Source organism: Spirosoma liriopis (assembly GCF_023196085.1).
In the GTDB taxonomy this organism is placed as follows: domain Bacteria; phylum Bacteroidota; class Bacteroidia; order Cytophagales; family Spirosomataceae; genus Spirosoma; species Spirosoma oryzicola.
On record NZ_JALPRF010000001.1, the window covers coordinates 1499049 to 1960421 of the forward strand.

At 48.6% G+C, this 461373-nt stretch carries 397 protein-coding genes, 6 tRNA genes and 1 pseudogene (2 of these 404 running past the window's edge); 193 read left to right on the plus strand and 211 right to left on the minus strand.

Features of this window, described 5'->3' with window-relative positions; genetic code table 11:
* On the plus strand, window positions 1-546 hold the 3' portion of the coding sequence (locus M0L20_RS06190) for a polyprenol monophosphomannose synthase (RefSeq protein WP_232559985.1). 255 nt of this gene lie to the left of the window's left edge; the window shows 546 of its 801 coding nt (coding positions 256-801); its start codon lies off the left edge, out of view; its stop codon occupies window positions 544-546.
* 67 nt (window positions 547-613) lie between these two features.
* Here M0L20_RS06190 and M0L20_RS06195 read toward each other — a convergent pair whose 3' ends face one another.
* The 4 genes from M0L20_RS06195 to M0L20_RS06210 are packed head-to-tail and all read right to left on the minus strand — an operon-like array spanning window position 614 to window position 3194.
* Window positions 614-880 carry a DUF167 domain-containing protein gene (locus M0L20_RS06195; RefSeq protein WP_435531816.1) on the minus strand — a complete coding sequence of 89 codons (267 nt, stop codon included), beginning with the start codon at window positions 878-880 and terminating at the stop codon, window positions 614-616.
* Window positions 877-1788, minus strand: coding sequence for an SDR family oxidoreductase (locus M0L20_RS06200; protein WP_232559987.1), 912 nt, complete (start codon window positions 1786-1788; stop codon window positions 877-879). The genes M0L20_RS06195 and M0L20_RS06200 overlap by 4 nt, the downstream gene beginning before the upstream one ends.
* 34 nt (window positions 1789-1822) lie before the next feature.
* Complete coding sequence (locus M0L20_RS06205) at window positions 1823-2527, minus strand: peptidylprolyl isomerase (protein ID WP_248476164.1); 705 nt, start codon at window positions 2525-2527, stop codon at window positions 1823-1825.
* A gap of 40 nt (window positions 2528-2567) precedes the next feature.
* Window positions 2568-3194 carry an ATP-binding cassette domain-containing protein gene (locus M0L20_RS06210; RefSeq protein WP_248476617.1) on the minus strand — a complete coding sequence of 209 codons (627 nt, stop codon included), beginning with the start codon at window positions 3192-3194 and terminating at the stop codon, window positions 2568-2570.
* Window positions 3195-3335: 141 nt separating this feature from the next.
* On the opposite strand from M0L20_RS06210, the gene purN reads away from it, so the two are divergent.
* Window positions 3336-3911, plus strand: coding sequence for a phosphoribosylglycinamide formyltransferase (gene purN / locus M0L20_RS06215; protein WP_248476165.1), 576 nt, complete (start codon window positions 3336-3338; stop codon window positions 3909-3911).
* A 6-nt stretch (window positions 3912-3917) separates the two neighbouring features.
* Window positions 3918-4298, plus strand: coding sequence for a YbjQ family protein (locus M0L20_RS06220; protein WP_248476166.1), 381 nt, complete (start codon window positions 3918-3920; stop codon window positions 4296-4298).
* Here M0L20_RS06220 and M0L20_RS06225 read toward each other — a convergent pair whose 3' ends face one another.
* Together M0L20_RS06225 and M0L20_RS06230 are read right to left on the minus strand one after the other, a co-directional pair.
* A complete protein-coding gene (locus M0L20_RS06225) occupies window positions 4299-4532 on the minus strand; it encodes a DUF4834 family protein (protein WP_232559991.1) in 234 nt (77 codons plus the stop codon).
* A 129-nt stretch (window positions 4533-4661) separates the two neighbouring features.
* Window positions 4662-6206, minus strand: coding sequence for a M28 family peptidase (locus M0L20_RS06230; protein WP_232559992.1), 1545 nt, complete (start codon window positions 6204-6206; stop codon window positions 4662-4664).
* 138 nt (window positions 6207-6344) lie between these two features.
* Here M0L20_RS06230 and M0L20_RS06235 point away from each other — a divergent pair, with 138 nt between their 5' ends.
* A complete protein-coding gene (locus M0L20_RS06235) occupies window positions 6345-8090 on the plus strand; it encodes a DUF6044 family protein (RefSeq protein ID WP_248476167.1) in 1746 nt (581 codons plus the stop codon).
* Window positions 8091-8134: 44 nt separating this feature from the next.
* Here M0L20_RS06235 and M0L20_RS06240 read toward each other — a convergent pair whose 3' ends face one another.
* The 3 genes from M0L20_RS06240 to M0L20_RS06250 all read right to left on the minus strand — a co-directional run bounded on the left by M0L20_RS06240 (window position 8135) and on the right by M0L20_RS06250 (window position 10917).
* On the minus strand, window positions 8135-9031 hold the full coding sequence (locus M0L20_RS06240; protein WP_248476168.1) for a LysR family transcriptional regulator: 897 nt from the start codon (window positions 9029-9031) through the stop codon (window positions 8135-8137).
* 57 nt (window positions 9032-9088) lie between these two features.
* Complete coding sequence (locus M0L20_RS06245; RefSeq protein WP_248476169.1) at window positions 9089-10222, minus strand: UDP-N-acetylglucosamine 4,6-dehydratase family protein; 1134 nt, start codon at window positions 10220-10222, stop codon at window positions 9089-9091.
* Window positions 10223-10404: 182 nt separating this feature from the next.
* The gene (locus tag M0L20_RS06250; RefSeq protein WP_232559996.1) at window positions 10405-10917 is read right to left on the minus strand and encodes a DUF2480 family protein; all 513 of its coding nucleotides are present in this window, start codon (window positions 10915-10917) and stop codon (window positions 10405-10407) included.
* 233 nt (window positions 10918-11150) lie between these two features.
* Between M0L20_RS06250 and dnaN the strand changes: the two genes are divergently transcribed.
* The 3 genes from dnaN (at window position 11151) to M0L20_RS06265 (ending at window position 14883) form a co-directional block, all read left to right on the plus strand.
* Window positions 11151-12287, plus strand: coding sequence for a DNA polymerase III subunit beta (dnaN, locus tag M0L20_RS06255; protein WP_232559997.1), 1137 nt, complete (start codon window positions 11151-11153; stop codon window positions 12285-12287).
* 82 nt (window positions 12288-12369) lie between these two features.
* Complete coding sequence (locus tag M0L20_RS06260; protein ID WP_248476170.1) at window positions 12370-13593, plus strand: TCR/Tet family MFS transporter; 1224 nt, start codon at window positions 12370-12372, stop codon at window positions 13591-13593.
* Window positions 13594-14031: 438 nt separating this feature from the next.
* Entirely contained in the window at window positions 14032-14883 is an 852-nt protein-coding gene (locus M0L20_RS06265; RefSeq protein ID WP_248476171.1) for an oxidoreductase, read from the plus strand.
* Between the two features lie 45 nt (window positions 14884-14928).
* Here M0L20_RS06265 and map (M0L20_RS06270) read toward each other — a convergent pair whose 3' ends face one another.
* The 7 genes from map (M0L20_RS06270) to M0L20_RS06300 form a co-directional block, all read right to left on the minus strand.
* Window positions 14929-15687: a type I methionyl aminopeptidase gene (gene map / locus M0L20_RS06270; protein WP_248476172.1), complete on the minus strand. Its 759-nt coding sequence runs from the start codon at window positions 15685-15687 to the stop codon at window positions 14929-14931.
* Window positions 15688-15796: 109 nt separating this feature from the next.
* Window positions 15797-16354, minus strand: coding sequence for a YceI family protein (locus M0L20_RS06275; RefSeq protein ID WP_248476173.1), 558 nt, complete (start codon window positions 16352-16354; stop codon window positions 15797-15799).
* A 35-nt stretch (window positions 16355-16389) separates the two neighbouring features.
* On the minus strand, window positions 16390-17076 hold the full coding sequence (locus M0L20_RS06280) for a hypothetical protein (RefSeq protein WP_232560002.1): 687 nt from the start codon (window positions 17074-17076) through the stop codon (window positions 16390-16392).
* Window positions 17077-17096: 20 nt separating this feature from the next.
* A complete protein-coding gene (locus tag M0L20_RS06285) occupies window positions 17097-17615 on the minus strand; it encodes a QcrA and Rieske domain-containing protein (protein WP_248476174.1) in 519 nt (172 codons plus the stop codon).
* A 78-nt stretch (window positions 17616-17693) separates the two neighbouring features.
* Window positions 17694-19241 carry a hypothetical protein gene (locus M0L20_RS06290; protein WP_248476175.1) on the minus strand — a complete coding sequence of 516 codons (1548 nt, stop codon included), beginning with the start codon at window positions 19239-19241 and terminating at the stop codon, window positions 17694-17696.
* Window positions 19222-19800 carry an RNA polymerase sigma factor gene (locus tag M0L20_RS06295; RefSeq protein WP_232560005.1) on the minus strand — a complete coding sequence of 193 codons (579 nt, stop codon included), beginning with the start codon at window positions 19798-19800 and terminating at the stop codon, window positions 19222-19224. Before M0L20_RS06295 ends, M0L20_RS06290 begins: the two co-directional genes overlap by 20 nt.
* Before the next feature lie 47 nt (window positions 19801-19847).
* The gene (locus M0L20_RS06300) at window positions 19848-20690 is read right to left on the minus strand and encodes a hypothetical protein (protein ID WP_248476176.1); all 843 of its coding nucleotides are present in this window, start codon (window positions 20688-20690) and stop codon (window positions 19848-19850) included.
* A gap of 164 nt (window positions 20691-20854) precedes the next feature.
* On the opposite strand from M0L20_RS06300, the gene M0L20_RS06305 reads away from it, so the two are divergent.
* Entirely contained in the window at window positions 20855-21094 is a 240-nt protein-coding gene (locus M0L20_RS06305; RefSeq protein ID WP_248476177.1) for a hypothetical protein, read from the plus strand.
* 66 nt (window positions 21095-21160) lie between these two features.
* The gene (gldG, locus tag M0L20_RS06310; RefSeq protein ID WP_248476178.1) at window positions 21161-22843 is read left to right on the plus strand and encodes a gliding motility-associated ABC transporter substrate-binding protein GldG; all 1683 of its coding nucleotides are present in this window, start codon (window positions 21161-21163) and stop codon (window positions 22841-22843) included.
* Between the two features lie 2 nt (window positions 22844-22845).
* On the opposite strand, the gene M0L20_RS06315 is transcribed toward gldG, so the two are convergent.
* Window positions 22846-24525, minus strand: a complete 1680-nt coding sequence (locus tag M0L20_RS06315) for a complex I subunit 4 family protein (protein ID WP_248476179.1) — start codon at window positions 24523-24525, stop codon at window positions 22846-22848.
* A 70-nt stretch (window positions 24526-24595) separates the two neighbouring features.
* On the minus strand, window positions 24596-26503 hold the full coding sequence (locus M0L20_RS06320; protein ID WP_248476180.1) for an NADH-quinone oxidoreductase subunit 5 family protein: 1908 nt from the start codon (window positions 26501-26503) through the stop codon (window positions 24596-24598).
* Between the two features lie 180 nt (window positions 26504-26683).
* Here M0L20_RS06320 and M0L20_RS06325 point away from each other — a divergent pair, with 180 nt between their 5' ends.
* Window positions 26684-27547, plus strand: a complete 864-nt coding sequence (locus M0L20_RS06325; protein WP_248476181.1) for a class I SAM-dependent methyltransferase — start codon at window positions 26684-26686, stop codon at window positions 27545-27547.
* A gap of 6 nt (window positions 27548-27553) precedes the next feature.
* Here M0L20_RS06325 and M0L20_RS06330 read toward each other — a convergent pair whose 3' ends face one another.
* The 8 genes from M0L20_RS06330 to M0L20_RS06365 form a co-directional block, all read right to left on the minus strand.
* The gene (locus tag M0L20_RS06330; RefSeq protein WP_248476182.1) at window positions 27554-28165 is read right to left on the minus strand and encodes a 2OG-Fe(II) oxygenase; all 612 of its coding nucleotides are present in this window, start codon (window positions 28163-28165) and stop codon (window positions 27554-27556) included.
* Complete coding sequence (gene nuoK, locus M0L20_RS06335; protein ID WP_232560013.1) at window positions 28162-28473, minus strand: NADH-quinone oxidoreductase subunit NuoK; 312 nt, start codon at window positions 28471-28473, stop codon at window positions 28162-28164. The genes M0L20_RS06330 and nuoK overlap by 4 nt, the downstream gene beginning before the upstream one ends.
* A gap of 117 nt (window positions 28474-28590) precedes the next feature.
* Complete coding sequence (locus M0L20_RS06340) at window positions 28591-29463, minus strand: hydroxypyruvate isomerase family protein (protein ID WP_248476183.1); 873 nt, start codon at window positions 29461-29463, stop codon at window positions 28591-28593.
* A gap of 56 nt (window positions 29464-29519) precedes the next feature.
* Entirely contained in the window at window positions 29520-30221 is a 702-nt protein-coding gene (locus tag M0L20_RS06345; protein ID WP_232560015.1) for a 3-keto-disaccharide hydrolase, read from the minus strand.
* Window positions 30222-30329: 108 nt separating this feature from the next.
* Window positions 30330-31196: a UTP--glucose-1-phosphate uridylyltransferase GalU gene (gene galU, locus M0L20_RS06350; RefSeq protein WP_232560016.1), complete on the minus strand. Its 867-nt coding sequence runs from the start codon at window positions 31194-31196 to the stop codon at window positions 30330-30332.
* 81 nt (window positions 31197-31277) lie between these two features.
* Window positions 31278-32273 (minus strand): mevalonate kinase family protein, encoded by a 996-nt coding sequence (locus M0L20_RS06355; protein ID WP_248476619.1) that lies wholly within the window; start codon window positions 32271-32273, stop codon window positions 31278-31280.
* A 161-nt stretch (window positions 32274-32434) separates the two neighbouring features.
* Complete coding sequence (locus M0L20_RS06360) at window positions 32435-32911, minus strand: hypothetical protein (protein ID WP_232560017.1); 477 nt, start codon at window positions 32909-32911, stop codon at window positions 32435-32437.
* Window positions 32912-32966: 55 nt separating this feature from the next.
* Entirely contained in the window at window positions 32967-33329 is a 363-nt protein-coding gene (locus M0L20_RS06365; protein ID WP_232560018.1) for an XRE family transcriptional regulator, read from the minus strand.
* Window positions 33330-33573: 244 nt separating this feature from the next.
* On the opposite strand from M0L20_RS06365, the gene M0L20_RS06370 reads away from it, so the two are divergent.
* The 5 genes from M0L20_RS06370 to M0L20_RS06390 all read left to right on the plus strand — a co-directional run bounded on the left by M0L20_RS06370 (window position 33574) and on the right by M0L20_RS06390 (window position 37829).
* The gene (locus M0L20_RS06370) at window positions 33574-34221 is read left to right on the plus strand and encodes a hypothetical protein (RefSeq protein ID WP_232560019.1); all 648 of its coding nucleotides are present in this window, start codon (window positions 33574-33576) and stop codon (window positions 34219-34221) included.
* A 73-nt stretch (window positions 34222-34294) separates the two neighbouring features.
* On the plus strand, window positions 34295-35092 hold the full coding sequence (locus tag M0L20_RS06375) for a PD-(D/E)XK nuclease-like domain-containing protein (protein ID WP_248476184.1): 798 nt from the start codon (window positions 34295-34297) through the stop codon (window positions 35090-35092).
* 56 nt (window positions 35093-35148) lie between these two features.
* Window positions 35149-35496, plus strand: a complete 348-nt coding sequence (locus M0L20_RS06380; protein WP_248476185.1) for a hypothetical protein — start codon at window positions 35149-35151, stop codon at window positions 35494-35496.
* A gap of 174 nt (window positions 35497-35670) precedes the next feature.
* Window positions 35671-36450, plus strand: coding sequence for a pentapeptide repeat-containing protein (locus tag M0L20_RS06385; protein ID WP_248476186.1), 780 nt, complete (start codon window positions 35671-35673; stop codon window positions 36448-36450).
* A 161-nt stretch (window positions 36451-36611) separates the two neighbouring features.
* Window positions 36612-37829, plus strand: a complete 1218-nt coding sequence (locus tag M0L20_RS06390) for a DUF748 domain-containing protein (RefSeq protein WP_232560023.1) — start codon at window positions 36612-36614, stop codon at window positions 37827-37829.
* 80 nt (window positions 37830-37909) lie between these two features.
* Here M0L20_RS06390 and M0L20_RS06395 read toward each other — a convergent pair whose 3' ends face one another.
* Window positions 37910-38314 (minus strand): hypothetical protein, encoded by a 405-nt coding sequence (locus tag M0L20_RS06395; protein WP_248476187.1) that lies wholly within the window; start codon window positions 38312-38314, stop codon window positions 37910-37912.
* A gap of 157 nt (window positions 38315-38471) precedes the next feature.
* On the opposite strand from M0L20_RS06395, the gene M0L20_RS06400 reads away from it, so the two are divergent.
* A complete protein-coding gene (locus M0L20_RS06400) occupies window positions 38472-40064 on the plus strand; it encodes an MFS transporter (RefSeq protein ID WP_248476188.1) in 1593 nt (530 codons plus the stop codon).
* Between the two features lie 10 nt (window positions 40065-40074).
* Here M0L20_RS06400 and M0L20_RS06405 read toward each other — a convergent pair whose 3' ends face one another.
* Complete coding sequence (locus tag M0L20_RS06405) at window positions 40075-40371, minus strand: hypothetical protein (RefSeq protein WP_248476189.1); 297 nt, start codon at window positions 40369-40371, stop codon at window positions 40075-40077.
* A gap of 225 nt (window positions 40372-40596) precedes the next feature.
* Between M0L20_RS06405 and M0L20_RS06410 the strand changes: the two genes are divergently transcribed.
* The 4 genes from M0L20_RS06410 to M0L20_RS06425 all read left to right on the plus strand — a co-directional run bounded on the left by M0L20_RS06410 (window position 40597) and on the right by M0L20_RS06425 (window position 44308).
* A complete protein-coding gene (locus M0L20_RS06410; protein ID WP_232560027.1) occupies window positions 40597-41193 on the plus strand; it encodes an RNA polymerase sigma factor in 597 nt (198 codons plus the stop codon).
* A 27-nt stretch (window positions 41194-41220) separates the two neighbouring features.
* A complete protein-coding gene (locus M0L20_RS06415) occupies window positions 41221-41652 on the plus strand; it encodes a hypothetical protein (RefSeq protein ID WP_248476190.1) in 432 nt (143 codons plus the stop codon).
* Window positions 41653-41815: 163 nt separating this feature from the next.
* Window positions 41816-42514, plus strand: coding sequence for a porin family protein (locus M0L20_RS06420; RefSeq protein WP_232560029.1), 699 nt, complete (start codon window positions 41816-41818; stop codon window positions 42512-42514).
* 210 nt (window positions 42515-42724) lie between these two features.
* Complete coding sequence (locus tag M0L20_RS06425) at window positions 42725-44308, plus strand: DUF4394 domain-containing protein (protein ID WP_232560030.1); 1584 nt, start codon at window positions 42725-42727, stop codon at window positions 44306-44308.
* 91 nt (window positions 44309-44399) lie between these two features.
* On the opposite strand, the gene carB is transcribed toward M0L20_RS06425, so the two are convergent.
* A complete protein-coding gene (gene carB / locus M0L20_RS06430; RefSeq protein ID WP_248476191.1) occupies window positions 44400-47276 on the minus strand; it encodes a carbamoyl-phosphate synthase large subunit in 2877 nt (958 codons plus the stop codon).
* A 281-nt stretch (window positions 47277-47557) separates the two neighbouring features.
* On the opposite strand from carB, the gene M0L20_RS06435 reads away from it, so the two are divergent.
* Window positions 47558-48985 carry a hypothetical protein gene (locus M0L20_RS06435; RefSeq protein WP_248476192.1) on the plus strand — a complete coding sequence of 476 codons (1428 nt, stop codon included), beginning with the start codon at window positions 47558-47560 and terminating at the stop codon, window positions 48983-48985.
* Between the two features lie 63 nt (window positions 48986-49048).
* Here the strand turns inward: M0L20_RS06435 and M0L20_RS06440 are convergent, their stop codons facing one another.
* The 4 genes from M0L20_RS06440 to M0L20_RS06455 all read right to left on the minus strand — a co-directional run bounded on the left by M0L20_RS06440 (window position 49049) and on the right by M0L20_RS06455 (window position 53852).
* Complete coding sequence (locus M0L20_RS06440) at window positions 49049-49819, minus strand: ferritin-like domain-containing protein (protein WP_232560033.1); 771 nt, start codon at window positions 49817-49819, stop codon at window positions 49049-49051.
* Window positions 49820-49831: 12 nt separating this feature from the next.
* Window positions 49832-50581, minus strand: a complete 750-nt coding sequence (locus M0L20_RS06445) for a ferritin-like domain-containing protein (RefSeq protein ID WP_248476193.1) — start codon at window positions 50579-50581, stop codon at window positions 49832-49834.
* 239 nt (window positions 50582-50820) lie between these two features.
* Complete coding sequence (locus tag M0L20_RS06450; protein WP_248476194.1) at window positions 50821-52653, minus strand: ABC transporter ATP-binding protein; 1833 nt, start codon at window positions 52651-52653, stop codon at window positions 50821-50823.
* A gap of 104 nt (window positions 52654-52757) precedes the next feature.
* Window positions 52758-53852, minus strand: a complete 1095-nt coding sequence (locus tag M0L20_RS06455; RefSeq protein WP_248476195.1) for a glycosyltransferase family 4 protein — start codon at window positions 53850-53852, stop codon at window positions 52758-52760.
* 103 nt (window positions 53853-53955) lie between these two features.
* On the opposite strand from M0L20_RS06455, the gene hemE reads away from it, so the two are divergent.
* Window positions 53956-54975, plus strand: a complete 1020-nt coding sequence (hemE, locus tag M0L20_RS06460; protein ID WP_232560037.1) for a uroporphyrinogen decarboxylase — start codon at window positions 53956-53958, stop codon at window positions 54973-54975.
* Between the two features lie 80 nt (window positions 54976-55055).
* Here the strand turns inward: hemE and M0L20_RS06465 are convergent, their stop codons facing one another.
* Window positions 55056-56051, minus strand: coding sequence for a bifunctional heptose 7-phosphate kinase/heptose 1-phosphate adenyltransferase (locus tag M0L20_RS06465; RefSeq protein WP_248476196.1), 996 nt, complete (start codon window positions 56049-56051; stop codon window positions 55056-55058).
* Between the two features lie 209 nt (window positions 56052-56260).
* On the opposite strand from M0L20_RS06465, the gene M0L20_RS06470 reads away from it, so the two are divergent.
* From M0L20_RS06470 to M0L20_RS06485, 4 genes are all read left to right on the plus strand, one after another.
* Entirely contained in the window at window positions 56261-57742 is a 1482-nt protein-coding gene (locus M0L20_RS06470) for a xylulokinase (RefSeq protein ID WP_232560039.1), read from the plus strand.
* A 112-nt stretch (window positions 57743-57854) separates the two neighbouring features.
* Window positions 57855-58607: a hypothetical protein gene (locus tag M0L20_RS06475; protein ID WP_248476197.1), complete on the plus strand. Its 753-nt coding sequence runs from the start codon at window positions 57855-57857 to the stop codon at window positions 58605-58607.
* An 88-nt stretch (window positions 58608-58695) separates the two neighbouring features.
* A complete protein-coding gene (gene xylA, locus M0L20_RS06480; RefSeq protein ID WP_232560041.1) occupies window positions 58696-60036 on the plus strand; it encodes a xylose isomerase in 1341 nt (446 codons plus the stop codon).
* A gap of 62 nt (window positions 60037-60098) precedes the next feature.
* Complete coding sequence (locus M0L20_RS06485) at window positions 60099-60551, plus strand: nuclear transport factor 2 family protein (protein ID WP_248476198.1); 453 nt, start codon at window positions 60099-60101, stop codon at window positions 60549-60551.
* Between the two features lie 14 nt (window positions 60552-60565).
* Here M0L20_RS06485 and M0L20_RS06490 read toward each other — a convergent pair whose 3' ends face one another.
* Window positions 60566-61381 carry an enoyl-CoA hydratase-related protein gene (locus M0L20_RS06490; protein WP_248476199.1) on the minus strand — a complete coding sequence of 272 codons (816 nt, stop codon included), beginning with the start codon at window positions 61379-61381 and terminating at the stop codon, window positions 60566-60568.
* A 105-nt stretch (window positions 61382-61486) separates the two neighbouring features.
* Between M0L20_RS06490 and M0L20_RS06495 the strand changes: the two genes are divergently transcribed.
* Entirely contained in the window at window positions 61487-62605 is a 1119-nt protein-coding gene (locus tag M0L20_RS06495) for a T9SS type A sorting domain-containing protein (RefSeq protein ID WP_248476200.1), read from the plus strand.
* Between the two features lies 1 nt (window position 62606).
* On the opposite strand, the gene M0L20_RS06500 is transcribed toward M0L20_RS06495, so the two are convergent.
* The 25 genes from M0L20_RS06500 to M0L20_RS06620 form a co-directional block, all read right to left on the minus strand.
* A complete protein-coding gene (locus M0L20_RS06500) occupies window positions 62607-63581 on the minus strand; it encodes a radical SAM protein (RefSeq protein WP_248476201.1) in 975 nt (324 codons plus the stop codon).
* 47 nt (window positions 63582-63628) lie between these two features.
* Window positions 63629-64471, minus strand: coding sequence for an acetyl-CoA carboxylase, carboxyltransferase subunit beta (gene accD, locus M0L20_RS06505; RefSeq protein WP_248476202.1), 843 nt, complete (start codon window positions 64469-64471; stop codon window positions 63629-63631).
* A gap of 106 nt (window positions 64472-64577) precedes the next feature.
* Window positions 64578-65276, minus strand: a complete 699-nt coding sequence (locus M0L20_RS06510) for a DNA alkylation repair protein (RefSeq protein ID WP_248476203.1) — start codon at window positions 65274-65276, stop codon at window positions 64578-64580.
* A 113-nt stretch (window positions 65277-65389) separates the two neighbouring features.
* Entirely contained in the window at window positions 65390-66844 is a 1455-nt protein-coding gene (ftsZ, locus tag M0L20_RS06515) for a cell division protein FtsZ (protein ID WP_232560048.1), read from the minus strand.
* 90 nt (window positions 66845-66934) lie between these two features.
* Window positions 66935-68332, minus strand: a complete 1398-nt coding sequence (gene ftsA / locus M0L20_RS06520; RefSeq protein ID WP_232560049.1) for a cell division protein FtsA — start codon at window positions 68330-68332, stop codon at window positions 66935-66937.
* Window positions 68329-69102: a cell division protein FtsQ/DivIB gene (locus tag M0L20_RS06525; RefSeq protein WP_248476204.1), complete on the minus strand. Its 774-nt coding sequence runs from the start codon at window positions 69100-69102 to the stop codon at window positions 68329-68331. The genes ftsA and M0L20_RS06525 overlap by 4 nt, the downstream gene beginning before the upstream one ends.
* Window positions 69103-69139: 37 nt before the next feature.
* The gene (gene murC / locus M0L20_RS06530; RefSeq protein WP_248476205.1) at window positions 69140-70525 is read right to left on the minus strand and encodes a UDP-N-acetylmuramate--L-alanine ligase; all 1386 of its coding nucleotides are present in this window, start codon (window positions 70523-70525) and stop codon (window positions 69140-69142) included.
* 43 nt (window positions 70526-70568) lie between these two features.
* A complete protein-coding gene (gene murG / locus M0L20_RS06535) occupies window positions 70569-71681 on the minus strand; it encodes an undecaprenyldiphospho-muramoylpentapeptide beta-N-acetylglucosaminyltransferase (RefSeq protein WP_248476206.1) in 1113 nt (370 codons plus the stop codon).
* Window positions 71682-71755: 74 nt separating this feature from the next.
* Window positions 71756-72877 carry an FtsW/RodA/SpoVE family cell cycle protein gene (locus tag M0L20_RS06540; protein ID WP_232560053.1) on the minus strand — a complete coding sequence of 374 codons (1122 nt, stop codon included), beginning with the start codon at window positions 72875-72877 and terminating at the stop codon, window positions 71756-71758.
* A 57-nt stretch (window positions 72878-72934) separates the two neighbouring features.
* A complete protein-coding gene (gene murD / locus M0L20_RS06545; protein ID WP_248476207.1) occupies window positions 72935-74287 on the minus strand; it encodes a UDP-N-acetylmuramoyl-L-alanine--D-glutamate ligase in 1353 nt (450 codons plus the stop codon).
* 86 nt (window positions 74288-74373) lie between these two features.
* Window positions 74374-74706, minus strand: a complete 333-nt coding sequence (mscL, locus tag M0L20_RS06550; protein WP_232560055.1) for a large conductance mechanosensitive channel protein MscL — start codon at window positions 74704-74706, stop codon at window positions 74374-74376.
* Window positions 74707-74771: 65 nt separating this feature from the next.
* Window positions 74772-75767 (minus strand): DUF3078 domain-containing protein, encoded by a 996-nt coding sequence (locus M0L20_RS06555; protein ID WP_248476208.1) that lies wholly within the window; start codon window positions 75765-75767, stop codon window positions 74772-74774.
* 49 nt (window positions 75768-75816) lie between these two features.
* On the minus strand, window positions 75817-76644 hold the full coding sequence (locus tag M0L20_RS06560; RefSeq protein WP_248476209.1) for a mechanosensitive ion channel family protein: 828 nt from the start codon (window positions 76642-76644) through the stop codon (window positions 75817-75819).
* Window positions 76645-76677: 33 nt separating this feature from the next.
* Complete coding sequence (locus M0L20_RS06565; RefSeq protein ID WP_232560058.1) at window positions 76678-76851, minus strand: hypothetical protein; 174 nt, start codon at window positions 76849-76851, stop codon at window positions 76678-76680.
* A 15-nt stretch (window positions 76852-76866) separates the two neighbouring features.
* A complete protein-coding gene (locus tag M0L20_RS06570) occupies window positions 76867-77475 on the minus strand; it encodes an RNA polymerase sigma factor (protein WP_232560059.1) in 609 nt (202 codons plus the stop codon).
* Between the two features lie 246 nt (window positions 77476-77721).
* The gene (gene tsf, locus M0L20_RS06575) at window positions 77722-78555 is read right to left on the minus strand and encodes a translation elongation factor Ts (protein WP_232560060.1); all 834 of its coding nucleotides are present in this window, start codon (window positions 78553-78555) and stop codon (window positions 77722-77724) included.
* 168 nt (window positions 78556-78723) lie between these two features.
* Window positions 78724-79557 (minus strand): 30S ribosomal protein S2, encoded by an 834-nt coding sequence (gene rpsB / locus M0L20_RS06580; RefSeq protein ID WP_232560061.1) that lies wholly within the window; start codon window positions 79555-79557, stop codon window positions 78724-78726.
* A gap of 156 nt (window positions 79558-79713) precedes the next feature.
* Window positions 79714-80100, minus strand: coding sequence for a 30S ribosomal protein S9 (gene rpsI, locus M0L20_RS06585; RefSeq protein WP_232560062.1), 387 nt, complete (start codon window positions 80098-80100; stop codon window positions 79714-79716).
* Window positions 80101-80106: 6 nt separating this feature from the next.
* Window positions 80107-80550 (minus strand): 50S ribosomal protein L13, encoded by a 444-nt coding sequence (rplM, locus tag M0L20_RS06590; RefSeq protein WP_232560063.1) that lies wholly within the window; start codon window positions 80548-80550, stop codon window positions 80107-80109.
* A gap of 126 nt (window positions 80551-80676) precedes the next feature.
* A complete protein-coding gene (gene mraY, locus M0L20_RS06595) occupies window positions 80677-81885 on the minus strand; it encodes a phospho-N-acetylmuramoyl-pentapeptide-transferase (RefSeq protein ID WP_232560064.1) in 1209 nt (402 codons plus the stop codon).
* A 125-nt stretch (window positions 81886-82010) separates the two neighbouring features.
* On the minus strand, window positions 82011-83489 hold the full coding sequence (locus tag M0L20_RS06600; protein WP_248476621.1) for a UDP-N-acetylmuramoyl-L-alanyl-D-glutamate--2,6-diaminopimelate ligase: 1479 nt from the start codon (window positions 83487-83489) through the stop codon (window positions 82011-82013).
* 96 nt (window positions 83490-83585) lie between these two features.
* Entirely contained in the window at window positions 83586-85697 is a 2112-nt protein-coding gene (locus M0L20_RS06605) for a penicillin-binding protein (RefSeq protein ID WP_248476210.1), read from the minus strand.
* Complete coding sequence (locus M0L20_RS06610) at window positions 85687-86085, minus strand: FtsL-like putative cell division protein (protein ID WP_232560067.1); 399 nt, start codon at window positions 86083-86085, stop codon at window positions 85687-85689. Before M0L20_RS06610 ends, M0L20_RS06605 begins: the two co-directional genes overlap by 11 nt.
* A 125-nt stretch (window positions 86086-86210) precedes the next feature.
* A complete protein-coding gene (locus M0L20_RS06615) occupies window positions 86211-87704 on the minus strand; it encodes a M20/M25/M40 family metallo-hydrolase (RefSeq protein WP_248476211.1) in 1494 nt (497 codons plus the stop codon).
* Between the two features lie 135 nt (window positions 87705-87839).
* Window positions 87840-88532, minus strand: coding sequence for a DUF3431 domain-containing protein (locus M0L20_RS06620; RefSeq protein WP_248476212.1), 693 nt, complete (start codon window positions 88530-88532; stop codon window positions 87840-87842).
* Between the two features lie 121 nt (window positions 88533-88653).
* On the opposite strand from M0L20_RS06620, the gene M0L20_RS06625 reads away from it, so the two are divergent.
* Together M0L20_RS06625 and M0L20_RS06630 are read left to right on the plus strand one after the other, a co-directional pair.
* Window positions 88654-90771 carry a S9 family peptidase gene (locus tag M0L20_RS06625; protein ID WP_248476213.1) on the plus strand — a complete coding sequence of 706 codons (2118 nt, stop codon included), beginning with the start codon at window positions 88654-88656 and terminating at the stop codon, window positions 90769-90771.
* Window positions 90772-90837: 66 nt separating this feature from the next.
* A complete protein-coding gene (locus M0L20_RS06630) occupies window positions 90838-91947 on the plus strand; it encodes a hypothetical protein (RefSeq protein ID WP_248476214.1) in 1110 nt (369 codons plus the stop codon).
* Between the two features lie 7 nt (window positions 91948-91954).
* Here M0L20_RS06630 and M0L20_RS06635 read toward each other — a convergent pair whose 3' ends face one another.
* On the minus strand, window positions 91955-92854 hold the full coding sequence (locus tag M0L20_RS06635) for an SAM hydrolase/SAM-dependent halogenase family protein (RefSeq protein ID WP_248476215.1): 900 nt from the start codon (window positions 92852-92854) through the stop codon (window positions 91955-91957).
* Between the two features lie 183 nt (window positions 92855-93037).
* Window positions 93038-94552, minus strand: a complete 1515-nt coding sequence (locus M0L20_RS06640) for a cellulose synthase family protein (RefSeq protein WP_248476216.1) — start codon at window positions 94550-94552, stop codon at window positions 93038-93040.
* 383 nt (window positions 94553-94935) lie between these two features.
* On the opposite strand from M0L20_RS06640, the gene M0L20_RS06645 reads away from it, so the two are divergent.
* The 5 genes from M0L20_RS06645 (at window position 94936) to M0L20_RS06665 (ending at window position 99363) form a co-directional block, all read left to right on the plus strand.
* Complete coding sequence (locus M0L20_RS06645; RefSeq protein ID WP_248476217.1) at window positions 94936-95733, plus strand: Rossmann-like and DUF2520 domain-containing protein; 798 nt, start codon at window positions 94936-94938, stop codon at window positions 95731-95733.
* A 254-nt stretch (window positions 95734-95987) separates the two neighbouring features.
* Window positions 95988-96425 carry a hypothetical protein gene (locus M0L20_RS06650; protein WP_248476218.1) on the plus strand — a complete coding sequence of 146 codons (438 nt, stop codon included), beginning with the start codon at window positions 95988-95990 and terminating at the stop codon, window positions 96423-96425.
* Window positions 96426-96436: 11 nt separating this feature from the next.
* Complete coding sequence (locus M0L20_RS06655) at window positions 96437-96946, plus strand: hypothetical protein (protein WP_232560076.1); 510 nt, start codon at window positions 96437-96439, stop codon at window positions 96944-96946.
* Window positions 96947-97024: 78 nt separating this feature from the next.
* Complete coding sequence (locus M0L20_RS06660; protein WP_248476219.1) at window positions 97025-98050, plus strand: WD40/YVTN/BNR-like repeat-containing protein; 1026 nt, start codon at window positions 97025-97027, stop codon at window positions 98048-98050.
* Window positions 98051-98286: 236 nt separating this feature from the next.
* Window positions 98287-99363: a hypothetical protein gene (locus M0L20_RS06665; RefSeq protein WP_248476220.1), complete on the plus strand. Its 1077-nt coding sequence runs from the start codon at window positions 98287-98289 to the stop codon at window positions 99361-99363.
* A gap of 61 nt (window positions 99364-99424) precedes the next feature.
* Here the strand turns inward: M0L20_RS06665 and rocD are convergent, their stop codons facing one another.
* Window positions 99425-100672, minus strand: coding sequence for an ornithine--oxo-acid transaminase (rocD, locus tag M0L20_RS06670; protein WP_248476221.1), 1248 nt, complete (start codon window positions 100670-100672; stop codon window positions 99425-99427).
* Between the two features lie 177 nt (window positions 100673-100849).
* Here rocD and M0L20_RS06675 point away from each other — a divergent pair, with 177 nt between their 5' ends.
* The 4 genes from M0L20_RS06675 to M0L20_RS06690 all read left to right on the plus strand — a co-directional run bounded on the left by M0L20_RS06675 (window position 100850) and on the right by M0L20_RS06690 (window position 102553).
* On the plus strand, window positions 100850-101020 hold the full coding sequence (locus tag M0L20_RS06675; RefSeq protein ID WP_248476222.1) for a C1orf53 family protein: 171 nt from the start codon (window positions 100850-100852) through the stop codon (window positions 101018-101020).
* Between the two features lie 60 nt (window positions 101021-101080).
* Window positions 101081-101320: a 50S ribosomal protein L28 gene (gene rpmB / locus M0L20_RS06680; protein WP_232560081.1), complete on the plus strand. Its 240-nt coding sequence runs from the start codon at window positions 101081-101083 to the stop codon at window positions 101318-101320.
* Between the two features lie 120 nt (window positions 101321-101440).
* Window positions 101441-102163, plus strand: coding sequence for an RluA family pseudouridine synthase (locus M0L20_RS06685; protein ID WP_232560082.1), 723 nt, complete (start codon window positions 101441-101443; stop codon window positions 102161-102163).
* 90 nt (window positions 102164-102253) lie between these two features.
* A complete protein-coding gene (locus M0L20_RS06690) occupies window positions 102254-102553 on the plus strand; it encodes a Dabb family protein (protein WP_248476223.1) in 300 nt (99 codons plus the stop codon).
* Between the two features lie 68 nt (window positions 102554-102621).
* On the opposite strand, the gene M0L20_RS06695 is transcribed toward M0L20_RS06690, so the two are convergent.
* Window positions 102622-103035 carry an Ohr family peroxiredoxin gene (locus M0L20_RS06695; protein WP_248476224.1) on the minus strand — a complete coding sequence of 138 codons (414 nt, stop codon included), beginning with the start codon at window positions 103033-103035 and terminating at the stop codon, window positions 102622-102624.
* Between the two features lie 384 nt (window positions 103036-103419).
* On the opposite strand from M0L20_RS06695, the gene M0L20_RS06700 reads away from it, so the two are divergent.
* The 5 genes from M0L20_RS06700 (at window position 103420) to M0L20_RS06720 (ending at window position 109287) form a co-directional block, all read left to right on the plus strand.
* Complete coding sequence (locus M0L20_RS06700; RefSeq protein WP_248476225.1) at window positions 103420-105201, plus strand: tetratricopeptide repeat protein; 1782 nt, start codon at window positions 103420-103422, stop codon at window positions 105199-105201.
* 49 nt (window positions 105202-105250) lie between these two features.
* Window positions 105251-106135, plus strand: a complete 885-nt coding sequence (gene lolB1 / locus M0L20_RS06705; protein WP_248476226.1) for a lipoprotein insertase outer membrane protein LolB1 — start codon at window positions 105251-105253, stop codon at window positions 106133-106135.
* 109 nt (window positions 106136-106244) lie between these two features.
* Window positions 106245-107573 (plus strand): murein hydrolase activator EnvC family protein, encoded by a 1329-nt coding sequence (locus M0L20_RS06710; RefSeq protein WP_232562893.1) that lies wholly within the window; start codon window positions 106245-106247, stop codon window positions 107571-107573.
* Window positions 107574-107664: 91 nt separating this feature from the next.
* The gene (gene panB, locus M0L20_RS06715) at window positions 107665-108483 is read left to right on the plus strand and encodes a 3-methyl-2-oxobutanoate hydroxymethyltransferase (RefSeq protein WP_248476227.1); all 819 of its coding nucleotides are present in this window, start codon (window positions 107665-107667) and stop codon (window positions 108481-108483) included.
* Window positions 108484-108540: 57 nt separating this feature from the next.
* Complete coding sequence (locus M0L20_RS06720) at window positions 108541-109287, plus strand: RluA family pseudouridine synthase (RefSeq protein ID WP_248476228.1); 747 nt, start codon at window positions 108541-108543, stop codon at window positions 109285-109287.
* A gap of 150 nt (window positions 109288-109437) precedes the next feature.
* On the opposite strand, the gene M0L20_RS06725 is transcribed toward M0L20_RS06720, so the two are convergent.
* Window positions 109438-110136: a porin family protein gene (locus M0L20_RS06725; RefSeq protein ID WP_232560089.1), complete on the minus strand. Its 699-nt coding sequence runs from the start codon at window positions 110134-110136 to the stop codon at window positions 109438-109440.
* A 145-nt stretch (window positions 110137-110281) separates the two neighbouring features.
* Between M0L20_RS06725 and M0L20_RS06730 the strand changes: the two genes are divergently transcribed.
* Together M0L20_RS06730 and M0L20_RS06735 are read left to right on the plus strand one after the other, a co-directional pair.
* Window positions 110282-111064 carry a DUF3050 domain-containing protein gene (locus M0L20_RS06730; protein WP_248476229.1) on the plus strand — a complete coding sequence of 261 codons (783 nt, stop codon included), beginning with the start codon at window positions 110282-110284 and terminating at the stop codon, window positions 111062-111064.
* A gap of 184 nt (window positions 111065-111248) precedes the next feature.
* Window positions 111249-112052: a lysophospholipid acyltransferase family protein gene (locus M0L20_RS06735; protein ID WP_248476230.1), complete on the plus strand. Its 804-nt coding sequence runs from the start codon at window positions 111249-111251 to the stop codon at window positions 112050-112052.
* A gap of 3 nt (window positions 112053-112055) precedes the next feature.
* Here M0L20_RS06735 and M0L20_RS06740 read toward each other — a convergent pair whose 3' ends face one another.
* The 4 genes from M0L20_RS06740 to M0L20_RS06755 form a co-directional block, all read right to left on the minus strand.
* Window positions 112056-113477, minus strand: coding sequence for an inorganic phosphate transporter (locus tag M0L20_RS06740; RefSeq protein ID WP_232560092.1), 1422 nt, complete (start codon window positions 113475-113477; stop codon window positions 112056-112058).
* Window positions 113478-113624: 147 nt separating this feature from the next.
* On the minus strand, window positions 113625-114680 hold the full coding sequence (gene rlmN / locus M0L20_RS06745; protein ID WP_232560093.1) for a dual-specificity RNA methyltransferase RlmN: 1056 nt from the start codon (window positions 114678-114680) through the stop codon (window positions 113625-113627).
* A gap of 84 nt (window positions 114681-114764) precedes the next feature.
* Window positions 114765-115271: a CvpA family protein gene (locus M0L20_RS06750; protein WP_248476231.1), complete on the minus strand. Its 507-nt coding sequence runs from the start codon at window positions 115269-115271 to the stop codon at window positions 114765-114767.
* A gap of 100 nt (window positions 115272-115371) precedes the next feature.
* A complete protein-coding gene (locus tag M0L20_RS06755) occupies window positions 115372-115821 on the minus strand; it encodes a GatB/YqeY domain-containing protein (RefSeq protein WP_232560095.1) in 450 nt (149 codons plus the stop codon).
* A 147-nt stretch (window positions 115822-115968) separates the two neighbouring features.
* Between M0L20_RS06755 and M0L20_RS06760 the strand changes: the two genes are divergently transcribed.
* On the plus strand, window positions 115969-116691 hold the full coding sequence (locus tag M0L20_RS06760) for a pyridoxine 5'-phosphate synthase (protein ID WP_248476623.1): 723 nt from the start codon (window positions 115969-115971) through the stop codon (window positions 116689-116691).
* Window positions 116692-116763: 72 nt separating this feature from the next.
* Window positions 116764-117792, plus strand: a complete 1029-nt coding sequence (mnmH, locus tag M0L20_RS06765) for a tRNA 2-selenouridine(34) synthase MnmH (RefSeq protein WP_248476232.1) — start codon at window positions 116764-116766, stop codon at window positions 117790-117792.
* 4 nt (window positions 117793-117796) lie between these two features.
* Here mnmH and M0L20_RS06770 read toward each other — a convergent pair whose 3' ends face one another.
* Entirely contained in the window at window positions 117797-118375 is a 579-nt protein-coding gene (locus M0L20_RS06770) for a hypothetical protein (RefSeq protein ID WP_232560097.1), read from the minus strand.
* 219 nt (window positions 118376-118594) lie between these two features.
* Between M0L20_RS06770 and prfA the strand changes: the two genes are divergently transcribed.
* Window positions 118595-119668 carry a peptide chain release factor 1 gene (gene prfA, locus M0L20_RS06775; RefSeq protein WP_232560098.1) on the plus strand — a complete coding sequence of 358 codons (1074 nt, stop codon included), beginning with the start codon at window positions 118595-118597 and terminating at the stop codon, window positions 119666-119668.
* Window positions 119669-119740: 72 nt separating this feature from the next.
* On the opposite strand, the gene M0L20_RS06780 is transcribed toward prfA, so the two are convergent.
* From M0L20_RS06780 to M0L20_RS06790, 3 genes are all read right to left on the minus strand, one after another.
* Window positions 119741-120493: a succinate dehydrogenase/fumarate reductase iron-sulfur subunit gene (locus M0L20_RS06780; protein ID WP_248476233.1), complete on the minus strand. Its 753-nt coding sequence runs from the start codon at window positions 120491-120493 to the stop codon at window positions 119741-119743.
* Window positions 120494-120546: 53 nt separating this feature from the next.
* Window positions 120547-122484, minus strand: coding sequence for a fumarate reductase/succinate dehydrogenase flavoprotein subunit (locus tag M0L20_RS06785; RefSeq protein WP_232560100.1), 1938 nt, complete (start codon window positions 122482-122484; stop codon window positions 120547-120549).
* 84 nt (window positions 122485-122568) lie between these two features.
* Complete coding sequence (locus M0L20_RS06790) at window positions 122569-123264, minus strand: succinate dehydrogenase cytochrome b subunit (protein WP_232560101.1); 696 nt, start codon at window positions 123262-123264, stop codon at window positions 122569-122571.
* Window positions 123265-123676: 412 nt separating this feature from the next.
* Between M0L20_RS06790 and fabD the strand changes: the two genes are divergently transcribed.
* From fabD to M0L20_RS06805, 3 genes are all read left to right on the plus strand, one after another.
* Window positions 123677-124552 (plus strand): ACP S-malonyltransferase, encoded by an 876-nt coding sequence (gene fabD / locus M0L20_RS06795; RefSeq protein WP_232560102.1) that lies wholly within the window; start codon window positions 123677-123679, stop codon window positions 124550-124552.
* A gap of 117 nt (window positions 124553-124669) precedes the next feature.
* Window positions 124670-124740 (plus strand) — tRNA-Gln (locus M0L20_RS06800).
* Between the two features lie 379 nt (window positions 124741-125119).
* Window positions 125120-125797 carry a TetR/AcrR family transcriptional regulator gene (locus tag M0L20_RS06805; protein WP_232560103.1) on the plus strand — a complete coding sequence of 226 codons (678 nt, stop codon included), beginning with the start codon at window positions 125120-125122 and terminating at the stop codon, window positions 125795-125797.
* Window positions 125798-126058: 261 nt separating this feature from the next.
* Here M0L20_RS06805 and M0L20_RS06810 read toward each other — a convergent pair whose 3' ends face one another.
* The 6 genes from M0L20_RS06810 to M0L20_RS06835 all read right to left on the minus strand — a co-directional run bounded on the left by M0L20_RS06810 (window position 126059) and on the right by M0L20_RS06835 (window position 140157).
* A complete protein-coding gene (locus M0L20_RS06810; protein ID WP_248476234.1) occupies window positions 126059-126724 on the minus strand; it encodes a hypothetical protein in 666 nt (221 codons plus the stop codon).
* Window positions 126725-126811: 87 nt separating this feature from the next.
* A complete protein-coding gene (locus M0L20_RS06815; protein WP_232560105.1) occupies window positions 126812-128167 on the minus strand; it encodes a vanadium-dependent haloperoxidase in 1356 nt (451 codons plus the stop codon).
* Window positions 128168-128268: 101 nt separating this feature from the next.
* Entirely contained in the window at window positions 128269-131628 is a 3360-nt protein-coding gene (locus M0L20_RS06820) for a VCBS repeat-containing protein (RefSeq protein WP_248476235.1), read from the minus strand.
* 51 nt (window positions 131629-131679) lie between these two features.
* Entirely contained in the window at window positions 131680-135144 is a 3465-nt protein-coding gene (locus M0L20_RS06825; protein WP_248476236.1) for a VCBS repeat-containing protein, read from the minus strand.
* Between the two features lie 206 nt (window positions 135145-135350).
* On the minus strand, window positions 135351-136838 hold the full coding sequence (locus M0L20_RS06830; RefSeq protein WP_232560108.1) for a RagB/SusD family nutrient uptake outer membrane protein: 1488 nt from the start codon (window positions 136836-136838) through the stop codon (window positions 135351-135353).
* A 103-nt stretch (window positions 136839-136941) separates the two neighbouring features.
* The gene (locus tag M0L20_RS06835; RefSeq protein ID WP_232560109.1) at window positions 136942-140157 is read right to left on the minus strand and encodes a SusC/RagA family TonB-linked outer membrane protein; all 3216 of its coding nucleotides are present in this window, start codon (window positions 140155-140157) and stop codon (window positions 136942-136944) included.
* A 489-nt stretch (window positions 140158-140646) separates the two neighbouring features.
* On the opposite strand from M0L20_RS06835, the gene M0L20_RS06840 reads away from it, so the two are divergent.
* Entirely contained in the window at window positions 140647-143616 is a 2970-nt protein-coding gene (locus M0L20_RS06840) for an FAD-binding and (Fe-S)-binding domain-containing protein (RefSeq protein WP_248476237.1), read from the plus strand.
* Between the two features lie 309 nt (window positions 143617-143925).
* Window positions 143926-146397 carry a GEVED domain-containing protein gene (locus M0L20_RS06845; RefSeq protein ID WP_248476238.1) on the plus strand — a complete coding sequence of 824 codons (2472 nt, stop codon included), beginning with the start codon at window positions 143926-143928 and terminating at the stop codon, window positions 146395-146397.
* Between the two features lie 4 nt (window positions 146398-146401).
* Here M0L20_RS06845 and M0L20_RS06850 read toward each other — a convergent pair whose 3' ends face one another.
* Both M0L20_RS06850 and M0L20_RS06855 read right to left on the minus strand, forming a co-directional pair.
* Entirely contained in the window at window positions 146402-147682 is a 1281-nt protein-coding gene (locus tag M0L20_RS06850) for an APC family permease (protein WP_435531824.1), read from the minus strand.
* 312 nt (window positions 147683-147994) lie between these two features.
* A complete protein-coding gene (locus M0L20_RS06855; protein ID WP_248476240.1) occupies window positions 147995-151012 on the minus strand; it encodes a TonB-dependent receptor in 3018 nt (1005 codons plus the stop codon).
* 273 nt (window positions 151013-151285) lie between these two features.
* Here M0L20_RS06855 and M0L20_RS06860 point away from each other — a divergent pair, with 273 nt between their 5' ends.
* The 3 genes from M0L20_RS06860 to M0L20_RS06870 all read left to right on the plus strand — a co-directional run bounded on the left by M0L20_RS06860 (window position 151286) and on the right by M0L20_RS06870 (window position 153629).
* Window positions 151286-152638 (plus strand): Gfo/Idh/MocA family oxidoreductase, encoded by a 1353-nt coding sequence (locus tag M0L20_RS06860; RefSeq protein ID WP_248476241.1) that lies wholly within the window; start codon window positions 151286-151288, stop codon window positions 152636-152638.
* Window positions 152639-152767: 129 nt separating this feature from the next.
* Window positions 152768-152971 (plus strand): hypothetical protein, encoded by a 204-nt coding sequence (locus M0L20_RS06865; RefSeq protein WP_248476242.1) that lies wholly within the window; start codon window positions 152768-152770, stop codon window positions 152969-152971.
* Window positions 152972-153164: 193 nt separating this feature from the next.
* Window positions 153165-153629 carry a PPC domain-containing DNA-binding protein gene (locus tag M0L20_RS06870; protein ID WP_248476243.1) on the plus strand — a complete coding sequence of 155 codons (465 nt, stop codon included), beginning with the start codon at window positions 153165-153167 and terminating at the stop codon, window positions 153627-153629.
* A 22-nt stretch (window positions 153630-153651) separates the two neighbouring features.
* Here M0L20_RS06870 and M0L20_RS06875 read toward each other — a convergent pair whose 3' ends face one another.
* On the minus strand, window positions 153652-154563 hold the full coding sequence (locus M0L20_RS06875; RefSeq protein ID WP_248476244.1) for an FAD:protein FMN transferase: 912 nt from the start codon (window positions 154561-154563) through the stop codon (window positions 153652-153654).
* A 202-nt stretch (window positions 154564-154765) separates the two neighbouring features.
* Between M0L20_RS06875 and M0L20_RS06880 the strand changes: the two genes are divergently transcribed.
* The gene (locus M0L20_RS06880; protein ID WP_232560117.1) at window positions 154766-154975 is read left to right on the plus strand and encodes a hypothetical protein; all 210 of its coding nucleotides are present in this window, start codon (window positions 154766-154768) and stop codon (window positions 154973-154975) included.
* A gap of 5 nt (window positions 154976-154980) precedes the next feature.
* Here M0L20_RS06880 and aroC read toward each other — a convergent pair whose 3' ends face one another.
* Complete coding sequence (gene aroC, locus M0L20_RS06885) at window positions 154981-156060, minus strand: chorismate synthase (RefSeq protein WP_248476245.1); 1080 nt, start codon at window positions 156058-156060, stop codon at window positions 154981-154983.
* 68 nt (window positions 156061-156128) lie between these two features.
* A complete protein-coding gene (locus M0L20_RS06890; RefSeq protein ID WP_248476246.1) occupies window positions 156129-157580 on the minus strand; it encodes a BatD family protein in 1452 nt (483 codons plus the stop codon).
* Between the two features lie 119 nt (window positions 157581-157699).
* On the opposite strand from M0L20_RS06890, the gene M0L20_RS06895 reads away from it, so the two are divergent.
* Window positions 157700-157912 (plus strand): hypothetical protein, encoded by a 213-nt coding sequence (locus tag M0L20_RS06895; RefSeq protein ID WP_232560120.1) that lies wholly within the window; start codon window positions 157700-157702, stop codon window positions 157910-157912.
* 102 nt (window positions 157913-158014) lie between these two features.
* Here M0L20_RS06895 and M0L20_RS06900 read toward each other — a convergent pair whose 3' ends face one another.
* Window positions 158015-159409: an MBL fold metallo-hydrolase RNA specificity domain-containing protein gene (locus M0L20_RS06900; RefSeq protein ID WP_248476247.1), complete on the minus strand. Its 1395-nt coding sequence runs from the start codon at window positions 159407-159409 to the stop codon at window positions 158015-158017.
* Between the two features lie 97 nt (window positions 159410-159506).
* Between M0L20_RS06900 and pbpC the strand changes: the two genes are divergently transcribed.
* The 8 genes from pbpC to M0L20_RS06940 all read left to right on the plus strand — a co-directional run bounded on the left by pbpC (window position 159507) and on the right by M0L20_RS06940 (window position 175231).
* Window positions 159507-161861, plus strand: a complete 2355-nt coding sequence (gene pbpC / locus M0L20_RS06905; protein ID WP_248476248.1) for a penicillin-binding protein 1C — start codon at window positions 159507-159509, stop codon at window positions 161859-161861.
* A 146-nt stretch (window positions 161862-162007) separates the two neighbouring features.
* A complete protein-coding gene (locus M0L20_RS06910; RefSeq protein WP_248476249.1) occupies window positions 162008-167473 on the plus strand; it encodes an alpha-2-macroglobulin family protein in 5466 nt (1821 codons plus the stop codon).
* 181 nt (window positions 167474-167654) lie between these two features.
* Window positions 167655-168920 carry a BAR domain-containing protein gene (locus M0L20_RS06915; protein WP_248476250.1) on the plus strand — a complete coding sequence of 422 codons (1266 nt, stop codon included), beginning with the start codon at window positions 167655-167657 and terminating at the stop codon, window positions 168918-168920.
* Between the two features lie 99 nt (window positions 168921-169019).
* Complete coding sequence (locus tag M0L20_RS06920) at window positions 169020-169532, plus strand: gamma carbonic anhydrase family protein (RefSeq protein ID WP_248476251.1); 513 nt, start codon at window positions 169020-169022, stop codon at window positions 169530-169532.
* A 3-nt stretch (window positions 169533-169535) separates the two neighbouring features.
* Window positions 169536-170153, plus strand: coding sequence for a HupE/UreJ family protein (locus tag M0L20_RS06925; RefSeq protein ID WP_248476252.1), 618 nt, complete (start codon window positions 169536-169538; stop codon window positions 170151-170153).
* Between the two features lie 105 nt (window positions 170154-170258).
* Window positions 170259-172637 carry a M1 family metallopeptidase gene (locus M0L20_RS06930; protein ID WP_248476253.1) on the plus strand — a complete coding sequence of 793 codons (2379 nt, stop codon included), beginning with the start codon at window positions 170259-170261 and terminating at the stop codon, window positions 172635-172637.
* A gap of 26 nt (window positions 172638-172663) precedes the next feature.
* Window positions 172664-175066: a M1 family metallopeptidase gene (locus M0L20_RS06935; RefSeq protein WP_248476254.1), complete on the plus strand. Its 2403-nt coding sequence runs from the start codon at window positions 172664-172666 to the stop codon at window positions 175064-175066.
* A gap of 91 nt (window positions 175067-175157) precedes the next feature.
* Window positions 175158-175231 (plus strand) — tRNA-Pro (locus M0L20_RS06940).
* Window positions 175232-175766: 535 nt separating this feature from the next.
* On the opposite strand, the gene M0L20_RS06945 is transcribed toward M0L20_RS06940, so the two are convergent.
* Window positions 175767-179303 carry an NHL domain-containing protein gene (locus M0L20_RS06945; protein ID WP_248476255.1) on the minus strand — a complete coding sequence of 1179 codons (3537 nt, stop codon included), beginning with the start codon at window positions 179301-179303 and terminating at the stop codon, window positions 175767-175769.
* A 938-nt stretch (window positions 179304-180241) separates the two neighbouring features.
* Between M0L20_RS06945 and M0L20_RS06950 the strand changes: the two genes are divergently transcribed.
* Entirely contained in the window at window positions 180242-181159 is a 918-nt protein-coding gene (locus M0L20_RS06950) for a hypothetical protein (RefSeq protein ID WP_248476256.1), read from the plus strand.
* 40 nt (window positions 181160-181199) lie between these two features.
* Here the strand turns inward: M0L20_RS06950 and M0L20_RS06955 are convergent, their stop codons facing one another.
* On the minus strand, window positions 181200-181655 hold the full coding sequence (locus M0L20_RS06955; protein ID WP_248476257.1) for a GNAT family N-acetyltransferase: 456 nt from the start codon (window positions 181653-181655) through the stop codon (window positions 181200-181202).
* A 616-nt stretch (window positions 181656-182271) separates the two neighbouring features.
* Here M0L20_RS06955 and M0L20_RS06960 point away from each other — a divergent pair.
* Together M0L20_RS06960 and M0L20_RS30100 are read left to right on the plus strand one after the other, a co-directional pair.
* Window positions 182272-184998: an ATP-binding protein gene (locus M0L20_RS06960; RefSeq protein WP_248476258.1), complete on the plus strand. Its 2727-nt coding sequence runs from the start codon at window positions 182272-182274 to the stop codon at window positions 184996-184998.
* 422 nt (window positions 184999-185420) lie between these two features.
* Window positions 185421-185543 (plus strand): hypothetical protein, encoded by a 123-nt coding sequence (locus M0L20_RS30100; RefSeq protein WP_262923857.1) that lies wholly within the window; start codon window positions 185421-185423, stop codon window positions 185541-185543.
* A gap of 418 nt (window positions 185544-185961) precedes the next feature.
* Here the strand turns inward: M0L20_RS30100 and M0L20_RS06965 are convergent, their stop codons facing one another.
* Window positions 185962-186174 (minus strand): hypothetical protein, encoded by a 213-nt coding sequence (locus tag M0L20_RS06965; RefSeq protein ID WP_248476259.1) that lies wholly within the window; start codon window positions 186172-186174, stop codon window positions 185962-185964.
* Between the two features lie 645 nt (window positions 186175-186819).
* Here M0L20_RS06965 and M0L20_RS06970 point away from each other — a divergent pair.
* From M0L20_RS06970 to M0L20_RS07075, 22 genes are all read left to right on the plus strand, one after another.
* Window positions 186820-187653, plus strand: coding sequence for a MotA/TolQ/ExbB proton channel family protein (locus M0L20_RS06970; protein ID WP_232560133.1), 834 nt, complete (start codon window positions 186820-186822; stop codon window positions 187651-187653).
* 62 nt (window positions 187654-187715) lie between these two features.
* Window positions 187716-188342, plus strand: a complete 627-nt coding sequence (locus M0L20_RS06975; protein WP_232560134.1) for an ExbD/TolR family protein — start codon at window positions 187716-187718, stop codon at window positions 188340-188342.
* Between the two features lie 72 nt (window positions 188343-188414).
* Window positions 188415-188951, plus strand: a complete 537-nt coding sequence (locus M0L20_RS06980) for an ExbD/TolR family protein (protein ID WP_232560135.1) — start codon at window positions 188415-188417, stop codon at window positions 188949-188951.
* A gap of 4 nt (window positions 188952-188955) precedes the next feature.
* Window positions 188956-189780, plus strand: coding sequence for an energy transducer TonB (locus tag M0L20_RS06985; protein WP_232560136.1), 825 nt, complete (start codon window positions 188956-188958; stop codon window positions 189778-189780).
* Between the two features lie 176 nt (window positions 189781-189956).
* On the plus strand, window positions 189957-190934 hold the full coding sequence (locus M0L20_RS06990) for a PstS family phosphate ABC transporter substrate-binding protein (protein WP_435531817.1): 978 nt from the start codon (window positions 189957-189959) through the stop codon (window positions 190932-190934).
* Window positions 190935-191022: 88 nt separating this feature from the next.
* Window positions 191023-192783, plus strand: a complete 1761-nt coding sequence (locus M0L20_RS06995; protein ID WP_248476260.1) for a tetratricopeptide repeat protein — start codon at window positions 191023-191025, stop codon at window positions 192781-192783.
* A 174-nt stretch (window positions 192784-192957) separates the two neighbouring features.
* Window positions 192958-193536: an adenylate kinase gene (locus M0L20_RS07000; RefSeq protein ID WP_232560138.1), complete on the plus strand. Its 579-nt coding sequence runs from the start codon at window positions 192958-192960 to the stop codon at window positions 193534-193536.
* A 48-nt stretch (window positions 193537-193584) separates the two neighbouring features.
* Entirely contained in the window at window positions 193585-194595 is a 1011-nt protein-coding gene (gene obgE / locus M0L20_RS07005) for a GTPase ObgE (protein WP_248476261.1), read from the plus strand.
* 61 nt (window positions 194596-194656) lie between these two features.
* Window positions 194657-197626, plus strand: a complete 2970-nt coding sequence (locus M0L20_RS07010; RefSeq protein ID WP_248476262.1) for a sialate O-acetylesterase — start codon at window positions 194657-194659, stop codon at window positions 197624-197626.
* Between the two features lie 165 nt (window positions 197627-197791).
* Complete coding sequence (locus tag M0L20_RS07015; RefSeq protein WP_248476263.1) at window positions 197792-199939, plus strand: T9SS type A sorting domain-containing protein; 2148 nt, start codon at window positions 197792-197794, stop codon at window positions 199937-199939.
* Window positions 199940-200157: 218 nt separating this feature from the next.
* On the plus strand, window positions 200158-200529 hold the full coding sequence (locus M0L20_RS07020; RefSeq protein ID WP_232560142.1) for an NADH-quinone oxidoreductase subunit A: 372 nt from the start codon (window positions 200158-200160) through the stop codon (window positions 200527-200529).
* Between the two features lie 62 nt (window positions 200530-200591).
* The gene (locus tag M0L20_RS07025) at window positions 200592-201137 is read left to right on the plus strand and encodes an NADH-quinone oxidoreductase subunit B (protein ID WP_232560143.1); all 546 of its coding nucleotides are present in this window, start codon (window positions 200592-200594) and stop codon (window positions 201135-201137) included.
* A 70-nt stretch (window positions 201138-201207) separates the two neighbouring features.
* Entirely contained in the window at window positions 201208-201708 is a 501-nt protein-coding gene (locus M0L20_RS07030) for an NADH-quinone oxidoreductase subunit C (protein ID WP_232560144.1), read from the plus strand.
* Between the two features lie 71 nt (window positions 201709-201779).
* Window positions 201780-203012, plus strand: coding sequence for an NADH dehydrogenase (quinone) subunit D (gene nuoD / locus M0L20_RS07035; protein ID WP_232560145.1), 1233 nt, complete (start codon window positions 201780-201782; stop codon window positions 203010-203012).
* 54 nt (window positions 203013-203066) lie between these two features.
* On the plus strand, window positions 203067-203570 hold the full coding sequence (locus tag M0L20_RS07040; RefSeq protein WP_232560146.1) for an NADH-quinone oxidoreductase subunit NuoE family protein: 504 nt from the start codon (window positions 203067-203069) through the stop codon (window positions 203568-203570).
* Window positions 203571-203573: 3 nt separating this feature from the next.
* Window positions 203574-204914, plus strand: coding sequence for an NADH-quinone oxidoreductase subunit NuoF (gene nuoF / locus M0L20_RS07045; protein WP_232560147.1), 1341 nt, complete (start codon window positions 203574-203576; stop codon window positions 204912-204914).
* A 64-nt stretch (window positions 204915-204978) separates the two neighbouring features.
* The gene (locus M0L20_RS07050; protein ID WP_232560148.1) at window positions 204979-206061 is read left to right on the plus strand and encodes an NADH-quinone oxidoreductase subunit G; all 1083 of its coding nucleotides are present in this window, start codon (window positions 204979-204981) and stop codon (window positions 206059-206061) included.
* Window positions 206062-206151: 90 nt separating this feature from the next.
* Window positions 206152-207318 (plus strand): NADH-quinone oxidoreductase subunit NuoH, encoded by a 1167-nt coding sequence (gene nuoH / locus M0L20_RS07055; protein ID WP_248476264.1) that lies wholly within the window; start codon window positions 206152-206154, stop codon window positions 207316-207318.
* A 72-nt stretch (window positions 207319-207390) separates the two neighbouring features.
* A complete protein-coding gene (locus tag M0L20_RS07060) occupies window positions 207391-207957 on the plus strand; it encodes a NuoI/complex I 23 kDa subunit family protein (protein WP_248476265.1) in 567 nt (188 codons plus the stop codon).
* Window positions 207958-207996: 39 nt separating this feature from the next.
* The gene (locus M0L20_RS07065; protein WP_232560151.1) at window positions 207997-208551 is read left to right on the plus strand and encodes an NADH-quinone oxidoreductase subunit J family protein; all 555 of its coding nucleotides are present in this window, start codon (window positions 207997-207999) and stop codon (window positions 208549-208551) included.
* Between the two features lie 71 nt (window positions 208552-208622).
* Entirely contained in the window at window positions 208623-209492 is an 870-nt protein-coding gene (locus M0L20_RS07070) for a CE1 family esterase (protein WP_248476266.1), read from the plus strand.
* A 127-nt stretch (window positions 209493-209619) separates the two neighbouring features.
* Entirely contained in the window at window positions 209620-210798 is a 1179-nt protein-coding gene (locus tag M0L20_RS07075) for an acetyl-CoA C-acyltransferase (RefSeq protein ID WP_232560153.1), read from the plus strand.
* A gap of 53 nt (window positions 210799-210851) precedes the next feature.
* Here the strand turns inward: M0L20_RS07075 and M0L20_RS07080 are convergent, their stop codons facing one another.
* Window positions 210852-212834, minus strand: a complete 1983-nt coding sequence (locus M0L20_RS07080; RefSeq protein ID WP_248476267.1) for a LysM peptidoglycan-binding domain-containing protein — start codon at window positions 212832-212834, stop codon at window positions 210852-210854.
* A gap of 230 nt (window positions 212835-213064) precedes the next feature.
* On the opposite strand from M0L20_RS07080, the gene M0L20_RS07085 reads away from it, so the two are divergent.
* The 8 genes from M0L20_RS07085 to M0L20_RS07120 all read left to right on the plus strand — a co-directional run bounded on the left by M0L20_RS07085 (window position 213065) and on the right by M0L20_RS07120 (window position 224246).
* On the plus strand, window positions 213065-214879 hold the full coding sequence (locus M0L20_RS07085) for an acyl-CoA dehydrogenase FadE (RefSeq protein WP_248476268.1): 1815 nt from the start codon (window positions 213065-213067) through the stop codon (window positions 214877-214879).
* 140 nt (window positions 214880-215019) lie between these two features.
* Window positions 215020-216144, plus strand: a complete 1125-nt coding sequence (locus M0L20_RS07090; RefSeq protein ID WP_232560156.1) for a Gfo/Idh/MocA family protein — start codon at window positions 215020-215022, stop codon at window positions 216142-216144.
* 340 nt (window positions 216145-216484) lie between these two features.
* Complete coding sequence (locus M0L20_RS07095) at window positions 216485-218785, plus strand: TonB-dependent receptor (RefSeq protein ID WP_248476269.1); 2301 nt, start codon at window positions 216485-216487, stop codon at window positions 218783-218785.
* A 123-nt stretch (window positions 218786-218908) separates the two neighbouring features.
* A complete protein-coding gene (locus M0L20_RS07100; protein ID WP_248476270.1) occupies window positions 218909-220288 on the plus strand; it encodes an HmuY family protein in 1380 nt (459 codons plus the stop codon).
* 121 nt (window positions 220289-220409) lie between these two features.
* Window positions 220410-221285 (plus strand): heme/hemin ABC transporter substrate-binding protein, encoded by an 876-nt coding sequence (locus tag M0L20_RS07105; RefSeq protein ID WP_232560159.1) that lies wholly within the window; start codon window positions 220410-220412, stop codon window positions 221283-221285.
* 4 nt (window positions 221286-221289) lie between these two features.
* Window positions 221290-222390, plus strand: coding sequence for a FecCD family ABC transporter permease (locus tag M0L20_RS07110; protein WP_248476271.1), 1101 nt, complete (start codon window positions 221290-221292; stop codon window positions 222388-222390).
* Window positions 222391-222402: 12 nt separating this feature from the next.
* Window positions 222403-223224, plus strand: coding sequence for a heme ABC transporter ATP-binding protein (locus M0L20_RS07115; RefSeq protein WP_248476272.1), 822 nt, complete (start codon window positions 222403-222405; stop codon window positions 223222-223224).
* Window positions 223221-224246 (plus strand): hemin-degrading factor, encoded by a 1026-nt coding sequence (locus M0L20_RS07120; RefSeq protein ID WP_248476273.1) that lies wholly within the window; start codon window positions 223221-223223, stop codon window positions 224244-224246. Before M0L20_RS07115 ends, M0L20_RS07120 begins: the two co-directional genes overlap by 4 nt.
* A gap of 74 nt (window positions 224247-224320) precedes the next feature.
* Here the strand turns inward: M0L20_RS07120 and M0L20_RS07125 are convergent, their stop codons facing one another.
* Entirely contained in the window at window positions 224321-225043 is a 723-nt protein-coding gene (locus tag M0L20_RS07125; RefSeq protein ID WP_232560163.1) for an ABC transporter ATP-binding protein, read from the minus strand.
* 39 nt (window positions 225044-225082) lie between these two features.
* Window positions 225083-228118, minus strand: coding sequence for a tetratricopeptide repeat protein (locus M0L20_RS07130; RefSeq protein WP_248476274.1), 3036 nt, complete (start codon window positions 228116-228118; stop codon window positions 225083-225085).
* A gap of 175 nt (window positions 228119-228293) precedes the next feature.
* On the opposite strand from M0L20_RS07130, the gene M0L20_RS07135 reads away from it, so the two are divergent.
* A complete protein-coding gene (locus tag M0L20_RS07135) occupies window positions 228294-229286 on the plus strand; it encodes an aldo/keto reductase (protein ID WP_248476275.1) in 993 nt (330 codons plus the stop codon).
* A gap of 99 nt (window positions 229287-229385) precedes the next feature.
* Here M0L20_RS07135 and malQ read toward each other — a convergent pair whose 3' ends face one another.
* A complete protein-coding gene (gene malQ, locus M0L20_RS07140) occupies window positions 229386-230984 on the minus strand; it encodes a 4-alpha-glucanotransferase (RefSeq protein ID WP_248476276.1) in 1599 nt (532 codons plus the stop codon).
* A 287-nt stretch (window positions 230985-231271) separates the two neighbouring features.
* Between malQ and atpD the strand changes: the two genes are divergently transcribed.
* The 8 genes from atpD to M0L20_RS07180 all read left to right on the plus strand — a co-directional run bounded on the left by atpD (window position 231272) and on the right by M0L20_RS07180 (window position 238144).
* The gene (gene atpD, locus M0L20_RS07145; RefSeq protein WP_232560167.1) at window positions 231272-232798 is read left to right on the plus strand and encodes a F0F1 ATP synthase subunit beta; all 1527 of its coding nucleotides are present in this window, start codon (window positions 231272-231274) and stop codon (window positions 232796-232798) included.
* A gap of 103 nt (window positions 232799-232901) precedes the next feature.
* Window positions 232902-233570, plus strand: a complete 669-nt coding sequence (locus M0L20_RS07150) for a hypothetical protein (protein WP_232560168.1) — start codon at window positions 232902-232904, stop codon at window positions 233568-233570.
* Window positions 233571-233654: 84 nt separating this feature from the next.
* A complete protein-coding gene (atpC, locus tag M0L20_RS07155; protein WP_232560169.1) occupies window positions 233655-233900 on the plus strand; it encodes an ATP synthase F1 subunit epsilon in 246 nt (81 codons plus the stop codon).
* A gap of 166 nt (window positions 233901-234066) precedes the next feature.
* Window positions 234067-235173 carry a sensor histidine kinase gene (locus tag M0L20_RS07160; protein ID WP_248476277.1) on the plus strand — a complete coding sequence of 369 codons (1107 nt, stop codon included), beginning with the start codon at window positions 234067-234069 and terminating at the stop codon, window positions 235171-235173.
* Complete coding sequence (locus M0L20_RS07165; protein ID WP_248476278.1) at window positions 235170-235877, plus strand: LytR/AlgR family response regulator transcription factor; 708 nt, start codon at window positions 235170-235172, stop codon at window positions 235875-235877. The genes M0L20_RS07160 and M0L20_RS07165 overlap by 4 nt, the downstream gene beginning before the upstream one ends.
* 195 nt (window positions 235878-236072) lie before the next feature.
* The gene (locus M0L20_RS07170) at window positions 236073-236831 is read left to right on the plus strand and encodes a dioxygenase family protein (protein WP_248476279.1); all 759 of its coding nucleotides are present in this window, start codon (window positions 236073-236075) and stop codon (window positions 236829-236831) included.
* A gap of 60 nt (window positions 236832-236891) precedes the next feature.
* A complete protein-coding gene (locus M0L20_RS07175; RefSeq protein WP_248476280.1) occupies window positions 236892-237416 on the plus strand; it encodes a hypothetical protein in 525 nt (174 codons plus the stop codon).
* Window positions 237417-237421: 5 nt separating this feature from the next.
* Window positions 237422-238144 (plus strand): pirin family protein, encoded by a 723-nt coding sequence (locus M0L20_RS07180; protein ID WP_248476281.1) that lies wholly within the window; start codon window positions 237422-237424, stop codon window positions 238142-238144.
* Between the two features lie 82 nt (window positions 238145-238226).
* On the opposite strand, the gene gcvP is transcribed toward M0L20_RS07180, so the two are convergent.
* Window positions 238227-241145, minus strand: coding sequence for an aminomethyl-transferring glycine dehydrogenase (gcvP, locus tag M0L20_RS07185; protein ID WP_248476282.1), 2919 nt, complete (start codon window positions 241143-241145; stop codon window positions 238227-238229).
* A 397-nt stretch (window positions 241146-241542) separates the two neighbouring features.
* On the opposite strand from gcvP, the gene M0L20_RS07190 reads away from it, so the two are divergent.
* The 9 genes from M0L20_RS07190 (at window position 241543) to M0L20_RS07230 (ending at window position 250975) form a co-directional block, all read left to right on the plus strand.
* On the plus strand, window positions 241543-243360 hold the full coding sequence (locus tag M0L20_RS07190) for a hypothetical protein (protein ID WP_248476283.1): 1818 nt from the start codon (window positions 241543-241545) through the stop codon (window positions 243358-243360).
* A 120-nt stretch (window positions 243361-243480) separates the two neighbouring features.
* Window positions 243481-244251: a glucose-1-phosphate cytidylyltransferase gene (rfbF, locus tag M0L20_RS07195; protein WP_248476284.1), complete on the plus strand. Its 771-nt coding sequence runs from the start codon at window positions 243481-243483 to the stop codon at window positions 244249-244251.
* Between the two features lie 10 nt (window positions 244252-244261).
* Entirely contained in the window at window positions 244262-245359 is a 1098-nt protein-coding gene (gene rfbG / locus M0L20_RS07200) for a CDP-glucose 4,6-dehydratase (RefSeq protein ID WP_248476285.1), read from the plus strand.
* On the plus strand, window positions 245356-245907 hold the full coding sequence (rfbC, locus tag M0L20_RS07205; protein ID WP_248476286.1) for a dTDP-4-dehydrorhamnose 3,5-epimerase: 552 nt from the start codon (window positions 245356-245358) through the stop codon (window positions 245905-245907). The genes rfbG and rfbC overlap by 4 nt, the downstream gene beginning before the upstream one ends.
* 4 nt (window positions 245908-245911) lie before the next feature.
* Window positions 245912-247138, plus strand: coding sequence for a class I SAM-dependent methyltransferase (locus tag M0L20_RS07210; protein WP_248476287.1), 1227 nt, complete (start codon window positions 245912-245914; stop codon window positions 247136-247138).
* Window positions 247132-247995: an NAD-dependent epimerase/dehydratase family protein gene (locus tag M0L20_RS07215; protein WP_232560181.1), complete on the plus strand. Its 864-nt coding sequence runs from the start codon at window positions 247132-247134 to the stop codon at window positions 247993-247995. The genes M0L20_RS07210 and M0L20_RS07215 overlap by 7 nt, the downstream gene beginning before the upstream one ends.
* The gene (locus M0L20_RS07220; protein ID WP_232560182.1) at window positions 247992-248729 is read left to right on the plus strand and encodes a cephalosporin hydroxylase family protein; all 738 of its coding nucleotides are present in this window, start codon (window positions 247992-247994) and stop codon (window positions 248727-248729) included. Before M0L20_RS07215 ends, M0L20_RS07220 begins: the two co-directional genes overlap by 4 nt.
* Window positions 248730-248733: 4 nt before the next feature.
* The gene (locus M0L20_RS07225; protein ID WP_248476288.1) at window positions 248734-249771 is read left to right on the plus strand and encodes a glycosyltransferase family 2 protein; all 1038 of its coding nucleotides are present in this window, start codon (window positions 248734-248736) and stop codon (window positions 249769-249771) included.
* Between the two features lie 7 nt (window positions 249772-249778).
* Entirely contained in the window at window positions 249779-250975 is a 1197-nt protein-coding gene (locus tag M0L20_RS07230; protein ID WP_248476289.1) for a glycosyltransferase family 4 protein, read from the plus strand.
* Here M0L20_RS07230 and M0L20_RS07235 read toward each other — a convergent pair.
* The 4 genes from M0L20_RS07235 to M0L20_RS07250 are packed head-to-tail and all read right to left on the minus strand — an operon-like array spanning window position 250968 to window position 254973.
* Window positions 250968-251732 (minus strand): glycosyltransferase family 2 protein, encoded by a 765-nt coding sequence (locus M0L20_RS07235; protein WP_248476290.1) that lies wholly within the window; start codon window positions 251730-251732, stop codon window positions 250968-250970. The two genes, M0L20_RS07230 and M0L20_RS07235, sit on opposite strands and share 8 nt — an antisense overlap.
* Before the next feature lies 1 nt (window position 251733).
* The gene (locus tag M0L20_RS07240; protein ID WP_248476291.1) at window positions 251734-252141 is read right to left on the minus strand and encodes a DUF2304 domain-containing protein; all 408 of its coding nucleotides are present in this window, start codon (window positions 252139-252141) and stop codon (window positions 251734-251736) included.
* Window positions 252141-252875 carry a glycosyltransferase family 2 protein gene (locus tag M0L20_RS07245; protein ID WP_248476292.1) on the minus strand — a complete coding sequence of 245 codons (735 nt, stop codon included), beginning with the start codon at window positions 252873-252875 and terminating at the stop codon, window positions 252141-252143. Before M0L20_RS07245 ends, M0L20_RS07240 begins: the two co-directional genes overlap by 1 nt.
* A gap of 10 nt (window positions 252876-252885) precedes the next feature.
* Window positions 252886-254973 (minus strand): DUF7657 domain-containing protein, encoded by a 2088-nt coding sequence (locus M0L20_RS07250; protein ID WP_248476293.1) that lies wholly within the window; start codon window positions 254971-254973, stop codon window positions 252886-252888.
* Between the two features lie 125 nt (window positions 254974-255098).
* Between M0L20_RS07250 and M0L20_RS07255 the strand changes: the two genes are divergently transcribed.
* A complete protein-coding gene (locus tag M0L20_RS07255; protein ID WP_248476294.1) occupies window positions 255099-256109 on the plus strand; it encodes a lysylphosphatidylglycerol synthase transmembrane domain-containing protein in 1011 nt (336 codons plus the stop codon).
* On the opposite strand, the gene rhaM is transcribed toward M0L20_RS07255, so the two are convergent.
* Together rhaM and M0L20_RS07265 are read right to left on the minus strand one after the other, a co-directional pair.
* The gene (gene rhaM / locus M0L20_RS07260) at window positions 256097-256411 is read right to left on the minus strand and encodes an L-rhamnose mutarotase (protein ID WP_248476295.1); all 315 of its coding nucleotides are present in this window, start codon (window positions 256409-256411) and stop codon (window positions 256097-256099) included. The genes M0L20_RS07255 and rhaM overlap by 13 nt on opposite strands.
* Window positions 256412-256548: 137 nt before the next feature.
* Window positions 256549-258177, minus strand: a complete 1629-nt coding sequence (locus M0L20_RS07265; protein ID WP_248476296.1) for an amidohydrolase family protein — start codon at window positions 258175-258177, stop codon at window positions 256549-256551.
* A 144-nt stretch (window positions 258178-258321) separates the two neighbouring features.
* On the opposite strand from M0L20_RS07265, the gene M0L20_RS07270 reads away from it, so the two are divergent.
* Together M0L20_RS07270 and M0L20_RS07275 are read left to right on the plus strand one after the other, a co-directional pair.
* Window positions 258322-259209: a hypothetical protein gene (locus M0L20_RS07270; RefSeq protein WP_354004163.1), complete on the plus strand. Its 888-nt coding sequence runs from the start codon at window positions 258322-258324 to the stop codon at window positions 259207-259209.
* A 19-nt stretch (window positions 259210-259228) separates the two neighbouring features.
* Window positions 259229-260011, plus strand: coding sequence for a hypothetical protein (locus M0L20_RS07275; RefSeq protein ID WP_248476298.1), 783 nt, complete (start codon window positions 259229-259231; stop codon window positions 260009-260011).
* A 2-nt stretch (window positions 260012-260013) separates the two neighbouring features.
* Here M0L20_RS07275 and M0L20_RS07280 read toward each other — a convergent pair whose 3' ends face one another.
* From M0L20_RS07280 to M0L20_RS07310, 7 genes are all read right to left on the minus strand, one after another.
* Complete coding sequence (locus M0L20_RS07280) at window positions 260014-260889, minus strand: metallophosphoesterase family protein (protein ID WP_248476299.1); 876 nt, start codon at window positions 260887-260889, stop codon at window positions 260014-260016.
* A 57-nt stretch (window positions 260890-260946) separates the two neighbouring features.
* Window positions 260947-261669, minus strand: a complete 723-nt coding sequence (locus M0L20_RS07285) for a hypothetical protein (protein WP_232560195.1) — start codon at window positions 261667-261669, stop codon at window positions 260947-260949.
* Between the two features lie 4 nt (window positions 261670-261673).
* The gene (locus M0L20_RS07290) at window positions 261674-262939 is read right to left on the minus strand and encodes a glycerophosphodiester phosphodiesterase (protein ID WP_232560196.1); all 1266 of its coding nucleotides are present in this window, start codon (window positions 262937-262939) and stop codon (window positions 261674-261676) included.
* Window positions 262936-263637, minus strand: a complete 702-nt coding sequence (locus M0L20_RS07295; protein WP_232560197.1) for a hypothetical protein — start codon at window positions 263635-263637, stop codon at window positions 262936-262938. Before M0L20_RS07295 ends, M0L20_RS07290 begins: the two co-directional genes overlap by 4 nt.
* A 226-nt stretch (window positions 263638-263863) precedes the next feature.
* Window positions 263864-267283: a VCBS repeat-containing protein gene (locus tag M0L20_RS07300; RefSeq protein WP_248476300.1), complete on the minus strand. Its 3420-nt coding sequence runs from the start codon at window positions 267281-267283 to the stop codon at window positions 263864-263866.
* Window positions 267284-267350: 67 nt separating this feature from the next.
* Window positions 267351-269204: a RagB/SusD family nutrient uptake outer membrane protein gene (locus tag M0L20_RS07305; RefSeq protein WP_248476301.1), complete on the minus strand. Its 1854-nt coding sequence runs from the start codon at window positions 269202-269204 to the stop codon at window positions 267351-267353.
* Window positions 269205-269294: 90 nt separating this feature from the next.
* Window positions 269295-272597 carry a SusC/RagA family TonB-linked outer membrane protein gene (locus M0L20_RS07310; RefSeq protein WP_232560200.1) on the minus strand — a complete coding sequence of 1101 codons (3303 nt, stop codon included), beginning with the start codon at window positions 272595-272597 and terminating at the stop codon, window positions 269295-269297.
* A gap of 403 nt (window positions 272598-273000) precedes the next feature.
* Here M0L20_RS07310 and M0L20_RS07315 point away from each other — a divergent pair, with 403 nt between their 5' ends.
* Window positions 273001-273588 carry a DUF308 domain-containing protein gene (locus M0L20_RS07315; RefSeq protein ID WP_232560201.1) on the plus strand — a complete coding sequence of 196 codons (588 nt, stop codon included), beginning with the start codon at window positions 273001-273003 and terminating at the stop codon, window positions 273586-273588.
* A gap of 54 nt (window positions 273589-273642) precedes the next feature.
* On the opposite strand, the gene M0L20_RS07320 is transcribed toward M0L20_RS07315, so the two are convergent.
* The 3 genes from M0L20_RS07320 to M0L20_RS07330 all read right to left on the minus strand — a co-directional run bounded on the left by M0L20_RS07320 (window position 273643) and on the right by M0L20_RS07330 (window position 277277).
* Window positions 273643-275115 (minus strand): TonB-dependent receptor, encoded by a 1473-nt coding sequence (locus tag M0L20_RS07320; protein ID WP_232560202.1) that lies wholly within the window; start codon window positions 275113-275115, stop codon window positions 273643-273645.
* 194 nt (window positions 275116-275309) lie between these two features.
* Entirely contained in the window at window positions 275310-276782 is a 1473-nt protein-coding gene (locus tag M0L20_RS07325; RefSeq protein WP_248476302.1) for a S41 family peptidase, read from the minus strand.
* Window positions 276783-276923: 141 nt separating this feature from the next.
* Entirely contained in the window at window positions 276924-277277 is a 354-nt protein-coding gene (locus tag M0L20_RS07330; protein WP_232560204.1) for a YraN family protein, read from the minus strand.
* 90 nt (window positions 277278-277367) lie between these two features.
* Between M0L20_RS07330 and lipB the strand changes: the two genes are divergently transcribed.
* The 4 genes from lipB to rnr all read left to right on the plus strand — a co-directional run bounded on the left by lipB (window position 277368) and on the right by rnr (window position 281923).
* Window positions 277368-278126 carry a lipoyl(octanoyl) transferase LipB gene (gene lipB, locus M0L20_RS07335; protein ID WP_248476303.1) on the plus strand — a complete coding sequence of 253 codons (759 nt, stop codon included), beginning with the start codon at window positions 277368-277370 and terminating at the stop codon, window positions 278124-278126.
* A 45-nt stretch (window positions 278127-278171) separates the two neighbouring features.
* The gene (locus tag M0L20_RS07340; protein ID WP_232560206.1) at window positions 278172-278576 is read left to right on the plus strand and encodes a hypothetical protein; all 405 of its coding nucleotides are present in this window, start codon (window positions 278172-278174) and stop codon (window positions 278574-278576) included.
* Between the two features lie 104 nt (window positions 278577-278680).
* The gene (locus M0L20_RS07345; RefSeq protein ID WP_248476304.1) at window positions 278681-279418 is read left to right on the plus strand and encodes a ribonuclease H-like domain-containing protein; all 738 of its coding nucleotides are present in this window, start codon (window positions 278681-278683) and stop codon (window positions 279416-279418) included.
* 72 nt (window positions 279419-279490) lie between these two features.
* Entirely contained in the window at window positions 279491-281923 is a 2433-nt protein-coding gene (gene rnr / locus M0L20_RS07350) for a ribonuclease R (RefSeq protein ID WP_248476305.1), read from the plus strand.
* A gap of 102 nt (window positions 281924-282025) precedes the next feature.
* Here rnr and M0L20_RS07355 read toward each other — a convergent pair whose 3' ends face one another.
* Window positions 282026-284215: a tetratricopeptide repeat-containing sensor histidine kinase gene (locus tag M0L20_RS07355; RefSeq protein WP_248476306.1), complete on the minus strand. Its 2190-nt coding sequence runs from the start codon at window positions 284213-284215 to the stop codon at window positions 282026-282028.
* 478 nt (window positions 284216-284693) lie between these two features.
* On the opposite strand from M0L20_RS07355, the gene M0L20_RS07360 reads away from it, so the two are divergent.
* From M0L20_RS07360 to nth, 3 genes are all read left to right on the plus strand, one after another.
* Complete coding sequence (locus M0L20_RS07360) at window positions 284694-285293, plus strand: RNA polymerase sigma factor (protein ID WP_093826131.1); 600 nt, start codon at window positions 284694-284696, stop codon at window positions 285291-285293.
* Window positions 285268-285519 carry a hypothetical protein gene (locus tag M0L20_RS07365; RefSeq protein WP_232560211.1) on the plus strand — a complete coding sequence of 84 codons (252 nt, stop codon included), beginning with the start codon at window positions 285268-285270 and terminating at the stop codon, window positions 285517-285519. Before M0L20_RS07360 ends, M0L20_RS07365 begins: the two co-directional genes overlap by 26 nt.
* 96 nt (window positions 285520-285615) lie before the next feature.
* Complete coding sequence (nth, locus tag M0L20_RS07370; protein WP_248476307.1) at window positions 285616-286281, plus strand: endonuclease III; 666 nt, start codon at window positions 285616-285618, stop codon at window positions 286279-286281.
* A gap of 84 nt (window positions 286282-286365) precedes the next feature.
* Here the strand turns inward: nth and M0L20_RS07375 are convergent, their stop codons facing one another.
* Entirely contained in the window at window positions 286366-286785 is a 420-nt protein-coding gene (locus tag M0L20_RS07375; RefSeq protein ID WP_232560213.1) for a nucleoside-diphosphate kinase, read from the minus strand.
* A 133-nt stretch (window positions 286786-286918) separates the two neighbouring features.
* Here M0L20_RS07375 and M0L20_RS07380 point away from each other — a divergent pair, with 133 nt between their 5' ends.
* The 3 genes from M0L20_RS07380 (at window position 286919) to rdgB (ending at window position 289589) form a co-directional block, all read left to right on the plus strand.
* On the plus strand, window positions 286919-287935 hold the full coding sequence (locus M0L20_RS07380) for a DHH family phosphoesterase (protein WP_232560214.1): 1017 nt from the start codon (window positions 286919-286921) through the stop codon (window positions 287933-287935).
* Between the two features lie 79 nt (window positions 287936-288014).
* A complete protein-coding gene (gene bamJ, locus M0L20_RS07385) occupies window positions 288015-288938 on the plus strand; it encodes a BamJ family beta-barrel-assembly machinery protein (protein WP_248476308.1) in 924 nt (307 codons plus the stop codon).
* A gap of 69 nt (window positions 288939-289007) precedes the next feature.
* On the plus strand, window positions 289008-289589 hold the full coding sequence (gene rdgB, locus M0L20_RS07390) for an RdgB/HAM1 family non-canonical purine NTP pyrophosphatase (protein ID WP_248476309.1): 582 nt from the start codon (window positions 289008-289010) through the stop codon (window positions 289587-289589).
* A 78-nt stretch (window positions 289590-289667) separates the two neighbouring features.
* Here the strand turns inward: rdgB and M0L20_RS07395 are convergent, their stop codons facing one another.
* The 7 genes from M0L20_RS07395 to M0L20_RS07425 form a co-directional block, all read right to left on the minus strand.
* Window positions 289668-291782: a peptidylprolyl isomerase gene (locus tag M0L20_RS07395; RefSeq protein WP_232560217.1), complete on the minus strand. Its 2115-nt coding sequence runs from the start codon at window positions 291780-291782 to the stop codon at window positions 289668-289670.
* A gap of 70 nt (window positions 291783-291852) precedes the next feature.
* The gene (locus tag M0L20_RS07400; RefSeq protein WP_248476310.1) at window positions 291853-292578 is read right to left on the minus strand and encodes a DUF3291 domain-containing protein; all 726 of its coding nucleotides are present in this window, start codon (window positions 292576-292578) and stop codon (window positions 291853-291855) included.
* Between the two features lie 169 nt (window positions 292579-292747).
* A complete protein-coding gene (locus M0L20_RS07405; protein ID WP_232562897.1) occupies window positions 292748-293296 on the minus strand; it encodes a sll1863 family stress response protein in 549 nt (182 codons plus the stop codon).
* Window positions 293297-293377: 81 nt separating this feature from the next.
* Window positions 293378-293998 carry a thioredoxin family protein gene (locus M0L20_RS07410; protein WP_248476311.1) on the minus strand — a complete coding sequence of 207 codons (621 nt, stop codon included), beginning with the start codon at window positions 293996-293998 and terminating at the stop codon, window positions 293378-293380.
* Between the two features lie 324 nt (window positions 293999-294322).
* Window positions 294323-295327, minus strand: coding sequence for a hypothetical protein (locus M0L20_RS07415; RefSeq protein WP_248476312.1), 1005 nt, complete (start codon window positions 295325-295327; stop codon window positions 294323-294325).
* 173 nt (window positions 295328-295500) lie between these two features.
* Complete coding sequence (locus M0L20_RS07420; RefSeq protein ID WP_248476313.1) at window positions 295501-296673, minus strand: AIR synthase related protein; 1173 nt, start codon at window positions 296671-296673, stop codon at window positions 295501-295503.
* Between the two features lie 47 nt (window positions 296674-296720).
* Window positions 296721-297689: a Gfo/Idh/MocA family protein gene (locus M0L20_RS07425; RefSeq protein ID WP_248476314.1), complete on the minus strand. Its 969-nt coding sequence runs from the start codon at window positions 297687-297689 to the stop codon at window positions 296721-296723.
* Between the two features lie 107 nt (window positions 297690-297796).
* Here M0L20_RS07425 and M0L20_RS07430 point away from each other — a divergent pair, with 107 nt between their 5' ends.
* Entirely contained in the window at window positions 297797-298639 is an 843-nt protein-coding gene (locus tag M0L20_RS07430; RefSeq protein ID WP_354004164.1) for a DUF481 domain-containing protein, read from the plus strand.
* Window positions 298640-298688: 49 nt separating this feature from the next.
* Here the strand turns inward: M0L20_RS07430 and M0L20_RS07435 are convergent, their stop codons facing one another.
* The 4 genes from M0L20_RS07435 to M0L20_RS30105 all read right to left on the minus strand — a co-directional run bounded on the left by M0L20_RS07435 (window position 298689) and on the right by M0L20_RS30105 (window position 300985).
* Window positions 298689-299519: a LysM peptidoglycan-binding domain-containing protein gene (locus M0L20_RS07435; protein ID WP_232560223.1), complete on the minus strand. Its 831-nt coding sequence runs from the start codon at window positions 299517-299519 to the stop codon at window positions 298689-298691.
* Between the two features lie 12 nt (window positions 299520-299531).
* Window positions 299532-300014 carry a 5-(carboxyamino)imidazole ribonucleotide mutase gene (gene purE, locus M0L20_RS07440; protein ID WP_232560224.1) on the minus strand — a complete coding sequence of 161 codons (483 nt, stop codon included), beginning with the start codon at window positions 300012-300014 and terminating at the stop codon, window positions 299532-299534.
* A 218-nt stretch (window positions 300015-300232) separates the two neighbouring features.
* Window positions 300233-300730 (minus strand): hypothetical protein, encoded by a 498-nt coding sequence (locus M0L20_RS07445; RefSeq protein WP_248476315.1) that lies wholly within the window; start codon window positions 300728-300730, stop codon window positions 300233-300235.
* Between the two features lie 123 nt (window positions 300731-300853).
* Window positions 300854-300985, minus strand: coding sequence for a hypothetical protein (locus M0L20_RS30105; RefSeq protein ID WP_262923858.1), 132 nt, complete (start codon window positions 300983-300985; stop codon window positions 300854-300856).
* 236 nt (window positions 300986-301221) lie between these two features.
* Here M0L20_RS30105 and M0L20_RS07450 point away from each other — a divergent pair, with 236 nt between their 5' ends.
* On the plus strand, window positions 301222-305253 hold the full coding sequence (locus M0L20_RS07450) for a S8 family serine peptidase (protein ID WP_248476316.1): 4032 nt from the start codon (window positions 301222-301224) through the stop codon (window positions 305251-305253).
* Between the two features lie 79 nt (window positions 305254-305332).
* A complete protein-coding gene (locus M0L20_RS07455; RefSeq protein ID WP_248476317.1) occupies window positions 305333-308098 on the plus strand; it encodes a S8 family peptidase in 2766 nt (921 codons plus the stop codon).
* 31 nt (window positions 308099-308129) lie between these two features.
* Here M0L20_RS07455 and M0L20_RS07460 read toward each other — a convergent pair whose 3' ends face one another.
* The 3 genes from M0L20_RS07460 to M0L20_RS07470 all read right to left on the minus strand — a co-directional run bounded on the left by M0L20_RS07460 (window position 308130) and on the right by M0L20_RS07470 (window position 310552).
* Window positions 308130-309146, minus strand: a complete 1017-nt coding sequence (locus M0L20_RS07460; protein WP_232560229.1) for a zinc-binding alcohol dehydrogenase family protein — start codon at window positions 309144-309146, stop codon at window positions 308130-308132.
* Window positions 309147-309207: 61 nt separating this feature from the next.
* Complete coding sequence (locus M0L20_RS07465) at window positions 309208-309864, minus strand: GDSL-type esterase/lipase family protein (RefSeq protein WP_248476318.1); 657 nt, start codon at window positions 309862-309864, stop codon at window positions 309208-309210.
* Window positions 309865-310000: 136 nt separating this feature from the next.
* A complete protein-coding gene (locus M0L20_RS07470) occupies window positions 310001-310552 on the minus strand; it encodes a hypothetical protein (protein ID WP_248476319.1) in 552 nt (183 codons plus the stop codon).
* 358 nt (window positions 310553-310910) lie between these two features.
* Here M0L20_RS07470 and M0L20_RS07475 point away from each other — a divergent pair, with 358 nt between their 5' ends.
* The 9 genes and pseudogenes from M0L20_RS07475 to M0L20_RS30310 all read left to right on the plus strand — a co-directional run bounded on the left by M0L20_RS07475 (window position 310911) and on the right by M0L20_RS30310 (window position 319784).
* Entirely contained in the window at window positions 310911-311690 is a 780-nt protein-coding gene (locus tag M0L20_RS07475) for an FHA domain-containing protein (RefSeq protein WP_248476320.1), read from the plus strand.
* Between the two features lie 70 nt (window positions 311691-311760).
* Complete coding sequence (locus M0L20_RS07480) at window positions 311761-312696, plus strand: hypothetical protein (protein ID WP_248476321.1); 936 nt, start codon at window positions 311761-311763, stop codon at window positions 312694-312696.
* Between the two features lie 5 nt (window positions 312697-312701).
* Entirely contained in the window at window positions 312702-313304 is a 603-nt protein-coding gene (locus M0L20_RS07485; protein WP_248476322.1) for an FHA domain-containing protein, read from the plus strand.
* Window positions 313305-313307: 3 nt separating this feature from the next.
* Entirely contained in the window at window positions 313308-314105 is a 798-nt protein-coding gene (locus M0L20_RS07490; RefSeq protein WP_248476323.1) for a PP2C family protein-serine/threonine phosphatase, read from the plus strand.
* A gap of 3 nt (window positions 314106-314108) precedes the next feature.
* A complete protein-coding gene (locus M0L20_RS07495; RefSeq protein ID WP_248476324.1) occupies window positions 314109-314894 on the plus strand; it encodes a caspase family protein in 786 nt (261 codons plus the stop codon).
* A 30-nt stretch (window positions 314895-314924) separates the two neighbouring features.
* Window positions 314925-317138, plus strand: coding sequence for a serine/threonine-protein kinase (locus M0L20_RS07500; protein ID WP_248476325.1), 2214 nt, complete (start codon window positions 314925-314927; stop codon window positions 317136-317138).
* A gap of 9 nt (window positions 317139-317147) precedes the next feature.
* Entirely contained in the window at window positions 317148-318059 is a 912-nt protein-coding gene (locus M0L20_RS07505; protein WP_248476326.1) for a tetratricopeptide repeat protein, read from the plus strand.
* A 51-nt stretch (window positions 318060-318110) separates the two neighbouring features.
* A pseudogene (locus tag M0L20_RS30305) lies at window positions 318111-318767 on the plus strand (PKD domain-containing protein); the annotation flags it as partial.
* A gap of 78 nt (window positions 318768-318845) precedes the next feature.
* The gene (locus M0L20_RS30310) at window positions 318846-319784 is read left to right on the plus strand and encodes a LamG-like jellyroll fold domain-containing protein (RefSeq protein ID WP_248476626.1); all 939 of its coding nucleotides are present in this window, start codon (window positions 318846-318848) and stop codon (window positions 319782-319784) included.
* A gap of 198 nt (window positions 319785-319982) precedes the next feature.
* On the opposite strand, the gene M0L20_RS07520 is transcribed toward M0L20_RS30310, so the two are convergent.
* A tRNA-Met gene (locus M0L20_RS07520) sits at window positions 319983-320055 on the minus strand.
* Window positions 320056-320200: 145 nt separating this feature from the next.
* Here M0L20_RS07520 and era point away from each other — a divergent pair.
* The 4 genes from era (at window position 320201) to M0L20_RS07540 (ending at window position 324069) form a co-directional block, all read left to right on the plus strand.
* Entirely contained in the window at window positions 320201-321121 is a 921-nt protein-coding gene (gene era, locus M0L20_RS07525; RefSeq protein ID WP_248476327.1) for a GTPase Era, read from the plus strand.
* Between the two features lie 86 nt (window positions 321122-321207).
* Window positions 321208-322515 (plus strand): ribosome biogenesis GTPase Der, encoded by a 1308-nt coding sequence (gene der / locus M0L20_RS07530; RefSeq protein ID WP_232560240.1) that lies wholly within the window; start codon window positions 321208-321210, stop codon window positions 322513-322515.
* Between the two features lie 101 nt (window positions 322516-322616).
* The gene (locus M0L20_RS07535) at window positions 322617-323552 is read left to right on the plus strand and encodes a DMT family transporter (RefSeq protein ID WP_248476328.1); all 936 of its coding nucleotides are present in this window, start codon (window positions 322617-322619) and stop codon (window positions 323550-323552) included.
* A 208-nt stretch (window positions 323553-323760) separates the two neighbouring features.
* Window positions 323761-324069 (plus strand): ArsR/SmtB family transcription factor, encoded by a 309-nt coding sequence (locus M0L20_RS07540; protein WP_232560242.1) that lies wholly within the window; start codon window positions 323761-323763, stop codon window positions 324067-324069.
* Window positions 324070-324151: 82 nt separating this feature from the next.
* Here M0L20_RS07540 and ruvB read toward each other — a convergent pair whose 3' ends face one another.
* Both ruvB and M0L20_RS07550 read right to left on the minus strand, forming a co-directional pair.
* Window positions 324152-325180, minus strand: coding sequence for a Holliday junction branch migration DNA helicase RuvB (ruvB, locus tag M0L20_RS07545; protein ID WP_232560243.1), 1029 nt, complete (start codon window positions 325178-325180; stop codon window positions 324152-324154).
* A gap of 99 nt (window positions 325181-325279) precedes the next feature.
* Window positions 325280-328951 carry a PKD domain-containing protein gene (locus M0L20_RS07550; RefSeq protein ID WP_248476329.1) on the minus strand — a complete coding sequence of 1224 codons (3672 nt, stop codon included), beginning with the start codon at window positions 328949-328951 and terminating at the stop codon, window positions 325280-325282.
* Window positions 328952-329186: 235 nt separating this feature from the next.
* On the opposite strand from M0L20_RS07550, the gene M0L20_RS07555 reads away from it, so the two are divergent.
* Window positions 329187-330218 (plus strand): PorP/SprF family type IX secretion system membrane protein, encoded by a 1032-nt coding sequence (locus tag M0L20_RS07555; RefSeq protein ID WP_248476330.1) that lies wholly within the window; start codon window positions 329187-329189, stop codon window positions 330216-330218.
* A gap of 75 nt (window positions 330219-330293) precedes the next feature.
* Here M0L20_RS07555 and M0L20_RS07560 read toward each other — a convergent pair whose 3' ends face one another.
* From M0L20_RS07560 to lpdA, 6 genes are all read right to left on the minus strand, one after another.
* Window positions 330294-331535, minus strand: coding sequence for an aspartate kinase (locus tag M0L20_RS07560; RefSeq protein WP_248476331.1), 1242 nt, complete (start codon window positions 331533-331535; stop codon window positions 330294-330296).
* Between the two features lie 80 nt (window positions 331536-331615).
* Window positions 331616-333550, minus strand: a complete 1935-nt coding sequence (dxs, locus tag M0L20_RS07565; protein WP_248476332.1) for a 1-deoxy-D-xylulose-5-phosphate synthase — start codon at window positions 333548-333550, stop codon at window positions 331616-331618.
* 210 nt (window positions 333551-333760) lie between these two features.
* Window positions 333761-334687: a rhomboid family intramembrane serine protease gene (locus M0L20_RS07570; protein ID WP_248476333.1), complete on the minus strand. Its 927-nt coding sequence runs from the start codon at window positions 334685-334687 to the stop codon at window positions 333761-333763.
* Window positions 334688-334689: 2 nt separating this feature from the next.
* Window positions 334690-335469: a rhomboid family intramembrane serine protease gene (locus M0L20_RS07575; protein WP_232560249.1), complete on the minus strand. Its 780-nt coding sequence runs from the start codon at window positions 335467-335469 to the stop codon at window positions 334690-334692.
* 38 nt (window positions 335470-335507) lie between these two features.
* Window positions 335508-337490: a DNA mismatch repair endonuclease MutL gene (gene mutL, locus M0L20_RS07580; protein WP_248476334.1), complete on the minus strand. Its 1983-nt coding sequence runs from the start codon at window positions 337488-337490 to the stop codon at window positions 335508-335510.
* A 193-nt stretch (window positions 337491-337683) separates the two neighbouring features.
* Window positions 337684-339084, minus strand: coding sequence for a dihydrolipoyl dehydrogenase (lpdA, locus tag M0L20_RS07585; protein WP_232560251.1), 1401 nt, complete (start codon window positions 339082-339084; stop codon window positions 337684-337686).
* Between the two features lie 291 nt (window positions 339085-339375).
* Here lpdA and prfB point away from each other — a divergent pair.
* Both prfB and M0L20_RS07595 read left to right on the plus strand, forming a co-directional pair.
* Window positions 339376-340453, plus strand: a protein-coding gene (gene prfB, locus M0L20_RS07590; protein WP_232560252.1) for a peptide chain release factor 2 whose coding sequence is annotated in 2 segments (ribosomal slippage) — window positions 339376-339435 and window positions 339437-340453 — 1077 coding nt in all. Because the reading frame shifts where the segments join, the coding sequence is not laid out codon by codon here.
* A gap of 123 nt (window positions 340454-340576) precedes the next feature.
* Window positions 340577-341287, plus strand: coding sequence for an SGNH/GDSL hydrolase family protein (locus tag M0L20_RS07595; protein WP_248476335.1), 711 nt, complete (start codon window positions 340577-340579; stop codon window positions 341285-341287).
* Between the two features lie 2 nt (window positions 341288-341289).
* Here M0L20_RS07595 and M0L20_RS07600 read toward each other — a convergent pair whose 3' ends face one another.
* The 6 genes from M0L20_RS07600 to M0L20_RS07625 form a co-directional block, all read right to left on the minus strand.
* Window positions 341290-341988, minus strand: coding sequence for a DUF2306 domain-containing protein (locus M0L20_RS07600; RefSeq protein ID WP_232560254.1), 699 nt, complete (start codon window positions 341986-341988; stop codon window positions 341290-341292).
* Window positions 341989-342122: 134 nt separating this feature from the next.
* Window positions 342123-343040, minus strand: coding sequence for a LytR/AlgR family response regulator transcription factor (locus M0L20_RS07605; RefSeq protein WP_248476336.1), 918 nt, complete (start codon window positions 343038-343040; stop codon window positions 342123-342125).
* A 19-nt stretch (window positions 343041-343059) separates the two neighbouring features.
* Window positions 343060-343683 carry a rhomboid family intramembrane serine protease gene (locus M0L20_RS07610; protein ID WP_232560256.1) on the minus strand — a complete coding sequence of 208 codons (624 nt, stop codon included), beginning with the start codon at window positions 343681-343683 and terminating at the stop codon, window positions 343060-343062.
* Between the two features lie 68 nt (window positions 343684-343751).
* Window positions 343752-344723, minus strand: coding sequence for a polyprenyl synthetase family protein (locus M0L20_RS07615; RefSeq protein WP_232560257.1), 972 nt, complete (start codon window positions 344721-344723; stop codon window positions 343752-343754).
* A gap of 61 nt (window positions 344724-344784) precedes the next feature.
* Window positions 344785-345612 (minus strand): hypothetical protein, encoded by an 828-nt coding sequence (locus M0L20_RS07620; protein WP_248476337.1) that lies wholly within the window; start codon window positions 345610-345612, stop codon window positions 344785-344787.
* Between the two features lie 136 nt (window positions 345613-345748).
* Window positions 345749-346183: a nucleoside deaminase gene (locus tag M0L20_RS07625; protein ID WP_232560259.1), complete on the minus strand. Its 435-nt coding sequence runs from the start codon at window positions 346181-346183 to the stop codon at window positions 345749-345751.
* 243 nt (window positions 346184-346426) lie between these two features.
* Here M0L20_RS07625 and M0L20_RS07630 point away from each other — a divergent pair, with 243 nt between their 5' ends.
* From M0L20_RS07630 to M0L20_RS07675, 10 genes are all read left to right on the plus strand, one after another.
* Window positions 346427-346984: an RNA polymerase sigma factor gene (locus M0L20_RS07630; protein WP_232560260.1), complete on the plus strand. Its 558-nt coding sequence runs from the start codon at window positions 346427-346429 to the stop codon at window positions 346982-346984.
* A 97-nt stretch (window positions 346985-347081) separates the two neighbouring features.
* Complete coding sequence (locus M0L20_RS07635; RefSeq protein WP_248476338.1) at window positions 347082-348179, plus strand: FecR family protein; 1098 nt, start codon at window positions 347082-347084, stop codon at window positions 348177-348179.
* Window positions 348180-348369: 190 nt separating this feature from the next.
* A complete protein-coding gene (locus M0L20_RS07640) occupies window positions 348370-352005 on the plus strand; it encodes a TonB-dependent receptor (RefSeq protein WP_248476339.1) in 3636 nt (1211 codons plus the stop codon).
* Window positions 352006-352025: 20 nt separating this feature from the next.
* Window positions 352026-353831 (plus strand): RagB/SusD family nutrient uptake outer membrane protein, encoded by a 1806-nt coding sequence (locus M0L20_RS07645; RefSeq protein WP_232560263.1) that lies wholly within the window; start codon window positions 352026-352028, stop codon window positions 353829-353831.
* Window positions 353832-354020: 189 nt separating this feature from the next.
* Entirely contained in the window at window positions 354021-355472 is a 1452-nt protein-coding gene (locus M0L20_RS07650) for an FG-GAP-like repeat-containing protein (RefSeq protein ID WP_248476340.1), read from the plus strand.
* Window positions 355473-355583: 111 nt separating this feature from the next.
* Complete coding sequence (locus tag M0L20_RS07655; RefSeq protein WP_248476341.1) at window positions 355584-356510, plus strand: DnaJ C-terminal domain-containing protein; 927 nt, start codon at window positions 355584-355586, stop codon at window positions 356508-356510.
* A gap of 14 nt (window positions 356511-356524) precedes the next feature.
* The gene (locus M0L20_RS07660; protein WP_232560266.1) at window positions 356525-356827 is read left to right on the plus strand and encodes a chaperone modulator CbpM; all 303 of its coding nucleotides are present in this window, start codon (window positions 356525-356527) and stop codon (window positions 356825-356827) included.
* Between the two features lie 295 nt (window positions 356828-357122).
* Entirely contained in the window at window positions 357123-357440 is a 318-nt protein-coding gene (locus tag M0L20_RS07665) for a GNAT family N-acetyltransferase (RefSeq protein ID WP_248476627.1), read from the plus strand.
* Between the two features lie 113 nt (window positions 357441-357553).
* Window positions 357554-358708, plus strand: coding sequence for an alpha/beta hydrolase (locus tag M0L20_RS07670; protein WP_248476342.1), 1155 nt, complete (start codon window positions 357554-357556; stop codon window positions 358706-358708).
* 188 nt (window positions 358709-358896) lie between these two features.
* Complete coding sequence (locus M0L20_RS07675) at window positions 358897-359961, plus strand: DmpA family aminopeptidase (RefSeq protein WP_248476628.1); 1065 nt, start codon at window positions 358897-358899, stop codon at window positions 359959-359961.
* A gap of 6 nt (window positions 359962-359967) precedes the next feature.
* Here M0L20_RS07675 and M0L20_RS07680 read toward each other — a convergent pair whose 3' ends face one another.
* Window positions 359968-362031 (minus strand): OPT family oligopeptide transporter, encoded by a 2064-nt coding sequence (locus M0L20_RS07680; protein WP_248476343.1) that lies wholly within the window; start codon window positions 362029-362031, stop codon window positions 359968-359970.
* Between the two features lie 95 nt (window positions 362032-362126).
* Here M0L20_RS07680 and M0L20_RS07685 point away from each other — a divergent pair.
* Window positions 362127-362202: transfer RNA gene (locus M0L20_RS07685), tRNA-Gly, on the plus strand.
* 371 nt (window positions 362203-362573) lie between these two features.
* Here M0L20_RS07685 and M0L20_RS07690 read toward each other — a convergent pair.
* The 5 genes from M0L20_RS07690 to M0L20_RS07710 form a co-directional block, all read right to left on the minus strand.
* Entirely contained in the window at window positions 362574-363179 is a 606-nt protein-coding gene (locus M0L20_RS07690; protein ID WP_232560269.1) for an exonuclease SbcCD subunit D C-terminal domain-containing protein, read from the minus strand.
* Between the two features lie 233 nt (window positions 363180-363412).
* The gene (locus M0L20_RS07695; protein ID WP_248476344.1) at window positions 363413-364996 is read right to left on the minus strand and encodes a hypothetical protein; all 1584 of its coding nucleotides are present in this window, start codon (window positions 364994-364996) and stop codon (window positions 363413-363415) included.
* A gap of 327 nt (window positions 364997-365323) precedes the next feature.
* Window positions 365324-366868 carry a choice-of-anchor Q domain-containing protein gene (locus M0L20_RS30315; RefSeq protein ID WP_248476345.1) on the minus strand — a complete coding sequence of 515 codons (1545 nt, stop codon included), beginning with the start codon at window positions 366866-366868 and terminating at the stop codon, window positions 365324-365326.
* A 287-nt stretch (window positions 366869-367155) separates the two neighbouring features.
* Window positions 367156-367539, minus strand: coding sequence for a hypothetical protein (locus tag M0L20_RS07705; protein ID WP_248476346.1), 384 nt, complete (start codon window positions 367537-367539; stop codon window positions 367156-367158).
* A 234-nt stretch (window positions 367540-367773) separates the two neighbouring features.
* On the minus strand, window positions 367774-368346 hold the full coding sequence (locus M0L20_RS07710) for an SHOCT domain-containing protein (protein ID WP_248476347.1): 573 nt from the start codon (window positions 368344-368346) through the stop codon (window positions 367774-367776).
* Between the two features lie 348 nt (window positions 368347-368694).
* Between M0L20_RS07710 and M0L20_RS07715 the strand changes: the two genes are divergently transcribed.
* Both M0L20_RS07715 and M0L20_RS07720 read left to right on the plus strand, forming a co-directional pair.
* Window positions 368695-370272 carry a DHA2 family efflux MFS transporter permease subunit gene (locus M0L20_RS07715; RefSeq protein WP_248476348.1) on the plus strand — a complete coding sequence of 526 codons (1578 nt, stop codon included), beginning with the start codon at window positions 368695-368697 and terminating at the stop codon, window positions 370270-370272.
* A gap of 354 nt (window positions 370273-370626) precedes the next feature.
* Window positions 370627-370974 carry a hypothetical protein gene (locus M0L20_RS07720; protein WP_248476349.1) on the plus strand — a complete coding sequence of 116 codons (348 nt, stop codon included), beginning with the start codon at window positions 370627-370629 and terminating at the stop codon, window positions 370972-370974.
* A 343-nt stretch (window positions 370975-371317) separates the two neighbouring features.
* Here the strand turns inward: M0L20_RS07720 and M0L20_RS07725 are convergent, their stop codons facing one another.
* Both M0L20_RS07725 and M0L20_RS07730 read right to left on the minus strand, forming a co-directional pair.
* A complete protein-coding gene (locus tag M0L20_RS07725) occupies window positions 371318-371668 on the minus strand; it encodes a hypothetical protein (protein ID WP_248476350.1) in 351 nt (116 codons plus the stop codon).
* Between the two features lie 530 nt (window positions 371669-372198).
* Window positions 372199-372714 (minus strand): hypothetical protein, encoded by a 516-nt coding sequence (locus tag M0L20_RS07730; RefSeq protein ID WP_248476351.1) that lies wholly within the window; start codon window positions 372712-372714, stop codon window positions 372199-372201.
* A gap of 337 nt (window positions 372715-373051) precedes the next feature.
* Here M0L20_RS07730 and M0L20_RS07735 point away from each other — a divergent pair, with 337 nt between their 5' ends.
* The 5 genes from M0L20_RS07735 to M0L20_RS07755 all read left to right on the plus strand — a co-directional run bounded on the left by M0L20_RS07735 (window position 373052) and on the right by M0L20_RS07755 (window position 377685).
* On the plus strand, window positions 373052-373330 hold the full coding sequence (locus M0L20_RS07735; RefSeq protein WP_248476352.1) for a hypothetical protein: 279 nt from the start codon (window positions 373052-373054) through the stop codon (window positions 373328-373330).
* Between the two features lie 349 nt (window positions 373331-373679).
* Complete coding sequence (locus M0L20_RS07740) at window positions 373680-374918, plus strand: serine hydrolase domain-containing protein (RefSeq protein ID WP_248476353.1); 1239 nt, start codon at window positions 373680-373682, stop codon at window positions 374916-374918.
* 287 nt (window positions 374919-375205) lie between these two features.
* Window positions 375206-375436, plus strand: coding sequence for a hypothetical protein (locus tag M0L20_RS07745; RefSeq protein ID WP_248476354.1), 231 nt, complete (start codon window positions 375206-375208; stop codon window positions 375434-375436).
* A gap of 547 nt (window positions 375437-375983) precedes the next feature.
* Window positions 375984-376424 carry a response regulator gene (locus tag M0L20_RS07750; RefSeq protein ID WP_232560280.1) on the plus strand — a complete coding sequence of 147 codons (441 nt, stop codon included), beginning with the start codon at window positions 375984-375986 and terminating at the stop codon, window positions 376422-376424.
* A 931-nt stretch (window positions 376425-377355) separates the two neighbouring features.
* Entirely contained in the window at window positions 377356-377685 is a 330-nt protein-coding gene (locus M0L20_RS07755; protein ID WP_248476355.1) for a hypothetical protein, read from the plus strand.
* Window positions 377686-379269: 1584 nt separating this feature from the next.
* Here M0L20_RS07755 and M0L20_RS07760 read toward each other — a convergent pair.
* On the minus strand, window positions 379270-379938 hold the full coding sequence (locus tag M0L20_RS07760; RefSeq protein ID WP_248476356.1) for a TetR/AcrR family transcriptional regulator: 669 nt from the start codon (window positions 379936-379938) through the stop codon (window positions 379270-379272).
* A gap of 1217 nt (window positions 379939-381155) precedes the next feature.
* On the opposite strand from M0L20_RS07760, the gene M0L20_RS07765 reads away from it, so the two are divergent.
* A complete protein-coding gene (locus M0L20_RS07765) occupies window positions 381156-382088 on the plus strand; it encodes a S1/P1 nuclease (RefSeq protein ID WP_248476357.1) in 933 nt (310 codons plus the stop codon).
* Between the two features lie 790 nt (window positions 382089-382878).
* Window positions 382879-383433, plus strand: coding sequence for an RNA polymerase sigma factor (locus tag M0L20_RS07770; protein ID WP_232560284.1), 555 nt, complete (start codon window positions 382879-382881; stop codon window positions 383431-383433).
* Between the two features lie 8 nt (window positions 383434-383441).
* Here M0L20_RS07770 and M0L20_RS07775 read toward each other — a convergent pair whose 3' ends face one another.
* Window positions 383442-383831 carry a hypothetical protein gene (locus tag M0L20_RS07775; protein ID WP_248476358.1) on the minus strand — a complete coding sequence of 130 codons (390 nt, stop codon included), beginning with the start codon at window positions 383829-383831 and terminating at the stop codon, window positions 383442-383444.
* A gap of 299 nt (window positions 383832-384130) precedes the next feature.
* Window positions 384131-384910, minus strand: coding sequence for a DUF2490 domain-containing protein (locus tag M0L20_RS07780; protein WP_248476359.1), 780 nt, complete (start codon window positions 384908-384910; stop codon window positions 384131-384133).
* 280 nt (window positions 384911-385190) lie between these two features.
* Between M0L20_RS07780 and M0L20_RS07785 the strand changes: the two genes are divergently transcribed.
* Window positions 385191-386816 carry a Na+/H+ antiporter gene (locus M0L20_RS07785; protein ID WP_248476360.1) on the plus strand — a complete coding sequence of 542 codons (1626 nt, stop codon included), beginning with the start codon at window positions 385191-385193 and terminating at the stop codon, window positions 386814-386816.
* Window positions 386817-386882: 66 nt separating this feature from the next.
* On the opposite strand, the gene M0L20_RS07790 is transcribed toward M0L20_RS07785, so the two are convergent.
* The 3 genes from M0L20_RS07790 to M0L20_RS07800 all read right to left on the minus strand — a co-directional run bounded on the left by M0L20_RS07790 (window position 386883) and on the right by M0L20_RS07800 (window position 389118).
* Window positions 386883-387092, minus strand: a complete 210-nt coding sequence (locus tag M0L20_RS07790) for a hypothetical protein (RefSeq protein WP_248476361.1) — start codon at window positions 387090-387092, stop codon at window positions 386883-386885.
* Between the two features lie 479 nt (window positions 387093-387571).
* The gene (locus M0L20_RS07795) at window positions 387572-388303 is read right to left on the minus strand and encodes a DUF72 domain-containing protein (RefSeq protein ID WP_248476362.1); all 732 of its coding nucleotides are present in this window, start codon (window positions 388301-388303) and stop codon (window positions 387572-387574) included.
* A gap of 473 nt (window positions 388304-388776) precedes the next feature.
* Window positions 388777-389118 carry a LytR/AlgR family response regulator transcription factor gene (locus tag M0L20_RS07800; protein ID WP_232560290.1) on the minus strand — a complete coding sequence of 114 codons (342 nt, stop codon included), beginning with the start codon at window positions 389116-389118 and terminating at the stop codon, window positions 388777-388779.
* A 474-nt stretch (window positions 389119-389592) separates the two neighbouring features.
* Between M0L20_RS07800 and M0L20_RS07805 the strand changes: the two genes are divergently transcribed.
* On the plus strand, window positions 389593-390792 hold the full coding sequence (locus M0L20_RS07805; protein ID WP_248476364.1) for a site-specific integrase: 1200 nt from the start codon (window positions 389593-389595) through the stop codon (window positions 390790-390792).
* A gap of 13 nt (window positions 390793-390805) precedes the next feature.
* On the opposite strand, the gene M0L20_RS07810 is transcribed toward M0L20_RS07805, so the two are convergent.
* Window positions 390806-391615, minus strand: coding sequence for a hypothetical protein (locus M0L20_RS07810; protein WP_248476366.1), 810 nt, complete (start codon window positions 391613-391615; stop codon window positions 390806-390808).
* Window positions 391616-393997: 2382 nt separating this feature from the next.
* On the opposite strand from M0L20_RS07810, the gene M0L20_RS07815 reads away from it, so the two are divergent.
* The 4 genes from M0L20_RS07815 (at window position 393998) to M0L20_RS07830 (ending at window position 399658) form a co-directional block, all read left to right on the plus strand.
* Window positions 393998-395536: a type IV secretory system conjugative DNA transfer family protein gene (locus tag M0L20_RS07815; protein WP_248476376.1), complete on the plus strand. Its 1539-nt coding sequence runs from the start codon at window positions 393998-394000 to the stop codon at window positions 395534-395536.
* Window positions 395537-395571: 35 nt separating this feature from the next.
* Window positions 395572-396378 carry a hypothetical protein gene (locus M0L20_RS07820; protein WP_248476377.1) on the plus strand — a complete coding sequence of 269 codons (807 nt, stop codon included), beginning with the start codon at window positions 395572-395574 and terminating at the stop codon, window positions 396376-396378.
* Window positions 396379-396552: 174 nt separating this feature from the next.
* The gene (gene mobF, locus M0L20_RS07825) at window positions 396553-399294 is read left to right on the plus strand and encodes a MobF family relaxase (protein ID WP_248476379.1); all 2742 of its coding nucleotides are present in this window, start codon (window positions 396553-396555) and stop codon (window positions 399292-399294) included.
* The gene (locus M0L20_RS07830; protein WP_248476381.1) at window positions 399278-399658 is read left to right on the plus strand and encodes a hypothetical protein; all 381 of its coding nucleotides are present in this window, start codon (window positions 399278-399280) and stop codon (window positions 399656-399658) included. The genes mobF and M0L20_RS07830 overlap by 17 nt, the downstream gene beginning before the upstream one ends.
* Window positions 399659-399723: 65 nt before the next feature.
* On the opposite strand, the gene M0L20_RS07835 is transcribed toward M0L20_RS07830, so the two are convergent.
* Both M0L20_RS07835 and M0L20_RS07840 read right to left on the minus strand, forming a co-directional pair.
* On the minus strand, window positions 399724-400788 hold the full coding sequence (locus tag M0L20_RS07835; protein ID WP_248476382.1) for a ligand-binding sensor domain-containing protein: 1065 nt from the start codon (window positions 400786-400788) through the stop codon (window positions 399724-399726).
* 57 nt (window positions 400789-400845) lie between these two features.
* On the minus strand, window positions 400846-401484 hold the full coding sequence (locus M0L20_RS07840; protein ID WP_248476384.1) for a hypothetical protein: 639 nt from the start codon (window positions 401482-401484) through the stop codon (window positions 400846-400848).
* A gap of 131 nt (window positions 401485-401615) precedes the next feature.
* Here M0L20_RS07840 and M0L20_RS07845 point away from each other — a divergent pair, with 131 nt between their 5' ends.
* Window positions 401616-402815 carry a hypothetical protein gene (locus M0L20_RS07845; RefSeq protein WP_248476386.1) on the plus strand — a complete coding sequence of 400 codons (1200 nt, stop codon included), beginning with the start codon at window positions 401616-401618 and terminating at the stop codon, window positions 402813-402815.
* A gap of 209 nt (window positions 402816-403024) precedes the next feature.
* Here the strand turns inward: M0L20_RS07845 and M0L20_RS07850 are convergent, their stop codons facing one another.
* On the minus strand, window positions 403025-403981 hold the full coding sequence (locus M0L20_RS07850) for an ArdC family protein (RefSeq protein ID WP_248476388.1): 957 nt from the start codon (window positions 403979-403981) through the stop codon (window positions 403025-403027).
* 57 nt (window positions 403982-404038) lie between these two features.
* On the opposite strand from M0L20_RS07850, the gene M0L20_RS07855 reads away from it, so the two are divergent.
* Window positions 404039-404245, plus strand: a complete 207-nt coding sequence (locus M0L20_RS07855; RefSeq protein WP_248476390.1) for a hypothetical protein — start codon at window positions 404039-404041, stop codon at window positions 404243-404245.
* Here M0L20_RS07855 and M0L20_RS07860 read toward each other — a convergent pair.
* Both M0L20_RS07860 and M0L20_RS07865 read right to left on the minus strand, forming a co-directional pair.
* Window positions 404228-405100 carry a DUF8464 domain-containing protein gene (locus M0L20_RS07860; RefSeq protein WP_248476393.1) on the minus strand — a complete coding sequence of 291 codons (873 nt, stop codon included), beginning with the start codon at window positions 405098-405100 and terminating at the stop codon, window positions 404228-404230. The genes M0L20_RS07855 and M0L20_RS07860 overlap by 18 nt on opposite strands.
* Window positions 405101-405209: 109 nt before the next feature.
* Window positions 405210-405374 carry a helix-turn-helix domain-containing protein gene (locus M0L20_RS07865; protein WP_248476394.1) on the minus strand — a complete coding sequence of 55 codons (165 nt, stop codon included), beginning with the start codon at window positions 405372-405374 and terminating at the stop codon, window positions 405210-405212.
* 370 nt (window positions 405375-405744) lie between these two features.
* On the opposite strand from M0L20_RS07865, the gene M0L20_RS07870 reads away from it, so the two are divergent.
* Window positions 405745-405957, plus strand: a complete 213-nt coding sequence (locus M0L20_RS07870) for a helix-turn-helix transcriptional regulator (RefSeq protein ID WP_248476395.1) — start codon at window positions 405745-405747, stop codon at window positions 405955-405957.
* A gap of 24 nt (window positions 405958-405981) precedes the next feature.
* Window positions 405982-407019, plus strand: coding sequence for a GIY-YIG nuclease family protein (locus M0L20_RS07875; protein WP_248476398.1), 1038 nt, complete (start codon window positions 405982-405984; stop codon window positions 407017-407019).
* 21 nt (window positions 407020-407040) lie between these two features.
* Here the strand turns inward: M0L20_RS07875 and M0L20_RS07880 are convergent, their stop codons facing one another.
* Complete coding sequence (locus tag M0L20_RS07880; protein WP_248476399.1) at window positions 407041-408231, minus strand: tyrosine-type recombinase/integrase; 1191 nt, start codon at window positions 408229-408231, stop codon at window positions 407041-407043.
* 652 nt (window positions 408232-408883) lie between these two features.
* On the opposite strand from M0L20_RS07880, the gene M0L20_RS07885 reads away from it, so the two are divergent.
* Both M0L20_RS07885 and M0L20_RS07890 read left to right on the plus strand, forming a co-directional pair.
* Window positions 408884-409936, plus strand: coding sequence for a DUF262 domain-containing protein (locus M0L20_RS07885; RefSeq protein ID WP_248476403.1), 1053 nt, complete (start codon window positions 408884-408886; stop codon window positions 409934-409936).
* The gene (locus M0L20_RS07890) at window positions 409933-410904 is read left to right on the plus strand and encodes a RelA/SpoT-related domain-containing protein (RefSeq protein WP_248476404.1); all 972 of its coding nucleotides are present in this window, start codon (window positions 409933-409935) and stop codon (window positions 410902-410904) included. The genes M0L20_RS07885 and M0L20_RS07890 overlap by 4 nt, the downstream gene beginning before the upstream one ends.
* A 9-nt stretch (window positions 410905-410913) precedes the next feature.
* Here the strand turns inward: M0L20_RS07890 and M0L20_RS07895 are convergent, their stop codons facing one another.
* From M0L20_RS07895 to M0L20_RS07915, 5 genes are all read right to left on the minus strand, one after another.
* Entirely contained in the window at window positions 410914-412515 is a 1602-nt protein-coding gene (locus tag M0L20_RS07895) for an Eco57I restriction-modification methylase domain-containing protein (RefSeq protein WP_248476405.1), read from the minus strand.
* Window positions 412512-412808 (minus strand): helix-turn-helix domain-containing protein, encoded by a 297-nt coding sequence (locus M0L20_RS07900; RefSeq protein WP_248476406.1) that lies wholly within the window; start codon window positions 412806-412808, stop codon window positions 412512-412514. The genes M0L20_RS07895 and M0L20_RS07900 overlap by 4 nt, the downstream gene beginning before the upstream one ends.
* 59 nt (window positions 412809-412867) lie before the next feature.
* Window positions 412868-414094, minus strand: a complete 1227-nt coding sequence (locus M0L20_RS07905) for a phospholipase D-like domain-containing protein (protein WP_248476408.1) — start codon at window positions 414092-414094, stop codon at window positions 412868-412870.
* A gap of 436 nt (window positions 414095-414530) precedes the next feature.
* On the minus strand, window positions 414531-417410 hold the full coding sequence (locus tag M0L20_RS07910) for a TrlF family AAA-like ATPase (protein WP_248476410.1): 2880 nt from the start codon (window positions 417408-417410) through the stop codon (window positions 414531-414533).
* Between the two features lie 302 nt (window positions 417411-417712).
* The gene (locus tag M0L20_RS07915) at window positions 417713-418387 is read right to left on the minus strand and encodes a hypothetical protein (RefSeq protein WP_248476411.1); all 675 of its coding nucleotides are present in this window, start codon (window positions 418385-418387) and stop codon (window positions 417713-417715) included.
* Between the two features lie 83 nt (window positions 418388-418470).
* On the opposite strand from M0L20_RS07915, the gene M0L20_RS07920 reads away from it, so the two are divergent.
* Entirely contained in the window at window positions 418471-419067 is a 597-nt protein-coding gene (locus M0L20_RS07920) for a hypothetical protein (RefSeq protein WP_248476412.1), read from the plus strand.
* Here M0L20_RS07920 and M0L20_RS07925 read toward each other — a convergent pair.
* Window positions 419064-419576 carry a helix-turn-helix domain-containing protein gene (locus M0L20_RS07925; protein ID WP_354004166.1) on the minus strand — a complete coding sequence of 171 codons (513 nt, stop codon included), beginning with the start codon at window positions 419574-419576 and terminating at the stop codon, window positions 419064-419066. The genes M0L20_RS07920 and M0L20_RS07925 overlap by 4 nt on opposite strands.
* 188 nt (window positions 419577-419764) lie before the next feature.
* Here M0L20_RS07925 and M0L20_RS07930 point away from each other — a divergent pair, with 188 nt between their 5' ends.
* Window positions 419765-421099, plus strand: a complete 1335-nt coding sequence (locus tag M0L20_RS07930) for a radical SAM/SPASM domain-containing protein (RefSeq protein ID WP_248476413.1) — start codon at window positions 419765-419767, stop codon at window positions 421097-421099.
* A 51-nt stretch (window positions 421100-421150) separates the two neighbouring features.
* Window positions 421151-421636, plus strand: coding sequence for a hypothetical protein (locus M0L20_RS07935; protein ID WP_248476414.1), 486 nt, complete (start codon window positions 421151-421153; stop codon window positions 421634-421636).
* A 119-nt stretch (window positions 421637-421755) separates the two neighbouring features.
* Here the strand turns inward: M0L20_RS07935 and M0L20_RS07940 are convergent, their stop codons facing one another.
* A complete protein-coding gene (locus tag M0L20_RS07940; RefSeq protein WP_248476415.1) occupies window positions 421756-422364 on the minus strand; it encodes a recombinase family protein in 609 nt (202 codons plus the stop codon).
* Window positions 422365-422592: 228 nt separating this feature from the next.
* Here M0L20_RS07940 and M0L20_RS07945 point away from each other — a divergent pair, with 228 nt between their 5' ends.
* The gene (locus M0L20_RS07945; RefSeq protein WP_248476416.1) at window positions 422593-422985 is read left to right on the plus strand and encodes a hypothetical protein; all 393 of its coding nucleotides are present in this window, start codon (window positions 422593-422595) and stop codon (window positions 422983-422985) included.
* A 205-nt stretch (window positions 422986-423190) separates the two neighbouring features.
* Here M0L20_RS07945 and M0L20_RS07950 read toward each other — a convergent pair whose 3' ends face one another.
* Both M0L20_RS07950 and M0L20_RS07955 read right to left on the minus strand, forming a co-directional pair.
* The gene (locus tag M0L20_RS07950; protein WP_248476417.1) at window positions 423191-423484 is read right to left on the minus strand and encodes a hypothetical protein; all 294 of its coding nucleotides are present in this window, start codon (window positions 423482-423484) and stop codon (window positions 423191-423193) included.
* Window positions 423485-423754 carry a helix-turn-helix domain-containing protein gene (locus M0L20_RS07955; RefSeq protein WP_248476419.1) on the minus strand — a complete coding sequence of 90 codons (270 nt, stop codon included), beginning with the start codon at window positions 423752-423754 and terminating at the stop codon, window positions 423485-423487. It abuts the gene before it with no gap.
* 184 nt (window positions 423755-423938) lie between these two features.
* On the opposite strand from M0L20_RS07955, the gene M0L20_RS07960 reads away from it, so the two are divergent.
* Complete coding sequence (locus tag M0L20_RS07960) at window positions 423939-424886, plus strand: toll/interleukin-1 receptor domain-containing protein (protein ID WP_248476420.1); 948 nt, start codon at window positions 423939-423941, stop codon at window positions 424884-424886.
* Between the two features lie 130 nt (window positions 424887-425016).
* Here M0L20_RS07960 and M0L20_RS07965 read toward each other — a convergent pair.
* The 3 genes from M0L20_RS07965 to M0L20_RS07975 all read right to left on the minus strand — a co-directional run bounded on the left by M0L20_RS07965 (window position 425017) and on the right by M0L20_RS07975 (window position 426162).
* Window positions 425017-425102 (minus strand) — tRNA-Leu (locus tag M0L20_RS07965).
* A gap of 59 nt (window positions 425103-425161) precedes the next feature.
* Window positions 425162-425237 (minus strand) — tRNA-Gly (locus tag M0L20_RS07970).
* Window positions 425238-425361: 124 nt separating this feature from the next.
* Window positions 425362-426162, minus strand: a complete 801-nt coding sequence (locus M0L20_RS07975; RefSeq protein WP_248476422.1) for a UbiA family prenyltransferase — start codon at window positions 426160-426162, stop codon at window positions 425362-425364.
* A gap of 166 nt (window positions 426163-426328) precedes the next feature.
* Here M0L20_RS07975 and M0L20_RS07980 point away from each other — a divergent pair, with 166 nt between their 5' ends.
* Window positions 426329-427528, plus strand: coding sequence for a type III polyketide synthase (locus M0L20_RS07980; protein WP_248476423.1), 1200 nt, complete (start codon window positions 426329-426331; stop codon window positions 427526-427528).
* Here M0L20_RS07980 and M0L20_RS07985 read toward each other — a convergent pair.
* Window positions 427488-428228, minus strand: coding sequence for a glycosyltransferase family 2 protein (locus M0L20_RS07985; RefSeq protein ID WP_232560293.1), 741 nt, complete (start codon window positions 428226-428228; stop codon window positions 427488-427490). The two genes, M0L20_RS07980 and M0L20_RS07985, sit on opposite strands and share 41 nt — an antisense overlap.
* Window positions 428229-428371: 143 nt before the next feature.
* Here M0L20_RS07985 and M0L20_RS07990 point away from each other — a divergent pair, with 143 nt between their 5' ends.
* Window positions 428372-429448: a TerC/Alx family metal homeostasis membrane protein gene (locus M0L20_RS07990; RefSeq protein ID WP_248476424.1), complete on the plus strand. Its 1077-nt coding sequence runs from the start codon at window positions 428372-428374 to the stop codon at window positions 429446-429448.
* Between the two features lie 78 nt (window positions 429449-429526).
* The gene (locus tag M0L20_RS07995) at window positions 429527-433489 is read left to right on the plus strand and encodes an AAA domain-containing protein (protein WP_248476425.1); all 3963 of its coding nucleotides are present in this window, start codon (window positions 429527-429529) and stop codon (window positions 433487-433489) included.
* Window positions 433490-433520: 31 nt separating this feature from the next.
* Here the strand turns inward: M0L20_RS07995 and carA are convergent, their stop codons facing one another.
* The 32 genes from carA to fusA form a co-directional block, all read right to left on the minus strand.
* A complete protein-coding gene (gene carA / locus M0L20_RS08000) occupies window positions 433521-434624 on the minus strand; it encodes a glutamine-hydrolyzing carbamoyl-phosphate synthase small subunit (RefSeq protein ID WP_248476426.1) in 1104 nt (367 codons plus the stop codon).
* Between the two features lie 84 nt (window positions 434625-434708).
* Entirely contained in the window at window positions 434709-435317 is a 609-nt protein-coding gene (gene rplQ, locus M0L20_RS08005; protein ID WP_248476427.1) for a 50S ribosomal protein L17, read from the minus strand.
* 93 nt (window positions 435318-435410) lie between these two features.
* Entirely contained in the window at window positions 435411-436400 is a 990-nt protein-coding gene (locus M0L20_RS08010) for a DNA-directed RNA polymerase subunit alpha (RefSeq protein ID WP_248476428.1), read from the minus strand.
* Between the two features lie 163 nt (window positions 436401-436563).
* Window positions 436564-437169 (minus strand): 30S ribosomal protein S4, encoded by a 606-nt coding sequence (gene rpsD / locus M0L20_RS08015; RefSeq protein WP_232560299.1) that lies wholly within the window; start codon window positions 437167-437169, stop codon window positions 436564-436566.
* A 78-nt stretch (window positions 437170-437247) separates the two neighbouring features.
* On the minus strand, window positions 437248-437643 hold the full coding sequence (rpsK, locus tag M0L20_RS08020) for a 30S ribosomal protein S11 (RefSeq protein WP_093827728.1): 396 nt from the start codon (window positions 437641-437643) through the stop codon (window positions 437248-437250).
* Between the two features lie 99 nt (window positions 437644-437742).
* Window positions 437743-438120 (minus strand): 30S ribosomal protein S13, encoded by a 378-nt coding sequence (rpsM, locus tag M0L20_RS08025; protein ID WP_232560300.1) that lies wholly within the window; start codon window positions 438118-438120, stop codon window positions 437743-437745.
* Window positions 438121-438122: 2 nt separating this feature from the next.
* The gene (gene ykgO / locus M0L20_RS08030) at window positions 438123-438239 is read right to left on the minus strand and encodes a type B 50S ribosomal protein L36 (protein WP_009284800.1); all 117 of its coding nucleotides are present in this window, start codon (window positions 438237-438239) and stop codon (window positions 438123-438125) included.
* 79 nt (window positions 438240-438318) lie between these two features.
* The gene (gene infA, locus M0L20_RS08035) at window positions 438319-438537 is read right to left on the minus strand and encodes a translation initiation factor IF-1 (RefSeq protein ID WP_009284801.1); all 219 of its coding nucleotides are present in this window, start codon (window positions 438535-438537) and stop codon (window positions 438319-438321) included.
* A gap of 7 nt (window positions 438538-438544) precedes the next feature.
* The gene (map, locus tag M0L20_RS08040) at window positions 438545-439384 is read right to left on the minus strand and encodes a type I methionyl aminopeptidase (protein WP_425276915.1); all 840 of its coding nucleotides are present in this window, start codon (window positions 439382-439384) and stop codon (window positions 438545-438547) included.
* Between the two features lie 5 nt (window positions 439385-439389).
* Window positions 439390-440706, minus strand: a complete 1317-nt coding sequence (secY, locus tag M0L20_RS08045; protein WP_232560301.1) for a preprotein translocase subunit SecY — start codon at window positions 440704-440706, stop codon at window positions 439390-439392.
* 31 nt (window positions 440707-440737) lie between these two features.
* Window positions 440738-441214: a 50S ribosomal protein L15 gene (gene rplO, locus M0L20_RS08050; RefSeq protein ID WP_232560302.1), complete on the minus strand. Its 477-nt coding sequence runs from the start codon at window positions 441212-441214 to the stop codon at window positions 440738-440740.
* Between the two features lie 97 nt (window positions 441215-441311).
* Entirely contained in the window at window positions 441312-441491 is a 180-nt protein-coding gene (gene rpmD, locus M0L20_RS08055) for a 50S ribosomal protein L30 (protein WP_164034783.1), read from the minus strand.
* Between the two features lie 19 nt (window positions 441492-441510).
* The gene (gene rpsE / locus M0L20_RS08060; RefSeq protein ID WP_163941476.1) at window positions 441511-442029 is read right to left on the minus strand and encodes a 30S ribosomal protein S5; all 519 of its coding nucleotides are present in this window, start codon (window positions 442027-442029) and stop codon (window positions 441511-441513) included.
* Window positions 442030-442032: 3 nt separating this feature from the next.
* Window positions 442033-442386, minus strand: a complete 354-nt coding sequence (rplR, locus tag M0L20_RS08065) for a 50S ribosomal protein L18 (protein ID WP_262923861.1) — start codon at window positions 442384-442386, stop codon at window positions 442033-442035.
* 125 nt (window positions 442387-442511) lie between these two features.
* On the minus strand, window positions 442512-443069 hold the full coding sequence (gene rplF / locus M0L20_RS08070) for a 50S ribosomal protein L6 (protein ID WP_232560303.1): 558 nt from the start codon (window positions 443067-443069) through the stop codon (window positions 442512-442514).
* 13 nt (window positions 443070-443082) lie between these two features.
* Entirely contained in the window at window positions 443083-443481 is a 399-nt protein-coding gene (rpsH, locus tag M0L20_RS08075) for a 30S ribosomal protein S8 (RefSeq protein WP_232560304.1), read from the minus strand.
* Window positions 443482-443571: 90 nt separating this feature from the next.
* On the minus strand, window positions 443572-443841 hold the full coding sequence (rpsN, locus tag M0L20_RS08080; RefSeq protein WP_077919287.1) for a 30S ribosomal protein S14: 270 nt from the start codon (window positions 443839-443841) through the stop codon (window positions 443572-443574).
* A gap of 9 nt (window positions 443842-443850) precedes the next feature.
* A complete protein-coding gene (gene rplE, locus M0L20_RS08085) occupies window positions 443851-444408 on the minus strand; it encodes a 50S ribosomal protein L5 (RefSeq protein WP_232560305.1) in 558 nt (185 codons plus the stop codon).
* A gap of 20 nt (window positions 444409-444428) precedes the next feature.
* Complete coding sequence (gene rplX, locus M0L20_RS08090) at window positions 444429-444800, minus strand: 50S ribosomal protein L24 (protein WP_232560306.1); 372 nt, start codon at window positions 444798-444800, stop codon at window positions 444429-444431.
* Window positions 444801-444803: 3 nt separating this feature from the next.
* The gene (gene rplN / locus M0L20_RS08095; protein ID WP_018618706.1) at window positions 444804-445172 is read right to left on the minus strand and encodes a 50S ribosomal protein L14; all 369 of its coding nucleotides are present in this window, start codon (window positions 445170-445172) and stop codon (window positions 444804-444806) included.
* A 3-nt stretch (window positions 445173-445175) separates the two neighbouring features.
* Window positions 445176-445529 (minus strand): 30S ribosomal protein S17, encoded by a 354-nt coding sequence (gene rpsQ, locus M0L20_RS30115; protein WP_262923862.1) that lies wholly within the window; start codon window positions 445527-445529, stop codon window positions 445176-445178.
* Window positions 445530-445541: 12 nt separating this feature from the next.
* Window positions 445542-445736 (minus strand): 50S ribosomal protein L29, encoded by a 195-nt coding sequence (gene rpmC, locus M0L20_RS08105; protein WP_248476430.1) that lies wholly within the window; start codon window positions 445734-445736, stop codon window positions 445542-445544.
* A 19-nt stretch (window positions 445737-445755) separates the two neighbouring features.
* Window positions 445756-446184, minus strand: a complete 429-nt coding sequence (gene rplP, locus M0L20_RS08110) for a 50S ribosomal protein L16 (RefSeq protein WP_232560308.1) — start codon at window positions 446182-446184, stop codon at window positions 445756-445758.
* Window positions 446185-446290: 106 nt separating this feature from the next.
* Window positions 446291-447187: a 30S ribosomal protein S3 gene (gene rpsC, locus M0L20_RS08115; protein WP_232560309.1), complete on the minus strand. Its 897-nt coding sequence runs from the start codon at window positions 447185-447187 to the stop codon at window positions 446291-446293.
* A 3-nt stretch (window positions 447188-447190) separates the two neighbouring features.
* Window positions 447191-447583 carry a 50S ribosomal protein L22 gene (gene rplV, locus M0L20_RS08120; RefSeq protein ID WP_232560310.1) on the minus strand — a complete coding sequence of 131 codons (393 nt, stop codon included), beginning with the start codon at window positions 447581-447583 and terminating at the stop codon, window positions 447191-447193.
* A 58-nt stretch (window positions 447584-447641) separates the two neighbouring features.
* On the minus strand, window positions 447642-447920 hold the full coding sequence (gene rpsS / locus M0L20_RS08125; protein ID WP_176568964.1) for a 30S ribosomal protein S19: 279 nt from the start codon (window positions 447918-447920) through the stop codon (window positions 447642-447644).
* Window positions 447921-447929: 9 nt separating this feature from the next.
* Window positions 447930-448754, minus strand: coding sequence for a 50S ribosomal protein L2 (gene rplB, locus M0L20_RS08130; RefSeq protein ID WP_232560311.1), 825 nt, complete (start codon window positions 448752-448754; stop codon window positions 447930-447932).
* Window positions 448755-448784: 30 nt separating this feature from the next.
* The gene (rplW, locus tag M0L20_RS08135; RefSeq protein ID WP_164034770.1) at window positions 448785-449072 is read right to left on the minus strand and encodes a 50S ribosomal protein L23; all 288 of its coding nucleotides are present in this window, start codon (window positions 449070-449072) and stop codon (window positions 448785-448787) included.
* 2 nt (window positions 449073-449074) lie between these two features.
* Window positions 449075-449704: a 50S ribosomal protein L4 gene (gene rplD, locus M0L20_RS08140; RefSeq protein WP_232560312.1), complete on the minus strand. Its 630-nt coding sequence runs from the start codon at window positions 449702-449704 to the stop codon at window positions 449075-449077.
* Window positions 449705-449707: 3 nt separating this feature from the next.
* The gene (gene rplC / locus M0L20_RS08145) at window positions 449708-450328 is read right to left on the minus strand and encodes a 50S ribosomal protein L3 (RefSeq protein ID WP_232560313.1); all 621 of its coding nucleotides are present in this window, start codon (window positions 450326-450328) and stop codon (window positions 449708-449710) included.
* 421 nt (window positions 450329-450749) lie between these two features.
* On the minus strand, window positions 450750-451055 hold the full coding sequence (rpsJ, locus tag M0L20_RS08150) for a 30S ribosomal protein S10 (protein WP_077134125.1): 306 nt from the start codon (window positions 451053-451055) through the stop codon (window positions 450750-450752).
* 113 nt (window positions 451056-451168) lie between these two features.
* Window positions 451169-453286, minus strand: coding sequence for an elongation factor G (gene fusA, locus M0L20_RS08155; RefSeq protein ID WP_232560314.1), 2118 nt, complete (start codon window positions 453284-453286; stop codon window positions 451169-451171).
* Window positions 453287-453646: 360 nt separating this feature from the next.
* Between fusA and M0L20_RS08160 the strand changes: the two genes are divergently transcribed.
* Window positions 453647-455440, plus strand: a complete 1794-nt coding sequence (locus tag M0L20_RS08160; RefSeq protein ID WP_248476432.1) for an ABC transporter ATP-binding protein — start codon at window positions 453647-453649, stop codon at window positions 455438-455440.
* 62 nt (window positions 455441-455502) lie between these two features.
* Here M0L20_RS08160 and M0L20_RS08165 read toward each other — a convergent pair whose 3' ends face one another.
* Window positions 455503-456216 (minus strand): LexA family transcriptional regulator, encoded by a 714-nt coding sequence (locus M0L20_RS08165; protein WP_232560316.1) that lies wholly within the window; start codon window positions 456214-456216, stop codon window positions 455503-455505.
* A gap of 173 nt (window positions 456217-456389) precedes the next feature.
* On the opposite strand from M0L20_RS08165, the gene M0L20_RS08170 reads away from it, so the two are divergent.
* A complete protein-coding gene (locus M0L20_RS08170) occupies window positions 456390-457601 on the plus strand; it encodes a DNA polymerase Y family protein (RefSeq protein WP_248476433.1) in 1212 nt (403 codons plus the stop codon).
* On the opposite strand, the gene M0L20_RS08175 is transcribed toward M0L20_RS08170, so the two are convergent.
* Window positions 457602-458426 carry an Fpg/Nei family DNA glycosylase gene (locus M0L20_RS08175; RefSeq protein ID WP_248476434.1) on the minus strand — a complete coding sequence of 275 codons (825 nt, stop codon included), beginning with the start codon at window positions 458424-458426 and terminating at the stop codon, window positions 457602-457604.
* A gap of 375 nt (window positions 458427-458801) precedes the next feature.
* On the opposite strand from M0L20_RS08175, the gene M0L20_RS08180 reads away from it, so the two are divergent.
* Window positions 458802-459737, plus strand: a complete 936-nt coding sequence (locus M0L20_RS08180; RefSeq protein ID WP_232560319.1) for a DUF8428 domain-containing protein — start codon at window positions 458802-458804, stop codon at window positions 459735-459737.
* Window positions 459738-459791: 54 nt separating this feature from the next.
* Here the strand turns inward: M0L20_RS08180 and M0L20_RS08185 are convergent, their stop codons facing one another.
* The 3 genes from M0L20_RS08185 to rpoC all read right to left on the minus strand — a co-directional run.
* Window positions 459792-460238, minus strand: a complete 447-nt coding sequence (locus M0L20_RS08185) for a hypothetical protein (RefSeq protein WP_248476435.1) — start codon at window positions 460236-460238, stop codon at window positions 459792-459794.
* Window positions 460235-461101, minus strand: coding sequence for a transglutaminase domain-containing protein (locus M0L20_RS08190; protein ID WP_248476436.1), 867 nt, complete (start codon window positions 461099-461101; stop codon window positions 460235-460237). Before M0L20_RS08190 ends, M0L20_RS08185 begins: the two co-directional genes overlap by 4 nt.
* Window positions 461102-461228: 127 nt before the next feature.
* Window positions 461229-461373, minus strand: partial view of a DNA-directed RNA polymerase subunit beta' gene (rpoC, locus tag M0L20_RS08195; protein WP_232560322.1) — the 3' portion only. 4205 nt of this gene lie beyond the right edge of the window; the window shows 145 of its 4350 coding nt (coding positions 4206-4350); its start codon lies off the right edge, out of view; it ends in the stop codon at window positions 461229-461231.

The window sequence follows — 461373 nt, forward strand, 5'->3', positions numbered from 1 at the left end:
GCGCTATCACGAGGATACCAGTATTTGTTCGAGATGGACGCCGACTTCTCGCACAACCCCGACGATCTGATCAAACTTTACCACGCCTGCGCCGATGAAGGGCCGAACCGGGCCGATGTTGCCGTTGGCTCCCGCTATATCCGGGGGGTAAATGTTGTAAACTGGCCAATCGGTCGGGTGCTGATGTCGTATTTTGCCGGGGTTTACGTTCGGTTTATCACCGGTATGTCGATCATGGACCCTACGGCTGGCTTTGTCTGTTATCGGCATAACGTACTGGAAGTGATTCTGCATAATCCGATTAAGTTCGTGGGTTACGCCTTCCAGATCGAAATGAAGTTTACCTGCTGGAAGTACGGTTTCCGAATTGCCGAAGTACCGATTATCTTCACCGACCGCACGAAAGGGGTTTCCAAGATGTCTACCAAGATCTTTAAAGAAGCCGTTTTTGGGGTCCTGCAAATGAAAATTAGTAGCTTCTTCCGGCACTATATACCGCGCAAACAACCGGCATCCACGATGGCCGAGCCAGTCGATGCCGTTTAATGTCATTTGATAGAAACAAAGAAGCCCAACGAATTGACGATCGTTGGGCTTCTTTGTTTTACTGGTCTTACTCGTTGAGAATTTGCGCGCGGAATTGCACAAACTCCTCTTCCGTTACGTCGATCTCAAGTCGTTTGCGCGGGTTTGTAAATCCGGAGACAATAGCCACTTTGGATTTAGAAATACCTAACTGCTTGGCTAGAAACTCGATTAAGTATGCATTCGCTTTACCATCCTGAGCCGGCGCTTTGATTTTGACATTCAGCGTCCCAGCCGCATCGTAGAACAGCTGATCTACTTTACTGCCGGGTTTTGCTTTCACGTGCAGCGTCACGCGGGCTGGTTTAGTTGAGCCGCCAGAACCGCTATGCCTTCTTCGAACGAATGTGGATCGTAGCCAAGCACGGTGTGCGATTTATCGAGAATAAATCCTGTGCGTGGTGGACGACGAGCAACCTGCGTAAACGTCGATGCGTCGGCCTGCGCGATCAGTGATTTGTCCAGGCCAAAATAATCGGCGGTTTTGATTGCCATGTCATACGGCGTCAGTACCTCTTTACCCGAAATGTTGAAGATACCTTCTGCTTCCTTGTCGGCTATCAGATAACAGCCCATCGCCAGGTCTTCGGCCAACGTTGGGCTACGCCACTGGTCGGTAACGACTTTGATATTTTTACCGTCTTCGAGCGATTTCTTCACCCATAAGATGATGTTGCTCCGGCTCATGTCATGCGCTATGCCGTAGACAAGAACCGTCCGGGCAATGGCCCAGTGCAAGCCGGAATGAATCACCACTTTTTCGGCAGCATATTTACTCCATCCGTAAAAACTGATTGGATTTCCTTCGGCGGTTTCGTCATAAGGACCATCAGCGCCGTCGAAAATAAAGTCGGTGGATACATGAAGCAGGAAAGCGTCCGCAGCCTTACACGCGTCAACGATGTATTCGGTAGCATGAACATTCTGCGCCCAGCAGTCATCCTTCTGAACCTCACACTTATCCACATCGGTCATGGCGGCTCCGTGGATAACTGCGTCCGGCTGCACATCACCGATCACATCAAGCACTTGCTGACGATCCGTAATGTCCATCGAACGGTAGGTATAGCCGTCGGAAAAGGGCAGTCGATTGGCACCCCGTGCCGTTGCGATTAATTCAACATCCGGTTGCTTAACCAGCAATCCAACCAGCTTTTGCCCCAGCAGACCATTGGCACCGGTGAGGAGAATCCGTTTTTTCATAGGCATTCACGCAGAAATAAGCGATCTGACGTTTCTATTGATATTGATAGTTGTACTGCTTCTTGATCTTTTTCTTTTTGACCCACGTTCCGGTCATGCTCATGCGCACGTCTGCATCCGGACGATCCATTTCGTTGCGAGGCTGCTTGGCGATGCTATCGACGATGGCCAATCCATCAACGACTTCCCCAAACACCGTGTAGTTGCCATCGAGGTGTGGAGAGCCCCCCAAGGTTTTGTATACTTGCTTCTGTTCATCGGTGGGAACGTGCCCCTTCATGGTCTGAATCCGCGCAACCTGTTTCTGCAACTCGTCTTCGCTCCACACGCGCCCCTGCACGATGTAGAACTGACAACCGCTCGACGCTTTTTCGGGATTATTGTCACGGGCCGCAGCTAAGGCACCTTTCTTGTGAAACAGGGCGGGTACAAATTCAGCCGGAACTTTATAACCAACATCACCACTTCCCAAAGGGTCGCCAGGCTTGGCTTTGCGGGAGTTCGGGTCGCCCCCCTGAATCATGAACATCGGAATGATGCGGTGAAACAACAGGCTGTCGTAAAATTTCTGATTGACGAGCTTGATGAAATTTTCTTTGTGCTTGGGCGTCTGGTCGTACAGCACCAATCGCATGGTACCAAACCGGGTATTGAGCGACACAAGGTAATCTTTTTTCTTGCGGTTCTGCCCGACTACCAGCAACGGCATCAGCAGGAAAACAAAGAGAAGTTTACGCATTACGGTGAATGGATGGGATGAAATACTACGGATAAATTCGTCAGAGCGCTACCCGATTCTGGAATACATCTTTCAAGCGTTGATCGTGGGTAACAACAATCAGGCTAGCCCCAATCTGCTCCGACTGTTCGCGCAAAAGCTTGACCACGCGAGCGGTGTTTTCATCGTCAAGACTGGACGTTGGTTCGTCGGCCAGAATAATGTCAGGTTGGTTCATCACGGCCCGCGCAATGCTCACGCGCTGCTGCTCGCCCTGGCTCATCTGGTGCGTTTTTTTGTTTAGATGATCCGCAAAACCGAGCTGACCAGCCAATTCGCGGGCGCGGCTTCTGTTCTGCGGTTTATCCGCCAGATAATTCGCTAAAACCAGGTTATCCAGCACCGATAAAGAGCTGACGAAGTGCGGTTTCTGATAAATAATACCGACGTGTTTGGCCCGAAAGGCCGCGGTTTCAGCGGCACCGAGTTTGGTCAGGTCCGTCTGATCGATAACAACCGAGCCGCTTTTGGGACGAAGCAGCAGTGCCAGCAGGTGCAGGAAGGTTGTTTTTCCCGTTCCGGACTGTCCTAAAATCAGCAGGGCTTCGCGGTTAGCGCAGTGAACATCGGGAAATGCGAACTGTTTCGCAGGGCTATATTCAAACGTAAGTTGATTCGTTGCCAGCATCGGATTCGGGCGAGTACTCACAAAAATAGGTAAAAGTTGTAATTTTGACCATTTCAGCCACGGGTCAATCGTCATTCGTCGTTACTAATTTGTCTATAAGGCGACAACCGACTAAAGACCGACGCCTAATCACTACTGACTTTGAAACGTATTGCCCTCTTTGCTTCCGGCTCCGGCTCCAACGCGGAACAGATTGCTACCTACTTTGCCGATAATGCCGACGTAACCATTTCGCTTATCGTCTCCAACAACCACAAAGCAGGGGTTATCGACCGGGCGCGACGACTCCACATTCCGGTGTTGCTATTCGACCGCAAGACATTCTACGAAACGGATCAGATCACGGAGATTCTGCTTAACCAGCCAATCGATCTGATTGTATTGGCGGGTTTTATGTGGCTGATGCCGAGTAAACTGGTCCAGGCTTTTCCCGACAAGATCATCAACATTCACCCGGCTTTACTGCCTAAATTTGGGGGGAAAGGTATGTACGGCCACTTTGTACACGAAGCGGTGGTGGCGGCTAACGAAACCGAATCAGGGATTACTATCCACTACGTAAACGAACGCTACGACGAAGGACAAATCATTTTTCAGGCAAGCTGCCCAGTATTACCGACCGATACGCCGGAGGACGTTGCCAAAAAAGTACAGGCTCTTGAACATGTTCATTACCCTCGCGTTGTAGCTGAGGTGCTGGCAAAACTTGATTCGTAAAGACGTATGAAAAAACTTCTCCTATTGGCGCTCTTGCTAACCACAGCGGGCTGCTTCAAACCGATGGTTTATCTGCAACACAAAAATCACTACCCCGTTGATGTGTTTTACGAAAACCAGCGCCCTGAACGACCGTTCGATCCGATTCAGGATTTGGAAATGAAAGGAGAGGTACCGGTGACGCAGCGGCAGCTGGTCAACCGACGAATGCTTAGCCGGGGTAACGACGCACAGCAGAAAGAACTATTGCTGTCACGGCTGACCATACAGGCTAAAAAACTAGGCGCAGACGCGTTGGTGGCTGTCCGATATACCTACTACACATCGACAACCGATAACGGCTACGTCATGAGTGGACTGGCCGTGAAATACAAGAAAGAATATTAATTACTTGACCTCTTCAAAGTCAACGTACTCACCGCTGTTATAGCGCGAATCGGACTCTTTCTTCGGACGACTATCGACGCGAATTTCACCTTCACGGCGACCACCCCGAACGTCATTCTGACGCTTCTGCTCTTTTACTAATTGCCGACCAACGAGCAGATAAAAAACGAATCGGCGCACGGGTGGCACAAACAGAATAACAAGGGTGATGATGAAAAGATATTTAAACAGCATGTCGGAGTGTTGTTATTAATTAAATAACGTAGGGTTGAGTCGTTTAGTTTTCCGGTGGGTCGAACGGTATTTATGCGGGCTGATCGGCCAAAAAAGATCAGCCCGCATAAAAGCAGTCAGCCAGCCATACTATTGCCCATACAAGGCTTTTCCAGCCGCTTCATACTTATCGCCCGCCGACCATTGGGGCCGCGTTGGCCGATCGGCGACCAGACGAGCCGCGTACGCAAAGGCCTGACAGAACTTGTGAACGTAGCCGTAATCGAGCGATTCGGGGTTGTCGATAGCCTGATGGTAGTACTTGCCAATGGCCTCGTCGAAGGCTTTGAAACCGGGCGAGAAGGTTGGTGACGGAATCCCTTTGGCGGCAAAACTAACGTTGTCAGACCGGTCGAAAAGGCCCTGTTCGGGAGCGGGTTCGGCAAAGACGCCTAGTCCAAACGTTTTAGCCGCCGTTTCAATTTCGGCTCTTGCGCCCGTGCGTTCCAGACCAATTACCGAAACAATCGTCGTATCGTTATAGCCAGCACCGTCGGTATTCAGGTCAAAAACGGTTTGTTTGAGCGGGACGAGTGGATGTTCGGCGTAGTAGCGGCTACCCAGCAAACCTACTTCCTCACCCGTCAACGCCAGCACCAGGATGGAGCGCTTAGGCCGCTGCTGCGAGAGTGCCTTGGCTGCTTCCAGAACAGAAACCGTTCCGAAGGCATTGTCCCGTGTTCCGTTGAAGATACTATCGCTGGGTTGATACGCACTGCCCCCCTGCTTACCCACACCGACATGATCGAAATGGGCCGACAGAATGACATATTCATTCTTTAGCTTTGGATCGGTTCCTTCGATAATACCGGCTACGTTAGCTGATGGCGCAGCCGACCGTGGGCGACCCGAGGTACGTAGCGTAACGGTTTGCCCGGCTTCTTTTAGTTGCTTGTACTGATTGTTGGCGTTGTTTACCCAGACATGGGCCATTGCTGCGCCGTTGCTCCCCTCGATGGGTACTGAAATCTGCTCCCGGCTGAAATACTGGTTCACAAATCCCCACGGAATTGACTCGCTGTACAGTTCGATCAAGGCAGCGGCTCCTTTTTGGGAAGCCAGTTTCCGCTTTTCTGCCGACGCCCGGAAGATTTCGCCCGGTCCCTTCGCTTCCGGCGAACCGCCTTGTACAACCACAATACGTCCTTTCACGTCACGTCCTTTGTAGCCGTCTTCACCATCGGTCAGGCCGTACCCTACGTAGATAACCTCACCCGATACATTGGTTGGACCACCCGACATAACGGCCAATTCTTTGCCTAACCGAAGCGAATCGTTACCTAACGTCAGCGTACCACTCGTAGCCGCCTTTACTTTTTCGAAGCTAATTGGCTGAAGGTAATCCGTCTGGCCGGGAGGGGTTTTCAAACCAAGCTTTCTAAATTGTTCAGCGATGTACCGAGCCGCCACCTGATTGCCCGGTTCGCCCGTACGACGGCCCATCAGTTCGTCGGAAGCCAAAAATCGCGTATGAGCCTCGATTTCCGCCCGTGACATTGAAAATTCGGGAAGGTTTGTGGTTGATGATGTCTTAGTACGCGCAGTTGCTGGTTTAGCGGGTCGGGTCTGTGCCTGTACGGATGCAGACGTTAGCAGAACCCCTGCCACTAAAGTTGCCAAAGAATATGTTTGCATGATGATTGGGTTTACCGGTAAAATTACGAAAAGCCGACGGCTTGACGCATTCCGGCCCTCTCATCTATTTTCAGTAATTTTGTTTTTCCAAACTGCTCCTGTTAACGATCAAGCAGATTTGGCCCTGTGAAACGCCCTATGTTTTCCCGTTCACCTTCGTCTGTTCGTTTATCTACCGAAAAAAATTACCTGCTTGGCGCGGCTGGCTTGTTTCTGTTTTATATACTTCCGTATGTCTGGCTCGGCGAAGGTGCTTACATAACGATCCACGACAATCTGGACAGCGATTTTCTGTACCTGTACCTGCTCAAGATCACCCGTACTGCTTTCGATTTCAACCTGGACACGCTTATTCCCAACGCGATGAGTGGCGGCCCATTCACCGGCATTCCTCGTTCGGCCTTCCGTACGGGTCTGAATCTGGAAGTGCTGTCGTTCTGGCTTCTGCCACCGTATGTCGCGCAGGTTGTCAACTTTGTAGCGGTGCACGTCATTGGCTTCGTGGGTATGTACCTGTTGCTCAGAAAACATAGTTTACCAGAGCCGCACTGGGCGTTTACGCGGGTAGCCATCGCTTTTCTGTTCGCGCTGGTGCCGTGCTACACCGTACATGGCGCATCCGTCAGTGGACAACCGCTGCTTCTGTTCGCCTTCCTGAACTTACTGACCCGCACCAGCCGCTGGACCGACTGGCTTATTATTCTCCTGTTTCCTTTTTATTCGTTCTTTGTCTGGGCGGGGCTGTTCATCTGCGTAGTCCTGGGCGGCATCGGTCTGGCAGGGATGGCCATCCAGCGGACGATCAACTGGCCGTATATCTTTGGTTTAGCGTTGCTTTCTGTAACGTATCTGGCCAGCGAATGGGAGTTGATCTACGCGTTTATCCATCAAACCTACGTCTCCGAACGCGTTGCGTTTGATTATTCGCAACTGCGTTCCATGCGTGTTCTGGATAGTCTGCGCCGAAGTGCCGATCTGTTCGTCTGGCCGATGTTTAATACGGGTGCTTTCCTGACAGTGGGTATTCTGGCGGTAGCAGGCGTCGGTGTCTGGCGTGCCTACGGGCGAAGGAATTACCGGACGGTCTGGTGGCTGGTAAGCTTACCGATTGTTGCGGGCATTTTCTGCCTGATCCACGGCTTTTATCATTACCTCGTCGTCTGGCTGGGCGACAGCCCGCTCGGTATGAAGTTCCGCGTGTTTCAGTTCGACCGTTTTTATTTTCTACTGCCGACGCTTTGGTTTTGCCTTTTCGCGCTGGCTCTCCGACAATTCGGGGCCAACGGACGCTGGAATCGTTTTGTTCTGGTTGGTCAGCTTTTATTAATGATCGTTGCTAACAAAGAGTGGTGTATCAATGTCGGTAAACTGACGGGCTCTGTCACCGAAGCGCAGTATCCATCCTTCCGGGCGTTTTTCGCCGAAAAGCAATTTGCGCAGATCCGCCAGTACATCAACCGGCCGCAAGCGGACTACCGGGTCATTTGTTTGGGGATGCACCCTTCTGTGGCCCAGTTCAACGGTTTTTACACCCTGGACAGCTATCAGAATAACTACCCATTGCCTTACAAGTACGCGTTTCGCAAAATTATCGCGACCGAGTTGGCCAAAGGAACCCGCCAGATGCGCGTGTACTACGACGCTTACGCTTGTCGCGTTTACCTTTATACCGCCGAATTGGGCATGAACTACCTGTTCGGAAAAACGCAGAACCAATCCGTTCGGAACCTTCAAATCAATACGAATGCGCTCAAGGCACTGGATGGAGCCTATGTTGTGTCCGCTGTGCCTATCCGAAATTCAGCCGCGAACCATTTACGGCTGGCTAGGGTATTTGATGAGCCGGAAAGCTACTGGCGGATTTGGTTGTACCAGGTTTTGTAGTCAATCGACCAGACCATGTCCTGCGCCTTACTACCGCCAATAAATTAGTTTCGCTTGTAGTGCTGCCGGGCGAAGCGCATGAAGGTATCGGCCAGCCCTTCCGTAACGCCTTGCAGCTGAATTGAATAAAACTCTCGCTGGATGGAAAGCCCTTGTACATCGAGCACCTTCAGGATGCCGGTTCGTACTTTGTCCTGTACGGCGAAGATCGATACAAAAGCCATGCACCGCGAACTGCCCAGGTAAGACTTAATGCTTTCGGTACTACCTAACTGCATTTCCACGGTCAGATCGGTCAGGCGAAGGCCAACCCCCCGGAGCGCGTGTTCGATAACTTCCAGCGAGCCAGAACCGCGTTCGCGCAGCAGTATAGGCACCGTCTTTAACTCATCCAGCGTAATCTCGTCTCGGTCGGCCAGGGGGTGATCGGCCCGGCAAACCAGCACCAGTTCGTCTTTCACAAAGGGTGTGTAGCGAATATCGCTGTGGTGGGTTCGTCCTTCAACCAGCCCCAAATCAATATCACTCTTGAGCAACTGCTGTTCAACCTGCTCGGTATTACCGCTCAATAGCGATATTGAAATATCAGCTGAATATTCGTGGAAACGGGCGAGTACGGGCGGAATAACGTATTGAGCAACGGTTGTACTAGCTCCCAACCGAAGCGTACCACCGGGCTGTCCTTTCAGCGCGTTCATATCGAACTCCAGCTGGCGATACGTAGCGACGATGGTTTCGGCGTGCCGAAGCAGCAAACTACCAGCCGCCGTTAGACTGATCTGATTGCCCCGGCGGTCGAAAAGAGCGGTACCAAACTGGTTTTCGAGTTCCTGAATGTGCTTCGTTACGGCGGGCTGCGTCACATACAGTTCGGCAGCCGCTTTTGTAAAACTGAGCCGCTTGGCAACGGTGTGAAAAACGTTTAATCGAAAATCAAGCATGAACAAAGTTACGGACGAATGACTGCCCAACCCTACCACTTATTCAATACTGGAAAATCAGGCCGCGCTGACCTTGTTCAGCGATTCATTCAGATGGGCGTAGGGTGAATTTTTACTTACATAATCGGGTATGTACTCCTTCAAAATGCGCACCAGCGCCGTGTCGTCGGCGTCCGAAAGGGCTAGTTTGAGCTGGACAACGGCCTCTTGCAGAACCGAAGTATCCGGCGGCAACAAACGAACCTTTTTGATTTTGGGATGATCCGTCGGTAAACAACACGCATCGGCACTCAGCAAGTCCTCATGCAGTTTCTCACCGGGTCTTAAGCCTGTAAACCGCAGCTTAATCTCTTTATTAACCTCGTAACCGGACAACTGAACCAGCCGACAGACCAGATCGACAATGCGTACGGGCTGGCCCATGTCAAAGACAAACACCTCTCCGCCGTAGCCTAAGGCAACCGCTTCGAGCACTAGCTGGCAGGCTTCGGGTATAGTCATGAAGTACCGGCTTATGTCGGGATGCGTAACCGTTACCGGCCCACCTGCTTCAATCTGACGCTTGAACAGCGGAACGACCGACCCGGCAGAATCAAGTACATTGCCGAAGCGGGTAATGATGAAGTGGGTCGATGAGGTAGCATTCAGGCTCTGTACGTACATCTCCGCGAGCCGCTTCGTTGCGCCCATTACACTGGTTGGATTGACCGCCTTGTCAGTTGAGATCAGCACAAACTTTTGCACCGAAAAGTGTACAGCCAGATCCGCAACGACTTTGGTACCCAATACGTTTGTCTTGACAGCTTCGTAAGGGTGCTCTTCCATCAAGGGCACGTGTTTGTAAGCCGCCGTATGAAAGACAATATCGGGCTGGTATCTGGCGAACACGTGCCGCATCCGCACCGCGTCGGTTATATCGGCAATATGACCCGTTAGTAGGCCATCGCTCTCTGGTTCGCTACTGAGCCTGATCAATAAGTCGTACAAAGCCGATTCAGCCTGATCGAGCAGCACAATTTGCCGGGGCTTATGACACAGGAGTTGCCGTACTAGTTCGCTGCCAATTGACCCTGCTGCGCCGGTTATCAGTACGACTTGCCCAAGAACTTGTTTATTGACAATGGTATCGTCGAACTGAATAACCGGTCGGCCTAGTAAGTATTCAGCCTGGGCAGGCAGAAACTGCTTCATGGTAGGTATCTTATCGTTACAAAGTCGGTGGGCAAACAAGCCTGATAACCGCCAAAAAACCGTTGGCTATCAAAGACAAATGTAAAGAAATAACTTCCCTAAACAAGCAGACAAGTAACTTTTTACAACAACAAAATATACTTAAGCGATAAGATTACTTTTCACGATAACGCTACGTACTGCTAGGCTTTCGGGCGTTTGTACAGGGGAACCGTGCTACAAGGCTCACCAAAAAGCAGGCTCTGAGCCACAGGTCGTAACACACGCGTTATCTCTACGTAAGCCGCCGTCGGCACCGGAACTTTCGAGCATCCTTTCACGACAACACGCACTCCTTCGTAATCAGCCGGGTTGATGCGGGCGATAGCATCGAAGTAAAGCTTGTCCTCCAAGTCAGTCAGCGAGCCAAAGACGATCATATTCGCATAAGGCTGAAGCTGAATTGTCAGCAGCATATACGCCCAGGTCGGCACAATAGCGTCTTCTGTGCAGGTGACGGCCACGTTCTTTCCAGCGTACTGGGTCCAGTCGTGTTCTTTGAGGAACGCACGAAAGTCTTTTTCCTTTAAAATCAGTCCCATATACAGGTTATCTTTCAAGTCATAGACAACCCGTTCGCCGGGATGATAATAGTCTTCCAGATCGAGCGTGACAAGACCGCTGTTGGCAACGCGATTGATGATTTCAGTCTCCATTTTGGTTTATTTATAGTCCTGTTTGCCAAGGATAAACGAGTCCTTGCAGTCGTTCTGTATAAGCCAGAAACACCGACAACAGTATATTTCAGACCTTGTTTCTTTTTCTCTGCAACAACCCTTCTGCGTGGAAAGGTTCTTTACTTACCGTTGACAAAAACCCGCCCCAGAGTCTATATTTTTTGTACTTTTGTTCTTATATCTAATTACAAACAGTCTTAAACGATTGGCCAATGAAATTTATCGTTTCTTCGTCCGTACTGCTAAAAAACCTTCAGAATATTAACGGCGTCGTGGCGACCAACCCGATTGTGCCGATCCTCGAAAATTTCCTGTTCCGTATTGAAGACGGCACGCTGACCATAACGGCATCGGACCTGCAAACAACCATGACAACGCAGATTCCGGTTGAGTCATCGGAGAACGGAGCCATTGCGATTCCAGCTAAGTTGCTGCTCGATACGCTCCGTAGCCTTCCGGAACAGCCCGTAACGGTTAATATCGATACCGAGACGTTTGGTACCGAAATCCTGACGGACAATGGACGCTATAAGCTTTCGGGCGAAAACCCGATTGACTTCCCGAAACTACCAACGGTCAGCAAAAACATGTCGGTCGAAATTCCGTCCGATGTACTGCTGGGTGCGATCAACAACACAGTCTTCGCGACCAGCACCGACGATCTTCGCCCGGCAATGACGGGGGTTTATCTGCAACTCAGTCCTGACAACGCAACGTTCGTGGCTACGGATGGACACCGGCTTATCCGCTACCGTCGGACTGATCTGGGCGCGTCGGCCAGCACCTCGACCATTGTTCCCCGCAAAGCACTGCAACTGCTGAAAGCATCGTTGCCCGACAACGTTCCTGTTACGGCAGAATTCAGCCAGGCGAATGCATCGTTTACGTTTGGTGGCAATGGCCATCCGACTACGCAACTGATCTGCCGGTTGATCGACGAGCGATTCCCGGATTACGAAAACGCGATCCCGACGAATAATCCGAACGTGATGACCATCGGTCGGACCGATCTGTTGAATTCGTTGAAGCGAATCATGATCTACGCGAACCGGACAACGCACCAGATTCGGCTGTCGCTCAAGGCCAACTCGCTGACGATCTCTGCCGAAGATCTGGATTACTCGAACGAAGCGAACGAAAAGCTTCTGTGCGAATACGACGGCGATTCGATGGAAATTGGCTTCAACGCCAAACTGATGGCCGAAGTATTGAGCAACCTCAGCGCTAAAATGATTTCGCTGGAGCTGTCAGCACCAAACCGGGCTGGATTGCTTATTCCGGCTGATCGGGAAGAAAACGAGGACATCCTGATGCTGGTAATGCCAGTTATGTTGAATACATACGCTTAGTTTTCAAAATTGAGGAGTTCGTTCAGCCAGCATCCGATTTAACCCGGACAACGGCTAACGAACTCCTCAATTTTTTTTGCTCATGAGAAACCGCACAGCGCCAGCCCTCGTCTTTATCTTCATCACGCTTCTCATCGACGTAACGGGACTGGGTATTATCATCCCTGTTTTTCCAAAACTGATTGAGCAACTTATTCACGGCAACATCAGTCAGGCAGCCCATTGGGGTGGATTACTTACATCCTCTTACGCCCTGGTGCAGTTTCTTTTCTCTCCGGTTCTCGGCGGACTGAGCGACCGTTTTGGCCGTCGGCCTGTGCTGCTGTTCTCGCTCTTTGGCTTCGGTCTTGATTATATTCTGCAAGGCTTTGCCCCAACTATTGGCTGGTTGTTTTTGGGGCGAATCGTCGCGGGTATTACCGGAGCCAGTTTTACCACGGCCACGGCTTACATTGCCGATATTAGTCCACCCGAAAAACGAGCGCAGAATTTTGGATTAGTTGGCGCAGCTTTTGGCGTCGGTTTCATCCTGGGTCCGGCACTCGGTGGTTTCCTGGGGCAGTTTGGTCCACGCGTACCTTTTTTTGTGTCAGCCGGGTTAACCCTGCTTAATTTCTTGTACGGCTTTTTCATCCTTCCCGAATCGCTGGCTCCCGAAAAGCGCCGACCGTTCGAATGGCGACGCGCTAATCCCATAAGCTCGCTGATGCGGTTGGGAAAGTATCCCGTTATTCTGGGTTTGGTTGCATCGCTGGTGTTGATTTACATCGCCGGATTTGCCGTACAAGGTACTTGGACATTCTACACGATGGAAAAATTCAAGTGGGATGAAAAAACGGTCGGCTTATCCCTGGCCGCGATTGGCGTATCGTTCGCGATCGTACAGGGTGGGCTAAGTCGAATTATCATTCCTAAGCTAGGCCAGCAGCGCTCTGTGTACGTGGGGATGCTGTTCAGCGCTATTGGGTTTGCCTTGTTTGCCCTTGCCAACCAAAGCTGGATGATGTTTGCTTTCATGGCGGTGTATGCCATGGGCGGTATTGCCGGGCCATCTGTTCAAGGCATCATTTCTAATCAGGTTCCTGATAATGAACAGGGCGAGCTTCAGGGGGCTTTAACGAGCCTAACCAGCACAACGTCGATTTTCGGCCCGTTTATTATGACGAACCTGTTTTCGTACTTCACGTCGGCCAATGCTCCTGTTTACCTTCCGGGAGCCCCATTCCTGCTAGGCTCCGTGTTGATTCTTATCAGTGCTATTCTGGCCCGCCGTGGTCTGAATCGGTCACGGGTTGCGGTTAGTTAACTTGCGTTTTCTATAGCAATCCTTATTACGCTAAGCAAAAGTCTGTTTGAAGTCGTGCGGTCCGGTTTGAGAACCGGACCGCGTTGGTTTTAAGAAACCGACACTACCGCAAAACCGATCTATCGTAATTTTCACCGGTTAATCATTTACTTCCAACGCTTGAATCATGCAATCGGGCTACATGGCCGAAACAAACCGATTTACCTCTACAAAACCATCTTCATATTTGCACGTTGGCAACCGCAGACAGGACAGTAGCGCTTGTCAACATGCAATTGTTTGATTTTTGCAATCATCCGTTTGTTTTGGGCAAGCATCAAGCTGTCGCGCTGATCTACTTTTGTACTGTACAAACGCAGGACAATATACCTAACTAGTTACCATTGATTAACAGCTAGTTGCCTAAGTGTTGTCCCGTATTATAAACGAATTTATTCGATGGATACAGCAACAAAAAAAGTATGGTTTGTGACAGGCGCGTCAAAAGGTCTCGGCCTGGTGTTGGTGAAACAACTGTTGGAACAGGGTCATGCCGTAGCCGCCACATCTCGTAACCAGCAGGAACTTCTGGATGCGGTCGGTACGACAACGTCTTCCTTTCTGCCCTTACAGGTCAATCTCACCGACGAGAGCAGTGTACAGCGGGCGATTGAGGCAACGATTCAAACGCTGAGTGGCCTGGATGTCGTCGTTAACAACGCGGGTTATGGCCTGTCAGGTAGTCTGGAAGAATTGACCGACGAGGAATCGCGCAATAATTTCGATATTAATGTTTTTGGCTCACTCAACGTCATCCGGCAGGCAATGCCTCAGCTGAGAAAACAAGGAGCCGGTCATATTCTGAATATCTCGTCGGTTGGTGGTTTTTTTGGCAGCTTTCCTGGCTGGGGAATTTACTGCGCAACCAAATTCGCGGTGGAAGGCTTCTCGGAATCGCTGGCCGCCGAAGTCAAAGCGTTTGGCGTTCATGTCACGATTGTCGAGCCGGGTTATTTCAGAACGAACTTCCTAACGTCAGATTCAATGGGTCTACCCAAAAATCAGATCGATGCGTACAAAGAGGTTCGGGAATCGCAGCAATTTCACCAGCAGGAGATGAACGGAAATCAGCCGGGTGACCCGGAAAAGGCCGCAGCGGCCATGATTCGCATAACAACCGAGCCTAATCCCCCCTTGCATTTGTTCCTGGGTCAGGACGCGTACGATTTAGCGCGTACGAAACTAAATGCCGTCCAGCAGGAACTGGAACAATGGAAGGAGCTTACGGTCTCAACCGGATTTACGGCTTAAACAGCAAACGAGCTGACAGATACGTCTGTCAGCTCGTTGCTTATATCAGAGTAGATTCGCTTCCGTAAGAATGATTGGCTTGCCATCCGTCACGACAATGGTATGTTCGTGTTGTGCCACAAAACCACCACCTTTACCAACCAGCGTCCACCCGTCGCCTTTATCCTGGGCGTACGTCGCTTTGGTGGATATAAACGTTTCAATGGCGACAACCGAATTCTTTTTGAAGCGCCCCGTAACCGAGCGGTCGTAGCAGCACAAGATTTCCTTTGGCTCCTCGTGCAAACTCCGGCCAACACCGTGACCAGCCAGGTTCCGAATTACCCGGTAGCCGGATTTTCTGGCTTCGGTTTCGATAAGACGACCGATCTCGGCAATCTTCACCCCGCCTTTTATGTTGTCCAACGCTTTAGTCAGAATACGTTTTGACGCATCGATCAGCGGTTTGTGATTGTGAACGTCGGCTCCCAGCACAAACGACCCACCGTTGTCGGCCCAGAATCCGTCAAGCTCCGCCGACACGTCTATATTAACCAGATCGCCTTCTTTGAGAATGGTTGAAGCCGATGGAATCCCGTGGCAGATTTCATGATTGACGCTGATGCAGGTCCAACCCGGAAAATTGTACGTCAGCTTAGGAGCTGATCTGGCACCCCACTCTTCGAGGACAGACCGACCGTATTCATCAAGTTCTTTGGTAGACATACCCGGCTGGGCATATTCCCGCATCTTCCGCAGCGTTGTTCCGACAGCGTCGCTTATTTTTTTTATCCCAATAAATTCAGCGTAAGAGGTTATGGACATTATTCCTGATTATTTATGCGACCAATCTTTTGCATAAATATACAAGCTTCCAGCTAACCTACCAGAATGTTCGTTACGCTACGAATTACGGCAAACAACCGCACGACGCCTATAGGTTGAACACGACGTTGAACCGAAGTGCCATATCATCGTCGGTTTTCATGCCCATCAGGGATGGCCGCTCGATGTTGTAGTCGCTCATGTTTACCGGAAATTCGCCCGTAAGCGTCATTTTACCGTTCGCATCCCGTCGGATCGTTCGTAACGTAACCGGCTTCGTAACTCCGTGGAAGGTCAGCTTTCCATTCGCCGTCAGTGCTCCGCTTTCGCCCACCGAAATATCAGAACTCGTAAACGTAACATTTGGGTATTTCAGTCCATCGAGTACTTCCATCGCGTGCGAATCGCGGTTGTTGTTGTTACTATCAAACGAGGACACCTTCATCGAAACGGCCACACTTTCGGGCTGCTTTGTTTCGTCATTGTAGATTACCGCACAGTTGACATCGTGGCTAACCCCTTCCCACTTGTGCAGGGGATGCTTGGCCGCGTACGTAACTGTCGACAGTGCTTTATCAGCGATCAGTTTACGCTTCGCCATTGGGTTCACAAAGGCACAAAGCAGCAGGGTAGCTAGCACGTAGCCACGTGTAATAAGGTAGTTCATACGCGTAAAAGAATTAAATAAGTACCTGGATCACGTTAGAAAGTAAGTGATATAACCGAAGCCGCGTAAGCGCCGAAGGTACCATAGGCTACCGCCCGGTGAACTGGTTTCAGATCGGGGTGCTGGTCGATCATGTGCGCCAGTACGTTGGTAGCAATCATACCCGTCAGGTGAACAATAGCCAGGTATTTGTGCAGCTTGATCGACGTAAAGCCGGGCTTAGCGCCAACTACCGGCGGTGGAGACGTTAGCGATAGGGCCAGTGTCGTGCCGTACGCAATGTTGATAAACGTAGCCGAGCGCTGGTGCCAGATCTTTGTATCGACGTACTCCTGCCCCCTCGCGTTGTACAGCTTAGCACCCAGTAAGCCTTGCGCAATAAATCCGGCCAGTGTCACAAATCCGCCTATCTGGTGGGTAACCAGCATCGTCCGACGAATTTTCAACTCACGGGCGCGTCCTTCAGCCGTTAGCGGAGCCACATTCATAACCCGCAACAGCCCTTTGGGTCCCCAGAATGCGCGCTGCGTAAAAATCATCTTTCGGGGCAGCAAGGGTTGTGACTCCGTCGAATCCGTCAGACCCGCCAGCAAGGCATCAGCCTCATTGTTTTTTGCCGGTACGGTATCGGTCGCTGCACTTGTCTTGACCGCCGTTGAATCCTGCGCCCGTACGGAACCGATTCCAGCCCACAGAAGTGTTAGTAACAGAATGTATTTCATCGGAAGAAAAGAAAAAGTAGTTAGGCCGTCACGGTTAGGGTGTTCCCATCCGTGCTCAGCGCCGTTTTATACTGAGTTAGTGGACTAGTCGCCGGTCCTACTTCTACGGCACCGGTTGTACTAAATTCCGAGCCGTGATTAGGGCAGTACATGTCGTCCTGGCCGGAGCGGTATTGTACGTCGGTTCCCTGGTGGGTGCAGGCTTTCGAAAGCGCAACCACGGAGCCATTTTTTATTTTAGCCACGATAACACTTCCTACAATGACGTATTGACCGGCTGTTTTGAGCTTACTAAAATTCGAGTCGGTCAGGTCGAGTTTGAAATTGATGGCACCGGAACCTGTGTTTGCATTGCCCGTTATTCCCGAGCTAGGCGTGGTTCCCGTACCACCAGTGGATGGCGACGGATCATCGCTTTTACTCGAACAGGCCGTCAGGGTGCCCATGCAGTAAAAAGCCATCAGAGCCGCGCTGCTCATGCCGAGATCACGCAAAAATTCACCACGATTCATTTGCTTGTCTACTGAATTCATTTTCATCTGATTATAACTTGTTTAATGTAGCTACACTGATTCGATCAAGCGACGCACGCTGCCCCTTTTGGTTACTCGGAAAAACTAAAGCTTGTACCGCAACGACAGGAAAGCCCCGGTACTCAACAGATTGATCTTATACGCTCCGACCCCTTTTACGGGCGCTTTTATAAACGGTTCTACCTGCCACGATAACCGACGACTCAAAGCCCGTTCGTAGCCTACCGACAGGTTTAGCTGACTGAACCCGTACCCGCCAGTACGTGTACTTATTTGGGTTGGCTGGTTGTACGTATGCGGAGGGTATTTGTAAGTGTAATCCTCCTGCAACATGACGTAGGACGTTACCCCACCACTCACAAACCAACGGCTTGGCGGCAGCCGGTTATCCTGACGCGGGCGTAAGGCGATGTCAAAACGAACATTAACAGGGATATCAAGTAGCGTACACACCCCATCGACACCTACTGGCTGGACGTTCCATTTCGGCCAAACCATCTCCGTGTTGTACTGGTCAGGCGTAGCGCCATACACCTTCGTACTCCGAATGACCCCCGCCTGAACGCTCCACCGCGACGCAATCCGGTATTCCAGCAGCATCCCAACATTCGTACCCGGCCGCGAAAAGTTGTGTAGCCCTATCGCACTCAAATCAGGCGCTACAGCCAGCCGAACGCTTAGCCCACGCACTGGTGCACTATTCGGCACTGACACAGCCTTGTAAGGTTGATTGTAAGCTACTTCCCGATCCATACTTTCGGGCAACTTAGACCATTTACCCGGACGAATCGCTAACTCCGCGATTGTTGGCAAAGTCGCTGGTGTTGGCGCATTACCCTCACTCATTGATGGACTACCGGTTGCATTCGAATTCGTTAACGAGGCTTCTTCGATCGATTTCTTTGCCCTTCGCTCACCCAATGAGACCGCAGCTTTCGCTGGATAGTCCGGTGTTGCAGTTGTTGCTGCAACACCACGACCATACCGATCAACAAACGTACTACCTGGTGTGAAATTCGTTTTTCTTCTTGTCTTACGAAGTCGTCGTCCGAAAGCATCCGCCGTCGTAGTCGAAGGTTCTGACCGCATAGTCGTACCCGCTATCAGTTTTTTACCACCTAAAGCCGGTTTTTCCCTATACGCCGTTACCGTACGCTCCGTTGCAACTCTCTCCGTATTTTTACTTACTTTCTTTACCGGCTTATCAGCTATAACCCGTCCGGTGGTCGCGCTGGTTATGGCTACCGGCGCGGGTTCCGTAGCGGTAGCAGGCACGGCAGCTTGTGTCCGCTTCGTTCCTATCGACTCTGTTTTCGTGGATCGAGTCGCAACAGCGTCCGGCTGCTTTGCCTTCGTAATCGACGATGCGCTCTCCCGACCAGCAGACGGCACGACCGACTGAGAAACCGCAGGACGCTCAACGTTTTTGTACGTATACCAGCCTCCACCCGTCAGCAATAGCAGCAACAGCGGTATCCCCCAGGGCAGCCATTTTTTCCAGAAGGCCGTCCGGTCACGCTCATCCAGCTGGTCTTTCAGGCCCTCCCAGGCTGCCGGGTCAAACGGTGCATCAAACTCTTCAGCCGACTTTCTGAAGAGTCCGTCCAATTGGTCATCGGTTAGCTCTTGCATACTCATCGTTATTTAACTGCTTCAATAATTGGCGCAGATTTTCCCGCGCACGAGCCAGATTCGACTTCGATGCTCCGGCGGATATCCCTAACTGAGCCGCAATCTCCTCGTGCGTAAATCCGTCGATCACGTACAGGTTAAAAACCAATCGGTAGGCTGGCGACAGCCGCTGAATCAGGTTCATTAGTTCTTCCTGAGCCAGTTGACTGTATGCATCGGGCGCTTCTGTAGGCACGACCTGCTCCGCCTGTTCAACGGCTTCGTGGTAAAAATGCCGTACTTCCTGCCGATAGTGATCGACTGCTGTATTGATCATAATTCGCCGGAGCCAGCCCTTAAACGGCTGCGTCGGCTCGTACTGTTCCAGGCGGGTAAACACCTTCAAAAATCCATCGTTCAGCACCTCCAGTGCACCCTCACGGGTTGGTGAATACCGTAGACAAACGCTCATAGCATAGCCATAAAACTGCCGGTAAAGCAGCTCCTGGCTGCGTCGATGGTTGCGAAGGCAACCCGCCAGCAGATCAGGTAAAGCGGATATGTTTGACGCGTTGGACAACGTTTACACGCTAGTTAATAGGTTATTATCTACCATTCAATATCGAATCAGTTCGGTGCCACCGCCGTTGTTGTGTTAACCACCGGCCAAACACCCGGTCTCGGTACACTGACGCCTTTGGTGCTACCCCGCTGTCCCTGATCGGCCCCAAAATAATAAAGCGGCCAGCCTTTGTACGTCAGCTGTGTTTTCCCAACCGCCGTAATCGTCGTAAAATCAGATCGGTTGAGAGCGGACGGAATATCGCCAATTGTCGCTGATGTTTCAAAAATCGGCCAGGTGGCATTGTTACTCAGATCCGTTCTGGTATAATTGTTTTTATTGTTCTTATCACTGGCGAAGGCGTAGAGTGTACGACCCAGACTATCCGTTAAAAACAGCGAATTTCCGGTTCCTTCTTTGGTGTCGAATGTGTAGTTTTTGCCATCATTGCCCACCAACTGCCGTGACGCAATCATTACTTTGTAATTGGGTTTGGCGACCATCCACACATTACCAACATTTTCCCCCGCTACGTCGCCCGCTTTTGCGTCTTTCTGATAATAGTAAAGCGGCCAGCCTTTGTAGGTCGTTTGCTTTTCGCCGTCGGCGCGGGTGACGGTAGCAAAATCGCTTGTGCGCAGCCCGTTGGCAACGGTTGGCGTTTCTTTATAGAACACGGGCCAAACCTCTTTGCAGCCTCCCGAACAGGTAGCGTCACCGGCTACGTCAGGCGCAAAAAAATAAAGTGTTTTACCCCCCTCACCGGTCAGCACATTTCCCAGCGATGTTGTCGCCAGCGCAACGTCGGTCGCGGTAGTCGGGTTTTCATCGCTTTTACAACGAACAAGTGCTACCATCATGAATGCCGCTATGGCCAACAGGCGACTGTTATAGACGAATGATTTCATTGTGTCAACTGCATTAGAAAGTAAAAAAAATAAGACAGTTGAACCGGTTCATTCGCCAATACGGAGCGATTGAAAAAAGGGTTGCGTCGAGGCAGAAAAATAAATGTCGTTACTTCATTTTTTACCTATTTTGATGTAAAATTGACCGTAAATCATCTCTCATTATGACTGACCACGAGCGAATTGATGAACTAGAACGGCAGGTCGCTTTTCTCCAGGCCCAGCAGGAAACGCATGTTACCCGACTGAATCAGGTGCTTTCACGGTTGACGTTTCTGGAAGCAAGACAATACCGGCTAATGAGAGAGTTGGGGATTACGCCTACGATGCTCGACAACACGTCTACGGCTCAGATGGACGCCCAGGAAATCTTACGCACGCTCCCGACCAATCGACTGAATTAACGTTTACCTTCTATCGGCACGCCCAGCTAAAGAATTTATAGGGCCCGTTGCTCGTTATAGCACCGTATGAAATCCGCTTCTTTGCGCACGCTTCTTATTATTGCGGCCCTCGTCGCTGTTAATATCTTATCGGCATTCGTTTTTTTTCGGCTCGATCTAACTCAGGAAAAACGGTATACCCTATCCGAGGCCACCCAGAATCTGCTGGCTGACCTGCCCGATGATGTACATGTCGATGTGTACCTGACGGGCGATTTACCACCAGCGTTCAAACGACTCGAAAATGCAATTCGCGAAACGCTGGACGAATTTCAGGCGCAGCGCGGATTGGCTGACAACGGTAGCAAAATCACGTATCGCCTGATCGACCCGGATCAACTTACCAACGTTGATGCGAAAAATAAACTTATTGACAAGCTTCAACAACGGGGTTTGTTGCCGACCAATTTGGTAGCCAACGAAGGCGGAAAGCGGACCGAAAAACTTATTTTTCCGGGTGTTATCATCTCGTACAAAGGCAAGGAAACCGGTGTGTTGTTGCTGAAAGGAAACAAAGCCGCGTCGAAAGAAGAACAGCTGAATCAGTCGTACGAAGGCGTTGAATTTCAACTGGCGTCGGCTATTCGGAAGCTGACTCAGACCAAAGAAAATCGTCGGCGCGTGGGTTTACTGTACGGGCATACGCAGGTCCCTCCTTCCCGCTTTGCTGACCTGCTGGCATCGGTCCAGGAGAATTACGACCTCTTTTTTATCGACATGACCAAACCGGGCCCAATCGAGGGTCTGGATGCGGTACTGGTGCCAAAACCGGACCGTCCTTTTTCGGAAGACGAAATCTTCAAGCTCGACCAGTATGTCGTCAAAGGAGGACGCGCTTTGTTTTTCGTGGACGGTCAGCGGGTAGACAGTGTAAGCAACGAAGGCACCTACGCCCAGCCAATAAACCTCGGCCTCGACGACCTGTTTTTTCGGTGGGGCGTTCGCCTTAATCGGGATGTGGTCAAAGATTTTTATTGCGCCCCGATTCCGCTTAACGTGGGCAACATGGGCGATAAGCCAAACATCCAACTGGTTCCCTGGCGGTTCTACCCGTTGCTCAATAACTTCGGAACGAGCGGTAATCCCATCGTACGGAACCTCGACGCAGTATTGGGCCGGTTTGTGAGCACGCTAGACACCGTACGGGCAGCTGGTATTCAGAAAACCCCGCTCCTGCTGACTTCACAATACACCAAAGTCTTAAAAACGCCGACGCTGATCTCGTACACCGAAGCACGGCAGCAACCCGACCCCAAAACCTACAACGATGGCGTACGCATTGTCGGCTGTCTGCTCGAAGGCAAGTTTCAGTCGCTGTTCACCAATCGCATTTTGCCGGGCGATCCGCGCGCGAATGGTTTTCAGGCTTCGGGTCAGGCTTCGCGGGTGCTGGTCTGCTCGGACGGTGATTTGATTGTCAACGATGTTGATTTTAAACGAAACGTACCTTACCCGTTAGGTTTCGACCGCTACACGCGCAACACGTTCGCCAATAAAGATTTTGCCTTGAATGCGATTGATTACTTGGTCGATCCAAACGGCGTTATTGCGGCCCGCGCCCGCACCGTAACGCTTCGCCCCCTGGACAAAATTCGCGTCGATGAAAACCGTACGGGCTGGCAGGCGCTAAACCTGTTGGGACCGCTGGCGTTGGTTGGACTGGTAGGCGTTGTTTGGCAGGTGGTACGGAAGCGCAGATACGGAAAGTAAGGCTACTCAACGGCAAATTTCACCAGCCACTGCGCTACCGTAGCGCCACTGAGATCGAAAACCAGATTAGGAAATAACCCCAAGATCAGCGCCATTACCCCCAGCGGAACCAGCATTAGTTTTTCGCGGGCCGTCAGATCAGCAAGTACAGCGGTGCCATCGTGGTGATTGTCAAAAGGGCGTACCCAGGTCGGGCCGAAAAACATGCGTTGCAGCGTCCAGAGAAAATAAGCAGCCGCCAACAGGATACCCGTAGCCGCAACGGCGGTCAACCAACCGGGTAGCCACTCGGACTGAAAGCTTCCCATCAGCGTAAACAACTCACCCACAAAGCCCGAGAAGCCTGGCAAACCCAACGAACCGAAAAAGGCCACTGCGGTCAAAACGGTGTACTGCGGCATCGGCTGAATCAGGCCCCGGTAGGAGTCGATGCGCCGGTCGTGCGTGCGGTCGTACAGCACTCCCACAATCAGGAAAAGCATAGCCGACAAAACACCGTGACTAACCATCTGGTAAATCGCCCCATTGATCCCTTCGGCGGTCAGGGAAGCCACACCCAGCAGCACAAAACCCATGTGCGATACGGACGAGTAGGCAATTAATTTCTTTACATCCGACTGAGCCAGGGCATTTAATCCACCGTAGACGATAGAAAGCGTTCCTAAACCAGCCAGCGTTTGGGCGTATTCGGCGGCTCCATCCGGAAAAAAGCTCCAGGCGATCCGCAGAAACCCGTAGCCTCCAATTTTGAGTAACACGCCCGCCAGTACCACCGATACGGGTGTAGGTGCTTCTACGTGCGCATCGGGCAACCACGTGTGAACGGGTACAATGGGTAGCTTGATAGCAAAGCCAATAAATATCGCCCAGAATGCCAGCATCCGAGCTGGCAAACCCAGGACGATTGGCTCGGCGGCCGGATTTAGAAAGGCATCCGGTAGGTAATTGCCTCCATCGGCCAGAAAACGCATGTCGAACGTGTGTACGATCTGCGCCGGATTAATCTGTCCATTTTGCAGGTACGTCTGCATAGCCCGGATGACTTCGTCCGTTGCAGCAGAAGCGTCAGGGACCAGACCGGCAGCAACCGCCGTACTAACCGGGTCCATGACCGAGAGGTACAACCCGATCATCACCAGCAAGATCAGCAGTGAGCCGAGCAGCGTGTAGAGAAAAAATTTGATCGACGCGTACTCCCGACGCGGCCCACCCCACAGGCCAATAAGGAAATACATGGGCAGGAGCATGAATTCGAAGAACAGGAAAAAAAGAAAGAAATCGAGCGCCAGAAAGCACCCCATGATCGTACCCGTCAGCAGCAGATAAAGCGCATAGTACGCTTTCAACCGATGCGTTATGTTCCAGGAAGCAACAACACCGATAACCATGACCACCGCCGATAAGACAACCAGGGGCAGACTAAATCCATCAACGCCTACCAGATAATCGATGGACGCAATACCCAGATTGCCAAGCGATAGCGTAATCCAATCCACTTTTTCCAACAGCTGATAACCGGCACTGGCACGATCGAAAGCCGTATAGGCGAAACCTGCCAGCACCAGATCAGCGAGGGTAACCACCAAAGCAATCCATCGAAAATACGCTTTTTGACTTTCGGGTAGCGTCGCTACCAGCAAGGACCCAGCTAACGGAAGAAAAATAAGTAACGAAAGAACCATACTGAACACGGATCGAACCGTGATTTATATCATCAATTGCGGCTTGTAACCGCCAAGCGGAATTTCCGCCTTATAAAAGCCACCAAAGCAATGCCAATAAGCCAACGACTGCCGCCGTGATGTACGACTGCACCCGCCCATTCTGGATGGAACGCGTTAACCGACCGAATTGACCCGCTACCCAGGCCGCACCGTTGACGATTCCATCGACGCCGAAGCGATCAACGACATGCGTAAGCTGCGCCAGTACGACCGTTGTTACACCCGCGCCGTTGACAACCCCATCGATCACTCGCTGATCAGCTCGGTTCAACAGCAATGCCAGTCTATGGAACGGATTGATAATGACGTACTGATAAATCGTATCCAGAAAACCGTATTCCAGCGAAAGGCGAACGTAACTCCGCAACCGATTCGGCTCACGCATTCGGAAGCCAATCCAGCCACCAGCCAGTACCAGGGCTATGGATAGCGTAGCCAGCCACCAGATACCCGCTTCCTCGGCTACGGGTATAAGCTTGAAAAACCAGCCTGAATGACCCGAAAACGGATTAAGCGAAAACCAGAACCACAGCGATAAACCCGTCAGCAGTACGATTGGACCACGCATCAGCCAGTCAGGTTCGTGGACATGGGCCAGCGGTCCCGAGTCGCTGCGATAATCACCGAAAAAGATCATCCGCCACTGCCGCACCATGTACAAAGCCGTTAAGCCCGACGAGCCGATTAACAGCACAGGCACCAGATAAGCCAGACCACTCGTCTGTTCGTGTGCCCAATGAACAGCCCCGCCTAGAATGGCTTCTTTGGACAAGAATCCGGAGAAGAACGGTAATCCCGCCAGCGCAGCAACACAGATACTGTACGCGATGAAGGTGACGGGTATCATTTTTCGCAGACCACCCATCTGCCGCATGTCCTGTGTATCAACGGCGTGGATTACCGCGCCCGCACTCAGAAATAACCCGGCTTTGAAAAACGCGTGCGTCAGCAGGTGAAACATAGCGCCACCAACGTTGCCCGTGCCCATACCAGCCACCATCAAACCCAGCTGTGAGACCGTCGAGAAAGCCAGTACTTTTTTAATATCGGTCTGAAAAACGGCTGAATATCCGCCCCAGATGGTCGTCATTGTTCCAACTAACGCGATGACAACCAACGCGTCGGGTGACAGCAGTGGGTGAATACGGGCGAGCAGGAAAATCCCGGCGGCAACCATTGTCGCGGCATGGAGCAAAGCCGATACCGGTGTTGGGCCTTCCATCGCGTCCGGCAACCAGGTCAGCAGCGGAAACTGGGCCGATTTACCAACGCAGCCCATAAACAGGCACAGACCTATAGCGGTTGGTAGCGTGGCCGGTAGGTTATCCGTCGTCAGGGCGCTGAATTCAAGGGTATCGAAGTAGTAATAGGTCAGAAAAATACCGAGTAGAAAACCGATGTCGCCCACCCGATTCATCAGGAACGCTTTTTTTGCTGCTTGTGATGCAGCAGGCCGTTCCGTGTAAAAACCGATCAGCAGGTACGAAGCCAGACCCACCAGTTCCCAGAACGCGTACATAACCAGCAGATTACCCGCCAGAACAATCCCTAGCATGGCTCCCACAAACAATTGCAGATACGCAAAATAGCGGGCTAGCTTGGGTTCGTCGTGGAGATACGAAAGCGAATAAATCTGTACGAGTAAGGCCACAAAATGAACCAGTACGAGCATCAGCCCGCTCAGCGCATCCAGGCGAAAACTCAGACCGAATGATACGCCCGATATAGTTGCCCAATCGGACCGGAGCGTCAAGGGTTGTTCGGGCATGCCTGCCGCTAACAATACCGACCCCATTAACCCCAGGCCAGTCAACAGAATAGCCAGTTTTCCTGCTGTAGACCGGTTAGCGTTCATCAACGCTACGAACCCCGCGAAGGGCAATCCCAGCAAAGCAATCATCAACGGGGAAACGAATAGGGAAACGTCGTCAGGCATTTAGAATCAATCTGAATTGGCCGCAAATATCCCCATTCTACCGTAGGGAAACAAACGCTTCTAAATTCAAATGCGGAAGCTTTTTGATAGCTTTGGCAGAAACTTGTCAACCCGCCGTCGCCTTATCGTTCCGATTCGCTGCTTTCTGGCAAAGAATTAGCTGTCAGGAATAATTTATCCATGAGTATTCAGGCCGTTGTTTACCGCATTATTCCGCCATTTTTTCGCAAGCGCATCAAGCAAACCTACTACGCTGGCCGACGCTTTTTTACCGAGCGTATTATCGAGCCGACCGAAGTAATCGTTGGCTTACGGGATAAATTAACGCCACCACGGTCAAAGATCTTTGTGGGCGACGGTGATTTTAAAGCAATCGGTGAAACCTTCCGGCAGTATTTTATCGATTTCTGCCAGCTACAGCCCGATCATGCCGTTCTCGACGTGGGTTGCGGCATCGGTCGAATGGCGGTTCCGCTCACCAGCTATTTATCAGCAGACGGTTCGTACGAAGGCTTCGATCCTGTAGCCGATGGGATACATTGGTGTCAACAGCACATTACGCCCCGCTTTCCCAATTTTCAGTTTCGTCAGGTTAATCTGTTCAATGGCTTTTACAACCCTGCGGGACAGGATCAGGCCATAACGTATCGATTTCCGTACAATGACGACCAGTTTGACACGGTAGTTGTGGTTGGCGTTTTTACCCACATGACGATTAACGAAATTTCTACCTATCTGGGCGAAATAAAGCGGGTTCTCAAGCCGGGTGGCCGCTGTCTTACGTCGTTTTTTCTGCTCGACAACGAATCGCGTCGGCTCATGGTTGAACCGGGCAGCGCCTTCAACTTTCAGTATCCGTTCGAAGGGCGCTGGGCGTTCGATCCGCACAACCCAAACACCGGCTCGGCGCACGACGAAACAGAACTGCTCCGCGTCATGGCTACGCACGGGTTGCCGGTTCAACGTCCGATTCGTTACGGCTCGTGGAGTGGTCGTCAGCCAGCCACGTCTTTCCTCGACATCATTATTCTCGAAAAGCCGTAAAAGCAACTAGGCTGTTTTTAACCAGCCCGTCACGCTGAGTCGTTCGCGGGTAGCGGGCCGCACTTCGTGTTCAAGCCGACCGCTTTCGAAACAAACCAGCCGACCGCCGAGGGGTTGAACAGTTATTTCACGTTCGGCATTCGGGGCGCTTTCGTCGGGCAGGAACAGCGCCAGTTGCCCACCGTCGGTTTCCTGCCAGTCTTCGTTCAGGTAACAGATCACCGACAGTTTCCGACGCGAATCACTGCGAAACTGGTCGAGGTGGCGTTTGTAGAAGGTTCCCGGGGGATATAGCGCGTAGTGAAATTCGTAATCGCGAAGCCCCAGATAACAGGTTTGGTTTACGTAATCGACAAAATCACCGATTCGTTGCAGAAAAGCCGCTTCTTCGGGGGTTGCCGAAGTGTCGTCAATCCACAAAATCTCATCGCCCCGAATGGTATTTTCGATGGTTACCTGCTGATTGCCGATGCCAGCCGCTTTAAACTGGCCCGCTGCCCGACGTTCGCGGAGTCGCTTTGCCAGAGCGGTTACTTCATCAGCAGTCAAAAAATGGTCAACGGTGCCGTAGCCTTCGTTGAGAATACCGTCGATAATCGGTTCGAATAAAGGATTCATTGCTTCAGTTCATTCAGCTCGTCGAGTTGAGCCGTACGGAAATGGCGATAGACTTGCAGGACGATTGCCAGCGCCACCGCCGATTCAGCTGCCGCTACCACCATCACAAACAGGCTTAACATCTGCCCCTGCAAGCGGTCGGGATCGTACTGGCTAAACGCGACCAGGTTAATATTAACGGCATTGAGCATCAGTTCGATACCCATCAGCACAACAATGGCGTGCCGTTTCAGCAATACCACGGCCAGACCGATGGCAAACAACGCAGCGCCAACAAGCAGAAATAAATGACTATTAACCGGTTCCACGGGCAGACAAACGTAACGAGTGACTAGATAAAACAGTAATTGAGGTGAGCGGGCATTTGGTTCCTGACTTGGCCAACCAAATGCACCACTCACCTCAATTCGCTTCTTTTTCGATCATTAAACGTCACACAACACCACGGCTTCCCGCAGGCTCGTCAGCGGATCACGCTTCGGAATAAACTCCTGCGCTACGTAGCCTTTGAAACCTGTATCGACAATGGCCTTCATAACGGCAGGGTAGTAAATTTCCTGCGTTTCGTCGAGCTCATTGCGACCGGGATTACCGCCCGTGTGGTAGTGACCAATGTACTTGCTGCTCTCCCGGATTGTGCGGATGATATCGCCTTCCATGATCTGCATGTGGTAGATATCGTACAGCAGTTTGAAGTTTTCCGAGCCTACCCGCTTGCACAGCTCGACGCCCCAGGCCGTATGATCCGCCATGTAATCTTTATGATCAACTTTGCTGTTCAGCAGCTCCATGATCATCGTGATACCATACTTCTCCGCGCTAGGCATCAGGCGCTTCAGTCCGACTGCGCAATTTTCGAGCCCTTCTTCGTTGCTCATTCCACGGCGGTTACCCGAGAAACAGATGACGGTGTTTAGTCCGGCTTCTTTTAGCTTCGGAAAGATCGCTTCGTAGCTGGCGACCAGCTCGTCGTGGAACTTGGGGTTGTTGAACCCATCCGCAATTCCTTTACCTGCGCCCTGCGGCAAAGCCGATGTCAAGCCGTGCTTTTTCAGCACAGGCCATTCTTCGGGACCCGTCAGGTCGATGGATTTGATACCCATCTCTTTAGCGGCTTTGCACAGATCGTCCAGCGGAATTTTGCTATAACACCACCGGCACACCGAATGGTTGATCCGGCCTTTCAATTTAAGCGCTGTTACTTCGGGTTGGGTCGCGGAAGTAGCGAACGAATCGGTTAGAGACAGCGAAACTGCACTGCCAGTTAAGGTTTTTAGGGCCGCTCGGCGGGAGGTCATACAAGTAGTAAGTTTGTAGTTTCCGCCTGTGGCTGGGACAGGCGGAAACCGTTTTTTTAAAGTTCGCGAATTCGGATGTTGCGGAACCACACCTTGTTGCCGTGATCCTGCAAGGCGATGTGACCGGTTGAATATTTACCAAAGCCTTCCCACCCCTTGAATTTACTTTCCGATACCATTTTATCCCACTCGGGGCCGCTGGTCGGATACTCCGCCGTTTTCTTTCCGTTCAAATACTGTTCGGCTTTACCATTGTGCACGATCAGCCGAGCTTTGTTCCACTCACCAGCGGGTTTAGCGGTATTCATGGTAATGGGCTTTTGCAGATCGTAAAGCGCACCGGCGGTCCGGTTTCCATCCCGACCTTGCTTGGCATCGGGGTGACGTTCGTTGTCAAGCACCTGCATTTCGGGACCGGTACGGTAGGTAGCCTTGAATTGGGGATCTTCGTGAACGTGGTAGATAACGCCACTGTTACCGCCTTCTTCGATTTTCCATTCCAGTTCCAGTTCGAAGTCACCATACTCTTTGTCGGTAACGAGATCACCGGCTCTACCTTCTTTGAGGTGGATTGCGCCATCGTCAACCACCCATTTGTCCGAAGCCGGTTCGCCAGCTTTCAGGTACGTATGCCACCCTTTGAGGTCTTTGCCGTCAAAAAGGCTTTCCCATTTTCCTTTTTTTGGAAGATTGTCCGCCTGCACGTTGACAGTTAGCGCGAGGGCCAGCAGCCCAACAGATAAACGCAGAAACTTCATAATCGATGAATTATTAAGATTTTACTCAAACACACTAGGAACGAACGGAATGGTACCGTTTGGTATGACACTGCTGCTTATAAAAGCGGCACCCCGGTAAAAAATACCTCATTCTTTCCGAACAATCTCTTCCAGAAACGCCCGGAACTTATCGGCAAATTCGGGCCGCTTCAGGGCAAACTCAACGGTCGTTTTCAGAAAATCGAGCTTATTGCCAATGTCGTGACGCTTTCCTTCGATGCGGTGCGCGTATAGGTTTTCCCGTTTGAGCAGCAGCAGCAGGGCATCGGTGAGCTGGATTTCGTTGTTTTTACCAACCTGGGTGTGTTCCAGCATGGTAAAAATTTCCGGTGTCAGCACGTACCGACCCGCAATGGCCAGATTCGACGGGGCCTCGCTCAGGGACGGTTTTTCGACCAGCGTTTCCAGCTCCAGAATTCGATCGCTCAGCGATTTACCGCCAACGATGCCATAGCGGTTTACTTTATCATGGGGGACTTCCTCCACGGCAATGACTGAGCCACCGTATTGGGCGTACGTGTCGATCAGCTGCTGCGTAACCGGAATGACTGAGTCCATGATCGTGTCGCCGAGCAACACGGCAAATGGCTCATTACCAACGTGGTGCTTGGCATAACAGATCGCATCGCCCAAGCCATTGAGCTCCCGCTGACGAACGTAGTGCAGATTAGCCATGTCCGACAATCGGCGCATCTCGTCCAGCAACAACTGATCTTCTTTTTCTTCGAGCCGGGCTTCGAGTTCGAAATTGCGGTCGAAGTGATCTTCAATCGCCCGTTTGCCTTTGCCGGTGATGATCAGAATATCTTCGATACCCGAATCGACCGCTTCCTGCACGACGTACTGAATCGTGGGCCGGTCAATAATCGGCAACATTTCTTTAGGCTGGGCTTTGGTAGCCGGTAGAAACCGGGTTCCGAGTCCGGCGGCAGGAATAACAGCTTTTTTAATCATGGGCTTTATTGAGAGCAGGAGTTGACAGGATGCAGGGATAGCCGGGAACAGCTTTTATCAGTGCTATCCCTGCTATCCCCGTTAGACAACGTAAGGCTTTATAACGCGGGCATTTATTTTTTTGAGTTCGACAAAAAGTCGGTTAAGCATCGCATCGTCGCGGTAGAGACCAATGATAGAACCACCCGACCCTGTGAAGGAAGCCGACGCTCCGCAAGCGCGGGCGGCTTCGATCAGGCTTCGGTTCCGCTCGCTGATGGTATAAATCTGGGCGCGCAGATCGAAATTGCGGTTGACCAGTTCGTTCAGTAGTTTGATATCCTGCCGGACCAACGCTTCACGCCCTTCACGGGCAACATCGGCAATGGCGTTCATCGTCTCGACGACAAGCGGTTCCCCTTTGAGCCAGCGCGACCGCACATCGTTGTGCACCCGTCCCGACTGCTTACCCAAATCCGTATTGTAGGCAATGTACAGTTTGGGCAGGAGTTGCGGCTCAATGGACTCGTATTGCCCGTGTCCCTGACGCTCCATGATTTCCTGGTTAAAATCCATGTACACGCACCCTTCGTAGCACTGGATCACCCGGTCCTGCAAACCCGCTGTAATGCCCAGTTCCTCGGATTCGGTAGCTAACACCAGGTTAGGCAGAACGGCCAACGGAATCTCGACATCGTAGAACTGCATCAGCGCCCGGAACGTAGCGACAATGATGGCGCTTGAACCAGACAGGCCAACCTGACGTGGAATGGAGGTGCTGTACCGAATCGAAAAGTTCTGGTTGGGCAGCCGGATGTGCTGGGTTTCGCAGTACTCCCCAAATTTTTTGATAGCCGCTTTCAGCAACGGAACACCGCCGTGATAGCCCAGCATACTGACAGCATCGCGCAGGTGATGCAAACTCCGAAAAACGTTCGTATCCTGCGGCTGGGCCTCTATGATGAGTTCCGGCGATTCGTAAAGCGTTACGGATGCCCCAAAATTTCGGACACTAATAGCGATGGTTTTACCAAAGAAGCCATCAGACGGGTTACCAAGCAGACCCGCCCGGGCGTAGGCACGGGTTTCGATAAGCAAGACTATGGAGCGGACAGGCAGTCCGGCGACTGAGTGATTAACGGGCAAGTTTACGAAAGAATCCTGTTCCGACCGGTGCCCGTTGCCGCAGATCGTCAATAAAAAGAGCGACCGGGTTTTGCCCAGCCGCTCCATAAACTCATTACTGAGCAGGGTATGTTCTATTGTGAATTCGATTTGTCCTTACCGTCGTACCCAACATTGTGCGGATCGTACCCTTCGTTCGGATTGTCTCCTTCTTCAAGGTAAGTCGCATCAGACCGATGGAACAAGGCGTCGTCAGATGGGTTTTCGGCAACTTCACTTAGTTTTGCCGCAGCCTCATCGCTCATCATGCGACCTTTGGGCTGGCCTGAATCGTTTACCGAACCGGGTTCTACGTCCCATTCCTGGTGGGTACCGTATTCTTCGCCTTTCGGTTCGCCTACGCGACCCACGCCCGTGTTGCTTTCACGAGAGTCACGGGTCATCTCCATGTTGCCCGTTTCCATATCGGCTCCGGACGTTGCATTGCTATACTGATTGGTACCAACGCCTTCCGATTCACGACCGAAATCGGAATCGCCATGTTGGTTTGGATCTTGCGAATAAAATTCAGGGTCAACTTTATCGGGATCGAATGGTGATGTCGTAGCCATAACGTTAGGTGTTTTCAACCTATAACCCTAAACAGGGGCGGGTTGTTTGGCAAGGTTACTTCTTCAATGCCATTAATTCGGCCATCAGCTGATCGTTGGTCTGCTGCAACAAAGCCATCCGTTCATTCAGTTGAAAAAGCAGAAACTCAACATTCCGTAACCGTTCCTCCGTGGTAACAGCCGCCGAGGGCGAGTTAAGGGTTTTAAACATGATGCCTTCACCCCGCAGCAGCCAGTCGCCGTTGACCTGTGGATAGGCAATCAGTATTTTTTCGAGCGTATCGTAGCGCGGTTTCAGGCGACCGTGCAAAATGTGGTATACTTTTTCGCCACGATGCTCACCCAGTTGCCGGGCAAATTCGAGAACGCTGATGTCCAGCGCGTCGATTAGCTGCTGTAAACGAAGATGAATGGTCATAGAAAAAGCCAGACTTTACATAAAGGTATGTAAAAAACCCGCTCAACAACCAAGTCGAAGCAAGCGCTAAAAACAAGGCTTAAAAAGGCTAAAATACGCGTTTTTAACCCTTACAAAATACTTACAAAATGGGTTTGGTTTTTACGCAAAACTGTGTAACTTTAAGTCAGTAAACACGACCCTTAAAAAGGCAAAAGGGACCGCAACATGGGCCCCCTGCTTGAACAGTAAACAACAAATACTAATGAACACACAAAACAAAAGCCAAATCGAGACAATTCAAAGCGGTAATGCTTCCATTATTCAGGAAATCACAAATGAAGTCGTGAATAATGGGCCTGTCCGCCGGTACAAATATCTGGAAGGACACCCGCGCCAGTACCGCTTCGATGCGAAAGAAGGTGTGTTCAACATCAACGGAAGCGAGAAATTGGGGCGTACCTTAACGTTTCAACCCATCGCCTGGCGCATCTTCACGGATAATATCCTCAACATGGGTACCAAGAACTGGGCGGAGCTTTTTTTTATCGACGATAAAAACTGTGTATCAGCCATTCTTTTCCATGGCTACTCAGTCGATAACATTTTCCGGCTTATCGAACCACTCTATTACGACGATCTGACCTTGGCCGATGTCGTAATTACAGCTGTGGCCGAAAAGAAAGAGAATAATAAGATTCAGCCAAAAGGCGTCTACTACATTTCGACTTTCTCCTATAAGATGGGTGACGTTGAGAAAACGACGCAATTGAAACAGTTTGCGCAGGAGGTAAAAATCTTCCGTCAGGAAACGCTGACCGACATTGCCAACATCAAAACGGCGATGAATTATTACAACCCGTTTGCAAACCTTACTGAAGAGCCAGAGCTGTTGTCAGCCGGACAATTGTAAGATTGGTAGCCTAAAGTGACCCTCGATGAAATGTTTATCGGGGGTCTTACTCAACAAACCACTCCATTTCCGCATGACTTCTCAACAATTGATACATAGTCACCAGCGACTGCTCAGTCCTGGTGATGATTATCGGGCGCTGACGCGTGTATCGAATTCAGACCTGACGCGGCTCAAAGAAGAGCATTTGGGTTACTGGTCGGTTCCGTCGGCGCGATTTATTCCCGAAAAAACAAAAGCGTTCGGGCGAGCCTTTCACCAACACCTACTGGAACCCGAAACGGTCGGTACGGTTATCGGGCAACTGCTCCCGGACATGGCGGATTCATTGACCGCAACTCAGGACGCCTTGGCTCCGGCTCAAACCGAGCAGCTCCACACGCTGATGCGGACCATCAGGCAGGATGCTTTTTGTCGGCGCTACCTGCGCCAGTCCGAGCGCGAACGAGTCGTGCTTTTTACCGAGCCGACTACCGGGGTTGCTTGCAAGGCGCGGCTGGATATGGTGTATACAAGTCCCAAACGCCGGAACGCGCTGATCGTTGACATAAAAACGACCTCGGCTCGTACGCAGGCTCAATTTCTGGAATCGTGCTATACCTACGATTACGACCGGCAGGCCGCCTTTTACGTGGATAGCCTGCGGCACGCCGACGGTGCCGAGTGGGCTTCTACCCGGCAGTTCAAGTTCGTGTTTATCGGCGTGATGAAACAACGGCCTCATCGGCTGTTTGCCATCGATGCCACGTCTATTCCCGGATTTATGGATTATGGCCGTAAAAAGTATCGCTTCTGGCTCCGCAAGTGGCGCGAAGAGCGCGAAACCAGCCAGTCGTTAGCCCCGTCCCCATCCTGGAGTATAAGTGCATAGCAGGTTCGTAGTTTCTGTATCTATTGGATTCTATGAACCCAAACTAATCAACTGTTATGAACGCTTCTATTATCACCCTGACGCCCAGTCCGCTCAATTTTGATTGGGGAACCGACGGATTAGTGCTGTGGATCGAGGAACTGGATAGTATAGACACCCTGGCCAGCCAGATGAGCGAGGTTATGGATCGAATTGCGTTTGCGATTGAACTCCAAACCGGCTGGGATCACCGCACGGATAGCAACACGCTTCATCCGCTTTACGGCTACCGACTTTTGTTGCGCGACGCGTCGGGCCGCTGGAATGCCATCCGGACGGACGAAACCGGTCATTTTGCCGGGTTGACTCCGCTCGAAGAAATGGATTACGAAATTGCTTACGAAAAAGTCATGTGGCTCGAGTAAGTCCAACCCTACTATTGTCTACATCAGCCGCCGGGATTCGTTCCGGCGGTTTTATTTTGCCAGGTTTCCGAAGTTGTCGAGCGTAGCGAAAGATAATCGCCTGATTTTTGACAAGCCACGCAACCTTCCGGTCATGGTCTGCATCTTTATCCAAACAACACGAGCAGAAGCACCATGAAAAAACTAGTCACATCAACCTTTCTTTTCCTTATCGCATTAGCACCCACGCTGGCCCAGACGACGGTTGATGCCCGTGATATCATCGCCAAAATCAATCGAAAAGAAGCCGTTTCGTACCAGAACGCAACGATCACCGGCGACCTCGACCTCACGAATTTGGCCAACCGGAAAGAAGTGCGGGAAGGTAGCTGGAAAGGCGAATCACGCGAGTATCTGAGCGTAGTCGAAGCTCCCATCTCTTTCAAAAACTGCGTTTTTAAAGGTAAATTTCTCGCTTACCGCACTGACGCATCCGAAGAACGACGGGTGATCAGCATAAGCAACACGGTCTACAACGCCGATTTTACGGAAGCCGTGACCGTTCAAAATTGCACGTTTGAGGACGACGCTACGTTCAAATACTCAAATTTCGGGCAGCGGGCGCTCTTTACCGACAACACCTTTCGCGAAATCGCTTTGTTCAAATACGCTAAATTCCACAATGATGCTGATTTTAGTGGCTCTAGCTTCCGTGGATACGCCGATTTTAAATACGCTAACTTCAACGAATCGTCTGCTTTCCAGAAGGTAGCGTTCGACAATTACGCTGACTTTAAATACACGAAGTTTGACGAAAGAGTCAACTTCCAACAAGCTCGGTTCAGCCGCATGGCTGATTTCAAATACACCCACTTACCACGCGGCACCAACTTCGACGATGCTCGTTTCGAAGGAGGGACTGATTTCAAATACACTACACTAGACGGACGGAAATTCTCACCAAGCCGACGCTAAAACACCATCACCGAGCGGCCAAACCCGGCAATTGACCAGCGGATTTACGTTCGCATTGGGTCAACTGCCGGGTTTACCTTTTACTTAATTAACCCGTCATTCCGCTAACCAATTAGTGAGGTTACTCGTTTATCAAGACGTTACACCAATCACGCAATGTTTTGAAACGAACAACAAAATTTCTGATTGCGCTTGTTGTCCTCCTCATAATCGCCCGCATCCTACTGCCTTATTTTGTGCTGCGGTATGTCAACAAAACGCTGGCCGACATGGGCGACTATACCGGTCATGTTGACGATATCGATATTCAACTGATCCGGGGCGCTTACCAAATCGACGATTTACGCGTCCGTAAGATTAACGGAAAAATTAAAGAACCCTTTCTGTACATTCCCAAAACGGACCTTTCCGTTGAATGGAAATCTTTGTTTAAGGGGCGGTTGGTGAGTGAGGTCGAATGTTACCAGCCAGAACTCAATTTTGCCTTTAGCGAAAGCGAATCCAGCAGTCAGACCGGTGCCGAAGTGGACTGGACGGCTTATCTGAAAAAGCTGTTACCGATCAACATCAACCGCTTTGCCGTTATCGATGGGACAATCAATCTGACCAGCCTGATTACCCAGCCCCGCGCCGACCTTTCCCTCAAACAATTTCAGGGCGAGATCCGCAACATCCGTAACGTCGAAGATAAAGACAAAAAGCTTCCCTCGCCGGTGGTGGCTACGGGTAACGTGCCGGGCTACGGTGGAACAATGGCGTTCAACGCCGACATGAACCTGTTGAAAGTTACGCCGGATTTTGATTACCATCTCAAGTTCAACGAGTTGCAGTTGGTAAAACTGAATCCACTCGCCCGTGAGTACGCCAACATCGATTTTGAGCGTGGAACGCTGAGTGTATACAGTGAGATGGCGATGTACAACAGCAAGCTCAATGGCTACCTCAAGCCGCTTACCAAAAACATGAAAATCTTCAAGCTCAATGAGCATGAAGGGCGGTCGGTCGGCAAGTTTTTTACGGAGCTTATTGCGCAGGCTGGTACGGCTATTCTAAAAAATCAGAAGCACGATCAGGTAGCGACCCGTATTCCACTGACCGGTACAATCGAAAACGTTGAAACGCCCATCTGGCCCACCGTCTTCGGCGTATTACGAAACGCATATATTCAAGCTTTCCGGGGCGAGTTCGACAACAATGTCACCCTACAGGACGCGCTGAAAACGTTTAAAGACGATTACAAAGCCAAGCGGGAGGCCCGGAAGGCTGAACGAAAAAAAGTGCGGGCCGAGCGAAAGGAAGAGCGCAAGGAAAAACGGGAAGAACGCAAACAAGCACGTCAGAAAAAGCGCGAAGAACGAAAGCGCGAGAAAGATAAGTAGTCTTCTATGAACTACTGGTCAAGCCAAAAAAGTAGCGCATTTGTCGGACAAATGCGCTACTTTTTTCTTTTTGTGGCTTCTTATGGCTTCCGCTTGTTCATGGTATCGGGCCGGGCACCGGATGCCGTCCGACGTGGCGTGTACTTAGGCTGTGTTCGTTCTTTTCCAGCCCCCGTTTTCGCTTGCTTGTAGCTGGGAAGCGCGTTGTCTTTGCTCTCCAGGTTGTCCTTCATTGACGGCGCTGGTATTTTTTTGTTCGGTGAGCGCCGGGCGGCATCAGCCGCTGTGGCGGTCGCTGATGCGCTTTTCGTTGTTGTTGATTTGGAGGACGTTCCAGCCGATGCCGCCGTTTGCTTGTTCGATTTGTTACCCGACGCTGCCGAGGTTGATACCAGCTTGGGCGAGCTTGTTTGTCCGGTTTGTGGTGGTGTCTGGGCCAGAGCTGTGGCCGTTATCAGTAAGGCACCTATCATTAACTTAATCATAACGTTTTTCTGGTTTGTCACAAAAGGACTCGATAACGAGGAATTTTGTTTGAACCCATCGTCTATTTGCCTCTTTCGACACACTTTGTTGAGGATAGCAGCCAAGGATTAACAAAACAGCGAATTTTCGGTAATTGATTTATACCGTTTTGCAATTATGACTGCCTCAGCCCCCGTTCAGACCCGTTCGCCTTTACAAAACCCGCTTTTTCGAACGCTATGGATTGCTTCTATGGTATCGAATATCGGTACGTGGGTTCAGAATACGGGCGGTTCGTGGCTGATGACTAACCTGACGACGTCATCGACACTGGTTGCCCTGATGCAGACCGCCACTACCCTGCCGGTGCTTTTTGCCGCGCTACCTGCGGGAACACTAGCCGATTTTTTCAACAAACGCAGTCTGCTCATCGGATCGGTTATCTTTCAGATTATTGTCGGCATCGCGTTGACGGTGCTTACGTATTACAACCTCGTCGGACCAAGCTTTTTGTTGTTTTTCACGTTTCTGCTCGGGCTTGGCAACGCCAGTTTTAATCCCGTCTGGCAGTCCTTAACCCCCGAAATCGTTGGTCGTGATGCCTTACCGTCGGCGGTTGCGCTGAACGGGGCGCTTACGAACGTGTCCCGATCCGTTGGTCCAGCTATCGGCGGACTCCTGGTTGCGCAGACAGGGTACTACGCAGTGTTTGCCACCAACGCGCTGTCATCGGTATACATGTTGATTGTGCTGATCCGATGGCGTACCGACGCAACTATCGAGAACAAACAGGTTGGCGGAAACGTCTGGTCAGCACTCGGGGCCGGAATCCGATACGCCCGGTATTCAGAACCATTGCGCGGTGTACTGGCCCACGCGTTGCTTTTTGTCAGTTTTGCTAGTTGCATCTGGGCGTTGCTTCCCCTGATCGCCCGGCAGCAGCTTCACTTTCAGGCCAGTGGCTACGGTTCCTTGCTCGGCATGATGGGTGCGGGTTCGATCACAGGCGTTTTTCTCTTATCGCGGCTTCGGCAGCGGTTCAACCTCGATACGTTATTATTGGCCGGGGGCTTGGGTTTCGCCTGCATATTGGCCGTAATTGGTTTCTTACCGCAGGCTTATCTGGTGATGCCGTTGCTGTATGTCGCGGGCTTTTGCTGGCTTATTGTCCTTACGTCGCTTAACATCAGTGCGCAGTATTCAGCGCCGACTTGGGTAAAAGCACGCGTGCTGGCTATCTACCTGCTGGTATTTCAGGGTGGAATGGCCATCTTCAGCTTTCTCTGGGGGGCTCTCAATCACCTGTTGCCGTTATCCTACACGCTGGCAACGGCGGGTGTTGGACTCGTGGGTGGCTCGCTGCTGGCTTATCGTTACAAACTCCATCCCATCAGTGAGATCAACCATCAGCCTGCTCTGGCCTGGCCCGACCCGGAAGTTATTGTCGATCTGCAACCCTCCGACGGTCCCGTACTTGTCACGATTGATTACACGGTGGAGACAAGAAATCACCACGATTTTTTGACGGCTATGCAGCAGATAGGCCGGACCCGTCTACGGGATGGAGCCTTGGAATGGGACGTTTATCAGGATTTAAGCAACCCTAGCCACTTTATTGAAACGTTTCAGGTAGGATCGTGGGCGGAGCACTTGCAACAGCATCAGCACCTTTCGCAGCACGATTACCACATTCTACAAAGCATAAAGCCACTGATCAACGGTCAGCCCGTTGTTCATCACCTGCTTCACCAGAGAGCGCCAGTCCGGTAGTTGGTTGCGCCTATCGAAGTGTATCAACCCGGGTAGCTCCTCCCCGCCGAAGTGAATCGGGCCGTAAGCGACGTTGCTCGCGATCAGGACGTGTCCGGTTTTTGGGTAACGCAGTATCCATTGCTTTATCCAGCGCTTTCCGCTCCTGAGCGCCGTTGGTTTTCATCATCGGCTTTGGCGGATTAGCGCGTCGGCTGTCTTCCGTTGAGGTTGTTTGCTGCATGGTTGGGGCCTGATTGCTTTGGGCGTAGCCGTTGACCGTTAGTCCAATGCAAAACAGGCTGGCAATACATACGATCCGTTTCATGGCGTTGAGTATTTGTGTATACACTCAACGAATGCGACGTACAGAAGGTTATTTCTTACAATCAATTCGAAACCGTTCCGCTGCGTCACTTTATTAAGACGGCTTCGATCGAGTCGCTGTTTTGACGTTAGCGTAAAAAATTACTGGTTACTACGTTGTCTATTCACCGGTTTCTTATGGAATTTGATGCGTTACTTCATCTAGAAAGTAAGTAAGCAGGAACGTATGTTTTTAAAACGGTTTCGGAAACCCAAACTCACCACCGACGCGGAATACATTTCCGCTTACCGTGCTACGGGCAATTTGGCCGTTCTGGGCGAACTCTATGAGCGACACATGGAGTTGGTATACGCAGTTTGCTACAACTACCTGCGCGACGAAGAGGAAGCGAAAGACGCCGTGATGCAGCTTTTTGAACAACTAGTCTCGGATCTACGAAAACACGATGTGCAACAGTTTCAGTCCTGGCTGCACAGCGTTGCCCGAAACTACTGCCTGATGCAGTTACGCAAAAAGCAAGCATCTCCCAAAGCGGTACAACTGACAGGACTGGCATCCGACGCCGAAACCGACGACTACGTCAATACGGCCCTGATTGCGGACGAGTTGGATAACCGGACGCTTGATCTCGAAGAAGATCTGACCCGCATGGAGGCTTGTCTGCAAACGCTACCGACCGAACAGCGTTCGTGTCTAACCTTATTTTATTTAAACCAAAAAAGTTATGCCGAAGTCGCTGACATAACAGGCTTTGACTTAAAGCAAGTGAAAAGTTATTTGCAAAACGGCCGTCGAATGCTGAAACTTTGTATGAGCAAATGACTCGGACGGCATGTCTGCATTATGATTATGAATGACCAATTGAGTTTTGACGATTTGCGCGCTTATCAGGCCGGTCGGCTGAGTGGTCCGGCACAGCACCGGGTTGAGCGGATACTCCTGGAAGATCCTTTCTACGCCGATGCGCTGGCGGGACTGGAAGCGATGCAGCAAACAGCAACGCCTACAGCCGAACAACTGGCCAGTTTGCGGGATGCGCTTCAGGATCGTATCCATGAGTCGGCGACCAAAAAGCGGCTCTGGCCCCTGTGGATTGCCACGACAACAGCTGCTATCCTGTTCATGCTGGCGATGGCCATCTATTTCATCTTTTTTGTTGCGAAGCACCCCGCCAGATCAAAATCCGTAACCAAACCCAGAACTACTTTACGCATCGAGACAACCCGCTCGATGAATCAACCCATAGAAGTTGTTGGCCGTCAAAATGAATTAAACGGATAGTCAACGAGCCTTCAATCGCCATTGTCAATAGTGGAGGTGTACTGAAAAAAAGGTAGCTGTTCGAGCGATACAGTTAAACCGCAACATAAGAAGTAGGGTAGTAGAGTAAAACATTTCGGAAACGCCGAGCGTTAACCCCGCGTAACCACATATTTTACAGTCTATGTTTCGCTCAATTACGCTACGTTCTCTAGCCATTCCATGCGTAGCCCTTTTAACTTGCTTATCAACTACTTACGCACAGCAACGTTTTAGTGCAGGACCACGTGTTGGCTTGAATTTGTCCACATTACGGGGCGACGTACAAAATTTCAAGTTAACGCCGGGTCTAACGGCGGGCGCTTTCCTAATGTATAGCTCCCTGAACCATTTCGGTGTCTCTGCTGATGTGTTGTACTCCCAGCGTGGGGGCAAATTTGAAGGAAACACCAATGGTGTACCCGAAGAATTTAAGCACCGAATCAATTACTTAGAAATTCCGGTGGCGCTGCGGTACTTCTTGACGCTGGATGGCAATTTTAGACCAAACCTATTTTTTGGTCCCTCGTTAGCGATACCACTGAGCGCGCAAACCGTCAAGCAAAAGACCAACGGTGCTGCTCAGCCTGATGTAGACAATTCCGCTGCGTTCAAAAACCTTGATCTTGGCCTTCTCGCTGGCTTTCAGCTGAATTTTCCGGGATGGGGTGAACGGCAACGGTTCCTGATTGACGCTCGTTACACATTTGGTCTTGCCGACATAACGAGACAGCCTATCCGGGGTGGAACTGGCCAGCAGAACGTTTACAACTCAACCATCACCTTGACGCTGGGCTACGGTTTTGGCGTAGGACCTGAATACCGGAGCCGCTACCGTCGGTAGTCGCCCGCACAAAATCTTTTGAAAATCCTCATCAGTCGATGAGGATTTTTTTATGCCCTTTTCAGCATAAAGCGGGTGGGGTTAGTACGGGTTGCCACCATCCGCTTAATATAATTTTAATCTTTTTTTAATCTAAACCAATCCAGCTGAGGTTCTTCACCGTATAACTCGTGCTGTTATAAGCGATTATGAAAACTTTTCCTTACTACTATGTTCAATAGCAAACCTTTCCGCATTCTGTTTGGAACGCTGGCGATTGGCTCCCTTGTAACACTCAACGCCTGCCGGGACACGCAAACCCAACTCGAACCAGCGAGTGCTTCTACGGCTAACGCCCGTCTGGCCGCTGATTACATGTTCTACGTGTTGACCGACAACAATCAGCTGCTAAAGCTAAACACGCAGAACCCTGGCGTAAACATGGGAACAATCAGCATCACGGGAATTTTAAACAATGAACGACTAGTATCTATTGATTTTCGGCCCGCCACCGGTCAGCTCTATGCGGTAAGTAATGGAAGCCGGATTTACGCGATCAACCTGACAAACGGCGCAGCAACAGCCCTCGGTTCAGGACCGTTTTCGCCCGGTATCAACGGGGATGTGGTAGGCTTCGATTTTAATCCAACTGTTGACCGTATCCGGTTAGTTACCAACCGAGGACAGAATTTACGCTTGAACCCAGAAACGGGTGCCGTGATGATTGTCGATGGCCCTATCAATGGTGTACCCAACGTAGCGGTTTCAGGAGTGGCTTATACAAACAATCGCTCGGGTGTTACGACAACGACGTTATATGATATTGACCCCGTTACCGACAAATTATACCGGCAGGACCCGCCAAACAACGGCACCCTGGTTGAAGTCGGCTCGCTGGGCGTTGATATTGCCGGTACGGGCAGCTTCGACATTGCTCCCGACGGCAGTGCTATCGCTACGCTGATCAGCGGTACGACTCAGGGGCTTTATCAGGTCAACCTGACGAGTGGTCGCATCGAACGTTTGGGCGATCTGCCCGGCTCAACGAGTATTGTTGGTCTGGCCATTCCAACGGAACCCGTCGCTTATGCCATTGATCGGTTCAACAACCTGATTACTTTCAACCCGACATCTCCAGGCAGCTACGTATCAAAAACCCTGACGGGTCTGGCACCGAACGACATGATTTACGGAATCGATTTCCGGCCAGCCAATGGGCAGCTTTACGCCGTCAGTAACACGAGCCGCCTGTACACGATCAATACATCAAGTGGAGCAGCAACAATGGTAGGTTCGGGACCTTTCTCACCAGCAATAACCGGTACCGACGTTGGTTTCGATTTCAACCCAACCGTTGACCGCATTCGACTGGTCACTTCGTCTGGTCAGAATCTCCGGCTTAACCCCAATGACGGAACAGTAGCCGCTATCGATGGAACTTTAGCCTATACCTCCGGCTCCGGTAATGGTGCGATTACGGCAGCCGCCTATACTAACAACTTTGCGGGTGCAACCTCAACTGTACTGTACGATTTGGATTCTCAGCTTGACCGTCTCGTTCGGCAAGATCCGCCAAACAATGGTGGGCTGGTGACGGTAGGACAACTGGGCGTAAACATTGAAGGCGCTACGGGCTTCGATATTGGCGGCAGTAGCAATATGGCTTACGCACTGTTACGAACGGAGGTGCAGACGGGTTCTTCGGCGCAGCAGGTCACTAAAGTATATCAGATAAACCTGGGAACAGGACAGGCCACTGCGGTTGCTGATTTTCCTCTTCTGGCGCGGGCAATGGCCGTTGGCTTAGGCTTCTAAACGAACAGGCATTCGTCAACTAATCTGTAAACAAGAAGTGGTGTCGGTTTCTCAAAACCGACACCACTTCTTGTTTACAGATTAGCCTGCACTACCGGCTTAGATACAGATTCCGTTCAGCGTAGATCTTCTGGAAGAAATCGTCCGTCAGGTCATCGATGAAGTAGATTCCTTCGCCGGTCGACTTCATTTCGGGGCCGAGTTCCTTGTTTACGTTCGGGAACTTGCTGAACGAGAATACCGGAATCTTGATGGCGTAGCCTTTCTTGACCGGTTTAAAGTCGAAGTCTTTTACCTTCTTGTCGCCCAGCATCACCTTCGTTGCGTAGTTTACGTACGGCTCCTGGTACGCCTTGCAGATAAACGGTACCGTCCGGCTAGCCCGTGGGTTCGCTTCGATAATGTAAACCACCTCGTCCTTGATGGCGAACTGAATGTTGATCAGACCAACCGTCTTGAGCGCCACCGCAATCTTCTTGGTGTGCTCTTCAATTTGCCGGATCACATTATCGCTTAGATCGAACGTCGGCAGCACCGCGTACGAGTCGCCCGAGTGAATGCCCGCTGGTTCGATATGCTCCATGATACCGATGATGTACACATCTTCACCGTCGCAGATTGCGTCGGCTTCGGCTTCAATGGCATTCTCGAGGAAGTGGTCGAGCAGAATGTTGTTGTCTGGAATATCGCTTAAAATCTTCATCACGTGCTGTTCAAGCTCGTTTTCGTTGATGACGATTTTCATATTTTGTCCACCCAACACGTAGCTTGGACGAACCAGCAGCGGAAAGCCTAACTCTCGCGACAACTCAATAGCGGCTTCCGACTCCCGTACCGTTCCGAATTTCGGATACGGAATGTCGAGCTTACGCAGCATGTCCGAGAAATGCCCCCGATCTTCGGCCAGATCAAGCGCTTCCCAGCTTGTACCGATAATTTTGATTCCGTAGCGGGTCAGTTTCTCGGCCATCTTGAGTGCCGTTTGTCCACCCAGCTGCACGATCACGCCTTCTGGCTGTTCGTGCATGATGATCGCGTGAACGTGCTCCCAGAAGACTGGCTCGAAGTACAGTTTGTCGGCAATATCGGGATCAGTTGACACCGTTTCAGGGTTACAGTTGATCATGATCGTTTCGTAACCCGCTTCTTTGGCCGCCAGGACGCCGTGAACACACGAGTAATCGAACTCAATTCCTTGACCGATACGGTTTGGCCCCGAACCTAACACGACGATTTTTTTCCGATTCGACCGAATCGACTCGTTACCGGGCAGATCCGAAACGGGTTCTGGACGGTCGGTCGTGATCGGCAACTGGTTGTTAAACGTCGAGTAGTAGTACGGCGTACGGGCTTCGAACTCAGCTGCGCAGGTATCCACGCATTTGAACACGCGACGGATATTGTGCTTCTGACGGTAGTCATAAATCTTGCTTTCTCTAACCTGCAACAGGTGAGCCAGCTGACGGTCGGCATACCCTTTTTGCTTGGCAATGCGCAGCAATTCAGGCGGCAGATCGTCCAGATCGTATTGTTCCATCTCGCGTTCCAGCTCGATCAGCTCCTCGATCTGGTGTAGGAACCAGGGATCGATTTTAGTCAGCTGCTGAATCGTGCGGAACGACATTCCGGCTTTAAATGCATCGTAAATATGGAACAGACGGTTCCAGCTCGGATGCGCCAGACTTTGGCGAAGCGCTTCCCGGTCGGCTAGTTCGCGACCGTCGGCACCGAGGCCATTCCGGCGAATCTCCAGCGACTGACAGGCTTTTTGCAAAGCCTCTTGGAAGTTGCGACCAATACCCATAGCCTCACCGACCGACTTCATCTGTAAGCCCAGCGAACGATCGGCACCCGGAAACTTGTCGAAGTTCCAGCGCGGCACTTTCACGATCACATAGTCGATTGCTGGCTCGAAGAAGGCCGAGGTCGTACCCGTAATGGGGTTGATCAGTTCGTCGAGGTTATAACCGACGGCCATCTTGGCGGAAATCTTGGCGATAGGATAACCCGTCGCTTTCGAAGCCAGAGCCGACGAACGGCTTACCCGTGGGTTTACTTCGATGACGATGATTTCGTCAGTCTGCGGATTTACAGAGAACTGAATGTTACAGCCGCCCGCAAATTGTCCGATACCGCCCATAACCCGGATAGCCAGATCCCGCATTTGCTGATAAAGCGTGTCGGGCAGCGTCATCGCGGGCGCTACCGTGATCGAGTCGCCGGTGTGAATACCCATCGGATCGAAGTTTTCGATCGAACAGATAATCACGAAGTTGCCGTTGTGGTCACGCAGCAACTCCAGCTCATACTCTTTCCAGCCCATCACACTTTGCTCGACCAGTACTTCATGTACCGGCGACGCATGGAGACCGTTGGTCAGTGCTTTATCAAACTCTTCGGGGGTATTGACGAAGCCGCCACCCGTACCGCCAAGTGTAAACGACGGACGGATAACCAGCGGGAAGCCGATTTCCTGCGCAATTTCTTTTCCTTCGAGGAACGAGCGAGCCGTGCGGCCTTTGCACACACCCGCGCCCAGCTGAAGCATGAGCAACCGAAATTTCTCCCGGTCTTCCGTTGTCTCGATGGCGCGGATATCGACACCGATAATCTTCACACTGTATTTTTCCCAAATACCTGCCTTATCGCAGTCGATAGCCAGATTCAATGCTGTTTGGCCACCCATTGTCGGCAGGACAGCGTCGATGGGCCGACCCATTTCCTGATGTTTCTTCAGGATTTCGACGATAGATTTTTTCTCCAGCGGCATCAGATAGACGTGATCGGCGTTGATCGGATCAGTCATAATTGTGGCCGGATTGGAGTTAATCAAGGCAACTTCAATACCTTCTTCCCGAATGGAACGGGCCGCTTGTGAACCGGCATAATCAAATTCACAGGCCTGTCCGATAACGATAGGGCCAGAACCGATAATAAGAACCGAGCGGATTTGAGCGTTTTTAGGCATTTTTCAGCAGGCAATGAACCGCACCGACGAATTTACCACAAGAGCAAATCGGGCGGTCCCGAATGGATGATGAACGGTTAACTAGTGACGAACGCAGGCTTATTGACAACCAAAGCAATGCAGGGTGGTCAAAAATCCTGCAAAATTAGGGGTTTACGAGCGAAAGGAAAAGGAGAATTTTAGAAACTGGCTAAACCACAGCGTATAAATCGGTCAGTAACTAAGAATAATTGAAAAATGGGGGCTCCGGACCTACCTTTGGATTAATCTGTTTTTAATGTATGCGCTCAACTTACTTTACCTTACAGGCTCTCTGTCTGTTCATTGGTGCGCTGTCGTTCAGCTGCGTACGCGACTTTCCCGCAACGGCACCTTATACGCCACCCACCGCACCAACCGACCCTCAGCCTCCGCAGACACAACCCGTCAATCCCAATCGCCTGTTTATCAACAACGACAAAGTCAAGCTTGCCATTGACCTGAACATGGGCGGTGCTATTGGTTACCTGTCTGAAGCAGGGAGTTCAGAGAACATGGTTAACAACTATGACCTGGGACGACAACTGCAAACATCCCTCTACGCGGGTCCTTACCCCTACTCAGTGAACGGAAAAGATCCGGTTTATTTCTGGCGTAACCTAGGCTGGAATCCGGTTCAAACGGGCGATTATTACAATCACCCGGCGCGGGTCGTCAGCTATCAGCAGGGACAAAATACGCTGTACGTTAAGACCATTCCGTTAATCTGGCCCCTTTTCGATGAACCAGCGGACTGTGTTATGGAGCATTGGATTGAGTTGCGCGACAACACGGTACACGTACGCAGCCGTACAACCGTCAACCGGGCAGACACCAATCAGTATGACGCCCGTACGCAGGAAATGCCCTGTGTTTACCTTAATGCACCGTGGTATCGCATGGTCACTTACAAGGGCAATCAACCTTTTACAAACGGTGCCGTTACCGAGCTGTCGGAGCGCGACATGATCAGTCATTATACTACCGAAAACTGGACGGCGCTGCTCAATGCCGACGGGCGGGGTGTTGGTTTATACCAACCCAATCAATTTCGGTTTAAAACGAACGGGTTTGGTTCAGGACGTGTCGGGAAGGAGTTCGATGTTGCTAGTTTCTACATGAACGCTGATGGGTTCATGCAAATCGATTACAACGGCGTTTATAAGTTTGAGTACACGTTGATACTTGGGTCACTGACCGACATTCGACAGTATGTCTACAGCAAGCCCCGTCCCGAAACGGTTCCTAACTTCAAATTTGCCAATGACCGTCAGGGCTGGTATTACTACAATGTTCATGACAAAGGCTGGCCCATTCAGAATGAATTGACCGTTCGTTGGCAGCGCGCAGATACGACTAAGGCTAACTTCCGGGTATGTAGCCCATTTGTTTACTGGAAGCCCACCGACGTGCCAAAAATCTACGTACAGGCCGCTTTTACCACAAAGGCAACTACGGCTCGGCTGGTTTGGCGCAAACCCGAAGATTACGATTTCCTGGACGGCCCGGATCGGCAGATCGACTTTCCGATTATCGGGGATGGCCAATTTCGAACGTATGAAATTACGCTGAACGGGCATGCCGGATGGAGCGGTATTATCAATCAGATTTGTTTGCTCAATCCACAAAACAACCTCGAAAAAGGGTCGGCTATGCGCCTGCGTAGCGTAACGGCTACACCAGTTCAATAAAAAAGTTGGGGAGTTAACCGAAATTGACCGGTAACTCCCCAACTTACTACTAACTCCACTAATTTACGCTAAGAACGGGGTAGCAATCGCCAACACCTGTGCTTTCGTGAGCGGCTCGTCAAATGCTTCCGTGACGCGGTTTACGTTTTGTTTGGTCAGTTCCACCAGATCTACACCACCCTGCATGCGAACGTCTTCACCCGCATAGACAGCAGCTGGTACTCCTTCAGCACCTACGATCCATCCACGACCACCGTTCAGGTAGCGAACTTTGGCTGCGTGCATCGCTTCTACCGAGTGAATCTGTAGCGCGATTGTCAGCACGTCTGGTGCGCTGATCAGGTTACCAGCCTGGCCTTTGTAAGCACGAACACCCGTATCTTCAAAAGCCTGAGCCAGCGTCAGGAACGTCCGGTAGTTCGAGAACGTATCTGGGAAAGCACCTTTGGCTGTGAAGTCGAAGTTAGGCTTCATAATAGCAGCACTACCAAGAGCCGATTTCAGCAACGCTACGTGTGCGTTTTCGTGCTTGGCAATCTGCTGGAACGTGTTCCATCCTTCCATACCCGTAATCAGACCACCGGTGGCCAGACCACGATTGTAGAATTCGGCTTCCAAATATTCGAGCGTCAGCGCGAAGTTAAGTACGTCAGCGACAGAGCTGTTCTGGGCGTATGCGTTGTTCAAGACCGCACCCAACGCTACGGGTGCTGCGGCTTTGATTGATTTTTTGAGTAGGTTTTGGAAAACGTGACGACGAGATACATGCGCTACCCGTTCGAATACGTCAGCATCAACCTTCTCAATTTCATTAAGTATGTTTTGTAGATTCATGGCTATTGGTGGTTATGCACGACGTCCGTTTTTACCATTAAGAATTTCTTGAACATAAGGCCGAACGAGTGTCAACACTTCTTCCGGCGTCCGAGCTTCACCGAGTCCAGAAGCAGCCGCAACGATATCGTCACCGGCAAAAGACATGGTCTGTGGTTTGATCAGTTCACTGATGATGGCGGTATGACGCGCTTCTACTGAAACGATTTTACCAGCAAGTATCAGATAGTCAGGCGTTGTAATGTATTTACCAGCACCATTGTAAGCAGAAACACCAATTGCTTCGAAAACGCGCGCTGTACCTAGAACCGACTCACGGCTGTTAAAGTTGATGCTGCTAAAGTTCGGCGTCAAACCAGGGATGGCTGCGCTGCCCAGAGCCGCTTTAAACAAATCGCGGTGGATGATCTCATGATCGCGGATCTCCATCAGAATGGCTCTTTCATACCCGTTCATACCCATGTAAGGCATTTTGATCACCTCTGAGTAGAAAGCGGCTTCCAGTTGTTCCAGAGCGTACGCATAGTTCAGCACGTTTACGTCTTTGGAACCGATATCACCCAAGTCGATGGCTTCTCCGGCGCGAGCTGAACCTCTAGCCGCAGTTGGATCAACAACTTGATCGTGACAAGCACTTAGTACAACACCTGCTGCTGCAGTAGCGCCGAGGTAGCGCATAAACACACGGCGTCCGAGAGCGGCCGAGGCTTTACCGGTCAGGCCCTGCGGGGTTACCGTTGGGTCGTTTGGTAGTTTTTCCATTGAGTGTATTAACTGTTTAGTGGAGTTATTTCCCGGTCATCGAGAAACTGACACTAACTACGCGGAAATGCACCCTACGGTTTTCGGCTTCTGAAATATTTTCGGGCTAATTTGAAGTTATTTGATCAAGTGGCACCAAAACAACCGCTTAATAACAATTTTCAACAGTAATTTAATGCAAAAAAATATCGGTAAATTACATACCTCGCTGTAAGCAACACCATTCCATAGCGACACTTTTATACATTTTGCATGGTGCTCAGCTTGCGGTAAAAGCCTTCATCTACCGTCAGTAGCTCATCATGCCGCCCCCGTTCAACAATACGTCCCTGATTCACCACCAAAATTTCGTCGGCATGTTGAATCGTGCTGAGTCGGTGGGCAATAACAAGCGTTGTCCGGTTAGCCATCAAACGCGTTAACGCTTCCTGAACCAGCTTTTCGGATTCGGTATCAAGCGCCGAAGTGGCCTCATCGAGAATAAGAATCGGTGGATTTTTTAGAATAGCGCGGGCGATGCTGATGCGTTGCCGCTGCCCTCCCGACAGTTTTCCGCCCCGGTCACCGATAACCGTCTGGTAACCGTCCGGCTGGGCCATGATAAACTCATGGGCATTGGCAATCCGGGCGGCTTCCATCACGTCGGCTTCTGTAGTCACACTACCGAATGCGATGTTGTTGAAAATCGTGTCGTTGAACAAAATGCTTTCCTGAGTCACGATACCCATCTGCGCCCGCAGGGATTCCATCGTACAATCGCGTAGATCGACGCCATCAATTAAAATTTGTCCGCCGGTTGGATCGTAAAAGCGGGGAACCAAGTCGGCGATGGTCGATTTTCCGCCACCCGACGCCCCGACCAGCGCAATCGTTTTGCCTTTGGGCAGGTCAAAGGTAACATCACGCAAAACCGGCGTATCGGCGTTATAAGCAAACGATACGTTCCTGACCGAAATACTTTGCTGGAAATCACCCAATTTTACCGCACCCGGTTTATCCTGAACGACAGGAATTGTATCGATTAGCTCAAGCACCCGCTCGCCCGAAGCCAGGCCCCGCTGCGATCCACTAAACGCATTCGAAATATCTTTGGCAGGGCGTGTTACCTGCGAAAAAATAGCGATGTAGGTAATAAATTCAGACGCCATCAGATCCGACTGCCCGCTCAATACCAGCGTGCCACCGTACAACAGAATACCAGCAACGACAGCTACGCCCATAACTTCCGAGAAAGGCGAAGCCAGTTCACGCCGGTTTGCCAGCGACCGCACCGCATGCCGGTATCCTTCGTTTTCGCGCTGGAATTTATCCATGATGAATCCTTCGGCCACAAAGCCTTTCACCACGCGCATTCCCCCGAAGGTTTCGTCCAGCAAACTCACCAGACCGCTCAGCCGTTGTTGACCTTCCTGCGCATCACGCTTCATTTTACGAACCAACGTGGCAATAAAACCGCCCGAAATGGGGATGACAATGATGGCAAATAAGGTCAGCTTCACCGAAATGCTCAACAACGCAATGATGTAGCCGATCAGCAGAAATACTTCTTTCGAGGCTGCCGAAAGCGAGTTGGCAATCGAATTTTCGACTTCCTGTACGTCGGTGGTGATGCGGGAAATAAGGTTTCCTTTTCGCTCATTGGAAAAAAATCCCAGGTGCAATTGAAGCGTCTGACCGAATACAGTCTCCCGCAGCTTGGCTACCATGCGCGCCTTGAACGACTCCAGTTGCCTGACCGACAAATATTTGAACACATTGCTGAGCAGTACCGACAGGACAATGACACCGCAGACGAATTGAAGCGTACCAATCTTCCCGTATTGCTCATAAACCTGGGCGAAATAGTAGTTGAATGCTGCCGTAGGCGATGTTGTCAACGTTGGCGCTGGCTGACTCAAAAATTTTTGCATCTGCGCTGGATTCACCTGGTTGAACAGAATGCTCAGCAACGGAATCAGCAGCGTAAAATTCAATACGCCGAACACGCTGGCGAACAGGGACGTTAGCACAAACGGCGCAAGAAAGCGGCCTAGCGGCTTGGCAAAAGAAAGTAATCGAAGGTATGTTTTCATGGCTTACACAAACTAGTATGAACCGGGATTTACAGGATTAGCGTGACCGGCTGTGCATTGATGTCCTTTCGGGACGCCCCGCTTTCGCATCAATGGCTTACCGCTTATACGAACTGTTCTCCGGCCACGATGCCTTTGTACAGGTTCCAGTACTCACTGGCTACGTTCGGCCAACTAAAACTGGCGGCCCGCCGGCGCAATCGCTCCTGCCGTAACGGGTTCTGACCGAAATCGTGAAGTCCGTCGTGGATCAGTTTCGCCATACTTTCTGGTTCAAAATTTTCAAAGTAGTACGCTTCTTTACCGCCTACTTCGGGCAAACTGGTTAGATCAGAAATAAACACAGGCTTGCCAAAGGTCATGGCTTCGGCTACCGGCAAACCGAATCCTTCGGACAGCGACGGAAACAGAAACGCGTCGCAATGCGCGTAGAGCCACAGTTTGGTAGCTTCATCGACTGGGCCGGGCATGACGAGTCGATCAGCAACGCCGAGCTTCTGCGCCTGTTCGCGAATATGCTGCGCATACGGATGCCGATCCGGTCCGGCTAATACCAGTCGGTAATCCGGGAACGCTTCGAGAAGCGGCAGCAGCGTATGAACGTTTTTCTTCGGATGGATAACGCCCACAAACAGAAAAAACGGTTTGTCATCGCCGGTCAGAAAAGCCGGTTGTGGCGCATCGGGTTGTACATCCTGCTCGCTAACAGCAACACCGGTATACACGACTTTGAACGGTAACGTTTCGGGAATGCGCAAATGCTCCCGCACCACCGAAGCCGTATAGGCCGACCCAGCCGTCAGCAGTGTAGCCCGGTCAATTTTACGCTGAAGCCGCGCCAGTTTACGCGCTTTTTTTTCAACCGAATAGTCGGCTCGTTCCAAAAAATTTAAATCATAAATCGTCAGCATCAGTTTTGACCGTATGGGCAGGTATACCGAATCCTGGTGCAGACAGTGCCAAACATCATACCGGCCCACTTTAGGGTGAGGAGGAATCCAGAGTTTACGCTGCCACGATGCTTCAATGTAATCGACGGAATCGCCAAAAACTCCGGCCTGCCCTTTGGGCACCAGAAAGGTTATATTCCATGAGTCAGGACGCTGGCGAACTAACTCATGCCCTAAGTGCAGACAGACCTGACCAAGACCGCTATTTAAATCACGTAACCGTTCGGCGTCAATAAAAAGTGAAGGCATCCGATGTTTCCCTCTAACAAAATTTGATAACTAAGAAAGCACAAAATTAGTCAGACTAATTAGGATAATCAGACGAATCGCTGTTCAAGCCTATCTTTGTACCATGACTTTACAAAATGACTTATTTCTCCGCACGGCGCGGGGCGAATTAACCGAGCGCGTGCCGGTTTGGATGATGCGGCAGGCAGGTCGTGTGCTAGCCGAATACCGAGCTGTCCGGGAGCGGGCAGGCAGTTTTATTACGCTGGCCAAAACGCCCGAGCTGGCGGCTGAAGTAACGATCCAACCGGTCGATGCGTTCGGCGTTGATGCGGCTATCATTTTCTCCGATATCTTGGTCATACCCGAAGCCATGGGCCTTCCGTATGAGATGATCGAAAGTCGGGGACCCGTTTTTCCGGAAACGGTTCGCACGATGAGCGACTTAAGCCGGTTGCGCGTCGCCGATGCAGAAAGTGACCTGGGCTACGTACTGGATGCGATCAAGCTGACCAAAAAAGAGCTGAATGGCCGGGTACCGCTGATCGGTTTTGCCGGAGCACCGTTCACTATTTTTTGCTATATGACCGAAGGTAAGGGTTCCAAGACGTTTTCGGTAGCGAAGAAGCTGCTGTATACCGACCCTGATTTTGCCCACGCCTTGCTTCAGCAGATTACCGACAGTACGATTGCTTATTTGCAGGCCCAGATACGGGCAGGTGCCGATTTGGTGCAGCTTTTTGATTCGTGGGCGGGTATTCTTTCGCCTGAACAGTACCGGACGTTCTCGTTGCCTTACCTCAAACAAATCTGTGATCTGATTACCGATGTGCCCATAACGGTCTTTGCAAAAGGCGCTTTTTTTGCCCGGCAGGAAATCGGTCAGTTGAGTTGCGATGTGGTTGGTTTGGACTGGAACATGGACCCGCACGAATCCCGCCAATTGATTCCAGACCGCGTGCTGCAAGGCAACTTAGATCCGTGTGTTCTTTACGCCGATTTTGCGCAGATACGCGCCGAAGTCAAGCGTATGTTTGACGGATTCGGGCACCAGCATTACATTGCCAACCTGGGCCACGGCATTTATCCGGATACAGATCCCGACAAGGCGCGTTGCTTCGTGGATGCCGTAAAAGAAATGTAACGTGGACATCCTGTCCGCAGGTGAATAGATTTTGGGCTTCATTCTAACCCGTTCTCTTCTCTGCGGACAGGATCTCCACGTTACAGGCATTCTTTGGCTTCTTCTTTTAATTGCGTTTTGTCAATCGGTACTACGCCGACGGATTCACAAACTAGCCCTCCGCCTAAATTGGATAATCCGGCGATGATAGCAGGTGATTGTTTCAGGGCTACGCAACAGGCGGCAATGCTGATGACGGTGTCGCCCGCCCCCGACACGTCGGCAATCTTCCGGATATGAGCAGGCAGTTTGTGCTTTTCACCGTTGAAGTCAATAAATACGCCCCGTTCCGAAAGCGTGATCAACGCTCCTTTTACGTTCAGTCTCGTTTTCAACTCGTCGACAGCCGACCCGAACTCATTGGCGTTATCTACGTCAAATTCGAGCTTTAATCCTTCGCGTAATTCTTTCAGATTTGGCTTAAATAATGTCGTATTTCGGTACGACAGAAAATTTCGTTTCTTTGGGTCAACGACCGTCGGAACCCCCTGCGCATTCGCAAAATCGGTAACTTCGGTAATCAATTCTTCGCTCAGAACGCCTTTATCGTAATCCTCGAAAATAACGACGTGACAGGTCGGAATCAGTTCTTTTATCTTGTTGATTAGCTGGCTGCGCTCGTTGGTAGTGATGTATTTGTCAGTTTCGGTATCGACCCGTACGATTTGTTGCGAACTCGCAATGATCCGTTCCTTGATGGTCGTGATTCGCTCGGCGCTGCGAATAAGTCCGTCGCAGTTCAACCCCCGGTCGCACAGTTCACCAACAAGCCGGTCGCCGGGTTCGTCGGTTCCAATGACCGAACAGATAATTGCTTCGGCTCCCAAAGCCTGTACATTCAGCAATACGTTGCCCGCTCCGCCAAGCCGCAATTCACGCCGGTCAACCGTAACGACGGGTACGGGTGCTTCGGGAGAGATACGCTCAACGCGCCCCCACACGTAAGAATCGAGCATGACATCGCCTATAATCAGGACGCGGAGTTTATCGAATTGGTCGAACAGTTCGTCGATGGTCATATCCAGGACCGGACTCATAGGCGCAATGGGCTTGTTTCAGGGTACAAAGAAACAAAAATCGCACCTGCTTTTCGAAATGAGTTGCTTAGTTTGAGGTAGTGGCACTGTGTTAATGTCTGTACGGATTGCGTATTTTGCATCGAAAAATGTTTTCGTTGATTTATCCATAGCTACACATAGCAGCTTAGGCTGATTTTTCGAAAACGATAAACCTCAACCCTGATTTCATGTATTTTATTGGCTTCGACTTAGGTAGTTCGTCCGTTAAAGCGTCTCTCGTTAACGCCGAAAGTGGTACAGCGGTGGCTTCCGCTTTTTTCCCCCAAACCGAAATGGCGATTGAAGCGCCCCAGCCGGGCTTTGCCGAGCAGCAGCCCGAAAACTGGTGGATCAACGCTTGTCTGGCCAGTAAATCCGTTTTACAGAAAGCCAATGTCCGGCCTGAAGACGTGAAAGCCATCGGCATTTCGTACCAGATGCACGGGCTGGTCGTTGTTGACAAAGCATTTAACGTACTGCGTCCGTCCATTATCTGGTGCGACAGCCGGGCGGTTCCCTTCGGCAATCGGGCGTTCGATGATCTCGGCCATGACCGCACGCTTCAACACCTGCTGAACTCACCGGGCAATTTCACAGCGGCCAAACTTGCCTGGGTGAAAGCGAACGAACCTGACGTGTACGCCGAAGTCCATAAATTTATGCTTCCCGGCGATTATCTGGCGGCTCGGATGACCGGCGAGATCGTAACGACAGCCTCAGGTTTGTCGGAAGGTGTACTCTGGGATTTTCAGGCAGATCAACCAGCACAGTTTCTACTCGATTATTACGGGTTCGATTCGTCACTAATGGCAACCCTTAAACCAACGTTTGCGCCACAGGGTGAGCTTACGGCATCGGCAGCCAGCGAACTCGGTCTTGCGGCTGGTACACCCGTTACCTACCGCGCTGGTGACCAACCCAACAATGCGTTCTCCCTGAACGTACTGGAACCAGGCCAGATTGCGGCCACTGCCGGAACGTCGGGTGTTGTGTATGGTGTTAGTGATCAGCTCAGCTACGATCCAAAATCTCGGGTTAATACGTTTCTTCACGTCAGCCACACCAGCGCAGCTCCCCGATACGGCGTCCTGATGTGTGTCAATGGTACGGGCATTCTGAACAGTTGGTTACGCAACCAGGTCCTGCGCCGGTCGATCGGGTACGACGAGATGAACGTGCTGGCGCACGAAGCGCCCGTTGGAGCCGATGGTCTCATCTGTTTGCCGTTTGGAAATGGTGCCGAACGTATTCTCGAAAATGCGGATTTAGGAGCTTCGTTTCACGGGCTGCAACTAACGCGACATGGTTTACCCCATTTCATCCGGGCGGCTCAGGAAGGAATCGTATTCGCGTTCTATTACGGTATTCAGGTTATGGAAAGCGTAGGGGTTGGCCTACAAACTATCCGGGCGGGCGAAGCAAATATGTTCCTGAGTCCCCTTTTCCGCGATACCCTCGCCAATCTGACTGGAGCGGCTATCGAGCTATACAATACGGATGGTGCTCAGGGAGCCGCTCGGGGTGCAGGGTTAGGACTCGGCTATTACAAAAACGCGCAGGAAGCATTCGCGGGCTTGCATGTGGTCAAAACTATTGAGCCCGATATGCGCGCTCAGGAAGGTTATCGGGACGCCTATGGTCGCTGGTTAGAGACGTTGGCCCGTAGCTAATCCAAACAGAGCGAATTTTGACGATAGCTAGCCGAAACAGAGTAGAATCGTTCTCTGACGTTATTTACTTAAGCCTACGCTTCGTAAACATAGCCGATACTATCCTACTACCATGAAATCTTTACCCGCTTTACTTTTAGGCATGGCCCTATTGACAGGCTGTACGCGCAACGTTCAGGTCGTTACGCTACGGGGTAACAACGTTATGCCAACCACCAAAGGACTGGTTCTGGATAACGATACGTTGACGTTACAGTACGACTTTTCCAGTGAGCGTGGTCGGATGCATGTATCCGTGACCAATAAACTGAATCAACCGCTCTACATCGACTGGAAGCGGTCATCTCTGATCATTGGTCAGGAAAAAATTGATTACTGGCGCGACGTAGCCAATGTTCAGTTAACGTCCAGCGGTAATCCGTACAGCCGCTATTCGGTCCGATCAACCAGTGGTATCATCTCCAGGGAAGACCCGGTAAGTTTTATTCCGCCTAAAACCCGGATTGAAAAAAACCGGTTTGTCGTTGTTCCCAACGGTGCGCTGCGTTTATCGGGTACACCAGCCGTTGTGCAGGAAAAACCGAAATGGAACCCCGACCGCAAAAAGCCCGTCAATATCAATACGTTTACGTACGGTGATGACCAATCGCCTTTGACGTTCCGCAACTACCTTACCTTGTCAACCGATAAGGATTTTAAAACGGAATTTCATATTGACACCCAGTTCTGGGCATCCGATGTAAAAGTGATGCCGTATAATCAACTTGTTTCCGGACCAGTACGGCAGTCTGACGGGAGTTATTCCCAAACCCTTATTTTTAACAAGCCGGATGGTTTTTACGTACCCATCCCGCTACAGCAGTAAGAAACCCTATTCTTCTTTTTATTAGAGTTGCTATAATCCCAAGCGCTACTGACCTTTGGGAGTAATTTTTCTTAAAACCCAATAAAGCATGTCTGGTACGAACTTAACCCTCGGCGAAAAAATTTATTTCCCGTTTATTGAAAAACCGATTCAATTTGAAGGTCGCGAATCGGACAATCCGCTGGCTTTTAAATTTTACGATGCAAACCGGCCTATCCTGGGTACGCCCATGAAAGATCTGTTCCGGTTCGCTACCGCTTATTGGCATACCTTCTGTGGTACCGGTGGCGATCCTTTCGGCCCTGGCGTTAAACACTTTCCCTGGGACGAAAACTCGGATCGGCTGGCGGCTGCCCATGATAAGATGGATGCTGCCTTCGAGTTTATCACCAAAATCGGCATGGAGTACTACTGCTTCCACGATGTCGATGTCGCTCCCGAAGGCAATTCAAACGCCGAATTCGAAAAAAACTTCCGCGCCATTGTCGACTACGCCAAGCAAAAGCAGGCTGCCAGTGGTGTTAAGCTGTTGTGGGGTACGGCTAATTTGTTCTCGCACGAGCGCTACATGAACGGGGCGTCAACCAATCCGGACTTCCACGTGCTGGCTCACGGTGGCTGGCAGGTTAAGAACGCCATTGACGCAACCATCGAACTAGGCGGACGCGGTTACACATTCTGGGGTGGTCGCGAAGGCTACATGTCGCTACTGAACACCAACATGAAACGCGAGCAGGAACATTTGGGTAAGTTTCTGCAAATCAGCCGGGACTACGCCCGGAAGCAAGGCTTCACCGGTTCGTTCTACATCGAACCCAAGCCGATGGAGCCGACCAAGCACCAGTACGATTTCGACGCAGCTACGGTTGTCGGCTTCCTGAACCGTTTTGGCTTGCAGGACGATTTCGAGCTGAACCTGGAAACTAACCACGCTACACTGGCAAACCATACCTTCGCGCACGAATTGCAGGTAGCTGCCGACAACAACATGCTGGGTTCGATTGATGCGAACCGGGGCGACTACCAGAACGGTTGGGATACCGACCAGTTCCCGGTAGATGTGTACGAGTTAACCGAAGCGATGCTGGTCATTCTGGAAGCGGGTGGTCTGAAGTCGGGCGGTGTCAACTTCGACGCTAAAACCCGTCGGAATTCTACCGATCTGGAAGATCTCTTTATCGCTCACATCGGCGGTATGGACACCTTCGCGCGGGCCGCGATTGCCGCTGAAGCCATTCTGGATAAATCGAAATACAAACAAATGCGCGCCGACCGCTACGCAAGCTACGACAGCGCTGAAGGTGCCCGTTTCGAGAAAGGTGAGCTGACGCTGGAAGATTTGCGCGAATATGCCTTGAACAACGGCGAACCGAAGCAGGTCAGCGGCAAGCAGGAGCTTTACGAGATGATTGTTAATCAGTACATTTAGCCAATAGCCTGCTGGGCGTGCAACGCGTTGTACGCCCAGCATTTTACTTACCCGTACGCTTTATGAAGATCGTACCGCTTCTTCTAATAACCTTTATTTGTGGTTCGGCTATTGCACAGACTAACCCCGACGAATCAGCCGTTCGGGTGTCGGTCAATCAGTTGTTCGAAGGCATGAAAAAAGCTGACTCGACAATGCTTAAAACTGTTTTTGCGCCGGGTGCCCGATTACAAACCGTCGTTAATAAGCAGGGAAACGTATCCGTGCAGGATGAAGCGATCGCTCAATTTATATCGTCTGTTGGCAAAGCGAAAGCCGGTGCGCTGGACGAACGCTTATCGGGCATGGAAATTAAAATTGACGGCGAACTGGCTACTGCCTGGACGCCCTACTCGTTTTATTACAACGGCCAGCAAAGTCACTGTGGTGTGAATGCCTTTACGCTGGTCAAGCTGGCGGGTACCTGGAAGATTCAAACGATCATCGACACCCGCCGAAAACAGAATTGTCCTTAACCAATTGACAGTACCTACGGCTTCCAGTTCGGTTTTCGTTTTTCCAGAAAAGCAGCCATCCCCTCTTTAGCATCCGGTGTCTGCTGAAGCTGTCCAAACTGTTCGTATAAGTAAGCTTGCTGTTCACTAGACGGCAGGCTTTTTAGTTGTTGGTAGGCTCGTAAACCATACTGCATCGCCGTTGGCGACAATTGCTTTAACTCATCCAAAAGACCGGTGACAGTAGCGTCAAGCTCGGCAGCCGTTGCAAGGGTTGTTACCAGTCCGAACGCCAGTGCTTCAGTAGAAGAAAGTGTTCGAGCGCGCAGGCACAGATCGAGCGCCGTTCGGGCGGGCATTATATCGAGCAAAACAGCCATCACCTGAAACGGGAATAAACCTCGTTTTACCTCTGGCAAACTAAACGTAGCCAACTCCGCAGCAACAACGTACGTACTTGCTCCTACCAACAGAAAACCGCCTGCGTATACCGGACCCTGTACCCGCGCAATGCATGGTTTACACAACTGAGCCATCAACTCGCCTAGGCGAACCGGGCCGGACGGCGCGGGCACAGTAGCTTGTTCCGTATCGCCCACCGATAATGCTTTCAAATCCATTCCGGCGCAGAACGTGTCGCCGGATGCGGCTAATACAACGATCCAGACCTCGGGTGTATGATGGGCGTAAGCCAACGCAAATGCCAACTCATGGAGCATGGGCGGATGCAATGCATTTTTCTTTTCAGGCCGGTTGAGCGTGATGGTCATCACATGATCCTCAAACGAGGTGATCAGGTATCGAAAGCCGTTGACGGGCAACTGAGTGACTTGACAGGCCGTATATATCATGATGAAAGAATTGAAATATACCGTTTAAAAACATTCACTTTTCAACTATACAAGAATGTAAGCCTTACGAGTTATTCGAATAACAACGCCAACGCTCAACCTTCCATGAAAACAATTACGATTCTGCTCCTCGTGGTTTGTAGCATCCGCATGTCCTACGCAACTCACCTGCTCGGCGGCTACATTCAGGTAAAACCAGTTGCTGGCTCGACGCTAACGTACGAAATAACAGCAACACTGTATTTGGACGAAATACGAGGTACCGCTGCCGCTAGTGCGATGAGTAGTTTGTCCTTATGCTTTGGTGATGGGCAAAGCGCGGAGGTATTTCGGCAAAGCCGAATTCTATCTACGAACAAAGAAAATAGCGTTAATACGTATCGAATGGTTCACACTTATTCGGGTCCTGGCACATACACCGTGTCAACTGCCATCGTGAACCGAACTCCATCCCTTAACATTCCTAACAGCTCTACGGAACAGGAGCCCCTTACGCTTTCAACGACTTTTTTAACCACCGGCCTCTCAAACCAGACGCCAAACTTATCTGTTTCCCTAACTAATTTTACAATAGGGCTAAATCAGCGAGCTACATTATCGTTACAAGCGACAGACACTGAAGGCGACAGCCTGGTATATGCCCTGACTCGACCGCTGACCAGTGCGTCCGGTACTGGCTGTACATATCGTGCAGTGACAGCCTATCAATTCCCGAATGACCTTTCTCGTCAAGGTACCTTTAAGCTAAACAGCCGAACCGGTGAGCTTATTTGGGACGCGCCAACACAACAGGGCTACTTTAGCGTAGCGATCACGGTGAGCGAATACCGCAACGGTGTGTTGATCAGCCAGACACTCGAAGAAATTCCGTTGATTGTCGTTGACAGACCCGGTACGCCCAGCGTTATTCCACCGTATGAACCGGCCCTGACAGGAACAGTCGTTACGGGGTTGCCTGAATACCGCGATGAAGATGTATCGTTCTCGGTGTTCCCAAATCCAGTCGAAGATCGCTTGCAGGTACTGATACAAACCAGTAATCCGAGTACGGTTTCGCTTCAGCTAATCGACGCTGGCGGACGAAAATTGCACGAAATAGCCTTCCGCGAAGCGGCTCGTCAGCACGAACAGGTTATTGGGATGGGTAGCCTTTCACCGGGTGTATATCTGCTTCAGGCGACAATAGCGGGCCGGGTAATGGTTCAGAAAATTCTTAAGAAGTAAACTAAAACAGTTGTTTCCAGGTGCCTTTTACCCAATTGTACTTAAGCGTGCTGGGCAAGGCTTTCCACCAGTATTTATTGACTTCTACGGCAAAGGAAGGCTGCATATAGCAGTTGATCACGCAGCCCTCGCAGGCAGGTAATCTTCCTTCCAGCGCTACTAGCTGTTGTACTTCGCTGGAGCGATACAGATCATACAATTGTCCATCGATAGCAAAGTCTTTCAGGCCCAGATGATAGCAGGGAAGGACTAATTTATTCTCAGGAGAAATAACCAGCGTGGTACTGCCCGCTTTACAAACGGGCTTGTCGATGTGATTGCCTCCGTCAAGGCGAAGTTGCACGAACGCGTCGTTCAGGTAAACGTTTTTCTGACCTCCCCACCACGACAACTCATTGAGCGCATGGTTGGATAAGCTACCCGTTTCGACCGAATTGTAATCAAAGACCGGATTTAAGATCAGTACCAGATCGTTGGGCAGACAGATTTCGTCGCGCATCTGCCGAATTTGGGACACGTTTCGTTCAAACACCGTAAACAGAATGTCAGGCCGTTCGCCCAGTTGTCGGGCGAGCTTAATTGACTCCATTACCTTGTCGAAGCAACGCACACCGCGCGATTGGTCGTGCTCGGCAGCGACGGGCGAATCGAGCGAAAAGTGAAGCATGTCGACCAGACCCCGCAGCCGTTCGGCGTATTTGGGATACAGGAGCCCGTTCGTTGTAACGGTAGTGATAAGCCCTAGCTTCTTGGCTTCCTGAAGCAGTTCGGGCAGTTGACGATGCAGCAGCGGTTCGCCACCCGTAAAGTCAACCACCCGAACCCCTAATTTCTTTAGATCACGCAGATTTTGTCGTGCATTTTCCAGCGTAACGTACGGCGAAGGCCGCTCCCATATATCGCAAAAACTACAGGTGGCGTTACAGCGGTACGTCACGTAGTAATTGCACAAAACCGGATGAGAAACGATACGCATGTTAGGAAACGGGGAGCACGGGGTACTAGCACATCCCCTCTCCCAGACTATTCCAGCATTCGGAACAGGTTAGTTAGCTTTTCTTTCAGGTCTTTCCGGTCAACGATGAAATCCAGAAAGCCATGATCAAGTACGAACTCGGCGCTTTGGAATCCTTTAGGAAGATCCTTACCAATGGTTTCCCGAATAACCCGTGGGCCGGCAAAACCAATTAATGCCTCCGGTTCCGCAATGTTGAAATCGCCCAGCATAGCGTACGAAGCCGTGACGCCACCCGTTGTTGGGTCGGTCAGCAGCGATACGTACGGCAGTTTAGCTTCGGACAGCAACGCTAGCTTGGCGGACGTCTTGGCCATCTGCATCAGCGAGAAGCCTGCTTCCATCATCCGCGCTCCCCCCGACCGAGAAACCATGAGGAACGGTGTTTTATTCCGAATGGCATGATCAATGGCCCGCGCAATTTTTTCGCCGACAACCGACCCCATCGAACCACCGATAAAGTTGAAATCCATCACCGCCATCGTGACGGTCCGGCCATTTACCGGGCCATAAGCCGTACGAACAGCGTCTTTCAAGCCCGTTTTGGCAATGGTTGTTTTGATCCGATCCGGATACGCCTTTGTATCGACAAACTTCAGCGGATCGCCGGAAGTCATGTTTTCGTCGAGTTCGGTAAATTCGTTCTCATCGAAGAGGATCGAGAAATAAGCCTCCGAACCGATTTTTTCGTGATAATTACAATGAACGCAGGTGTACGCGTTAAGCTTATGCTCGCGCGTGTGCATTACTTTTTTACAGTTTGGGCATTGATACCACAGACCGTCGGGAGCTTCCCGCTTCAGTTCGGTTGGGGTCTGAATACCCTTATCTTTTCGGACGAACCAAGACATAGTCTAAGTTTACAGTTGATAGCTTGCCGTCAGGCAGACCAGTTTTTTAGTTGACAGTGCCAATATAAAGCGTAAAGATACGAAGACCAACGACCAATTCTCCCATTTACAGCGTTAGATAATACTTCCGCCGGGCTGGTTCGAACTTCTCGATGGCATAACGAAGGGTTGTACGCGGTATTTGGCGAACAGTATCGTGTAAAAATTCGTCAAGCGCTTCCGTATTTCGTTTGCCAACTTCTCGTAACATCCAGCCAACTGCTTTGTGAATAAGATCATGTTTGTGCGCTAATAACAACTCCGCAATGGCAAATGTGTCGGCAAACTGCCCCGCCCGAATAAACGTAAACGTCGAAACAATGGCAATCCGCTGGCTCCACAGGTGATCTTCACGGGCTAAATCATACAGTATGGAACGATCATTTTGCAGCAAAGGCCGCCCAACAAGATGCGGGCAGGTTACATCCACCAAATCCCAGTTGTTGACATACCGTCGATTGGTCAGATAATGCTCCATCAAAACTTGCTGCTGTACAGGACCCGCTTTTCGAGCCTGATAGACCCAAATCAACAAGCCAACCATCCGCATTTCGTGAAATGGCTCGTGCAGTAGGTTTTCCACCTCTTCAGTCGGGCAATGTAAATACAGCTTCGCGATAGCGTGTTGCTGAGGCATCGACAGCCCCAAGAACTGGTCACGTTCACCGTACTGGCCGGGTTTTGTTTTAAAGAAACCAGCCAATATAATGGCGCGCTCCGCATCGGCCTGATCCAGAATAGCCTTTTTTATGTCGGCGTAAGTCACGTTTTTTTGAGCAGCTTTATGGGTTTGAGCTGATTAAGCTTACTTATCTCATAGGCTTAAAAAGCAAAAGGGCTTTCTAAATAGAGAGCCCTTTTGCTTTTCTTGAAACGCAACTAATCGTTGAGCTTCGACCGTACAAATTCGTTTTCGGGTAACATCGGCATTTGGTACAATACCGTTTTGTTGCGCTCAAACGTTGGCCGGTCAAGATCGGAGGCAGAATACTGCCCCTTCATAAATGTATCGATAGTACGTCGGATCAGTTCAGCGTCATCGTACCGTTCTTCGTCATCCAACACTAAGGTTCCGCCGTCATCATGCGTTGGGTGAAACCCATTGATTGGCTCAGGTCTGATAATGGTCGTTCCGTTCAGGCTGGTCGGTGTCAATTGCCGCTCATCAACTTTCGCGGTCATCGTTACCGGCTCCGGAGCAGCAACCTCGGCTTCCGCTTCAACAGGCTCTAGTTCGTCCACTGGCAACGCCTGGTCCTGCGCCAGTGCATCTTCTACGGTAGTGCCCGACTCATCAACTTCTTCCGGTACAATCGCTTCTTCTGCTTCAGGCTCTACCGGGCTTTTGAGCTGCTCCATCAGCGCGTTTGTACCGTCGAACCCGGCCGCAATAATGGTTACGCGCAGACTTTCGCCCAGATTTTTATCCGTAATAGCACCGAACTTAAACATCCGGGCTTCGGCCTGAATTTTCTTGGCAACGTGCTCCGAAATAGCCATCTGCTCTTTCAGCTTCATGGCGTGTTCCTTACTCGACGAAATAGTAAGCAGAATTCGCTTGGCACCCCGAATGTCGTGATCGTTGAGCAAAGGCGAATTAAGAGCCGCTTCAATGGCCTTAACCGCCCGGTCTTCACCACTCGCTTCGGCAGAGCCCATCACCGACTGCCCGGCGCTTTCCAGCACTTTCTTAACGTCGGCAAAGTCAGCGTTGATATCCCCTTGAGTGGTGATGATTTCCGCAATACTCTTTACTGCGTTAGCCAGCACGTCATCGGCATGCGCGTAAGCATCCGTCCAGGTTAGTTCACTGTATAGCTCCGCAAGCTTATCGTTAAGGACAACGAGAACAGTATCGCAGCTTTTCTTTAGCCTTTCAATCCCTTCTCGTGCCTGTTCTTTCTTATCAGTTCCTTCAAAGTAATAAGGAGCAGTAACAACGGCTACCGTTAGTAGCCCCATTTCCCGCGCCACTTCGGCTACGACCGGAGCCGCACCCGTACCTGTACCGCCACCCATACCTGCCGTAATGAAAACCATTTTGGTTGGCGGAGCCAGCAGGTTACGGATTTCTTCAATGCTGGCCCGGGCCGCATCTTCACCGGCTTTAGCCTCGGTACCGGCTCCCAGTCCATCACCCAGTTGTAATTTGGTCGGCACAGGATTACTCATCAGAGCCTGGCGATCCGTATTACAAACGGCGAAGTTTACATCCTTCATCTCAAGGTTATACATGTGCTTGACCGCATTTCCGCCCATGCCGCCTACGCCCACAACCTTGATTATGGTTGGATTGTCATCTGGTATTTCGAATCTATAGCCCTGACTCAGCATCTTATTCGATGGTATCTTTTTGTGTAAATTAACAAAACTGCCTGTATACAATTAAACTGGCTTGTCACCAGTTACCCCTAACCCTTACAATTAATACGGATCAGTTTCGCTGCCCCGAATTGGCTGAAGAGCTTCTCTAAGCCAACTTAGTAGCCCTCCTTTCTTGGGTGCTGGAGGAGGTTCCTTTTCGGGCGTTTTATCACGACCGCTCATTACTGGATTGCCATAAGGCGGTCGGACAGGTGCAGGTGTCTGTTCTTCAATGTATGCCGCCCGAGCCGGGTCGCTGATAAACGATATACGGTTATCAATGGTTTTGTATCCGGCCCAAACTAAGCCAACGGCAGTAGCATACGCTGGATCGCCCACCAGATCAGCGCGGCCATTCGGTTCCAGATGTTCGGGATACCCGACTTTTGCTTCTGTCCCGGTGACACGGCTAAAAATTTGTTCAACACCCGGTACCAGAGCAGTTCCTCCAGTCAGCACGATACCAGCCAGCAGCTTTCCTTCGTAACCAGCCCGAATAATTTCGGCCTGTACCAGGGCAGCAATCTCCCGTAAGCGATCTTCAATGATGGTGGCTACGTTTTTGAGCAAAACGTCTTTGGGTTTCCGATTGCTCAGACCCGGTACAGCTACCACTTCGTTAATGTTGTATTCGCCAGGATTAGCATTGCCAAACCGCTTTTTCAACTGCTCGGCCTGATCAGGCATGATTTTACAACCCGACTGTATATCAGCAGTCAGGCTGTTACCCGCCCAGGGAAATACCGCAACGTGCCGTAATACACCCCGGTAATAAATTGCCAGTTCGGTAGTTCCTCCGCCAATGTCCACCAGAGCTACACCCGCATCCTTTTCTTCGTCGGTCAATACCGCCAGGCCGGACGCTAGCGGAGACAGCATCATGGTTTCCTGCTGAAGGTTATTCCGCATGATGCATTTGCGAACGTTTCGAGCAGCATTCGCCTGCGCCGTAATCAACTGAAAATCAGCACCAAGCTTAACACCATTGCGACCAACGGGCTGGTTGACATTTGTTTCGCCGTCAACCACAAAGTCCATTGGTAACACATGAATAATCTCTTTATCAGCAGGAATCGATGTCCGATACATATCACTTAACAGGTGATCGATATCCTCCGACTGAATTTCATCGCCCGACGACGAGCGGGTGATGCTACCAGTTGATTTAACAGATAAAACGTGCGCCCCGCTAAAGCTTACATTGACCAAATGAATATTCAGGTTCGACTGATTCGACGCTTCGGATACGGCCCGCCGAATAGCGCTTACCGTATTGTTCACATTCACAACCGACCCTTTTGTTACTCCGTCAGCTAACGGTGTTTCACCTACGCCCAATACTTCGAGCGTTTCCTGATCTTTGTTATTACGCACTACACGGCCTGCCACCGCACACACTTTCGTGCTGCCGATGTCCAGACCTACCACAATTTTGTCGCCAATGCTTGTCGTCGTCATTCGCACACGATTTGATTTCGATATTGAACGTTCACCCGGCTGTATCGGTCCCAACCTTTGGCGGGTAGAACGTCTGTATAAAACAATTTCAATTTCTTAAACTTGGCCTCCAGATCGGTCGGTGTTCCCAATTCAATCTGGTGGTTGCCCATCTGCGGCCACATCCTCACCTCACCCTGCCCATCCACAGAAACTTCCGTGATTTGAGCACGCCAGAACGGATCATCGCGAATCCGTTTAAGCAATTCTAGCAGTGGCCGGTTTCGCTCACTCGCCAGTGAACGATTTTTGACAAAATAATCGCCGGTCAATACAGGTACACGCGCCGAATAGTTCATCGAAATCGGGAAAAACCGTCCTTCTTCGCTCACGTATTGGCCCGCAACCGTCTGTACACCATCACCTGAAGCAATCAACCGGGCTAACGGTCGAGGCTGCTCGACTGTGACGAGTAGGTCACCTGTCAGGTCACGAGAAATCTGACAGCTGTTTACTAATCCGTGTCGGCGCAGCCGTTCTTCCAACTGGTGAAAATTCAGCTCCTTATACACTTTACCGATTACCGGGTCAGCTCCTTCGTTTGTCAGATAGCCAGTAACGTCCTTCCTGGTAAGAAATGAGTGTCCGTCGATCTGATCAATATGTATAACGACGGCTTGTACTCGTTTCTGCCTATGCTTAATCTCGGTAAAGGCGATTAGGCTAAGTAGCACTAAAAGTCCACCAATTGCGAATAATCGCTTCTTGATTGATTTAAAGGTAGAAAACATCTGTGTATAAGCTAAGTCGTTATCCAGATATTTTTATCTATTGGTCTTTTAGGACCTCTTTCAAGTACGGTAACATTTGATCTATATCACCGGCACCTATGGTTACAAGCAACGTAGATTTCATCTCTCGCACAACGTCTACTAGTTCCGCTTTGGTACTTTGCCGTTTGCTTTTAGCTTGAATATTGCTAAAAATCAATTCAGAGGATACGCCCTCAATTGGCAATTCGCGCGCTGGGTAAATATCCAGCAAGATCACATGATCGGCCAGTGACAAACTTTCTGCAAAACCTTCCGCAAAATCGCGGGTGCGGCTGTACAGGTGCGGCTGAAAAATAGCCGTCAATTCACGATCGGGGTATAATGCTTTGACCGACGATAAAAATGCGCTGACCTCTGCGGGGTGATGCGCATAGTCGTCGATCAGCACGGCTTGATCCGTTTTAAGAATATATTCAAACCGACGACGGACTCCCTGGTACGTATTCAGCGCAGCGCGGATTGCGTCGGCAGATACACCTAGCTTTAAGGCCACGGCACTAGCTGCTACAGCGTTTTCTACGTTATGAAATCCCGGTACGATCAGTTGAATATCGGTGATGGTGCCATTTGGATGCGCTAGATCAAACACAAATGCTGCGTTTTCGATCCTTAGATTCTGGCTGTGGTAATCACCTTCCTGAAGGGAATACTCCTGAACCGTTGCTTTTGTTTTGTCGACCAGTGATAATCCTTTTTTCATGAACAGGGTACCGTCTGGCTCAATCTGGCTAACGAATAAGCCAAATGATTCAAGAACAGCCTCATGGGCGCCGTAAATATCAAGGTGGTCGGCGTCCGTTGAGGTCACAATGGCCAGATGGGGAAAAAGCGTCAGGAACGAACGATCAAACTCATCGGCTTCGACCACGCACACCACTGAACGAAGATCGTCGGCGGGTTCGTTAAGCAGAAAATTAGTACCGTAATTATTGGTGATACCGCCCAGGAAAGCCGCACAGTTGACACCCGAATGACGCAGAATATGCGCCACCATCGACGATGTTGTTGTTTTCCCGTGCGTTCCAGCCACGCCAATGGTTTTCATCTGACCGGCCAAAAGCCCCAGCACCTGCGAACGTTTTTGCAGCGTGAATCCGCTTTCCGTCAGATAAACGTACTCCTGATGCGTTTTAGGAACGGCAGGCGTGTAGATGACCAGCGTCTCCGCTGGGTTTTGGCGAAAAGCGACCGGAATCTGCTCAACGTCTTCCAGAAAATGAATACTGATTCCTTCGGTTTGTAGAGCCGATGTCAGCGCAGTAGGCGTTTTATCGTAACCGGCGACTTCGTAACCGTTCACGCGAAACCAGCGCGCTAACGCGCTCATCCCAATGCCTCCAATACCGAGGAAATAAATGTATTTAAATTGATCTAAAGTCATACGTTATGGTCTGGTCCAGACCGGTGCCGGTTCTTGTTCGTATTTATCGAGCCACCTTTTTACTTGACCCCGTGAGATGAATTACTTCCTGGGCAATGTCGCGGGCAGCATTAGGCTTTGCCAGCGTTTTGATGGCTTCGCTTAATTGTTGGCGCTGAGCCGAATCGTCCAGCAAACTCAGGGCCGCCGTTACGAGTTCTTCACGAGCAGTACGGTCATTGACCAGCAAAGCCGCTTTACGCTCGACCAGGCTCATCGCGTTTTTCGTCTGGTGATCTTCGGCAGCGGTCGGCAAAGGTACCAAAATGGCGGGTCTACCCACTAAACAAAGTTCGGAAACGGACAAGGCACCCGCTCTGGAGACGACGGCATTGGCTACCGCATAGGCTTTATCCATCTCGTAAATGAAATCGTACGCCTTGATTAAGGGGGACCCAACCGAGGCAACAGCGGCTCTGGCCCGTTCAATAAAAGCGGGACCCGTTTGCCAGACGACCTGCACACCCGCATCGACAAAGCGTTGAAGACCAGACTCCAGGCTTTCGTTCAGGGTTCTGGCTCCCTGGCTGCCGCCAATCACCAGCAGGGTCGGTCGGCCCAGCTCCAATCCGAACAGGTTTCGTCCGGCATCGGCTTGCGTATCGGCAAACTGAATATCGCTACGAACTGGGTTGCCGGTTAATTTAATTTTATCTGCCGGAAAAAAAGCCTCCATCCCCGGATAGGCCACACAGATGCGTTTCGCCCACCGCGCTAAGGCCTTATTGGTTATACCAGCGTACGAATTCTGTTCCTGGATGAGCGTGGGAATTCCTTTCATCGACGCAGCCAGCAGCAACGGCCCACTCGCGTAACCACCGACGCCAACAGCCGCATCGGGTTGGAAGTCGCGTACAATCTGCTGCGCCCGCAGAAAGCTCCGGCCCAATTTGAACGGGAAAGCCAGATTAGCGAGCGTCAGTTCTCGCTTAATGCCGACAACCGGTAACCCCACGATCTGGTAACCAGCCCGCGGTACTTTTTCCATTTCCATTTTGCCCTCTGCTCCCACGAACAAAATTTCGGTAGCTGGATCGATGGTTTTCAATTCATTAGCAATCGCGATAGCCGGATAGATATGACCGCCGGTTCCGCCCCCGCTGATAATTATTCTCATAGTGTTCAGTTTGCGGTTTACAGCTAGCGGATACAAGCTCATGGCTGTCTATCACGCTATACCAAACCGAATACCTAAATTTTACTCTCGTCGGCTTCGTCCCGGCTGACGCTCAGCACAATACCAATGGCTAATCCCGTGAAGATCAATGAGGTCCCCCCCATGCTAAGGAGTGGCAGCGGTTGCCCCGTAACCGGAGCTAACCCAATGGCTACGCAAATACTGGCAAATGCCTGGAAGACAATGCTAAAGGTTAATCCAGCGGACAGAAGCCCGCCAAACGGTCGTGTTGTTTTTTGTATGGCCTTGATCCCTCGCCAAAGAAACCAGATGTAAGCCAATACGACCGGAATACCACCCAGCAACAAACCGTATTCTTCAACAATGATCGCGTAAATAAAGTCGGAGAATGGGTTCGGCAGGGTGTTTCGCTGGTGACTGTTACCGGGTCCCTGCCCCGTCAAACCACCATTAGCAAGCGCGATGTACGACTGCTCAACCTGATAGACGACCGATTCGGAGTCCATAAAATTTTTGATCCGGTTGGTAGCCGTACCAAATCGCTGGCCCAGGTATAATCCAATGCCGCCAAAGACAATACAGGCGCTCACCATGATTGCCAGATACCGAACCGGTACCCGACCAATGTACATCAACAGAAAACAGGTCGCACCCAACAGCAAAGCAGTTGAGGTGTTCGACAGGACAATCAGCGAACAGATAAGCGCGATCCAGAAGATCATGTTGATCAATACGCTGGGGTCGCTCATGAACCGTTGCCGCTTAGCCAACATAGCCGCCAGGCTCGAAATAAGCGCTAGTTTGGCTAAGTCAGACGGTTGAAAGGTCTGATTGATAATCGGAATCGTAACCCAGCGTGATGCGTCGTTCAAGGTCGATCCTTTAAAAAAAGCCCACAGCAGCAGGGGGATGGACAGCCATAAACCGAACTTTGCCAATCGGGCGTAGTAGATGTAGTTGATGCGGTGGGCGAAATAAGTACACACCAGACCCAGCATCAGCAATGACCCATGCTTGAGCAAGAAAATCTCGGTGTTGCCGTCTAACTCCCGAAACGCTTTTGTACCGGTTGCACTATATACGACCAGTACGCTCATGATCGATAAATACAACACAATCCACCAGATTTGGCGGTCGCCTTTAAGATGCGTACGAATCCAGTCGCGAAGGGCCATGATTGTAAAAAGATAGTATGTAGACGATACGGTTGCTAAATTTTACTATGGCCTGTGCTAGACCTCATCGATTAATTTTTGAACGGCGGCTTTAAACTGATTCCCCCGGTCTTCGTAGTTCTTAAACAAATCGAAACTAGCGCAGGCGGGCGACAACAGTACCGCATCTCCCGGCTTTGCCCATTCAAGTCCTTTCGCCACAGCGTCCGCAACCTGCTGCGTTTCGTAGATGGCGGGTATCTTGTTACCGAAGTAATTTATGAGTTTCTGATTGTCAATGCCTAAGCAAATCAACGCTTTTACTTTCCGGCTTACCACTTCGTCCAGCTGGCTGTAATCGTTCCCCTTATCCTGACCGCCCGCAATCCAGATTGTTGGTGCTTCCATGCTCGATAATGCATAAAATACCGAGTCTACATTGGTTGCTTTTGAGTCATTGATAAACTGAACGTCGTTTATCGTTCCAGCCGGTTCGAGCCGGTGCGCGGCATTCTGGAACGTTTTCAATCCTTCGGTGATCGATTCGTTGTCAATACCCACCGCTTTGGCCGCCAGTACAGCCGCCAACGTATTGATAGCGTTGTGTGGTCCCCGGAGCGTGGTATTGGTCATTGCCATCTGGAACGATGAATCACCCAATGTTGCGGTTAGCTGCCCATTCTGAAAGAACCCACCTGGACTGGGTGTTGCTTGCAGCGAAATCGGCAGCTTATTTACCGATGGATTACGCTTCGCCAGTTCATCAAGGATAGGTTGACTTTCCTCAAAGTAAATGAATGTATCACTGGGCTGGGCGTTCTGTAAAATCCGGAATTTTGAATCGATGTAATTCTGAAAGTTGTAGCCGTATCGGTCCAGGTGATCAGGTGTAATATTAAGCAACACCATCACATCGAGATGGGTATCGACCATATCATCCAGCTGGAAACTACTCAACTCTAACACGTAGTAGTCAAACGAACCGTCGATCACCTGAGCGGCAAAACTATCGCCTACGTTGCCCGCCAGTCCGACATTTAGCCCCGCTTTTTTCAGCAAATGATAGATTAGCAGCGTCGTTGTCGTTTTTCCATTGCTGCCTGTGATTCCGATCAGCTTGGCGTTCGTGTAACGAGCAGCAAACTCAATCTCCGAAATAACCGGTGTACCTTGCGCTTTCAGCTTTTGCACCAGCGGCACCGTTGCCGGAATGCCGGGGCTTTTCACGACTTCTACAGCGTCAAGAATCTTTTCTTCGGTATGCTCTCCTTCTTCAAACGGAATACCAGCGGCTCGCAGCGTAGCCCGGTAGCTTTCTTTCAAAGAGCCCTTATCCGACAAAAAAACGTCAAACCCTTTTGCTTGGGCTAATAAGGCCGCCCCTACTCCGCTTTCTCCTCCGCCAAGAACCGCAATTTTCTTTGCTACCATAATGAATTAAACAAGTAGCAAAATAACGCATAAATGAAGAAGCCCCGGTTACGCACCGGGGCTTTTCCTGTATTTTTCGATTGTAATTACGGTTTAGAGCCAAGTGAACTGGAAAGACGGGCCCGGTTAGCTAGCTTGACGATTAGAAAAACAACCCAGGCGATGATCAGAAACTGAATAGCTACGTTCAGGAAGTTTCCGTAACGGATTGCCACTTCAGGCGTTGTCCCAACGGCTTCTTTCAACACTATCTTCATCTGGCTAAAGTCAATACCCCCAATGACTAAACCTAGTATCGGATTGATTATATCCTCTACTAATGACGTAGTAATTTTTCCAAAAGCCGCGCCAATGATAATACCAACGGCCAGATCTAGTACATTCCCTTGCGCAATGAATGCTCGAAACTCGCTCAGCATAAGACGGTTATTTTAGTTCTGAAATAGTCATTAACGCTGTCAAACTATATAATCCTTATTTCAAATCAAAATCGTCCCGGTAACGGATCGGTCGATTTAAGTGGATCTCTTTTCTGCCGAAACGAACTGATGTTGTACACTAACCCAATGGCCAATGTCTGCTGTATTTGAAGTGATGAACTGAAATCTTTGTTGTACAAAGCAATCAGGCCAAAGGTTGTGTTTAGATAGCGACTTACTTTAGCGGTCAGGAGGAGGTCGAGCCGGTGGTTGACATTCCTCAAATTCTCATAAACGGTAAACAGTTGATACCGGGCGTTCAGCGCTATGTTCTGGGTCAAGTTTCGGTTTATAACTGTTTGTAACTGAAAGGCCAGCCACTCTGTCCGCGTCTTTCTACCGGGTTGAACGCCATAAGCGACTTGAGTAGGATCGGCAACAAACGTACCATCCGATAACTCGCGCACCCGTACCGCGTCGTCGGATACGAATGTAAAGCGGGGAGCAACGGGGCTCATCCGAAGCGAAAACCAGTCATTTGGCCGATAAGCCACCCCTACACCAAAGGTGAGCTGGGCGGGCGCAAAGAAATTCGACACCTTCAGCCGGGGCTGATCGGCGGGGAGCTTATCGTAACGGTAACCAGGGGCAAAAAAGGTGTTGAACGTTCCGGAGACAAATAAATCCCATTTGGGAGCAATCTTGCGGCCCAGTACCGAAATCAAAATAAGCTGATCAGCAGCCTTGCGCGTAGTACCGACCTGCGTGACATAGCCCAACTGAAGATCAGCGGTGTTGTCCCAGGACATTTTTTCTTTTTCGTAGAAGGCACGCGCTGCGACAACAGCTCCTAACGCTACGGAATTGACGCCCCCCCCTGACCAGTTGCTAAACGATGCCTGGTTGAAGTTGATACCGCCACTAAACGATTTTTGCCAGTACGAGGTGTCGGGCTTCACCGCGACGGTATCTTTAAAATTAGTGGTGATTCGGGTAGAATCTTGTCCAAAGGCATGGGCCAGGCTCAGCCAGCATACGGTGGTATACAGTAATTTTTTCATACTCCGTATAGACGGACAACCTTTACCAAAGCCACAGCAGAAAAGCCTTTTAATTGAAAATTTCTACTTTTTTGGTTTGTAAGACCTGCATTGGAAAAACAGTTGTTGTATCGCCGGTCTGAAGCGTCAGGCTAGTCCCATCAACTTTAATGATTTCTCCCTTTACGCCGTCGATTTGGATGACTTGTCCTTCCTTGTATTTACTTCTGGAATAGAACGAAGACAGGATGTTTGACATTACGTCCCGTGAAGCAATTCCGTAGCCGACGGCAAACGCAAAAATTACGCCCCCGATGATGAGGTTGAAACTCGACTCCAGCAATTCTGTATTGATTCCTGCCTGACCGAGCGCGCTGATAACGGTAATGACGAGAAAGAAAACAAAAACTATCATACTTAGCAGACGCCCCGACGAGATGTTGAACGATTGACACATGCTCAACACGGCTTCCCGCAACGTGTCAGCCACCAATACACCCACTTGTAGCATGATGGCTGCCGCAATCACTTTTGGAATAAAGCTGACCAGCGACGAGACCATATCCGTGATAGCGGCCACACCCAAGGTTTCGGTAGCAGCCGTGATAAAAACCAGCAGGACAAAGTAGTAAAGTACTTTTCCAATAATCTCGCTCAGCTTGATCTCGGTGTTGAGTTGCTTGATAATGCTTATTTCGTTCAGTCGGCTACCAATTTTGTCGAACCCAACCTGAGCCAGCACACGCCGAACGATAAATGCCATCAAACGTGCAACGCCAATACCAATTAACAGAATGACAATGGCCCCCAATATGCGTGGCACAAACTCGACGAACTGATCAATAAGCGTTTGAAATGTATTGCGTAAAACTTCGGTAATATTAGGGAGTTCTTTCATAAAGGTACGGTGTTCACTATTAATACAATTGGGCTATTGAGCAGGGTTAGCCAATACAGATACTACGCCAAACAGGTGGCCAACATAAAGCTCCGTTACAGTAGCAAAATCTCGGATTAAGTCTATTTCCGAAAAAATTTCGGCTTTTAAGTGGGGTGGACATTCGGCGTCCGGTTCCATTTCCAGAAATGGGTTAGGCGTTTCCATCGCAATAATTAGTTTTTATTTAAAGGGCCATCGAATAGACAAAGCAGCTTTGATAGCCAGGAGTAACCAGAATACGGCTCCTTCCAAATAGTACTTCCGAAGTTTGTCACGCGTTCGCTTTAAGCGCATTTTTATAGCGCTTTCTGTAGTACCATGCATATCGGCAAGTTCGCGGATGCTGACATCATCCTGGTATTTCATGAGCAACAGGCTTTGCTCGGTCGGGTCCAGGTGCTCCATAGCTTTTTTGAGCTGCTGCGCTTCCAGTTCGGCCAACTCCGCCAGTCCATCGTCGCTGTTATCAACTTCCAGACGTTCCCAACCCTCGTCCATGTAGATTTCTGAGCGTCGGTGGGGTGCTCGTACGTGGTCGGTGCAGTAGTTATAGGTGATTGAGTACAGCCAGGTAGAAAACCTTGATTGCTCCTTAAAGCTGCCTATTTTGATGACAAGCTTTAGAAAAATATCGTGCGTAAGGTCCTCGGCCTGCTGGCTATCTTTAGTGAACGAAAGGCATTTTCTGTAGACCTTATCACAGTAGCGCTCATACAAACGCTCGAAATACGTATTCTTCTGCGTTTCAATATATAACCGGACCAATTCTTCGTCCGTCAATTGCTTCATTAGTTCGGTGGGGCTATTAGAAACTCACAAAGCAGACAAAGTAACGGTTTTTGACTATTTAGTTAACAATGAACTTACATTAATTCATAAAAATGGCTCTTTCTGGCGTTAACTATTCGATTTTTTACTACGAAATCGCCAATTAATTTATAAGCATTTAGATGACGTTTCCGTAGCCAACTTTCTGGAAAAACAAAAAGCCCGGCTCCGAGCCAGGCTTTTTGTAAAATGAGTATCGCTAAAAACTTAACCGATTGCTACGCGTTTGAACGCCGATACGGTCAGACCTTTGCTTGTTTTGTCGAGCAGTTGTGCGATCGTCAAAGAGTTGTCTTTTACGAACTCCTGATTCAACAACGTATTCTCTTTGTAGAACTTGTTCAGCTTGCCCAGTGCGATTTTTTCGAGCATGGCTTCAGGCTTGCCTTCTTGACGAGCCTGTTCTTTACCGATCTCGATTTCACGCTCAACGATGGTCGAATCAACGCCGTCTTTGTCCAAAGCAACCGGCTTCATGGCCGCAATCTGCATGGCGATGTCCTTACCCACTTCGGCTACGTCCGTACCGTTTGTGTTGGTCAGGCCAACCAGAACGCCCAGTTTACCGTTTGAGTGAATGTAAGAAACGACTTGATCAGCGGTGACGGTTTCGAACGAAGCAACGTCGATTTTCTCACCAATTTTACCCATCAGGTCCGTAATATGATCCTGAAGAGCACGGCCGTCAGCCTGAGGTGTAGCCAGCAAAGTAGCTTTGTCAGTTGCATCTGTTGCAACTGCTGTGCTAATTACGGCCATTGCCAGATTCTGGAAATCAGCAACTTTCGAAACAGGCTCCGTTTCGCAAGCCAGTGCAATTACTTTACCACTTTTTCCGTCGGGGCTAACGTGTGCCAACACAACACCTTCGGCCGTTGCGTTGTCAGCCCGTTTGTCAGCTATTTTCTGACCCTGCTTCCGCAGAATCTCTTTTGCTTTTTCAAAATCGCCTTCGGCTTCGGTAAGGGCCTTTTTACAGTCCATCATACCTGCTCCGGTCTCTTGCCGAAGTTTGTTTACGTCAGCAGCGGTAATTGCCATTGTTTTGGAGTTTTCAGTTTAATTGTTTTCCGTTTTCAGTCTATGATAAACCGAAAATGAAATCGAAATTAATTTTTATAGAATAGCCCATAGCGGATGGCTACGGGCTATCGTTTGACATTCAATATTCAGTTAGGCTGGATAGCACCATCTGTACCCTGAATGTTTTTATGCTTCTTGCTCATCTTCAGCAACAGCCGCTGGCGAAGAGGTAGCTTCTGGCTGTGACTCGCCTTCGGCTTTAGCCTGAGCAAGATCTTCAGCACGTTTCGCTTCTTCTTCTTCCTGGACGCGCTGATCGTCTTTATCCTGCTTCCGCTCCATCAGACCTTCTTCGATGGCCTTACCGATAGCAAGCGTAATCAGCGATATTGACTTATAAGCATCATCATTAGCTGGAATAGCGAAGTCAACAGCTTCTGGATTCGAGTTTGTATCGCACATAGCAAATACAGGGATACCCAGGCGGTGTGCTTCAGCAACAGCGATGTGTTCGCGTTTTACGTCAACAACGAACAGAGCAGCTGGCAGACGGGTCAGATCGGCGATACCACCGAGTACACGCTCCAGTTTTTCTTTATCACGGGTCCGGGTCAAACGCTCCCGCTTGGCAATGCTTTTGATGGTCTCCTCATCTTTCAGCATTTTGTCCAGCGTTTGCATTTTTTTCAGCGATTTGCGGATCGTCGCGAAGTTCGTCAACATACCGCCCTGCCAGCGGTCGGTAACGTAAGGCATTTTCAGACGACGCGCTTCTTCCGAAACGATCTCCTGCGCCTGTTTCTTCGTGGCCACAAACATCACTTTCCGGCCCGAGCGAACGATACCTTTGATAGCGTTCGAAGCCTCTTCCAGCGCGGCTACTGTTTTGTTGAGGTCAATGATATGGATGCCGTTCTTCTCCATGAAGATGTACGGAGCCATCCGGGGGTCCCACTTACGCGTAAGGTGGCCAAAGTGCACACCAGCGTCGAGGAGGTCTTTATATTCGATTTGTGCCATTTCCGTTAAGAAAAATGAGTTTTTAAAAGTACGCAGCACCACCCGTCGGCATCATCTAAGGGCAGTCTGGACGAGATAAAGTTTCCAGTTGGTTTGGCCTGCGTTTTCCTTGTCAACACAAGTGAAAGCCACAACCGAAACAACCGTAAACTGATATTAGCGTTTCGAGAACTGGAACCGACGACGTGCTTTCCGGCGACCGTATTTCTTACGCTCAACCATGCGCGAGTCACGCGTCAGGAAGCCTTCTTTCTTGAGGGCAGGACGGAAGTCACCGTTCAGTTCAACCAACGCACGAGCGATTGCCATGCGAGTAGCTTCAGCCTGACCCGATACACCACCACCACGAACGTTTACTTTTACGTCGTAGCCACCAACACCGTTAACGGTTGAGAAAGGCTGGTTCAAGATAATTTGCAGTACTTCGGTAGGGAAATATTGTTTGTAATCTTTCCCGTTTACCGAGATGGCTCCGCTGCCCGCCGACAGATAAACGCGGGAGATGGCAGTTTTACGGCGGCCAATGGTGTTAATACGATCCATTATGACTTAGAATTTAACTGCTTTAGGTTGCTGAGCCTCGTGCGGATGTTGATCACCAGCGTAAACGTACAGATTCGTGTACAACCGACGACCAAGCCGATTTTTCGGCAACATGCCTTTTACGGCGTGTTCGATGATGCGCTCGGGGTGCTTTTCCAGCAACAACCGGGGCGTAGCGAACCGTTGACCACCCGGATAACCCGTGTGGCGGACATAAACTTTGTCGGTCAACTTCGAGCCGGTCAGGCGAACCTTATCGGCATTGATGACGATCACGTTATCCCCGCAGTCAACGTGTGGCGTAAAGTTGGTTTTGTGTTTGCCGCGGATCAGACGTGCGATTTGACTGGCCAACCGACCAAGCACTTCGCCCTGAGCGTCAACCACAATCCACTCCTTTTGCGCCGTTTCTTTGTTGGCAGAGATGGTTTTGTAACTGAGCGTATTCACTGTTATGGAGACTAATTAATTGATTTCTAAAACGTTGCTTAAATAAAAAGCACTCCCGCTTCGAAACGGGAGTGCAAATATAGGCGTTATCTTGCTGAAAAACAAGGTCCTGCCGATTTTTCCTTCTTAGCGTAGTTTCAGCGTTGCCAAAGCCAGTACGGCCAGAATGATTCCGACAATCCAGAAACGGGTTACTAATTTGGCTTCGTGGTACCCTTTCTTCTGAAAATGGTGATGCAGGGGCGACATGAGAAATACGCGTCTACCCTCTCCGTACTTACGCTTGGTGTATTTGAAATAGCTGACCTGTATGATGACCGATAGATTTTCGATCAGGAAAATTCCGCAGACGAGAGGAATCATTAGCTCTTTACGGATCGCCAGAAACAGTACGGCAATAACACCACCGATCATTAGGCTTCCCGTATCGCCCATAAACACCTGCGCCGGGTACGAATTGTACCAGAGAAAGCCCACGCAGGCTCCCACAAAAGCCGCGCAGAAAACGACTAGCTCACCCGAATTAGGAATGAACATGATCGTTAAGTACTGCGATGCAATCTTGTTGCTCGATAGCCAGGCCAATATCGCTAAGGTTATTCCTATGACAACCGATGTACCAGCTGCCAACCCATCAATCCCATCTGTAATATTAGCACCGTTCGAGACAGCCGTAATGATAAAGATACACACTAATACATAGACAATCCAGGTGTAACTATCAGGTAATAAGCCAAACAACAGCGAGCTGTAATCGAAGTCAATGTTCTTAACAAACGGAACTGTTGTCAGCGTGGACTTTATATCGGTGTATACATCGGGGACGGCGGATGTATTCAGCAAACGCGGAGCGTACTTACGAATTTTAACGTACTGGTTGAAATAGAGCGTCAGGCCGACAATCAATCCTAATCCGATTTGCCCGACCACTTTAAATCTGCCTTCTAGTCCTTCTTTATTCTTTTTAAAGACTTTGATGTAATCATCCAAAAAGCCGATCAGTCCCGTCCATACGGTTGAAACCAAGGCAAGTACGATATAAACGTTTGACAACTTGGCAAAGAGCAGGGCGGGGATCAGCAACGACGCCAGAATGATGAAACCACCCATTGTTGGGGTTCCGCGCTTCTGCATTTGTCCTTCCAGCCCAAGGTCCCGAATGGATTCACCGATCTGAAGATTTCGCAGTATGTCGATAATACGACGACCAAAGACAGCCGCAATCAGAAGCGAGGTGATGACAGCACCGAGTGCCCGGAACGAAATATATTGGAAAACCCCGGCGCCAGGGAAGTTGTAGCGTTCGTCAAGAAAATGAAAGAGGTAATAAAGCATAAAGTGTGATGACCGGGCCGCCGGTGCGGTGAATGAGCGATTGGGCGATTGAGTGAATTAAAGTAAGCGTCAGCTATTCACTCAATCGCTCAATCGCTTAGTCACAATTAGATTACACGCCAAAGTTACTGATTTCCGCGTTCCGAGAAAGTCTCCCGCAATACGGCCCGGTCATCAAAATCGTACTTAACGCCCTTAATTTCCTGATAGGTCTCGTGGCCTTTGCCCGCTACCAGAATAATGTCGTGTGGGCCAGCCAATGAAACAGCTCGCCGGATGGCTTCGTGACGATCTTCAATCGTTACCGTTTTTTTGACATCAACAGGAGAAACACCAGCCTGCATTTGCTCCAAGATCGCCATCGGATCTTCATTGCGCGGATTGTCGGAGGTAAGAATAACCCGGTTGCTGAACCGACAGGCAATATCAGCCATAACGGGTCGCTTGGCGGCATCGCGATTGCCCCCACAGCCCACAACGGTTATCACCTGCGGTAAATAGCCCTGTTCGTTAGCCTGACGCAGTCCGTTGATTGTTTCCAGCACATTTTGCAGGGCATCGGGCGTGTGAGCGTAATCGACGATACCAACAATTTTGTCGTCGGAAATAACCTGCTCAAAACGGCCCGGCGGTGGTGTAATACCCGATAACAACGTAAGCACTTCGTCGGCATCTTCGCCTAACAGGATCGCTGCACCATAAACACTCAGCAGGTTATAGGCATTAAATCGACCAATGAGCTTAAACCATACCTCTTTGTCGTTGACCAGCATGTTTAGCCCAAACAGGCTATCGGCCAGAATTTTACCTTTGAAACTGGCAAGCGTCTGTAACGAGTAGGTTTCTTTTTGGGCAGCCGTATTCTGGAGCATAACCAGTCCTCGCTTATCGTCTACATTGGTCAGCGCAAACGCCGTGGTAGGAAGCTGGTCGAAAAAGCCTTTTTTGGCCCGAATATAATTGTCGAAGGTACCGTGAAAGTCGAGGTGATCGTGGGTAATGTTCGTAAAGATCCCACCCGCAAAGGTTAGGCCGGCAATGCGCTCCTGCACGACCGAATGTGAGCTTACCTCCATGAATACATGCGTGCAACCGTTGGCCAGCATCTGCGTCAACAACTGGTTGATGGTGATCACATCGGGGGTAGTATGCGTGGCCGGAATGATCTGATCGTCAATCTGGTTCTGAACCGTCGACAGCAGCCCACACCGGTAGCCTAATCCACGAAAGAGCCGGAATAGCAGGGTAGCCACAGACGTTTTACCATTGGTCCCTGTTACGCCCACCAATTTGAGTTTCCGCGACGGTTGATCATAGAAATTGGCGGCTACCAATCCCATCGACCGGGCGGAATCCAGCACCTTTACGTAGGCAACCTGCGGATTAATGTCTTCCGGAAGTTCTTCGCACAAAATCGCTGCGGCTCCCTGACGAACGGCGGTTGCGATAAAATTGTGGCCGTCGGTAACGGTTCCGCGCACGGCCACGAACAGACTACCCGGACCAACCTTGCGGGAGTCCATGGTGATACCGGTAATCTCGGTTTCCATACTGCCCGAAGTCGCCAGCAGGGATACTTTATAGAAAAGGTCTTTAAGCTGCATATAGATGGAACGAGTCTCATACCCGTCTTGCGATTGCAAAAAAACGGATTGAGACTCGTTCTACCTAATTTTCAGAAATTCGTCAGCGACGCGATTTTAGCCCATTTTCAGCGTAATCACTTTTGAACTTACTTCGTCAGACCCTGCTCCGGGTGTAATGGATTGCTCTTTAACCTTTCCGTGTCCTTCGATAACGACTCTGAAGCCGCGATTTTCCAGCAGATACACAGCATCACGCAAGGTTAGCCCGCGTACATCAGGAACCTGGCCGGGCCGGGTTGGACGCGATTTCCAGCGACCATTCTTCGTCACCTCTACCCAGCCTTCCGTAGCGGGTTCGTTCTTGATGTTCAGCGTTCCGTCTATGGTATGCAGGTCATCGGCGTATCCGGCCAGCAATCCGGTTGTTGAACGTGGTTGCGACGCCTTCGCGCGAATCGGGGCATGCATCCGAATATCGTAGGCAACAATCCGGTCGGCTACCTCTTTAAAAACAGGAGCGGCCACAGCACCCGCGTAAAGCAAGTCAATGTTGTCGCCCTGCGGTGTATCGACAACCGTGATCATGCTGTATTTGGGTTTATCAGCCGGGAAATAGCCGATGAATGACGTGTAATATTTTCCGACCTGGTACCGACCGTTGATAATTTTTTGAGCTGTACCCGTTTTACCCGCAATCGCGTAATTAGGATTATTGATGTGTTTGGCAGTCCCGTGCTCCACAACGCCCCGTAATAGTTCCTGCGCTTTGCGGGCGGTTTGTGGGGAGCAGATTGGCTCCGGCAATACATAAGGCGCGTTATCCTCGATAACTTCATCGGCCAGTTTAACCTGCTTGACAATCATTGGTCTTACCCATTTACCGCCGTTAGCCACGGCGTTGTAGAAGGCCAGCATTTGCAAGGGCGTAATCTGCATTTCGTATCCGTACGACATGGAGGTGAGTGACACCTTACTCCAGCCCTTCATATCGGGGTTACGAACAATTGGATTGGCTTCGCCTTTCATGTGAATGCCCGTTGGCTTGTCCAGATGAAAGCGACGCAGGTATTCGCAGTAGCGGTCGGCCCGGCTGTAGAAATAGCTTTTCATAAGCAGGTGCGTGCCGACATTCGACGATTTTTCGAAAACCTCGCGGGCCGTAATCGTTCCTTTTCCGTGTCGTGAAGCATCGTGAATGTTAAGACCGTTGTAGCGCGCTGACCCATTTCCCGTAGCCACCAGTTGGTTAAGCGAAATGGCTTTCTCTTCCATCAGGGCCATCATCGTGGCTAACTTAAACGTAGAACCTGGATCGGTACGTCCTGCTAGGGCATGGTTGAAGTTCTCGACGTATCGATTCCCTTGTTTTGTCAGATTGGCCATCGCCCGAATTTCACCCGTGGCTACCTCCATCACGATGACGCTTCCTTTGGCCGCGTTGTATTTCTCAAGTGCCGAGTGCAGAGCCGTTTCGGCCATATCCTGGTAGTTGACATCGATCGTGGTATACAGATCCATACCGGGTTCGGGCTTCATCTCTGGTCCATCGTCAACGGGTTTGCGAACGCCCCCCGATAGCACCTCGACCAGCCCAACGGCGTTTTTACCCGCCAGCGCCGGTTGAAAACTAGCTTCCAGTCCCATCAGACCGCGCCCGGTTCGAGCGTCGAGATTGCCGATTGTCCGCTCTGCCATACGCCCGAACGGGTGATACCGATCGTAATAGGGCCGCAACACCCCGCCCCGAGCCGCCACTTTCGGCGTTGAGCGGAAGAATGGCCACTTTAGCATGTATTGCCGTTCCTGAAACGTAACGCGCCGACGATTCAGCAGTACATACCGGCGTTTACGAGCGCGGGCATCGCTGACCAGATCCGTATAATCCCTGGCCGAACGGTCGCCATAGATGCGGGAAAGCAGCAGACCCAATGAATCTTTCTTTTTCTCGAAATAATCGGGCTTGGCCATCGTCGGATCAAGGCCAACCACGTAGCTTGGTAATGACGTGGCCAGCAAACTGCCATCAGTGGCGTAAATATTGCCGCGCATAGCCCGGATGGTATCGCGCTGGATAAGCGTTGCCGCTACGCGATCACGCCAGAATTTCCCTTTGAACGTTTGAAAATACTGCACGTACACAAGCCGAAACACGACACTCATCGCCAGGACGATAACGATGTAGAAGACGTGATTAGCCCGCTGAATGATGTCCTGTTTAATGTTCATCGCTTTTGACAACTACTTTGTGGGGTGGGTTCTGGCTATCCGTCAATCCTAGCGCGGCCATGCGTTTGCTAAGCTCAGACTGTTTGCCACTTTTCATAAAATCAGCCTGCAAAACGGTATACTGCGACCGGAGTTCATCGACCTGCGTTTTGGTCCGCTGAATCCGACGCACCAGCCGTTCGGCATTGTGGTTTAATCCAATGTAAATAACGAGCAGAAATGTAACCCACAGAATGCGGTCGATGTGCCGAATAGGCCAGGCATTGTCTTCACCGAACAGCCGGTCCAGTCCAATAAAGTCATTCAGCCACGAGGCAATCCAGAGCCTGCGCCGTTGCTTTTTCTGCTTAGCCCCCTGCTCGGGTTGACGAAATGTATTTTTAGCCATGATAGGTCGGGATTCCTGTGCACAAAGTAACAAAAAACGTCCGGCCGCTGATAGCCTATCAATAAGAAACGATGGCCCCCTCTTGAGAAAGAGCCATCGTTTCCAGCAATCCTAACCAGCTTACTTTATTCTTTCCAGCGCCACTCGTTGGCGATCTGCAAAGGCGTCCGTAAGCCTTGTGTTACCAGATAATCACGCGTTTGCGTATCGGTCTGGCGACGGGTCGGAATGTCGTCGGCATCGGCAAGCGCAAACAGGAGCATGGTCGAATAGCGAACCGTATTTTTTAGCTGATCGGCATTGACGAGGTCGATCCGGTCGCAGTTGGCGTGATAGCAATCCAGCACCTCGCGGGAAAGATGACCGTTCATGCCAACCACGGGAACGCCTTCGAGCATAAAGGGCTGATGATCGGAATGCAGCCCGGCCTGATTTTGCATCTGGTTGGCAAACGCCGGTTCTGCCCGTTTCATGGTTTCACCGACGGTGCTCAAAAACGGAACGATATCGGAGCGGCCGAAGGCATTCAATCCCGTTGGGTCGTTGGTCATGTCCAGGTTCAACATGTAGCGAACCTTATCGAGTTGTCCTTTCTTTTTCAGATTTTCAACCATCGCCCGCGAACCAAGCAAGCCCTGCTCCTCGCCCATAAACAGGACAAACTCAATTGTCCGCTTCGGTTTTAGTTTCAATGCCTTGAACGTCCGGGCGATATCCATAACGGCAAACGAACCGATCCCGTTGTCAATCGCCCCGGTTGCCAGATCCCAGGAATCCAGATGCCCACCGACGATGATTTTCTCATCGGGGTACTTCGAGCCTTTCAAGGTAGCAATCACGTTACGCGCCCGAATTTTCCGGCTCGTATTCGCCATATCGATTATCGCGTGCAAAGGACTCATTTCTTCCTGCATCCACGCCCGCAATGCCTGCCCGCTTTCGTAGGAGATACACACCGACGGAATGGGGATTAGCTTGCCCGTAACCGATGCTGTACCCGTCAGCAGTACATTGCCCGGTACGAGGTTGACCATGATGACACCCGCAGCACCGTATTGAATGGCCAGGGCCGTTTTCTCAGAACGATGCAGATTTCGAGCGCCTTTCGTTGGTGCCGCCAAACCAATGTTGACAAGCGCCACTTTACCTTTCAGCTTATCTTTCAAAGCCGCAAAATCGCCCTCGAGTCCGTTGCCGACATCGATGATTTCGCCTTTTACGTGCGCATCCACCGGCGAATGAGCCAGCGATACTACCTGTAGTTCACGAAAATTATCACTGCGATTGGGCACAACCGACAGCGTAACCGTGTCGCGCGTCCAGGCTTCCACCTCAAAAGGCTCGTACTGAACGTCTTTGAACCCATACGACGACAACAGATCAAAGGCGTAGGTTTCGGCGCGGGTTCCGTTTGGGCTACCCGTCAGCCGGTGTCCTACCTGCTTCGTTGCGTCGGAGAGTGTTTCGAAAGCCCGGCTATGTTGCATAACCTCCTCATTGATCCTGAGAAAGGCTTTTTCGAGCGAAATTGAGTTGAACGTAAAAGCGGCCAGCAAACCGGCGGTACCGAAACAAAAGAAGACGAACCGAAAAGAAGATACGTAAAGAGTTCGGTGCATAAAGGCGTGTTTAATTCTTCGCTAAATATACAAAAAAGGTCGCTGATTATGGGCCTAAAAAGGTAGACACCCTATCTACTAAAAGCGTTCGTTTTAAGACCTAAACTATTTTTACGGTGACAGGTGCGTCATTTATTATTGTTCGGGCGTTTGGTGCTTCATCGGTTTCAGGTAAACCGTTTGCCGACCAGCTAACCAAACCGGATCAATACCCGTCAGACCAAAGACGCGATCCCAACTCCGCTCGAAGCAGTGAGCCGCATCGGGAAACGTGATCGAAACGGCCAGCGCGCGTTCGTAAAAAGACAAGGGGTGCCGTACAATAGCTTCCCGGTGAATAGCGAACTGCGCACCGAGCACAAAGGTGTACAGGTCTGGTCCATTGGTATCAAACAAAGCCCGGTGAAAGCCGCGCAGATCAAGACCGCGTCCGTCTTCGTTTTTACTCCACGGTTGAAAGAGCCGCTCCCCCCGGTTGTCGTCCGTATCGATTAAGTGCCCTAACCAGCGAAACGGCATTTGAACCGGATCGCCAATGGTATCAGGCTGTTCGGAAAAGGATCGCATCGTTTTTTTGAAGTCGTACGCATGGTCAAACGGCTTTCCCTGACAGAATACGGTCCATTGGGCCAGCGAATCGTAGCGGCTGACAATGTGATGCAAGTACGTATGCGCTTCCCGCCCAATGTTAGGAAGTGGAATAGCCCCCGCTCCCGCCGAATGATCCGCGCTTTTGTCGTAAACAGTCATGCGAAGCTGCGCAGGCAGATTACGGAGCCAGTTCAGGTTTTCGGTATAGCGGGCAACAACAAGTTCGAGTGGTAGCACAGAGTCCAATAGCGTTTGCAGAATTACGGCAAAGAAACTGGGTTGGCGCCGTTAATCCTTTATTTTCTCGACGGTCAGTCTGTAAACCTTTATTTTTACAAGCCAGCTCCAGAAACGAACTATGAAACGAACGTGTTTTACGTTTATAACCACACTCACGCTGTACAGCATGACGCAAGCACAACCCCTTACGGCTCCCAAAGCCGCTATCAAACCGAAAGAACTGATTACCAACGGTCACAAGCGGACTGATAATTATTACTACCTCAACGAGCGCGAAAACCCGGAGGTCATCAAATACCTCAACGCCGAAAATGCCTACCTCGAACAGGTACTCGCTCCGGTCAAAGGCTTACAGGACAAGCTCTTCGAGGAAATGAAGGGCCGGATCAAGCAACAGGACGAATCGGTTCCATACAAAGAAGGACTCTACTATTATTACACGCGCTACATAACCGGGGGCGAATACCCAATCTACTGCCGCAAAAAAGGCTCGCTGGAAGGTGCCGAAGAAATTATGTTCGACGGCAATGCCCTGGCGAAAGGCCACAACTATTATCAGCTTGGTGGCTATGAGGTATCGGACAATGACGAGCTGGCCATTTTTGCCGAAGATACTGTTAGTCGTCGGTTGTACACGCTGCGCATCAAGAACCTGAAAACGGGTCAGGTTTATCCCGAAACCATTGCGGACACGGAAGCGGGAAGTTTTGCCTGGGCTACGGATAACAAGACGCTTTTTTACATCAAGAAAGATCCGCAAACTTTACTCGGCTACCAGGTATACCGCCACGTGTTAGGCACCGATCCAAAGACCGATGTGCTGGTGTACGAGGAAGAAGACAACCAGTTTTACATGGGACTGGGCCGGTCGAAGTCGAAGAAATACATCACGATTGGCTCGGACCATAACGGTGTATCAACGGAATACCGGCTACTCGAAGCCAGCAATCCAACGGGTACGTTCAAATCGTTTCTGCCCCGCGAAAAAGGCCACGAGTACGAGATTGTTCATTACAAAGATAAGTTCTACGTTCGTACGAACTGGAAAGCCGAAAACTTCCGCCTGATGGAAGTACCCGAAGGCAAGACCACCGACCGTACCGCCTGGAAAGAAGTGATTCCTCATCGCCCGGACGTGTATCTGGCCGACATTGACGTGTTTGCCAATCACCTCGTATTGGGCGAACGTAAAGCGGGCTTGACCAACATTCGGGTAATCAATCAGAAGACGAAAACCGACGAGTATCTCGACTTTGGCGAACCGGCCTACGTAGCGGGCATCGGCTACAACCCTGATTTCAACACCAACGTGTTGCGGTACAGCTACGCATCGCTGACAACGCCCAACTCGACTTTTGATTACAACATGGACACCCACGACAAAACGTTGCTCAAACAACAGGAAGTGCTGGGTGGCTTTGACAAAAATAATTACGTATCGGAACGGTTCTACGTCACCGCCCGCGATGGTGCGCAAGTGCCAGTTTCGCTGGTATACCGTAAAGGCACAAAGAAAGACGGTTCGGCTCCGCTGCTTCAATATTCGTACGGATCTTATGGTTACTCGACCGATCCCGGATTCAGCTCTACGCGGTTGAGTCTGCTCGACCGGGGCTTTATCTACGCCATTGCGCACATCCGGGGTGGGCAGGAAATGGGCCGTCGGTGGTACGAAGATGGGAAGATGCTCAAAAAGAAAAACACTTTCAACGACTTCGTAGACGTATCGGAATACCTCATCAAAAACAAGTACACCAGCGCCGATAAGCTGTTTGCCATGGGTGGCAGCGCGGGTGGTTTACTGATGGGTGCCGTAATTAATCAGGCTCCACAACTGTACCGGGGCGTTGTGGCAGCGGTACCGTTTGTCGATGTTGTGACCACGATGCTCGACGAAAATATTCCGCTGACCACAGGCGAGTTTGAGGAATGGGGCAATCCGAAACAGCCGGTTTATTACGATTACATGCTGTCGTATTCGCCTTACGATAACGTCGAGAAAAAAGCGTACCCGAACCTACTCGTAACCACGGGTCTGCACGATTCGCAGGTGCAATACTGGGAACCCGCTAAGTGGGTCGCGAAACTCAGAACGTTGAAAACGGATAACAATCAATTGCTGTTGCACACCAACATGGAAGCGGGGCACGGTGGCGCATCGGGACGATTCCAGGCATTGAAAGAAATTGCTCTGGAGTTTGCCTTTATGCTCAATCTGGTTGGCGAAAAACAATAAGCCCGTTCTTTAATCGAACGCCCTCTGCAAACGAATTTTTCCGTTTCAGAGGGCGTTTCCCGTTATATGTCATCAAACCAGCCCCAGGTCGTTCGTATTCCGACGCTTAGCAAAGACAACCCGTCTTTATCGAAAAATCAGAAAGAATTTAACCGGCTGACGGCGAAAATAGGTGAGCTGGAAGACGAGCTGAGCCAATTTCGCGCGCAGGCAACGACCATCCAGCAACGTATCTACACCGAATACGAACCGCTGTTGCGGGAGTACAATGGACATAAAGCAACCCTTGTGCGAGTTTTCGACCGCGCTTACGAACGTCCCGAAGCGACCAAGAATGAAAAGAAAAAACTGGCCGACCTGATCGTCAATCTAGCGTATGATCTGATCAGCGAACACGGCATGGACGATCTCAAGCCGATTTTCGACAAGTATGACCCCGACGGATTTGACACCACCGATGCAGAGGCCGACCAACAGGTTTCGGAAGCGATGAAAGAAATGGTTAGCTCGTTGTATGGCATTACCTTCGACGATCAGGTTGATGTCAGCACCAGAGAGAAATTCATGGCTTATCTGGACGAACAGTTGCAAGCGCGTCAGGGCGCTGACCAGCAACGTCAGCAGGATAAGGCAGACAAGCGGGCTAAAAGACCAAAGTCGGCGAAGCAGCAGGAGCGCGAAGCTAAAAAGCAGCTTGACGCACGTAACATCACCAAGGCCGTGCGGACGCTTTACATGGATCTGGTGAAAGCCTTCCACCCTGACCGCGAACCCGACGAATCCGAAAAAATCCGGAAAACCGAGATCATGCAACGGGTGACCGAAGCATACGAAAAAAGTGATCTCTTGGCGCTTCTTCGCCTGCAACTCGAATTCAACCGGATCGATCAGCAGCACCTCGAATCGCTGGCCGACGAACAGTTGCGCTACTACAACAAGATTCTGAAACAACAGGCCGACGAGCTAAGTAGTGAGCTGTTTGATCTGCAAAGTCAATTAGCGTCAACGCTGGGAAAACCGTTCGCGGTAGTTCGGTCGCTCGTTGGCCTGGAGATGAGTTTCAACAACAGCATACGCGATCTAAAGAAAAGCGTTAAAGAAGCGAAAAAGGACGTGAAAGACCTTTCCGATCCGGCTATTCTGAAAGTGTGGCTGAGATCCTATCAGATTCAGTAAGCTGTTTTCATTGCTTACTAAGCACGATTGTCCAGTCGGCTCCGCTGAACACTTTGTACTTATCCGAAAAATTCCCCTGGTTGACAGCTACCGAAAAATTGAGCAGGCTGTTAATATACGCGACGTCGTCACCAACAGCCGCTTCGCCGAACGTGTTGACCATCCGAACCGCTTTGTCGTAGATTGTCTTGTTCTGGTGCAGAATCTTGACACGTACGCTATCGCCCGATTTAACGCCCAGTTTTTCCAGCATAGCTTTTGGTATGTTGGTCCAGACATTGCCGTACTGAACATCCAAAATCGGAATATTGCCTTGTAGTACGCCGTTTGCGTAGTCGGCTTTTTGGTACGGTAAGCTCACTACGGTGCGACGAACGGTATTTCCTACTTGCTGAAAGGTAATGGTGCGGGAGGCCAGCCGAGCCGCCGTGTAAGCGTACACGTCGCGCCCATGAAACGTGTAGGATTCGTTTGAATTCGTAAGCCGGTTGACAGCCTCGTCGATCTCCCGAACCTCCTGAATGCCCAGTTTGTCCGCGATCAAGGTTAGTGTTCCGTTGTCGGGCGTGACGATGTAATGGCCTGTTTTCGTCAGTAGAACAACCGAATGGCGGTCGGTGCCAACGCCGGGATCGCAGACCGAGACAAACACCGTTCCCGCCGGGTAGTACGGAACAGTCTGGTACAGTCGATAAGCCGCTTCCCAAATGTCATAAGCCGGAATCTCGTGGGTCAGATCAAAGAGTTTTAAGTTCGGTGACACACCCATAGCGACGCCCTTCATTGCCGACACCGCGCCGTCTTTCAGGCCAAAATCAGACTGAAAAACAACAATACCATTTTGGGCAAACGCTAGTTGCCGGTAACCCAGAAGAAGCAGAACTAAGAATTTGTACAGTGTTTTCATGGTGGGTAGTCATACAATAAGAAAACAAATATACAGTACTGACATCTTTCTGTTTAACGCGATGACCTTACTTAATAAAGTCCTATCGGCCTTATTTTCCCGAGCGTCTAGTCAGCATAAAAACAAACCCGCCAGCAACCTAAGTCACTGACGGGAAAATGAGTATTCGAATACGAAGAAAAATTATGCACCTATTGCCACCGGACGAGCGACGGGTACCGAAACGCTGGCCGAGCGACGCCCCGCATGAACGAGCGAATAAATGAACACCATGCCAAAGCCGACCATCAACATAATGTGCAGAAAAAACATGCGAAAATCGTTGACGTAAAAGGCAAGAACCAGACCGCCGACGAAATACAGAGCAAGTCCACCCTCGGCCAGCGTCAGCCAGCTGAGTTTTCGACTGACGTACTTGTTCGCATCCCAACTGTCCTTTGCCGTTGTCACGTTGAATTTTGGGGTTCGAACAAACGGTGTCTTACGACCAATGTAGCCTTCGATAACGGCGATTGTATTGTGCAACGACAAGCCCATCATCAACGACGAGTACATGGGGAAATACCAGGCCAGCTTCGCTTTGTTTTTTTGTCCCAACAACCAGAATGGTATTCCGTAGAACGTGATCAAAATCAACAAGTTGCCTTGGAACAGATTGATTATACGAAATATGTACTCCCATTCCGGGTGGCGATGGCGTATGTAAATAAGCGGCACGCTCATAACGCCGAGTAATAGCACGAGTATAAATGTTGCACTGCTAAACAGGTGAAAAAACGCGTGAAGTTTCATCGCGAAGGACGTATTCGGTGACCTCAATACTTTGACGAAAAGCTTACGGGCGCACTCAGCGGCTCCCTTCATCCAGCGGTACTGCTGCGATTTTAGCGCATTCATCGCTACGGGTAACTCAGCTGGAGAGCCTACGTCTTCGCGGTAAACAAATTTCCAGCCGCGCAACTGAGCCCGGTAGCTTAAGTCCAGATCTTCGGTTAGGGTATCGCTTTGCCAGCCACCCGCATCGGCGATGGCTACTTTCCGCCAGACGCCCCCCGTTCCATTGAAGTTAGCCAGAAAACCAGCCGCGTATCGTCCGCTTTGTTCAATGGTAAAGTGAGCATTCAGCCCAAACGCCTGTAACTGGGTCATAAGCGAAAAGTCTTCGTTCAGATGCTCCCAGCGAGTTTGGACGATCGCTACTTTAGGATCGCTGAAATGCGGTACTGTTTTCAGCAAAAAATCAGGATCGGGCACAAAGTCCGCGTCGAAGATCGCGATGAACTCGCCTTTCGCAAACTCTAGTCCGTATGCCAGCGCTCCCGCTTTGAAGCCCTTACGCACCGGACGCCGGACGTGTTCGATATCAAATCCCTGGCTCTGGTACTCATTTACCTTAGCCGAAATGATCTGAACGGTCTCATCGGTCGAATCATCCAGTACCTGAATATCGAGTTTGTCTTTGGGATAATTCAATTGCACTACCGCGTCAATCAATCGCTCGATCACGTAGAGTTCGTTGTAAACCGGCAACTGAATCGTAACGCGTGGCAGTGTATCCGAACTGCTGGCCGACAGAACCGCTGCCCGACGCTTTCGCTCAGAACGTAAATAAATGATGATTAGACTTAGCTGGCCGCAGTTATACAGGAATAACAGCATTAAAGCCAGTCCATACAAAAGCAGGACGGTAATTTCCATGTTGGTGAAAAGACAAAATCGTTCTAACGTTAAATTTGCACGCTACTTTTAGTATCTGGGGTAACGGGGTGTTTAAGCAATTAGGTTTTCGATCCGGTAAAATCCACGGAATACCTTACTGCTCATCAAACCTGCGTTACCGTTCATTGACGGCGCATTCACAGGAAATTCCGATCAATCAGCATCGAAGAGAACAAGCGCTTTCCGCTTTTGTTGCCAATTTTGAGCGTAGGCGAATTGTATCCTCTACCGGTACCGAAAAGCAGTCGGGCTGACCGTACAGACTACCTTGTGTTTACTCGGCTGATTGTTACAAGTTGCTCGGCTCATTTACCATCGAAGCCATGATGGAAATTTCAAGTAAAATGTTCTATACTTGGCCTATGGAAATATCCTTTATTGGCGCAGGTAATCTAGCGTGGCATCTCGCTCCGGCTCTCGAAAATGCGGGCCATCACATCAACGAGGTTTACAGTCGGCAACTTCAGCACAGCCGACAACTAATCAGCAATCTCTACGACGCGCAGACGCATTCCGACCTCAACTTCGCCGATAGCCCCTCTCAACTATTTATTCTGGCCGTCCCCGACGACGCGCTCGAAACGGTTTGTTCCCGCTTGGTTTTGCCCGAAAAGGCCATTCTTGTTCACACATCGGGCAACCAATCCCTTAGCGTGCTGGAAAACTGGATGACCATCTACAGCGACATCCCCGTACAAACTGGCGTCTTTTACGGCTTACAAACCTTCACCAAAGGCCAGCCGTTTATGGACTTCAGAGGAGTGCCCCTCTGCATTGAAGCAACAGATAAAGAAACGGAAGATGTGCTGGTCCGATTAGGGCAGGAGCTAAGCGACATTGTGTACATTATCACATCTGCCGAACGTAGAGCCCTGCACGTTGCCGCTGTATTTGCCTGCAACTTCACGAATCACTTACTGGCTATCGCCCACGATCTGACGACGACCAACGGACTGGAATTTGATTTACTACAGCCTATCATTCGCGAAACCATTCGAAAAGGGCTGGCCGTTGAAAACCCAGCTACGGTACAGACCGGGCCCGCCCGCCGAGGGGATCTGACAACGATTGAAAGTCATTTGTCGTGGTTAGCAATGCATCCCCAACTAGCTGAAATCTACCAGCTAATGACCCAAAGTATTAAGCAACAGTATAGCTAATCATTGCTAGTCTACTCATTCTAAGCCATGGAAACTCATTAATTTACAGAAACAGGACTATATCAACTACTTGTATCAAATAAATCAATTCTATAATTTTACACTACTATTCAACGATCTCTCATTCTTCTATCCTTGCTTCGTGCATATCAATCAAAAGTTGGTAAGCTAATAGTTTATATACCAACGGATTATTCTTAATTAATTTTACTATAGGTGAACTTTACAGGGTTCTATTTTATTTATTAATCGGTATGGGTTCGTTAAAGCGATTAGAGGAAACGTCAGTTTCTAAAAGTACCGAGCGGCTTGCGTTGTACGAGAAGTACGGTGCGATGGCTTACGGTGTTATCCTGCAAATAATTCCGCAGCCTGAGCTTGCCCAGCAGGTTATGGTCGATTTGTTTGCGTCACAACAACTTGAGCAATGTATTAAAGCACCCACGAGTCCGGGCTGCAACATTGTTCGGCTCGCCCGCTCGAAAGCACTGGAAGCCAACTTGAGGGCAACCTCTTCCGCTCCTCTTTCCGAACCACCACAAAGCAAGGATGACAACGCAGCAAGCCTTGTTTTTGATCTGTCGTTCCGCCAGGGATACCCATTGAGGACGGTAGCTGAACGTTTACAAATGCCTTATGCAGATGTAATGAAGTCTATTCGTAATTATTTTAAGTATCTTCGTACATCATAACTGTACTCACATTGAAGAACTATCAATATTTAACGGATGGCATTCTGGAGTCCTATCTGTTAGGCTTAGCTTCTGACGATGAGAAACAGGAGGTAGAACGCTTGTTGACTACTGATCCGGACATTTTATCTCAGTTAGAAGAATTGGAAACAGAGATGGAGCAGCATTTTATGAGTAACGCTGTACCTCCCCCGCCAGCTCTCAGAACGGCCATTTTTGAGCAGATCAATAAAACCGAGCTAAAAAAGCGCGAGCAGGAAGACTATACCCGTTTCAAACGCAGACCCGTCGAGGAAGAGCCCGCCAAACCGAACTACATCGACGTAGAAGTAGACGATACCCATATCCGGGTGCACAAATACTGGCGGCCTGCTTTCATCGCGGTCTTTGTTCTATCAAAGATTTTTCTCATTCTCGGTCTGTATTATTACTTCAAAACAAATAGCCTGGAACAGGAAATTACCCGGCTTAAAGCTGCTACGGAACAGACGACTCCCGTATCGCCCGGACGAACACCCTAGCTTTTCGCCATTATATTAATTGACGACAAAATGGTCTATGTCTTTACGATGTGCCATTTTGTCGTCAATTTTATATCCATGAAGCAAACCATTCTTTCTTGTTTAGCCTACTTCACGGTCGCGTTTTCGACATTTGCTCAGTGGCAACCCCAATTGGTACAAACGGATGCCAGTTTCCGGGCGGTGAGTGTAGCCAGTCCTGACATTGCCTGGATCGGCGGAACCAAAGGAACCTTTGTTCGTACCACAGACGGCGGAAAAACCTGGCAAACCGGTACCGTTCCCGACGCACAAGCCTGTGACTTTCGCGATGTGCAGGCCGTTGACGAGCAAACTGCTTACCTGATGAGCGCTGGCCCTGCCGAGAAAGGCCAGGCCCGGATCTATAAAACGACCAACGGTGGCCAAACCTGGTCGCTGCTGTACCAGACGCAGCAACAAGGCGTTTTTTTCGACGGTATCGACTTTTGGGACAAGCAGCATGGCATTGTGCTTAGTGATCCTATCGATGGCAAATGGTTTATCCTGACGACCGACGACGGTGGACAAACCTGGAAACAGGTCCCCGCCGGTAACCTGCCCCCAATGCAACCCAACGAGGCCGCCTTTGCCGCTAGTGGAACCAGCCTTATTGTTCAGGGCAAGCGCGATGCCTGGATCGTATCGGGGGGCGGAACAAATGGTCGCGTTTTTCACTCCAAAGATCGAGGTCAGACATGGACTGTTACGAATACACCCCTTCCAGCGGGAGAAGCTACGGGTTTGTTCGGCGCACGTTTTTTCAGCGAGAAGGCCGGAGTCGTAGTTGGCGGTAACTATAAACAGGAACAGCAGCCAGGACCCAATGCGGCTATCACCCGCGACGGAGGACAATCCTGGCAACTCCTGGCACCGACCAACCCACCGGGTCTCAAAGAGGCCGTCGCCCTAATACCCGGCGACCGTCTGCTCGCGGTTGGTCCTTCGGGCACAAGCTTATCGGCTGACCAAGGGCAAACCTGGCAGAAATTAGATAACGACGGTTTTCACTCGCTTGCCTGCGCTAAAGGGACCTGCTACGCCGTGGGCGCTAAGGGTAAGATAGCCGTGCAACGGTTCAAGTAATTCATTTTAGCCGTTTCCGTCAACCTGTCGGAGCGACTCGTGGTGTCTGGTTCTCAAACCAGACACCACGAGTCGCTCCGACAGGTCTTTTCGTCATATTCTACGGCTCCAATCACGCGGTCATAAGTTGATAAGGTAAGGAAATAACTTGTACCGTATAATTTACATTCCTCTTTAAAATAGGAGTCTGTATCTGTTCGTTATTCAGCCGTACGGACGATCAATTCTCCTCGTTTATGCCTGTGAAAGCGGCTTTATCTTTACCCACTATCTTGCTAAGTGCGGCCTTATCAGGTACTCTGATGGCCCAGAAACCGGCTCAGGATACATTCATCTGTAAATACACCGGTGGCAACGTTGGTCCTCAGGTTATTTGCTCAAATGGCAATGCTCCGTCTACCGGCCACGCCGAACGCGTCGTGGACCGTATTCTGAAGCCTATTGGCCTGATGCGCAATTTCAAGGTTATGGAGTGCGCCAATACGGACAACTGTTTTGCGACAGTCGTTAAAGGCCAACGGTTTATTATCTACGATGCCGCTTTTATGCAGGGTATTGAGGAGGAAACCGAGACCGACTGGTCGGCTATCAGTATCATGGCGCACGAAATCGGTCATCACCTACAGGGTCACACCATTGACGGACGGGGTGGCCAACCCCAAAAGGAAATCGAGGCCGACAAATTTTCGGGTTTTGTACTGCACCAACTAGGCGCATCGCTCGATGAAGCAACCGTAGCAGTACGGGCACTCGGTGATGAACACGCCACATCGACGCACCCGGCTAAACCCACTCGCATCGAAGCGATCCGGAAAGGATGGCTGGAAGCAGAAGCGATGTACCCCAAAAGCCGGGTGTTGGTCAAGGCGCCAACGGCTATGGCTCCTAAACCCATCGCGACAAATAGCAATCCGTCGGTTGCCTCCCGCCCGGTCGTTGTACCTAGCACCCCCACCCGCGCGACGGTAGGATGCGTTTCGGGCGACTGCGAAGACGGAAAAGGCACATTCGTGTATCCGACCCGCGAACGGTACGCCGGCGAGTTTGAAGAAGGCGACAAACACGGCGAAGGGGTAGAATACTACGCCGATGGGAAAGTAAAATACAAAGGCAACTTCCGGGACAACCTCCGCTCCGACTACGGGGTTTATTTTTACCCAAATGGCGATAAATATGCGGGCTGGTTCCAGAAAAATGTTCCGCACGGCAAAGGCACGTACTACTTCGCCGACGGAGGCCGTTTGGTGGCTACATTCAAAAACGGCCAGCCGGGACCAGACCGGGTTTTATACAGTGGCAGTAAAGCTGAATAAGAACCACCAGCTACCACCCACTACAAACAAGAAGGACTTGCCAGTGGCAAGTCCTTCTTGTTTAAAATGCGAGCATTGTCTTCTCGATAATATCGCAGGCTTCGTGCATCTGGTCCTCATTGATAACTAACGGTGGCGCGAACCGGATCTTATCACCGTGCGTCGGCTTGGTCAGCAAACCGTTGTCTTTTAGCTTTAGACAGATCTCCCAGGCTGTTTCAGCGCCCAGATCAGGCCGTTCGGTAATGACAATCGCGTTGAGTAATCCCTTACCACGAACCGACTTCACCAAATCTGTTTTGTGGCTCAGTGCCGTCATTCGGGCGCGAAAAACTTCGCCCATCGCCTGCGCGTTTTCAGCTAGTTTTTCGTCTTCCACCACCTGAAGTGCTTCCATTGTTACGACACAGGCCAGCGGATTGCCCCCGTAGGTGCTACCGTGTTCGCCCGGCTTAATGGTCAGCATCACTTCATCAGATGTCAGTACCGCCGAAACGGGCATCGTTCCGCCCGAAAGTGCTTTGCCCAGCACGAGTACATCCGGCTTCACTTCTTCGTGATCGCAGGCCACGCGTTTACCCGTACGACCGATACCCGTTTGAACCTCATCGGCAATGAACAGAACATTGTATTTCGTGCATAATTTACGAACACCACGCAAGTAGCCTTCGTGCGGAACAACCACGCCCGCTTCGCCCTGAATGGGTTCGACCATAAAACCCGCAATGTTCGGATCGCGCTTGAAGGTTTCTTCTAATGCGTTCAGGTCATTGTAGGGAATAATGATGTAGCCGGGTAAGAGCGGCCCAAAGTCGTTGGTACTACTCGCATCCGTCGAGGAGGAGATAGCCGCTAATGTACGGCCCCAGAAATTACCGGCAGCATAAACAGTTTTTGCTTCATTCTGCGGAATGCCTTTCACTTTGTACGCCCATTTGCGCGTTAGTTTAAGGGCCGTTTCTCCGCCTTCGGCTCCGGAATTCATCAGCAGTGCTTTGTCGTACCCAAAATAATCACAAAGGTACTTTTCGCACAGGCCGGTTTTATCGTTGTAAAAAGCCCGTGACGTAAGCGTCAGCCGCTGAGCTTGCCGAATCATGGCGCTGATAATTCGCGGATGACAGTGACCCTGACTCACGGCACTATAAGCCGACAGAAAATCGAAATAACGTTTATCCTCCACATCCCAGACAAAGATTCCTTCGCCCCGCGTCAATACAGCCGGGATCGGGTGATAATTGTGAGCGCCGTAGTTCCATTCCAGTTGCATAGCCTGGTCGGTGGCAGAGATTGGCATTGTCGTATCCATAGCTGGCAGTGAGACGTTAAAAGTGAGTACGTTTGTGAGGAGATTACAACGGGCGGATACAAACCAGTACCTGCCCGAAGCTACTGGGTCTAGTAGCCCGTTGTCTGTTTCGGCAACCATTCGATGAAACAGACCGTTTTTTCAAATATACATTTATTCGGGCAGACGCCCAAGTCTATGTCACCTACTTCTCAAAAGAACGAAATTCCTGACTTGACCGACGCTGATTACTACTACACGCCTGAAGGTTATGTAGTCTTTACAGGGACTTATCACCTTAAACGCGGGTATTGCTGCCAGAACGGTTGCCGTCACTGTCCGTACGGATTCAAAAAAAAGAAGCAATGAGTTGCAGATAATGAATTGATTAGCTAATTTTGCGCCCTCATACGGAAAACGAGTACGGTAATGGCCAAAGTTTGTCAAATCACAGGAAAGCGCACGCGTACGGGAAACAACGTTTCTCACGCCAATAATAAAACCAAGCGTAAATTTTTCCCAAACCTGCAAAAGAAGCGGTTCTTCGTCGAATCAACCGGCGAGTGGGTTACGCTGAAAGTAGCTACGTCAGCTATCAAGACTATCAACAAGAACGGTCTGGAAGCAACGCTTCGCAAGGCATACGAGCGCGGTACGCTGTCCGTATAGTCTTTCGCACGATATTCATTATTGAGCCTCTTCCGCTACGGAGGAGGCTTTTTGTGTTCAGAATGCGTCAGCTATACGCTGTGTTTTGGCTGTAAGACAATGACCGCAAAACCCTAAGCAATGAAACTGAATTTTGAAGATCTCATCGTTTTTGAGAACGATGATTACATATTGATAAACAAGCCTCCTCACGTAGCCTCACTCGATGAACGTACGAGCGACCGGGGTGGGCAAAGCATTGTGCGGATGGCAAAAGCCTATCATCCCGATGCACAGCTTGGTCACCGGCTTGACAAGGAAACATCGGGTATTTTAGCGATTGCAAAGAATCCGGACGCTTACCGGCATCTGGCTATGCAGTTTGAGCATCGCGAGGTCACGAAACGCTATCACGCGGTTGCGAATGGCGTACACGATTTCGACGGTATTTCGGTATATCTACCAATTTCACCCATTAAAGACGGTACAGCCGTTCGGATTGACCGCGAGAAAGGTAAAGTTGCCGAAACCATCTTTAACACCTTACAGGCTTACCGCACCACCACGCTGGTTGAATGCATGCCCATTACGGGACGGATGCACCAGATTCGGGTGCACCTGATGTGCTTAAAAGCGCCCATCGTCAACGACGCTACGTATGGCGGAGAACCGGTTTATTTGTCGGACGTGAAGCGGAAGTTCAACTTAAAGCAGGGAACAGAAGAACAACCTCTTATTCAACGGGTTGCGCTTCACGCCTATGCATTAACGTTCACGCTGCTGGATGGCGAAGAAAAAACATTTGTAGCCCCCTATCCCAAAGACTTTGGGGTGCTGGTTAAGCAGCTGGAAAAATTTAGTTGAGCTGTTTGTGATTTTCGATTTACGGTTTGTGGTAGTTTCGCGTTGCTCTATCGTTTTAATAAACTGTAAATCGAAAAACTACAACTGCCCATGTTCGTTCATACCGTTTTCTTCTGGCTTAAGCACCCCGAAAATCAAGACGACCACAAAGCGCTCCGTGCCGGCCTCGAGTCGCTCAATGGCATCAAAGACATCTCAGCGGCTTACATCGGAACGCCCGCCGAAACCCGGCGCCCGGTTATCGATCACTCGTACGACTTCTCGCTGACCTTTGTCTTTACGGACAAAGCGGCTCACGACGCTTACCAGGTGCACCCGATTCACCAGGAGTTCGTGGCCGAGTGTTCTCACCTCTGGGAGCGTGTGCAGATTTACGACGCGGTAAGTTAGCCAAGCGAAACAAGCAGGGAGCGCGGGGAAAGTAGACTGACACCTCCCCCGCGCTCCCTGCCTTGCTCTTATACAAGCACTTCGATTTTCATATCCATATTGCCTTTAACGGCTTTCGAGTACGGACAAACAGCATGTGCCGTTTCGGCCAGTTGCTGAAGCTGATCGTGTTCCATACCCGGCGCTTTCACGACAATTTTACCCGACAGGAACATGCTTTCGCCGTCCTGATTAAGCGAAATACTGACCTCAACGGCGTGTTCGGGCAGAATAACCTTTTTCTTCTTGGCGACGGCCATCAGTGCTCCATTGTAACACGAGCTGTAGGCAGCGGCAAACAGCATTTCCGGATTGGGCTTTCCCCCTTTTCCGTGCATCTCAACAGGTCGCCGGATGTCCATTTCCAGCACTCCATCCAACGATTTAACATCTCCTTCGCGCCCTCCGATATTACTAACCGTGGCAGTGTACAGCGTATCCATTCGTTAAGTTTTCGAGTTTATCTGCTTTTACGCAGTAAGTGATTAACCGTACTCGTCCCGAAAAGTTGGCACTTGTCATCCCGGTCCACTTTTAACAACAATCGGTGATGCCTGCGTGAGTTGTTTACCGATTCACTAGCAGGCATTTAGAAGCCGTAGAAATCGACCGAACGGTCTGAGTGGATAAAGGCAAAGAATTTGCTTAAATTTATAGAAACGCAACTGAATAGACATCAGTAACGATCCGCTCCCTCTACTTACCGGATAGTGACATTACACCATTTTGAACTACCTTTGTCTTAGGGGTTTATTTACGCCAAAGGTGCAATAGAACGGGGTGAGTCGCGTTTTTCGTTAACTATAGCACTACGACCGCTGACCAACATGAATACGTCATATAGATTTTGCCTTACTCGTCAACTAATCGGGCTGGTTGGTGGCCTGAGTATGGTGCTATGGCTCAGCTGTACACCAGCGCTGGCTCAGCGCAAACGCGCTAAAGCGGATTCAACCATTGCCAAGCCGGGTTCTGGCTCAACCACTACGGTGCGCATGGAGGAAGAAACGCTCTTTGCCGAGGGAATGCGGTACATGATGACTGACGAACCGGCAAAGGCAATTGCGCAGTTCACTAAAATTCTCCAAAAGTACCCCAACAATGCAGCGGCTCAGTATTCTACCGCCAATGCGTTGCTAAAAAGCGGAAAAGTCGCCGAGGCTATTCCGCATGCGTCTAAAGCGTATTCGCTGGATAAAGAAAATAAATTTTACTCGCTCCTGCTGGCCGAACTCTACGTTAAACAGAAACGCTACGGCGAAGCGGAAGAACTTTACGAAGCGTTGCTGAAAAAGGGCGTTGAAAATGCGGAGTACGGTGTTGAACTGGCTGCTATCTACCTCTTCGACGAAAAACCCGACAAAGCGCTTGAAACGTACGATAAGGTTGAGCGGGAACTGGGTTTAAACGAGGAAATCACCCGGCAAAAGCAGCGGATCTACCTCAAGCAGAACAAAATCGACAAAGCCATTGCGGAGGCTGAAAAATTAGTGGCTTCCGAACCAAGTGATCCTGACTATTTGCTCGAAGGGGCCGAAATGCTCGTAGCCAACGACCGCACTGACCAAGCCATAGCCTGGATCGACAAGGCGCTGAAACTTAACGCCGACTTACCGCAAGCGCATGTCCTGCTCGCCGATATCTACCGCAAAAAAGGCGACATGGACCGCGTTAGTAAAGAACTAAACCAGGTTCTGTCTAATCCAAATCTGGAAGCCGGTTTGAAAGCTCGAATCTTATCAAGCTACGTTGGTATGACGGGTGAAAATGCAACGGCCCAGAAGGATGCGCTGGCAATGGCGCAGAATTTGGCCAAAACGTCACCCAACGATCCCAAAACGCAGGTAATGGTCGCTGACTTACTAATGCAGCAGGGTAAAAAAGTTGAAGCGAGGGATGCGTACGCTAAAGCGGCTCGCCTGGATGGGTCAATCTACGAAGTGTGGGGTGCGTTGCTGCAATTGGATGGCGAGCTAAATCAGGTTGACAGTTTGCTCACGCATTCGCAGCAGGCACTCGAAGTGTTTCCAACGCAGGGTCTGTTCTGGTACTCCAATGGCTCAGCCAACTTGTTTAAACGGAAGTATCAGGAAGCCGTTGATGCATTCGAAGAAAGCAAAAAGCTGCTGGCGGCTACCAGTAACACCGAGCTTAAGCGCGGTATAGACGCTCAGCTCGGCGACGCATACAACGGCCTCGGCGACTATGCCAAGTCGGACGAAGCGTACGAAGCCGTGCTGAAAGCCGACCCGCTAAACGATCATGTGCTGAATAACTACAGCTATTTTCTATCGTTACGGAAGGCGAACTTACCGCGTGCACAGCAACTAGCTCAGAAACTCGTCGAACGGCATCCCACCAACGCGACGTACTTGGATACATACGCCTGGGTTCTTTACGTAGCGAAAGACTACGCAAAGGCGAAGCAGTACCTGGAAAAAGCAGTGGCTGATCCGGCTGGTGCCAGCGGTACAATTATTGAACACTACGGCGATGTTTTATATCAACTCGGTCAGCACGACAAAGCGGCTGAACAGTGGAAACTCGCTAAAACGAAGGGTGGAGGCAGCCCGGATCTAGATAAGAAAATTGCCAGCGGAAAGTTGTAAAACGGTTTTCAGTCTGTTGTCCACACACTGAAAACTGAAAATAACCCAAATGAATAAATACCTGTTGTTTGCCCTTCTTCTAGGCGTGTTGGTAAACTCGGAAAGCTGTCGACGTCGGCAGTTGTCTCGTTCGAGTGGCTCTCAGCCGACCGTTACTGTTTCAACCCCAAATTCTACCACTGCCGTAATTGCCGATTCTTCCGTTGCCACACGACCAGCCGATTCTTCGGCAACTCGACCAACAACCCGCCCAGGCATTGAAGAGGCTCGTTCGAACGTGGCCGAGATTGATTTTCGCTACCTGACGGCTAAATCAAAGATCTCATTTAAAAGCCCGAATCAGGACATCGACAACGCGAACATCAACATCAGAGTCCGTAAAGATAGCGTTATCTGGCTGTCGGTGTCAAAGCTTGGTATCGAAGCCGTGCGGGGAATGATTACCCGCGATTCGATAACCATCATCGATAAGATTCACAAGGAGTACTCCGTTTATGATTTCCCGACACTAAGCAAGCAATTCAATTTCAACATGAATTTTGAGCTATTGCAAGCGTTGATCATTGGAAACCTTCCTTTACCCAAACGGCCGGCTCAAAAAATCAAGAACGAACGGGATTACTTACTGCTGCGGCAAAGTGAGGGTAAAGTGCTGGTTGAAAATTACATTGGCGAACAGGATCGGAAACTAAAAAAACTCATGGTAACCGAACAGCCAACGAAAAATACGTTGCGGTTAGATTATGAAGATTTCACATCGCTCAATAACTTTCTGTTTCCGTATACCAGCCTTGTGACGCTTGATTATAAGTCACGTACCGACGGGCAGTTTTATCAGACGCTACTTCGCATCAAACACAACAAAGTTGAGCTAGTTGATAAAAGTCCGGGCTTCCCGTTTACGATCCCAGCCAGCTACCAACGTCGCCCCTAAGTAATTTTGTTTTCCAGCCCTTATGTTAGTCAAACCGTTTTCGCTTCCTGTTCCTTTCTCGATAAACTTGGGTTTGCTGCTAAGCCTGTGGTTTGTGACGATACCCGGAATGGCCCAGCTAACCCAACGGAATCGGCAAACGCTGGAGAAAGAGAAAAAGCAAAACCTGGAGAAGATGGGGCAGATTCGGAATATTCTGAAACAGACTGCATCCGAGAAACAGGTTGGCTTGGGACAGCTCAAAGCACTCAATCAGCAAATCAGCACCCAGTCGCAGCAGATCAACCTGCTGAACAAGGATCTACGGCTGACAGAAACGGAGATTGGCGAATTGCGGCAGGCCAGCACTACCCTGAAGCGCGACCTCTCCAAGCTCAAAGCGGAGTATGGCTCGATGGTATACGCAGCTGACAAACGCCGTCAGCAAGTGAATCCAATGGGCTTTCTGTTCGCATCCGATAACTTCAATCAGTTGGTTGCCCGTTACCGCTACCTTCGTCAATATTCGGATGCCCGGCAAAGTCAGGTTCGGCAGATGAATAATGTTCAGACGATGCTGCAAGGCAAGCAGGAGGCTACGCAGCGCAAGCGGAAAGAGCAGCAGGGAACGCTGACAACGAAAGTAAACGAAAGTAAAAAGCTCGAATCCCTGAAGGAAGAAAAGAATCTGGTTGTTAAAGAGCTAAGCCAGAAGGAAACCGAACTTCGCACGGAACTGGCCGAAAGCCGCCGGTCTATTGATCGGCTGGAAGCCATGATCAAGCGCCTTATCGTGCGGGAAGCGAAAGAGCGAGCCGAGCGTGAAGCCCGCGAACGTGCCGAACGCGAACGGATCGCGAAGGCCGAAGCAGCCCGTAAAGCCGCCGAACGGAGAAGAGCCGAAGAAGCCATTGCAGCCGCCGAAAAAGCAGGCGAAAAACCGGCTCCCGCCGACGTAGCAAAAGTGGAAAGCCCACCAGCGCCCGAACCAAAGAAACCCGACGAACGACGTAATAACAATCTGAACGATGAAGAAACGGCACTGGCTTCTTCCTTCACGGCTTCGCGGTCCCGGCTTCCCTGGCCCGTCGGCAAAGGCTTTATCTCGGATCGATTCGGGCGTAAGCCGCATCCTGTACTAAAAGGTATTTACGTTGAGAACCAAGGCGTAGATATTCAGACCAACGCGGGCGAAGGGGTACGTTCCGTTTACGACGGTGTCGTCCAGGACGTAACCAACATGCCTGGTATGAACAACGTCGTAGCCATTCAGCACGGAGATTACTTCACGGTGTATGCCAAGCTCAAAAGTGTTTCGGTTCGTGTTGGTCAGCGCGTTAAAGCCCGCGAATCGATTGGCACGGTCGCGACCGACAAGAACGGCGTTTCCGAAATTCAATTTCAGATCTGGAAAGAGTTTACGAAGCTTAATCCGGAGTCCTGGCTTCAGCCCCACTAAGCAGACATCGGCCTTCGGTCGGCAGTCGGTAAAAAGCTGTACCTTTGCAGCAATTTGATTGCTTATTGACAACTGCCTGCTGGCCCCTGCTATGTCTGTTCATAATCCCGATATCAAGCGCGTTACCACGCACACCATTCAGGAACTGAAAAATAAAGGTGAGAAAATTTCAGCCCTCACCGCCTACGATTACTCAATGGCGCGCGTGGTGGATGCGGCTGGCGTTGAACTGATCTTAGTTGGTGACTCCGCTTCGAACGTGATGGCGGGTCATGAAACGACGCTACCCATCACTCTCGACCAGATGATCTACCACGCGAGTTCGGTGGTACGCGGTGTAAAGCGGGCTTTGGTGGTCGTTGATCTACCCTTCGGTTCCTACCAGGGCAATTCTTCGGAAGCTCTTCGTTCGGCCATCCGCATCATGAAAGAGTCGGGGGCCCACGCCGTCAAGATGGAGGGTGGTCAGGAGATTCGCGAGTCTATCGTGCGTATTCTGAGCGCGGGCGTACCGGTAATGGGCCACCTGGGATTGACTCCCCAATCGATTTACAAATTTGGGACTTACGCCGTTCGGGCCAAGGAAGAAGCGGAAGCGCAAAAGCTGATCGATGATGCAAATATGCTTCAGGACATTGGCTGTTTTGGTGTTGTCCTCGAAAAGATTCCGGCGGCTCTTACCAAAACGGTTTCCCAAAACCTTACGATCCCAACCATTGGGATTGGCGCGGGACCGGATGCCGACGGTCAGATTCTGGTAATCCATGATATGCTCGGCATCAACAATGCGTTCAAACCACGTTTTCTACGTCAGTATGCCGATCTGCATACGATAATGACGGAGGCCATTGCCCACTACGTCGATGACGTAAAAGCCAACGATTTTCCGAACGAGAAAGAAGCATATTGAGTTAATAGATAGTCAATTAGTTGTCATTGTCAATACGAGGGTGAGCAACTGTACATTATGAGAAAGAAACCATTTCAGGTTGTATACGAAGACAATCATTTGCTGATTGTCAATAAAGACCCAGGAATTCTGGTTCAGGGTGACCGTACAGGCGATGTCACGCTGCTGGAATTGCTGAAGCAGTACGTTAAAGAGAAGTACGACAAACCCGGCGAAGTGTTCTTGGGGCTTGTGCATCGGCTCGACCGGCCCGTCAGCGGACTTGTGGTATTTGCCCGGACGTCGAAAGCGCTGGAACGGATGAACGAAATCTTCCGGAAACGGCAGGTTCAAAAAACGTACTGGGCTGTCGTCCGGCAGAAACCGCCAAAAAGCGCAGACAAACTGGTGAACTGGCTCGTGAAGGACGAGCAGAAAAATCAGGTTACCGTCTATGACTACGAGGTCCCTAACTCGCAGAAAGCCGAACTATCGTACCGGGTGTTAGGTCGAATCAATGAGCATTACCTGCTGGAAGTAAATCCGATTACGGGTCGTCCCCATCAGATCCGGTCGCAGCTGGCGCACATGGGTTGCCCGATTCGGGGTGATGTCAAATACGGTTACGACCGGGCTGTAGCCGACAAGAAGATTTATCTTCATGCCCGTCGTCTGTACTTTATTCACCCGGTCAAACAGCCCGACGCACCTGACCGCCCGATTATTTGCAAGGCGGGTCTGCCGAATGATCCTTTCTGGGAAGAATTTCTGGAGTTGGACGATGAAAACTACAAAGACAAAAACATGGATTTCATTTACGAGTAATCCATACCGAGCTATCGTTTTGGGTAAACGAATCAGGTTATGACCTCGGGTTAATAAGAAAGGCGGAGCTGACTAGCCCCGCCTTTGCTGATTCAGGTTGATTCAACAAAATGACAACTAAAATCGTGTAGTGAATGATGAGATGGGCAATTAATAACCGCCAATGGGAAACGAATAACCCAGCGATACGGCGACACCCCGGTTGCGGGCGTTGATGTTGACGACGGGCACTTGCACCTGACGCGTGAATCCGTGCGTGTAGCGGCCTTCGATAAAGAACTTACCAGCACCGGCATCCATCGCTAAGCCCAATCCACCGACAGCACTGGCATCCCAACGGTTGAGCATATCGCCGTAATTAACGTTAACGTCAATCGGCCGGGTTGTAATAAGGGCGGTAGCACGGGTACGAACACGGCCACTGAGGGCGTAACCCACCGAGGGACCAGCTATCAGGTAGGGCTGCACGGGCCCGTCAGTTAGATTGACCTTGAACAGCAATGGCAATTCAATGTTTTGCGACTGGTAGGCAATCCGCGCGCCGAGTGGCAACGTAAATCCACCTAAATTAAGATCCATACTTTGTTTGACGGCAAATCCTTTTTGTACGTAAGCGACTTCAGGACGGAACGAAACACGGTCGCTAAGAGGAACATCCAGGAAAATAGCAGCGGTAGGACCTGCCGATAGTTGTAACACCGGATTTAAGCTATTGAGAAAATCAGGCTTTGAGGCAAACCCCCAGTTGGCACCACCCCGAATACCGACCTGAACTTGGGCAAATGCCGTTTGAGCAGTTACTAGGGCGACAACAAATGCAACAACACCGGCAAGCACAATACGTTTCATGGGAAATTGATTGGTAAACTGTGAAATGAAATTAATTGTGTAAAGCGTCGGCGATAGGCTATCTGTTATTTTGTTTAACTTGACAGTTAGACGCAACAAGCAGTAAAAAGATTAACGACAGATTGAAAATATTTTACAATGCATTATGAATGAGCAACTAAATTTTTTATCAAACCGTATTGAGCCGCTTCGTCAGCAATTGACGAGCCATCCCTTGTACGCTTCGGTACAAACCATTGACGACTTGCGTGTATTCATGCAATCGCACGTGTGGGCTGTCTGGGATTTTATGTCGCTTCTCAAAGCGCTGCAACGTAAACTCACCAGCGTTGATGTTCCCTGGCTACCCGTTGGCAATCCCGAAACACGGTATTTAATCAACGAAATTGTGGTGGGTGAAGAAAGTGACGTTGATCCCGACGGTAACCGGGCAAGCCACTTTGAGCTTTACCTGAAAGCAATGAACGAAGCGGGAGCAGATACCCGTTCGATTGAATCGTTTATCGGCGAACTGACCGCAGGGCGCTCACTCGACGAATCACTGGAAACCATGACTGCACCAGCGGGCAGCCGTCAGTTTGTCAATTTCACGTTTGACCTCATCAAAAAAGGTAAACTTCACGAAATAGCTGCGGTCTTTACGTTTGGTCGTGAAGATCTTATTCCGGATATGTTTATCGCCCTGGTACGGCAACTACGCGATCAGTCTCCTACTCAGTTAGGTCTGTTCACGTACTATCTGGAACGTCACATTGAAGTCGATGGTGATCACCACTCACATCTGGCGAAAGCGATGACGGCTGAGCTTTGCGGAGCGGACACCCAAAAATGGGAGGATGCTACCTTAGCCGTTGAAGCCGCCTTACAAGCCCGACTCGCGCTGTGGGATAGCGTGTATAGTCTAATTTCTTTGCCAGAGCAAGCCTAAAAACGCCTTACAGCCCTAAACTGAGTTGGTTCAGATTTAGGGCTGCTTCATAACCTGTTGTTCGTTCTTCTTCCCGAAAACATTGTAGCAGGCTTACCGCTTTAGTAGTTTAGTGCTTCCGTTTGTAATCGTCCGCTTGGTGAAAGTGGACCAATTAAGAACGCTCTGCTACTCTTAACCTGCGATGAAATACGTAAAGCCAACTAAATTTAGCTACCTGCCTAAATTTCTAATGCCCTTGGATGTGCTCGGCATTTTCGAGCGGGACCCATTTGGCAATTCGCTTTTGGTTAGACGTATGCTAATCGGTATCGTGGGCTGGCTTACTTACGCTCGTTATACCGTCGTCAACCGAATTCAGATCGAGGGTACCGAAAATCTAGAAAACTTACCCATCAATAACGTCCTGTTTCTGTCAAATCACCAGACTTACTTTGCCGACGTTATCGCTTTCTTCCATATCTTCTGCGCCGTCAAATGGGGCTTTCAGAATACCATGCTTCCGCCGGTTTATTTGCTAGGCCCCCGCGCCCGACAGTATTACGTAGCGGCATCGGAGACGATGAAGAAAGGAATTGTTCCGCGTATTTTTTCGGCGGGTGGAGCCATTACCATCGAACGCTCCTGGCGCGCTGAAGGGCGGGAAGTCCAACGCGCGGTTGATACAACGGCCAACGATAAGATCGCGAAGGCTCTTGAGCACGGATGGGTTGTTAGTTTTCCGCAGGGAACAACGAGTTCATATGCACCCGTGCGCAAAGGAACCGGTCACCTGATCAAGAATATTGACCCGATTGTGGTGCCTGTTGTCATTAACGGTTTTCGACGCGCCTTCGATAAAAAAGGATTGCGGTTCAAAAAACGAAATACCCTGTTGACGGTAAAATTTAAAGAACCCCTGACTATCAGTCCCGAAGACAGCGTCGATGATATTGTTGCCAAAGTCCGGCACGCCATTGAGCAGGACGCGCCGGAATGGGTCAAGTGATTTTTACAGCAACCAGCGGAAGAACAGGTACAGCGTGAAAGACAGCAATACCGATACCGGTAATGTGAGTACCCAAGCCAAAGCAATATTCCGAATCGTACCCGCCTGTAAGTTTTTAACTCCTTTGCTGGCAACCATGCTACCCGCAATTCCGGAAGAAAGAACGTGGGTCGTACTCACGGGTAATTTCAGCGCAGAAGCCAATCCAATCATGCTGGCAGCTACCAATTCTGCTGATGCGCCTTGGGCGTATGTCAGGTGCTGCTTACCGATCTTTTCGCCAACCGTTACCACAATCCGGCGCCAGCCGATCATTGTACCAAGACCCAGCGAGAGAGCAACCATCAGAATAACCCAAAGCGGAGCGTAGTCCGTGAACCGGCGCAACCCACTTTCCTCGCCCAAGCTTTTGCGCATTAGAGCCAGTTGGTTCGTGCTCAGATTCGCCCCTTCGTCTTCCACAATTTTGTTCATGTTGCTGTTGATCAGCAATAGGTCACGACGAACACTCAGCCGCTCCTCCTTCGGAATTTTGTTTTCTGGCATCGGAGCGTTGATCATTGCTTTCAATTCGGCCAGTTCAGTACGCGTACGCGCTAGTCGATCCCGATTGACTGGCGCAAGTTGATTGGAGTCCAAAGCGGCAATCGTTTGTTCGATACCGGCAATGTTGGGTTGCAGCAAACGTGGATCTAGATCAGGTTGTACGGCAAAATGAAACGGTACAATACCAATCAGAATAAGCATGATCAGTCCAACACCTTTCTGTCCGTCGTTGCTACCGTGGAAGAAACTGACCAGCGAGCAGGTTGCAATCAGGACACCCCGAATCCAGGTCGGCGGCAGGCTATTCTTTTTTGGTTCTTTGAAAAGCTGGCCTTTTACTTCTTCGGATACGGATCGACGTATCACGAACATCAATACAATAGCCAGACTAAAGCCTAACAGTGGAGACAACAGCAGCGCTTCACCGGTTTCGATGGCTTTTTCCCAGTTCACGGCTGAACCGGCTTTGTTGTCAGGCATAGTCGAGAAGGCAAGCCCGACTCCCAAAATCGAACCGATGAGCGTGTGCGAACTGGAGCTTGGCAAACCAAAATACCAGGTTCCCAGATTCCAGATAATGGCGCTCAGTAACAAAGCGAGTACCATCGCGACACTGTGATAAACGTTCTGATCGACGAGTAATTCAACCGGGAGCAGGTTGACAATTCCCATGGCTACACCGATTCCACCGAGCAAAACGCCAGTGAAATTACAAATCCCCGACCACACAACGGCGGCTGTCGGTTTTAGTGAATTGGTGTAAATAACCGTGGCAACAGCGTTGGCTGTATCGTGGAAACCGTTAACGAACTCGAAAGCACAAGCAGCGAATAAGCTGATAAAGAGGAGGATAAAAACATCCGTTTCTAATCCAAACATGGGTGGGTGATCTTCGATGATTAGGCGTACAGCAAGTCCGTAAGCCGATGATTGCCACAAAAGTACGGTAAACTAACCAGAGCCATATTACCAAATTGTTAAGCAAATGTAATATGACATCAACGCTGGCCCTGTGTTTTGCCAGCGTTAGGCTGTTTGCTTTTTACCGGCCAGCTGCCCACAAGCGGCATCGATGTCTTTCCCACGGCTCCGGCGGACGTTCACGGTTACTCCCCTATCATCCAAAAAGCCAGCAAACTTATCCAGCGTCTGCGGGTCGGTATTCTTGAAATTAGCCGCAGCAATCGGATTATACTCGATGATATTAATTTTGGCAGGAACCCGCTTGGTGAACTTCCACAGCTCCTGCGCGTCCTGTACCGTGTCGTTGAAGTTATAAAACAGGATGTACTCGAACGTAATGCGCGTACCCGTCTTTTTGTAGAAATAGCTTAACGCATCACCCAGTGCCTGTAGCGTATTGCTTTCGTTGATTGGCATGATCTGATCGCGCTTTTGATCATTGGCCGCGTGAAGCGAAAGCGCCAGATTGAACTTTACAGCATCGTCGCCGAGCTGCCGGATCATCTTGGCGATACCTGCCGTTGACACCGTAATCCGCTTCGGCGACATGTTTAATCCATCCGGTGCGGTAATCCGGTCAACGGATTCAAGTACGTTTTTGTAATTCAACAGCGGTTCACCCATGCCCATGTAAACAATGTTCGAGAGGGGAACGTCGTAGTTTTCTTTTGCCTGCCGATCAATGGCAACGACCTGATCGTAGATTTCGGCGGCATCGAGGTTGCGCTTGCGGTCCATGTAGCCCGTCGCGCAAAATTTACACGTTAGTGAACAACCCACCTGGCTCGATACGCAGGCTGTCATGCGGTCGTTATCATCGTTCCGCAGAGCCGGGATTAGAACACCCTCAACCAGATTATCGTCAAACAGCCGGAACGATGATTTGATGGTTCCGTCACTACTGCGCTGCTGCTGATCGACCGTTAGAGAACGAATCTCAAAGTTGGTACTCAGCAGCTCCCGTGTCGACAGCGACAGGTTGGTCATCTGCTCAAACGACTGCGCCGACTTTTTCCAGAGCCATTCATAAACTTGCTTGGCCCTGAAACCCTGTTCGCCATGTTGCGTAAGCCAGTCTTTCAGTTGAGCGGCTGTAAGTTTGCGAATATCCTGTTTCATCTTTTGTTTATGCGTAAACGAGCGAATAAGGGATTAGCGACTTGTTATAGAATCCATTCACAAAATCGCTCAATTACCAACTCGCTATTTATTTTCGGCCCGCCATTTTTTTCCAGCTTCCAGTCCTTTAGGCACCCAAACAGCCGCTTTGTCCATCACTTTTGGCGCAATGGGTCGTATCAGCGGGTAAAGAAAGGCTCCTTCCACTTGGCGAGGGGGTATTTTGACACCCATATAGCTGAACAACCAAAGGATTACACTAATTCCAAAAATCCACGTAAAAAGACCAACGGCGGCTCCGGCAATACTATCGAACGTCCCTAAAATGGTGTACCGCAACGACCGACGCAGCGAAAAACCCATCTTATTGATCATGAACACCGTAGGAAAGAAAATAAACGAGAAGCCCATCCAGGGTAGCAGTCTGCGGGCTAGTTCGCGACTGATGTAAGGACTCAGCAGTTCGATACCGAAAGCCAAAAACTTGAATCCTACAATCATGGCCACTATAAACGCAATGACCGCAACGACCTCGATCAAAAGACCCTTGCGGTAACCATTATAAGCGCCCCAGGCCAGGGGGACAAACATAAGTAGATCGAGCGTATTCAACGAGCAGGTAAATAGGTGAGCGAACGAGCGAATGAATGGTCCAGCTTTTTCGCTCGTTCACTCATCCGCTCATTTTCGCTTAAGATAGTAGTTGCTTGACAGCCGCCGATATTGCTTTCCCGTCGGTCTGACCGGCGAGTTCTTTCGTGGCAACGCCCATCACTTTTCCCATATCGGAAGGTGCCGACGCGCCAACACGCGCGATAATAGCCTGTAATTTTTCTTTCAGTTCATCTTCCGAAAGCTGCTTGGGCAGATACTGTTCGATGATCGCAATTTCGGCTTCTTCCGTGGCCAGTAAGTCAGCCCGGTTCTGTTGCCGGTAGATGTCGGCAGAGTCTTTACGCTGCTTCACCGCCTTCGTTAAAATGCGTGTTTCGTCTTCGGTTTTAAGTTCTCCAGCAGCTCCCTCTTTCGTTTCTTCGAGCAAAATCATTGATTTGATTGCCCGCAATGCCCGGAGTTTATCTTGATCTTTGGCCAGCATTGCCTGTTTAATATCGGCGTCAATTTGTTGTTTCAGAGCCATACGTGTAAAGCGAAAAGGTGAATGAGTAAAAGAGCCATACGAATCGATGAACCTTCACTCTCCCGGCAAAGTTACAAAACCAGAAGGACCATTTACCGGTATGGTGACTGGTTCTTTCGTTCATTCACTTTTTCGCTCGTCAAAGAAATGACTCGTTTAAGCGTTAATATCAATAAAATTGCCACGATCCGGAATGCGCGTGGCGGCAACAACCCCAATCTTGTTCAGATCGCCATCGACTGCGAACGGTTTGGCGCACAAGGTATCACCGTTCACCCCCGCCCCGATGAACGGCATATTCGCTACCAGGATGTGCTGGACCTAAAAGAGGTGGTCACCACCGAGTTCAACATTGAAGGCAATCCCGACGAACGATTTATTGAGTTGGTAAAACGCGTAAGACCGGAACAGGTAACGCTCGTCCCGGATGCGCCCGATGCGATCACCTCCAATGCGGGCTGGGATACCATTCGTCACGCTGACCACTTGCGATATCTGGTCGATACGTTTAAAGAAGATGGTATACGGGTGTCTATTTTCGTCGATGCTAACGAACGTATGGTCGAAGGGGCGAAGGCCGTTGGTACTGACCGGATCGAATTGTACACCGAGCCTTACGCAACGCAGTACCCAACGGACCAGGAAGCAGCGGTCGCTTCTTTTGTGCGGGCGGCACAGAAAGCCCACGAACTAGGGCTGGAACTTAACGCCGGGCACGACTTAAGCCTCGAAAACCTGCGTTTTTTCAATGAACGAATTCCTTATCTGAAAGAAGTCTCCATCGGTCATGCACTCATCTCCGATGCGCTTTATTTTGGGCTGGAAAACACGATTCAAATGTATTTACGCTGTCTGGTTCAGGATTCGTAAAATTGTGATGATCCGCAGCATTGTCTGTCTACCTTTATAGTCAGCTTAACTAGCGTAACTACGGTTTGGTCAATGGTTCATCAGTTATCCGTCGAGGACTTTTTAGCGAAATCCCAAACATTACCCGTTATCGATGTTCGGTCGCCGGGCGAATACGATCACGCTCACATTCCGGGCGCGGTTAGCATTCCTTTGTTCGACAATGAGGAACGGGTGCAGGTCGGCACCAAGTACAAGCAGGCAGGTAAAGATGCCGCGGTTTTATTGGGTCTTGATCTGGTTGGCCCAAAACTTACAGGGTTCGTCAAGCAGTCGAAAAAGCTGAATGCGCAGGACAAAGAGGTTTTGGTGCACTGTTGGCGAGGTGGTATGCGCAGCGGCTCTTTTGCCTGGCTGCTCGATACTGCCGGTCTGACTGCATCGACGTTGGTAGGTGGTTATAAGGCTTACCGAAACGCCGTACTGTCGGCCTTTAGCCAACCCCGAAAACTGGTTATTTTGGGCGGTAAAACGGGTAGTGGTAAAACCAAAATCCTGAAGGAGCTGGCCCAACAGGGTGAGCAGGTTATTGACCTCGAAAAACTGGCTCACCATAAAGGTTCATCATACGGCGCTATTGGCCAACCTCGACAGCCAACAACCGAGCAGTTTGAAAACAGTTTGTTTTCCCAATGGCGACAGCTAGACCCCAATCGACGTATCTGGCTGGAAGACGAAAGCCGAAGTATCGGCTCCTGCTTTGTTCCGATGGCGCTGTGGCAACAGATGCGAGTAACTCCCGTTGCCTTTGTCGATGTGCCCAAAGCGGCTCGGATCAATCGGCTGGTATCCGAATACGCTGGTATCGATCATACGTTACTCGTTGAAGCAACCGAACGAATACGCAAGCGGCTTGGCGGCAAAATAACGAAAGATGCGCTGGACGCATTGGCAAAGCGCGACTATGCTACGGTTGCCGATTTAACGCTGGATTATTACGACAAAGCGTACCTACACGGACTGTCACAGCGCGATCCGGCAACCGTTCATCCGCTGATTAGTCAGGACGACAAGCCAGCCGAAACGGCGAAGAGACTCATCAGTTGGGCCGACTCATTATAAACGGTTACTTTTTTGACGAATTCATCCGCCGAATTACTTCCCGTTTGCTAAACGCCAGCCGCCAGACAGCAAACGGAACTTCTTGTTTACCGAAGCAGGCTTCGCAAATCGGACTGTCAGCCGGGAGCGCCATGTTGTAGACGAAAAGTGTATCGCTAATCTTCTGAATGTTCGAAATCGGCGCTAGTTTTTGTTTTGCGTTGTACTGGTACGCATCCAGGATCTCGCGCTCTTTCTGGCTGAACGCTTTATTTTGCACATCCTGAGGTCCCAGCAGACGGATATCTAGTGCGTATCGTTCGGCAATAGCCTTTGTCCGAGGTAAATTTTGTAGCTGACAAAGTTTTGTCCGTTCAGCTGGGTTTGTTGTCTTCTGGAGGTCGGTGATTAATTCGCGTTGTACGGTTGCGCTGATCTTCCCGCCCAGATCATCAATCGTTTCGATTAAATCGACGTCAGTAATGCGTTTGATTTTCGAATCGGCCATTTCCCGCTTCAGCTCGTTGGTATATTGAACCCGATCGGGTCCACAGGAAACTAAAAAGCTGATTGACAAGACAGAAAGTAATACTGAGCGTATCATAAACAGGAACTTAATGCGGTTGCGTTTCGTCATTTGTATAGAAAACGATCCTGCAAACAGCTTGGTTGCACATCACAAACATAAAGCCTAACTGCCAGGATTTTCGTAATTTTGTTTTCAGGCCGTTAGACATAGGTAAGTTGGATTGATTATCTACCCTTCCTCGACTTAAACGGTCCAACGTCCAATACTTAGTAGCTAACGTCTTTTCCAATATCTATGCTTGACCAGTTAGAAGCCATTAGCGAACGCTTCGACGAAGTAGCTCAGCAGATCGTGCAGCCCGAGGTCGTTTCGGACCAGAAACGCTTCATGAAAATGAGCAAAGAATATAAGGATCTCGACAAGATAGTTGTGCAATATCGAGCGTATAAGCAACTGCTGGAAGAGATTGATAATGCCAAACAGATTATTGCCACCGAAAAAGACGAAGATTTTCGGGAGTTGGCAAAAGCTGAGTTGGACGAGTTGCTGCCGCGTCGGGAAACGATGGAAGAAACGCTCAAAGAGATGTTAATTCCGAAAGATCCGAACGATAGTAAAAACGTCATTCTTGAAATTCGCGGGGGTACCGGGGGCGACGAAGCGGCCATTTTTGCGGGTGACCTGTTCCGTATGTACCAGCGTTTCTGCGAGAAAATGGGTTGGCGCATGTCGCTGGTCGATTTCACGGAAGGAACATCCGGCGGTTATAAAGAAATTGTGACAGAGGTAGAAGGCGAAGATGTATACGGCAAATTGAAATTCGAGTCGGGCGTTCACCGCGTACAGCGTGTGCCAGCCACCGAAACGCAGGGCCGGATTCATACATCAGCCGCCAGTGTGGCCGTGTTACCCGAAGCCGAAGAGGTAGACGTTGAGCTGAACATGAACGACATTCGCAAAGATACGTTCTGTTCATCGGGAGCCGGTGGTCAGTCGGTAAACACGACGTATTCGGCCGTTCGCCTGACGCACCTTCCTACGGGTCTGGTTGTCCAATGTCAGGATGAACGCTCGCAGTTAAAAAACTTCGATAAAGCGCTTACTGTATTGCGCTCACGGCTTTACGAAATTGAGTTGCAGAAGCACAACGAAGCCATTGCATCACAGCGTAAAACAATGGTCGGCAGCGGTGACCGTTCGGATAAAATTCGGACGTATAACTACCCACAGAGCCGCGTAACCGATCACCGCATTGGTCTGACGGTTTATAACCTACCGGCTGTAATGGACGGTGACATCGGCGATTTTATCGAACAACTTCGTATTGCCGAAAACGCCGAACGTCTGAAAGAGGGCGCTACAGCGTAAGGCCAAAGCCATAAACGTAAAAAGTCCGGTACCTTTGTGGCACCGGACTTTTTTTGTAGACACTCGTTGGTCTTATGCGTTGTTCGAGGTCAGCTTAGCGCCCAAGTACTCACGGTTCATCCGCGCGATGTGGTCCAGCGAAATCGATTTCGGGCATTCAACCGAGCAAGCGCCCGTAAACGAACAGGCTCCGAATCCTTCGGCATCCATCTGGGCAACCATGCGTTCAGCGCGCTCTTTGTGTTCGGCCTGGCCTTGTGGCAAGATAGCCAGTTGCGACACCTTAGCCGATACAAACAGCATAGCCGACGCATTTTTGCAAGCAGCTACGCAAGCTCCGCAAGCGATACAGGCAGCTGCGTCCATAGCCTCATCCGCTACAGTACGTGGAATAAGAATTTCGTTAGCATCCCGAGCCGAACCTGTATTGACCGACACGTAACCACCCGATTGAATAACCCGGTCGAAGGCAGAACGGTCAACCATCAAATCCTTAATGACGGGGAAAGCCCGCGCCCGCCAAGGCTCTACCACAATCGTGTCGCCATCGTTGAACGAACGCATGTGCAGCTGACAGGTTGTTGCCCCCGTTTGTGGTCCGTGCGCCCGACCATTGATGTACATCGAGCACGTACCGCAAATACCTTCGCGGCAATCGTGATCAAAGGTAACCGGATCTTCGCCCTTCCGGGTCAGCGAGTCGTTCAACACGTCGAACATCTCTAGAAATGACATATCCTCGGATATGTTATCCAGTTGATATTCGACCAGTTTACCTTCTGTATTGCTATTTTTCTGTCTCCAGACTTTTAGAGTAATTTTCATTGCTTGAGCGTTTTCAAGTCTCCGGTTCTTACCAGAGACTTATCACTGAAAACTTATTTGTAACTACGCTGTGTCAGTTTAACATTTTCAAACACAAGCTCTTCTTTATTAAGAATTTCGGGCTTGTCTTCACCCTGGTATTCCCAAGCAGCTGCGTATGTGTAGTTAGCATCATCACGGAGCGCTTCACCATCGGGGGTCTGGTATTCCTCACGGAAGTGTCCACCACAGGATTCATTCCGGTTTAAAGCGTCTTCGACCATCAGCGCGCCTAATTCAATGAAATCGGCTACGCGTGAAGCGGCTTCCAGCGCCTGGTTCATCTCCTGTGACTCACCCAGCACTTTCACATTTGACCAGAATTCTTTCTTAAGCGCTTTTATCTTCTCACGGGCAATTTGCAAGCCTTCGGCGGTACGCGCCATACCGCAATATTCCCACATGATGTGACCAAGCTCCTTGTGCAGATCATCGACCGGGCGCTCACCCTTGATCGACAGCAAAAGATTGATCTGATCGTGAATTTTTTGTTCTGCTTCCTTAAAGGCAGGCGAATCGACTGGTATTTTATCAGCCGGGCCGATAGTAGCCAGGTAATCACCAACCGTGTAAGGAATCACAAAGTAACCATCGGCAAGTCCCTGCATCAGCGCCGAAGCACCCAGGCGGTTTGCTCCGTGGTCAGAGAAATTGGCTTCTCCGAGAGCGTACAGACCAGGAATAGTCGTCATCAGGTTATAATCTACCCACAGACCGCCCATTGTATAGTGAACAGCAGGGTAAATCATCATCGGCGTTTCGTAAGGATTTTCACCGACGATTTTTTCGTACATCTCGAACAGGTTACCGTACTTGGCTTCAATCGTCTTCCGGCCGTCGCGTTTGATTGCTTCGGCGAAATCCAGGTAAACCGCCAGACCTGTTTTACTTACACCCCGACCTTCGTCACAAACGTATTTAGCATTACGAGAGGCCACGTCACGTGGAACAAGGTTACCGAATGACGGATAGCGACGTTCGAGGAAGTAATCACGTGCGTCTTCGGCTAGGTCATTCGCTTTAATTTCTCCCTTCTGAATCCGCTTAGCGTCTTCTTTTGTCTTCGGAGCCCACACACGGCCGTCGTTTCGTAGCGACTCCGACATCAGCGTTAGTTTCGACTGATAGTGGCCGGATACGGGAATACAGGTTGGGTGAATCTGCGTAAAACAAGGGTTCGCAAACAAAGCGCCTTTTTTGTGCGCCCGCCAAGCTGCGGTTGCGTTCGAACCCATTGCGTTTGTCGAGAGGTAGAATACGTTTCCGTACCCACCCGAGCAAATAAGTACCGCATGCGCCGAGTGAGACTCGATCTTACCCGTAATCAGGTTACGAGTAACGATTCCCCGCGCTTTCCCGCCTTCGACAACAAGATCAAGCATTTCGGTGCGTGGGAAAAGCTTTACTTTTCCGTTTGCTACCTGACGGCTCAACGCGGAGTAAGCACCCAGCAATAACTGCTGACCGGTTTGTCCACGAGCATAGAACGTACGCGATACCTGCGAACCACCGAATGACCGGTTTGCCAGCAGACCGCCGTACTCCCGTGCGAAAGGGACACCCTGTGCTACACACTGATCGATAATGTTAACGCTAACTTCGGCCAGACGATAGACGTTTCCCTCACGGGCCCGGTAGTCACCGCCTTTAACCGTATCATAAAACAACCGGAATACGCTGTCGCCATCGTTCTGGTAGTTTTTCGCGGCATTGATACCACCCTGCGCAGCAATGGAGTGCGCCCGGCGTGGGCTGTCCTGAAAGCAGAACGCTTTCACGTTATAACCTAACTCGGCCAGCGACGCAGCGGCAGAAGCTCCGGCTAATCCTGTACCGACTACAATAATTTCGTATTTCCGCTTGTTGGCTGGGTTAACCAGTTTCAAGCCAAATTTATGCCGGGCCCACTTCTCGGCTAAAGGCCCTTCAGGAATTTTAGACTCCAGTTTCATACCTTCTTAAAAAGTAAAAGGCAAAAGCGTGAAAGAATGAAAGAGTACACGTATCGCTCCTTCCTTCCTTCGCTCTTTCACTCATTATATAATTCCATGAACCTGTAAAAACACGTAAACGGGCATAGCAGCAAAGGCAGCAGGAATGACAATCGCAAAGAAATACTTACCCACGAACTCGATGAGTGGTGTATATTTCTTGTGCCGGATGCCCAGTGACTGAAAACCGCTTTGAAAACCATGCGCCAAGTGGAAGCCAATGGCAACCATACAAATCACGTACAGCAGTACATACCACCACTGACTAAACGCTTCTTTCACAACGGCGTACAGGTCTTTGTACTGCTTGCCATCATACTCAGCCATCGGTACCGAACCAAAGTGCATCTCGTACCAGAATGTCTTCATGTGAATAACAATGAATAGAAGCAAAATGGTCCCGAGGATGCCCATATTGCGTGACGACCAATCACTATTTGCTTCAGGCTTGCTGTACGCATATTTAACAGGTCGTGATTCCTGGTTATGACGCGTTAAGACCCACGCCATCAGCGCGTGTACCAGAATAGACGTGTAAAGCAGATACGAGACAGTAAGAATAAGCGGATTGTGGGTCATGAAGTACGTATACTCATTGAAAGCCCGTCCGTTATCCCCCTTGAAAAGCTGCAAATTACCAGCCATGTGAACAATTAGGAAGGTACTGAGAAAAAGCCCCGTCAACGACATGATCACTTTGCGACCGAGGGAGCTGGATAGTGTTTGTATTACCCAAGCCATATGGTAAATGACACGAAATTTTAGTGGTAAACTATTGAAAAAAAGCCGCTTCAAACGGCGCATCAAAGCTAAAGCACAAACCCGACGCAAACAACTTTACAGCTTATTTTCGATGAACTTCTGTCTAATATAGAGCCTGTAAAAATTAGACAAATCACCTGTTTTCATAACATAGTGCGTCAATTTTTTGTTTGCCCGTCTTTATGAAAAATCAGGCAAAGGATAACAATTTTTCATGCCCCCATTCTTTCATTAAAATCTTCTATCCACCACATTTGTCATCTAACCGTTTCAGGCAGTGACGAGCGAATTCTTGAATAAATGCAATTGGTCTTGTTATTTTGCCCATAATACGTGCACATCTGAACGTGCATCCACTAATTGACTTGCTAATGGCCAGTCTTTATTTTTTATGAAAGCATACGTATTTCCAGGCCAAGGTTCCCAGTTTCGGGGTATGGGTCTCGACATTTATCAGAACTCGGAAGCCGCTCGCCAACTTTTCGACCAGGCAAATCAAATACTGGGTTATGATTTGACCCGAATCATGTTCGAGGGAACGGACGAAGAGCTGAAACAAACTATTTACACTCAGCCAGCCGTACTGCTGCACGGTGTCGTACTGGCATTGACCAACGAGTCGTTTGCACCGGACATGGTAGCAGGTCACTCCCTTGGTGAACTTGCAGCGCTGACAGCAGCGGGTGTATTGTCCTTCGAGAACGGTTTGACGCTAGCGTCTATTCGTGCAACGGCCATGCAGCAAGCCTGTGAACTGGCACCATCGAGCATGGCGGCTGTGTTAGGCTTAGCGGATGAAGTAATCGAGCGGATATGCGCCGGTATAACAACCGAAATCGTCGTTCCTGCTAATTACAACTGTCCGGGCCAGGTTGTCATTTCAGGAAGTGTTGCTGGACTCGAGCAGGCAGCCGAACAACTCAAAGCAGCCGGGGCAAAACGTGTCGTGACGCTGGCGGTCAGTGGGGCCTTCCATTCTCCTTTCATGGAACCCGCCCGTGAGCAATTTGCTCAAGCGGTTGAGCGTATGCCATTCAATGAACCTCGCTGTCCGGTTTATCAGAACGTGAATGCGCAGCCGACCAACGATCCGACTGCAATTAAAGCGAACCTGATTGCTCAACTGACGGCACCTGTTCGCTGGACGCAGTCGGTAGAACGCATGGCGGCAGATGGAGCAACTGAGTTTATTGAGTGCGGTCCGGGCAAAGTTTTACAGGGTTTGGTCAAGAAAATTGTCCCAAGTGCCACGATTACGGCTGTATAGGAATTTTTTTTGCGCTGATTGTCAGCAAGAAACCAGAATAGCGAGACAAAAATCAGATTTTTTTAAGGCTAACACTTGTTTTTGACATTCTAAGCCTATTATCTTTGCACTCGCAATTGCCCGATCGTCTAAGGGTAGGACGACAGATTTTGGTTCTGTTTGTGGAGGTTCGAATCCTTCTCGGGCAACTTTAAAAGCCGCTTAACATTGATTAAGCGGCTTTTTTTGTATCCCTTTTCTCAGAGGCATCAACATTTGGTACTTTTATTCAGGATTTATTAATCGTTAGTTAATTTTTTTTCCTAATCAAAAATACCTACTATTGCCAAGCGATGGACGTAGTCGTATAATTCGCTATATACCTGAAATAAAACGAAATAGCCCGTTTAATATAAGATTACTGGATAAAATTCGTTTTGTAAACAGAGAACGACAACTGGTATAATTGGTATTTATAACCATAGTTTAACGTTACAAATTTTCCGTTCGTAAGTTCTCAATGTGACCGTACCTTTCTAATTACGTCCAATTGATATAAGATAATGAATTTTAATGCATTTTAGATACATGGAGAAGGACGACAAGGTCAGACGTAACCGCGCTAAAACAACTCAGCGCATTGTAGAAGCGCTGGAAGAAGTAATCGCAGAACGGGGCTTAGAAGGCGTAGGTGTTAACAGAGTAGCTGAAAAGGCTAACGTCAGTAAAGTACTGATCTACCGTTATTTCGGCGGTATGGAAGGACTTCTTGAGTACTACGTGAAAATGGGTAAACTATTTCCAGTATTCAATCCAGCTGTTCTTGATCAAATTCGTCCTTTACAAGATTCCGACGTAGCACGTATCTGGTATCGTCAGGTTATTCAGACCTACCGCTACTTCCGCACGTTTAAAGCAGCCCGTGAGATTCTGAAAGCAACTGTTATCGAAAACGATTCGATTGCAGAAACAACAGCAAAAGCACAGGACGAAGAGATGACTCGGCTTGTTGAGCAGCTTTCGTTTGTTAAAGGAGCTGATACGCAAGCGATTTCGGCGATCATTTTGGGCGCTATGACTTACCTTACGATCATGGCTCAGAACGACCGCACAATGATCAGTATTGATCTTCGGAGCGAAGAGGGTTGGAAGCGGATTGAAAATGCCGTTAAGACCATTTACATCTCTCTGAATAAAATGGCTATTCAGTCGAAAGAAGTTAACCTTGAATTGCAGTCGGCTCACCTGCCGATGGCTCAGTGGTAATTAAGGCTTACACATAAAACGGGTTGAACAGGCAAGGCTACGGCTGCTCTCTGTTCAACCTGTTTTGTTTTATTTCTGATCTACCTTGTTTCTTCCGTTACCATCTTTATTAAACTGGGCCTTTACGCAAATTAGGTGCTTGAGCTTATTTTGTTCTGGGTGAGCGGAGCAAAGGGAAATGGAAAGTTAGAAGCTATCCCTGATAACTACAATCCTTGTAAGACCAGTTAGCGAACAAAGAGTACGGACGGGAGGAGCAACTTATCGACCGCGCCCATGACCTGACCGACCGGTTCGACCAAGCCGGGGCCTGCCTATTCGAATCAAACTTCCTGAGTCGGTGCGTAGTAGACCATACCGAACGCATATTCCGTAAAATGTTTTGGACGCATCGGAAGTCTCATTGCTAAAGTCATAATAACCTGTTGTTAACCCAATGGCAAAGCGGGGTGCAATCTGAGCTATGATGTTGTATGTCAGTTCCAGCATCAGACTGCCCTGCTGATCGAAGACCCGTCCGGCACCAATGGTCATCTCGTTCGCAAAAACGCCGTAGTTCGCCACGTCCATTGTAACCCGGCCCTCCACAAAGAACGTTGAGTCAGGACGAAGCGCGTTTCTCCCAACCGCAATGCCCAGGTCGATAACGTTGAAGGATTTGCCAACCTCAATGCTTTGCGCGATGCGATCTTTAGGCTTCCCAGCACCCGTATAAATCAGGAATGGTGAAGCACGAACATACCAGGGGGCTGCCTTGAAGTTAAAAACAGAACGGGTCGTATCTTCGGGAGAACGGCTCAAGGCACGGTATGCATCCCGATTCTGGGCCGCTCTCGATTTAAGCGAATCGGTCGGGCTCTGTGCTAACAGGTTGGTTGATTGTATAAGTAGTGTGGTTAAAAAGAACGCTAGTAAACGTACCTGCATGACGACTGGATGATAGATGTCTATTTATAATAGTCTCTAAAAAGAAGAACCGCTGGATCAGCGGTTCTTCTTTTTAGGTTGTACTTACTATCGGCTAGCGACAGCCGTTTTTCTGGTCTGTATTTTCTGAATTACCCACTTACCAACTTTCTCTCCTTCCACTTGTCCATTCTCTAATGCCGAGCGGTAGTGAATTCCGCCGTACATACGACTAATTGAGGCTTCGTCAGCCGCGTTCCGGAATGAAGTAAACGAGCGTACCCCGTGACCGTATGGATGCTCCGTTGAGTCGGTGAAAGCAATATTATCACCAATCAGGTTGGTCAGTACAGTAGCCGCTGCGGTCGAAATAACACTGTGCCCGCTAGGATATTCGGGAAAAGGGGGTGTTTGTAAGAACGGCGTCCATTTGGGATCGATCGATTTATTGATAACCGTTTCGGGCCGAATGGTCTTCGTTCGGTATTTTTCGTCCCAGCAGGAAATAAAGCCATCGGACAGCGCAAACGAAGTTAATGCATACGCTTCAACGGTACGCATCATGTTCAGCTTCTTCTGCCGTGCTACCGTTTCTGCGATAGCGAGCCAATGCCCGCCGGGTGTCATTTTCTTACTGGCGTACATCACGTGGCCAGCTACGTTCATAACGAACGCATTATCATCCCAGAAGTAAGCAATGTCCTGCTCTTTCTTATTTAGTTTTTTGCCGACCTGATATACTTCGTCGAGTTCCTTTTCGTAGGGTGTGCCTTTCTTCAGACTGAAAGGAAAGGGTCGAGGAGGCATAAACTGATTACAGGTATCCATGGCCCAGCAGCGCAGTTTGTTCCATTGAGGCTCCGCAGCATCCATATAAGCGGGCGGTGTCGGTACCCAGGTTCCTTCTTCATTCGTCACGGTATGTTTGAAGCCGCGCGTCTGTTTGTAACTGTCTTTGGCCGCGTAATCCAGAATATGCTTAGCGACCGCTTCACCATACGCCATCGACCGCTCGTAAACCTCATCTGGTACACCATCTTTTTTGTACTGCTCGTAGAAAGGCTTCTCGAAGGTATCGTAAAATTCAACGGAGAAGGTTAGCGCCCGCGCAACCGTCAGAAACGCGTGGGTACTGGCCAATGGAAAGCAGTACTCCTGACCAGGCTGTGGCTTAGGGCTTGCCTGAAAACGCTTTAGTTTACCACCCAGTGATTCGTATTGGGGGTCAAAAGGAACGAGTGCTTCGTAACCAGCTAGATTGGCATAGGAATAGATCCGGCTCGCTACCGGTGGCGAAAAAATATCGTGAATGATAACCTCCGTTAGTTTATTCAGAGCCGAATTATAGTATTCCGGATTAGACGCTTTAGCATTATATTCAGCAGGAGATGCGGACTTTTGACAGCCAACTACGGCTACCCAACAGGCAGCCAGCAGGCAACTAAATCGAAGGGTAAATTTCATAGAATCAGTAACAAGTAAGACGGTACAAACTGGATTTCAACTAATCCATACGTACAAAATTAACGGAAAATACGGGACAAAACGGAGTATTTTCGACTACTTTATTTCAAAAGCAACGGCTTAAAGAGCTGTATACCTGCGCTGTTACGGGCAACGGCGATCACCATTCCTTTTGTCGTCCGAAGGGGACGAATATCCCGGATTTCCCCATTCAGCATAAAGCCAGTATCGACTGGTGATAAGGCCGTAAAATGCCCTTTCCCGTCATTTTGTAAGACTAAGCCATAGTTGGCGTCGTACCGCCCCTGATAGGTACTGACATTATAAAAATTGCCGCCACCCAACACATCCAGATCGCCGTCCTGGTCGATATCAATTGCCTGTAACGCAAAAAGCTTCGATACCTGCGCCATCATCGGAAGTTCATGCACGACAAATTTACCGTTTCTGTTTTCCAGATAAACCGACGCAAATTGGTTCGCAGTAAATTCCTCCGCTTCGTTCAGCTCCTGGCTGCTCAGCACGTTTTCCAGCGGCTTCCCGGCAAACGATACATAGTCGGTAAAGCGCTTGTTGATTATGCCTGGCATCTGTTTGCCCAGCTCGTCTTTGAAGGCAAGGGGATACCACTCCTTACCTCGGTTGTACGCGATGATCTGCTCCGTTGTCTGGTTATTGTCAACGTCTTTTACCCACATGCGCAACTGTGAGTCAGGTGTCTTCCGAAGCTTCGTGTTTGTTCCCAGATTGCCCGCTACAAGATCGATATCGCCGTCTCGGTCAAAGTCAGCGGCAATAATGCGCTGAAAAAAGCCATTTAATGGCGTTTCGCTTTCGGTGATCGTGCTGACCTCCGAAAGTTTGCCTTTATCATTGGCGAAAATCTTGATCGGCATCCAGTCACCGGCCAGAATCAAATCCTGATCTTTGTCGCCATCGTAATCGGCCCAGACAGCATCGGTAATCATTCCCGCCTTTCGAAGACCGCTAGCCAGTTTATCCGTCTGATCGGAGAAGTGTCCTTTTCCGTCATTGATCAGCAGGTAGCAGTTCGGCGACTTCCCGTAGTTGAAACCAACAACACGACCGCCAACAAATAAGTCCAGATCACCATCCTGATCGATATCAAAGGGGCGAACGCAGCTTTTGTTGTCGTACATAGGCGGAAGCGCACTGGTAGCCCGGCTAAAATTACCCTGACCGTCGTTTAGGTAAAGTCGATCAAACTGTTCGGGCATTTTATCGTAAAACTCGTTGCCACCCGATACGACATACAGGTCAAGATCTTTATCACCGTCCGCATCGAAGAACGTAGCGTCTACATCTTCATAGGTCGAATCGGCAACAAAGGCTCGTTGAACCGACGGCTTGAAACGTCCATCGGACTGCTGGATCAATAAGCTGCCAGCCTGCCACTTGGCCCCCCCGGCATACACGTCCTCCAATCCATCGCCGTTTACGTCACCAACAGCCAAATGCGGCCCTTCGGTCGATATCTCAAACGGCATCAGGGGTTCACGCACAAAATCGAAATACTCTCTGTTCTCCTTATGCTTGTACGGAATGGAATCATTCGTGGTCATATCGGCGAAGAGCGGGGAGATCGACGGAGCCGTATACCGGAAGTTTTTCCCATCCAGCTTTGCGTTGGTCTGCTGTAGTGTAATTGTTTGATTGGCCTTTACATTCCGCTGGATTTCCATCTGCTGGTTTGGCCAGATCACAATCAGTGAATCAACCGAATCATGTTGTCCAATACCAAACAGCAGTTCTGGCGCAACGGATGATTCAAACCCACGCGTCGGCATCAGCTGCTGAACAAGCGTCGTGTCCTTGTATTTGAGAATTACTTTCGCGCCTACTCCGAACGTATTTGGCGCGTCGCCTTTTAGCTTGACCGTCAGGTGTTTGTTATTCGGAAAGAGTTCGTTAGCATCGTTGCGATATAGTCCTGCCGGATCGTCAATGTTGTTGGTAATCAGATCCAGATCACCGTCGTTGTCCAGATCCGCGTAAGCGGCCCCATTCGAAAAATTGGGTGTCTCGAACCCCCAGGCAATGGACTTGTCTTCAAACCGCAGACTTGGCGTTCCCCGGTACAGATAGTTATGTACCTTTCCTTCGGGCATAAGTTTCGTAGCCCGTTCATCGAGCGAGCGCGACGTTTCCATCGCATAGCGCAATGAGTCATCGGCGGCAAACTTCACGTAGTCCAGGTTGTTCGGGCGGTGAACGATGCCGTTGGCAACGAACAAGTCTTTTATTCCGTCGTTGTCGTAGTCGGCCAGTAGTGGTGACCAGCTCCAGTCGGTAGCCGCCACACCCGTCATAGCCCCAACATCCATAAACTTCTTTCCTGACAGATTCAGTTGAAGGCAGTTCCGGCTATACTGGTTCATGTAACCGTGAGCCAGCTTATAAAAATAAATGTCCAGCGGATCTTCACCAAGCGATGATTTTTCGACGGTTTCATCTTCCGGGTACATGTCAAGCGTCATGACATCGGCAAAGCCATCGTTGTTTACATCAGCAATGTCGTTACCCATCGAGAATCGGCTGGTATGCTGAAACGCTTTTCGAACACTTTCCGTAAACGTACCATTCTGATTATTGACGTAGTAGTAGTCGTCCTCGTGGAAGTCGTTCGAAATGTACAGATCTTCCCATCCGTCGTTGTTCAGGTCAGCGACGGATATACCTAAGCCATAGCCCATAGCTGCCCCGTAAATTCCGGCTTTTTCGCTTACGTTAACGAAACGGGCCGTTTTGCCAGCTGGTGCTTTCCCCACTTTGGTTACTAACTGATTTTCGTACAGATAGTCGCCCGACTCGTTATGCCGCAGATTACGAGCCGTTACACGATCATAGCTACGAGACGTGTGCACGGCATGATTCAACAGGTAGCAATCGAGGTCACCATCGTGGTCATAATCGAAGAAGGCAGCCTGCGTTGAAAAGCCCGTAAAATCGAGTCCGTAGTCAGCCGCTTTTTCGGTGAATGTACCATCTCCGTTGTTGATGTACAACTCGTTGGACCCTTCAAGACCTCGGAAGTTACCGACGGCGCAGACGTAAATATCGAGGAATCCGTCACCATTTACATCCGCCATCGTTGAGCCGGTCTGCCAATCCGAAAACCCCTCAACACCCGCTTTGGCGGTTATATCCTCAAATTTGAAGTTTCCTTTATTAAGGTATAACTTGTTTTTTCCCTGGTTCGAGACAAAGTACAGATCGGTCAATCCGTCATTGTTGATATCACCCGCTGATACCCCGCCCCCGTTGTAGAAGTACAGGTAATCGAGAATATTTAGCTTTTCGGAAGGCACCAGACGATTTGCAAATGAGACACCCGTCTGGGTGGAATCAAGAGACTGAAAAAGCGGCTTTTCTGACTTGAATGAATTACAGCCTGCCAGCAGTGTACTGGCAGCCAGCATCAATAAACCAATTCGTTTCATTATAGGCGAGTCGTTGACACCTTGCTGCTTACCGCCTGGTGTCAACTTTTTTTAGCGTGCCATAGCGGTTCTGGAACCGTTGGCAGTGGGTGTTTTAAGCGTAAATAATTGCGCGCGGTCGTTGTTCTTCGCCAGAATCAGTTGTCCCTGCGCCAGGCGTTTCATCCGTCGGACCTGACCACGTACAAAGAAACCCGATACGGCGGGATTAATTGACGTGTATTTTACAGAATGCTGTTTGGCTTTTCCTTCGTTTCGTAAGATAACTCCATAACTAGCGTCGTAACGGCCAATTTCGGGCAGCACATCGAAGAAATTACCCGCCAATGCCAAGTCGGTTCGACCGTCGCCGTCGTAATCGAGGAATGTCGCATTGCACATGGGCGAAAACTGGGCTTCGGCCGGTAGCGTTTGCAGGGTAAGCTTACCTTTTCCATCATTCACCAGCAGTACGGACCTGCTTATAAACGATTGCTTGACGACAGCCTGCTTTAGCTGATCTTCATCCAGTATGTCCGTGATTTTTTTACCAGCATAATCATTGTACTTCACGTATTTCTTTTTGATGCTAGGCATCTCTTTCTGCAAATCATGTTTCAGTACCATCGGGTACAATTCACCCGTTTCGTCGGCGCAGTTGATAATCTGCTCCATGGTGCCGTTGTGATCAAAATCTCCCGCGTAGAGTTCAGCGGGTACCGTCTGACTTACCCGAATGCGCGAATTAAGGCCTAAGTTACCGACAACCAGATCCAGATCGCCATCCCCATCCGCGTCGCCTGCCGTTACGCAGTTCCACCAGCCGTTGGTTTTTAAGGCTTCTCCATTGATCCCGGCGATCGTCATCACCGGCGATTGACTTAGCTTACCGCGCTTGTTTTCGAACACGCGTATGGGTTCCCAATCGCCGACAACCAGCAGTTCCGGATACTGATCGCCGTTGAGGTCGGCCCAGGTAGCAGCCGTAACCATACCCAATTGATCCACTTCGGGCAGGAATCGTTTGGTATAGTTTTTAAAATTTCCGATGCCATCATTGGTGAGCAAATAGCTGGCGGGATTGACGCCATACTGACCCGGAATCATTCGAGCGCCAATAAACAGATCAATATCACCGTCCTGATCGTAGTCGGCAGCGGCTACGCACGAACCACTCGCTTTTAAATTAGGCAGGTTCGTTTCTGAACGGGTGAAACCCCCTTTCCCATCGTTCAGGTACAAACGGTCCAGCAGTTCATCGGCATCAGCGCCAAATTCGTTACTCCCTGATACCACATACAGGTCGAGATCCTTATCGCCGTCAGCATCGAAAAGTACGGCGTCTACGGCTTCGTACGTTGTGTCCTGCCTGATTGCCGTTGGCGTTTTATCCATAAACGTACCCCCTGCCTGCTGCACGAACAGCTGATGTGGTTGGCCGCTTGCTCCACCAAAAAATACATCGTCTAAACCGTCTCCATTCACGTCGCCGGTAGCCATTGCCGGGCCCTGCGTAGAAAATTGCTGCTTCAACAACGCATCGCGATTGTAATCAACAAAAGGACTTTCCTTGTGGGTGAACGCTAGTCCCGTAGCGAGCGTATTATCCTGAAAAACGGGCTTCTGAATGCTACTGGAAGGCTTCCAGATCTGGTTAGCATCCTGCTGACGAACGGTCAATAGCTGATTCGCTTTGGGATGCTGTATGGTCTGCATTTTATCATCGGGCCATACCACCACAACCGAATCAATCTGCGGTTGATTACCCAGGCCAAACACCATGTTTAGATCGACGGACGACTGGAATCCACGATTCGGCATCTGCTGTAACAACTGCATCCGCGAACCCGTCGAATCCCCCGACTGATAAATCATCACTTTGGTTCCAATAGCGTCCTGGTTTAGGCCCTGCCCTTTCAGTTTTACTTTTAGATAATTCGTGCTGCGCTTTTCCGTCGATTGATTTTTATAAACGGCGACGGGCGAATTGACATTATTTACGATCAAATCTAGGTCGCCGTCATTGTCTAAGTCTCCATAGGCGGCCCCGTTCGAAAAATCGGGTTCCGAAAGTCCCCAATCTAGCGCCTTGTTCGTAAACTGTAAGTTTCCGTCGTTGTGAAAGGCGTAGTTCGGAACAGCTTCCGAGGGCGCTTTATCCATGAAGTCTTTGAAATTAACTCCTCCCTGCCGGGCAATCTGAGCCATGTTTTCGCTATCGCCCAAAAAGTTGATGAAGTCCTGATTCGTTACATCTTTCGCGATTCCATTCGCGACAAAAATATCTTTAAGACCATCGTTGTCCATGTCGAATATCAACGCGCCCCAACTCCAGTCCGTCGCATCAACACCCGAAAAACGCGCCACATCACTGAAAACAGGTAGTCCGTTGTTATCCGGCTGATTGCCGTTGTTCAGATGCAGCATGTTCTGCATAAACTGGTAATGGAAATCGCGCCCGAGTTTAAGCTGTTCCAGATCGTGGCTTTCGAACGTCGACGTTTTTTTCAGGCGCTGGTCATTACCGGGCAGCATATCGGTCACAAAGATGTCGAGCTTCCCGTCATTATTGACGTCGGCCACATCCGCTCCCATTGATGACAGGCTGATGTGCGGCATCGCGTCTTTTATCGACTCTCGAAACGTACCGTCGTGGTTGTTAATGTACAGATAATCCCGCTCGTAAAAATCGTTGGAGATGTATACATCCGGCCAGTTGTCTTCATTTACATCACCAATGGTAATGCCTAGTCCGAAACCAATCAGGCTTCCATAAATTCCTGCCTGCTCCGATACATCAGTAAAGGTGGTCGAAGTGGTTGCTTTTCCCTTGCTCCGCTCTATCGTCCAGTTACGGAATAGCTTGTGCCCGCCCAACGAGTCCCGCTGATCCCGTATGTTGGCATACGATAATCGTTCGACAGGAAGAAAACTGTTGTTGAGCAGATACATATCCAGATCACCGTCGCGGTCGTAATCGAAGAAAGCCGCGTGTGTCGAGTAGCCTTTATCGTTCAGACCATATTCGGCGGCTCGTTCCGTGAAGGTTGGGACACCATTCGCATCGTTGCCGTTGTTGATAAACAGTTCGTTTGCCCGATCATCACCTGGCTGGTTACCGGCATTACACACGTATAGATCCAGCCGTCCGTCGCCGTTAACATCCACAAACGTAGCGCCAGTGCTCCAGGCCCGCTTGCCAGCCACCCCTGCCTTTGCCGTGATATCGTCAAACTGGAAAGACTCCTGCCCCTTCGCCGTTTTATTCAGGTATAACTGGTTATCGCCCATGTTCGCGATTAGAAACACATCGGACAGACCGTCATTGTTAACATCGCCAATAGCGACTCCGCCACCGTGATAGAAGTTACGGTAGTTGAAAACATTAAGCTCTTTGGAGTCGGTTACTGTATTGGTAAAATTAATGTGCGTTTCGTCAGGCGACAACTTACGAAACAAAGCATCAGCGGACTGCTGTTGCCCTAACTGACAACCAGCTAACAAGCTTGCCATCAGAATAATCAAACTAATGCGCATTAGTACAGCTAGATGAGAAATAAACCGTATTGAAGCGAAGGCCAAAGAAAGCATTCAGAAAATGCTGATCGTTAAGGGGCCACAAATATAACGAATCGTCAAGGTTAATTAGTCCTTTCCCGCTAATTAATTAGCTTTTAATCAGCTGATAAAACAAAAAAAGCAGACTCCGTAGAGCCTGCTTTTCTATCCGTTAATCCTAAGTATTAATAACCAGGATTTTGCTTCAGGTTTGGATTGAGGGATATCTGGTCTCTCGGGATCGGGAACAGCGTCCGGTAATCCTGTGAGGCAGCTTTCAAGCGCCATGCTTTGGTGTACTGTCCAAACCGGATTAGGTCTTGACGACGGTGCATTTCCCATGCCAGTTCGCGTCCGCGCTCTGCCAGCAGCTCATTCAACGTAAGTGTCGTCGTTGTGTAAGCCGACATACCGGCACGGGCACGAATTATGTTGGCATCCGTAACGGCAGCTGCCGCATTGCCAAGACGCAGGTTAGCTTCAGCCCGCATCAGGTACGCATCACCCAAACGGTAGATAATGAAATCGTTATCCTGCCACGAATCCTGCGTAAAGTTGTTGCGCTGAATCTGGTATTTCGCGTTCCGAGCACCAGCCGACCGACCTACATAACCAGCCTGATAAGCAAGCGTGGTTACTTCAGGATTAAGAACTACCGGTTGCGAATCATCGATCAACGGCGTACCATCCGCTTTATACTGCGGTCCAACGAGCCACATTCTCTTGCGGGCGTCTTTGTCATCGAACGAGTTATAGAACTCCGTAACTGCACAGAATCCATTCCAAGGCTGTTGCCCCAGGTTATAGGTCAGCTGATGCAGGTAGTGCAGGGTCTGCATCTGCGGGCGGAATCCAGTCCGTTTGGTGCTGCTGAACGGCGTAGCCAGAATGATTTCGGCCGAACCCTGGTTCTGAGTCGAGAAGTTGCTTAAAAAATCAGAAGCCAGTGCAAACTTGCCCGAACCAATGATCGTATCCAGACGGGTCACGGCATCTTTCCAGCGTGGGGTACCCGTATAAACCTGTGCGTTCAAGTACAGTTTAGCTAGGATCATATCTGAGACGTACTTATTCATACGCCCGTAATTCGCTCCTCCTACTGTACTCGATAAAGCAGCCCGGTTATCCAGCAATTCTTTTTCAACAAACGCAAATACCTGCGCACGGGTGCTCTGCTGGGGTGTCGATCCTCCCAATTGATTGGCAATAATGACATTACCAAACAGGTCCATCGCCTGGTAGTGGAAAAATGCCCGCAGCGTTTTCAACTCGGCAATGCTAGTCGCGTCAGTAAGCGTTCCTAGCTGCTGATTAATCGCTGTGATATTGTTATAACACCAGTTCCAACGATCATTGAATACGCTGTTATCGGTAACAGGATCCCAGGTGTGGGTATAATACCGAACCCACTTGTCGCCATCCTTCCAGTCACCTCCACGGGTAGGTACAACCTGTTCGTCCGTCGTCGTGTTCAGATCGGTCATGTTGCTCCAATAGTCACCAAGACCATTATAAAGCGGTCCGATCAAGGCATTCCGCTGAGCTTGTGTATTGCCAAAATCACCCGATGTAGGCAATACATCGAACGTTTTTTCGGTCAAGTCTGTACAGGCTTGTCCAGCTAATAGCAGCGCTGCACAGCCCATTACGACTTTTATACTTATAGTTTTCATTGCTTTTTGAATTAGATCTTTATAGCACTTTGTTCATAAGATTCTAACGAAGCATTCACAAACCAAGTACGTATTAACTCGTTCGATTTGTGAATGCCTAGCCTTAGAATGTCAGATTCAGACCCAACTGGAATGTACGTGTTTTTGGATAGAAACCAGCGTTAGCATCGTCCAAACCGACTGGGTTCGGAGCTTGCCCGATTGGCAGGTTACCTGTCGTTACACCACTTGATGCAGGATTCGACACTAAGCCATTGGTGTTGTTACTAGCTAGGTTACCAGCTGCCTGTAACTCAGGATCGATACCTTTGTATGCCGTAATGACGAACAGGTTGTTACCCCCCACATAAACCCGAGCACCCGAGAAGTACTTGTTTGGCCGAACGGGGACGTTGTAGCCGATCTGCCAGTTGTTCAACCGAACAAACGTACCGCTCTCGATCCAGTTGGTCGACAGTACGTTGACGCCGTAGTTGTTTGGTAGCGACGTTACGTCACGCAACATATTTGTTTCCAGGATCGATCCAGGAATCGAGTAGTTCGAACGCGTATTGTTCAGAATTTTGTTACCGAACACACCACGCAACAGGAAGTTCAAATCGAAGTTTTTGTACCGGAACGAGTTAATAAACGAACCATTCAAGAATGGCTGCGGATTACCCTGGTTGATTGGGTTGCCAGCAGCAACTGCTGCTGCGGCATCAGCCAATGCTACACTCGGCGTAGGGGTGTCGCCCGAAGCGGGACGCAACAAGGGTTGTCCATCCGAATTGTAGCTACCCGCAAACGTGGGTACGTTGTTGAACTCGCCCAACGGACGGCCCACTGTCAGGATCGACGCGTATACGTCAGACAAGCCCCGACCACTGAACGGATTGAAGCGAACCTGACCGATGTTGAACTGATCATTCGTTAGCGATACAATTTTGTTCTTGTTGTACGAGCCAACGATCCGGGCATTCCAGTTAAAGTCGCCTTTCTTGATGATGTCGCCACCAAACGAGATTTCAAACCCGCTGTTGCTCATGCTACCAATGTTAGCCAGGATGGTATTAGCAAAGTAGTTTACTCCATCAGCAGGTACGTTGATATTATACAGCATGTCGCTTGTCAGCTTATTATAATACTCGATCGATCCCGAGAAACGGCTGCTAAACATCTGGAAGTCGATACCAACGTTCGTTTGGCCAACAACCTCCCATTTGAGGTTGGGATTAGCATTCTGCGTGATACCATAACCTGGCAGGAAGTCGCCGACAGTACCATCGTAGTAGGTACCTTTCTGACCATACAGCTGAGTTGATGTGTATGGGTTGATACCTTCCGAGTTTCCTGTCTGTCCCCAACCTACCCGTAGCTTCACGAAGTTCACCACGTTTGATTTGGGGAAGAACGATTCATTCGAAAGATTCCAGCCCGCAGCGATCGATGGGAAAATACCCCATTTGTTGTTCGTACCAAATTTAGAGCTACCATCCCGACGTACCGTAGCCGTCACATTATACTTGTCAACCAGATTAACCGTTGCCCGACCGAAGAACGAGATCAGTTTGCTTTGGTTCCGGTACGAGTTGGCAAACGTGTTACTTGGGTAAATCAGTGTACCACTTCCCAAACCTAAGTTGTTGAATCCAGTAGAAGTCGTCACAAAGGCGCTGTTCGCAGCAGCAAATCCATCATTGTCCAATTGCTGGAACGAATAACCGCCTAACAACGAAAGGTTACTGCTTGTACCTAGGCTCCGGTTGTACGTAAGCGTCGTTTCGAGCAGTTGGTTGAGCGTATTATACTGACGGCGTTCAGCCCGACCATTATTACCAGCGTACGCTTTGATAGCTGGATTCGTTACGTAGTTATTGTTGGTCTGGTCATTCTGCAATTGAGCATTCACACCGAAGGTTAAACCGTCGATAATCTCGTAACGTAGGTTAGCACCCAAGATAGCGGTGTTACGTGTCCCATTGTTAGTTACGTTCTCCAGCATAGCAACCGGGTTGTTCAAATCGAACGCGCCACCCACTTCAGCGTAACCACCAAGGTTATTAGTCAAACTAGTAGGGTCTGTATACCGAACAGGCAACGTAGGCAGAAACTGAGCAGCACGACGCAGAATACCATTATCAGAAAATTTCTGATTGGTGCGCGTGTATTGCAGGTTATACTGAACGTTCAACCGGTTGTCCAATGCTTTCTGATCCAAGTTGATACGGCCAATGATCCGATCAAAACCCGTGTTTTTAACAATACCCTGCTGATTGATATAATCAACCGAGCCACGGTAGCTAAACGTCTGCGAACCGCCCGATACCGCAATATTGTGGTTGTTCGTGATCGCTGTACGCGTTACCTGGTCGATCCAGTTCGTGTTGTAGTAGTTTCCGCTGGCATCTTTTGGGAAACGCTGACCATCGCTAAGTGCCGAAGCCCCTTTGATTTGCGTTACCGCATTAACGTAGCCTGGTCCATCAAGCAGATCAAGGCGTCTTGAAATCGTCTCAACACCCACGTAGTTATTGAATGCAACCGTCGCCTGTCCTGCTTTACCACGCTTGGTTGTAACGATGATTACCCCGTTAGCAGCCCGCGAACCATAGATGGCCGCTGCCGACGCATCTTTCAATACGTCCATTGACTCGATGTCGTTCGGGTTTACCTGGCTGATTGGGACACCAATCATACCGTCAACTACGTAAAGAGGCTCAGAACCACCAGCCAGCGAGGTATACCCGCGCAGACGAACGGTTGGCTGTTGGTTGGGGTCACCCGATGGAGTCGTGATAACCAGACCAGCTACTTTACCTTGAATAGCCTGTAACGGGTTGGGGTTGATACCAGGGTTAAATTCTCTGGAAGTTACCTGTGCTACCGAACCCGTCAGATCTTTCCGTTTCGCAGTACCGTAACCAACGACAACGACTTCTTCAAGTGCTTTAGTGTCGTCCGCCAGTTTTACGTCAACCGAAGACCGGTTACCAACAGGAACTTCCTGAGAGGTGTAGCCAATGAAACTTAGTACAAGCGTAGCATTGTCAGGCACATTGTTAAGCGTGTACTTACCGGATGCGTCTGTGTTTGTACCCCGCTGTGTACCTTTAATTTGTACACTTACCCCCGGCAAGGTAGCTCCTGACGGATCAGTTACTGTACCTGTTACAGTCCGTCCTTGCGCCCATGCCGCCGAGTTGCTCAACAGCAGCATCATTACCAGCATTGTCAGGAAGCTTCCCAAAGCGTTCCGTCCAAACAGCTGGGGTTGGGGAGTCCCAACCTGACCTACGTAACCCGCGAAGCGGCTCATTTTGTAGGATTTGTCCATCATAGGTTTTAGTAAAAATTTGAAAATAGTAAAGAGATTTGCTAGTGAAAGCTAATAAACTAAATACTCTTAAATTATGTTTTGTCGCCTTTAAGTACAATTTTTAAGAATAGAAGAACCGAACGTACTTACGTAGGAGTATAGCAACTAGGCATGAATTTATAGAATATATGCTTGAACCAGCGAGCAAATTACTAAACGACATATCTAAAATCCAAGCTTAAAAGGTTAATATTAGCTTAGGGAAAGACAATATTGTATCAAAATTATTGTTAAAAATTCCCAGTAAAATACCACTAATCCGATAGGAGTATAAATACTCTGAAGCCTATCCCCTTGATTATAAATGAAATGATTCTTAAGATAAGTATAAATATTTATAAGTTTTCCGAGTTTCGTTACTAATAGAATTTCATAGGCTCACACTAATATTTTTGGCTGATTTACAACTATTTTTGCCTTTATTCTGGCACAGGCCATTGATTAAAAATTATGGATTCAGAGGTTATAAGGCATCTTGCCAGTCAGCTCTCCGGCGATGTCTACGACGATAGTACGTATCGTACACTTTATGCAACGGATGCTTCGGCTTATCGAGAGGTACCAACTGCCGTTGCTATTCCCAAAACGATTGATGACCTAAAGACGCTGATTGCCTTTGCCCGCGAGCACAAAACGTCGCTGATTCCCCGCACGGCAGGGACATCCTTAGCCGGTCAGGTTGTTGGCAGTGGTATTGTGGTTGATGTGTCGAAGCACTTTACGAAAATTCTGGAAGTCAACCCCGAAGAGCGCTGGGTACGTGTTCAGCCCGGCGTCGTGCGCGATGAGCTTAATCTGTTTTTGAAACCGTACGGCCTATATTTTGGTCCCGAAACGTCCACGGCTAATCGCGCTATGATCGGCGGTATGGTGGGCAATAACTCCTGCGGCTCTAACTCGGTCGTTTACCGGGCCACCCGCGAACATACGCTGTCGGTAAAAGCGTTACTAGCCGATGGATCGGAAGCGGAGTTTGGCGATCTAACAAGCTGGGATTATACAAAGCTGGTTGGCGATGCAAGCCGTAAAAATGGCTCGGCAACGTTGGCTGACAAAATACTGCTCAAGACAAACGCTATTTTGGCAGATCCGGTTAACCAGGAAGAGATACGGCGGAACTTCCCAAAGCGGACCATCGAACGGCGAAATACGGGTTACGCGCTGGACGCGCTGCTCGACATGGTTCCCTTCGCGTCCGATGGCGAGCCGTTTAACCTGGCAAAATTCATTACTGGCTCCGAAGGAACGCTTTGTTTCTTAACCGAAATCAAGCTGAATCTGGTCCCCCTTCCTCCTAAAGAAAGTGGACTGGTTTGTATTCACTGCCATTCGATCGATGAATCGCTTCGTGCGACGCTGGTGGCCCTGAATTATAAACCTTACGCCGTTGAGCTGATCGACGATATTATTCTGGAGCGGGCTGATACGAATCCAGAACAGCGTAAAAACAGCTTCTTTGTCCAGAAAACGCCGACGGACCATTTCCCGATTATTCTGGTTGTCGATCTCTCGCGCGACACACGGGCGGAGATCGAGTTGCTGGCGGCTCAGATGGAAGCGGAGTTACGGGCAGCTAATCTGGGCTATCATTACCCGCTCCTATTCGGCGAAGACACCAAAAAGATTTGGACCCTCCGCAAAGCTGGTTTAGGCTTGCTCGGGAATCTACCCGGCGACGAAAAAGCTGTCGCTGTTATTGAAGATACGGCGGTTGATGTTCATGATCTTCCCGACTACATCCGCGATTTCAATGAAATCCTGAAAAAGCATAACATGCATTCGGTGCACTATGCGCACGCAGGATCGGGCGAACTACATCTTCGGCCTATCATCAACCTAAAAACCGAAGAAGGTCACCGTCAGTACCGGCTAATTGCCGAGGAAATTGCGACGCTGGTCAAAAAGTACGACGGCTCACTCTCGGGCGAACATGGCGACGGGCGATTACGGGGCGAGTTTATTCCGCAAATGGTTGGGCCGCACAACTATGAACTGATGCGGCAAATTAAGCATACCTGGGACCCGCAGGGAATTTTCAATCCCGGTAAAATTGTAGAAACACCTCCTATGGATACGTTTCTTCGGTACGAAGCGGGTCAGCAGACGCCAGAGTTCAAAACGTATTTCCGGTACAAAGATCAGAACGTACTTCAGCACGCCGAGCAGTGCAACGGTTCGGGCGACTGCCGGAAAACGCAGGTATCCGGTGGAACCATGTGTCCTAGCTACATGGCCACTCGTAACGAGAAGGATACGACCCGCGCTCGCGCCAACGTTTTACGCGAGATGCTGACGCGCTCCCCCAAGGAGAATCGTTTCGATCACGAAGAAATAAAAGAAGTGTATGACCTTTGTCTTTCCTGCAAAGGATGCAAAAACGAATGCCCTTCCAACGTTGATGTTGCGAAGCTCAAGGCCGAGTTTCTACAACAGTATTACGACACAAACGGCGTTCCAATTCGCTCACGACTGATTGCTAATTTCGCCCGGCTGTCGAGTCTTGCTTCTTTGGTTCCCTGGGCCTGGAATGGTGTCTTGGGAACGCCTTCGCTTCGACGGGTAGCCAATCGCCTGGTTGGTTTCCACCCCGACCGGACGATGCCTTTGCTAGAAAACACGACACTAAAAAAATGGTGGTCAAAACGGGCTGGTAGCGGTAAACAAGCGTCAGCAACAGCAGCATCCGAACCACGCACCGTACTTCTTTTCTGCGATGAGTTTACCAATTACAATGATGTTGAAGTAGGTCAGAAAGCAATCCAACTGTTCGAGCGGTTGGGGTATACGGTTGTTATTCCTGAGCATGGCGAGAGTGGCCGCGCGGCCTTGTCCAAAGGCATGCTTAAGTACGCTAAAACATTGGCTGAGCGCAACGTCCGGCTTTTGAAGGATGTCGTCACCGCCGAAACGCCACTGGTTGGTCTGGAACCATCCGCTATCCTGACTTTCCGTGACGAATACCCCGATCTGGTCGATGAATCGCTCGTGGCTGATGCGAAGAATCTGGCTCAGCACACGCTGACATTCGAAGAATTTATCGCGCGCGAATCGGATGCTGGTCGTATTGACTCCGGTCAATTCACGGATGAAAAGCGGTTAATCAAGCTGCACGGGCACTGCCAGCAAAAAGCGGTCTCGTCATTGGTACCGGGTAAAAAGGCGCTGTCGCTCCCGCAGAACTACACGACGCAGCTTATCCCATCGGGTTGTTGTGGTATGGCCGGTTCGTTTGGCTACGAAGCCGAGCACTACGACGTTTCGATGCAGGTTGGCGAGTTGGTTTTGTTTCCGACCGTCCGGCAGCAGCCCGATGATGTTCTTATCGCAGCCCCCGGCACCTCCTGCCGCCATCAGATCAAAGATGGTACCGCTCGAAAGGCCAAGCACCCGGCTGAGATTTTGTTTGAAGCTTTAAAATAAAACGATAAAGAACCACCGCTTTCACCCAGATCGAGCGGTGGTTCTTTACAAGATGGGGCAGAAATTAAAAGTTCTGTTTCAAGAAACGCTCATACCATTCTGTATTGATACAATTCAAGCGTATACAGCAAAATAATTGTATAAACGCCTAAAATAGCTATTGCATATTAGGAAACAATATTTTACTTTCGGTATACTAAATACAATCCTAAACATCAGCCTTGTTGAATGACACCTTGTCTACGGCTTATACTTATTTGCCTGTGCACCTTGTCTGTGCACTTTTCGGTGGCTCAACGGGCTCCTCTCGTGCTTCCCCCCCTATGTGCAACACCCGATCTGACGGAAGCCCAACGCCATGAGTTATCCCGCGAGGCAGCCTTTGCCTTAAGTGTAAAACAAGCTTCAGGCGAAGCCTTGACAGGTATTGTATACGTTCCGATCCGCCCCCACATTTTCCGGAGCAGCAATGGAACCGGCGGTATGACGATGACTAAGCTGAACAATATCATCGCTATCACCAACAGCTATTACCTCCTTAATGGTAGCGGAATTCAGTTTTATTTCTGTGGTACGTCACCCGACTACATCGACAACGATAATCTGTACAATAGCTTCCCGGCGTACAGCGAAACCTCGGTGAATGGCCGTGACGCGACCAATGCGATGAACCAGTACTACGTCAATGCGTTCGATCAAAGCGGCCTGGGCGGCTATGCGTATTTTCCGGGAAATAGCATTCAGTCAACCCGTTCATTTATCCTCAATGAGTCCGATGAGGTCGATCTCGCAAACCGACTGCTGCCCCACGAAATCGGGCACAACTTTAATCTGTACCACACGTTCGGCAATAGCGGTTCGGGTACCAATGAACTGGTGACCAGAGGTGCTGGCGCTAATTGTACAACAGCTGGCGATGAGCTTTGTGACACCCCCGCCGATCCGTACGGACTGCCTGGTGCAACGACGGTTTATATCAATGGCTGTCAAACCTACAACGGAACGGTTACCGATTCGCAGGGAAATCGATACGCGCCTTCTATTACCAACATTATGTCGTACTATTTTCCGTGTACGCACGATTTTACGGAAGGGCAATACAACCGAATGCAGGCCGGTCTGGCACTGCGACAAACACACACCGCCTACTCACTGGGTTGCCCGGCTACAGCCGTAACGGCACCTAGCAATGTGGTTGCCGCGATAAGCAATGGTAATGTACTGCTGTCATGGCAGGATAACGGAACCAACGAGATGGGTTACTTCATCGAGCGTTCGACCAGTTCCAATACCGGCTTTGTACCCATCGGCGGAGTAGGACCTAACACATCCAGCTATACCGATACCAAGACAGCGCCCGTAACTACGTATTATTATCGGATACGTCCATCAAACAGTACTACGCAAGGACTTAGCTCGGTAGCCAGCGTTACAACATTGGCCTGCCGGCCAACCTACAGCGCGTATGCCTGCTCAGAGAACGACGGATTAGATGGCTTTTCCCTTAATGGCGCTACGCTCAGTCAGAATTCAGGTTGCTCAGCGGGAGGGTATAGTCTAGTGAATGCATCGTCGGCTCTTGTCCAACCCGGCCAGTCGATTCCTTTTACGGCGACTTTATTACCTTCACAATACAGCCAGGGGGTGTCTATATGGGCTGATCTCAACCGGAATGGCTATTTTGAAACCGACCGGAACGAACTGCTCTACCAAACACCTAACACCGTTACGGGCCAGTTCTCGGGAAATTTGGCTTTACCGAACACGTTGACAGCGGGTACGTTGATGATCCGTGTCGTTGTCACCTATAACGGGATTCCAACCGATGCATGCGGCATCTATTCGTATGGCGAAACGGAAGATTACCAGATCACCGTTGCCGGCCAGTCGCAGGCTGATCTTAAACTAAGCATGAAGTCCAGCGCCCGCATACCAGCGCTGAATCAGCCCGTCAGCTTTTCGGTAACAATTCAAAACAATGGGCCATCCAATGCAACGGGTGTTAGCTGGCAAAACAACTTACCGCCTAACCTTACCTTTGTTAGCGGGGGAGCGGGCGTATCAGGTTCGGGTAGCGCCGTTGGCGGAAGCGGTATAAGCCTGAACAGCGGTGCGTCGGCTACGTACGTTTACCAACTCAGGCCAACTCAGGCAGGCGCTTACGTAAATGCCGCTCAGATTTTGACCAGCGATCAACCCGACCCGACCTCCCAGCCAGGCTCTGGTACCGGCGACGGACAGGACGACGCAGCAAATACTGACTTCCGAACGTCAACAAGTAGTTCATCCATCTACGTATCGCCTAACCCTAACCAGACACCCCTACCCGCGCCCCAGTCCAATCAACCCGCGCCCGTAGCGAACAAAGCCGATCTGTCGATGAGTATGCAAGTCAGTAATCGAACCCTTCGCGTTTCTCAGCCCGTAACATTCACACTGACGGTAGCGAACGCGGGCGGACTGACAGCCACCAACATCGTCGTGCGGGACACGTTACGCAATCTTACCCTGACCAGTACCCCGGCGGGTATGAACGTGGTGGCTATCGGAAACGGCTACTCGATTGTCGAAGGAACCATTAGCTCGCTGGCGGCAGGTGCAACCGCTCAGTTTGTATTGACCGCCCAGCCTACTCAAGTCGGGAACCTGATGAATGCGGCTCAGATCTGGTCAGCTGGTACGCCCGATCCCGATTCGACACCGGGCTCCGTTACGCCTAATGCAAATAACCTGAACGGCGAAGACGACGTAGCCTGGCTCGACTTACGAGTAAGCCCATGATGCCTCACTTACCGAACGGCCATTGCTGACGTACACCAGCTGATACAAGGAAGGCGACGATACCCAGGCCAATGACGGTTAAGCCGGAAAGCATGAACGTCAGTCCGGTCGAAAAGAAGATGAACAGCCATACGGTAATCGCTAACAGCACGGGTAGCGGGTATAGCGGCATTCGGAAAGGAAATTCACGGATGGCTCGTCGGCGGTGAAGCAACAGCAAGCCAACGGCCTGCCCGACAAATTGCACAACGATCCGCATCGCTAAAATAGCCGTAATCACATCGCCCAGCCGGAATAGTAAGCTAAACACAAAGCCGACACCCCCTAAGAACAATAGCGAGATATACGGAAACTGGCGCGTCGGGTGCAACCGTGCGAAAATCGGAAAGAACTGCCCATCGGCGGCAGCTGCGTACGGCACCCGCGAATAGCCCAGCAAGACGGCAAACAACGAAGAAAAAGCAACCAGCAAAACCAGAACGGTTGCCAGCTTAGCAGCTGCCGGACCGTAAAGCGTTTCGACAAACGTGCTGACGATAAAGTCACTGTTTTGAGCCTCCTGCCAGGGCACGACACTCACCACGCTCAGGTTCATCAACAAATAAAGTCCCGCAATACCCGCGATAGAAATAAACATACTGGTGGGAATGTTGCGCGTTGGCTTTTGAATCTCTCCACCAAGGTGACAAACATTGTAGTAACCCAAGTAACAGTAGATCGTTTTGACCGATGCTTGCCCAAGACCAGCGGCTATTAATCCACCACTCACCGAGCCCATTGAACTTAATGTTTCCGTCAGCGGAATGCGGGCGTTGCTTAAACCGCCAACAATAATCCAGCCCAGCGTCAACAACACCGCCCCCCACATAACCAACCCAATCTTACCAATCGAGTCAATTTTTCGGTATAACAGGATGATAATGACCAGCACAACTCCGCCCGATACCGCTTTACGCTGCCATTCGTCCAGCGGTATCAGGTACGACATGTACTGCGAAAAACCGATAGCGCCCGAAGCCATCACCAGCGGAGCCTGGATCATGGTCTGCCAGACGTACAGAAAAGCCAGTAGACGACCCCAGCGCTGTTCTCCGTACGAAATCTTTAAAAAATTATAGCTTCCGCCTGCCTTGGGAAAGGCCGCTCCCAGTTCGGCCCAGACAAAGGCATCAACGACCGAAACGAGCGCACCTAGCACCCACGCCCACATAAACTGCGGTCCGCCGAGGGTTTTTATGACCAATGGCAACACAACGAATGGTCCGATACCGACCATATCAATCATGTTTAGCGCTGTGCCCTGAAGCAACGTAAGCCGCCGTGGTAATGCGGAGTCAGTATCCAGTCTGGACGGATTAGACGGCTCTGAGGAGCTGGAAGATGTAGAATCAATCAATAGCGTAAAAGGAAAATCAGAGTGACCTACCAAATGATCAGGCAACGGTCATTTTACGCGTAAAAGTTCGATTCTGCTTTTCATTTTGACGGCTTAGTCTATAACCCGCTGGAAATACGAAGGCCCGTCGATTGGTTGCAAACGAAAAACGTCGTCACAAGACAGCTCGTAACGACGTTTTTCTTAAAGCTACGGGTCTGCTTAGTTCATCAGTTGATCGAAGGACAAACTGATGTAGTACATTGATCCCACGCTGGGGTTACCCCAGGACTGCGTATAAAGTTTACCCAGCAAGTTGGTACCGCCGACTTTTAGAATGGATTTAACTCCCGGTATTTTTTTGCTGATCTGCGCATCCAGCGTGCTATAGGCGGGAATAATGGTCTGCTGACGAGCCGTAGCCTCTGCATTAGCAAAGCTAGCTTCCCATAAAAAGGAATCCTGAGCCCGCCAAACGACGTTGAAGCCAAAACCGCTACCAGCAACATTCCGATTGCCAATCGATAGGTTGTACCGATATTTAGGTGTGTTGAACTGCGTCACGAAACCCGCTGGCAGCTTATCCCGGTCAATCAAGTAGTTCGACGCTACGTTAGCACCAACCGTATAGTTACCGGGTAACAGGTAATCCAGACCAATCGCCCAGCCTGCATTTTTCAGCTGAGTGCTTGAGTTGACCGGGTAGAAATAAACGTTACGCGTTGACGCACTGATGAGTTGCAAGGCCGTGGCCGGATTGGTGAGCGAAACGGGCTGCACACCCTGTACGACCGTTTGCGTACCCAACAAGTTCAGAAATCGGTTATAGTAATAATAGGCGTCGATAAATAACTTATTTCCGAGCAGTCCCTTATAGCCGACTTCGTAGGTTTCTACACGTTCGGGATCATAACCCGGATCAGCGGCTGGTCTTAGTAAGGCAAGGGCTTGTGGCAAAGCAGCGGCTCCACCCGTCTGCAAGGCGGCTCCAAAAGCTTGTACTGACTGAAGCGTATACACCGGACTGCCGCTGAAATTATACCGTTGCTTGAACAAAGGCAAACCACCGATCAAGTGAGCCGAAGGTGTGTTCAGATCGATATACTGGTCCTGCGTTGTTGGAATACGGAAACCGCGTTGGAACGACGCCCGAACGTTATGCACCTTCGCTAAGGTCAGTACCGCCGATAGACGGGGGCTTATCTGCGCTTTGAAATTCTGGTTTTTGTCGTAACGCAAGGAACCGGTTAGCTTCAATACATCAGCCAACGTTTTCGACGCCTGCGCGTAAGCACCGTATTCATCAATCGTAAATTCTTTGCCGTTCTCGTCGCGAGCGAACAAGGTACCTTCCGAATTCAAAGCATACCGCCGGACATTACCACCAACGATCAGTTCGACCAGTTTTGGATCGATTACTTTGTTGAAATTGTACATGGCCTCACCGTGGTAAAGATTGGTTTTGTCGAGAAAGCGCGCGCCCACGCCCTGCGCATCCCCCGGAATCGGTTTTCCAGATACGGCATCAAACGCCTGTTGGAAGCCAGCGGTACCCGGCATCAACCGACCCTGATCAGCCGTGCCGCGCGCGACGTTCAACCAGTTCGTTTGTTGACTGGCTGCGTAGCCCTGCGCTGCGGCTACGGCAGCGGCCTGATTCTGCCCACTGCTAAGAGCCTGTAAAAGCGCTCCTGCGTATCCCTGAAACGCGGTTTGCGTATACGTTCCGAAGAACGTCGGAAACCATTTGGCGGCACTACCGCTCCAGTACTCGTTGATTCCCTGACCCAGTATCCCCGTTGCGTACGCGTCGCCCGAACGCTCCTGCGTCGTATACGCTCGTACAAAGAAATTAGACCCTTTCAGTTCGAGTTTATATTGACCAAGTTTGAATCCTTTGATGTAATACCGGTCAGCTCCTGTGTACACCGTCGTACCCGTACCCCAGTTGGCCTGTACAATTGCTTCGACATTTTCGTTTAGCCGGTAGTGCAATGCGCCATTCAGTTTGAGGTTATTGACATTGTAGTCGACAAGCTCGTTTTCCAAATAACCCGTCCGCGAAATGTTCAGGTTGGGAATAATCGCATTGAAAAGCTGCTGTGGGGTCAACCCGGTTAGCTGCGGTAACGTTTGATTACCCGCCTGTGGAATCTGGGTGGTCGCAATCAATCCCAGTACCTGCGATGAGCCGTTGGCGCCCGTTCCAGGTTGTCCGTTGGCGAACAGGTTTGAGTACAGGTTAGCACTCGCATCACCGTAAATGTTGATGCCGTCATAGCCTGGGTTATTCGCCCGATTGCCGGTTTGCAGATTATAATTATTCGAGAAGCTTTGATCACGGTAGTCGGTAGCCTGCCAGTCTTTAGCCGACAGATAAGAAACCCCGACCTTAAACGCCAATCGGTTATTGAACGCCTTCGCGTAGCGGAAAGCCGCATCGTAAAAAGGCGTCGTTGCGGTCGAACGATTGCTGGCATTCATCACACCCCCTTTAACATACGCACTGAGTCCCTGATACTGAAACGGATTTTTAGAGGTCATCAAAAGCAAACCGTTAACGGCGTTTGGACCGTAAAGGGCTGATGCCGCACCGGGCAGTAACTCAACGCTTTCCAGATCCAATTCAGAGACCCCGGCGATATTACCCACCGAGAAGTTCAAGCCTGGTGCCTGATTGTCCATCCCATCGAGCATTTGCACGACACGGGTATTGCCGTTCGCACCAAAGCCGCGCACGTTGACCGATTTGAAGGTCAGACTCTGCGTAGCCATATCGACCCCCTTGATGTTTTGTAGCGCGTCGTAAAATGAAGCCGACGGCGTGGCTTGAAACGATCGAATATCCAGCCGCTCTACTGATACCGGCGATTTAAGTACGCTTTCCTCGACCCGCGATGCCGACACAACTACTTCCTGGCCGATCGTGACCTGCTCTTTCAGACTTACGGTTATGTCCGAGCGGCTGCCGGTGATGACCAATTCCTGCGCCTGAAAACCTACGGCTGAAACAGCGATTGTGAAAGGCGTAGGCGTGTTGGTGGTTAACGAAAAGTTTCCTTTCTGGTCGGTTATTGTGCCGATTACCTTACCCTTAACGGCAATGCTAATACCGGCTAGTGGCTCTTTTGTCTCTGCTGCGGTTACCGTCCCCGCAATGCGCGTTTGGGCCATAGCCGCTGTGGTCAGCAGACACAAAAAGAACACATGAATTAGTGAATACGTAGTGGATTTATGCATAGATAGTCAATAAAAAAAGGTTGTTTATAGACGCTTTCTCTTCTCCTCTAAACATACGGATAACTCTTCTCTCCGTACAAAAAAATCTTGTTATTGAATAAATTTTTTTCAGAAAATAGCCTTGTTACCTATGCGCTAAAACCCGAGAAACATCCCTGTCACTGACAGCTTTAGCTTGTTCGCGTTAAGGTTTCGGAAAACGAACTAGTAAATCTAAATACCAGCTACCTTTAGTAATAAGCGTTCCATTTTTCAACCGAACTTCTTACTCCAATGACGAACGAATCGAACCGACGCGATTTCCTTAAAACGTCCGGGCTATTGACAGGCAGTGCGCTACTGGGCGGTTTGCCATTTGGTGCACAAGCCGAGATGGCTGGCTATGGCTACCATACTTCGGCAAACGACACCATAAAAGTAGCATTGATAGGCTGTGGCGGACGGGGCACCGGGGCCGCTCAGCAAGCCTTAAGCACGAAGCAAAACGTTAAAATTGTGGCACTAGCCGACGCCTTCCGCGACCGGGTGGACGATGCCTATAAAGCGCTGACCGAGCGCGGAGCCAAAGCCGCCGACGGAACGCCTAAAGTAGACATACCAGAGGACCGTAAATTTGTCGGATTCGACGCTTACAAGCAAGCCATCCCGTTAGCCGATGTCGTTATTCTGGCTACGCCACCGGGCTTTCGGCCAAGTCATTTCGAAGAAGCCGTTCGTCAGGGTAAGCACGTGTTTATGGAAAAACCGGTGGCTACCGATGCACCGGGCATCCGGCGAGTACTGGCTGCTGCGGAAGAAGCGAAACGGAAAAAACTGAACGTAGTCGTTGGACTCCAACGGCGTTACCAGCCTAGCTACCGCGAGATGATCAAGCGGATTCACGACGGCGCACTCGGCGACATTGTGGGTGGACAGGTTTACTGGATCAGCGGTGGGGTCTGGCACAAGCCACGTAAGCCCAACCAAACCGAAATGGAGTATCAGATGCGCAACTGGTACTACTTCAACTGGCTGTGCGGTGATCATATCAACGAGCAGCACGTCCACAACATCGACGTAGCCAACTGGGTCAAAAACAGTTATCCCGTGTCTTGTCAGGGAACGGGCGGACGTCAGGTTCGGACAAGCAAAGAAGATGGCGAAATCTTTGACCATCATATTGTTGACTTTGTTTACGCCGATGGTACAACCATCAATAGCCAATGCCGACACTACGAAGGCACCTTCAGCCGGGTAGACGAAATGTTCCTGGGCACCAAAGGTAAAGTTGAAGGGATGGAGAAAAGAACCAGCGCCTTGATGGGTTATAACGGTCAGCCTATCCATACGTATGACGCCAAAGCGGATGGCAATCCGTACCAGATTGAACATGACGAGCTGTTTGCTGCCATTGCCAAAGGCGACTACAAATTTGCCGATGCCGAACGGGTGGCGAAAAGTACTATGACAGCCATTATGGGCCGAATGGCGACTTACTCCGGTAAAGTGGTGAAGTGGGACGAAGCGTTAAATTCCCAGATTGATCTCTTCCCGACTACCCTCGCCTGGGACGCTATGCCTAAGAGCCTGCCAGACAAAGACGGTTTCTACCCAATAGCTGTACCTGGTAAAACGATAGCCGTTTAACTAACTCCATTGTTAATCAATCGCTGGTCTGACTTGCCGGACTAGCGATTGCCCAACCGTAAACAGCCAGACTGTCTAAAAGCGGCCTGGCTGTTCTTCCAAGATTTCACTCCGTTCGGTCAGGTAACTATGATTACGGTAAAAAAGCGTATCGTCACGATTCTCATGGTCGTTATTTGGGGAATCACGGTCATCCTGCTGTTTAACACAACGCATTCGAAAGGCTTCTTTTCCATTCTATTCAGCGGCATATTTATCAATGTCTTGCTGGCTGTCTATTACAGTTGCCTTGGACAACGCATCGTTAGTTTACGCGACTGGTTAAGTCGATAAGCCATTGGCCTTTCAACGCTGATTATCAACGGCCATAACCAATACCAGGCCAGCCATTTCACGCGCTGACCAGGGTAAAGGCTGCTAGCAGAGGGCCAATTGTGCCAAAATAATGGTTATAGCTGTAGGATAACCGACTTAACAGCTATGTTCAACTCCTTCTTTCTGGCACTGGCCTTAAAACAGCTTCGGTATGCTTCCACCGGTTCAACAGCAGTCAACGCCCGCTCATGCCGTAAGTCCCAAATACATGTCTACGCCAACCGGCTATGTAATGGTCCTACGACAAGGCGACAACGTTCTTTACGAACTGGAGCAGTTAGCGGTGAACGAAAAGATTCCCAGCGCCAGCTTCAGCGGCTTTGGCTTTGTTCACCCAACCTTCGGATTTTGGAACGCCGAGAAGAAAGACTACGATCCCAAATCCATGCGAGACACAGAAATGGCCAGCATGACCGGTAGCATTGCCTGGAAGGACGACAAGCCCGCCTTGCATGTACATGGCGTCGTTACGGATAAAAACTTCAACGCTTTTGGTGGTCATATCCTGGCGCTTGAAGTTGGCACCGGGTCGGTAGAAATTACAATCACCGTCCACAAAAAACGGCTGGAACGTGAGGTCGATCAGACGACCGGCGCGGCTGTACTGCGCTTGTAGAAAGTAAGTCCTATCGTTTGTGCTAGGGAAGAATTCTCTTGAAACCAGCCGATTTCCATGCGTGCAGTTTGCCGGTTTTGTTTTCGAGAAAGAGTAGTTCGGCTCCCGGAAAGCGCTTGAGTAACCGCCGACTTTTCCGTAAGCCAGCCACGCTGAATACTTTCGTCAGTGCATCGGCATGATAGCCATCCGGAGCGAGTACGGTAGCTTGCACGAAGTGGTGCAGCCCTAACCCGGAGCGTGGGTTCATGATGTGCGAGTAACGTCGGCCTTTGTGTTCCAGAAAGCGGTATGTATCACCCGATGTCGTTATAGCCGCATTTTTCAGTAAAACAGTAGCCGTATCTGAACTGCCTGCTTTGCCAGAACCGAGGCTTACCCGCCATCCCGCCGGATGGTCGGGCGGTGCATCGCTTACAAGGATGTCTCCTCCAATGTCGAGTAGAGCCGAGCGGATTCCGAATTGATGCAGTACCGTGAGCGCTTCGTCAATGGCAAATCCCTGCCCAATGCCGCCAACATCCAGCCGCATCCCCGACCGCCGAAGTTTTACGGTTTGATTGGTCCGATCCAGTTTCATCAGCCGATACCCAACGGCCCGTCTGGCCTTGCGTCGCTGGCTAGCCGTAGGAAATTCCTTGCGCCGGACGGCTCTCCGCCATAACAACGACAACGGCCCAACCGTCGGATCGTAACGTCCGTGCGAAAGCTGGGCTATGGATTGCGCTTTCTGCAAGACATGAAATAAATCGGCGGACACCGTTATCCACTTACCCGAACCGCTGGTTGCCGACAACCGGTTTATTTCTGAACCGTCCAGATAATCGCTCATGATCGCATTCAACGTATCCATTCGGACCGAAACAGCCCGATTGGCCTGATAAGCAACTGCGCTATCCGGTGCGTAAAATATGACGTTGAATTCCGTGCCCATCAGGCCCCGAGTAAACGAGAACCGCTGTAGCCGGGTCTGAGCATTTCCTGACAGAGGTAGCAACAACCACACGACCAGCGAAAACAGCCTCCAATGTGTCTTTGTATTAAACAGAAAAGAGCGCTTATGCTGTACTTTTACGAACTGAACAAAGCTGTTTATCTGAAATTGAGTTTTAGGTAAACAGCTTATCCCTTGTCTTATGGTCACGATCAAAAACAAATTCGTTTTACTGGCCGCTGGTTTCTGGCTAACCGGTATAGTGCTGCTATTGGCTGGTGCCTGGGCCAGACGTACGCATTCCGATACCGCCGACACCTTGCTCAGTTTGGGCATCATCGGGCAGGCTATTGGCTTCGGCTTCCTGGGTTTCGTTATTATGCAGGCCGTTCTAAACAAAAGTAAGCGATAAACGGGCTACAGCCGTACCGCTTTGTCACGCAGATACATGTCGGCCAGCACCAGCGCAGCCATTGCTTCTACGATGGGCACAGCGCGGGGTACTACGCATGGGTCGTGCCGCCCTTTTCCGGAAACCGTTACCGACTGACCATGCACGTCCACGCTTTCCTGGTCCTGCATGATGGTAGCTACGGGTTTAAACGCCGTCCGGAAATAAATAGCCTCTCCGTTGCTGATTCCTCCCTGAATACCACCCGACAGATTTGTTTTTGTCCGAACACGTCCCTGCTCATCGGTGTAAAATTCGTCGTTGTGCTGGGAGCCGTACAGTTCAACTCCGGCAAAGCCGCTTCCGTATTCAAACCCTTTGACGGCATTGATACTAAGCATCGCTTTGCCTAGTTCGGCGTGCAGTTTATCGAAAACGGGTTCGCCCCAGCCAGCCGGAACCCCCGTAACGACGCAGTCAACCACGCCACCAATTGAATCGCCCTGCTTACGCGTCTCGTCGATGTATTGAAACATGCGTTCTGCCGTTTCAGGATCGGGGCAACGAACCGGGTTTTCTTCCGCCAACGCCAGCGTTAATTCCGAGTAGGGCTTATCGAGTTTGAGCGCACCAACCTGCGACACATAAGCTTGAACCTGAACACCCAGTTCCTTTAGTAGCAGTTTTGCGATGGCACCAGCAGCCACCCGCGCGGCTGTTTCGCGCGCTGAAGACCGACCACCGCCCCGGTAATCGCGGGAACCGTACTTCGTCTGATAGGTATAATCGGCGTGAGAAGGCCGGAACTGCTCGGCGATGTGTCCATAGTCTTTACTCCGCTGATCGGTATTGCGAATAAGCAGTGCGATTGGTGTCCCCTGCGTTTTTCCCTCAAACACACCCGACAGCACGTCAAACTCATCGGCTTCCCGCCGTTGGGTAGTGATTCTGGACTGTCCCGGTTTACGACGGTCTAATTCGTGTTGAATAAAATCCGTATCAAAAGACAGCCCGGCTGGACAGCCATCGATAACAACGCCAATGCCGGGACCGTGTGATTCGCCGAAGGTAGAAATTTTGAATAGTGTTCCGTACGTACTGCTCATGCTTGCTTATGGAGACTAGTCGTGGGCGTTTAAACAGATCGTCAACGACCAGTTATTGATCCATTCGTTTATTTCTTAAAGAATACAAAGATGACTCCTAATAACATTATTACAATCAACACATTGGCAATTGACCGGATTAAAGCCGGAACACTCATCGATTGCTGGGTACTGTCTATTGCTTCGATCCCGCTGTACAACGAGTTGCCGGTTGTTGCTGGTACAACCTCACCGGTAGTACCCGATAAAGCGGCCTGTACTGTTGCGTTGGCCAATAAGCCGGCTCCTTTTCCGCCGACCTGTAGCTGCGCCCGAGGACGAAGGGTATCGTAACGCGCGGTATGCGGATTGAAGTATATCCACTGAAAACGGTTAACCAGCGGAATAGAACCGTCCTGATGAGGAACGATGAAGTACGTAAATAACTTGCGGCCCGTCACCTGCGTACCGTTGTTTTCGATGGTGTGTCGCTCTTTGGGCGGAAATATGTCAACGGCGGTGGTATCGTTCAGTGTGGCCGGAGCGGGAAGGGTCGCGATGTTGCCCTCTCCCGTTACCGTAAAGGTGTAGCGAATGCTTTGCCCCACGCGCACCCGTTGCCGTTCGAGGTTTTCTTCCAGCCGAAACGTACCAACCGGGACACGGCCGCGCAACGGATGAGCCGGAAGCGGTCGGACGGCAATGGTGATAGGCTTACTGGTAAACGTGATCGTTTCGGGTTTAGCCGATGGTGGACCGATAATGGGTCGTTCCTTTTCCATCCACAAGGTCACTGCCGGTAATTGCAGGGTACGGTTTGCCAGCGGAAAAAAGACGGATTGATACAAGCGGTACTCCCGGAATTTTTTTCCTCCCACCAATACAGGTACCGGATTCAACTCCGTGATGCCAACGCTTTCCTCCCATGCATTGGCCGGACGGATTTTTTTAGTGATCGTCTGCAACTGCTTGTCGAGTGCTCTGAACTGGAGTCGATACGGGTAATTGTCAGCAATAAAGAACGACAGGGTCAAGGCGACATCCTCACCAGCGTACAAGGTAGCTTTCGACGCTCTCAGCGATAGAAAAGCCGCTCCACTGGATGGGATAGCCAGCGTAACAGCCGTCGATGTAACCGGACCAGACGCCACACCTGAAGGCCGAACCACGACGATGGTCCCTTCGGATTGTACCGTTTCGTCATTGACTTCTATGCTAAAGGGAGGAATGCGAAAACGACCGGGAGCACGAGCCTGATAGTTCTGCGTGATGACCTGATTCGTGATTGTTTTACCCCCAATTTCACTGGGTGTTACGCTGGCCGATGTACCTTTTTTTGTGAACCCCGGAATGTCAGGAAATAGAACAGAAGGACGTGAATCACTGTTAGGAATAATAATGGATATTGTAAAGGGCCGCTCAATCGGAAAATTAGTTTGCCCTAGCTCAATAGTAATGTCATTATCAATCGCTTGCCCAAAAGTAACGGCAGAAATTAAATAAAATAATACAAAATATTTTAGGAATATTTCTATAAACATTGTTATTTTTGAGCAACAATTTATAAAGAACGCCGTTACAGATTTAGGTACTTCATCAGAACGAACTAACTACTATCTTTCAGTATCTGTAAGCTTCTTTAACCAAAAAATGAGATACTATGCTTTCAATGCTAGAGTATATCAAAACGATCCTTCAAAAGGTAAGCTTTGACAGAGGATTATTTGAAAAAGAGTTGGCGAAAGCCATTAAAATGCTCATTCCTAAAGAAGTAAAGCAACTCAGACGCTGGTGTTACGCACAATTCGGTAAAATGTATCGTGTCGTGCTGAACCGCTGCTTTGCGCGGGTGCCACGAGTACGATTTACTTGACGACTGCACGAACGCCACTACAAAAATAATCCCCCGGCTTTACAAAAACCGGGGGATTATTTTATTTATACCAAAAAGCAGCGAAGCGGCCCGTAGCACTATTTACAACGTGACCTGTTCCCGCATATCAGGGATTCGAACCGTACGGAAACCAGCCCCTTCTAATTTTTCTTTCCAGACTACTTGCTTGTCGTATTCTCCATGAACCAGAAATACGGTTTTAACGCGAGCGGGGTCCTGACAACTTAAGAATTGAAGCATTTCGCGGTAATCACCGTGAGCCGAGAACGAGTCCATAATCTCAACTCTGGCAGCTACATGATAGCGTTCTCCAAAGATGGTTACTTCTTTGTCACCCCGCTTGAGCGCACCGCCCAGACTGTTCGGTGACGCGTACCCAACCAGCAAAATAGTCGTATTCGGCTTCTCGACGTTGTTTTTGATGTGATGCTTGATACGACCAGCTTCCGCCATGCCCGATGGTGCGATAATAATACACGGCTCCTGGCTGTTGTTGATCGCTTTTGATTCCTCTACATCGGACACGTAACGCAAGTTAGGGAAGCAGAACGCATCGCCGTCTTTTTTGATATACGCCAGAATTTCGGGGTTGAAGTCTTCTTCGTGATCCCGCATAATATCGGTGGCTTTTACGGACATCGGGCTGTCTATGTATACCGGTATTTTTGGCAAATGACCTTCGCTCGACAGTTGATCCAGCGCGTAGATCAATTCCTGCGTCCGGTCAACGGCGAAGGCAGGAATAAGAAGTTTGCCCCGCTCCTGAACGCAGGTTTGCTGCACAATGCGTAACAGATGCGCTTTCATGTCGGGTTCGGCTTCGTGGAGTCGGTCGCCGTATGTTGATTCGCAGATAATGTAATCAGCCTGCGGAAACTTGTCGGGGAATCGTAAAATCTTGTCGTCGGGTCGACCAATGTCACCACTGAAAAACAACCGTTTTTCGGCACCCTTCTCCCGAATCGTCAGGCTAATCGACGCGCTACCCAGCAGATGTGCGGCATCGGTCAACAATCCGGTTACTTCATTGCCTATTGCAAACGGCTTGTTGTACTCCACCGGTTGCATCTGCCCGAGGGCTTTCTGAACGTCGTCTTCATCATAAAGCGCTTCCAGATCGGGCTGACCTCGGTGCTGCCGTCGTCTGTTCACCCGCTCGAGATCGCGCTCCTGAATACGGGCACTGTCCATAAGCATTACTTCGCAGAGATCAATAGTAGCCGATGTGGTGTAAATAGGGCCGGTGAACCCTTGTCGCACAAGTCGGGGAATCAGTCCGGTATGGTCGATGTGGGCGTGCGATAATACCATGTAATCAACGTTGGCGGGATCGAAGCCAAACTGCTGGTTAAGTTCGTCGGTATTGATGCCTTGAAATAATCCGCAGTCAAGCAAAATCTGGGTGCCGCTAGCTGTAGTGATCAGGTGTTTACTACCCGTTACGGTGCGGGCTGCTCCGAAAAACTGAATTGTCATTGTTTTAACGTACGGTTGTCGTTGGTTATAGGATTTGATAGACTTTTGCGTTTAGTAACTACGTATAGTCAGCAGTAAGACACCACCAGACACCGTAATGAGTACAGTACTATGGGAAAGCAGTCAACGCATTGCCAGACGAGTCTGGAAGCCGCTTGCCGTTAAGCTAGTTCTTACTGCGACATTGCTCTTTCTGATGCTGGATCTGCTGTTTCCCGTAAAAACGGCTGTTTCCTACTCGACACTGATCACAGCACGCGACGGAACCATTCTTCACGCGTTTCTTAGCCGCGACGACAAATGGCGGATGTACGCCGAACTTCCCGAGATTACTCCTACTCTCCGCGACGCTATTTTGTTCAAGGAAGACAAATACTTCCGCTATCATATTGGTTTTAATCCTGTAGCAATGGTGCGGGCCGCCGGTCGAAACCTGCTATCAGGCCGCCGAACGTCAGGAGCGTCAACGATTACGATGCAAACGGTCCGGCTCCTTCACCCCCGCCAACGCACGTACGGCAGCAAGCTCATCGAACTGTTTCAGGCGATTCAACTGGAACTTCATTACTCGAAAGATGAGATCCTGCAATTGTATTTGAACCTGGTTCCGTACGGCAGCAACATTGAAGGTTTAAAATCGGCGTCGTTGCTGTACTTTGGCAAACCACCGAAGCTATTGAGCCTGGCCGAGCTGACCACGCTGACCATTATACCGAACCGCCCGTCGAGCCTAAGGCTGGAGGTGAACAATGCACTGATCATTGAGGAAAGAAACCGTTGGCTAGCCCGCTTCCGAGCTAGTAAACTCTTCGATGAAACAGCCATTGCAGATGCCCTGGACGAACCCCTTACCGCTTATCGACGCGCGGCCCCGCAGTTAGCACCCCACCTTTCCGGACGACTGCGAAGCGAAAATCCCAGTGTACCGATCATTCAGGCATCGATCAGTCCGGCGATGCAGGCCACTACTGAGCAGTTGGTGAGAAACTATGTAAATCGAACGCGCGCTTACAATATCCACAACGCAGCGGTATTGATTGTGGATAACCGAACGCAGGAGGTAGTTGCTTATGTAGGTTCCTCCGACTTTGGCAATGCTTTTGACGGCGGACAAGTGGATGGTGTGCGAGCGGTGCGTTCACCGGGAAGCGCTTTGAAACCACTCCTCTACGGATTGGCATTCGACGCGGGCCTTACCACTCCCAAAACAAAATTAAACGATGTTCCCACAAATTTTGGTGGCTACGAACCAGACAATTACGACCGCAAATTCAACGGTCCGGTAACGGCAGAATTTGCCCTGGCTAACTCGCTCAACATTCCGGCGGTTGCTTTACTGAACGAACTTGGTACGCCAACGCTGGTGTCAAGCTTACGCAAGGCAGGCTTCACAACCATCCGTAAACAAGCCAAAGATTTAGGGCTTTCCACCATTCTGGGCGGCTGCGGGGTCACGTTGGAAGAAATGACGCGACTCTACGCCGGATTTGCCAATGGCGGAGTCATGGGCGAACTGCGATTTACGGGTAATGATTCGCCAACTCGGCGGAACACAAAACTTCTTTCGCAGGAAGCGTCCTATCTTATCACCAATACGCTCACCCAAATCACCCGCCCGGATTTACCGAACAATTTTGACAACAGTTATCACTTGCCGCGCATTGCCTGGAAAACAGGAACCTCGTACGGTCGGCGCGATGCGTGGAGTATTGGCTATAATCAGCGGTACACGATTGGCGTATGGGTCGGTAATTTTTCGGGTGTGGGTGCCGCCGAACTCAGCGGGGCCAATACCGCTACACCGTTGCTCTTTCAGTTATTCAACACGTTGGATTATAACTCGCCTAAAGGCTGGTTTTCTAAACCGGGTAATAGTTTATCAACTCGGCTTATTTGCCCCGAAACGGGTGATGTTCCGGGCGAGTTTTGCACTAGTCACGTAACGGATTATTTCATTATGGGCGTGTCGCGTTACCGGCGTTGCCAACACCAAAAAGCGGTTTTTACCAACGCGGCAGGTACCTTGTCGTACTGCGCCCATTGTAAACCCGACAGCGGTGCCATCCGCCGATCTTACCCGAACTTATCGCCGGACGTGATCGCTTTCTACCAAAGCAAGCACATTCCCTTTGAGAAAGTGCCCCCGCATAACCCAAACTGCGAACGTGTTTTTGGCTCGACAGCTCTAAAGAGTGCGGGACCTCAGATAATCAGCCTGAACGATGGCAGCGAGTATTTCATCAATCCAAAGCAACCAGCTGATCTGGAATTAAGCTGCCAGGCACCCAACGACGTACAGACGGTATTCTGGTATCTGAATGACAAGTTGTACCGAAAGTCGTCGCCCACCGAAGCCGTCTTTTTCAGACCACGCCCCGGCTCGTTAAAAATTTCCTGCGCGGACGATAAAGGGCGCTATAGCGACTTACGCGTAATCATCAGAAATGAGTAGCATACCAGACAATTACTACGAGTATCCTACGGACTTTCGTTCGTTGACAACCGCTCAATAAGTCATTCATTCTAAATTGATCGGCTCCACAATTTTGAGTAGAATTTTTCGTCTACATTCGATCTCTCACCGCTATAGTCACGAAAATGCGTTCCCGGATTCTACGTTTTAGCCGATTACTTTTCCCCGTATTTATTCTCGTTTTTTTTCTCATCAACTGCTCCCGGTTACCGTTCAATGAAGTTACGGTTGTAGGTCGCAACTTTGACGACGAGGTACAGCAAACGCAGAACCTTACCTTTTCCTTTAACAAAAACATCGGGCCAACGAATCAACTCGACCAATGGGATTCGACGCAATACGTTCGCTTTATACCCGCCGTTCGGGGCAAGTTTAAATGGACAAGTCCGAATGAGCTGGTTTTTTCACCCGCTGCCGCCTTCGATCCTGCAACGGATTACCGCGCCGAATTAACCGACGATCTGCTGAAACGGTCGGACAAAAAAGACCTGGCCATTTCGGGCGATGAGATCACGTTCCACACGCCGTATCTGCACTTGACCAGTACCGAAAGCTGGTGGGCAAAATCGCGGGAGACGGGCCAGCCGGTAGCGAAAACCCGACTCAACTTCAACTACGCTGTTAGTGCCGCTGAGGTAGCGGGGAAGTTAACCGTCCTGGCCGACGAGAAAAAACTAGCCGCGCAGGTTTCGCCCAGTGAAACGCAGAGCAATGTCGCTGTAACACTAGCCGATGCCCCGGCCCTGAAGAACGAGCAGCCGCTGACGGTAAAACTGGATAAAGGCGTTAAAGTACCAAACACGGCTTACACCAGTAAGGAAGTTATCAAGACTACGGGCACGCTTCCCTCCCGCTACCGGATCGATATTGCCGATGTGCAGACCAGCTTTGAAAATACGCAGGGCGTCGTCCGTGTCATCACCACCCAGGAGCTTCAACCCGGTGAGCTTAGCCAGTATTACACCATCCAGCCGCAAGTCGAAACATCCGCAGAACTGACCGAAAACGGGTTTGTCATTCGGGGCAATTTCAGCGAAACTGACACCTATGTTTTGACGCTTACCGATCAGATACGGGGAACGCTGGGCACCAAACTCGAAGAACCCGTCACGCGGGATTTGTTTTTCGGGAAAATGCCCGCCAGTATTCAGTTCGCCAACCGAAAAGCCCTGTATCTATCATCGAACGGTGCGCGTAATGTCGGCCTGCAAATTGTGAACGTGCCCAAGGTACAGGTCAGGATTGCTAAAGTCTACGAAAACAACATCCTCAATTACCTCCGCTCGAACCGCTACGAGGAATACGCACCAAACGCCAACGGCGAATGGAAACCCTCCGGTCAGTTCAATTACGGCGATGACGAACCCGGCGACCTCAGCGATGTGCTGGTCAACAAAACTATCGAGACGACAGATTTACCAAAGGTGCGGGGTGTATCGGCCTTAAATCTGGCGCTCCCGGACGCGGCCCAGCCGAATGGGAATCCATTTCGGGGCGTGTATTTAGTAACGGTTGGCTCGAAAGACGAAGCTTACATGCGGGCAAGCCAGCTCGTGTCCGTGTCCGACATTGGACTGGTAGCCCGACAGACAAACGACGAGATACTGGTTTGGGCCAATTCTATTCGTACGGCCGAACCGTTGCAGGGCGTGGACATAACACTCATCAGTAGCAATAACCAATCGGTTTATACGCTTAAAACCGACGGCAGTGGTTTCGCCCGGTTCGATAAAATAACCGAAAAAGCGCCCGGCTTCAAGATTGCCCTGATCACCGCCCGGACAACCGACAGCGACTTCAACTTTATGTTTTTGCCCGATACGCAGGTCGAAACATCACGCTTCGAGGTGGAAGGCAAACGGGATAACCCATCGGGCTTCGACGCTTTTGTGTACGGCGATCGCGACATTTACCGACCCGGCGAGACGATTCATTTCAATACCATCATCCGGTCACAAACCTGGCAAAGCGTTGGCGAGATACCAGTGCTGATCCGTCTGCTGCTGCCCAATGGTCGCGAATTACGCGTTTTTCGGAAAACAACCAACAAGCAAGGTGCCGTCACAACCGATGTTCCACTCGACCCGGCGGCTGTAACGGGTAGTTACACGATTGAAGTTCTCAACGCCAACAATGTGTTACTCACTTCTCAGCCAGTCAGCGTTGAAGAATTCATACCGGACCGCATCAAGGTAGACTTGCTCACCGATCGAACCAGTTACAAATCCGGCCAAACGTTGACGCTTTCTGCAACCGCGCTGAACCTGTTCGGACCACCCGCTTCTGACCGGGCCTACGAGATGGAGTTGCAACTAAAGCGGAAAGTGTTCGCGCCAAAAGGGTTTGAGGACTATTCGTTTACCATTCCAAACGAGACGACGTTCCCGAAAGAGCTTCGCCAGGGACGCACCAACGCCAACGGACAGGCCACCGAACGCTTTCAGTTTCCGGCTTTATACCAGGATATTGGGTTGCTCGAAGGCAAACTGTTCGTGACGGTTTTTGACGAAAATGGCCGTCCGGTCAACCGGCTCCGTCGCTTCGACGTGCTAACCCAGGACACGTTTTTCGGCATCCGGCTCCCGGATCGGTACGTGGCGACCAACGCCCCCGTTGCTGCTGATCTGATTGCGCTCGATCCTGCCGGGACGGTGCACTCGTCGGCTTCGGCGCTCGTTGAAGTGATTCGCTACGATTATCAGACCGTGATCGAAAAGAAAAACGAGCAGATTCGGTACACAACCAAACGGCGCGAAAAGACGGTGTACGCCAACACCCTACTTTTTAGGGCGGGAAAAGCCCAATTTCGCTACGTACCAACGGTTTCGGGCGAATACGAAATACGGGTCCGTCGGGCGGCTGGTTCGGGGAATGCGACGAACTACATGGCGACAACGTTTTACGCGTATGGCTACGGCAGCACCTCGGCTTCTTCGTTTGAGGTTAGTCAGGAAGGGCAAGTGCTGATGACGCTCGATAAACCCATTTACCAAACCGGCGACAAAGCAAAAGTCTTGCTCAAGACGCCCTTCGACGGTAAACTGCTGGTTACCATTGAGCGGAACAAGGTACTTGAGCACCACTGGCTAACGACGAGCAACAAATCAGCGGAGTGGAGCTTTGCTATCGGAGCTGAACACTTACCTAATGTGTACGTAACGGCAACGCTTATTCGGGCCATCGACGGCGCTAATCTACCCTTGACGGTAGCGCATGGTTTTGCTTCACTATCCGTGGAAGACGCCGACACCAAATTGCCCGTAACGATTACGGCGGCCGCGCAGTCTCGTTCGAAAACGAAGCAGACGATCCGAATCAAAACCGCCCGTAATGCGCAGGTGACGGTAGCCGTAGTCGATGAAGGAATTTTGCAGCTTAAAAACTTTAAAACACCCGATCCACACGGCTTTTACTACCAGAAACGCGCGCTTGAAGTAGGCAGCCACGACTTGTACGCCTTGCTTTACCCTGAACTTTCGTTGCGGTCATCGTCAAGCGTGGGGGGCGACGGCTACGATCTCGAACGACGGGTGAATCCGCTCAGCAATGGCCGCGTAAAACTGGTTGCGCTTTGGAGCGGCATTCTGGATGCGGGCCTGAATGGCGAAGCCGAGTTCACAATCGATATTCCGCAGTTTTCCGGCGATTTACGAGTCATGGCCGTCGCTTATAAAGACAACGCGTTTGGGTCAGCAAATAGCAACATCAAGGTAGCCGATCCAATTGTGATCAGTGCAGGCGTACCTCGTTTTCTGACGCCCGGCGACCAGATTGAATTGCCCGTCAATTTGAGTAACACGACCAAACAGCCCGCTGTGGTTACCGCCCGGATTAGCCTAACCGGCCCGCTTAGTGCCGATAGCCTGACTACGCGGAAACTGACGATTCAACCCGGTCGCGAAAGTCGTAGTACGTTCCGAATCTCGGCGAAACAAGCAATTGGTCCCGGCGCGATAACAGTAACCGTTGATGGCCTGGGCGAAACGTTCACCGAAAAAAACGACGTAACAGTTCGGCCAGCGGCTTCTTTGCAAAAAACAACCTTGTCGGGAGCAGTAGCCAGCGGAAAAACCACGACGTTGAAACTAGCAAGTGATTTTCTGCCCGGAACGGCCCAGGCAAGCGTTTCGTTAAGCCGTTCGCCGGTAGTGCAGTACGGGAAAGAGCTATCCTACTTGCTCGGTTATCCGCACGGCTGTATCGAGCAAACCATCTCGAAAGCGTTTCCGCAACTTTACTTCGCCGACCTGACAAAACAGTTTGGCCCAAACACATACTTTGTTCGTAATGGTGATAGTGATCTGAATCCGTCAACCAACGTCAGACAGGCCGTTCAAAAAGTAGAAGGCTTACAAGCAGCAAACGGTGGTTTCTCGATGTGGCCGGGTCAAACAGAGATCGATGAGTGGGCAACGGCCTACGCCGTGCATTTTCTGAGTGAAGCGCAGGAAGCAGGTTACGAAGTACGCGGTTACATCTTGAGTTCGGCTATCGATCACCTGACTACGTTCACGAATAACCCGTCGACCGAAAATGCGGTTACCTTCGACGAGTCTGGCGGCAGAACGGTAAAGAAAGTAGCTAGTCGGACTGCTATCTACGCGTTATATACGCTGGCGGTGGCCGGAAAACCGAACCGCTCGGCCATGAATTACTACAAACAAGACGCCGGTTCGCTAACCCCCGATAGCCGTTACCTGTTGGCGTCAGCTTATTTCCGGATTGGTGACACCCGCAGTTTCACAGCTTTGTTGCCGAAGCAATACACCGACAATACGACCAGTCGGCAAACAGGCGGTAGCTATGCGTCACCATTGCGCAACCTCGCTCTCGTACTTGACGCATTAGTAGACACCGACCGGGGTAATCTGCAAATTCCGACGCTGGCCCGGCAGTTGTCCAGTGCGCTTCGGCAGTCCAGCTACCTTAACACCCAGGAAGCCGCCTTTGCTTTTCTGGCGTTGGGCAAACTAGCTCGTCAAACCGCGACGAGCACCGCAACGGCAACACTAGCGGCTGGCGGTGCATCGCTGGGTACCATGAACAGCGGGTTTCTTACCTTAAAACGTGTACCAACGAACCAGCCGTTACTGCTTACAGCCAAAGGATTGGGTAGCGTTTATTACTTTGCTCAAAGTGAAGGCGTCCCGGCCAATCGCCCCATTGCAGATGAAGACAAGGGGCTTCAGGTGCGCCGGACTTACCTTGACCGGGATGGCAATTCACTAAGCACTATTCGTCAGAATGATCTGGTGGTCGTAAAAATTACACTTGCCAGCGCAAACGGTCTGAACGTGGAAAACGTAGTGATTACCGACCTGCTGCCCGCTGGTCTGGAAGTAGAAAACCCGCGCCTGACTGAGCAACGCGATATGCCCTGGCTCAAAAACTCGGCTAAGCCTGACCATTTCGATTTACGCGATGACCGGATCAATTTCTACACATCGGCGTCCGGAACCAAGCAAACGTTCTATTATCTGGCCAGAGCCGTTACCAAAGGCCGTTTTGCCTTAGGCCCTGTATCAGCTGATGCTATGTATAACGGCGAGTACAGAAGTTACAACGGTGCAGGGGTAGTCGTAGTGCGATGATGTGTCCATAAAGCATACTATGTGTAGTTGTAGGTTGTGGATTGTTCATTTATCTCCACAGTTTTTAGGGAAATAGCTTCCCCACTTGTTCTTGTCTCCTTGCTTTACGGCTCAAAAAACGGCATGGTACGTTTTTTGAGCCGTTTTCTATAGCATTACCAACAAAATGACACTTAACGTTATGGAAAGAAGAACATGGGTTGTAGCGGCCATGCTGGCAGCCACCACAAGTTTAACATCCTGCGCATCGTTTGAGAATTGGCTATATGGCGACTCAAAAAACAGTCGGCAGGATATGGTGCAACGAGATCGCACCAGCGATACGCGCGATTTACGGCGACGCAACGACGGCGACGATGATGACAACAAACAGGGTGGTTTGTTTAGCCGTCGGGATCGGAACAACTCGCGTGACGACCAGATGAGCCGCAACGACTCCCGCTCCAGCTCATCAGCTTCTTACCGTAATTCCTATCGGTCATCAGATAATCGCGGCAACCGGCCAAGCCGTATGTCGGGCAGCGACTCTTATTCGTACAACAATCGATACAACGATCAATCATACGACAACCGCGATTCCTACAACGACCGGTACAATGATCGCGATCGTAACTCAGACAACCGGGATTCCGATAACTACCGTAACTCGTACAATAACCGAAACAATAACGACGACCGCGATTCTTACAACTCACGGTCTGATTATAACAGCAACCACGGTCGGTACGACAACTCAACCTACAACGACCGTCGCTACGATGATCGGGACTCGCGTCGCAACAACGACCGGGATGACCGAGACAGCTACAATGACCGGCGTTATGACGACCGAAACAACCGGAATAGCTACGACGACCGTCGCGACAATGACCGCGACAACCGAAACTCGTACCGGGATGATCGGGACGATGATCGCGACAACCGGGGAGCTTTATCCAACTTGTTCAATCGCCGTGACGACCGGGACCGCGATGACCGAGACAGCCGATCCAATGATCGAGATGATCGTCGGGACCGCGATGACCGGGACAACCGCCGGGACCGGGATGACCGCGACGATAAAAACAGCCGGTACAACGACCGAGACAGCCGATCCAACGATCGGGATGACCGTCGGGACCGCGATGACCGGAACAGTCGGAACAACGATAAATTCAGCGATGATCGGAAAGAGCTAACTGATCGTATTTCGGAGCAGATGGACAAGATCGACGATCAGCTCAACGACGCGAAGGCCGAGGTGAAAAACGAAAGCAAGAAAGATCGTAAAGCACGCGAAGACCGGGTTAGAGATCTGGAAGATAAGCGTCGTCAACTGTCCGATTCGTACTATAAAGTACAGCGCTCAAGCGAAGATGACTTTAAAAAGGTGAAACGCGAAGCCAACCGTGCCGTCGATGATGTGGAAGAAGCCATCGAAAAAATGGTTGATAAAGTTAAAAAATAGAACGCTATCTTAGGCGTAAGATTTGGACTGGTCGAATAGATCAGTCCTTTTTTTGTTTTTGCTGTCAACGTCCCGGGAACGACAGATTATATTTGCGCTATGGCACTTATAAAACCCGTTCATGGGATTCATCCCTCATTTGGCGACAACTGCTGGTTCGCCGAGAATGCAACCATCGTAGGTCAGGTCACAATGGGACGCGACTGCACTGTCTGGTTCAACGCGGTTGTGCGGGGCGACGTGAATTCAATCACATTAGGCGATCGCTGCAACGTTCAGGACGGTGCTGTTATCCACTGCACCTACCAGCGCCACAAAACCACGATTGGCAATTACGTATCCATCGCCCACAATGCCATTGTTCATGGTTGCACCATTGAAGACAAAGTTCTGATTGGAATGGGTGCAATTGTTATGGACGGAGCCGTTATCGGAACGGGCAGCATTATTGCCGCAGGTGCCATTGTTACGCAGAATACCATTGTACCACCCGGTTCAATTTATGCGGGCAATCCAGCTCGTCTGCTGAAAGCGGTTTCGGCGGAGCATGAAGAGGTTTTCATGCGCACAGCTACTAATTATGTCATGTACGCAGGCTGGTTTAAGGAGTAACTTATGGACGATTTTTTCATTTACCTTGGCCTTGGCTTCGACCATATCACTGATCCCAGCGGCTACGATCACGTTTTATTCGTTACTGCCTTGTGCGCCGTCTACACGCTTCAGCAATGGCGACAGGTATTAATTCTAGTGACGGCATTTACCATTGGTCACTCGATTACACTGGCGTTGGCTACGCTTCAGCTTATCACGTATAAAACTGAAGTCATTGAACTACTCATTCCGATCACCATCCTGATCACAGCTATTACCAATTTCTTTTTCCAGGAGCCTGGCTACCGATCGTTGCCAGTTTCCCGGCAAACAAACCGTCCGTGGCGCTATGGTTTGGCCCTGGTTTTTGGCTTAATTCACGGCATGGGTTTTTCAAACTACCTGCGCAGTCTGCTAGGTCGGGAGGCCGACATCGTCAAACCGCTGCTGGCTTTCAACATTGGTCTGGAAATCGGTCAATTAGTGATTGTTGGTTTTATCCTGACGCTAGCCTACTTAGCGCTTAATTTACTCAGAACTAGCCGACTACGCTGGACACTTATCTTGTCGGGTTTTGTAGCAGGAATGGCCGCATCGCTCATTATCAACAACGAGTACCTAGGTGAATTGATGAAGTAGGCTGAGCACCTTTCCGGATTGTCTTTTCCTTCCTCAAAATACAAATACGGCAAACCTCTTTTTTTTGTAATTTTAGCACTCCTATCAACAACTATAGCTTGATTTATGCAAAAGATAATTTTGCTAGTAACGAGTTTAACCATTCCAATGTGGTTTGCTCGGGCACAAGCGCCGACGACGCAACATGCCAACACGCGTTTTGAACAGTTGGGACCAACGCTGCCTACACCGAACACATTTCGTACAGCATCCGGAGCACCGGGAAAGGACTACTTTCAGAACCGAGCCGATTATGACATTAAAGCTACGCTGGACGACACCAATCAGAAATTAACCGCTTCGGAAACGATCACGTACCACAACAACTCAACGGATGCTCTTCCCTACCTGTGGTTACAGCTTGATCAGAACCTGTTTCGCCCCGATGTAATTAGCAGAACCTCGCAGACCGGCGGCATAAACGCCGAACGGGGTGCTTCGCTACAGCAACTTACGGCCAATACCAGCCTGGCCGAAAAAGATTACGGTCAGAAAATTACATCGGTACGTGACCAATCGGGCAAAGCGCTTAAATACACGATCAATCAGACAATGATGCGGATTGACTTGCCCACACCCGTAGCTCCGGGCAAGTCCGTAACGTTCTCTGTTGACTGGAACTTTAAAATTGTTGACGCGAAAAGTGTAGGGGCTCGGTCGGGCTTCGAATACTTTCCGAAAGATGGCAACTACATCTATGAAATGGCCCAGTGGTTCCCCCGCTTATGCGCTTACAACGACGTAAATGGCTGGCAGAACAAGCAGTTTCTGGGACGTGGTGAGTTCACGCTCATCTTCGGCAACTACAAAGTGGCGATCACTGCGCCCAACGACCACGTTGTTGGCGCAACCGGCGAATTGCAAAATCCCGCTCAGGTGTTGACCGCTACGCAGCAGAAGCGCCTGACCGAAGCGAAAAATCGCGGTGATAAAGCGGGCGAAAATCCTATTCTGGTTGTTACGCAGGCCGAAGCCGAAGCCGCCGAAAAAGGCAAAGCCACGGGTACCAAAACCTGGGTCTACAAAGCCGATAACGTTCGCGATTTTGCCTTTGCCAGCAGCCGCAAGTTTATCTGGGACGCGCTTCAACCAACAGTGGAAGGCAAGCGCGTTTGGGCAATGTCGCTCTATCCGAAAGAAGCAAATCCGCTTTGGGGTCAGTACTCAACGCGGCTTATCGCCCATACGCTACGCTCTTACTCACGTCGGACCTTTGCGTACCCGTACCCTGTAGCATACTCCGTTCATGGTCCGGTTGGTGGTATGGAGTACCCAATGATGAGTTTTAACGGGGCTCGTCCAGAAGCCGATGGGACCTACTCCGAAGGCACCAAAAACTTCCTCATTTCGGTCGTTATTCATGAGGTCGGTCATAACTACTTCCCAATGATCGTCAACTCCGACGAACGGCAGTGGTCATGGATGGACGAAGGACTGAACAGCTTCCTCGAAGGCTTGGCCTGTCTCGAATGGGATGCAAATTTCCCGGCGCACGGCATCGACCCACAGTACATTGTGCCGTACATGCAGCTCGATTCTACCCAGCAGGTTCCGATCATGAGCAGTTCGGATAATATTCCGGGCAATACATTCGGTCCGAATGCGTACACCAAACCCGCCACGGCGCTTAACATCCTGCGCGAAACGGTGATGGGCCGCGAACTATTCGACTATGCATTCAAGGAATATTCGCGCCGGTGGGCCTTCAAATCGCCCGAACCCGCCGACTTCTTCCGCACTCTGGAAGATGCCTCGGGTGTTGATCTGGACTGGTTCTGGAAAGGCTGGTTCTACACGGTTCAACCCGTTGACCAATCGCTGGTGAAAGTCGACTGGTATCAGGCTAACTCACAGAATCCAGAGATCACCAAAGCCGAAGCCCGCGCAGCCGCACAACGTCGACTGAATACGATCAGCAAACAGCGCGACGCGCTCAGCAAAGACGAAACCGTAGTATCGCAGGACAGCACCATGCGTGACTTCTACAATCAGTACGACCCATACGCCGTTACCGACGAAGACCGCAAGAAATATCAGGCTTATGTGGCGTCCTTGTCAGCAGAAGAACGGCTACTCGCTGAAGCGGGTACTAACTTTTACACCTTGTCATTGCAGAACAAAGGCGGTTTGCCGATGCCCGTAATTATCCGGATGGAGTTCGAAGATGGAACTGATTCGGTAGCTCGCTTCCCAGCCGAAATCTGGCGATTCAACGATGTATCGATCAAGAAAGTAATCGCAACGCCCAAGAAAGTAAAGCAATGGACGCTTGACCCTTTCTACGAAATTGCGGATATTAATACCGAAGACAACTCGTTTCCGCCGGTAGCCAGACCGACACGTTTCCAGCTATTCAAGCAGCAGGGACGAGGCAGTAGCGCATCCAATCCGATGCAACAACAACGTCAACAAGCACCAGCCAGACAAGGAACTGGCCGTAATTAACCCAAGCGTTTAACTTAAAATCTACTATGAGAAAGACAGTGCTGATGGCTGGCCTCGTCCTATGGTCAGCCACGCTGATGGCCCAGGCTCAACCGGCTCCGACTCAAAACGCGAACACGCGCTTCGAGCAGTTGGGACCAATGTTGCCAACGCCAAATACCTTCCGAACGGCTGCTGGCGCACCAGGAAAAGACTATTTTCAAAACCGCGCCGACTACGACATCAAGGTTGAACTTGACGATGCCAACCAAAAAATCATTGGTTCTGAAACGGTAACGTATCACAACAACTCAACCGACGAGTTACGCTTTATCTGGCTGCAACTCGATCAGAACCTGTTTGCGAAAGGCTCGATTGGTAGCGTTACCCGCACGGGTGGCGTCAACGAAAGTGGGATGAGTTTTGCTCAGCTACAAAACCTGACTTCCGTTCGGGAGCGTAGCAGCCAGCAGGCTTCGGATAAGTACGGCTACAAAATCACGTCCGTAAAAGATGCGAAGTCTGGCAATGCGCTCAAATACACCATCAACCAGACAATGATGCGGATCGACTTGCCGACGCCCTTGAAGCCCGGTGCAAGTTATTCGTTCAACGTCGATTGGAACTACTTCGTTACAGAGTACTACGGACGGAGCGGTATGGAGTTTTTCGCCAAAGACGGCAACTACAATTACTTCATTGCGCACTGGTTCCCGCGTTTGTGCGCTTACAACGACGTAAATGGCTGGCAGAACAAGCAATTCCTGGGTCAGGGTGAATTCACGCTGATCTTCGGTAATTACAAAGTGGCCATCACCGCGCCAAGCGACCACGTTGTTGGCGCAACCGGCGAGTGCCAGAACTACAAGCAGGTCTTATCGGCTACGCAGCAGAAACGGATGGCACAAGCAGCTACTTCGAAAACGCCAGTTATCATTGTCTCGCAGGCTGAAGCCGAAGCCGCCGAGAAAGCAAAACCCGGCGATACGAAAGGCAAAAAAACCTGGATTTTTGACGCGAAAAATGTTCGTGACTTCGCGTTCGCCAGCAGCCGCAAGTTTATTTGGGATGCGATGCAAACCGACGTATATGGCGACGGACACAAGATCTGGAGTATGTCGTTTTATTCTAAAGAAGGCAATCCACTGTGGGGCCAGTATTCGACCCGCGTTGTTGAGCATACGCTGAAATCATACGGTAACCGCACAATCAAGTACCCGTATCCAGTTGCAATTTCCTGCCACGGCACACCGGGCGGTGGTATGGAATACCCGATGATTTCGTTTAACGGTGGCCGTCCTGAACCTGATGGTACCTATTCTGAACAGACCAAAGCGGGTATGATTGGGGTAATCATTCACGAAGTGGGTCACAACTTCTTCCCGATGATCGTCAACTCAGACGAACGGCAGTGGACCTGGATGGATGAGGGCTTGAACACCTTCTGTCAGTATCTGGCCGAAAAAGAGTGGGACTACAATTTCCCAAGCCGTCGGGGTGAGCCGCAATACATCGTGGATTACATGAAATCGGATAAAGCGGTCCTGTCGCCCATTATGACTTCATCCGATAACGTGATCAGCCTCGGACCAAACGCTTATGCCAAACCCGCCACGGCGCTTAACATCCTGCGCGAAACGGTGATGGGCCGCGAGCTGTTCGATTATGCATTCAAGGAATACGCGCGTCGGTGGGCCTTCAAATCGCCCGAACCCGCCGACTTCTTCCGCACCCTGGAAGATGCCTCGGGTGTTGACCTGGACTGGTTCTGGAAAGGCTGGTTCTATGGTGTCGAACCTGTCGATCAGGATTTAGTAGAAGTGGATTGGTTTCAGGTTGATTCAGGTGATCCGGTAGCGACCAAGGCAGCCGCTAAAGCTGAAGCGCAACGCCGGGCTGGTACGGTCAGCAAACAACGTGATGCGGCAACACAGGCCGAATCCGTTGTCGCCAAAGATTCAACCATGCGCGATTTCTACAACAGCTACGATCCGTACGCCGTTACCGACACCGACAAGAAGAAATACCAGGATTACCTGGCAACGCTGAGCGAGAGCGAACGGAGTGCGCTGGAAAAAACGGCGGGCACCAACTTCTACACACTATCCCTCAAAAACAAAGGTGGTGTTCCGATGCCCGTAATCATCCGGATGGAATTTGAAGACGGAACCGATTCAGTAGCTCGCTTCCCGGCCGAAATCTGGCGATTTAACGACGTATCGATCAAGAAGGTGATTGCTACATCGAAGAAAGTAAAGCAATGGACGCTTGATCCGTACCAGGAGATCGCTGATATCGACGCCGATAACAACTCATTCCCCCGGGTGTCTCAGCCGACACGCTTCCAGTTGTTCAGGCAGCAGCAGCGTTCGGGCGCACAAAGTCAGAACCCGATGCAGCAACGTCGGTCTAATCAGCCGCCCGCTACACAAGGAAGCAGCAAAAACTAAGTATAGTTTAGAGAATGAACAGTAAAGCAGACAAAAAAACGCGCTACTTTATTGTTCATTCTCTACTCTTCACTACCTTTGCAAACCGATTCGGGATGTAGCGCAGTCCGGTAGCGTGCTTGCATGGGGTGCAAGAGGTCGTGGGTTCGAATCCCGCCTTCCCGACATAATTAACAGCCACTCACAAAATTTGTAAGTGGCTGTTTTTATTTTAGGGTACAACGTTTGGCACAACAATTACATCATATCAATACGTCAATCATTGATTGTAATAGGTGGGCATACAGATCTCAAGTCAGTTAACCAGCAAAAAAGAAAATTTCTTGAGTTCTGAAGCACTTTTAGACTCTTCATTTCAATATTACTTATCTTTTTGCTAATCGATGCAATTTCTTCTTTGTACCTATTCTGCCTAATACTAAGCCCACTCGTGTCGCTAGTGTGCATACTACTAGGTAGTCGTAGCGGTACCGGCAGCACGAGTGGGTGATAAGCATAATTATCAAGTTATTTCATTTTATACAGATCAGGAAACGGTTACCAGTTCGTTGACCATAGAAATAAAGAGAACCGAAAGGCTTCTTTACGCCAAAAGCTATTTAACAATGTATAATGAATATCCACAATCAAGCTGGACAGTCGATTCTCACTTCTCACTGGCCTTACAAGCGACAATCTTTTGATTAGTATTGTAGAGCCATTAATATTTAACGATTTTAATGAGTCGTTGTTGGTCGCCCATACTTATCCGAACGTAGTATAGCCCACTTGCTGAACCTATCCGAACCCATCGATGCTCCAGCAAACCTGCCTCTTCTAACGCCGTTTCACTAATCAAGCGGCCTTGACTATCGAAGCTACGTAGCCACAGAGATTTACCCTGAGCACCCTGAATTTCGACCTCCACTAATTCAGCAGGGGTAGGATTGCCTAAAACCCGTACCTGTATACCATAACCGGATTCGAAGTCAGCCGCCACAGACTGGCGACTTCCACCAGTGCTACTAACAGTTATATAGAATCCACTATAAACTGTCGATCCTCCATCATCCGTAGCTCCTATAGTAATACCATTGACTCCGACATTAACGGGTGTACCCGAGATTACACCAGTAGTGGCATTCAGGCTTAACCCTGCTGGTAGACTAGATGAAGAATACACTAAAGGCCGCCCTTCTGGATCATTAAAAGCATAAGCTGTCGGAATGGACATGCCTACACCTATTGTACCAGACTGAGGGGATGACAACCCACCACCTATTACGTAAGGCGCTCCATTAACGGTCAAATAGAATCCACTATAAACTGTCGATCCTCCATCATCGGTAGCCCCAATAGTGATTCCTGCAGTGCCACCACTAATGGGAGTACCCGAGACTATACCGTTTTGAGAATTTAGCTGCAAACCAGAGGGCAAACTACTTGACGAATATACTAAGGGACGACCATCTGGGTCCGAAAACGCATAGGCGGTTTGAATGGACACACCAACGCCTGCCGTAGCCGACTGAGGAGAGAGGATTCCATTGCCCACTACAACTGGTGGCAGGTTAGTAGATGGGTCTGTACTGACAACTAGGTAGAAGCCGCTATAGACTATTGAGCCTGCGTCATCGGTGGCTCCGATTGTAACACCGAACCGGCCTGCTGAAGTCGGTGCGCCCGAGACTATGCCGTTTTGAGAATTTAGTCGCAAACCGGAGGGCAAACTACTTGACGAATATACTAAGGGACGACCCTCCGGGTCCGAAAATGCATAGGCGGTTTGAATGGATACACCAACGCCCACCGTAGCCGACTGAGGAGAAAGGATTCCATTGCTCGTTACAACTGGCGGTAAGTTACTAGGTGGATCTGTATTGATTACTAAGTAGAAGCCGCTGTAAGTCGTAGCTCCGGCATCATCAGTGGCTCCGATCGTAACGCCAAACCGGCCTGCTGAAGTCGGTGTACCCGAAACTATACCGGTATTGGCATCAAGAATCAAACCAGAAGGCAGACTACTAGAAGAATAAAGTAGTGGTCGTCCTTCAGGATCAGAAAAAGCATAAGCTGTGGCCGTTGAAAAGGCCGCCCCTACTGTTGCAGATTGGGGCGAAGCCAAGCCACTTCCTACCACCACAGGTGGCAGGTTAATCGTAACCTTGCGAACGCGGTTATTGCCACTATCGGCAATATAAATAATGCCTTTTTCGGCCAATGCAATATCATTAGGCGCATTCAGTGCAGCATTGATAGGCAATCCGCCATCCCCACTAAAACCGGCAGTACCATTACCTGCTATGGTCGTAATGATGCCGTTGACATTGACCAGCCGAACACGATTGTTTCCCGCGTCCGCAAAGTAAAGATTACCGCTGGCATCTATTTTAATAACTTTAGGCGTATTTATTTTCGCACTAGTAGCCGGCCCGCCATCACCACCAAATCCGGGAGCTCCACCACCCACTACCGTTGTAATGATACCATTTACGTCAACCTTTCGTATTCGATGCTCTCTAATATATGTGGATCTGTCTTGGTAAAAATACTCGCTGGAAAAATATAGATTACCAATCCCGTCCACCGCTATTGAAGTAGGACTAATATTCGCATTAATTGCTAAGCCACCGTCACCACTATAACCATAGACACCAGTTCCAACTACCGTAGTAATGATACCATTATTGTCTACTCTTCTAATCCGGCTACCGGCGGCAATGTAAATATTTCCCATCTTATCAATCGCCACTCCTTGAGCACTCCCTAGTCCAGCATTGGTGGCTGGGCCACCGTCACCACTATAACCTGCATTGTTGCCCGCTATCGTGCTAATCATACCAGCCGGCGTTACTTTTCTGACAAGAAAACCGGTTGCAATGAGCAGATTACCATTCCTGTCTAGAGCATTGAAACTGGGTTGGTAGACTGCCGCATTTAAAGCCGGACCATTATCACCTGTACCGTACAAGTATTCTACTCCGTTGCCGGCAATGGTCGTAATAATGCCCTCTGCACTTACTTTTCGAATTCGATTGTTACCTGAATCACTAATATATAGATTGCCAGCCCCATCCACCGTCAAGCCCGATGGAGTCAATAAGTTGGCATTGGTAGCTAGCCCACCATCCCCTCCGAATGAAATCGTGCCGTTACCAGCAATAGTGGTAATAGTACCATTTGTAGAAATTTTACGAACCCGCCTAGCATCTGCAAAAATCAGGTTTCCATTGCTGTCGATAGTTATTCCAGTTGTATTGTTCAAGGATGCACTGGTTGCTGGTCCACCATCACCACCATAACCCTGCGTTCCCCCTGCTACTGTGGTAATAATCCCGTTACTAGCCACTTTCCGAATTCGATAACTAAAGTTATCGTCAATGTACAGGTTGCCACTGGCATCTACAGTAACATCAGAAGGTCGATTAAGCAGGGCGTTCGTTGCAGGTCCTCCATCACCACTGGCCCCTTCTCCACCTCTACCAGCCACTGTAGTAATAATACCATCAATGTCTACCTTGCGAATACGTCCGTTTTGGGTATCAGTAATATATAGATTGCCAGCAGCATCCACAACAACACCCGAAGGATAGCGTAACCGGGCGTTAGCAGCCGGGCCGCCATCACCACTAAAACCAGCAACACCGGTACCAGCCACTCGGGAGATAATGCCATTGGTATCTACTTTACGGACACTGGCATTATTGATGTCAGCAATGTATAGATTGCCATTGGCATCTACTGCCAGTCCACTAGGGGCATTTAACTGAGCGTTGATGGCCAATCCTCCGTCGCCACTATTACCAATTTGCCCGTTGCCCACCACAGTCGTAATGATACCATTAGTATCTACTTTTCGAACCCTAGCGTTGCTAATGATGAAAAGATTACCTGTTTTATCGATTGCGATCGATAAGGGATTCAATTGAGCATTGACGGCCGGACCACCGTCGCCACTAAAACCACCAACACCGGTACCAGCTATAGTTGTAATCGTACCATCAATCGCTACTTTCCGAACCGTATAATTGACAGCATCTGAAAAAAACACATTTCCCGCTGCATCTACTGCTACATCAAATGCATATGGTACGATAGCAGCGGTAGCAGGGCCGCCATCCCCTTTTGAATTACTACCGGCTATGGTTGTAATTACCTGCGACAGACTCCGCTGGCTCATCAACAAGGAACTAGCTAATAAAAGAAACCGGACTAACAATTGCCACCAATAGGTCTGGATAGATATAGTTACTGTCATAGGATAGAGTAATTAAAAAATATAAGTTGCTTCACGTTATTATGTCTCTTTAAGAGCAAATTAAAGTGCATATAACGACTACTTAATTTTACTGATATTTATGTAAGTATGACAGGAGCAAATTACTACTCGCTCTGTCTGGAGTTGTAATGATCTGGGCTAAAATGGTGCAATATTAGGGAGGGACAGAAACAAGACGACTTATAAATAGGCTATCTCTCCCGCGGAGCATTTGTCCCCCTACAAGTAGAGACAGTGTACAAGGCGTGTCGTCGGACAATCCCATAGATTCAAAACAAAAAATGAGCCGTCTTTAAGCACCTAACTACTTCAGTCAACAATCCGTACCGTAGCATTGAATTATCTATAATCAATTTTTCTTGCCATTGTGCTTTGGGTATAAGAAAATACAGCGATTTTATATCAAGAGACAATAAAGGCTATTTTTACAGACCCTATCAGATATAGCTTAGTAATGTACCAACTATAAATAATTTCGACACACTACGTGGTGATCAAGAGGTCGTGGATTCGAATTCCGCCTTTCCGACATAATCGACAGCCACTTATAAATCTTTTAAACGGTTATTTTTATTTTAGTATACTACACTAACTATAGCAATCCAGCACTACTTTATTCCAAAACCAGCCTCCAACATTACACTATAAAATCACTTTCAATGAATTGAGACCCCGATCGCTATTTTACTGGTAACTTTTATCTCACAGTGTAACTTCACTCGCGAGTTTTTGTTAGAAAAGTCAATAATTGTAGATACAAGAGCCTGGTTGCCTGAAAAACTTACCAGCAGACTTCGTTTGCCTATTACCGAACAACGACAGATCTCACCAAACAATAAATTACTTTTATTCTTTCTTCAATCCTCTTCTACTTTAAGCGATCAAGAATCCTTACTCTCCTGGCAATCCGCACCTGTATGCAACGTTTCTCTTTACTTACCGTATTCTTTTTTGGCTTATTGTTCCTGATACTTGACGCTTGCCAGCCCGCCGATTCTCCAGCGGTAACTCCGGGTCCTCCGGCCTCTACCTCCACACCAGCCAATCGGGTTCGCATCAAATCCTTGTCGCAGGATATGCCCAACAATGCCAGGAAGATTACGGCTTTCACCTACGACGCCCAAGGTCGCTTGAGTTCTTTACTTTCCTACGAATCGCCTGACAGCACGGTTACCTGGATTGAGAAGAGTAGCTATCAGTACGATGTTCAGAACCGACTAATACAGCATCAATATCAGCAGATTGCCCGGCCCAACAGCATTTTCGGCCCTATGACTTACCGGCATCAGTACAGCTACACTTCGACGGGGCAGCTCAGTGAGATTCGCTACGCTTACAGCAACTTCGCTCAGCCCGGCCAGCGGGCTATTGACTTGTCGGTGTTAAACAACGCCAATACATTGGCAATAATCGCTTATCCTCGTTACAACGCGTCTGGTCAGGTTCTCGAATTAAAGAAAGTGATCTATCAGCAAGGACAGCAAACTGCGTTCACCCTTAGCTACGAATTTTCCTATACAGGTAGTAACGTCACCTCTACCACAAATACCAACTCAGGTTATCAGGGATCGGTACCCTACAAGCAAACTGACCAATACAGTTTGACATTTGACGACAAAATCAATCCGTTTTATGGTCTATACGTGATTCCAAAGTACTACGGAGGGATCAACGATTACTTTCTAAACCTACACACGCTTAGCCCTAACAACGTTCGAACAATTGGCGGACTTACCTACCGCTACGAGTATAACGAAGCGAACTTACCAACCGTGCGGTATACGTATAGTGATAAGTTGGTAGAAACCTTACGATTCGACTATGAATCGTACTAGTACTAACTTGTATCAGAAATAAATACTGGCTTAGCGTACGCTATAGACTTAACTCAAAAATTAATTGGTGCTTGCACAGAATCCTATTTTCCCAAATAGGATTGGGGTAATTCCTTGTGAAATAGTCGTAATTTACATGAATCAGATCGAACCCGTGCTGCTGGTATAGTGCCATTTGCCCAATGCTCGAATTGCCTGTTTTAATCACTAACCTTTCTAACCCTTGCTGGCGGGCAGCATCCGTTACATGAGCTAGTAAGGCCTTACCGAATCCTTTCCCTTGGTGGGCTGGCTCAACAGCGATATTCATAATTTCACCCGTCGACTGCTGAATTTGCAACAGGCAGATGCCCACAACCTGATCCAGGTCTTTAAGTAGATAAACTTGACTGAGCGGCAGATAAGCCTCAACAAGCTGCTGATTCTCATCGGCTAACAGCAACAAGTGCATAGGAACCCATTCACTAGGTTGCGCTTTGTCGATCAGATAGCTCACTTTCTTTTTCGGATTTGGTAAGCTTCAATACTGTCAGACTACTAGAGTCGTTGACCGATTATCGGATTTACGCATTCTTGACGAAATAAGTATGTCATTCCGTCGCAGCTACTACTTATTCCTGTATTAATCTATTATATCACTCCTCCTATTAAACCTGTCGTATATGAGATGCACAGGTCGTCGCAAGAATACCTATATTGACAAATTCAGCAAGAAAAGTAAAAAAATACCTGTTATTTTTACAAACCTTACTATGTGAAAACTGGCTGTGCTGATCGGATATTCGTTACTAAAAGTAATTTATTTTTCTAAGTGGAGGTCGAATAAGAACACGCTCTGTTCATTTGAACGCCATCGATTGCTTTCTGTTAAAACCACTCATTTAACCCGAACGATTTTATTTGAATCAATTTTACTTTTTGTCCATATTAATTGGTGTCAACAGTTATCAGGGAGAATCCTCTATCAGTCGATTAATCCAGCGGGCTTACTAGGGCGTACCTTTTCTAGAAAATTAAGCGTCCTTCTCGTCTGCTTATTGCCATTTCTAAAGGCGGGCGCAAACCCAGTTTTGAATCAGTTGCCCACTCCCCTTTCATCGGAACCTAGAACGTTGACTGTCGAGTACCTGACTGATACCACTGACGCGCTTACCATCGGACAGTTAACCAATCCTAAGATTCGATGGCAGGTCGCCATTGATCCTGCCCTGATTTTGGGCTTCACTACCCATCCCGTCTGGTGTCGATTTACGCTTCAGCAAGCCGTCAAAACATCCGAAAAGTACGCCTTAGAGCTAACGAATTTTTACGTTGACAGCTTGACATTATACCAACCCGACTTGGCCAATAAGTGGATTGTGCAGCATTCGGGTGATATGATTCCGTTTGCAGCACGGCTTCCTAAAACCCGCTGTCCCACAATTTACGTAACGGTATCAGGAACGGCTCCGCAAACATTCTACGCTCGAATTTTATCGACACAACATCATAGCTACCAATGGCAGGCCTGGAGTCAGTCTACGTTTCTCACGGATCGTTTGCCTGACATGGACCGATACATCGTGTTTACGCTTGTGTTCATGCTCACGCTGTTTCTGCTTGCTCTACTATTGTTCATGTACCCATTCGTGGTGCTACGTTCCTATGCCCTATGGGGATTAGCAGTTTGTATAAGCGTATTATTCGGAAGCGGCTACTCAGGCTATTTATTTCCCCACTCAACTTACTGGGCTCACACGAGCAACTTTGTCACCGTGGGCTTTTTGCTGCCGGCTTTAGCTTACTATGTTGTTCAGGCCTGTCATCTACCCAAAATTCTGCCCTCCCTAGTGTGGTTATACAAAGGCTTTGGCGGCTTAGGCTTTTTGTATTCGATCATAAGTTTTTTTGTACGGCATGCCTACATAACCTGGACACTTATAGCAGCAATGGCTGTTATGCTGGGATTTACCCTGGCCTTATTGGTAGCGCTGTATGTACGAGGTGTCCGGCCCGCCATCTGGAACGTGCTGGCTTTGTTACTGCTATTACCCGTTTACACTTATTTTTACGGACGGAACGCAGGTTTTTTCACCGGATCTATCAGCGAAGAATCGCTTAAGTTCTTAATGTTCCTGAGTTCTGCCGCAGAGCCTTTTTTTATCGTCGCGATGCTTTGGCAATCGACTCGTGACCGCATCCGAACTGCTAACAGCTTAAGCCTCGAACAAGCCCATCGCGAGAATATTCAGGTTCTTGATAAGCTTAAAACGGATTTTTCTACGAACGTTTCTCACGAATTACGGACACCCATTATGCTACTTCTGGGACCGTTACAAATCCTATACAATCGCTTTCCCCATAATGAACTATACGCGTTGATGTTACGCAATGCGGAGCGGCTTCAGACACTGACCAACCAACTGCTCGATTTAGCTAAACTTGATGCGGATCAAATGCAGAATTCACCCACAGTAGGCGATTTTGCCGCTGATCTATCTGGGTGGGTAGCCTTGTTCGACGCTCAGGCGCAAAGCCAGTCGGTTGCGTTGACGCTACACCAAAATGAGACCAGCCGCCTAGCTTCATACGATGCCGACAAAGTGGAGAAGATTGTAACAAACCTTCTTAGTAATGCAATTAAGTTTACTCCAAAGGGCGGTTCAGTCGTTGTAAAAGCTTTTTATTCCGCTACGTCGGTACTGATTGACGTGCGCGACACAGGCGTAGGAATTGCCCCTGAGGTGTTACCCCACGTATTTGATCGTTTTTACCAGGAGGCCAATACGAATCGGGAGAAAATAGGCTCCGGGGTCGGATTGGCGCTTGCTTATGAGTTGGTGCAGCTCTTGGAGGGTAGTATCGAAGTACACAGTCAGCTTGGCGAAGGGACAACTTTTGTGCTATCGCTCCCTATTCAGACGGTGGCAGACCAGTCGATACAGCATAAAGATATTTTCCCCACTCCTTCACCCAAACGTTCAGATTTTGAGCAGATCGATCGAATGATAACTGATGCTGATTTGCCAAGTACCGCTGACCTATTTGCTGATGAATCAGAGCCGTTGACAGAGAAGCCCTTACTGCTATTGGTTGAAGATAATGACGATTTACGAACGTACATCCGAATGACTTTAGCCTCGCAGTACACTTTACTCGAAGCTGTTGATGGCCAACAAGGGTTAGAAATGGCCCTTGACTCGATGCCCGAACTGATTATTACCGACCTGAAGATGCCTCGACTCGATGGCCTGGATTTGTGCCGTGCGCTACGAGCTGATTCTCGTACGGATCACATTCCACTAGTGATGCTTACGGCTAAAGCTACTGTCGAAGACCGTCTGATTGGTCTTCAGACCGGGGCTGATGACTACCTGACAAAACCGTTTCTGCCAATGGAGTTGTTATTGCGCCTACAAAATCTTCTTCAGCGTAAATCGTCCCAACAGGCTTACTGGCAACGAACCTTTGCTGGCTCGACCGTCCCAAATTTATCGGATACCACACCCCTTCCTGATCAGGAAATTACCGAACTGCCAGACTTCCTAAAGAATGTGTATGACTTACTGGAGCAACACCTTGATCAATCCGATTTCGAAGTAGATCAACTAGCCGATGCCCTAGCCATGAGCAGCCGTACATTGAACCGCAAAATGAAAGGTATACTGGGTCTTACTACGCGTGAAGTAATCCGCACGTATCGCCTTCGACGTGGCAACGAATTATTAGAACAAGGTATCCAGCCAACGCAGGCCGCTTATGCAGTCGGTTTTGGAAGCTTATCCTCTTTTGGCCGGGCTTACAAAGAGCAGTATGGTTTTGCGCCCTCAACCCGAAAAGGTTTATCCAAGACGACCTAATAAAACGGGACTTTCACCAACGGCCTATTTCGGTGTCAGGAAACGTGTCAGCACAAAAGATGACCACTGGACATATTTTGTATAAAAAATTTCAGATGCGTAAATCTTTGTTATGTAGAAAGTGCTATTCTGGCGTTTTGGGTAGAGTTTTTGTCTGATTCGGTAGAGTTCAGTGGCTGACATATCCTGAACTTTGAACCAGCTAAATAACCTAGATCATCCCTAGTTTTGTACTGCGGAGTTTGGCTGTATGTTCTAGATATTTCTGTCGGCAGTCATAGAATCCAACCGCTCCCTATCGGCTTGGTAACGCTGACTTTTCGTCGTAATCATCTGGATTGTGCGTTCATTCTTCCTGTGCTTTATAACGGGACACACTTCTATCCACACCTTCCTTCCTAACCCTTAATCAATTTTTACGGATGACTATTTCGTCTTATTCAACGCTGATCGTGGCCCTACATCCGTCTTATTTTCTTATCCTTCGCAAACCAGAATCGAGTCGAAACAAGAGTCGCTCGGCTCTTCCTAAATACGTCAACTGACAACTAGAAGGCTATATAATCTGTAACATAGGCGCTGATTTATTTCATAGGTCGACGAGTATATGATAGTTGACCAGGCGGCCTTTGTCAGCAGGTATACGTCCAATAATTTGCCCCAGGTAAGTGAAGGCTACAACCTCACTCACGATTCTGATACGAAGCGCCGTGTTGATCACAACTATCTGTTTTCCATCCGCCTTTTCTGGATTTGCTTGACTTTTTACCTGATACTAGTAGCTGTTACTTACTACGTATAGACTGCTGAGTTCTAGCGCATTTTTCAAAGAAACTGGTTTAAACAGGACTTAGATATAAGCTACTAGTGAACTACTCATACCTTATGTCTAAGGGTTGCGATATGCTGCTTGTTCAATAAAAAAAACGCTGATAGAGCGTTTTTTCTTTTCATAAGGCATATTTAGTTCATCAAGAAGGGATCGGGCTCATAATCCACTAGGTCTGTCACAAATGATGTTCCTCGCCAAAGCGACAGCAAAGCATGAGCAGTCAGCATACCACCAATGAATGCTACAATAGCTAGCAAGTAAGAGAAAGAAAGGCATTCCGACACGATCCAACCCCGCGAGAACGTGATAAACTGGTGTAGAAAACTGCCAGTTGTAACACACATCGTAGTAAGTACCGTTGTTGATCGAAAGTAATAACAGTACATCATAGCGACACTATTTTTTAACTATAACTGTTTTCACGACAAAGTGTCCTTTTTATTGAACTCATCCAAGATTTATTTTGAATAACTATCCTGGACAAACAAATTATAATAAACTTTTTGCCAAATTTGTCAGATATACGACAAAGCCGATTAATTCGATTTCAAGCGAACAAAAAATTTTTGTTGAGTTATGCAATTTGGCCAGCTCCTGCATCTAGTAGATAGAATTTGGCAGTGACCAGTGGCTAGAGAAATAACCTTAACAATTATTTTATGAATAAAGCACCGCCTTGCGCCAGTTTGGCAGTTTGTGGCTTCAGGAAATGTTGGACGCTTGAAAAACAAGGTTTTATCGGTATATACATCAATCAGTTATGGAGATTACCTTGCCTACTAGTTTTAAGTAATTGTTGATGTAATGGCATAAGCAAATAAAATTTGGCTAATACGTTTGCGTTGTATTCATCGGAAAAACTATAGTTTTGTAGAGGTTTCGACGGGTTTCACTCAAATTTTTAACTGAACAAACCAAAAGAGTCTAAATTTTTTGCTTTTTTTACCGGGCAAACCAACTTTCAAATTTAACCCTACAGTCCAGTTCCAATGAAAACACAAACTCCTTCTCCAGCACCAGCCAAAGCAGCGGCACCAAAAAAGAAGTCAGGTGGCTTGAACCCCGCACTCGTAATTCCAGTTCTGCTGCTGATTGGTATTCTGACGTACATGTTCGTCTTTGGTGATGGCAGCCACTTCCAGGAAGGTGACAACACGAAAGAACCACTACCCGGCGACTATTTCGGCACCGTGTACAAAGGCGGTTTTATCGTACCGATTCTATTTACCTGTTTCTTGACCGTATTGGTGTTCTCTATTGAGCGTTTTATCACCATCGGTCGCGCAAACGGTTCAGGTTCAATTGATGACTTCGTTCAAAAAGTAAAAGCTTCCCTCGACCGTAATGATGTAGCAGCGGCTATCCAAGCGTGCGACAAACAAAAAGGTTCGATCGGTAACGTCGTTAAAACTGCGCTGCTGAAATACCAGCAATTAGCCGTTGACACTCAGTTGGACAAAGAACAGAAATTGGTAGCTCTGCAAAAGGAAGTGGAAGAAGCTACTACGCTTGAACTGCCAATGCTTGAGAAAAACCTGACGATCATCGCTACACTGGCTTCGGTTTCGACGCTGATCGCCCTGCTTGGAACGGTACTTGGTATGATCCGTGCTTTCGCAGCTATGGGTGCTACCGGTCAGCCTGATACAGGCGCTCTGTCAACGGGTATCTCTGAGGCCCTTGTAAATACAGCTCTTGGCATTGGTACGGCTGCTATCGCTACGATCATGTATAGCTACTTTACTAGCCGGATTGACGTGCTGACTTACAACATCGACGAAATCGGTCTGAGCATCCAGCAAAACTTTGCTGCTCACTACTAGTCGAGACAGTATACTTAACCACCTGCCCGGCCAACGTCGGGCAGGTAGAAACAAAACAACTCATGCCAGCAGTTAAAATCAAACGTGCCAGTTCTTCGGTGGACATGACGGCGATGACTGATGTGGCGTTTCTGTTGCTGACGTTCTTTATCTTGACGGCACAATTCCGCTCACAGGACGCAGCAGCTATCGAAACCCCTTCGTCGATTTCCGGCATCAAAGTTCCTGATAGCGACATTATGACCATTGGTCTTGGACGTGATGGAAAAGTATACTTCGGTATTGACAACCAGCAGCACCGGCTCGAAATGCTGGACAACATTGCGGCTGCGAAAGGAATCACGTTCTCCCCTAAGGAAAAAAACGAGTTTTCTTTGATGTCAAACTTTGGTATGCCCATCAATCAGTTGAAATCGTATCTGAACCTTCCTAAGGAGCAACAGGCAAAAGTAAAACAGCCTGGTATTCCTACGGATTCAACAGGAGCAGCTCCGACCAACGAATTAAAAGATTGGGTATTCAATGCCCGTAAGGCTAACAACGGACTTCGTATTGCTCTGAAAGGTGATAACCTCGCTAAGTTCCCAGAGTTTAAGAACGTGTTAGCTACGCTACAAGCGCAGAATATCAATAAATTCAACCTGATCACAGGAACGGAAGCTCCTCCGGCAGGTTGGAAAGCAGACTAATGTAGTCATAGTTTTTTGATAAATGGATTTCTAAAGAGATCACTTAACGAAAAACTAAAACCAGACAAACCCATGGCAGAAATTAACACCGGTGGTGGTGGTGGTAAGCATGATGGTGGTAAGGTACGGTCCAAGAAAGCATCGACACGGGTAGATATGACCCCGATGGTAGACTTAGGCTTCCTTCTAATCACTTTCTTCATCTTGGCCACCACCTTGAGCAAGCCATCTTCGATGACGCTCAACGTACCGGACAAAACCAAAACAGAAGAGACGGAGCCTATCAAGGCGTCCAACGTAATGACGATCTTCTTGGGGAAAGATAACAAAGCCCATTACATTTTCGGTAAAGCGGCCAATGAAGATCCCGAAGTAAAGACCGTTAGTTACGGCTACGATTTCCGGCAGGCCATCCAAGAAAACGCACGAAAAGTAGCTGCTGACAAATTTGTTGTGGTTATCAAACCAACCAAGTTGTCGACCTACAAAAACATGGTTGACGTACTGGATGAAATGGCCATTACGAAAACGAAACGGTACGCGCTGGTAGATCAGCTGACGCCGGATGAGAAAAAGATGCTCAAGGACAAAGTAAAAATCGACGTATAACACCATGGCAGAATTAGAATCCCAGGCAACACTCGATGATATCGTGTTTGCCAATCGGAACAAAGCGTATGGTGCTTACGAACTGCGGAAGACTTATCCAAGGACCGTTACACGTGCCCTGATCATTGGTGGTATTCTGTTTACACTCGGTGTATTAACGCCTACCATCATAACAGCTTTGACTCCGGAGCCAGAAGAACAGGCAATGGTTGAAGTGGACTTAATGAAGCTTCCACCACCGCCAATTGACCCGAACGAGCCTCCACCGCCACCACCACCACCGGTCGAAATGCCGAAGGTGAACACGGTGAAATTCCTTCCACCGGAAGTAAAACCGGATGAGGAAGTACCTGAGGAAACACCACCACCGGCAGTTGAAGAACTGAAGGAAGCTGTAGCCGCTGAAAAAACGCAGGAAGGGGACCCCAACGCAGAAGAAGTAATTGCTGCTCCTGAAGCAACGGCTGCTCCTACTAAGGTTGAGGTAGCTGTTGAAGCCGCTCCGAAAGAAGAAGAAATCTTCACTGTGGTAGAGCAACAACCTGAATTCACGGGTGGTATGGCTGCACTGGGACAATACTTGGGAAAAAACCTTCGCTATCCAGCAGCTGCTCAGCGGGCTAACGTTTCAGGACGGGTATTCGTAAGTTTCGTTGTTAATACCGATGGTAGTATTCAGGACGTTCAAATCTTGAAAGGCTTAGGTTTCGGTACAGATGAAGAAGCGAAGCGCGTAGTACAAGGTATGCCAAAGTGGCGCCCAGGCAAACAGTCAGGACGTCCGGTTCGTGTAAAATACAACCTACCGATCAACTTCACGCTGGAATAAGTAATCTATGCGCGGACAAAATCGAGGTCCATCCAAGGTAACGCTGTATATATCAGTATTAGCTTCGATGGCATACTTGGGAGGAGGCATCGCACTGATTGCCTCCTCTCAGTCTTTTGGACTGTTACCTGAAGGAGGATTCATTCGGTACGGGTTAGCAGCACTCCTTTTACTTTATGGAAGTTTTCGGGCTTATCGAGCTTACCAAGGTCTGCGAGGCAATGACTAAACTAAAGATTTTCGGGCTTTTACTGATCGCAGCTTTGCTGGGAAGCTGCGATGGTAAGCCACCGCTGGATAATCCGGCTCGCGGCACTATTGTGATAGCAGCCGACGAATCGTTTCGCCCATTGGTTACGCAGTTGACATCTGCTTATTCGGGTATTTATCCCGACGCTCACTTCAAAGTGATTTACAAGCCAGAGCAGGAAGCTATCAATCTGATGCTGAAGGATAGTGCCCGAATGGCATTCACGACCCGGTTATTGACAGCGAACGAAAAGGCCGTTTTAAACCAGCGTAAGATCGTTGGAGCGAGTACAAAACTGGCTACTGACGGTGTCGCACTCATCATCAATCAGACTAATACGGATAGCCTGATGACAATAGATGAGTTGAAGCAGGTATTTACGGGTAAAATAAAGCAGTGGTCGCAGTTAAAGGGTGGTAACCAGTCAGGTCCGATCACGCTCGTTTTTGACAATAACAATTCCAGCAATTTAGAGTTTGTATTGCATAAGTTTGAGATCAAGAACGTAACGGGTCTACGGATTTTTACCGCTAAATCGAACCGCGAGGTTATTGACTTCGTACGGCAGAATCCGTCTGCCTTAGGTTTCATTGGTGTGAACTGGATTAGCGACGGTGATGAGCCACTTACTGCAGAGCTGTCGAAAGACTTACGGGTAGTAGGTATCTCACCGAAAACGAATCCGACGGAACGGGCTGATTACTTTCAGCCATTTCAGGAAGACTTAGGTATGCAACGATATCCACTGCGTCGCCCTGTATACGCACTGAGCCGGGAAGCCCATCCTGGTCTGGCGGGAGGCTTGGTCAATTACGTTATTCGGGATGCTGGTTCGCTTATTATTTATAAATTAGGTCTGTGGCCATCCGTACCGTATAATCGGGAAGTAAATCTAAGAAAATAAGCAATTTTTGGGTTTGCCCGCAATTTTTTAGTTTTGCTAATTGTTAACTAGTCATAAAACCTTTTTTCCATTTTCCAACCTGTAATACATGATGAACAACCAGAGAAAATCGCTGTTGACCATCCTGTTCGTAGGAACGTCCCTAGCTGCTCCACTTATGGCGCAGGATGTTCAAACGGCATTGAAAGACGTGGAGGCTGAGCGGTTTAATAAAGCGGGACAAACGCTTACTCAGCTAGCAACCAGCTCACCATCAGCAGAGAATCAATTTTATCTAGGCTATTATTATCTAAGAAGCGGACAAATTGATCAAGCTAAAGCAGCCTTTGAAAAGGGTGCAGCCGCTGATAAGAAAGACCAATTAAATAACATTGGTTTAGCTGGTGTTGCTCTGGCAAAGAAAGATCGTGCGACGGCTAAAACATTAATCGATAACGCTGTTTCGGCAACGAAAAGCAAGGACCAGAACGTACTGCTCCGGGCTGGCGAAATGTATACGCTGGAAGAAACAAACGATCCAGCAGAAGCGATTCGCCTTCTGACCATTGCCGACGAAAAAGACAAGAAGAACGAGAACCCAGAGATTGAAATGACTCTCGGTGATGCATACTTCTTGAAGAACGACGGCGGTAATGCTATTTCGAAATATGAGAATGCATTAGCAATCAGCCCGAATCTGGCCGAAGCAAACTATAAAATTGGTCGGCTTTACCTGCGTGGTAAAAACTACACGAAAGCACAAGAGTATTTCAAACTAGCGATTCAAAACGATCCTGAGTTTGCACCTACTTACCGTGCGTACGCAGATGCACTTGCTAACTCTCGGGCGTACAAATCAGCTGCTCAGAACTACGAACTGTACGTTCAGAAAAGCGGAACAACGGATCCAGAGCAGTTACTTGACGTAGCTCGTTATAAGTTCTTGGCTGAAGATTATCAGGGTGCTACAGCTTACTTGGATCAACTGAAAGGGAAAGTAAACAACCCAATCATTGACCGCATGTACGGTTGGGCATACACGGCTACGGGCAAAAACAACGAAGCTGTAGAAGCGTTGAACCGCTTTATTACGTCGTCACCTCAGAAAGTAATGTCTGATGACTATAAGTATCTAGGACGTGCGTACGGACAGTTAGGTACTCCAGAGGGTGATTCATTAGGCATCGCAAACCTGGAAAAGGCAGCTTCTCAGGATACGACGGATAACTTGTATCGTGAAATTGCTAAGAAGTACTACGATTCGAAGCGTTTCGACAAAGCTAGCGATTACTACACGAAGACGATTCAGCGCGATAAAAAGCCACAAAACAACGATTTTCTGTGGCTTGGCCTGTCAAGCTACCAATACGCTCCTCGTGTAGGTCGTGACAGTTCAGCGGCTCCAATGGATACAGCTCAGATCCGTCAGGTGAAACAGCAGTATTACATGAAAGCAGATTCAGCTTTCGGCCAGATGGCCCAGCGTATCGAAGCAGATGGTAAGACATATCCGTTGGCTTACTACTACCGTGCTATGTCGAATTACTATGCTTACGCTAAGGAACCAGAGAAAGCTAGTAGCTCAGCTACACCCTATTTTGAGAAGTTCATCGAGCAGGCTACTACGCCGAAGGATGCATCCGACAAAACGGATTACTCAAGATATCTGGTAACAGCTTACAAAACGCTGGCAGGTTTCAATATTGCGAAGAAAGACGACGCCAAGGCGAAAGAGTATTTCAATAAGGTATTGGAAATAAATCCAAATGATCCTGATGTGAAAAAAGCTTTGGAAGAGCCAAAAGCAGCTTCCCCATCGGGCAGACCAGCAACTAAGGCACCGGCGCGCAAAAGCACGGCTGGAAAATAATCCGGTTCGCATACAGTAAATAAAAAAGGGCAGACGATTGGTCTGCCCTTTTTTATTTAGTTTCCAGTTGATAAAATCCTGTTACTCATTACGAGTGCATCTATTATTTTAGAAGGGGAATCGTAACTTTGCGGGCGCAATTTTTTGCCCAGACGAATACTTAATCAGAGCTGTATGCTTAACCTTGTACTGTTTGGCCCGCCTGGTGCTGGCAAAGGGACCCAAAGTGAAAAACTGATCAATACCTATAACCTTGTCCACTTATCAACCGGCGACCTGTTACGCTCTCAAATTGCTGCTGGTACCGAACTGGGTCTGAAAGCAAAGCAACTAATGGATCAGGGCTTGCTGGTTCCTGATGACGTAGTCATTGGAATGATCGAAAGTAAATTACAGGAAAATCAGTCCGCAGCAGGATTTATCTTTGACGGCTTTCCCCGGACAGTACCACAAGCTGAAGCGTTAGACAAACTGCTGGGTCAGTACGATACACAGATCACTACAATGGTGGCGTTGGTCGTAGATGATGAAGAACTCACCCGCCGTCTGCTATTAAGAGGAGAAACCTCCGGTCGACCTGATGATCAGAATGAAGAATTGATCCGTCGGCGCGTAAAGGAATACAACGAAAAAACAACGCCTGTTGCTGACTATTATAACAGCCAGGGAAAATTTGCAGCTATTGATGGTATTGGTGATATTGATACCATTTTCAATCTGATTTGCAGTAAAATTGAGCAGGCCGTCGGTTAACGAAGCGAATTTCGTTGCCTTCAGACGCTAGCAGTAGTACAATACAATATGGCTTCATCCAATTTCATAGATTACGTAAAAATAAATTGTCGTTCGGGCGCAGGCGGAGCGGGATCGGTTCACTTCCGACGTGAAAAACACGTTCCTAAAGGCGGACCAGATGGTGGCGACGGTGGACGAGGAGGTCATATTATTTTAAAAGGTAACGCTCAGTTGTGGACGTTACTTCACTTGAAATACCGCAAGCACATCAAGGCAGAGAATGGAACAGCGGGTGAAGGTGGTAGACGTAGTGGAGCACAGGGTCAGGATGTAATCCTGGAAGTTCCACTTGGTACCATCGCCCGCAATCCAGACACGAGCGAGCAGCTTGCCGAGATTACCGAAGATGGACAGGAGATCATTCTATTTCCTGGCGGCAGGGGTGGTTTAGGTAATGACCACTTTAAAAACTCAACGCAACAGGCACCCTATTACGCGCAGCCGGGAGAACCTGGCGTAGAAGAATGGGTTGTACTTGAGTTAAAACTACTCGCCGATGTTGGTCTGGTCGGCTTCCCTAACGCCGGTAAATCGACGCTCCTGTCAGTTGTGTCAGCTGCGCGTCCCGAAATTGCTGATTATCCGTTTACAACCCTTGTACCCAATCTAGGGGTCGTAGCGTATAGGGATTATAAGTCATTTGTTATGGCGGATATTCCGGGCATTATCGAAGGAGCTTCACAAGGCAAAGGACTCGGTCTTCGCTTCCTGCGGCATATTGAGCGAAATTCGGTGCTCTTGTTTGTAATACCCGCCAACAGTCCCGACATTCGACAGGAATACAACACGCTGTTGAACGAACTACGCGAGTATAATCCAGAATTGATGGACAAAGATCGTCTACTGGCAATCTCGAAAATAGACCTGGTTGAGCAGGATGAATTGACACGAATTAAAGAGACATTACCGAAGAAATTACCCGTAACGTTTATATCAGCAGTTACCCAGCAGGGGTTAGATGAACTTAAAGATAGCATCTGGCAACGGCTGACGGCAACACCTGAGCCAACAGATTGAAACGTGCAGAACTCTAGTCATTCTGGTCGCTGAGCCTACAACTTGGCAGCATTCAATAGTTATGAAACAATTTTCATTAGTCTGCTGTCTCGTCGTAGGGCTATTGTTGCCAACATACGCGACAGCTCAGATTCAGGTATCGTTTCCTACCAGCCGAGCTGTTTTTCAGCGTAATGCAAGCAACCAGGCCACTTTTCGAATAACGGGGTACTACACCGTGCCTATCACGCAAGTTCAGGCTCGTGTCCAGGCCCGTAACAACCAGGGAACGTCTACGGATTGGCAGACCATACTTGACAATCCAAGCGGAGGTATTTACTCTGGCGATTTAACCGTAACAGGAGGATGGTACGATCTTCAGGTTAGAGGACTGACTAACGGACAGCAAGTTGGAGATGTTACGACGATTGAGCGCGTTGGCGTTGGCGAGGTGTTTGTCATTGCTGGCCAGTCGAACGCGCAGGGCGTTCATTACAGTGCTCCCGTTTCTACCGATGACCGGGTCAACTGCGTTAATTACAAATACCCGGAGAATGCCTATCCGAACGATCCTCCCGTTCCCCAATTTTCTCACTTAGATAACAGTGACGGCTTCATCGTCGCACCACGTGGCATGGGCAGTTGGTACTGGGGACGTTTAGGCGACCTGCTAGCGACCCGTCTAAATGTGCCGATCATGTTTTTCAATGCCGCCTTCACGGGTACTTCCATTCGAAACTGGAGCGATAGTGCTCCCGAGGGAGGAGCCGCCTATGGGTATGGTGGTAGCCCTTATCCAGCCCGGCAACCATACGCTGGCCTGAAAGTAGCCTTGCAGTCTTACGCCAACATACTGGGCATCAGAGCTGTCTTGTGGCACCAGGGCGAAGCGGATAATGTGTTCAACACAACTACGCAAAGCTACGTCACCGATCTCCAGTTTGTCATTAACCAAACCCGACAAGATTACGGGCGAAACATCTCCTGGGTCGTTGCCAGAGCCTCCCATTACGATCCGTTGGGTGCTAGCAACCGCATCATTGCCGCGCAGAATCAAGTTATTTCCACAGTACCGAACGTATTTCCCGGACCGTCTACCGACACGGTTCAGGTTCCACGGTATCGGGCACCACTTTTTGATCCCGACCGTGTTCACTTCGATTACAATGGCCTGGTTACAGCCGCTACTTTGTGGAACGGTAGCCTCGATGATTCCTTTTTTCAACGATCAACACCGTTTGGACCTGCTTTAGCACCTACCGTTTCAGTAGCTTGCGCAGGCAACAATCTTACGTTTACAGTTAACGGTACTTACTCCTCAGTTCAGTGGGAATCGGGCGAAAGCGGGCGCAGTATAACCAAAGGTCCGGGGGCACTATACCGGGCTAAAGTGAAAGATGCTTCGGGTAATACAAACTATACAGGGTATCTAAGGGTGTCAGACACCCCAATAGCCAGTGTAGCCAATAACCGCTTACCTATCATTTGTGCCGGTACAACACTCGCTTTGACGTCCAACTACGATAATGTAACCTGGTTAAGTCAACCAAATAACATGAGCGTCGCTTCGGGAAGAACGTTCAACGCAAGTTTAGTCGGAAGCTATTCAGCTCGCTACCGCGATGTCAGCGGTTGTGACTTCACGTCAAATACGCTTCAATTGACGACTAGTCCTCTCCCGGCTACTCCGACTATAACAAACGGCAGGTCTACCACGTTTTGCCAGGGCGACAACACAACCTTGCAGGCATCCAGTAACAATGTCGTTTACAACTGGAGCGATGGGCAAAAAGTAAAGCAGATCACCGTTACAACCTCTGGTTCCTATACGGCAACGGTCACCGATCAGAACGGATGTACTTCGTTACCCTCCAACGTCATACAAGTAGTCGCCAATCCAGTACCGGCAAAACCAACCATTACGGCGAGTGGTGCCACTACGTTCTGCGCTGACCGAAACGTTGTCCTGACTGCACCTACTGAAGCCGTGTATGAGTGGAATAATGGACAAACGGTACAAAGTCTAACCGTTACCCAGTCGGGTGACTATTCGATCGTGACCAGAAATCGGTTTGGCTGCACTTCCGAACGGTCCGACGTAGTAACTACGAAGGTAAACCCGCTTCCCGCAACGCCCAGCGTATCGGCGGGTGGCGCAACGACATTCTGCGCAGGAAATAGCGTTACCTTAAACGCAGCCTCACCGTTAAACGTGGTGTGGTCAAGTGGTCAGACAAGCAAAGCAATCAGTGTAACGCAGTCCGGTAACTACGCGGTACAGTCGCGTGACCAAAATGGCTGTCTATCTACCTTTTCACCCAGAATCAATGTACGCGTCAATGCGTTACCCAATGCGCCAGCCATCGTATCCACTCCTTCGGCAACTATCTGCCAGGGCGATCGGGCAACGCTTACGGTAGAAGGTCCGTACACCGTTTTTTGGTCAACCGGTGACTCTACACGCGCTATCACAACAGGACAAGCCGGCAATTACTCAGCTCGAATTCGCGATCAAAACGGTTGTGTTTCTACGCTGTCTGCTGCTACAACAGTTGATGTCAGGGCATTACCCCCCGCTCCTACCATAAACGCAATCGGTACATACACGCTTGAAGCGGTTAGCTCAACGAACGGCGAACGTTTTCGGTGGCGCCGGGATACGGATTCACTGGCCGTCCAAACGGCAATTATTAAGGCTGGTCGTTCGGGCAATTACACCGCCCGTTCATCCATTGTTTACTCAAACACCCTTACCTGTTTCTCCCTACCTTCGGCACCATTTTTGTACACGATAGATGCAAGCTTTGAGGGGCTAAGTGTGTATCCTAACCCGAATCCAAATAAGGTTGTCACGCTAGAAACACAGGAAAATTTATCCAACGCGACAGTTACGCTCTATAAGCCTACTGGGCAAAGAGTATTAACCAGAAATGTGGGTTTATTTGACGAACGAAAACAACTAATCTTGACCGACTTACCCTCCGGAGTTTACATTTTACGCGTAGAAGCGGCTGGTTTTAGCAGAACCAGACGAATTTTGCTCGGATTGTAATATAAAACCCGGTATACCGTTTAATCATAGAATCCCCGGTAGAATTTGTATTTTGCCGGGGATTTTACGGTATAGCCAAATAAAGACTAGCTGTTCAATACCGAACGTATTGAGCCTGATAGCTTTCAACAAACTAAGTGAAACAGGGTAAGACAGGAGCGACACATGAAAAAATGTTTTAGTGTATATATTTTTCTGCTATTTGGTTTAATAGCTACGCTCTACCGCACGCAGGCACAAACGACCAACCAGATAGTTAAGATCACTTACCCCGAAAGCCGTGCTGTTTTTCAACGAGGTAATGATGATTTCAGCACCATTTACATTTCGGGAAATTATTACCAGCCCGTAGACAGCGTCCAGGCCCGCGTTGTTGCGGAGCAGTCGGGTCAGGGAATCAATACCGAATGGGCCACTGTTCAGCGGAATCCCCAGGGCGGCATCTTCCAAAGCTCCTTACGGGCAAAGGGCGGCTGGTACCGGCTGGAAGTGCAGGCTTTTTCGGGGGGCGCAATCGTAGGTACGGATGTTATCCGTAAAGTTGGTGTCGGCGAAGTGTTTATCATTACCGGACAGTCCAACGCACAGGGTTTTCAGAATTTTGGCGCATTGGGTGCTTCGGATGATCGAGTGAACTGCGTTACGTATGACAACAGTACGGCCAACTCACTGAACGATCCGCCAGCTCCTACTTTTCAGCAACTAGGTGCAAGTTCATTGATCGGTCCACGGGGGCAAAGCGCCTGGTGCTGGGGTGTTCTTGGCGACTTGATTGCTAAGCAGTATAACGTCCCCGTATTGTTTATCAATACAGCCTGGCAGGCAACCACCATAAACAACTGGAAAGAAAGCGCGGACGGTCAAATAACTAAAAACATATTTGCCCTTGGTACGCCCAACGAGAATTTTCCCGCTGGAATGCCCTACGCAAACCTGCTGATTGCCCTCCGCTACTACTGTTCCCTTCAGGGATTGCGGGCAGTGCTGTGGCAGCAGGGCGAAAACGACAACGTCCCGCTGCATTCCAGCCGAAAAGTATATAGCGAGGGGATGCAGTACCTGGTCAATAAGACCCGCTCTGATACAGATCGCTATCCAGCCTGGGTGCTGGCCCGGTCGTCGTACAACGTAGGCGAGGTTAGTCAGGACATTATCCAGGCTCAGAACGACGTTATCAACACCTATAACAACAACGTATTTGCGGGACCTTTTACCGATAATATTCAGATTCCCCGTTATGAGGGTAATGTACACTTTGGTGGTGAAGGCTTACAGCAACTCGGCCAAGCCTGGTTCAATAGTTTGAACGCCATATTTTTTGCGACATCGCGTCCGCTCACTCCGCTTCCTTCGCCTGCGGTAACCGTAGCTTGCGGGTCGAACAATAACTTAACTGTTAGCTTGCCCAGCTTATACCGATCATATACGTGGAATAATGGTCAGACATCACGGACCATCAACGTCAATCAGCCCGGCGTTTATCGGGCAACCCTAAAAGACAATACAGGCAATACCTACCTGTCACCAGCCATCGATGTACAGGGCATCATTCAGCCAACAGTTCCTACCATCGCTTTGAACACGCAGCCGAATCAGGCAGCGACTTCTCAGCAACAGGTCTGCGCCGACTCGGCCTTAGTACTTACGGCTAGTTCGTCGGCGGGTAGCATACCCTTGTGGAGTACAGGAATCAGTAGTAAAACAATATCATTGACGGCATCGGGCACTTACTCGGCTCAGGCAATCAACGTGTACGGTTGTAAATCAGCCCAATCGTCGCCTATTACCCTGACGGTTCGTCCTAAGCTGTTCGTTCCTGTTGTCGAGCAAGTCGGTACATATTCGCTGGAAGCCGCTTTACCCGCACCAACCAGTGGTGGTACTGACCAATTCGACTGGCGACGGGCTAATGACCTCATTCCCCAGACTAGTTCAGTAGTCAAGGTTATCGTCAGTGGCAGCTACTCCGCCCGTACCAAAACGACTTTCGCTCTGAACGGTAGCCAGAATTTGACCTGCTATTCGGACTATAGCGCACCTAAAGAGTTTGTATTTGACCAGACTACTGGTGGCGTCAGCGTTTATCCGAACCCGTCAACGGATGGTATGATAACCGTTGAAACCGAAGAGAATCTGAAAGATGCGCTCGTTGACGTTTACTCCATGACCGGCCAGCAATTATCCTCCTACGTGGTACCGTTGTTCAATGAGCGAAAAGCGGTAGACCTGTCAGGACTTGCTAAAGGTGAATACATTATCCGAATTCGGGCAGCTGGGTTCAACGTATCCCGGCGCGTGATCGTTGCTCAGTAATACGTCGAACAATAACCTACTTACCAAGAAGTCCTTTTCACTGAAAAGGACTTCTTGTTTATAAGCGTTCTAAGTAACAGTTGACCGGGGGCTATCTGTTGAAAAAAAGGCGGTTAGCCTGTATATTTGGAGGATGTTCGGATGAACGTCCGGGCAGCAATTAAATGTGCTTATTGGTTTTATCGCTACCTTTGTAGCACTACTTTTAATAGTACTGTATGAACGCGACTTACCTGCCGGCCGACTATCTGCCGGTGCTCATTCAGCTTGGTTTAGCCCTTGGTTTCATCATCACAACGATGTTTGTAACCCATGCCATTGGTCCCAAGCGGAACAGTGAGAAAAAAGATGATCCATTTGAGTGCGGTATTCCTGTTCAGGGTGATGCACGCACGCCAATCTCGATCAAGTATTTTCTGATCGCTATCCTGTTCGTTTTGTTCGACGTGGAAGTAATCTTTTTGTACCCATGGGCTGTTAATTTCAAAGGGCTTGGCATGACCGGTTTTATTGAAATGGTTTTGTTTATGGGCTTGTTGCTGGCTGGTTTCTATTACATCATCCGCAAGGGTGTTTTGAAGTGGGAATAGCAGCAGTAAATGAATTTTAGTACATTCTTATTCGTTGTTAGAGTAATCAAACACAACGTTTTATGGCAACTGACATTAAGCTGGCCGAAGCTCCGCCTAGTTATGACGGGCAGGGATTCTCTGCCACTTCTTTCGATAAAGTAATTGGACTGGCCCGGGCAAATTCGCTCTGGCCACTGCCATTTGCAACCTCATGCTGCGGCATTGAATTCATGGCTACCCTGGCTTCCGACTGGGATTTAGGTCGTTTTGGCTCTGAACGGAACAGCTTTTCGCCCCGTCAGGCTGATATGCTTCTGGTAGCCGGTACCATTGCAAAAAAAATGGGCCCTGTTGTCAAGCAGGTATATTTACAGATGGCTGAACCGCGCTGGGTAGTGGCTATTGGTGCCTGCGCGTCGAGCGGTGGTATTTTCGATACCTACAGCGTGTTGCAGGGTATTGACCGGATCATTCCGGTTGACGTATACGTACCTGGTTGCCCACCACGTCCTGAACAGATTATTGAAGGAGTCATGCAGATTCAGGAGCTGGCCAAAAACGAATCGCTGCGCCGTCGTAATACAGAAGAATACCAGAAGTTGTTGAACTCGTATAATATTCAGTAATAACCGCTTTACGTGAGATTGGTCGCCACAGATACTACCAACCCCGCATAAAGTTGTCTTACCCACCCCTATGCTGACGAACGAATCAGTCGCGCAAACCATCATTACTCAATTTGGTGAAGCCGTTAGTGATTTTGACGATCCTTATGATCTGTTAACATTTTCGACTACCCGCGAGACAATCATTTCGCTCATCACTTTTCTGAAAGAGCACTCGACTTTGCAGGTTGGTTTTCTGACCGATATCACAGCCGTTCATTATCCTGATTCTCCCGGAAAAGAGTTCTGCGTTGTGTATCACTTGCACAGCCTGATCAATAACCTCCGGCTACGCGTTAAAGTCTATCTGTCGAACGAGGATCTTCACATTCCAACGGCTATTCCGCTGTTCATGAGCGCGAACTGGATGGAACGAGAAACTTTTGACCTGTTCGGCATTATCTTCGATGGTCATCCGGATTTACGTCGAATCCTGAACATGGAAGAAATGGATTATCACCCAATGCGCAAAGAATATCCGCTTGAAGATCAAACTCGAGAGGATAAGATCGACGCCTTGTTTGGACGATAAACGTGCAAAGGACCGACCCGTGATTTTATATTTATCACTCGTCCGTTCTTTTGCTTTTTACCCTTTGACATATGGTTTCTGAAGAACTCGATATAGCGAATAAAAACCTGCCTGCCGAACAAGGTCCTGTTCAGTACGTTAACGAACTGACCACGCTCAACCTTGGGCCAACGCATCCTGCTACTCACGGTATTTTCCAGAACATTCTGCAAATGGATGGGGAGAAAATCGTATCGGGCGAGCAGACAATTGGCTATATCCACCGGGCCTTTGAAAAAATTGCAGAACGGCGTCCTTTCTACCAGATTACGACGCTTACCGACCGCATGAATTACTGCTCGTCGCCTATCAACAACATGGGCTGGCACATGACGGTTGAGAAACTGCTCGGCATTGACGTTCCTAAGCGCGCTCAATACATCCGTGTCATTATGATGGAGCTGGCCCGCATTGCTGACCACATCATTTGTAACGCCATTCTGGGTGCTGATACGGGTGCGCTCACCGGTTTTACGTACATATTCCAGGAGCGTGAGAAAATTTACGATATCTACGAAGAAGTTTGTGGAGCTCGTCTGACGACTAACATGGGCCGGATCGGTGGCATGGAGCGCGACCTTTCTCCTACTGCTATTCGGAAGATAAAAGAATTCCTGGACCGTTTTCCAAAAGTACTGACTGAGTTTGAAAACCTGTTCAACCGCAACCGGATTTTCATGGATCGGGTTGTGAACGTCGGTGGCATTTCGGCAGAACGTGCGCTCAGCTACGGTTTCACGGGTCCGAATCTACGGGCCGCCGGTGTTGACTACGATGTTCGTGTTATGAACCCGTACTCGTCGTACCAGGATTTCGAATTCGACATTCCCGTTGGTCAGAGCGGTGATACGTATGACCGTTACATGGTTCGTGGGGAGGAGATGTGGCAAAGTCTGCGCATCATCAAACAGGCGATTGACAACCTACCCGAAGGCTCTCATTACGCCGATGCCCCTCAGTATTACCTTCCTCCCAAACAGGAAGTTTACAAAAACATGGAGGCTCTTATCTATCACTTCAAGATTGTGATGGGTGAAATCGACGCCCCTGTTGGTGAGGTTTACCACGCGGTTGAAGGTGGTAACGGCGAGTTGGGCTTTTATCTGATCAGCGACGGGGGCCGGGCTCCTTACCGGTTACACTTCCGTCGTCCATGCTTTATCTACTACCAGGCTTACCCTGAAATGTGTAAAGGCATGACGCTGTCAGACGCCATTATTATCATGAGTAGTATGAACGTCATTGCTGGTGAATTAGATGCGTAATGTAAGTTTCACCAAGCCGTGGCTGGCCCACCCAAGCGGTTTATAGTTTCAGTTATGAGTAAGACTGTTGAAAATAAAACGGTAGTTTTTACACCGGAGCGTGTAGCAAAAGCACAGGAAATAATAGCCCGCTATCCGGCAGATCGGCAGAAATCGGCTTTGCTACCCTTACTTCACCTGTTGCAGGAACAAGAAGGCTGGACAAGTCCGGAAGGTATGGACTACGTGGCCCGGCTACTCGATATCCAGCCCATTGAGGTGTATGAAGTAGCGACGTTCTACACCATGTACCACATTGATCCCGTTGGTCAGCATGTAATTGAATACTGCCGTACGGGTCCATGCTGCCTGATGGGTGGCGAAGATGTGCTAGCTCACCTGAAGCATCGCCTTGGCATTGATACCGGTCAGACAACGGTGGATGGGCGTTTTACGCTCAAGGAAGTAGAATGCTTAGCGGCTTGTGGCATGGGTCCGGTATTTCAGATTCGGGAGAAGTACTACATGAATCTGACCAACGAGCGTGTAGACGAGATTATTGACGAATTGTCGAAGTAACACATGGCTACTAAAATATTAACCGAACATATTAACGTTCCGGGCATCGAAACTTTTGATGTATACCGGAAACAAGGTGGCTACACCGCCGTTGAGAAGGCACTAAAGACAATGACACCCGATGAAATTGTCGAAGAAGTGAAAAAAGCGGGTGTTCGGGGCCGGGGCGGAGCGGGTTTCCCAATGGGTATGAAATGGAGCTTTCTGGCCAAGCCGGAAGGTGTTCCCCGATACCTGGTTTGTAACGCTGACGAATCGGAGCCCGGCACATTCAAAGATCATTATCTGATGAAAAATCTTCCTCACCTATTGATTGAGGGAATGATTGTTTCATCGTTTGCGCTTGGTGCCAATAAGTCGTTCATCTACGTGCGGGGTGAACTGATGTACGTAATCCGTATTCTTGAAAAAGCCATTGCCGAGGCAGAAGCCAAAGGTTTCTTAGGAAAGAATATTCTCGGTACCGGTTATGACCTCGAACTGGTCGTACAACCCGGTGGTGGTGCGTATATCTGTGGTGAAGAAACCGCTCTGCTGGAATCGCTGGAAGGAAAACGTGGTAACCCACGGAATAAGCCACCGTTCCCAGCTGTCAAAGGTTTGTACCAATGCCCAACGGTAGTCAACAACGTCGAATCGATTGCGACGACCTCCTGGATTGTCAACAATGGCGGTGATGCGTACGCAGCGATTGGTATTGGTCGTAGTACGGGCACCAAACTGATTTCGGCTTCTGGTCACATCAACAAACCGGGCGTTTACGAAATTGAGTTAGGAGTTCCAGTCGAAGATTTTATCTACGCGGACGAATGGTGTGGTGGCATCCGGACTGGTCATAAGTTTAAAGCACTCGTAGCGGGTGGTTCTTCCGTCCCCATTCTCCCGGCGAATCTGGCCTTGACACTAGCCAACGGCGAAAAGCGGTTAATGAGCTACGAATCGTTATCCGATGGTGGTTTCGCAACGGGTACTATGCTCGGTTCGGGCGGGTTTATTGTTTTCGACGAAACGTCCTGTATCGTTCGTAACACATGGAATTTCTCCCGCTTCTACCACCACGAGTCTTGTGGCCAATGCAGCCCCTGCCGCGAAGGTACCGGTTGGATGGAGAAAGTACTGCACCGGATCGAATACGGGCATGGCCATCAGCAGGATATTGATCTGCTGGTAGATGTAGCCAAGAAAATTGAAGGAAATACCATCTGCCCGCTTGGTGATGCTGCTGCGTGGCCTGTTGCCAGTGCGATACGGCACTTCCGTGATGAGTTTCAGTGGCATATAGACAACCCATCCGAAGCGACACAGCCCGGTGCTGTTTATCGGGGCGAGATGGCTTTGGTATAAAGTAAGACGGCCCACAAGCCGCAATAGACTAATTAGTGAGTGGCTAAAAGCCGCAGCATACTATATGGAAGATGTAAAGCCGCAACTGTTGAAAGTCACCATCGACGGAATCGAAGTCGAGGTGGAACCGGGCACAACCATTTTGCAGGCCGCCCGCAAAATTGGTCCGGAGGTGGCTCCTCCTGCCATGTGCTATTATCAGCCCTTGAAAGGCAGTGGCGGCAAATGTCGGGCGTGTTTGGTTCGGGTAGCCGCAGGTTCGGCTAAAGACCCACGGCCAATGCCTAAACTGGTCGCTTCGTGTCTGACAGCCGTACAGGATGGTATGATCGTCGAGAACACAACCAGCCCACAAGTAATTGACGCCCGCAATGGTGTTGTTGAATTTTTGTTGCTTAACCACCCGCTGGACTGCCCCGTTTGCGATCAGGCCGGCGAATGTGATCTTCAAAACTTTTCTTTTGATCATGGCAAAGCAACGACACGTTACGAAGAAGATCGCCGGACGTTCGAGAAAAACGACCTCGGTCCCTACATTCAGTTGCACATGACGCGTTGCATTCTGTGCTATCGTTGCGTGTATACAGCCGATCAGATCACGAACAAACGCGTTCATGGCGTGTTAGGTCGGGGTGACGCAGCCGAAATCGGAACGTACATCGAAAAAGCGATTGATAACGATTTCTCGGGTAACGTCATTGATGTTTGTCCGGTTGGTGCACTAACCGATAAAACCTACCGGTTCAAAAACCGGGTTTGGTTTACGAAACCCGTCGATGCCCACCGCGATTGTCCAACCTGCTCGGGTAACGTAACGCTTTGGTATCGTGGCGACGAGGTGATCCGGGTAACAGCTCGCAAAAACGAGTGGAACGAGGTTACCGAGTTTATCTGTAATACCTGCCGCTTCGAGAAAAAGAAAACCAGTGACTGGACGATTGAGGGACCAACCAAGATCTCACGCAGTTCTGTCATTTCGGCCAACAAATACCGGGCAGATACGATTAAACCGAGTTTCGGTCAGCGGTTAGCAGCAGCGGAGTACAAAGAAATTCACGAAGAGCGGGATACGTCGCAATTGAAAATTCAACAGTTGCCACCTGAGCGTTTTGCCAAGTTGCCGTCGGCAATGGAGCCCGAACCTTGATAAGTTTATAGGTAAAGTGTTTTCAGTTTCCGGATAGTTGGTACGAAATAACCTGGCTATCGAAAAACTAAAAACCGAAAACTTTTAGAAATGGATCTGACCGTATTAATCGTTAGAGGAATCATTATCCTGGTACTCTTTGTGATAACGCTCGTCATCGCAGCCTACTCCACCTACGGGGAGCGCAAGGTAGCCGCGTTCTTGCAGGATCGTCTTGGACCAAACCGCGCAGGCCCCTGGGGGCTGATGCAACCCCTTGCCGATGCGGGCAAGATGTTTTTTAAAGAGGATTTCATTCCTTCCCAGGCAAGCAAGTGGCTTTTTATTCTGGGACCTTGCCTAGCCATGCTGACAGCACTGATGTCGAGTGCCGTTATTCCGTTTGGCGACAGCATCCGGTTTGCCTGGAACAACATCAACTACGATGTTACTTTACAGGGTACTGAAATCAACATTGGCGTACTGTACATTTTCGGCGTAGTATCGCTGGGCGTATACGGCGTTATGGTTGGCGGCTGGGCGTCGAACAACAAGTTTTCGTTGCTGGGTGCCATCAGAGCGGCTTCACAAAACATCAGCTACGAGATCGCGCTGGGTCTTTCCATAATCGCGATCCTGATGATGACTGGTTCTTTGTCGCTGCGGGCCATCGTTAACGAGCAAGCTAGCTTTTTTGAGTGGAACGTATTCACCCAGCCGCTGGGCTTCGTCATTTTCTTGACCTGCGCTTTTGCGGAGTGTAACCGTACCCCGTTCGACCTACCTGAGTGCGAAACGGAACTTGTTGGTGGTTACCATACCGAATACAGCTCGATGAAGCTTGGCTTCTACCTCTTCGCGGAGTACATCAACATGTTTGTTTCATCGGCATTCATTTCAACGTTGTATTTCGGTGGCTTCCATTACCCATTTATGAACGAAGTGGGAGCCGCTCTCGAAACTAGTCTGGGCGCAGTAACCGGGCATAACTTAGCCACGGCTATTCAGTTTGTGGTTTTCTTCGGTAAGATCTTCTTCTTTATTTTCTTCTTTATGTGGGTACGCTGGACGCTTCCTCGCTTCCGCTACGACCAACTGATGAATCTGGGCTGGAAGATGTTTATTCCGCTAGCGATTCTCAATGTGATTGTGACCGGAGCAGGCTTGCTTTTCAACATCAAATACGCGAGTTGGTTAATCGCTATTGTGATGATTGTACTCGCTGCAACATCAATGTCACGCGCGCCTAAACGAGAAATTGTTCCGCAACAGTCCTAACAGGTTATGGCTTTTGCTGGACGGTCTTTTGTAAAACCGTCCAGCAAAAGCTGATTCTGAGCTCTGAAAAACATGCAACTAACGAATCGCTCAAAACAAGTCAGCAATAAAGAAATGACGCTGGCGGAAAGAATGTACCTCCCCGCCGTTATCAGCGGGTTGGGTATAACGATCCGTCACTTGTTTCGGAAGAAAGTGACTATTCAATACCCGGAGGTAAAAAAATACCTGGGTCCAATTTACCGTGGGCATCACGTTCTCAAACGTGATGAGCAAGGCCGCGAACGCTGCACCGCCTGTGGCTTATGTGCGGTTGCCTGCCCAGCAGAGGCCATTTCGATGGTAGCTGCCGAGCGCAAAAAAGGCGAAGAGAAACTTTACCGGGAAGAGAAATACGCTGCGGTTTACGAGATCAACATGCTGCGTTGTATCTTCTGTGGCCTCTGCGAAGAAGCTTGTCCCAAGCAGGCCGTTTATCTGCGTCACGACCGTATGGTACCTGTCTTTCAGGAGCGCGATCAGGTTATTTACGGTAAAGATCGTCTTGTCGAGAAAATGGATGACCGGTATGTTCGCGCGGCCAATTCAGAAGTAAAAGCTACGCCAACAGAACCTAGTCTGACACGGGCTGCCACCTAGCCAACTATTGTCACCCATCGTTCTTCATTCACCCGGACTATGACAGAATTTTTAAATTTCTTTAAAACGTTAACGCCTACTGGCTATCTGTTTCTGGCGCTGACAGCCCTTACTATTTTTAGCGCTATTGGCGTTGTTACCGCTCGCAATCCGATTTATAGCGTACTTGCTCTGATCGCTACATTTTTCTGCCTATCAGGCCACTATGTATTGTTAAACGCTCAGTTCCTGGCAGCGGTCAACATTATTGTGTACGCGGGAGCAATCATGGTACTCTTTCTGTTTACGATCATGTTTCTGAACCTGCGGAAAGAGGAAGAAGAGTCAAGAACCAATCTGACCAAAATGGCGTCCGTGATCGTCGGTGGTCTGCTTATGGTGATGCTGATTACCATTTTCAGAGCAAAAAGCGCGCAAGTTCCAACGGTCAGCCAAGGATCATTTAATGCCAAAACGGGTCTAGTAGAAAACCTCGGAAGTTTGCTGTACAGCGATTACATTCTGCCATTTGAATTAGCATCAGTCCTTTTCCTGATAGCCATGGTTGGTGCAGTGCTGCTGGGCAAACGGGAAGCGGGCGACCGTCATTTTTGATTTCTTTTATAAGTTTTCAAAATACCTTAATTTACGAGCCGCTCAATGAGCGGCTCATTTAGTTTACACGTATGCTACGCTACCTATTACTCATATCGTTTACGCTGACGATTACCCTCAGCCGGGGGCAGCTACAAGATGATTCGGTTCAGATTGAGGGGCATCAACGAACGTTTCACTTTCTGAAACCAACTCAGTCCGGTGCTTCATTGGTTTTTGTTTTGCACGGCTCAGGCGGTAATGGGAAGGGTATGCGAAGCGGGGCTCAAAAGCTCGAAGCTATCGCGCCGAAGGAAAATATCTTACTCGTCTATCCCGATGGTTACAAGAAATACTGGAACGAATGCCGCAAAACAGCACAGTCGGCCGCCAATCTGGAAGACATCAACGACAATGCCTTTTTTGAGGCTATGATCAACTACTTCAGTCAACACTACCAGATCAACACCAAACAGGTTTTCGCCGTTGGAACGTCGGGAGGTGGTCATATGGCGTATAAGCTTGCGTTGACAATGCCGGAGAAGTTTCGCGCCATTTCGGCGCTTATTGCGAACCTACCCGATACCAACAACCTGGATTGTCCGGAGAAACGAATAGCCATTCCCGTTATGATCGTAAATGGTACTGCCGATAATGTCAACCCGTACAACGGTGGTGAAGTGCTCACGAACAACATCAGCTTGGGTATGGTCCGCTCTACGGATAGAACCTTTCACTACTGGTCCTCGCTGGCGGGCTACAAAAATGAGCCTACCAAAAAATTCCTCCCCGACACCGACCCTGCCGATGGTAAAACCATTGAGCAATACACGTATTCACAAAAAGGGAAGCCAGAAATCACACTGTTAAAAGTACTGAATGGTAAGCACGATTATCCCAACGATATTAATGTTTACCTCGAATCCTGGGCCTTTTTCAAAAGACAGTTGGGTGTTAAGTAGATCTCGGAAAATGCGTGTAAAATATAGTATGCTTGCATAATAATTTTGGCGGATAGTGTAATTATTCCCGCAAAAAATGAGTTATTGCAGTGAGTTTCCTGCTTAATCAGTAACCAACAGTCTATTTATGGACGCATACATTGTAGCCGGATATCGCACAGCCGTTGGTAAAGCGCCACGGGGCGGTCTCCGTTTCACCCGCCCCGACGATATGGCGGCTGAAGTTATCAAGCATTTAATTAGCCAAGTTCCTAATCTGGACCCTGCTCGCGTTGAAGATCTTGTTGTCGGAAACGCCGTTCCGGAAGCGGAACAGGGAATGCAAATAGCCCGGTACATTGCGTTGCTATCCTTGCCAAACAGCGTACCAGGAATGACAATCAATCGTTATTGCGGTTCGGGGTTAGAGGCCATTGCTATTGCCTCGGCAAAAATCCACGCCGGTCTGGCTGACTGCATCATTGCTGGCGGGACCGAATCCATGTCGATGGTCCCCGTAATGGGCTGGAAAACAGCCTTGAACTACGAAATCGCAAAAGCGCATCCCGACTATTACATTGGCATGGGACTGACCGCCGAGCAAGTCGCCCAGCAATTTAAAATCAGCCGCGACGCTCAGGACGAGTTCGCTTATGAATCGCATCAAAAAGCATTGGCCGCGCAGAAAGAAGGAAAATTTACGGATGAGATTGTTCCTATCAGCGTGAGCGAAACCTATTTTGACCCCGAAAGCGGTAAAAAGAAAAGTCGGGAATGGACCGTTTCGCAGGATGAAGGTCCTCGGAAAGATACCAGTGCCGACGGTCTTGCCAAATTGAAACCCGTGTTTGCAGCGGGCGGCTCGGTAACGGCGGGTAACTCGTCGCAAACGTCGGATGGTGCTGCTTTCGTGCTAGTGATGTCAGAACGGCTGGTTAATGAGTTGAATCTGCAACCAGTTGCCCGAATGGTTTCTTACGCAACAGCAGGCGTTGAGCCACGCATTATGGGTATCGGTCCAGTAGCCGCCATCCCGCTGGCGTTACAAAAAGCGGGTATCAAGCAAGACGATATTGATTTGATCGAACTGAATGAAGCGTTCGCAGCTCAGTCGCTGGCGGTCATTCAGGAATTGGGACTTGACGCAAGCAAAATTAATCCAAACGGTGGTGCCATTGCCCTGGGTCACGCTCTCGGCTCGACTGGTGCACGCTTGTCCGTTCAGTTGCTGAATGAGATGCGTCGCCGTGATCAGAAGTACGGCATGGTCTCAGCCTGCGTCGGTGGTGGACAGGGCGTTGCCGGTATATTCGAACGGCTGAATTAAGCTGACCTACGATTTTGTCGCAGCCGGATAGAACTAGGTTCTGTCCGGCTGTTTTATTTTCGAATCAGTAGCTTTTGACCAACTTCGATAATATTATTGACTAGGTTGTTCCAACGCTTTAGATCGTCAACGCTCACCTTGTTGATAACGCTAACCCGGTATAGAGTTTGACCGGGCTGTACGATGTGGTACGTATCTGGCTTGAGCGGTCTGACAGGTATCGCTCTTTCGGGCGAAACAACGTACAAATTGACCAGATTGTCGCGCTTCGGCTGTTTTTTTGCCACTGGCTTAACTGCCTTCGGACGCTCTTTTTCGCTTACATCGACAATAAGTTCTTGCCCCGCCTTAAGCGGTGTTCGTAGAGAAAGGTTATTCCATGCACAAAGCTGGCTAACCTTAACGCCATACAGACGAGCGACGGTAAAGTAGGTCTGGCCAGCGGTTACAACGTGAAGCTTTATTGTACCTGGCATTTCCTCCAGGGGTACTTCTACCTTGGCCAGCGAGTCATCAATGGCTGTTAAGTCTTCATCCAGGATCTGAGCAGCGGTATCACTAGTCACGGGCGGATTAGCAACCGACGGTTTCACATTGGATTGAGCGACAGATTCACTTTGGCGAGTAATATTCTGAACGGTATCGACCGAGCGGGGTGTCGGTGCGGGCTTCTCCACGACAACGGGATCATCCGGATGATTAATATACTGTTCATCTACCGGAAGCTGGCGGTACTCTGCGGGTCTATCTGCCGGACGTTTGTTTTGTAGCCATAATACGCGCCCAATCTGAATCCGTTGCGTAGACGTAAGGTGATTGAATTTTAGCAACGAACTCAACCGGACGCCGTACATATTCGACACTTCACGTAAGGTCTGATTTTTTTGCACGACGTGATAGGGCACTTTGGCTCGTTTCGCTTTTCGTTCGAGGTAATAGATTTCACCGGGCCGGGCAACATCTTTTACACCAAGATCATTATACTTCAGGAATGCGTTAACGGTAACATTTCCGTAGAAAGCCAATGTAATAAAATTGTCACAATTTTGTGCCTGAACTCCCCTACGATCGTTGATCGTGTAGAAAATAGCCAGTGATCGCAGTCCTTCACCTTGTTCATCCTGCTTGACCAGTATCGGAAAACCAACGTCAACCTGCCGTCCCCGGCCTGACTCGGCCACCGCCCGAACTGCCGAAAACTCATCGGGTGTTACCTGAATCAGCACACTATACTCTTTGTCAGTTGGGATAGCCGCCGTTTTAAGCCATCTGTTCAGCGGATCGATTCGTTCTACAGGAACCCGCAAACGCTCCGCAATCGTTCGAAGCGTTTTTCCCTCCCCATCCTGGTACTCAAACAAAACATACGTATTCGTCGGGTGATAGGTAGGTTGCTCATAATCGAAAACGAGTTTTCGAGCCAGAATTTTCCAAAGCAACGGCGGACTCTGCGGAGAAACCAGAAGATAGGTTGGATCGATCCGGCTAGGAGCAGCCGGTCTTCTTTCGCCTTTGAGATACTGTATGAGAGACAGGACGTAGTTACCCTGCGTTTTTTGCAGACGGGCCAAGTTAGCGAGCACTGCTTCCGTACTTAAGACGGGATGATAGCGCTCATCGACCGTATTGTCGATGCGAAGCTTAAGGTCTTTAGCCTGCGCTGACGTTATTCCCCAAAAACCCAGCGAATCAATATCGGTGAAGGGCAAGGCAGCATAGCGAAAATCGTCGGGAATATCCGCTTCTTTGAAAAGAGGTTTTATAAGCGTAGTCAACTGCTGAAGCGTACTCATCTCCGCCTGAATCTGGCCTCGATTTGCGTACATCGAACGTACTTCCTGCTGCACCTGTAACCGGCTCGGCTGAGTTAGGTGAACCGAAACGCCGGCAAATTCAATATCGAAGGGCACTTCCGGTAGCGATTGCCCAACGGTAAACGAAGCAGAAAGGATTACACACGCAGCAGAAAGCAATAAATGGACAAACGTCTTAAGGCCATTTGAAACAATTGACGGATAAAACGATATAAATCCCATTCTTAATAACATTCTGTTGTAATAATTCCCCGAATATAGTTTACAAAGTAAAAGCACAGCATGTAAGCCTATAAGATCATAGGTACTATTTTTTAATTTATGCTGAAAATTTTTCTAGTAAGTGGGCAGTTTGACCTTTGTTTTTTACCGTTAGTATGCTTGCATACTATTTACAAAATTCGTTTCTTTGTCTAGTGATTAGTATGCACGCATAACAAAACCCTTTCAAGATGATTTCGACGGAACCCAAAGCCTCCATCAAAGGTGGTGAGTTTCTAATTAAAGAAACTGACGCGACTCACGTTTTTATTCCCGAAGAATTTACCGAAGAGCAGCAAATGATTGCCGCTAGTAGCCGTGAATTTCTGGAACGTGAAATCTGGCCGCGGTTAAACGAAATTGATAACGCCAAGGCACCTGAGCTGATTTCATCGCTGATGGACAAAGCGGGTGAACTGGGCCTGTTAGGTACATCGGTCCCCGAAGAGTTTGGCGGATTCGGCATGAATTTCAATACCTCCATGCTGGTCGCTGAAGTAACCGGAGCGGGCCACTCCTTTTCGGTAGCCTTATCGGCTCATACCGGTATCGGAACGCTACCGATTGTTTATTACGGCAACGACGAACAAAAATCGAAATACTTACCAAAGCTGGCTACCGGTGAATGGAAAGCGGCTTACTGCCTTACCGAACCGGACTCCGGCTCCGACGCCAACTCAGGAAAGACCAAAGTCACGCTAAGCGAAGATGGTCAGTTCTACGTGTTGAACGGCCAAAAAATGTGGATCACCAACGGCGGTTTCGCGGACGTGTACATCGTGTTTGCCAAAGTATATGACGAGAATGGGCAGCCGGACAAAAACTTGTCCGCTTTCATCGTGGATCGCACCTTCGACGGCATCACGATGAATGAGCCGGAACATAAGATGGGCATCAAAGGCTCCGACACCCGCCAGATTTTCTTCAACGACGTAAAAGTACCCGTTGAGAACTTACTGTCGGAGCGGGGTAACGGTTTCAAAATCGCCGTTAATATTCTGAACATCGGCCGGATCAAATTGGGTATTGCAGCGGTTGGCGGCTCAAAAGAAGTAATCAACAACGCCATTCGCTACTCAAACGAGCGGAAGCAATTCAAAACGCCAATTTCGCAGTTTGGTGCGATCAAGCACAAGTTGGCCGAAATGGCACTCAAGGTGTACGCTTCCGAAACCGCGAGCTACCGGGCGGGGCAGAACATCGACGAACTGATCGAGGATCTGAAAAGCCAGGGTATGGAAGACGGTCCGGCTAAGCTGAAAGCGCTGGAGCAGTTTGCCATCGAATGTGCCATCATGAAAGTACACGGTTCCGAAGTGCTGGATTATGTCGTTGACGAAGGCGTTCAGGTGTACGGCGGCATGGGTTATTCTGCTGATGCGCCCATGGATCGTGCTTACCGGGATGCCCGCATCAATCGGATTTTTGAGGGCACAAATGAGATCAACCGAATGCTGGTTGTCGATATGCTTTTGAAGCGGGCGATGAAAGGTGAACTGGACCTGATGGGTCCTGCAATGGCCGTCGCTAAAGAGATCATGTCTATTCCGGATTTCAACACGGAAGAGGAAGAAGGCATTTTCATCGCCGAGAAGAAAGCCTTGCGCAACCTCAAGAAAGCCGCGCTGATGGTAGCCGGAGCCGCCGTGCAGAAGTTCATGATGACCCTCTCCAACGAGCAGGAAATTCTGATGAACATTGCCGATATGGTTATTGAAATTTACATTGCCGAATCGGTATTGCTACGCGTTGAAAAGCTGATCGGCATGAAGGGTGAAGAGTCAGTTGCGCTGCAAAAACAGATGGCACTGATTTATTTACACGAAGCCGTTGAAAAAGTTAACAATGCGGGCCGTGCAGCAATCACCTCGTTTGCCGAAGGCGACGAACTTCGTGGTATGCTGATGGGATTGAAACGGTTTACTAAGATAGACCCGATGAATCTGAAAGACGCACGTCGTCAGATTGCCGATGCGATGATTGCCGAAAACAAGTATATTTTCTAGGTCGTCGAGTCAGGTCACCGAAACGCGGAACAGTCGCTTGTAAAAAGCCACCTTTGTAAACAAGGGTGGCTTTTTTTGCATTAGGTAGATAAACTCGCCTGGCGTCTTTTCGGAACGAGTTATACAAAATCGGCTCATCTATGCTATTAAACTCACTTTCGCGCAGAAATTTTCTGGCAGGCCTTGGCGCATCGGCTCTCACGATGCCAACTCTGACCGATGTATTCGGCAATCCCATTCAAATCGATTCGCCTAATCAGGGACGGAAGCTGGGGATTGCTTTACTTGGTTTAGGAAGCTATAGTAAGAATCAGCTGGCTCCTGCTCTACAGCAAACCCAAAATTGCCGTCTGGCAGGAATCGTAACGGGAACGCCTTCGAAAGCAGAAGAGTGGATGCAGAAGTATAACATCCCGAAGGCCAACGTTTATGACTACAAAAACTTCGACCGGATTGCCGATAACAAGGATATCGATGTTGTTTACGTCGTTACGCCCAATTCGATGCATGAAGAATTTGTGATTCGTGCGGCTCAGGCAGGCAAACACGTCATTTGTGAAAAGCCGATGGCCATTACTCCTAAAGCTTGTCAGAATATGATTGACGCCTGCAAAAAGGCCAACAAGCAGTTGGCTATTGGCTACCGGCTTCACTACGAACCATTCACGAAGGAGGTAATGCGGCTCGGTCAGGAAAAGGTTTTCGGCCCAATCAAATTTGTCGAAAGCAGTGATGGCTTCCGCATCGGCGATCCGACGCAGTGGCGCATGAAAAAAAGCATGGCGGGCGGTGGACCACTGATGGACGTTGGTATTTACGCCGTACAGGGTGCTCGTTACGTAACCGGCGAAGAGCCCATTTCTGTCACGGCGCAGTTCTCCCCAAAAACGGAGCCGGATAAATTTAAAGATGTAGAAGAGACGATGTTCTGGCAGTTCCAGTTTCCGAGCGGAGCCGTCTCCAACTCGACTACGAGCTATACAGCGGGCATTGAACGGCTGTATGCTTCCTGCGAGAAAGGCTGGTTTGAATTAGCACCCGCTTTCGGTTATGGCCCGCTTAAAGGGCGCACCAGCAAAGGACCGATTGAGCAACCCGTTGTAAACCACCAGGCCATGCACATGGACGGTGTATGTAAAGATCTGCTGGACGGCAAAAAACTGCCTGATCATATCACGGGCGAGGAAGGCCTACGCGACGTTCGACTGTTGCAGGCTATTTACCAGGCTGCCGAAACGGGCCGAAAAATTAGCTTGAAATCTTAACGTAACCATTCAGATACCCCAGTTCTACAATAGTCCCGATCAACGGGACTATTTTTTTTGCCTATCCCGAATCTCCTGCCCTCACTTGCTAGTGGTTACCGTTCATTAAATTTATTAAGACAAATTCTAAATAATTCTTGCTTCATACAACAGGGCGCTTACTTTTGCAGTCTATTTATAATAAGTCTTAATAAAATCTCTTCCGAAAGACTTTTCTTCTTCGGAGATTCGACATAGTACTTCATCAACAGACTTATTGATTATCAATTGATTACGTCAACGTAGCGCACAAATAAACAAGTTAAACCTTCCTAGCAGTACAAACGAACCAGCGTCCCTTATGAGATATACGTATACCCACTGTCTATCAATGATCGTAACGCTGCTGGTACTGACTTTGCCTACCCTGGTTCGTGCCCAGCAACCCGCTAGCCGTATCGAAGGAACAATCCTCTTAGCCGATGGTACGCCTGGAAGTGCTGCTACGGTACAGATCAAGTCGCTCAAACGGGCCACTACGGCGGATAACAACGGCCATTTTACACTAGACGACTTAGCTTCGGGCCGGTACGAATTACAAATCTCGATGGTCGGCTACGAACCGACCAGACAGACCGTCGACATGGAAAATAATAAGTCTAGCACCGTCATAATCCGCCTTAAAGCCGCTCAGAATCAACTGGACGAAGTGGTTGTAACAGGGCAATACGAGCCTCAATCGATGAAAAAATCGGTCTATCAGGTACGGGTAATCAACAGTGAACGCATTCGTTTACGGGGGGCCGTCAACGTGATTGGCGTCCTGAACAATGAGTTAGGGTTTCGCTTTTCGAACGACCTTATGCTAGGTACAACCGATATTCAGCTGATGGGTATGTCGGGCCGAAACGTAAAGATTCTACTGGATGGCTTACCAATGGTAGACCGGGGCGACACTCGCGAGAGCTTAAACCAGATCGATATTAATTCAATCGAGCGGATTGAGATTGTAGAAGGCCCGATGTCGGTTTCGTACGGTTCGGATGCGCTGGCGGGGGTTATCAATATCATTACCAAAAAACCGGGCAACGAACGGCTTGGCATCAACGCTCGCGTTCAGGAAGAAACCGTTGGTAACGAGTACAGCCCCTTCGCTAACCAAGGCTTACACCTCCAGACAGCGAATGTTACGTGGCAGAAGAAAGGCTGGAACGTATCGGCTGGAGCTACGAACAATACCTTCGGCGGCTGGCAGGGACAAGCCACTGGGCGCGCTAAAGACTGGCTTCCTAAAGACCAATTATTTGGGCATGGCAAAATCGGCTATCGCAACGAAAACCTGATTGTGTATTACCGGCTGGATGCGCTGAAAGAGGACTTACTAAGCCAGGGTATTGAGAATGTCAACACGCGTCAGGCCCGCGACCAGCGATACATTACCCACCGTTACGTTCATCAAGTACAGGGCGACTGGAAATTGAGCGAACGTTTGCAACTCAATGGACAAGCGTCTTACACGGACTATCAACGCCGGACCCAGACAACAATGCTGGATCTGAGTACAGGCCGACGCACGCTTTCGCTGGGCGAAGGCGAACAGGACGTGTCTATTTTCACCAGCCAGACCTACCGCGCTACAGCTTCGTACAAAGTTTCGTCGGCAGTTTCTTTACAACCCGGCGTCGATATCAATCTGGATGGCAGTTCCGGAGCGAGAATTGCAGGATCACCCACCATCAATGACTACGCTTTTTTTGTCTCTTCGACAATCAATCCAACCGCAAAGGTTAGCATCCGTCCGGGTTTGCGCTTCATCAAAAACTCAGTCTACAACGCACCACCGGCTATTCCTTCCCTGAACGCCAAATTTGCGCTTTCTCCCCGACTGGATTTACGCTTAGCGTACGCACGGGGTTTTCGCTCACCCGCCCTGCGCGAACTGTATTTCAACTTTTTCGATGCCAGTCACTCCATTCGCGGCAATCCGAATTTGAAAGCGGAAACCTCGAATAGTATCAATGGATCGCTGGTGTGGCAGGCAGGTCGTCAGTTTAAATCGACGCTTGGCGGTTTCTATAACGTTTTCAATAACCTGATCAGCTACGGAATTGACCCAAGCGACCCGCGCGTTTCGATGAATATCAACATCGACAAGTTTAAAACGACCGGGGTAACGCTGGAAAATGTCTTTACCTGGAAAGCGCTTCAGGCAACGGTTGGCTTCTCCTACATTGGTCGCTATAATAACTTGCTGACGGCAACGGACACCACAAACTACGCAGGCGGCTTACCCTCGTTTATGTGGTCGCCGGAAGTAAATACGAACCTTACGTATACGCTACCAACGCTTGACACCAAGGTCAGCCTTTTCTATAAATACTCCGGCAGACGGCCAAGCTATCAGACTACTGTAACGGCGGATAATCAGGTATCAGCAACGCTAACTGAAATAGCGCCATTCCACTGGGCGGACATCACATTGACAAAGCCAATCGCCAAGTATCTGACCCTTACCGCAGGCGCTAAGAACCTGTTCAATATCACCCGGCTGGCCAACACATCAACCGATACGGGTAGTGCTCATAGTTCGGCAGGACCGGTACCGCTTAGTTACGGACGTTCTTATTTTCTGGGGCTTAGCTTCCAGTGGTACAAAAACTAATAACCCTACTCTCTTTCAACGACTCAATCCTCAATTCCAATCGAAACTTCCGCTTCGACAGTCCGACACTTCGGTGGTCCGACACTTCGGTGGTCAAAGCGGTTTCTCAAAATCCCAAATTCTATGAAAAAAGTATTTGCCTTCCTGCTTTTTGCCGCTGTAAGCACGTTGAACGCCTGTAAAGAAAGCGACCCGCCGTTGCCGGATAACGTTGTTCAGTTCGAAAGTGCCGAACAGGGTATGGATGCGGCCACCAAAGAATCCACGATCAAGCTAAAGCTATCACGTGCCGTCGATGCCGCTACGCCTATAACCATCCAGGTCGCTCCTACCGGTATCACGTACGGAACGCAGTTTACCACAACCCCAGCAACAACGAGCAACACGTTATCGCTGACCGTTCCAGCAGGTAGCAGCGAAACATCCTTCAAGCTGACTAAAGCCGATAACCTCTTCCTGAACGGAGCCGAAACGATTGGCTTTACCATTGGGTCGGCGGGTAGCCCGGTTCTGGTTGGAACGACTAACAAACAGACCGTTAAGTTCACCTCGATTGTGTCATCCGGCACGAATCTAACGCTCGACGGCGGTACAGGTGGCGCCAGCGCCGTCAATGCCGTATTCGTCGATTTGAGCAATAATGCTCAGAATGCCGCGAAACGGGCGAGCTGGGATCTGGGCTTTTATTCGGGTACCGATTTCCGGGTTATACTCAACAACATGACCGGAGCCAGTGCGATTGCTTTGGCGAAAAACGATTTAACCCAAGTTACTGCGGCTGATACGGTCGGCTTATCCCTTACGTTGGGCTTTGATCCATCGGGATTGAAATTAGTAGACGACGTAACAGGTGACCTCACTAAAACGGTCATCCCGGCGATTTCCGCGACTGATGCCGATAATAAAGTATACATTATCAATCGGGGTACGAGCGGAGCAACACCCGCTAAAGGCTGGGTAAAAATCAGAGTATTGCGCAATGGTACTACCGGCTACACCCTCCAGTACGCGGGTATCAAAGAGGCTACTTTCAAGACTGTGTCGATTCCGAAAGACAACGCGTATAACTTCCGCTACGTATCGTTCGATTCGGGTGCTCTGGTTGATGTAGAACCCGCTAAAGCGCGCTGGGATATCGTCTGGACGGGAGCTATGTACAAAACCAGCGATGGCACCAATGACATTCCCTACTATTTCTCGGATCAGGTATTGATTAACACACTAGGCGGTGTAACAGCGGCTGAAGTGACAACCAGTACGGTTTCGTATGACGCCTACGCCGAAAGCAATATTGCCACAACGACCTTCAAGAGCGACCGTTCGGTAATCGGAGCCAACTGGCGGGCTACGACAGGTACAGTTGGTGTCAAAACCGACCGGTTCTACGTCGTAAAAGATGCCGCTGGTAACGTGTACAAAGTCAAGTTTGTCAGCTTCACAACGCAGGATGGCGGTGAACGCGGTAAACCCAAGCTCGAATACAAGCTGGTTAAGAAAGTATAAAAGTCAATCCGTGCTGTATTGTGCTGTCAGTTTCTTAAAACTGACAGCACAATACAGCATTTTACCGAAGTGGTGTTAGCTCCCCGAAACTGACAGCACTAGCTTATTAACTAAAATCGCCATGAAAAAGTCATCCGTTTTCGTTACCTGGCTTACCTGTTTTGTGCTGGGCCTATTCAGTAGCGCCCATATCGTTTACGCAACCAAGCCGTCGAAAGATGAGCCGGTTCGTATTGTTTCGCTGGACGGTACTGTCAGCGAAATTCTTTGCGACTTAGGGCTACAATCACACCTGATCGGTGTCGATGTAACGAGTACATACCCGGAGTCTTTGCAAAAGCTACCCAAAGTAGGCCACAACCGCACAATCTCAGCCGAAGGAGTTATTTCCCTCAAACCCACATTAGTGCTAACGACTCAGAATGCTGGTACCAAACCCGAAGTGATTGAACAAATCAAATCGGCGGGTATCAAAGTGATTTCCTTTCAGCAGGAATACAGCGTTGCAGGCGCGAAAAAACTGATTCAGGATGTAGCCACAACCTGTCAGGTTGGTTCGAAAGCCAAACCACTGATCAAGAAGCTGGATACCGATGTAGCCCAGGTTAAGAAAGCGACCAATAGCCCCAAAGTATTGTTTATCTACGCACGGGGTACTGGTACGATGATGGTATCAGGTCGGGGAACGCAGGTCGATAAAATGATTGAGCTGGCGGGTGGCGTCAATGCAACGCCTGACTTTGACAATTATAAACCGCTGACGGCTGAAGCTTTGGTAACGGCCAATCCTGATGTGATTCTGCTGTTCGACAGCGGTCTGGAAAGTCTGGGCGGTACGGCGGGTTTACTAAAAGTTCAGGGTGTAGCCCAAACCAACGCCGGAAAAAATAGCCGGATTATTGAAATGGACGGTCATTTACTGACTGGGTTCTCTCCTCGTTTGGGAAAAGCCCTTCAGGAACTAGCCCAGAAAATCGCCCAAAAGCCTAAAGCCTAGATCGATGACAACGGCAACAATAAATCCTCCCTCTACCGCTCGCTCAACCGCAAAATCGGCCTTTCGAACCACCGTCAATCCGTGGTTGATGCCGACTTTGGCCGTCGCGTTGGTAGCGACAATTGTGCTGGCGGTTGGTGTTGGTGCCGTGCGGGTATCTCCTTACGAAATCGGGCTGATCATAAGCAAGACATTCGGTTATTCAGCGGAGGTTGACAGTACCAAAGAAGCCATATTGCTGGCAATCCGTCTGCCACGGGTGTGTCTGGCCGTACTTATTGGAGCCGGTCTGGCCATTTCGGGAGCTGCTATTCAGGGCTTGTTTCGGAATCCGCTTGCCGATCCCGGCCTGATTGGGATTTCGTCCGGGGCGTCTTTGGCAGCGGTGATGATGATTGTGCTGGAAGCCAAATTTTTCCAGACGCTGACGGGTATGTTAGGCATGTACGCCTTATCGGTGGTGGCTTTTTTTGGAGCTTGCGCTACTGCTTTTCTGGTGTACCGCATCGCCCGAGTAGCGGGGAGAGACGTAATCACAACCATGCTGCTTACGGGCATTGCTATCAACGCCTTGTCCGGCGCACTGACTGGTATTATGACGTATCTGGCTACGGATGAACAGCTTCGCAACATCACGTTCTGGAGCCTGGGAAGCTTAGGCGGTGCCAGTTGGACTTCGGTACTCGCCATTCTGCCGTTTACAATAATTGCTCTGGTAGGTATTCCGCGCTTAGCAAAATCGCTGAATCTGCTTGCGCTCGGAGAAAGTCAGGCGAGTATGCTGGGCGTCAACTTAACGGTTACCAAGCGTCAGATTATTATTTTCTCGACGATGGCTGTGGGTACGTCCGTTGCCGTTGCGGGTGTTATCGGCTTTGTGGGGCTGGTTATTCCGCACCTGATTCGGATGGGTGCCGGTTCTGACCACCGTCGCGTATTGGTCGGATCGGCTTTGGGTGGATCCATTGTACTCACGCTGGCCGATACCCTCGCCCGAACACTGGTAGCGCCTGCTGAGCTTCCGATTGGTATTCTTACAGCCCTCATCGGAACACCGGTTTTTCTGTGGATTTTGTTTCGGGAAAAGCGCCGGACAGTCGCCTAAAATCGTACTGCTATGTTAGAAGTCAAAAACCTGTCTTATCGCATTCGAAACCGGCAACTACTCGATGAGGTTTCTTTTCGGGCCAATTCCGGTGAATTACTGGCAGTTGTTGGTGCTAATGGCGCGGGAAAATCGACGTTGCTCAAGTTATGCACCCGCGAACTAAATGCCACAGAAGGCGAAATCAAGCTGCGTGAAAACAACATCAATGCGTATTCGGAAAAGGAATTATCCTTAGTTCGTGCGGTATTGCCGCAGCAAAACGCGGTTAGTTTTCCGTTCCTGGTCAGCGAGTTGGTCCTGATGGGCCGGTACCCTCACTTTGATTTCCACCCCGCCGAGCAGGATTATTCTATTGCCGAGATGGCGCTCAAGAAAGTGGGCATGTGGGATTTCGCTAATCGCGTATTCACGACCTTGTCGGGTGGTGAGCAGCAGCGCGTCCAACTTGCTCGTGTACTGGCTCAGATCTGGGACGTTCCGCAGGGCATTCTGTTTTTGGACGAACCTACCACCGGCCTGGATCTACTGCATCAGCAACAGCTGCTCGAAGTAGCGCGTGAGTTTACCCAGAAAGGCTTCTGCGTCGTTGTAATTCTGCACGATCTGAACCTGGCCGCTCAATACGCTGACCAGATCATCATGCTGCGGAAAGGACAAATAGAAGCGGCTGGTCCGCCACGCGCGGTGATTACTTCCGAAAATATCCTGCGCGCTTTCAATTTAAACGTGTGGCTCATTGAACACCCTGAACTGGACTGTCCGATGATTGTTCCGCACTACAATCAATTTTCTGCTAATCAACGACCAACTCAAACTGTACATACCCGATGACGACAACACAAAGTCTTAAAGAACGCTGGGCTGCTTTCAAGGAACAAAACCCAAAAACAAGAATTCGCGACGCAGCCAAAGAACTGGGCGTCAGCGAAGCCGAACTGCTGGCTACACAGATCGGCGAAACCGTTCAACGGCTGGATGGTGACTTCCGTGATCTGTTGAAAGAAATCCCAACGCTGGGTTACGTGATGGCCTTGACGCGCAACGATAGCATTGTGCACGAACGCAAGGGTATCTACGAAAAAGTATCGTTTAACGAGCATACCGGCCTAGTTCTTGGACCGGACATTGACTTGCGGTTGTTCATGTCGCGCTGGCACTTCGGTTTTGCCGTGGATGAAAACAGTCGCAAAAGCCTTCAGTTTTTTGATCAGGATGGCACAGCCGTTCACAAAATCTACCTGACGGATAAATCGAATGAAGCCGCTTACGAGGCTCTAGTACAAAAATACCACGCTGCCGACCAGACAACTCCCATCGTTACGATACCCTATCCTGAGAAAGCAGCTGAGATAACGAACGAAGACATCGATGTTCAGGGCTTCCAGGCTAGCTGGCTGGCGATGCAGGACACGCACGAATTCTTCGGTCTGTTACGCAAATACAAGCTTGGCCGTGAGCAAGGCATCAGTCTGGCCCCGGAAGGTCATTCTCAGCAAATTACCGTTGATCAGCTGATAAAAATATTCGAAACGGTAGCGCAACGAGAACTGCCGATTATGATCTTCGCGTCGAGCGTAGGCTGTATCCAAATTCATACCGGGCCGGTTAAGAAGCTGGTCAGCATGGGTCCTTGGTACAATGTGCTTGACCCTGAATTTAATATGCACCTGCGTGCCGATCAGGTACACAGCATCTGGGTTACCCGAAAACCAACCAAAGACGGTATTGTCACGGGCCTGGATTTGTTCGACAAGGACGGCAACAGCATTGCGCTGGTGTTTGGAAAACGGAAACCCGGCATCCCCGAAATGAAAGAGTGGCAAGATGTAGTCAACGAAGTTGTTGCTGCTTAACTACCGGCAAAGATCCCAGAAAAGAAAGGGAAGCCCTGCGCAGGGCTTCCCTTTCTTTGTCGCTATAAGGCTGTTTATCCTAATGATTGCATCAAGGTCTGCGCCTTGCGGATGTTTGTATTCACCCGGTCGGTTTCAATCAGACCATCGCGAAGCCGGATGATTCGATGGGCATACTCGGCAATATCTTCTTCGTGAGTAACCATAATTACCGTGTTGCCTTTGCTATGGATCTGGTCGAAAAGGTCCATAATTTCGTACGAGGTCTTGGTATCCAGGTTCCCGGTCGGTTCGTCGGCGAGCAGAATACTCGGATCATTGACCAGCGCCCGAGCTACGGCTACCCGCTGACGCTGTCCTCCCGATAGCTCGTTGGGTCGGTGCCCAGCCCGTTTTTCCAGACCAACGTTTTTGAGCGCCTGCATGGCTTTCTCCGTCCGGTCGGCTTTGTTGTACCCCGCGTAGATAAGCGGTAAGGCTACATTTTCGAGCGAAGTCTGACGGGGTAATAAATTAAACGTTTGAAATACGAAGCCAATTTCTTTGTTCCGCACTTCGGCTAATTCGTTCTCGCCCATGCTACTCACATCCTGATTGTTCAGAATGTATTGACCCGACGTTGGCGAATCCAGACAACCGACAATGTTCATCAGCGTTGATTTTCCCGAACCCGACGGTCCCATGAAGGCAACATATTCGCCTTTTTTGATGCTGATTGTAATGGACTTGAGCGCGTCTACGACTTCGGTGCCCATGACATAGCGTTTGGCGATACTATGCGTTTCAATGATGTTCATATCGGTGTCTGCTGACTTAGGTTAATAAACAAAGCTACTTTATTGCAGGAATTTTTGACGACTGTTTTCGATTGACGCTATTTTTTCCTGATAGGTTGTCAGAAACGCCTGATAATCGGCAGGCGTTGTCGCGAGTTGCAATTTCGCCAGACCATCTTCGGCATAATCGAACAGGCTCAGATCGAGGCTGAGATTGACGTACGTCTTAAGGAGTTCGGGACTGTCTTCGTTGTAAGGTAACGCTTTTACCACAAAATCATACGCCGTTTTGGACTGCTTTTGGCTTCTTTCGAGCTGAGCGGCTGCCGAAACGATTTGCGGATTTAACGGGGCTAATTGCAGCGCTTTCCGGTAAGCCTGCTGCGCTTTATCCACCTGACGCGTCCGCTCGTAGGTTTGCCCAAGCCAGTACTGTTCCTCCGCCTGATAACGCGGCAGAATCGGTTTGCCCGCCATCGTCTCCGCCGACCCTACGCTCCGCCGAAAAGCCGACAAACGCAGAGCCGCAATCGTACGCACCGATACCGCTACCGGGCTTAGCTGCTTAGAATCGGGTAAGCCAGATAAGATCAATTGTGCATTGCGCCACTGTAGCTGGTCAAGGTAATCGTTTGCCAGCGCTACACCCGCCACCGTTTTCAGACTCGGCTCCTGAATAGTTTCCCAATAGGCACCCCGGTTCGGATCATCCAGGCGATAAGTCGCGTAGAAGGCTTTTTCAAAATCGGACGTCGGTTTCCGTTCCCGGTACAAGACCTGTTTCAGCGAAGCAACCGCTGGATCGTTCTTAGAGGCCGTTTCCCAGAACGACTGTGCCAATGCCAGTTCATTCGCTTTGGTCAGCGCTACAGCCCGGTAATAGATCGACGTTGTATCCGAGTTATACTTAAAGGTTTCAGCGGCACGTCGGTACAACCCCTGATCAAGAAGCCACAAACCCGCCATCGAACGGTAGCTTGCTCCGTTTTGCTGGTCACCTTCTGCCAACTGATCGAGCAACCCAAAGGCCTCTAACTGATCATGCCGGTTGTAATCAACGACGGCTCGCGCCAACAACAAATCATCCGTAAAGTCCTGATTGACGGGAGCCACCGATAATTCTTGAATTGTTCGGGCAATACTCGTATCCGGCTGTTGATTCGTCAGTGCGTAATTGTACAGACTTGCAAAACGTCCCACACTCAGCCCCTGATCAACAGCAACATCACGTAGCCAGGCAGGTTTAACGGGTTGGGTCGTATCGGCCCGCTTTAGTTGGGACTGAGCCACCATTCGAAGTACCAATGCGTTGGCCTGATATGACTCGTAGGTAGATTTGGTCGTGTTGGTAGCTAAACTGGAATCAGCGGTCAGCACGTTTGCATTACGGGCGTAGAAAGCCAGTAAGTTTGACTCGGGCACTTCATCGCGGGAAACGTTTCCCGTTGCTGCCTTCAGGTAGTAATAGGCTGAGTCGGCCACGCTTGTCCGGGCGTACAGATAGCCCAGATTATTCTGCAATTCGCCACTGTTCGGGAAAGCGCGAAGGCCACGTTGCAGCGTTTTAACCGCTTCGAAAAACAGATCGGTTTGCAGATACGTCTGACTCAACCCAGCGTAGTCCTGCGGATTAGGCTGTTTCAGCAAAGCCTGCTGAAAGTAAAAGGCCGCTGCGGTCTGGTTGTTCTGCGACAAAGCCAGCGACGCCAGCGAGTAATTGGACTTATGGTTTTGAAACTCCTGTTCAAGCGCCAGATTGTAAAATGCGTTCGCCGAGGTCGGTTCATTACGGGTTACGTAGTAGTCACCGAGTCCGTTGTAATAACCAGCTACACCCTGCCGGAAAGAAATCAATCCACCGTAGGCTACCAATACAACTACAACGACGAAACCAACAATCCGAAACAGACTCAGTTCGAGCCGTCTGGGTTTGTAGAGAACCCGATAAACGGGTAGGTTCTGCTGGTAGATAGGCAAGAAGTTGATAACAACATAGGCGACAAAGCACAACCCCATTGCCAGGTGGGTATACACAATCGCATCTTCAAACATCTCAACCAGCGGATCGTTGGCGGTGGCGAAGGCATAGGCCATCGTGAGCGTGGCGAGCAAAGCCAGACCTGTGTACAGATACGCACCAGAGTCCCGGAACGATACCGCTTCCTGCTGCTCGATCAACCGACGAAAGCCCCAAACACCCAGCGTGACCGAAATCAGATAAAGTGCAAACGGGCTGATCGCTAACACGTCCCAATCAATGGACTTGGTATTTTTGAGCCAGATGAGCACTAGGTTAACCAGGTACAATATGCTGGCGAACAGGAAGTTATTGAAACCCAATGTCCGCCGTTGACCCGCCTGAGCACTCCCCTCCTCGGCCCTGTCTACCGACGTAACCCAAACCAGTCCGGCAATGATTTCGGCGGCAATAAAGAAAATAAAGCCAATGCTGAATACCAGCAGTACGGGCATTCCGTAACTAACAATGATCATGGCTGGAAACGCAACGGGCGATAACGAGCCAAGCGCAACTCCTGCGAGTATTGTCAGCAGCGCAAAAACGCCAAATCGCACACCAATCGAATAATCGGGTCGAAAGGCGTGGAAGTAATAACTCACCGACCCAAAGAGGAAAGTTAAAATCAGAAACAGGTAGTTGCCACCCAGCCCCGGTATTTCGAGCATTTCCCAGCGGAAGAAAGCCAGCCCAAGAATCAGGACGGCCATACTGACCAAATAGCGCACCCGATCAAACCGCGAGATCGCGCTGATTAGCAGCACGAACGCCACGCTTATGCCAACCAGCAACGCAGTAGCCACGTTGGGTCGAATTCGCATACCCGACGCGACAAACTGCTCCGATACGGCGTATGCTTTGCTATTCACTGCGTATTCGAGCAGACCGTCCGAAATGGTTTGAAACGTAACGGGTAGCTCGTTCAGCTCACTTAGAACATCCCAATTGACGACATTACCCAAGCCTTTTGCCCAGGCAACAACGAAAAGAATCAGACTAGAAATGACAATAAAAAGACTCAGTAAATACGTAAATCGATGGGTTCGGCCCCACGCAGACCAGAAAAATAAGGATGACATGCAACAGAAACGTCAGTAACAGTTAGTTAGTGCCTAAATAGGGAGCTTGTTGTTCGACCTGCCGACGACCTACTTGTGCAGCCGGTTTGCTGGCAACATCGTATACGCTCATTATTACCAACAAAACAAGGTATATTTTCTTTTATTAAAAGACTTTATCTCTTATACAGAACGCATGGAATACAGAAAACTGGGCGATTCGGACTTATCCGTTTCTGCCATTACATTTGGAGCGTGGGCCGCTGGCGGCTGGATGTGGGGCGGAACTGAACAAAAAGGGGCTATTGAGGCCATTCGCGTGTCGTACGATTTGGGTGTAACATCCATTGATACGGCAGCTATTTATGGACAGGGTGCCAGTGAAGAAATTGTTGGCGAAGCAATCAAAGGGTTACCACGTGACAAAATTCAGATCCTGACCAAGTATGGTATGCGCTGGGACTTAAAAAAAGGTGATTTTGCCTTTAAGAGTCAGGACAACGCGGGTACTCCAATCGACGTATACAAATATTCGGGCAAGGAAAGCATTATCAAAGAATGTGAAGATAGCCTCAAACGGCTAGGTACCGACTACATCGACTTGTACCAGATGCACTGGCCCGAATCGACCACGCCCATCGAGGAAAGCATGGAGGCCGTTTTGCGATTGATCGAACAGGGAAAAGTGCGTCAGGCCGGTGTAAGCAACTACACGGCGGAACAGATGCAGCAGGCGGAAAGCGTTCTGAAGCTAGCGTCGAACCAGGTTCCGTTTAGTATGCTCAACCAGGGAATCAACGAGTCGCTGGTTCCTTATTGTCTTGAGCACAAAAAAGGCATTTTAGCGTACAGCCCCATGGAGCGGGGACTCTTGACGGGTAAAATCAAACCCGGTCATCAGTTTGCCGAAGGAGATCACCGGGCGAACTACCGCGTTTTCAAAGACGAAAACATCACACAGGCCGATTCTCTCCTACAGAAACTAAAACCGCTAGCCGACGAAAAGAACGCTAGTCTAGGTCAGTTGGTGATTCGGTGGACCATCGAACAGCCCGGTATCACGGCGGCTCTGGTAGGCGCACGGAATGCCGAACAAGCTACCCAAAACGCAAAGGCCATCGCTATTCAGCTATCGACCGATGAGCTTGATTTCATCAACCAGCAGTTAGGGCAACTGGCGTTGGTATAAGTAACGCAGATGTCCTGTCCGTAGAGCTGTAGCGTGAGTGGTAGCGATTATAAAGTCAACCACAATCTAGCCTGCGGCTTCACGGACAGGATGTCTGGGTTACGATTGCGCGCCTTCTACTCGGCCCGTCATTATTGTCAATTTCAATAACTTCTCGGCGACTTCTTCCGTCAACTGATCCAGTTTTAAGCGCCATTGCCAGCTTTGACCGCCCAAACCTGGCGTGTTCATTCGATTTGTTTCATCCAGATTCAGTATGTCTTGTACGGGCATGATAGCAAGCCGCGCTACCGATTGCATCGTCCTTCGACAAATTTGATCGACCACATTGTCGTCGGTGATCGGGAAACCGAAATAATCATCCAGATGCTTACGCATCTCTTCCGACGCTTCGTGAAACCAGCCGAGCGTAGTGTTGTTATCATGTGTCCCCGAATAGGCAACCACATTTTCGGTGTAATTATGGACCATGTGCGACGAGGTCGACATATCGATACCGAAACCAAACTGAAGCACGCGCATGCCCGGAATACCGTAATGCCGCATGTGCGGTTGCGTGTCTGCTGTACGGGCACCAAGGTCTTCAGCGATTACAGGCAAATGCACGAACTGACGGTACATTGCGTGCATAAATTCCTCAATGGGGGCTCTGACCCACTCACCTACTTTTGCCGTTGGTTCGTCAGCGGGAATCTCCCAGTAAACAGCGAAGCCTAAGAAGTGATCCAACCGCGTCAGGCTGTACAAGGACATCTGATGCCGCAATCGATGCCGCCACCAGGCAAAGCCCGTACGCTGATGCTCTTCCCAGTCGTAAATCGGATTTCCCCAGCGCTGTCCGTATTCACTGAAATAATCGGGTGGAGCACCTGCCACAAACAAAGGCTTCAAATCCTCGTCTAGTTTGAACAACGTCGGATTGGCCCACACATCCGCACTGTTGAACTGCACGTAGATCGGTATGTCGCCAATCAGGTGAATATTGCGCTGATAGCAGTAGGCGACAAGCTCATTCCATTGCCGCAGAAAGAAATACTGCAAAACTTTAATTTCTTCGATTCGGTCGTGAAGCAGTTCCGTCTGCTGGGCGAGGGCCTGCGGGTCACGGCGAACGATTTCTTCCGGCCAGTGCGACCAGACTGGTTCACCCGTTTCCTCCTGAAGTGCCGAAAACAACGCGTAATCGTCGAGCCAATGCGCCTGCCAACCACAAAACCGATCATAATCGGCGCGTTGGCCGGGCGTTGCCGTGCGCAGAAACGTCGCAGCAGCCTGTTGCAGTAAGGGCCTTTTCTTTAACCAGGCCGCATGCAACGTTGAGGGAGCAAGCACAACCGATTCGGTCAATACCGCGGTCACGGCTTCATCTGATGTTGAGGGCGCTTCGGTCACGGTAACCTCCTGTACTGGCTGATCGTTAAACCCGGCTAAGTCTTGGTCACTTAACCAGTTCTCATCGGCCAGCTTTTCCAGACTAATCAATAAACTATTCCCCGCAAAAGCCGATGGACTGCTATAGGGCGAAAAGCCCGCACCCGGATCAACGGGCGTAAGCGGTAGTATCTGCCAGTATGTTTGACCCGCTGCGTGCAGGAAATCGGCGAACCGGTAGGCTTCTGGGCCTAAGTCACCAACACCATGCGCCGAAGGTAATGATGTGATATGAAGTAAGAGACCGCTTGAGCGTTGTTGAAGCATGAAAAGAAGTGGTTAATAACCCGTTGTGGCTTAGCTGACAGCGATTAATCATCCATAAACATCCGTAATGATTCCACGTTCGACTAACCGCCAGCAACTATCTTTTGTACAAATCCGCTCAACGCCGGTTTTGTTTATTCCTTAGGATAAAAACCTAACTACCAAATACGTTCCGTAGCCTAAAAACCATAAATTGAATAAATAGCACCTTGCTCTTACGCTGTTTTTCTCCTACTTTTGCAGTCCCAAACAATGGGTAAATTTTTAATAAGCTACATCACATATAAATGAGTACGGCAACGGCAGTAAATACGGGTAAGATTACGCAAATAATCGGGCCAGTTGTGGACGTGAGTTTCGAGGGCGAAGGCTCGCGGATTCCGGCTATTCTGGACGCCCTTAGAGTAACGAAAGCCAATGGGCAACAGGTGATTCTGGAGGTTCAACAGCACCTCGGTGAAGACCGTGTTCGCGCTATCGCCATGGACTCGACTGACGGTCTGTATCGCGGCCTAGATGTCGATGACCTAGGTCACCAAATTACTATGCCAACCGGTGATGGCATCCGGGGACGGCTGTTCAACGTCGTTGGTGATGCTATCGATGGTATTCCGCAGCCTAAAAGCACGGGTACTGGCTTACCAATCCACCGGGCGGCTCCCAAATTCGAAGATCTTGCTACGTCGACCGAAGTTTTATTTACGGGTATCAAAGTAATTGACCTGCTGGAGCCTTACGCAAAAGGTGGTAAAATCGGTCTTTTCGGTGGTGCTGGTGTTGGTAAAACGGTATTGATTCAGGAGTTGATCAACAACATCGCCAAAGCATATGCCGGTCTGTCGGTGTTTGCCGGTGTGGGCGAACGTACTCGTGAAGGAAATGACCTGCTGCGCGAGATGATCGAAGCGGGTATTATCAAATACGGCGAAGCGTTCAAACATTCGATGGAAGAAGGCGGCTGGGATTTGAGCAAAGTGGATATGGACGAAATGGTTAAGAGCCAGGCTACGTTCGTATTCGGACAGATGAACGAACCACCAGGAGCCCGTGCTCGGGTTGCTTTGTCGGGTCTGACCATTGCTGAACACTTCCGCGATGGTGACGGTGAAGGTGCTGGCCGTGACATCCTGTTCTTCGTCGATAACATTTTCCGGTTCACCCAGGCTGGTTCGGAAGTATCGGCTCTATTGGGCCGGATGCCATCAGCCGTAGGTTACCAGCCTACACTGGCTACGGAGATGGGTGTCATGCAAGAGCGGATTACCTCAACCAAGCGCGGTTCGATCACATCGGTACAGGCCGTTTACGTACCTGCCGATGACTTGACCGACCCTGCTCCGGCTACGACATTTGCTCACCTTGATGCGACTACGGTATTGAGCCGGAAAATTTCTGAGCTTGGTATCTATCCAGCGGTGGACCCTCTCGATTCGACATCACGGATTCTGACGGCTGAAATTCTGGGTGACGAACATTACAATACGGCTCAGCGCGTAAAGGAAATTCTGCAACGCTACAAAGAATTGCAGGATATCATCGCCATCCTGGGTCTGGAAGAATTGTCAGAAGAAGATAAACTGGTTGTTGCCCGTGCTCGTCGCGTACAACGCTTCCTGTCGCAGCCATTCTTCGTTGCTGAACAGTTCACCGGTTTGAAAGGCGTTCTGGTTCCCATTGAAGATACGATCAAAGGGTTCAACGAAATCATCGACGGCAAGCATGACCGTCTTCCAGAGGCAGCGTTCAACCTCGTCGGCACGATTGAAGATGCCATGGCGAAAGGCGAACGGATGCTGAAAGAAGCTGGTCAGTAACATTATTTCGGTCTGTGATCCTAAAAATTTTATGGTCACAGACCGAAACGTATTACCTGCAATCAAGTCTAATAGTCCACATACAAAAAACATACCCTGTTTTATGAAAACGTCGATTAGACTTCGTTCAGGAATACTCGTTTTATCTGCAAGCCTCTTCTTTGTTTCTGTTACTTCGGCCCAAATTACAACGGAATTAGCGATGCCCGTTCGGTCGATAGGCACCATCAACGAAAAGTCAATTACTCCGGCTTTACAGGATAGTTCGTCTACGGCTCATTTGGATAGTGCTGTAGCAGCGCTGAAGAAAGGCGATAAAGAGACAACGACGCAGGAGCTTAAAGAAGGGATTGCTGGACTGGAGGCCGAAGCGCAACAAAAGCCAACTTCCTTCAAGACAAAGTTACTAGCTCAGGTTAGCAAACTAAAAGCGCTACTACCTTTAATACCAACAGGTGCTTTGGGCAGCGGTGTTCTCGGGAAAGCGGTTGATCTGGCGAAATTAGCGTCGGGAGGAAACCAGCTCGAAAGCCTGCTAACGGCTGGCTCACTGATTGGGAAAGGCAGTCAGTTAACAAGTGGTTTAAGCGGAATTGGCAGTGTATTGTCGTCGCTGGGCGGTGTAAGCCAGTCAACGGGTCAGTCACTGATTTCAAAAGCGCTGGGAACTGTTAGTAAGCTTGATCAGGGTGGTTTAGCGGCAAAAGCGGCTGAGCCAGCGGCAAAAACCCAACTAAGCAGTATCCTTAATCTAGTAAAAGGAGTGCTGTAAGCTGATGTTTGATGTATGATATAAAGCAGGTGACCTGCGATTACAGCAAATCATAGATCATACATCGTATACTCTATCATCTTTATGACTCTCGATATTATTACCCCCGACCGTAAGGTCTTCTCTGGTGAGGCTACCGCCGTTACATTTCCGGGTAGCGAAGGTCAGTTTCAGGTTCTAAACAACCACGCTCCGCTGGTAAGTACGCTGGACCGAGGCCCAATCGTCGTACAGACAGCCTCTGGTCAGCAGACATTTTCTGTGGACGGCGGTGTAGTTGAAGTATTACAAAACAAAGTGCTGGTTCTGGCCGAAGCGATCATTGCTTAGGTCGTCAGTTCTCACTGATAAAACGCAACGGGTTGCTCATTGTGAGCAACCCGTTGCGTTTTGTGGTATTCATCATTCGCGTGTTTACCGGCAGAACTCGTTGATTGACCGATATTTCGGTAGTGAGTGAAGCAGGTTCTGTAACTTTCCGTATTGATTTTCACACATGAACAGGAAAGTATTACTGGTTGCTACGCATACCCTCGGCTGTCTGACGTTTCTTGCTCTGCCATACATCTTCGCGGAAGACGGCTTTTCAAAACTGGCCGAACTCGCTTATAATCCTCATGAGCAGCGAAATCTGTTTTCCTACCTGCTCACAATTGCGTTCTTCTACTTAAACTATTACGTGCTGATCCCACAGTACTTTTTTGCGCGTAATTACATCCTCTACGTTTTTTGCCTGCTTAGCTGTTTTATCATTATTGAGCAAACACTGGTCCGGATCAATCGCCGGGCATCGACTCCGCTAGCGATAGCTCCGCCACCTCCGCCTGGGTCAACTGGATCAGGTCCTGGTTTCGGCCCGCCTGACCGCCCTCCTCTGCCCCCACCTGGCAGTTTCCCAAAGCCGCAATCGCAACAGCCTGGACTTCCGCCAGAAATAAGCCAGACGTTTCTTCTCTTTTCAATTGGCCTCTTGTTGTCACTTGCTATCCGCGTCAACAACCGATGGCGGGAAACAGAACGGGAAAAGCTAAACACCGAACTGTCATACCTGAAAGCGCAAATCAATCCACACTTTTTGTTCAATACGCTGAATAGCATCTACTCGCTGGCGATTGAGCAGTCGGATCGAACCGCCGAAGCGATCACGCGGCTTTCGGCGCTGATGCGTTATGTGATCCAGGATACGGCAGTCAAGCAGGTACCTCTGTCGAAAGAATTTGACTACATCAGCCATTACGTAGCCCTGCAACAGTTACGGTTGGATGATACGGTGCGCGTTGACTTCTCGATTGACGGTAAGGCCAACGGGCAACAAATTTCGCCATTGATTCTAATATCCTTTATTGAGAATGCCTTCAAGTACGGTGTCAACCCGAGTGAAGACTCATCTATTCGAATTAAGCTGTCGATTCAAGGCAACGAATTGCATTGCCACGTCTTCAATAAAAAAGTGCGTGTTGCCCAGGAAGCCGTTACGACCAGCGGAATTGGCCTGACAAACACAAAAGCGCGACTTGCGTTAGTATACCCAAACCAGCACCGACTATTAATTACCGATCAGCCCGGTGACTTCACGGTCGATCTATACCTGACCCTGCCATGATTCGTGCTATTGCCGTTGACGATGAACCCCCTGCCCTTCGGGTGCTTACCAATTTTTGCGGTCGAGTCGATTTCATTGATTTGCAGAAAACGTTCGTCCGTCCCGACGAAGCGTTGGCTTACCTGACGAACAATCCGGTTGACTTACTTTTCCTTGATATCAACATGCCTGCGCTGTCAGGGCTCGACTTCCATAAACTTTTACCCAAACCGACCCTTGTTATTTTCACGACGGCTTATGCTGAGTACGCTGTCGAAGGCTTTACGCTCAACGCAGTTGATTATCTGCTCAAACCGTTTACGTTCGAACGATTCGAGCAATCTGCTCAGAAAGCCCGCGATGCCTATCAATTCAGGCAGCTACAGGAGCAAGATAAGCCCGTTTATCTGTACGTACGAGCCGATTATCGGTTGTATCAGATTCCCTTATCTGACATTTTGTTTATCGAAGGTTTGGATGATTATCTCAAAATCTATCGAAAACAGGATAAGCCCATTGTTTGCCGGATGACGATGAAAGCAATGATGGAGCAACTGGCCGGTCTCAACACCTCTTCTGAACGGTTTATTCGCGTGCACCGGTCGTACATTGTACCGCTCAACCGCATTGAAGCCGTTCAAAACAAAACCATCTTACTGGCTGAACGCGAGATTCCCATTGGAGCCAGCTACGAAGCTGACTTTTTTCGTCAGTTTGGAGTCTAAACCAGCTGGTGGGGTCAGGTTCTCAAACCTGATCCCACTGGGCACAACCTATTTAAAGATTACCTTGCCTACCTATTTTTTCAAGATTAACCGACACAATTGTTCGATTCACCTCAAAGCCATTCCTCAGCACAACGATTCCTTATTGGTCAGCGTATTGGGTTATATATCAACTCCAGAATAGCAGTAACCCCTATGGAACGTAAGGAATTTTTGAAGCGAGGATTTAGTAGCTTACTTGGCATCGCTGCGGTTGTACCGATGATCGAGAGTTGCTCATCAACCGAAATCGACCCAACAAGTACGACCACGACTGGATCAGGAACAAGCTCGTCTACTGGCTCTACCAACGGTAGTTCATCCAGCGATTGCTCGGTAACGCCCAGCGAAACGGAAGGTCCTTTCCCAACGAAAAAGCCAGCCAACTTTATCCGGAAAGACATCCGCGACGACCGCACGGGCGTCGCCTTCACAATGAACATCACCATTAAGAACGCGAACAGCAGTTGTGCGGCCCTCGCCGGAGCACTGGTCGATGTCTGGCACTGCGACAAGGATGGCAACTACTCGGAATATGGCGGAACAGGCATGCAAAGCACCAACTACACCAACGTAGACTTTTTGCGGGGGCGTCAGACGACCGACTCGAATGGTCTGGTTTCCTTCACGTCGATCTTTCCAGGCTGGTATTCAGGGCGCGCTCCGCACATTCACGTCCATATCTACAATTCGTCGGGTAAGTCGTTGCTGGTAACTCAGATTGCTTTTCCGTACGACATCGCGAACACAGTTTATACAACTGGGCAATCCTACGGTTACACGAAAGGCGCACAGGATACCAAGAACGAAAAAGACAACGTGTTTGGCGATGGCTACACCACGGAGCTAGCAACCGTATCAGGTAGTTTGTCCGGCGGTTACACATTGACGCACACTATTGTTGTTAGCGCATAGCACAACCAATAGCCGAAAGCATCGAGCATCCACTTGGTGCTTTTCAGGCGAAATGAATACATGATAAAAGGGCTTATTCGGTTGAGTTACCGTAAAATTATCGACGCATCGTCCCAGAAGGCGTGGGACAAGTACGTGTTTGATGATACCTACCAGGAATTTTACATGCAGGCGCAGTCTTACAATCAGGATAGTATGTATAGCACCTTTCAGGAGTTGTTAACACACGTTCCTGAGGCCGACAAGTTGCATTACCTGACCAGCAGAGCGGCAATCGGTTATATCAGACAGCTAAATGGTATTGTTCCCGAAATTGTCAATGCGTCGGGAAAACTGTGCTTGCCCTTTACCCAGTTCAAGTTCGAGATTTTACAGTCGCACGTACAGAACAAGGAGCTGCATAAAGTGGCTATCTCTTTCTACAGTGAGCCCCTTACCTGGATTGACACTATAGGCAATTCGTTACTGATTACCTATGGTGATCAACGTCAGTCCCTACACGAAGGGAAAGAGATAGAAACCGACCTGCTGGCGTTGCAACCTTACCTGAACGTTTCATTCGTACAGAGCGGAACGCTAGCCTAAAAACGATGGATACGCAAACGCAAGCTCAGATATACCTGTCGGACCAGCGCGGCTGTTCACAACTCGACTCATTTCGTAGCTTTCACAGCTTTAATTTCGGGTCTTATTTTGACGAAAGTCGCAAACCATTTGGCCCGCTTCAACTGGTCAACGACGATACGTTGAAAGCAGGTCACAGTATTAAAATGACCGTCGAGACCGATACAGAAGTATTTATTCTTCCAATTGCTGGTGGACTTGAATACCGCAGCGCTTTAGGAGACGGTTTCCTGGAAGCCGGACAAGTACAGCTTTTCTCACTAGCTGCGGGCATGACGTATGAAGTCGTTAATCCGTACGAAACCGAGTTTATCAACTTTCTGCACATCTGGCTATCGGCTGATTACACTTCATTTACGCCCGCTTTGAAACAAACTAGCTTCGATCTAACCAACAAGAATAAGTTATTGCCCATTAATCCGCTGGGCGGTACCAGTGCGAGCGGGTTGGCTGCTTTTATCGGTCGGTATGATGGGCGGCACGAGGCTATTTATTCCGTTACAAATTCCGGTGAGCCAGCGAAGGTCAATGGCGTTTTTGTGTTTGTGATCAGCGGTGTTTTTGAAGTGCAAAATCGATTGCTGCACGAACGGGACGGTTTAGCGCTAACGGATATCAAAAATGAAGAAGTCGAGTTTGAAGCCTTATCCAATGACGCGATTCTTTTGCTGCTGGAAGTGTCGGTATAGCTGCTAGACTCTGAACGAAACATTACAAACAAAAAGCCAGTCTGTTCTCCGCAGACTGGCTTTTCACAATACTTAAACCGAATTAAGCTTGCTGTTCCATACCGGCTTCTTCGGCAACCTCTGTTGCGTAAGCGTCCGTTGGTACGCAGGAACAAACCAGATTCCGGTCACCGTACGCCGAGTCAATCCGGCTAACACTCGGCCAGAATTTGCGAGCCTGCACGTATGGCAATGGATAGACGGCTTTCTCACGCGAGTAAGGCCGGTTCCAGTTGTCAGCTAATGCCACCGTTGCCGTGTGTGGTGCATGTTTCAGCACGTTACTATTCCGCTCAGCAACGCCCGTTTCAATTTCGCGAATTTCTTCACGAATGGCGATCATCGCATCGCAGAAGCGGTCAAGCTCGGCTTTTGATTCGGATTCGGTTGGTTCAATCATCAACGTTCCGGCTACCGGGAACGAAACCGTTGGCGCGTGGAACCCGTAATCCATCAACCGCTTGGCAATATCTTCAACTTCAACGCCCGCAGCCGCTTTGAACGGACGGCAATCAACGATCATTTCGTGCGCAGCCCGGCCATTGGCTCCGGTGTATAGCGTATCGTAATGACCATTCAGCCGCGCCTTGATGTAGTTCGCATTCAGGATAGCCCGCTTCGTAGCGTTGGTCAATCCTTCGCTACCCATCATGGCAATGTACGCGTAGGAAATGACGAGAATACTGGCCGAACCGTACGGAGCTGCCGACACCGCATGAATTGCCTGATCGCCACCCGTTTGCACAAGCGTATGACCGGGCAGGAATGGAGCTAGATGGGCCGCCACACCGATTGGTCCCATACCAGGGCCGCCACCACCGTGAGGAATACAGAACGTCTTGTGCAAATTTAGGTGACACACATCGGCCCCAATCGTTGCGGGTGAGGTCAGACCGACCTGCGCATTCATATTGGCACCGTCCATGTAAACCTGGCCACCATGCTGGTGAATAACTTCGCAGATTTCTTTAATGCTTTCCTCAAAAACACCGTGCGTCGATGGATAGGTCACCATCAGACACGACAGATCATTGCTGTATTGTTCGGCTTTTGCTTTCAGATCCGCGACATCAATGTTGCCACGATCATCGCATTTAACGATCACAACTTTCATGCCTGCCATAACGGCACTGGCGGGGTTGGTACCGTGCGCCGACTGCGGGATCAACGATACCGTACGGTGATGATCACCCCGGCTTTCGTGGTAAGCCCGAATTACCATCAAACCAGCGTATTCGCCCTGTGCACCGGAGTTTGGTTGCAGCGACATGGCCGCAAAGCCCGTGATTTCACACAGCCAATCGTTCAGATCGCTGAAAAGCTGTTGATAGCCCAACGTCTGATCCTTTGGCGCAAATGGATGCAGTTTGCCGAATTCAGGCCAGGTTACCGGAATCATTTCGGCAGTAGCATTCAGCTTCATCGTGCAGCTACCGAGTGAAATCATCGAATGAACCAGCGAAAGGTCTTTCTCTTCCAATGACTTCAGATAACGCAGCATTTCGTGCTCGGTATGATGCGTATTGAAAACCGGGTGCGTCAAATAATCGGACTGACGAACAAGGCGCTCAGGCCAGGTGATTTCCAGGCTATCGATAATCGCGTCGAGATCGCATTTTACGCCAAAGATCGACATCAGTTCAAGAACGTCGTCTACGGTCTTCGTTTCATCAAACGACACGCTGACATGCTCACCATCGGGCAAATACCGTAGGTTTATCTGCGACGCCCGCGCCGATTTTTTGATCGACTCAACATCACCGACTTTTACGGTTACCGTATCGAAATAGTTTTCGGTGCTAAGCTCGTGAGCGCTCCAGCGTAGCGCTGTCGCGAAGGTTTTTGCCAGCGCGTGTACTTTTTCGCCAATCGTCCGGAGCCGTTGCGGACCGTGGTACACCGCGTAACTACCCGCCATGACGGCCAGCAGAACCTGCGCGGTACAAATGTTTGATGTCGCTTTTTCGCGCCGGATGTGCTGCTCACGCGTTTGCAGAGCCATCCGTAACGCTGGTTTACCTTCAGCATCCTGCGAAACACCGATGATCCGACCGGGAATCTGGCGTTTGAACGCATCGCGGGTCGCGAAGTAAGCCGCGTGTGGGCCACCAAAGCCCATCGGAACGCCAAAGCGCTGCGCCGAACCAACGACCACATCAGCGCCCATTTCGCCGGGAGGGGTTAGCAGCGTCAGAGCCAGCAGATCGGCGGCAACAGCTACCGTGATGCCCAATTCATGCGCTGCCGAAATAAGATCTGTATAATCGAATACTTCGCCGTCAGAAGCCGGATACTGAAGCAGAACGCCGAAAATTTCGCCGTTCGTAAGATCGACCGAACGGTGATCACCAACCAATACGTTGATCCCTATTGGTGTCGCACGGGTCAGGATAACATCGATCGTTTGCGGATGGCAACGCTCCGAAACAAAGAACGTACTCGCTGTTTTTTTGGCCGCCGGACGCATCGCGTACAGCATGTGCATGGCCTCGGCTGCGGCAGTCGCTTCGTCTAACAGCGAGGCATTTGCCAGATCCATACCTGTTAGGTCGGATACTACTGTCTGGAAATTGAGTAACGCTTCCAGACGCCCTTGTGCAATCTCAGCCTGGTAGGGTGTGTAAGCGGTATACCAGGCCGGGTTTTCCAGAATATTCCGAAGAATAACGTTCGGTGTAATGGTATCGTAGTAACCGGTACCGATATACGATTTGAAAACTTTGTTCTGGCCAGCGAGCTTCTTGAAATCCGCCAGGAATTGCGTCTCCGATTTAGGCGCAGGCAGATCAAGGGGTCGGGGGAGCCGGATGGTAGCCGGAACCGTCTGGTCAATTAGTTCGTCGATGGATTCAACCGGTAAGCCGGTCGCTGAAATGGTTTGGAGCATTTCGGCATGAGCCGAATCGGTTTGACCGTGGTGACGGTCTTCAAATGACTCCTGGTAACGAAGGTTTAACTTCATCGAAAGATAGCTTCTGTATAAGATGCAAATTTACACAACCGTCCCGTAAAAAGAGGTATAAACTAAGCCGCTTGTCAAAGGATTCTATGCTAGTCAAACGCAATTAGTAGCGTTGCAGTTCGCGCTATTACCTATCGATTACCGGTGCATTCTACTAACTGTGAATGAATAGGTTAGCCATAGACTAGATGCTACAGAGCAGGATTTATCCTGTTATATCAATTCAACCCAACTCTATCTTGGCTGCGTCTTATAAATACCGTTTTCGGAACAACGGGTAAACAGTAGGTTCTACTCTGCTATCACCCCTGCGCTAGGATCACAGACGCGCATTTTCCTTGTCTGCTAGTGGATAATCCGCTATACTTACCACCTCAACTTTCGACTACTTTACTAAATGGTAACGCCTACAACCGGGGCTACCCACCTGTTTCGACTTTTAGTACCCACCGAAAAATACGGGCGATTAGAAGCCCGGTCTATTGATCCTTCTACCGGATTGAAGACCCCGTCAGCAGATTTGTCAGCAGAATTAGGGCGGGTATCGCCCGTATTAGCCGTTTTCTTTGGCGTTTTACTGCTTGTACCAGCCGTCATCTATTTCGTAACCATCGTTGAGAACGCGTACAATTTTCCGTACGAGGACGATTTTAATAGCGCACTAAGTTTTGTTTCGGACTACGCATTTGGCAACCTGACATTTGGGGGAAAGCTTAAATTGCTTTTTTCGCAATATAACGAGCACCGCATCGTCTTTGACCGGCTGGTCTTTCTGGCCGATTATGCCTTGTTCGGCGAATTGAATTTCAGCCATTTGATACTTGTTGGTAACCTTTCGCTCGTCCTGATTTGCCTGCTCTTTTTTAAAGCGTCCTTTCGGGGATTTCCACTGCATCAGAAGTTGCTTTTTCTGCTGCCGGTAGCTTATTCGCTCTTTTTGTTTCAATACTGGGAGCTATCGACCTGGAGCATGGCTGCTCTGCAAAACCTGTATGTCATTCCATTTGCCATGCTTAGTTTATACAGCCTGAGCCGACCCGGTCGGGGTGCGTTTGCTCTTGCCTGCGGAGCGGCTATCCTGGCGACGTTTACGAGTGGTAATGGTATGTTTACGTTTGTAACGGGTGCCGCTCTACTTCTACTGATCCAATCGTACAGACAGCTCGTTTTGTGGCTGGTAGTCAGTGCATTGACAATCGCTTTCTACTTTTTGGGATACATCCGGCCACCCTACCACCCTGATGTCGTTGATTCGTTGTTTAACCATAGCGGACGGGCTATTGCGTACTTTTTTACGTTGACCGGCATGATTTTAGGTCCCGGACGGCCAACGGCCAGTATGCTCTTTGGAATCGCGTCGCTGCTTTTCTCACTTGGTTTACTCGGCTACGCTTGGTATACGAAGCGCATTAGTAGCAATTTACCCGTCATCGGCTGGCTGTTATTTCTATATCTGACCTGTTTGTCGCTTATGGCAACCCGTTCAGGAATGGGTCTCGGACACGCAACAACACCACGCTACGGTATTGTCGTCGTCATGCTGTTTGCTACGCAATCGGTGTTGGCGCTCCAACTTATCGAACACCGTTTACTGCGCCTTAGCGTCTTAGCGGGTTATACGGTTCTTGCGGTTTTTGTGTATATATCGCCCATCAATCAGGGCAACCGCCAGCGTATCTACGACCGAACACGCACGATGCGTTACAGCAGCGCTTTTTACAACAACAACCCCGCGAATCTGTCCTTTCATTGGTCGAATCAAGAGTTTCCGAAAAAGATCTACGCCACGGCTCACAAACAAGGTATCTACCAAATACCGCCGGTCACCTTTAACGATCTGAAAAGCGCCCCTCAACCATTCGATCCAACCCAGTTAAAGCAGACAAACAGCGTTACGTACAAAGCGAAGCCAGTAGAAGCAGGTAATTTCCTGATTTTCTACCGGTCTTGGGCGTTGGTCAATGGCACATTTCCCCGGAAGGCATCGATCCAGCTCGTTGCTCGGTCTTCGTCAGCCTGTTACGCTTTCGCTACGCAAGTTCATACCTGGAATGATCAGGAGGATCGCCTGTTATCCCGTCACTACACGCAACCAGGCTTTTCCTGCGTTCTGGACAAAAAAGAGCTCAAACCAGGTCATTATAACTTATGGTTACGCATTAACGACGGGCAAACGCAAACAGACCAGCCGCTCGACAGCACGTTGGACGTATAGTGAGTTCTTTATCTGCGGTTAAAAACCATTGGTTTCTGACCGCTCAACGGCAACCTTGCATGATATTTGCACGGCCACTAGTAACTTCTTATTCCGAATTGGCACCTTAAACCAGGCTGTATGAAAGTTGTGATTCTTGCCGGAGGCTTAGGCACTCGTTTGAGTGAAGAAACCGTCGTCAAGCCCAAGCCGATGGTAGAAATTGGCGGTATGCCTATTCTCTGGCATATCATGAAGATCTATTCGGCTCACGGTTTCAACGAATTCATTGTTTGCCTTGGCTACAAAGGCTACCTGATCAAAGAATACTTCGCTAATTACTTTCTGCATCAGTCGGATGTAACAATCGATATGCGAACCAATCAGGTTCAGGTTCACAATTCGCAGGCCGAACCCTGGAAGATTACGCTGGTAGACACCGGTATCGATAGCATGACGGGCGGACGACTCAAACGGGTGCAACATCATATCGGCAATGAGCCATTCCTGATGACCTACGGTGATGGCGTCGGCGACGTTGACATTACCCAGTTAGTTGCTTTTCATCAGGCACAGGGAAAACGATGCACGTTAACGGCGGTCCAGCCTTCGGCTCGCTTTGGCGCTCTGGACGTTGATGATGCCAATGGCGTTCGCTCGTTTCTTGAAAAACCAAAGGGTGATGGAGCCTGGATAAACGGCGGTTTTTTCGTTTGCCAGCCGGAGGTGTTTAATTACATTGCGGGCGACAGTACCACCTGGGAACGCTATCCGATGGAAACCCTGGCCGCCGAAGGAGAGCTTATGGCTTTTAAGCATCACGGCTTCTGGAAACCGATGGATACCCTTCGCGACAAACTAGAACTGGAAACAGCCTGGAGTGCTGGCACGGCTGAGTGGAAAATCTGGTAAAGGCTACTGCATGACAACATTATTCGCCGATCAGTACCGCAACAAAACCGTATTACTTACCGGCCATACGGGTTTTAAAGGATCTTGGCTTGCCTACTGGCTACTCGAGTTAGGGGCTAATGTGGTTGGCTATTCGCTGCCCGCTCCAACCCATCCGAACCATTGGGAATTGCTTCAACTGCCCATAACGCACGAGCTAGGCAACATCACCGATCAGCAACGGCTACAAATGGTTTGTGATGCGCACCAGCCCGATGTAGTCATCCATATGGCGGCTCAATCGTTGGTTCGCTACTCGTACCAGAACCCATTGGAAACAATTGAAACGAACATTCTGGGAACGGCTAAACTACTGGACTCCGTTCGTCAGACGCCATCGGTACGGGCCGTCGTGATTGTGACCAGCGATAAATGTTACGAAAATCCGGAGGATGGCCGACCCCTGAATGAGACTGACCGTATGGGCGGTTACGACCCGTACAGTATGTCCAAGGGAGCCGCTGAACTGGTGACGAATAGCTACCGAAACTCATTTTTCAATCCGACCAACTACGGCAAAACGCATCAAACGCTGTTAGCCAGTGTTCGGGCCGGTAACGTTATTGGCGGTGGTGACTGGGCCGAAGACCGGCTGATTCCCGATCTGATCCGGGGTAGCGTTTCCAATCAGCCCGTTACGATCCGAAACCCCGAATCGGTGCGGCCCTGGCAGCATGTGCTGGAACCGTTGTCGGGTTATTTGCTCGTAGGACAGCGCTTACTCACGGGCGACATAACCGCAGCAACCGGCTGGAATTTTGGTCCACCGCCCGAAGACATTTTACCCGTACGAGCCGTTGTGCGACAGGCGCAAACACGCTGGTCGGCTATCAATTACCACGAAACACCTTCGCCTGACAATCCGCACGAAGCCCATTTGCTCCGGCTCGATTGCACCAAAGCGCACGAGCAACTCAATTGGTACCCGGTTTGGGATATGCCAACGACTATTACCCGCACCATCGACTGGTACCGTGCCTATTACGAGCAAAACCAGCTTCTCACAACCGCTGACCTGACGGCCTATGTACAACAGGCACAGGCCACAAACCAGATCTGGACCCGATGACGTTCAAAGAAACTTCTTTACCGGGTGCTTACCTGGTCGAACTATCGCCCCGCAGCGATAACCGGGGCTGGTTTGCCCGTACGTACGACAAAGCGGCTTTCGCACAGATCGGCCACCACGACGACTGGGTACAGATGAATCACTCCATGACGTGCCAGACCGGAGCCATTCGCGGTATGCATTTTCAGCACCCGCCCAAAGCCGAAATTAAACTGGTTCGTTGCGTTGCCGGGCGGGTGTTCGACGTTATTGCTGACTTGCGCGCCCAATCGCCGACGTTTGGGCGCTGGTTTGGCACCGAATTATCAGCCGATAACGGACATATGCTTTACATCCCGAAAGGGTTTGCGCACGGGTTTCAGACACTCACGGCGGACTGCCAGTTGATTTACTGCCATAGCGCCTATTATTCACCCGATCACGAAGGAGCCATTCGGTACAACGACCCACGAATTGGCATCACCTGGCCCCTGCCCATCAGCGACCTTTCGGACCGGGACGCCAGCCATCCACTCCTGAACGACCAATTTACTGGTTTAACTGTATAGCCTCATGCATTGCCGCTTTTGCCAAACGCCCCTTCAGCACGTTTTTATTGATCTGGTCAATTCGCCCGCGTCGAACTCGTTTTTGACACGGGAGCAGTTAAACGAACCGGAAACGTTTTATCCACTGAAGGTATACACCTGCCCCAATTGCTTTCTAGTTCAGATTGACGAGTACAAAAAGTCGGATGCTATTTTTGACAACGAGTACGTGTATTTTTCGTCTTTCTCAACCAGTTGGCTGGCTCACGCCAAACGGTACGTAGCGGATATGATCGAACGTTTTGGTTTAAATGCCGACTCGCAGGTTGTTGAGATTGCGTCCAACGATGGATATTTGCTTCAATATTTTGCCGAAAAGCAGATTCCGGTACTGGGCATCGAACCAACGGCAAACACGGCTGCGGTAGCCATTGAAAAAGGAATACCGACCATCACCCGCTTTTTCGGAACCCAACTGGCTCATGAGCTGGCACTGACCGACTCCAAAGCGGATCTGCTGTTGGGCAACAACGTCTTGGCGCACGTACCGGACATTGTAGATTTCGTGGCCGGTATGAAAATACTGCTGAAGCCAACGGGTGTTATTACGATGGAGTTTCCGCACTTGTTGAACCTGGTCGAGCAGAACCAGTTCGATACGATTTACCACGAGCATTTTTCATACCTCTCGTTTTATACGGTCAGCCGGATTTTTGAATCGCAGGGGTTGGTACTGTTCGATGTCGATGAACTTCCAACGCACGGCGGCTCGTTACGCATTTACGCCAAACACGCGGATGATCCGACGAAACCGATTTCGCCAAACGTTACGGCTTTGTTGCAAAAAGAAACAGCAACGGGCCTGACGACGATGGCTTATTATAGTCATTTTCAGCAGCGAGCCGAACGCGTAAAAATCGACCTACTTTACTTTTTGCTGGATCAAAAGCGGGCGGGCAAATCGGTAGCGGCTTACGGCGCTGCGGCCAAAGGCAATACGCTACTGAATTTCTGCGGTGTTAAAAATGACTTCATCGACTTTGTGGTGGACGCCAATCCGGCCAAACAAAACAAGTTTTTGCCCGCCAGCCACATTCCAGTCGTTCACGAAGACCAACTCAAAACGCAGAAGCCCGACTACGTATTGATTCTACCCTGGAACCTGCGCGACGAAATCACGCAGCAATTGGCGTATATTCGTGAATGGGGCGGTCAGTTTGTTGTCGCCATCCCTCAACTGACGGTATGGTAAACAACGTCAAGACAGTACTGGTCACCGGCGCAACGGGTTTTATCGGCAACCATGTCGTAGAGCAGTTGTTGGCAACGCATGATGTTCGTGTCATTACTACAGCGCGTACGAAGCCTACTGGCGCGCCCTGGCTATCGAACGTGACGTTCATTCCATTCGACATAAGCACTGATTTTTCGGAAAAAGACCTATTTACTTACTTTGAACGACCTGACGCGGTCATTCATTTAGCCTGGCAAGGCTTGCCGGATTACAAATCATTGGCGCACCTGGACACATACTGGCTGCAACACTATCGATTTTTAACCAATCTGCTGACCAATGGCCTGACGGACCTCACCGTGACGGGAACCTGTCTGGAATATGGCCTGCAAAGCGGTTGCCTTACGGAAGACCTACCAACGCAGCCTACGACTGCTTACGGCTTAGCGAAAGATACGCTCCGCAAAACCCTTGACCTGTTCGTAGCCGATCGGAATATTTTGTTCAAGTGGGTACGGCTGTTTTACATGTTCGGCAAGGGGCAAAATCCCAGGTCGCTTTTGGCACAGGTCGAAGCAGCTGCGCTACGAAACGAGCCGGTTTTCAACATGTCGAAAGGCGAGCAGCTGCGCGATTATCTACCCGTAACCAGCGTAGCCAATAACCTCGTACGAATAGCGTTGCAAAAGCAAATTACCGGCATTATTAACTGCGCCAGCGGTCAACCGATTGCTGTACGGACGCTGGTGGAACGATTTATGCAGGAGCATCAATACGCGTTAACGCTAAATCTGGGTTATTACCCGTATCCCGATTATGAACCGCTGGCCTTCTGGGGCCATCCAGCCAAACTTCAATCCCTAACTAACCCATGACAAGCACCGACCCGATCACTGATTTCAAGAACGAATGCGCCGAACGAATTGCGTCTTACCCAGAGAAAACCGATCTGGTAGAAGCTGCGCGGGCCTTCAACATTGCCTCGAATCGCGAGAAATACTCTTATAACTTCACCTGGATGGGACGTCCTATCATTCAGTATCCGCAGGATATGATTGCCATGCAGGAACTAATCTGGCGCATCCAACCCGACCTGATTATCGAAACGGGCATTGCTCACGGTGGTTCGCTGATTTTTTATGCGTCACTGCTCGAACTGATCGGCAAAGGTGAAGTTATCGGCATCGACATTGACATTCGCGATCATAATCGCCGGGAGATCGAAGCGCATCCGATGTTTAAACGCATCACGATGCTACAAGGCTCGGCTATCGATGAAAGGTTGGTGGAAGAAGTCAAAAAACGGGCGGTTGGCAAGCAAACAGTGATGGTCTGTCTGGATTCGAACCACACCCACGAGCACGTCCTGCGCGAACTGGAACTGTATTCGCCCTTCGTAACGGTCGGATCATATCTAGTTGTGTTCGACACGATTGTCGAAGATATGCCCGCCAGGATGTACGACCGTCCGTGGGATCAGGGCAACAACCCCAAAACAGCCGTGTGGGAGTTTATGAAGCAAACCGACGCGTTTGAAATCGATCACGCCATCGACAATAAATTATTAATTTCAGTAGCCCCCGAAGGCTACCTGAAGCGTGTGAAGTAAGATTATGCTTAGTCCGTCGCAACCGCTTTTCAGCATCGTCATTCCGCTTTATAACCAACAACTGCCGTTTTTTCAGCAGGCGTTGGAAAGTGCGCTGAATCAGACGTACCCGCACATTGAAGTGATTGTGTCGGACAACCATTCGACAAACGATGCACCTGCTTTTCTGACGACAATTCAGGATCCTCGCTTACGTGTAGTAAAACCACCGGAGTTTCTGCCAATGGTCCGGCATTTTCAGTTTGCCGCCGATCAGGCCACGGGCGACTACATTTCGTTTCTCTGCTCCGACGACTGGATTTACCCGACAGCGATTGAAACACTGGCGGACCAGTTGCTGGCCAATCCAAAAGCAGCGGTGGCTTACTGCGAAATTGAAAACGTTGACCACAAAGACATTACAAAGGTTCGCCTGTACACCAACCGTAAAAAATCGGGAGTTCGCTCAGCAGCCGAATCATTAACCGAACTGCTTCATTCACGACCTTTTTTCGCCTGGATTCCGGGCGGTATCATGAAACGGTCGGCTTATGAGCAGGTACGTTATTTGCTGGATGGTACGATCACATATGCCTTCGATGTAGCCTTGTTGTTCAAACTGCACGAGCATGGCGATGTCATCTACATAGATAAACCGCTAGCCAAGTTTCGGGTGTGGACCGCCAAAGACGGGAAATTAGGTGGAGCGCGATTACTCGAAAATATTGGCGACTTGGGCAGGAGTTGCCAACTGCTGGAAGAGTCGCCACGGCTTATTAATTACCTACCCAATGGCGTTAACGACATTACGGAATGGCGCGCTTATCAGGCCAAGCGGTGGATAATGGCCCTGCTGGTGGGTATTATTACCGGCACAATCGATGCCCAAACCTGCCGCGAAGGAATCAAAACGATTGACAAACACATTTCGCCGAACCCAACGGGATCTATTGCCTTAGCTGCGTTGATTGCCAAGCCACAAATTTACGTCGTCAAGCCCGCGCTTAACCTGTTATATCGACTGTATTTGTCTATTCAATACCGAACAAAACGAGGAATTTAGCACCATCATGACAAAACGAGTTACGTTTTTGCATCCACACTGTATGCTGGCCGGAGGGTCTACTACCTTTCTGCTACAGGTTTGTTTGCAACTTATTCGTCATGATTGGGAGATTACTATCGTATCGGTTCGCTCCGATCCGGCCATTGTCGCGGAAGCCCGGCAGGCGGGCCTTCGTTTTGTCGATGTAGGCGGCCCACTATCTTCGTCGATCTGGTTCTGGGTACTTTATCCGCTTATGTTCTGGCGAATCTACCGGGCCGCCCGCGCGCTCGATACACCCGTGATTGTTTCAGAGCCGTTTCCGGCTAACTGGTGGGGCTGGTTTTACAAGATGCTACGCCCAAAGGTTATGCTTATTTATGTCTGTCACGAACCAACGGCCTTTATCTTCTCCAAAGCGTGGATCGACTCCATCAAACCAACCTACATGCGCTGGGGGCTGAAGCTGGTCAATCCGTTGTTTCGCTGGATCGAACAGACGTTAATGCCCGTCACCGATCTGGTGGAAGTAAACTCTCGTTTCTCGGCGGAGGAAGTGAAAACGACTTTTCCAACGCTTGCAGCCGACAAAATCCGACTTATCTACGGGGGCATTGCTCATGACGTTTTTCACACGCGCCCAATGGTCAAGCGACTGCCGCAGGTCGTCATGGTCGGGGTGTTATCAAAATTCAAAAACACGGATTTAGTCATCCAGGCCGTTCATCTGCTCCACCAACAGGAAAAATACCGACATATCAGGCTCGTTATCAAAGGAAAAGGCTTCGAGAAGGCTACGCTTACCGAACTCGCGGCCAATCTTGGTATCGCGCATTCCGTGCAGATCATCGACGAATTTTACACGGATGAGCAATTAGCCCATTTACTTTGCAGCAGCCGCGTGCTGGTCCATGCTGCCCATAATGAACCGTTTGGGTTATCGGTCATCGAAGCACTGGCCTGCGGTACGCCCGCCGTTGTTACAGGAACAGGTGGAACGGGCGAAACCGTCGCGGATGGTCAATCGGGTCTTTATTTTGAATCAGGAAATGCCCGCGATCTGGCGGACAAACTGGCGCTGTTGTTCGATGACCAAGCGTATTGGCAACAGTTATCGGTGGGAGCTGTTGAACAGGCCAGTCATTTCACCTGGGAGCAAACCGATATTCATTTCCGTCGGTTGCTAGACGAAGCTATCGGAAAGTCGCAACCGACTATTTGATCCGTTTGTACACTTCGACAATTGCCTGGTTGTGCCACCGATGCAGGGCGCGAACCATTGGCGATTTGTAGTGACGCAGCAGCGTTTCGTAATCCTCCGCAAATTGCTTTTCGAATTCGCTTCCCCCTTTCGATGCCTGGTGAATCCTAAAAGCGGTAAACAGCTGGCGACTGACCGCAGGGGGTTGACACGTCAATAAGCGCAACCACCAATCGTAATCCATCGTGTACCGCAGTGATTCGTCGAGGTAGCCAAGCTGCTCGTGAACCGACCGACGCCAGAACGTTGCGGGTTGGCAGATTGTATTCGTTACGCCCATATATACCGCCGGAACTAGCGACCGCAGCAGTCGTTTATACTGCCGAACCGGCTCCTGAATCACTTGACCACTCTCGTTTACAATCTGACAGTCGCCGGTCAGCCAGAGCGCATTGGGGTGATTAGCAAAAAACTGCCCTACGGCCATCAGCGTACCGGGCAGAAAGTAATCGTCGGAGTTAAGCCAGCAAACAATATCACCAATAGCCAGCCGAAGTCCTTTGTTAATGGCATCTGTTTGGCCCCGATCCCGCTCGGCTACCAGCGTCAATCGATTGCCGTACGATTTCGCAATAGCAAGAGTATTGTCGGTTGATAAGCCATCGACAACGATGTATTCGAGTCTGGGGTATTCCTGAGACAATACCGATTCGATGGTTTGGCGAATAAACTGACCCTGATTGTAGGAGGGCGTAATGACGCTGATGGACGGGAGCATGTTACTCAGTTGTCGCGGCTGGTTCAGCGATTGGGCTGGTTGAAGTGTCCTTCACCGCAGTACGGCTTTCGAGTTCGTGGCGAAGCAGCGCAACTTCCTGCGACAGCGTTTTGATCTGGCTTTGCAACCGGGATACAACCACCGATAAGTGTACCAGAAACACCAGAACGGCGAATATGGCCGCCAGAAAAACAAGAGAAGGCGGATAAAATACGCCCAACGTAAGTGCAATCTGCTCCAGCCCACGACGCCAAACCGAAAAAACGATCAGAATAAGCGTACAGACAATCCAGAGTATGGCGTATTCTTCCCGTAGCTTTCCGCGCACGATCAGCCGACCGATGAACAGCATCACCAGAAAAGCCACCAGCAGGCTGATAACCTGTATCGTTATGGGCAACGTAGCCATCAGTCAGCGCGTTTATTTACTAAACGAAAATACATAAACAATATGCCAAGCGATACCTTGAGCATGTAATAAAACGCCCGGCTGGTATTGATCGATGAGACTCCTTCCTGCCGGTGCCGCATTCGAACCGGTACTTCTTTGATGCGTAACCCTTGCAATCCAAACTGAACAATGGATTCCGGCTCTGGGTATTCGTCGGGATAATAGTTGTTGGCAATCGCTATCGTTCGTTGGTTAAACGCCCGGAAGCCTGATGTACTATCGTGGATGGTTTTCCCGATCAACAACTGATTGAGCCAGCGAAAATATTTGATGCCTACCCGACGGCTGAAGGACGATTGAAACCCCTCCCGATTGATAAACCGTGATCCAATCGAAATATCGGCTTCCTGCTTAAGAATAGGTTCCAACACGGTTGGTAACTCATCGGCGGGATGCTGGCCGTCGCCATCCATCTGAACGGCAATGTCGTAACCATGCAGAAAGGCATACCGGTAGCCGCTGTGCATCGCCCCACCAATCCCTAAGTTAACCGGCAAATTCAAGTACAGACAAGGCAGCGTCCGAATTATGTCCATCGACTTATCCGTCGAGCAGTCGTTGACGACGAGCACGTCCAGCTGATACCCTTCTCGCTGGCGAACCGCTACCAGATCGCGCACGACACCGGCAATAGCACCCTGTTCGTTGAAACACGGTACGATTACCAGAATGTTGGGCTTTGCAGGCTGCATAAGCGGATCGTTACGGATTGGCCTGATAGATCGTCAGCGAACCAAGCGTCGCCACCGATTTCATGCAGCGCACTTCCACGGGTTGCGGCTGGTGATCGAATACCTGATACTTCACGTTGAGCTTCTTCATCCGGGGCGAACAGGGGTCCATTGCAATCACGTACCCATCTTCGTACTGGTTGACGATGATCACCGAATCTTTCCCATCGATGTAGCTTTGGTTCGTCACGTGGGCGTAGCGGTTGTAGGCCGAATCACGTTTCATCTGCGGGTCCAGCACGCTGAAAATATGCCTGCGGTCAGGAATGTATTTAACGCCCGTAATCTGTTTGGCTCCCGTGGCCGTAACCATGTACGAAATGAACTGACTGCCATTAACAAGCCAGCGAGCCTGCGGGTCCTGCACTACCAACTGCCGAACCGTCTTATAAAAGCTGTTGTCGGTAATGGGGCTAAGCCCTTTCGACAGTGGGTTTGCTTTTAGGTTCGGGAGCAGGAAAATTAATAATCCGGCGCAGAAAATAGCCGTTCGGTAGCGGAAAGGAATCGTAAACACCAGCAACGCGTTCATCAGCGAGAAAAACACGACCGGCATAAACGTCTGGTAAGGTTTGATCAGTCCGTCGGAATCATTCACGTTGACGTAAGCGGTGTAGGCCACAAAAGCAATAACGCCCGCAATCGCCAGCGCATTCGCCCATAGCGGAACCTGCTGATAAGCGTCGCGAATTGACCCCAGGTACAGAAACAGCAGCACGATACAGCCCACACCCATCGGAATCTGCGCCCGACGCGTCGGTACCATGCTCATCAGACTGGTTTTGGCCAGTCCGGCGGGAAAACCGATTTCAATCCATATCCACATCAGCACGACAAACAACGCAGCCGCAGCGAGCATCCAGTCGATCCGGCGATTCAGCACAAACAAGGCAATGGTCAACGGGATAATAACGGGTGCAAAATTTAGATAATGCGACAGTTCGCAGATGTTGAGCCAGCTTTTAGGAAACACCTGATCGGAGAAAAACCAGCTGTAGTACTCCGAATACCAGTTGGCGATAAAGCCTGTACCGCCGGTTTCGCTCCGCTGGCCAGGGTACACGGTGCTTGTTACCGCTTTCAACGTTTCCTGCACATCAGAAAAGAAACTCGACAGTACCAACGCAGCTAAACCAACGGCTCCCGCAAGCATGACCAGCTTCAGCCCGACCGCTTTAAGCGGAAAAATGGTCTGCCGATTGTTGATGATATAACCGACGAGCGCCATACCGAATAAGTACGCTAACGGGATCTGATACGGTGGGTACAAAATCAATGCATACACGCAGACGATCCAGATCAGTAACAGCGAAAAGAGCGCGATGCGGAGCGGTTTTCGTTCGTAGAAAAGATAAACGGCAACCACAAAAGCCGCACAGCAATAACCGATGATAGCAGACGGAATGAACGACCACCGAACCGTACCGGACGAGAACAACAACGTTAGCGCTCCAGTCAGCGATAGCCAGTACTGGTTTCGGGAAACGAGCAGGAAGAACAAGAAAGCGCTGATTACTAAGACAAAAGGACTACTATCGTACATCCAGGCGTAACCCCGTTCGGCATCCAGAAACGAAAAACCCCAGTAACCGATCTTGAAAATAGAAACCGGATGTTTGACGGGTACGGTCAATAACGGCGTCTTTAGGCCACCAATCGCTTCGTTTTCTTCGGGAAACCCATTGATCACGTTCGATATAATCCAAGGCGCTCCCACGGCGTAGTCGTCCATCCGAATCTGCTTGGGCGTACCGGCTACCAGACCCCGCGTCGGTGCTGAACCGTCCGGCAGAATGGTGTTCCAGATCGGTAGTGATACGTAATGCCATTTTAGCAAAACAAACAGCAAAAATAGACCGGCAAATGCCCCTAAGGTCCACTTCACGCGTTTATCGAACCAAATCAGCGCATCGCTGGGGGGAGTTGGTCTAGGTTTGGGAGGAATAGGCTCACTCGACGGCGTAACCGGGAGTTTAACACTGGGCGACTGGGGCGGGGTAGAAACAGTGGCAACAGGCCGAACAGCGCCGGCAATTGGTTTCTTTCCTTTTTTAGCCATTACTAGTAAGTACCGGATTGGGTTAGCGGTAAACAAATTTAGGGTTTTAGCCGATATGCAGCTATAGCTCTAATCGTTATTTTGCGGTCTAAAGACGTACTCACCTTTCTACAAAGCCCGTGCCAATGAAGGCAATACTAAAGCGATTCCTGCCTATTTTGTTAGCACTTGCTTTATTAGTGTATACTTTACGAGGACTTCCCTTAGCTGATCTTACCAGCCAGCTAAAGCAGGCATTGCCCGAATGGATCATCGGAGCGGCTCTTATTGTAACCACGCAGACGCTACTACGAGCTATCCGCTGGAAAATGATGCTGAACAGCCTAGGCTTTCGGCCAACGCTCGGACGGGCGCTACTAGCGACTATGGCGGGTAATGTCGCGGGGCTTATCATTCCGGGTACGGGCGAGCTTATTCGGTGTACGCTCCTGTACCGGTCGGATGGTGTTCCGATTCCGCAAAGCGTCGGTACGGCAGTTGGCGAACGAATCGCCGACTTAATGGCGGTTGCTGTTATTTTATTGGTAACGTTGTTGGTGCAGACCAATCGGCTAGTTAGCTACGTCAGTCAGTACACATCTCTTAACGAACGTTACCAGCAGCTTTCGGGGCTACAACTCGTTTTGCTTATTGCCGGAGTTGTTCTGGCTGGATTACTTGGTTTGTGGCTTATCCGCTTATTCTGGTTAGCTCTTCCCGAACGGTACAAGTTTCGGGATAAGCTGGCAGGATTGCAGAAAGGAGTCAGCAGCGTTTTCAATATACCGAATTTACCGGTTTTCCTGCTCGTTAACATACTCATTCACGGTTTATCATTGGTAGCCATTTATGTTTTGTTCCTTGCGCTGCCCATCACGGAAAACTTACCTTTTTCGGCAGCCTTGACCATCGTAGCTGTTACATCACTGGGTAGCATCACTATTCCTACGCAGGCGAATATTGGCTCGTATCATTTCCTGGCGAGCCGCACCCTGTTGATGTATGCTATCAGCCTGAACAACGGTGTTATCTGGGCTACGTTCTCGCACGCGGTTTTTACACTGACCAGCTTAGGGCTAAGCTTGATTGGCATCTTACCGGCTTTGAAGTACCTGAACAAGCGTCAAGACGATAACCAGACGGTTCAATCTAAATGAAACATCCGTTCCAGCGACTGCACGACCGGCGAGTTATCCGAATTGGTATCCATCAGGTCAGCCATGTATTGCCACCAGCGCTGCATAACAGGTAATTCGTGGAGCAATTCGGCGGAGTGGCCATCCACGAGCTTCTGCACGGCAAACAACGTGTTCGTGGTACGATCCAGATAGATCGAATAATCACGTACTCCGGCTTCGGTCAAAGCCATCGACAGCTCCGGCCAGATCTCGTCGTGACGCCGTTTATATTCCGCTTCAACGCCGGGTTTTAACTTCATGGTGAAGGCAACTTCTTCCATATCGGTTTGGTATTGTGGTTTAGCTGAACAAAGTAATCCAGGTCGAATCTTTACGCATTCGATGCATTCTGTACCTACAAAAAAAGCTGGCCCAGATTATGCTCAGGCCAGCCTTATTTAGAGATTATGATGGCCCATTAATTTTTGCCGCCTGATATTTTTCCCGGTTTGGGAGCTACGCCCGGCTGACTAATTTCGAAGTTCTCTTTCGCTTTGGCATCGGCAACCATCTTGCGTACATCGGCCAGCAATTTCTTGGCATCGTACACCACACCGTCTTTTACCGTGTACGTTACACCGCCAACCCGTTCTACTTCGTTTTTATCGTTTAGATGGATGGCCCCCGTTCCGTAAAGCACTTTCAGGTTAGCCAGCGGATTTTGATCGACAATCACAAAATCCGCTAGTTTACCTACTTCGACCGAACCGATCTGATCGACCATGCCCAAGGCTTCGGCACCTTTCAGCGTAGCCGCCCGGATCACTTCGAGGGGGTGAAAACCAGCTTCGCGCAGGAGTTCTAACTCACGGATGTACGCAAAACCGTACAGTTGATAAATGAAGCCGGAATCAGATCCCGCCGTAACACGCCCACCCCGGTTTTTGTACTCGTTGATAAATTCCATCCAGAGCTGGTAATTTTTCTTCCAGGCTACTTCTTGCTCAGTTCCCCACGAATGCCAGTAGGACCCATGCGAAATCCGGCTGGGGCCGTAGAAACGCCACAGACTCGGCATGGTGTAGTCATCGTGCCACTCAGCGCGTCGGGCCAGCATCAGCTCGCGGTTGGCTTCATAGATATTAAACGTTGGATCAAGGGTAAAATCGAGGGCAATCAGTTCGTCCATCACTTTGTTCCAACGTTCGCTACCGGGTTTGGCAGCCTGTTGCCAAAGATTTCCGGCCTCTTCGAAGCGGTTCTGTTCGTTGCTGTAGTTGTACGTTGCCGGATAGTTTTGGACGGTCTTGTTGTCGAACAAGGATTCGGGCAGGCCATACCAGTGTTCGAGGGAGGTGAGACCAGCTTTAGCGGTAGCCAGCGCATTCATGCGGGCCACTTCCAATTGTGCGTGATGGCAAGCCGAGCGCAGACCTAATTTTTTATTTTCTTCTAGGGCCGCCCGGAAAATATTTGGTTCTGCGCCGAAAAACTTGATTCCATCGGCCCCGCGTTTGGCGTTCTGCTGTACCCAGGCGCGTGCCTGTTCGGGCGTACTGATCGGCTCTTTTGCGCCTTGCCCAAAAACAGTATAGGCTTTTATTCGGGGCGCTGTAATCTCGTTGCGTTCGCTTTTGGCGCGGTGTTCGAGTACCCAGTCGAGCCCATTCCCGCACGACGGGTCGCGGATGGTAGTGATGCCATGACCAAGCCACAGCTTGAATACATACTCCGCATTGGCACCCTGTGCCTGTCCACCAATATGTCCGTGCATATCCACGAAACCCGGCATCAGGTACATTCCTTCGCAGTTTAGTTCTTTGTCGCCGGGGTTGGCTTTCGGGCGGCTTTTTGCGTCAATCGGAACGCCCGGATAGCCGACTTGCCGGATCTGGGTAATCCGGTTTTTTTCGACCACAATGTCCATCGGGCCAACGGGCGGTGCACCCGTACTATTAATCAGCGTAACACCTCGAATGATGAGTTTGCCAAACGGGCCTTCGCCTTCCTGACGGGCCGGGGCTTTCTCAACCTGGGCGAATAACGACCGAAAAATGAAACAGGAGCAGCAAACAATTAACAGGAGTCGCGAGTAAGGTTGTATCATGATTGGGTAATTGTTTGGGTAAAGAGTTGTAAGATAAGCGAAACTGCCAGACTTTTGCCCGGCCGAATCCTCAAGCGCCTTATGTTCGTTCAGAAAAACTTTTTGCTTATCGTACTTGCCCTCGCGGTTGTTTTCGCCTTTGCCATGAGAGCAACTATCTTTCAGCAGTCGGCCAGTAGTACAACAGTACCAGCGAATGACACACCAAACGGATTCGACAACTATTGGTCTACGGGCAAGGCAGAAGTAAACAGCTACCGGCTCGAACAGGCGCAAAACGGGGCCTTGAATCCGGGCGAAGCGGTATTGCTTTTCGAAATCGAGGCTTTTAGAACGGATAAACAGGTAAAGGCTCAGACGCCCGATGGTCAGGAAAAAGCCATTCCTGTGCTAAAGACAACGCTATCGAAGAAGTTTGTCACGGGTCTGACGGAGCATTCGCTTCTCACGTCCGTTTTCACGCCCATCAACAATCCTTTATTTCCCAATACGTTGAAAATTAGCGCATCCGAACAGGGTTGGAGCGGCCATAGCTACACGCAAATCAACTATCGCAACAATGGATATGTGGTGATAGGGAGGTCCTATGAAGAGTCAGAAGCGGATGAAGAGTATAGCTTTGGCAAAGGTATGCTAGAGGACGAACTTTGGAATCGCATTCGAATCAATCCGGACAAGCTACCCAAGGGCCAGATTCAACTCGTACCGGGAACGACTGCCGCCCGATTGCGCCACAAACACCTTGCTCCCCTAACCGCCAACGTTAAGGTAGCGAATTACGAAGGTGTTTTATACCCCGGCAAGTTTCTTAACTCCTATACCATCGAATATCCGACCGACCATCGAACGCTGGTTATTATTTTTGAGAGTCGGTTTCCGCACAAAATTGTCGGTTGGGAAGAAACCTACAAGAGCAAAGACAACCTTCTGACCTCCAGAGCCGTTTTAAAGAAAACTATTTTGACTGATTACTGGCATCATAACGCCCCCGCTGACAGCACCTTACGGGAAGCGTTTGTATCGAGCCGGTAAGTTTTTGCGTTACTGCACTATGAAACGTACGTTCATCATCAGCCGGGTCCTGCTCGGCTTTTTCTTAGTTACCCTGCTGGCCTGCTCCGGCGATGGCGATAAACCCAAAGTGAATACGGAAGGGCCAACGTATACGCTGATCTTTCTGGATAAAACCCGCAGTGTCAACATCAATAAAGCGTTTGTAGCCCAGAAATATCAACAGGCAATTACGGATCTTATCGAACAGAATATCCGGCAAAAAGGCGACCGGCTTGAGGTATATTTTATCCACGAAAACACCTCCAAGGCGCGGGCGCTTAACCTGACCGTCCGGTCGGAGCTGGAAGATGTCTCAGCAGCAAGCGCCACGGACCGCGAAGCCGCCGAAACGGAATTCTCCTTATCACTCAGCCGCGAGAAAGCGCAGATCCGTCAGCGGGTTCTTCAACAACTGGTAGCCCAGAACTCCGGCTCGTCGAATCAGGAAACCGATATCTGGGCGAGTCTGCCGGTAATCGCCAAGGCTAACGAAACCGGAGCTACCGTAAAAGTTTATTACCTAAGCGATATGATCGAAAGCGTCAAAGGCGCAGGTCGTCGGGATTTTCAGGTAAAACCGCCCAAGGACAACGCACAAGCCGATGAATGGGCCAAAGCCGATGCCGAGCAGTTGAAGCGATATACCCTTGGTAGCCCCGATATTACCATGATCCTGCCTTTCGAGCCGAGCGCATCTGTCAAAGAAAACAACCCCGCCGTGACCCAGTACTGGCAGACATTGTTCTCGGAATTGGGCGTTGGAACAGTGAATGAGGAATAATCCTAGGTGGCCGGAACCTCCGCTGGAATCTCAAACTCGTAGCCTTTGTCGAAACCCGAAAAGTCTTTGCGGAGACAGTACGAGGTTAGGTGCAGGCCGTTGTCTTCGCGTCGAACGGACAGGTAGTGAAAGAGGGGCTTGTAAGGCGTTGCCAGATCGGGCAGTCGGCTCGGCGACATATTCAATGGCTGACGCAGGCCACCACCACCGCCAATAACCAGAAACTCCTTGCCTTCGAACTGGTAACGCTCGAACGCGTGCGAATGACCGGTGATAAACAGCCGCGCTTTCTGCGACTGAATATAACTTGGCACAAACCGCTGTTGAACCAGCTTCGACGAACCGACCAGCTTGCTGTTTGAATAAGGTGCGTGGTGACAGGTAACGATGACGACTTTTATGGTTGGGTCGGCATCCAGTTCCTGTAGCGTTTGTTCATACCACGTTTGTTGCTTTATCAGATCGGAGACCGAGAGCGTACTAAAATTCGAATTCAGCATGACCACGGCGATGCTGTCCGTTGTTTTCACGTAGCCAGTCGGGATATGCTCAGGAAAACGCATTTGGAAATTTCGGGCACCTTTCCGGGGTCGGCCCATCACATCGTGGTTACCCATGATTGCGTACACAGCCGTACCAACTTCCGTGCATTTCGCCAGAAACTGATCAATAATCCGCCATTTATTGTTTCTGTAACCCAGCGATACAATATCCCCGAGCCAGTACAACACAGCAGGTTTCAGCCGTATGATTTCAGCAAAGATGGTCGTCGTCGCTTTGGTGTTCTGGTGCGTCCGCAATACCAGCCGCTCTACCCACATGGGTGCCTGCGTATCACTTAAAAACAGAATTTCTTTTTTCGGATCGTCTTGATTCATAACATGCATCAGGATTCAGGATACTATTTCAGCATCACGGAGAATAAATCAACTAACCTACCAGGAATGGGCACGCCAGACGAGTTGCAGCTCCGCTGTGAACGCAGCGTTTTTAACCGCTACCGCGTCGAACCACTTTAGTTCGCCCGCTACTCTAAAACGTCGGCCAATTGGATACGTGTATGACGTAGCAGCCATCCAGCCGGTACTGATCGTGTTCGATTCTACCGTTCCGGCGTAATCGAGTCGCGAGTGATTTACGTAAACACCCGTTCCCACCGTCACTGCCATACGACGCACCAGATTGCGCTCGATACCTTTGATCCACGCCAGCGGCATCGAAAAAACCAGCAACACAGGCACTGCTGATACGTAAACACGCGCTCGTTCGCCATCGACCCGGCCCCGGTAACTGTACATGCTTGTCCAACCCGTTTCCAAACCTACCCGCAATCGATGATCGGGATACCACATGACCCGTAGGGAAGCCGGAACCCCAAATCGGCTGATACGGGCTTGTTCCAGCCCCACTGGCATACCCAGGTGCGTTGCGTAATAAGAAAGACCTCCACCAGCCGTTACGACAAGCGCGTAATCCCAGCGTCGGGTTCGGATCGAGTCGGCCAAACGGGGTCGAAACCGCGTTGAGTCTGATGATAAGCGCCAGGAGCGCCGGGTCCGCGTTGAATCCGTCGACCGACGTTGTCCTTGCGCCCGAGCGCCATCGGTCAGCAACAGCAGACAAGCGACCCATCCTACTATGTGTAAACGAATGTTCATGCCCTTACTGATCTATGTAGTGATAATAAGCTACCACCGTCGGGTAGTTTGAGAGGATGCCGTCGAACGTGTTTTCAGCGATGAACTCCCGAATAAACTCCGGTTCGTCGAGTGTCCACACGAATACCGTTCGCCCTTCTGCCTGCATTGCTTTTACTTCGTCGGTCTGCGGTCCTAGTGTCCAACGGGGCGCCCAGATTCGAGCGTCCAGACTACGCGTAATGGACGTGTCCAATTCGCAGAGAATCGGTGTGTTGTCTTTATTGCTCAGTGCCTGATACGACGCGACGGCATCTGTACTGGGCAGACCAATAATGATCCGCAGATTCCGCCGAGCCAGGGTGGCCTTTTGCTGGAATTTCTGTTGGATGGCCTGCACTTTGTCCATTGGGCCGATGTATTTCGTGTCAAGCCAGACAAAGTTCAGCGCGGTGTTGTTCACTACCGTTTCCATAGCTTCTTCCAGCGTCGGAATTTTCTCGCCGTTAATTAGCCGAACCAAGGAAGTCAATTGCTGATAGGTATAGTTTTCGATGGGACCTGCCAGCCCGTTTTTTTGGATTAGCCGGAGGTTGAGCGTGTTGTCATGGTAAAGAATGGGTACACCATCTTTCGTGTAACGAACATCGATTTCGATACCCGTAGCGCCCAAACGCGATGCCAGCTTAATAATCTCCACCGAATTTTCGGAAGCGGGCAGCAGGTCGGAGGTACGTCCACCGCTCCGATGCGCCATAATCGAAAAGGGTCTTGGATTGATTGGTCTACGATACTTAAAGCGTATCGTTTGAGTTGGCTCTCCTGTCTTACCACCGTAGGCACCATTTACGACCAGTGTATCGCCTTCAAGCAGGTTACCCGTAAACGGCTTCAACTGACCGTTGTGCTGAGTTTGAACAGCTAGTCGAGCCAGCCCAGTCTCTGTATTGGTCAATTTACGCCAGTACCCCGACATGGCCAGGCTATCGGCTTTTGGATCGATTTCCAGGTTGAAATAGCCCGCGTCCACGCCTGTGAAAATAGATAAATAGTGCGTTGTATCGCTACCTTCATGGGTGTACGTCCACTTCAACACAACCTGATCACCGAATTGGCCGGCTCCTTCCGTAACGCTGTAAACGCCTTCCATCGCCTGTCTGACCGCTGGCGTAAACCGCCCCTGTCCCGGCTGATTAGCAAAATTGTAGGGTACGGGCGCTTCGTAATCTTTCCGGCATCCGAACAGGAGCAACGGCAACAGGCCCGCTAGTATATAAATAAACCGTCTCACAGGATAAAGCCGAAAATAAGTTGTGGGTATAGTAGGTTCCGGTCAAACGTGTCGTAAAGTGACCAGAGTTGCCAGTTGAAATTGGAGTATGCCGCCCGAAAGCCAACCGATACGTGCTGGTTGTTGTAAAAAGGCTGTTCGAGCATCACCGTGAAGGCAACGCCGTTGATCTGCCGTCGATCATAAACAACGGCCAGCGTGCCGACTTTTGATCGGTAATACAGATCCATGATGGCTTCTGACCGGAGTGTAACCTCCAGATCGCGCGTCAGGCGGTAACCCACCGATAAGCTGGGCAGACTCTGCGCGCCATAAGCCTGACTGTTAAAAACGTCTTTGATTTTTAACGCTCCGAACCAACCGCTCAGGTCGTAACCGACGGACATGTGCAGGCGATCCGTCAATGGCGTGGCCCAGCGTAACCCTACGCTAACATTGCTTTGCACAATCTGCGTTTGTATCCGGGTAGTCAGGTACAGATGCTTGGTCAACCCGCGCTGAACGTTGAAGTCGATGGCAGGAACGCTTACCCGTACCTCTTCCGTCAGTTCGGGTGGCGTTGTCGTAAAAACAGCACCGATGGATTTACGCCATTTGCCGGGAGTAGGAGCCTGAGGAAAATAAATTTCTGGCTGATCAGGCCATTCTGTGGCCGGTACTTGTGCAAAAGCAGCCGTTGCTGGTAAAACCAACAGCATTCCAAGCCAGCAGTATCTAGTAAATATAGTTCGAATGGGACCCACTTAGTTACGTGATAAAATGAACGCACTAACGGGTTTAAACTACGCAGGTCGCTATTATGTTATTGATCCGCGAGTGAGTCGGCTAGCTGATAAGACCGCTACCCGCTCAGGTTCAACGAAAAGGAGGTGTCGGTTTTGAGAAACCGACACCTCCCGAGTGACCCCATCGACACGAAACGAGCTATGGCTTTACGTTTTGATAAGCGCGCAGAGGCTGCTGATTGATACCAATCAGAACGGTATTGGCAATTGGTAAAACAGCCCGTACATCACCCGTTAGCTGGAAGCCGGATTGTTGCTGTGGTACCGCGTCAAAGCTGCCCTTACCATTCCCTTTCAGCAACAAGCCCGCGTTTGCATCGGATCGACCAAACCGGAGTCGAGCCTGTGTCGTGTTTCCGCAGAGCAGCAAATCTTTCTGGCCGTCGTGGTTATAGTCAAGAGCGGTCAATGTGAAAATAGGTGACGTCTGTACGTCTAATGGTAACGGTTTCTCGGCAAGTTTACCGGACGGGGTGCTGGCGAAATAAGCCGTCTTAAAATAAGTAGCTGTCAATTTTTTTGCATCCTTCAGTTCCTCTGGCTTAAATACATCGGTCAGCGTAGCATTCGAGTAGCTATCGTAATTAACAAAGCGGTGACGCAGCATTCCTACCTGCTCAAGTAGCTCGTCGCGGGTCGCGTGAGGGTAGCTTTTCCCCTGTACGTACAGACAAAGAATAGGGTCGATTTTTCCGTTGTTATCGAAATCTTTGTAGTACAATTCGGCAGGCTCCTGCTCACTGGCCCGGCACTGGGTATTCAACCCCTGATTACCGACAACCAGATCAGGCCGTCCATCGCCGTTAAAATCGTCTATCAGCAGCTTGTTCCACCAACCCCGGTATTCCTTGCCCAGATACGCTTCTGTCTGATCGTTTAGTTGGTTGTTGTTCCAGCTGAGTACGGTTATGGGCATCCACTCCCCTACCACGACTAACTCAGGTTTGCGGTCGGCGTTCAGATCGGTCCAGGCGGCATCGGTTACCATCCCAATTTGCTCAAGCATCGGCGCAAGCTGAGCGGTCTTATCACTAAAATGCGGTGTTTTCCCCTGTCCGTCGTTTATCAGCAGATAACTCCGGGGCGACTCCGGATAACGTCCCGGCACAACCCTTCCTCCAACGAATAGATCAGGCTTTCCATCGCCGTTCACATCGGTCACGCGTACGCAGCCCGCGCTGGTTTTCAAGGAAGGCAACGCATTCGTGCTTTTCGTAAAATTCCCCTTGCCATCGTTTAGATAAAGCCGATCCTGTAGCCGTACATCGTCAGTAGCGAAATCGCCATAATAACCGCTGCACACGTATAGATCCGTAAAACCATCGGCGTTGGCGTCGAAGAAAACAGCGTCAGCATCGTTATAGGCTTTGTCGGCCTCGAATACTGGTTCAGGCAGGCGGCTGAACTGGCCATTTGCCTGTTGAACAAACAAAGTACCCGCCTGCCCACTGCTCCCCCCGGTGTAGACATCCTCACGTCCGTCACCATTTACATCGGCCTTGACCAGACAAGGGCCGTTGAATGACTGTGCATTGACCAATAGCGTCTGTCGCTTAAAATCATTCGTTGTATTGGCCGGATCTGTGAAGGCCAACGGCGCTTTTACTTCCTTGAAAATAGCGGGCGTAGCTTGTAGACCGTGGTACAGCATACGTGCGTCTTTTTCCTGAACCGTCAGCTGCTGATCGGCTTTTACGTTGGTAAGTAGCTGTTGCTTCCCCGTTGCCCAGACCACCCGGAGCGAATCAATATTCGCATCTGCACCTAGTCCGAAATGTAGGCGGGGCGATACGCTCGACTGGTAGCCACGCGTAGGCATCTGCTCAACGTATTGCTGTTTGCCTTTGCGGTAAAGAATAGCTTTAGCGCCCACACCCTGCGTATTGGCCCCGGAACCCACAAGCCGCACGGACAGATAGTGATGTTTGCGTTCCTTACTGGTTTCGTTCTGAAAGATAAAGGCCGGTTGATTCGTGTTATTGACAATCAGATCAAGATCACCGTCATTGTCCAGGTCGGCGTAGGCGGCTCCGGTGCTGTTAGAGGCCTGCATGAGTCCCCAGGATGAGCTCGCGTTGTCGAACGTGACCGCCCCTGCCCTTTCTCCGCCCCGGTTGCGAAACATGTAATTCGTGACGTTCGACGAGGGTATTTTGTGCACGAGTTCCAATACGTCCTCCCGGCTAAAGTTGGCCGGACGGTTGCGCATGTAATCGGTCATGAACTTCAAAAAGTCCTGGTTGGTGTAGTCCCGGACGTAGCCGTTTGTTACGTAAATATCTTTCCAGCCGTCGTTGTCGTAGTCGGCCAGCAGTGGTGACCAGCTCCAGTCGGTATTGGATACGCCCGCCAGTTGGCCTATTTCGCTAAACGTGGGTATCGTCTTACCATTTTTCGTCTCAACACCTTCGTTAATCTGAAGCATGTTACGCATGTGCTGGTAATAGAACCCCGACTCCACGGCCAGATTAAACTTCTCGTAGTTGTCGGGAGCCATCAGCAATTTTTGTCGTCGATTGTCTTCGGGAAGCATATCGAGCGTCATGATGTCAGGTCGCGCATCGTTATTGACATCAGCCACATCGTTCCCCATCGAAAAGTGAGACGTATGCCGAACACTATTTTTCAGTTGATTGGTAAACGTCCCATCGTGATTGTTTAGATACAGATAATCGGGAATGGTATAGTCGTTGGAAATGTACAAATCGGGCCAGCCGTCGGCGTTTAGGTCGGACACGCCTAACCCCAAGCCATAGCTCAATACGGAACTGCTCAAACCGGATCGTTCGGTAACGTCCTCGAAGCGATTGCCTACATTGCGGAGAAGCCGTACGCCAATTTCCGGATTGCTTTGTTTCAATAAAGCCGCCGTTGGCCCCGGATCGAGCACGGGCAACAGACGTGGATTATGGTTCAGCAGAAAAAGGTCGAGATCGCCGTCGCGGTCATAATCGAAAAAAGTACCTTGCGTTGTCTGACCGGGTTTATCGAGTCCCCACTGTACCGTTTGGTCGGTGAAATGCGGTATGCCCTGCGCGTCGGAGCCATCGTTGATAAACAATTGCGGAACCCGCTTGAATGGCGGCAGACTGCCCGAATAGCAAACGAGAAGATCAAGTCGGCTATCGCCGTTCACATCAGCCATCGAGACACCCGTTCGCCAGGGGCCTTCCCGACCAGCTACGCCTGCCGATGCCGTTACGTCCGTAAACTTCATGCTTCCTTTGTTCAGGTAAAGCTGATTAGGAACCATGTTGCCACTAAAATAGATATCGTCTAATCCATCGCCGTTCAGATCACCGACGGCTACACCACCACCGTTGTAGAAATACTCATACATCAGCACGTTCGTATTCAGCCCTTCGGTCAGGTTGTTAGCGAACGTAATGCCAGTCTGGTCAGGAGAAAGTGAAGTAAAAAGCGGATGACCAGCGGGTTCGGTAGTTTTTTCGGTCGATGTTTTATCCGAACAACCCGTTAGGCAAAGAATACTGGCAAAAAAAAGAGAATAAACTTTAGTTGTCACGTAAGGCAGACTTTTTTTGAGTATAAATCCCATAAAAATAAACGAAAAATGCCAGTACACAAGGTACCGGCATTTTTGTCATTAACTTATTTTACGCTCCTTAATAACCAGGGTTCTGAATCAACTTGCTGTTTCGGTTGACCTCATCCCGACTAATAGGCAGGAAGTACAATTTATCGTTCCACTTCCGGTTCTCTTTACCGACACCCAGATCCTGTACGCTGTACGAATACGTATAGTTGTCTTTGCTGTATTTGTACGTCGAAACCGTTTTGCCTGACTTGAGTTTACCCGTGACTACTATGATCTTGGCCTGACTACCCAACGCGGTTGGAGCAATCATCCAGCGACGAACGTCATAGAAACGCTGATCTTCAAAGAGCATTTCCACATTGCGTTCGTTCTGGTAGCGGGTCATCAGGGCGGAACCCGTTTCGGTCATCGCTGGCATACCCGCCCGGAACCGAACGGCATTGATCCATTTCTTGGCTTCCGCGTCCTGACCGAGTGCCATACAGGCTTCGGCGTAGTTCAGCACGACTTCGGTATAGCGGATCTGAATCGATGGAACTTCCTGACGAATGCTCATGTCCACCAGCGTTGGATCGGGGTCCATGAACCGACGAATACCGTAACCTGTCCAGGTACCGTTCCAGTTTTCGATGGTACTGTTCCGTGTGTCCAGTCCGGCAAACGGCGTTACCGTTCCACCGCCCGTTCCGGTTTCGTAGAAGCCCATCTGAATCTGGCCAGCCGGATCGATACCAGCGCCATCGGGAGTACGGGGTTTCCACTGCGCACCGTCGTACAGAATCGACTGGTAGAAACGAGGATCGCGGTTTTCGTACGGAGCAGCCGCGTGCGTTGGGTTCTTCCAATCGAACTTTGTACCGTCCATCATTTCATAGCTATCAACGAGCTGCTGCGTTGGCTGGCTGGATGTCCAACCGTGGTAACCGTTAGGCATGTTGTTACGCGGGTACCAGGAACCCCAATCGTCGAACGAAGGGCGGATGTAATATTTCAGGAAAATACCATCTGCTTCGCCCCCATTGCGGGAGATCGATAAATTGAGGTAGTTCTGCTGGCCTTCGGCTGCCGTAACAGGGGCCGACAGGTTCAGCTTGTAGCCGTACATATTCAGATCCATCACCGCTTTCGCAGCCTCCTGCGCTTTCTTCCAGCGGGCCGTCCGGTCACCACTAACGTAACCGAGCAGCTCAGGATTAGAAGCACTGGCGATCACGCTCGATTTCGCTTTAGCCGTTGGGATGTCGTGCAGATCACTGGCTGCGTAAAGCAGTACGCGGGCTTTCAGCGCCATAGCCGCACCCATCGTAGCCCGACCAGCTGCCATTGTTCTGCCTTTCAGCAAAATACTCGCTGAATCCAAGTCACTAACAATAGCGTTGACGCATTCTTCATACGTATTCCGAGGAATGTTGAAATCCGCTTCGCTCAACGTGTATGCCGTTTTAAGAATCGGAATACCGCCGTAATAACGGAGCAACTGGTTGTGATAATAGCCGCGCAGAAAGTACATCTCGCCTTTCATCCGATTGGCAACACCGTTCGAGTTATCAAACTTAGGATTAGCCAGATTAGCCAGAGCAATGTTAGCGGCCCGGATACGCTGGTACATCGCGTTCCATTCCATCGTGTTTTTGACAGTTCCCAGGTTTGACGGACTCACGTTGGCTTCGTTTACGTCCTGCTTACCGAAGCTGTACAGGGCGTTGTCAGTCTGGCAATCGAAGCTCATCTGATCCAGAATACCATCCCGCAAACCGTTGTAGACATCTGTAACAAACGCTTCCGACAAAGAGGCATCTGACCAAACGGCACTACCCGATACTTTATCGACAGGCTGCGTGTTCAGGAAGTCATGGTTACAGCTGATCAGCGTCGCCCCCAGCAGCATTCCCCCAATCAGACTTTTTAGTGTATAATTCATTTTGATTCTTATTTGAAGTTTGAGAATCGGGGTTGCCCTTGTCAGTCGTGGCAACGTTAAACCCCGATTCTCGATCATTAAACTTGTTTGTTAGAAGCTCAGAGCCAGCCCCGTGTTAATGATGCGCGACTGTGGATAGTACTGGGCATTACCGCCAGCGGATTCGGGATCGAATAATCCTTTCATCGCTGGTGCGAACGTTGCCAGGTTCAGTGCGTTCACGTAAACGCGCAGGTTACTTAGCCCAATCCGGTTGCCTACTTTTGAAGGTAGCGTATAGCCTAACTCCAGGTTTTTCAGACGGATGTAATCCGTGCTCTTGAGCCAGTAGGTCGTCCCGTTCGAGAAGTACTGGTTGCTGCGGTCAACGATACGGGGATGAACCGTGCTTGGGTTGTCTACCGTCCACCGGTTGTCGTAGCTATACTGAAGGAAGTTACCAATCGTACCCGACTCCGTTTGCAGGAAGATCTGTCCACCCGTTGCCGCCTGGAACAGAATCGTCAGGTCAAAGTTTTTCCAGCGCACGTTTCCGTTAAGACCACCCTGGAAGCGAGGCAGGTTGTTGCGATCAGCGCGTACCCGGTCGTTAGCATCAATTTTACCGTTTCCATCGATATCCTTCAGACGCATATCACCAGGACGCAACGTGCTCGCTCCTACGCCACTGTAATCGATTTTGTTCGCGTCGATATCAGCCTGCGTCGAGAAAATACCGTCGTACTGATACATCAGCGATCCATTTTGCTGGTTTGGATCATTGACATCCGTTGGAATAGGCTTACCGGTTGACCGTTGCCACTCAGGTGCTCCGGGTGTTTCGTCCCAGAACGTGATGGTGTTCTTGGCATACCCACCGTTCACGCTTACACTATATTTGAAATCACCAGCTTGACCATTGTAGCCGACATTGAATTCATAACCAGTGTTGGATACTTTACCGATGTTGGTAGCGGGTAACGTAGCGCCCGTAGTCTGAGGAATCGATGCGCTCTTCCGCCACAGAATATTTGACCGCTTGTTCTGGAATACGTCGAATTCGAAGAAGATCTTACCGTTCAGCAGCGATCCTTCCAGACCTATGTTAGCGTTGTTTGCTACTTCCCACGTCAGTGCCGTGTTCGGTACGCCATTTTCGTAAAGCGTTTGCGCGACTTGGTTACCAACTACGTAACCCCAGTTGGCATTGACGGCATCACCGTAAGCATAGGTCGGCAGGTAATCGTACTCCCGCAGAACCGATGGATTTCCGAAGTATACCTGGTCGTTACCCAACTGGCCCCATGATGCACGCAGTTTGAGGTTGCTGACCACGGGTAGCGCTTTCTTGAAGAAACTTTCTTCGGAAATACGCCAGCCCGCCGATACACCGGGGAAGAAGCCCCACCGGCTAGACTCAGGGAACATATACGACGCATCGTAACGTCCAAGGAATTCAAACAGGTACCGTTCCTTGTAGTTGTACGCTGCCCGGCCAAAGTAGCTCATGCGTGCACGCTGCCACAGTGGGGTTTGCGAAGGACTGTTTCCAGAGTTTTTCTCAGCGCTACCACCCGCAAATAGCTGATCGATAGCCGTCGAAGCAAAGTATTTCCGGAAGGCGAAGAAGCCGTTTGAGTTCGACTGCTCTTTCGTGATACCGGCCAGCAAGGTGATGGCGTGGTCAGCCGCGAAGGTACGGTCGTACGTCAGGATACCCGACAGCAGCGAGTTGAACTGGTCGTTCGTATACTGGTTAAGCTCAGCCTGAGCCGGACCTTTTTGTACACGTTGCAAAATCGGCTGTTTGTTCGCGTCGTAGGACGTATAATCCCAGCTATACACGTACCAGGGGGTCTGCCACCGCTTACCCTGCTGAATGTACTTATCCAGCGCGACGCTACCACTAAATTTCAAACCGGCGATCCAAGGGTTGGTGATGTTTACCGTAGCGTTGCTTTGCAGGTAGTAGCGCGTGTCTTTATCGTAGCCCGTCGCGCTCGTCGTTACCAGTACAGGCTGCTGACCGTTTTCGATGTCAGGAGCGGGTAAGCCGTTAGGCCAGAAGGCAGGCCGGTTAGGATAGCCCCGCATCAGCATCCGGAAGATATCACCCGCCCCTACTGTTGGAAAAGCACGGTTTTCCTGACGACCAACAACGCCCGTTACCAGATTGATATACTTACTAATCTTGGCATCCAAGTTCAAGCGAAAATCATACTGCTTGTAGCCCGTTGCCGAGTTTTTATAGTAAGCATCCTGATTCTGATAGTTGGCCGAAACCAGGTATTTGATGTTTTCACCGCCACCGTTGAGTTGCAAGGTGTGGCGCGACTGAGGAGACCAGGTTTTTAGGGCGTCCTTGAACCAATCCGTATTGGGGTACTTCCAGGGATCAGAACCATCCTGAAACTTCTTGATTTCGTCAGGCGTAAAAGCCGCTTTCGCTACTGCACCGTTGTCAGGACGTGTGTAGGTTCCTGTTGTGTTGAAGGCATCAAGCGCTGGCTTCCAGTACTGCGAGGGCAGGTTATAAGCGTTGATTTCGTTGTTCAACTGTGCATACTCAGCCGCCGACGCCATTTTAGGAATTACGGTAGGCTGCGCGAATCCCTGGTTGAAGGTATACGATAGTTCAGGCTTTCCTGTTTTTCCACGCTTGGTTGTTACCAGAATAACGCCGTTAGCCGCCCGCGAACCATAAATGGCTGCCGATGCGTCTTTCAGGACTGAAATACTCTCGATGTCGGCTGGATTCAGTCGATCAATACCCCCCGCCCGGGCTGGTACACCGTCGATAACGATCAGCGCGTCGTTGTTTCCTAGCGTGTTCGAACCCCGGATACGGATGGCCGATCCATCGTACCCTGGCTCACCACTGCGGTTAGTGGCAATAACGCCCGGCATCCGACCGGCAATAGAGTTGGTTAGGTTTACCGCTGGTGACTTTACCAGGTCATTCCCTTTCACCGTCGCCACCGAACCGGTTACGGTTTCTTTCTTCTGCTCACCATACCCAACGACGACAACTTCACTCAACATTTTGTCGTCCGAAGCCAGCGTGATGTTGATCGACGACCGACCATTTATAGGTATTTCCTGTGAGCTATACCCGATATACGAGAAAACCAGCGTTGAATTCGCGTTAGGAGCGTTCAACGTGTAATCCCCCTCCGTACCCGTAACGGTACCTGTGGTTGTACCTTTTACGAGAATGCTTACGCCTGGCAATGCTAACCCTTGACTATCAACTACTTTACCAGACACCTTTGTTTGCGCAAATGCACTAACCGAGCTTAAAAGGCAAAAAAAGAGCAGGAAACCAACAGTGCTCCCACGAGCCTGCCCTGCCTCTTTTCCACAAGATTGCCTCTCAAAATAAAGAGATACCTTGTTGGTAAACCATCGTTTCATAAAATTATCCTGTTTTTGTTCAACAGGATAAAGCAAAAAGTACTACCTGTATACTGACTATATATTGACTACTATACAGTTTTTTTTACCTTATTTTATCTTTAATATAATATTTCCCTCAGATAAAAGGTAAAAAAGAATCAGTCCTCAAAAATTCGTTAAGTGTTTTTACTCAGCTTGTTACCTATCGAGGTCTGCAACTAAGTAGAGCCAGCTTTGTTTTAGAAAGCCTTTAAAGTCAAATCTAGGCAGTATAGACCCCATAAAATTTTTGTTGGCCACGGTTAGCATAAAATCTACACTAATCGTGATCGAATGGTCCTTCCATGACCCAGACAAACAATCTACTTATTCTATTGGTTAAGCACCAAAATTCAGTAAACAACTTAACGAACTCAATATCATGGTACATCCTAATCAATCACCACGCTGGTGGCTATTGCTGGCCAGGGGGGTACTTTACCTAGCGATTGGCGTATTCCTTCTTGTTTCTGCCAATGGCTATTCCGAACAGCTAGGCCACATAGTTGGCGCGCTGGTTGTTCTGGCGGGTATTTCCCAGTTGGTTTTTTCGCTTACCAACCACGCTCCAGAGAGTACTAATTTGTGGGGCATTTTGCACGGCGTCGCTGATTTAGGATTTGGTGTCGCTATCTACATCAATTCCAATGAAGCGATAAGAGGCTTTGTTGATATGCTTGGTTTTTGGGGAATGATGTACGCTTTTTTGCAGGCAGTGCAGGCCATGTACGCAGCCATAGCAGCGCGGGGTGCATCGGGGGTACACCTGTCTACTATGATTGTTCACTTTGTTAATGTACTGGTAGCCGGTGGATTGTGTTACGTACTGCTGTTTTCACAAGCTAGTTCTAATGGTTCGCTCGGGCTTGCCGGTCTGTTCCCGGCTGTGCTTGGCGCGCTGATTATTGTACTGACGCAACAGATGAAAACACAGGCAGACAACAGTCAGCATAGTCACCGGATGAGCTAGGCTAAACAAGTTAAAACAAACCGGCCGGAGGACATGTCCTCCGGCCGGTTTGTTTTAACTGCCTGCAACCTGTTCTTCCTGCTGCTGTTGCCGAACTTGCTGACCAATAGGAATGTACTCTACCTCGCAAGGGTAACCAAACAAGCAATTGTCCTTAATCTGCTTGGCGACGCGTTCTGGTACCATTTGCTCCCATCCATCCTCGCCAGTCTGTATCATTTCTAATACCTGATCGGTCGAGATATGCAGGTTCTGCTCGTTGTAATCGCGGATATCCTCAATTTTGTCATTACGGAACAAATAGTGGAACAGCGGCTCTAACGTTGGCGGTAACTGAAACTCATTACAAGTATATATTTTGCCATCCCGCAGGGTTGGATAAACAAACAGCTTAACCTTCCGGCTGAACAGCGTGGCAAAGGATTCCAGAATACCCCCCGGCAGAAACTCGTAGTGTCCTTCTTCAAAAATGTATTCCAGATTCGGGATACCAACGATAAGACCAATTTTTAACCGCGTGAGACGAGCTAAATAAGCGACTAGTTTGTAATATTCCAGATAATTGGAGATCATTACCGTCTGCCCCATCGAACACAAAATATCCACTCGGTCCAGAAAGTCTTTTTCGTCGATACCCTGTTCGTTGGCTTTCAGATTGTGAAGCGTCAGCTCCGCCATCGATACAACACGATTTTCGTCAACATCGGACTCAGCTTTGAACTGCTTCAACCCATTCTCGATCATGTCCATCTGAACGTTTGTAACGGGTCGCAAACGTCCTCGCATCACCAGAATATGCTTTTTGTAAAGCGCTTCCGAGGGCTGCAACACCTGTCCATCAGGACCAAACAGCGCAGCGTCCGTAAATCCGTTTTTCACCAGATGCAAGGTCATGAGCCGATTGTCAACATCCGCAAAATCGGGACCGCTGAACCGGATCATATCGATTTGAATGCGCTCAGGAGCGAGATCATCCATGAGCGACAGGACCAGCGTCTCGGGCGACTTGGCGTAATAGTAACACCCGTAGATCAGGTTGACCCCGATTACACCCAGTGCCTGCTGTTGCAGAATGTTTTCATTATCCAGCATTCTGACGTGAATGATCACATCGTTGTAGCCCCCCTGGGGCGTTAGCTGAAACCGGCAGCCAATCCAACCGTGCGCATCGTTTGTTTTCTGGTAGTTCAGGGCAACTACCGTGTTGGCAAACGCAAAAAACGTGGTATCGGCACCACGTTTTTCAGCTAATCGTTTTTCTAAAAGGCTGAATTCTTTACTAAGCATTTTGACCAGCCGTGATTCAACAACATAGCGGCCGCTTTCTTCGACGCCATATATTGAGTCACTGAAGGTCATATCGTAAGCCGACATTGTTTTGGCAATTGTCCCCGACGAACCACCAGCCTTAAAAAACATGGCCGCCGTCTCCTGACCTGCCCCAATCTCCGCAAAAGACCCGTAAATACGGCGGTCCAGGTTGATTCGTAATGCTTTTTGTTTTGTGCCTATATTTTTTTCGTACATGGTGTTAGCGACTGACTTGCTGATGCTAAAATTACAGATACAAAAGAACAAAAGCCATGCCTCTCATAAGGTCAAACATCGATTATGAAATTGTTGTTCTCTCGCTTGGACTTATTTGCTTTGCCAACGTTTAGCCTGACAAGCAAAAAGGCAACCCTATGAATTGCCTTTTTGCACTGATCCCAGAAATCTTTTTATTTTACTGACTCGACCTTTCTTTCCAAGAACATATTGCCTCCTCCTGCTTTCTGGTCAATCGATGAAGCAACGACAGGTAACGTTTCTGCCGCTGAAACGCCACGACGGGCGGACAGACGAGTTCCGGTAATCTGATTGATCGCTTCGCCTAACAGTGCTTCGTTTATATCACCAAGCGCCTTCATCCCGAACAACGGCTCTTTAACCTCAACGGCGGGTGTAAAACCAGTGGCATAATCTGAGAATCCCTGCGCGTTGGCCGATTTAAATGTAAGCGGCTGCATGCCCCATTTTATTTTACCACTGTTGTCGGAAATGGTAATGGAACCCACATTCTTACCCGTGGTCTTCGTTCCGATAGTTGTTACGGTCATGAAAGGACGAAGCCCGTTGACGATCAACTCACTCGCTGATGCCGTCCGGTCGGTGGTCAGAACGAACAACCGGCTCAGGTTAGCACCCACATTAGCCGCCTTGTTGGTAAAGTTCTGCGTATTCCAGCCCGAACCGTATTTCTTGTTATAGTCGGCCGTGACGGTGCTATTCCACTGCTGCGCATAGAATACCTTCGACGCATCAATATTTCTGCCGATCAGACTGGCCAGATTCGTTGACGAACTTACGTAGCCACCGGGATTGTAACGCAGGTCCAGGACGAGTTCGTTAACGCCTTTTTGCTTGAACGTACTAAATACGTTATCGAGCTTGTTGTCGTAAGTTTTGTCAGCCGTCCCGTTTTTGAAAATTCCCGGAATGAACTGGTTATACACGATGTAGCCAATCGTTTTACCGCCAATCGTGTAGGTTGTATCAAGCAGCACGGGATCTTCCTGAAAAACAACAGGTGATACCTGTTTGGTCTGATTGGTTTCTGTAAGCGTACCGTTCACTACGGAGGCCATACTCAACGTCAGCGGGTCGGATGCCAATAAACTGCTGTACGTATCAATCATTAACGACTGTCCGTTCACCTTCGTAAAAACATCTCCGCGCTTGATGCCTGCCGCAGCCGCTGGCGATCCCGGCAACACGTACAATACCGATCCAACAATACTGGTTTTCGCCTGATCTTTGTAATAGAGCTTATATTCCATACCCGTTGTTTTCGACTGCCCACCGAGCGACGCTTTTAGCTCGTCGGCGCTTTCCCGAATCCAGGAAAAACGATCCCGGTTTACGTTGGCGGTATTGTTCCAATCGTAGAGAAGCGAGTTGAAAAACTTATCGGGCGCCAGGGTTGTGTCGGGACTAGGCAATATCTTATCATTCCAGAGATAATAGTACCTCATGTTCGCCAAAATCCAGTTGTTTACGGAACCGTTATTGGTCGCCGTAGTTGTGGTGTTAGCCAGCAAACCAGCGGTATTCGTGGCTGGATTGACATCCGTATCTTTTTTGCAGGAAGTAAGCAAAAGGGCACTCGAAAACGCCAGTAGTAAAGCTGGACGCAGCAAAAAATTTCGTGTCATAGGATTTGTTGAAGCCAAGCCGAATTGCTTTACACTAAAAACGTTAACAGCCTGAAAAAGATTTATCAAAAGGTAGTTAAATTGATCTTTTGCAGCAAAAAATACAGTTAAACGTTTCAGCCACATGTCGGGGGCGCGTACTCAACAAAACGCATCTTCGATGTGCTTAATTTGTAGCTGGGCATTGGTCATCGTTACCGCAACAATGTCGAAACGAACATCATATAGCCAATCATGTTTGAAGATGTACTGCTCAGCGGCTTTCATGACCAGTTGGGCCTTGGTGTAGGAAACAAACGTTTCGGGATTGCCGTAGCTTAGATTTGTGCGCGTTTTCACTTCTACGAAGATCAGCAGCTTTCCTTTTTTGGCGATCAGGTCAATTTCGGCGTGCTGGTGACGGTAGTTGCGGGCTACAATTTCATAGCCGTTGGTTTGCAGATAGCGCACCGCTTCGGCTTCGCCCTGCTTACCCGTTTCGTTGTGTTGAGCCATATACAGTGTGGATTACAAGTTACGAATCGAACGAAATAAGCTATTTTTCTTGTTATTTAGAGAACGGAGATTCCGTTTTTCGGTAAAGCAATGAACAGTCGCATCAATAAGCAAGTTGAAGTTCGGGAATTAGGATTAGTTGATTATCAGACCGCCTGGGATGAACAGGAACACCTGTTTGCTACCATCGTCAATCAGAAACTGCTCAACCGATCGCTACCGGTAGACGAGCAGCAACAAACCCCCAACTACCTGTTATTTTGCGAGCACTCTCATGTGTATACGCTCGGCACCAGCGGCCACGAAGACAATCTGCTGGTCGATGAAAAGCGGCTGACCGAAGAACTGGGCGCGACATTCTTTAAGATCCGACGTGGGGGTGACATTACCTACCACGGTCCTGGTCAGTTGGTGGGTTACCCGATCCTGGACCTGGACAATTTCTTCACTGATATTCACCGGTACATGCGTTTGCTGGAAGAATCGATTATTCTAACGCTGGCCGATTACGGATTAAGCGCCGGGCGAATCGACGGACTGACGGGGGTATGGCTCGATTTTGACGGCGGAGCCAATCCCCGCAAGATCTGTGCGATGGGCGTTAAGGCGAGCCGTTGGGTAACGATGCACGGCTTTGCGTTGAATGTCAATACCGATCTACGTTATTTTGGTCATATTGTGCCCTGTGGTATCAGCGATAAAGCCGTGACCTCGCTGGCCACAGAGCTGGGGTACGCGGTACCGCTGGAAGATGTTTCCAGGCGTGTCCGGCAGCACATGGCCAGCTTGTTTGAAATGAATTTGGTCGAGACTAATGATGCAATAACCAAGGTCGTGTCTACCCAATAGACGTTGCAACCATTCGTTAATCATCGGCTGTGTAGCATTTTATTTATGAAAAAAGACATTAATTTTTTGCCCGTTGAGGGCGTACAGATAGTAATAGCCCGGAAAGAAAATGAACTAGGCCAGTATGACTGGCAGGTGTTTCTGATCAATCAAAACGACGTAGCAATCAAAACCGTGTTTGTGACGTCGAAGGGGTACGGGCAGCGAAACGACGAAGAACAGAAAACCTCAACGTTGCGCCATTTCTTTACGGAAGTAAATCCGGGTTCGTATGAAGTTGTTGAGACCATCATGCCCGATGTTTTTCACCTCAACAATGAGTATTGGGTAAGCTATTTTATTGGCGATCAGATTTTCGATAAAAAGTTTATTTTCGTACCCGATAGCATTATCGAAGAAAATCTCGTTACGGTACCCGCTTTAGGACTGGAAGGGATTTTGCACGATTAAGCATCAGGGCTGATTTTCAGACGTCCGGAGCGATGCGAACGTGATAACTTGTAGTTTGAACTTGTATGCTCGTAGGTTCTAACCGCATTACCTAAACACCTTTTATGCCCCAAGCCATCTCCTGGAAACGACGACTCAAAAACTTTTTGTTTATTGACCTCAAAACGGTGGCTGGCGAGCCATCATTGCTGTCAGTAGATTCCCGATTACAGCGTCAGTGGGAAGAGAAAAGCCGTCATTTCAAGAGTGAAGAAGAACTATCCGCAGCTGGCTGGTACGACCGGCGAGCCGCTTCCTACGCCGAGTTTGGCAAAATAATCTGCATTGGCGTCGGGGGTTTGTTTTTTGATGAAGAGGACAAGCCACACCTGAAAGTCAAATTGTTGAGCAGCGATGATGAGGCTACCATTCTACAGGAGTTTTTAACCATCGTCAATCGATACCCACCCGGTGAGTTGACCTTTTGCGCGCACAACGGTAAGGAGTTTGATTACCCTTTTCTAAGTCGTCGCCTGATGATCAATGGTTTGCCACTACCACCCGCCTTGCAGATTTCGGGTAAAAAACCGTGGGAAATCCTGCACAAAGATACCCTGGAGCACTGGCAGTTTGGCGACAAACGGCATTTTGCTCCGCTCGATCTGCTGGCCGCTGTCTTGAATATACCGACCCGCCCACTCGAATGGATGGGTGACCGTACCAGTGAAATGTACTACCGTGAACACGACTGGCCGCGCATTGAGCAGTACGCGCGCGACTCGGTGGTCATGCTTGTTCAGGTGTATATGCGCATGGTAGGTGCCCCGCTCGTGGCCGACGAGCACATTGTCATGAGTGACTAAACAGACAATTGATTTACACGTTGTACTGATTATGTTACTCCGTAAAACACGGTAAAAAGGCCGTGATAAAAAATGAGAAACGGAAAACCGAAACAAAATAAATACACCAAAACCTCTGCGGCAAAATCGACGACTAGCCGTCCCCGCGAACGAGGTTCAGACAAGCAGAATAAGTCCTCGGGAGGAGTGAAAGCCATTCATCAGGCCGACTCCTATCTGGACGAACTGAAAAATGATTTGATGGCCTTTTTCCAGATAAACGACGAACAGTCATTTACGCAGGAACAGGTACTAGAACATTTCGATGTATACGACCGGAAAATGAAGCTGATCGTCCACGGTCTTATGGGCGAACTGACCGACGAAGGCTCGCTGATTCGGCAGCCAGATGGTAGTTACCGAGCCGATGAAGATGCCAACCTGATTGAAGGAGTCGTCGATCACGTCAATTCCCGGTTTGCGTTTGTGGTTCCCACCTCGCCAATTGGGGGTCGGGCCGATCGCAACGATGATATTTGGGTATCGACGGAAGATCTGGCCGGGGCCGTTGATGGTGACCGCGTGCGTGTTATACGCTTCACGGATTCCCGCAATCGGAGCCGCCGGGTTGAAGGAAAAGTTGCGAATATTCTTGAGCGCGGACGTACCGAACTCGTCGGGCGCATCGATGTGTGGCCTACCTATGGCTTTGTCATACCGGATAGCAAAAAGATCTACGACGATATTTTTGTCCCGCAGGAAAAGCTTGGTGCGGCTAATGATGGCGACAAGGTTATTGTACGCTTGACCAAATACCCTGACCCCCGCAGCAGCAAACAGCAGTTTGAGGGAGAAGTTGTAACGGTGCTTGGTGCGGCTGGTGAGAATACGACGGAAATGCACGCAATTCTGGCTGAATTTGGATTACCGATTCATTTTCCGGAAGACGTTGAGCGGGAAGCCGAAGCTATTCCTACCAAAATTCTGAAGAAAGATTTGGCTAAACGGCGCGACATGCGTGAAGTAACCACCTTCACCATCGACCCTGTAGATGCTAAAGATTTTGATGATGCCTTGTCAGTGCAGATGCTCGACAATGGTAACTACGAAATCGGTATCCATATTGCCGATGTTACGCATTACGTCCTACCCGGCTCAAGGCTGGAAGACGAAGCGTTCAAACGGGCAACTTCGGTATACCTGGTTGATCGTGTAGTACCGATGCTGCCCGAAAAGCTGTCGAACGGTTTGTGCTCACTACGCCCGAATGAAGATAAGCTTACCTTTTCGGCGGTATTTGAGATGACGCCCGACGCGAAGATCGTGAACGAGTGGTTTGGCCGGACGGCTATTCATTCCAACCGGCGGTTTTCGTACGAAGAAGCGCAGGAAATTCTGAACAACAGCAAAGGCGACTATCTGGCCGAACTACAATTGCTCAACGAGCTGGCCTATAAGCTACGTGATGAACGTTTCAAACACGGAGCTATCAACTTCGAAACGGTCGAGGTGCGGTTTAAGCTGGATGAGAACGGAGTGCCGCTATCGGTTTACCCAAAAATCCGGCAGGATACAAACAAACTCATCGAAGAGTTCATGTTGCTGGCTAACAAGCGCGTAGCGGAGTTTGTGCATTCATTGTCGAAGCGAAACAAAGGCGGAGAAGAAAACACGATGGTTTACCGGGTGCACGAAGGTCCCGACGATCAGAAGTTACAGCAATTCGCCGATTTTGCCGGACGTTTGGGCTATCGGCTTAAGTTGGATGACGACCATTTGTCTAATTCGATGAACCGATTCATGGCCAGCATCGAAGGCAAACCGGAAGCGAATATGCTTCAGCAACTGGCCGTTCGGACCATGTCCAAGGCGCGGTACAGCACGGAAGATTTAGGCCACTTTGGATTGGCATTCCGGCGGTACTCGCACTTTACGTCACCGATCCGGCGCTACCCCGATATGATGGCTCATCGGCTGTTGCAGCATTATCTGGACAAAGGCAAACCCGCTGAGCGTGACCAACTGGAAGATCAGTGTAAGCACGCGTCGGCGCGGGAGAAAATGGCCGCTGATGCAGAACGGGCGAGTATCAAATACAAACAGGTCGAGTTCATGAGTCGTATGGACCCCAACCGGACGTTCGAAGGAGTTATTTCGGGCGTTACTGAATTCGGCATTTTTGTCGAGATCACCGAGAACAGTTGCGAAGGACTCGTGCGTATGCAGGACCTAAGCGACGATTTTTACGAGTTTGACAAAGACAATTACCGCATCATCGGTCAGCGCAACAAGAAGATGTACACCTTCGGCGATCAGGTAGAGGTGCGCGTAAAAGAAACAAACCTGGCCCGTCGGAGTATGGACTTTGTCCTGACAAGCGATAAAGCCGGTTTTGCGCCGACTTCAAGTTCCGATCGCCGATCAGGCCGACGCAGCGACGAACGGCCAGCCAAGACGTCCTCACGGCGTAAAGAAAGCACTGCGGCAAAGGGTGAGAACCGGCGCGGGGGCCGAGGCCGTCGTTAATCGTTGGCTAGTAGCGTCAAGGTGGTCAACATGATATTGAAAAAGCCACTCCTGTTGGGGTGGCTTCCTGTTTTTACAGTCATCTAGCGATGCAGCGTACACTTAGTTCAACAGCGACGGCGTGCGGTCGGACAGCGTAGGCAAAATAAAGATAAACGTTGTTCCTTCATCAACGCCCGAATGAACTTCGTATCGCCCCCTGATCGCATCCATCCGCGCCTGGATGTTTCGTAGCCCCATCCCCGTCGCGTCCGCAGGGTCCATACCACAACCGTTGTCTTTCACAATCATGTTCAATTCATTGGCGAAGCAGCGGAAAATAATATCCGCTTCCGTAGCTTCGGAATGCCGGAGGATATTGCTACACAATTCGATGCAGATCGAATACAGGTTGAATTCGGTGGTTTTATCGAGCCGGGGAAGCTGTTCGTTGTCAAGCCGAAACGTAACCTGCTGGGATAAATTAAGCTTGTAAACCAACCGTATAAGCGCTTCCGACAAGCCTTGCTTCTCTAACTCGTCAGGCTGCAAGTTGTGTGACAGGTAACGCACTTCCGCGAATGCCTCCTTGGTCATACCCAGCAGGTTCCGGTAAATCTGCTGTTCTCGCTCCGGTAACTGCGTTGGGTTTAAGGCCGATAAGCTTACCTTGATGGCTGCCAGAAGACCACCCAGACTGTCGTGCAGGTCGGCAGCCATCCGCTTACGTTCGAGGGTTTGCCCGCGTAACAACGCTTCTTCAATTTCACGGTTTTTCGCCCGGAGCTGATCATTCGCCAGTTTTAACTCAACCGTCCGTTCGGCAACTTTATCTTCGAGTCCTCGATTCAGCCCTTCGATCTGTTGTTTCTGACGGTTGATAAACTGGTTTTTCCGGTAATAAACCGCAACGAAAACGAGCAGCATGGCCAACCCGCAAACCAAAAACAGGCGCATCAGGGATTCCTGCTCGATGGTATGACTGAGCGACTCAATCCTGGCCCGCTGCTCAAGCCGGCTCCGTTGCGAATCAGCCCGTAGACGCTCCGTCTCAATACGCTGCCGTAGTTGGTTCATCCGGTTTTCGCCAGCGATCTGCTCCCGCTCCGCTTCGGATCGCAAGCGAGCTATCTCAGCCTGGCGACGAACATCCATAAGCTCCCGTTGCTGAAGCAGCTTGTCTTTCTCCGCTTCGTCACGCACCAAACGAATGGCGTATTCATTTTGCAGGGCCAATGTTTCCTCAACGCGCTTCTGCTTGTTGAGACTATCTTTGACCATGTTGAACTCTTCAAAATGAACCAGTGCCTTCTCCGGTTGTCCATCCGCCCGGTATGCATGATAGAGAGCCTGACTTGCAATCTGCCGGATACGCAAATTTTCCTGCCGACGGGCAACGGCCATGGCGCGCTCTCCATAGGATATGGCCAGCGCTACATTCTTTGTTTGTGCGTAACACTCTGCCAGACGCGCCCAAACGGACGCTTCACCAACCGGATTATTTAATTGCTTCCAACCGATCAGCGACTCCTCGTAGTAGGAGATGGCTTTTTCAGGCTGATGACGTGTATTGTAGAAATCTCCCAATCGCTCCTCGGCGTAAACGATATTGCTCAGCGAACTCGTTTCCCGATTTATTCGACGGCTCTCTTCAAATTGAAGGCGGGCCGCGTCAAACTTCTGTTGGCGTTCGTAGACCTCACCAATTTGCATAACCACCTGTGCCATTAATAGCTTGCGGTTCTGTTTGGAGACAAGCGTATTTTGAGGAAGGAGCGCTAAGGAGGACTGATAGCTTTGCAATGCCTTGGGGTAATCGCGCAGCATCACGTAGATGTCCCCCATGTTCATCTGCACCTGCCAGAGGGGTGAGCTGGTTTTGGGCAAGCCAGCGCACAGCGCCGACGCCTGTAAATTCAGTTGAAGTGCTTTGGGGTAATCGTTTTTTCGGACGCGGTAATAATATTCTTCGAACATCAGCCCGCGAACCTGATACAACGAATTGTGAAACGAGTGGGCTAGAGTAACGAGCTTAGTGGCATAATGCAGGCTGCTGTCGCTTGTGTTGTTACGCCATTGCTTAAATACGATGGCCATAAAGCGTAATCCTTCCAGACGTATAGTGTCATTGCGTAAGGAGAGTGGCAGTTGCTCTGTGGTACGAATATACTGGTGGCCTATCACGCGTAAGCTGTCCATGTAGTGATCATTACCCCGACGGTCGAAGTTAAGATCAGGCAATACCGGTTTGGTTTGCGCCAGACATAGCCCGACGTGGCTGAACAATAAAATCCAGATTGCCAAACTCCTCATAGATCACCACACAAACAAGAGCCCCGAAAAAGAGATGCTAAAAGTAAGCATTGGAAGCAGATAATCAAGCATTTACCGTAAAAAATAATTCTACTTTTCGCTACCGGTATATACGCAAATGCTTGAGTTGGTTAGAGTACGATCTTGGCCGCTGAATAGGTAATTATTTTTTTTAGCAGCCTGCTTTAAACATTTTGGTTCGTCAAGGAATCTATAGAGTGTCTTCTTTCGTAAGTGCAATATTTCCTACACATGTTTATGCAGGGTGAAAATTTATTTTTTTATTAATTTATTTGGCTTGATAAGCCAAATCACCAAAATAGTACCGATTATTGAATAAGTTTTTTGCACTATTCATTTGCAAATGAGCTAAAAAACACTTTATTTTGATATCTGCATTATCCGGTTTTACAAAAAACATAACCCACACACACACTATAGGAACACAGCTCTACGTTACCTAATTGTCTTACTGAAAATGGAAAAAGCCCAGGTAAACGACAGTGAGTTGATTTCCCTGTATATCCGTGGTAATGAAAAAGCCTTTGCCAAATTAGTGCAACGGCACAAATCGAAGATTTACACAACTATTTACTTGATCGTCAAAGATCAGTACGTGGCTGAAGACTTAATGCAGGACACCTTTATCAAAGCGGTGGACACGCTCAAGTCGGGTAAATACAACGAGGAGGGAAAATTTCTACCCTGGATTATCCGAATCGCTCACAACTTGGCAATTGACTATTTCCGAAAAGATAAACGCTACCCCAGTGTGGTGTTTGAAGACGGAAGCAGTGTGTTTAACACGCTTGAGTTTGCAGAAGATTCGGTAGAATCCTTGCAGATTCGCCAGGAAACACACGAGCATTTGCGCGAGCTGATTCAGCGATTGCCGGAACAACAGCGTCAGGTGCTCATCATGCGGCACTACGAGGAAATGAGTTTCCAGGAGATTGCCGATGCGACCGGCGTCAGCATCAACACAGCTTTGGGACGTATGCGTTATGCGTTGATTAATCTGCGCAAACAACTGAGCAAACGTTCGCCGAGTTATGATAAAAACATTTACCCAAGATGATGTGATCCGGTATGTCTATGAGGAGACCTCGCCAGAGGAAAATCTGCTCATTGAAGACGCTATGATGTCTGAACCGGAGTTGATGACCTTCTTCTTAGAAGCACTGGAATTACGTGCTTTGATGAACAAGATTGAGCGGCAACCCCGCGAAAATACCGTTCAGTCCATTCTAAATTACTCTAAAAATTACCCTGCAAGCCCACCAGCCCGATTGCGCCATACGTAACGAGCTTGTGGGTTTTGCTGTAGTCAGACATTGGCTAGTGACGATTGATAGGCTCATCCAGGGCCTGGGTTCGTCACTAGCTAGTGGCCTTATTGTATGCAAAAGAAAGAACGCTTCCAGCGATTTCTCGATTATTTCACTCAGCATTATCCAGAGCCTAAAACAGAATTAAACTTCGGCAATCCATACGAGTTGCTGGTCGCGGTTATTTTGTCGGCTCAGTGTACAGATAAGCGGATCAACCAGGTTACACCTGCCCTGTTTGCTCGTTTTCCAGAAGCGGAATCATTGGCGGCAGCGTCGGTTGACGAAGTTTTTTCGTACATCCGTATTGTGTCCTACCCGAACAACAAGGCCAAGCACCTCGTTGGAATGGCGAAGTCGCTGATGGAGCGCTTTGGCGGAGAAATTCCGGCGACGGTTGAAGAGTTACAGACGCTGCCGGGTGTAGGCCGGAAAACAGCACACGTCATCTTGTCGATTGTCTACAACGAACCCACGATGGCCGTTGATACGCACGTGTTTCGCGTTTCGCATCGGTTGGGACTCGCTCCATTGACCGCGACGACTCCGCTTGCCGTTGAGAAAGCACTGATGGCTCATATTCCGAAGCAGTATGTCCCCAAGGCTCACCACTGGCTTATCTTACACGGGAGGTACATTTGTCTGGCACGGACGCCCAAATGCCCGGCATGCGACCTACGCGATTTTTGCAAGTACTACGAAAAGCACCCCGAGTTAGGTCATTCAGGATTAAAATGATTGGCAGGATTTGTCACAGAGGAGCCTCAAAGAAGCGACCGCAAATCAGCAAAATCATTTTAATCCCGAAAATTCTGGTTCAGACTAGTACCGGTCAGTTGTCGCAAAAAAGAAGCTGGCTTCGATCTCCGCGTTCTCATCCGAATCGGAACCGTGCACAGCATTCTCCTGCATCGATTTTGCGTACAGCTTACGAATGGTTCCTTCTTCGGCCTGCGCTGGATTTGTAGCGCCGATCAGCTTCCGAAAATCAGCAACCGCATTTTCTTTTTCCAGAATCATTGGCACAATGGCTCCTGACGACATGTACGTACGCAGATCGTTGTAGAATGGCCGCTCGCGATGCACGGCGTAAAATTGCCCCGCCCGCTCCGGCGTTAGCTGCGTTTTCTTGATTGCAACGATACGGAAACCCGCTTCTTCAATCAGTTTGATAATTGCTCCGGTATGACCGCCTTCCACTGCGTCGGGCTTGATCATGGTGAACGTTAGATTCGTAGCCATTAGGGGATTTATCCAATGTTAGTTAGGCGCAAAGGTAAACACTTTACCTGAAATGCCACGTCGACGGATTAGCCCGCTGATATCCAAATTATTCGTACTTTTGGGTTTCGATTGCAGCTTCGGCTGTTTGTTTATGCAAGATATTGAAGCAATTGGCGCGGTTATCGCAGAGCCGCAAACCGTGCTGATTACAACGCACCAGAATCCCGATGCCGACGCAATGGGATCATCGCTGGGGCTGGCAGGTTACCTTCGCAAAAAAGGCCACCGTGTGACGGTCGTAACGCCTACCGATTACGGGCAAAATCTCTACTGGCTATCCGGCAATGAGGAGGTGATCGCTTTCGACGAGAAAGTACGGGTTACCGTAAACCAGTTGTTCGATGAGGCCGACGTAATTTTTTGCCTGGATTTTTCGAGCTTAGATCGCATTCGCGACTTAGCACCGCTGGTACGTCAGTCCCGCGCCCGTAAAGTTTTGATCGACCATCACCTGGAACCGGAGTCATTCGCTGAACTGGCTTTGTGGGACCCAACTGCTGCGGCAACCGCTGAACTTGTTTTTCGGCTTATCGTCGCGCTAGGCGATAAAGCATTGATCGACGTTCCTATTGCGGAGTGCTTGTACTCCGGGCTTATGACCGACACCGGTTCGTTTCGCCACTCGAATACAACGGGCGATGTTCATCGTATGGCTGCCGAACTGGTCGACCTTAAGATTGACGTTAGCAGCATTCACCGGCGTATCTTTGATAACGTATCAATCGATAAGTTTCGGTTGCTTGGCTACGTGCTGAACGAAAAGCTGAACGTACTTCCCGAATACCGGTTCGCTTACATCACCTTGACGGATGCAGAGTTGAAACAGTACCGATCCAAAACGGGAGACACCGAAGGGATGGTTAACTACGCTCTGTCGGTTGAAGGGGTTGTGATGGCCGCTATCTTGATTGACCGCGTTGACGAGATCCGCATTTCATTCCGCTCCATCGGCGACTTTTCGGTTCGGGAGTTGTCAAACAAGCATTTTAACGGCGGTGGCCATCGCAATGCAGCGGGTGGCCGCTCGAAGTTATCCCTGGCTGAAACCGAGCAAAAGTTGCTGGCCATTCTTCCTGAGTACAAAGAGCTACTGTTTAAAACAGTCTGATGGTAGTCGCTTACTTGAGATCATATTATTCATTCAATCACCGGTACCATAGATAATTACAATAAAACAACAATAAAACATGTCTCTTAAAAATTTCGGGAAAGCCGCCCTGATTGTCGCTGTGGTAGCGGCCTGCGGTAAAAACCGCGTTCAGGTAACGGACAACGGCCTGAAGTACCAAATTCATGAGCAGGCTGACAGCCCACGCAAGGGTAAAGTCGGTGACATTCTTACGCTTCACCTGACGCTGCTCAACAACAAAGATTCTATTCTCCGCGATACTCATAAAGAAGGTGCTCCCTTCCAAATGCTGTTGCAGGTTCCTCCATTCAAAGGAAGCTACGAAGAAGGATTGACCATGCTTGGCAAAGGCGATAGCGCAACGTTCTACGTAAGCGCCGATTCGCTATTTACGCGGGCCATGCAACCACTTCCTCCAGGCGTTCAGAAAGGTACAGATATCGGTATCGCAGTAAAGGTGATCAATGTTCAGTCGGAAGACGAATACAAAAAAACGCAGGCGGCTGATTTCGAAAAGCAAAAAGGAATCGATGCTAAAATTATCGAAAACTACGTAGCGAAGAACGGTTTGGCCGGTAAAGTACAGAAAACTGAGTCGGGTGTTTACTACGTAGTTACGCAGCCGGGCAGCGGCCCTGCGCCTTCGCGTGGTGACCTTGTTCAGGTACATTACACAGGTAAATTATTGGACGGAAAAGTATTCGATAGCTCGAAGACAAATCCACAGTCGGGTGGCAAACCCGTTCAGTTCCCAGTCGGTGTTGGTCAGGTAATTCCAGGTTGGGAAGAAGGCGTTATGAAAATGCACAAGGGCGAAAAAGCAACGCTTATTATTCCTTCGACGCTGGCTTACGGTCCACGCGGAAACCAGGGTATTCCACCTAATTCTGTCCTGCTGTTCGATATTGATCTGATCGATATTCAGAAAGGACAGGCGGGTCAGCCTGGCATGCCACAAGGTATGCCGCAGCCCGGTCGTTAATCGACGCTCTTATTGTTCGTTTCTTTCGAAAGCCGTTCGTAGTTTTACCACGAACGGCTTTTCTTTTGTATGGAACTCTGCTTTGCCACGAACAATCAACACAAATTAGACGAGGTGTCATCCAAGCTGGGTGACACTTTCCAGCTCAAAACACTAAAGGATATTGGCTGCCTGGACGAGCTACCGGAAACCACGGGCACCATTCCCGGCAATTCGCGTCAGAAAGCCGATTATGTCTGGACGCATTTTGGTGTGTCCTGCTTTGCCGACGATTCGGGATTGGAAGTCGAATCCCTGAATGGCGAGCCCGGCGTTGATAGCGCTTTTTACTCGGGGAGCCGCAACGCAGAGAACAACATCGAGAAGTTATTGACTAATCTGGCGGGACAATCAAACAGAAAAGCCCGTTTCATTACGGTCTTTACGCTGGTGCTCCACGGGGTCGAACACCAATTTGAAGGAACTATAGAAGGTCAGATTGTAGAGGAGCCACGCGGTACGGGTGGTTTTGGTTACGACCCGGTGTTTCAGCCGGATGGCTACGATCGTACATTTGCTCAGATGAGTCTGGAAGAAAAGAATGCGATAAGCCACCGGTCGCGGGCGCTTGCCAAGATGATCGATTACCTGAAAGACCAGGTGTTTTCCTGATCCTATATTGACCAGGTTGATAAATAAAAAACCCCCGCAGATCGATCTGCGGGGGTTTTTGTCACTATTTATGCGCTACTAATAAAACTTAGCCCGGCGATCTTCTACTTTCGCAGCCTCTTTGATGGCTTCGTTAATGTAGAATCCTGTGCGCGATGCGTTGTTCTGCTGAATCTGTGTTTTATACAGAGCGTAATCCGCAACGGCTGGAGCAGGTGTCACATTTGTCGTTTCGACGATCAGCACGCCAGCGTCGCCCGCGAACGGCTTCGAACGCTTGCCAGGCTTGAGGCCAAACGCTTTACCCAAAGCGACAGGATCAACACCGGCGCTACGAAGGAAACCCGTTGCCAGATTTACATCTTCTACATTCTCAACCAGCGCGCCAGCACCGTATTTCTGAGCAATCGCTTCCAACGTGCCGCTGGCATTACCAAGCTTGCTGATGATCTGCTCACCTTTCAGCTCGTTCCGCACTTTTGCGGTTAGTTCAGCACGGTAATCGTCAACCTTTACGTCATCTTTATTCGTCTTGTTCGTCAGCACAGCAATAACGTACTGATCACCGATCTCGAATGGTTCCGATACCGAATTAACATCCGTTTTGTCATCAAACGCCCAGCGAACAACCGAACGGGCATCAGCCAGCGCGTTAATGTTGCTGGCATTTTCGGGAATCCGATCAGCCGTTGCGACAACAATTGACTTATCTTCTTTTACTTTGGCGTCAAATGCTTCTTTCGTTCTTACGTCAGAAGCGAACTGATCCGCTTTGCGCAGCGCTTCGTCACGCGTTGTCTGGCTAGGTGTGATTGATTTACCAATAGCCGCAACCCGGTAAAGTACGTTCGTTTTAGGCTGTGTCACCTTAATGATGTGATAGCCAAAATCCGTTTCAACGATGCGTGGGATCAACCCTGCTGACGTAGCTCCAAAAATAGCCGACTCAAAAGGCTTCACCATCTGACCGTTATTTTTGAAGTAGCCAAGGTCACCACCGTTTTGCGCCGAACCATCGGCACTGTTGGTTTGCGCTAATGCTTCGAAGCTAGCACCACCCTGAATCTGTTGCAAAATGCCTTCTGCCCGGCGACGAGCATCTGCTTTTGCCGAATCCGTCTGCGCCGTCGGGCGAATCAGGATATGGCTGGCACGTGCGGTAAAGCTGGTATCTTTTTTCGTACCACCATACTTGTAGATGAAGTACGTGTTGCCTTCCCGGAATGGACCGTAGATACCACCCGGTGAGAATGTTGGGATCGACGCCCGCAACTGTTCCGGCATTTCACCCGCTGTTAGGTACAAGGGCACCCGCACATCGCTGTTTTGCTGGGCAAACGTTGAGTCGTTCGTAGCCGCACCAAGTCCCCGTGCCAGCGACTTAATCTGGTTGTAAAGCGTTGCGCTGTCTTCTTTTGACGGGGCAACCGAGAAAGTTACGTACTGAATCGACCGTGTATTAGCACCCGGAAACTCGTCCTTGTGCTTGTTGAGGTAATCCTGCAACTGCGAATCCGTTACTTTTACCGTCGTATCGTTGATGGTGTAGTACGGAACGAACAGGAATTTAAGATCAGCTTTTGAGTTTTGAGCCTGGTATTCTTTCTGCGCTTCGGCTGTTGTAGCGAATACCGACAGGCGCATCAGTCCTTCGTATTTTTCGCGTAACCGATCCGAACTCAGGTTTTGCTCAAAGTTGGCCCAGGCTGCCTGCTGTTGCGGAGGCAAATTCTTTAAGCCTTTGAGGTAGTTGATAATCGTACTCTTGTCGAATACGCCCGTCTGTGGGTTCGTAAAGGCTTGCCGAACGGCTGGGCTGATGTTGTTACCCTGTACCATGTCGACCAGTTCTTCCGGCGACACTTTCAGACCAAGTTTGTCGAACTCTTTCTGGTAAGCAATCTCGAACAACAGCTGATTCCAGGCTTGTTCACGGAGCTGTACAAGATCCTGTTCAGCCGGAGCGCGTCCTGTTTGTTGCTCAAACTGAGCCCGAAGCTCGTCTACTTTGGCATTGAATTCTGGGTAATCAATGGATTGGCCAGCAATTTCGCCGACCTCCTGTTGGTTTCCGCCGAACAGCAAACTACGGCCTCCGAGCAAATCCCCCCCCACAATGAACAGAATCAAGCTGACGGCGATAACACCTACGGCCAGTCCTGAACGTTCTCTGATCTTGTTAATGACAGACATTTCGCGTTATACATACAATTTAGCCCGCAAAATAACAATTTTCCCCGTTGGAATACAAGCAGATTAACAGTTAGATAGCACAGATTATACGTTGAATGTCTGTAAACAGCGTACCTTCTGCCTTGAATACGGAAAAACGAGCGAATAATTCCTCGCTATACCACTGGCGCTGCCGGGTTCGCTGTACAACTTCCCGATGCCCCGCTTCCCGATACGCGTATTGATCGACAGCTTTCGCCGTTCGCCATACGCTAATTGTACATTGTTGTACAAGAGGTACTTCGCCGACGCCAATACCAAACAGCAAATTTTCCGAATGAGCCTGTAAGCGCTGACGAGCCTGAGGTACATGACGCCAGAAATCCGGCAAAGCACGATAGCGAATGGTCGCTCTGGTCAACACCGCTACGGGTGTCGCATCGGAAGCGGCTGGTTGCGTCGATTTGACGAACGGGCTTTGACCATCCCAGTGCCCGTGCGCCCGCTGCGTACGAAGATAGAGCGTACCGGTTTGATCAGTACCCTCCTGCAAATGCCGGTAAGTAGCTGACTGTAAAAAAGCATCGGCGTGAGCGTCGCTTTTCCAGACAGCCAGAAAAACGTATTGGGAGAAATCCGGAACAAGACCAAAGTTTTTACCGCTACCCATAAGCTTGCAGAACACCATTCCTTCTTCCTCAAACGGTTTCATGAGAGACCGTCCCATATTGGCAAACGCCTGAAACCGAGCGTACGATTCGTAATGAAACACGGTCACTGTCGTGACGGGTAATGAATCAGGATCACTTAGTCCCATCTGTATCGCTTTAGGTTTTTATAAACAGATCTACATTTTTTTGTAAGCACGCATTGATCAATTGTCAGGAAATCCATTTTTGTAGAAAGTTTGCCACACCATTCCACAAAAAACCGCCGATCACAAATTGTGATCGACGGCCTTAGGATATACAATTTGATAGTTTTGACTAGTTGTCTTTATCCAGTTTATCACCGGCTTTATCGAATGCGTCACCCACTTCACGACCAGCCCGTTTGAAGCCAGTTTTTATATCTTTCCAGGCATCAGCCGTAGCATTTTTTGCCTTGTCTATATCCTGCCGCAGATCGTCCCGTTCGTCTTCAAGCTTGGCAAGCTGCTCTTTCGATTCCGCTTTTGCCTTTGCTCCCTGACGCTTGATATCTGCCTTCATTTCATCGATTTTAGCGTCCAATTTATCTTTTTGAACGTTCATCTTGGCAACTGCCTCGTCGCGTTCTTCTTTAAAATCAGCAGCAGCTTCGTCTGTTTTCGCTTCAGCTTTGTCACCTGCTTCTTTTAAATCTTCCCGGGTTTCAGCGGTAGCTTCTTTGGTATCGGCTTCAATAGCATCACCCGTTTTTTCCATCGCGTCTTCGGTACGGGATTCTTTTTTACCGTCCGATCCACAGGCCTGTAGTAAGGTCAGCGATGCCGCCAAAAGAATTGTACCAGCAACCTGTTTAAATTGAGCGAAACCTAGTTGAGACTTCTTCATGATAGATGTGTAGTTTGATTGTATCAACAGGTTTCGCAAACGATGTGCCAAAAAGGCCACAGTGCAATGTGGTAGGGTTTTCTAGTTCTTCCATTTGACGGCGCAGCCGATTGGCTTGGTCAACGGAGACTGTACCGGACGGCCAGCCAACAAACTGGTAACCGCTTCATCAACGTAACGTCGCTGTACGTTTGTCCCATCTTGCGGGCTATCGTCAATCGTACCGACGTATTCGAGTATGAACTGTCCGTTGGTATGCTTTAATACGTACACTTCTGGCGTCCGGGTAGCGCCAAATGCTCTCGCTACAGCCTGCGTCTCGTCCATTGCATACACGAAAGAGTATCCTTTATCACGCGCCCGATTTTTCATGTTTTCGAACGAATCATCTTCGTAAGCGGCCGGATCGTTGGGCATGATCGCCAGAACCGGATAGCCCTGCGGGGCAAATTTTCGGTCAATGGCTATCAAACGATCCTCGTACGCTTTAGAAAATGGGCAATGGTTACTGGTAAAAACGACGATCAACCCTTTTTGCGCTTTATAGTCGCCAAGCGAAACCGTCTGTCCATTGGTGCTTTTTAAGCGAAAATCAGCTACACCATCGCCAATCGTGTATCCTCTGGGGAGTTGAGCATACGAAACAGTCGCAATTCCTACAATCAGCCACATCAAAAAGGGCAGATGCAACCAGCGATTCATAATAAGTTGTCCTTTTAGCATTTGTTTGTTAGACAACGAATGAAGCCAAAAGATTAACCGGATGATTCCTAGTCGAATACCTGCTTTTGTGCCGACAAGCGTTTACTGCCCAAAGCTAACAAACCTATTGATAGTAGCTGTAACTGACAGCTAGTAATTTAAGGACTTAGTAGTTTAATAAATTGACCAGCTGATTTTCTGCCCTTAATGGTCACCGAAAATCAACTGGATTGATGGAACGTGGGCAAAGAGCCCTATTCAGGCTGATTGATGGGTGAGATCGACTGTTCGGTACAGACTAGCACCGGTTTGGTCTTGCTTCTTTTAGTTGACAACAATTCTCTGAATCAGGCGTTTCGTTCCGGCTTCAGCCCACAGAAGATACACACCCGGTACGAGCGGCTGGTTAGGTTTGAGCAGTAAAACTCCACCGGATTGGTCAACCAACGTCAAAGGCAATTCCAGCCCGGTTAGCGTTGTAAGACGGTAGGTGGCCTGATGCATATTTCGTACAGATACGCGAATTTCTTCTCGACTTGCTGGATTTCCTAGTACCTCCAGTGATGGTGTCAGGTTGTCCATAACCGCCACCGTAATCGTCGAGTATGCGATCTGCCCATTTGTATCTACCTGCCTGAGCCGGTAATAATTGGCACCATCAACGGGGTGACCATCTGTAAAACCATAGTACCGGTGCAAGTTTGAATTACCCTGGGCATTGATTCTTCCAATCGTTATGAATTCGGCTGCATCAGCACTTCGCTGTACGTCAAAGTAGTCGGCGTCGCGTTCCCAGGCGGTTTCCCAACTTAGTTGAACGTGCTCTCCTTGTGGCTTAGCCCCGAACGAGACAAGTGTAACAGGAAGCGCCTGGGCATTGATGACAATTTCGTCCAGCCGCATTGACCCGTTAATCTGATTACGCTGGCAACCATAAAACCGGAATGCTACCGAACCTGCATTATTCGTAAAGCCACTGTTCAGGCCAGAAAGCGACAGAGACACTGACTGGTAAGGTACTGCCTGAGCGGTAATCGCTCCGTTGAAGATATCGCTGCCAAAATTATCAACGCTGGAACGTACCCGAATCAAATTTGGCCCCTGTGCCGAACGGCTGTAGTAAAATGAAAGCGTGTACAGCGTAAGCAAAGCGCCATTCTGTGGGCTAACACTTATTTCCAAGTACTCGTCTCCGGCACAATTGGCATTGGACCAGTTCTGGACGTTGATGGCTTTACCAACCTGACCGCTGGGAAAGCCACCTACACTGGGAACAAGTACGTTGACGGGCGATGCGTCACTGGCAACAACATTAGAAGATGTTGACACCCCGCTACGGGTTCCTTCAAAACTCCAAGAAGCGGTAAAGGGGGTAGTTTGGCTCCAGACTATGTGCGTTGTTAAAAGAAGGATAAGAGTAAATAGCTTTTTCATGGCAGATGCTACGGCATTATGTCACTAACGCCTGCAATCTAGCTACTTATCCCTTACTCACAAGAAAATCAATACAAAAATGTACCGTGCTCCGACTGAATAGTGACTTGTTTTCCTGAGTAAGCTTCTACATGGCCAATAATTTGCGCGTCAATACCGAATGACTTCGACACGTCAATCACTTGCTGAGCGAGGTCTTGAGGCAAATAAACTTCCAGACGATGGCCCATATTAAAGACTTTGTACATTTCCTGCCAGTTCGTTCCGCTTTCCTGCTGAATAAGCGCAAACAACGGCGGAGTTGGAAAGAGATTGTCTTTGACAACGTGTAGATTGTCAATAAAATGCAGCACTTTAGTCTGCGCCCCACCTGAACAATGCACCATGCCGTGAATATGGGGGCGTAGCTCGTCAAGCAATGCTTTCACTACAGGTGCGTAGGTGCGTGTTGGCGACAGAATCAGTTGGCCCACGGTTACATTCTCGCCAGAACCAACGGCAATTGAATCAGTCAACCGCTTCGATCCGCTGTAAATAAGGTTCCGGTCAATCGCCGGATCAAAACTTTCGGGATACGCATCAGCCAGGTAATGCGCCAGTACGTCATGGCGAGCCGATGTCAGGCCGTTGCTACCCATACCGCCATTATAGACCGATTCGTACGTTGCCTGACCGAACGAAGCCAGCCCGACAATGACATCACCCGCCTGAATACGGTCGTTGCTGATTACCTGATCACGGCGCATCCGGGCAATGACGGTGCTATCAACGATGACAGTACGGACCAGATCGCCAACATCCGCCGTTTCGCCCCCCGTGCTATAAATCTCAATACCGTGATCACGAAGCGTTTGTAGTACTTCTTCGGTACCATTGATGAGTTCGGCAATCACCTCACCTGGAACCAGATTTTTATTACGGCCAATGGTTGATGATAACAGCATTGGCCCCGTTGCACCTACACAGATCAGATCGTCGGTATTCATCACGACCGCGTCCTGCGCAATGCCCCGCCATACGCTCAGATCACCCGTTTCGCGCCAGTAGAGGTAAGCCAGCGACGATTTTGTTCCGGCTCCATCGGCGTGCATGATCGTACAATAATCCGGATCGCCAGCCAGCGTATCGGGTACTATTTTACAAAACGCCTTTGGAAATAAGCCTTTATCGAGTTGGGCGATGGCGTTGTGAACGTCTTCTTTACTGGCGGAAACTCCGCGTTGGGCATAACGGTCGGTCATGCTGCAAAGGTAAGGAGAAAAAAAGATGCGGCTCGCCCAACAATTCGCTATTCGTACACAATTCCGGCTTCAGCCCTGACTGCGTCGAGCAAGGCCATCAAATTCAGACTATCCTCCAGCGACCAGAGCGGGCTTTCTGTCAGGCCTGCGCTCAGGCATTGCATCACGTGGTTGGCCTCATAATCATACCCGTGCGTCGTCCGGTCGAAATCAAACGTAGCTGGCTCCTCGCCTTCTACGTGAAGGGTCACTCCTTTCGTTTCGTGAAAGCGACTATGAATTCGGATTTGCCCTAACTCCCCCTGTATGATGCCGACACAATCCGTTTTCGCTCGTAAGGTACAGTCCAGTAAAGCGAGTTGTTCGCCTTCGTAGGTCATCACCATACCGCACTGTTCATCCGCGTCGGTTGTACCAAAGATGGCCGATGCTTTGATGGACGTTGGTTTTCCCAAAAACAGGTACGACAGAAACAGCGGGTAAATACCGATGTCGAGCAGGGCGCCCCCACCCAATGCTTTGTTGAACAAGCGACCTTCGGGCGAAAATTGCGCTTTGAATCCAAAGTCAGCCTTTACCGAAACAATCTTGCCAATAACTCCTGATTGGGCCAATTCGAGTGCGCGGACGATTCCCGGCATAAATCGACTCCAAAGCGCTTCCATCAGAAATACCTTTTTTGAACGGGCTATTTCGACCATTTCGCGTACCTGCTCACTGTTCATGGCAAACGGTTTTTCGCCCAGCACAGCGACGCCCCCCTTGAGCAGCATCAGCACGTTTTTGTGGTGTTCTGTGTGCGGAGTAGCCACGTACACAACATCCAGATCCGGCAGGGTGAGCAGATCGTCATACCGATCAAACGCATGAGGGATCCCGTATTGTTGGGCAAATTCGTCGGCGCGTTGCTGGTTTGACGAAGCGACGGCGTACAGCTGCGCATCGGGTACGGTTAGCAAGTCTTGAGCAAACTTATGGGCAATGCGTCCTGGTCCTAAAATTCCCCAGCGTATCATAGGTCTTATCCGATTGAGTAAAGGGCGGTTGAATAAATTGGGCTGTTAACCGTCGACCAAATCTATAGTTTTTTCCTAAGTTGCGGCCCTTACCGTCTCAATATCCTGTGAAAAACATTCAAATTCTTAGTGTAGTCAGTGTGCTTTTTTTCTGTTTTTCCAGTGTCTTTGCCCAAATCGTTGAACAGCCCGACCCGTTACGCCCGTCAACGCCCGATTCCGTTAAAACCGATTCAAGCAACGTAGCGACCACCCGCAAGGACACCATAAAAGCCGAGGTTGCCAAGCCCGTGACGCCTATCTTCCGGTATCGATTCACCGCCGACGGTACATTTACGTCTGGTAACGTCAATCGGGCCTTATTGCAACTAACCAGCGCCGTCGACTATCAACTAAGTAATTATTTCAAACTGTCCAGTAATCCGTCGTTTGTGTACGGTAAACAAAACGGTCTATTGGCCGAACGCGAATGGTTCGGTGATCTGCGTACGACGTATCGCCACGAACAACGGTTGTATTACCTGGCTTTTGGCTCGTACGAACGCAGTAACCTCCGGCAAATCAATCACCGCTGGACCATAGCGGGCGGGGCTGGTTTTAAGGTCCTGAATCGCAAGCGGGCTTATATTTCGATTACGGACGTACTGATGCAGGAATACACGGACTTTCTGGAGCTGGACGACATCAATATCTTTCGTAATTCAACACGACTGTACGGCGAGTATGTCTTTGGTAAGGACCGCTTCACGGTTACGCACACGGCGTTTTACCAACCGGCTCTTGGCCAATACAATGTTCGCTGGAATGCCAGTGTGAGCGTCCAGGTCAAACTAACAGCAGCGACCAGCCTACGGACTACCTTGGCAAATGCATACGAAAGTCTGGTTGTACCCGGTCGGCAGAATAACGACCTTCGCTTTACGGTCGGATTGGTTTACGAGAAAAAATAAAAGGGAGGCCATCAGTTGATGGCCTCCCTTTTATTTTTTCTCTTGTCGATTATTGTCTGTCAGGAAACGGAATGATCAATCGTTCACCTCGCGTTGCAATGTCCTTGTCGCGTTTGTTGGCGCGCATGATGGCTTCTTTGCTGACGCCATATTTCTGGGCGACTACCCGCAAAACATCACCCGGACCAACGGTATGAACCGCCATCACTTTAACGTTCAATTTCGTCACCCCGGCTTTCACATCGCTTTCGGCTACGCCCGGATTTAACGCTTTCAACGTACTGACTTTCATGTTGTACCGATTCGCTACGCCGTAAAAGGTTTCTCCCGATCCAACCGTATACGCAGTGGATACACCCCCCGGCTTAACTTTCGGTTTAACGATAGCGACCTCTTCTTTTGGCTTCTCGGCCTTAGGCTTTTCTTCCTTCGGTTTTTCCTCTTTCGGCTTCTCTTCTTTTTTTGCCACTACAGCCTTCTCAGCCGCTGCTTTCTCGGCGTCTGATTTCTCATTTGGCCCTGGTTTGCCATCGGTCGTTTCGCGATTACCTTCGGCGACTTCTTCTGCCTGTGCGTTGGCTTCGGGAGCGTCGGCGGGTGGTTCCGCCTGCGACAGATCGACCGGCGCGGGCTGCGACGATGTATCGACGTTTTCGGGAGCCATCAGCATTTCGCCGTTATCCTGTGCAATGGGTTGCTGCGATGTGGTATCGAGCGCTACATTCGTCAGTTCGTCGGAGCCGTTGGTATCGTCAGAAATGTATTCATAACCAACGTAAAGCAAAGCCGCGATCAGTCCCACCAGTACGATAAGCGTAAGAGCGGGCAAACCGGAACTCCCGGTCGGACGTGGGTTTGTCGTTTGATTATCAGTTTCCATTCGGATGTATGGTTAAGGTGCAATCAGCTGACGGCTCATCTCGGCCACTTTTTCTTTCAATTCGTCTTTGAACTGCGCCAACTTTTGAGCAACCCGCTCATCGGTGCTTCCGACGATCTGTGCGGCCAGAATTCCGGCATTTCGCGCGCCATCGAGGGCCATTGTAGCTACCGGAACACCAGCGGGCATTTGTAAGATCGACAGAACCGAATCCCACCCGTCAATCGAATTGCTGGATTTGACCGGAACCCCGATAACGGGTAAGGTTGTCAACGAAGCCACCATGCCGGGCAGATGCGCTGCGCCACCAGCCCCGGCTACAATAACCCGTATGCCCCGGTCGCGGGCAGTCTTGGCGTACTCGACCATCTTTTCGGGTGTACGGTGGGCCGATACGATATCCATTTCCCAAACTACACCCAGTGTTGTTAAAACGTCGGCAGCTTCTTGCATGACCTTACGGTCAGAAAGGCTACCCATAATAATGCCTACCATTCAGCGAAATACAAATTGACTCTTTGCGAAATAACGCAGTTTATAGCAGACTTTTATGGTAAGCACCGAAAATATTATTGTAGTGAGCAAAGCCTATGAAAAACGCGGAGTTAGCCCTAACGATAGGTGATTACTAGTTACTGTGTAAGTTTTAATACAATAAAAGCTAGAGCACCAGCAAGCAGTACTGCTTGCTGGTGCTCTAGTAAGCTGCCGAATTATTTTGTAAAAGGAAAGCGCCCGTTTGAATGCATAACGATGCGCCCATTGGTAGCCACAGCAACGTCTGCTGAGATAGGATCATGAGTATACAATGGAGGATTGTCAGAATTTACTTTATCCCGCTCATTAATTACATCGATATGTAGCAATTTATGATACTTCTTCAACAAAGCTTGATAGCACTTGGGAGACGTTTGCCTTAGAGACGATTTTCCCGTGTAGAGAAGTGCTTCGCGATCAATAAAGTTAACAATTGCACTGGGAGGGTTTTGTTTGATAGAATAAGTTGAGATAAAAGCGCTAACATAATAATGCGTTGTATCGCCTACCTTCTGAACAGCTACAATTGGAACTTCATGTTGACTCACATATTTTAAGTACCGCTGTAGGCTATCCGTCAACTCCTTATTTTCAATCGACAACGCTCTAACACATTGAGTAAGATCTTTTTCTTGAATAGTCCTTTCCGGCTGTATAGCGGAGAAGGCAAACAAAGATGCTGTTAGTAATGAACCTATACTTGATACATGTCTCATCATCATTCGTCAATAATGGTTTGATCTAGAGTACAATTAGATAGTTTTTCTCGTTAACTTCTATACAACCAACGTTAATACCTACCGGAGCAATTGTCGCACCACTTTGCGGAGCGGTTTGTGCGCAGCCTCTTCGAGTTTAGATGGGGTTGCGCCAAAACCTGCTCTCGCTAACAGGTAACGGGTATGTTGTTGTTTGCCTGATCTGTCCATATAACTTTAGGTTAGCTAGGTCAGTAAGACCGAAAAAGAACATCAATGTTTAACCGCAGGAAAGCTAATTACACGCCATAACGAACTACGTGTCAACAACTTACAAACACTTACCATTAAAATTTAATTTAATTGATTTTGTGCCTATTCTGTTTCGCAACACAACCATCCCTTTTATCGTATACAGATACACAATCTCTTTCCATTAGCCGGACCAAGCAGTTCGATTGTATTCTATGCGACAACATTTACGACCGCTGGCAGGTCTGCTTTTTGTACTAATCACGTCAACGCTCAAGGCACAACCTTTGCCCCAATACACGATTCAACAACGAGCGAATCAACAAGCTTTACAAAAAACACTTACCCAGTTCCAGACCAATAATTATCAGCAGGCGCTTACTCTTGCCCGCCGTCTGAATCGCCCCGTTGAGCAGCGTCATCCGGACGGTACAGTCTCGGTACTGCGCGGCATTACGGAGCGGGGTGAACTGCTCTATGATAAGACCATCAGCGTAACCCGGGCGGGGCAGACCACCCGAACTGATGCGCTCTATACCGGTGGCAGTCTGGGTTTATCCTTATCGGGTAGTACACTGAGAGACAAACTTGCCATCTGGGACGGTGGGAAGATCCGAAATACGCACTATGAATTTAGGAGCGGTACCTCAAGCCGGGTTACGCAAGTCGATAATGCCACGACGCTCGATGTACACGCTACGCACGTGGCCGGTATCATGATGGCTGCGGGCGTCAACACGCAGGTACGTGGAATGGCGTACGGTACCAACCTGCGGGCGTATGATTTCAATAGTGACCTGTCAGAGATCAGTACGGCCGCTCCTAACTTATTGGTTTCTAACCATTCATACGGAGCCAAGGCGGGCTGGACTTATAACGATAGCCGAACAACAGCGACCAAGTGGGAATGGTATGGCGACACGACGATCAGCAAAACCGAAGATTATAAGTTTGGGTTGTACGACGCAAATGCCGCATCATGGGATCGAATTGCAATCAACTCACCGAATTTTTTGTTGGTAAAAGCCGCCGGGAACGACCGGGGAACAAATGGTCCGGGTGCCGGGCAACCTTATTATCTGGGCAGTAGCAATGTGCTTAGTACAGCCCCCCGCAACGACCAAAACGGGTACGAGCTGGTAAGTACGTACGCTACGGCCAAAAATATTCTGACCGTTTCTGCGGTGAGTTATCTGGCAAATGGTTACAACCAACCTTCAGACATTTCGCTGGCCGATTTTAGCAGTTGGGGCCCAACCGACGATGGCCGGATCAAGCCCGACATTGCGGGTGTGGGTGTGTCCATATTGTCAACGAGTTCGGCTAGTGACAGCGCCTATACAACCTTGAGCGGTACATCGATGGCCTCGCCCAATGTGGCAGGATCGGTGCTGCTGTTGCAAGAACTGTTTTCGCAACGGAACAGCGGGCGTTTTCTTCGTTCGTCAACGCTCAAAGGCTTGGTACTGCATACCGCCGACGAAGCCGGATCGGCTCCTGGTCCGGATTACAGCTTCGGCTGGGGATTGCTAAATATGGAAAAGGCCGGACGCGTGATTCTGAACGCCGACCAGAGTCATTTGCTGGACGAACGTACCATGAACCAAGGCGAAACCTACTCACTGACCGTTGTCGCATCTGGGCGGGGGCCACTCGTAGCGACAACCTGCTGGACCGACCCGGCCGGAACTGCCAATACAGGTTTGAATAACCGAACACCCAAGCTCGTTAACGACCTTGACCTACGCATCAGCGACGGACAAACGACTTCGCAACCGTGGGTGCTGGACCCAACCAGCCCAGCCACTGCGGCAACCCGTGGCGACAACATCCGGGATAATGTTGAGCAGGTACTGGTTGCTAACCCAATTCCAGGAAAAAGCTATACGATTACGGTTAGCCACAAAGGCACCCTGAACGGAAGCAAGCAGGACTACGCCTTGCTGGTGAGTGGCATTGGCGGCACGGCCTACTGTGCTTCGGCCCCCACCTCAACCGCCGACACCAGGATCAGCCGGGTGCAGTTCGGAGCGATCAACCAGGCGGGTGCCGATGGCTGTACATCCTACACCGATTTCACGGGCGTAACGACTACCGTTCAGGCAGGGCAACAACTTCCATTGACTATTTCGCTAGGCACCTGTGGGACGACGAAAAACGCTATCGTAAAAGCGTTCATCGATTGGAATCAGAATGGCAGCTTCGACGATGCGGGCGAAACTGTTGCCACCTCAAATCTTATCAGCAATACGTCGCAGTTTGTCGCAACCATTCCTATCTCGACCAGTGCGCAGAACGGCCAAATCCTGCGGCTTCGTATTATCGCCAGCGAAACGGACAACGCGGCTACTGTGCTTCCCTGCGGTAATTACGCCAACGGTGAAACACAGGATTACGTACTCAACGTGGTGCAGACGGCTAACGATCTGAGTACGGTTGCCTTGGTTTCTCCCCAGACTAATTTTTGCGGCCAGACCAATACGGAGTTGATTGTCTCCGTTCGCGTACGAAATTTGGGCACGGCTGTGCAACGGAACGTGCCGGTAACGGTGCAGATCACCGATGCCAGCAATACCTTAATTACCTCGCTTACGAATACGATTGGGCAAATCGGTGCCTTTCGCGACAGCGTTCTAACCTTTCAAGTTCCGGCCAGTACGACATTGGCAGCTGGTCAGACGTACCGCTTTACGATCACAACGAACCTGAGCACAGACCAATATCCGGCCAACAACGTCTTAACCGAAACACGCACAACTGCCCCTGCCCCAACGAACGGAATTTTTAGCGCAGTCCGCTGTAGCAACGATGCCGCTATTTCACTGCGTAATGCCGGCGGTGGTGTCGCGTTCTGGTACGATGCACCCGTTGGTGGCAACCTTCTTGCAGCCGGGAATCAAACAACGGCCCCAGCATTGCCAGCCACGGGCCAATTTTACGCCACGCTGAGTGAGTTTTCGGCAATTGTTGGTCCAACTGACAAACGCGCTTTTGGCGGAGGTAGTTACAGTGGTAATTTTGGTCCGGCTCCGCTGATTACGACTACCGTTCCTGTCGTTCTGGAAAGCGCTCGCCTTTACATTGCCAGCGCGGGTCAGCTGACATTTACCGTCCGACGATACGATAACACGGCGATTTCGAGCGTCACGCTGGATGTAGCACCAACCCGAAATCAGAGCCTAACGGCCACTGTCAATGGGCAACTGGTTGATGATCCAAATGATCAAGGCGCTGTTTATCCGCTTAATTTACGAATTCCAGTATCGGGCGAGTACCAGATAACGATCGATTATGCTGGTGGCGCATCCATCTTCCGCAGCAATACCGCCGTTACAGGCTTTCCGTTTCAGGCTACCACCCAATCCGGTACGCCTATTGTCAACATAAAGGGAGCGCTGTACAATAACGGGACTTCGGTCGATACCGTTAAGAACGCCTGGTACTACTTTTACAATCTTCGAGTTCGTTCGCTCGATTGTCCGGCTGTTCAGCGAACCCCCGTCACATCGACTACCGCTACGGCAGCTACAGCCAGCATCACCGCCGATGGCTCAACCACGGTTTGTCAGGGAAATCGTGTATTGCTGCGTGCAGCCACGGGTACCGATTATACATACCAATGGCTACGCAATGGACAAGCGATTTCAGGGGCAACCAGCAGTACCCTTGCCGCAACGAGTACGGGCAACTATAGCGTTCGCGTAGCCAACGTATGCACTCCTGTTCAGTCGGCGGTAATCCCAGTGGCAATTCAAACGGCCCAACCGCCAGTGATTACGATCAATAGTCTTACGCTGACGACAAATGCAACTTCGGATGTTCAATGGTTGATCAATGGTGTTCCGATCCCCGGTGCTACAAACTCAACCTACGCTGTTGTCGAAACGGGTCGCTACACGGTTCAGGGAAATGTAAATGGGTGTGGCGCGGCAATATCCGGTGGTGTGTATCTGACCATTCTGGCAACCGAACCCGTCGCCGAGGATAATACGCTGGCTGTTTACCCCAATCCGGCGTCCAGTCAGATAACGATTTCGTTATCGTCGGCCATTTCACTTCAGCAACCCCCTACCCTCCGGCTAACCGATGTTCGTGGTTTGACGCTTCGGACAGCAACATTGAAGCGAGACGGAAAAGGTTACTCGGCAGAACTCGATGTATCAGATTTACCAGGCGGTACATTTTTTGTAGTGGTTTCGGATGACAAAACCCAGACGAACTGGGTAAAACGCATTCGTAAACAGTAGCGCGAGTATCAACTACATTTATCTACTTAAGAATTTAAGCATCAAGGCAGTACACGGGCGTTTGGTTACGACTAGAGCCGTGTACTGCCTTGCTACGTGTTTATCCGTAAATACGCTTTGTCTGGCTCAGCGCTCACTAAATTCATCATCAAGCTGGCAGACCGAGCTAAATCAGCGTTACAGCATCCTTCGTCAACAAACACATCGGTTAGCCCGTAAATACAACTGGCCGATTTACAGCGATTATTCCCGTAACCGACGACTTGTCCTTCAGGAGATCGATCCAGCAGGTGAACCGATCTATTACACGTTACACAACGCGGAAGCGGCTAGCGGCACCCGAACTCAATCTCTTTACAAAGGCGGAAGTTTACAGCTAAATTTATCAGGGAGTAGTAGCACCCTAATCGGTAAAGTGGGCTTGTGGGATGGCGGCCAGGCATTGGCATCCCATCAGGAGTTTCCCAGTACGGACGTACCCGGTACAGCTATACTCCAACAAATGGACAAGGCAACGGAGCTGAACGATCATACCACGCATCTGGCCGGAACATTGGTAGCCCGTGGGATCAATCCGCAGGCGAAGGGCATGGCGTACGGGGCTCGACTGTCCATCTGGGATTATAACGACGACCTGATAGAAATAGCCGCAGCCGCTTCGGGACTACTAGTGTCTAATCACGCGTACGGTCCTGTAGCGGGCTGGGTGTATAATCCGTCCAGACCGGGTTCAGACCCGACCCTGAAATGGGAATGGTGGGGCAACACCAGCATCAGTACGACCGAGGATTACCTGTTTGGTTTTTACACAGCCAAAGCCCGCGACTTCGACCGTATTGCGTACAATAATCCTTTCTATCTGATGGTGCGGTCGGCAGATAACAAACGGGCAGAAACTGGCCCACCGACCGGAACTCCGTATTTCCTGAAAAATACTACCGATAAAAGCACGCTGGTTCGAAGCCGAAACAACGCTTACGACGTAATACCAGCCGAAGCAACTGCCAAGAATGTACTGACCGTTGGAGCCGCCGATGTAACCCGAACGGATCAGAACCAACCCGCGTCCATCAGTACGACTTCGTTTAGTGGCTGGGGCCCGACCGACGACGGACGGATCAAGCCCGATCTGTTAGGCATGGGTAGCGATATCTTCTCGACCTTGTCTACGAATTCTTCCGCGTACGGCAATTATACAGGAACATCGATGGCATCGGCTAACGTCACCGGTTCACTGGCGTTGCTACAGGAGCTTTACGCACAACAAAAAGCAGCCATCAATTCACAGTTTGCCAGTCAGTTCATGCGGTCGGCCACGTTGCGCGGCCTGGTCCTGCACACCGCCGACCGCGATAACCCAGCCGCCGGACCCGATTACCGCCAGGGCTGGGGTCTGCTCAACACAGAAGCCGCTGCCCGTGTGATTCTGAACACCAACCAGACACATCTCATTCTGGAAAAGACCCTGGAAGCAGGTGGAACATTCACGCAGCGATTGACGGCACAAGGTACTGATCCGTTAATCATAACGCTGTGCTGGACCGATCCGGAGGGAGCGGCAACCCCTGTTGTTCCGGCTTCGCTGAACAGCCAAACGCCCAAACTTGTTAACGATCTCGACATTCGACTGAGCGATGGCCGAATCACCACCTTACCGTTTGTTCTGGACCCAAACAAGCCAGCGAACTCCGCCACAACCGGCGATAACATGCGCGACAATGTTGAACAGATTTACCTGTCTAACCCCGTACCCGGACAAGTGTATACCCTGACCGTTTCGCATAAGAGTACAATGACGTATGCCGGGCAGCCGTTTTCCGTCATCGTGAGTGGTCTGCGTGGTACTCAGTGCCCCTTTACCGCAACGGTTTCACCGAAAGACGCGACACTTTGTACGGGCGATAGCGTGCTGCTCCACTCCGAAAACAAGACGGGTTTCTCTTACCAGTGGCTATTTAACAACAGTGCGATCAAAAGTGCAATCAGTGCCTCCTATGCTGCTACCCAGGTCGGCTCCTATACACTACGGATAACCGATGCAAGCGGTTGCTCTGTTACGTCTGCGCCGGTCAGTGTGCAGACAAAAGCGCCCCGTGCCTTGATAAGTCCAGCGACGACACAATTGCTCTGCCCCAATGGCCCACCCCTCCAGCTTACGGCAACGAACGCAGTAGACGGCCAAATCGAATGGTTGCGCAACGGAACTGTACTGCCCGACGCCCAATCAAGCACGCTTACCGTCGTAGAACCGGGTCGCTACCAGGTTCGTCTAACGCAGCAAGATTGCCAGTCACTCTCTGATTCTGTTTCCGTACGGCAAAGTACCGTTGGTACAGTCAGTCTAAAACCGGCGGAAACCGAACTCGTTCTGCTGCGAGGAGCTACCGTAACGCTGTATGCGCCCACCGGAACGGACTATCGCTACCAATGGTACCGCGATAACAGTATCCTTGCCAATGCCGCTGATTATCGACTGTCGGTTAGTGAGCAGGGGGTTTATAAAGTGCGGGTAACTCAGCAGAACTGCGTAGGCTGGTCAACCGAACGAACGATTCATTTACCGGTTCTTACAGCGGTATCGCTTCCTACCGATTCGTTGTTTACGGTTTATCCAAATCCGGCGGAGCAAACGCTTACAATTCAGTATGCGTATCCAAACACCAGTGCTGTGACGATAAGCGTGCTGGACATAAACGGGCAGAGCCACTTGTCGCCCGCACTAAGCAAAGCTAGCAATGGGCAGATTGAGACGACATTGACCGTAAGCGATTTACCAGCGGGCGTTTATTACCTGCGCGTTATTGACCGTGATCGAGCACGTATCGTACGGTTCATCAAAAAATGATGCTGCTGATTAGCATGTAATAAGCCATAGGCTACTCAACTGCAACCATTGCTTTGATGACGCCGTTAGCCGGGTCAAGCCAATGTTCGAATTCAGCCTGTACTTCGCCAAAAGCGACCCGGTGCGTAATGTAGGTCGTTGGTTCAACGAGCCCCTGCTTCATACTGGCGATGACATGCTCGAAGTCGGAACGCGTCGCATTGCGACTACTCATCAGAGTGGCTTCCCGTTTATGGAATTCGGGGTGTGAAAAACTGATCTCGCCTTTTTGCAAACCCACCAAGACATAGCGACCACTATGGGCCAAATACGAGAAAGCCGTATTAATGGCTCGTAAACTTCCAGTCGCGTCAATCACAACCGTTGGCATGTCTCCGTTGGTAATGGCGGCTAACTGTTCCGCGACATCGGATGCCTGCGCATTGACGGTATGGGTAACGCCTAATCGTGTTTTACAGAAACGTAACCGATTTTCGTTGATATCCAGCGCAATAACCGTAGCGCCAGCAATCCGGGCGAACTCCATGACACCTAACCCGATGGGTCCGGCACCAACGACCAGCACAAACTCGCCCGGCTGCACATCCGCCCGTCGAATGCCGTGCGCACCAATCGCCAGTGGTTCAACCAATGCCAACTCGTCGTGACTCAATCCCTGACCGTGTACCAACGAATAAGCTGGAACGGAAAGGTATTCGACCATCCCGCCGTCGATGTGAACGCCCGCAACCTGAAGCCGAACGCAGCAATTGGGTTTACCCGACCGGCAAGCGATGCAATACCCACAGTTGAAGTAAGGGATAAACGTAACCGCTTCACCAACCGCAAAATCGGGAGCGCCATCTGCATCGACTAAGTCCCCCGCTAGCTCATGGCCCAAGATTCTGGGATAATTAAAAAAAGGCTGTGTTCCTTCAAAAGCGTGCAAATCGGTACCGCAAATGCCAATCCGTCGGATTTTGACGAGGGCGTTTCCAGTTGATAAAGCCGGTTTCTGCGCTTCTTGGTAAGCAAACTGTCCCGGTGCGGTACACACTAAGGTATTCATGAATCGTTTATGCGGATTTATCAGCAAGATTACTTACTATAAAGTTACCACCCTAAATTTCTTACTTGGGAGAAATCACTTTATACACTTCACTGGCGATTAGCGCTGCTCCTTTGGCGTTGGGATGAATTCCGTCAACAAAGAGACTGTCCTTTCCGACCAGTGGTGTATACAAATCAATCAGTTCAATGTTATTTTCTTTGGCAATGGCGTTCACCAAAGGCATTACTTCATTTCTCAATACGGTCGGATCGACATCAAAGTTGGTATTGAAAGCGGGTGGTGGCACACACATATATATCCTGGGTGAGCTGGATAACTGTTGAAACGACCGAATCAGACTTGTATAGTCGCTCGTAAACTCACTTTTATACCGCCAGTTCTGCTTCTTCGAATCGTTCGTACCAAATTCGATGATCACGATAGATGGTTTCCAATCCAGCGCGTATTGGTATTTTTGGGCACTCCAATAAGGGCTGTCACCTTTCTTCAGCGCGGTTGTACCGCCTACACCATAATTCAGTACTTTGTTGGTGGTTCCTTCGAGTGTTTGAAGCTGAACAGGATAGGTTTGCGCTGTCGGCAGCACATACCCGTCGGTTATGCTAGTTCCAATACAGGCAATTTTTTCAGCCCTGCCCGGCGAATCGCTGTCGCTACATCCTGACAAAAAAAGGGTCAATACGCCTACTATGGTAACTAAGAAGTTATGCTTCATACCTGTCAGGCGCTTACCAGCAAAATCGCTCGCCTATTTTATTGAGAATGAGCCACGAAGATACGATGCTGTGGCGGACAGTCCCTATTCAACCCCAAAACTTGGTTGATACATGTCGATTGGCGGGAAAGCCTGTTCAAAAATCAGGGACATCGTTGCGCGGTTTGAACGTTTCTTGCTTAGCCGAACCGTTTCTTTTTTGGCCGGGAGCACAAACGCGGCACAGGTACTGCACTTCCACCGACCAGCCCCGGTCCACGTTGCCAACAGAAAGGTTGATCTGCGTTCGTGGGGTAATCCAGATGGTATTTCGAACATCGCCCAACAGCGACGCTTTTCCCGGTCCGTACTTTTCTTTAAGCCGCGTTTCAAAATCGGCGGCTGTCGCCATAACGTCGTCTTTGGTGACCGACGCGGTCGTGTAATAGTAGTAGGAAGCTGACAGCAACGAATCGCTGTTAAAATTATATTCGAGGCCGACGGATCGTTCAGCCAATGGCACACCCGTATAAACCAGTTTTTCGCGCTTCACGGAGCTTGGCTTGACCGTTTCGGCTTCCCGAACCTGCTTTGGATTAAACCCCCAACGCACTTTACGAAAATCGGCGGTTTCCTGCGCCCGAAGAATACCGACCGTAAAACTCAGCAACACAATCCACAGAATCCGGTCAAATAAGGAGAATTTCATAAATAGCTCTTTGGGTAGATAACTATGTCCTGACCTTTTTGTCAGATGCTTATCCTCCTTCACAAACGTAAAGTTTTTACATTTTCAAAACGCAGTGTCCCCAACTGACAAGAAACTGTCCCCAATCGGAAAGTCCAAGAACTCCGCTTTATGTACTTTTGAGTCATTTCTAACCAGCTAGTTACTCGATTACCGTATACATGCTGATCCTGTTGCGATTCTTTGTACCACTGCACTGGTTTTACTCGTATTATTTTTACCTTTTACTAAATATGTAGCTACACACAATAGTCTTATTTATCGAAAAACATATAAATTGCTCAACTATCCATCACACCTATAGAGTAATTAACTTGCCATGTCTCTTTCATCGTCCTTTGTTACTGGGGATCAGTTTACAAACCTCATTGATGAATTGAGCCAGCTGCCTATCTATAGCATTGGCCGGAAAGCCGATAACAAAATCGTTATTGCCAATGTAAAAATCAGCGGTCAGCACGCCCGTTTGATTCAGTGCAGCCCCACTAGCTTCGTTATCGAAGACCTGGACAGTAAAAACGGCACCTTTGTTAACGGTGTGCGCATTACCCGAAAAGTTGTCGACGCTACAGACAGCATTCGACTAGCCGACGCGGAGTACACGGTTGATCAATTGCTTAAACGGATCCGTACCGAGCAGGAAAAGCCAGCAATAAGTCCACCGAAGCCGCCAAAGCCAGCTGACGAAACACTAAAAAGTAAGCCAGAACTAGACTTTACGGCGCAGTTTGCCGACTTGCAACAGGTTTACGAACAGTATCCCAAGCTTCGCCGGGATTGCCGCAACCGCGAAAAAATGATTCGCACAGGCAGTGTTATTCTTTCGTCGCTTGTGGGTGTAGGTGCGGTCCTAAGCACGGGCGGTACCGCGCTACCGCTGCTTCATATCATGTCGAGTGCGGGATTGAGCGTGCTGGTCCCTACACTCTGTTCAACGCTTCTGTCGACCGACGAAAAGCTGGAGATCATCGATAAAGAGTACCGGGAAAAGTACCGTTGCCCTAACGCGACCTGCCGCGACCCTTTTGGTACCAGAGAATGGGAACTGCTGGCCCAACAAAAATCCTGTCGGCGTTGTCAGGCCGTTTGGGTGAACTAATTTTTGCTTTTTCCGCTCACCTTTTGCCTACGAACCCTATAAACCCACATCATCAAACATTCATCGTGTCATGACACAATTTTCTGATAAAACCGACCTTCAAACCGACGCTTATCCTATGCCTCAACCGTCTACTTCCGCTAAACCAGGTCTTGACGACAAACAAAAGAAAATCCTGGGCATCTCAGCAGCCGCTATCCTACTCGGCGGAGCAGCATGGGCCATTACTAAAAACCCTGGCACAGAAACCCCGAGCGAACCTCAAGACCAGGCTGAAATTTCAACATTACCTGAGGACATTGATGTGGCGGGGAAAGTGACCGATTCTATGTCCTTCAATCAGGCTTTTGAAACCGCTCGCGATGAAGTAGGTATGGGCGGTTTGTTTAGCTGGCACGGTCGCTGGTATAATACGTTCGACAAAGAAGAATGGAGTAGCCTGTCGCTTGAGCAACGCCAAGAATTCACCGAAATGATCACGCAGGAACATCTGCCCGTTAAACCATATCACAGTCCATCAACCACTGCGGACCCTACTCCTGCAACTTATGTAGAAGCACCCGCCGAACCTACGATTATTGAAGGCCATCTAAACGGTCAGCGGGTGATGGGTCTTGATTTCGATCAGGATGGCATAATTGACACGCTCGTTCTGGAAGGGGAAGATGGCTACACGTACCGCGTGGTCGACGCAACCGGCGATCAGGGACTTGACACGGTGTACCGCTACGATCCACTTGACGGTGAGTTAGTAGGTGCCTCAAAAATAGAGCACCCCTTCATACTGACTAACGACCAGTTCGATCAGGGTCTGGAAGAAAACATGCCCAAAGAAGCCGTTGATTCCGTGCTTGAGCCGGACGATGCTCCAGTCGATGTGCACCAAGCCGATGACGAACAGGACGATGATGATATCGATACGGATACGAATCACTACCTGACTCACTCAGCCGAATCAGACGATACGTATATCAACAATGGTGATGTCCGCGACATGGACGAATAGTAAGCATGAGTGGATTTAAAACAACGCTTATTACCTGTCAGCAGTGCAATCGCCGGATTATGGTCAGAACCGCCGACGCTGAACGGGGATCGATAACCTGCTCGCACGTCGGATGCGGAGCCACCAATACGTTGACAAGCGGATTTTACTACGACGAAAGCCTGTTGAACGGTCTTCCCGGATTCGGGCAGCTAACGTATTTGGGTAGTACGCCAACGACTTTCGCGCTACAATTTGGCCATAACACGATAGGCACGTCCGAGTCCTGCGTCGTTCAGCTTGATCGGTTTATGCATAACGGTCGGTGCTTCATCAGTCGGCGGCACTGTACGCTGACCGTAACGTTCGATAAATGGTCGGGTCAGTTGCGGTATCAGCTTCAGGATGGTGTTCCTGACCCGGTCACGGGAGAGCAGCAGTCGAGCCTCAACGGGACCTTGCTCAACGGAACCCCCTTGCAGAAAACGGAAATTATCGATGTCGCCGACGGCGAAATCATTGCACTAGGTGGTGCTGACCGCTTTCTCCTGAAGCATTTTATGATTAATCCGGTCATGCTGGAGACCTATAAAACGGAGTTGGCCTTCAACCCCGACAGTACTCAATAATTTATGTTTATTCATCCATCGTTACCCCTTGCTTTTTCTCACATTGGTCAACGAACTATCAATCAGGATACGTTGTATCCGGCGGTAGGTTTAGCCAACGAGCAGACGCAGCTTTTTATCGTTTGCGACGGTATGGGAGGAGCGGATAAAGGAGAGATTGCCAGTCAGTTGTTGTGCGAAGCCGTTGCCCGTTATGCCTCATCATTGGATTATCCTGTCTTTGATGCAGTCCATTTAAAAACGGCTCTTGATATGGCCTATCAGGCTTATACCGATTATCTAGGCGAACACCCGTTCGTGAGCCGCATGGGGTCTACGCTGGCATTGCTTCAATTGCATCAGCAGGGCGTTACAGCAGCGCACATTGGCGACAGTCGAATCTATCAAGTGCGTGCTGGAAAGATCGTCTTTCAGACGCAGGACCATAAACAGGTAAACGACATGGTAGAGGCCGGCATTATCACGGCTACGCAGGCACTGACTCATCCGTGGCGAAACCGGCTTAGTCGGGCTGTGGTAGCCAGTTCGGATAAGAAAGAAACGAAATCGGTACCCGACAGCACCGTTCTGACCGATGTTCGGGAAGGCGACTATTTTTTTATGTGTACAGATGGAGCGCTGGAGCGGCTCGACGAATATGCGCTGGAAACGGTGCTGGCGCAGGATATACCGGACATGGCTAAGTTACAGGCCCTGCTCAGTCTATGCGACGGGCACACGAAAGACAACTATTCAGGCTACCTGATTAGCGTTAAACAGGTAACGCAGCAAAAATCCATTTTGGCTTCTATCTTTTCTTAAACGATGCTGGCTTATTTGATGAGTTGTCTGGGTATTTTGCTGGCTGGGCTTGATCCCACCCCACAGCCGCAGACGTACGCCGTTGTAGTTGGTATTTCGGATTACAAAGAGCTGACCAGCCGGAACGGCGATTTACGCTACGCCGACAGAGATGCCCGACAGGTTGTATCGTTTTTACAAAGCCGGTCGGGCGGATCGTTACCAGCTTCGCATATTCGGTTCTTAACGAACCAGCAGGCTACCTACGCGAATATCCGACAGGCGTTGACGCTCTTTAAACAGGCGCAAGCCGGTGATCGCGTTATTTTTTACTTTTCCGGTCATGGCCTGCCTAGCAGCTTCGTTCCCTACGACGTTCGTCTGGACAATCAGCAAGGTTTGTTGACGCATCAGGCTATCAAAGAAGCGTTTCGACAATCCGAAGCAGCCACAAAGTTGTGTATCGCCGACGCCTGTTTGTCGGGTAGTATGACGCAGCAGCAGACGAGCCAGCGAAACCTGCTGAAAACAGTCGGCAGCAGCCTTGGCGATGACACCAATGTGGCCATGATCCTCGCCAGCCGATCTACCCAGAGTGCCGTTGAGACGGGCAGGTTGGCGGGTGGTGCGTTTACCTATTACTTGCTGAAGGGATTGCATGGCCACGCTGATCTCGACAAAAATAAAATTGTAACGATTCGGGAATTGCACGCTTACGTATCGCCCCGAGTCCGGCAGGAAACCCGTGGTCATCAGACCCCTATTTTTTACGGTCGATTTTCGGATGATCTGGGCCTGGCCTATCTCTAAATTCGGCAATGTGCAACAGAACCCAATAGTATGAGTCAACCCTTTACTTCTTTTCAGGACTTTAAACGACGATATCCGATCCGGCCCAATGACGAAGGTGCGTTATTGGGCAGTGGATCGTATGGGCGCGTCATTAAAGTCGAAGATCAGCTCGAAACGGAATGGGTAGCCATTAAGATCAGTGAGTTTAAAGGGAATGACCCGAAATCGTTGAAAGCCGAAGTCGAACTGGCTCAGCGGATCGCCCGTCAGGCCAACATTGCCCGCTACGACGCCTGCTACCGGCTTGAGACGGACACCAGCATCAGCGATTTTGCCATCATGAAGTATTATCAAGATGGTAACCTCGCTGATTTGCTACGTCGCCAGGCATTGACGCCCGTCCAGATTTACGACATCACGAAGGGAATTCTGCTTGGCCTCCAGCACCTGCATCGGCACCGGATTGTCCACCGGGATTTCAAACCGGCCAATATTCTTATCTCGCGTGACAACGCCGGACGATTCATTCCTAAAATAGCGGATTTCGGCCTGAGTAAACTGGTCAGTGATGACGAACTCGACAGCTCTGATTTCGACCTGAGCGACGGACGGGGTACGCCTTCCTACAAAGCGCCCGAACAGATTGAAGGAAGCCGGGTAAGTTTCAACCTGGACTTGTGGGCCTTTGGTGTTATCCTGTACGAGTTGCTCACGGGCGAAAAACCGTTTCAGGCCGACTTACGGAACAGCAGTGAACAGTCGGCGCGACGCGAGATCGAGAAAAAGATTATTACCGTCGATTTACCCGCTCGGGTGAAGCAGATTGAAGAACCGTACCAAACCATGATCAGGCGGTGTCTGGTTCGGGATATTCATGAACGTGTTCGGAAAGAAGATGAACTACTCGACCTTCTCGACAACATTCCGCAGCTACTGGCTGAGGCCCAAAAACGGGCTGATCGGCACGAATACGAGAAGGCAATTCCGCTGTTTGAGCAAATCCTGGCTAAGCGCGAGCATCATACTGCGGCACAGAAGGGTTTGGAATCAGCCAAGCTGGGGGTTAACCGGCAGCAGCTTAAGAAGCTATTGACCGAAGCATCCAACCTGACGGCCCAGCACCGATTTGAACAGGCCAAGACTCTTTATGAGCAGGTATTGCGCCTTTCTCCCGATCTACCAGAGGCTATTGAAGGCTTAACGTTCTGTATTGAACAGCTACGGCCTAAACCCTTGATTGTTCAGGATCCGGAACGCACGGATGTGTACCAGGAAGACGCAACTGATGTTTATGTAGCTCCATCGGTTATCCCGGCTCCGGCTACGACTGTCCCAAAGCAACCGGTTTTAGTCGAAAAAGACATCCCGAAAAAGCCAGTTCTCCCACCGGTTGTTGCCGTTCCCGTGAGTGACGGTATTGTCCAGCAGCCTGCGATTCCAAAGCTTGGCAAACCATTTCCCTGGCGCATAGTCGCCCCAGTGGCTATCGGCCTGGGAGCCGTTGTTATCTACTTTAATGTAAGTTCTGGACCGACAGGTACTTCAAACGTAGCAGGTTCTAAAACGTCAACAGCTACCCTTGCTCCTGCTACACCGAAATCTTCTGCACCAGATCCTAAAACAGAGGCTGGGTCAGCGCCATTGACGTTGAGAGAGAAAAAGAGCGCGCTCAAAGAGCAGGTTGACGAGATTTTTAACGCAGCCCGACGCGCTTTTCAAAAGAAGAATTTTAAACAAACGACTACCCTAACGGCCAGCGCCTTACAGCTTGATCCTACCCGGCAAGATGTTAGCCGGTTGCATAGCATTGCGCTTCAGGAACTTGCTAAATCCGGCGTAGACGCACCAAAAGAAAACGAGAAGCCAACCGCAGTTGCAGCAGCGCCTGTACTTACCTCGGAGTCGCCAAAGCCCGTAGTCGCTGAACCAACTAAAGAATCGGCTAAAGAGACGACAGGTAATGCTAAACAACAAGCGCAGTCCGCCTACGATCAACTCATTGAAGACGGGCGGCAGGCAATTGCGAAGGGTAACAATAAAGCGAAAGCCATAGCTGATTTCAGCAGTGCCCGTGCGTTGGCCAAAGATCATGATCTGAACACGACCAAAGCAGACGAGGCTTACAACACGTACCTGAGTAAAGGCAACAAAATCTTTGACAGCGATGACTTCGACGCGGCCAAAGAATGGTATAAAGTTGCTCAGTCGCTCAAGGAAACACGGGAAGTGCAAAGCAAAATCAAACAGTGCAATAATCAATAATCAACTCTAATGACCAAACCTGTTTACTTACTAGTTTCTTTCTTATTACTAACTGCTCCGATGGTGTCGGCGGTTGCTTTTGACCGGGCTTCCGTGACAACATCAGTAGCCGATGAAGAGTATGACCGTTACAAAAAAAGAGGTGACGATTTTTTTAAGGAAGGGAAATACCAGGAAGCTCGCCGACAGTACCAGAACTGCCTTGAGGTACCCGGCTTTGAAAACGACGCCTACGCCACGAAACAAATCGACGAATGCTCTAAAGCACTAAGCCTGCGTCAACAAGCAACCGAAGCCCTGAAACAAAACAAAAATCAGGAAGCGATTCAGATCCTGAATCAGCTGTTGACACGCAATCCGAGTGATAATATTAGCAGAGAACAATTAGCGGATTACTACGAAGCTCAGGGTAACCAACTGTCCAATCAGAAAAATTATACGGCGGCCCGAGAGATCTACACTCAGGCACTTAAGTACGCTACGACTACGACTCGGCAGGAATCGCTGCGCCTTCAAATTGCAAACACCAGTAATGTTCAGAGACCGGCCAAGAATATTGGCATAAAAGTGTTTACAGGATTGGTTGCCGTTGGCGCGGGTGCTTTTGCAGTGTTGCTGCGGAACGATTACCAAAATAAGCTAAACACGCTGAATCAGATTAGCCAGACGGCTGATCCTACCGGAACGGGAATTATCAGCGACGATGGGCTATACCAGCAATACAACGCGGCTTACGGCGCGGTTGAGTCGGCTCAGAAACGAAATAGCTTATACAAAGCAAGTTTAGGCGTCGCAGCGGTAGCGACCATCGCCGAACTGTATTTGTTGCTGCACAAGCCGAAGAAAGCGCCACGCACAACCGGTTTCCATTGGCAGCCCTCGTCGCAGTCATTGGGTGTAGCGGTTCACTACACATTCTAATCCATAATTATCTAGCTCTATCCAGTTGAACTGACGATACTTTTAATAAAGATGAAAAAAACACTACGTACCTATATAGTCGGTATTCTTATTAGCAGCCTCTGTGGCCTGACACTCTGGTCCTGCGACCCGTGGGAACTTCCTACACGAAAAGAGCGACGCAACTGCATTACCCCTTCAGGCGAACTTGTTACACAAATTCAGCAACTTAAAGTAGATTTTTCGATAAGTAAAAGTGCAGGTACAATTGACCAAGTGATATGGGACTTTGGCGACGGGACGAACGCGACTACTATTGGCACGACTACTAGCCATACCTACGCTAAAACAGGTACGTATACAGCAAAGGCTAAATTAACAAACTCATGTCAGAAAGATATTGGAATTCAGGCCACTGTAAACGTCAATAATGCAGTACAGCCTGCTGTGAGCATACAGCCTGCTACCGATATAACTAGAAGTTCAGCAGCCATACGTATGGCCGTCACATCTACAGGTAACTCTACAATTGTCCGCTACGGTATATGTTATTCAACCACAAACACAAACCCGGAAGTCGGTAAGACTGACGTATCTATACTTGACAAGACAGACGCTGTTTCATTAAATAATCCTGTCTCGTTTGCAATCCCAAATCTTCAGCCAAATACGACATATTACGTGCGAAGCTTTGCTATTAATGAAGCAGGTATAATTAGTTACAGCGATCCCATACAATTTAAGACAGGCTATAATCCTTCCGTTTCCAGCGGTGGTAGTCCAACAGTGGGGTCTACAACAGCGACGGTGGGTTTTATCCTTAATGATGCGGGCAATCCAGCCGCCATTCAGTACGGCGTGCTTTATTCATCGAGCAACAGCACACCTAGTATGGATAATTCAGGGCCGGGCGTAACGGTGAATAATCCAAATGTCGGTGCAAGCACACCCGTCAACTTAACTGATCTGAAACCAAATACGACGTACTACTACCGATCTTACGCAAAATTGCCATCGGGTGAAATTGTTTTAGGACCAGTTAATACATTCACTACGCAGGCAGACGCCGTTGCGAACGGGCTGATAGCCTACCTACCGTTTACAGATAGATCGTTGCTGGACGTTAGTGGTAACAACAATCACGCTAATCTAGTTGACAGCCCTACGTTTACCACTGACCGGAGAGGAAAGTCAAATGCAGCCATCCAACTGGATGGCGTGAATGACTACTTCTACATGGTAGACAACAGCACCCTACTTCTTGACGCGTTCACGATCAGCATATGGATAAGACCTAGCGCCATCAACAACGTTAACAACCGGATGCAGATTTATAACAAATCGCGCTGGAGTGACAGTAATTTCGAGATGTACAGCTCGCTCGTGAAGATTAACGAGAACGGCCCTGGACTTACGTTCATGACTAACATCAAACAAGGTAGCAATTGTGTACCGGCTAAAGGTTGGCAGAGTTTTGAGTTTAGCAGTAATCCCCAGCTCGATGATTGGCACCATCTTGTCTTTACGTACTCGGGAAGATCAAGCCGGATGTATTTCGATAACGTCCTGATGGATCAAAATAATAATCTACCTGCTGCCAGCATGGACCGATGCCCAGGTGGCGAATTAAAGTTCGGCGCTCAGCTTCGGGATTTCCCCAATTACTTCAAAGGGGCAATGGATGAAATTCGAATCTATAACCGTGCGCTCTCCGCTAGCGAAGTACAGACGCTGTACAACCAATAAGCGCAATTTATTTGCACGACTAATTAAGCAATTGACCCTGTCAATACCGACATGAAACGGTATTGACAGGGTCAATTGCTTATTCTTGCTTTTGATATCGAGTGAATTGCCGACCTCAATCGATTAAAAATTTATACAACGCCTAAAATCAAAGACGCCTAATCAGCTTTTTGTCAGCTAATTAGGCGTCTTACTTAGTAGCGGGAGCTGGACTCGAACCAGCGACCTTTGGGTTATGAGCCCAACGAGCTACCAACTGCTCCATCCCGCGATGTTTGGTTTGCAAAAGTACCACACATTTCTTAAAATGCAATACCTTTGTGCAAAAAAATTTTTATTCCTTCACTGAAACGTTTTTTTTCGAGAGAGAGTTGTTTTTAAAGCCGCTGAAAATCAGTTAGCGGGATCACCTACTCATGAATACAGAATTGATTGAAAATTTTCCGGCCGATCATAAGGCCGGCTTCGTCAGTATCGTTGGTAAGCCCAACGTCGGTAAATCAACCCTGATGAACCAACTCGTCGGTGAGCGATTGTCGATTATCACCTCTAAAGCGCAGACCACCCGCCACCGCATTATGGGTATCCTCAACGGAACGCATAATGGTCAGGACTTCCAGCTAGTTTACTCGGATACACCCGGCATTATCAAGCCCCAATACAAACTTCACGAATCGATGATGAGCTTTGTACGCGGCTCCATCGAAGATGCGGACGTGGTTTTGTTTGTAACGGACATTTTCGAACAGCACGACGAAAATGACGTGATCGAACGGCTGCAAAAATCCGAGGTACCCATCCTGCTGTTGATCAACAAGATCGACCAGGCCACCCAGGCGCAGGTTGACGAGAAGATAACCTATTGGCAGGAACACTTCAAGGCTCAGGAAATTATTCCGATTTCGGCGCTTAATGGCTTCAATATTGAGCGTGTCTTCGACGCGATTATCACCCGCCTGCCTCAGCACCCGCCTTATTTCCCGAAAGACGAGCTGACCGATAAACCCGAGCGGTTCTTTGCTTCGGAAATTATTCGCGAAAAGATTTTTCTGAATTACAAGAAAGAAGTTCCTTACAGCAGTGAGGTCGTTGTCATCGGCTTCAAAGAGAAAGATGACATCATTGTCATTCAGGCAGAAATTCTGGTCGAACGCGCTACGCAGCGTGCCATTTTACTCGGCGAAGGTGGGAAAATGATCAAGAAAACGGGGATTATGGCGCGCGAAGAGCTGGAGCGCTTCTTCGGTAAAAAAGTATTTTTAGAACAATTCGTTAAAGTAGAACCCGATTGGCGGCAGAAAGATCGAATGCTTAAGCGGTTAGGTTACGACGAATAGTATCAGAATTGAGGACAGCCAAGTGTCAGTGCCCGGTGCTCTAACACTTATTTCTTGTTTCTCTCTTCTCACTTCTTCTTAAAAAAATGGCAAATATTGTTGCAATCGTTGGCCGCCCAAATGTGGGTAAGTCTACGCTGTTCAACCGATTGACGGAACAGCGGCAGGCCATCATGGATAACCAGAGCGGTGTTACGCGTGACCGGCATTATGGCACCGCCGAATGGAATGATAAATACTTTACGGTTATTGACACGGGTGGTTACGTCGTCGGGTCAGAAGATGTATTCGAAGAATCGATTCGCGAGCAGGTAGAGATTGCCATTCAGGAATCGACCGTCCTGTTGTTTGTTGTTGATTCTCAAACGGGTATTACGGGATTGGATGAAGATTTCGCGGATGTCCTGCGTCGGAGCAAGAAACCCGTATACGTCGTAGCCAACAAAGCTGAAACGTCGGAGCGGGCGCATAGTTCAGCGGAGTTCTACGCCCTTGGCCTGGGTGAGCCTTATCCTATCTCGTCCATGACGGGTACCGGAACGGGTGATCTTCTGGATGAAGTGATCAAACATTTTCAAACGGAAGGCGTGGCCGATCCGGATGCTGGTGTTCCCCGCATCGCTATTCTTGGCCGCCCCAACGTGGGTAAATCGTCGTTTCTGAACGTGCTGACGGGGCAGGACCGCAGTATCGTAACCGACATTGCCGGTACAACCCGCGACGCGATTAACACTCGTTACCGTGCTTATGGCAAAGATTTTATCCTGACTGATACCGCAGGTATCCGCCGGAAAGCGCGTATTCAGGATAACATCGAGTTCTATTCGACGCTACGGTCCTTAAAGGCGATGGAGGAATCGGATGTTTGTATCATTATGCTCGATGCAACGCGTGGTCTCGAAGCGCAGGATCTAAATATTATTGGACAAGCCGTAAAGGCGAAGAAGGGTGTTGTGATCATGGTCAATAAGTGGGACGCCGTTGAGAAAGACCACCGTACCGCCGACATCCTGCGCAAAGAAATGATTCAGCGGATGATGCCCATCGATTACCTGCCAATCATTTTTGCGTCTGTGCACGAAAAGCAGCGGATTTTTCAGGTAATGGAAAAAGCGATGGAGGTTTACGAAAATAAGAGTAAGAAAATTACTACCTCCAAGCTGAACGAAGCGATACAGCCAGAAATTGAAGCGTACCCTCCCCCGTCGCTAAAAGGCAAGCAGATCAATATCAAATACATGTTGCAGGTTCCAACGCCTTCACCGACGTTCGTGTTCTTCTGTAACCTGCCCCAGTACGTACAGGAGTCGTATCAGCGCTATCTGGAAAATAAAATCCGGGCTCATTTCGACTTTACGGGTGTACCCATCACCCTGTTTTTCCGGCAGAAGTAATTCGCTTTTTTTGATTAGACTCAGTCAGTTGACGGTTGCAGCCATAAGCTGCTTACCTCTACCACCTGATTGAGTCTAATTCGTTTGATTCCCACCCTTGCATGGCTCAGCAACCCACTCGAGCTTATTATTGGCTTGGTGCCTTTCTGGTATTTCTGGCGGCTTTTTGCTTTGCCATGAAGGGTATACTCATCAAGCTGGCTTATCAATATCCCATTGACTCTATTTCGCTACTTACCTTACGGATGCTGGCTGCCTTGCCGCTTTATGTAGCTATCGCGTTTAATATTGCCCGAAAGCATCCGCCTGTTCAACTGACACTCCAACAATGGCTTGTACTGGCCATACTTGGCATTACGGGCTATTACCTGGCCAGTTTTTTTAACTTTTTGGGACTGGTTTACATTACAGCGGGTCTGGAACGCATCCTGCTGTTTGTGTATCCGACTTTTGTTCTGCTTATGAATGCGCTCGGATTTGGCCGGCGTGTAAGCCGGTTGCAAATCATGGCACTCCTGCTTACCTACGCGGGTATTCTCCTGGCGTTTGTGGGTAATATTGAAACCACCACCCAAAAAGACGTAATGCTTGGCGCTTTCTGGGTTATCCTAAGCGGTCTGGCTTATGCCGTCTATCTGGTTGGTAGCGACCGGATGATCGCACGAATCGGCTCCCAGCGCTTTACGTGCTACGCTATGATCGCAGCGACCGTTCCAACGGTCATTCACTGCGCAATGGTCAACGGCCTGCATCTGGGAGGCTATCCAGCACCAGTCTATGGATTGGGATTAGGCATGGGGATTTTTGTAACCGTTATCCCTACGTTTATGATTGCCGAGGGTATAAAGCGGGTTGGTTCCGGCAATGCTTCGATTATTGCAAGCGTTGGTCCAATCTTCACCATCATCCTGGCGACGACCATCCTTCACGAGACAATCAGTGATGCGCAAATCGCGGGTACACTTTTTGTTTTATTTGGTGTGTTTTTAATTAGCTACCGGGGCAACCGAAAAACAGAGGTAGCAACCAAGAATTAATCAAAAGTTACACTTTCGTAAGTACCGTATAATAAATGAAAACTGGCAAAAATACTCCTATTGGACGTATAAATATATTCTCATTGGCAAATAAGATACATCGAATTACCTTTAGATAAATTCTACCTCGCATTCAAGAACTTAATAATCCTTAGTGAAGTAATTAGCCTAACTTTCTTAAAACGCACACCTATAAAGTTACTGACGTATGGCTACCGAGACGAACATGGAGGAAGAAAAACGCATTGACAAAGCGGCTTACGTGCTAAAAGCCGTAGCCCATCCGCTGCGCATTAAAATCATTCAGATGTTAAATGACAACAAAGAACTGAATGTATCAACGATCTACAAGAATCTAAATGCTGAACAGTCGCTTATCTCGCATCATCTGATCAATATGCGGGATAAGGGTATTTTAGATATTCGACGTAGCGGAAAGAACATTTACTACTTCTTGGTAGATTCGGCGGTATCCGAGGTGATCAGCTGTATTTATAAAAGCAAGGTTCTAAATTAACAATTAACCAGCTATACGAATGGGTCATTAAGTTGGCAAAAGTGCTACTTAATGACCCATTTTGCATTTTGTACGGCTGATTTTAGCCAAAGAGCTCCCCATTCTTGTAAGGAGGAACGATGCCTAAGTGGAGATACGCTCTCTCGGTAGCCTCCCTCCCACGTGAGGTGCGCTTTAGAAAACCTTCTTGGATCAAAAACGGCTCGTAAACCTCCTCAATCGTTTCGGACTCTTCACTGCAAGCTGTCGCGATGGTCGAAAGCCCGACGGGTCCTCCCTTGAACTTTTCGATGATCGTAGTCAAAATCCGGATGTCCATATCGTCCAAACCGTTCTGGTCTACTTCAAGAGCGCTCAAGGCAATTTCAGCAATATCAACATTGATGTAGCCATTCCCTTTCACCTGCGCAAAATCGCGGGTCCGACGCAACAGGTTATTGGCAATCCGGGGTGTTCCCCGGCTCCGGCGGGCAATCTCAAAAGCTCCTTGCTCATCAATCGCTGTACCCAGGATCGCCGACGACCGCTGAACGATACTGGTCAGCAGCTGTGCGTCGTAATACTCCAGCCGACAGCTGATACCGAAACGCGCCCGTAACGGTGATGTCAGCATACCGGCACGGGTGGTAGCACCAATGAGTGTAAACGGATTCAGCTTGATCTGTACAGTTCGCGCGTTCGGGCCTGAATCGAGCATAATGTCAATTTTGTAATCCTCCATCGCCGAGTACAGATACTCTTCCACGATGGGGTTGAGCCGGTGAATCTCGTCGATAAACAGCACGTCGTTTGGCTGCAAGTTTGTCAGCAGTCCCGCCAGGTCACTTGGTTTGTCCAGTACCGGCCCCGACGTCATTTTGATATTTGCATTAAGCTCGTTGGCAACGATGTGCGACAGCGTTGTTTTGCCCAGCCCCGGAGGACCGTGGAGCAAAACGTGGTCGAGTGCATCGCCCCGTTGCTTGGCTGCCTGAACAAATACTTCAAGGTTGTCCAGCACTTTAGCCTGCCCCGTAAAGTCCTCGAACGAAAGCGGTCGGAGCGCCCGTTCGATCTCTTTATCGGTAGCCGACATTCCCTCGCCTGTCCCTTTCAGAAAGTCGTTTCGCATAATTTTGATTCGTGCAAACCCGGCCTAAAAACCGCCTTTTTTGGCTTTATTCGGCCGGGCCGTTTACCTCAAATATACGAAAAAAAAGGCGTAAAACCATCACCGAACCAGCAGTACGGACCCTCGTTTTACTAACTTTCCGCGCTCTGGAAAGGACTCACTTTTGTAGATGATAACGTATGGATAAAGCATGGGTGGGTAGACCTCTCCCTTGTACGAACCGTCCCATTTTTGCTCCGGATTATCCGTTACGAAGATGACTTCACCCCAGCGATTATAGACCCGAAGCTCGTAGTCTGTAACGTAGGCGGGAAAGACTTCCAGCACATCGTTGACGCCATCGTTATTAGGCGTAAATGCTTCCGGTACGTTCATCCTAGGCTCGCACTTGTTTAAGGCTAGTGACGTAGCCGTAGCCGTACATCCCTGCGGATCAGTAGCGACAACCTGGTATTGTCCCGCCCGGTTAACCGTGATAGCGTTTGTTGTTTCACTCCGATTGAGCCACAGATAACGCAGGTCGGAAGCACCGTTAGCAACAATTTGCACTCGGCCCTGATCGCCCTCGCACAAGATAACTTCTCTGGGAACCGACAGAGCCGGGGCCGGTCGGTCTGAAACCTCCACGTTGCTTCGTCCAACGCAGCCATTCAGTGTGTTTCGTACCACAATTCCGTACGTTCCCGGCTGACTGACCGTTATAGAGAGCGACGATGCTCCCGTACTCCACTGGTAGGTGTTGCCAGGCTGCTGCGCATCTTCGGGTGCTAGCGTAACGGTTTGCCCAAAACATTTCAACTGGTTTGGTCCTAGTCGGGCGAACCCAGCACTATCGAGACCTACCTTGATGCTATCCACAAGGGCTTTACAGCCTTTTGTATCGGTTACCTGAACGTTGTACAGACCAGGCGCAGCCGTGTTGAATACAGGCGTAGTAGCTACCTGGTTATTGTTCTGATCCAGCCAACTATAACTTGCGGGTGTTCCCCCCGAAATATTCAGGCTAATTGTACCACTGTTGGGTAAACTACACAGCGCGTCTTTCGTCAGCGGTGTGAGCACGAGCTGATTAGCGGGTGATTTTAGTGTAAACGCTGTATCCAGCTTGCACTCATGCAACGTGTCTGTCACGGTTATTTTATAGCCTCCCTCCGCAAGTCCAGTCTGTTGATTGGTGGCCCCGGTCAACACCGCCCCATCGGAACGTGTCCAGCCATATGCGTAGTCGCCTGCCGGGTTGGGTGTCAACACAATCGAGCCATCAGCCGATGTACAGGTCTGCGGACCAGTCAGCGCTGCCGCTACCCGTAGCTTAGGTAATTCGGTGACGCGAATGGTGTCGGAGTTTTCGCAAGATGCGCCATCAATTGGATCTGATTGAGCGGTTACCGTATACGTTCCAGCTTTTGACACCGAAATGGTACGCGTATCGCCACCCGTACTCCACTGGAATCGCTTCCAGGTTAGCTGCGGTACGGTCAGGTTAACCGCCGTTCGGTAACAGAACACGGTGTCGGGGCCAAGATCGAGTGACGGTACGGGTCGTATCTGAACCGCGATGGTATCACTTTTAAAACATTCTCCGTTGGCCGCTAACCCGACCACCTGATAATAGCCCGGCAACGTAAGCGTTAGGGATTTTTGCCTGCTGACTACCGCCCCATTGACCAGCCATACGTACAATTTCGCGGTCACGTTTATGTTCAGCGTTAGCCCTTTTTTATTACAGATAGCGGTATCGGCACCGAGTTTTATGTCGGGTGGCGTTTCGAGAATAGTCAGCGTGTCTCTGATGAGGGTATCTTTACAAATGCCTCCCGAGCTGGTTCGGGTAACGATGTGCAGGCTGATCGGATAAGTCCCCGGATTTTTATAGGGGTGGGTAATGGGCTGGGTAGCCGTTGTCGATACGGGAGCACTTCCATCACCAAACGTAAGGGTATACGTTTCTTTTAGCTTCGGACAGTTGGGACTGATCTGAAATACGGTTGGCGCGTTTGTACACGTGTCTGAATACGTAACGCCAGGCCCGCTCGATGGCTCATTGAAATTGGCAACCAGGTTCGGTAACCCTAACTGGCTTTTCTGCCCGCCCAATGTCTGACCAACGGGGTTGAAGACAAGGCTGTCAAGTAATCCACCGTTCGGATTGTCGATAGTTCCAAGAGAGCCACTGCCTTTTATGGCTACGTAAATACGTCCATCCGGACCAATCTGAATAGATCCATACTGGCGGGTTGTACTGCTGTCAACAACGGTTCTGGACTTTGCCAAGAGCGAGTCCTTCTGGCTTAAATCATACTTAAGAACATACGACGATCCCTTCAAGCTTCCATCGGAGTTCGTATCAGCCAGCATGGTCACGTACAGATTGTTACCATCGGGTGAAAACTCGACCCCGTAGGCTTTTGGCGGAGCGGCTCCCAAATCGAGCGTCCGATTAAACGTCATTCTTCCCGTCGAATCATTAAACGTATAGAGATCAACGGAGTTTTTGGGCGGACCCGGAATGACAACGGCCATCGGACGGTTTCCTTTGTTACCGCCCGTTGTATCCGCCGGACCGATCTTGATATAACCCTCGGCGTTTGCCAGCGAATCGATAACCTGCCCACCGGTGAACGTTGTCACGGTTGGCGTTTCACTGGGTGTGAGGTGACGGATTTCGAAGGTGTTGGTTCCGTATTGGCGCGTAATCACCCAATAGGTCGAATCCCGATCATTACGAACCGATGCCGACTGTTCTGTGCCTTTGGTCGATAACGGAATGTTTTTCTGGGTGACCGCCCCTTTGCCCCCATTCTGCCGCATATCGACGATGCTATACGTTAAGGTCTTCTGACCACGAATTTCCGACGTTGTATATACGTAGTAAAGGTACTCGCAACCGCGACACGTTGGCTTCGGCACAATCAGGGCTGATTGTGTGGAGTTTTTATTACCGCCGAGTGAGATAGGTGTAGCTGTTGCCGCCGAGTCGCGCGGGTCCAGTGATTTCAACGGTTTACCATCTTTATCGTAAACAGTTACACCGTCGGTATAAAATAGCAGGACGCCTTTTGTATTGGAAATAGACGACGATCCTTCGATCGTATTGAGCTTACCGTCGGTAATCGGCTTAGGCGATCCACCGCCACTAAAGTCCAGTCCGGCATTGGCTCCAAAATACCACTTTGCTCCCTGCGATTCTTTCTGCTCTCCGCACACATCGACGTTTATGCGATCTTGATACGAGCACCCTGTTATTGGGTCAATCGCTTCCACCGAGTAACAGCCTGAACTGTCTACCTGGATGCTCTGCGTCGTTTGTCCCTTTGGGTACCACAAATAATTATAACGAGTCTGACTACCACCGTTGTATGGATCAAGGGTAATCGTCTCTCCTTTACAGATTGTCGTATCCGTTCGCCAATTGCTGAACGACTGAGGACGGTTACCAACATTAACGTTTCTGGTAGACGTTATAACGGTCCCACTAACAGTCCTCGTTAGCGTAACAGTAAACGTAGTGGCCTGCTTGTAAACGTGTTTAGCTACCGAATCATTTTGCGTAGTCAGCGTAGTACCATCCCCAAAATTCCAAGTACGAGTAGTTACGCCTGTTCGGATACTATCTGTAAATACAATAGAGTCAGGATTACACTCTACGTCAGGCACACAAGCCTTACCACTAATTCTGATTGTCTGCGCCCTGGATATAGTCGCCCCTGCCAGCAGAAGCAGCGTGACCAAAAGTCCAACGACGCGTAAACGGCCAATATAAGTTATCATGAAGAAGCAAGGAATAAGCCCACCTGCACAAATTCGTCCCCTAGCATAACAGATAACGGGGGCATTACGTTAGTATAAACGAAGTCGCTTCGTTAAAATTTTATCAACCGATAACCGTAAAAATCGACAGGAATAGCGTTAATTTTATAGGTTATTGGTGCTCTTAAATACTCTTTTTCTAGTAGGAACGTTGCAACCGCGAAGTTGGCCCAGTCTTTGCCCCTATATCGCAGCTATGAGTAAGAAATACATATTGGTAGTTTTAGCGTTGGTATTCAGTCAGCTGGCCTTCGCACAGGACCCACAGTTCACCCAATTTTATGCCGCTCCGCTTTATCTGAACCCCGCTTTCGCTGGTTCAGCCCTAGCTCCACGTATCACAGCCAATTACCGCAACCAGTGGCCCGCTATCACAAACTACGTGACCACTATGGTTGGACTAGACCATTATTTCGACCGATTCAACAGTGGCGTAGGTTTATTAATCCAAAACGACAACCAGGGTCAAGGTAGGATTCAATCTACGGAGATAGGGTTGCAATATTCCTATCAATTGCAGGTAAGTGAATCGTCGTTTGTGCGGTTCGGCTTACAGGGGTCGTATGTCAATCGCAATATCAATTACTTTGGCCTGACAACTGGCGACCAATTTACGGATCAGGGCTTTATCTCGGGCAGCGTTTCGGCGGACCCGGCGCTACTGGCTGGTTCGCCCAAAAATAAATACCTCGATTTTTCGACGGGTGCACTGGTGTATTCCGATTGGTACTGGGTCGGTGTATCGGCTCATCACATTAACCGACCCGATCAGGGATTTTTTGTCAGCGGACAGGATCGCCTGCCCATAAAAGGAAGCCTTCAGGCTGGTCTACGGATTCCATTGGCTGGCTACACAGGCTTAGCGGACGAACAGGATCGTGAAATCAGTTTTTCGCCCGTTATCATGTACAAGTTCCAGGGTAAATACGACCAGTTGGATCTCGGTGCCTACCTGACTTACTCACCGCTAACGGTGGGCGCCTACTACCGAGGCATCCCGTTCAAAAAATACGAGCAAACCATCAACAACCACGATGCAGTAGCTTTACTCGCGGGCTGGCGCATGGATAAGTTTTCGATTGGCTACAGCTACGATTTTACCGTTTCGACGCTTGGCAACAGCGGTGGCTCGCACGAACTGTCGCTTTCGTATATCTTCGAGAAGCCAGAAGGTCGCCGGTCGGGCGTTCGCAGACGGGATAAAAAATTACCTTGTCCTAAGTTCTAATCGTCCTCAGACGGCTTAGAACGAAGCCGTCTGAAAAGAAGTGTATGCGATGTCGTTATTGACGATACGGATGAGTTATTCGATGTCTTTTGCCACGAGCTGGACCGTATATCGGCTCTTTTGCTCAAGAAGCAGTTTTTTATTGACTAGCACCCGGTCAATCGTAATCTGGTTGTAATAGCGAATCGTAATCAGCTCCAGGCCCTCATTATAAGTAACTCGAAAATCCTGTCTTAGCTGGTCAAGCAGGGCAGGCACCCGTTCGGGATTGTTGTCGACAACGACCGAGAAGCTAATCGCCGTATTCTGCATCAAGTTGATCTTAACGCCAGCCTGCGCAAAACGCCCGAAAATACGGCTTAGGTTATCTTCAGCGATAAACGAGAAATCGTTTGGATGCAAAGAAATCAACAGCTGATTCACCTTGAAAATAAAGGACGGAGTCAGCAGATGCTGTTCAAAATTACCGATTACCGTTCCGGCGGCATCAGGCTTTAAAAACGAGCGAACATATAGTTTGATACCCCTGTTTTGCAGCGGCTTAATGGTTTTTGGGTGAATAACCGTTGCACCGTAATAAGCTAGTTCAATAGCGTCCTGGTATGTTAGTTTTTCCAGTAGCACCGTTTCATTAAACCACTTCGGATCGGCATTCAAAACGCCGGGGACATCTTTCCAGATCGTAACACTTTCGGCTCGCAGGCAATAGGCAAAAATAGCGGCTGTATAGTCGGACCCTTCGCGACCAAGTGTAGTGGTTCGGCCATCGGGCGTTTGTCCAATAAAGCCCTGCGTTACCGTGACAGCAGCTTTTTTAACAGCTTTGTTTATGCGTCGGTTCGTTTCGTCCCAATCTACCCGACCCTCACGAAACGTAGCGTCGGTGGCAATCAGCTGCCGAGCATCCAGCCAACGAGTGGATAGACCTGCTTTTGACAAATAAGCCGCTATGATCTGGGTGGACAAGACTTCGCCAAGCGATACGATCTGATCGTAGACTTCATCGTAATGGCCAGCAATCGGTTGTCTGAGGTAAGCATCCAGCTGATCGAACGTTTCGTAGACGCTGCTAAAATCACCCGTTAGGCTTTGCATCACGTTTTCGTGGTACGCTCGAATCGTTTGCAGCTTATCCTGCATCCCGTCGGACCGCTGACTTACGTAGGCTCGTACCAGTTCTTCGAGCGCATTCGTCGTTTTGCCCATTGCTGACACAACCACGACAGCTCCTTGCCCTTGTGTTTGTACAATCTCGGCTAGATTCTTTACACCAGCCGCGTCTTTTACGGATGCTCCACCGAACTTGAATACCTTCATATTGGTAAAAAAACAGGGTTATAGGGTCAGCAGAAGAGGACATTGCTCCCACTAACCCTATGACCCTGCTGAAAAATAGTTTAGACTGCTACTGCCCGACCCGTATACAGTAACTCACGTACTGAATTCGCTATACCCTGTGGATCAAAACCGCATTCCCGGTGAAGCTCGATCTGTTCACCATGTTCGATCACAGCGTCAGGTATACCCAGTCGTTTTACGCGGGCCATGTAACCATGATTGGCCATGAATTCGAGAACCGCGCTACCAAAACCGCCCATCAAGCAACCATCTTCAACGGTAAGTACCCGGTCGAAGCGGCCAAAAATCTGATGAAGAAGCTCTTCGTCCAGCGGCTTCACGTAACGCATGTCGAAATGGGCGGGCTGAATGCCTTCTTTAGCCAGCATTTTTGTAGCCTCGACAGCATAGTTACCGATATGACCAATCGTCAGGATAGCTACTGATTCGCCATCGCTAACCATCCGGCCTTTACCAATTACCTGCTTTTCGAATGGAGTACGCCAGTTCGGCATAACGCCTTCCCCTCGCGGATAGCGAATTGTGAATGACTGTTTTCCACTTTGCACCTCGTCTGATTGAGCCGTGTACATCATGTTACGAAGTTCTTGCTCATTCATCGGGGAAGCTACGATCATGTTCGGAATGCAGCGCATAAACGCCAGATCGTAAGCACCGTGGTGCGTTGGACCGTCAGCACCCGCAAACCCAGCCCGGTCAAGGCAGAACACTACTGGTAACTCCTGGATACAAACGTCGTGAATGACCTGGTCATAAGCCCGCTGCATGAAGGTTGAGTAGATATTGCAAAACACGACTTCCCCCTGCGTAGCCATACCCGCCGAAAACGTAACAGCGTGTTGCTCGGCAATACCAACATCGAAAGCCCGCTTTGGCATGGCTTTCATCATGATGTTCATCGATGAGCCGGAAGGCATAGCGGGCGTTACACCCACGATGCGCGGATTCTGCTCAGCCAGCTCGACCAATGTATTACCAAATACCTCCTGGTACTTCGGTGGCTGAGGAGTATCGTATAGTTTCTTTTGTATTACACCCGTTACCTTGTCGAACAAACCGGGCGCGTGCCATTTGGTCTGGTCTTTTTCGGCGGGTGCATATCCTTTTCCCTTAACCGTCAGCACGTGTAACAGCTTGGGACCAGGAATATTTTTAAGATCGTCCAGAACGCTTACCAGATGATCGATGTCATGCCCATCAATCGGCCCGAAGTAACGGAGATTTAGTGACTCGAATAAGTTGCTCTGCGTGAGTAGCGACGACTTGATGCCGGATTCGACCTTCGATACGATCTCCTGCGCACTCTTACCGAACTTGCTCATTTTGCCGAGCAGGTTCCAGACCTCATCTTTTACTTTATTGTATGTCTGCGAGGTCGTAATGTCGGTCAGATACTCGCGAAGCGCACCCACATTGGGATCGATGCTCATGCAGTTATCGTTCAGAACGATCAGCAGATTACTGTCGGTCGCTCCGGCATGGTTCATTCCTTCAAACGCTTCGCCAGCGGTCATGGCTCCGTCACCGATAACGGCAATGTGATTTCGGTTTGGTTGCCCCTGAAGCTGCGACGCTACAGCCATACCCAAAGCCGCCGAAATAGACGTAGACGAGTGCCCCACGCCAAACGAGTCATAGACGCTTTCTTTGCGCTTCGGAAAACCAGAGAGACCTTTGTAAAACCGGTTGGTATGAAACTTATCACGCCGACCCGTCAGAATTTTGTGGCCATATGCCTGGTGCCCTACGTCCCAGATAAGCTGATCATCGGGCGTGTTGAAGACATAGTGCAAAGCCACTGTTAGCTCAACTACACCCAGACTAGCGCCAAAATGCCCGCCATAGACAGATACGTCATCAATAATAAACTGGCGAAGTTCGTCGGCAAGTTGAGGAAGGCGAGATTTATCAAGTTTGCGAAGATCGTCAGGCGTGTTGACTGTGGCCAAAAGACTGCCAGGGGTAATCAGCATGATAGATAGCAGGAAAGCGTCTGTTTAACCATAACAAACGTACAGAATGCAATGTTTCCTTCGGTGGTCGGCCTGTTAATTTAGGAGCGAAGGTAGTTCATTTTTACCAGATTATAAATAATCTAAGCCCCTGACCGTCCCAATACATACGCAGACACCAGAGGCTTAGATTTTAAAGAGATTATTCGCAGAAATTACTAGGTTTTTCTACTAGGAGTTCCGCTGGCTGGCCCGGAAAAGCTTTTGCTTCTCTTCACGGGTCAGACTTTCATAACCGGAACGGGAAATTTTATCGAGAATCGTATCAACTTCGTCCTGATCAGGCGTTGACATGGACGATGGCGATCCGCTGGCGGAAGCGTATACACTTCCCTGAGCGCTGGCATTGCTCCGCTGACGATACGAAACTTTTACGGCTGGCTTTGGTCTGAACAAATTGCTCCAGCCATCAACGAGCCAGTAAATAGGCCGCCCCAAATCCGTACCGTTCTGAAGCAGTTTTACGTAGAAAAAGCCCATTAGCGCTCCCCCCAAGTGAGCAATATTGCCCCCGGCATTTGGTCCGACCGACTGCGCGAACGACAATACGACAAAGAAGAAAACAATGTACTTGATTCGTACGGGTCCAAAAAACAGCAGGTGAAAGGTATAGTTAGGCAACAGCGTTGCGGCTCCGACGGCTACCGATAAAGCTGCAGCCGATGCACCCAGCATCTGCGATCCCATAATCTGCTCCTGAAAATAAGGAACCAGGTTATACATGGCCAGATAAAACAGCCCCCCGGCTATGCCGCCCATGATGTACAGCCCAACCAACCGACGACTACCCAAGTATTCGTCAATCAACCGGCCAAACCAATACAGGAACAGCATGTTGAAAAGAATGTGAAAAATCTCTTCGTGAGCGAATATGTGGGTCATTAATGTCCACGGCCTATGCAGAAATGCACCTAACGAAGCTGGAATGGCCAGATTTTCAATGACCAAATTATACACTGCTGTCGCTTTCAGCACATGCGACGCTACGTATAGAATAACTACGGCCAGATACACCACTGTATTGACCAGTATCAATTGCACCAACGTGTTGTTGGGCTTGCTGAACTCGCTCCGAAAGTCATCGAACAACCCGCTCATCACTAATAAAAAGTTTTCCGCTGTGAATTCCAGTATTTGACTAAAATAAATGCAAATAGCATGCCCCCAATGTGGGCAAAATGAGCTACGTTGTCCGCCTGCGCCCGATAGACACCGGAGTAGAGTTCATAGGCTCCGTAAAAAATAACGAGATACTTGGCTTTGATTGGTATAGGAGGAAACAATAAAAATAACTGAGTGTTCGGAAACAACAGACCAAAAGCCATTATCACACCAAAAATCGCGCCTGATGCACCGACCATCGGCTCATTGACCTGATTACTAAAGATCTGGTTTACGATAGCCAGGCTATCCTTGATGTTCTTAGGATCCGTTGGGTACTCCCGAAACTTCTCAACAAAAGGCACTAAGCGGTCATAATACGAACTGGCATATTGATCCACGAACGCGGAAAAAGCGTCGACACCGGGGCTGAGCCGGTAATCCCGAACGGTTTCATATACGTCGTGCATCTCCCAATAGTTTACACCCGAAAAAAGTAGCGCGGCCCCCAGCCCCGTAAAAAAGTAAAAAAAAGCAAAGCGACGCGGTCCCCAAAATTGTTCAAGCATTGGTCCAAAAACAATCAAGCCAATCATGTTGCTGAAAATGTGACCAAAGCCACCGTGCAAAAACATGTGCGTCAGCAACTGTATCGGATTAAATTGTTCAGATAGAAACGAATGCAGTCCGAATTGCTCAATTATACGTTCATTAGTAATAAAAAAGACCAATACGTTGAGAATCAGTATAGCACGAACAACTGGGGTTAATGAAAACATCGCTACGGGTTTTACAATTTACTCGTTTAACTCATTTATCATCGAAAAAGTCCCGCAATTTTATCCAACGACAATACCGTGGTAACTGATTCGCCCGTAGGTGTATAGCTAGGATTCGATGAAGCAAACAACTGATCGACCAATGCCTTGCGTTCTGTCGGGCTCAATCGGGTGATGTGCCGTTGCGATGCCCGACGAGCCAGCGACCTCGCCATCGACTCCGCCCGGTCTAGTTTTAACCGTCCTGTATCAGCCCGGAGCTGGGCCAGCAAGTTAGCAAACAATTCTTCCTCGTTCTCACCGGTTGTCATGCCCGGTACCCCCCGGATCACAAATGTGTTCTGCCCCAGCTCATCGAATTGAAATCCTAGATGGGTCAGATCGTCACGCAAATCGAGAGCGAGCTGGAAATCCACGGGAGCCAGCGTAACGGTTTTCGGAAAAAGCAGCTGCTGCGATACCCCATTGTGTTTAGTCAAAGCCGCGTGGAACTGGTCGTACAGAATCCGCTCGTAGGCCCTGCGCTGATCGATCAATAATACACCCGACTTGATGGTGGCCAGCAGGTAACGGTTTTGGATCTGAACAATGTTTTCATCCTCAACAACCGGCGCTGATACGTCCTGTAGCTGATTGGCTCGACTTCCTAGTGTTACGGCTTCGCTTTCGACCGGTTCGCTGGCGGGTGCGGGCTCAACCGCTTTGGCCGGCCCTAACCAGTCGCCAACGGATTCGGTAGACTTTACGTCGGACGATTCATCAATGCCTTTGAATAAAGCCTGCCAGTTATTGCTACTCGGCTTCTTGGGCATATCAAAACTACCCCCAGCAGCCTTGTCCAGTGAATCCGTACGCAACGGTACTCGTTCGTTTTTCGGCTTGTCTGCCGCAGGTTTATCACCGGATGCCCACGAAGGGGTGATTGGGCGCGGAACGTCCGCCTTCGCTTCAGGAACCGAAGGCCGGTTCGCCGTCGCTCGTCCACCCGACAAGAAATTAACGTCTGATTCGAAATCGAGGGATGGGGTCAGGTTGTACATACCCACTGCTTTCCGAACAGCCGCCATCATAATGGCGTACACCGATCGCTCATCGTCAAATTTGATTTCCGTTTTTGTCGGATGGATATTGATATCGATGTGCGATGGGTCAATATCAACAAACAGCACGTAGAACGGATGGCTTCCTTCGGGCAGCATCCCCTCGTAAGCGCCAATCACAGCATGATGCAGGTAGTTGTGCTTGATGTAGCGGTTGTTGACAAAGAAAAACTGCTCGTTACGCGCTTTTTTGGCCGATTCCGGTTTACCAATGTAGCCACGTACGGTTACGTAGGGCGTCTGCTCTTCGCAATAGTTTAACTGCTCCCGGTAGCTCTTGCCGAACATGTCGATGATGCGACGGCTTAGCTTTCCGGCATGAAGATTATAGATTTCCTGATCGTTATGGAACAGCGAAAAGGCCACTTCCGGGTGAGCCAGTGCCACACGCTGAAATTCGTCAATGATGTGACGCATCTCCACCGAATTCGACTTCAGAAAATTTCGGCGGGCCGGAACGTTAAAGAAAAGGTTCTTGATAAGCAGGTTTGTACCGGGCAAGCACGAGATTGACTCTTGCGCCTTTATGTCCGAGCCTTCGATCCGGATTAGCGTACCGAGTTCATCTTCCGCCCGTCGCGTCCGCATTTCGATCTGCGCAACGGCCGCAATAGACGCCAGTGCTTCGCCCCGAAAACCCATCGTACGAATGCGGAACAAATCGTCGGACGAGCGAATTTTGGAGGTAGCGTGCCGTTCGAAGCTCATCCGAGCGTCGGTCTCGGTCATGCCAACGCCGTCGTCTACGATCTGGATCAGGTTACGACCTGCTTCGCGGATAATCACCTGCACGGATTTGGCCTTCGCGTCTACCGAGTTTTCGAGTAACTCTTTTACAACTGATGCGGGCCGCTGTACGACCTCGCCAGCCGCAATTTGGTTCGCAATCGAATCGGGTAGTAGCTGAATAACATTTAACATGGCTCGCTGATAGGGACACTCCGTTGCGGTCATTTGCCGCCTTATACAAGATACAACAAAATTAGCCCTAAAAAAAACCCCTGCCCAACGCTTTTTTGCGAATGACAGGGGAAAATCTAAGGCAGGGAGCCCAAAGCAGGAACCGCGTGTTAGCCACTGTTTCGTACAGTACGCTCCCGTTCTTGGCTATTCATTATAAGTGAATCGCTTCGCCGTAGGCCGCTTCGGTAGCATCTTTGATTGCTTCCGACATGGTTGGGTGCGGGTGGACGGCTTTAAGGATCTCTTCGCCAGTCGTTTCCAGCTTACGGGCAGCTACGACCTCGGCAATCATCTCGGTTACGTTGTTACCGATGAAGTGAGCGCCCAGGAACTCGCCGTATTTCGCGTCGAAAATAACCTTCACAAAGCCTTCAGGTGTACCGGCAGCCTTTGCCTTACCCGATGCTGTGAAAGGAAACTTACCGACTTTCAGCTCATACCCCGCTTCGCGGGCAGCTTTCTCCGTATAGCCAACCGACGCGATTTCGGGCGTGCAGTACGTACAACCCGGAATGTTGTTGTAGTTGAGCGGCTCAACGTGTGGCTGTCCGGCTATTTTCTCGATGCAGATAATGGCTTCGGCCGATGCAACGTGTGCCAATGCCTGCCCTTTTGTAACGTCGCCGATGGCGTAATAGCCTTCAACGTTCGTCCGGTAGTAATCGTCGGTCACGATTTTACCCCGGTCAACGTTGATGCCTACTTCTTCAAGACCGATGTTTTCGATGTTGGCTACGACACCAGCCGCCGACAACACCACATCTACGTCGAATGTCTTTTCGCCATCGGGCGTTTTAACGAATACTTTGCAGCCCTGACCGCTTGTATCTACTTTCGTTACCTCCGATTTGGTATAAATGTCGACGCCCAGCTTTTTGTATTGCTTGGCCAGCTCTTTGGAGATGTCCTCGTCTTCGACGGGCACTACGTTCGGCAGGAACTCGATAATGGTCACTTTAGTCCCCATGCTCGCATACACGTAAGCGAACTCGACACCGATAGCACCCGAACCGATCACCAGCAGGGAATCTGGCCGCTTTTCGAGCGTCATCGCTTTCCGGTACTCAATTACTTTTGTACCGTCGATGGGGACGGATGGCAACTGGCGGGCACGGCCCCCAGTAGCGATGATGATATGCTTGGCTTCGTATTCGGTAACCTTGCCATCGGCGGCTGTTACGTCTACTTTCTTGCCCGGCTTCACCTTACCGACACCACTGATGACGTCGATTTTATTTTTCTTCATCAGGAACTGGACGCCCTTGCTCATGCTGTCGGCAACGCCCCGGCTCCGCTTGATCACAGCCCCAAAATCGGCCTGCGACTCGCCCGAAACCGTAATTCCATAATCGGCAGAGTGTTTAATGTATTCAAAAACCTGCGCTGATTTAAGCAGCGCTTTGGTAGGGATACAGCCCCAGTTCAGACAGATGCCGCCGAGGCTTTCGCGCTCAATGACGGCCGTTTTCATACCCAACTGCGACGCCCGGATAGCGGCAACATAGCCGCCCGGCCCGCTACCCACAACGATTACATCGTACTGTGCAGCCATTTTTTCTGTATTGGAGTTATGTCAGGAATCGTCAGACGGGTTCATGAATCAACGGGTTTATTTCCGAATGGAGCATGAACATAGCTGACCCTCTGTTTTGAAAACGCAAAGGTAGGTCGAAAAGTTGACACCGGAATCAAACCACGGATACGCCTTCTTTTGTTCTATCTTTGTAGGTTCATTTTTTACACGAAAGATGTCGGTAAGGGGCACTAGATAACGGGGTTATGTAAGCTTACCATCCAATAGCTAATAGCTCTTTACCGTCATCGATAACAACACGACAAGTTCATGACAACTGATCAGTTGAACGACTTGAGGGCCAGAGTAGAGGCCCTGAGGGGGTATCTTTGACTACGACACCAAACGGGAGCAGCTCGCTGAACTCGAACAGCAGACATTTCAGCCTGAATTCTGGTCCGACGCGACGCGGGCCGAGGGCGTAATGAAACAGGTCCGCGCCCTGAAAGGCTGGATTTCGGGTTATGATAAGCTGAACAGTCAGTTCGGTGATCTCGAAACTCTCTTTGAATTCTACGAAGCGGGCGACGTTGCCGAAGAAGAAGTTGATGAGGAAGGCCGAAAGGTAACCGATACCCTTGAGGACCTCGAACTTAAAAAGATGCTGGGTAACGAAGAGGACCAACTCAGCGCTGTTCTTGAAATAAACGCGGGTGCGGGTGGCACCGAAAGCCAGGACTGGGCCGATATGCTGTACCGGATGTACATGCGCTGGGCCGAGAAACACGGCTATGCACTCAAACAGGTCGATTATCAGGAAGGGGACACGGCGGGTATCAAATCGGCCACTATCGAGGTAGATGGGGCCCTGGCGTACGGTTTCTTGAAATCAGAAAACGGGGTTCATCGGCTGGTTCGCATTTCGCCGTTCGACTCAAACGCCCGCCGACATACTTCGTTTGCGTCGGTATTTGCGTACCCACTCGTTGACGATACCATTCAAATAGAAGTCAATCCGGCGGATATTGACTGGGATACGTTCCGGTCAGGGGGTGCCGGTGGCCAGAACGTCAACAAAGTCGAAACCGCCGTACGCTTGCGTCACCATCCGTCGGGCATTATCATCGAGTGTCAACAGGAACGGAGCCAGCTACAGAACAAGGAAGTGGCCATGCGTCTGCTGAAATCGAAGCTCTACGAGATTGAGGTCCAGAAACGGAATGCCGCTCGCGCCGAAGTAGAAGCCGGTAAGCAGAAAATTGAATGGGGTTCGCAAATCCGGTCGTACGTACTTGATGACCGACGCGTGAAGGACCACCGGACGGGCTACCAGACCTCGAACACGGAAGCGGTACTCGACGGCGATATCGATCCGTTCATAAAAGCGTTTCTGTTGGAGCAGGAATAACAGCAGAACCGCACCAATAGCTTTGCAGGATTTGTGTGATTATACCGGTTATCGCCATTTCGGGACAATCCAGCCTTCTGAAAATACCGTTTATTAGGCACGGATACGAACGATCAGCAATTCATGGCAACAAACCCAATCATACAAATCCTGATTTTAACACTTTTTCTGGCCTGCACCGCACAGACTGACCATTCCCTGATGATCGCAAACCCTGACGCGTCTCAATCCCATTATACGTTTTTGTCCCTGGGCGATTCGTACACCATCGGCGAGAGCGTTTCGGAATCAGCGCGGTGGAGTGTGCAACTGGCAGACTTGCTACGAAAAGACGGTCTGGACATAGCCAAACCCGATATCATTGCCCGAACGGGCTGGACAACGGCGGAATTACAGGATGCGATCAAAGCCAGCGGCAATCAAAAAACGTATGACCTGGTTTCCTTACTGATCGGTGTCAACAACCAATACCGGGGGCAAAGCAAAGACCGCTACCAAACCGAACTCCGGCAGTTGCTTCAAACCGCTACCCGTTTTGCGGGGGGTAAAGCGAATCACGTGTTTGTGCTTTCGATTCCTGATTGGGGCCAGTCGCCCTATGCGCAAGGCCGTAACCAAAAGCAAATCACGGAGGAGATTGATGCCTTCAACGCCATTGCCGAGCAGGAGTGCAAAGCAGCCGGCATTGCCTACGTTAATATTACACCGATCACCCGTCAGGCAGCTGATGATGACAATCAGTTCGCATCCGATGGTCTTCACTATTCAAGCAAACAAATGCGCCAATGGGCCGAAGCCGCGCTGCCAACAGCTAAATCATTGCTTGACCATTAGGTCTATCGCTCGACGGTTCGCGTGGTGTGAGCGAACTTCTGTTTGTAGTACCGCACGGTCCGACCTATCAGTAAGCCACCGATGAGTGCGGGCGCTATCCAGACCATCGTTCCTATCCATTCTGGCGTTTGCTGAGGCATCAGGTAACGCGCATTGGTTACCAGCGCTGCCGTAAATGTAGCGATGTACGAACCTCCCATGCGTGTAATGTGATGGAAGAACCAGTGCATTTTTTCGGTGGGGCGGCTAAATTGGAGGATGTCCCGTCTTGCAAAACTTCCGGTCAAGAACCCAAAAAATGTAAACAGGACAGGGAAGAATGAAGGGCCAAATTTTGTCATCAGGTATAAACCAAAACCGATCATGGCTATGCTCACTGCCGCTGTGAAGTAGGTAAGCAACCGGTCAACACGGGTTGGTCCTGACTTTTTCTGCTTTGTCGCCCGCCAGCCGGAGACGCACAGATAGAAACTAAATACGGCGATCCCGGTTAGGAACAGTCGCATCATCTTGAACGGTTGCAGCCCACAGAGAAGCAATGCCGTTACGGCTACGGTAATCATGCAGTAGACATACACAAGGCCCGTACGGTTGTGCAGGCGACCGCCTTTCTGGGAGAACATAGGAATCAGGCCAATGATCAGAGCCGTAATTCCGCTAACGATATGGATAATGAGTAAGGAAAGAATAAGCGTTTTCATGCTTGTAGGCGGTTGCGTTTAACAGCAGCAAACCTACGGCGGTGCCTTCTTTATCAGCTAATTAATGGGTTCTACAACACGGTTTGGGACGTTTGGTAAGCCTTCCTAGCCGTTGGGACAAACGGTGGGACGTTTCACAAAGCTTTCAACTCAGCCACCAGCGTATCGTTATATTTTCGGGCTACGGGTATTTGAAATTGGCCGTCCAGCAAATGCAGTTTGTAGCCCTGCGCGTTACCCGTGACCCGTTCAACACGATCCAGATTCACGATATAGGAACGATGGCAACGAACAACGTGCGGTAACTTAATCTGGCCTTCTAATCGACTCAGGCTACTCCGGAGCAACGGCTTAGTTGGCTGGCTTTGTCCGGTTCGATCGTTCTTCAAATAAACGACGGTGCAATAATTGTCGCTCGATTCGATAAACAACAGGTCAGCGGGTGGTAGCGTGAGCACGTCTTTTTCATTCTCGGCTACGAGTGTCAACAAACCAGTGACAGGCTGGTCAGGCAGAACGGTAGGTTGTTCCTCCTGAAACAAATTAGTTGGTTCGGGCAGATGTGGTGTATGGCTGGATAACTCGGCTGCGGAGCTACTGTACTTTTTGAGCTGGCGAATGTAACTGAACAGAACCGTGCCCGTTACGGGAAACAGCCCGACCAGAAATGTAATCACAAGCATACTTAGCCAACCGATGCCGCTTTTTTCTTCGTTGATCAACCACGCCAGATAAACCCGATTGGCGACGGCTATCAACAGAATATTCACCATAACGGTTAGAATCTGACGACCTACCGTCCACCGCTCTTCATCGAACAGTTTCGGAAACAGAAGCGGCCAGACAATGAAATTGATGGCTGTTATCAGAAACGTGATGACACCAAACCCCAGCAGTTTTGCCAGTTTGTGGGGCGTCTCCCACAGATTCAGCCCGAACGGTTGAAAGGCAAAAAGAAAGACGCCAACAAACAGCCCAATCAAAGCAGCCTGGCGTAAGTGGCGCGGGATAGACGCTTCGGTTGGAAAAGGCTGGCTGAGTATTTTGAACATACCGCTTTACAGCTATCATCTAAAACAAGCGCCATCCCGCAATCTGATCGATAAACTGGGGCAAAACGGGCGGGTACACTAAAATTATAAAGGCGACACCAAATAATGCACCGTAAATGTGCGCATCGTGGTTCACGTTGCCCGCACCCCGCTGAGACTCGTAGTACGAATACAGCAGATAAATTGGTCCGAATATAAAGCCGGGAATGCCGATCGGAATAATAAACAGCATGATTTTAGACAACGGGCTGATCAAAATGGCCGCGAAAATAATTGCCGCTACCCCACCCGACGCGCCCAGCGAATTGTAGCCAGAATCGTTGCGGTGTTTCAGAAACGTTGGAATGTCTGATACGACGATAGCGATCAGATAAAAACCTATGTAATAGAGTGGCCCACTTGCACCAAACAGGCTATTAAACACTTGCTCCATCAGTCCACCGAAGGCGTAGAGACTGATCATGTTGAAGATCAAGTGCATCCAGTCGGCGTGCAAAAACCCCGATGTCAGAAAACGGTAATACTGGTTCCGTTTCGCCACCTGATACGGATTCATGACCCAGCGGTTCATGACACTGTAGTCGTTCCAAGCCCAGAGGCTAATACCAACCGTAACGAGAATAATAATAAGGGTTACGTTCATAAAGAGAGATGCGTGATACACGCTGTATGATTTCTTAAGTCTGTCTGTATCTTACGTCACACAGGCTATTAACTTTCCCGCTCGGCCAATTGCCGGGTGAATTGCAGCAAAAATTCCTTACGATCCGGGTCAGCCTGGATTTGATCGAAATTAGCGAATCCCCGCCCAAAGTAATCATTGATGCGTGCTTCGGTAATCTGTCGGATACCCAACTGGTCGTAAATGGTTGTAACGGCCCGCACTTTTTCGGCTTTGTCGAAGCTTGTTTGGGTCAACCAGCCCGTCAGTTCGTCTTTGCGGGAACCGGTCGCCTGTTCGAGCGCTTCGATGAGCAGGAATGTTTTCTTATTGGCGATGATATCGCCACCAACCTGTTTACCAAACTTAGCGGGGTCACCGTACACATCCAGCAGATCATCTTTTAACTGAAAGCCGATGCCAATGTTAACCCCAGCCGCGTAGAGAAGATCCGTCGTTTCTTTATCAGCACCACCGAGTAGGCCCCCAAGTTCGAGTGCGTATCCCAGCAGTACAGACGTTTTTAACCGGATCATATCAATATACTCGGCTTCGGTCACATCCCAGCGCGTTTCAAAATTCATGTCCATCTGCTGGCCTTCGCATACTTCGGCGGCTGTACGCGTAAAGCGAGCCATTGCCTGCTTTAGTTTGTCCGCGTCCGCGTCGAGCAGTAGTTCATACGCCTTGACCAGCATCACATCGCCCGACAGAATCGCAATATTGTCATTCCATTTTTCGTGCACCGTAGGCTGACCACGACGCAACGGAGCCCGATCCATAATATCGTCGTGCATCAGCGTGAAGTTATGAAACACCTCGACCGCCAACGCCGGACGAACGGTTTTTTTCCAGTCGTCGGTAAACAGGTGAGCCGCCATAAGCGTCAGCAACGGACGCAGCCGTTTTCCGCCAAGGCTCATAATATACCGGATCGGATCGTATAGCTCGGTTGGATATTGTCCGTATTGGGTAAGCTGAAGTTCGTGTTGAAGGGCGTCAATAAAAGTAGCTGGACTCATTCGATCAAGGCAGCATTCCGCTGAGTTTTGCGCCAAAAATAAGGTAAATACCCCCAAAACCCTAACCGCGCCGACTCCTACGATAATGTTGTTGTTTCTGCGTGATAACCACCCAGATAAGTCTTGCCGATAAAGTAAAATAGCCGTCTCGCCGGTTAGCGTTCCCCCGCTTGGCTCCAGTTGGGTTAGGCGTCTGCCCAATTTCGAGCCGCCGATCCGATAAAGCAGCCGCGAGAGGCTCCATCGTTGACCGGTCAGGATAGACGGTACTTACATCGTCAACATAATCGCTCATTACGTGCGTGTAAAGCCCTTCAAGATGCCACTTGAACCGGTAGCCGATAACGATTGGCAGACCAACTCCGTAGCGTAAAATAACCGGCAGTCGATTGTAATTAACCCCTTCGGTATGCAACGGAGCTAAACTGTACGATTTCCCTTTGTAGGTTGTTGTAGGCGTGAGGTAAGTCAGTCCTACGCCCGCAATGGCGTAAGGAACAATAGCATGATTTCGATCATCGGGACGCCAGAAATCTGCCTGAATACCCGCCCACAGTTCAGGGTTAAAGCTTCGAAAGGATAAATTGTTGTACGACAGGTGTGTATTCTCCTGACTACCCCGAATGTAATACAACTGCGCTTCACCCCGGAAGGTAAGCCTGTTGGAATACCGATAAGCAGCCGCAATACCCAGCGAAACGCCTAACTGCAAATGAGCCAGATTCCAGCGCTCGTTCAGGTCACCCAGGTACCGAGTCGTTCCTACTCCGGCGTTCAACAACCAGGAACCCGGTTTTTCCTGCCAATAAGCCGATCGTTGGGCAAGCCCAACAGAAGCCAGTCCCAGCTGTAAGGTACAAATCAACCCAACTACCTTTATAATCTTCATCCAGTCAGTGTGTTACGGTGCCATTTGGTTGACAAAGTAACAGCCTGACCGGACAAAGAAAAGTATTCGATTTAAAAACTTTTGTTTACTTAATAGCCTATGTAATGGCTGGTAACTATAGAGCTACACGACAATTTTACAGTTCGCCAATATCCTCGTTCCAAATCGTTGGCTTTTCGGCAATGAACTGGTTCATCATGTCAACGCACTCGGGCAGATCGAGGTCAATTACTTCTACGCCATGCTGTTCCATGAACTCCCGTGCTCCGGCAAACGTCCGCGACTCACCAACAATGACCTTTGGAATTTTGAACTGAACAATGGTTCCTGCGCACATATAACACGGCATGAGGGTAGAATAAATAACCGTGTTTCTAAACGACCCGACCCGGCCCGCATTGTTCAGGCAGTCCATTTCACCGTGTAAAATCGGGTTATCCTCCTGAACCCGTTTGTTATGACCTGAAGCGACCAACTCGCCATCCTTGATTAAGGCCGAACCGATGGGTATGCCGCCTTCGCTTAAACTTTTACGGGCCTGACGAATGGCCTCCTGCATGAATTCGTCCATAGTTGACTTTGTGTAACGATTGATTCACTCAATTTTAAAACAGCTGTAGCCAGAGGGATGGCATCACAGGCAAATACTCACTTTTCCGTAGGCCGTTTATTTACGACGCCGGACCTGCTAGGTAACTAACACTATTTTAGCCAAACAGCATAATTACTATCAATATCCAGTCATTTTCGTACGTTTATTAACTGAATAAATCCAAAAAAAGCTTTGTTTTGGGATTTATTTGCTCAACTCACCATGAATGCATTATTGTCGAGTAACTTTTCTGATGAAGCGCTCTGGGAGCGCTTCAAAAATGGTGATCGGATAGCGTTTGAGCAAATAATTTCGCTCCACTATTCTTCTCTATTTCGGTTCGGCACCCGCTACAGCAAAGATACGGGGCTGATTCAGGACTGTCTGCACGACATGTTTGTGTACCTGTGGGAACGTCGATCGCACATCAGCGGAACCGATAGTATCAAGAAGTATCTGCTCAAATCGTTCCGGCATAAGATTTTACTCGAGTTACAACGTACCCAACGCCGAGGTTGGGTCGATGAAGAAGAAGCCATCGACGTCGCTCCCGATCAAAGTTTCGAAGATTTCTTTGTCTTTATCGAAACGGAGCAGCTATCCGCCAAAAAAATTAAGACGCTGATCGATCTTCTTCCCCAACGCCAGCAGGAAGCCCTTCACCTGCGCTACTTCGAAGAACTCGACATCGAAACCATTGCCCAAGTCATGAACATCAACCGGCAGTCGGTTTCCAATCACCTTCACAAAGCGCTCAACTTCCTGCGCGAGCACTGGTAAAATTTCCCCTTTCCGTAAAAAAATGTTGGAATACAGGGTATGGTTGCCTTGCTGGCTAATTATATCAGTAAAGCAGACAAAAAAATAGTCATTTTCAATGAAATCATTTGATCATTTTGAGCTATATGATTTCCTGGAAGACGAGTCATTTCGGTCGTGGGTGTTTGGGCGAGCTTCCTCGTCGACGGCTGAATGGTGGGATCGGTTTCCGGTAGTGTATCCCCAGAAAGCCTTTCTTATGATTCAGGCTCGGGAGACGTTACTGGCTATGCAAGAGGATGCTTTCGCTCCGGCTCCGGAACAAATTCAGCGAAACATTCAGGACATTATGCGGGCAACGGAGCCAGCTTTGCAACGCCAAAGCCCTTCTTTGTCGTATGGGCAAATAGCCTGGATGGCAGCAGCCTCGGTTGTCTTGGTTATGCTGGCCTGGTTTGGCTGGACGAACTATCAGAACAAGCCTGTATCGATTTACCGAGAATTAGTTGCGGCTGCTACGCTGCCCATGAAAGAAGTAATCAACGCCGGTTCGAAAACCCAGTTGGTCGTTCTGGCCGACGGGAGTTCGGTGTTGTTACAGCCGAACAGCCGGATCAGCTATCCTAAAGAATTCAATCGGCAGAACCGACGCGAAGTCTATCTGGTGGGCGAAGCCTTTTTCGAAGTTGCCAAGAATCCACACAAACCGTTTTTTGTCTACGCCGACAACCTGATAACCAAAGTACTCGGCACCAGCTTTACCGTTTGTGCATACGATAAAAAAGCCGTCAACGTGACCGTAAAGACGGGTAAGGTTTCGGTTTTTACCCGCTCGGACAAGGAACGCGTCGAAAAACAGGAATCCCGTCAGCTGATTGGTCTGGTGTTGACGCCCAACCAGCGGGTGTTATTTAACCGGGATGAAGGACGCCTGTTGCGTTCGCTGGTCGAGTCGCCAACGCTCCTGGACATGCCTATTCAACAGGCTATGTTCGAGTTCAGCGGTACGCCGATTAATCAGGTTTTCGCGTCGCTGGAAAATGCGTACGGCGTGGAGATCGTTTTTGACGCCGACGTGATGAAAAACTGCTACCTGACAGCCTCACTGGACGATGAACCGCTATTCGAAAAACTCAATATGATTTGCCGGACGTTAGACGCTCAGTACGAAGAGATGGACGGTAAGATTTTAATAACTAGTAAAGGTTGCCAATAAAACTACTCAACACAATTCCGTTGCCTATGCCCGAAAAACAACCGTTTTAACCCCCAAAAAGAAAGAGTCAGCAATGCGCCAACATCACTGACTCCAAAGCTAATCCCCACTTGCTCTCTTCGAAAAAAGCACCTCCTCGCGGGGTAAGGGATTTTTATTGCCGAATCAAACCGACAACCAATTCAAAAGTATGACAATTTGGATACAAATGCAGCACAGGCTGCTCAAAATTATGCGAGTCAGTTTTTACCTGTTTTTCGTTGTGACGGTGTTTGCTACGATGGCACGGGCGCATGACACGTATGGTCAGGAATTACTTAATCGACGGGTGAGTCTCCAGCTTTCGAACCTGACCGTTGAACAGGCAATCAGCCGTATTGGCAAAGAAGCGGATGTAAAGTTCATGTACAATCCGCGCATTTTCGGCCAGCAACGAATCAATACCGTTACCTTCAACAACGAACGGCTTTCGGCGGTGCTGGACGCGATACTGGGACCCGCTTCTGTTACGTATGAAGTAGGCGGCAAAACGATTATTCTGAAACGAGCAGCGAATGCGGCTCAAGCCGAAAATGAGTCGACCAGCCCAAACGTCGTAAAACCCGTTCCGCCCCTTACCGTCACGGGCCGGGTTCTCGATGAAAAAGGAGCGGGCTTACCCGGAGCTACCGTGCTGTTCAAAGGCACGAGCAACGTTGGGACAGCCACGGACATCGATGGACGGTTCACCTTGAATGTACCCGATGGCAACGGTACGCTGGTTATTTCATCGATCAGCTACACGACGCAGGAAGTGGCCATCAGCAACCGGACGACGTTGCCCGATGTGCAACTCGTGTCGGACGTGAAGTCACTGAACGAAGTCGTTGTCGTGGGGTACGGTACGCAGCGGAAGAAAGACCTAACCGGTGCCGTGGCGGTCGTCAACGTAGCCGAACTTCAGCAACAGCCTACCGCCCAGATCACTAACCAGTTGCAAGGACGGGCTTCGGGCGTAACGGTGCTTGGTTCGGGGCAGCCGGGCGAAGCGCCACAAATCCGCATCCGGGGTCTAAACACGTTTGGCAATAACCAACCGCTGTACGTTGTCGATGGCGTACCTACGCAAAATATCAACGACATCAACCCGAACGACGTTGCGTCCATGCAGGTTCTGAAAGATGCCGGTTCGGCTTCGATCTACGGTTCGCGGGCGGCCAACGGTGTGATCATCATTACCACTCGTCGGGGAACGGGTAAGGTCAAGGTTCAGTACGATGCTTATTACGGGATGCAGTACCCAAAAGGTGGTAACGTCTGGAATCTGCTTGATCCACAGGAAACTGCCCAATTGAAGTTCAACGCGCTACGGAACGCAAACCCAAATGTAGCCATCAACGACCCACTCTACGGTAGTGGCGCTACACCGGTACTGCCTGATTACATTGCCCCACAGGGCGCAAAAGAAGGTGATCCGGCTGTAGATCCTTCCCGGTACAGTGTCAACCCAAATTATACGACCATAGCGCAGTATAACGCGTTTAACCGGATTACTCGTGCGAATAAAGCCGGTACGGACTGGTTTCATGAGATTTTTAGACCCGCACCGATCACCAGCCATAACCTCGCCGTTAGCGGTGGTAGCAATCAGGGAAACTACCTATTCTCGTTCAATTACTTCAATCAACAGGGTACGTTGCTCAATACGTATCTGAAACGATACACGATTCGTTCAAACAGCCAGTACAATATTCGCGAGAACATTCGGGTGGGTGAAAACCTGGCTTTCTCCGTGACCGACAACCCACGTATCAACGCCTTGCAGGAAGGTAGTGCCATTGGGATGGCCTTCCGGGAGCAGCGTATCATTCCGGTGTATGACATCATGGGTAATTACGCGGGTGGTTACGGCCAGGGCTTGGGTAATGCGACCAACCCGGTGGCGATTCAGCAGCGGACGGCCAATAACCGGGGACTAAGCAACCGTTTGTTCGGTAACGTGTATGCAGAGGTAGACTTCTTGAAAGATTTCACGGCCCGCACCAGCTTCGGCGGTGAATTGTTCATGGGTAATTTCAACTCGTTCTCCTACCCGACCTACGAGAATCAGGAAAACACAACGACCAACTCCTACACGGAGAACACCTTCAGCGGCTATAACTGGACCTGGACCAACACGGTACAATACCAGCATAACTTCAACAATACGCACGATCTGAAAGTGTTGGTAGGAACGGAAGCGTACCAAAACCGGGGGCGGAACGTAGGAGGAACCACCCAGGATTACCTGTCTTTTGACCCCAATGCAACCACACTCTCATCCGGATTTGGTACACCAACCAATTACAGTAGCCGCTATCGGGATGCTTTGTTTTCACTGATCGGCCGGGTCGATTACACGTTGAAAGACAAATACCTGCTGGGCGCTACCATTCGTCGCGATGGTTCGTCGCGCTTCCTGAACTACCAGTACGGCTGGTTCCCAGCGGTGAGTGCTGGCTGGCGGCTTTCGCAGGAAAGCTTCATGAGTGGCTTGACCTGGCTGAATGACTTAAAAATTCGGGGGGGCTATGGTATCATGGGTAACCAGCTCAACGTTGACGCGGCCAACTCATTTACTACGTATGGACCGGATCGTACGTCTTCTTTCTATTCGGTTAATGGCTCAAATCAATCGAATGCGGCTGGCGTTCAACGGACGCGCATCGGTAATCCTGATGCCAGGTGGGAAAAGAATATCAACGCCAACATCGGTTTTGATGCCAGCTTGTGGAAAGGTAAACTTGACCTGACCGTCGATTATTACAACAAGGAAGTTCGCGACCTGCTGTATACCCTTGAACTGGCCGGAACGGCTGGCCTGGGAACCGCTCCGGCGGTGAACGTTGCGCACATGCGGAACCAGGGGATTGACCTGGCCGCTTCCAGCAACTTCAACGTTACGAATGACCTGAAGCTAAACGCCACGCTAACGTTCACGACCTATAACAACAAGATCGTGTCCTTAGCCGAAGGTGTCGATTACTTCGATCAGGAAGGTCGCCGGTTCAACGGTAGCTACATCGTTCGTAACGCCGTAGGGCATTCCATCGGACAGTTCTTTGGCTACAAGACCGCTGGTTTCTGGAATTCGCAGGAAGAAATCAACCAGGCAAACGCACAGGCGCAACAAGCGACGGGTAATGCAAGCGCTGTTTACCAGAACGATGTAGCCGTGGGCCGCTTCCGGTACGCGGACACCAACGGCGATGGCCAGATCACCGAAGCCGACCGGACGTACCTGGGTAATCCAAACCCAAAATTCAGCTACGGTCTGAACCTGGGCGCTACGTACAAAAAGTTTGATTTCAGCATCTTCTTCTACGGAACGCAGGGTAACGACATCTGGAACAACGTCAGATGGTGGACCGATTTCAACGCCAACTTCCAGGGTGCCAAAAGCCGGACCGCTTTGTATGATTCCTGGACGCCCGACAACCACAACGCTAAGGCACCGATTCAGGAAACGGTTGGTTCATTCAGCTCGGCGAACGTGCCCAACTCGTACTTCGTAGAAAATGGCTCGTACCTGCGGGCTAAAAACGCCCAGATTGGCTACACGCTACCGGCCAGTACCCTGAAAAAATTAGGTATCGAACGGCTTCGGGTCTACGTTCAGTCGGCCAACCTGTTTACGATCACGAAGTATTCGGGACTTGATCCAGAAATTGGAACAACGGCGAATACCAACAACAGCTCAGGCGGCAGCCTGAACCAGTCGTTCTCGAACACGACCTCGTTTGGTATCGATGAAGGGGTTTACCCGAACCAGCGCCAGTTCTTATTCGGCCTGAATGTGACGTTCTAATTCTTATTATCCCGACAACAATGAAAATACCTCAGTATATAACAGTCCTTGCGGTCATGGCCGTCGGATTAACCTTCGATTCCTGCAAAGAAAGTCTTGAAATTCCCGCTCAAGGTTCGCTAAGCGGAGAGACCCTGACGACGCAGAGTGGTATCAATGCCTTACTGACCGGCGCTTATGCCGCGCTGGACGGGCAATACAACAATGGATCAGCCTTAAACTTGAGTGGCACAGACGCCTGGCAGGCTTCACCCAGTAACTGGACCTATGGTAGTATCGCCGGTGGCGAAGCCCATAAAGGCAGTGACGGTAGCGATCAACCCGCGATTGACGCTATTGCTAAGTTCACGGCGGATGCCAGTAATGGTTTCTTTAACGGAAAATGGCGAACGGTGTACGAAGGCGTAAACCGTACCAATACTGTCCTGCGAGTGCTGGGCCAAGCACAGGGTATTTCCCAAACTGACCAGACAAGCTTCTCAGCGCAGGCTCGTTTTCTGCGGGGCCATTATTACTTCGAATTGAAGAAGATGTGGAACAAGGTGCCCTGGATTGACGAATCCGTTGAAACAGCAACGGCCAGTGTCCAGACCAATACCGAAGATATCTGGCCCAAGATCGAAGCCGATTTCAAGTACGCTATGGATAATCTGCCCGCTTCGCAATCGGACGTGGGCCGGGTCAATAAGTGGGCAGCCGCTTCCTATCTGGCGAAAACGTACCTGTACGAGCACAAATACGCCGAAGCCAAAGCGCTTTTTGATCAGATCATCGGCCAGGGCGTAACCAGCAACGGCTTGAAATACGCCCTGGTGACCAAGTTCCACGACAACTTCGATGCGGCTACCGAGAACAACTCGGAATCGGTCTTTGCCATTCAGATGGTTGCCAACGACGGAACGGGTACCATTGCCAACGCCAATCAGGGCGATATGCTGAACTTCCCGTACGGCAACAGCCCTTTCCGCTGCTGTGGTTTTTACCAGCCTTCGCAGGATCTGGCAAACTCATACCGGACCGATGCTACCGGGTTACCTTACCTATCGGATTACAACAGCCATCCGGTAAAGAACGACCAGGGTATTTCGTCTACGCAGCCTTTTACGCCAGACGCCGGAACGCTAGACCCTCGTATCGACTGGACCATCGGTCGCCGGGGTATTCCTTACCTAGATTGGGGTAACCACCCCGGTGCCGACTGGATTCGGAGCCCAGGCCAAACCTACGCGGGTCCGTATTCGCCGAAAAAGAACATTTACATGCAGGCTACGCAGGATCAGTACGCGGACAACCACTCCTGGGCGCCCGGAACGGCGATCAACCTGAACATCATTCGCTATGCCGACGTGCTGCTGATGGCTGCCGAAGCGGAAGCGCAGCTCGGCAATTTCGAACAGGCACAGACCTACGTCAATCAGGTACGCGCTCGGGCCGCCAACCCGGTTAACTTTGTGTACAAGTATTCGAATGACGCGACTCCGCTGGCAGGTTATTCAACAACGCCCGCTGCCAATTATAAGATTACGGCTTATCCAGCCGGTACGTTTGCCGGATTGGGTAAAACGGGGGCGTTGAATGCGATCTACTTTGAACGCAAGCTTGAATTGGCGACAGAAGGTCACCGGTTCTTCGATTTGGTTCGCTGGGGTATCGCCGAAACCGTGTTGAATAACTACTTCAACTACGAAAGTACGATAACAACGGATATTCGGGGCGGTCATTTTACAGCTGGCAAAAACGATTATTACCCGATTCCGCAACGGCAAATCGACTTAAGTACATCGAGCGGTAAGTCGTCGCTAACCCAAAATCCGGGTTATAATTAATTGCGAATTGACGACAAAAAGAGGCAGTCATTGGGCTGCCTCTTTTCATTTAGGCGAGGCCCAGTAGAACCTTTTGAAGCAACCACAACCTCTAACATGCAAAGGCTCTCTTTTCTTTCTTCTTTCCGTGGGCTTCTTGTCGTGTTAGGAGCCTGTATTACGTTAACAAGCTGCCATTCGAACACTACTGTGTCGGACTCCTCGGGTAAGGAACCGACCAGCGAAGGTGAAAAATTAGCGCAGCAGCATTGCAGCACCTGCCATTTGCCCGTTGCACCTGATGCGCTGGATAAAGAAACATGGATTAAACACGTATTACCGGCTATGGCCCCCAAGCTAGGATTGGAGGTATGGCAGAAAACCCAGTATTATCAGCCGCCCACTGCTACCATTTCGCTCGCCGACTGGACAAAGCTCGTTGCCTACTACGAAAAACTGGCACCCGAAAAGCCGACGCAGACTAAGCCACCTACTAAATTAGTCAACGACTGGTCTATCTTTAAACTGGTAAAACCCACCGAGATCAAAAGCGAATTAGCGACAACAACGATGGTTGCCTTTGATTCAGCCAGGGGAACAATCTACTCCAGCAACGAAACCAGCTCCGGCCTTTATCAGTGGAGTTCATCACTGAAGCCAGCGCTTATCCGGCAACTCCCCTCCCCCGCCGTTCAGGCTTCCTTTATCGACAGGCCAAACGGTTCACACCAGACACTATTGACCTGCATCGGTACCATGCTGGCCGTTGACCAAGCCCGTGGCGAAGTTTTACAGCTCGATCTGGATAAAGCCGCAACGACTCCGCCGGTTTCCATTGCCCAACAACTTCCCCGCCCCATCCAGTCAACACCGGGCGACTTCAACCGCGATGGATTAACGGATTGGATTGTTTGTGGTTTCGGGCATAACGTCGGTGGTTTGTACTTGTTAAAGCAACGGCCCGATCATCAATTCAATAAGCTTGTCATCAAAGAAGTACCGGGCGCAACGCAGGTTATTCCGGGCGATTTCAATAAAGATGGCTGGCTTGACTTTATGGCTTTGTTTGCCCACGCCGACGAAGGCATCTGGCTTTTTACAAACGACCAGAAGGGCGGTTTTTTGGAACGGAACCTGCTCCGATTTCCTCCCGTTTACGGCTCCACCAGCTTTCAACTAGTCGATTTTAATAAAGACGGAAAGCTGGATATTTTGTATAGCTGTGGCGATAATAGCGACTACTCGCGTGTTCTGAAACCTTTTCACGGGATTTACCTCTTCACAAATCAGGGTAACAACCAGTATAAGCAAACGTATTTTTATCCGATCAACGGCTGCACCAAAGCAATTGCCGCTGACTTCGATCACGATGGCGATGTGGATATTGCCACCATTGCCTTCTTTGGGGATCTAAAAAATAAACCGGCTGAGACCTTTGTTTATTTCGAGCAATTAGCACCTGCTCAATTCCGTCCCCATGCTGTTCCCGTAAGCCAATACGGTCGGTGGATTTGTATGGACGCCAAAGACTGGGACCACGATGGCGATATAGATATAGTTTTAGGCAATTACTCGCAGGGCTTTCTCAACGAAGTAGGTTTTACGCCAACCTGGAATGGCTACCTCCCCCTGATCGTGCTGGAAAATAGCACGTCTTTGTAGTCCTGGATTATGTAGAAAACTAGTTTATGGATAGCATACCCATTGCTGCGACAACCTTCCCGATTCTTCTTAGTTATAAGGGTGGCCATCACTTAAACGCACCCACCTTTTATGGATTTTATCGATTACTACAGCGTGCTGGGCGTACCGAAAACAGCCTCAGACGAAGACATAAAAAAAGCATACCGAAAACTTGCCCGCAAGCATCACCCGGATTTGAACCCGAACGATGCAGAAGCGCACAAGAAGTTTCAGCAGATCAACGAAGCCAACGAAGTACTAAGCGATCCGGACAAACGAAAGAAGTACGATCAATACGGTAAGGACTGGCAACACGCCGAGCAGTTCGAGCAGGCCCGGCGTGGAGACGCCCGTAATCAGCAGCAACAGCAGTATCGCCAGTCGTACGCACAAGGCAATGCCGAAGACTACGATTTTTCGGGTGGCTTTGGCGGATCGGACTTCTCGGATTTCTTTTCGTCAATGTTCGGTCAGGAAGGCGGTTCAGGCGCTGGTCGTCGTCAGGCGACATTCCGGGGTCAGGATTATCAGGCCGAACTCAACCTCGACCTGCGCGATGCGTACACAACGCACAAACAGACCATGACGGTTAACGGGAAAAACATCCGGATAACCGTGCCAGCAGGGATTGAAAATGGTCAGAAGATTAAGCTGGCCAGCTACGGGGCACCAGGCGTCAACGGCGGTCCAAACGGCGATCTATACATCACGTTTGTCATCGCGGAAGACAGTCGATACAAGCGCAAAGGCAACGATTTGTATGTCAACGAAGAAATCGACTTGTACACGGCGTTATTGGGTGGCGATAAAGTTATTGAAACCTTGGATGGGAAAGTGAAAGTGCCGATACAGGCCGAGACACAAAACGGGACTAAAGTACGGCTAAAAGGGAAAGGCTTTCCCGTTTACAAGCAGGAAAGCTTTTCTGGTGACCTGTACGTACAGTGGCAGGTTAAATTACCCACTAATCTGACCACCGAACAAAAAGAACTTATCCAGAAACTAGCCAGCCTGTAATCGCCTAACATCTTATGCTACCAACCCACTTAATCTCCGTCAGTGATTTCTGTGTGCATCATCACATCGAAGTTGCGTTTATTGACTTGCTCGAACAGCAGGGGCTTGTTGAAATTATTACTGTCGAACGTATTACCTACGTACAGCCCGACCAACTGGGTAGATTGGAAAAGCTAGTCCGGTTGCACCAGGAGCTGGCGATACACCCAACCGATCTGGACATTGTAAGTGATCTGCTGGAACGCGTGGAAGGCCTTCAGAATCAGATCACACAATTGCAGAATAGACTGGTCTTTTACGAGCGATTAACTGACTAGGTCATAATTTTTTGACATAACTCGACGCAAGAACTGTGCTCGCCAGACCAACGACAAGTCGGTCGTCGGCAGAATACTGTTGCCGAAAACGACGAGGCCGGATCGACTTATGGAACATAAACTAGTTTTACCACCGTTCGCCGACGCCAGCTTATGAGTACCAATCTTAGGTATCGATTCGCGACAAGGTCCGACCTGCCCAAAATCGTTGACCTGTTGCTGGATGATCCCTTGGAGCCTTACGGGAGAAATCTGAATCCATTTTAGACGAGGCTTATTACAGCGTCTACGAAAAATCAGGGTCGACCCGAATCAGGAGTTAACCGTTGTTGAGCTAAACGGAGAGGTTGTTGGCACTTATCCTCTTACCTATATTCAATACCTAACCCATAAAGGCCGTCTACGGGCTCAGATTGAAGCAGTGCGTGTGGCATCCTCTTGTCGTGGTCAGGGGATAGGCAGACAAATATTCGAGTGTGCCAATGGCCGAGCGAAAGCAAAAGGTTGTCACCTAGTCCAACTCACGACGGACAGACAACGCCCTGAAGCGATTACGTTTTACAAATCCTTAGGTTTTGTCGATACGCATGAGGGAATGAAACTCAAACTTTGATAGTCAGTAATGTGGACCTTGTCCGTTTAAATGGAACATCGTCCGTTCATAAATAACTAACATGTATCACCTACTACTAAGTTTAACATTGTAGCGATTGAATCTTAGACATAATGAGAAAGACGCTACTTGGTATATGCTTTTGTTTGGTAGTTCACGTTCTGAAAGCCCAATTGTATGAGCAACAGATAGAGAAAGCGGCACAGGCAATCAATAAAAAAGATTTCTGTGCCGCCCTGCTTGTTTTCAAACAGGCCTTGACCGATACAACCAAAGTTAACCGGTACGACTATGCCTATGCGGCTTTAGCGGCCGCAAACTGTCACGATCAGCGTCAGGCACTTACCTGGTTGAACAAGAGTCAGCAAAAAGGCTTCGGCTTACAAGACGGGGAAATTGAGTCGATTGCCAAGGACTCCGCCTTCAGTAGCTTACACACTTCTGCGGAGTGGAGGATCTTACTGGCCAAGATGCAGCAGGCGAAAGAAAAGGATAAGTTAGCGAAGCAAATAGCCAGCGAGCAGTGGCTGGAATCAAGTCTACGCCATGCGCAATTGACCGAATCGGAAGGGGGTATGGCTAAACCGTTCCCCGCTGGATTCGCGCTTTATTTTCAACCAGCTGATACGATCAATGTCCCCTACCTGGTTTATGTACCCAGCTCATTCAGCCGGGCTAAACCCGCGTCCTTGATCATCTATCTTCATGGTGGCGTGGTGAATCAAGATCACTTTGCTTACCGAGACCCTCAAGTAGCTAACGAACCCATATTCAAAGTAGCCAATCATTACAATACACTTGTTCTATATCCCTTTGCCCGAAAAGACTTTGGCTGGGTCGATCAGGAAAATGCTTTCAAGCATGTATTGACCATGCTTGATCAGGTAAAAAAGCGCTACGCAGTCCCCTTTGACCGTATTTACCTGGGGGGCATGTCCAATGGCGGCACGGCTACTTACTGGTACGCCACCAAACATGCCCATTTATTCTCTGGTTTCTACGCCTTTTCACCCTGGCCCTCGCTCAAATCATCGCCAACCGATTATGCGAAACTCTCAAGCGGCAAGCCCTTTGTGTCGATCAATGCCAAGGATGACTCGGTTTTTCCTTATTCAGCAGTAAAAGCCATTTACGACCAGCAACAAAGCAAGGCTAGAGACTGGCGGTTCAAAAGCATAGCTGAAGGAGGGCATGGGTTTATTTATGAACCGGGTGGCCCCCTACTGATGCAGGAAGTGTTCGACGAGTTATTTCGCGAAAAGCACTAGCAATCTATTTTCAGATAATTATTTCCAAGCGTGTTGGCAGCTCTCCTATGGGCGGTATACGCGATAACACGTATATTCTGCTGTATCTTGGCATCGAAATGGTTTCATCTTTATTCGTCAGCCGGATGTCGCTCGCTCATTGCCTTCTGCTCACAACGTGTTTTTTGGTTGTAACAGGTTATTCCGTAATGGCTCAAACGGCCCAAAGGCCCCGAGAATATGGGATTCGATTCGGCGTATTGCCAACGGGGCCGCTCAATGCGATTACCGATGTACCCGGCGTTCGGGTTGGTCAGGTAACGCTTAGCGAAGGGCAAAACATCCGCACGGGGGTAACGGCTATTCTGCCGCACGACGGCAACCAGTTTCAGCAAAAAAGCCCGGCAGCCATTTATATCGGGAATGGTTTTGGAAAGTTGATGGGGTTTAGCCAGGTTGACGAGTTAGGAACGCTCGAAACACCGATTGTACTGACCAATACCTTAAGCGTACCCACCGCAGCCGATGCCCTGATTGATTACACATTAGCGCAACCGGGAAACGAGCAGGTTCGATCTGTCAATCCAATCGTTGGTGAAACAAACGACGGTTCGCTGAACGACATTCGCGGTCGGCACATCACCAAACACCATGTGCTCGACGCGATCCAGCAGGCCAAAGCCGGACCGGTTACTGAAGGAAATGTCGGAGCCGGGACAGGAACGGTTTGCTTTGGTTTCAAAGGAGGTATCGGTACGGCCTCCCGGAAACTACCGGCGTCATTGGGTGGCTACACGGTTGGGGCACTCGTACAGACGAACTTTGGCGGAGTTCTGCAAATTGCAGGTGTACCGGTCGGTGTTGAGCTAGGCCGTTATTCGTTCAAAGAAAAACTAGACGGGTCCTGCATGATGGTCGTGCTGACAGACGCACCGCTGGATGCCCGCAACCTCAAGCGCTTGGCCAAGCGGGCGTTTATGGGTCTGGCGCAAACGGGCGGTATAGCGTCCAACGGCAGCGGTGATTACGTGATTGCCGTATCCACCGCTTACCGTATTCCGCACGAAACGGCTAACCCATTTGACGAGTTAAAAATAGTACGAAACGACAACGTTTCTCCTTTGTTTATGGCAGCCATTGAAGCCACCGAAGAAGCGATTATCAATTCGTTGTTTGCCGCTCAGACCAGCGTTGGCGACCAAGGGCGTACCGTTGAACAATTACCTATCAACAAAGTCATCGATTTATTGAAAAAGGCTGGACAGATTCGTTGAAATGACTTATCGCCTGCTTTCCGCTACCCGCCATAAGATGCCTGCCAAGCCCGCGAAGGAAAGTGCGCCCAGCAGCATATAGCCGCCTTCACCCAAGGCTCGGCCCAGTGCGGGTTCCAGCGTCAACGAGCTAAGCCCATTGTAAATGGATTCGTTGACAGATAGTAAGGCGACTGCCACGCCGGCCAATGCCCCCCCCGCCACAAGGCCCGTCGCAAAAAGGTTACCCTTGCCCAAATCCGCATCTTCTTCGACAATTCCTTTTCGCTTTGCATTCCAATCAACAATCGCTTTCATCAGACCGCCCACAAAGATCGGCAGCGTTGTGGAGAGCGGTAAGTAAAGACCAACGGCGAATGCCAGCGCGCTGACGCCACATAGCTCAAATACGAAAGCCATAAACGCACCAACCAGCACAAACTGCCAGTCGAGATTAAACGACAGCAGCCCTTTGATCAGCGTAGCCATCAGCGTTCCCTGTGGAGCGGGAAATTTATCAGAGCCAATAGCGTGCGTAATACCCTGAGCCAGCAGATCTGGCGTGGGTGTATCCAAAACCCGTACCGTAGCGCCTACGACCAACGACGATACGATAACACCAATGAATAAGGCCATTTGCTGGTACTTAGGTGTGGCTCCAACCAGATAACCCGTCTTCAAATCCTGCGATGTCCCACCGGCATTAGCAGCCGCCACACAAATCATACTGCCCACGACCAGCACCGCCGGTTCGTACACTTTTCCGGTCAGACCAACGGCAATAAACACGAGAGCCGTGCCCATGATCGTCGCGATGGTCATACCCGAAACTGGCGACGAACTGGACCCAATCAATCCCACGATACGGCTGGCAACCGTCACGAAAAAGAAGCCAAAAACGATAACCAGCACCGCAATCAGTAACTTGGTTAGCAACGAATCGCCCGGAATTTGCGGGAGTACAACCATCAAAGCCGCCAGAATGATACTGCCAATGACAACGATACGAACGCTTAAATCCTGCTCGGTACGCGGAACACGGTTACTTCCGCTCAAGGCGTCTTCGGACTCAATGGCGTTGATCGATGATTTTGAAAAACTTTGCCGAAACGACGAGACAATAGTTGGAATCGTTTTGATAAGCGTCATAAAACCACCCGCTGTCACCGCCCCCGCACCGATTTGACGGATATAGGCCCGGTAGATAGCCGCAGCTGCATCAGAAAATGTATGCGTCGCCGGATTCCAGCCGCCTGGTCCACCCGCCGTTTGCAGATTGTCAAGGTAGCCTAATTTTTGAAGCTGTAACGCAATGGTATCACCCGGTACGACCGATGCCAGTAGCGGAATGAGCGCCAGCCAAGCCAGAATCCCTCCTCCAACGAGCACCGCCGAAATACGAAAACCAATAATATAGCCAACACCCAGATATTCAGGCGTTATTTCACCCGCTACCTGTGCTGACGGAAAATAGCGGTTAGCTTGCTTCGTCGCCCAGACTGGCACTTCGGCAATCACGTGTAGTACTTTTTGCAACAAGGCGTAGAAGAGAGCGACGCCTAGCCCCTGGTAGGCCGTTTTCGCAAAATCACCACCCTTTTCACCAGCGATGAGCACGGAGGCACAAGCCGTACCTTCCGGATAAGGAAGTGTACCATGCTCCTGTACAATCAGCGACCGGCGCAGGGGAATCATCATCAACGTACCGATCAACCCTCCCAAAATAGCCAGGGTCAGAATAGTCCAGTAGTTAAAAAAATCAGCCCCGCTTCCGCCCGTTAGAAAGAGGAATCCCGGCATGGTAAATACAACGCCCGACGCAATACTTTCGCCCGCCGAGCCGGTCGTTTGAATGATGTTATTTTCGAGGATTGTCGTATTCAGAAACCGACGACCAAGCGAAATAGCCAATACCGCGATTGGAATAGAAGCCGACACCGACAGACCCGCCTTTAGCGATAAATATACAGTTGCTGCCCCAAAAAGAACACCGAAAACCGCTCCGGTAATGATAGCTTTGAGTGTAAACTCAGCCGGTGATTCAGAAGCAGGAACAAACGGTTTGTGGGCGGGAATCGGATCAGGGGTCATAAAAAACAATTTTTTTCAAAAAAAGGGAAAAATACCGTTAACCAAAAGAGCTTGACAAAGTCGCAGATTTTACAAAACTTTGTCATAGAAAGCAAGCGGGAGTAGCTCAGTTGGTAGAGCGGCAGCTTCCCAAGCTGCAGGCCGTGGGTTCGAGACCCATTTCCCGCTCCATGATTCCGAACTCACCGTCAGGCACTTACGCTTTGTTCGTAGGTGCTTTTTTCGTTTAGAGGCTATTCGGCCTTTTCGTTGGAAGGCTTTAGACGCTCGTATTTTTACGACTATGCAGCAAGTACGCCAAGCAATTGAGAAATGGCCCTTAGCGTATAAGTGCCGAACATACTCACCAGGCATTGAGGCCGGTCGATTGCCGATAAGCCACTTAAGTTTCAGTCAAAACTAGCTCACTAAACGGGGCAAGGACAGCTATCTTTATAACACTTTGCTGCCCTGAATCGAAAGGTACTTTACTGCTCACCACCTCAGCATTCCTTCGATTATTCGCTTTCATTCGATAAAATGTGGTAAGCGTAGCAAAAAAACTATTTACGGAAGGTTGTAATGGCTTCCTCATAAATCCGTACGCCCGGTATCTGCCGTACCCCGTGAGAAATGTCTGCCTTGATAGCGGCCTCATCCAGCTTCCAGTAGCCGTTAGGTATTTGATTGTGATCGACTATCTCATAGGTCCACCTCATCTGAACGCCTTTCGGCTTATCAACAATAGCTACTTCAGGGGTTAGCCAGTTGGTTTGACCAGACTCAGCTAAGGTGGCTTGTTGAGCAGCCTCGGCCTGTTGGTGCTCCCGAATGCGCAACATCTCCTTGTTATAGTGCTCAACAGCGTCTTTCAGCGGCTGCATAGCGGCCATGATCGGTGCCGTCAACTCTTTTTCAAGCTCCATCCAGTCGTGTTTCTGTTTGTCAAGTTCGCGGGTGATCTTCAGCCGTTCAGCCGCTACGAGCTTAATTAGCTCATGCCCCTGAGCCACATGTTTAATCAAGATCTCTTGCTGCTCGGCACTACCGCATATGGCAGGCTGGCGACGCAAAAAAGTCACATAGTCCGTTAAGGTAGCTTGAAGTAGTTCACGACCATTGGAGTCGGTCAGTGACAGGCTTGTATTAGGTTTAGATGGCGTATCCATACCCCTAAAAGCATTCGGGGCTCCTAAATGTTAGAAGGAAGATTCTTGATTCGCTTTTGCAGCTTGTTAGATTCTCAGGCACAGGAAGCTATGTGAGTCGATAAAGAGAATAAATATATTTTTAGGCTATCACTTTCGTAACTATCGTCTACCAACGGGCAAATGAAATGCCATGATAAGCAACGCCCAGACCTGTAGTGATCCGGGCGTCTAGTGAAATTAACAGCTATACCTTACTTTTTCTTTAGTAACTGTTCAACAAGCTGTTCCAACTTATTTAGCTTTACTCTCAGTTCTTGATTCACAGTTTGCTGGTGTTGATTAGCCTTCTCCAGTTGAATACTATATAGGGTCAGTTCTTCAATCTTCTCCAGGAGTTTAGCGTCCATCTTAGCCGCGTCAATACCCTGCTCGACTACCTCAGCCGCCGACGGTACACCTGGCAGGTGCTGATGCTGTTGAATATAGGTATTCACCTCCAAGAGCGAACGTAGATTGTAACCACTCATAAACACTTTATCTGACCAATCGGCTAAGCTCTGCACTGAGTACCGGCCTGCGGAGGTCAGAATTAGCTTACCTGTGGCGTCAACGGTGAGTAGCTTGTCAGCCGTGGTGAGTTGAACGGGACTATTGGCGGTGAGTCGACTTATACGAATACCGGATTCATGCTCAATGCCGCTGTTAACGTCTAGACGAGCGGTAGGGGCTGAGGTACCAATACCGACGTTTGCTTCGTTGCCTAATACAACTGCGTTACTTATAGCTACGTGACTGTTTGCGCCGATGGCCGTAGCGTTGTGTAGCCTATCTGCAGCCTGGCTGTTATAACCCATCAGCACGTTGTCATTACCCGTTGTAATGGCCGTACCAGAGTTAGGGCCAATGATAATATTATTGCTACCCGTCGTATTGTTAAAACCTGATTGGCTCCCCACAAAGGTATTATTTATGCCGCTTGTATTGTTACTACCGGTTGACGAGCCAACAAACACGTTACTGTTCCCCGAACTATTACTGTAGCCTGCATTAGTACCTATAAAGGTATTACTGGTGCCATTGTCGTTGCTGTAACCGGCCAGCCCACCAGTAAACGTATTGCCTGAACCGGTCCGGTTGCTAATGCCTGTTAAATAGCCCATGAACGTATTGAGCCCACCGAGCGTATTTGAGTAGCCCGATTGGGTGCCCACAAATGTATTTTGAAAGCCTGTGGTGGTGCTGAAACCCGCTTTAGAGCCAATCATAACTTGGTCAGAGACCGTGGTCGTATAACCAGCCGAGTCGCCGATCATTATATTATGAGCTCCCGTTGCATTCTTGTAGGCAGCATAAGCCCCCAAGACCGTGTTACTATAGCCAACGTCGTTTGTAAAGCCCGAATAAGCACCAACAAACGAGTTGGATGGTCCTGTTCTGTTTTTACTGCCCGCGTAACTACCCACGAATGTATTAGCTGAAGCAGTGGTATTTTGCTGACCGGCTACCGCGCCAATAAAACTATTATTAGTGCCACCATCAGTAAACAACCCCGCTGTACTGCCAACAAAGGTATTAAGCCCTCCGGTCTTGGTGAACCGGCCAGCACTGGCCCCAATAAACGTGTTATTGGCTCCTGAGGAAACGAGACCTCCGGTTTGGGCTCCGTAGAAGGAGTTATTAAACCCAGTCATGGTTGTATTACCCGACTCATAACCCACAAAGGTATTATTGGTAGTGGGCGTAGCGGAATTGGCCGTTCGCTGAATATAATTGGTTTGGGCCCATAGTGGAGAAACCAGCAGGACTAAGCTAACAAAAGGGTAGACTAGTTTCATAGAGTTGGCAGACTTAGTTCGATATGGCTTAGCTGATACCGTTAATCAGTAAGCCGAACGGTTAAGTTAGCGCAATATTAGCTAGCTCAGTTGGGGCTTTCAATCGGATAAATATATGAGTAAAACTATACTGTGGTGCAACAAAGAACTGGACCACTAGTAGCAGTCAGCTTCTATTTCCTAGCTCAAGCGTTGTTGTTTACTGCCGAGAAGCTCAGCTTTAGGAACAAGATAGCTGACCGTTACGCAGCTAAATAAGGCTGGTTATAGCGCTTTGAGGAACGAAAGAGTGTGTAGCTACCTCTGCACTTCAACCAATAAATAAACTTATTGACTTAACTGCAACTTAGCGTCGAGGGCATAAATCAGTTGTGATCCGGTCTCAAAGGTTACCCTGCAAGCAGTACCGATGTAACCAGACGACAAAGTAATTCTGTGTTTGATCACTGCCGCATCAGTCGCCGTTGGTACCCGGCCACAGGACCAGATAGTGGCATCACTCCATAATCCATTCTGCAACGTATACATACCCGAGGAGCAATCCGAACCTTGGTATTCGTAGGCGCCCATATCGATCCGTCCCGCTTGTAGTCGCTTACTACCGCTTAAATCTAAGCTGCCTACCATTGCCGTTGAACTGGACGGATCTCCGGTATTGATGCAGGGGCTAGTAGGCTTAAGCTGAAAGTCGTTGGTCGCTGGATCAACAAACAAAGGATCAGCAATAATATTGCCCGTTCCTGGATAAACGCCAATACCAGACGTATTACCCTGAATATCCGAATAGGTGACATCTTGATAGTTTCGGTAGCTGTAGAGAGCAAGTTCACTGGCGTACTGGCCCGTGTTGCCCCAGGCAATGCAATTTACTAGCTTAGCTTTTACGCTGTTTTGATAGTCATTAAAGTAAATAGCAGAAGCCGTTTGAGTAATACGGTTTTTGGTAAAAGTGCAGTTAAGCATAATAGGCGTACTGACGCCGTTATAGGCGATACCAAAGTATAATGCGCCTGCATAAAAGTAGGCTGTGTTTTGGTTAAACAGACAGTTAACAAACGATGGCTTATTATTCCCGACATAGCTTGATAGGAAGCAAACCGCCCCGCCATTATATTCGCTCGTATTGCGGTTGAACTGGCAGTTGATAAACACCGGCGCACAGGAACCGTTGTATCCTGAGCTTTTAACGGCTCCACCATCCCCGTTGGAAGCCGTGTTTTGCTCAAAAATACAATTGATGAATTGGGGAGAGCTTGAGCCTGATACGTCGCCGTTGTTGTAGACTGCCCCGCCATTTTCGGCTCTGTTCTTGGTGAAAAAGCAATTTCGTATAGTGGGACTACAATAGTTGCCAGCTCCCTCTCCACTGTTCAACATACCTGCCCCATACAAAAGCGTTGTCGACCCCTCCTGATTGCCTAAGGCAATAACAAAGCCATCCAGAATCGCCGTACTATCTAGTCTGGTGTTGCTAATGATATGATAGGTGTTGTCGTTAACGAGTCCTGTGGTACCAATATCACCGCTTAGCGTAGTGCTACTGGGCTTACTTGGACTGATGGGAGGACGCTGGTCTGGTGACGACTCAGTGCCGATAAAGCCACCATAGATAGCTACCCCATTCCGCATCGAAAAGCTAATAGCTCGGTTGGTAGTAGTGGTCGGCTTATACGTACCGGCTGCTACCCAAACCTGACTTCCAGCTCCTAGTGAGCTAAGCCGACTTTGCAACTGAGAGCTAGGTAAGGCATTGGCCCATGAAGAACCGGACAAATTACCCGCTCCTCCTTCAGTGACATAAACAATGGATTGAGCCGACGAAAAGCAAAATGACAAAACAAGAAGCTTGGCGAGTAAAAGTCGAGAGAACACCTGAAGCACAAGTTTATAGGATTATTACAAACTTAGCCGATGTAAATCGATTAACAATGAACAAATGATAAAACAAACATTTGATTTATCCAGAGAAACGAGACTTTCTTCTTAAGCTTAGAAAAACCGCTTCAAGATGTCGCTTCAAGATTTGTCCAGTATTTTGTTGTAAGTTCAGTTGGCGAAGCGAGTACACTGTTGAACAGCACAAACATGTGCGGAATGGCTGTCTGCCTTGTGTTTGCGCAGTGGCCTTCTAAGAGGCCACTGCCCGATTTTTGAAAAGATCACATTTCCTTGCCTTTTCTAGGAACGCTGGGACGACCTAGATAGTGATCGATATGGTGAGTTAAAACGATTGCCTGCTGGCTTAGCCGCGTCAGATCAATTGTATGCGTCTGCAACTGAATCGGGTTATCAAGCACGTCCACTTCTTGAGACAAACGACGTAGATGGTTATGCATCAACTGTAGATGCTGTTGAGTCTGCTGCTTGATGTGTTCAAGAGTTGACGATTCCGAACAGTCTTCAGTGTTCAGGTGATGGGTTCGTTTGGCCAGTAAAGTGTAACTAAATCGGAACTGTTCAGCTGCCTGAAGCCAAAGATCGAATTGGTGAGAAGTAGTTAGATCAGTGGTTAATAAAGGATCATTTAATAGTGATAAAGGCATAATTGACTCGATTCAGTGTAGTGAATGGGGTACCTACGTATTTCGAACCAGTATCAATTCATATGCCAAATTCTGAAAAGCCCTCTTTATATCGGCTAACCAACCATCTTTTTGATTGAATGGACCACTTAAGCGATATTTTCTCTTGCGCAGAGACATTAAGCCTTTGTTCAGTATAGCTGGCAATCTGTAGCCAGCACATGGATGTCCGGAGTACTACAATTCTTAACCTTATCAGTTGAGCAACTTCCTTCTACGGCTTTCGTATTCCTGTTGAGTCAGAGTGCCAGCGTCCAAGGCTGCTTTTAGTTTGATTAACTCCTGGGCGATCTTAGCAGGTAAGGCTGGTGAAGCGGCAGCGGAAGGACGGTACTTGATGGGCGGCAGCAGTTCACCAGCATTGACGGCACTATCAAGAGCAATGTAATAAGGAGGAAGGGCACCGGGGCTAATTACGCCATACACACCAAACCCATTCTCCGCGGAGCCTCTTGCTATTAACTCTTTTAGTACTACTTTCTGACCTGAGTACGTGTGGTTTAGCGACTTTTGTGCGTCCGCGTCATCGCTGGCTGAAAGCGTATGAATATAAACGAATCCTTTATCCTCCTTGGAGCCTTGTCCTAGTTGCAACGTATCCCCAGCCGACAGTATCCAGCCAGGAACTTGGGTCTGATAACCTGCTTTAAGTCGTTTAGCATCTGGCTGCTGGGTCCTTGCTTCTTGTTGCGTAACAGGTCGGGGTTTGCCATCCTGCTGAGCCTTGCTAGGTTGTGAAACAAGTAGAAGACCGACAAAGCAGGTCAACGTATACTTGTGAAGGTTGTAAACATGTTGCCTATTGCAGAAGTCGCGAGAGTGCTGAAACAGGCGGCTTTTAGTTAAAGTATGAATCATATTACGTCCAGTAGTGGGGTGTTAGCTCTATAACTCAAGCAGATAAGTTAAGTTTTACGCCTGGCACAATTGATCTATGACTTTGCCTTCTGCTTCACCGGCCAAGGCGGGCAGGTCTCGATTTCAGCCTTTCAGAAAATAAGTCTATCTATTCATCAAGTTCTTATTGGAAGAAGTTTTGCCGGACCGAACCAATTAGTAAACCAAATTGACTACCTGCGCGTTGGCTCTATAATACTTATTACTGCTCACTTATTTATGCAGGCTACTCTTACTGCCAGTGCGCCCGCTGTTCCGACGGGCCTCGTTCGTTTTATCATTGTTGTCACGGCTATTTCAGCGGCCGTTATGGAGCTTATTGACGTAACGATTGTCAATGTGGCCCTCAACGAAATTGCCGGAGCCTTAGGTGCAACCATTGAGGACGTAGCCTGGGTGGTCACCTCCTACGCTATTGCCAATGTCATTATTATACCGATGACGGGTTTTCTGGCTGATTACTTCGGGCGTAAACGGTACTACGTCGCTTCCATCATTCTCTTTACGGTTGCCTCTTACTTCTGCGCCAGTTCGACGAGCTTGTGGCAGCTAGTTTTCTGGCGATTTATTCAAGGTATGGGGGGCGGAGCGTTGCTGTCTACCTCGCAGGGTATCATTTTTGACGCTTTCCCGCCAGACAAGCGCGGTGTTGCATCCGGCATATTTGGCATGGGCATCATTCTTGGTCCTACGCTGGGACCCTTCTTAGGTGGGGTCATTGTCGATAACTATCATTGGTCGTATATCTTCTACGTCAACGTACCTATTGGGATTCTGGCGACGGTACTAACCATGCTTTACATCGCTAAAAAGCCCGGTGAAGGTACTCGTAAACACCTGATCAAAATCGACTATGCGGGTATTTTGCTGTTATCGGTAGGCGTCGGTTCACTCCAGTACGTGCTTGAAAAAGGGCAGTCCGACGACTGGTTCGAATCTAAAGCAATTGTGGTGCTTACGCTAACGGCTATCCTTGGGCTGGGCGGCTTCGTCTGGCGTCAACTTACCGCTACGCACCCCGTTGTTAATTTGCGCGTGTTGAGCAAGGGTACACTAGGTGTGACCACAATCTTTAGTTTCGTGGCAGGTGTTGGATTATTTACATCGGTCTTTGTGTATCCTGTACTGGTGCAGCGTATCAATGGATTCACCCCAACGATGACCGGCATTTCGCTACTTTGGCCCACGCTGGTAGGTATTCCCTTGTTTCCTTTGATCGGTAAACGGTTGTCCGGGGGAGCGTCACCGTTACCCTTCATTATCATCGGGATGGTTACGTTTGTGGTGTTTGGCTTTTACAGCGGCACTTTAAACGGGCAGGCTAATCAGTGGGACTTTTTTTGGGCGCAGATGATGCGCGTAGTTGGTGTAACCATGCTTCAGCTACCGCTTATCAACCAAGCTGTTGCGGGTTTGCCTCCTCAAGATTTCCCATCGGCTATTGCGCTTAACAATATGATTCGGCAATTAGGAGGAGCCTTTGGTATTGCATTGGCAAACACGTTCGTCGCGCGTGACTACGCCCAGCATCGATACGATCTGGTGGCCAACCTTGACCCGGCTAACCCGCTACTGGCTGAACGACTCAAGCTGATGGGCGGAGCCAGCGACCGGGCTTATAAACTCCTTGATTTGGCGGTTGATAGACAGGCTTACCTGCTGTCGTACCTGGACACATTTCGGCTGGTAGGTATTTTCTTTTTGATTATCCTCCCACTAGTTTACTTCCTGCGAACAAAAAAGAAATCAGCCGAGGAGATTGCCCTAGCGGCAAAAGCGATGTCCGAAGCGCATTAATTGTTAGTCAGCTGACTCATTTGAGTGCATTAAGTCAGGCTCCTGGTTCCTCTACGGCTTGAAGGGTGTAGCCTCAGGGAAATCCAATCCGCAGGTCCATGCTCTACTGTTTCATCGGCAAGGCCAACGTGTCATAGTACAGTGTGTGCTTGCATCAGTTGAAGACAGGAGGTACAAACTCACAATTACTAGTACGGGACAACGCTTGATGAGCCATTGTCAATTAACACTTAGATATCAAACTTGATATACTCGTATCACTTGGTGCTGAACAGTCCATACTCTCATTGATTTAAGCTTTTGCTGGCTGAACGTGGTTAGCAGGTTGAATCGCTAATCAATTAACTCAGGGGTATGAAAAAGGCAATCATCATTGGAGCCATGCTAATAGGCATCGCGACCTTCAGCGCTCAAGCGCAAACAAATGGATCAAATAACAGTGGCAACGGTAGTAGCGGGTCGACATCTCAGCAAGGATCGTCAGCCACTAGCGGTAGTAATAGCAACAGTCAGGGAACTCGTAGCAAGTCCAGTCGGTCTGGTTCGGTCAATGATGGCTCGACTAACAACGGTAATCGCAGTCACGGTAACCACTCGCTAAACGCCCAAGGCAGTGTATCGCCGTCTAGTCAGGGTGGTTCGTCGGGTAGCGGTGGCCGTAAGGGTAAAGCAACAAAGTCGACTTCAACCAGCTCGAATTAACAAACCGAGCTAGTTACCGCAAATAAGTGATTATATTCTCGTTACTGCCCGGACTGGTACCAGTCCGGGCTTTCAATTTCTGCACCCCTTTTACTCAGTGTCCTTTTTAACGAGCAGAAGTTTGCCGACAGCAATGCTGCTCACCCTTTTATGAACCGGATGCCACTACGTTTTGAAACTTGTGATCGTATTATAGTGGGCAACTTCCGCTTACTGGCTAAAACTTCTTGAAAGCGTAGAAAGCAGGCTCCAGGAAATTAGCACCGAAGCATACAAACAAAGTTGACCGGTGCCTACTCTGCTCAATAGTCATTTTGGGCAAAAGCCAAGCTGATGGTATTATCTAAGCGGCAATAAACATCTGCAATTCAGACATGTAATCGTCCGCTCCTATTGAGTGTAAACGAACAGGAACTGATTTAGGACAACCCATCTCCATCCACCCTTGAATAGTTACGTGTACAAACTGCATAAACGGAGGCTGACCTTCCAATCTAGTAAGGGTTACGGATTTGAACCAGCTTAAGGCTACAACTCCAGCCGCTTTGTGATTCGGATGATTGGGGTAACTCACAAAAGCATTTTTCCCGTCTGGTGTTATAAAATGAACATACAGTTGCTGAGGGCTATCTACAAATGTAGGATAGGTATACTGATAGAATCCTGGTGAAGGAGGGGTAGACAGTTGAGTCATTCGTTGGCTTTAACTTTGAGTAAAAATACAGTTATATCACTAAGTAGTTTTCGAATTTACGGATAAATAAATTACTGATTACAACTTTTTGCAATTTAAGCGTATTTTAATCTTTAAGTCTCCGTTGGGAAATAAACCAGATACGAAGGATATTTTCTTTACCTGAGTGTGCTCTTGGCTGCGATAAAGCCTTTTTGAATAGCGCTTTCGCGAAGAAAATTACAAACTACAGCTAAGTTTTTATCTGAACTTATACATGTATACGTTGCTTACTAACCCCTAGCAACTACTTATAAATTAAGTAATTAGACTGCTTGCCAGCGCTAAAATAAATTAAGTAACTAGCTACAACAGACACCTTACTGCTAGGGCGTGGTGTTTATTATCCGATTGCGAGCTGTCTTATTGACTAGACACAGAAAATCCAGTCAGAAAATCTGTCTGGATTTTACGATTAACTTAACTGTCGCTTAATCAGCCACTATATGGTTATCAGCGTGACAAAGATCAAATGGCTTATCCCCATCTTTTTACTGGCTAACAACTTTATCTGATTTGACTTCAATTAGATCGGCCCCGATAACGCAGTTGAGAATATCCTGAGCCCGAATTGACTGATGCTGATTCAAGGCACGATCATGAACATAGAGCTTAATGCTGGCAATTTGTTTTTCCTGTAGTAATTCAATAGCCTCTTCGGTCAATTTAATTGTCGATTGACTGGTATGGATATTTCCATCAAAGGTAGATTCAACGGATGCGGTCGGCCAGTCGAGCGAGGTACCATCCTTGAAAAAAATTGATGCGCCCTTTTGGGGTAAAAACGAGCCGCTCTCCACGTAAAGCTGGACAAAGTAATAGACCTGCCCCTGTTCGTAGACTCGCTTGTAATGAATAGCGTCCGCAGAACGCTTACCCCGGCAAGTAGTCATCACAACGGTCTTATCACTAAACTTATGTGCTTTCCTAACCAGCTCGCTACATTGAGCAAAGCCAGAGCTAGAAAGAAGAAGAATAACTAAGAGCGAGTAAAGAATATGTTTCATTGTTTGATTGACTGTTTTTGGATGGTGCAAAGCTATGCGTTGTTTCTGGCTGCACTAATTATATTTACTAAAGTGCATTTTTATGAATAATAAAGAAGCCACTAAGCTTTTATATACATGTTTTATGACCACATATATCTATATAAGTCACTCGATGAGATCATTTTTATTTTACAAAAAATAAATAGCTGATTTCAATGAGCACTAGGTGGTCTTCAGGACGAGAGAATGGAAGCTGTTGAGGGCTCAAATTCGAATCAAAAGTTAACAGTATCCTAATAGAGAATTAGCCGTTTTATGCTTTCCTAACAAGGACACTTAAACGCCGTCGTCGATTATGAAAATGATTCACTTTTCAATCAACTTACCCTCCTTTTTTCTGGGTTCGCTTACAGTAATTGGCATCCTGCTGCTGACTAATTTCACCTCCGACCCAAACAAACAACCCGATCCGAACGGTACAGACAATCGTCGGTTTCAAGCAGTTTCGAGTGAGCGGGAATCGATAATTCTCGACACGAAGACAGGACGGTTCGTAGTGATGCCTAGTTATCTGGGCAAACCGCGCTGGATTAACGCGGATTTTGAGGAGATTCGGGCTAATGGTAAAAAATAGTTCAGAGCCGGGTAGAACCAATAACAGCAATCTACACAGACGTATCTTATCCGTGTAGATTGCTATTAGCCTACTTACCAAATACCCAGCTATTTCTGACTCCAAAGCCCAGGAGTGAACTTCTTACAATAGCCTGTATGTCAAGACGGCCTTTCACAGCCAGGACACAGGCATCTGCTCATACGTTTATCCGATTGTGCCTAGCTAACGAGTGAAATAATTTTGCTACACAAATAGCTCGCGGGAGACGGCTTTTGTTTGTGGCATTTCAATGCGCTATGTCCTGCATCAATTCCGATAAATCTCTCCGGCGTCTGTAACCCGTTCATCTTTATAAGGCTATGCAGTTATGAAACAACAAACAACCCTCTTACTAGCCATCCTGGCAATCTTCGGTTTTGCACTAATCTCCTGCGACAAAACAGTTGAGGTTGGCCCGAGTGGATCGACACTGAATACCGACGATCTGGTCAAGGCCATTTCAAAACGGCTAGACGGCAATTGTGTCGGCTATCAACTTGTCGTCTCGGTCAACGGTTCTCAAAAAAGCATCTATGCCTATGGAGATGCCCGTCTGTCCCAGGATGGAAATCCCCGCGCCATGTTTGTCAACGATAAGTACAACATTGCCAGTTGCAGTAAAACAATTACGGCTGCGGCCCTGCTACGAACGCTGAACGCCAAACAGAAAACAGTTGACGATCTAATTCATTCCTATCTACCCGCCCACTGGACATTGGGAACCGGCATAAAAACGATAACCTTCAAACAACTGCTCACTCACCAGTCGGGCTTCGTAGACAAATCATACGGATCAGATTACGGTAGTCTGAAAAAATTAGTGAGCGAGGGATTAGTTGACTCCTCAAAACCCGAGACGTACAACAATGCTAACTACGCACTGATGCGCTTCCTGATTGCTACATTGGCCGATTATTCCGTTACTAAACTACCAGCCAACGCCAATAGTACTACGTTGGCGACTGTCGAAAACAAACAGGCCCAGGAATATGCTGATGCCTACATCGACTACTGTCAAAAGAACGTTTTGGGCGTGTCAGGTAGTGGCATGAGCACTATTGTCTGCAAACCTACCGATCCAAATCCGGCACTTTGCTACCAGTTTCCCAAGGACAATGGTAAAGGGGACAGCTTTGGGGATATGACGCTAACTAATGCCGAGCGCGGCTGGAACATGACTAGTGTACAGATGGCAGCCTTTATGAGCACGCTACATTATACCGAAAAGATTATTCCTAAGAGCCTATCGGATATGATGAAGAATGAGCGGGCAGGTTACGACTTTCGGAACAAGACCGCTGGAGGTATAGCTTATTACGCCAAGAACGGGGGCTATCCGGGTAAGTTTGCGGATAAAGCGAAAGATGGTGCCAACTTCGGGAAAAACTACAATGCAGGGCAGCTCGAATCATGGTTGATTGGTTTTGACAACAACGTTCAGATCGCTTTTATCGCTAATTCCCAAGTTTTTATCACGGCCAACAAAAACGATTCCCCCAACGGCGAATTGGCCTTTAACTCAATTCTTGCGGGTTTTGACGAATGGTATAAATCAGCAAAAAAGTGATGCCCCTCTACCACAAACCAAGTTACTGACTAGACTTTTTGTATTGGTAACCAGCAGGCTCGCTACCATTTTGTAAAATAGTATAGACTAGTTTGTTCACGAGATTTCAGGCACAGAGCCAACATATTGCTTCCGTATTGATTACATACATATCGTTGTTTCTTTTCCTATGCAAAGGTGAGCCCAGATTATACACGTGTATTGACCGGTTCACCTTTGCGGTTGCAGGCTACAGGGATAACCTATTAGCGAAGCCGGGAAAATCGAGTAAAACAAACTAGTATTATATGGAAGCACAAGAAGCACTACGGCAAGTGGCTGTGTATTGGGAAGAAGAGTACACGCGCATGAGCCAACAAGCAGAGACTTTCCCTAGAACGGGTATAACTGATCAGGACAATGAAACAGCGGCCTGGCTGGCAGACGTGAAAGAAATCTATTATAAGAAGTACCAGCAGGCCAAGCAAGATTACATGGATGCCAGCTTTGGAGAAGCAGAGGAGTTGTTGGGCAAGTAGGATGCTTACGGTGCTTGTCCGACGCAACCACTGAAACAAAACAAACAAGTCCGTCGGCAAAACGCACAGGCTACTCTAGTTCCTCTGCATCTCACTTACCTTATCAGCTTCTTATACTAGATTCTGCATAAATGAGCCATCTTCTGGTACAAGGTGGCTTACCAATACTTTGTTAAACTTAGCCGAAGCGCAGACCTTTCATGCGTTGCTCAGGGTGTTACTACCTGATCAAAAAAATAGACTGGTTCTATGAGAGCCAGTCTATCGCAAAAGCCTTAAAATGACATAACTTACCTTCCTGTAACTAGAAACATACTTATATGTTAGTTCTGTTAGGTAGATAGCTTGTAAAATAAGTCTACTTCGCTGTTCAGCAACGCTTCGAGGCATCAACCCACATCTCCCATCCACTGGCTTTGCTGGTCTGGTGCGGCCGCTCCTGAATCTTTTCAACCCTTTTTACTAACAAAATAGTTAGCACTATAACTAATGTGTCAGTTTTGCCATGAGGAATAGTGTGCCGCAGTCAGTCATAAAGACCAACTTTTTGAGAGCCAAGTTATTTGTCGTCGAAGATAACGACGATCAATGGATGCTTATCCAACAGGCCATGAAGCAAGCTCTAGCCGAAGTGGTTGTCGAGCGTGTCGCTACTTGTGAGCAAGCGTTGGAGAACATTAAAGACTGGCAGTATCAGGACTGGGACGCTCCTAAACTTATTCTGCTAGATTTGTATTTACCCGCTAGTGAGCAGGGCTGGAAAGTTCTGCAAATGATTAAGCAATTGCCTAGTCCCTTGAGTCGTATTCCGGTAGTCATGTTTAGTTCATCGGTCGATAAGAATGATATCATCAAGGCCTATGAACTGGGAGTTGCCTCTTACCTAATTAAACCAACTACCCATGCCGAGTGGACCGTTTACTTTAATCGATTACGTAGCTTCTGGTGGGAAACGGTCGCTTTGCCAGATATGCGCTTCACGCTTTAGGGCAATTCTGCGTTATGCATTTTGCGAAATGTTACTGAGCTCTAGGTACCCCATTGTATAGTTGAATAGCGCAATAAGACGCCCCGTTTTAGGTAAAGCGGGGCGTCTTATTGCGTAATAAATAGCTTTATAAGCTGTTGAGATCATGTACACTTGATCGGGTAAGGTTCAGTAATTGTGTTCAGCCTTCATTGTACGTTGACGTTATACTACTCATTCACCCACTCAACCGCCTTCCCAAACCTTACCATCATTGCATTCTTATTCTACTAGCCTCAAACCCAAGAATAAATCCAACACTGGTAAGTTGACTAATCAGCACAGGCTGAAAAGATCAAATCCTGGTGAGGAGAGTCTCCAGCAACCTCCGAAGCATTAGGCCTTCTTATTTTTCTGGACGGATAGCTTCTATCATCGATCATCAAAACAACTTATTTCGAGACTTCTTATACTGCTTTTGGCGCAGTTTGTGGAACCATCTATATACTTTTATTAACATTAATACCTATTAATATATAAGTAGTTATCTTTTTATGAAAAAATACAACTACTCAAGATTTACATCTACCTTTATTCAAAAAAATAACAAAACGTATGGATGCAATTTTACCGATCAGTATGCTGGCTGGCGCTTTGACGGCTAGTAGTGTTCTATATTTCAGACTTAATCACAAAGCTAAATGCCCTCGTTGTGATCAACCGTTACAGATTGAACCCAAACAAAAAATGAGCGCGCGGATCATATATTACTGCCATTCATGCAATAAGCGGTTCACCAACGGCAACGACGAATAGAAACAGCCTCCAATCTGGGGCTTAATACCTAATCTAGGATTCAGATAGATATGTTCATAGGTGGTTATCATTGGGTTACACCTGCTAGTAAATAACAACAGCAGCCCAAGTTTTTTTGCGCATTTTTGCGCTCCCTATGAGCGATCTTTCCGCCCAGTACCTTACTATCTGGTTGGTACTCAGTATAATTGTTGGAGCAATTGGCAGCACAAGAACCATTGGTTTAGCCAAAAGTTTCTTTTGGTCGCTGGTACTTAGCCCCATTGGCGGAATAATACTAGTATTAACATCAGAGCGTAAACTAGCCAGTGGCACTTCAGAGGAAGCAGGCGTTGACGCTGCCGAGTCTATAAGCTTGAAAGACCAAATGCTTCAAGAATTGAAGACTGAGTATCAAGCGGGCAGACTTAGCAAGCAAGAGTACAAATTCGCCCAAAAGGAAGTTATCAGCCGTTATCCGAGTTAACCCAACGCCGGGTAATAGAATAGAGCTTTTAAAGCAGTGTTATTGACATTGTAAACTCACTTCCGCAGACCGTCATCACGAACTCGGTATGGAATACACTAGCCTTTACGTTTACCTACTGTATTTTTAGACATGCCTCCCCTTAGCGGGCTGTCCCTGCTTTGAGCATTTTCGATTTGCTCGCAAGTAGCCGAACTAACTGCAACCGTATCATGCGGATTTGTGTAGTCGGTTTTTTCAAATCTGAGCCTATTGATTTCTCAAGCCGACCCTACACCATAAAATGCGGTTCATCGACGCTAACAAATCCAAAAGTGCCTTTACCTCACTATTTAGGATTGGAGGTATTATCCACTGTTATATGAGTTCAAGTTTACACGTAACGGATATTATAAGCCAGGTTCATGTTGTGGCCTGGCTTATTTGTTTACAATGCTCAGTGGCTAAGTCGTTTTTCAATTGAGAAAACAGAATGATATCAGTTCTTCGCTACGGACCTAATTGGACAAAATCTGGAATTCAACTATAGGCTCAGTAGCCATAAGCCTCTACACTGATTATAACTTCGCTAGTTATCTATCGCTACAAATTTTTTAAGCGGTATGCTAAAACAAAATGGTATTATTTTTCGTATTTATTGCATGCATCATAAAAACAAATTTTAACACCCGGCTCGGTTGAAGCCGGGTGTTTTTGTATTCAATAAGTATACTAAGGATTGGAATTCCAGGTGTTTAAAGCGAATAATCGGAGAGAATAGCTACCAACACTGACCAACAGGGCCTAAGCATAGCATGGTAAGATAGACTGTATCAAACAGGTAAAGAGTCGCAATTAGTATCATCAACAGCCATGTAATAGCGTCTGTCAACTCAAATGGATTTCGTTCTGTGTTCATAGTCGTTAGAAAACGTTGAATAATAAGCAGATTAGTTTAAGACCCAGATTTGTCTGTAGAATTCATTTTGTACGCTCTTCACAACAAGCATTTCCATTTTCAGACTCAAGCGCATCCACTTCATCTCACAAACCCAATTACAAAGCGTATAGTAAATCGATAAGGTACTCAATTACTTTTTCAAATTCAGGCAACGATTTACCTGTGCTTAACTGCTGTTATAGACAAAGCTTGTGCCATAATTTTCTCAAAAATGCGAATCAACTGGTCATTAGATAAAAATCCCCGTCCGCAGAGCAGATGGGGATTGGGGCACTAATCCAACGTGACAATACTTGGGCTACCTTTTCATTGCCACTACCTGAAAATAAAGAACAAAAAGGATCAACCGCAAGTGAGTAATAACTTATTAATTAACTGGTACGTATTTTTTTTTACAAGACGGTAGTCAAGTTACCCAACAGAAACTTATAGTTGAGCGAAGGCTACTAATTGTCTAGACCTGACGTGTGAGCAGAACAGAGCCGGAACACCATCTATAGGAATAGACTGTCCTTACAAATAGACTGCTAGTTATCAACAGATCGGCCCCCACTACACGGTCTTTGAAGAAGCAGCTTTGCTACACTCACTCATACACAATCAGTACACCATAGCCCGAAAGTACTCAAGCAAGCTAAACCGCATCACCAAGCGCTGACCGACAAATCCACTAACTTGGTAGTAATGTTTGTATTGGAGGAGTCGATGGCTGACCGACCAACAGCTTTGTAGATAATTGAGACTGCTTTCTCTATCCGCTGCCATCCCTCTTCGCTACGCAGATCAATGCCGATAACAGTCCGGTCGTTTTGAGCCTGGATTGTTAAGTAAGAGAGCGCACCTAAGATTATAGCGGAAATAGCATGGTAATCACAGCCTTTGATAAAAGCAAGTTGATCGACCAGGTGCGTAAGCTCGCCATCCTGCGCTTTGCTAATCACATCCGCGAGCGGGTCGTTGTCTTTTACGCCTGCTTTAAACAATTCGCGAGCTGAGCGCGAGACGCGGATGTGGCGAAAAAGTTGCAACGATTGAGACGACCATAAATTCGCTAAATCTCCGGGATGCGCTGGCTGTATTTGCTCCAACCATGCAGGTGTATAGTGCGGAAACATCCGGCCCATTCGTACAAAGTATTCCAGCAAACCATCTACACCACCAAAATATCGGTATATCAACGCTTTGCTTACGCCTGCTCGTTCGGCAATAAGGTTGATACTAACGGCTTCGGTACCCCCTTCTGCTAAAATTTGCTCTAAAGTATCGATAATACGCTGGCTGGTCAAAACTCGATTTCGTACCATTTTTTTCATACTCGTTTCTCGCAGGTTAAATGATTTGCTTGCTTTATGCCAGCATGTATGCCTATTGAATCTATATTTTCAAAGATAAAAAACATTCGTTCTTTTTATTTACGTTTTTTATCTATCGGTAACTATATCTAAAACAAGTAACTTATTTTTTAATTTAATTAATAGAAATAATACTAAGTTCAGTTTTTATTTTTGGCCGACCGGACGTGTGTATGGCAGGAAGCGTAGCAGCTTATAAAACCCCTTATGCACGCTTTTGTGAATCGGTTGAGTCTGAAATTTGCAACAGTTGATCCAACTCTAATGTAGTGCTTTGTAGACCGACCAATTTGTCTCATCAAACGTAGCACGAACAAGAAAAAGTCTTTGCTTGTGACTACATCCAACTTGTCATATTGAGATCGTTTGCTTGAAGAAATACCATCGTTTATCTACATTGGCCTGCATAATGATTACTAAAGTATTCAAATAGACAGTTTGATGCTTATTGAAGCAACCATTACACTAGTAGCACAGGCGCTATTATAAACCGAGTAGCAGATGATGATGAGAGGTAATAGCTTATAAACTGCGGTAGTCTATTGGCAGTAAAAGCCAATTCAGTTTCCACAAATAAGCCAGAACGCATATGCGTTCTGGCTTATTTGTGTCTATCTATTACGTATTGTCTGTAATTTAAACAGTAAGTCGTTGCAGGCAGGCTTTATTGTTGAGTGAACGGCAAAACAAGAAAATAAACCTAGTAAACATTAAGTAGAATTTGTTAATACATGGAAAAAGAAGTTAATACAAATCTTCGCTTGTTGTTTGTCTATCTCGTTACGTGTAAGTCATCCAGGCAGCCTGCTTGCAGTTAGACTTAATATTTTGATTTAAAAGCCTTGTTAACACAAATAAGCCAGGCTACAAAGCAACCTGGCTTACCCACTCCACTACTTTTTATGTACTTCTTTAACCAAGTATTTTTGTGGATTGCCCACAGTAGTGAGGATTTGGATCAAAAGAAAACCCCTACTGAATAGCAGGGGTCTTGTGTGTGCGAATGGTGCCTCATCACAGCTTTATACTGGAACCAAAACCTCACATTCTTAACAATGTTTAAACAACCTATACAACGGGAAAATCTAACTTGATACTTCGTAGTGCACTTACTTTATCAGCCTTTATAGACAGCTCTACGCTATCCTGTTTTATCAGCATAACTAACTTTACCCATTATGAAGCGGCTTTTTCAGTCAATTCTTGTTTTTATTGGACTCTTGTTTATCACTTTACCGGCTGCGCTTGGCTGGAACAAAGCTACTCACATGGCGATTGGGGCTATGGCTTACCAAGAGCTGAATACCACTTCACCCCAACTGCTACCTAAGCTATTGACTATTCTTAAGCAACACCCTTACTTTCAGAACCGATGGGCTCCTCAAATGGCCGCGCTTAAACTGTCGCAACAGGAGCAGGATGAGTACCTGTTTATGCTAGCGGCTCGCTGGCCTGATGACGTGAAAGGAACAGATCCTTATCATGATCACTTCAGTTGGCATTTCATCAACTATGTTTATGCACCACAACAGGGTATTGCTCGTAGCGACAGTGCGTTACCAACCGGCGAAACGATCTTACAAGCCTACGCATTAAACAGACAGTTACTTAAAAGTAATGTGGCCGACAGTTCTAAAGCGATTGCTCTGTGCTGGCTCTTTCACCTCACTGGTGACGTTCATATGCCCTTGCATACATCAGCACTGGTTGGCACTCAATTTCCTCAGGGAGACAAAGGAGGCAACTTATTTAAAATAAAGCTTGCCTTGAGCAGCAACACCACCAATCTCCATTCCTTCTGGGACGGCATGCTGTTGAATTCGGATGATTATCACTCAGCCGATAGTTTAGCAACCCAGGAACGAGCAGCGTTTTCGCGAACTCAATTGCCACAGTTAGGTAATCCGGACCTTATCGCTTGGTCAAAGGAAAGCTTTCAATTGGCGCAAGACAATGTATATCGAAATAACACCTTGCAGGCTGGCTCCGAAACAGAAGGATCGGTGTTGCCACCAGACTACATAGCTACCGTCAAGCCCATTGCCCGGCGCCAGGTCGCTCTGGCCGGTTATCGGCTCGCAGACGAACTCGTAGCAGACCTATCAAACTAGCTGCATAAGCCTTTCGCTATAGCATCTTCTGGAAGCTATGTTCTTCTTATTAGCTAATAGTCGTGCAACCAAGGCCTTTAGATTTCTGCGATAAAACGTAGCATCAACAGTAGCATAACTGTTTCGCTTACAAAGTATTGCCAAATGGTTCCTATTGTGACGAGTGGATCATCTATTAGTCGTAACTGATGAGACTTCGGGTAAACTTCCTTACCGTTTCGATTTATCTCTTTGCATTAATTCTATCCACATCTGTTTATTAACGTTCTGTAGTATAGCCCTGTAGAAGATCGCAAGGCTATACTACTTTACAATATTTGTTGATAGGACTCATACCTGGTATAGTGTAACAAACGTAGTTACTAAACAACGATAAAACTCTGTGCCAATAAAGCGTGTTGAGCCCAATCGCAGAAAGCTGTCTGCAAACCCCTTCTAGCTATACGGATAACTTCTGGTAAATATGATGTCGAATCCATTGACTCAGAACAGGAGGTAGCAAAAAGTACACTTGGTGAGGTTATTTATTGAAGAGTATACATACCGCTCAATATATTTACATAATTGCATCAGTAGTAACGCTCCATAGGTGCTACTTACTTATTATTTCGCCATTGTGGCATATTTACACATTAGAAACACATTAAATACGGATTATGCTACAAAAAGTATATGTTAATACTTGTAGCGCAATTGAATTGTATACTTTTTATGTTGCTTAATCGAATAAATATCTAGTTACCATAGTTCTGTTAGCTAGTCTCAACTTAAACTAGCTAATGACCTACCTATGAAAAAAGCCAGGCTAGCCGATGAGCAACTGGTTAACTCGTTTCAAAACACGAATTCACCTGATAGCTTTGAAGCACTTTATAGTCGGTATGTGAGTAAAGTTTACCACAAATGCCTTTCCATTACCAAGGATTCTGAAGCCGCTCAGGACTATACGCAAGACATTTTTATTAAAGTATTCAATAAACTGGACTCCTTCCAGAACCAGTCTACTTTCTCAACCTGGCTTTACTCTATTGCCCATAATTATTGTCTGGATCAGCTTCGGATCAGTAAACGCCTGACAACAGAGCCGTTATCAGACGAACAAGCCAACGGCCTTCCCGAAACCAGTTCGGCTTTTGTGCTCGAAGAACGTATCGAGGAGCTTGAAGGCGTACTTAATCAGCTACCCAAGGAGGAGGTCAAGCTGTTACGACAGAAACATGAACAAGGATTATCCATCCGGGCGCTCAGCCAACAGTATGGTATTTCGGAAAGTGCAGTTAAAATGCGGCTTAAGCGCTCGCGGGAGAAGCTTCAAAAACTGTACGCAAAGCAGCTTCTGGAGTAACCGACAAGCTAATTAACCAGCCACTGAATTCGCTGATTCTGTTCCTGTAAACGCAAGGTATGCCTGTGGAGCCGTTCAACATCGCTGGCTGTCAAGGCAAGGTTCTGCGGTTTGTTCATCTCGTTAAGCATACAGCGCAGCTCGGCCAGCATACTCTGACGGATCGTTTCCATCTCTTTTACCGAATGCTGCTCATCCATAGCCACGAGCTGAATAGTAACGTCAGCCATGACCTGCTTTCTTAATTCAATGGATTGCTCCAGCAAATGGTACAAATCCTTGAACGTACTGATAGCCTGACGCCAATCCTCTAACAGAGTAGGCAGATCTCCCAGCCTCAGCTGGGCCTGTAGCCCATTCCGGCCTGGAGAGGTACTATTGACTCTTTTGTTTAACATTATCAATCGTATTACTCTGTTTAGATCAAAACTTCTAAACATCGTCACACATCTTTATTAGATGCTCTCTACTTTGTTTTTGCCTTACCTCTGCTCTTTCTGACTGGCTTCGTCCCCTCATTAGTACAACCGCAATCACGTTGGTAGCTGTAAAAAATGGCCCGTCAGTTGCCACTGGCAGGTGATTGCCACAAACCGACCACATAAGTTTCTGGCTTCTTAGTAGACTCTTACGAACAGGCCTCAAATTACCTTAACAGCCGAGCTTCTCCAGGCTGTCTCTATTCATTATCAGTCGTTTATTGCTTCTTCGTAAAGTCAAGGTTGTACAGTACGTTTACCCAGATACCACTGTTGAGTTCAACAACCGACCGACTGGAGGCCGGGTCTGGGTCAGCATGTTGCCTGATTTGATAGAGATAGTTTAGCTCTAGTTTGGCATTGTTAGTAAATTGATAGCCCAGGCCACTAGACAAGCGGTTCTGATTAAAAACGTTGTCATTCACGTTTCGGCCAAACCCTATAAATAATTCGTCAAAGGCATTCAAATACCATTCTTTATCCTCAATTGTTTTGCCCTGTAGCGGAAATTCCAGCGATAATTGATAGCGGATACGGTTTTGATATTCCCACTCCTGTACAGCCCCCTGACCGCTCTGGTCACGCGAGCCTAACCAGCGTTGCTCTAACCGAAGGCGATGTGTCAGCCCCAAACTACCCAATTGGTCCTTCAGCGAGATATCTTCATAAAGTCTGTTTTCCGGCTCTACACGGCCCATTACCTCCGGGTAGTTACCATAACGATAGCTTTGAAAATAGGTATACCCTCCCGACAATTCCACGCGTTCGGTTAGTGTACGAACGAACCCCAGCCGTGATAATAGCTGTTGTGGCTGTTGTACCCAGTCAACCCGGCGTCCCTGGAACTCGGTATGAATTGCCCATTTTTTTGCGATCTGATGATCGCCAGCGTAAACAAACCAACATAACGTATTCGCATCCTTTAATCGGGATGCCTGCCCTAAACAGGTAAGTGTACCTGCCAGTCCAACAAGGCCAGTCAATAAGAGGTGCTTCATGCGCAATGAGATAAACAGCAGCTAGCTTATTTGCTTTTGATGGATAAGCAGTCAGAGTAGGCACGAAAACGACAATTCAGTTTGAGCCTAACAAATTTGTTTGTATACTGAAGCCATAATCCTGCTCTTATAACCTGTGCAATCCAGCCGTTTGTTTTAACGCGGTCGAAGCTCCTATTGGAAAGTACAGCGTCGTTTGGTTGTTCGAAGGTGTACGAGCAGTTTCCATTCGGAGAATTCTAAAAAGCGTTTCAACCGCTGCATCTTATGCAGTAAGCTTATGTCAGGACAACTACACAACCTTATTTTTCTCTGTTTAGGTTTGGTCTTTAGTGTCTCCCTACTGGTCATCGTTGCTCAGAAAGTAAAGATAGCTTACCCTGTTTTTCTGGTATTAGCTGGCTTAGCCGTAAGCTTCGTACCCATTGTTCCAGCTATACACATTGATCCAGAATTAGTTTTTGTGGTCATACTACCGCCCATCTTGTTCGATGCCGCAAATAATATGTCTCTCAAAGCCTTGTGGAAATGGCGACGGATTATCAGCGTAATGGCTCTGGGCTTTGTCTTGTTCACGGCAACTGCCGTTGCCTTTGTTAGTTACTGGCTTATTCCCGGCTTTACGCTTAGTCAAGGCTTCTTACTGGGCGCCATCATATCGCCACCGGATGCCGCTGCCGCCGTTTCGGTATTAAGGTACACCCGGCTTCCTAAAAGCGTTGTTTCTATTCTCGAAGGAGAAAGTTTGCTCAACGATGCCACCAGCTTGACGCTGTTTCAGTTTGCGCTGGCCGCTATCACGACGCATAATTTCGTTTGGTTTGAAGCCGTAACTGGATTTGTTATCGTCGTGATTTCCGGCATTGGGATTGGTCTTGCCTTTGGTCTATTATCGTACATCATTTATAAGTGGCTACCAACCAATGCAAACGTTGACGTTGCTTTCTCAATCGTTTTACCGTACCTGATGTACCTTTCGGCCGAAGCTGTTCATTCATCCGGCGTTCTGGCGGTAGTAAGTGGTGGACTGTTTACCGCTTATCAGGCTCATTTTATTTTTTCGCACCAGAGTCGCTTAAAGGCAGCCGCTCTTTGGTCGTCGGTCGTCTTTATTCTGAATGCCGTCATTTTCTTCTTGATTGGTTTACAACTTCCCGAAATTACCGAATCGATAAAGAGTATACCCGTTCTTACCGCATTCAACTATGCCCTGATTATTACACTGGTCGTCATTATCGTGCGAATTATATCCGGCTTTACCAGTTCAGCATTTACCCGGTTTATCAGCCGGTACATTACGGTGGCTCAGAGCAATCCCGGCTGGCGGAACCCGATTATTATTGGCTGGGTCGGTATGAGGGGCGTTGTATCGTTGGCGTCCGCAGCTTCCATCCCGTTATTGTTACCCAATGGCCAGCCCTTTCCGGACCGAAATCTTTTCCTGTTCATTACGTTTGTTGTCATCATTGTTACGCTGGTAGGCCAAGGTCTTTCGCTACCCTGGGTGATTCGCAAGGTGAAGCCCGAAGCATTTCCTAACGCGAAGTCTGATGATCAGCAGCGGCTAGAAATCGAGCTGGAATTGTATCACGTCGCTTTCGATAAATTGACTTCAGGTTATGCGCATGATATTCGGCACAACAGCCTGCTTGAGTACCGCGCTCAGTTCCTGAAACACAAGTTACAATTGTTGAAAGAAGCGAACAGCGATGACGGTACACGAGCAAGAGCGGTTCACTTGATCGGCCACTTTCAGCAGATTATGATGGAAGTAACGGAACAGGAACGCAAAAAACTACACTCTTTTCGGAATCGGGCGGACTATGACGACGATGTAATCCGCGCCATTGAGCACAGACTAGACCTGGAGGAAGAACAATTACAGGAAGATAGCGACGATCTATAGTGCCGTTATCGTCAAAAAATCAAGTAAGTAATTCTTATTGGGTGAGCGTATACGTTCTTATCAAATTTATTTAGCTAAGTTCTGGTGTTGATTGCAGCGATTTACCCAGATGGTTGTTACACAAAGCATTGTAAAGCAATACAGCGGAAAAACAAATATAGGGATGTACTGCATCTGTTCCTGCATTAGCCATAGCGCAACATCAGAAAGGCTATAAGCCAGCGGAGGAATCGCTATCAATAAGACAACGGCTATTACTTCGAGTAAATATTTCATGACTGAGTTCGAAGATGAAAAGAGGTAAACTTTATCCAGCAACACTATTTACAAGAAGTAAGTTTAGTTGAATACCAAATTCATGTATATACATTATATACTATTTAAATTGATGCAGCGGCTAACGAACTGGTTGAAATTCGCAATTAATCTAATCGCTTATCGAGAACCTCTTTATCGCTGTTAAAGTCTACAGTTGCTTGGGTTGATGGTAGCTAGTATAATCGTTGTTCTTCTCTGGGTATATCATCGCTTTAAAAGCCATCCAATAGCAATAATCCCCGACAGCATTACTGACGGGGATTAGTTTTCAGTACGAAAGTCCCTGCCAAATCGTGGACTTGGCAGCGCTTGAAGTACCAACGGCGTCTATCTCGTTGTATACTATGCAAAGGTAATATAGCATCATTACAAGTATACTAAAGACAACCACAAATTAATTGACCGGCAACTTAAGGCCACATATTGGCTACTTCTGCTTATTGGATGGCTACCATTCTTTGTAATGTCTGTGCATTACGAACGGCATTACCCGCTCCGTCGTTGTTGAAGTATACATACACATCTTTTCCTGCACCAGTCCATTCGTTAATTCGATCAGCCCACCACTGCAAATCGGTATCTGAATAAGAACCGCCATACAAGTACTGATGATCTGGGCCATGCAATCGGATGTACACAAAAGGAGCTGTACTCAATAGTAAACATGGTAGCTGAGCCCCGCTCATAATGCAGTAAGCTACCCGATGTTGTTCCAGCAGTGAAAAAGTAGACTCGTTATGCCAGCTCACGTGTCTAAATTCTACCGCTACTTGCATCCAATGGGGAATTTGTTCCAGAAAATAAGCCAACCGATTGTAATCGTAAACGTGCTGAGGAGACAGTTGTACGAGTAAAACCGCCCTTTTCTCACGCAACTCGTGCCAGCACGCTTTGATCCGTTCCATCCAGATTTCGGGGGCATACAGTTTTTTTGCGTGAGTCAGTCCCCTAGGCGCTTTAACGGATAAGAGAAAATTTTCGGGTAACCGCTGATACCATTGAACAAACGTAGATTGTTTAGGCCAACGGTAAAAACTGCTGTTCAATTCTACCGTTTGAAACTGCTGCATATAGTAATCTAACCACTTATGAACTGGCGTATGATCCGGGTATAGAACATCTTGCCAGTGATCATAACTCCAACCGGACGTTCCAATGTAAATGCCCATACCGTTCCATTTAGTAAATGAATAGCCGATAGCCGCTCAACGACTCGCGTACTCAAAGATGCTTTCCGCACTAAAACGATTTTAAGCTCACCTAGGTTACCCAACACTTCTTAGCCAGTCTTCACACGGGAAGCTGATCATACATAAATTTCTTTTAATGAATACTGGTTACTTATTGATTGGTAGTTTATTATATTAGACTCGGTAGTACAAACGACATATCCTCCGTTGTTACTATCTGGTGTGGATATAGAAACCCTACTGGTTTTACTAGTAGGGTTTTTCATTAATCGTCAACACAACTATTTCTGTATCATCACTCATCCGTTACCCATTAGCTTTTGCGGAAAAATCTATGCTACCATATATGTCACCAAATAATAAATTTACAGTTGCGCACTATCAGAATATACAGTGAAGCAGTGTAGGATAGGTTTTTGTACATTGGTGGTTTAGGACACCTAAATAGCTTGCTACGTATTAGTCAACAACCTCCTTAGCGCCAACTCTCGGTTGCGGCTAACGATTAGTGAACTTCCATCCGTCATTGACACAACCAGAAATTTCTTACCGTCACCTCCCATGTCATACTGATATCCAGTAATATAGCCTGCGTTGATAAGGTGAGTTTTATTAATACGAATAAAATCAGGTAGTTCTGGTAATTCCGCAGCTAGGGTTTTCAATGTCTTACTGCTTGTAAATGACTTCCCTTCTCTTGCGAATATCTTTGTGTAATTACCTGTTCCTTCTAATCGAACGATATCCTTGATTAGCAACACAGTTTTACGATCAATGTAAAGTTCTGTTGACATTATTGATACTTTATGCAGTCGATCAAACCTACTTGCTCTTTTATGTAGCCGAGCATTATTTTGAGACTTAATTTAATCATTAAAACATAATATCACATTTTATGCCACAAATGTTACCGAAAGATATTTTACAAATACTAATTAACTAATATTATAAAAGCAACCAATAGTGTATACAAGCTTAGCGCATTCGACTTATACTATGATTGAATGTTTATTCGTCCAAACGTAAACAAAAAAGGTCACATCCGTTCAGATATGACCTTTTAACTAACAAGTACCAGGAGCGGGAGTCGAACCCGCACGGGCCGTAAAGCCCACAGGATTTTAAGTCCTGTGGGCTTTGTAGTTATATGGTCTTACCTGTATCAATAGTCTCTGATATACAGACAATTATAAAAAACAAGAGAATATCAGAAACTATAAAAAATCACCATTTGTTGTCCTATTATTGTCCTCTCACAATACGACACTATGGCTTCTATCGAGATTGTTTTGCGCAAAAATCAGAAAGCAGACGGCACTTACCCTCTTGCCATCCGATACACGCAAGACCGCAAGACGTTCTATACTTATCTCGGTCATTCTGTTCGCCTGTCTGACTGGGATGAAAAAGCCCACAAAGTAAAGAAATCTTACCCCAACGCAACACGCTTCAATAACATGTTGGCAAAGGCTGTTGCCGACTATAACGATAAATTGCTTGAAAGAGAGACAAACAACGCTGATACATCGGTTGAGGCGATGCGTTCAGCGATGATTGCGGCCAAGGAAAATACATTTTTCAAACAAGCGGCCATTTATTGTGATCATCTGCGTAAAACGGGCAAATCCAATCAGCTGTCAACAGACCAGCCAAGGATTAATCGCTTTCGAGAATTCATGAAAAGCGACAATATCAGCTTTTCGGAGATTACGGCGGCTGTACTCAAAAAATTTGTGGTGCACCTAAAGCATACACGCAACGTCACTGACAGAACAGCCGTAAATCACCTAGTTGTCATTCGAACTATATATAATCAAGCCATCACGGCAGGCGTAGCGGATCGGAAGCACTACCCTTTTGGCAAAGGCAAGATTACGATCAAATTTCCCGACAGTTTGAAAATCGGGCTATCGGCAGATGAAGTCAAACTGCTTGAGAATGCCGAATTGTCAGATGCTGAAAACCATGCGCGTAACTTGTGGCTAATCTCGTTCTATTTCGCTGGCATGCGCGTATCTGATGTGCTGCGCCTGAAATGGTCTGACTTCCAGAATGATCGCCTATACTACGCAATGGGTAAGAACCTTAAGGGAGGATCATTGAAAGTCCCAGAAAAGGCTCTCAGGATTCTGGAACAGTATCCACACAACAATCAGCACGACCTCGTGTTCCATGATCTAGCATCACTGCCGGATCTATCAAAGAGATATGATGTCCAAATTAGAATCAAGACAAGGACAAAATCCTGTAACGAGCGCCTAAAGCATATCGCTAAGAAATTGGGGATCATTAAGCCGATGACTATGCATATAGCTCGCCACACATTCGGCAATTTATCAGGCGATAAGATTCCTATTCAGCTGTTACAGAAGCTATATAGACATACCTCAATTACAACCACAATTGGTTATCAGGGAAATTTTATTCACAAGGATGCAGATGACGCTTTAAATTCAGTAATAGGCTAAGACGATTATGCCCTCATCTATGTTTTGGTGCAGGTACAAGACCTAACTCTTGCCACCGTTTCTGTAGGGTCTGAATAGTGTTGATACGCCACTGGCCTCCGTTAGGAGTTGCTATTTCTCGTTTGTCTAGTAGTTCGACTATTCCCCTTATTGTTGAAACTCCTGTTTCTGCTTTTATATTTTCGACTACTGAAAACATATTCATAGCGTATTTATCTGCTGCCTCATTCCTTTTTTTTGAACTTTCATGTGCTGCTTTCTTTACGATAAGTTTAGCTCCATCATTAGCTGCCTGTTCTCTACTTTTTATTATTGTAGATGCAAGTACCTCGGTAGTATAGTAGCTGTTATCTGTATCTACTAGTGAAAGGAATCTGAAATTTATGTTTTGGATTTTTTCGGCCAAATTGACCTCTTCTATCTCTTTTTCTTCGAAAATTGCTTTGACCAACTCTTGAGTATTAGATTTAAAAATACCTATTTCGAACCCTCTATCTAAAAACTCATCTACATATTTTAGCACTTTTTGTACCTCTTCATCTGTAAGTTCAGTAGAATGGGCTATTACGTTTTCTAAATCTAAAGCATAATCATATATAGATGCTTCGTCAAATAAATCGTTATTTGACACACTTGGTGGGGCTCCTTCTTTTATACCTATTCTGTACAGTAAAGAGTCCGTAGGTGCAGTTGGACTTTGACTACTAAATATATTCTTTCCTAAACCTTTTATAGGAGAAAGGCCATGTGTCTTAAAAAAGTCAGTTGGTATATTATTTCTGTTACTCACTTCATATATATAAAATTTTATGAAATTAATCAATTGAGCCCAGTATTAGCAAGAATTTAAGGCATTTATTTTTGTACTTTTATACACGCAAAACAGTACAAAAATAAATATTAGTGAAGATAGTTGCATATTATACACAAACTTCTGTACCTTTATGCAGCACAATAGTACAGAGCGAATATATGAAATGCAATAAACAATAGACGGCGCAATAGCTTTAAATGCAACAACGAGGCAAAAGCTTGTAGATAAAACTGGCATAAAGTAATTGAACGGTATGCCTTACATAAAAATTAGATCGGATCTGACTTCACAATCATTTATGAGGATACTCGCTTGCCTGTCATATCCAGAAGCCCTCAGTGAGGGACAATTGAATAACCATTATCCTACTATTTTTAAAATTTGACGCACACACTAACAAACATGATCATGAAAAATCTAAACCGAATTAACACTTCTGATAACATGCCATGCGGTGCCGAAATCATTGCCTGGCGGGACACTATACCTTGCCGGATACGTCTTGCAACTGGACGCATGCTCCGCTTGTGCGAGCGAACCGGTTTGTGGGTGCCGGTGCCTTAATATCAATACGAGTCTCAACCATTAATGAAAATTGAAATGTGGAATTTGACAGCAAAGTGCTGAATTCACGACAGGGAATGCTATACTTAACATCAAGGGAGAAATGGCTAATAGTCTAAGCTGCAACTATTCATATGCCAAAACAGTTGGTGACAATCTATTTAGAAAAGGCTGCATAGGAGCATACTTACATCGCAAGATATTATAGTCGCTAGAGTCAGTGCTTACAAGGAGTATTCAGACACGCCTGCAATTTATGAGGACAATCAGAGAACGGAAGCCCCTTTATGAAGTATCACATTCTTGACAATCCGTATAAACTGCCAGTCGGAGGCCGCGTCGTTGAATGGCGTGCAAAAAACTATATCGCATCTATTCAGAGTGAGGTATCATGTTACGGCTGAGTGATGCTGGTGTTTATGTTACGGAATAGTACACGCTAGGTTCGCCAGATTCTTAGCAAGACATACTTAATCAAATATTTTATAGGGTCATTTTACACCCTAGACAAGCATTCATTTGCGCATATGAATCGGTCATACTGGAAGACCGAATTTCATGAGATTCCAGTTCACACTTAGCATCTATTACAATGACTACAACAATTGAAACCATTTACGGTCCTATGTACGGAGAAGTTCTCGGGACTGATTGTACAGGCGTAACGAAGGTTCGTACTCTTTCAGGCGAGGTTTTGGTAAAATCACTTTACGACAACAGATTCTACTCCGCTGATTGATAAGGTAGGTAGGCGGGATGAGTTATCCGCCTACCTACCTCTGAAAACCTTTGATCTCAACTTTAACTGCTATCTATCCAATGGAAACATTCACTGGCCCCACTCGCGAATGGAAAGCAATCGCCAATGAACGATTGCTAAACCGTCCCGCTAGAAGACAAGCCTCCCTAAGCATGTTAGACTTTTCACCTTCAATAAATTCTAATCATGCCGACGATCCCATTGAGTTCTAATTCTTGCACAATATCCGCGCCAGGCGAAGTTGATGAATGGAATGATCTTACTTCGTACCGAATACGGCTGGATATGCGGTTTGTGATTCATCTAACCGCAGCTAATGACCTAAGCAAATCAGACACGGCCTAAGAGCTCCCCAAGCTTGTTGATTGTTCTAATGATGTACAATCCGATAGCATAACGCCGAATTTGCAGCAGGAACGCTTGCAAAGTTATGAGGACAACCAGAAAACGGAGGCTCCTTTATGAAGTATCACATTCTTGACAATCCCTATAAACTACCAGTCGGAGGCCGCGTCGTCGAATGGCGTGCGGAAAAACCGTATCGCATCTATTTGGAATGCGGCCTGATGTTACGGCTTAGTGCTGCTGGTGTTTATATCCCCGAAAAGTACATTCCACGCTCGTCAGATTCTTAGCGAGACAAGACACACTCAATCAAATCTTTTATAGAGTCATTCTACACTCTATACAGGCATTCGTTTGCGCAAACGGAACGGTTATACTGGAAGGCCGAAGTTTCGAAAGATTCCAGAGTCATGACTTATCACCTTAGCCATGTAAATATCATCTAGACAGTCGATGGGAAATCCAATCCATCCTTTACGAGCGGCTTTTATGAGTTGACCATCTAAGATCAGAATCGAACTAGATTCTCAAGCAATGATGTGTAAGGGGATATGCCCTTGCTTGGACGGTTTTACCCCTAAAGGTAATAGAGTTTAGTGACCGCTCTTTAACCGCAGATAAGCAATGCGGTTCCGGCCATGCCGGCGCGTGAATGGAGAAGGGCAGTTTAGCCACCTGTTCTTCTTACAAAACATAATATTCACATTAATCAATAATCGTTTATGAACACCATTAATGATTGGAAAAATGTTGATACCGCTTTCGATCTGGACAAACCCATATTCGACTTCGCTTCATCATCTGGACGTGCTCAATGGAACTGGCGGCATGCTGTAGAAGGTGTCGTTATTCTAGGGGGCATAGGTAGTGGAAAAACCTCAGGCTCGGCGCGATGCTTGGCATTGAAGTTCCTTTTAGCCAAAATCGGCGGCCTGGTTTTGACAGCAAAAGCAGACGAGAAAGAGCAATGGGAGGAGTATTGTCGTCTGACGGGGAGAACAAAGGACCTCATCATCCTAGAGCCTGGCGGTAATGAACGGTTCAACTTCATGCAATATGAGTCCACGCACGGTTCAGGCCAGAAAGCAACCGATAATCTCATCGATGTTTTGAAAGTTGCCATTGAGGCTGGAGAGCAGCAGGACGCCGGACGCAGCGATGATCAGTTCTGGAAGATTGCTCTTGATTCCCTGATTACAAATAGCATCGATCTATGCAAGCTGGCTTATGGCGAGGTGACTGTTCCCCTCCTCTATGACGTTGTCCAAAGCATTCCGCGTGGAAACAAAGTTGCGCAAGCCGAAGAATACGGTAAAGTTTACAATCAGGCATTTGATCTGGCGCGACTAAACATAGTCCATAAAATCGACGCGTATTTTGCGACACTGCCGACAGATAGGCAGGCGTATATAAGCAGTGGACAGGGCGGAGATGAATACGAGCTTGAGTTGATGGATGCTATCCCGGAAGTCCGGACGCTTAAATACATCGATCAGTTCTTCTACGGCTTTATCAATTTAAGCGAAAAGACCAGAAGTGTAATCGATTTCAACCTGTCAGGTTTTCTCTATCCGTTTTTACGCGAACCGTTTTATTCACTTTTCTGCAAAGGAAACTCTACGCTCACACCGGAGGATTGCTTACGCGGCAAGATCATCCTGATCAACGTTCCGGTCAAGCAATATGACCGCGTTGGCCGTAATATACAGATCCTCGTTAAATACATTTTTCAACGCGCGATGGAGCGCCGGAATGTAAGCGTTAACGCCAAGCCTGTATTCTTATGGGCTGATGAAGCACAGACGTTTATACATCCCCGTGACTCAGAGTTCCAGGCGACGGCAAGAAGCAGCCGGGTCGCAACGGTGTACATTTCACAGAACACGTCAAACATTTATGCGCTTATGGGTGGTGGCCACAGTGGCGAACATCGGGTTAACTCACTTCTTGGCACATTTGGCTCAAAACTATTTCATGCAAACAGCGATATCGGAACGTTAAATTATGGGTCCGCCTTGATTGGCGATGCTTATTTTGAAGATGGCTCGGAGAGCACGACAATGTCGGATCAGTACTCACAGACAAAGGGTCGGAGCTGGAAGTTTGACCGAGCGGTTAGGCCGGAGGATATCGTCAAACTGAAGACAGGCGGTCCCTTGAACCAATTCATCGTTGAAGCTTATCTGCATCGCCAAGGTGACCCCCTCGTTAAAGGTCGTAACTATATGCGTGTGGCATTCGATCAGCGTTACCAGCCTTAATAATTTTAGATAAACTGTTATAAACCAATTGACTTATGAACAACGATAAAAACAATTCCAAAAACGAAGCACTGTATTTTCAGGTGATGTATTCTCGTCGCAATTGGATTTCCGAGTTGTTTCTACAAATCTTCTTTGCAGTTAGCTCAAGACCGCGAATGCTCCTTGAAACGCCGATCAGGAGAAATATGGGCGAGCGGTACTTCAATTTTTCGAGTGCTCTGTTTCTTGCTTTTGTCTTGGCCGTCTATCCAATCCTAAAAGAAAAATTCTACTTATTTACGCGGTTAGGTGGTTACGATGTCGAGTTTAGCATGGCCAATTTTATTATGCATTACTTCACTTGGTACATCTATATTGCAGTTTTCGTTTATTCCGCATTCCAGCGGTACAATGAGGTGCGCCATCTGCCAGGTGTGTTTGATTTTGCCCGGTTTAGCTTATCAAACGGCTACATCCATCCTTTTTTCCGTAGCCTCATAATCAATGGTGAGCGGGCCGACAGACGCACAATTGAAACCGTTCTCGAACCTGGCCTCTTCTTTCTTGGTGGACTCGTTCTATGGATTTTCGGCCAGTCGATCGGTCTTCTCCTACTTATTTGCAGCATCTTTTATTCGCTAAGTTATATCTCTGCCTATCAGCAGGCCGATCACGTAATCATGGACAAAATTGATGCAGCTATCGTGAATGAGGAACTTGGCAGAACGATCATCGAAGGCCGTGAAATTGAAGAAACACGCGGTTTCAGCTTTATGGGCCGTCGTCCAGCTGATCCTACTCTTCAGCGACAAATGGTGGCCGTTTTGACGGGTCAGGACGAAACTTTCGCCCTTGTCTAAGCCAAAGCTGTGCTTCGGGAAGATGTCTGATAGTAAAATTAAAGAAGTAGCATCCCTTCATGCGTACACTGCTCTCCTGTCAATCCGCATTATTTGTGATGCATTGTTGCTAATAAATAAGAGGATTGACAGGATAAAGCGTAAGCCCGGTTTACACTTCTTCACATGATCCGAATGATCCAATCCCAGTCGAGCGGTCACGCCAAAGCCTACTTTCAGGACGCTTTGGTGAAGGCTGATTATTACCTGGCCGACCAAGAACAGGAGATAACTGGACGGTTAAAAGGTAAGCTCGCCGAGCGTCTAGGACTTAGTGGCCCTGTGACCAAGGACACATTCTTTGCTCTTTGCGAAAACCGAAACCCGTTATCCGGTAGTGCTTTAACTCCACGCACAAAGGATGAACGTACAGTAGGCTATGACATCAACTTTCATTGCCCGAAGTCTGTTTCAATCCTCAGCGCATTGTCGAACGACGAGCACATCTTGAATACCTTTCAAGACTGCGTACAGCAGATTATGCAGGAGATTGAACAGGATACTCTAACTCGTATTAGAAAAAACGGCGTTGATGATGAGCGTAAGACCGGTGAGTTGATCTATGCGGATTTCATTCATAAAACGGCCCGCCCTGTCGATGGCTCCTTGCCTGACCCGCACTTACATGCACACATTTTCATATTTAATGCTACGTTTGATGACGCCGAAAATCAGGTGAAAGCTGCACAGTTTCGGGAGATTCAGCGGTCCATGCCCTATTATGAGGCCAAGTTTCATAAACGGCTCTCGGACCAGCTGATTGAACTTGGCTATCAAATCCGGCGGACGGAGAAAAGCTTTGAGATTGAGGGTGTTCCTCAGCATGTGATCGACCTGTTTTCCAAGCGTACTGACCAGATCGGGCAAGCGGCTAAAGTAAAAGGGATCACCGACGCCAAGAGCTTAAGCGAGCTTGGCGCACGAACCCGCTCTAAAAAGCAAAAAGGCCACACAATGGGCGAACTCAAAGCGAACTGGCAACAACAAATACGGGATGTAGGCGAACAAACGAAAGGTGAAGGACGACAAGTTATCCGTTCTGCCCCCGTTAAAGATAAAGGCAATTTGTCCCCGCAGCACTGTATCGATCATGCCGTAGCACACGGTTTCGAGCGAGCCTCTGTACTGATAGATCGCCGGTTGCTGGCTCTCGCCTACCGGCACGGAATTGGCCATGCGTCAGTATCGGCTGAGGATATCAGTCGGGAATTCGCGCGTGACGACAGGTTTATCCATGTCACGGAGAAAGGGCGGGTTTTCACGACGACCAGACAGGTGCTGGCCGAGGAACAGCGCATGGTCAATCTCGCCCGGCAGGGACAGGGCAAGCTGAGGCCTCTCTATGCCAAAGCGCCTAAGTTGAAGCTGGAAGGCCAGCAGGCAGAAGCAGTCAGCCATGTCTTAACGACTACAAATCGGGTTTCTATCGTCCGTGGTGTCGCAGGTTCTGGTAAAACGACGCTGATGAAAGAGGCTGTACGCCATATGGAGAATGCTGGCAAGCAGGTCATCGTAGTCGCTCCAACGGCACAGGCGTCCCGTGGCGTCTTACGAGAAGAGGGCTTTGATCAGGCCTCAACCGTTGCCCAGTTACTGGCAGATGAGAAGATGCACGAAGCCTTGAGAGGAAACGTGTTGTGGGTTGACGAAGCCGGGCTGCTTGGAACTAAGGATATGACGGCCCTCCTCGATCTGACCAACCAGCAAAACGCACGGCTAATATTGAGCGGAGATACACGTCAACATGCCAGTGTTGTTCGCGGTGACGCTTTGCGTATATTAAATACCGTTAGCGGAATTCAATCCGCAGAAGTCAGCAAAATCTACCGTCAACGCGATAATCAATACCGCTCGGCGGTGGAAGATCTGACAAAAGGAGACGTTCACTCGGCCTTTGAAAAACTGGATGCGCTCGGCTCCCTTAAGAGTGTTGATCCGCTCGAACCAAACAAGGAACTAGTCCAAGATTATATCGGGGCCTTGCGCCAAGGAAAATCAGCCTTGGTTGTTTCACCAACACATGAACAAGGTGAAGCCGTTACCAAAGACATTCGGGAACAGATGCAGGCAAGCGGCCTTTTGAGTAAGAAAGAGATTGCAGTTAGTCGACTGACGAACCTCAACCTAACGGAAGCCCAGAAAAGCGACTGGCGCAATTTTAAGCCGGGCAATATTTTGCAGTTTAATCAGAATAGAACTGGCATCAAGCGAGGAAGTCTCTGGACGATTGAAAGCAGTACTACCGACGGCGTTATAATGCGCAACGAACAGCAGCAGACAATTGCTCTGCCATTAGAAAAGAGTAACGACTTTGACTTATACGAGAAAGGCCAGATTCCATTGGCTAAAGGAGACCACATCCGGATCACGCGCAACGGCTTTGACCAGGAGCGGAACCGCCTAAACAATGGTCAGATGCTGGAAGTGACCCGATTAACGAAACAGGGCGAGATTATCCTGCGTAACCGGGCCAGCAAAGCTGAATACCGATTAAACAAAGATTTCGGTCACTTAGCCCATGCGTATTGCGTGACCTCGCATGCCTCACAGGGTAAAACAGTAGATGAAGTTTTCATCTCGCAGCCAACAGCAACCTTTGCCGCTACCAACGCGAAACAGTTCTATGTATCGGTATCAAGGGCGCGAGACAAAGCACACATCTATACAGATGACAAACAACAACTGATGCACCAAGCATCAGAACTGGGGGACCGCCAGTCGGCCTTAGAACTGGTAGGGCGTAAAAATGTGGTCTTGGACCGTGTCCATGATCACATTCGACAGAATTTGGAACGAACGCCTAAGCCAAGGACAAAACAGACAGAATTGGTAAAATCAGAACGCCATAAAGATCGAGACTATGAACCAAGGCTTTAAACTTCGGTATGATCAGATGCGTCAGAGCAATCCAACTGGTTCTGACCCTCAGACAGTTGACCAGAACGATCATAGTTCGCCAGGACACGTACGCAATTTGTGTTTTAATTGGCCGGATGGCAAGCGCATGTTTTTTAATTATGCGTATTTGATCGCCTGTGAGTTTAATCCTGAAAGCGACAAAAACGCTATACAGCTTGTGTTTTCATCTCACATCGTGACTTTGCATGGTTATGGCCTTGATCCGTTATTTATATCCCTTCTCGATCATCTACCCCGATTCATTACAATGATAGATGAGCGGTATGTCTCAACTACGGATCAAGATATGATTGTAACAGCGATTGCGATTGGAAAAAATTAGAACCTCAAAGCATGCTACGGTGCGGTATAATAGACACCCATTGTTGCCCAAGCTTATGGGGATACTTATGAACACAAAGAGAGTCCCAAATCCGTGGCAACATAAATAGTATTGCCCTCTACGTATATATCGCTCGTATTCCAGCTACCCAGCCCGTTTTCCCGCGTATTTTTGAACGTTTTTCCGCCGTCAGTCGAAATGCTTACGCCCACATACGTGGCCACATAGACATTGTTGCCAATTACGTGGATCCCTTTCACAATATCACTGCCAAGTCCATTGGCTGTAGTCACGTGGGTGAAAGTTTTTCCCCCATCTGTGGTAATGTTCAGCCCTCCGGCACTGGTACAAAGATAAATAGTGTTGCCTACAGGATAGACCTTAGTTACAATGTGACTACTCAGACCGTTGGCCTCAGTTTTAAGATTGAATGTTTTACCACCATCATTCGAAATGCTTAAGCCATCATATGTAGCAGCATAGATGGTATTCCCTTCAGCATATACCCCAAATACTGAGTTATCACGCCCCAGCGGTATATTGGTAAACTTGTTTCCCCCATCGGTCGAGATGCTTAGCCCTTCGGGCGTGGCAGCATAAACGGTACTACCTGCTACATACAGCCCGAGTACCTTATCATCTCCTAATCCATTGGCTGTAGTTCTGTTGGTGAATTTAACTCCTCCATCGGTAGAGATACTTAATCCTCCGTTTGTCGCAGCATAGATGGTACTCCCTACAACAAAGACTCCATGCACAAGATTATTTCCCAGACCATTATTGACCTTAGTTCTGTTTATGAATTTCGTTCCGCCATCAGTCGAAATGCTCAGGCCTTCATACGTAGCGGCATAGACGGTACGACCTACAACATACACATCGCTCACGCGAGTGCTGCCTAGTCCACTATCCGTTGTTCTATTTGTGTATTTATTGCAGTTAGGGGCGTTTCCCTGCTGAGTATTCGCTCCCTGTTGGGTATTTGTTCCTTGCTGAGCGTTTGGATCATCCTGCTTGCAACGCGTCGTCAATAGCAAAAGACTACTCAACACGAGAGGTTTCCAAATAGGATCACTGATTAAAGCCAAGTTCAACTTACTTGAAAAACGAGAAAAATAAAGAGATAACATACTTGATAGAATATTTACAGTTGATCGATACCGAAATAACTTTCAAAAAATAAGAGCTTACTTCTCATATCTGATTTTGAATACACCTTTTTTGATAGTTAGCGGCGTAGGTCCACTTAATGCATTATCTGCGGTGAAAGTACCTTCAATCCATGGGCTTGTAGTGGACGTAATTTCAACTGTGCAATCCTTATCATTCATCCAGTTTTGCTCAGAACGCTTCTCAACCGAACTAACGGTATAGCGAAAGCGCACTGTGTTTTTATAGTCGTCAATAACGGTGCTTGATTTATGAACCCCTTTGAGCGTGCCTATATCCTTCAGTTCACCTTTAGTACTTAAGTTAATTGTAATAGACTTCACGCCTTCTTTTGGAACTTCAGTAGCAGCATAGAATGAATATCCATAGATACCTCCTGTCCCAGCAGTTCTTAGTTGGCTACTGGCAATGCTTATACCGAACTCTAAAGGTTTTCCATCTACCTCCATGGTCATATAACCTTCCGGGTTTTTAAATTTTTCAGGAGCGCCAGGGATAACTGAATTCCCAGTTGGTTGAGGGGTGACAGTGTCATCTGATTTAGATGAAGTACAGGATGACTGAAAAACAACGGTCAACAGTAGGACAGTCAGAAAGAGATAATAAAAAGGCGCTTTTCTGGCGTTGGTTGTTTTGTTTTGGTAAAGTGACATCATAATAAGAATTATATATTTGAAGCAGAATTTTAGTGAAGCGTTTATCACTGGAAAACGTTACAAAAAAAAATGCCCATTAGACTTTACCGCTCTAAAGCGTTTCGTTCTTGTTTCATTTTTGTTCCCGTATTATGCATCCCACTGAAAGCCAACACTTTAATAAGGATATACAAACTCTGCGAGAAAACATTAAGAGGAAGTACCACCAGTACCACATTCGAGATAAGAAGGCATATCCAGAGATTGAATACAATACAAGCCGGGATAATTATGCTCCACTTCGCAAGTCATTCGAGCATGAGTTCTACGAACTTCAGGGCATTGACCGGCGAAATAATGATATCCATATTCCCAGCACGAATACCTTGGCGTTGATTTTCAGCAATAACACTTATGTGCCACGCAAGCGCATCTTATTGACGTGCCAAGCTTATGCTGAGGTATCTGCAGAAACCTCTGACCCGCCTATTGATCCAGCTGTTTCCTCTTCTGTTCCGAAAGCTGGCGCTCTAGTCGTTGCAAAAAGGGGGCACACTATGATCCGTCTCTTTCTAGGAGTAGGTGTGATGATATCGGTGGGACTTTTAATCTATTTCCTAACTGGCCAGCCTCATTTGCCTCCCAGCGGGTTAACGATCCGCCAACCAACTAACGGTCAAAAGGTTCCTATGGAAGTTCGGATTGAAGGTAAAGTAGTTAATGCACAGACTGTCTGGATTGTGATCAAGTACGTTGATGGTCTTCGGCATTGGGTTCAACCTCCTATTACAGTCGAACAGGACGGCACATGGAAGGGAGTAGTGTATGTCGGTGAAAATGTTTATGGAGATGTGGGTTTGCGTTCCCAAATTCGGGCATTCGTTAATCCGCGTCAAGAGATTAAAGACGGCCAAGTCCTCGTTTCGTGGCCTGAAGCAGAGCTATCATCAAAGGCGGTGGAAGTCATCAGAACACCAGCCTTAAAAGCTCATTCATTCAAAGCTGCGCCAAGCAACCTAGTCCTAGAGCAGCCGACTAATGGAGAAATCGTCTCCAGAGAAACTTTTGCCCAAGGAAGAGTAAACAACGCCACGACGGTTTGGATTGTCGTTCGCGATCCAATAAGTCATGACTACTATGTCCAACCTCCTATAGAAGTTGCAAGCAATGGCGTCTGGAAGGGACCTATCCACATAGGAGGCGATAATCCAGCGCACATTGGTACCCAGACTGAAGTGCGGGCATTCGTTAACCCAGCCCAAATCTATCGGGAAGGACAAGCTCTTCCCACGTGGCCTGAGGCAGAGCTCTCGTCGAAAGCTGTCAAAGTAGTGCGGGGAAAAAAGCGCTAATACTTTCAGTCAGTGAGTTTGAAGGAAGGGTATTTTAGATCACTGACTTTTAATCCCGCTTGGAGGCTATACATTAGAGTATAGACGTTGTCCGAAAGAGGAATCGGCCTCGGCGCACCAGCGATGCTTAGGCTGACGGTATCAACCACCAAGATAGAAAACTGTACTAAAATCAATACGCATTAGCACCTCCAGAATACCGGATCAGCTTAACTCATAGCTAGACCTTGTAGCGTGTGAATATATTCAACAGCTCTTTGCGCATGTGATGCAGCCTGAAAAATAAAGCGTTTATCATCCTGTAGGGCTTGCAACCAGGATTGGATATAAGCCGCGTGCTTGCTCTCTGGCATGGGTTCAAAGCCAAGGTCAGCGGCTAAGAAACAGGCTCCAAGTTCGGCCACTAGTTCTTCCTTGGCATAACCCGCATCGCCGTAATGTTTACGGCCAAGATCACGGTTTAGCCGTGTTGGGTGACGGGTCCAGTGCGTGATTTCATGAGCGAGAACAGCGTAATAGCTCTCAGCACTTTCAAAGCTTTCAATCGGCGGCATCTGCACTCGGTCAGTCGTGATCGAATAAGAGGCTTGCGTACCGGTATAGATGTCAGCCTTGGTTTGTGCGAAGAAACGGTCAAGCGTTTCGTTTCTGGCAACCGGATTGACAACCGATGATTTCGGCTTTGCATAGAAGGCCTCTGATAAGCCGTCGATTTGCTGGGCGTTAAAGACGGCGTAGCATTTAAGAAACGGAATCTGCCGGGTGCTGGTTTCACCGTTTTGGTCCTCTTCTTCCTTGGTCATCTTGTCCGCGTAGACGACCTGCGTCCCCTTCTCGCCTTTGCGGACGTTGGCTTTGAGGTCTTGAGCCTGTTTAAAGGTCATCCAGTAAGGCGATGTATAGCCTTGCTCGGCGGCTGTTCCCCACAACATGAGCGTGTTGATACCAGTGTAAGGTACATCGTTCCAGCGTAAGGGCCGCAGAACCTGCCCTGCCAGATGGTCGGAATTCCAGGGCTTACGCCAGGTCAGATTGCCTTGCTCTAGATCGGTCATGATTTTTGCGGTGATCCGGGCATAAACATCATTCTGAGTGGTGGTTTGTGAGGTCAAGGTTTTCTCCTTCCGGTTGCGGGTTGATGGATCGAAGCGTTTTGGTGTGATCATTGTCTGTTCTCCACGGGTCAGGGTTACGGAGATGACAAAACCCGGCGTCTGTAGCGAATGAACCAGCAAGAATTTTGGTTGGGCGGGGAAAGCCGAAGGCTGGCGAAAATTGTTGTTGGTGGAATGAGCGATGCCGGGTACATCGCCGGACTTAAGCCTGAGTTGTGGCAGAACAGATTGATTCAGCCGGATTCTTTTGAAACCAACTGCACAAGGAGAGGTCAGTCTCCTTCGGCAATCATCACTTTAGTCATGTTTATATAGGTGCCAGGCATGAACGCTTTGATGTGGAGCGTAAATTCTGGCCATGGTCTTATGTTTCAGCTGTGGAACGGCTTGCAAGCACGCTGTCAGGTATCTTGTAGCCTTTTCTCCGACTGAATCGTTATCCAGCCAGGAAAACAGCGCTTGGTAGTCGTAATGATGCAGATAGGCCATGACCTGTCCTAGGCACCGATAATCATTCAAAACGATAGCGTCGGCACGTAAAGGTGTTTTGTTTTGCGTGATGACAGACAGGAAATCCCAGAAGCTTTTGAAAACGTGAATGCTGTCCGGTTTCGGCAAACTGCCACGAATAAAGGAGATGGCTTGAGGCCGGATACAACCAGTGAAAAAAGGGTTTTCAACTTGATAACCGCCCTCTTCATTGACGAAGCCAAGGACAGTGAAATTTTTCTGTCTATTTTTATCGAGAAGGTAAAGCTGTTTGAGATGCGCCTTGGCCACTGCGAGCGGAATAGCCTGTTTGTTAAGATAATGAACGAGGCCAAGATGTTCGATCTCGCCTGATTTCTTCAGGATCAGGGAGGTGTCTTTCTGCTGGCTTTCTGGCTCTAAACGAAAATCAGCTGACTCATTAAGGAAAGTGCTGGCCATGTTTTTGATCCAGCGTAGTACATCGGCTTGCGTAGCGTTCTCCTGCTGGCTTCGTAGATACAAACTGACAAAATCGGTTAGTTGACCACCTTTATTCAGCGTTTGGTCATACCAGGTGTTTTCCGTTAAGTTGACCGATAGCGAAGGAAATTGTTGAGGATGAAACGGGGACGGATAAACGTATGCTGTTAAAGTCGTACAAACTGGCACCAGTTCCAGCTTGTCCAGAATTAGGGACATAGTTATAGTGTTCGCATGTTCGTTGTCCATGACGATCTCCGACAGAGGTGAGTGGATAAGGAATTAGGGAAAGATCCGTTTTGCCGAACCGATCTTTCCCGCTTTTTGATTAGGAGCAGAGTCGTTCTTCGAGGAACTTGTCCAGATCAGAACGGCGGTAGCGCACAGAGCGGCCAACCTTGATGGGTTTCAGATCATAGCGTTTGGTACAATCCCAGACAGCCAGGGTTCCTGGTGAAACGCGCAGATAACGTGCTGCGCTTTTGCGGTCCATTAAAGGTTCAGGGGCCGGAGATTTTTTTGTTGGCATGAAGCAACCTTCCCTTTCATACAGGAAAACGTCAGCAGACAGTATGCGCTGATGCTTTATCAACAGATCAAGCAGATACGTGATTTGATCACAGAATGTCAATTCAACGCAAGGTTGATTAATGACAGTTAAACATGAAAGGTGACTTATTTACGAATTCGCTTTTTAGCTGCGAGATAACATTACATATGTGTCTTGATTTCAGGATGCACTGAAGATTCGGACGGCTGAAGTTATTTGTAAGTCACCCTGTTTAATGCATGCAAGAAATCAGCATAGATAGTCCTATCTTGCTACATATGAGAATGATCACGTATAATTTTGAGGAAACTATATGATGGTTCAAGAAGATCAGATGCAGTTGCAGGGATTTATGCGATTAAGTGAGGTGCTAAAGATTATTCCTGTTAGCAAAGCCACTTGGTGGAATGGTTGTCGTACCGGCAGGTTTCCAAAGCCATATAAGTTATCCCTGCGTGTGACAGCGTGGAAAACATCTGACATTAAAAGATGTATAGAAGGTTTTGCTTCATTCTCTGATAAATAAAGTAACAGCGTTATCCGGCTCTCATTGCACCAACTGGTAGCAGAGCGTTATATTGTTGCTTTATACTTATATAAAGCATTAAAACAATTAGAGCGGCATATCATGAATCAGCATTTAGGAAAATCACTTAGACTTTATTTAGTTGACGGTACACCGCTTGGTATTTTAACGGCTGAAATAATGAACTGGACCGGCCATGTTATCATGGGACCACGTACTCAGCTTAAAGAATTAGTGTTGCGACCTGAAATGACGCGAACTGGCGTTTACATTCTATCTGGTCCAGATCCACAAATATCTGGTAAAACACTAGTTTACATTGGCGAAAGTGATAATGTAGGCAGGAGGCTTATTCAACATAACAAGGACGAAAAAAAAGACTTTTGGGAACAGGCCTGTGTTATTACAAGCAAAGATCAAAATCTAACAAAAGCTCACGTCCGTTATTTGGAAAGTCGTTTAATCGCATTGTCCCATGATGCTGGTTATACAAGTATTCACAACGGAACAGCTCCAGATTACAATTATCTGCCAGAAGCGGATATTGCTGACATGAATTACTTCATGTCACAACTACGGTTAGTTTTACCAGTATTAGGTTATGAATTCTTGCGTTATAAGCCACAAGTTCTTCCCGTTGTGAAATCAGAAGAGAAGCAAAACGCTTCAGAAACAAACTATTCACTTACATCTCCAATTTTCATTGCCAAAAGCGCAAAACACGATTTAACAGCTCAAGCTGAAGAAGTAGGTCCTGATTTTATTGTATTAGCGGGATCTGAGGCACAATCTAGATGGATAGGTAAAGATGATCACACATATAAGTCTCTTTTTGACCGCTTAATCGATGAAGGTAAACTAGTTGTCCATACCGACAAAAAGAAAGCGATTTTTCAAGAAAGCACCGCCTTTAAAAGTCCTAGTGCTGCATCAGCTATAGTTTTTGGACGTGCGTCAAACGGTCGTGTAGAATGGAAAGTCAAGGATACCAATCAAACTTACGCTGATTGGCAGAATGAGAAGTTGGCAAATATAGAAGCTCTAATCAGAGACGAGGATTAGAGTTATAAGGCAAAATCGTTTTTAAGAACTTGCTATCTCGTATATATAACTTGCCCATTCCTGCATCATTTTGACGCGTTCAGTTAAAAATTGTGCTCGGTCATAGGCAGCATCAACTTTGTTTCTGTGGGCATGTGCTAACTGTCTGTCAATGACTTCATGTCGATAGCCCAATTCCTCTTTGATCGTAGACATCGCTAAAGCACGGAAACCGTGCCCTGTCATTTGACCTTTGTATCCCAGACGCTCAAGAGCTTTGAGAATGGTATTGTTGCTCATGTGCTTGCGGGGATTGGAGAAATGCTGAAAAACGAATTTCCGTGGCCCGGAAAGTGACTTGAGTTCGACCAGTATTTCGACAGCCCTGATCGACAGAGGCACAATGTGATCTCGGCGCATCTTCATGCGGCTGGCTGGTATTAGCCAAACCTTCTTTTCAAGGTCGAATTCATCCCATTCAGCTTGGATCAGTTCGCTTGTGCGAACGAAGGTCAGCAGCATGAGTTCGAGTGCCAGTTGTGTTGTTGTATAAAGCCGGACCTTGTTATCACGGATGGCCTTGACCAGAGCTGGCAGCTCTTTGCTCTCAATAGCGGCAAAATGTCCCTTCTTAGCAGGCTTTAGAGCATCAATCGGTTTAATATGCGCAATGGGATTTTGTGAGACGATGCCTTGGACGATGGCATAGCGAAAAACCTGACTGCACAGGCCGAGCGTTCGTCTGGCCAGTTCATTGGCTCCGCGCGCTTCGACCTCTCGAATAGGTAACAGCACGTCTTGAACCGTAAGTTTATCGACAGCCAGCTGACCAATAACAGGGAAAACATCCGTTTCAAGCCGATGAATGTTGTTGTTAGCCGTATTGTCCGCCCAGCGGTTCCGGTGATGGCTGTGCCAAGCTCTAGCCACCACTTCAAAGGTATTCTCAATCTCTTTCCGGGCAGCTTCTTTTTGCTCTTGTTTCTGCGCCCCTGGATCGACTCCCTCGTCTAAAGACCGTTTCGCCGTCATTGTCTTGTTACGGGCCAGCTTTAAGCCAACGACCGGATAGACGCCTAAGGCCAAAAGTTTTTCCTTGTTGCCGAACCGGTACTTAAGCCGCCAGTATTTGGAACCGTTTGGATGGATTTGCAGGTACAGCCCTCCTGAATCGTACAAACGATAGGGCCTATCTGTTGGCTTTGCGATTTTGACCTGAAGATCGGACAACATGGGGGTATAAATCCAAAGGGGTTGTACCAATACCCCCAGTGATACCCCAAAAAGGATGAGACTTAGCGAGACATCTCTGGACGGCTATAGACATTATAACCGATAAAATGCTTGATTTTCAAGGGCTTTTAGACTTCGTTAGACTGGGTTAAACAGTAAACTGGCGGTGACGGAGGGATTTGAATACTCTTTTTATGTATCTGAAATGAATATCTAATCCAATGAACACGAATTTATAAACCCCCAAATGTACCCCTAGTCCATTTCAAGGATTTTATAAGTAACAAACGCACTGAAATCATCTTTTTGTTCTTTATTCTCTTGGCAACTTATTGCAGCTCAAGAAACACATCAAAATTTAATTTTCATCATATGCTCCTATTTCTGCTTTCTATTACTTACCTTGAATATAGTAAAAGCTATCAGCAACTTTATATGCTTAATCCAATTTATTTATTCAAATATTTTGTCACAAATGAATCATAATACTCAGAACCTAACAGTTACCAGAGAAAATGCAACAATCTGATAAACAGAAATTTATATAAATCTTATCTTGCCTCTTGCTTTGATGCAATTAATAATAGTCTATGTTCCTAGCTCATAATGATGGGTTAATAGTATCTAACTAATTTTAGAAGAAAAGACAGCTATGCAAAGACAACCCACAATTCATCAAATTAGTTGGTTCCTTGATTTAAGAAATAACGGTCAGCTTGATCTAGATCCGCCATACCAAAGGAAGAGTGTATGGAGTTTGAGAGATCGTAAGTTTTTTTTAGACACCATCTTTAGAAATTACCCTACTCCACCAATATTTCTTCATAGAGAAATTGATGATAATGGTAAGACAACATATCATGTAGTAGACGGTAAGCAGAGGCTGGAAACTATATTTATGTTTGCAGATGCTAAAGTTGCGATCGATGCAAAGTTTGGAGATGATAATTTAAATAATAAAAAATTTAAAGACCTATCTACAGAGTTTAAACGTAAGCTATGGGACTACATATTAGTTGTTGATTACGTTGAAAGTGTTGATGGTACTAGTATAAACGATATTTTTGACAGAGTTAATCGCACATCCAAAAATCTTGAGCCTCAGGAATTGAGACATGCACGTTTTGATGGTTGGTTCATAAATCTTGTTGAGACAGAAAGCTCGAATAAATTTTGGTGGGATTTCAAAATCACAACGAGAGGACGAGAAAAGCGTATGAAAAACGTTCAGTTTATCTCAGAGCTTTTTTTTATAATTGCCGACAATAAGATCGCCGGATTTGACCATAATTACTTGGATAGAAAATACGCTGAATTGGATGATCCAGATGAGGAAAATCCTGACTTTGACCAAGATGAGTTTCTTGGAAAGGTTGAGTGGGTAAAGACGACAATCACAGAAATGAACAATTATAATAACTGCGTTTTCGACTGTGCTAAAACGCAATCAAATTTCTATAGTTTGTGGGCATTGACGGCTTTAAACTATGACAGAATAGTCCAAATAGGGATCAATGATTATGCAGATAGATACAAAGCCTTTATGGACCAGGTTTTGACACTTCTCACTGACAAAGATACCGTGAAAAACGATGGGTCAGATACGCCTCCCCAGATAAAGTATGCAACACATCTGGGCGGTGCTGTAACTGATGCGATGCCTCGACAAGAAAGACAAAACGCGATATCTACTATACTCCAATGAAAGTTGTTCTTACTGTTGATCAGATTTACTCTGAACAAAAAACATTATTGGACAAATTAAAACTTCGTGTTGACCAGGTAATGTCTGGTTTAAAAAAGGCATCTTGGCATTATTTTAGTCGTATCAAAGAGAAAGAAAGCTACGCGTTAAAACTTGAAACTGGTCGTGTTCAAACACCTCGTGATTGTGAAGATTTTTTTGCTTGTACATTAGTTGTAGAAAATTTTTCACAAATTAATTTCGCCATCGACTCTATTCAAGAGAAATTTGAAGTAGTCTATCAAAGGCCACAAAGCCAAAATTTTACACATAAAGATCCTTCTTCTTTTCAATTCGATGACTTAAGGCTTTATGTAAGATTGAAAAAAGCGGAGGATCTCCCCCCTACTCCGATTGATGGAATACTCTTTGAAGTACAGATCAAAACATTCCTTCAGCATGCGTGGGGAATAGCAACACATGACCTGATTTATAAATCTGATACTATTAATTGGCCAAAAGAACGAATTGCTTTTCAAATAAAAGCCATGTTAGAACAGGCTGAAATAATGATTAGCGGTATTGAAAAAGTAATAGATGTTCCAGAGATCTTCAAAGAAAATTCAGCAACAAAAGATCAAAACAAAATAATAGAAATGTTCAAGGAATTATTTCCTTTGGAAGAGCTACCTAACGATTTAAATAGACTTTCTAAAATCACATATGAGTTAATTAAGAACATCCCAATTAATCAAAATGAACTAAGAGCTGTCATAAAAACTGAGTCAGACTTAGGAAGAGGTATTCATTTGAAAAACCTATCTCCGTATTTGATCCTGATACAGTGCTTAATTAATCAAAAGCCTGGAAAGTTTCAGGAATTCATTATAAAGCCTAACCAAAGATATAAAGTTCTACTTACAGCAGAGTTAGACATTTCAAAAATAGATTTATCTACAGCTACAAATATAATTCGATTAGGCTTTTGATATTATCCGCTACTTTCTATTTAAACGGCGGTTTGAAAGCTTCTTCCATATATTGTGAGCAATTGCAATCTCAGAATCGGCCAAGCCATAGCTTTCCTTTAGGATTACTTGATTGCTCTCTTTCAAAATAACATCGATACTAACTTTATCTCTCATCTGCTTGTCTATCCAAGGCAACAGATCAGCATGTCCGTCATTATAAGGTAAAATGATTTTTTCAACTTCGCTTGGCATTAGTTCTAAAACACCTCCTCCATGACTTCTGCCAGATATCTCGGCAAAAGCAAATGAAAGTGAGTTATAATAACTACCGGTCAATGCTTTTAAGTTAGTATTCTTTTTTAGATACACCCGATGCATAGTATCGGTTGTATATGCTTTTGCTTCATTGATGATCAATCGAGGAAAGATATTATTTCTTCTGATAAATAAAGCTTCGGACGCTTTTATGGATGGTACCACAAACCAGTCATCACGTATTCCGCATTTATAACCTTTATTTATTCCTACGCTTTCTCCATAAGCGATATAACGCACAGCACCATTCTTTGGGTTTAACGCTTTACGTGTTGGAAACACTAACAAATGCGCTTTAGCTTTAGATTGACGATTAATTTCCCAGTCTTCCTCTGTAAAAATTACACTATTTACCTGTACACTTCGACCTACCATTGGTCTGGCATAATCGTGTAGGTCATATTGTTCAACAGTTGTAAGAGGTACAGTAAAGAAGTCATTTGCTCCTGTTGTGATTCCAACTTCTACATTTGCATAGTTCCCAATATGTGGAAGTGTTCCATTACTTATATGGTCTAGAAAATCTATTTCTTCTTGTTCCAAAAAGTAGTATGTCCATTTTTTCGACTTGAAATCAATGTTTTTAACTGGGCTTTTCAGGCGATCAATATCTAATGTTTTTAACGCATCAGCGTCTTTAAGTTCAATATGTTCAATTTTATGTTGTAAGGAATTGTTTTTTTCACACAGAAGCAAAACAACTTCTTGCTGAATATTGGGGAATACCAGTCTCTCGAATGATATAATGTTTATTTTATTGAAATGTTTTGCAATGAATTGCCTAAGCTGTTCAGCATAAGACACTTGTAAAACCTCTGCCGGCAGAACGAAACCAATTTTACCTTTGTCCTTCAATAGTAGCGTCGCCCCAACAACAAATGACACCCATGCATTTGTTAACCTGGTGTATTTTAAACCTGCCTTGATGAATATATCCTCCGCTTCAACCTGCTGTTTAGGTTCAAAGTACTGATATCTAATGTATGGCGGATTGCCGACGACCACATCAAAACGCTGCTTTGTATTATTGCAATATTCATGAAAGTCCGCATTGATTACGTTAGAATTTTTCAGGTCAACGGCTTTTGCCTTCGCAGCTTCAATTTTATCAAATTCAATTGCAGTTAAAGATTCATATGGCAGGTTTAGATCCTTTATCCCCTCTAAGAATACACCATCTCCACAGCTCGGCTCAAGAATATCTGCATTTTTGCTTCCGTTGATTGCCCATTTGAGAATGAACTCGGCAATCGGCAATGGAGTGTAAAAACCTCCTCTTAATTTTTCCGCGGAAGCGTCTGCGATGAGTTTCATTTTCTTTCCTCGTTAATTTTTTGACGTACAATTTGCAATGCATCAGCTGCATACTCATAATGGCGTACGTCTCTATAAACCTTGTCAACCAACGCAAGTGTCCGTAGCCGCTTTTCCTCGATACTGAATAAATCAGCGAACCGGCTAAACATAGCTTCACTAACTGTGCGTTGCCCTTTTTCGATACGGGCTAGCATAGAAAAATCCATATCAAGCTTTTCTGCTGCTTCCTTTAAGGTGAGCGCCCTCGCTTCTCGTAAGGCTTTTAACTCTCCACCAAGCGTGTCCTGCATTTGCATCTTGGACAACTTCAGTCCAAAAGTAAAGATAAAATTATTGGTCTCAAAGCATCCTACTCAATTTCAAGCTTAAATGTGTCTTCTGAGCCGTCTAGATGGTAAAGCTTAATGGTACGTCCAGCAAGATTATTTTCTTGTATCGTTTTGCCGATGGCCCCCCATGACAATCCTGTAGTATAATTGCCCTGACCAGACTCCCCACTAGGTTTGTGCCTTATTCTTAGAGGGTGCTCCCCTATGAAGTTGCCCAAAATCGATACTCGGAATTTGCCGATAGCTATTTCAGTTTTTTCAGTTTCTGATACCCAGAGTAATGTGTTAAAGACATCAGAACGGAAATATGAGGTATGATCTATAATCGTTCCATCTACTCGGAAATCTGCTTGAACCAATCTTAACATACCAGTTGGATTTGTTTTAGCTGATTTAGTAACTTGGACACTTGAACCAGGAACATTTTTCATTTGCCATACCAAAGTGAAATGTTCTTCTTCTGCCGACTCTGCTAATTGATCTTCCTCAACTTCAGGAAATAAGGATAAAACCGTTTCTGTGCTTTTAGCTAAAGTAACCTTCTTAGGCTTCTTATTGGAAAAGCCCGGAGGAGCTGTCGCTAAAGCCCTTTTTGGGAATATGTTTGAAATGATGCTTTCTCCGACTTCTGATGGTGGAGACTCTAACCCTTTCAACTTTTCCTCAATAGCTTTGCGTTCAATTTCGGTTGGAACAATATTTTCAGCAACAAAATATCCGATCAGTTCACTGGTAATAGGTTGAAGATTTGGATCATCAAAGTTGAATAGTCCGGAGTACCTTTCTTTTAGTTGAGATAATATCTCCAAATCAGCATCATTTTCGTGAGAAAGTTCGAGGCAAAGCGATGCTTCAACATTCATAAACAGCCCTTGCCTTGTTAAATTGGATGAACCAATCACAAGCTGTGATGTATGGTTGCCCTCAAACAGATAGATTTTGGGGTGGAAGATGGAGAAATTTTTCTGAAAAAATATATATGAATTTATGTCCAAATTTAAAATAGCTTCTAAAGCCTCCTTTGATGTCGATTTCTGATCGACTCCTACAATGATGTTTATAGTTTTACCTTGTTGCTTGGCCTGTTCTATAGATTCTGTTAGTCCATTTATGCCAGCCTCACTTGCAAATGCTGATATAGCTGTGAATGTGTGGTTTTGATCACTGATCAGATTATCTAACAGAAAAGATCCGACAGAATGTTCGATGTTGTCAGTAATACCTTGGCTTAGTATTCTTTTGTTCATAGATTATGATGCTTCCGAATCGAGATATTTTGAACAATAATAACATAAACTTGAATAACTTTCCTGCTAAAAGAGATATACAGGAAGATAAGTGATGAGTCCTGGCAACAGGTTACTTGACCGTTTAGTCAGACTGTGCTTTTAGCAGAAACTGACATTTTTTATATAGCAATGACTGACACAACCGGCTGCACTTGCATTTTATGAGTTGTCTTCCCCACACCAAAAGCTATCACTCGATCTGTGTTATCTATGCTAATATATTAAGCTGCTGACTTTATCTTACCTGATATGGCCAGTAATATAGGATATCACAATCTTACATAATCTACCGAAGTGAAATCAATTAACATTAGTCCGGCTTTTCGATAGATTAGTTTAATTTTAAAAATTTGTACTGTCAGTGAGTTACTTGACAGCCTTTGTGATTACATTACTAAGCTACCTTTGAAGCAATATTGTATGTGTTCTTTCTTGTAAAGAACGCCGGATAAGTACCTTCTAAAATCTCAACGATTTTTGCAGAAATTTCAGAATTTTCCAAACCACCAGATTGCACGAAAACTTCATTTTTATTCTCTTTATCAATTCTGACGTAAATGATCTGATCTGCATCACATACAACAGCCAGATTTGGATTATGAGTTACAATAATAACTTGTCTGTTAGACTTCGCCATTTTTATAAAAGGAACAAGTAACTTATACACACTTTGATTATCCAGATTTTCTTCTGGCTGATCTATTATCAAGGGAATATGGTTATTGTCTAATATGAGATAAAATATAAGCAATAGAGCTCCACGCTCTCCTGGAGAAAGAGTAGAAACATTTTTATTACTTAGCTTTAAGTCATAAGCGGGAATCAGATAATCTAAGTTGCAAATGAAGTTATAAAGATCAATAGGAGTATTACCTGCCTTCAATTGATTTCTTACTTCTTTATGCACACGTCTTCCTTGACGAGTGTCATATTTTATAGAGTCTAATATTTTGAAAACGAATGAGTAAGTCTCTTCGCTGGAGGAAAAACTACACTCATCAAACAGGTCGCGTAAGTGACTCAATCCTTCGCTTACACCGTAGAAGGTCCCCGCAGAGGTAAAGTTTATAATACTTTCGAACTTACTGAATAAACCGCTTTCTTTAAACAATGTATCAAATGTAATTTTATATGAGTCCATCAATGTATCATGACTCCCGATAAAATCAGTAACAGATTTATACAGTTCCTTATAAATATCCAGTATCTCTATTTTCTTGTCAAAAATATCTTTAATTAGCTTTTTACGTTCTGCAACTCTTTCTCTAATATCATGATTGAGTTCATTCTTAACGTAACTGATTAGAAATTTTATATTTTCTATTGAGCCTTCATTATCAGAATCACCTATAATGTCTGACTCACCAATCTTCCATTTTTCTAAGTTAGTTAGGTACTCTTGGTAAAGCCTCGCAGGTTTATTTAAATTATTTTGTAGTTCAGATAATTCTAGCTGAATTTGATTTTGACGTTTAATCAAATAACTTTCTTGGCCAATAGTCGTTTCTAAATCACTTACATTTTCTTCTTTTAGAGCTATTAAGTTTTGCAGCGAATTCGTATCAATTTTGAATACAAGTATTTCTTCTACGTCTATATCAAATTTCTCTAAAACTTCTTTGTTAATCTCCTTCTCTTTTGACAAACTAATCGCTAATGCTATAAGACTTTGCTTCCTTTGACTAAGTAATTCGATTTCTTTGTTCAATCGCCCAATTTCGGAACTTGCATTTTGTAGCTGAATACTATTTGCATTCAGTTCAGATCTCAAAGTGTTGATAGATGAATTTGTATCATCAAACTGTTCACCATCAACTGTAGGTGGCTCTTGAAAAGCAGGCTTTAACTGAATATGCGCTGATAGTTCATCTTCTTTCAAGCGAAGGTTTTCCTCCAACTTTGAAAGATAAGCTGGGTTCTGCTTCTCTTCGAGTATAAGAATTTTACTGTTTAATATTGATAGCTCACCTTTTATCTTTTCAATTTGATCACGTATAACTTGCGTTTTGAGCGTTATTAGCTCATCTAAACTATTTTGTCCTAAACGGTCATACTTCGGAATATGCGAAAAGATAATATCCTTTAACTCGTCTTCAAATGCACCCTCTTCTATTGAAGCACAAAGTCTTTCTAAGTAGCTTTGAGGTATATACTTAATTCGTTCTTCTTGATTAACATCAATCTCATGTGATAAACAACACGTTATCGTTTTTCCGTTTTTCCAAGTAAGTGTTGCTTCAAAGTTTTCTGCCTTTTTTCTTTTGCTCTCCCAAAACTTTTTGGGATGTAAAAAAGAAAATCCTGAATGGTTATGAGTATTTCCACACAAACCAAGAATATCGGTAAGCGCGCTTTTACCGTTTCCTTTATTTCCAATAATGGCAACAAGACCCGGATTTATTGCGATTTCTACATTATTGAACCAAGTCTCTTCAAAAACGGAACTTACTTTTTTATTGATAATAATTTTTTCTATATATTTAGTCGGATTGCTCTCAACTATTTGTAACCCTGGTGGTTTAGAACCAATATAAGCTCTATCTGGATGATTGATTAGTTGCCTTAAAGTTGAAAAACTCTTATCTCCTTTAATCCATAAATTTTGTTTAATAGAGTATTTTTTAACATTATGATTATCTGAGCATATAATTAAGGGCAGCGTTTTTTCGATTTCTCTCTGCAAAAAAGGTATTACGTGTGTATTATATGCTTGAATATCTTTTTCATCGCCTAACTCGAAAATATCAACTGCTCTCGCTATATCTTCTTTCTGAGCAAGATTGTGAGCTAAGGAATGTGTAATATTCTCTATTCCGTTAGTTTTACTACCAGCATGTATAGTGATAAGTCCACCAAGCTCTTTTATCAATTTAGTAGTATCTAACAGATCGCAGTAGACTTGATTAGGCTCCTTCTTCCTACCCTTTATATGCTTTATTTCAGTTCCATTCTCGATTTGTCCCCAGACGTAATCGAGATCACAGTCTTCGGCAAATATAGCTATATAATGTAGAGGTTCTCTTCCTCTGACTTCACCTAGAAATTCAATGCCAGGTAAAAACGTAATCTTTCCTTCCCCAAGCTTTTGCAGGGCTTTAATTCTGATTACATCTATTGTATGGTGATCTGTAACGGCAACGACTTCGATCTCATTTCTTATAAGTTCGTCAACTATCTCTTGATTTGTTACCGACTTATTTTCGTAGTCGTACGAAGACATTGTATGAAAATGCAAGTCCCATTTTCTCCAAAGACTTCCTCTTATATCTTTCATTGCAAAACTTTAGGTGTGAATTGAATTCTGATGCAGTTTTAAATTTTATAGCATAGATAATAAATATAGAAAGACAGCTTAGCACAATTACATATTATTAATACTTTTTTTTCAGAAAAAATCTAATTACCTGATAGACAGGCCAAATCAGATCCTTACGTTTTGATATCTATACCAAACAAGGCACTCGCGAAAATTCGAATAGATCATAACTATCATAATGACTATATTAATGAACTTGATGATAGCTCTTGTACGAGAACGATATAAGTATAAGGTTTTGCACAGTTTGTGTCAAAAATCTATTCACCAGTAATATTTGAAAAATATTGTGTTTTTAGAACTAGGTCCCACTGTAAAGGCGACTTATCAGCGGTCAGCTTGCCATTGTCCAACAAAGCCTCTCGGTATTTGATTAATGTAATGGCTCGAATGTCAACTGCCGTTATGCTCTCCGAAAGCGAACTTGCGTCACTCGCAAGCTCCGCCCTTAACCATAGCTCGGCACTCAGGGAGTGATTCAGATGCGGCTCATAGCCTAAGAACCGTGTCAAACGCTGCTTCACCTGCAAGCCGTAGGGCGTGAATGTCTCATGGTAGTATGTATAGTCGCGCGGCGGATAGGTCGAACATAAGTTCTGCTTCATGTCGGCATTGCGAACCATTTTGACGTGTTCAATGGCTTGGTGAATGAAATCATTGCCAGAAAGCTGATTTTGCCGGTAATTATGAACGAGCGCCCGCAGGTAGGTTTCGTAAGGGAGTGTGACGTGTTGAGGTGGCAGATAGCCGAGAAGACGCTTGATGAGGAGAAGTCCCACATTCTCTAAATCGACCAAGACAGTACTGGCTACGGCGAGGTCGTCCCACTGAACCGCTGACCGCCGTCCCTTCTCGATCACAGCATCTAAGTCAATCTTCGCCTGGGCATTCCCCAACTCCGGAATATTGATCCCCAATGGCATATTCCATTTCATCTCAGACCTGCCAGCAGAACGGCTTTATTTTCTTATATTAGCCAAGCGAAACTGAAGATCAAACACTTAATCGCTCAAGATGTATGGATAAGATATGGGGTAACGACAAATCGTATCCTGCTGGATATGTTCACATCGAAGCACATGTACGCAATGCCCAGGATAAGATCCGCCAATTGGATGAGCAGATCAAAAACGTGCCTCATGATCGCCCTGAGTTGACGCTAACCCCGCTTGGTTTTCCAAAATTGAGGCAATTAGGGAACCATGACCGTCAGGTATCGTTTTTACGACGATTACAAGAGGACATTCGCAAGGAAACCTATGGGGAGGTCGAAAAGGCGCTTGCCGATATTGATCCGCAAAGCGCACAGAATGTCAGAGATAGAGTGCTGCAAGACCTATATACCGACCCTTCCGAACACGTAGTGCCAGGTCAACCTCAGCAAGATAAAGACCAGCAATGGAATATAGACAAGTCGCAAGATTTAATGGTGCAGTTCTTCGATAGAACAGAGCACAAGGAACCAGTTGTAGAGCCATCTGCTGAAACCAATCAATGGCCACAATCGATGTCCGACCGCTTTATGCAGTCACTTCATTATAACAAGGGCTATGACAAGGCGGATATAGAACCGGACAAAACGCCGGAGCCAGATATTGAACTGGACAAAGATTAGTCCGATGTACTGCCCTCGCTGAAATCGGCCTGTTCCTTTATGTTGAAGAGCTTTTGTTGTAGCTCTGCTTTTTCTCGCTCTAGTACCAGTATACGCTCGTAGAGTTCGACTATCTTATCGATTGGATTAAAAGTCGGATAGTAATTGACTACTGCGGACTGATCATGGTTGTTGATCGTATTCGCAACAACATTGACAGCAGCTTCTTCTGTGAAATTTCTGATAGCCTCTTCTGTCACTCCCAAAGCTTTAGACAGCTTTTGCAAAACCGGAGCGTCCAACACTTCTTTTTGTTCCAATTGCGATACCGCCTGCTGGCTTAAGCCTAACGAGGTCGCTAGGTAGTCTTGCTTGACGCCAAGGATTTCCCGTATCCGCTTGACGTTGCGACCGTGATGTATCATAGGCGGCATGTTGTCCATGCACAAAGCTAAGCGAAATCGCGCTGGTAAAAAACAAGGCATTGGCTTGTGCGATACAAGCAGTAAAAGGGCAAATGGCTTTGTCACTGCCGTAATTTTAGGGGCTTTCTCTCATTGATCACCCTTAAAACACGTTATCATGATACCCAGCCATCAACAGGATATTCTCTTTGATGATTTCTCAGCCCTGCAAACCCTTGCTGGCCACAAATCTCTTCACATGCCCTCCCTAAACGCCAACTGTGATTGCGCCGGCTATACCTCCACACAAGACGATGAAGACTGTGATACCGTTCAAATCGCCCGCGCTACTGCTGAGGCCAATTGATGAGGAGTATTCTTATGCGGTCAACTGCTCATTTCCGCATTCGTTGCGGATTTTGAACAGGACGCAGCGTGACATTCTCAAAGCCATCGATAACCAAACCAGCCTGTCCGATCTTTCTAGCACTCTCGCTATTCCAGCTGACATGCTAGAGGGCTTTTTGCGCCTGCTCTCACAAACTGAAATTATCCGCTTTGACGATCAATTTAGCAGACCGCAAAAGCCAGACAGTCCCAAATCGCTCAATTTCTGGATTCACACCACCAATAGCTGCAACCTCAGCTGTAGCTATTGCTATATCTCGACGCTGAACACGACCGGCGGCATGCCAGATGCGACCCGGCAGCAATTGCTTGAAAAGATGGTGGATACCGCCAGACAGCGAAAAATCAAAAATATCAAGTTAAGGCTAGCCGGTGGAGAGCCTTTGGGCCAGTTTAAATCCTGGAAAACATTTATCCCTGAGGCCAGAAAAGCTTTAAGTGAGGTTGGCTGCAATTTGGACTTCTCCTTCATCACCAATTTAACCATTCTGACCGACGAGATACTTGAATTTTCAATAGAGCATGGCATCAGCTATGGCGTGTCTCTGGATGGTCTAGGATCATACAACGACGCCACCCGGACGTTTCGCTCCGGTCGGGGCAGCTTTGACATCATTGATCGTAACCTGAGAAAGCTCCTCTCTCAGCAGATTGTCGTCTCAGTCAACACGGTCATCACTGACACAAATCTGCAAGGCTTGCCTGATCTGACCCGGTATATGATCGATCTCGATGTGCCGTTCCGGTATTCGATTGTCAAAGGCGAAGCGATCAACAGCCAGTTGCTGGAAAACAGCCTACTAGAATGCTATGCGATCATGGAAGCGGCGATTCAGACCGGCTGGCGCTTTTCGAACCGACACCAGTTCTGCGACCTGAAACCTAATGAACTCGGTTTCCAGACCTGCGCATCCGGTTTTTCCGGGGGTGCGATTTATGTCGATGGCACGGTCAACTATTGCCACGTCCACTTTGGCGATGCGACGGAACTGTCTCATTCTCTTTTCAGCGACGAGATGGATCTGGTGGATATGATCGAACAGGGCAGTCACTATGAGGCTATGAAGTCAACGGACTGCCAGTCCTGCCGCTACAAATCTGTTTGCACCAGTGGCTGTCCCGTGTATCGGATCGATGGCAAAGACCCGCAATGCAGTATTTATCATAAATTCATCCCCTTGATCTACGGATTACAAGCTAAAGAGAGATTGAAATTATTGAAGGAATATCAGATAGTTTAGGTTGAGAGTTATCTCAAACACTCCCCTCCCCTAAAGCTATGGTGATTGATCTTGTCGTTACTGATCTCGGTGCTGGCGCTGTGCGCAACCTTTTATCAGCTGTATCTGCAACGGGTGCACAATGAGAGATCGGTCAGGCCGTTTGGTCAGATTGACTTTCTCGACCGCGACAGCTTACTGTCCGTCCATGTCAGCAACAACGGCATGGGGCCGCTGATCGTCGAAAAGCTGACTTTCATTATTGACGGCAACCATTATACTGATATCGAACACTGCCTGGATCTGGACCCAAGATCGTACATGCATATGACCATTCGCGATTCCGCCAAGAAGGTCATTCTGCCAAATGCTGGCTTGAAAGTTTTTGAAATTAAACTTGAAGGGTACGACGCCGAACAGGAAGTGGAGCGTATCAGACGGATGCTGACGCCGGTCACGCTGAAAGCAGACTGCCGGGATATCTATAACAACAAAGTCGTTGTCGAGCGGGACTTTCAGTGGTTTTCTAGACACAACACAGAGGTCAGCCGCCAGTGAATAAATCTAGGAATTAGATACCCTGTCATACTCTACCTACAGAAACCATAACCAATTTGGATTGCCACCGATAGAAGACGTTATGGATTAATTCAGACTAGCAATTATCAACTTCTTGCTTATTTCGGCTTGGCAGTAGAAACTACTAGACCTAAATTTCTCCAGCGTTTCTGTAGATCCTGTAAAGTATTGGTGCTCCATTTACCACCATTAGGAGTATCGATCCCTCTTTGAGTCAATTGTTCAACAGTGGCTCTAAATGTTGAAACACCCGTTTCTTGTTTAATATTATTAATCACTTCATACATTCTAACAGCGTACTCATCAGCTTTTTTAATCCTCTTCTTGTTTGCTTTCGCTGCTCCTATTCGCCCTGTCGTCAAACGAACTTTTTTCAACAAAACGGCAAACGCTTCCGATATAGAAGCGCTTAACTCCGGATCAATGGTTGATTTGAAACGAAAATCAGGGTTTTGCATTGCTTCTGCCAAATCAATTCCTTCGATCTTCTTGTCACTGATTATAGACAGTAGAATTTCTTCAGCGGACCTATTGAACTCACAAGTGACTTGTTTTTCTTGGGAGTTACTATCTTTCTTGGGCATAAGATGCTCCTTTGCATCTTTTATAGTCACGCAATTATCCAGAGAAGATGGTGTAGTAATTTCTCTGGAACTTTTATAAGGATCATTATTAGGTATTGTAATAGAGAGGAGCGTCGGATTCAATCCTAAGGGTGGGCTAAATCTAGACCCGCCTGTACTCATGAAGATGATTCGCGGGCTTCGCCTATCACGCCATAGATCTTTTGTTGACTCTACTCGATCTGGATTACTATTTGCCATTCTATATCATTAAAACATCATAACAAATTAAATAATCAGTGTGGTATGTAACAACAGATTTTTTTACCATATTTGTGTAGAAACGATACTGTTTCTACAAACCCAATAATTATGAGAAAGCATATCCTTATTTCCAGTGTAGTGCTCATTCTCACTGGACTGTTCGGCTGTGAAAACAGCAAAGTGGAAGTTAACGTGACGCCTAACGGAGCAAGAGCTGCTGCATCCAACATTGTAACAGAGATAAGGATTATACCTTATCCATATACGTATGGCTGGATATGGAATAAGTCTACTACTGACTCTGTAAGTGTTACATGTTATTATAACATGACCCTATCATCAGGCTCAGGCTGGGTTCAAGAGACGATAAAGGTTTTACCTGCACGCCAAGATTTTACCTACTGTAGAATGGGTGTTAAGCAAATTAAACTAGTAATCACATACGATAAAAGCTTAGGAACGTATGAATTTTTAAGCGGAAAAACGTATAGCTGCCGTTAAGTATTAAATACACGTGGCAGATGAATAACAATTGATCTGCCACGTGTCTATTATATCTACTTACGTATATATCTACTTACGTATGAAGCAGTCCGACGGAACGCGTTGCTTCTCTAATTAATCTACTATAGGGATTTAGCTGCTCAATTGATATTTATTCTAATCCGCTCTAGCGCCATTTATATTGTTGTGACGCATAATGTCCTCAATTCATTTCCGGTTCGATATCCAAGTCTTTGTCTTGATCTTTTGACTTGTCGGGCGTCTGCTGATCTTTGTCATCATACCGATTAGAGCGAAGCCAGGCAGGCAGGATGTTTTTATTTATCTGTTTCTCGGCCAACAGTTGTTCTCGCCCTGCCTTAAAGCCAGCATTGCGAGAATTATCCTCATCCATTGAAACGATCTTTTCGGCGAAATCCGGCATGTACAGAGCCATTGTGTAGCCCTCGTTAAAACCTTTTAAGTAATCTGTGTCAACATTGTCGCGCTCTTCCATCTAGAATGTATTTTTAGCGTTTTTCTCAAGGTAGGCGTCTATCGAATGGCGGTCATAGAGAATGATCTTCTTTTGCGGTTGTGAAAACCGGATTTTCCCCTCGTCCCGCAGCTTCTGCAAAGTCGTTTTGGATTTGATATTGAGGAGCTGCATCGCCTGCTCGTCAGAAAGCCACTTTTCTTGTTCGTTGCCGTGCTTTTCCTTAAGCCTGGCCACCACCTCTTCGACTAAGGCATAGAAAGCGTCTTCTTGAAGGCAGATAACTTGCATATTTATCTTATTTATAGAGAGTTAGCTAACAACTGAATTCATTTAACAGCTAGTCGAGCATGTAATACTATATAAACATAAGTCGAATTTTTTGGAATTGTCTCGCTTGAAACGTCGTTATCCGTTAAGCATATTACTTTAGAGACAAGGTAGTTGAAACATAGGTTTGATCAAAATGTCAGAAATGAACGCTTTTATTTCCTATAGTCATCAGGACAATCAAATGCTTGACATGTTGCACAAGCATTTAGCGCAGCTTAGAAGAGACAAAACGATTGCAACTTGGACGGACAGATTAATTCTAGCCGGAGGCAATCTGGACAATGATATATCGACGTCGCTTGAAAATTCTCAATTGTTTATAGCCCTTTTAAGCCCGGATTACATCGCATCTAACTATTGCTACGAGAAAGAATTTCAAAGAGCATTACAGATGCTGAGTGAAGGTAAAATCATCATCGTCCCAATTATCCTGGAACCCTGCGACTGGCAAAGTACTCCGTTTGGAAAATTCAAAGCCCTGCCTAACGACGGCAAAGCAGTGAGCACATGGGAAAATAAAAACAACGCGTTTCTGGATATTACTCAGAATCTGAGAAAACTGGTCAGTGGGAACGGTAGCCCTGCTGTCGTTCAGACTGGTGAAAAGCTTCCAGCCTCTTCTATGTCACGCAACTACAAGGTCAAAAAAGATTTCGATTCTATTCAAAAGATAGAATTCAGGCAGAAGACGTATCAAGAGATTACCGACTATTTGAAACGATATACAGAAGAGGTCATTCAACTTGATGGGATCAAAGTGATGACACTAGGGGATACTAAAACGGAATTTGAGAGCCTGATTGTAAATAGGAATAAGATTGAGACAGAGGCTAGGTTAAAGCTGTCAGTCAAATCAGACGTTCAAGAAACTAGTTATTCTCGTATGAACAGCGAGGGAGAGATTAATTACACAATCTCAACTCAGGGAAATCGCGGATCATCCAAAGGCTTTTCGCTTGCCTTTGACGATTACCATTTGTTCTGGAAACAAGTTGACCATTATAGCTCTCGCGATAACAAAGAACTTACAGCAAAAGAAATAGCGGATCTGATTTGGGACGAGTGGCTGGAAACAGTCGGTATTCTGTAGCAGCCGTTTAACTGTTCCAGTTCGGATCAATCTTAAAGTCGCATATGTATAGACAAAAATGTTGTCCTATTGTTGTCCTGAATAAAAAAGAGGTTGTATCAACGAATGATACAACCTCTTGATAATCAAGTACCAGGAGCGGGAGTCGAACCCGCACGGGCCGTAAAGCCCACAGGATTTTAAGTCCGGCGTGTCTACCAATTCCACCATCCCGGCATGCCCTCTTTCTTCGAAGCAGACATGTATGAAAAAAGCACCGGGGTCGGTGCCTTTTTTGGAGCGAAAGACGGGGTTCGAACCCGCGACCTCGACCTTGGCAAGGTCGCGCTCTACCAGCTGAGCTACTTTCGCGTTTGTTGTTCGCCATCTCTCGGCGAATTGTGGATGCAAATTTAGGGTGTTTTATTCGTTTGTCAAGTCTACAGCTTAAAATTTTTCATGTTTTTTTTACCCTCATCGTGTTTAAAACTGATCCTTAGCGGGTTAATACAATCAGCAGCAGAAAAAAACTGTTGAGACCGATGCTCGATAGCCACATCATACGCATGGTGTAGCGATAATTGGCAAAATGCGCATCCTGATGTACGCGCCAAAACCAACGGAGAAAAAAGACGATGGCAGGCATTAAGAACAACAAGTACAGCAACACGATATAGCTTCCATCGAAATACTTATAGAATCCAATAAGCGAGAAAATATAAATGGCAATAGCAGTGAAGAAAGTTCCCCGAACTCCTAAGAGTCGGCTAATGGTCATATCACCCCGACGAGCATCCTCTTCATGCTGGTATACTTGTGTAACGGGGTAAAGAGCCATCAGATTCAGCGTGGCCAGCACTCCGCCAAAAAGTAGCTTGGGCTGCGTTAAAGAGGACATGGGCAAATCATTGATGGAAATATACGTCATGACGTACGTTATACCTCCCTGAAGAAAACTAATCAGGAACCAGCTTAGAATTGGGTATTTCTTTAGCCGAATTCGGTCGTGGCTGTACGCTTTGGTCACGAAGCCATAAACGAGCAGGTAAACAATGAAAGGCCAGTTTACAAACATTCCCAACAAAAGCGCTATGCCGTCCAGTAACCACGATACCCAATAAAGGTCTTTGTCGACCGGGGGCGGAGTTTCTAAACCGCCAATACTTCCTTCATCTTTATCAAAATAGCTATTGTAGGCATTGCTGGCGGGATAAAGCAACAGATGAACAACGATCAAGACAAGAATCGACTTTCCGATAGAAGGTGCTGTTGACTGACTGACAGCAAACCAGAACATGGGTAGCAGAAAAAAGGAAAAAGGTACGCGTAGATGTAACCAAATCGTTCGGTTAGTCATGGGTGTTTCGCTCAGTGGGCTCAATTTACAGAACTTTCATTAATGAGTGTAGTTATACACCTGACAGTCCTCTATGAACAAATGAACGCTTTAGCGTACAGTCCCAATGCGATCTCAATCTGACGGTTATATTAATGCCATTGGTACGGCGGTACCGGATTTTTACGCGTCACAACAGCACGCGGCTGAGTTTATGGCCGATCTTCTTCAGTTTGATGAACGCGAGCGTCGTCGCCTGATGACTTTGTATCGCTATACACGAATTGAAAAGCGTCACACAGTCATGGCTGACTATACGCGGCCACCAGGCGAGTTCACATTTTACCCAAATACGCCCGGTATGGAGCCGTTTCCAACGGTGAGCCAACGAATGGGTGTTTATCGGCAGGAAACAGTTCCACTGGCTTTGAAAGCTATATACAACTGTTTTAGCAGTTACCCTGATTTCGATCCACAAACAATAACTCACCTGATTACGGTCAGTTGCACGGGGCTCTACGCTCCTGGTCCGGACATTGAAATCATTGAAGCTCTTGGTTTACCGACAACTACGCAACGACTAGCGATCAACTTCATGGGTTGTTACGGCGCTTTTAACGGTCTCAAATCCGCTAACGCGATTGTCCGGGCAGAACCAGAAGCAAAAGTGCTAGTTGTTTGCGTTGAGTTATGTACCATTCACTTCCAGAAAAAGACCGATACGGATTACCTTCTGTCAAACGCTTTGTTTGCGGATGGGTCAGCAGCGGTACTGGTTGAGAGTAAACCGCGCCCTGATCAATCGTTCCGCTTACGGTCTTTCTACTGTGACCTACTACCCGAAGGAAAGGATGCAATGGCCTGGCATGTGAGTGATTTTGGCTTTGAGATGACGCTTACCGCCGAAGTTCCGAATCATATCCAGCGTGGCATCGGCCAACTAATGCAGCGATTATTGACTCAATGTGATTTGACACTATCGGATATCGGCCAGTATGCACTGCACCCAGGTGGACGTCGGATTCTGGAGGTGATTGAGGCTGAACTAGGGATCACCGCTAACGATGACCGTTATGCATACAATGTACTTCGGCAATACGGAAATATGTCTTCAGCGACGGTTTTATTTGTTCTTAAAGCGATTTGGGAAGATTTACATTCGGGAGCTGCTGAGGTAGACACGAACCGGCCCAATATTCTGAGCTGCGCCTTTGGGCCGGGCTTGACATTAGAAGCGATGGTACTCGAAGCACTTACTCAGGAATCTGTTCTGTCGTCGACCTACGCTACGTCAGAATCTTCCAACGCATTAAGCCTAGCTTTGTAAGGCAGTAAAACAACGACGTGCGTAAAACACCCAATCCGTAGATCGAGCTCCGCCGAAAGTTAATCGACGAGGCTTCTTCAAAGTATTTTGTGGGGCAGGTTACTTCGGCAATCTCGTAGCCTTTGTAAAAAATCTGGGCGATCATTTCATTATCGAAAATGAAATCGTCCGAGTTATGGCTAAAGTCTAAGCTGCGTAATACCTCACCCGAAAACGCCCGGTAACCCGTGTGGTACTCCGACAGTTTCTGATTCATCAGCAGGTTTTGGGCAAATGTCAAAAACCGGTTAGCAACGTATTTGTACATAGGCATACCGCCCTTCAGCGCGCCTTTACCCAGGATACGCGACGCAAAGACAACCGGATATAGCCCATTGCCGATTATCGAGATCATGGCAGGCAAAAGCATTGGCGTGTACTGATAATCAGGATGTAACATGATTACAATATCGGCTCCTAATTCCAACGCTTTGGCGTAGCAGGTCTTTTGATTCCCACCGTACCCTTTATTTATATCATGCCGAATGACGTGCCGGATACCTAGTTGCCGAGCCACTTCAACGGTATTATCAGGGCTGGCATCATCAACCAGAATCACATCGTCTACTAAGTCAAAAGGGATTTCTCGGTAGGTACGCTCCAACGTTAGCGCAGCCCGATAAGCGGGCATTACTACAATAACTTTTTTATTATTAAACATAGGCCAAAACTAACGGGTTGATAGCATTATGCCAATTATTTGCTGCATGAAGCCAGCGGCTTCGATAGATTGAACGTAGATTTGTAGATTAATATCGACTTCTCCATCTTCTTGGCGTTGGTTCGCTATCTACCTTACTCTGTATGTTTTCAAACGAAACTGTATTCTTTCTAGGCTTTGCCGCGTTCGTTCTGCTTATTATGGCTATTGACTTGGGAGCATTCACCAAGCAGAAGAGCCATGTAGTAGCGTTTAAGGAGGCAGCCATTTGGAGCGCTATCTGGGTCGCTCTTTCGATTGCCTTCTATTTCTTTCTACAACGCTTCGGTTATCTCGTTCATGGTATTACCGACATGGCCCGACTGGAGGAAGTTCGCAACCGATACGCTGAACATGTCAAGCTAATACCTAACAATTTTCCGGCCAGTTTAGAGCGGTTCCAGGCTAATATGTCACTGGAATACATTACTGGGTATCTTGTGGAATATTCCTTATCTGCCGACAATATTTTCGTTTTTATTCTGATTTTCAAGTCGTTCGGCGTCCAACCACGCTACTTTAAAAAGATATTAGTTTGGGGAATTTTGGGCGCAATCATCTTACGGATGGTATTCATTTTCCTCGGTTCCGCCTTAATCCAACGGTTCGAATGGATTATGTACTTATTTGGTGCGTTTTTGGTCTATACAGGCTTACAACTGTTTTTTCAGAAAGACGAAGATGAAACGATTGAACCCGCTAGTCATCCAGTGGTCCGATTCGCCAGCAAATATTTGAGTATTTACCCCCGCAATGTCTCAGATAACTTTTTTATTCGGCGGAAATCGGACAAGAAGCTATTTGTAACGCCCCTGTTTATCATTGTTATCGTCATTGCCTTTACGGATATTGTCTTTGCCGTTGATTCCATTCCGGCGATTTTTTCGATCACGAAAGACCCATACATTGTTTTCTTCTCGAACGTATTCGCCATCATGGGGCTTCGCTCTATGTTCTTCTTCCTGTCGAGCATCATTAGCAAGTTCCGATTCCTGAAAGTAGGACTGGCCGTGTTACTTACATTTATTGGTGCAAAAATGCTGGCTGAACACTGGCTTGCCGGCATAGGATTTACGCCGATCTATTCACTGTACGTTATTGTTGGTATCTTAGGAATCAGCATCTTGGCTTCGCTGCTGATTCCAGAGAACAAATCTGAATCGACTAAAACCCCGGTGTGATTTTTATGCGTATTTTGATGCGCTATCGTTATTTCGCCTACTACATGCGTTATATCGATAGCTCATCATTCTAATCGAATGCCTTACCGTTCGGACATTCTACGCGCTTTTCGCCGACGACTCGTTAATCTAAGTAGCCGGAATCGATCGTTATTACTGACGAATTTACCCGCAAGCCAATTTCTTGATCTACATGAGGCCGACTTCCTGGTCAACAACTCGTCGTTTAACCTTATCAGCGAGTTAATCAGCAGAAAGTCGTCCCTAACGATAAGCGAAGTTCTCGACGCCCGGCACGAGCGCAGCAACGAAGTAAGCCGAAAACTTCGGCGAATCGCCCGCACGGCCAAATTCATCACAGAAGAGCGCGGTACCGAAGACTTGTACGTCGGCTGGCCTTTTGTCCGGGGGAAATTTATGGATGGAACGGTGGTCCATGCTCCTCTGCTCTTTTTCCCAATTCAAATCGAACAACAGGGCAAATACTGGAAGTTAATTCGACGAAGCGATGAATTCGCCTTTCTTAATCCTACGTTTGTCCTGGCTTATGGACAGTACAATCAGGTACGGATTTCGGATGAAGTTCTGGAAAAAACGTTGGACGACTTTGACCAGGACGCACTTGTTTTTCGAACCCAGTTGTACGAATGGCTAAAAGCGGGTCCGATTGAGATCAATTTTAACCAGAATCTTTTTGTCGATACGCTTCACTTCTTCGATCCACAAACGGCTAAAAGTCTCCATCAACTTGAGCGAACGGGCGAGTTAAAATTGTACCCGGAGGCTGTACTGGGCATCTTTCCGCAAGCCGGCTCTTATTTAGTCCCTGATTACGACAAACTGCTTGCAGAGCGTCAACAGCCCGAAAGCGCAGAACTTTTAGACCTCTTTCCTACCCTCCCCGAAAAATCATCTCTTGCTTTACCCGAAAACAGAATCCATACACCCTTACCCCTTGATGCTTCGCAGGAATCTGCTTTACGAGCGGTGAAAAGCAGACAGTCATTGGTTGTTCAGGGCCCGCCCGGTACTGGTAAATCACAGCTTATTGCCAACTTGATGGCCGATGCGGCTGCGGCTGGTAAGCGTGTGCTACTAGTTTGCCAAAAACGGGCTGCGCTTGATGTCGTACAGGCTCGCCTTAAGCAGGTAGGTATGGGGCCGTTTGTTGCTCTAATTCATGACTTTCAGGACGATCGTCGGGCACTTTACGCACAGATAGCCAATCAGATTGAGCAGATAGGTGCTTACCGGCAGCAAAATACCAGTCTGAACGCAGTACTACTCGAACGAAACTTCGATCAGGAAAGCCGACGGATCGATGAGGCTGTCTCTGAACTACGGGCGTTTAAAGAAGCTCTTTTTAGCACTAGTGAATGTGGCGTTTCTGCCAAAGAACTTTATTTAACAACCAACCCAAACGCCCCCTCAATTCCGCTAGGCGATAGTTATCCACATTTTCACATCAACAATGTGGATAACTTTACTAGGCGATTAAGCGCTTATGCTGACTATAAGCATCGGTTAAGTCCATCACATCCCTGGGCTTCCCGACGTAGTTTTGCAGAGTTTACGTTGTTTGATCTACCGAAGGCAGATCAGGCTATTGCCAAATGGACAGAAGCTGCGCTAAAGGCCCACGTCCAGGCGGTTAGTCTCGTTGATAAACCGCTTACGCTCGATCAGTTAGCCAACTGGCAGGCTAACGATCCGGAAATTTCGGCTTTACTGACTACGCTTGACGAAGCGAATAGGTCAGATTTCTGGCCGATAATTCAGTATCTACGCAACAAGCCAAAGCACCCTGCCTTTATGGTCAACCAGAATCAACTCGAGTCTTTAGCCAACGAATGGGAAGCTATCCTAGCGTTACCTGGACCTGAGATGACGGTATCGCTGAACGATCTTTCAGCATTTGACCAGTTACTTGTTGAGGCTTTACAAGCTCACTCGTCATGGGTCCGGTGGAACTGGTGGCAACTTACGAATGAAGGGAAAATCCAGCTTCAGCAGGTTGCCTCATCCAATAACCTAACCGTTTCTCAAGCGGATATAAAAATCCTTCGCAGCAAAGTAGCGAAACGCGTTAGCCTGGAAGTGCTTAAAAGCCGAATAAGCCCGTTGTTAGCCGATCTTCCCCTTGCTGAAACGCCAGATAGTTTACATATTCTTCGCCGTGCTATTGGTTTTATTGAACATTCAAACGCTATTATTTCTCTTAGTCAACTGCCAACGTCTACTTGGCTAACGGCTGCTCGTTTTCAGGAAACTGTTAAAGAACTACTTGTTATAGCAAGGTCGGTAGAAAGGGAGCGAACACTGGCTCAAACTTACCTAAGCGAGACCCAGTTGGTGACAATCTGGCGAAACGATAACGAGGCTGTTCAACTTCGACAATCGCTCCGGCAAGATTTTGATTTGTTGGTAGAAGCCGACCGTCTGAACGAAAGCTTCTCGACCATAGAGAAATCCGTCATCGAGCGACTCACAACTATTGATCCTAGTCACTGGGTAAAAACATTTATGAACTCGCTCGGCTTAGCTTGGATTAATCATCTAGAGCGAAAATACCCCGAACTACGGAGCGTATCTTCGTTGAAAATGGCTCAAACCGAAGAAGATTTACAACAGAGCGTTTTGCGTAAACAGGCACTGAGCCGAGACATCTTATTAGTTAAGCTTCGCGATCAAACATACCGAAATCTAACGTTCAATCGACTCAATAATGTCGTTACCTATCGCGACCTTCTTCATCAAACGACAAAGAAGCGCACGATATGGCCTGTTCGGAAGTTAATGGAGTCTTTCGCCGACGAGGTATTCAAACTTATCCCCTGCTGGCTGGCCTCGCCCGAATCGGTATCGGCTATGTTTCCGCTACAAGCTGGCTTATTTGATCTGGTGATATTCGATGAAGCCTCCCAGTGCTTTGTTGAAAATGGGATTCCAGCTATCTTCCGCGCTAAGCAGGTCGTTATAACGGGCGATAGCCAGCAATTACGCCCGAATGATTTATACCGGACTCAGGTGGATGACATTGAGATCAGCAGCGAGACAATTACACCCTCGCTTGAAGTAGAGTCGCTGTTGGAATTAGCGGTTCAGGAACTGCCTCAGATTTCGCTAACCGAGCATTACCGTAGTCGATCTCTTGACCTGATTACTTTCTCGAACGTCCATTTTTATCAAAATAAGCTTCAGCTACTGCCTTATTTCTCTACGGTTAATCGGCATGAACCAGCCATTCGGTACAAGAACGTTGAGGGCATATGGAAGCAGAACACCAATCAAACCGAGGCCGAAGCTATTGTGCAGCTTATCGGTCAATTGATGGCCGAATCGCCAGAGCTATCCATTGGTGTTGTAACGTTCAATTATCCGCAACAACAGTTAATCCAGGAGTTGTTGGAAGCCAGCTCAGAAGCGACAATTAGCCCATTTGAGGGTAAGGTTACTGACGAACGGCTGATTGTCAAAAACATCGAGAACATCCAGGGAGACGAACGGGATATTATTATTTTTTCAACGGGCTACGCGCCTGATGAACGAGGAAAACTCTCAATGCAATTCGGCAGCTTAAGCGCGCAAGGAGGAGCCAATCGTCTGAACGTAGCCATTACAAGAGCTCGTGAGCGGATTTACGTCATCACAAGCCTCTGGCCCAACCAAATGAACATTGCGGACGTAACGAACGATGGCCCCAAATTACTGAAGGCCTATCTGGACTATGCGCTCACAGTATCAGAGGAACGTTTTAAACCTGCTTATCAAGTTTATTCTATTCCGGTAATCAATACTTTATTGAAAGACCAATTGACAGTTCAACATCCTAATTGGCAGCCCGAATTGCCTTTTGCGGATTTGACCGTTAAAGATGAGACTGACGGTAATTATGAGGCAGTCGTTTTAACGGATGATAACGCCTACTATCAGCAATCATTGAAGCAATCGCATGCATATTTACCAATAGCGCTCAGAAGCCGTAACTGGCCGTTCCAACGATTTTGGAGCCGCACTTTTTGGCAAAAAGTAATCAATTGAAAAAAGCCTGGAATGTATCCAGGCTTTTCTTTTACTCGTTCATCATTCCTACAAATTGATCAAATAAGTAGTGGGAATCATGAGGTCCTGGTGATGACTCCGGGTGGTACTGAACCGAAAACGCAGGCTTGTCTTTACGACGAATCCCTTCAATCGTTTTATCATTCAGGTTTATGTGCGTTAGCTCAATATTATCGTGATCCATCACCTCCTCTGCGCTTACAGCGAAACCGTGATTTTGCGACGTTATTTCACAATGACCCGTGATCAAGTTCTTTACCGGGTGATTAAGTCCGCGGTGGCCGTTGTGCATTTTATACGTCGATATTCCACTGGCCAGCGATAGAATCTGATGGCCCAGACAGATACCGAACACAGGTTTCTCCTCGTCCAGAACTTGCTTCACAGTTTCAACGGCATAAGGCATAGCCGCCGGATCACCAGGGCCATTAGCGATAAAATAGCCGTTTGGTTTCCAGGCAGCCAGTTCGCTATACGATGTTCTAGCCGGGAATACTTTGCAGAACACTCCGCGCTCGTTGAAATTAGACAGGATGCTCCGCTTCACACCCAAATCCAGAACCGCCACGCGTAACTTCGATTCAGGATCGCCCTGTTCGTACGCTTCTTTCGTGCTTACTTCCGACGAAAGCTCAAGCCCAGCCATATCCGGTACTTTGTGCAACTCCGCCAATAAAGCTACCGGATCCAGAATCTCAGATGAGATAATGCAGTTCATCACGCCTTTGGAGCGGATATAACGCACTAACTGACGTGTATCGACGCCATGAATACCGACAATGTTTGCACGCTCAAAATAATCCTGTAACGAACCATCGGCTGTGTAGCGGGAATGGATATCTGAGAAGAAATTACAAACCATTCCCCGAATTTTGACACCATTTGATTCCTGCTCGGCATTGTTCAACACACCGTAGTTTCCGATGTGCGAAGTAGTGTTGATAATTACCTGTCCGTAGTAAGATGGATCGGTGTAAATTTCCTGATAACCGGTCATGCCCGTGTTAAAGCAGATTTCACCACCGGCAGTACCTTTTTTACCGAGTGCTAATCCTCTGTATACGGTTCCATCTTGTAAAACCAATAAAGCTTCCGGCTGCTGCGTATGTTTCATAGATGCGTTTTGGCTTAAAAAGCTAAAAAAAAGGGCTAACCCATAACGGTTAACCCCTTATTAATATGGATGACAAGTGTGTCATTAACTTTCCTTCGTTTCGTCAGGAGTTGATGCTTCAGGAGCAGCAGGTGTTTCGTCAGCAGGGGCTTCCGTTGTTGTTGCTTCCGCAGCAGGTGCTTCTTCAGCAACTGGCGTTTCTGTGGCAACAGCAGCGGGTGCAGCAGCTACTGCTTCAGGAGCAGTTTCTTCAGCAGAACGGCCACCACTCCGACGGCTCCGGCGTGTTCTTGTCGTTGTCGTCGCTTTCTCAGCGGCAGCAGCGATCAATACTTCATTGAAGTCGACCAATTCGATCAGGCAGGTTTCAGCGTTATCACCTAACCGGTTACCCAATTTGATGATCCGCGTGTATCCGCCTGGACGGCTGGCGATTTTATCAGCCACCGCTCCGAACAGTTCTTTAACTGTTTCTTTATCCGTCAAGGCCTGAAACACCATCCGACGATTCTGATGGGTGTCATCTTTGGCCCGCGTTAAAATTGGCTCCACAAACTTACGGAGTTCTTTTGCCTTCGCAACCGTCGTTTCAATCCGCTTATGCAGGATCAACGACGAAGCCATGTTCTGCAACATCGCTTCGCGGTGCGAGTGCGTCCGGCTTAGGTGGTTATCTTTTTTACCGTGTCTCATTATTTTATGATGTTTACGGCTTATGGTTTACAGTTTGTGGTTTACCGATGAACACAGTCAACTAGAAACCGAGACCATAAACCGCAAACCGACTTAGTCTTCGTCTAATCTGTACTTAGCGACGTCCATACCGAACGTCAGGTTTTTCTCAGCAACTAATTGCTCTAATTCTGTCAGCGATTTCTTACCGAAGTTACGGAACTTCATCATGTCTGAAATCTCTAACCGAACCAGATCGCCCAACGTCCGTACATCAGCCGATTTAAGGCAGTTATAAGCACGAACTGACAAGTCAAGATCTGCCAATGAAGTTTTGAGCAGTTTGCGCATGTGCAGTACTTCCTCATCCACCACGTTTTCTTCTTCAGGCTTAGCCGTTTCAAACGTCATTGTTTGATCCGAGAACAGCATGAAGTGCTGAATAAGAATGTAAGCTGCGCCTTTTAGTGCTTCTTCTGGGTGGATTGAACCATCCGTTTCAATGTCCAGCAGCAACCGCTCATAGTCCGTCTTTTGCTCAACCCGGGTATTCTCAACACTATATTTCACGTTTTTGATTGGCGTGTAAATAGCATCAAGCGGGATATGACCAAACGGTAATTCATTTGCACGTGGTTCATCAGCCGGAACATAGCCACGACCTTTTTCCACGAAAATTTCCATTTCTAAGTCCCGTGTATCGTCGATGTGGCAGATCTCCAGTTCAGGATTCAGCACTTCGAACGATGGCGAAAACTTAGATATATCACCAGCCTTTAAGACTGATTGTTTTTTAATGTTGACCGTAATTTTGTTGTCAACCATGTCTGAAATCTTTTTGAACCGAACCATTTTCAGGTTCAGGATGATTTCAGTCACGTCTTCAACCACACCCTCGATCGAAGAGAATTCGTGCAACACGCCGGGGAATTTTACGCTTGTGATTGCGTAACCTTCCAGTGACGACAGTAAGATACGCCGGAGCGCATTACCGATTGTTACACCGTATCCTTTTTCAAGGGGTTTGAATTCAAACACCCCGTGAAAGTCGTCAGCTTTCTCCACTACGACTTTGTCGGGCATTTGGAACGCTAAAATTGACATACGTTTCGTATTGTTTACAGCAGTTCTCTGCCTTGGCGTGAAGACTGAAACATATCTGTAGTTTAGATCCTGATCAAAGCTGTGCTAGGACAGTTTAACCGGTGAAAAAACTACAAACAATTTATAGTAAACCAGCAGAACCCAGAAGGTTCTGCTAGACTTATTATTTCGAATACAATTCGACGATTGCCTGCTCGTTGAAGTTCTCAGGAATCTGATCACGCTCAGGGTAGCTGATGAACTTACCCGTTAACTGTTGGTTATCCCACTCAACCCAGTTGTACCGTTTCGTGTTGCGAGCCGATAGGCTAGACGAAACAGCTTCCAACGATTTTGATTTTTCACGAACACCAATCAGTTGACCTGGCTTCAATGAATAAGAAGGGATGTTTACAACTTCACCATCAACAATGATGTGCTTGTGAGATACCAGCTGGCGAGCAGCCCGGCGTGATGAAGCAATGCCTAAACGGTAAACGGTATTGTCCAAACGAGCTTCGCACAGTTTCAGCAGGTTTTCACCCGTGATACCTTCACGAACCTGAGCGCGGTGGAACAACGCCCGGAACTGGCGCTCCAGGATACCGTACGTGTATTTTACTTTTTGCTTTTCAAGCAACTGGAGCGCATATTCAGATTGTTTCCGTTTGCGTCCACGGCCGTGCATACCCGGTCCGTAATTCTTTTTCTGAAGCGCCTTGCTCGGTCCTAGGATAGGCTCACCGAACTTACGCGAAACTTTGGCTTTTGGCCCTGTGTAACGTGCCATTCTTCAATGAATGAATAATTGTGAAACATTGGACAGACACAACTAAATGTCACCTGCCCCTATTCATGTCATCCGTAATTATACGCGACGACGTTTTGGCGGCCGGCAACCATTGTGCGGCAGCGGGGTAATATCACGAATCGTGGTTACTTCGATCCCTGAGTTCTGAATGGTACGGATTGCCGACTCACGGCCTGAACCTGGACCTTTCACGAACACTTCTGCTTTACGCATTCCCAAATCATGGGCAACGGCAGCACAGTTAGAAGCGGCAGTCTGAGCAGCATATGGAGTATTTTTCTTTGAGCCACGGAAGCCCATTTTACCCGCCGATGCCCAGGAAATAACCTGGCCGTTCATATTAGTAATCGAAATGATGATGTTATTGAAAGTAGCCCGAATGTGTACTTGGCCTACAGGTTCAACAACTACCACCCGCTTTTTCGCTTTGTCTTTGCGTTTTGCTTGAGCCATTGTGTTAGGTAATCGTCAATGTCATAAGCTGTCATAATTTGTTATCCAAAAAACCGGGTAACCGTACATGACTATATATGACTCGAAACGACCTGTTAATTATTTAGTAACTTTTTTCTTGTTAGCAACTGTCTTCCGCTTACCCTTACGCGTACGAGAGTTGTTCTTCGTGTGCTGGCCACGTACTGGTAGACCTTTACGGTGACGTAGACCGCGGTAGCAACCGATGTCCATCAAGCGTTTGATGCTTAGCTGAACTTCAGAACGCAACTGACCTTCTACTTTGTACTCGTTCGAGATAGCATTACGCACAGCGCTTGCTTCTTCATCCGACCACTCGCTAGCTTTTTTATCAACACTGATTCCAGCATCGGTCAAAATCTTTTTCGCCCGGCTGCGGCCAATGCCGTAGATATAGGTCAGCGCAATTTCACCGCGCTTTTTATCTGGAATATCAACACCTGCAATACGTGCCATTCTTAGCCTTGTCTTTGTTTATAACGGGGATTCTTTTTGTTGATCACGTACAGCTTTCCTTTCCGACGGATCACGATGCAGTCTTCACTGCGCTTCTTGATGGACGCTTTAACTTTCATGATAAAAGTTTTTCTGTTTATCGTTTTTAGTTATCTGTTTGAGTAGAGCCTAACGCCCGCCCCCACTTCTCCTAAAGACTTATTTGTATCGGTACACAATCCGCGCCTTACTCAAATCATAAGGCGACATTTCAAGTTTTACGCGATCTCCCGGTAATATTTTGATGTAGTTCATCCGCATTTTACCGGAGATATGAGCAATTACCTCGTGCTTGTTTGCCAGTTCTACCCGGAACATTGCATTCGATAATGCCTCCAAAATCACACCATCCTGTTCTATAGAATTCTGTTTAGCCATGTTCGCTTTATGCCGCCATCAGTCCTTGCGATTCGACCATCAGGCTCGTGTTCGCGGTTACTGCTTCAATGTATTCAAAGGTTGTCAGAATTTCAGCTTTCCCTTTTCGCACAGCTACTGTGTGTTCAAAGTGCGCTGACGGCTTACGATCTACGGTCCGAATAGTCCATCCGTCACGCTCCTGTACGATAGCCTTCTTACCGAAGTTAATCATTGGCTCGATAGCCAGTATCATACCTTCCTGTAGTTTAGGACCTTGCCCACGCTTACCATAGTTTGGTACTTCGGGAGCTTCGTGCAAGTTTTGCCCTACTCCGTGTCCTACTAACTCGCGGACAACAGAATAGCCGAATTTCTCTGTGTACGTTTGAATTGCATAACCAATATCACCTACACGATTTCCCTCTATTGCCTTTTCTATACCAATGTATAGCGACTCTTTTGTGCGAGCCAGCAATTTTCTTGTGGCCAGGTTTACCTCGCCCACTGGATACGTATAAGCACTATCGCTATGATATCCATTCAACTTAACTCCGCAATCGATAGAGATAATGTCACCATCGCGAAGCTCATATCGGCTTGGAAAACCATGAACGACTACGTCGTTAACCGATATGCACAGTGAAGCGGGAAACTTATTATAACCTAAGAATGATGGAGAGCCACCGTTGTCTTTAATAAACGTTTCCGCGACCTTATCCAGTTCCTTTGTCTGTATACCTGGCCGAATCAGCTTAGCTACTTCAGCATGAGCTTTTCCAAGTACTTGGGCACTATTTTTTATAAGAGTGATTTCTTCATCACTCCTGTAAAAAATCATTTTCTCTTTTTTATCAGAACTACCCATTCTTGTTAGACTGCAACTGTCTCGTTCGTCCGACCTTGTACACGGCCAGACTTCATTAATCCTTCGTACCGACGCATCAATAAGTAGCTTTCTACCTGCTGCAATGTGTCAAGTACAACACCGACCATGATGAGCAATGATGTACCGCCAAAAAACTGAGCAAAGCCACTAGTCATACCTAGTAAGTTCGCAATAGCAGGAAGGATTGCCACAATAGCCAGCATTATAGCACCTGGCAGTGTGATCCGATCCAGTACGGTTCCAATATATTCCGATGTTTGAATACCAGGTTTAACACCAGGAATAAAGCCGCCACTACGCTTCATATCATCAGCAATTTGAGTCGGATTGACCGAAATAGCCGTGTAGAAGAATGTGAAGACAATGATCAGTAGTGCAAACAGCACGTTATATTGCCAGGTAGTATAGCTTTGGAAAGCATTTTGCACGCTTGCGGCAAAATCACTTTTTTCAGAAAAAAGACCTGATAAATAACCCGGAATAAACATCAACGCCTGAGCAAAGATGATTGGCATTACACCAGCAGCGTTCAGTTTTAAAGGTAGATATTGGCGTTGACCTCCAACGACTTTATTACCAATAACCTGCTTAGCGTACTGGATTGGGATTCGCCGAACTGCTTGTGTTAAAACAACGGCACCCATTACAACAAAATAAAGGGCAACCAACTCAAGCACAAACAACAACAAACCACCTGTACCTCTTGACTGCTGTTCACCAATGATAGCGCCTGGAAGCCGAGATACAATACCAATCATAATGATCATCGAAATACCATTACCAATTCCTTTGTCTGTAATCCGTTCCCCCAGCCACATACAAAAGATAGTACCTGAGGTAAGAATAAATAGAGACGAAATAGTAAACAGTCCACGATCGATCAGCAGCGCATCGGCAGGAATCGTAGTACGTATGTATGTGATTGCCTGTACAGCAGTCACACCGATTGTCAGTACTCGTGTTATTTGATTCAATCGCTTACGGCCTGACTCCCCTTCCTTCTGCATTTTCTGGAAATAAGGAAGAGCCAGCGTTAGCAACTGAATTGCAATCGAGGCTGATATATAGGGCATGATGCCCAGCGCGAAAATAGACGCTTTGCTGAACGCGCCACCCAAAAAAGTGTCTAACAAACCAAGCAAACCTTGTGGGTTCAAATTCAATTTGTTAGGGTCCACACCCGGTAGCACAATCGCTGAACCGAGACGAAACGCCGTAATAAACAACAACGTATTGAGGATACGACTCCGCAACTCGTCAATTGCAAAAATATTCTTAAACGTGGTGATCAGTCGGTTCATAAAAGTAGGCGGCTGATGCCGTGCTCACAACTTAGTTAGCTGCTTCCTCTTTCGCTGGTTTAGCGGGCACAATTGCTTTTCCACCTGCTTTTTCGATTGCTTCTTTAGCACTGTTCGAGAAAGCATGTGCGTGAACTTCCACAGCCGTTGTTAACTCACCACGGCTCAGAATTTTCACAAGATCTTTTTTGCTTACTAATCCGTGTTGGAGTAGGAAGTCAATATCAACCACTGTTGCTTTTGTCTCATCAACCAAAGCCTGAATAGAATCCAGATTGAGTGGTTTGTATTCGACACGGTTGATATTTTTAAAGCCGAACTTCGGAACACGACGTTGAAGAGGCATCTGACCACCCTCAAAGTGTGTTTTACGGCTATAACCTGAGCGCGACTGCGCTCCTTTGTGACCACGCGTGGACGTACCACCCATGCCTGATCCTTGCCCGCGTCCGACTCGCTTGCGCTCTTTGACGGAACCTTTTGCCGGTTTAAGGTTGCTTAAATTCATTGTCGTTATTAATAAAAAAAGATGATTCTTTTGACCTCTCAATCATGTGCGGTACGAGACCACGCTGAATAGGAAGCCAAAAGAATCGCAAAGATACTTAAATTTCTTCAACCTTTACTAAGTGCTGTACTTTGTTGATAGCACCTTTTAAAGAATCGTTATATTCTAACTCAACACTGTGGTTGATTTTGCCCAAGCCTAACGACTTGATTGCGTTTTTCTGAGATAGCGGTCGTTTGATGGTGCTGCTGACCTGCGTGATGCGTACTCGTGCCATGTCTATTGCTCCTTTCTAATTAACCGTTAAATACTTTAGCCAAACTCACCTGACGCTGGAAAGCAACTTGGTGTGGCAAACGCATTTTCAGCAGTGCGTCAAGCGTTGCTTTCACCACGTTGTGTGGGTTCGACGAACCTTTTGACTTCGCTAATACGTCGCGGACACCAGCTGATTCAAGAACAGCCCGCATAGCACCACCCGCGATTACACCCGTACCAGGAGCAGCAGGTTTCAGGAGAACAAATCCACCACTGAATTTGCCTTCCATTTCGTGGGGTACCGTGTGCTTCAAGAGAGGAATCTGCACCAGATTTTTCTTAGCATCTTCTACTCCTTTAGCGATGGCATCCGTCACTTCATTGGCTTTACCTAAGCCGTATCCGACGACACCGTTACCGTCTCCGACAACGACAATTGCCGAGAAACTAAACCGGCGACCACCTTTTACCACCTTCGCTACGCGGTTGATGGCTACCACCTTTTCTTTCAGGTCGGCTTCGTTAAACTTTGTCGGTCTTGCTGCGTTCGTGTTCATCCTTTAGAACTTAAGGCCACCCTCGCGGGCTGCATCGGCCAGTGCTTTTACTTTACCGTGATACAAATAGCCATTACGGTCGAATACGACGGTGTCGATGTTTTTGGCAAGCGCTTTTTCAGCTAGCCGCTGCCCGACTTTCTTTGCAGTTTCGACGGTATTGCCTTCTACTTCACTCTTCAGTTCAACCGAAGAAACGGCTGCCAGCGTGTTACCGGCAACGTCATCGATTAATTGAGCGTAAATCGCTTTGTTCGAGCGAAAAACTGACAAACGGGGACGTTCGGCTGTACCAGAAACTTTTGCCCGGATACCGTATTTAATCCGTTGTCTTCTTTCTTGTTTATTCGTTGCCATCTTATTTGATTCCGACCAAATAGGCGATTTTTATTGTCCTTAATTAGTCATTGATTGTCATTGGTTGCCGATAGCTGCCCATGATGAACAGATAACTAATGGCAACTAATGACAATAACGTGACCTTATTTTTTCGACGAAGACTTACCAGCTTTACGGCGTACTTGCTCACCAACAAAGCGGATACCCTTCCCTTTGTAAGGCTCAACTTTACGCAGTGAGCGGATTTTGGCCGCTACATCACCGAGAAGTTGTTTATCAGAACCTTCAAGGTAAACCTTTGGGTTCTGTCCTTTTTCGGTTACAGCCGTTACTTTGATCTCAGAAGGAACAGCTACGTACACGTTGTGCGAGTATCCTAGTTGTAGTTCGAGAACATTGTTGGCGACCGATGCTTTGTAACCTACCCCGATTATTTCCAGGTCAAGTTTAAAGCCTTCGCTTACACCTGTTACCATGTTGTTAACCAACGAACGGTAAAGGCCGTGCAACGCCTTGTGACGTTTTTGTTCCGTCGGACGGGATACTTGGATCTGGCCCTCTTCGACTGCTACCGAAATGTCCGGATCAATCGTTTGAGTCAGCGTGCCCTTCGGTCCTTTTACAGTCACAACGTTTTGACCATCTACGGTCAACGTAACGTTGCTTGGCAGAGCGATGAGTTTCTTACCTATGCGTGACATCGTTCAATTCGGATTAATACACGTAACACAATACTTCACCACCCACGTTCAGCGTCTTAGCTTCTTTGTCCGTCATCACGCCTTTAGAAGTCGAAATGATGGCTACACCCAGTCCATTCAGGATACGGGGTAGATGGTCGGCTCCGCGGTACTGGCGAAGACCAGGACGGCTGATACGCTGTAGGTCAACAATAGCAGATTGCTTTGTCGTTGGATTGTACTTAAGCGCGATCTTGATCGTGCCCTGGGCAGAGTTATCGTCAAACTTGTAGTTTTGGATATACCCCTTATCGTACAAAACCTTGGTAATTTCTTTCTTTATATTGGAAGCAGGAATTTCCACAACCCGGTGCTTAGCCCGGATAGCGTTTCTGATTCGGGTCAGAAAATCTGCTATTGGATCTGTATTCATTCTTAGCGTTGCGTTACTTGCAAACCCCTGTTTCCAAGAAAGTTCGCAAAATTACGGAAACTGAATTACAAATGGAAATGATGACTGGAACTACCAGCTTGCCTTAGTTACACCTGGGATTTTACCTGCCGATGCCATCTCACGGAACGTTACCCGCGAAATGCCAAACTTACGCATGTAACCCCGTGGGCGACCCGTTAATTTGCAACGGTTGTGCAGACGAACAGGTGATGCGTTTTTAGGCAGCTTATCAAGACCAATGTAGTCACCAGCAGCTTTCAAAGCAGCACGCTTTGCAGCGTACTTAGCTACCAGTGCTTCACGTTTCCGTTCCCGGGCTTTGATTGATTCTTTTGCCATGTCTGTTGGTTATTTCTTGCCAGTGTTTGCAAATGGCATACCCAATGATTTCAACAATTCATAGCTTTCGTTATCCGAGTTGGCAGTCGTCACGAACGTGATGTCCATACCTGAGATACGAGCTACTTTGTCAATACTAATCTCAGGGAAGATGATCTGCTCCTGTACACCGAACGTGTAGTTGCCACGGCCATCAAATCCTTTATCGCTGATGCCTTTGAAGTCCCGAACGCGCGGCAACGAAACTGTCGTTAACCGATCCAGGAATTCATACATCCGCTCACCACGTAGTGTCACCTTCGCACCGATCGGCATTTTCTCCCGCAGCTTGAAGTTCGATACAGCCTTTTTCGACAGAGTCGGAACGGCTTTCTGACCCGTGATGGTCGTTAATTCTTCGACGCCTACGTCAACCAACTTTTTGTCAGCGACAGCAGCACCGATCCCTTTATTGATAACAATCTTGCTCAGACGCGGTACTTGCATAACCGACTTATACTGAAACTTGTCTTTCAATTGGGGAACGACCTCGTTTAAATATTTTTCTTTCAGTCTTGGCGTTGCCATTTTCTTAGACCTGCTTAAGGTTATTTACGACCCGCATCGGCGGACCGATCTGGGATAAAGTTGCCTGTCTTCTTCGAGAAGCGTTGCAGCTTTCCCTTGTCGTTCAACTTACGACCCGTACGGGTTGGTTCGCCAGTAGCTGGATCGACCAATTTCAGATTGCTGATGTGGATCGAACCCTCCGTTTTTTCCAAACTCCCTTGTGGGTTAGAAGCGGTTGGCTTCATGTGCTTCGTAATCATAGCGACGCCCTCAACACGAGCACGATCTTTCTCTACGATTACTTCTTTCACCACACCGCGCTGACCTTTTGAGTTGCCACCAATGACGAGGACCGTATCACCCGTCTTGATGTGGAATTTATGCTTTGGCAGCGTTATTTTCTTTTCCATTGCTTACAATACCTCTGGAGCTAACGATACGATTTTCATAAACTGCTTCTCACGCAATTCGCGAGCCACAGGTCCGAAAATACGGGTGCCGCGAGGCTCATCGTTGTTGTTGAGCAGAACAGCTGCATTGTCTTCAAAACGGATATATGAACCGTCTTTACGACGTACTTCTTTTTTCGTCCGAACGACAACAGCTTTTGACACCGTGCCCTTCTTCATGCTGCTAGACGACAAAGCCTGCTTTACCGTTACGACAATCTTGTCACCGACAGATGCGTAACGTTTGCCAGTACCGCCCAGAACACGGATAACGAGCACTTCTTTAGCGCCACTGTTATCGGCTACACCTAATCTCGATTCTTGCTGTACCATGGCTTACTTCGCTTTTTCGATGATTTCGACTAAACGCCAACGTTTGTTTTTACTCAATGGGCGGGTCTCCATAACGCGAACAGTGTCGCCGATACCACACTCATTTTTTTCATCGTGAACGGTCAGTTTCTTCGTTTTATTCTGAAACTTACCGTACAACGGGTGCTTCACTTTACGTTCTACCGCAACCGTGATCGTTTTCTGCATTTTATTGCTTGTCACCCGTCCAATACGCTCTTTCCGAGCGTTCCGCTCCGACGCCGTAGCTTGTGTTGCGGCTGCCTGCGGCTGTTCTGTTGCTACGACCGCCGAAGTAGTTGCTTCTTCCTGCGGTGCTGGTGCTTGTTGCTCTTCCATCGTCGTATCTTATTAGGCTTGCCGCGATTTAACCGTCAGTTCTGTGTTCAGGCGAGCAATCCGTTTACGGCTCTCGCGAATGCGCATTGGGTTCTCGACTGGAGATACCGCATGAGCGAACTTCAGTTTCAGCAGACGGTCTTGTTCTGCGTTGATCTCGTTACGCAGTTCGTCGGCCGACAGTCCTTTCAAGTCTTCTTTTTTCATTTTGTTCGTCGCTTAGGGATTATTCGCCTTGCTCTTGATAATCGCGCCGAACCACAAACTTGGTCCGAACTGGCAATTTTTGTGCTGCCAAGCGCAGAGCTTCCATACCCGTTTCCAGACTAACGCCCGTTGCTTCGAACATAATCGTGCCGGGTTTTACAACGGCTACCCAGTATTCTGGTGCACCTTTACCTTTACCCATCCGTACTTCGGCTGGCTTCTTGGTGATTGGCTTGTCTGGGAAAATACGAATCCAAACCTGGCCTTCACGTTTCATGGCCCGCGTTACAGAAATACGGGCAGCTTCAATCTGGCGGGCAGTGATCCGGCCCGGCTCCAGCGATTTGATGCCGAACGTGCCAAATGCTATTTCGTGGCCCCGCGATGCGATACCAGGAATCCGTCCTTTATGTTGCTTGCGAAATTTTGTTCTTTTTGGCTGTAACATCTTTAAGGAAGTTTACAGTTCTCAGTTATTCAGTTTTTACTTCTTTTTTGATTGAGTCAAAGCGGAATCAAAACCACACGGACACCCGTGAAAACTGAAAACTCGTCTATCGTCTTGGTCCTCCACCGCCACGGTTGCCACCTTGACCACCACCGCCACGGTTGCCGCCTTGACCGCCACCGCCACGGTTGCCACCTTGACCACCACCACGGTTGCCGCCACGGTCATTACCGCCACGATCGCCCCGGTTGCGACCACCACGCTCGTTTCCATCGCGGTCGCCACGTGGGCCACGACGATCACCACGATCATTCGCACTTGCGTTGCGTTCACCTGCCTGCGCCTGACTCATCATAGCTGCTGGAGACAGATCACGCTTTCCGTACACTTCACCTTTGAAAATCCACACTTTGATGCCGATTTTTCCGTAAACGGTTTGTGCTTCAGAAATTGCATAATCAATATCGGCACGTAACGTATGCAGAGGAACACGTCCTTCCTTATACTGCTCCGAGCGAGCAATTTCAGCTCCACCCAGACGACCTGATACTTTTACTTTAATGCCCTGTGCTCCTACGCGCATAGCCGACTGAATAGCTTGCTTCATCGCGCGACGGAACGATATACGTGCCTGTAGTTGCTGAGCAATCGCTTCGCCAACCAGTTTAGCATCGATTTCAGGACGTTTGATTTCAAAGATGTTGATCTGGACGTCTTTGCCCGTCACTTTTTTCAACTCTTCTTTGATCTTGTCAACTTCGCCACCACCTTTACCGATAACGATACCTGGACGTGCCGTGTGGATCGTTAAGGTTACACGCTTCAGCGTACGTTCAATTACGACCCGTGCGATAGCTCCTTTGGGGATACGAGCAGCTACGTATTTACGGATTTTCTCGTCTTCTACGAGTTTGTCAGCAAATTCTTTACCACCGTACCAGCTTGATTCCCAGCCCCGAACAATACCAAGTCGCAGGCCAACTGGATTTATTTTTTGTCCCATTTCTTATTGTTCGTTTTCTGGGGTTTCTGCTTCTGCCTGGCTTAACACAGGCTGAGCTGCACTATCTACTACGATAGTAATATGGTTTGACCGCTTCCGAATCCGGTGACCACGACCTTGTGGGGCAGGGCGCAGACGCTTCAGCATTGGACCACCATCTACAAAAATCGTTTTTACATAAAGGTCTGCGTCTTCAATGCGCTCGCCTTCATTTTTTTGTTGCCAGTTGGCAACCGCCGATAACAGCACTTTCTGTAATACGGCGGCACCGGCTTGCGGCTGATATTTTAAGAGACCCAACGCCCGGCTAACACGCTGACCACGAATCAGATCGGCGATTAACCGCATCTTACGGGGCGACGTGGGCACATCTCTAAGTCTTGCTACTGCTTCCATTCTTTTGAAGTTTTCAGTTTTTCAGTTTTCAGCTTTACGAGCCAAAACTTAAACTTGCTTATCGTTTGCCCTTGTCTTTCTTTGCAGTGTGTCCCCGGAAGTTACGCGTTGGAGAAAACTCGCCTAACTTGTGGCCTACCATGTTCTCGGTGACATAAACCGGGATAAACTTGTTGCCGTTGTGAACAGCAAAGGTGTGGCCTACGAAATCCGGCGAAATCATTGAACGACGCGACCAGGTTTTGATGACCGATTTCTTGCCCGATTCATTTTGAGTCTGTACTTTGTTGTCCAGACGGAAATCAATATATGGGCCTTTTTTAAGTGAACGTGCCATTGTTATCTGTTACTTTTTGCGTCGGCTAATAATCATGCTTTCTGAAGCCTTGTTCTTGTTGCGGGTCTTCTGACCTTTAGCGAACTGGCCATTCCGTGAACGTGGGTGACCACCCGAAGCACGGCCTTCGCCACCACCCATTGGGTGATCGACAGGGTTCATTACTACTGCACGAACGCGGGGACGACGACCTAACCAACGATTACGACCTGCTTTCCCAACGACAACGTTCATGTGGTCGGGGTTCGATACAGAACCTACAGTAGCCATACCAGCGCTTAATACCCGACGGGTTTCCCCAGAAGGCAAACGCAGAATAGCATACTTATCTTCACGACCGACTAGTTGTGCATACGTACCGGCAGAGCGAGCCATTGCACCACCTTTGCCAGGTGTCAGCTCAATGTTGTGAACAATAGTACCAATTGGCATGGCAGCCAGTGGTAATGCGTTCCCAACATCAGGTGTCGAACCTTCGCCAGACTGAATAGTCTGACCAACCGTGATACCTTGTGGCGCGATGATGTAGCGTTTCTCACCGTCAGCATACTGCACCAGGGAGATACGGGCCGAACGGTTTGGATCGTATTCTACAGTCAAAACTTCGGCTGGCTGGCCGACTTTATCGCGCTTGAAGTCAATGATACGGTAGTGCCGCTTATGACCTCCACCAATGTAGCGCATAGTGCGGTGACCTTCATTGTTCCGGCCGCCGGTTCTCTTTAGGGGCTCCAGCAGGCTTTTTTCCGGCTTGGAGGTTGTTATTTCCGCAAAGTCGGGTGCCACGCGAAAGCGTGTACTCGGCGTTATTGGTCTTAGTTTCTTAACTCCCATGACTGATTAATTGGTAGGGCAATGCCCGGTTTACAAGTCAGCGTAAATATCGATTACTTCGCCTTCCGCAACCGTTACGATTGCTTTCTTGGTAGTGGGGGTTTTCCCGGTAACTACGCGTCCGTTGATATTTTTGCTCCGCTTTTTACCAAGCGACCGCATTGTATGAACAGCCTCGACGTTTACGCCGTACAATTTCTCGACAGCTTTAACGATTTCGAGCTTGTTTGCTTTTAATTCAACCTCAAAAGCATACTTCCCCTGCTTGTTAAGGCCCGTCATTTTTTCGGTGACGATTGGTCGTTTCAGTACGCTCATGATTATTTGTCGAACAACGTTTGAATGGTTGACAAAGCTCCTTCGCTGATAAGCAGTTGGTCTGCATTCACTAGATCGTAGGTATTAACCTGCGATGCAGTGGTTACCTTTGCTTTCTGCACGTTCCGGCTCGATAGAACAACGTTCGTGTTGATATCCGGTAGAATCAGCAGCGTTTTACGGCCAGCTACATTCAGATCGGTCAGGAATTGAATGTAATCTTTCGTACGGGGAGCTTCCAGCGTGATGTTATCAATAACTGAAATGTTGTTAGCCTGCGCTTTAACAGCAAGAGCCGATTTACGGGCTAACGATTTCACTTTCTTGTTCAGTTTGAAGCTATAGTCGCGGGGACGAGGACCGAAGATAGTACCACCACCAACAAATACGGGCGATTTAGCACTACCAGCGCGGGCACCGCCGGTTCCTTTTTGCTTCTTAAGTTTGCGTGTAGAGTGAGCATTTTCAGCGCGCTCTTTCGCTTTGTGCGTTCCCTGGCGCTGGTTAGCCAGGTACTGTTTCACGTCGAGGTAAATCGCGTGTTGGTTCGGCGTGATACCGAAAACCTCCTCTGGAAGGGTGACCTTTTTGCCTGTGTCTTCGCCCTTGCTGTTATATACGATTACTTCCATGACCTACTTCTCGATAATAACGTATGAATTTTTGGCTCCAGGAATCGAACCGCTAACAACGAGCAGGTTTTGCTCAGACAGAACGCGCAGGACACGCAGGTTTTGAACCTTCACGCGGTTGCCGCCCATACGACCGGCCATACGCAAACCTTTAAATACCCGAGAAGGGAATGAGCAAGCACCAATCGAACCTGGGTGACGTCCCCGGTTGTGCTGACCGTGCGTTTGACCGCCAACCCCACCGAATCCGTGACGTTTCACAACGCCTTGGAAACCGCGCCCTTTGGCTGTTCCGACAACATCAACGAAGTCGCCTTCGCCAAATACGTCAGCCGCCGTAAGCGTGTCACCAAGGTTAAACTCTTGTTCAAATTCCTTGAACTCAACAAGTTTACGCTTTGGTGTGGTGCCAGCCTTTTTGAAGTGGCCCAACTCCGGCTTGTTGGTGTGCTTTTCTTTTTTGTCGCCGAAACCTAGCTGCACAGCCGTGTAGCCATCTTTTTCGATGCTACGAACTTGTGTTACGACACAGGGACCCGTTTCAATGACTGTACATGCCAGAGCCTGCCCGTCCGCATTGTACACACTGGTCATCCCGATTTTCTTGCCAATTAAACCAGACATTTGTGTTTGTTTAAAGTAAGCAGGTAAAAAATAGGTACTATCCCGCACTCAGACCTTCTGAATCGGGCCGCAAAGGTAGGCAAACTATCAGGAAATTCCTATATCTGCTTAACACTCAGCCCAAAAAGACATAAAAAAAGGTCGGGTATATTACACCTGACCTTTCACGGTCACACAAGGCCTGCTTACGAGGCTTGTCTAACCAATAGTCAGATGTGGTTTCCACATGTGTGGACCTTCACCCTTATATGTCTTTAACTCTCACTCGAGTTTGGGAGTGCAAAAGTATAAATTTTCCCGGACAATCAGAAAAAATATTTCAAAATAATTTATAAGCAAATAAATCTCCAAAACAAATGCCGCCAGTATAATACATTCCGGTATTACACTGGCGGCATTAAAAGCCTTTAGCCGAAAATCGTTAGACTTTGATTTCTACATCAACACCACTTGGCAACTCAAGTTTCATTAATGCGTCAACCGTCTTAGCGCTGCTGCTATAAATGTCAACCAGACGCTTGTAGGTGCAAAGCTGGAATTGCTCCCGTGCCTTTTTGTTGACGTGGGGCGACCGCAGTACCGTGTAAATCTCTTTGTCTGTTGGGAGAGGGATTGGCCCGCTTACGACAGCTCCTGTCGATTTAACAGCTTTAACAATTTTCTCTGCCGATTTGTCAACCAGCATATGGTCAAACGACTTCAGCTTAATGCGAATTTTTTGGCTCATTGTGTTGTGGTTCGTTATTTGTTTATGTACGTCCTGCCGAAAGAACCATTTACTCCGACAGCACAAAAAATGGGCAGCAGGCCGGTTGACCTGCTGCCCAGTATCTTAAAAGCTTACGATCTTCCCGTTCCTTTTTCTTTCGCTACTACGCTATCCGAAATGTTTTGTGGTACCACTTCGTAATGCGAGAACGTTAAGTTAGCCGTAGCACGACCTGAAGACATAGTACGCAGATCCGTTACGTAACCGAACAGTTCAGAAAGAGGAACGTCAGCTTTGATCACTTGTGATCCAGCTTTGCTATCCATACCTTTCATAACACCACGGCGACGGTTCAGGTCACCAGTGATTGGACCGGTATATTCTTCTGGTGTTAGTACTTCAACAGCCATGATTGGTTCGAGCAGTTTCGGACCAGCTTGGCGAGCAGCTTCACGGAATCCTAAACGAGCGGCCATCTCGAATGACAGCGAATCGGAGTCAACGTCGTGATATGAACCATGGAACAGACGAACTTTCATGCTTTCCAATGGGAAGCCAGCTAGCGGACCATTTTTCAGCGATTCGTCAAAGCCTTTCTGTACAGCAGGAATAAATTCGCGAGGAATCACCCCACCGACGATGCCGTTCACAAAGTCCAGACCTGGTTGCGTAACACCAGCTTCGTCTTGGTCACGAGGTCCAAGTTCGAATACGATATCAGCAAATTTACCGCGACCACCCGTTTGCTTCTTGTAAACCTCCCGGTGTTCAACGTTCTTAGTCAGCTTCTCTTTGTAGGCAACCTGCGGTGCACCTTGGTTCACCTCTACCTTAAACTCACGACGCATCCGGTCAATGATAATTTCAAGGTGAAGCTCACCCATACCACGGATAATGGTCTGGCCGGTTTCTTCGTTCGACTCAACTTTTAAGGTTGGGTCTTCTTCGATCAGTTTACCAATAGCTTTCGAGAAGTTATCCTGATCGGCCGTTTTCTTCGGCTCGATAGCGTACCCGATAACCGGATCAGGGAACACCATTGATTCAAGAACGATTGGATTCTTTTCATCAGACAGGGTATCACCCGTTTTGATGTCTTTGAAACCAACGACAGCACCGATATCACCAGCCTCCAGGCGTTCGATTTGGTTCTGCTTGTTAGCGTGCATCTGGAAAATCCGCGAGATCCGCTCTTTGTTACCCGAACGGTTGTTCAGGATGTAAGAACCCGACTCAAGGATACCCGAGTATGAACGCACAAAGCACAAACGACCAACGTATGGATCAGTTGCAATTTTGAACGCTAATGCAGAGAATGGCTCGTCCGAAGATGGTTTGCGCGAAATCTCTTCACCCGTGTTTGGGTTCGTACCTTTGATGCTTTCTTTGTCCAACGGCGATGGCAGCAGTGCCATCACGTAGTCGAGCATCGTTTGAACACCCTTGTTTTTGAACGACGAACCGCAAAGCATCGGCACGATTTTCATCGCGATGGTTGCTTTACGAAGAGCTGCCAGAATTTCGTCTTCCGAAATTGATTCTGGATCTTCGAAATACTTCTCCATGAGCGTGTCGTCGAATTCGGCAACCGCTTCAAGAAGTTTTTCGCGCCACTCGGTAGCTTCTTCCATCATGTCGTCTGGAATAGGAACTACTTGGAAGGTCATTCCTTTATCCGATTCGTTCCAGACAAGACCACGGAAGTTAACAAGGTCAACTACACCTTTGAAATTGTCTTCTTCGCCGATTGGTAACTGAAGAGGAACAGCGTAGCTGCCCAGCATTTCTTTTACCTGACGGCAAACATTCAGGAAGTCAGCGCCTGAACGGTCCATCTTGTTAACGAAGCCCAACCGAGCAACGTTATAGTTGTTAGCCAGACGCCAGTTGGTTTCTGACTGAGGTTCAACACCATCAACGGCGCTGAACAGGAATACAAGACCATCAAGTACACGCAGTGAGCGGTTTACTTCAACCGTGAAGTCAACGTGGCCCGGTGTATCGATAATGTTGATATGGTATTTTTTGTCCCGGTAGGTCCAGTCAACCGTGGTGGCAGCCGAAGTGATCGTGATACCGCGCTCCTGCTCCTGTTCCATCCAGTCCATCGTTGCGGCACCATCGTGAACCTCACCGATTTTGTGGCTTACCCCGGCGTAATAGAGAATACGTTCGGTTGTGGTCGTTTTACCTGCGTCGATGTGAGCAGCGATACCGATGTTTCTCGTGAAATTTAAATCGCGAGCCATTAGCTTGTTATACTGAGAGTTATTTTAATTCTAAAACAGTGAGAAGGGGCCAGTAAGTTCACAAAGGCACCTTTTACAAATCAGGTCGCAAAATTACTGAAAGCCAATCAGAAAACAAATAAATGAGCTAGAAATATAGTGGTTTCTCATATTAGGAAGCGTGGCGTTTCGCTTGCGTGCGTAACAAACTGAATTGTTGAACGGATATAGCTTTTCGCATCCGATTCAGGACTCCATACTATCTATAGCCAACCTTCGTTATGGGAGGAAAAAATATTGATTTGTTGAACGTAAATTTCTTAGTTTTCGTCAACTTTGTATTGTGATTCTGGCTCAGAATCACTACCGTAACTTCATAACATGCAAAATCCTTACTTAGCTCTCATGCGTACTGCTTGGCAGTATGCCCGGCATGAGAAGCGTCAGTACATACTTGTGTATGTGCTCTTCATTTTCGCCAACATTATTGTCGCTCTTCATCCGTTACTTTTCGGCTGGTTCATTGAGTCTGTTCAGCGTGAAGGCAACGATGTTGTAAACACTGCTTTTGTTTACGCCGGAGGTGTCTTAGCCCTTAAAGTGCTGGAATGGGCTTTCCATGGGCCAGCCCGAGTTCTTGAACGCCGACTGGCTTTTAACCTGAGTCGCAATTTTTTGGATGAGCTGTACCATCAGACACTACACCTACCCGTTAGCTGGCATAAAGATCACCATAGTGGCGCAACTATCAACCGAATCCGAAAGGCCTACGACGCCCTGAAGTTGTTTTTCCAGGATGGGTTCGTTTACCTACATGCCATCTTCAAGTTTTTGTTCTCGTTTGGGGCTATGCTGTATTTCTCCCCGGTTTTTGGGGTAATCGGTGTAGCGCTTGGCGCTTTGACCGTTTATGTCATTCTTCGCTTTGATCGCCCGTTCATCAAAGCCCTCAACGAAACAAATGAACGCGAACATGCCGCGTCCTCGACACTCTTCGACAGTTTGTCGAACATCGTTACGGTAATTACACTCCGGCTCGAAAAGCGTATTGAAGAAAGCTTCTCGCAGAAGATCAGTGCAATTTTTCCACCATTCATGCGTCAGGTGACTATTAACGAGTGGAAGTGGTTTGTAGCTAGTATCCTTATTACGCTTATCTACGTAGTGATGGCGACGGGTTACGTTTACCAGCACTATACGCCAGGGCAGATATTTTATGTCGGTGGTCTCGTTACCCTGCTGGGTTATGTAAACCAGTTTACGAGCGTATTTAATGATGTAGCTTATCAATACACGCAGATCGTTCAGTTCAATACGGATGTTCAGACGGTACGGAGTATTAGTGAGGCATATGCTCAATATAAACAGTCGGATTCGCAGGCATTATTACCAGAAAACTGGCAAACCATTACGTTGTCTAACCTGAACTTTTCTCATGGTCAATTAGGATCGGATAAACGGCAGGTTCCTGCCCTCCACAATGTCGGCATTCAACTGTCGCGTGGCAAGCGGATTGCCTTTATTGGCGAAAGCGGTTCCGGAAAAAGCACATTACTCACGTTGTTACGCGGTTTGTACACTACTGAGCCAGGCTTGTCGGTGCAGGTAGACGATCAGCACTTCTATACCGATATGAAGTCGATTGCCAACACAGTCACCCTGTTTCCACAAGAACCCGAGATCTTTGAGAATACGATTGGGTATAACATTACCCTTGGCCTACCGTTTGATGACAACGAGATAATCCAGGTTTGTCAGACAGCTCACTTTGCTGACATCGTTAAGCATTTACCGCAGGGGCTTGATACAAGTATTCAGGAAAAAGGGTTAAACCTGTCAGGCGGTCAGCGCCAACGGCTGGCTTTGGCAAGAGGTGTTTTAGCTGCCCGAACAAGCGATATTGTATTGCTTGATGAACCAACGAGTAGTGTCGATCCTAAAACAGAGTTCGAGATATACCACAAGATGCTCAGAGAATTTTCTGACAAAGCGGTTGTATCGACGCTGCATCGACTTCATCTTTTACCCATGTTCGATTACATCTATATCCTCCGTAACGGCCGCGTTGCCGATGAAGGTAGTTTCATAGAACTGCGTGAGCGTAGTCTTATCTTCCAGGAAATGTGGTCGCATCAGAAAGAAGTGATGCATACAGAAGAACGAATAACAGCTTAACGGATATCATACCAACAAAAAGACCCGCGACGAGCGGGTCTTTTTGTTGATGCGTTGTTGTTTTATTCTACTGGTGCTTCTACAATCGTTACAATCTTCCACATGCCCCGGATATCCTGCAAGGGCACCGTTACATTACCACCGTTGGGATTGTCGGAGTGAAGCGTCAGGTATTTTCTCGTCAATAATTCGTTGTCGCGAACCCGCTTAACAACGAAATAATCCCGATACATTACCGCATACACACCTCCTGATTGGTACACCCAGTCGTTTTCGTTCACTGGAATAGCCAACACCTTGGCTCCATGAGCTAACTGCGGGCTCATACTATTTCCTGATATTTCCAGTACTACCGCCTGTTTATGACCTTTCATGACCGGCTTACGCACCCGGAATGATTCGATATCTGAAGCCCCTATCCCATCCGTATAACTTTCCACAAACGTTGCGTAAAAACGGACGGGTACGAAGGGTATTTCCATCGTATCCTCATCAGTCGCCATGACCATAGCATTTTCTTCCGGCGAGTTCAGCACGGGTAGAACACCTCGGATAAGGTAGTCAGCACTGATTTGCGGATAGCAAGCCAGCAAACTCATGATTGTGTCATAGGAAGGTTTGGCTCGTCCGTTAAGAATGTTATAAAACTTAGACGGATTTTCGCCCAACTCCTTGGCAATCTGATATATAGTAATGCCTAAGGCCTCAAAAACCTGTTTTAGTCGATCTTGTATAGTCACCTCGCTATCAATTTTTTCTGAACATTTTTCTGCCATTGTAGTAAAGATAATTGACAGTATAATACAACTAAAATATATTGCGCTTGTATTACAACAAACATACTACAAATACATTGAAATGAATACAGGAATCACCACTTTATTACAGTAAATTGATGAACCGGAATCGACTTACATCCCATACCAAGCCTACTGTCCTTTTTGTAGACATGAACAGCTTTTTTGCTTCTTGTGAACAACAGGAAAATTATTGGTTGCGCGGTCGTCCGGTAGGCGTATGTGTTTACACCGGTCGAAATGGCTGCGTGATCTCTCCGTCTATAGAAGCAAAGCAAAAAGGCATAAAAACGGGAATGCGGCTGGATCAGGCAATTCTCCTCTGTCCAGAGTTAGTTCCCATTGAAACTCATCCTAACCGATACCGGGAATATCACAAGAAGATTATCGCCGTTCTGCGCACTTTCTCCGACGATGTTGTTCCTAAAAGTATCGATGAAGCGATTGTCGATCTGACAAATTACCAACTGGCTTATAAAGACATGGCGCAGGTGGCCAGAGTCATCAAACGGGCGATCCGGGAAAAAGTAGGTGATTATCTGCGCTGCTCAATTGGTATCGCCCCCAATGCCTTCCTCGCAAAGCTGGCATCCGATCTACAGAAGCCCGACGGCTTAACAATAATTACTCCTGATACGATTGATAACATTCTACAGAAACTGGCCTTAACGGATTTACCGGGTATTGGTCACCGCATGGCGATTCGATTAGAAGCCGGTGGCATTCACACTCCAATTGATCTACGCTATGCTTCTCCCGAGTATCTGCGGGCAGTCTGTAAAAGTATTATTGGCTGGCATTGGCATCTGCGCTTAAATTTTGGTGGTGAGGTTGATCTGGAAACCAACGAAAGCAATAAGAGTATGTCAGCGATGCGGACAATTTCGGCGGAACAGCGTAACGATGGCAAACGCCTGGACGAATTACTGCAAGCCCTTTGTCTGACACTGGAACGACGTATGGTACAGAAAGGCGTCTTTTGTCAGGATATGTCGTTTTCTTGTCGGTATCATACCGGCAAAACGTTTAACTACGAAGTTCACTTTTCAAATCCGCAACAGGATGGAATAGACTTGTACCGTGTCATAAACGAACGACTAGGCAAGTTTCAGAGCGCTCACCGTTGTGAACCCGTTTTGAACGAACACTTACATTCTATGTCCCTTGTTGTCTATCGCTTCATACCGAGTGAGCTAGTTCCGCTTGACCTTTTTACGGATAGTGCTCGCAAAAACAAATTGCGTCAAACCTTATATGATTTGAAAAGTAAATTCGGTTCTGATAAACTGCTTAGAGCCGCTGAACTCTCCGACGATCCTGTTTACCGGGATGTGATCGGCTTTGGCAACATAAAGGATTTATAGTTAGTCAGCAGGTACTACCTGTTCTTTTGGGCAAAAGAACGTAGTGCGCCCTCCTACTTCGGTCCGCTCAATGCGCGTCTTACAACGCGGACAAAATTTATGCGCTTCTACATCATCGTAGGGCGAGTCGTCCCATTCACGGACATGAATAAGAAAGCTATTGGGAAAATCACGATAAGCCGCTTCGTAACGGATAGCCGTTTCCAGAACCAGACGGATAGCTCCGTGGATTTGATCTAATTGCTTTTCGGTAAGTGTATCAGCCCGTTGACTAGGATGCACGAATGCCTGAAACAATACCTCGTCAACAATCCAGTTACCTAACCCGGCCACTACGCTTTGGTCGAGTAACACAGGTTTGATCAACGCTTTTTTTCGCTGAATACTCGCCGATAACTCGTCAACCGAAATATCCAAACCGTCTTTACCGATCTTTTTGCGCTTAATGAACGTTTCAATATTATCGATTAAACCAACACGTTCAAACTTGCGCGGGCACAAAAAACCCAGATTAAATCCCGATGCGAACTCAAATACGATTCGCGCAAAACGCGGACGATCCAGGGAAGCATGGTAATACTCCAGATCGCCTGTCATCCCGAAATGCATATGAACGATAACCTCTGGATCGTCCGTAAGCACGAACAGGTTTTTACCGATCCGTTGGGTACCGGTAAACTGTCTACCTTCAAGCTTGGCAAGCAACGTATTATAATCGGTTGTGAGCAGCTTTTTATCCTCGACCTCAATATGGCTAATAGGCTGATTTAGAGAAGACGCTTCCAAGTACTGACGTCGTATCTCAACTTCGGGAAGTTCTGGCATTTATTTTTAGGGCGTAACCCTTCGTAGAGTCATGTTGTTACGGGACTACCGCGATAACTTTCGGTGTGATGCTCATCGCGAATCGAACCAAATCGTTTATTATCCGGCTTAATTTTTTGATTACCAAGAATCCTTGACTAGACGCTCATTGGGCAATACACAAACTTTTTTGAATAAGATTCCGTTTCTGTATGCAATATGCCCGTACCGAAGGGCGTTCCGAGTTTGTGCCATAATTAAACTACGCCCAATACTGGTAGTTTATATTTTTTCTTAGCCCAACACTACATTTCTACAATGTAACAACCTCTACACAACCGCGAAAGCGGCTTTTTTGAGTCTGTGCATGTTAAACCGTTAAACCAAAAAATTGCCATGGAGAACAATCCCCCAAAGTCAAAAACAAATGGTGCCTTACTTGCGGCTCTAATAATAATGACTGGCTTGGCTGGCGTATCGAGTTATTTGTATTTTGATCAAAAGAAAGTATCTGAAAATCAAGAAGTAACTATTTCTGAACGTGTCGAAGAGCTTTCAACGACGCGTGTAAAACTAGATTCTATTTCCACTGCCTTAGACGCTAAAATTGCAGAAGTTCAAAAACTAGGTGGCGATGTTAGCGAGCTTCAAAAAGTTAAAGCGCAGTTGGAAGAAGATAAAGCATCTTTGCGTAGAGGCAACCGGGTTTCGCTGGCTAAATACGAAGCGAAGATAAAACAGTACGAAGCGTTCCTAGTCGAGAAAGATACGTTGATTGCCAATCTACAGCGTGAAAACGTTACGCTGGCCACTAACGTAAAAACGCTGGATGAAGAGAACACTGGCCTTAAAACAGACAGACAGCGTCTTACTGATTCTGTAACGACTGTGGTGGCTCAGAATCAGGATTTAAGCACGAAAGTTACTCGGGCTGCCGCTCTGAAAGCGCAAAACGTTAAAGTGTTTTCTGTTAATGCAAAAGGAAAAGTCAAAGAAGACGATGCTTACAAAGCCAAGCGTTTAGACAAGATCAAGTTAGTTTACACGCTTTTGGATAACCCTTTGACGAAAGAAGAACCTAAAGAGGTTTTCGTGCGCGTACTTGACCCAAGCGGAGCCGTTGTCTCTGATATGGCTAATGGCTCTGGCACGTTTACTGTAGATGGCAACGAAACGATTTACACGACCAAGCAAACGGTTAACTATACCAGCAACGGTCAAAACGTTGAACTGCTCTATACGCGGGGCATTCCCTACAAACCAGGTAAATATACCGTCGAACTATACTCTGAAGGTTTCCGTATTGGGGCTGGTGAGTTTGCTGTTCGCTAGGTAGTAAAGACTATTTTTTCAGGAGTAAAGCGCGACATCCAACGGTGCCGCGCTTTACTTTTTATAGCCTGCAAAGTAAACAGCATTTCCATTATCAGGCTGGATAGAGATCCGTAGTATCTTCCCCTGCTTCTCCATACCGTTGTCCGTAAATACACGATCTGTCTGGAGCGAACCGATACTTGAGTCCGCCAATCGCAGTTGAACCGCATCAGCTTCACGAGTCAAACGAACGTGTTCTATTTGTCTGACTTCTTTATCTGGATACGACTTTGTGTAAATCAGGGTTACAGCACTATCCGACTCAGCCCTTAACTCGGCTGAAGGCATTTTATTCGTAGGCACAGCAACGCAGGAAGGATCAAGAAAGTAATTAGTTCGATAATTACCCGCTACCTCGCCCGCCAACGATGAATCAGGCTGGATATCGTGCTCCTGCTGACAGGCCGTCATCGAAGTTGTAGCTCCTAACATGATGAAGTAAAGGAGTTGTTTTTTCATTGGCTAGCCTCGTTTTGATTATTAGACCCGACCGAAGCTGAATCGGTTGTAACTCCGTCAGGCTTTTTTTCATCCTCGTCTTTATCGGCTGCTTCGACCCACACTTTCATATTGTTAAGATCCATAGGGCCAAACTGAGTAGTAAAAGCAACATCTGCGGCATCGCGACCATACGCTACCGTGATTCGGTTACCACGCGGGTTCTCCTGCGTCGCGTCAAACGTAAACCATCGCCCATCAACGTACGCTTCAAACCACGCATGCAAATCCATGGGGTCCAACTGGTAGAGATAACCAACTACCATTCGAGCAGGAATATTAAGCGCCCGACACAGGGAAATGCCCAAGTGTGTGAAATCCCTACAGACACCAACGCGCTTATTAGCCGTATCAACGGCAGAGGTGCTGGCGTCGCTTGTACCGTATTGATACTTCACATTCGTATGTATCCAAAGACGAATTGCCTCGGCCTGGTCATAACCGGGCTCGCTCTCTTTTGTAATGTCTGTGGCTAGATCACCTAGTTGATCCGACTGGCAATAGCGGCTGGGAAGCGTATAGTGTAACACATCGTCCGGTAGCTCTTCAACAGGCGTGTAGGGTGCACCAGGGGCTACATCAATTTCGTTGGCTGTCTGAACGGTGGCTGAGAAATGGATGGAGAATGGGCCGGTCGGTGCTATCACGCGTTGGCAGAGGTTGCCATACATGTCCGTAAATTCGGTAACGTTCACAGCTGGTGTGATTTGATATTCTTCGCGAACAATCCATTGACCAGCTCCCGAGCGAGGGCGTAGCATAAGGATCAGAGGTGTCGGCGCTTTTGCTTCGAATGACAATTCACAACCTGCGTTGAGTTGCATAAAATCTAATTGTATAAATGGTTCGGAAAGATAATCTGCTAGTTAATTCATTTGTTCTGACTTCTGTCATAAAAATACCCCAGCCATTGCCGGCCAGGGTATTTTTTACAACTATATTCAGCTAGGACTATACCGTTGCCCGCTTTTTGCTACGAGCAAACTGCTCCCGAGATTCTGTGATTGACTCGAGTTCTTCTTTCGAACCGACGATTGCGTTTTGGTAGCGACGGATACCCGTTCCAGCAGGGATCAGGTGACCGACGATAACGTTT

Excerpts from the sequence above, each read along its gene's own strand:
- M0L20_RS06200 (WP_232559987.1), bottom strand. The coding sequence starts at position 1,788 with ATGAAAAAACGGATTCTCCTCACCGGTGCCAATGGTCTGCTGGGGCAA.
- M0L20_RS06205 (WP_248476164.1), bottom strand. The coding sequence starts at position 2,527 with ATGCGTAAACTTCTCTTTGTTTTCCTGCTGATGCCGTTGCTGGTAGTC.
- M0L20_RS06210 (WP_248476617.1), bottom strand. The coding sequence starts at position 3,194 with ATGCTGGCAACGAATCAACTTACGTTTGAATATAGCCCTGCGAAACAG.
- M0L20_RS06220 (WP_248476166.1), top strand. The coding sequence starts at position 3,918 with ATGAAAAAACTTCTCCTATTGGCGCTCTTGCTAACCACAGCGGGCTGC.
- M0L20_RS06225 (WP_232559991.1), bottom strand. The coding sequence starts at position 4,532 with ATGCTGTTTAAATATCTTTTCATCATCACCCTTGTTATTCTGTTTGTG.
- M0L20_RS06230 (WP_232559992.1), bottom strand. The coding sequence starts at position 6,206 with ATGCAAACATATTCTTTGGCAACTTTAGTGGCAGGGGTTCTGCTAACG.
- M0L20_RS06235 (WP_248476167.1), top strand. The coding sequence starts at position 6,345 with ATGTTTTCCCGTTCACCTTCGTCTGTTCGTTTATCTACCGAAAAAAAT.
- M0L20_RS06240 (WP_248476168.1), bottom strand. The coding sequence starts at position 9,031 with ATGCTTGATTTTCGATTAAACGTTTTTCACACCGTTGCCAAGCGGCTC.
- M0L20_RS06245 (WP_248476169.1), bottom strand. The coding sequence starts at position 10,222 with ATGAAGCAGTTTCTGCCTGCCCAGGCTGAATACTTACTAGGCCGACCG.
- M0L20_RS06250 (WP_232559996.1), bottom strand. The coding sequence starts at position 10,917 with ATGGAGACTGAAATCATCAATCGCGTTGCCAACAGCGGTCTTGTCACG.
- dnaN (WP_232559997.1), top strand. The coding sequence starts at position 11,151 with ATGAAATTTATCGTTTCTTCGTCCGTACTGCTAAAAAACCTTCAGAAT.
- M0L20_RS06260 (WP_248476170.1), top strand. The coding sequence starts at position 12,370 with ATGAGAAACCGCACAGCGCCAGCCCTCGTCTTTATCTTCATCACGCTT.
- M0L20_RS06265 (WP_248476171.1), top strand. The coding sequence starts at position 14,032 with ATGGATACAGCAACAAAAAAAGTATGGTTTGTGACAGGCGCGTCAAAA.
- map (WP_248476172.1), bottom strand. The coding sequence starts at position 15,687 with ATGTCCATAACCTCTTACGCTGAATTTATTGGGATAAAAAAAATAAGC.
- M0L20_RS06275 (WP_248476173.1), bottom strand. The coding sequence starts at position 16,354 with ATGAACTACCTTATTACACGTGGCTACGTGCTAGCTACCCTGCTGCTT.
- M0L20_RS06280 (WP_232560002.1), bottom strand. The coding sequence starts at position 17,076 with ATGAAATACATTCTGTTACTAACACTTCTGTGGGCTGGAATCGGTTCC.
- M0L20_RS06285 (WP_248476174.1), bottom strand. The coding sequence starts at position 17,615 with ATGAAAATGAATTCAGTAGACAAGCAAATGAATCGTGGTGAATTTTTG.
- M0L20_RS06290 (WP_248476175.1), bottom strand. The coding sequence starts at position 19,241 with ATGCAAGAGCTAACCGATGACCAATTGGACGGACTCTTCAGAAAGTCG.
- M0L20_RS06300 (WP_248476176.1), bottom strand. The coding sequence starts at position 20,690 with ATGAAATCATTCGTCTATAACAGTCGCCTGTTGGCCATAGCGGCATTC.
- M0L20_RS06305 (WP_248476177.1), top strand. The coding sequence starts at position 20,855 with ATGACTGACCACGAGCGAATTGATGAACTAGAACGGCAGGTCGCTTTT.
- gldG (WP_248476178.1), top strand. The coding sequence starts at position 21,161 with ATGAAATCCGCTTCTTTGCGCACGCTTCTTATTATTGCGGCCCTCGTC.
- M0L20_RS06315 (WP_248476179.1), bottom strand. The coding sequence starts at position 24,525 with ATGGTTCTTTCGTTACTTATTTTTCTTCCGTTAGCTGGGTCCTTGCTG.
- M0L20_RS06320 (WP_248476180.1), bottom strand. The coding sequence starts at position 26,503 with ATGCCTGACGACGTTTCCCTATTCGTTTCCCCGTTGATGATTGCTTTG.
- M0L20_RS06325 (WP_248476181.1), top strand. The coding sequence starts at position 26,684 with ATGAGTATTCAGGCCGTTGTTTACCGCATTATTCCGCCATTTTTTCGC.
- M0L20_RS06330 (WP_248476182.1), bottom strand. The coding sequence starts at position 28,165 with ATGAATCCTTTATTCGAACCGATTATCGACGGTATTCTCAACGAAGGC.
- M0L20_RS06340 (WP_248476183.1), bottom strand. The coding sequence starts at position 29,463 with ATGACCTCCCGCCGAGCGGCCCTAAAAACCTTAACTGGCAGTGCAGTT.
- M0L20_RS06345 (WP_232560015.1), bottom strand. The coding sequence starts at position 30,221 with ATGAAGTTTCTGCGTTTATCTGTTGGGCTGCTGGCCCTCGCGCTAACT.
- galU (WP_232560016.1), bottom strand. The coding sequence starts at position 31,196 with ATGATTAAAAAAGCTGTTATTCCTGCCGCCGGACTCGGAACCCGGTTT.
- M0L20_RS06360 (WP_232560017.1), bottom strand. The coding sequence starts at position 32,911 with ATGGCTACGACATCACCATTCGATCCCGATAAAGTTGACCCTGAATTT.
- M0L20_RS06365 (WP_232560018.1), bottom strand. The coding sequence starts at position 33,329 with ATGACCATTCATCTTCGTTTACAGCAGCTAATCGACGCGCTGGACATC.
- M0L20_RS06370 (WP_232560019.1), top strand. The coding sequence starts at position 33,574 with ATGAACACACAAAACAAAAGCCAAATCGAGACAATTCAAAGCGGTAAT.
- M0L20_RS06375 (WP_248476184.1), top strand. The coding sequence starts at position 34,295 with ATGACTTCTCAACAATTGATACATAGTCACCAGCGACTGCTCAGTCCT.
- M0L20_RS06380 (WP_248476185.1), top strand. The coding sequence starts at position 35,149 with ATGAACGCTTCTATTATCACCCTGACGCCCAGTCCGCTCAATTTTGAT.
- M0L20_RS06385 (WP_248476186.1), top strand. The coding sequence starts at position 35,671 with ATGAAAAAACTAGTCACATCAACCTTTCTTTTCCTTATCGCATTAGCA.
- M0L20_RS06395 (WP_248476187.1), bottom strand. The coding sequence starts at position 38,314 with ATGATTAAGTTAATGATAGGTGCCTTACTGATAACGGCCACAGCTCTG.
- M0L20_RS06400 (WP_248476188.1), top strand. The coding sequence starts at position 38,472 with ATGACTGCCTCAGCCCCCGTTCAGACCCGTTCGCCTTTACAAAACCCG.
- M0L20_RS06405 (WP_248476189.1), bottom strand. The coding sequence starts at position 40,371 with ATGAAACGGATCGTATGTATTGCCAGCCTGTTTTGCATTGGACTAACG.
- M0L20_RS06410 (WP_232560027.1), top strand. The coding sequence starts at position 40,597 with ATGTTTTTAAAACGGTTTCGGAAACCCAAACTCACCACCGACGCGGAA.
- M0L20_RS06415 (WP_248476190.1), top strand. The coding sequence starts at position 41,221 with ATGAATGACCAATTGAGTTTTGACGATTTGCGCGCTTATCAGGCCGGT.
- M0L20_RS06420 (WP_232560029.1), top strand. The coding sequence starts at position 41,816 with ATGTTTCGCTCAATTACGCTACGTTCTCTAGCCATTCCATGCGTAGCC.
- M0L20_RS06425 (WP_232560030.1), top strand. The coding sequence starts at position 42,725 with ATGTTCAATAGCAAACCTTTCCGCATTCTGTTTGGAACGCTGGCGATT.
- carB (WP_248476191.1), bottom strand. The coding sequence starts at position 47,276 with ATGCCTAAAAACGCTCAAATCCGCTCGGTTCTTATTATCGGTTCTGGC.
- M0L20_RS06435 (WP_248476192.1), top strand. The coding sequence starts at position 47,558 with ATGCGCTCAACTTACTTTACCTTACAGGCTCTCTGTCTGTTCATTGGT.
- M0L20_RS06440 (WP_232560033.1), bottom strand. The coding sequence starts at position 49,819 with ATGAATCTACAAAACATACTTAATGAAATTGAGAAGGTTGATGCTGAC.
- M0L20_RS06445 (WP_248476193.1), bottom strand. The coding sequence starts at position 50,581 with ATGGAAAAACTACCAAACGACCCAACGGTAACCCCGCAGGGCCTGACC.
- M0L20_RS06450 (WP_248476194.1), bottom strand. The coding sequence starts at position 52,653 with ATGAAAACATACCTTCGATTACTTTCTTTTGCCAAGCCGCTAGGCCGC.
- M0L20_RS06455 (WP_248476195.1), bottom strand. The coding sequence starts at position 53,852 with ATGCCTTCACTTTTTATTGACGCCGAACGGTTACGTGATTTAAATAGC.
- hemE (WP_232560037.1), top strand. The coding sequence starts at position 53,956 with ATGACTTTACAAAATGACTTATTTCTCCGCACGGCGCGGGGCGAATTA.
- M0L20_RS06465 (WP_248476196.1), bottom strand. The coding sequence starts at position 56,051 with ATGAGTCCGGTCCTGGATATGACCATCGACGAACTGTTCGACCAATTC.
- M0L20_RS06470 (WP_232560039.1), top strand. The coding sequence starts at position 56,261 with ATGTATTTTATTGGCTTCGACTTAGGTAGTTCGTCCGTTAAAGCGTCT.
- M0L20_RS06475 (WP_248476197.1), top strand. The coding sequence starts at position 57,855 with ATGAAATCTTTACCCGCTTTACTTTTAGGCATGGCCCTATTGACAGGC.
- xylA (WP_232560041.1), top strand. The coding sequence starts at position 58,696 with ATGTCTGGTACGAACTTAACCCTCGGCGAAAAAATTTATTTCCCGTTT.
- M0L20_RS06485 (WP_248476198.1), top strand. The coding sequence starts at position 60,099 with ATGAAGATCGTACCGCTTCTTCTAATAACCTTTATTTGTGGTTCGGCT.
- M0L20_RS06490 (WP_248476199.1), bottom strand. The coding sequence starts at position 61,381 with ATGATATATACGGCCTGTCAAGTCACTCAGTTGCCCGTCAACGGCTTT.
- M0L20_RS06495 (WP_248476200.1), top strand. The coding sequence starts at position 61,487 with ATGAAAACAATTACGATTCTGCTCCTCGTGGTTTGTAGCATCCGCATG.
- M0L20_RS06500 (WP_248476201.1), bottom strand. The coding sequence starts at position 63,581 with ATGCGTATCGTTTCTCATCCGGTTTTGTGCAATTACTACGTGACGTAC.
- accD (WP_248476202.1), bottom strand. The coding sequence starts at position 64,471 with ATGTCTTGGTTCGTCCGAAAAGATAAGGGTATTCAGACCCCAACCGAA.
- ftsZ (WP_232560048.1), bottom strand. The coding sequence starts at position 66,844 with ATGCTGAGTCAGGGCTATAGATTCGAAATACCAGATGACAATCCAACC.
- ftsA (WP_232560049.1), bottom strand. The coding sequence starts at position 68,332 with ATGACGACGACAAGCATTGGCGACAAAATTGTGGTAGGTCTGGACATC.
- M0L20_RS06525 (WP_248476204.1), bottom strand. The coding sequence starts at position 69,102 with ATGTTTTCTACCTTTAAATCAATCAAGAAGCGATTATTCGCAATTGGT.
- murC (WP_248476205.1), bottom strand. The coding sequence starts at position 70,525 with ATGACTTTAGATCAATTTAAATACATTTATTTCCTCGGTATTGGAGGC.
- murG (WP_248476206.1), bottom strand. The coding sequence starts at position 71,681 with ATGAGAATAATTATCAGCGGGGGCGGAACCGGCGGTCATATCTATCCG.
- M0L20_RS06540 (WP_232560053.1), bottom strand. The coding sequence starts at position 72,877 with ATGGCCCTTCGCGACTGGATTCGTACGCATCTTAAAGGCGACCGCCAA.
- murD (WP_248476207.1), bottom strand. The coding sequence starts at position 74,287 with ATGGTAGCAAAGAAAATTGCGGTTCTTGGCGGAGGAGAAAGCGGAGTA.
- mscL (WP_232560055.1), bottom strand. The coding sequence starts at position 74,706 with ATGCTGAGCGAGTTTCGAGCATTCATTGCGCAAGGGAATGTACTAGAT.
- M0L20_RS06555 (WP_248476208.1), bottom strand. The coding sequence starts at position 75,767 with ATGAAAAAATTACTGTATACCACCGTATGCTGGCTGAGCCTGGCCCAT.
- M0L20_RS06560 (WP_248476209.1), bottom strand. The coding sequence starts at position 76,644 with ATGAAAGAACTCCCTAATATTACCGAAGTTTTACGCAATACATTTCAA.
- M0L20_RS06565 (WP_232560058.1), bottom strand. The coding sequence starts at position 76,851 with ATGGAAACGCCTAACCCATTTCTGGAAATGGAACCGGACGCCGAATGT.
- M0L20_RS06570 (WP_232560059.1), bottom strand. The coding sequence starts at position 77,475 with ATGAAGCAATTGACGGACGAAGAATTGGTCCGGTTATATATTGAAACG.
- tsf (WP_232560060.1), bottom strand. The coding sequence starts at position 78,555 with ATGGCAATTACCGCTGCTGACGTAAACAAACTTCGGCAAGAGACCGGA.
- rpsB (WP_232560061.1), bottom strand. The coding sequence starts at position 79,557 with ATGGCACAAATCGAATATAAAGACCTCCTCGACGCTGGTGTGCACTTT.
- rpsI (WP_232560062.1), bottom strand. The coding sequence starts at position 80,100 with ATGGATCGTATTAACACCATTGGCCGCCGTAAAACTGCCATCTCCCGC.
- mraY (WP_232560064.1), bottom strand. The coding sequence starts at position 81,885 with ATGCTTTATTACCTCTTTCATTTTCTTGACGAACGCTACAACTTCCCT.
- M0L20_RS06600 (WP_248476621.1), bottom strand. The coding sequence starts at position 83,489 with ATGCAGCTTAAAGACCTTTTCTATAAAGTATCCCTGCTGGCGACTTCG.
- M0L20_RS06605 (WP_248476210.1), bottom strand. The coding sequence starts at position 85,697 with ATGAACATTAAACAGGACATCATTCAGCGGGCTAATCACGTCTTCTAC.
- M0L20_RS06610 (WP_232560067.1), bottom strand. The coding sequence starts at position 86,085 with ATGGCTAAAAATACATTTCGTCAACCCGAGCAGGGGGCTAAGCAGAAA.
- M0L20_RS06615 (WP_248476211.1), bottom strand. The coding sequence starts at position 87,704 with ATGCACCGAACTCTTTACGTATCTTCTTTTCGGTTCGTCTTCTTTTGT.
- M0L20_RS06625 (WP_248476213.1), top strand. The coding sequence starts at position 88,654 with ATGAAACGAACGTGTTTTACGTTTATAACCACACTCACGCTGTACAGC.
- M0L20_RS06630 (WP_248476214.1), top strand. The coding sequence starts at position 90,838 with ATGTCATCAAACCAGCCCCAGGTCGTTCGTATTCCGACGCTTAGCAAA.
- M0L20_RS06635 (WP_248476215.1), bottom strand. The coding sequence starts at position 92,854 with ATGAAAACACTGTACAAATTCTTAGTTCTGCTTCTTCTGGGTTACCGG.
- M0L20_RS06640 (WP_248476216.1), bottom strand. The coding sequence starts at position 94,552 with ATGGAAATTACCGTCCTGCTTTTGTATGGACTGGCTTTAATGCTGTTA.
- M0L20_RS06645 (WP_248476217.1), top strand. The coding sequence starts at position 94,936 with ATGGAAATATCCTTTATTGGCGCAGGTAATCTAGCGTGGCATCTCGCT.
- M0L20_RS06650 (WP_248476218.1), top strand. The coding sequence starts at position 95,988 with ATGGGTTCGTTAAAGCGATTAGAGGAAACGTCAGTTTCTAAAAGTACC.
- M0L20_RS06660 (WP_248476219.1), top strand. The coding sequence starts at position 97,025 with ATGAAGCAAACCATTCTTTCTTGTTTAGCCTACTTCACGGTCGCGTTT.
- M0L20_RS06665 (WP_248476220.1), top strand. The coding sequence starts at position 98,287 with ATGCCTGTGAAAGCGGCTTTATCTTTACCCACTATCTTGCTAAGTGCG.
- rocD (WP_248476221.1), bottom strand. The coding sequence starts at position 100,672 with ATGGATACGACAATGCCAATCTCTGCCACCGACCAGGCTATGCAACTG.
- M0L20_RS06675 (WP_248476222.1), top strand. The coding sequence starts at position 100,850 with ATGTCACCTACTTCTCAAAAGAACGAAATTCCTGACTTGACCGACGCT.
- rpmB (WP_232560081.1), top strand. The coding sequence starts at position 101,081 with ATGGCCAAAGTTTGTCAAATCACAGGAAAGCGCACGCGTACGGGAAAC.
- M0L20_RS06685 (WP_232560082.1), top strand. The coding sequence starts at position 101,441 with ATGAAACTGAATTTTGAAGATCTCATCGTTTTTGAGAACGATGATTAC.
- M0L20_RS06690 (WP_248476223.1), top strand. The coding sequence starts at position 102,254 with ATGTTCGTTCATACCGTTTTCTTCTGGCTTAAGCACCCCGAAAATCAA.
- M0L20_RS06695 (WP_248476224.1), bottom strand. The coding sequence starts at position 103,035 with ATGGATACGCTGTACACTGCCACGGTTAGTAATATCGGAGGGCGCGAA.
- M0L20_RS06700 (WP_248476225.1), top strand. The coding sequence starts at position 103,420 with ATGAATACGTCATATAGATTTTGCCTTACTCGTCAACTAATCGGGCTG.
- lolB1 (WP_248476226.1), top strand. The coding sequence starts at position 105,251 with ATGAATAAATACCTGTTGTTTGCCCTTCTTCTAGGCGTGTTGGTAAAC.
- M0L20_RS06710 (WP_232562893.1), top strand. The coding sequence starts at position 106,245 with ATGGCCCAGCTAACCCAACGGAATCGGCAAACGCTGGAGAAAGAGAAA.
- panB (WP_248476227.1), top strand. The coding sequence starts at position 107,665 with ATGTCTGTTCATAATCCCGATATCAAGCGCGTTACCACGCACACCATT.
- M0L20_RS06720 (WP_248476228.1), top strand. The coding sequence starts at position 108,541 with ATGAGAAAGAAACCATTTCAGGTTGTATACGAAGACAATCATTTGCTG.
- M0L20_RS06725 (WP_232560089.1), bottom strand. The coding sequence starts at position 110,136 with ATGAAACGTATTGTGCTTGCCGGTGTTGTTGCATTTGTTGTCGCCCTA.
- M0L20_RS06730 (WP_248476229.1), top strand. The coding sequence starts at position 110,282 with ATGAATGAGCAACTAAATTTTTTATCAAACCGTATTGAGCCGCTTCGT.
- M0L20_RS06735 (WP_248476230.1), top strand. The coding sequence starts at position 111,249 with ATGAAATACGTAAAGCCAACTAAATTTAGCTACCTGCCTAAATTTCTA.
- M0L20_RS06740 (WP_232560092.1), bottom strand. The coding sequence starts at position 113,477 with ATGTTTGGATTAGAAACGGATGTTTTTATCCTCCTCTTTATCAGCTTA.
- rlmN (WP_232560093.1), bottom strand. The coding sequence starts at position 114,680 with ATGAAACAGGATATTCGCAAACTTACAGCCGCTCAACTGAAAGACTGG.
- M0L20_RS06750 (WP_248476231.1), bottom strand. The coding sequence starts at position 115,271 with ATGTTTGTCCCCCTGGCCTGGGGCGCTTATAATGGTTACCGCAAGGGT.
- M0L20_RS06755 (WP_232560095.1), bottom strand. The coding sequence starts at position 115,821 with ATGGCTCTGAAACAACAAATTGACGCCGATATTAAACAGGCAATGCTG.
- M0L20_RS06760 (WP_248476623.1), top strand. The coding sequence starts at position 115,969 with ATGACTCGTTTAAGCGTTAATATCAATAAAATTGCCACGATCCGGAAT.
- mnmH (WP_248476232.1), top strand. The coding sequence starts at position 116,764 with ATGGTTCATCAGTTATCCGTCGAGGACTTTTTAGCGAAATCCCAAACA.
- M0L20_RS06770 (WP_232560097.1), bottom strand. The coding sequence starts at position 118,375 with ATGATACGCTCAGTATTACTTTCTGTCTTGTCAATCAGCTTTTTAGTT.
- prfA (WP_232560098.1), top strand. The coding sequence starts at position 118,595 with ATGCTTGACCAGTTAGAAGCCATTAGCGAACGCTTCGACGAAGTAGCT.
- M0L20_RS06780 (WP_248476233.1), bottom strand. The coding sequence starts at position 120,493 with ATGAAAATTACTCTAAAAGTCTGGAGACAGAAAAATAGCAATACAGAA.
- M0L20_RS06785 (WP_232560100.1), bottom strand. The coding sequence starts at position 122,484 with ATGAAACTGGAGTCTAAAATTCCTGAAGGGCCTTTAGCCGAGAAGTGG.
- M0L20_RS06790 (WP_232560101.1), bottom strand. The coding sequence starts at position 123,264 with ATGGCTTGGGTAATACAAACACTATCCAGCTCCCTCGGTCGCAAAGTG.
- fabD (WP_232560102.1), top strand. The coding sequence starts at position 123,677 with ATGAAAGCATACGTATTTCCAGGCCAAGGTTCCCAGTTTCGGGGTATG.
- M0L20_RS06805 (WP_232560103.1), top strand. The coding sequence starts at position 125,120 with ATGGAGAAGGACGACAAGGTCAGACGTAACCGCGCTAAAACAACTCAG.
- M0L20_RS06810 (WP_248476234.1), bottom strand. The coding sequence starts at position 126,724 with ATGCAGGTACGTTTACTAGCGTTCTTTTTAACCACACTACTTATACAA.
- M0L20_RS06815 (WP_232560105.1), bottom strand. The coding sequence starts at position 128,167 with ATGAAATTTACCCTTCGATTTAGTTGCCTGCTGGCTGCCTGTTGGGTA.
- M0L20_RS06820 (WP_248476235.1), bottom strand. The coding sequence starts at position 131,628 with ATGAAACGAATTGGTTTATTGATGCTGGCTGCCAGTACACTGCTGGCA.
- M0L20_RS06825 (WP_248476236.1), bottom strand. The coding sequence starts at position 135,144 with ATGCGCATTAGTTTGATTATTCTGATGGCAAGCTTGTTAGCTGGTTGT.
- M0L20_RS06830 (WP_232560108.1), bottom strand. The coding sequence starts at position 136,838 with ATGAAAACTATAAGTATAAAAGTCGTAATGGGCTGTGCAGCGCTGCTA.
- M0L20_RS06835 (WP_232560109.1), bottom strand. The coding sequence starts at position 140,157 with ATGATGGACAAATCCTACAAAATGAGCCGCTTCGCGGGTTACGTAGGT.
- M0L20_RS06840 (WP_248476237.1), top strand. The coding sequence starts at position 140,647 with ATGGATTCAGAGGTTATAAGGCATCTTGCCAGTCAGCTCTCCGGCGAT.
- M0L20_RS06850 (WP_435531824.1), bottom strand. The coding sequence starts at position 147,682 with ATGATTGATATGGTCGGTATCGGACCATTCGTTGTGTTGCCATTGGTC.
- M0L20_RS06855 (WP_248476240.1), bottom strand. The coding sequence starts at position 151,012 with ATGCATAAATCCACTACGTATTCACTAATTCATGTGTTCTTTTTGTGT.
- M0L20_RS06860 (WP_248476241.1), top strand. The coding sequence starts at position 151,286 with ATGACGAACGAATCGAACCGACGCGATTTCCTTAAAACGTCCGGGCTA.
- M0L20_RS06865 (WP_248476242.1), top strand. The coding sequence starts at position 152,768 with ATGATTACGGTAAAAAAGCGTATCGTCACGATTCTCATGGTCGTTATT.
- M0L20_RS06870 (WP_248476243.1), top strand. The coding sequence starts at position 153,165 with ATGCTTCCACCGGTTCAACAGCAGTCAACGCCCGCTCATGCCGTAAGT.
- M0L20_RS06875 (WP_248476244.1), bottom strand. The coding sequence starts at position 154,563 with ATGGGCACGGAATTCAACGTCATATTTTACGCACCGGATAGCGCAGTT.
- M0L20_RS06880 (WP_232560117.1), top strand. The coding sequence starts at position 154,766 with ATGGTCACGATCAAAAACAAATTCGTTTTACTGGCCGCTGGTTTCTGG.
- aroC (WP_248476245.1), bottom strand. The coding sequence starts at position 156,060 with ATGAGCAGTACGTACGGAACACTATTCAAAATTTCTACCTTCGGCGAA.
- M0L20_RS06890 (WP_248476246.1), bottom strand. The coding sequence starts at position 157,580 with ATGTTTATAGAAATATTCCTAAAATATTTTGTATTATTTTATTTAATT.
- M0L20_RS06895 (WP_232560120.1), top strand. The coding sequence starts at position 157,700 with ATGCTTTCAATGCTAGAGTATATCAAAACGATCCTTCAAAAGGTAAGC.
- M0L20_RS06900 (WP_248476247.1), bottom strand. The coding sequence starts at position 159,409 with ATGACAATTCAGTTTTTCGGAGCAGCCCGCACCGTAACGGGTAGTAAA.
- pbpC (WP_248476248.1), top strand. The coding sequence starts at position 159,507 with ATGAGTACAGTACTATGGGAAAGCAGTCAACGCATTGCCAGACGAGTC.
- M0L20_RS06910 (WP_248476249.1), top strand. The coding sequence starts at position 162,008 with ATGCGTTCCCGGATTCTACGTTTTAGCCGATTACTTTTCCCCGTATTT.
- M0L20_RS06915 (WP_248476250.1), top strand. The coding sequence starts at position 167,655 with ATGGAAAGAAGAACATGGGTTGTAGCGGCCATGCTGGCAGCCACCACA.
- M0L20_RS06920 (WP_248476251.1), top strand. The coding sequence starts at position 169,020 with ATGGCACTTATAAAACCCGTTCATGGGATTCATCCCTCATTTGGCGAC.
- M0L20_RS06925 (WP_248476252.1), top strand. The coding sequence starts at position 169,536 with ATGGACGATTTTTTCATTTACCTTGGCCTTGGCTTCGACCATATCACT.
- M0L20_RS06930 (WP_248476253.1), top strand. The coding sequence starts at position 170,259 with ATGCAAAAGATAATTTTGCTAGTAACGAGTTTAACCATTCCAATGTGG.
- M0L20_RS06935 (WP_248476254.1), top strand. The coding sequence starts at position 172,664 with ATGAGAAAGACAGTGCTGATGGCTGGCCTCGTCCTATGGTCAGCCACG.
- M0L20_RS06945 (WP_248476255.1), bottom strand. The coding sequence starts at position 179,303 with ATGACAGTAACTATATCTATCCAGACCTATTGGTGGCAATTGTTAGTC.
- M0L20_RS06950 (WP_248476256.1), top strand. The coding sequence starts at position 180,242 with ATGCAACGTTTCTCTTTACTTACCGTATTCTTTTTTGGCTTATTGTTC.
- M0L20_RS30100 (WP_262923857.1), top strand. The coding sequence starts at position 185,421 with ATGACTATTTCGTCTTATTCAACGCTGATCGTGGCCCTACATCCGTCT.
- M0L20_RS06965 (WP_248476259.1), bottom strand. The coding sequence starts at position 186,174 with ATGTGTGTTACAACTGGCAGTTTTCTACACCAGTTTATCACGTTCTCG.
- M0L20_RS06970 (WP_232560133.1), top strand. The coding sequence starts at position 186,820 with ATGAAAACACAAACTCCTTCTCCAGCACCAGCCAAAGCAGCGGCACCA.
- M0L20_RS06975 (WP_232560134.1), top strand. The coding sequence starts at position 187,716 with ATGCCAGCAGTTAAAATCAAACGTGCCAGTTCTTCGGTGGACATGACG.
- M0L20_RS06980 (WP_232560135.1), top strand. The coding sequence starts at position 188,415 with ATGGCAGAAATTAACACCGGTGGTGGTGGTGGTAAGCATGATGGTGGT.
- M0L20_RS06985 (WP_232560136.1), top strand. The coding sequence starts at position 188,956 with ATGGCAGAATTAGAATCCCAGGCAACACTCGATGATATCGTGTTTGCC.
- M0L20_RS06990 (WP_435531817.1), top strand. The coding sequence starts at position 189,957 with ATGGAAGTTTTCGGGCTTATCGAGCTTACCAAGGTCTGCGAGGCAATG.
- M0L20_RS06995 (WP_248476260.1), top strand. The coding sequence starts at position 191,023 with ATGATGAACAACCAGAGAAAATCGCTGTTGACCATCCTGTTCGTAGGA.
- M0L20_RS07000 (WP_232560138.1), top strand. The coding sequence starts at position 192,958 with ATGCTTAACCTTGTACTGTTTGGCCCGCCTGGTGCTGGCAAAGGGACC.
- obgE (WP_248476261.1), top strand. The coding sequence starts at position 193,585 with ATGGCTTCATCCAATTTCATAGATTACGTAAAAATAAATTGTCGTTCG.
- M0L20_RS07010 (WP_248476262.1), top strand. The coding sequence starts at position 194,657 with ATGAAACAATTTTCATTAGTCTGCTGTCTCGTCGTAGGGCTATTGTTG.
- M0L20_RS07015 (WP_248476263.1), top strand. The coding sequence starts at position 197,792 with ATGAAAAAATGTTTTAGTGTATATATTTTTCTGCTATTTGGTTTAATA.
- M0L20_RS07020 (WP_232560142.1), top strand. The coding sequence starts at position 200,158 with ATGAACGCGACTTACCTGCCGGCCGACTATCTGCCGGTGCTCATTCAG.
- M0L20_RS07025 (WP_232560143.1), top strand. The coding sequence starts at position 200,592 with ATGGCAACTGACATTAAGCTGGCCGAAGCTCCGCCTAGTTATGACGGG.
- M0L20_RS07030 (WP_232560144.1), top strand. The coding sequence starts at position 201,208 with ATGCTGACGAACGAATCAGTCGCGCAAACCATCATTACTCAATTTGGT.
- nuoD (WP_232560145.1), top strand. The coding sequence starts at position 201,780 with ATGGTTTCTGAAGAACTCGATATAGCGAATAAAAACCTGCCTGCCGAA.
- M0L20_RS07040 (WP_232560146.1), top strand. The coding sequence starts at position 203,067 with ATGAGTAAGACTGTTGAAAATAAAACGGTAGTTTTTACACCGGAGCGT.
- nuoF (WP_232560147.1), top strand. The coding sequence starts at position 203,574 with ATGGCTACTAAAATATTAACCGAACATATTAACGTTCCGGGCATCGAA.
- M0L20_RS07050 (WP_232560148.1), top strand. The coding sequence starts at position 204,979 with ATGGAAGATGTAAAGCCGCAACTGTTGAAAGTCACCATCGACGGAATC.
- nuoH (WP_248476264.1), top strand. The coding sequence starts at position 206,152 with ATGGATCTGACCGTATTAATCGTTAGAGGAATCATTATCCTGGTACTC.
- M0L20_RS07060 (WP_248476265.1), top strand. The coding sequence starts at position 207,391 with ATGCAACTAACGAATCGCTCAAAACAAGTCAGCAATAAAGAAATGACG.
- M0L20_RS07065 (WP_232560151.1), top strand. The coding sequence starts at position 207,997 with ATGACAGAATTTTTAAATTTCTTTAAAACGTTAACGCCTACTGGCTAT.
- M0L20_RS07070 (WP_248476266.1), top strand. The coding sequence starts at position 208,623 with ATGCTACGCTACCTATTACTCATATCGTTTACGCTGACGATTACCCTC.
- M0L20_RS07075 (WP_232560153.1), top strand. The coding sequence starts at position 209,620 with ATGGACGCATACATTGTAGCCGGATATCGCACAGCCGTTGGTAAAGCG.
- M0L20_RS07080 (WP_248476267.1), bottom strand. The coding sequence starts at position 212,834 with ATGGGATTTATATCGTTTTATCCGTCAATTGTTTCAAATGGCCTTAAG.
- M0L20_RS07085 (WP_248476268.1), top strand. The coding sequence starts at position 213,065 with ATGATTTCGACGGAACCCAAAGCCTCCATCAAAGGTGGTGAGTTTCTA.
- M0L20_RS07090 (WP_232560156.1), top strand. The coding sequence starts at position 215,020 with ATGCTATTAAACTCACTTTCGCGCAGAAATTTTCTGGCAGGCCTTGGC.
- M0L20_RS07095 (WP_248476269.1), top strand. The coding sequence starts at position 216,485 with ATGAGATATACGTATACCCACTGTCTATCAATGATCGTAACGCTGCTG.
- M0L20_RS07100 (WP_248476270.1), top strand. The coding sequence starts at position 218,909 with ATGAAAAAAGTATTTGCCTTCCTGCTTTTTGCCGCTGTAAGCACGTTG.
- M0L20_RS07105 (WP_232560159.1), top strand. The coding sequence starts at position 220,410 with ATGAAAAAGTCATCCGTTTTCGTTACCTGGCTTACCTGTTTTGTGCTG.
- M0L20_RS07110 (WP_248476271.1), top strand. The coding sequence starts at position 221,290 with ATGACAACGGCAACAATAAATCCTCCCTCTACCGCTCGCTCAACCGCA.
- M0L20_RS07115 (WP_248476272.1), top strand. The coding sequence starts at position 222,403 with ATGTTAGAAGTCAAAAACCTGTCTTATCGCATTCGAAACCGGCAACTA.
- M0L20_RS07120 (WP_248476273.1), top strand. The coding sequence starts at position 223,221 with ATGACGACAACACAAAGTCTTAAAGAACGCTGGGCTGCTTTCAAGGAA.
- M0L20_RS07125 (WP_232560163.1), bottom strand. The coding sequence starts at position 225,043 with ATGAACATCATTGAAACGCATAGTATCGCCAAACGCTATGTCATGGGC.
- M0L20_RS07130 (WP_248476274.1), bottom strand. The coding sequence starts at position 228,118 with ATGTCATCCTTATTTTTCTGGTCTGCGTGGGGCCGAACCCATCGATTT.
- M0L20_RS07135 (WP_248476275.1), top strand. The coding sequence starts at position 228,294 with ATGGAATACAGAAAACTGGGCGATTCGGACTTATCCGTTTCTGCCATT.
- malQ (WP_248476276.1), bottom strand. The coding sequence starts at position 230,984 with ATGCTTCAACAACGCTCAAGCGGTCTCTTACTTCATATCACATCATTA.
- atpD (WP_232560167.1), top strand. The coding sequence starts at position 231,272 with ATGAGTACGGCAACGGCAGTAAATACGGGTAAGATTACGCAAATAATC.
- M0L20_RS07150 (WP_232560168.1), top strand. The coding sequence starts at position 232,902 with ATGAAAACGTCGATTAGACTTCGTTCAGGAATACTCGTTTTATCTGCA.
- atpC (WP_232560169.1), top strand. The coding sequence starts at position 233,655 with ATGACTCTCGATATTATTACCCCCGACCGTAAGGTCTTCTCTGGTGAG.
- M0L20_RS07160 (WP_248476277.1), top strand. The coding sequence starts at position 234,067 with ATGAACAGGAAAGTATTACTGGTTGCTACGCATACCCTCGGCTGTCTG.
- M0L20_RS07165 (WP_248476278.1), top strand. The coding sequence starts at position 235,170 with ATGATTCGTGCTATTGCCGTTGACGATGAACCCCCTGCCCTTCGGGTG.
- M0L20_RS07170 (WP_248476279.1), top strand. The coding sequence starts at position 236,073 with ATGGAACGTAAGGAATTTTTGAAGCGAGGATTTAGTAGCTTACTTGGC.
- M0L20_RS07175 (WP_248476280.1), top strand. The coding sequence starts at position 236,892 with ATGATAAAAGGGCTTATTCGGTTGAGTTACCGTAAAATTATCGACGCA.
- M0L20_RS07180 (WP_248476281.1), top strand. The coding sequence starts at position 237,422 with ATGGATACGCAAACGCAAGCTCAGATATACCTGTCGGACCAGCGCGGC.
- gcvP (WP_248476282.1), bottom strand. The coding sequence starts at position 241,145 with ATGAAGTTAAACCTTCGTTACCAGGAGTCATTTGAAGACCGTCACCAC.
- M0L20_RS07190 (WP_248476283.1), top strand. The coding sequence starts at position 241,543 with ATGGTAACGCCTACAACCGGGGCTACCCACCTGTTTCGACTTTTAGTA.
- rfbF (WP_248476284.1), top strand. The coding sequence starts at position 243,481 with ATGAAAGTTGTGATTCTTGCCGGAGGCTTAGGCACTCGTTTGAGTGAA.
- rfbG (WP_248476285.1), top strand. The coding sequence starts at position 244,262 with ATGACAACATTATTCGCCGATCAGTACCGCAACAAAACCGTATTACTT.
- rfbC (WP_248476286.1), top strand. The coding sequence starts at position 245,356 with ATGACGTTCAAAGAAACTTCTTTACCGGGTGCTTACCTGGTCGAACTA.
- M0L20_RS07210 (WP_248476287.1), top strand. The coding sequence starts at position 245,912 with ATGCATTGCCGCTTTTGCCAAACGCCCCTTCAGCACGTTTTTATTGAT.
- M0L20_RS07215 (WP_232560181.1), top strand. The coding sequence starts at position 247,132 with ATGGTAAACAACGTCAAGACAGTACTGGTCACCGGCGCAACGGGTTTT.
- M0L20_RS07220 (WP_232560182.1), top strand. The coding sequence starts at position 247,992 with ATGACAAGCACCGACCCGATCACTGATTTCAAGAACGAATGCGCCGAA.
- M0L20_RS07225 (WP_248476288.1), top strand. The coding sequence starts at position 248,734 with ATGCTTAGTCCGTCGCAACCGCTTTTCAGCATCGTCATTCCGCTTTAT.
- M0L20_RS07230 (WP_248476289.1), top strand. The coding sequence starts at position 249,779 with ATGACAAAACGAGTTACGTTTTTGCATCCACACTGTATGCTGGCCGGA.
- M0L20_RS07235 (WP_248476290.1), bottom strand. The coding sequence starts at position 251,732 with ATGCTCCCGTCCATCAGCGTCATTACGCCCTCCTACAATCAGGGTCAG.
- M0L20_RS07240 (WP_248476291.1), bottom strand. The coding sequence starts at position 252,141 with ATGGCTACGTTGCCCATAACGATACAGGTTATCAGCCTGCTGGTGGCT.
- M0L20_RS07245 (WP_248476292.1), bottom strand. The coding sequence starts at position 252,875 with ATGCAGCCTGCAAAGCCCAACATTCTGGTAATCGTACCGTGTTTCAAC.
- M0L20_RS07250 (WP_248476293.1), bottom strand. The coding sequence starts at position 254,973 with ATGGCTAAAAAAGGAAAGAAACCAATTGCCGGCGCTGTTCGGCCTGTT.
- M0L20_RS07255 (WP_248476294.1), top strand. The coding sequence starts at position 255,099 with ATGAAGGCAATACTAAAGCGATTCCTGCCTATTTTGTTAGCACTTGCT.
- rhaM (WP_248476295.1), bottom strand. The coding sequence starts at position 256,411 with ATGGAAGAAGTTGCCTTCACCATGAAGTTAAAACCCGGCGTTGAAGCG.
- M0L20_RS07265 (WP_248476296.1), bottom strand. The coding sequence starts at position 258,177 with ATGATACAACCTTACTCGCGACTCCTGTTAATTGTTTGCTGCTCCTGT.
- M0L20_RS07270 (WP_354004163.1), top strand. The coding sequence starts at position 258,322 with ATGAGAGCAACTATCTTTCAGCAGTCGGCCAGTAGTACAACAGTACCA.
- M0L20_RS07275 (WP_248476298.1), top strand. The coding sequence starts at position 259,229 with ATGAAACGTACGTTCATCATCAGCCGGGTCCTGCTCGGCTTTTTCTTA.
- M0L20_RS07280 (WP_248476299.1), bottom strand. The coding sequence starts at position 260,889 with ATGAATCAAGACGATCCGAAAAAAGAAATTCTGTTTTTAAGTGATACG.
- M0L20_RS07285 (WP_232560195.1), bottom strand. The coding sequence starts at position 261,669 with ATGAACATTCGTTTACACATAGTAGGATGGGTCGCTTGTCTGCTGTTG.
- M0L20_RS07295 (WP_232560197.1), bottom strand. The coding sequence starts at position 263,637 with ATGCTGTTGGTTTTACCAGCAACGGCTGCTTTTGCACAAGTACCGGCC.
- M0L20_RS07300 (WP_248476300.1), bottom strand. The coding sequence starts at position 267,283 with ATGGGATTTATACTCAAAAAAAGTCTGCCTTACGTGACAACTAAAGTT.
- M0L20_RS07305 (WP_248476301.1), bottom strand. The coding sequence starts at position 269,204 with ATGAATTATACACTAAAAAGTCTGATTGGGGGAATGCTGCTGGGGGCG.
- M0L20_RS07310 (WP_232560200.1), bottom strand. The coding sequence starts at position 272,597 with ATGAAACGATGGTTTACCAACAAGGTATCTCTTTATTTTGAGAGGCAA.
- M0L20_RS07315 (WP_232560201.1), top strand. The coding sequence starts at position 273,001 with ATGGTACATCCTAATCAATCACCACGCTGGTGGCTATTGCTGGCCAGG.
- M0L20_RS07320 (WP_232560202.1), bottom strand. The coding sequence starts at position 275,115 with ATGTACGAAAAAAATATAGGCACAAAACAAAAAGCATTACGAATCAAC.
- M0L20_RS07325 (WP_248476302.1), bottom strand. The coding sequence starts at position 276,782 with ATGACACGAAATTTTTTGCTGCGTCCAGCTTTACTACTGGCGTTTTCG.
- M0L20_RS07330 (WP_232560204.1), bottom strand. The coding sequence starts at position 277,277 with ATGGCTCAACACAACGAAACGGGTAAGCAGGGCGAAGCCGAAGCGGTG.
- lipB (WP_248476303.1), top strand. The coding sequence starts at position 277,368 with ATGAACAGTCGCATCAATAAGCAAGTTGAAGTTCGGGAATTAGGATTA.
- M0L20_RS07340 (WP_232560206.1), top strand. The coding sequence starts at position 278,172 with ATGAAAAAAGACATTAATTTTTTGCCCGTTGAGGGCGTACAGATAGTA.
- M0L20_RS07345 (WP_248476304.1), top strand. The coding sequence starts at position 278,681 with ATGCCCCAAGCCATCTCCTGGAAACGACGACTCAAAAACTTTTTGTTT.
- rnr (WP_248476305.1), top strand. The coding sequence starts at position 279,491 with ATGAGAAACGGAAAACCGAAACAAAATAAATACACCAAAACCTCTGCG.
- M0L20_RS07355 (WP_248476306.1), bottom strand. The coding sequence starts at position 284,215 with ATGAGGAGTTTGGCAATCTGGATTTTATTGTTCAGCCACGTCGGGCTA.
- M0L20_RS07360 (WP_093826131.1), top strand. The coding sequence starts at position 284,694 with ATGGAAAAAGCCCAGGTAAACGACAGTGAGTTGATTTCCCTGTATATC.
- M0L20_RS07365 (WP_232560211.1), top strand. The coding sequence starts at position 285,268 with ATGATAAAAACATTTACCCAAGATGATGTGATCCGGTATGTCTATGAG.
- nth (WP_248476307.1), top strand. The coding sequence starts at position 285,616 with ATGCAAAAGAAAGAACGCTTCCAGCGATTTCTCGATTATTTCACTCAG.
- M0L20_RS07375 (WP_232560213.1), bottom strand. The coding sequence starts at position 286,785 with ATGGCTACGAATCTAACGTTCACCATGATCAAGCCCGACGCAGTGGAA.
- M0L20_RS07380 (WP_232560214.1), top strand. The coding sequence starts at position 286,919 with ATGCAAGATATTGAAGCAATTGGCGCGGTTATCGCAGAGCCGCAAACC.
- bamJ (WP_248476308.1), top strand. The coding sequence starts at position 288,015 with ATGTCTCTTAAAAATTTCGGGAAAGCCGCCCTGATTGTCGCTGTGGTA.
- rdgB (WP_248476309.1), top strand. The coding sequence starts at position 289,008 with ATGGAACTCTGCTTTGCCACGAACAATCAACACAAATTAGACGAGGTG.
- M0L20_RS07395 (WP_232560217.1), bottom strand. The coding sequence starts at position 291,782 with ATGTCTGTCATTAACAAGATCAGAGAACGTTCAGGACTGGCCGTAGGT.
- M0L20_RS07400 (WP_248476310.1), bottom strand. The coding sequence starts at position 292,578 with ATGGGACTAAGTGATCCTGATTCATTACCCGTCACGACAGTGACCGTG.
- M0L20_RS07405 (WP_232562897.1), bottom strand. The coding sequence starts at position 293,296 with ATGAAGAAGTCTCAACTAGGTTTCGCTCAATTTAAACAGGTTGCTGGT.
- M0L20_RS07410 (WP_248476311.1), bottom strand. The coding sequence starts at position 293,998 with ATGAATCGCTGGTTGCATCTGCCCTTTTTGATGTGGCTGATTGTAGGA.
- M0L20_RS07420 (WP_248476313.1), bottom strand. The coding sequence starts at position 296,673 with ATGACCGACCGTTATGCCCAACGCGGAGTTTCCGCCAGTAAAGAAGAC.
- M0L20_RS07425 (WP_248476314.1), bottom strand. The coding sequence starts at position 297,689 with ATGATACGCTGGGGAATTTTAGGACCAGGACGCATTGCCCATAAGTTT.
- M0L20_RS07435 (WP_232560223.1), bottom strand. The coding sequence starts at position 299,519 with ATGGAAACTGATAATCAAACGACAAACCCACGTCCGACCGGGAGTTCC.
- purE (WP_232560224.1), bottom strand. The coding sequence starts at position 300,014 with ATGGTAGGCATTATTATGGGTAGCCTTTCTGACCGTAAGGTCATGCAA.
- M0L20_RS30105 (WP_262923858.1), bottom strand. The coding sequence starts at position 300,985 with ATGGACAGATCAGGCAAACAACAACATACCCGTTACCTGTTAGCGAGA.
- M0L20_RS07450 (WP_248476316.1), top strand. The coding sequence starts at position 301,222 with ATGCGACAACATTTACGACCGCTGGCAGGTCTGCTTTTTGTACTAATC.
- M0L20_RS07460 (WP_232560229.1), bottom strand. The coding sequence starts at position 309,146 with ATGAATACCTTAGTGTGTACCGCACCGGGACAGTTTGCTTACCAAGAA.
- M0L20_RS07465 (WP_248476318.1), bottom strand. The coding sequence starts at position 309,864 with ATGAAGCATAACTTCTTAGTTACCATAGTAGGCGTATTGACCCTTTTT.
- M0L20_RS07470 (WP_248476319.1), bottom strand. The coding sequence starts at position 310,552 with ATGAAATTCTCCTTATTTGACCGGATTCTGTGGATTGTGTTGCTGAGT.
- M0L20_RS07475 (WP_248476320.1), top strand. The coding sequence starts at position 310,911 with ATGTCTCTTTCATCGTCCTTTGTTACTGGGGATCAGTTTACAAACCTC.
- M0L20_RS07480 (WP_248476321.1), top strand. The coding sequence starts at position 311,761 with ATGACACAATTTTCTGATAAAACCGACCTTCAAACCGACGCTTATCCT.
- M0L20_RS07485 (WP_248476322.1), top strand. The coding sequence starts at position 312,702 with ATGAGTGGATTTAAAACAACGCTTATTACCTGTCAGCAGTGCAATCGC.
- M0L20_RS07490 (WP_248476323.1), top strand. The coding sequence starts at position 313,308 with ATGTTTATTCATCCATCGTTACCCCTTGCTTTTTCTCACATTGGTCAA.
- M0L20_RS07495 (WP_248476324.1), top strand. The coding sequence starts at position 314,109 with ATGCTGGCTTATTTGATGAGTTGTCTGGGTATTTTGCTGGCTGGGCTT.
- M0L20_RS07500 (WP_248476325.1), top strand. The coding sequence starts at position 314,925 with ATGAGTCAACCCTTTACTTCTTTTCAGGACTTTAAACGACGATATCCG.
- M0L20_RS07505 (WP_248476326.1), top strand. The coding sequence starts at position 317,148 with ATGACCAAACCTGTTTACTTACTAGTTTCTTTCTTATTACTAACTGCT.
- era (WP_248476327.1), top strand. The coding sequence starts at position 320,201 with ATGAATACAGAATTGATTGAAAATTTTCCGGCCGATCATAAGGCCGGC.
- der (WP_232560240.1), top strand. The coding sequence starts at position 321,208 with ATGGCAAATATTGTTGCAATCGTTGGCCGCCCAAATGTGGGTAAGTCT.
- M0L20_RS07535 (WP_248476328.1), top strand. The coding sequence starts at position 322,617 with ATGGCTCAGCAACCCACTCGAGCTTATTATTGGCTTGGTGCCTTTCTG.
- M0L20_RS07540 (WP_232560242.1), top strand. The coding sequence starts at position 323,761 with ATGGCTACCGAGACGAACATGGAGGAAGAAAAACGCATTGACAAAGCG.
- ruvB (WP_232560243.1), bottom strand. The coding sequence starts at position 325,180 with ATGCGAAACGACTTTCTGAAAGGGACAGGCGAGGGAATGTCGGCTACC.
- M0L20_RS07550 (WP_248476329.1), bottom strand. The coding sequence starts at position 328,951 with ATGATAACTTATATTGGCCGTTTACGCGTCGTTGGACTTTTGGTCACG.
- M0L20_RS07555 (WP_248476330.1), top strand. The coding sequence starts at position 329,187 with ATGAGTAAGAAATACATATTGGTAGTTTTAGCGTTGGTATTCAGTCAG.
- M0L20_RS07560 (WP_248476331.1), bottom strand. The coding sequence starts at position 331,535 with ATGAAGGTATTCAAGTTCGGTGGAGCATCCGTAAAAGACGCGGCTGGT.
- dxs (WP_248476332.1), bottom strand. The coding sequence starts at position 333,550 with ATGCTGATTACCCCTGGCAGTCTTTTGGCCACAGTCAACACGCCTGAC.
- M0L20_RS07570 (WP_248476333.1), bottom strand. The coding sequence starts at position 334,687 with ATGAGCGGGTTGTTCGATGACTTTCGGAGCGAGTTCAGCAAGCCCAAC.
- M0L20_RS07575 (WP_232560249.1), bottom strand. The coding sequence starts at position 335,469 with ATGTTTTCATTAACCCCAGTTGTTCGTGCTATACTGATTCTCAACGTA.
- mutL (WP_248476334.1), bottom strand. The coding sequence starts at position 337,490 with ATGTTAAATGTTATTCAGCTACTACCCGATTCGATTGCGAACCAAATT.
- lpdA (WP_232560251.1), bottom strand. The coding sequence starts at position 339,084 with ATGGCTGCACAGTACGATGTAATCGTTGTGGGTAGCGGGCCGGGCGGC.
- M0L20_RS07595 (WP_248476335.1), top strand. The coding sequence starts at position 340,577 with ATGGCAACAAACCCAATCATACAAATCCTGATTTTAACACTTTTTCTG.
- M0L20_RS07600 (WP_232560254.1), bottom strand. The coding sequence starts at position 341,988 with ATGAAAACGCTTATTCTTTCCTTACTCATTATCCATATCGTTAGCGGA.
- M0L20_RS07605 (WP_248476336.1), bottom strand. The coding sequence starts at position 343,040 with ATGTTCAAAATACTCAGCCAGCCTTTTCCAACCGAAGCGTCTATCCCG.
- M0L20_RS07610 (WP_232560256.1), bottom strand. The coding sequence starts at position 343,683 with ATGAACGTAACCCTTATTATTATTCTCGTTACGGTTGGTATTAGCCTC.
- M0L20_RS07615 (WP_232560257.1), bottom strand. The coding sequence starts at position 344,723 with ATGAGTCCAGCTACTTTTATTGACGCCCTTCAACACGAACTTCAGCTT.
- M0L20_RS07620 (WP_248476337.1), bottom strand. The coding sequence starts at position 345,612 with ATGAAGATTATAAAGGTAGTTGGGTTGATTTGTACCTTACAGCTGGGA.
- M0L20_RS07625 (WP_232560259.1), bottom strand. The coding sequence starts at position 346,183 with ATGGACGAATTCATGCAGGAGGCCATTCGTCAGGCCCGTAAAAGTTTA.
- M0L20_RS07630 (WP_232560260.1), top strand. The coding sequence starts at position 346,427 with ATGAATGCATTATTGTCGAGTAACTTTTCTGATGAAGCGCTCTGGGAG.
- M0L20_RS07635 (WP_248476338.1), top strand. The coding sequence starts at position 347,082 with ATGAAATCATTTGATCATTTTGAGCTATATGATTTCCTGGAAGACGAG.
- M0L20_RS07640 (WP_248476339.1), top strand. The coding sequence starts at position 348,370 with ATGACAATTTGGATACAAATGCAGCACAGGCTGCTCAAAATTATGCGA.
- M0L20_RS07645 (WP_232560263.1), top strand. The coding sequence starts at position 352,026 with ATGAAAATACCTCAGTATATAACAGTCCTTGCGGTCATGGCCGTCGGA.
- M0L20_RS07655 (WP_248476341.1), top strand. The coding sequence starts at position 355,584 with ATGGATTTTATCGATTACTACAGCGTGCTGGGCGTACCGAAAACAGCC.
- M0L20_RS07660 (WP_232560266.1), top strand. The coding sequence starts at position 356,525 with ATGCTACCAACCCACTTAATCTCCGTCAGTGATTTCTGTGTGCATCAT.
- M0L20_RS07670 (WP_248476342.1), top strand. The coding sequence starts at position 357,554 with ATGAGAAAGACGCTACTTGGTATATGCTTTTGTTTGGTAGTTCACGTT.
- M0L20_RS07675 (WP_248476628.1), top strand. The coding sequence starts at position 358,897 with ATGGCTCAAACGGCCCAAAGGCCCCGAGAATATGGGATTCGATTCGGC.
- M0L20_RS07680 (WP_248476343.1), bottom strand. The coding sequence starts at position 362,031 with ATGACCCCTGATCCGATTCCCGCCCACAAACCGTTTGTTCCTGCTTCT.
- M0L20_RS07690 (WP_232560269.1), bottom strand. The coding sequence starts at position 363,179 with ATGGATACGCCATCTAAACCTAATACAAGCCTGTCACTGACCGACTCC.
- M0L20_RS07695 (WP_248476344.1), bottom strand. The coding sequence starts at position 364,996 with ATGAAACTAGTCTACCCTTTTGTTAGCTTAGTCCTGCTGGTTTCTCCA.
- M0L20_RS07705 (WP_248476346.1), bottom strand. The coding sequence starts at position 367,539 with ATGCCTTTATCACTATTAAATGATCCTTTATTAACCACTGATCTAACT.
- M0L20_RS07715 (WP_248476348.1), top strand. The coding sequence starts at position 368,695 with ATGCAGGCTACTCTTACTGCCAGTGCGCCCGCTGTTCCGACGGGCCTC.
- M0L20_RS07720 (WP_248476349.1), top strand. The coding sequence starts at position 370,627 with ATGAAAAAGGCAATCATCATTGGAGCCATGCTAATAGGCATCGCGACC.
- M0L20_RS07725 (WP_248476350.1), bottom strand. The coding sequence starts at position 371,668 with ATGACTCAACTGTCTACCCCTCCTTCACCAGGATTCTATCAGTATACC.
- M0L20_RS07730 (WP_248476351.1), bottom strand. The coding sequence starts at position 372,714 with ATGAAACATATTCTTTACTCGCTCTTAGTTATTCTTCTTCTTTCTAGC.
- M0L20_RS07735 (WP_248476352.1), top strand. The coding sequence starts at position 373,052 with ATGAAAATGATTCACTTTTCAATCAACTTACCCTCCTTTTTTCTGGGT.
- M0L20_RS07740 (WP_248476353.1), top strand. The coding sequence starts at position 373,680 with ATGAAACAACAAACAACCCTCTTACTAGCCATCCTGGCAATCTTCGGT.
- M0L20_RS07745 (WP_248476354.1), top strand. The coding sequence starts at position 375,206 with ATGGAAGCACAAGAAGCACTACGGCAAGTGGCTGTGTATTGGGAAGAA.
- M0L20_RS07755 (WP_248476355.1), top strand. The coding sequence starts at position 377,356 with ATGAGCGATCTTTCCGCCCAGTACCTTACTATCTGGTTGGTACTCAGT.
- M0L20_RS07760 (WP_248476356.1), bottom strand. The coding sequence starts at position 379,938 with ATGAAAAAAATGGTACGAAATCGAGTTTTGACCAGCCAGCGTATTATC.
- M0L20_RS07765 (WP_248476357.1), top strand. The coding sequence starts at position 381,156 with ATGAAGCGGCTTTTTCAGTCAATTCTTGTTTTTATTGGACTCTTGTTT.
- M0L20_RS07770 (WP_232560284.1), top strand. The coding sequence starts at position 382,879 with ATGAAAAAAGCCAGGCTAGCCGATGAGCAACTGGTTAACTCGTTTCAA.
- M0L20_RS07775 (WP_248476358.1), bottom strand. The coding sequence starts at position 383,831 with ATGTTAAACAAAAGAGTCAATAGTACCTCTCCAGGCCGGAATGGGCTA.
- M0L20_RS07780 (WP_248476359.1), bottom strand. The coding sequence starts at position 384,910 with ATGAAGCACCTCTTATTGACTGGCCTTGTTGGACTGGCAGGTACACTT.
- M0L20_RS07785 (WP_248476360.1), top strand. The coding sequence starts at position 385,191 with ATGTCAGGACAACTACACAACCTTATTTTTCTCTGTTTAGGTTTGGTC.
- M0L20_RS07790 (WP_248476361.1), bottom strand. The coding sequence starts at position 387,092 with ATGAAATATTTACTCGAAGTAATAGCCGTTGTCTTATTGATAGCGATT.
- M0L20_RS07795 (WP_248476362.1), bottom strand. The coding sequence starts at position 388,303 with ATGGGCATTTACATTGGAACGTCCGGTTGGAGTTATGATCACTGGCAA.
- M0L20_RS07800 (WP_232560290.1), bottom strand. The coding sequence starts at position 389,118 with ATGTCAACAGAACTTTACATTGATCGTAAAACTGTGTTGCTAATCAAG.
- M0L20_RS07805 (WP_248476364.1), top strand. The coding sequence starts at position 389,593 with ATGGCTTCTATCGAGATTGTTTTGCGCAAAAATCAGAAAGCAGACGGC.
- M0L20_RS07815 (WP_248476376.1), top strand. The coding sequence starts at position 393,998 with ATGAACACCATTAATGATTGGAAAAATGTTGATACCGCTTTCGATCTG.
- M0L20_RS07820 (WP_248476377.1), top strand. The coding sequence starts at position 395,572 with ATGAACAACGATAAAAACAATTCCAAAAACGAAGCACTGTATTTTCAG.
- mobF (WP_248476379.1), top strand. The coding sequence starts at position 396,553 with ATGATCCAATCCCAGTCGAGCGGTCACGCCAAAGCCTACTTTCAGGAC.
- M0L20_RS07830 (WP_248476381.1), top strand. The coding sequence starts at position 399,278 with ATGAACCAAGGCTTTAAACTTCGGTATGATCAGATGCGTCAGAGCAAT.
- M0L20_RS07835 (WP_248476382.1), bottom strand. The coding sequence starts at position 400,788 with ATGTTATCTCTTTATTTTTCTCGTTTTTCAAGTAAGTTGAACTTGGCT.
- M0L20_RS07840 (WP_248476384.1), bottom strand. The coding sequence starts at position 401,484 with ATGATGTCACTTTACCAAAACAAAACAACCAACGCCAGAAAAGCGCCT.
- M0L20_RS07845 (WP_248476386.1), top strand. The coding sequence starts at position 401,616 with ATGCATCCCACTGAAAGCCAACACTTTAATAAGGATATACAAACTCTG.
- M0L20_RS07850 (WP_248476388.1), bottom strand. The coding sequence starts at position 403,981 with ATGATCACACCAAAACGCTTCGATCCATCAACCCGCAACCGGAAGGAG.
- M0L20_RS07855 (WP_248476390.1), top strand. The coding sequence starts at position 404,039 with ATGAACCAGCAAGAATTTTGGTTGGGCGGGGAAAGCCGAAGGCTGGCG.
- M0L20_RS07860 (WP_248476393.1), bottom strand. The coding sequence starts at position 405,100 with ATGTCCCTAATTCTGGACAAGCTGGAACTGGTGCCAGTTTGTACGACT.
- M0L20_RS07865 (WP_248476394.1), bottom strand. The coding sequence starts at position 405,374 with ATGGACCGCAAAAGCGCAGCACGTTATCTGCGCGTTTCACCAGGAACC.
- M0L20_RS07870 (WP_248476395.1), top strand. The coding sequence starts at position 405,745 with ATGATGGTTCAAGAAGATCAGATGCAGTTGCAGGGATTTATGCGATTA.
- M0L20_RS07880 (WP_248476399.1), bottom strand. The coding sequence starts at position 408,231 with ATGTTGTCCGATCTTCAGGTCAAAATCGCAAAGCCAACAGATAGGCCC.
- M0L20_RS07885 (WP_248476403.1), top strand. The coding sequence starts at position 408,884 with ATGCAAAGACAACCCACAATTCATCAAATTAGTTGGTTCCTTGATTTA.
- M0L20_RS07890 (WP_248476404.1), top strand. The coding sequence starts at position 409,933 with ATGAAAGTTGTTCTTACTGTTGATCAGATTTACTCTGAACAAAAAACA.
- M0L20_RS07895 (WP_248476405.1), bottom strand. The coding sequence starts at position 412,515 with ATGAAACTCATCGCAGACGCTTCCGCGGAAAAATTAAGAGGAGGTTTT.
- M0L20_RS07900 (WP_248476406.1), bottom strand. The coding sequence starts at position 412,808 with ATGCAGGACACGCTTGGTGGAGAGTTAAAAGCCTTACGAGAAGCGAGG.
- M0L20_RS07905 (WP_248476408.1), bottom strand. The coding sequence starts at position 414,094 with ATGAACAAAAGAATACTAAGCCAAGGTATTACTGACAACATCGAACAT.
- M0L20_RS07910 (WP_248476410.1), bottom strand. The coding sequence starts at position 417,410 with ATGAAAGATATAAGAGGAAGTCTTTGGAGAAAATGGGACTTGCATTTT.
- M0L20_RS07915 (WP_248476411.1), bottom strand. The coding sequence starts at position 418,387 with ATGAAATGGAATATGCCATTGGGGATCAATATTCCGGAGTTGGGGAAT.
- M0L20_RS07920 (WP_248476412.1), top strand. The coding sequence starts at position 418,471 with ATGGATAAGATATGGGGTAACGACAAATCGTATCCTGCTGGATATGTT.
- M0L20_RS07930 (WP_248476413.1), top strand. The coding sequence starts at position 419,765 with ATGAAGACTGTGATACCGTTCAAATCGCCCGCGCTACTGCTGAGGCCA.
- M0L20_RS07945 (WP_248476416.1), top strand. The coding sequence starts at position 422,593 with ATGAGAAAGCATATCCTTATTTCCAGTGTAGTGCTCATTCTCACTGGA.
- M0L20_RS07950 (WP_248476417.1), bottom strand. The coding sequence starts at position 423,484 with ATGGAAGAGCGCGACAATGTTGACACAGATTACTTAAAAGGTTTTAAC.
- M0L20_RS07955 (WP_248476419.1), bottom strand. The coding sequence starts at position 423,754 with ATGCAAGTTATCTGCCTTCAAGAAGACGCTTTCTATGCCTTAGTCGAA.
- M0L20_RS07960 (WP_248476420.1), top strand. The coding sequence starts at position 423,939 with ATGAACGCTTTTATTTCCTATAGTCATCAGGACAATCAAATGCTTGAC.
- M0L20_RS07975 (WP_248476422.1), bottom strand. The coding sequence starts at position 426,162 with ATGTTCTGGTTTGCTGTCAGTCAGTCAACAGCACCTTCTATCGGAAAG.
- M0L20_RS07980 (WP_248476423.1), top strand. The coding sequence starts at position 426,329 with ATGCGATCTCAATCTGACGGTTATATTAATGCCATTGGTACGGCGGTA.
- M0L20_RS07985 (WP_232560293.1), bottom strand. The coding sequence starts at position 428,228 with ATGTTTAATAATAAAAAAGTTATTGTAGTAATGCCCGCTTATCGGGCT.
- M0L20_RS07990 (WP_248476424.1), top strand. The coding sequence starts at position 428,372 with ATGTTTTCAAACGAAACTGTATTCTTTCTAGGCTTTGCCGCGTTCGTT.
- M0L20_RS07995 (WP_248476425.1), top strand. The coding sequence starts at position 429,527 with ATGCCTTACCGTTCGGACATTCTACGCGCTTTTCGCCGACGACTCGTT.
- carA (WP_248476426.1), bottom strand. The coding sequence starts at position 434,624 with ATGAAACATACGCAGCAGCCGGAAGCTTTATTGGTTTTACAAGATGGA.
- rplQ (WP_248476427.1), bottom strand. The coding sequence starts at position 435,317 with ATGAGACACGGTAAAAAAGATAACCACCTAAGCCGGACGCACTCGCAC.
- M0L20_RS08010 (WP_248476428.1), bottom strand. The coding sequence starts at position 436,400 with ATGTCAATTTTAGCGTTCCAAATGCCCGACAAAGTCGTAGTGGAGAAA.
- rpsD (WP_232560299.1), bottom strand. The coding sequence starts at position 437,169 with ATGGCACGTTACACAGGGCCAAAAGCCAAAGTTTCGCGTAAGTTCGGT.
- rpsK (WP_093827728.1), bottom strand. The coding sequence starts at position 437,643 with ATGGCTCAAGCAAAACGCAAAGACAAAGCGAAAAAGCGGGTGGTAGTT.
- rpsM (WP_232560300.1), bottom strand. The coding sequence starts at position 438,120 with ATGGCACGTATTGCAGGTGTTGATATTCCAGATAAAAAGCGCGGTGAA.
- ykgO (WP_009284800.1), bottom strand. The coding sequence starts at position 438,239 with ATGAAAGTTAAAGCGTCCATCAAGAAGCGCAGTGAAGACTGCATCGTG.
- infA (WP_009284801.1), bottom strand. The coding sequence starts at position 438,537 with ATGGCTAAACAGAATTCTATAGAACAGGATGGTGTGATTTTGGAGGCA.
- map (WP_425276915.1), bottom strand. The coding sequence starts at position 439,384 with ATGGGTAGTTCTGATAAAAAAGAGAAAATGATTTTTTACAGGAGTGAT.
- secY (WP_232560301.1), bottom strand. The coding sequence starts at position 440,706 with ATGAACCGACTGATCACCACGTTTAAGAATATTTTTGCAATTGACGAG.
- rplO (WP_232560302.1), bottom strand. The coding sequence starts at position 441,214 with ATGAATTTAAGCAACCTTAAACCGGCAAAAGGTTCCGTCAAAGAGCGC.
- rpmD (WP_164034783.1), bottom strand. The coding sequence starts at position 441,491 with ATGGCACGAGTACGCATCACGCAGGTCAGCAGCACCATCAAACGACCG.
- rpsE (WP_163941476.1), bottom strand. The coding sequence starts at position 442,029 with ATGAACACGAACGCAGCAAGACCGACAAAGTTTAACGAAGCCGACCTG.
- rplR (WP_262923861.1), bottom strand. The coding sequence starts at position 442,386 with ATGGCAACGAATAAACAAGAAAGAAGACAACGGATTAAATACGGTATC.
- rplF (WP_232560303.1), bottom strand. The coding sequence starts at position 443,069 with ATGTCACGCATAGGTAAGAAACTCATCGCTCTGCCAAGCAACGTTACG.
- rpsH (WP_232560304.1), bottom strand. The coding sequence starts at position 443,481 with ATGAATACAGATCCAATAGCAGATTTTCTGACCCGAATCAGAAACGCT.
- rpsN (WP_077919287.1), bottom strand. The coding sequence starts at position 443,841 with ATGGCAAAAGAATCAATCAAAGCCCGGGAACGGAAACGTGAAGCACTG.
- rplE (WP_232560305.1), bottom strand. The coding sequence starts at position 444,408 with ATGGCAACGCCAAGACTGAAAGAAAAATATTTAAACGAGGTCGTTCCC.
- rplX (WP_232560306.1), bottom strand. The coding sequence starts at position 444,800 with ATGGAAAAGAAAATAACGCTGCCAAAGCATAAATTCCACATCAAGACG.
- rplN (WP_018618706.1), bottom strand. The coding sequence starts at position 445,172 with ATGGTACAGCAAGAATCGAGATTAGGTGTAGCCGATAACAGTGGCGCT.
- rpsQ (WP_262923862.1), bottom strand. The coding sequence starts at position 445,529 with ATGGAAGAGCAACAAGCACCAGCACCGCAGGAAGAAGCAACTACTTCG.
- rpmC (WP_248476430.1), bottom strand. The coding sequence starts at position 445,736 with ATGAAAAAAGAAGACTTGAAAGGACTGTCGGCCGACGAACTGCGTAAC.
- rplP (WP_232560308.1), bottom strand. The coding sequence starts at position 446,184 with ATGTTACAGCCAAAAAGAACAAAATTTCGCAAGCAACATAAAGGACGG.
- rpsC (WP_232560309.1), bottom strand. The coding sequence starts at position 447,187 with ATGGGACAAAAAATAAATCCAGTTGGCCTGCGACTTGGTATTGTTCGG.
- rplV (WP_232560310.1), bottom strand. The coding sequence starts at position 447,583 with ATGGAAGCAGTAGCAAGACTTAGAGATGTGCCCACGTCGCCCCGTAAG.
- rpsS (WP_176568964.1), bottom strand. The coding sequence starts at position 447,920 with ATGGCACGTTCACTTAAAAAAGGCCCATATATTGATTTCCGTCTGGAC.
- rplB (WP_232560311.1), bottom strand. The coding sequence starts at position 448,754 with ATGGGAGTTAAGAAACTAAGACCAATAACGCCGAGTACACGCTTTCGC.
- rplW (WP_164034770.1), bottom strand. The coding sequence starts at position 449,072 with ATGAGCGTACTGAAACGACCAATCGTCACCGAAAAAATGACGGGCCTT.
- rplD (WP_232560312.1), bottom strand. The coding sequence starts at position 449,704 with ATGGAAGTAATCGTATATAACAGCAAGGGCGAAGACACAGGCAAAAAG.
- rplC (WP_232560313.1), bottom strand. The coding sequence starts at position 450,328 with ATGTCTGGTTTAATTGGCAAGAAAATCGGGATGACCAGTGTGTACAAT.
- rpsJ (WP_077134125.1), bottom strand. The coding sequence starts at position 451,055 with ATGAGCCAAAAAATTCGCATTAAGCTGAAGTCGTTTGACCATATGCTG.
- fusA (WP_232560314.1), bottom strand. The coding sequence starts at position 453,286 with ATGGCTCGCGATTTAAATTTCACGAGAAACATCGGTATCGCTGCTCAC.
- M0L20_RS08160 (WP_248476432.1), top strand. The coding sequence starts at position 453,647 with ATGCAAAATCCTTACTTAGCTCTCATGCGTACTGCTTGGCAGTATGCC.
- M0L20_RS08165 (WP_232560316.1), bottom strand. The coding sequence starts at position 456,216 with ATGGCAGAAAAATGTTCAGAAAAAATTGATAGCGAGGTGACTATACAA.
- M0L20_RS08170 (WP_248476433.1), top strand. The coding sequence starts at position 456,390 with ATGAACAGCTTTTTTGCTTCTTGTGAACAACAGGAAAATTATTGGTTG.
- M0L20_RS08175 (WP_248476434.1), bottom strand. The coding sequence starts at position 458,426 with ATGCCAGAACTTCCCGAAGTTGAGATACGACGTCAGTACTTGGAAGCG.
- M0L20_RS08180 (WP_232560319.1), top strand. The coding sequence starts at position 458,802 with ATGGAGAACAATCCCCCAAAGTCAAAAACAAATGGTGCCTTACTTGCG.
- M0L20_RS08185 (WP_248476435.1), bottom strand. The coding sequence starts at position 460,238 with ATGAAAAAACAACTCCTTTACTTCATCATGTTAGGAGCTACAACTTCG.
- M0L20_RS08190 (WP_248476436.1), bottom strand. The coding sequence starts at position 461,101 with ATGCAACTCAACGCAGGTTGTGAATTGTCATTCGAAGCAAAAGCGCCG.